General features: G+C 40.2%; 478 protein-coding genes, 1 tRNA gene, 1 other RNA gene, 1 pseudogene, 1 riboswitch and 2 other annotated features (1 of these 484 only partly in view). Of the genes and pseudogenes, 353 read left to right on the forward strand and 128 right to left on the reverse strand.

Features of this window, described 5'->3' with window-relative positions; genetic code table 11:
• A protein-coding gene (gene asnB / locus AC0VYJ_RS07520) for an asparagine synthase (glutamine-hydrolyzing) (RefSeq protein ID WP_475367474.1) crosses the window boundary here: on the forward strand, positions 1-194 show its 3' end. It extends 1,714 nt beyond the left edge of the window; the window shows 194 of its 1,908 coding nt (coding positions 1,715-1,908); its start codon lies off the left edge, out of view; it ends in the stop codon at positions 192-194.
• Between the two features lie 56 nt (positions 195-250).
• On the opposite strand, the gene AC0VYJ_RS07525 is transcribed toward asnB (AC0VYJ_RS07520), so the two are convergent.
• Positions 251-1,636: a DUF2254 domain-containing protein gene (locus tag AC0VYJ_RS07525; protein ID WP_283152468.1), complete on the reverse strand. Its 1,386-nt coding sequence runs from the start codon at positions 1,634-1,636 to the stop codon at positions 251-253.
• 223 nt (positions 1,637-1,859) lie between these two features.
• Here AC0VYJ_RS07525 and AC0VYJ_RS07530 point away from each other — a divergent pair, with 223 nt between their 5' ends.
• From AC0VYJ_RS07530 to ssrS, 5 genes are all read left to right on the forward strand, one after another.
• Positions 1,860-2,324: a CBO0543 family protein gene (locus AC0VYJ_RS07530; RefSeq protein WP_475367050.1), complete on the forward strand. Its 465-nt coding sequence runs from the start codon at positions 1,860-1,862 to the stop codon at positions 2,322-2,324.
• An 84-nt stretch (positions 2,325-2,408) separates the two neighbouring features.
• Positions 2,409-2,732 (forward strand): DUF3889 domain-containing protein, encoded by a 324-nt coding sequence (locus AC0VYJ_RS07535; protein ID WP_475367051.1) that lies wholly within the window; start codon positions 2,409-2,411, stop codon positions 2,730-2,732.
• Between the two features lie 131 nt (positions 2,733-2,863).
• Positions 2,864-3,163 carry a hypothetical protein gene (locus AC0VYJ_RS07540; protein WP_475367052.1) on the forward strand — a complete coding sequence of 100 codons (300 nt, stop codon included), beginning with the start codon at positions 2,864-2,866 and terminating at the stop codon, positions 3,161-3,163.
• A gap of 129 nt (positions 3,164-3,292) precedes the next feature.
• On the forward strand, positions 3,293-4,207 hold the full coding sequence (locus tag AC0VYJ_RS07545; protein WP_475367053.1) for an AEC family transporter: 915 nt from the start codon (positions 3,293-3,295) through the stop codon (positions 4,205-4,207).
• Between the two features lie 114 nt (positions 4,208-4,321).
• Positions 4,322-4,505, forward strand: a non-coding RNA gene (gene ssrS, locus AC0VYJ_RS07550) — 6S RNA.
• A 149-nt stretch (positions 4,506-4,654) separates the two neighbouring features.
• Here ssrS and splB read toward each other — a convergent pair.
• The gene (splB, locus tag AC0VYJ_RS07555; protein WP_475367054.1) at positions 4,655-5,683 is read right to left on the reverse strand and encodes a spore photoproduct lyase; all 1,029 of its coding nucleotides are present in this window, start codon (positions 5,681-5,683) and stop codon (positions 4,655-4,657) included.
• Positions 5,684-5,694: 11 nt separating this feature from the next.
• The gene (locus AC0VYJ_RS07560) at positions 5,695-5,955 is read right to left on the reverse strand and encodes a transcriptional regulator SplA domain-containing protein (RefSeq protein WP_404682603.1); all 261 of its coding nucleotides are present in this window, start codon (positions 5,953-5,955) and stop codon (positions 5,695-5,697) included.
• Positions 5,956-6,104: 149 nt separating this feature from the next.
• Here AC0VYJ_RS07560 and AC0VYJ_RS07565 point away from each other — a divergent pair, with 149 nt between their 5' ends.
• Positions 6,105-6,302, forward strand: coding sequence for a hypothetical protein (locus AC0VYJ_RS07565; RefSeq protein ID WP_206759480.1), 198 nt, complete (start codon positions 6,105-6,107; stop codon positions 6,300-6,302).
• Between the two features lie 89 nt (positions 6,303-6,391).
• On the opposite strand, the gene AC0VYJ_RS07570 is transcribed toward AC0VYJ_RS07565, so the two are convergent.
• Genes AC0VYJ_RS07570 through AC0VYJ_RS07580 form a run of 3 tightly spaced genes read right to left on the reverse strand, consistent with a single transcriptional unit; the run spans position 6,392 to position 9,434 of the window.
• A complete protein-coding gene (locus tag AC0VYJ_RS07570; protein WP_475367055.1) occupies positions 6,392-6,625 on the reverse strand; it encodes a hypothetical protein in 234 nt (77 codons plus the stop codon).
• A gap of 4 nt (positions 6,626-6,629) precedes the next feature.
• The gene (locus AC0VYJ_RS07575; RefSeq protein ID WP_475367056.1) at positions 6,630-7,823 is read right to left on the reverse strand and encodes a Ger(x)C family spore germination protein; all 1,194 of its coding nucleotides are present in this window, start codon (positions 7,821-7,823) and stop codon (positions 6,630-6,632) included.
• Positions 7,824-7,853: 30 nt separating this feature from the next.
• Complete coding sequence (locus AC0VYJ_RS07580) at positions 7,854-9,434, reverse strand: spore germination protein (protein WP_475367057.1); 1,581 nt, start codon at positions 9,432-9,434, stop codon at positions 7,854-7,856.
• Between the two features lie 254 nt (positions 9,435-9,688).
• Between AC0VYJ_RS07580 and AC0VYJ_RS07585 the strand changes: the two genes are divergently transcribed.
• The 9 genes from AC0VYJ_RS07585 to AC0VYJ_RS07625 all read left to right on the forward strand — a co-directional run bounded on the left by AC0VYJ_RS07585 (position 9,689) and on the right by AC0VYJ_RS07625 (position 17,338).
• A complete protein-coding gene (locus AC0VYJ_RS07585; RefSeq protein WP_475367058.1) occupies positions 9,689-10,180 on the forward strand; it encodes a CBO0543 family protein in 492 nt (163 codons plus the stop codon).
• A gap of 57 nt (positions 10,181-10,237) precedes the next feature.
• Positions 10,238-11,323 (forward strand): GerAB/ArcD/ProY family transporter, encoded by a 1,086-nt coding sequence (locus AC0VYJ_RS07590; RefSeq protein ID WP_430242388.1) that lies wholly within the window; start codon positions 10,238-10,240, stop codon positions 11,321-11,323.
• Between the two features lie 394 nt (positions 11,324-11,717).
• Positions 11,718-12,281 carry an HD domain-containing protein gene (locus AC0VYJ_RS07595; protein WP_475367059.1) on the forward strand — a complete coding sequence of 188 codons (564 nt, stop codon included), beginning with the start codon at positions 11,718-11,720 and terminating at the stop codon, positions 12,279-12,281.
• A 25-nt stretch (positions 12,282-12,306) separates the two neighbouring features.
• Positions 12,307-12,852, forward strand: coding sequence for a histidine phosphatase family protein (locus tag AC0VYJ_RS07600; RefSeq protein WP_475367060.1), 546 nt, complete (start codon positions 12,307-12,309; stop codon positions 12,850-12,852).
• Positions 12,853-13,252: 400 nt separating this feature from the next.
• Positions 13,253-13,498, forward strand: coding sequence for a biotin/lipoyl attachment domain-containing protein (locus tag AC0VYJ_RS07605; RefSeq protein WP_226612333.1), 246 nt, complete (start codon positions 13,253-13,255; stop codon positions 13,496-13,498).
• A gap of 265 nt (positions 13,499-13,763) precedes the next feature.
• Positions 13,764-14,954, forward strand: a complete 1,191-nt coding sequence (locus tag AC0VYJ_RS07610; protein ID WP_475367061.1) for a dicarboxylate/amino acid:cation symporter — start codon at positions 13,764-13,766, stop codon at positions 14,952-14,954.
• A 150-nt stretch (positions 14,955-15,104) separates the two neighbouring features.
• A complete protein-coding gene (locus AC0VYJ_RS07615; protein ID WP_475367062.1) occupies positions 15,105-15,857 on the forward strand; it encodes a class I SAM-dependent methyltransferase in 753 nt (250 codons plus the stop codon).
• 131 nt (positions 15,858-15,988) lie between these two features.
• Complete coding sequence (locus AC0VYJ_RS07620) at positions 15,989-16,444, forward strand: hypothetical protein (RefSeq protein ID WP_475367063.1); 456 nt, start codon at positions 15,989-15,991, stop codon at positions 16,442-16,444.
• Between the two features lie 126 nt (positions 16,445-16,570).
• The gene (locus tag AC0VYJ_RS07625) at positions 16,571-17,338 is read left to right on the forward strand and encodes a TIM barrel protein (protein ID WP_475367064.1); all 768 of its coding nucleotides are present in this window, start codon (positions 16,571-16,573) and stop codon (positions 17,336-17,338) included.
• 65 nt (positions 17,339-17,403) lie between these two features.
• Here the strand turns inward: AC0VYJ_RS07625 and AC0VYJ_RS07630 are convergent, their stop codons facing one another.
• Entirely contained in the window at positions 17,404-18,087 is a 684-nt protein-coding gene (locus AC0VYJ_RS07630; protein WP_430242379.1) for a bacteriorhodopsin, read from the reverse strand.
• Between the two features lie 191 nt (positions 18,088-18,278).
• Between AC0VYJ_RS07630 and AC0VYJ_RS07635 the strand changes: the two genes are divergently transcribed.
• On the forward strand, positions 18,279-18,905 hold the full coding sequence (locus AC0VYJ_RS07635; RefSeq protein WP_475367065.1) for a 3'-5' exonuclease: 627 nt from the start codon (positions 18,279-18,281) through the stop codon (positions 18,903-18,905).
• Between the two features lie 47 nt (positions 18,906-18,952).
• Here the strand turns inward: AC0VYJ_RS07635 and AC0VYJ_RS07640 are convergent, their stop codons facing one another.
• Positions 18,953-19,582 carry a redox-sensing transcriptional repressor Rex gene (locus AC0VYJ_RS07640; protein WP_430242375.1) on the reverse strand — a complete coding sequence of 210 codons (630 nt, stop codon included), beginning with the start codon at positions 19,580-19,582 and terminating at the stop codon, positions 18,953-18,955.
• Between the two features lie 168 nt (positions 19,583-19,750).
• On the reverse strand, positions 19,751-20,413 hold the full coding sequence (locus AC0VYJ_RS07645; protein WP_475367066.1) for a peroxiredoxin: 663 nt from the start codon (positions 20,411-20,413) through the stop codon (positions 19,751-19,753).
• 167 nt (positions 20,414-20,580) lie between these two features.
• Between AC0VYJ_RS07645 and AC0VYJ_RS07650 the strand changes: the two genes are divergently transcribed.
• The 3 genes from AC0VYJ_RS07650 (at position 20,581) to AC0VYJ_RS07660 (ending at position 22,144) form a co-directional block, all read left to right on the forward strand.
• Positions 20,581-21,432 (forward strand): MBL fold metallo-hydrolase, encoded by an 852-nt coding sequence (locus AC0VYJ_RS07650; RefSeq protein WP_475367067.1) that lies wholly within the window; start codon positions 20,581-20,583, stop codon positions 21,430-21,432.
• 68 nt (positions 21,433-21,500) lie between these two features.
• On the forward strand, positions 21,501-21,755 hold the full coding sequence (locus tag AC0VYJ_RS07655; RefSeq protein ID WP_475367068.1) for a hypothetical protein: 255 nt from the start codon (positions 21,501-21,503) through the stop codon (positions 21,753-21,755).
• A gap of 182 nt (positions 21,756-21,937) precedes the next feature.
• Positions 21,938-22,144 (forward strand): hypothetical protein, encoded by a 207-nt coding sequence (locus tag AC0VYJ_RS07660; RefSeq protein ID WP_194221010.1) that lies wholly within the window; start codon positions 21,938-21,940, stop codon positions 22,142-22,144.
• Positions 22,145-22,228: 84 nt separating this feature from the next.
• Here AC0VYJ_RS07660 and thiM read toward each other — a convergent pair whose 3' ends face one another.
• The 3 genes from thiM to AC0VYJ_RS07675 all read right to left on the reverse strand — a co-directional run bounded on the left by thiM (position 22,229) and on the right by AC0VYJ_RS07675 (position 25,017).
• Positions 22,229-23,032 (reverse strand): hydroxyethylthiazole kinase, encoded by an 804-nt coding sequence (gene thiM, locus AC0VYJ_RS07665; protein ID WP_475367069.1) that lies wholly within the window; start codon positions 23,030-23,032, stop codon positions 22,229-22,231.
• A 106-nt stretch (positions 23,033-23,138) separates the two neighbouring features.
• Positions 23,139-23,381 carry a hypothetical protein gene (locus AC0VYJ_RS07670; protein ID WP_475367070.1) on the reverse strand — a complete coding sequence of 81 codons (243 nt, stop codon included), beginning with the start codon at positions 23,379-23,381 and terminating at the stop codon, positions 23,139-23,141.
• Positions 23,374-25,017, reverse strand: a complete 1,644-nt coding sequence (locus AC0VYJ_RS07675) for an ABC1 kinase family protein (protein WP_475367071.1) — start codon at positions 25,015-25,017, stop codon at positions 23,374-23,376. The genes AC0VYJ_RS07670 and AC0VYJ_RS07675 overlap by 8 nt, the downstream gene beginning before the upstream one ends.
• A 693-nt stretch (positions 25,018-25,710) precedes the next feature.
• Between AC0VYJ_RS07675 and AC0VYJ_RS07680 the strand changes: the two genes are divergently transcribed.
• The 4 genes from AC0VYJ_RS07680 to AC0VYJ_RS07695 all read left to right on the forward strand — a co-directional run bounded on the left by AC0VYJ_RS07680 (position 25,711) and on the right by AC0VYJ_RS07695 (position 29,629).
• The gene (locus AC0VYJ_RS07680) at positions 25,711-26,598 is read left to right on the forward strand and encodes a diacylglycerol/lipid kinase family protein (protein ID WP_475367072.1); all 888 of its coding nucleotides are present in this window, start codon (positions 25,711-25,713) and stop codon (positions 26,596-26,598) included.
• Positions 26,599-26,736: 138 nt separating this feature from the next.
• Complete coding sequence (locus tag AC0VYJ_RS07685) at positions 26,737-27,681, forward strand: nucleoside hydrolase (protein WP_475367073.1); 945 nt, start codon at positions 26,737-26,739, stop codon at positions 27,679-27,681.
• Between the two features lie 226 nt (positions 27,682-27,907).
• Positions 27,908-28,516, forward strand: coding sequence for a serine/threonine protein kinase (locus tag AC0VYJ_RS07690; RefSeq protein ID WP_475367074.1), 609 nt, complete (start codon positions 27,908-27,910; stop codon positions 28,514-28,516).
• Positions 28,517-28,525: 9 nt separating this feature from the next.
• On the forward strand, positions 28,526-29,629 hold the full coding sequence (locus AC0VYJ_RS07695) for an AI-2E family transporter (RefSeq protein WP_475367075.1): 1,104 nt from the start codon (positions 28,526-28,528) through the stop codon (positions 29,627-29,629).
• A gap of 43 nt (positions 29,630-29,672) precedes the next feature.
• Here AC0VYJ_RS07695 and AC0VYJ_RS07700 read toward each other — a convergent pair whose 3' ends face one another.
• Positions 29,673-30,467: a peptidoglycan-binding protein gene (locus tag AC0VYJ_RS07700; protein ID WP_430242351.1), complete on the reverse strand. Its 795-nt coding sequence runs from the start codon at positions 30,465-30,467 to the stop codon at positions 29,673-29,675.
• A 252-nt stretch (positions 30,468-30,719) separates the two neighbouring features.
• Here AC0VYJ_RS07700 and AC0VYJ_RS07705 point away from each other — a divergent pair, with 252 nt between their 5' ends.
• From AC0VYJ_RS07705 to AC0VYJ_RS07720, 4 genes are all read left to right on the forward strand, one after another.
• Complete coding sequence (locus AC0VYJ_RS07705) at positions 30,720-30,983, forward strand: hypothetical protein (RefSeq protein WP_475367076.1); 264 nt, start codon at positions 30,720-30,722, stop codon at positions 30,981-30,983.
• A 111-nt stretch (positions 30,984-31,094) separates the two neighbouring features.
• Complete coding sequence (locus AC0VYJ_RS07710) at positions 31,095-31,757, forward strand: type 1 glutamine amidotransferase domain-containing protein (RefSeq protein ID WP_475367077.1); 663 nt, start codon at positions 31,095-31,097, stop codon at positions 31,755-31,757.
• 156 nt (positions 31,758-31,913) lie between these two features.
• Positions 31,914-32,192, forward strand: a complete 279-nt coding sequence (locus tag AC0VYJ_RS07715) for a hypothetical protein (RefSeq protein WP_226612359.1) — start codon at positions 31,914-31,916, stop codon at positions 32,190-32,192.
• An 89-nt stretch (positions 32,193-32,281) separates the two neighbouring features.
• Positions 32,282-33,151: an aldo/keto reductase gene (locus tag AC0VYJ_RS07720; RefSeq protein ID WP_475367078.1), complete on the forward strand. Its 870-nt coding sequence runs from the start codon at positions 32,282-32,284 to the stop codon at positions 33,149-33,151.
• Between the two features lie 34 nt (positions 33,152-33,185).
• Here AC0VYJ_RS07720 and AC0VYJ_RS07725 read toward each other — a convergent pair whose 3' ends face one another.
• Positions 33,186-33,686, reverse strand: coding sequence for a cupin domain-containing protein (locus tag AC0VYJ_RS07725; RefSeq protein WP_475367079.1), 501 nt, complete (start codon positions 33,684-33,686; stop codon positions 33,186-33,188).
• Positions 33,687-33,928: 242 nt separating this feature from the next.
• Between AC0VYJ_RS07725 and AC0VYJ_RS07730 the strand changes: the two genes are divergently transcribed.
• The 5 genes from AC0VYJ_RS07730 (at position 33,929) to AC0VYJ_RS07750 (ending at position 39,021) form a co-directional block, all read left to right on the forward strand.
• A complete protein-coding gene (locus AC0VYJ_RS07730) occupies positions 33,929-34,426 on the forward strand; it encodes a PTS sugar transporter subunit IIA (RefSeq protein ID WP_475367080.1) in 498 nt (165 codons plus the stop codon).
• Between the two features lie 80 nt (positions 34,427-34,506).
• The gene (treP, locus tag AC0VYJ_RS07735; RefSeq protein WP_194221023.1) at positions 34,507-35,910 is read left to right on the forward strand and encodes a PTS system trehalose-specific EIIBC component; all 1,404 of its coding nucleotides are present in this window, start codon (positions 34,507-34,509) and stop codon (positions 35,908-35,910) included.
• A gap of 92 nt (positions 35,911-36,002) precedes the next feature.
• Positions 36,003-37,694, forward strand: coding sequence for an alpha,alpha-phosphotrehalase (gene treC / locus AC0VYJ_RS07740; protein WP_475367081.1), 1,692 nt, complete (start codon positions 36,003-36,005; stop codon positions 37,692-37,694).
• A 4-nt stretch (positions 37,695-37,698) separates the two neighbouring features.
• Complete coding sequence (gene treR, locus AC0VYJ_RS07745) at positions 37,699-38,418, forward strand: trehalose operon repressor (RefSeq protein ID WP_303535999.1); 720 nt, start codon at positions 37,699-37,701, stop codon at positions 38,416-38,418.
• Positions 38,419-38,529: 111 nt separating this feature from the next.
• Positions 38,530-39,021 (forward strand): GNAT family N-acetyltransferase, encoded by a 492-nt coding sequence (locus AC0VYJ_RS07750; RefSeq protein ID WP_475367082.1) that lies wholly within the window; start codon positions 38,530-38,532, stop codon positions 39,019-39,021.
• Between the two features lie 33 nt (positions 39,022-39,054).
• Here AC0VYJ_RS07750 and AC0VYJ_RS07755 read toward each other — a convergent pair whose 3' ends face one another.
• The gene (locus tag AC0VYJ_RS07755) at positions 39,055-39,195 is read right to left on the reverse strand and encodes a hypothetical protein (protein ID WP_430242327.1); all 141 of its coding nucleotides are present in this window, start codon (positions 39,193-39,195) and stop codon (positions 39,055-39,057) included.
• Positions 39,196-39,365: 170 nt separating this feature from the next.
• Between AC0VYJ_RS07755 and AC0VYJ_RS07760 the strand changes: the two genes are divergently transcribed.
• On the forward strand, positions 39,366-40,460 hold the full coding sequence (locus AC0VYJ_RS07760) for an NAD(P)H-dependent flavin oxidoreductase (RefSeq protein ID WP_475367083.1): 1,095 nt from the start codon (positions 39,366-39,368) through the stop codon (positions 40,458-40,460).
• Positions 40,461-40,723: 263 nt separating this feature from the next.
• Positions 40,724-41,725: a zinc-dependent alcohol dehydrogenase family protein gene (locus AC0VYJ_RS07765; RefSeq protein ID WP_475367084.1), complete on the forward strand. Its 1,002-nt coding sequence runs from the start codon at positions 40,724-40,726 to the stop codon at positions 41,723-41,725.
• Between the two features lie 131 nt (positions 41,726-41,856).
• On the opposite strand, the gene AC0VYJ_RS07770 is transcribed toward AC0VYJ_RS07765, so the two are convergent.
• Positions 41,857-42,708 carry a glycine betaine ABC transporter substrate-binding protein gene (locus AC0VYJ_RS07770; RefSeq protein WP_475367085.1) on the reverse strand — a complete coding sequence of 284 codons (852 nt, stop codon included), beginning with the start codon at positions 42,706-42,708 and terminating at the stop codon, positions 41,857-41,859.
• 132 nt (positions 42,709-42,840) lie between these two features.
• Here AC0VYJ_RS07770 and AC0VYJ_RS07775 point away from each other — a divergent pair, with 132 nt between their 5' ends.
• Positions 42,841-43,035: a hypothetical protein gene (locus tag AC0VYJ_RS07775; RefSeq protein WP_194221031.1), complete on the forward strand. Its 195-nt coding sequence runs from the start codon at positions 42,841-42,843 to the stop codon at positions 43,033-43,035.
• An 83-nt stretch (positions 43,036-43,118) separates the two neighbouring features.
• On the opposite strand, the gene AC0VYJ_RS07780 is transcribed toward AC0VYJ_RS07775, so the two are convergent.
• Positions 43,119-43,757 carry a LysE family translocator gene (locus AC0VYJ_RS07780; RefSeq protein WP_475367086.1) on the reverse strand — a complete coding sequence of 213 codons (639 nt, stop codon included), beginning with the start codon at positions 43,755-43,757 and terminating at the stop codon, positions 43,119-43,121.
• Between the two features lie 338 nt (positions 43,758-44,095).
• On the opposite strand from AC0VYJ_RS07780, the gene AC0VYJ_RS07785 reads away from it, so the two are divergent.
• From AC0VYJ_RS07785 to AC0VYJ_RS07850, 14 genes are all read left to right on the forward strand, one after another.
• Complete coding sequence (locus AC0VYJ_RS07785) at positions 44,096-47,338, forward strand: DEAD/DEAH box helicase (RefSeq protein WP_475367087.1); 3,243 nt, start codon at positions 44,096-44,098, stop codon at positions 47,336-47,338.
• Between the two features lie 80 nt (positions 47,339-47,418).
• Positions 47,419-47,706, forward strand: a complete 288-nt coding sequence (locus AC0VYJ_RS07790) for an HNH endonuclease (RefSeq protein WP_430242314.1) — start codon at positions 47,419-47,421, stop codon at positions 47,704-47,706.
• Between the two features lie 193 nt (positions 47,707-47,899).
• Positions 47,900-49,471, forward strand: coding sequence for a glycine betaine uptake BCCT transporter (locus AC0VYJ_RS07795; RefSeq protein ID WP_475367088.1), 1,572 nt, complete (start codon positions 47,900-47,902; stop codon positions 49,469-49,471).
• A 215-nt stretch (positions 49,472-49,686) separates the two neighbouring features.
• Positions 49,687-50,511, forward strand: a complete 825-nt coding sequence (locus AC0VYJ_RS07800) for an STAS domain-containing protein (RefSeq protein ID WP_475367089.1) — start codon at positions 49,687-49,689, stop codon at positions 50,509-50,511.
• A gap of 187 nt (positions 50,512-50,698) precedes the next feature.
• A complete protein-coding gene (locus AC0VYJ_RS07805) occupies positions 50,699-51,412 on the forward strand; it encodes an NAD-dependent deacylase (RefSeq protein WP_475367090.1) in 714 nt (237 codons plus the stop codon).
• Positions 51,413-51,531: 119 nt separating this feature from the next.
• Complete coding sequence (locus tag AC0VYJ_RS07810) at positions 51,532-51,996, forward strand: GNAT family N-acetyltransferase (RefSeq protein WP_430242308.1); 465 nt, start codon at positions 51,532-51,534, stop codon at positions 51,994-51,996.
• A 47-nt stretch (positions 51,997-52,043) separates the two neighbouring features.
• Complete coding sequence (locus AC0VYJ_RS07815; protein ID WP_430242306.1) at positions 52,044-52,640, forward strand: LOG family protein; 597 nt, start codon at positions 52,044-52,046, stop codon at positions 52,638-52,640.
• Between the two features lie 179 nt (positions 52,641-52,819).
• A complete protein-coding gene (locus AC0VYJ_RS07820; protein ID WP_475367091.1) occupies positions 52,820-54,382 on the forward strand; it encodes a fatty acid--CoA ligase in 1,563 nt (520 codons plus the stop codon).
• A gap of 249 nt (positions 54,383-54,631) precedes the next feature.
• Complete coding sequence (locus tag AC0VYJ_RS07825) at positions 54,632-55,876, forward strand: DHH family phosphoesterase (protein ID WP_475367092.1); 1,245 nt, start codon at positions 54,632-54,634, stop codon at positions 55,874-55,876.
• Between the two features lie 342 nt (positions 55,877-56,218).
• Positions 56,219-56,422: a hypothetical protein gene (locus AC0VYJ_RS07830; protein WP_430242300.1), complete on the forward strand. Its 204-nt coding sequence runs from the start codon at positions 56,219-56,221 to the stop codon at positions 56,420-56,422.
• Positions 56,423-56,662: 240 nt separating this feature from the next.
• Positions 56,663-57,343, forward strand: a complete 681-nt coding sequence (yknW, locus tag AC0VYJ_RS07835) for a YknW family membrane protein (protein ID WP_475367093.1) — start codon at positions 56,663-56,665, stop codon at positions 57,341-57,343.
• A gap of 3 nt (positions 57,344-57,346) precedes the next feature.
• A complete protein-coding gene (locus tag AC0VYJ_RS07840; protein WP_475367094.1) occupies positions 57,347-58,465 on the forward strand; it encodes an efflux RND transporter periplasmic adaptor subunit in 1,119 nt (372 codons plus the stop codon).
• Positions 58,462-59,154 carry an ABC transporter ATP-binding protein gene (locus tag AC0VYJ_RS07845; protein ID WP_430242295.1) on the forward strand — a complete coding sequence of 231 codons (693 nt, stop codon included), beginning with the start codon at positions 58,462-58,464 and terminating at the stop codon, positions 59,152-59,154. The genes AC0VYJ_RS07840 and AC0VYJ_RS07845 overlap by 4 nt, the downstream gene beginning before the upstream one ends.
• Positions 59,151-60,338 (forward strand): ABC transporter permease, encoded by a 1,188-nt coding sequence (locus AC0VYJ_RS07850; RefSeq protein ID WP_475367095.1) that lies wholly within the window; start codon positions 59,151-59,153, stop codon positions 60,336-60,338. The genes AC0VYJ_RS07845 and AC0VYJ_RS07850 overlap by 4 nt, the downstream gene beginning before the upstream one ends.
• Positions 60,339-60,376: 38 nt before the next feature.
• Here AC0VYJ_RS07850 and recQ read toward each other — a convergent pair whose 3' ends face one another.
• A complete protein-coding gene (gene recQ / locus AC0VYJ_RS07855) occupies positions 60,377-62,467 on the reverse strand; it encodes a DNA helicase RecQ (protein ID WP_430242289.1) in 2,091 nt (696 codons plus the stop codon).
• 258 nt (positions 62,468-62,725) lie between these two features.
• Here recQ and AC0VYJ_RS07860 point away from each other — a divergent pair, with 258 nt between their 5' ends.
• The 3 genes from AC0VYJ_RS07860 (at position 62,726) to AC0VYJ_RS07870 (ending at position 64,000) form a co-directional block, all read left to right on the forward strand.
• Positions 62,726-63,424, forward strand: coding sequence for a DUF421 domain-containing protein (locus tag AC0VYJ_RS07860; protein ID WP_475367096.1), 699 nt, complete (start codon positions 62,726-62,728; stop codon positions 63,422-63,424).
• A 16-nt stretch (positions 63,425-63,440) separates the two neighbouring features.
• Entirely contained in the window at positions 63,441-63,620 is a 180-nt protein-coding gene (fbpA, locus tag AC0VYJ_RS07865) for a Fur-regulated basic protein FbpA (protein ID WP_475367097.1), read from the forward strand.
• Between the two features lie 257 nt (positions 63,621-63,877).
• The gene (locus AC0VYJ_RS07870; RefSeq protein ID WP_430242421.1) at positions 63,878-64,000 is read left to right on the forward strand and encodes a Spo0E family sporulation regulatory protein-aspartic acid phosphatase; all 123 of its coding nucleotides are present in this window, start codon (positions 63,878-63,880) and stop codon (positions 63,998-64,000) included.
• On the opposite strand, the gene AC0VYJ_RS07875 is transcribed toward AC0VYJ_RS07870, so the two are convergent.
• Positions 63,953-64,120 (reverse strand): hypothetical protein, encoded by a 168-nt coding sequence (locus tag AC0VYJ_RS07875; RefSeq protein WP_194222344.1) that lies wholly within the window; start codon positions 64,118-64,120, stop codon positions 63,953-63,955. The two genes, AC0VYJ_RS07870 and AC0VYJ_RS07875, sit on opposite strands and share 48 nt — an antisense overlap.
• A 337-nt stretch (positions 64,121-64,457) precedes the next feature.
• On the opposite strand from AC0VYJ_RS07875, the gene AC0VYJ_RS07880 reads away from it, so the two are divergent.
• Positions 64,458-64,700 (forward strand): type B 50S ribosomal protein L31, encoded by a 243-nt coding sequence (locus tag AC0VYJ_RS07880; protein WP_048310190.1) that lies wholly within the window; start codon positions 64,458-64,460, stop codon positions 64,698-64,700.
• An 84-nt stretch (positions 64,701-64,784) separates the two neighbouring features.
• Here the strand turns inward: AC0VYJ_RS07880 and AC0VYJ_RS07885 are convergent, their stop codons facing one another.
• Entirely contained in the window at positions 64,785-65,267 is a 483-nt protein-coding gene (locus tag AC0VYJ_RS07885; RefSeq protein WP_475367098.1) for a sigma-70 family RNA polymerase sigma factor, read from the reverse strand.
• A 398-nt stretch (positions 65,268-65,665) separates the two neighbouring features.
• Positions 65,666-66,550: a TetR/AcrR family transcriptional regulator gene (locus AC0VYJ_RS07890; RefSeq protein ID WP_194221049.1), complete on the reverse strand. Its 885-nt coding sequence runs from the start codon at positions 66,548-66,550 to the stop codon at positions 65,666-65,668.
• Between the two features lie 223 nt (positions 66,551-66,773).
• Here AC0VYJ_RS07890 and AC0VYJ_RS07895 point away from each other — a divergent pair, with 223 nt between their 5' ends.
• Positions 66,774-69,938, forward strand: a complete 3,165-nt coding sequence (locus AC0VYJ_RS07895; RefSeq protein WP_475367099.1) for an efflux RND transporter permease subunit — start codon at positions 66,774-66,776, stop codon at positions 69,936-69,938.
• Positions 69,939-70,111: 173 nt separating this feature from the next.
• On the forward strand, positions 70,112-70,945 hold the full coding sequence (locus tag AC0VYJ_RS07900; protein WP_475367100.1) for an STAS domain-containing protein: 834 nt from the start codon (positions 70,112-70,114) through the stop codon (positions 70,943-70,945).
• Here the strand turns inward: AC0VYJ_RS07900 and AC0VYJ_RS07905 are convergent.
• On the reverse strand, positions 70,940-71,275 hold the full coding sequence (locus AC0VYJ_RS07905) for a hypothetical protein (protein WP_475367101.1): 336 nt from the start codon (positions 71,273-71,275) through the stop codon (positions 70,940-70,942). The two genes, AC0VYJ_RS07900 and AC0VYJ_RS07905, sit on opposite strands and share 6 nt — an antisense overlap.
• Before the next feature lie 299 nt (positions 71,276-71,574).
• Positions 71,575-72,243, reverse strand: coding sequence for a haloacid dehalogenase type II (locus tag AC0VYJ_RS07910; RefSeq protein ID WP_475367102.1), 669 nt, complete (start codon positions 72,241-72,243; stop codon positions 71,575-71,577).
• A 167-nt stretch (positions 72,244-72,410) separates the two neighbouring features.
• Here AC0VYJ_RS07910 and lepB (AC0VYJ_RS07915) point away from each other — a divergent pair, with 167 nt between their 5' ends.
• Both lepB (AC0VYJ_RS07915) and AC0VYJ_RS07920 read left to right on the forward strand, forming a co-directional pair.
• Positions 72,411-72,965, forward strand: coding sequence for a signal peptidase I (gene lepB, locus AC0VYJ_RS07915; protein ID WP_404682535.1), 555 nt, complete (start codon positions 72,411-72,413; stop codon positions 72,963-72,965).
• A gap of 308 nt (positions 72,966-73,273) precedes the next feature.
• On the forward strand, positions 73,274-74,068 hold the full coding sequence (locus AC0VYJ_RS07920; protein WP_475367103.1) for a CAP domain-containing protein: 795 nt from the start codon (positions 73,274-73,276) through the stop codon (positions 74,066-74,068).
• A 33-nt stretch (positions 74,069-74,101) separates the two neighbouring features.
• On the opposite strand, the gene AC0VYJ_RS07925 is transcribed toward AC0VYJ_RS07920, so the two are convergent.
• From AC0VYJ_RS07925 to AC0VYJ_RS07940, 4 genes are all read right to left on the reverse strand, one after another.
• Complete coding sequence (locus tag AC0VYJ_RS07925; protein ID WP_430242272.1) at positions 74,102-74,776, reverse strand: DNA alkylation repair protein; 675 nt, start codon at positions 74,774-74,776, stop codon at positions 74,102-74,104.
• A 313-nt stretch (positions 74,777-75,089) separates the two neighbouring features.
• Entirely contained in the window at positions 75,090-75,935 is an 846-nt protein-coding gene (locus AC0VYJ_RS07930; protein WP_430242270.1) for an STAS domain-containing protein, read from the reverse strand.
• Between the two features lie 208 nt (positions 75,936-76,143).
• On the reverse strand, positions 76,144-77,172 hold the full coding sequence (locus AC0VYJ_RS07935; protein ID WP_475367104.1) for an SEC-C metal-binding domain-containing protein: 1,029 nt from the start codon (positions 77,170-77,172) through the stop codon (positions 76,144-76,146).
• 130 nt (positions 77,173-77,302) lie between these two features.
• Positions 77,303-78,952, reverse strand: a complete 1,650-nt coding sequence (locus tag AC0VYJ_RS07940; RefSeq protein WP_475367105.1) for a PAS domain S-box protein — start codon at positions 78,950-78,952, stop codon at positions 77,303-77,305.
• 259 nt (positions 78,953-79,211) lie between these two features.
• Between AC0VYJ_RS07940 and AC0VYJ_RS07945 the strand changes: the two genes are divergently transcribed.
• On the forward strand, positions 79,212-80,246 hold the full coding sequence (locus tag AC0VYJ_RS07945; protein WP_475367106.1) for an LCP family protein: 1,035 nt from the start codon (positions 79,212-79,214) through the stop codon (positions 80,244-80,246).
• A 143-nt stretch (positions 80,247-80,389) separates the two neighbouring features.
• The gene (locus tag AC0VYJ_RS07950) at positions 80,390-81,241 is read left to right on the forward strand and encodes a YihY/virulence factor BrkB family protein (RefSeq protein WP_475367107.1); all 852 of its coding nucleotides are present in this window, start codon (positions 80,390-80,392) and stop codon (positions 81,239-81,241) included.
• Here AC0VYJ_RS07950 and AC0VYJ_RS07955 read toward each other — a convergent pair.
• The 5 genes from AC0VYJ_RS07955 to AC0VYJ_RS07975 form a co-directional block, all read right to left on the reverse strand.
• The gene (locus AC0VYJ_RS07955) at positions 81,238-82,038 is read right to left on the reverse strand and encodes a sensor histidine kinase (RefSeq protein ID WP_475367108.1); all 801 of its coding nucleotides are present in this window, start codon (positions 82,036-82,038) and stop codon (positions 81,238-81,240) included. The two genes, AC0VYJ_RS07950 and AC0VYJ_RS07955, sit on opposite strands and share 4 nt — an antisense overlap.
• Before the next feature lie 167 nt (positions 82,039-82,205).
• Complete coding sequence (locus tag AC0VYJ_RS07960; RefSeq protein ID WP_194221061.1) at positions 82,206-82,412, reverse strand: heavy-metal-associated domain-containing protein; 207 nt, start codon at positions 82,410-82,412, stop codon at positions 82,206-82,208.
• A gap of 60 nt (positions 82,413-82,472) precedes the next feature.
• On the reverse strand, positions 82,473-82,592 hold the full coding sequence (locus tag AC0VYJ_RS07965) for a DUF6254 family protein (RefSeq protein ID WP_226612411.1): 120 nt from the start codon (positions 82,590-82,592) through the stop codon (positions 82,473-82,475).
• 58 nt (positions 82,593-82,650) lie between these two features.
• Positions 82,651-83,496 (reverse strand): polysaccharide deacetylase family protein, encoded by an 846-nt coding sequence (locus AC0VYJ_RS07970; protein ID WP_475367109.1) that lies wholly within the window; start codon positions 83,494-83,496, stop codon positions 82,651-82,653.
• Between the two features lie 100 nt (positions 83,497-83,596).
• Positions 83,597-84,871 carry an NCS2 family permease gene (locus AC0VYJ_RS07975; protein WP_475367110.1) on the reverse strand — a complete coding sequence of 425 codons (1,275 nt, stop codon included), beginning with the start codon at positions 84,869-84,871 and terminating at the stop codon, positions 83,597-83,599.
• 185 nt (positions 84,872-85,056) lie between these two features.
• On the opposite strand from AC0VYJ_RS07975, the gene AC0VYJ_RS07980 reads away from it, so the two are divergent.
• The 3 genes from AC0VYJ_RS07980 (at position 85,057) to AC0VYJ_RS07990 (ending at position 88,138) form a co-directional block, all read left to right on the forward strand.
• Complete coding sequence (locus tag AC0VYJ_RS07980) at positions 85,057-86,355, forward strand: purine/pyrimidine permease (RefSeq protein WP_475367111.1); 1,299 nt, start codon at positions 85,057-85,059, stop codon at positions 86,353-86,355.
• A gap of 64 nt (positions 86,356-86,419) precedes the next feature.
• Positions 86,420-86,854: a universal stress protein gene (locus AC0VYJ_RS07985; RefSeq protein WP_430242255.1), complete on the forward strand. Its 435-nt coding sequence runs from the start codon at positions 86,420-86,422 to the stop codon at positions 86,852-86,854.
• 103 nt (positions 86,855-86,957) lie between these two features.
• Positions 86,958-88,138, forward strand: a protein-coding gene (locus AC0VYJ_RS07990; protein ID WP_475366278.1) for an IS3 family transposase whose coding sequence is annotated in 2 segments (ribosomal slippage) — positions 86,958-87,249 and positions 87,249-88,138 — 1,182 coding nt in all. Because the reading frame shifts where the segments join, the coding sequence is not laid out codon by codon here.
• A 51-nt stretch (positions 88,139-88,189) separates the two neighbouring features.
• Here AC0VYJ_RS07990 and rpiA read toward each other — a convergent pair.
• A complete protein-coding gene (gene rpiA / locus AC0VYJ_RS07995) occupies positions 88,190-88,855 on the reverse strand; it encodes a ribose-5-phosphate isomerase RpiA (RefSeq protein WP_430242253.1) in 666 nt (221 codons plus the stop codon).
• A 346-nt stretch (positions 88,856-89,201) separates the two neighbouring features.
• Between rpiA and gndA the strand changes: the two genes are divergently transcribed.
• Positions 89,202-90,614, forward strand: a complete 1,413-nt coding sequence (gene gndA / locus AC0VYJ_RS08000) for an NADP-dependent phosphogluconate dehydrogenase (RefSeq protein WP_194221066.1) — start codon at positions 89,202-89,204, stop codon at positions 90,612-90,614.
• Between the two features lie 57 nt (positions 90,615-90,671).
• Here the strand turns inward: gndA and AC0VYJ_RS08005 are convergent, their stop codons facing one another.
• The 3 genes from AC0VYJ_RS08005 to zwf form a co-directional block, all read right to left on the reverse strand.
• Complete coding sequence (locus AC0VYJ_RS08005) at positions 90,672-91,247, reverse strand: hypothetical protein (RefSeq protein WP_475367112.1); 576 nt, start codon at positions 91,245-91,247, stop codon at positions 90,672-90,674.
• Positions 91,248-91,331: 84 nt separating this feature from the next.
• The gene (locus AC0VYJ_RS08010) at positions 91,332-91,955 is read right to left on the reverse strand and encodes a cyclase family protein (protein ID WP_194221068.1); all 624 of its coding nucleotides are present in this window, start codon (positions 91,953-91,955) and stop codon (positions 91,332-91,334) included.
• 174 nt (positions 91,956-92,129) lie between these two features.
• A complete protein-coding gene (zwf, locus tag AC0VYJ_RS08015; protein ID WP_194221069.1) occupies positions 92,130-93,623 on the reverse strand; it encodes a glucose-6-phosphate dehydrogenase in 1,494 nt (497 codons plus the stop codon).
• A gap of 395 nt (positions 93,624-94,018) precedes the next feature.
• Here zwf and AC0VYJ_RS08020 point away from each other — a divergent pair, with 395 nt between their 5' ends.
• From AC0VYJ_RS08020 to AC0VYJ_RS08045, 6 genes are all read left to right on the forward strand, one after another.
• Complete coding sequence (locus AC0VYJ_RS08020) at positions 94,019-94,633, forward strand: hypothetical protein (RefSeq protein WP_475367113.1); 615 nt, start codon at positions 94,019-94,021, stop codon at positions 94,631-94,633.
• Positions 94,634-94,754: 121 nt separating this feature from the next.
• A complete protein-coding gene (locus AC0VYJ_RS08025) occupies positions 94,755-95,285 on the forward strand; it encodes a DUF420 domain-containing protein (RefSeq protein WP_475367114.1) in 531 nt (176 codons plus the stop codon).
• A gap of 228 nt (positions 95,286-95,513) precedes the next feature.
• Entirely contained in the window at positions 95,514-96,224 is a 711-nt protein-coding gene (deoD, locus tag AC0VYJ_RS08030) for a purine-nucleoside phosphorylase (RefSeq protein WP_430242248.1), read from the forward strand.
• A 149-nt stretch (positions 96,225-96,373) separates the two neighbouring features.
• Positions 96,374-97,846, forward strand: a complete 1,473-nt coding sequence (locus tag AC0VYJ_RS08035) for a spore germination protein (RefSeq protein WP_475367115.1) — start codon at positions 96,374-96,376, stop codon at positions 97,844-97,846.
• A gap of 27 nt (positions 97,847-97,873) precedes the next feature.
• Positions 97,874-98,962 (forward strand): GerAB/ArcD/ProY family transporter, encoded by a 1,089-nt coding sequence (locus AC0VYJ_RS08040; RefSeq protein ID WP_475367116.1) that lies wholly within the window; start codon positions 97,874-97,876, stop codon positions 98,960-98,962.
• The gene (locus AC0VYJ_RS08045) at positions 98,952-100,052 is read left to right on the forward strand and encodes a Ger(x)C family spore germination protein (RefSeq protein WP_430242244.1); all 1,101 of its coding nucleotides are present in this window, start codon (positions 98,952-98,954) and stop codon (positions 100,050-100,052) included. The genes AC0VYJ_RS08040 and AC0VYJ_RS08045 overlap by 11 nt, the downstream gene beginning before the upstream one ends.
• On the opposite strand, the gene AC0VYJ_RS08050 is transcribed toward AC0VYJ_RS08045, so the two are convergent.
• Entirely contained in the window at positions 100,053-100,670 is a 618-nt protein-coding gene (locus AC0VYJ_RS08050) for an NAD(P)-dependent oxidoreductase (protein ID WP_430242242.1), read from the reverse strand.
• A gap of 262 nt (positions 100,671-100,932) precedes the next feature.
• Here AC0VYJ_RS08050 and AC0VYJ_RS08055 point away from each other — a divergent pair, with 262 nt between their 5' ends.
• Both AC0VYJ_RS08055 and AC0VYJ_RS08060 read left to right on the forward strand, forming a co-directional pair.
• On the forward strand, positions 100,933-102,138 hold the full coding sequence (locus AC0VYJ_RS08055; protein WP_475367117.1) for a M20 family metallopeptidase: 1,206 nt from the start codon (positions 100,933-100,935) through the stop codon (positions 102,136-102,138).
• A gap of 19 nt (positions 102,139-102,157) precedes the next feature.
• Positions 102,158-104,005 carry a helix-turn-helix domain-containing protein gene (locus AC0VYJ_RS08060; protein ID WP_475367118.1) on the forward strand — a complete coding sequence of 616 codons (1,848 nt, stop codon included), beginning with the start codon at positions 102,158-102,160 and terminating at the stop codon, positions 104,003-104,005.
• Here AC0VYJ_RS08060 and AC0VYJ_RS08065 read toward each other — a convergent pair whose 3' ends face one another.
• Positions 104,006-104,290: a hypothetical protein gene (locus AC0VYJ_RS08065; protein ID WP_430242237.1), complete on the reverse strand. Its 285-nt coding sequence runs from the start codon at positions 104,288-104,290 to the stop codon at positions 104,006-104,008.
• Between the two features lie 268 nt (positions 104,291-104,558).
• On the opposite strand from AC0VYJ_RS08065, the gene AC0VYJ_RS08070 reads away from it, so the two are divergent.
• Positions 104,559-106,352 carry an ATP-binding protein gene (locus tag AC0VYJ_RS08070; protein WP_475367119.1) on the forward strand — a complete coding sequence of 598 codons (1,794 nt, stop codon included), beginning with the start codon at positions 104,559-104,561 and terminating at the stop codon, positions 106,350-106,352.
• A gap of 106 nt (positions 106,353-106,458) precedes the next feature.
• On the opposite strand, the gene AC0VYJ_RS08075 is transcribed toward AC0VYJ_RS08070, so the two are convergent.
• Complete coding sequence (locus AC0VYJ_RS08075) at positions 106,459-106,686, reverse strand: helix-turn-helix domain-containing protein (protein WP_194221080.1); 228 nt, start codon at positions 106,684-106,686, stop codon at positions 106,459-106,461.
• Positions 106,661-107,149, reverse strand: coding sequence for a universal stress protein (locus AC0VYJ_RS08080; protein ID WP_475367120.1), 489 nt, complete (start codon positions 107,147-107,149; stop codon positions 106,661-106,663). Before AC0VYJ_RS08080 ends, AC0VYJ_RS08075 begins: the two co-directional genes overlap by 26 nt.
• A gap of 395 nt (positions 107,150-107,544) precedes the next feature.
• Here AC0VYJ_RS08080 and AC0VYJ_RS08085 point away from each other — a divergent pair, with 395 nt between their 5' ends.
• The 11 genes from AC0VYJ_RS08085 to aceA all read left to right on the forward strand — a co-directional run bounded on the left by AC0VYJ_RS08085 (position 107,545) and on the right by aceA (position 117,930).
• Positions 107,545-108,474 (forward strand): metal ABC transporter solute-binding protein, Zn/Mn family, encoded by a 930-nt coding sequence (locus AC0VYJ_RS08085; protein WP_475367121.1) that lies wholly within the window; start codon positions 107,545-107,547, stop codon positions 108,472-108,474.
• A gap of 20 nt (positions 108,475-108,494) precedes the next feature.
• Positions 108,495-109,250 (forward strand): metal ABC transporter ATP-binding protein, encoded by a 756-nt coding sequence (locus AC0VYJ_RS08090; protein WP_430242224.1) that lies wholly within the window; start codon positions 108,495-108,497, stop codon positions 109,248-109,250.
• Between the two features lie 12 nt (positions 109,251-109,262).
• Positions 109,263-110,630, forward strand: coding sequence for a metal ABC transporter permease (locus AC0VYJ_RS08095; protein WP_475367122.1), 1,368 nt, complete (start codon positions 109,263-109,265; stop codon positions 110,628-110,630).
• The gene (locus AC0VYJ_RS08100) at positions 110,627-111,511 is read left to right on the forward strand and encodes a metal ABC transporter permease (protein WP_475367123.1); all 885 of its coding nucleotides are present in this window, start codon (positions 110,627-110,629) and stop codon (positions 111,509-111,511) included. The genes AC0VYJ_RS08095 and AC0VYJ_RS08100 overlap by 4 nt, the downstream gene beginning before the upstream one ends.
• 388 nt (positions 111,512-111,899) lie before the next feature.
• Positions 111,900-112,739 (forward strand): DUF1206 domain-containing protein, encoded by an 840-nt coding sequence (locus AC0VYJ_RS08105; RefSeq protein WP_475367124.1) that lies wholly within the window; start codon positions 111,900-111,902, stop codon positions 112,737-112,739.
• Positions 112,740-112,759: 20 nt separating this feature from the next.
• Positions 112,760-113,089: a thioredoxin family protein gene (locus tag AC0VYJ_RS08110; RefSeq protein WP_430242216.1), complete on the forward strand. Its 330-nt coding sequence runs from the start codon at positions 112,760-112,762 to the stop codon at positions 113,087-113,089.
• A 128-nt stretch (positions 113,090-113,217) separates the two neighbouring features.
• The gene (locus AC0VYJ_RS08115; RefSeq protein ID WP_475367125.1) at positions 113,218-114,606 is read left to right on the forward strand and encodes a M48 family metallopeptidase; all 1,389 of its coding nucleotides are present in this window, start codon (positions 113,218-113,220) and stop codon (positions 114,604-114,606) included.
• Between the two features lie 67 nt (positions 114,607-114,673).
• Positions 114,674-115,171 (forward strand): DinB family protein, encoded by a 498-nt coding sequence (locus AC0VYJ_RS08120; protein WP_475367126.1) that lies wholly within the window; start codon positions 114,674-114,676, stop codon positions 115,169-115,171.
• Between the two features lie 136 nt (positions 115,172-115,307).
• On the forward strand, positions 115,308-115,544 hold the full coding sequence (locus tag AC0VYJ_RS08125) for a hypothetical protein (RefSeq protein ID WP_475367127.1): 237 nt from the start codon (positions 115,308-115,310) through the stop codon (positions 115,542-115,544).
• Complete coding sequence (locus AC0VYJ_RS08130; protein ID WP_475367128.1) at positions 115,534-116,604, forward strand: aldolase/citrate lyase/malate synthase family protein; 1,071 nt, start codon at positions 115,534-115,536, stop codon at positions 116,602-116,604. The genes AC0VYJ_RS08125 and AC0VYJ_RS08130 overlap by 11 nt, the downstream gene beginning before the upstream one ends.
• A 45-nt stretch (positions 116,605-116,649) precedes the next feature.
• The gene (aceA, locus tag AC0VYJ_RS08135) at positions 116,650-117,930 is read left to right on the forward strand and encodes an isocitrate lyase (RefSeq protein WP_475367129.1); all 1,281 of its coding nucleotides are present in this window, start codon (positions 116,650-116,652) and stop codon (positions 117,928-117,930) included.
• A gap of 621 nt (positions 117,931-118,551) precedes the next feature.
• On the opposite strand, the gene AC0VYJ_RS08140 is transcribed toward aceA, so the two are convergent.
• Together AC0VYJ_RS08140 and AC0VYJ_RS08145 are read right to left on the reverse strand one after the other, a co-directional pair.
• A complete protein-coding gene (locus AC0VYJ_RS08140) occupies positions 118,552-118,740 on the reverse strand; it encodes a hypothetical protein (protein ID WP_475367130.1) in 189 nt (62 codons plus the stop codon).
• 75 nt (positions 118,741-118,815) lie between these two features.
• On the reverse strand, positions 118,816-119,289 hold the full coding sequence (locus tag AC0VYJ_RS08145; protein ID WP_194221092.1) for a glycine/sarcosine/betaine reductase selenoprotein B family protein: 474 nt from the start codon (positions 119,287-119,289) through the stop codon (positions 118,816-118,818).
• Between the two features lie 176 nt (positions 119,290-119,465).
• On the opposite strand from AC0VYJ_RS08145, the gene AC0VYJ_RS08150 reads away from it, so the two are divergent.
• Positions 119,466-119,669: a YuzI family membrane protein gene (locus tag AC0VYJ_RS08150; protein WP_430242204.1), complete on the forward strand. Its 204-nt coding sequence runs from the start codon at positions 119,466-119,468 to the stop codon at positions 119,667-119,669.
• A gap of 110 nt (positions 119,670-119,779) precedes the next feature.
• Complete coding sequence (locus AC0VYJ_RS08155) at positions 119,780-120,127, forward strand: hypothetical protein (protein WP_194221094.1); 348 nt, start codon at positions 119,780-119,782, stop codon at positions 120,125-120,127.
• A 69-nt stretch (positions 120,128-120,196) separates the two neighbouring features.
• Here the strand turns inward: AC0VYJ_RS08155 and AC0VYJ_RS08160 are convergent, their stop codons facing one another.
• A complete protein-coding gene (locus tag AC0VYJ_RS08160; protein ID WP_475367475.1) occupies positions 120,197-120,988 on the reverse strand; it encodes a superoxide dismutase in 792 nt (263 codons plus the stop codon).
• A 180-nt stretch (positions 120,989-121,168) separates the two neighbouring features.
• Here AC0VYJ_RS08160 and AC0VYJ_RS08165 point away from each other — a divergent pair, with 180 nt between their 5' ends.
• On the forward strand, positions 121,169-123,856 hold the full coding sequence (locus tag AC0VYJ_RS08165; protein ID WP_475367131.1) for a transglycosylase domain-containing protein: 2,688 nt from the start codon (positions 121,169-121,171) through the stop codon (positions 123,854-123,856).
• A 107-nt stretch (positions 123,857-123,963) separates the two neighbouring features.
• The gene (gene adhP / locus AC0VYJ_RS08170) at positions 123,964-124,977 is read left to right on the forward strand and encodes an alcohol dehydrogenase AdhP (RefSeq protein WP_475367132.1); all 1,014 of its coding nucleotides are present in this window, start codon (positions 123,964-123,966) and stop codon (positions 124,975-124,977) included.
• A gap of 26 nt (positions 124,978-125,003) precedes the next feature.
• Here adhP and AC0VYJ_RS08175 read toward each other — a convergent pair whose 3' ends face one another.
• The 6 genes from AC0VYJ_RS08175 to AC0VYJ_RS08200 all read right to left on the reverse strand — a co-directional run bounded on the left by AC0VYJ_RS08175 (position 125,004) and on the right by AC0VYJ_RS08200 (position 127,078).
• The gene (locus AC0VYJ_RS08175; RefSeq protein WP_194221097.1) at positions 125,004-125,216 is read right to left on the reverse strand and encodes a spore germination protein GerPB; all 213 of its coding nucleotides are present in this window, start codon (positions 125,214-125,216) and stop codon (positions 125,004-125,006) included.
• A gap of 14 nt (positions 125,217-125,230) precedes the next feature.
• A complete protein-coding gene (locus AC0VYJ_RS08180; RefSeq protein ID WP_194221098.1) occupies positions 125,231-125,446 on the reverse strand; it encodes a spore germination protein in 216 nt (71 codons plus the stop codon).
• Between the two features lie 62 nt (positions 125,447-125,508).
• Complete coding sequence (locus AC0VYJ_RS08185) at positions 125,509-125,898, reverse strand: spore germination protein GerPE (RefSeq protein WP_430242199.1); 390 nt, start codon at positions 125,896-125,898, stop codon at positions 125,509-125,511.
• Positions 125,899-125,910: 12 nt separating this feature from the next.
• Complete coding sequence (locus AC0VYJ_RS08190; protein WP_194221100.1) at positions 125,911-126,090, reverse strand: spore gernimation protein GerPD; 180 nt, start codon at positions 126,088-126,090, stop codon at positions 125,911-125,913.
• A complete protein-coding gene (gene gerPC, locus AC0VYJ_RS08195; RefSeq protein WP_430242197.1) occupies positions 126,087-126,695 on the reverse strand; it encodes a spore germination protein GerPC in 609 nt (202 codons plus the stop codon). Before gerPC ends, AC0VYJ_RS08190 begins: the two co-directional genes overlap by 4 nt.
• A gap of 161 nt (positions 126,696-126,856) precedes the next feature.
• Positions 126,857-127,078 carry a spore germination protein gene (locus AC0VYJ_RS08200; protein WP_194221102.1) on the reverse strand — a complete coding sequence of 74 codons (222 nt, stop codon included), beginning with the start codon at positions 127,076-127,078 and terminating at the stop codon, positions 126,857-126,859.
• A gap of 288 nt (positions 127,079-127,366) precedes the next feature.
• Between AC0VYJ_RS08200 and AC0VYJ_RS08205 the strand changes: the two genes are divergently transcribed.
• The 18 genes from AC0VYJ_RS08205 to AC0VYJ_RS08290 all read left to right on the forward strand — a co-directional run bounded on the left by AC0VYJ_RS08205 (position 127,367) and on the right by AC0VYJ_RS08290 (position 139,628).
• Entirely contained in the window at positions 127,367-128,032 is a 666-nt protein-coding gene (locus tag AC0VYJ_RS08205; protein WP_430242195.1) for a DUF4397 domain-containing protein, read from the forward strand.
• 127 nt (positions 128,033-128,159) lie between these two features.
• On the forward strand, positions 128,160-128,399 hold the full coding sequence (locus AC0VYJ_RS08210) for a hypothetical protein (protein ID WP_194221104.1): 240 nt from the start codon (positions 128,160-128,162) through the stop codon (positions 128,397-128,399).
• 55 nt (positions 128,400-128,454) lie between these two features.
• A complete protein-coding gene (locus AC0VYJ_RS08215) occupies positions 128,455-128,661 on the forward strand; it encodes a DUF2188 domain-containing protein (RefSeq protein WP_430242192.1) in 207 nt (68 codons plus the stop codon).
• Between the two features lie 85 nt (positions 128,662-128,746).
• Positions 128,747-129,229: a ribonuclease H-like YkuK family protein gene (locus AC0VYJ_RS08220; RefSeq protein ID WP_430242190.1), complete on the forward strand. Its 483-nt coding sequence runs from the start codon at positions 128,747-128,749 to the stop codon at positions 129,227-129,229.
• 95 nt (positions 129,230-129,324) lie between these two features.
• Complete coding sequence (locus AC0VYJ_RS08225) at positions 129,325-130,146, forward strand: DUF6612 family protein (protein ID WP_475367133.1); 822 nt, start codon at positions 129,325-129,327, stop codon at positions 130,144-130,146.
• A gap of 152 nt (positions 130,147-130,298) precedes the next feature.
• Positions 130,299-131,318: a GTP 3',8-cyclase MoaA gene (gene moaA / locus AC0VYJ_RS08230; RefSeq protein WP_475367134.1), complete on the forward strand. Its 1,020-nt coding sequence runs from the start codon at positions 130,299-130,301 to the stop codon at positions 131,316-131,318.
• A 2-nt stretch (positions 131,319-131,320) separates the two neighbouring features.
• Positions 131,321-132,115: a formate dehydrogenase accessory sulfurtransferase FdhD gene (gene fdhD, locus AC0VYJ_RS08235; RefSeq protein WP_475367135.1), complete on the forward strand. Its 795-nt coding sequence runs from the start codon at positions 131,321-131,323 to the stop codon at positions 132,113-132,115.
• 84 nt (positions 132,116-132,199) lie between these two features.
• Positions 132,200-132,472, forward strand: coding sequence for a hypothetical protein (locus AC0VYJ_RS08240; RefSeq protein ID WP_226612478.1), 273 nt, complete (start codon positions 132,200-132,202; stop codon positions 132,470-132,472).
• Between the two features lie 134 nt (positions 132,473-132,606).
• Positions 132,607-134,448, forward strand: coding sequence for an LTA synthase family protein (locus AC0VYJ_RS08245; protein ID WP_430242181.1), 1,842 nt, complete (start codon positions 132,607-132,609; stop codon positions 134,446-134,448).
• A 71-nt stretch (positions 134,449-134,519) separates the two neighbouring features.
• Entirely contained in the window at positions 134,520-134,774 is a 255-nt protein-coding gene (locus AC0VYJ_RS08250) for a hypothetical protein (protein ID WP_194221112.1), read from the forward strand.
• 175 nt (positions 134,775-134,949) lie between these two features.
• Entirely contained in the window at positions 134,950-135,810 is an 861-nt protein-coding gene (locus tag AC0VYJ_RS08255; RefSeq protein WP_475367136.1) for a transporter substrate-binding domain-containing protein, read from the forward strand.
• Between the two features lie 16 nt (positions 135,811-135,826).
• A complete protein-coding gene (locus tag AC0VYJ_RS08260) occupies positions 135,827-136,504 on the forward strand; it encodes an amino acid ABC transporter permease (protein WP_430242177.1) in 678 nt (225 codons plus the stop codon).
• A 217-nt stretch (positions 136,505-136,721) separates the two neighbouring features.
• Entirely contained in the window at positions 136,722-137,444 is a 723-nt protein-coding gene (locus AC0VYJ_RS08265) for a SurA N-terminal domain-containing protein (RefSeq protein ID WP_475367137.1), read from the forward strand.
• 128 nt (positions 137,445-137,572) lie between these two features.
• The gene (locus AC0VYJ_RS08270) at positions 137,573-138,208 is read left to right on the forward strand and encodes an HD domain-containing protein (RefSeq protein WP_475367138.1); all 636 of its coding nucleotides are present in this window, start codon (positions 137,573-137,575) and stop codon (positions 138,206-138,208) included.
• Positions 138,209-138,227: 19 nt separating this feature from the next.
• Entirely contained in the window at positions 138,228-138,698 is a 471-nt protein-coding gene (locus tag AC0VYJ_RS08275; protein WP_475367139.1) for a GNAT family N-acetyltransferase, read from the forward strand.
• Between the two features lie 239 nt (positions 138,699-138,937).
• Positions 138,938-139,093, forward strand: a complete 156-nt coding sequence (locus AC0VYJ_RS08280; RefSeq protein WP_194221118.1) for an aspartyl-phosphate phosphatase Spo0E family protein — start codon at positions 138,938-138,940, stop codon at positions 139,091-139,093.
• Between the two features lie 52 nt (positions 139,094-139,145).
• Positions 139,146-139,385, forward strand: a complete 240-nt coding sequence (locus tag AC0VYJ_RS08285) for a hypothetical protein (RefSeq protein ID WP_194221119.1) — start codon at positions 139,146-139,148, stop codon at positions 139,383-139,385.
• A 102-nt stretch (positions 139,386-139,487) separates the two neighbouring features.
• Entirely contained in the window at positions 139,488-139,628 is a 141-nt protein-coding gene (locus tag AC0VYJ_RS08290; RefSeq protein WP_404682473.1) for a hypothetical protein, read from the forward strand.
• 133 nt (positions 139,629-139,761) lie between these two features.
• Here AC0VYJ_RS08290 and AC0VYJ_RS08295 read toward each other — a convergent pair whose 3' ends face one another.
• Entirely contained in the window at positions 139,762-140,520 is a 759-nt protein-coding gene (locus AC0VYJ_RS08295; RefSeq protein ID WP_475367140.1) for a DUF3891 family protein, read from the reverse strand.
• Positions 140,521-140,858: 338 nt separating this feature from the next.
• The gene (locus AC0VYJ_RS08300; protein WP_475367141.1) at positions 140,859-141,308 is read right to left on the reverse strand and encodes a protease complex subunit PrcB family protein; all 450 of its coding nucleotides are present in this window, start codon (positions 141,306-141,308) and stop codon (positions 140,859-140,861) included.
• 170 nt (positions 141,309-141,478) lie between these two features.
• Here AC0VYJ_RS08300 and AC0VYJ_RS08305 point away from each other — a divergent pair, with 170 nt between their 5' ends.
• From AC0VYJ_RS08305 to AC0VYJ_RS08325, 5 genes are all read left to right on the forward strand, one after another.
• The gene (locus AC0VYJ_RS08305) at positions 141,479-141,697 is read left to right on the forward strand and encodes a hypothetical protein (protein ID WP_430242166.1); all 219 of its coding nucleotides are present in this window, start codon (positions 141,479-141,481) and stop codon (positions 141,695-141,697) included.
• A 225-nt stretch (positions 141,698-141,922) separates the two neighbouring features.
• On the forward strand, positions 141,923-142,444 hold the full coding sequence (locus AC0VYJ_RS08310; RefSeq protein ID WP_430242165.1) for a hypothetical protein: 522 nt from the start codon (positions 141,923-141,925) through the stop codon (positions 142,442-142,444).
• A gap of 124 nt (positions 142,445-142,568) precedes the next feature.
• Positions 142,569-143,969 (forward strand): hypothetical protein, encoded by a 1,401-nt coding sequence (locus tag AC0VYJ_RS08315; RefSeq protein ID WP_475367142.1) that lies wholly within the window; start codon positions 142,569-142,571, stop codon positions 143,967-143,969.
• Positions 143,970-144,249: 280 nt separating this feature from the next.
• The gene (locus AC0VYJ_RS08320) at positions 144,250-144,705 is read left to right on the forward strand and encodes a pyridoxamine 5'-phosphate oxidase family protein (protein ID WP_475367143.1); all 456 of its coding nucleotides are present in this window, start codon (positions 144,250-144,252) and stop codon (positions 144,703-144,705) included.
• 101 nt (positions 144,706-144,806) lie between these two features.
• Complete coding sequence (locus AC0VYJ_RS08325; RefSeq protein ID WP_430242160.1) at positions 144,807-145,433, forward strand: TVP38/TMEM64 family protein; 627 nt, start codon at positions 144,807-144,809, stop codon at positions 145,431-145,433.
• Between the two features lie 264 nt (positions 145,434-145,697).
• On the opposite strand, the gene AC0VYJ_RS08330 is transcribed toward AC0VYJ_RS08325, so the two are convergent.
• From AC0VYJ_RS08330 to AC0VYJ_RS08345, 4 genes are all read right to left on the reverse strand, one after another.
• The gene (locus tag AC0VYJ_RS08330; protein WP_475367144.1) at positions 145,698-146,267 is read right to left on the reverse strand and encodes a manganese catalase family protein; all 570 of its coding nucleotides are present in this window, start codon (positions 146,265-146,267) and stop codon (positions 145,698-145,700) included.
• 20 nt (positions 146,268-146,287) lie between these two features.
• Complete coding sequence (locus AC0VYJ_RS08335; RefSeq protein WP_194221128.1) at positions 146,288-146,551, reverse strand: spore coat protein CotJB; 264 nt, start codon at positions 146,549-146,551, stop codon at positions 146,288-146,290.
• Between the two features lie 3 nt (positions 146,552-146,554).
• On the reverse strand, positions 146,555-146,770 hold the full coding sequence (locus AC0VYJ_RS08340; RefSeq protein ID WP_194221129.1) for a spore coat associated protein CotJA: 216 nt from the start codon (positions 146,768-146,770) through the stop codon (positions 146,555-146,557).
• 111 nt (positions 146,771-146,881) lie between these two features.
• On the reverse strand, positions 146,882-147,076 hold the full coding sequence (locus AC0VYJ_RS08345) for a hypothetical protein (RefSeq protein WP_194221130.1): 195 nt from the start codon (positions 147,074-147,076) through the stop codon (positions 146,882-146,884).
• A 189-nt stretch (positions 147,077-147,265) separates the two neighbouring features.
• On the opposite strand from AC0VYJ_RS08345, the gene addB reads away from it, so the two are divergent.
• The 8 genes from addB (at position 147,266) to AC0VYJ_RS08385 (ending at position 163,601) form a co-directional block, all read left to right on the forward strand.
• On the forward strand, positions 147,266-150,766 hold the full coding sequence (addB, locus tag AC0VYJ_RS08350; RefSeq protein WP_475367145.1) for a helicase-exonuclease AddAB subunit AddB: 3,501 nt from the start codon (positions 147,266-147,268) through the stop codon (positions 150,764-150,766).
• Complete coding sequence (gene addA / locus AC0VYJ_RS08355; RefSeq protein ID WP_475367146.1) at positions 150,750-154,472, forward strand: helicase-exonuclease AddAB subunit AddA; 3,723 nt, start codon at positions 150,750-150,752, stop codon at positions 154,470-154,472. The genes addB and addA overlap by 17 nt, the downstream gene beginning before the upstream one ends.
• 77 nt (positions 154,473-154,549) lie before the next feature.
• Positions 154,550-155,710 (forward strand): exonuclease SbcCD subunit D, encoded by a 1,161-nt coding sequence (locus tag AC0VYJ_RS08360; protein ID WP_475367147.1) that lies wholly within the window; start codon positions 154,550-154,552, stop codon positions 155,708-155,710.
• A gap of 14 nt (positions 155,711-155,724) precedes the next feature.
• The gene (locus tag AC0VYJ_RS08365; RefSeq protein ID WP_475367148.1) at positions 155,725-159,075 is read left to right on the forward strand and encodes an SbcC/MukB-like Walker B domain-containing protein; all 3,351 of its coding nucleotides are present in this window, start codon (positions 155,725-155,727) and stop codon (positions 159,073-159,075) included.
• A 122-nt stretch (positions 159,076-159,197) separates the two neighbouring features.
• Positions 159,198-159,848, forward strand: coding sequence for a hypothetical protein (locus AC0VYJ_RS08370; RefSeq protein WP_430242151.1), 651 nt, complete (start codon positions 159,198-159,200; stop codon positions 159,846-159,848).
• 23 nt (positions 159,849-159,871) lie between these two features.
• Entirely contained in the window at positions 159,872-160,975 is a 1,104-nt protein-coding gene (locus AC0VYJ_RS08375) for an efflux RND transporter periplasmic adaptor subunit (RefSeq protein ID WP_475367149.1), read from the forward strand.
• A 259-nt stretch (positions 160,976-161,234) separates the two neighbouring features.
• Complete coding sequence (locus AC0VYJ_RS08380; RefSeq protein WP_475367150.1) at positions 161,235-162,107, forward strand: fumarylacetoacetate hydrolase family protein; 873 nt, start codon at positions 161,235-161,237, stop codon at positions 162,105-162,107.
• 69 nt (positions 162,108-162,176) lie between these two features.
• On the forward strand, positions 162,177-163,601 hold the full coding sequence (locus tag AC0VYJ_RS08385; RefSeq protein ID WP_475367151.1) for an NAD-dependent succinate-semialdehyde dehydrogenase: 1,425 nt from the start codon (positions 162,177-162,179) through the stop codon (positions 163,599-163,601).
• Between the two features lie 46 nt (positions 163,602-163,647).
• Here the strand turns inward: AC0VYJ_RS08385 and AC0VYJ_RS08390 are convergent, their stop codons facing one another.
• Complete coding sequence (locus AC0VYJ_RS08390) at positions 163,648-164,844, reverse strand: ornithine--oxo-acid transaminase (RefSeq protein WP_226612546.1); 1,197 nt, start codon at positions 164,842-164,844, stop codon at positions 163,648-163,650.
• A 172-nt stretch (positions 164,845-165,016) separates the two neighbouring features.
• Here AC0VYJ_RS08390 and AC0VYJ_RS08395 point away from each other — a divergent pair, with 172 nt between their 5' ends.
• The 5 genes from AC0VYJ_RS08395 to asnB (AC0VYJ_RS08415) all read left to right on the forward strand — a co-directional run bounded on the left by AC0VYJ_RS08395 (position 165,017) and on the right by asnB (AC0VYJ_RS08415) (position 172,832).
• Entirely contained in the window at positions 165,017-165,367 is a 351-nt protein-coding gene (locus tag AC0VYJ_RS08395) for a DUF1516 family protein (RefSeq protein WP_430242141.1), read from the forward strand.
• A 190-nt stretch (positions 165,368-165,557) separates the two neighbouring features.
• Complete coding sequence (locus AC0VYJ_RS08400) at positions 165,558-168,419, forward strand: EAL domain-containing protein (protein ID WP_475367152.1); 2,862 nt, start codon at positions 165,558-165,560, stop codon at positions 168,417-168,419.
• Between the two features lie 123 nt (positions 168,420-168,542).
• Positions 168,543-169,874 carry an FAD-dependent oxidoreductase gene (locus AC0VYJ_RS08405; protein WP_475367153.1) on the forward strand — a complete coding sequence of 444 codons (1,332 nt, stop codon included), beginning with the start codon at positions 168,543-168,545 and terminating at the stop codon, positions 169,872-169,874.
• 16 nt (positions 169,875-169,890) lie between these two features.
• Positions 169,891-170,886 (forward strand): class I SAM-dependent methyltransferase, encoded by a 996-nt coding sequence (locus AC0VYJ_RS08410; RefSeq protein WP_475367154.1) that lies wholly within the window; start codon positions 169,891-169,893, stop codon positions 170,884-170,886.
• Positions 170,887-170,990: 104 nt separating this feature from the next.
• Positions 170,991-172,832: an asparagine synthase (glutamine-hydrolyzing) gene (gene asnB, locus AC0VYJ_RS08415; protein ID WP_430242135.1), complete on the forward strand. Its 1,842-nt coding sequence runs from the start codon at positions 170,991-170,993 to the stop codon at positions 172,830-172,832.
• Positions 172,833-173,132: 300 nt separating this feature from the next.
• Here asnB (AC0VYJ_RS08415) and AC0VYJ_RS08420 read toward each other — a convergent pair whose 3' ends face one another.
• From AC0VYJ_RS08420 to AC0VYJ_RS08430, 3 genes are all read right to left on the reverse strand, one after another.
• Entirely contained in the window at positions 173,133-174,533 is a 1,401-nt protein-coding gene (locus AC0VYJ_RS08420; protein WP_475367155.1) for an ammonium transporter, read from the reverse strand.
• A 22-nt stretch (positions 174,534-174,555) separates the two neighbouring features.
• Entirely contained in the window at positions 174,556-174,897 is a 342-nt protein-coding gene (locus tag AC0VYJ_RS08425) for a P-II family nitrogen regulator (RefSeq protein WP_475367156.1), read from the reverse strand.
• Between the two features lie 243 nt (positions 174,898-175,140).
• Complete coding sequence (locus AC0VYJ_RS08430; RefSeq protein WP_475367157.1) at positions 175,141-176,874, reverse strand: alpha-glycosidase; 1,734 nt, start codon at positions 176,872-176,874, stop codon at positions 175,141-175,143.
• A 295-nt stretch (positions 176,875-177,169) separates the two neighbouring features.
• Between AC0VYJ_RS08430 and AC0VYJ_RS08435 the strand changes: the two genes are divergently transcribed.
• From AC0VYJ_RS08435 to AC0VYJ_RS08455, 5 genes are all read left to right on the forward strand, one after another.
• On the forward strand, positions 177,170-178,453 hold the full coding sequence (locus AC0VYJ_RS08435) for an extracellular solute-binding protein (protein WP_475367158.1): 1,284 nt from the start codon (positions 177,170-177,172) through the stop codon (positions 178,451-178,453).
• Positions 178,454-178,548: 95 nt separating this feature from the next.
• Positions 178,549-179,832 carry a carbohydrate ABC transporter permease gene (locus AC0VYJ_RS08440; protein ID WP_194222272.1) on the forward strand — a complete coding sequence of 428 codons (1,284 nt, stop codon included), beginning with the start codon at positions 178,549-178,551 and terminating at the stop codon, positions 179,830-179,832.
• Between the two features lies 1 nt (position 179,833).
• Entirely contained in the window at positions 179,834-180,676 is an 843-nt protein-coding gene (locus AC0VYJ_RS08445) for a sugar ABC transporter permease (RefSeq protein ID WP_226612558.1), read from the forward strand.
• Positions 180,677-180,904: 228 nt separating this feature from the next.
• Complete coding sequence (locus tag AC0VYJ_RS08450; protein ID WP_475367159.1) at positions 180,905-181,945, forward strand: LacI family DNA-binding transcriptional regulator; 1,041 nt, start codon at positions 180,905-180,907, stop codon at positions 181,943-181,945.
• Positions 181,946-182,084: 139 nt separating this feature from the next.
• The gene (locus AC0VYJ_RS08455; protein ID WP_475367160.1) at positions 182,085-182,612 is read left to right on the forward strand and encodes a BclA C-terminal domain-containing protein; all 528 of its coding nucleotides are present in this window, start codon (positions 182,085-182,087) and stop codon (positions 182,610-182,612) included.
• 59 nt (positions 182,613-182,671) lie between these two features.
• On the opposite strand, the gene AC0VYJ_RS08460 is transcribed toward AC0VYJ_RS08455, so the two are convergent.
• Positions 182,672-184,090, reverse strand: a complete 1,419-nt coding sequence (locus AC0VYJ_RS08460) for a DUF11 domain-containing protein (RefSeq protein ID WP_475367161.1) — start codon at positions 184,088-184,090, stop codon at positions 182,672-182,674.
• 163 nt (positions 184,091-184,253) lie between these two features.
• On the reverse strand, positions 184,254-185,123 hold the full coding sequence (locus AC0VYJ_RS08465) for an SDR family oxidoreductase (protein WP_475367162.1): 870 nt from the start codon (positions 185,121-185,123) through the stop codon (positions 184,254-184,256).
• Positions 185,124-185,265: 142 nt separating this feature from the next.
• On the opposite strand from AC0VYJ_RS08465, the gene AC0VYJ_RS08470 reads away from it, so the two are divergent.
• The 5 genes from AC0VYJ_RS08470 (at position 185,266) to AC0VYJ_RS08490 (ending at position 190,242) form a co-directional block, all read left to right on the forward strand.
• Complete coding sequence (locus AC0VYJ_RS08470; RefSeq protein WP_475367163.1) at positions 185,266-186,429, forward strand: histidine kinase N-terminal domain-containing protein; 1,164 nt, start codon at positions 185,266-185,268, stop codon at positions 186,427-186,429.
• Positions 186,430-186,468: 39 nt separating this feature from the next.
• Positions 186,469-186,571, forward strand: a riboswitch (TPP riboswitch).
• Between the two features lie 168 nt (positions 186,572-186,739).
• A complete protein-coding gene (gene tenA / locus AC0VYJ_RS08475) occupies positions 186,740-187,432 on the forward strand; it encodes a thiaminase II (protein WP_430246618.1) in 693 nt (230 codons plus the stop codon).
• The gene (locus AC0VYJ_RS08480; RefSeq protein ID WP_194221156.1) at positions 187,429-188,007 is read left to right on the forward strand and encodes an ECF transporter S component; all 579 of its coding nucleotides are present in this window, start codon (positions 187,429-187,431) and stop codon (positions 188,005-188,007) included. The genes tenA and AC0VYJ_RS08480 overlap by 4 nt, the downstream gene beginning before the upstream one ends.
• Before the next feature lie 11 nt (positions 188,008-188,018).
• Positions 188,019-189,470: an ABC transporter ATP-binding protein gene (locus tag AC0VYJ_RS08485; RefSeq protein WP_475367164.1), complete on the forward strand. Its 1,452-nt coding sequence runs from the start codon at positions 188,019-188,021 to the stop codon at positions 189,468-189,470.
• Positions 189,448-190,242: an energy-coupling factor transporter transmembrane component T family protein gene (locus AC0VYJ_RS08490; protein ID WP_475367165.1), complete on the forward strand. Its 795-nt coding sequence runs from the start codon at positions 189,448-189,450 to the stop codon at positions 190,240-190,242. The genes AC0VYJ_RS08485 and AC0VYJ_RS08490 overlap by 23 nt, the downstream gene beginning before the upstream one ends.
• 41 nt (positions 190,243-190,283) lie before the next feature.
• Here the strand turns inward: AC0VYJ_RS08490 and AC0VYJ_RS08495 are convergent, their stop codons facing one another.
• Both AC0VYJ_RS08495 and AC0VYJ_RS08500 read right to left on the reverse strand, forming a co-directional pair.
• Positions 190,284-190,415, reverse strand: coding sequence for a DUF3941 domain-containing protein (locus AC0VYJ_RS08495; RefSeq protein ID WP_226612574.1), 132 nt, complete (start codon positions 190,413-190,415; stop codon positions 190,284-190,286).
• A 77-nt stretch (positions 190,416-190,492) separates the two neighbouring features.
• On the reverse strand, positions 190,493-191,347 hold the full coding sequence (locus tag AC0VYJ_RS08500) for a DegV family protein (protein ID WP_194221160.1): 855 nt from the start codon (positions 191,345-191,347) through the stop codon (positions 190,493-190,495).
• Between the two features lie 281 nt (positions 191,348-191,628).
• Between AC0VYJ_RS08500 and AC0VYJ_RS08505 the strand changes: the two genes are divergently transcribed.
• Positions 191,629-192,477, forward strand: a complete 849-nt coding sequence (locus AC0VYJ_RS08505; protein WP_194221161.1) for a YitT family protein — start codon at positions 191,629-191,631, stop codon at positions 192,475-192,477.
• Between the two features lie 386 nt (positions 192,478-192,863).
• Here AC0VYJ_RS08505 and AC0VYJ_RS08510 read toward each other — a convergent pair whose 3' ends face one another.
• Both AC0VYJ_RS08510 and AC0VYJ_RS08515 read right to left on the reverse strand, forming a co-directional pair.
• Complete coding sequence (locus AC0VYJ_RS08510) at positions 192,864-193,124, reverse strand: NifU N-terminal domain-containing protein (protein ID WP_430246623.1); 261 nt, start codon at positions 193,122-193,124, stop codon at positions 192,864-192,866.
• 67 nt (positions 193,125-193,191) lie between these two features.
• Complete coding sequence (locus tag AC0VYJ_RS08515; protein ID WP_194221163.1) at positions 193,192-193,650, reverse strand: GNAT family N-acetyltransferase; 459 nt, start codon at positions 193,648-193,650, stop codon at positions 193,192-193,194.
• 150 nt (positions 193,651-193,800) lie between these two features.
• Here AC0VYJ_RS08515 and AC0VYJ_RS08520 point away from each other — a divergent pair, with 150 nt between their 5' ends.
• On the forward strand, positions 193,801-194,460 hold the full coding sequence (locus AC0VYJ_RS08520) for a Dph6-related ATP pyrophosphatase (protein ID WP_475367167.1): 660 nt from the start codon (positions 193,801-193,803) through the stop codon (positions 194,458-194,460).
• 27 nt (positions 194,461-194,487) lie between these two features.
• Positions 194,488-195,069 carry an SGNH/GDSL hydrolase family protein gene (locus tag AC0VYJ_RS08525; protein ID WP_475367168.1) on the forward strand — a complete coding sequence of 194 codons (582 nt, stop codon included), beginning with the start codon at positions 194,488-194,490 and terminating at the stop codon, positions 195,067-195,069.
• 78 nt (positions 195,070-195,147) lie between these two features.
• On the opposite strand, the gene AC0VYJ_RS08530 is transcribed toward AC0VYJ_RS08525, so the two are convergent.
• From AC0VYJ_RS08530 to AC0VYJ_RS08540, 3 genes are all read right to left on the reverse strand, one after another.
• On the reverse strand, positions 195,148-195,363 hold the full coding sequence (locus AC0VYJ_RS08530; RefSeq protein ID WP_194221166.1) for a DUF3813 domain-containing protein: 216 nt from the start codon (positions 195,361-195,363) through the stop codon (positions 195,148-195,150).
• A 2-nt stretch (positions 195,364-195,365) separates the two neighbouring features.
• The gene (locus tag AC0VYJ_RS08535; protein WP_194221167.1) at positions 195,366-195,509 is read right to left on the reverse strand and encodes a hypothetical protein; all 144 of its coding nucleotides are present in this window, start codon (positions 195,507-195,509) and stop codon (positions 195,366-195,368) included.
• Between the two features lie 90 nt (positions 195,510-195,599).
• A complete protein-coding gene (locus AC0VYJ_RS08540; RefSeq protein ID WP_475367169.1) occupies positions 195,600-196,439 on the reverse strand; it encodes a Cof-type HAD-IIB family hydrolase in 840 nt (279 codons plus the stop codon).
• A gap of 182 nt (positions 196,440-196,621) precedes the next feature.
• Here AC0VYJ_RS08540 and AC0VYJ_RS08545 point away from each other — a divergent pair, with 182 nt between their 5' ends.
• The 3 genes from AC0VYJ_RS08545 to AC0VYJ_RS08555 all read left to right on the forward strand — a co-directional run bounded on the left by AC0VYJ_RS08545 (position 196,622) and on the right by AC0VYJ_RS08555 (position 198,237).
• Positions 196,622-196,939, forward strand: a complete 318-nt coding sequence (locus tag AC0VYJ_RS08545; protein WP_404682436.1) for a hypothetical protein — start codon at positions 196,622-196,624, stop codon at positions 196,937-196,939.
• A 128-nt stretch (positions 196,940-197,067) separates the two neighbouring features.
• Positions 197,068-197,835 carry a prolyl oligopeptidase family serine peptidase gene (locus AC0VYJ_RS08550; RefSeq protein WP_475367170.1) on the forward strand — a complete coding sequence of 256 codons (768 nt, stop codon included), beginning with the start codon at positions 197,068-197,070 and terminating at the stop codon, positions 197,833-197,835.
• 81 nt (positions 197,836-197,916) lie between these two features.
• Positions 197,917-198,237, forward strand: a complete 321-nt coding sequence (locus AC0VYJ_RS08555) for a metal-sulfur cluster assembly factor (RefSeq protein ID WP_194221171.1) — start codon at positions 197,917-197,919, stop codon at positions 198,235-198,237.
• Positions 198,238-198,331: 94 nt separating this feature from the next.
• On the opposite strand, the gene AC0VYJ_RS08560 is transcribed toward AC0VYJ_RS08555, so the two are convergent.
• Positions 198,332-200,005: a LysM peptidoglycan-binding domain-containing protein gene (locus AC0VYJ_RS08560; RefSeq protein ID WP_475367171.1), complete on the reverse strand. Its 1,674-nt coding sequence runs from the start codon at positions 200,003-200,005 to the stop codon at positions 198,332-198,334.
• A 136-nt stretch (positions 200,006-200,141) separates the two neighbouring features.
• On the opposite strand from AC0VYJ_RS08560, the gene AC0VYJ_RS08565 reads away from it, so the two are divergent.
• The 4 genes from AC0VYJ_RS08565 to moaD are packed head-to-tail and all read left to right on the forward strand — an operon-like array spanning position 200,142 to position 202,592.
• Positions 200,142-201,398 carry a molybdopterin molybdotransferase MoeA gene (locus AC0VYJ_RS08565; protein ID WP_475367172.1) on the forward strand — a complete coding sequence of 419 codons (1,257 nt, stop codon included), beginning with the start codon at positions 200,142-200,144 and terminating at the stop codon, positions 201,396-201,398.
• On the forward strand, positions 201,398-201,898 hold the full coding sequence (gene mobB, locus AC0VYJ_RS08570; RefSeq protein ID WP_475367173.1) for a molybdopterin-guanine dinucleotide biosynthesis protein B: 501 nt from the start codon (positions 201,398-201,400) through the stop codon (positions 201,896-201,898). The genes AC0VYJ_RS08565 and mobB overlap by 1 nt, the downstream gene beginning before the upstream one ends.
• A gap of 2 nt (positions 201,899-201,900) precedes the next feature.
• Positions 201,901-202,341 (forward strand): molybdenum cofactor biosynthesis protein MoaE, encoded by a 441-nt coding sequence (locus AC0VYJ_RS08575; protein ID WP_430246926.1) that lies wholly within the window; start codon positions 201,901-201,903, stop codon positions 202,339-202,341.
• Between the two features lie 17 nt (positions 202,342-202,358).
• Positions 202,359-202,592 carry a molybdopterin converting factor subunit 1 gene (gene moaD / locus AC0VYJ_RS08580; RefSeq protein ID WP_226612591.1) on the forward strand — a complete coding sequence of 78 codons (234 nt, stop codon included), beginning with the start codon at positions 202,359-202,361 and terminating at the stop codon, positions 202,590-202,592.
• A gap of 523 nt (positions 202,593-203,115) precedes the next feature.
• Here moaD and AC0VYJ_RS08585 read toward each other — a convergent pair.
• Positions 203,116-203,805, reverse strand: coding sequence for a Crp/Fnr family transcriptional regulator (locus tag AC0VYJ_RS08585; RefSeq protein WP_430242133.1), 690 nt, complete (start codon positions 203,803-203,805; stop codon positions 203,116-203,118).
• Between the two features lie 121 nt (positions 203,806-203,926).
• Positions 203,927-204,721 (reverse strand): undecaprenyl-diphosphate phosphatase, encoded by a 795-nt coding sequence (locus AC0VYJ_RS08590; protein WP_475367174.1) that lies wholly within the window; start codon positions 204,719-204,721, stop codon positions 203,927-203,929.
• A gap of 172 nt (positions 204,722-204,893) precedes the next feature.
• Here AC0VYJ_RS08590 and AC0VYJ_RS08595 point away from each other — a divergent pair, with 172 nt between their 5' ends.
• Complete coding sequence (locus tag AC0VYJ_RS08595) at positions 204,894-205,082, forward strand: YjzC family protein (protein ID WP_194221177.1); 189 nt, start codon at positions 204,894-204,896, stop codon at positions 205,080-205,082.
• A 59-nt stretch (positions 205,083-205,141) separates the two neighbouring features.
• On the opposite strand, the gene AC0VYJ_RS08600 is transcribed toward AC0VYJ_RS08595, so the two are convergent.
• Positions 205,142-205,321: a YjzD family protein gene (locus AC0VYJ_RS08600; RefSeq protein ID WP_430242129.1), complete on the reverse strand. Its 180-nt coding sequence runs from the start codon at positions 205,319-205,321 to the stop codon at positions 205,142-205,144.
• A 75-nt stretch (positions 205,322-205,396) separates the two neighbouring features.
• Positions 205,397-205,858, reverse strand: coding sequence for a TspO/MBR family protein (locus AC0VYJ_RS08605; protein ID WP_430242127.1), 462 nt, complete (start codon positions 205,856-205,858; stop codon positions 205,397-205,399).
• 212 nt (positions 205,859-206,070) lie between these two features.
• Between AC0VYJ_RS08605 and AC0VYJ_RS08610 the strand changes: the two genes are divergently transcribed.
• Entirely contained in the window at positions 206,071-206,793 is a 723-nt protein-coding gene (locus tag AC0VYJ_RS08610) for a hypothetical protein (RefSeq protein WP_430242124.1), read from the forward strand.
• A gap of 1 nt (position 206,794) precedes the next feature.
• Here the strand turns inward: AC0VYJ_RS08610 and AC0VYJ_RS08615 are convergent, their stop codons facing one another.
• Complete coding sequence (locus tag AC0VYJ_RS08615) at positions 206,795-207,985, reverse strand: NAD(P)/FAD-dependent oxidoreductase (RefSeq protein WP_475367175.1); 1,191 nt, start codon at positions 207,983-207,985, stop codon at positions 206,795-206,797.
• A gap of 109 nt (positions 207,986-208,094) precedes the next feature.
• Here AC0VYJ_RS08615 and AC0VYJ_RS08620 point away from each other — a divergent pair, with 109 nt between their 5' ends.
• From AC0VYJ_RS08620 to AC0VYJ_RS08635, 4 genes are read left to right on the forward strand one after another with little or no spacing between them, the layout of a single operon-like run.
• Positions 208,095-209,012: an NAD-dependent epimerase/dehydratase family protein gene (locus AC0VYJ_RS08620; RefSeq protein ID WP_475367176.1), complete on the forward strand. Its 918-nt coding sequence runs from the start codon at positions 208,095-208,097 to the stop codon at positions 209,010-209,012.
• A 16-nt stretch (positions 209,013-209,028) separates the two neighbouring features.
• Entirely contained in the window at positions 209,029-209,583 is a 555-nt protein-coding gene (locus AC0VYJ_RS08625) for a DinB family protein (protein ID WP_475367177.1), read from the forward strand.
• Positions 209,584-209,627: 44 nt separating this feature from the next.
• Positions 209,628-209,804: a ComZ family protein gene (locus tag AC0VYJ_RS08630; protein ID WP_194221184.1), complete on the forward strand. Its 177-nt coding sequence runs from the start codon at positions 209,628-209,630 to the stop codon at positions 209,802-209,804.
• A gap of 12 nt (positions 209,805-209,816) precedes the next feature.
• Entirely contained in the window at positions 209,817-209,960 is a 144-nt protein-coding gene (locus tag AC0VYJ_RS08635) for a hypothetical protein (protein WP_159782169.1), read from the forward strand.
• A 31-nt stretch (positions 209,961-209,991) separates the two neighbouring features.
• On the opposite strand, the gene AC0VYJ_RS08640 is transcribed toward AC0VYJ_RS08635, so the two are convergent.
• The gene (locus AC0VYJ_RS08640; protein ID WP_475367178.1) at positions 209,992-210,345 is read right to left on the reverse strand and encodes a YppG family protein; all 354 of its coding nucleotides are present in this window, start codon (positions 210,343-210,345) and stop codon (positions 209,992-209,994) included.
• Positions 210,346-210,523: 178 nt separating this feature from the next.
• Between AC0VYJ_RS08640 and AC0VYJ_RS08645 the strand changes: the two genes are divergently transcribed.
• The 3 genes from AC0VYJ_RS08645 (at position 210,524) to AC0VYJ_RS08655 (ending at position 214,695) form a co-directional block, all read left to right on the forward strand.
• Entirely contained in the window at positions 210,524-211,462 is a 939-nt protein-coding gene (locus AC0VYJ_RS08645) for a beta-ketoacyl-ACP synthase III (RefSeq protein ID WP_283152355.1), read from the forward strand.
• A 31-nt stretch (positions 211,463-211,493) separates the two neighbouring features.
• Positions 211,494-212,732, forward strand: coding sequence for a beta-ketoacyl-ACP synthase II (fabF, locus tag AC0VYJ_RS08650; RefSeq protein ID WP_475367179.1), 1,239 nt, complete (start codon positions 211,494-211,496; stop codon positions 212,730-212,732).
• Positions 212,733-213,948: 1,216 nt separating this feature from the next.
• On the forward strand, positions 213,949-214,695 hold the full coding sequence (locus AC0VYJ_RS08655; RefSeq protein ID WP_194221188.1) for a YjbA family protein: 747 nt from the start codon (positions 213,949-213,951) through the stop codon (positions 214,693-214,695).
• Positions 214,696-214,790: 95 nt separating this feature from the next.
• Here the strand turns inward: AC0VYJ_RS08655 and trpS are convergent, their stop codons facing one another.
• Both trpS and AC0VYJ_RS08665 read right to left on the reverse strand, forming a co-directional pair.
• Positions 214,791-215,780, reverse strand: a complete 990-nt coding sequence (gene trpS / locus AC0VYJ_RS08660) for a tryptophan--tRNA ligase (RefSeq protein WP_475367180.1) — start codon at positions 215,778-215,780, stop codon at positions 214,791-214,793.
• A 60-nt stretch (positions 215,781-215,840) separates the two neighbouring features.
• Positions 215,841-216,067, reverse strand: a binding site (T-box leader).
• Positions 216,068-216,120: 53 nt separating this feature from the next.
• Entirely contained in the window at positions 216,121-216,492 is a 372-nt protein-coding gene (locus AC0VYJ_RS08665) for a DUF3899 domain-containing protein (protein ID WP_430242111.1), read from the reverse strand.
• A 462-nt stretch (positions 216,493-216,954) separates the two neighbouring features.
• Here AC0VYJ_RS08665 and AC0VYJ_RS08670 point away from each other — a divergent pair, with 462 nt between their 5' ends.
• The 6 genes from AC0VYJ_RS08670 to AC0VYJ_RS08695 all read left to right on the forward strand — a co-directional run bounded on the left by AC0VYJ_RS08670 (position 216,955) and on the right by AC0VYJ_RS08695 (position 223,485).
• On the forward strand, positions 216,955-218,640 hold the full coding sequence (locus tag AC0VYJ_RS08670; RefSeq protein WP_430242110.1) for a peptide ABC transporter substrate-binding protein: 1,686 nt from the start codon (positions 216,955-216,957) through the stop codon (positions 218,638-218,640).
• A 176-nt stretch (positions 218,641-218,816) separates the two neighbouring features.
• Positions 218,817-219,746 (forward strand): oligopeptide ABC transporter permease, encoded by a 930-nt coding sequence (opp3b, locus tag AC0VYJ_RS08675; RefSeq protein WP_430242108.1) that lies wholly within the window; start codon positions 218,817-218,819, stop codon positions 219,744-219,746.
• Positions 219,747-219,751: 5 nt separating this feature from the next.
• Entirely contained in the window at positions 219,752-220,774 is a 1,023-nt protein-coding gene (gene opp3C / locus AC0VYJ_RS08680; protein ID WP_226613129.1) for an oligopeptide ABC transporter permease, read from the forward strand.
• Between the two features lie 11 nt (positions 220,775-220,785).
• A complete protein-coding gene (locus AC0VYJ_RS08685; RefSeq protein WP_283152350.1) occupies positions 220,786-221,856 on the forward strand; it encodes an ABC transporter ATP-binding protein in 1,071 nt (356 codons plus the stop codon).
• Entirely contained in the window at positions 221,849-222,781 is a 933-nt protein-coding gene (locus tag AC0VYJ_RS08690) for an ABC transporter ATP-binding protein (RefSeq protein WP_475367181.1), read from the forward strand. Before AC0VYJ_RS08685 ends, AC0VYJ_RS08690 begins: the two co-directional genes overlap by 8 nt.
• Before the next feature lie 305 nt (positions 222,782-223,086).
• Positions 223,087-223,485, forward strand: a complete 399-nt coding sequence (locus tag AC0VYJ_RS08695) for a hypothetical protein (protein WP_475367182.1) — start codon at positions 223,087-223,089, stop codon at positions 223,483-223,485.
• Here the strand turns inward: AC0VYJ_RS08695 and AC0VYJ_RS08700 are convergent.
• Positions 223,482-224,018, reverse strand: coding sequence for an HD domain-containing protein (locus AC0VYJ_RS08700; RefSeq protein WP_475367183.1), 537 nt, complete (start codon positions 224,016-224,018; stop codon positions 223,482-223,484). The genes AC0VYJ_RS08695 and AC0VYJ_RS08700 overlap by 4 nt on opposite strands.
• A 178-nt stretch (positions 224,019-224,196) precedes the next feature.
• Between AC0VYJ_RS08700 and AC0VYJ_RS08705 the strand changes: the two genes are divergently transcribed.
• Complete coding sequence (locus tag AC0VYJ_RS08705; RefSeq protein WP_430242101.1) at positions 224,197-225,405, forward strand: putative glycoside hydrolase; 1,209 nt, start codon at positions 224,197-224,199, stop codon at positions 225,403-225,405.
• Between the two features lie 83 nt (positions 225,406-225,488).
• Here AC0VYJ_RS08705 and AC0VYJ_RS08710 read toward each other — a convergent pair whose 3' ends face one another.
• Positions 225,489-225,668, reverse strand: a complete 180-nt coding sequence (locus AC0VYJ_RS08710; RefSeq protein WP_475367184.1) for a hypothetical protein — start codon at positions 225,666-225,668, stop codon at positions 225,489-225,491.
• A 156-nt stretch (positions 225,669-225,824) separates the two neighbouring features.
• Here AC0VYJ_RS08710 and AC0VYJ_RS08715 point away from each other — a divergent pair, with 156 nt between their 5' ends.
• Both AC0VYJ_RS08715 and AC0VYJ_RS08720 read left to right on the forward strand, forming a co-directional pair.
• Complete coding sequence (locus AC0VYJ_RS08715) at positions 225,825-226,388, forward strand: GNAT family N-acetyltransferase (RefSeq protein WP_303534834.1); 564 nt, start codon at positions 225,825-225,827, stop codon at positions 226,386-226,388.
• Between the two features lie 33 nt (positions 226,389-226,421).
• On the forward strand, positions 226,422-226,550 hold the full coding sequence (locus AC0VYJ_RS08720; RefSeq protein ID WP_255462008.1) for a hypothetical protein: 129 nt from the start codon (positions 226,422-226,424) through the stop codon (positions 226,548-226,550).
• 49 nt (positions 226,551-226,599) lie between these two features.
• Here the strand turns inward: AC0VYJ_RS08720 and AC0VYJ_RS08725 are convergent, their stop codons facing one another.
• Together AC0VYJ_RS08725 and AC0VYJ_RS08730 are read right to left on the reverse strand one after the other, a co-directional pair.
• On the reverse strand, positions 226,600-229,665 hold the full coding sequence (locus AC0VYJ_RS08725; protein ID WP_475367185.1) for an efflux RND transporter permease subunit: 3,066 nt from the start codon (positions 229,663-229,665) through the stop codon (positions 226,600-226,602).
• Between the two features lie 11 nt (positions 229,666-229,676).
• On the reverse strand, positions 229,677-230,879 hold the full coding sequence (locus AC0VYJ_RS08730; protein WP_475367186.1) for an efflux RND transporter periplasmic adaptor subunit: 1,203 nt from the start codon (positions 230,877-230,879) through the stop codon (positions 229,677-229,679).
• 287 nt (positions 230,880-231,166) lie between these two features.
• Here AC0VYJ_RS08730 and spxA point away from each other — a divergent pair, with 287 nt between their 5' ends.
• Entirely contained in the window at positions 231,167-231,562 is a 396-nt protein-coding gene (gene spxA, locus AC0VYJ_RS08735) for a transcriptional regulator SpxA (protein ID WP_098443134.1), read from the forward strand.
• 112 nt (positions 231,563-231,674) lie between these two features.
• On the opposite strand, the gene AC0VYJ_RS08740 is transcribed toward spxA, so the two are convergent.
• Positions 231,675-232,334 (reverse strand): TerC family protein, encoded by a 660-nt coding sequence (locus AC0VYJ_RS08740; protein ID WP_430242415.1) that lies wholly within the window; start codon positions 232,332-232,334, stop codon positions 231,675-231,677.
• A 287-nt stretch (positions 232,335-232,621) separates the two neighbouring features.
• Here AC0VYJ_RS08740 and mecA point away from each other — a divergent pair, with 287 nt between their 5' ends.
• From mecA to pepF, 3 genes are all read left to right on the forward strand, one after another.
• Positions 232,622-233,305, forward strand: a complete 684-nt coding sequence (mecA, locus tag AC0VYJ_RS08745; protein WP_194222276.1) for an adaptor protein MecA — start codon at positions 232,622-232,624, stop codon at positions 233,303-233,305.
• Positions 233,306-233,481: 176 nt separating this feature from the next.
• Positions 233,482-234,663 carry a competence protein CoiA gene (locus tag AC0VYJ_RS08750; protein WP_475367187.1) on the forward strand — a complete coding sequence of 394 codons (1,182 nt, stop codon included), beginning with the start codon at positions 233,482-233,484 and terminating at the stop codon, positions 234,661-234,663.
• A gap of 92 nt (positions 234,664-234,755) precedes the next feature.
• Positions 234,756-236,579, forward strand: a complete 1,824-nt coding sequence (gene pepF / locus AC0VYJ_RS08755) for an oligoendopeptidase F (protein ID WP_475367188.1) — start codon at positions 234,756-234,758, stop codon at positions 236,577-236,579.
• 54 nt (positions 236,580-236,633) lie between these two features.
• On the opposite strand, the gene AC0VYJ_RS08760 is transcribed toward pepF, so the two are convergent.
• From AC0VYJ_RS08760 to AC0VYJ_RS08775, 4 genes are all read right to left on the reverse strand, one after another.
• Positions 236,634-236,813, reverse strand: a complete 180-nt coding sequence (locus AC0VYJ_RS08760) for a hypothetical protein (RefSeq protein WP_430242090.1) — start codon at positions 236,811-236,813, stop codon at positions 236,634-236,636.
• A gap of 132 nt (positions 236,814-236,945) precedes the next feature.
• On the reverse strand, positions 236,946-237,770 hold the full coding sequence (locus AC0VYJ_RS08765; RefSeq protein WP_475367476.1) for a ClpXP adapter SpxH family protein: 825 nt from the start codon (positions 237,768-237,770) through the stop codon (positions 236,946-236,948).
• Positions 237,771-237,862: 92 nt separating this feature from the next.
• Positions 237,863-238,258, reverse strand: a complete 396-nt coding sequence (locus AC0VYJ_RS08770; protein ID WP_404682403.1) for a globin domain-containing protein — start codon at positions 238,256-238,258, stop codon at positions 237,863-237,865.
• Between the two features lie 116 nt (positions 238,259-238,374).
• Positions 238,375-238,950 carry a CYTH domain-containing protein gene (locus tag AC0VYJ_RS08775; protein ID WP_475367189.1) on the reverse strand — a complete coding sequence of 192 codons (576 nt, stop codon included), beginning with the start codon at positions 238,948-238,950 and terminating at the stop codon, positions 238,375-238,377.
• Positions 238,951-239,063: 113 nt separating this feature from the next.
• On the opposite strand from AC0VYJ_RS08775, the gene AC0VYJ_RS08780 reads away from it, so the two are divergent.
• From AC0VYJ_RS08780 to AC0VYJ_RS08795, 4 genes are all read left to right on the forward strand, one after another.
• Positions 239,064-239,471 (forward strand): UPF0738 family protein, encoded by a 408-nt coding sequence (locus AC0VYJ_RS08780; protein ID WP_475367190.1) that lies wholly within the window; start codon positions 239,064-239,066, stop codon positions 239,469-239,471.
• Positions 239,472-239,497: 26 nt separating this feature from the next.
• Positions 239,498-240,133 (forward strand): GTP diphosphokinase, encoded by a 636-nt coding sequence (gene yjbM, locus AC0VYJ_RS08785; protein ID WP_194221210.1) that lies wholly within the window; start codon positions 239,498-239,500, stop codon positions 240,131-240,133.
• Positions 240,134-240,159: 26 nt separating this feature from the next.
• Positions 240,160-240,960, forward strand: coding sequence for an NAD kinase (locus AC0VYJ_RS08790; protein ID WP_194222277.1), 801 nt, complete (start codon positions 240,160-240,162; stop codon positions 240,958-240,960).
• 115 nt (positions 240,961-241,075) lie between these two features.
• On the forward strand, positions 241,076-241,951 hold the full coding sequence (locus tag AC0VYJ_RS08795) for an RluA family pseudouridine synthase (protein WP_475367477.1): 876 nt from the start codon (positions 241,076-241,078) through the stop codon (positions 241,949-241,951).
• Here the strand turns inward: AC0VYJ_RS08795 and prpE are convergent.
• Both prpE and AC0VYJ_RS08805 read right to left on the reverse strand, forming a co-directional pair.
• Complete coding sequence (gene prpE, locus AC0VYJ_RS08800; protein ID WP_475367191.1) at positions 241,935-242,669, reverse strand: bis(5'-nucleosyl)-tetraphosphatase PrpE; 735 nt, start codon at positions 242,667-242,669, stop codon at positions 241,935-241,937. The two genes, AC0VYJ_RS08795 and prpE, sit on opposite strands and share 17 nt — an antisense overlap.
• Positions 242,670-242,765: 96 nt before the next feature.
• Entirely contained in the window at positions 242,766-243,950 is a 1,185-nt protein-coding gene (locus tag AC0VYJ_RS08805) for an FtsW/RodA/SpoVE family cell cycle protein (RefSeq protein ID WP_475367192.1), read from the reverse strand.
• 272 nt (positions 243,951-244,222) lie between these two features.
• Between AC0VYJ_RS08805 and mgtE the strand changes: the two genes are divergently transcribed.
• The 4 genes from mgtE to fabI all read left to right on the forward strand — a co-directional run bounded on the left by mgtE (position 244,223) and on the right by fabI (position 248,608).
• The gene (gene mgtE, locus AC0VYJ_RS08810; protein ID WP_226612629.1) at positions 244,223-245,584 is read left to right on the forward strand and encodes a magnesium transporter; all 1,362 of its coding nucleotides are present in this window, start codon (positions 244,223-244,225) and stop codon (positions 245,582-245,584) included.
• Positions 245,585-245,623: 39 nt separating this feature from the next.
• Positions 245,624-247,471 (forward strand): monovalent cation:proton antiporter family protein, encoded by a 1,848-nt coding sequence (locus AC0VYJ_RS08815; protein ID WP_194221214.1) that lies wholly within the window; start codon positions 245,624-245,626, stop codon positions 247,469-247,471.
• Between the two features lie 117 nt (positions 247,472-247,588).
• Positions 247,589-247,741 carry a hypothetical protein gene (locus AC0VYJ_RS08820; protein WP_283152335.1) on the forward strand — a complete coding sequence of 51 codons (153 nt, stop codon included), beginning with the start codon at positions 247,589-247,591 and terminating at the stop codon, positions 247,739-247,741.
• Positions 247,742-247,831: 90 nt separating this feature from the next.
• Positions 247,832-248,608, forward strand: a complete 777-nt coding sequence (fabI, locus tag AC0VYJ_RS08825; RefSeq protein ID WP_194221216.1) for an enoyl-ACP reductase FabI — start codon at positions 247,832-247,834, stop codon at positions 248,606-248,608.
• Positions 248,609-248,641: 33 nt separating this feature from the next.
• Here fabI and AC0VYJ_RS08830 read toward each other — a convergent pair whose 3' ends face one another.
• On the reverse strand, positions 248,642-249,175 hold the full coding sequence (locus AC0VYJ_RS08830; RefSeq protein WP_430242082.1) for a hypothetical protein: 534 nt from the start codon (positions 249,173-249,175) through the stop codon (positions 248,642-248,644).
• A 246-nt stretch (positions 249,176-249,421) separates the two neighbouring features.
• Here AC0VYJ_RS08830 and AC0VYJ_RS08835 point away from each other — a divergent pair, with 246 nt between their 5' ends.
• On the forward strand, positions 249,422-249,643 hold the full coding sequence (locus tag AC0VYJ_RS08835; RefSeq protein ID WP_303534855.1) for a hypothetical protein: 222 nt from the start codon (positions 249,422-249,424) through the stop codon (positions 249,641-249,643).
• 59 nt (positions 249,644-249,702) lie between these two features.
• Positions 249,703-250,614 (forward strand): glycosyltransferase, encoded by a 912-nt coding sequence (locus AC0VYJ_RS08840; protein ID WP_475367193.1) that lies wholly within the window; start codon positions 249,703-249,705, stop codon positions 250,612-250,614.
• 12 nt (positions 250,615-250,626) lie between these two features.
• On the opposite strand, the gene AC0VYJ_RS08845 is transcribed toward AC0VYJ_RS08840, so the two are convergent.
• A complete protein-coding gene (locus AC0VYJ_RS08845) occupies positions 250,627-251,691 on the reverse strand; it encodes a glycosyltransferase family 4 protein (protein ID WP_430242076.1) in 1,065 nt (354 codons plus the stop codon).
• Positions 251,692-251,781: 90 nt separating this feature from the next.
• On the reverse strand, positions 251,782-252,198 hold the full coding sequence (locus tag AC0VYJ_RS08850; protein ID WP_430242074.1) for a hypothetical protein: 417 nt from the start codon (positions 252,196-252,198) through the stop codon (positions 251,782-251,784).
• Positions 252,199-252,391: 193 nt separating this feature from the next.
• On the opposite strand from AC0VYJ_RS08850, the gene wecB reads away from it, so the two are divergent.
• Genes wecB through AC0VYJ_RS08880 form a run of 6 tightly spaced genes read left to right on the forward strand, consistent with a single transcriptional unit; the run spans position 252,392 to position 257,913 of the window.
• Positions 252,392-253,486: a non-hydrolyzing UDP-N-acetylglucosamine 2-epimerase gene (wecB, locus tag AC0VYJ_RS08855; protein WP_475367194.1), complete on the forward strand. Its 1,095-nt coding sequence runs from the start codon at positions 252,392-252,394 to the stop codon at positions 253,484-253,486.
• Positions 253,476-254,462 carry a polysaccharide biosynthesis protein gene (locus AC0VYJ_RS08860; RefSeq protein ID WP_475367195.1) on the forward strand — a complete coding sequence of 329 codons (987 nt, stop codon included), beginning with the start codon at positions 253,476-253,478 and terminating at the stop codon, positions 254,460-254,462. The genes wecB and AC0VYJ_RS08860 overlap by 11 nt, the downstream gene beginning before the upstream one ends.
• On the forward strand, positions 254,462-255,289 hold the full coding sequence (locus tag AC0VYJ_RS08865; RefSeq protein ID WP_475367196.1) for a dTDP-4-dehydrorhamnose reductase family protein: 828 nt from the start codon (positions 254,462-254,464) through the stop codon (positions 255,287-255,289). Before AC0VYJ_RS08860 ends, AC0VYJ_RS08865 begins: the two co-directional genes overlap by 1 nt.
• The gene (locus AC0VYJ_RS08870) at positions 255,282-256,142 is read left to right on the forward strand and encodes an NAD-dependent epimerase/dehydratase family protein (RefSeq protein ID WP_475367197.1); all 861 of its coding nucleotides are present in this window, start codon (positions 255,282-255,284) and stop codon (positions 256,140-256,142) included. The genes AC0VYJ_RS08865 and AC0VYJ_RS08870 overlap by 8 nt, the downstream gene beginning before the upstream one ends.
• 17 nt (positions 256,143-256,159) lie before the next feature.
• Entirely contained in the window at positions 256,160-256,876 is a 717-nt protein-coding gene (locus tag AC0VYJ_RS08875) for a glycosyltransferase family 2 protein (RefSeq protein ID WP_430242065.1), read from the forward strand.
• Positions 256,873-257,913, forward strand: a complete 1,041-nt coding sequence (locus tag AC0VYJ_RS08880; protein ID WP_475367198.1) for a glycosyltransferase family 4 protein — start codon at positions 256,873-256,875, stop codon at positions 257,911-257,913. Before AC0VYJ_RS08875 ends, AC0VYJ_RS08880 begins: the two co-directional genes overlap by 4 nt.
• 9 nt (positions 257,914-257,922) lie before the next feature.
• On the opposite strand, the gene AC0VYJ_RS08885 is transcribed toward AC0VYJ_RS08880, so the two are convergent.
• Both AC0VYJ_RS08885 and AC0VYJ_RS08890 read right to left on the reverse strand, forming a co-directional pair.
• Positions 257,923-258,054, reverse strand: a complete 132-nt coding sequence (locus AC0VYJ_RS08885; protein WP_430242061.1) for a hypothetical protein — start codon at positions 258,052-258,054, stop codon at positions 257,923-257,925.
• Positions 258,055-258,128: 74 nt separating this feature from the next.
• The gene (locus AC0VYJ_RS08890; RefSeq protein WP_430242059.1) at positions 258,129-258,923 is read right to left on the reverse strand and encodes a hypothetical protein; all 795 of its coding nucleotides are present in this window, start codon (positions 258,921-258,923) and stop codon (positions 258,129-258,131) included.
• Positions 258,924-259,052: 129 nt separating this feature from the next.
• Between AC0VYJ_RS08890 and AC0VYJ_RS08895 the strand changes: the two genes are divergently transcribed.
• The 7 genes from AC0VYJ_RS08895 (at position 259,053) to AC0VYJ_RS08925 (ending at position 268,868) form a co-directional block, all read left to right on the forward strand.
• Positions 259,053-260,228, forward strand: coding sequence for a BMQ_0737 family morphogenetic spore coat protein (locus AC0VYJ_RS08895; protein ID WP_430242058.1), 1,176 nt, complete (start codon positions 259,053-259,055; stop codon positions 260,226-260,228).
• A gap of 102 nt (positions 260,229-260,330) precedes the next feature.
• The gene (locus tag AC0VYJ_RS08900; protein WP_430242056.1) at positions 260,331-261,230 is read left to right on the forward strand and encodes a hypothetical protein; all 900 of its coding nucleotides are present in this window, start codon (positions 260,331-260,333) and stop codon (positions 261,228-261,230) included.
• 80 nt (positions 261,231-261,310) lie between these two features.
• Positions 261,311-261,532, forward strand: a complete 222-nt coding sequence (locus tag AC0VYJ_RS08905; RefSeq protein WP_475367199.1) for a hypothetical protein — start codon at positions 261,311-261,313, stop codon at positions 261,530-261,532.
• 281 nt (positions 261,533-261,813) lie between these two features.
• Entirely contained in the window at positions 261,814-262,164 is a 351-nt protein-coding gene (locus tag AC0VYJ_RS08910; protein ID WP_430242053.1) for a hypothetical protein, read from the forward strand.
• 67 nt (positions 262,165-262,231) lie between these two features.
• Positions 262,232-264,847: a hypothetical protein gene (locus AC0VYJ_RS08915; RefSeq protein WP_475367200.1), complete on the forward strand. Its 2,616-nt coding sequence runs from the start codon at positions 262,232-262,234 to the stop codon at positions 264,845-264,847.
• A gap of 27 nt (positions 264,848-264,874) precedes the next feature.
• The gene (locus AC0VYJ_RS08920) at positions 264,875-266,080 is read left to right on the forward strand and encodes a hypothetical protein (RefSeq protein ID WP_475367201.1); all 1,206 of its coding nucleotides are present in this window, start codon (positions 264,875-264,877) and stop codon (positions 266,078-266,080) included.
• Positions 266,081-266,258: 178 nt separating this feature from the next.
• Positions 266,259-268,868, forward strand: a complete 2,610-nt coding sequence (locus AC0VYJ_RS08925) for a glycosyltransferase (RefSeq protein WP_430242049.1) — start codon at positions 266,259-266,261, stop codon at positions 268,866-268,868.
• Between the two features lie 128 nt (positions 268,869-268,996).
• Here the strand turns inward: AC0VYJ_RS08925 and AC0VYJ_RS08930 are convergent, their stop codons facing one another.
• The 4 genes from AC0VYJ_RS08930 to AC0VYJ_RS08945 form a co-directional block, all read right to left on the reverse strand.
• Positions 268,997-269,680 carry a DUF421 domain-containing protein gene (locus AC0VYJ_RS08930; protein ID WP_475367202.1) on the reverse strand — a complete coding sequence of 228 codons (684 nt, stop codon included), beginning with the start codon at positions 269,678-269,680 and terminating at the stop codon, positions 268,997-268,999.
• Between the two features lie 182 nt (positions 269,681-269,862).
• Positions 269,863-270,285, reverse strand: a complete 423-nt coding sequence (locus tag AC0VYJ_RS08935; protein ID WP_475367203.1) for a GNAT family N-acetyltransferase — start codon at positions 270,283-270,285, stop codon at positions 269,863-269,865.
• Positions 270,285-270,800 (reverse strand): YjcG family protein, encoded by a 516-nt coding sequence (locus tag AC0VYJ_RS08940; protein WP_430242043.1) that lies wholly within the window; start codon positions 270,798-270,800, stop codon positions 270,285-270,287. Before AC0VYJ_RS08940 ends, AC0VYJ_RS08935 begins: the two co-directional genes overlap by 1 nt.
• 108 nt (positions 270,801-270,908) lie before the next feature.
• Positions 270,909-271,631, reverse strand: a complete 723-nt coding sequence (locus AC0VYJ_RS08945; RefSeq protein WP_475367204.1) for an alpha/beta hydrolase — start codon at positions 271,629-271,631, stop codon at positions 270,909-270,911.
• Positions 271,632-271,748: 117 nt separating this feature from the next.
• On the opposite strand from AC0VYJ_RS08945, the gene AC0VYJ_RS08950 reads away from it, so the two are divergent.
• Positions 271,749-272,303 carry a phosphatidylglycerophosphatase A family protein gene (locus tag AC0VYJ_RS08950; RefSeq protein WP_194221240.1) on the forward strand — a complete coding sequence of 185 codons (555 nt, stop codon included), beginning with the start codon at positions 271,749-271,751 and terminating at the stop codon, positions 272,301-272,303.
• Positions 272,304-272,402: 99 nt separating this feature from the next.
• Positions 272,403-272,478: transfer RNA gene (locus tag AC0VYJ_RS08955), tRNA-Val, on the forward strand.
• Positions 272,479-272,574: 96 nt separating this feature from the next.
• Here AC0VYJ_RS08955 and AC0VYJ_RS08960 read toward each other — a convergent pair.
• Positions 272,575-272,868, reverse strand: a complete 294-nt coding sequence (locus AC0VYJ_RS08960) for a DUF3892 domain-containing protein (protein WP_430241993.1) — start codon at positions 272,866-272,868, stop codon at positions 272,575-272,577.
• A 15-nt stretch (positions 272,869-272,883) separates the two neighbouring features.
• On the reverse strand, positions 272,884-273,702 hold the full coding sequence (locus AC0VYJ_RS08965; protein ID WP_475367205.1) for a hypothetical protein: 819 nt from the start codon (positions 273,700-273,702) through the stop codon (positions 272,884-272,886).
• Between the two features lie 122 nt (positions 273,703-273,824).
• Between AC0VYJ_RS08965 and AC0VYJ_RS08970 the strand changes: the two genes are divergently transcribed.
• From AC0VYJ_RS08970 to AC0VYJ_RS08980, 3 genes are all read left to right on the forward strand, one after another.
• Positions 273,825-274,661 carry a VanW family protein gene (locus AC0VYJ_RS08970; protein WP_475367206.1) on the forward strand — a complete coding sequence of 279 codons (837 nt, stop codon included), beginning with the start codon at positions 273,825-273,827 and terminating at the stop codon, positions 274,659-274,661.
• Positions 274,662-274,794: 133 nt separating this feature from the next.
• Positions 274,795-276,675: a PAS domain S-box protein gene (locus tag AC0VYJ_RS08975; RefSeq protein ID WP_430241987.1), complete on the forward strand. Its 1,881-nt coding sequence runs from the start codon at positions 274,795-274,797 to the stop codon at positions 276,673-276,675.
• A gap of 1 nt (position 276,676) precedes the next feature.
• On the forward strand, positions 276,677-277,048 hold the full coding sequence (locus AC0VYJ_RS08980) for a VOC family protein (protein ID WP_430242411.1): 372 nt from the start codon (positions 276,677-276,679) through the stop codon (positions 277,046-277,048).
• Positions 277,049-277,084: 36 nt separating this feature from the next.
• Here AC0VYJ_RS08980 and AC0VYJ_RS08985 read toward each other — a convergent pair whose 3' ends face one another.
• Positions 277,085-277,234 carry a hypothetical protein gene (locus tag AC0VYJ_RS08985; RefSeq protein ID WP_226612666.1) on the reverse strand — a complete coding sequence of 50 codons (150 nt, stop codon included), beginning with the start codon at positions 277,232-277,234 and terminating at the stop codon, positions 277,085-277,087.
• Between the two features lie 172 nt (positions 277,235-277,406).
• Between AC0VYJ_RS08985 and AC0VYJ_RS08990 the strand changes: the two genes are divergently transcribed.
• The 5 genes from AC0VYJ_RS08990 to AC0VYJ_RS09010 all read left to right on the forward strand — a co-directional run bounded on the left by AC0VYJ_RS08990 (position 277,407) and on the right by AC0VYJ_RS09010 (position 281,644).
• Positions 277,407-277,565: a hypothetical protein gene (locus AC0VYJ_RS08990; protein WP_430241985.1), complete on the forward strand. Its 159-nt coding sequence runs from the start codon at positions 277,407-277,409 to the stop codon at positions 277,563-277,565.
• Between the two features lie 130 nt (positions 277,566-277,695).
• Positions 277,696-278,769 carry a magnesium/cobalt transporter CorA gene (corA, locus tag AC0VYJ_RS08995; protein WP_226612668.1) on the forward strand — a complete coding sequence of 358 codons (1,074 nt, stop codon included), beginning with the start codon at positions 277,696-277,698 and terminating at the stop codon, positions 278,767-278,769.
• An 11-nt stretch (positions 278,770-278,780) separates the two neighbouring features.
• Positions 278,781-279,512: an SDR family oxidoreductase gene (locus AC0VYJ_RS09000; RefSeq protein ID WP_475367207.1), complete on the forward strand. Its 732-nt coding sequence runs from the start codon at positions 278,781-278,783 to the stop codon at positions 279,510-279,512.
• A gap of 98 nt (positions 279,513-279,610) precedes the next feature.
• Positions 279,611-280,066, forward strand: a complete 456-nt coding sequence (cbpB, locus tag AC0VYJ_RS09005) for a cyclic-di-AMP-binding protein CbpB (protein ID WP_430241979.1) — start codon at positions 279,611-279,613, stop codon at positions 280,064-280,066.
• Between the two features lie 51 nt (positions 280,067-280,117).
• Positions 280,118-281,644: an MDR family MFS transporter gene (locus AC0VYJ_RS09010; RefSeq protein ID WP_475367208.1), complete on the forward strand. Its 1,527-nt coding sequence runs from the start codon at positions 280,118-280,120 to the stop codon at positions 281,642-281,644.
• On the opposite strand, the gene AC0VYJ_RS09015 is transcribed toward AC0VYJ_RS09010, so the two are convergent.
• On the reverse strand, positions 281,639-281,923 hold the full coding sequence (locus tag AC0VYJ_RS09015) for a VOC family protein (RefSeq protein WP_475367209.1): 285 nt from the start codon (positions 281,921-281,923) through the stop codon (positions 281,639-281,641). The two genes, AC0VYJ_RS09010 and AC0VYJ_RS09015, sit on opposite strands and share 6 nt — an antisense overlap.
• Before the next feature lie 108 nt (positions 281,924-282,031).
• Positions 282,032-282,771, reverse strand: a pseudogene (locus AC0VYJ_RS09020) (sulfite exporter TauE/SafE family protein).
• A 136-nt stretch (positions 282,772-282,907) separates the two neighbouring features.
• Between AC0VYJ_RS09020 and AC0VYJ_RS09025 the strand changes: the two are divergent.
• From AC0VYJ_RS09025 to AC0VYJ_RS09040, 4 genes are all read left to right on the forward strand, one after another.
• Positions 282,908-283,765: a LysR family transcriptional regulator gene (locus AC0VYJ_RS09025; protein WP_430241969.1), complete on the forward strand. Its 858-nt coding sequence runs from the start codon at positions 282,908-282,910 to the stop codon at positions 283,763-283,765.
• 96 nt (positions 283,766-283,861) lie between these two features.
• Positions 283,862-284,581: a 2,3,4,5-tetrahydropyridine-2,6-dicarboxylate N-acetyltransferase gene (gene dapD, locus AC0VYJ_RS09030; protein WP_475367210.1), complete on the forward strand. Its 720-nt coding sequence runs from the start codon at positions 283,862-283,864 to the stop codon at positions 284,579-284,581.
• 5 nt (positions 284,582-284,586) lie between these two features.
• Positions 284,587-285,702 carry an N-acetyldiaminopimelate deacetylase gene (locus AC0VYJ_RS09035; RefSeq protein WP_430241966.1) on the forward strand — a complete coding sequence of 372 codons (1,116 nt, stop codon included), beginning with the start codon at positions 284,587-284,589 and terminating at the stop codon, positions 285,700-285,702.
• Positions 285,703-285,858: 156 nt separating this feature from the next.
• A complete protein-coding gene (locus AC0VYJ_RS09040; protein ID WP_430241964.1) occupies positions 285,859-286,101 on the forward strand; it encodes a YkuS family protein in 243 nt (80 codons plus the stop codon).
• 37 nt (positions 286,102-286,138) lie between these two features.
• On the opposite strand, the gene AC0VYJ_RS09045 is transcribed toward AC0VYJ_RS09040, so the two are convergent.
• Together AC0VYJ_RS09045 and AC0VYJ_RS09050 are read right to left on the reverse strand one after the other, a co-directional pair.
• Positions 286,139-286,348, reverse strand: a complete 210-nt coding sequence (locus tag AC0VYJ_RS09045) for a ChaB family protein (protein ID WP_194221258.1) — start codon at positions 286,346-286,348, stop codon at positions 286,139-286,141.
• A 63-nt stretch (positions 286,349-286,411) separates the two neighbouring features.
• Positions 286,412-287,209, reverse strand: coding sequence for a mechanosensitive ion channel family protein (locus tag AC0VYJ_RS09050; RefSeq protein WP_475367478.1), 798 nt, complete (start codon positions 287,207-287,209; stop codon positions 286,412-286,414).
• 331 nt (positions 287,210-287,540) lie between these two features.
• Between AC0VYJ_RS09050 and AC0VYJ_RS09055 the strand changes: the two genes are divergently transcribed.
• The 6 genes from AC0VYJ_RS09055 to AC0VYJ_RS09080 all read left to right on the forward strand — a co-directional run bounded on the left by AC0VYJ_RS09055 (position 287,541) and on the right by AC0VYJ_RS09080 (position 295,383).
• Entirely contained in the window at positions 287,541-288,086 is a 546-nt protein-coding gene (locus AC0VYJ_RS09055; RefSeq protein WP_098443217.1) for a peroxiredoxin, read from the forward strand.
• Between the two features lie 294 nt (positions 288,087-288,380).
• A complete protein-coding gene (locus AC0VYJ_RS09060; RefSeq protein WP_430241961.1) occupies positions 288,381-290,135 on the forward strand; it encodes an ABC transporter ATP-binding protein in 1,755 nt (584 codons plus the stop codon).
• A 14-nt stretch (positions 290,136-290,149) separates the two neighbouring features.
• Positions 290,150-291,952, forward strand: a complete 1,803-nt coding sequence (locus AC0VYJ_RS09065) for an ABC transporter ATP-binding protein (RefSeq protein ID WP_430241959.1) — start codon at positions 290,150-290,152, stop codon at positions 291,950-291,952.
• A 274-nt stretch (positions 291,953-292,226) separates the two neighbouring features.
• On the forward strand, positions 292,227-293,561 hold the full coding sequence (locus AC0VYJ_RS09070) for a cytochrome ubiquinol oxidase subunit I (protein ID WP_194221261.1): 1,335 nt from the start codon (positions 292,227-292,229) through the stop codon (positions 293,559-293,561).
• Between the two features lie 26 nt (positions 293,562-293,587).
• Positions 293,588-294,613: a cytochrome d ubiquinol oxidase subunit II gene (locus AC0VYJ_RS09075; RefSeq protein ID WP_194221262.1), complete on the forward strand. Its 1,026-nt coding sequence runs from the start codon at positions 293,588-293,590 to the stop codon at positions 294,611-294,613.
• A 104-nt stretch (positions 294,614-294,717) separates the two neighbouring features.
• Complete coding sequence (locus AC0VYJ_RS09080; RefSeq protein WP_194221263.1) at positions 294,718-295,383, forward strand: potassium channel family protein; 666 nt, start codon at positions 294,718-294,720, stop codon at positions 295,381-295,383.
• A gap of 51 nt (positions 295,384-295,434) precedes the next feature.
• Here AC0VYJ_RS09080 and rnjA read toward each other — a convergent pair whose 3' ends face one another.
• Both rnjA and AC0VYJ_RS09090 read right to left on the reverse strand, forming a co-directional pair.
• Positions 295,435-297,102, reverse strand: coding sequence for a ribonuclease J1 (rnjA, locus tag AC0VYJ_RS09085; RefSeq protein ID WP_194221264.1), 1,668 nt, complete (start codon positions 297,100-297,102; stop codon positions 295,435-295,437).
• 3 nt (positions 297,103-297,105) lie between these two features.
• Positions 297,106-297,315: a DNA-dependent RNA polymerase subunit epsilon gene (locus tag AC0VYJ_RS09090; protein WP_194221265.1), complete on the reverse strand. Its 210-nt coding sequence runs from the start codon at positions 297,313-297,315 to the stop codon at positions 297,106-297,108.
• Between the two features lie 430 nt (positions 297,316-297,745).
• On the opposite strand from AC0VYJ_RS09090, the gene AC0VYJ_RS09095 reads away from it, so the two are divergent.
• Positions 297,746-298,651: a DMT family transporter gene (locus tag AC0VYJ_RS09095; protein WP_475367211.1), complete on the forward strand. Its 906-nt coding sequence runs from the start codon at positions 297,746-297,748 to the stop codon at positions 298,649-298,651.
• A 57-nt stretch (positions 298,652-298,708) separates the two neighbouring features.
• Positions 298,709-299,485 (forward strand): Cof-type HAD-IIB family hydrolase, encoded by a 777-nt coding sequence (locus AC0VYJ_RS09100; protein WP_475367212.1) that lies wholly within the window; start codon positions 298,709-298,711, stop codon positions 299,483-299,485.
• A 48-nt stretch (positions 299,486-299,533) separates the two neighbouring features.
• Here the strand turns inward: AC0VYJ_RS09100 and def (AC0VYJ_RS09105) are convergent, their stop codons facing one another.
• The gene (def, locus tag AC0VYJ_RS09105) at positions 299,534-300,076 is read right to left on the reverse strand and encodes a peptide deformylase (RefSeq protein ID WP_430247063.1); all 543 of its coding nucleotides are present in this window, start codon (positions 300,074-300,076) and stop codon (positions 299,534-299,536) included.
• 420 nt (positions 300,077-300,496) lie between these two features.
• Between def (AC0VYJ_RS09105) and AC0VYJ_RS09110 the strand changes: the two genes are divergently transcribed.
• The 6 genes from AC0VYJ_RS09110 (at position 300,497) to AC0VYJ_RS09135 (ending at position 307,114) form a co-directional block, all read left to right on the forward strand.
• Complete coding sequence (locus AC0VYJ_RS09110) at positions 300,497-301,168, forward strand: YkyA family protein (protein WP_475367213.1); 672 nt, start codon at positions 300,497-300,499, stop codon at positions 301,166-301,168.
• 537 nt (positions 301,169-301,705) lie between these two features.
• Entirely contained in the window at positions 301,706-302,788 is a 1,083-nt protein-coding gene (pdhA, locus tag AC0VYJ_RS09115) for a pyruvate dehydrogenase (acetyl-transferring) E1 component subunit alpha (protein ID WP_475367214.1), read from the forward strand.
• A gap of 3 nt (positions 302,789-302,791) precedes the next feature.
• Positions 302,792-303,769: an alpha-ketoacid dehydrogenase subunit beta gene (locus AC0VYJ_RS09120; protein ID WP_159782242.1), complete on the forward strand. Its 978-nt coding sequence runs from the start codon at positions 302,792-302,794 to the stop codon at positions 303,767-303,769.
• 99 nt (positions 303,770-303,868) lie between these two features.
• The gene (locus AC0VYJ_RS09125) at positions 303,869-305,182 is read left to right on the forward strand and encodes a dihydrolipoamide acetyltransferase family protein (RefSeq protein WP_475367215.1); all 1,314 of its coding nucleotides are present in this window, start codon (positions 303,869-303,871) and stop codon (positions 305,180-305,182) included.
• Positions 305,183-305,186: 4 nt separating this feature from the next.
• Complete coding sequence (gene lpdA / locus AC0VYJ_RS09130; RefSeq protein ID WP_430247066.1) at positions 305,187-306,596, forward strand: dihydrolipoyl dehydrogenase; 1,410 nt, start codon at positions 305,187-305,189, stop codon at positions 306,594-306,596.
• Positions 306,597-306,880: 284 nt separating this feature from the next.
• A complete protein-coding gene (locus tag AC0VYJ_RS09135) occupies positions 306,881-307,114 on the forward strand; it encodes a hypothetical protein (RefSeq protein ID WP_194221273.1) in 234 nt (77 codons plus the stop codon).
• 121 nt (positions 307,115-307,235) lie between these two features.
• On the opposite strand, the gene AC0VYJ_RS09140 is transcribed toward AC0VYJ_RS09135, so the two are convergent.
• On the reverse strand, positions 307,236-308,750 hold the full coding sequence (locus tag AC0VYJ_RS09140; protein WP_430247067.1) for a glycine betaine uptake BCCT transporter: 1,515 nt from the start codon (positions 308,748-308,750) through the stop codon (positions 307,236-307,238).
• 355 nt (positions 308,751-309,105) lie between these two features.
• Here AC0VYJ_RS09140 and AC0VYJ_RS09145 point away from each other — a divergent pair, with 355 nt between their 5' ends.
• Positions 309,106-309,981: a polysaccharide deacetylase family protein gene (locus tag AC0VYJ_RS09145; protein ID WP_283152304.1), complete on the forward strand. Its 876-nt coding sequence runs from the start codon at positions 309,106-309,108 to the stop codon at positions 309,979-309,981.
• 16 nt (positions 309,982-309,997) lie between these two features.
• Here AC0VYJ_RS09145 and AC0VYJ_RS09150 read toward each other — a convergent pair whose 3' ends face one another.
• Positions 309,998-310,378: a DUF1885 family protein gene (locus AC0VYJ_RS09150; RefSeq protein ID WP_194221276.1), complete on the reverse strand. Its 381-nt coding sequence runs from the start codon at positions 310,376-310,378 to the stop codon at positions 309,998-310,000.
• A gap of 199 nt (positions 310,379-310,577) precedes the next feature.
• On the opposite strand from AC0VYJ_RS09150, the gene AC0VYJ_RS09155 reads away from it, so the two are divergent.
• Positions 310,578-310,691, forward strand: a complete 114-nt coding sequence (locus tag AC0VYJ_RS09155; protein WP_098443236.1) for a GapA-binding peptide SR1P — start codon at positions 310,578-310,580, stop codon at positions 310,689-310,691.
• Between the two features lie 39 nt (positions 310,692-310,730).
• On the opposite strand, the gene AC0VYJ_RS09160 is transcribed toward AC0VYJ_RS09155, so the two are convergent.
• Positions 310,731-312,206, reverse strand: a complete 1,476-nt coding sequence (locus tag AC0VYJ_RS09160; protein ID WP_475367216.1) for an aminotransferase class I/II-fold pyridoxal phosphate-dependent enzyme — start codon at positions 312,204-312,206, stop codon at positions 310,731-310,733.
• Positions 312,207-312,594: 388 nt separating this feature from the next.
• Here AC0VYJ_RS09160 and AC0VYJ_RS09165 point away from each other — a divergent pair, with 388 nt between their 5' ends.
• Together AC0VYJ_RS09165 and AC0VYJ_RS09170 are read left to right on the forward strand one after the other, a co-directional pair.
• Positions 312,595-313,548 (forward strand): NAD(P)H-dependent flavin oxidoreductase, encoded by a 954-nt coding sequence (locus AC0VYJ_RS09165; protein WP_475367217.1) that lies wholly within the window; start codon positions 312,595-312,597, stop codon positions 313,546-313,548.
• A 20-nt stretch (positions 313,549-313,568) separates the two neighbouring features.
• Positions 313,569-313,841 (forward strand): UPF0223 family protein, encoded by a 273-nt coding sequence (locus AC0VYJ_RS09170; RefSeq protein ID WP_475367218.1) that lies wholly within the window; start codon positions 313,569-313,571, stop codon positions 313,839-313,841.
• Positions 313,842-313,864: 23 nt separating this feature from the next.
• On the opposite strand, the gene AC0VYJ_RS09175 is transcribed toward AC0VYJ_RS09170, so the two are convergent.
• Positions 313,865-314,494 carry a YktB family protein gene (locus AC0VYJ_RS09175; RefSeq protein WP_475367219.1) on the reverse strand — a complete coding sequence of 210 codons (630 nt, stop codon included), beginning with the start codon at positions 314,492-314,494 and terminating at the stop codon, positions 313,865-313,867.
• Between the two features lie 262 nt (positions 314,495-314,756).
• On the opposite strand from AC0VYJ_RS09175, the gene AC0VYJ_RS09180 reads away from it, so the two are divergent.
• The 3 genes from AC0VYJ_RS09180 (at position 314,757) to AC0VYJ_RS09190 (ending at position 316,334) form a co-directional block, all read left to right on the forward strand.
• The gene (locus AC0VYJ_RS09180; protein WP_194221280.1) at positions 314,757-314,945 is read left to right on the forward strand and encodes a hypothetical protein; all 189 of its coding nucleotides are present in this window, start codon (positions 314,757-314,759) and stop codon (positions 314,943-314,945) included.
• A gap of 91 nt (positions 314,946-315,036) precedes the next feature.
• On the forward strand, positions 315,037-315,879 hold the full coding sequence (locus AC0VYJ_RS09185; protein ID WP_430247074.1) for an inositol monophosphatase family protein: 843 nt from the start codon (positions 315,037-315,039) through the stop codon (positions 315,877-315,879).
• A complete protein-coding gene (locus tag AC0VYJ_RS09190; protein ID WP_475367220.1) occupies positions 315,876-316,334 on the forward strand; it encodes a hypothetical protein in 459 nt (152 codons plus the stop codon). The genes AC0VYJ_RS09185 and AC0VYJ_RS09190 overlap by 4 nt, the downstream gene beginning before the upstream one ends.
• 53 nt (positions 316,335-316,387) lie before the next feature.
• Here AC0VYJ_RS09190 and AC0VYJ_RS09195 read toward each other — a convergent pair whose 3' ends face one another.
• Positions 316,388-316,561 carry a DUF5325 family protein gene (locus AC0VYJ_RS09195; protein WP_194221283.1) on the reverse strand — a complete coding sequence of 58 codons (174 nt, stop codon included), beginning with the start codon at positions 316,559-316,561 and terminating at the stop codon, positions 316,388-316,390.
• 151 nt (positions 316,562-316,712) lie between these two features.
• Here AC0VYJ_RS09195 and typA point away from each other — a divergent pair, with 151 nt between their 5' ends.
• The 3 genes from typA to AC0VYJ_RS09210 all read left to right on the forward strand — a co-directional run bounded on the left by typA (position 316,713) and on the right by AC0VYJ_RS09210 (position 319,400).
• Positions 316,713-318,545 carry a translational GTPase TypA gene (typA, locus tag AC0VYJ_RS09200; RefSeq protein ID WP_194221284.1) on the forward strand — a complete coding sequence of 611 codons (1,833 nt, stop codon included), beginning with the start codon at positions 316,713-316,715 and terminating at the stop codon, positions 318,543-318,545.
• A 239-nt stretch (positions 318,546-318,784) separates the two neighbouring features.
• The gene (locus AC0VYJ_RS09205) at positions 318,785-319,105 is read left to right on the forward strand and encodes a YlaH-like family protein (protein WP_194221285.1); all 321 of its coding nucleotides are present in this window, start codon (positions 318,785-318,787) and stop codon (positions 319,103-319,105) included.
• 22 nt (positions 319,106-319,127) lie between these two features.
• Complete coding sequence (locus AC0VYJ_RS09210) at positions 319,128-319,400, forward strand: hypothetical protein (protein WP_430247077.1); 273 nt, start codon at positions 319,128-319,130, stop codon at positions 319,398-319,400.
• A gap of 44 nt (positions 319,401-319,444) precedes the next feature.
• On the opposite strand, the gene AC0VYJ_RS09215 is transcribed toward AC0VYJ_RS09210, so the two are convergent.
• Together AC0VYJ_RS09215 and AC0VYJ_RS09220 are read right to left on the reverse strand one after the other, a co-directional pair.
• The gene (locus AC0VYJ_RS09215) at positions 319,445-319,882 is read right to left on the reverse strand and encodes a hypothetical protein (RefSeq protein WP_475367221.1); all 438 of its coding nucleotides are present in this window, start codon (positions 319,880-319,882) and stop codon (positions 319,445-319,447) included.
• Positions 319,872-320,072, reverse strand: coding sequence for a YlaI family protein (locus AC0VYJ_RS09220; RefSeq protein WP_194221287.1), 201 nt, complete (start codon positions 320,070-320,072; stop codon positions 319,872-319,874). Before AC0VYJ_RS09220 ends, AC0VYJ_RS09215 begins: the two co-directional genes overlap by 11 nt.
• A gap of 100 nt (positions 320,073-320,172) precedes the next feature.
• Here AC0VYJ_RS09220 and AC0VYJ_RS09225 point away from each other — a divergent pair, with 100 nt between their 5' ends.
• Positions 320,173-320,640, forward strand: coding sequence for a pyridoxamine 5'-phosphate oxidase family protein (locus tag AC0VYJ_RS09225; RefSeq protein WP_430247079.1), 468 nt, complete (start codon positions 320,173-320,175; stop codon positions 320,638-320,640).
• 56 nt (positions 320,641-320,696) lie between these two features.
• Here the strand turns inward: AC0VYJ_RS09225 and AC0VYJ_RS09230 are convergent, their stop codons facing one another.
• Positions 320,697-321,287, reverse strand: coding sequence for a YhcN/YlaJ family sporulation lipoprotein (locus tag AC0VYJ_RS09230; RefSeq protein ID WP_430247080.1), 591 nt, complete (start codon positions 321,285-321,287; stop codon positions 320,697-320,699).
• A gap of 172 nt (positions 321,288-321,459) precedes the next feature.
• Between AC0VYJ_RS09230 and AC0VYJ_RS09235 the strand changes: the two genes are divergently transcribed.
• Positions 321,460-322,788, forward strand: coding sequence for a PhoH family protein (locus AC0VYJ_RS09235; protein ID WP_475367222.1), 1,329 nt, complete (start codon positions 321,460-321,462; stop codon positions 322,786-322,788).
• Here the strand turns inward: AC0VYJ_RS09235 and AC0VYJ_RS09240 are convergent.
• Positions 322,785-323,279: a peptidyl-prolyl cis-trans isomerase gene (locus AC0VYJ_RS09240; RefSeq protein ID WP_475367223.1), complete on the reverse strand. Its 495-nt coding sequence runs from the start codon at positions 323,277-323,279 to the stop codon at positions 322,785-322,787. The two genes, AC0VYJ_RS09235 and AC0VYJ_RS09240, sit on opposite strands and share 4 nt — an antisense overlap.
• A gap of 118 nt (positions 323,280-323,397) precedes the next feature.
• On the opposite strand from AC0VYJ_RS09240, the gene glsA reads away from it, so the two are divergent.
• The 5 genes from glsA to pyc all read left to right on the forward strand — a co-directional run bounded on the left by glsA (position 323,398) and on the right by pyc (position 330,464).
• Complete coding sequence (gene glsA / locus AC0VYJ_RS09245) at positions 323,398-324,327, forward strand: glutaminase A (protein WP_430247083.1); 930 nt, start codon at positions 323,398-323,400, stop codon at positions 324,325-324,327.
• Positions 324,328-324,432: 105 nt separating this feature from the next.
• Positions 324,433-324,702 (forward strand): Fpa/YlaN family protein, encoded by a 270-nt coding sequence (locus tag AC0VYJ_RS09250; RefSeq protein ID WP_098445722.1) that lies wholly within the window; start codon positions 324,433-324,435, stop codon positions 324,700-324,702.
• 183 nt (positions 324,703-324,885) lie between these two features.
• Positions 324,886-325,320: a site-2 protease family protein gene (locus AC0VYJ_RS09255; protein WP_475367224.1), complete on the forward strand. Its 435-nt coding sequence runs from the start codon at positions 324,886-324,888 to the stop codon at positions 325,318-325,320.
• Positions 325,321-325,845: 525 nt separating this feature from the next.
• A complete protein-coding gene (ftsW, locus tag AC0VYJ_RS09260) occupies positions 325,846-327,006 on the forward strand; it encodes a putative lipid II flippase FtsW (protein WP_430247085.1) in 1,161 nt (386 codons plus the stop codon).
• A 17-nt stretch (positions 327,007-327,023) separates the two neighbouring features.
• Positions 327,024-330,464, forward strand: coding sequence for a pyruvate carboxylase (gene pyc / locus AC0VYJ_RS09265; RefSeq protein WP_475367225.1), 3,441 nt, complete (start codon positions 327,024-327,026; stop codon positions 330,462-330,464).
• 33 nt (positions 330,465-330,497) lie between these two features.
• On the opposite strand, the gene AC0VYJ_RS09270 is transcribed toward pyc, so the two are convergent.
• The gene (locus AC0VYJ_RS09270; RefSeq protein ID WP_430247087.1) at positions 330,498-331,391 is read right to left on the reverse strand and encodes a COX15/CtaA family protein; all 894 of its coding nucleotides are present in this window, start codon (positions 331,389-331,391) and stop codon (positions 330,498-330,500) included.
• 386 nt (positions 331,392-331,777) lie between these two features.
• Here AC0VYJ_RS09270 and cyoE point away from each other — a divergent pair, with 386 nt between their 5' ends.
• The 5 genes from cyoE (at position 331,778) to AC0VYJ_RS09295 (ending at position 336,681) form a co-directional block, all read left to right on the forward strand.
• On the forward strand, positions 331,778-332,719 hold the full coding sequence (cyoE, locus tag AC0VYJ_RS09275; RefSeq protein WP_194221298.1) for a heme o synthase: 942 nt from the start codon (positions 331,778-331,780) through the stop codon (positions 332,717-332,719).
• Between the two features lie 108 nt (positions 332,720-332,827).
• Complete coding sequence (gene coxB / locus AC0VYJ_RS09280) at positions 332,828-333,853, forward strand: cytochrome c oxidase subunit II (protein WP_194221299.1); 1,026 nt, start codon at positions 332,828-332,830, stop codon at positions 333,851-333,853.
• Positions 333,854-333,879: 26 nt separating this feature from the next.
• Complete coding sequence (gene ctaD / locus AC0VYJ_RS09285; RefSeq protein WP_430247088.1) at positions 333,880-335,718, forward strand: cytochrome c oxidase subunit I; 1,839 nt, start codon at positions 333,880-333,882, stop codon at positions 335,716-335,718.
• Positions 335,715-336,332 carry a cytochrome c oxidase subunit 3 gene (locus AC0VYJ_RS09290; protein ID WP_430247089.1) on the forward strand — a complete coding sequence of 206 codons (618 nt, stop codon included), beginning with the start codon at positions 335,715-335,717 and terminating at the stop codon, positions 336,330-336,332. The genes ctaD and AC0VYJ_RS09290 overlap by 4 nt, the downstream gene beginning before the upstream one ends.
• Positions 336,333-336,336: 4 nt before the next feature.
• A complete protein-coding gene (locus AC0VYJ_RS09295) occupies positions 336,337-336,681 on the forward strand; it encodes a cytochrome C oxidase subunit IV family protein (protein WP_194221302.1) in 345 nt (114 codons plus the stop codon).
• A gap of 47 nt (positions 336,682-336,728) precedes the next feature.
• Here AC0VYJ_RS09295 and ytvI read toward each other — a convergent pair whose 3' ends face one another.
• Positions 336,729-337,787 (reverse strand): sporulation integral membrane protein YtvI, encoded by a 1,059-nt coding sequence (ytvI, locus tag AC0VYJ_RS09300; protein WP_430247091.1) that lies wholly within the window; start codon positions 337,785-337,787, stop codon positions 336,729-336,731.
• A gap of 154 nt (positions 337,788-337,941) precedes the next feature.
• On the opposite strand from ytvI, the gene AC0VYJ_RS09305 reads away from it, so the two are divergent.
• Positions 337,942-338,307, forward strand: coding sequence for an Asp23/Gls24 family envelope stress response protein (locus AC0VYJ_RS09305; protein ID WP_430247092.1), 366 nt, complete (start codon positions 337,942-337,944; stop codon positions 338,305-338,307).
• A gap of 42 nt (positions 338,308-338,349) precedes the next feature.
• Here the strand turns inward: AC0VYJ_RS09305 and safA are convergent, their stop codons facing one another.
• Positions 338,350-338,979, reverse strand: a complete 630-nt coding sequence (gene safA, locus AC0VYJ_RS09310; protein WP_475367226.1) for a SafA/ExsA family spore coat assembly protein — start codon at positions 338,977-338,979, stop codon at positions 338,350-338,352.
• Between the two features lie 218 nt (positions 338,980-339,197).
• Between safA and AC0VYJ_RS09315 the strand changes: the two genes are divergently transcribed.
• Together AC0VYJ_RS09315 and AC0VYJ_RS09320 are read left to right on the forward strand one after the other, a co-directional pair.
• Positions 339,198-339,929 (forward strand): YugN family protein, encoded by a 732-nt coding sequence (locus AC0VYJ_RS09315; protein ID WP_430247094.1) that lies wholly within the window; start codon positions 339,198-339,200, stop codon positions 339,927-339,929.
• A gap of 130 nt (positions 339,930-340,059) precedes the next feature.
• The gene (locus AC0VYJ_RS09320; protein ID WP_475367227.1) at positions 340,060-341,142 is read left to right on the forward strand and encodes a CAP domain-containing protein; all 1,083 of its coding nucleotides are present in this window, start codon (positions 340,060-340,062) and stop codon (positions 341,140-341,142) included.
• Here the strand turns inward: AC0VYJ_RS09320 and AC0VYJ_RS09325 are convergent.
• The gene (locus AC0VYJ_RS09325) at positions 341,129-341,623 is read right to left on the reverse strand and encodes a PaaI family thioesterase (RefSeq protein ID WP_475367228.1); all 495 of its coding nucleotides are present in this window, start codon (positions 341,621-341,623) and stop codon (positions 341,129-341,131) included. The genes AC0VYJ_RS09320 and AC0VYJ_RS09325 overlap by 14 nt on opposite strands.
• 147 nt (positions 341,624-341,770) lie before the next feature.
• Here AC0VYJ_RS09325 and ylbD point away from each other — a divergent pair, with 147 nt between their 5' ends.
• From ylbD to AC0VYJ_RS09340, 3 genes are all read left to right on the forward strand, one after another.
• Positions 341,771-342,160: a YlbD family protein gene (ylbD, locus tag AC0VYJ_RS09330; RefSeq protein ID WP_226612721.1), complete on the forward strand. Its 390-nt coding sequence runs from the start codon at positions 341,771-341,773 to the stop codon at positions 342,158-342,160.
• Between the two features lie 11 nt (positions 342,161-342,171).
• Complete coding sequence (locus AC0VYJ_RS09335; protein WP_226612723.1) at positions 342,172-342,405, forward strand: YlbE-like family protein; 234 nt, start codon at positions 342,172-342,174, stop codon at positions 342,403-342,405.
• Between the two features lie 109 nt (positions 342,406-342,514).
• Positions 342,515-342,907 (forward strand): hypothetical protein, encoded by a 393-nt coding sequence (locus AC0VYJ_RS09340; protein ID WP_475367229.1) that lies wholly within the window; start codon positions 342,515-342,517, stop codon positions 342,905-342,907.
• Between the two features lie 23 nt (positions 342,908-342,930).
• Here AC0VYJ_RS09340 and AC0VYJ_RS09345 read toward each other — a convergent pair whose 3' ends face one another.
• The gene (locus AC0VYJ_RS09345) at positions 342,931-343,734 is read right to left on the reverse strand and encodes an ATP-grasp domain-containing protein (RefSeq protein ID WP_430247098.1); all 804 of its coding nucleotides are present in this window, start codon (positions 343,732-343,734) and stop codon (positions 342,931-342,933) included.
• Between the two features lie 297 nt (positions 343,735-344,031).
• Here AC0VYJ_RS09345 and AC0VYJ_RS09350 point away from each other — a divergent pair, with 297 nt between their 5' ends.
• From AC0VYJ_RS09350 to AC0VYJ_RS09360, 3 genes are all read left to right on the forward strand, one after another.
• Complete coding sequence (locus AC0VYJ_RS09350; RefSeq protein ID WP_475367230.1) at positions 344,032-344,472, forward strand: YlbF/YmcA family competence regulator; 441 nt, start codon at positions 344,032-344,034, stop codon at positions 344,470-344,472.
• A 458-nt stretch (positions 344,473-344,930) separates the two neighbouring features.
• Positions 344,931-345,206 carry a YlbG family protein gene (locus tag AC0VYJ_RS09355; protein WP_098443273.1) on the forward strand — a complete coding sequence of 92 codons (276 nt, stop codon included), beginning with the start codon at positions 344,931-344,933 and terminating at the stop codon, positions 345,204-345,206.
• A gap of 240 nt (positions 345,207-345,446) precedes the next feature.
• Positions 345,447-346,676 carry an MFS transporter gene (locus tag AC0VYJ_RS09360; protein WP_430247099.1) on the forward strand — a complete coding sequence of 410 codons (1,230 nt, stop codon included), beginning with the start codon at positions 345,447-345,449 and terminating at the stop codon, positions 346,674-346,676.
• 44 nt (positions 346,677-346,720) lie between these two features.
• Here AC0VYJ_RS09360 and AC0VYJ_RS09365 read toward each other — a convergent pair whose 3' ends face one another.
• The gene (locus AC0VYJ_RS09365) at positions 346,721-347,107 is read right to left on the reverse strand and encodes a DUF7147 family protein (protein ID WP_475367231.1); all 387 of its coding nucleotides are present in this window, start codon (positions 347,105-347,107) and stop codon (positions 346,721-346,723) included.
• A gap of 114 nt (positions 347,108-347,221) precedes the next feature.
• On the opposite strand from AC0VYJ_RS09365, the gene AC0VYJ_RS09370 reads away from it, so the two are divergent.
• The 3 genes from AC0VYJ_RS09370 (at position 347,222) to coaD (ending at position 348,920) form a co-directional block, all read left to right on the forward strand.
• Entirely contained in the window at positions 347,222-347,542 is a 321-nt protein-coding gene (locus AC0VYJ_RS09370) for a hypothetical protein (RefSeq protein WP_430247101.1), read from the forward strand.
• 302 nt (positions 347,543-347,844) lie between these two features.
• Positions 347,845-348,423 carry a 16S rRNA (guanine(966)-N(2))-methyltransferase RsmD gene (rsmD, locus tag AC0VYJ_RS09375; RefSeq protein ID WP_194221318.1) on the forward strand — a complete coding sequence of 193 codons (579 nt, stop codon included), beginning with the start codon at positions 347,845-347,847 and terminating at the stop codon, positions 348,421-348,423.
• Between the two features lie 2 nt (positions 348,424-348,425).
• Positions 348,426-348,920: a pantetheine-phosphate adenylyltransferase gene (gene coaD / locus AC0VYJ_RS09380; protein WP_194221319.1), complete on the forward strand. Its 495-nt coding sequence runs from the start codon at positions 348,426-348,428 to the stop codon at positions 348,918-348,920.
• 14 nt (positions 348,921-348,934) lie between these two features.
• On the opposite strand, the gene ylbJ is transcribed toward coaD, so the two are convergent.
• Positions 348,935-350,164, reverse strand: a complete 1,230-nt coding sequence (ylbJ, locus tag AC0VYJ_RS09385; RefSeq protein ID WP_475367232.1) for a sporulation integral membrane protein YlbJ — start codon at positions 350,162-350,164, stop codon at positions 348,935-348,937.
• A 137-nt stretch (positions 350,165-350,301) separates the two neighbouring features.
• Here ylbJ and AC0VYJ_RS09390 point away from each other — a divergent pair, with 137 nt between their 5' ends.
• Both AC0VYJ_RS09390 and AC0VYJ_RS09395 read left to right on the forward strand, forming a co-directional pair.
• Positions 350,302-351,090, forward strand: coding sequence for a patatin-like phospholipase family protein (locus AC0VYJ_RS09390; RefSeq protein WP_194221321.1), 789 nt, complete (start codon positions 350,302-350,304; stop codon positions 351,088-351,090).
• Complete coding sequence (locus tag AC0VYJ_RS09395) at positions 351,087-352,115, forward strand: SepM family pheromone-processing serine protease (protein ID WP_475367233.1); 1,029 nt, start codon at positions 351,087-351,089, stop codon at positions 352,113-352,115. The genes AC0VYJ_RS09390 and AC0VYJ_RS09395 overlap by 4 nt, the downstream gene beginning before the upstream one ends.
• 56 nt (positions 352,116-352,171) lie before the next feature.
• Here the strand turns inward: AC0VYJ_RS09395 and AC0VYJ_RS09400 are convergent, their stop codons facing one another.
• Positions 352,172-353,389, reverse strand: coding sequence for a nucleotidyltransferase (locus AC0VYJ_RS09400; protein ID WP_475367234.1), 1,218 nt, complete (start codon positions 353,387-353,389; stop codon positions 352,172-352,174).
• 186 nt (positions 353,390-353,575) lie between these two features.
• Here AC0VYJ_RS09400 and AC0VYJ_RS09405 point away from each other — a divergent pair, with 186 nt between their 5' ends.
• The 4 genes from AC0VYJ_RS09405 to AC0VYJ_RS09420 all read left to right on the forward strand — a co-directional run bounded on the left by AC0VYJ_RS09405 (position 353,576) and on the right by AC0VYJ_RS09420 (position 355,992).
• Complete coding sequence (locus AC0VYJ_RS09405; RefSeq protein WP_430247105.1) at positions 353,576-354,112, forward strand: YceD family protein; 537 nt, start codon at positions 353,576-353,578, stop codon at positions 354,110-354,112.
• A gap of 46 nt (positions 354,113-354,158) precedes the next feature.
• Positions 354,159-354,332, forward strand: coding sequence for a 50S ribosomal protein L32 (rpmF, locus tag AC0VYJ_RS09410; protein ID WP_048309912.1), 174 nt, complete (start codon positions 354,159-354,161; stop codon positions 354,330-354,332).
• A 134-nt stretch (positions 354,333-354,466) separates the two neighbouring features.
• Positions 354,467-355,237, forward strand: coding sequence for an enoyl-CoA hydratase/isomerase family protein (locus AC0VYJ_RS09415; RefSeq protein WP_475367235.1), 771 nt, complete (start codon positions 354,467-354,469; stop codon positions 355,235-355,237).
• Between the two features lie 191 nt (positions 355,238-355,428).
• Positions 355,429-355,992 carry an RsfA family transcriptional regulator gene (locus AC0VYJ_RS09420; protein WP_475367236.1) on the forward strand — a complete coding sequence of 188 codons (564 nt, stop codon included), beginning with the start codon at positions 355,429-355,431 and terminating at the stop codon, positions 355,990-355,992.
• A 29-nt stretch (positions 355,993-356,021) separates the two neighbouring features.
• Here AC0VYJ_RS09420 and AC0VYJ_RS09425 read toward each other — a convergent pair whose 3' ends face one another.
• Positions 356,022-356,495 carry an N-acetyltransferase gene (locus AC0VYJ_RS09425; protein ID WP_475367237.1) on the reverse strand — a complete coding sequence of 158 codons (474 nt, stop codon included), beginning with the start codon at positions 356,493-356,495 and terminating at the stop codon, positions 356,022-356,024.
• Between the two features lie 230 nt (positions 356,496-356,725).
• Here AC0VYJ_RS09425 and AC0VYJ_RS09430 point away from each other — a divergent pair, with 230 nt between their 5' ends.
• The 47 genes from AC0VYJ_RS09430 (at position 356,726) to AC0VYJ_RS09660 (ending at position 410,015) form a co-directional block, all read left to right on the forward strand.
• Entirely contained in the window at positions 356,726-358,063 is a 1,338-nt protein-coding gene (locus AC0VYJ_RS09430) for an acetyl-CoA carboxylase biotin carboxylase subunit (protein WP_475367238.1), read from the forward strand.
• Between the two features lie 24 nt (positions 358,064-358,087).
• Positions 358,088-358,300 (forward strand): biotin/lipoyl-binding carrier protein, encoded by a 213-nt coding sequence (locus tag AC0VYJ_RS09435; RefSeq protein ID WP_475367239.1) that lies wholly within the window; start codon positions 358,088-358,090, stop codon positions 358,298-358,300.
• A gap of 53 nt (positions 358,301-358,353) precedes the next feature.
• Positions 358,354-359,886, forward strand: coding sequence for an acyl-CoA carboxylase subunit beta (locus tag AC0VYJ_RS09440; protein ID WP_475367240.1), 1,533 nt, complete (start codon positions 358,354-358,356; stop codon positions 359,884-359,886).
• A gap of 115 nt (positions 359,887-360,001) precedes the next feature.
• Positions 360,002-360,883, forward strand: coding sequence for a 2-dehydropantoate 2-reductase (locus AC0VYJ_RS09445; protein WP_475367241.1), 882 nt, complete (start codon positions 360,002-360,004; stop codon positions 360,881-360,883).
• 18 nt (positions 360,884-360,901) lie between these two features.
• Positions 360,902-361,285 carry a DUF3397 domain-containing protein gene (locus AC0VYJ_RS09450; RefSeq protein ID WP_194221332.1) on the forward strand — a complete coding sequence of 128 codons (384 nt, stop codon included), beginning with the start codon at positions 360,902-360,904 and terminating at the stop codon, positions 361,283-361,285.
• Positions 361,286-361,387: 102 nt separating this feature from the next.
• Positions 361,388-363,010, forward strand: coding sequence for a bacillithiol biosynthesis cysteine-adding enzyme BshC (gene bshC / locus AC0VYJ_RS09455; protein ID WP_475367242.1), 1,623 nt, complete (start codon positions 361,388-361,390; stop codon positions 363,008-363,010).
• A 261-nt stretch (positions 363,011-363,271) separates the two neighbouring features.
• Entirely contained in the window at positions 363,272-363,703 is a 432-nt protein-coding gene (mraZ, locus tag AC0VYJ_RS09460; protein WP_194222283.1) for a division/cell wall cluster transcriptional repressor MraZ, read from the forward strand.
• 34 nt (positions 363,704-363,737) lie between these two features.
• A complete protein-coding gene (rsmH, locus tag AC0VYJ_RS09465; protein ID WP_475367243.1) occupies positions 363,738-364,667 on the forward strand; it encodes a 16S rRNA (cytosine(1402)-N(4))-methyltransferase RsmH in 930 nt (309 codons plus the stop codon).
• 35 nt (positions 364,668-364,702) lie between these two features.
• Complete coding sequence (gene ftsL, locus AC0VYJ_RS09470; protein WP_404682299.1) at positions 364,703-365,071, forward strand: cell division protein FtsL; 369 nt, start codon at positions 364,703-364,705, stop codon at positions 365,069-365,071.
• Between the two features lie 20 nt (positions 365,072-365,091).
• Complete coding sequence (locus AC0VYJ_RS09475; protein WP_475367244.1) at positions 365,092-367,299, forward strand: penicillin-binding protein; 2,208 nt, start codon at positions 365,092-365,094, stop codon at positions 367,297-367,299.
• Positions 367,300-367,361: 62 nt separating this feature from the next.
• Entirely contained in the window at positions 367,362-369,281 is a 1,920-nt protein-coding gene (locus AC0VYJ_RS09480; RefSeq protein WP_475367245.1) for a stage V sporulation protein D, read from the forward strand.
• A 97-nt stretch (positions 369,282-369,378) separates the two neighbouring features.
• Positions 369,379-370,842: a UDP-N-acetylmuramoyl-L-alanyl-D-glutamate--2,6-diaminopimelate ligase gene (locus AC0VYJ_RS09485; protein ID WP_475367246.1), complete on the forward strand. Its 1,464-nt coding sequence runs from the start codon at positions 369,379-369,381 to the stop codon at positions 370,840-370,842.
• Positions 370,839-372,197, forward strand: coding sequence for a UDP-N-acetylmuramoyl-tripeptide--D-alanyl-D-alanine ligase (locus AC0VYJ_RS09490; protein ID WP_475367247.1), 1,359 nt, complete (start codon positions 370,839-370,841; stop codon positions 372,195-372,197). The genes AC0VYJ_RS09485 and AC0VYJ_RS09490 overlap by 4 nt, the downstream gene beginning before the upstream one ends.
• A 12-nt stretch (positions 372,198-372,209) precedes the next feature.
• On the forward strand, positions 372,210-373,184 hold the full coding sequence (gene mraY, locus AC0VYJ_RS09495; protein WP_194221340.1) for a phospho-N-acetylmuramoyl-pentapeptide-transferase: 975 nt from the start codon (positions 372,210-372,212) through the stop codon (positions 373,182-373,184).
• On the forward strand, positions 373,184-374,524 hold the full coding sequence (gene murD, locus AC0VYJ_RS09500) for a UDP-N-acetylmuramoyl-L-alanine--D-glutamate ligase (protein ID WP_475367248.1): 1,341 nt from the start codon (positions 373,184-373,186) through the stop codon (positions 374,522-374,524). Before mraY ends, murD begins: the two co-directional genes overlap by 1 nt.
• 67 nt (positions 374,525-374,591) lie before the next feature.
• Positions 374,592-375,692: a stage V sporulation protein E gene (gene spoVE / locus AC0VYJ_RS09505; protein WP_194221342.1), complete on the forward strand. Its 1,101-nt coding sequence runs from the start codon at positions 374,592-374,594 to the stop codon at positions 375,690-375,692.
• A gap of 376 nt (positions 375,693-376,068) precedes the next feature.
• Positions 376,069-376,851 carry a cell division protein FtsQ/DivIB gene (locus AC0VYJ_RS09510; protein ID WP_226612765.1) on the forward strand — a complete coding sequence of 261 codons (783 nt, stop codon included), beginning with the start codon at positions 376,069-376,071 and terminating at the stop codon, positions 376,849-376,851.
• Between the two features lie 479 nt (positions 376,852-377,330).
• Positions 377,331-378,611 (forward strand): cell division protein FtsA, encoded by a 1,281-nt coding sequence (gene ftsA, locus AC0VYJ_RS09515; protein WP_194221344.1) that lies wholly within the window; start codon positions 377,331-377,333, stop codon positions 378,609-378,611.
• 30 nt (positions 378,612-378,641) lie between these two features.
• Positions 378,642-379,784, forward strand: coding sequence for a cell division protein FtsZ (gene ftsZ, locus AC0VYJ_RS09520; protein WP_194221345.1), 1,143 nt, complete (start codon positions 378,642-378,644; stop codon positions 379,782-379,784).
• Positions 379,785-380,159: 375 nt separating this feature from the next.
• Positions 380,160-381,452 (forward strand): homoserine dehydrogenase, encoded by a 1,293-nt coding sequence (locus AC0VYJ_RS09525; protein WP_430242808.1) that lies wholly within the window; start codon positions 380,160-380,162, stop codon positions 381,450-381,452.
• Complete coding sequence (gene thrC, locus AC0VYJ_RS09530; protein ID WP_430242805.1) at positions 381,452-382,507, forward strand: threonine synthase; 1,056 nt, start codon at positions 381,452-381,454, stop codon at positions 382,505-382,507. Before AC0VYJ_RS09525 ends, thrC begins: the two co-directional genes overlap by 1 nt.
• Entirely contained in the window at positions 382,504-383,427 is a 924-nt protein-coding gene (gene thrB / locus AC0VYJ_RS09535) for a homoserine kinase (protein ID WP_475367249.1), read from the forward strand. The genes thrC and thrB overlap by 4 nt, the downstream gene beginning before the upstream one ends.
• Positions 383,428-383,602: 175 nt before the next feature.
• Entirely contained in the window at positions 383,603-384,520 is a 918-nt protein-coding gene (gene spoIIGA / locus AC0VYJ_RS09540) for a sigma-E processing peptidase SpoIIGA (protein WP_430242800.1), read from the forward strand.
• Positions 384,521-384,554: 34 nt separating this feature from the next.
• Positions 384,555-385,274 (forward strand): RNA polymerase sporulation sigma factor SigE, encoded by a 720-nt coding sequence (gene sigE, locus AC0VYJ_RS09545; protein ID WP_194221350.1) that lies wholly within the window; start codon positions 384,555-384,557, stop codon positions 385,272-385,274.
• An 83-nt stretch (positions 385,275-385,357) separates the two neighbouring features.
• A complete protein-coding gene (gene sigG, locus AC0VYJ_RS09550) occupies positions 385,358-386,137 on the forward strand; it encodes an RNA polymerase sporulation sigma factor SigG (protein ID WP_194221351.1) in 780 nt (259 codons plus the stop codon).
• A gap of 70 nt (positions 386,138-386,207) precedes the next feature.
• A complete protein-coding gene (locus AC0VYJ_RS09555) occupies positions 386,208-386,477 on the forward strand; it encodes a YlmC/YmxH family sporulation protein (protein WP_098443312.1) in 270 nt (89 codons plus the stop codon).
• A gap of 93 nt (positions 386,478-386,570) precedes the next feature.
• The gene (pgeF, locus tag AC0VYJ_RS09560; protein WP_430242797.1) at positions 386,571-387,398 is read left to right on the forward strand and encodes a peptidoglycan editing factor PgeF; all 828 of its coding nucleotides are present in this window, start codon (positions 386,571-386,573) and stop codon (positions 387,396-387,398) included.
• Between the two features lie 7 nt (positions 387,399-387,405).
• Positions 387,406-388,083, forward strand: a complete 678-nt coding sequence (locus AC0VYJ_RS09565) for a YggS family pyridoxal phosphate-dependent enzyme (RefSeq protein WP_430242794.1) — start codon at positions 387,406-387,408, stop codon at positions 388,081-388,083.
• 27 nt (positions 388,084-388,110) lie between these two features.
• The gene (locus AC0VYJ_RS09570) at positions 388,111-388,545 is read left to right on the forward strand and encodes a cell division protein SepF (protein WP_194221354.1); all 435 of its coding nucleotides are present in this window, start codon (positions 388,111-388,113) and stop codon (positions 388,543-388,545) included.
• 19 nt (positions 388,546-388,564) lie between these two features.
• Entirely contained in the window at positions 388,565-388,828 is a 264-nt protein-coding gene (locus AC0VYJ_RS09575) for a YggT family protein (RefSeq protein WP_194221355.1), read from the forward strand.
• The gene (locus tag AC0VYJ_RS09580) at positions 388,828-389,601 is read left to right on the forward strand and encodes a YlmH family RNA-binding protein (RefSeq protein WP_194221356.1); all 774 of its coding nucleotides are present in this window, start codon (positions 388,828-388,830) and stop codon (positions 389,599-389,601) included. Before AC0VYJ_RS09575 ends, AC0VYJ_RS09580 begins: the two co-directional genes overlap by 1 nt.
• A 91-nt stretch (positions 389,602-389,692) precedes the next feature.
• Positions 389,693-390,205, forward strand: coding sequence for a DivIVA domain-containing protein (locus AC0VYJ_RS09585; RefSeq protein ID WP_475367250.1), 513 nt, complete (start codon positions 389,693-389,695; stop codon positions 390,203-390,205).
• A gap of 74 nt (positions 390,206-390,279) precedes the next feature.
• Positions 390,280-390,489 (forward strand) — a binding site (T-box leader).
• 109 nt (positions 390,490-390,598) lie between these two features.
• Positions 390,599-393,355 (forward strand): isoleucine--tRNA ligase, encoded by a 2,757-nt coding sequence (gene ileS / locus AC0VYJ_RS09590; protein ID WP_475367251.1) that lies wholly within the window; start codon positions 390,599-390,601, stop codon positions 393,353-393,355.
• Positions 393,356-393,489: 134 nt separating this feature from the next.
• On the forward strand, positions 393,490-393,951 hold the full coding sequence (gene lspA / locus AC0VYJ_RS09595) for a signal peptidase II (protein WP_283152264.1): 462 nt from the start codon (positions 393,490-393,492) through the stop codon (positions 393,949-393,951).
• Positions 393,951-394,865 (forward strand): RluA family pseudouridine synthase, encoded by a 915-nt coding sequence (locus AC0VYJ_RS09600; protein ID WP_194221360.1) that lies wholly within the window; start codon positions 393,951-393,953, stop codon positions 394,863-394,865. The genes lspA and AC0VYJ_RS09600 overlap by 1 nt, the downstream gene beginning before the upstream one ends.
• 192 nt (positions 394,866-395,057) lie before the next feature.
• A complete protein-coding gene (gene pyrR, locus AC0VYJ_RS09605; protein ID WP_194221361.1) occupies positions 395,058-395,600 on the forward strand; it encodes a bifunctional pyr operon transcriptional regulator/uracil phosphoribosyltransferase PyrR in 543 nt (180 codons plus the stop codon).
• A gap of 163 nt (positions 395,601-395,763) precedes the next feature.
• Positions 395,764-397,080 carry a solute carrier family 23 protein gene (locus tag AC0VYJ_RS09610; protein WP_430242781.1) on the forward strand — a complete coding sequence of 439 codons (1,317 nt, stop codon included), beginning with the start codon at positions 395,764-395,766 and terminating at the stop codon, positions 397,078-397,080.
• Positions 397,081-397,222: 142 nt separating this feature from the next.
• The gene (locus AC0VYJ_RS09615; protein ID WP_475367252.1) at positions 397,223-398,119 is read left to right on the forward strand and encodes an aspartate carbamoyltransferase catalytic subunit; all 897 of its coding nucleotides are present in this window, start codon (positions 397,223-397,225) and stop codon (positions 398,117-398,119) included.
• On the forward strand, positions 398,119-399,399 hold the full coding sequence (locus AC0VYJ_RS09620) for a dihydroorotase (protein ID WP_475367253.1): 1,281 nt from the start codon (positions 398,119-398,121) through the stop codon (positions 399,397-399,399). The genes AC0VYJ_RS09615 and AC0VYJ_RS09620 overlap by 1 nt, the downstream gene beginning before the upstream one ends.
• Positions 399,399-400,487, forward strand: a complete 1,089-nt coding sequence (locus tag AC0VYJ_RS09625; RefSeq protein ID WP_475367479.1) for a carbamoyl phosphate synthase small subunit — start codon at positions 399,399-399,401, stop codon at positions 400,485-400,487. The genes AC0VYJ_RS09620 and AC0VYJ_RS09625 overlap by 1 nt, the downstream gene beginning before the upstream one ends.
• On the forward strand, positions 400,480-403,689 hold the full coding sequence (gene carB, locus AC0VYJ_RS09630) for a carbamoyl-phosphate synthase large subunit (protein WP_475367254.1): 3,210 nt from the start codon (positions 400,480-400,482) through the stop codon (positions 403,687-403,689). Before AC0VYJ_RS09625 ends, carB begins: the two co-directional genes overlap by 8 nt.
• Complete coding sequence (locus AC0VYJ_RS09635) at positions 403,686-404,453, forward strand: dihydroorotate dehydrogenase electron transfer subunit (RefSeq protein ID WP_475367255.1); 768 nt, start codon at positions 403,686-403,688, stop codon at positions 404,451-404,453. Before carB ends, AC0VYJ_RS09635 begins: the two co-directional genes overlap by 4 nt.
• Complete coding sequence (locus AC0VYJ_RS09640) at positions 404,450-405,391, forward strand: dihydroorotate dehydrogenase (RefSeq protein ID WP_475367256.1); 942 nt, start codon at positions 404,450-404,452, stop codon at positions 405,389-405,391. The genes AC0VYJ_RS09635 and AC0VYJ_RS09640 overlap by 4 nt, the downstream gene beginning before the upstream one ends.
• On the forward strand, positions 405,364-406,089 hold the full coding sequence (pyrF, locus tag AC0VYJ_RS09645) for an orotidine-5'-phosphate decarboxylase (RefSeq protein WP_475367257.1): 726 nt from the start codon (positions 405,364-405,366) through the stop codon (positions 406,087-406,089). The genes AC0VYJ_RS09640 and pyrF overlap by 28 nt, the downstream gene beginning before the upstream one ends.
• The gene (gene pyrE, locus AC0VYJ_RS09650; protein WP_475367258.1) at positions 406,073-406,720 is read left to right on the forward strand and encodes an orotate phosphoribosyltransferase; all 648 of its coding nucleotides are present in this window, start codon (positions 406,073-406,075) and stop codon (positions 406,718-406,720) included. Before pyrF ends, pyrE begins: the two co-directional genes overlap by 17 nt.
• A 10-nt stretch (positions 406,721-406,730) precedes the next feature.
• Positions 406,731-407,387, forward strand: coding sequence for a class I SAM-dependent methyltransferase (locus tag AC0VYJ_RS09655; protein WP_475367259.1), 657 nt, complete (start codon positions 406,731-406,733; stop codon positions 407,385-407,387).
• Between the two features lie 516 nt (positions 407,388-407,903).
• The gene (locus tag AC0VYJ_RS09660) at positions 407,904-410,015 is read left to right on the forward strand and encodes a bifunctional glycosyltransferase/CDP-glycerol:glycerophosphate glycerophosphotransferase (RefSeq protein ID WP_475367260.1); all 2,112 of its coding nucleotides are present in this window, start codon (positions 407,904-407,906) and stop codon (positions 410,013-410,015) included.
• 148 nt (positions 410,016-410,163) lie between these two features.
• Here AC0VYJ_RS09660 and AC0VYJ_RS09665 read toward each other — a convergent pair whose 3' ends face one another.
• Positions 410,164-411,861, reverse strand: coding sequence for an Rqc2 family fibronectin-binding protein (locus AC0VYJ_RS09665; protein WP_475367261.1), 1,698 nt, complete (start codon positions 411,859-411,861; stop codon positions 410,164-410,166).
• A gap of 115 nt (positions 411,862-411,976) precedes the next feature.
• Between AC0VYJ_RS09665 and AC0VYJ_RS09670 the strand changes: the two genes are divergently transcribed.
• From AC0VYJ_RS09670 to spoVM, 17 genes are all read left to right on the forward strand, one after another.
• Complete coding sequence (locus AC0VYJ_RS09670; RefSeq protein ID WP_475367262.1) at positions 411,977-414,661, forward strand: calcium-translocating P-type ATPase, SERCA-type; 2,685 nt, start codon at positions 411,977-411,979, stop codon at positions 414,659-414,661.
• A 106-nt stretch (positions 414,662-414,767) separates the two neighbouring features.
• The gene (locus AC0VYJ_RS09675) at positions 414,768-415,643 is read left to right on the forward strand and encodes a YicC/YloC family endoribonuclease (protein WP_475367263.1); all 876 of its coding nucleotides are present in this window, start codon (positions 414,768-414,770) and stop codon (positions 415,641-415,643) included.
• Positions 415,644-415,712: 69 nt separating this feature from the next.
• On the forward strand, positions 415,713-415,973 hold the full coding sequence (gene remA, locus AC0VYJ_RS09680; RefSeq protein ID WP_159782328.1) for an extracellular matrix/biofilm regulator RemA: 261 nt from the start codon (positions 415,713-415,715) through the stop codon (positions 415,971-415,973).
• Positions 415,974-415,995: 22 nt separating this feature from the next.
• Positions 415,996-416,607: a guanylate kinase gene (gene gmk / locus AC0VYJ_RS09685; protein WP_194221376.1), complete on the forward strand. Its 612-nt coding sequence runs from the start codon at positions 415,996-415,998 to the stop codon at positions 416,605-416,607.
• Between the two features lie 2 nt (positions 416,608-416,609).
• Entirely contained in the window at positions 416,610-416,816 is a 207-nt protein-coding gene (gene rpoZ / locus AC0VYJ_RS09690; protein ID WP_202407214.1) for a DNA-directed RNA polymerase subunit omega, read from the forward strand.
• A gap of 136 nt (positions 416,817-416,952) precedes the next feature.
• Entirely contained in the window at positions 416,953-418,161 is a 1,209-nt protein-coding gene (gene coaBC / locus AC0VYJ_RS09695) for a bifunctional phosphopantothenoylcysteine decarboxylase/phosphopantothenate--cysteine ligase CoaBC (protein WP_475367264.1), read from the forward strand.
• Complete coding sequence (gene priA, locus AC0VYJ_RS09700; protein ID WP_475367265.1) at positions 418,158-420,560, forward strand: primosomal protein N'; 2,403 nt, start codon at positions 418,158-418,160, stop codon at positions 420,558-420,560. The genes coaBC and priA overlap by 4 nt, the downstream gene beginning before the upstream one ends.
• 21 nt (positions 420,561-420,581) lie before the next feature.
• Positions 420,582-421,058 carry a peptide deformylase gene (def, locus tag AC0VYJ_RS09705; RefSeq protein WP_226612799.1) on the forward strand — a complete coding sequence of 159 codons (477 nt, stop codon included), beginning with the start codon at positions 420,582-420,584 and terminating at the stop codon, positions 421,056-421,058.
• 2 nt (positions 421,059-421,060) lie between these two features.
• Positions 421,061-421,999 carry a methionyl-tRNA formyltransferase gene (fmt, locus tag AC0VYJ_RS09710; protein ID WP_475367266.1) on the forward strand — a complete coding sequence of 313 codons (939 nt, stop codon included), beginning with the start codon at positions 421,061-421,063 and terminating at the stop codon, positions 421,997-421,999.
• 1 nt (position 422,000) lies between these two features.
• Positions 422,001-423,335 (forward strand): 16S rRNA (cytosine(967)-C(5))-methyltransferase RsmB, encoded by a 1,335-nt coding sequence (rsmB, locus tag AC0VYJ_RS09715; protein ID WP_475367267.1) that lies wholly within the window; start codon positions 422,001-422,003, stop codon positions 423,333-423,335.
• Between the two features lie 77 nt (positions 423,336-423,412).
• Positions 423,413-424,171: a Stp1/IreP family PP2C-type Ser/Thr phosphatase gene (locus AC0VYJ_RS09720; RefSeq protein WP_430242744.1), complete on the forward strand. Its 759-nt coding sequence runs from the start codon at positions 423,413-423,415 to the stop codon at positions 424,169-424,171.
• Positions 424,165-426,243: a Stk1 family PASTA domain-containing Ser/Thr kinase gene (gene pknB / locus AC0VYJ_RS09725; protein ID WP_475367268.1), complete on the forward strand. Its 2,079-nt coding sequence runs from the start codon at positions 424,165-424,167 to the stop codon at positions 426,241-426,243. Before AC0VYJ_RS09720 ends, pknB begins: the two co-directional genes overlap by 7 nt.
• Before the next feature lie 10 nt (positions 426,244-426,253).
• Entirely contained in the window at positions 426,254-427,141 is an 888-nt protein-coding gene (gene rsgA / locus AC0VYJ_RS09730; RefSeq protein ID WP_430242739.1) for a ribosome small subunit-dependent GTPase A, read from the forward strand.
• A 2-nt stretch (positions 427,142-427,143) separates the two neighbouring features.
• The gene (rpe, locus tag AC0VYJ_RS09735; RefSeq protein ID WP_226612806.1) at positions 427,144-427,791 is read left to right on the forward strand and encodes a ribulose-phosphate 3-epimerase; all 648 of its coding nucleotides are present in this window, start codon (positions 427,144-427,146) and stop codon (positions 427,789-427,791) included.
• Positions 427,792-427,865: 74 nt separating this feature from the next.
• Positions 427,866-428,417 (forward strand): energy-coupled thiamine transporter ThiT, encoded by a 552-nt coding sequence (gene thiT / locus AC0VYJ_RS09740; RefSeq protein WP_226612808.1) that lies wholly within the window; start codon positions 427,866-427,868, stop codon positions 428,415-428,417.
• Positions 428,414-429,070 carry a thiamine diphosphokinase gene (locus tag AC0VYJ_RS09745; RefSeq protein ID WP_430242733.1) on the forward strand — a complete coding sequence of 219 codons (657 nt, stop codon included), beginning with the start codon at positions 428,414-428,416 and terminating at the stop codon, positions 429,068-429,070. Before thiT ends, AC0VYJ_RS09745 begins: the two co-directional genes overlap by 4 nt.
• A gap of 98 nt (positions 429,071-429,168) precedes the next feature.
• Entirely contained in the window at positions 429,169-429,252 is an 84-nt protein-coding gene (gene spoVM, locus AC0VYJ_RS09750; protein ID WP_048309835.1) for a stage V sporulation protein SpoVM, read from the forward strand.
• 47 nt (positions 429,253-429,299) lie between these two features.
• On the opposite strand, the gene rpmB is transcribed toward spoVM, so the two are convergent.
• Complete coding sequence (gene rpmB, locus AC0VYJ_RS09755; protein WP_098443343.1) at positions 429,300-429,485, reverse strand: 50S ribosomal protein L28; 186 nt, start codon at positions 429,483-429,485, stop codon at positions 429,300-429,302.
• Between the two features lie 396 nt (positions 429,486-429,881).
• On the opposite strand from rpmB, the gene AC0VYJ_RS09760 reads away from it, so the two are divergent.
• The 11 genes from AC0VYJ_RS09760 to rnc all read left to right on the forward strand — a co-directional run bounded on the left by AC0VYJ_RS09760 (position 429,882) and on the right by rnc (position 440,254).
• On the forward strand, positions 429,882-430,247 hold the full coding sequence (locus tag AC0VYJ_RS09760; protein ID WP_194221387.1) for an Asp23/Gls24 family envelope stress response protein: 366 nt from the start codon (positions 429,882-429,884) through the stop codon (positions 430,245-430,247).
• A 22-nt stretch (positions 430,248-430,269) separates the two neighbouring features.
• A complete protein-coding gene (locus tag AC0VYJ_RS09765; protein WP_475367269.1) occupies positions 430,270-431,946 on the forward strand; it encodes a DAK2 domain-containing protein in 1,677 nt (558 codons plus the stop codon).
• Between the two features lie 107 nt (positions 431,947-432,053).
• Positions 432,054-432,716 (forward strand): L-serine ammonia-lyase, iron-sulfur-dependent subunit beta, encoded by a 663-nt coding sequence (gene sdaAB / locus AC0VYJ_RS09770; RefSeq protein WP_194221389.1) that lies wholly within the window; start codon positions 432,054-432,056, stop codon positions 432,714-432,716.
• Positions 432,717-432,736: 20 nt separating this feature from the next.
• On the forward strand, positions 432,737-433,624 hold the full coding sequence (gene sdaAA, locus AC0VYJ_RS09775; RefSeq protein ID WP_194221390.1) for an L-serine ammonia-lyase, iron-sulfur-dependent, subunit alpha: 888 nt from the start codon (positions 432,737-432,739) through the stop codon (positions 433,622-433,624).
• Between the two features lie 10 nt (positions 433,625-433,634).
• Positions 433,635-435,665, forward strand: coding sequence for an ATP-dependent DNA helicase RecG (gene recG / locus AC0VYJ_RS09780; protein WP_475367270.1), 2,031 nt, complete (start codon positions 433,635-433,637; stop codon positions 435,663-435,665).
• 122 nt (positions 435,666-435,787) lie between these two features.
• Positions 435,788-436,345 (forward strand): transcription factor FapR, encoded by a 558-nt coding sequence (gene fapR / locus AC0VYJ_RS09785; protein ID WP_430242724.1) that lies wholly within the window; start codon positions 435,788-435,790, stop codon positions 436,343-436,345.
• 17 nt (positions 436,346-436,362) lie between these two features.
• Positions 436,363-437,358, forward strand: a complete 996-nt coding sequence (plsX, locus tag AC0VYJ_RS09790; protein WP_430242722.1) for a phosphate acyltransferase PlsX — start codon at positions 436,363-436,365, stop codon at positions 437,356-437,358.
• A gap of 2 nt (positions 437,359-437,360) precedes the next feature.
• Positions 437,361-438,302, forward strand: a complete 942-nt coding sequence (gene fabD, locus AC0VYJ_RS09795) for an ACP S-malonyltransferase (RefSeq protein ID WP_430242719.1) — start codon at positions 437,361-437,363, stop codon at positions 438,300-438,302.
• A 3-nt stretch (positions 438,303-438,305) separates the two neighbouring features.
• On the forward strand, positions 438,306-439,046 hold the full coding sequence (gene fabG / locus AC0VYJ_RS09800) for a 3-oxoacyl-[acyl-carrier-protein] reductase (RefSeq protein ID WP_475367271.1): 741 nt from the start codon (positions 438,306-438,308) through the stop codon (positions 439,044-439,046).
• A 67-nt stretch (positions 439,047-439,113) separates the two neighbouring features.
• The gene (gene acpP, locus AC0VYJ_RS09805) at positions 439,114-439,347 is read left to right on the forward strand and encodes an acyl carrier protein (protein WP_048309824.1); all 234 of its coding nucleotides are present in this window, start codon (positions 439,114-439,116) and stop codon (positions 439,345-439,347) included.
• A gap of 115 nt (positions 439,348-439,462) precedes the next feature.
• Entirely contained in the window at positions 439,463-440,254 is a 792-nt protein-coding gene (gene rnc, locus AC0VYJ_RS09810) for a ribonuclease III (RefSeq protein WP_194221396.1), read from the forward strand.
• A 46-nt stretch (positions 440,255-440,300) separates the two neighbouring features.
• Here the strand turns inward: rnc and AC0VYJ_RS09815 are convergent, their stop codons facing one another.
• A complete protein-coding gene (locus AC0VYJ_RS09815; RefSeq protein ID WP_194221397.1) occupies positions 440,301-440,525 on the reverse strand; it encodes a DUF1128 domain-containing protein in 225 nt (74 codons plus the stop codon).
• 245 nt (positions 440,526-440,770) lie between these two features.
• Between AC0VYJ_RS09815 and smc the strand changes: the two genes are divergently transcribed.
• The 21 genes from smc (at position 440,771) to hslV (ending at position 461,373) form a co-directional block, all read left to right on the forward strand.
• Positions 440,771-444,334 (forward strand): chromosome segregation protein SMC, encoded by a 3,564-nt coding sequence (gene smc, locus AC0VYJ_RS09820; RefSeq protein WP_475367272.1) that lies wholly within the window; start codon positions 440,771-440,773, stop codon positions 444,332-444,334.
• Between the two features lie 18 nt (positions 444,335-444,352).
• Positions 444,353-445,348 (forward strand): signal recognition particle-docking protein FtsY, encoded by a 996-nt coding sequence (gene ftsY, locus AC0VYJ_RS09825; RefSeq protein WP_194221399.1) that lies wholly within the window; start codon positions 444,353-444,355, stop codon positions 445,346-445,348.
• A 101-nt stretch (positions 445,349-445,449) separates the two neighbouring features.
• Positions 445,450-445,779: a putative DNA-binding protein gene (locus AC0VYJ_RS09830; RefSeq protein WP_194221400.1), complete on the forward strand. Its 330-nt coding sequence runs from the start codon at positions 445,450-445,452 to the stop codon at positions 445,777-445,779.
• Between the two features lie 12 nt (positions 445,780-445,791).
• The gene (gene ffh / locus AC0VYJ_RS09835) at positions 445,792-447,141 is read left to right on the forward strand and encodes a signal recognition particle protein (RefSeq protein WP_194221401.1); all 1,350 of its coding nucleotides are present in this window, start codon (positions 445,792-445,794) and stop codon (positions 447,139-447,141) included.
• 83 nt (positions 447,142-447,224) lie between these two features.
• A complete protein-coding gene (gene rpsP / locus AC0VYJ_RS09840) occupies positions 447,225-447,497 on the forward strand; it encodes a 30S ribosomal protein S16 (RefSeq protein WP_098443358.1) in 273 nt (90 codons plus the stop codon).
• A gap of 82 nt (positions 447,498-447,579) precedes the next feature.
• A complete protein-coding gene (locus AC0VYJ_RS09845; RefSeq protein WP_194221402.1) occupies positions 447,580-447,807 on the forward strand; it encodes a KH domain-containing protein in 228 nt (75 codons plus the stop codon).
• 377 nt (positions 447,808-448,184) lie between these two features.
• A complete protein-coding gene (locus tag AC0VYJ_RS09850) occupies positions 448,185-448,601 on the forward strand; it encodes a YlqD family protein (RefSeq protein WP_194221403.1) in 417 nt (138 codons plus the stop codon).
• Positions 448,598-449,113, forward strand: a complete 516-nt coding sequence (rimM, locus tag AC0VYJ_RS09855) for a ribosome maturation factor RimM (protein WP_226612822.1) — start codon at positions 448,598-448,600, stop codon at positions 449,111-449,113. The genes AC0VYJ_RS09850 and rimM overlap by 4 nt, the downstream gene beginning before the upstream one ends.
• 1 nt (position 449,114) lies before the next feature.
• A complete protein-coding gene (gene trmD / locus AC0VYJ_RS09860; RefSeq protein ID WP_475367480.1) occupies positions 449,115-449,846 on the forward strand; it encodes a tRNA (guanosine(37)-N1)-methyltransferase TrmD in 732 nt (243 codons plus the stop codon).
• Between the two features lie 127 nt (positions 449,847-449,973).
• Positions 449,974-450,318 (forward strand): 50S ribosomal protein L19, encoded by a 345-nt coding sequence (gene rplS / locus AC0VYJ_RS09865; RefSeq protein ID WP_098443362.1) that lies wholly within the window; start codon positions 449,974-449,976, stop codon positions 450,316-450,318.
• Positions 450,319-450,490: 172 nt separating this feature from the next.
• Positions 450,491-451,054 carry a signal peptidase I gene (lepB, locus tag AC0VYJ_RS09870; RefSeq protein WP_303531268.1) on the forward strand — a complete coding sequence of 188 codons (564 nt, stop codon included), beginning with the start codon at positions 450,491-450,493 and terminating at the stop codon, positions 451,052-451,054.
• A 50-nt stretch (positions 451,055-451,104) separates the two neighbouring features.
• A complete protein-coding gene (gene ylqF, locus AC0VYJ_RS09875; protein WP_194221406.1) occupies positions 451,105-451,953 on the forward strand; it encodes a ribosome biogenesis GTPase YlqF in 849 nt (282 codons plus the stop codon).
• 51 nt (positions 451,954-452,004) lie between these two features.
• Positions 452,005-452,784 (forward strand): ribonuclease HII, encoded by a 780-nt coding sequence (locus AC0VYJ_RS09880; protein ID WP_430242694.1) that lies wholly within the window; start codon positions 452,005-452,007, stop codon positions 452,782-452,784.
• Between the two features lie 65 nt (positions 452,785-452,849).
• Positions 452,850-453,026, forward strand: coding sequence for a hypothetical protein (locus tag AC0VYJ_RS09885; RefSeq protein WP_303531272.1), 177 nt, complete (start codon positions 452,850-452,852; stop codon positions 453,024-453,026).
• 289 nt (positions 453,027-453,315) lie between these two features.
• A complete protein-coding gene (sucC, locus tag AC0VYJ_RS09890) occupies positions 453,316-454,476 on the forward strand; it encodes an ADP-forming succinate--CoA ligase subunit beta (protein ID WP_194221409.1) in 1,161 nt (386 codons plus the stop codon).
• Positions 454,477-454,492: 16 nt separating this feature from the next.
• Positions 454,493-455,401: a succinate--CoA ligase subunit alpha gene (gene sucD, locus AC0VYJ_RS09895; RefSeq protein WP_194221410.1), complete on the forward strand. Its 909-nt coding sequence runs from the start codon at positions 454,493-454,495 to the stop codon at positions 455,399-455,401.
• A gap of 84 nt (positions 455,402-455,485) precedes the next feature.
• The gene (gene dprA, locus AC0VYJ_RS09900; protein ID WP_475367273.1) at positions 455,486-456,382 is read left to right on the forward strand and encodes a DNA-processing protein DprA; all 897 of its coding nucleotides are present in this window, start codon (positions 455,486-455,488) and stop codon (positions 456,380-456,382) included.
• A gap of 71 nt (positions 456,383-456,453) precedes the next feature.
• Complete coding sequence (gene topA / locus AC0VYJ_RS09905; protein ID WP_430242685.1) at positions 456,454-458,526, forward strand: type I DNA topoisomerase; 2,073 nt, start codon at positions 456,454-456,456, stop codon at positions 458,524-458,526.
• 15 nt (positions 458,527-458,541) lie between these two features.
• Positions 458,542-459,846: an FADH(2)-oxidizing methylenetetrahydrofolate--tRNA-(uracil(54)-C(5))-methyltransferase TrmFO gene (gene trmFO, locus AC0VYJ_RS09910; protein WP_427391991.1), complete on the forward strand. Its 1,305-nt coding sequence runs from the start codon at positions 458,542-458,544 to the stop codon at positions 459,844-459,846.
• Between the two features lie 61 nt (positions 459,847-459,907).
• Positions 459,908-460,813, forward strand: coding sequence for a tyrosine recombinase XerC (xerC, locus tag AC0VYJ_RS09915; protein ID WP_475367274.1), 906 nt, complete (start codon positions 459,908-459,910; stop codon positions 460,811-460,813).
• Between the two features lie 20 nt (positions 460,814-460,833).
• Positions 460,834-461,373: an ATP-dependent protease subunit HslV gene (gene hslV, locus AC0VYJ_RS09920; RefSeq protein WP_475367275.1), complete on the forward strand. Its 540-nt coding sequence runs from the start codon at positions 460,834-460,836 to the stop codon at positions 461,371-461,373.

Consider the following 461,373-nt stretch of genomic DNA (forward strand, 5'->3'; position numbering starts at 1 on the left):
ATTATTTGATTGATAAATCACTTGTGATGAGACTTCTTGAAGCGCATAAAGCTGGAAAAGGTGATTACGCAAGGAAAATTTGGACCGTGCTAATCTTTATGCTCTGGCACCAAATATTTGTTGAAGGCGTGTATTCCTTTGAAGAGCTTCAGCAGGAAGATGAAATTGTAAGCAAAGTAGCAACATATCGCTAAATAAAAAAGGTGACCTCATGAGGTCACCTTTTTTATATGATTTTTGGTTTGTATCCTTACGAGTGCCGTTGTTCAATTTGGATTAAACGTTTCTCAATGGGCTTGTAATCCTCCTGATGCCCTGTAAATACAGCGAGATCATAGAGACGCTGCAGGAGATAATCTCGATCAAGATCATAGATGAATTCTTTTGGAATGTGATCCATTGAATTTTTGGCGAAGTTCCATACAACATCCAGTTTGTCCTTACTAATGGATTGTGAAACCATGCTAAGTGCTGAAATGATTTCCGTAATGATTGGATAGTTATCACCGGCGTAGTGTCTTAAGTACCCAAATCCTCGATAAAGGTAATAACTGAAGTCTTCAGCATCCATTACAACTCTTACTTGTTTTTCATGATCGGCAAGGTACGGCGTGAAGGTAATGTCTCGTTCCACTTCAAGAAGGAGGTCAGCCATTTGATGAATAATGGTGATTGAAGTTTGGGGGTCATCGTTACCGAGTGATTTCACTCCAATTTCTGATAGCTTGGTCATCCCCATCTTTAGGTCCTGAATTTCTGTTTCTTTATAACCTAATTCAATAAAGCTGCAATATTTTTCTGGGTTAACCCGTTCAGCCCCGGCACCCCAATATGAGAAGAAGCGGTTACCTTCTAGAACATAATCTCCTACTTTGTTATGGAGTTTAATAATAACTTGGTCCTTCCGAGCTTCGTCAATCATCGTTTTGAAATCAATGAGCTGAATATAGCCAGATTTAGGAGCTGTAATAAGCGTTTCGGTCTCCCGTTCTTTTTCCATTAAATCTCCTGGTTCTTCAGCACGGAATTGTTCGAGATCGTTTCGAAGCGTTTCTCTTACAATGGAAATGGATTCTTCCTTCATGTTTGTAGCTATATTGTGTACTTGCATCCAACTCGTAGCGTGGTTAATAAAGAAAATAAACGTCACAACGGTTATAAATGCGAGTAGTACGGTCATGCCGGGTATGGCTACAAAATATTCGTCTTCTTTGCTCGTAATAAATAAGAAAATGACGAGAACATAAACAAAGCTACCGTGGAATATTCCAATGAAGTGCTGTGTCGTTCGGTCAGCAACGAAGTTAAGAAGCATTCTAGGTGAGAATTGCCCGCTGAACGTTGTGAGAACAACGAGTAACGAGTTGAGTGTAAAGGCGCTAAGAGTTAAAATACCGCCTATGAGGGCACTAATTAGCAATCGTGTTGGCTGAGCTGTTGTGCGAAACATCTCAGGCGCATATCTAGATAGTTCAAAAACTAAATCAAAATAAAGTGTGACAGCTACAAATACAAAGGCTCCTAAAATGTATAAGCCAGGCATATACCAAAGCGTGGCCTGAAGTTCATGCTTTCGAATGCGTTTAGACATTTCGAAATATTTTCGTAGCTGCCATGGTAATAATTTTTTTATCATGGCAAGGGGCTCCCTTCAATTTCATCACTAACACTTTAGGATTCCCCTAAGAGTGCGGCGTTAAACCGTGTGAGCAGGAATTCCTTTCTTTTTTTTATATCTGGTTCAAAGGATGGGTATGATGTTCCAAGGGATAAACCTTGTCCCTCGTTCAACTGTGAATATGAAGATGGGATAGAGGAGATAGTAATAGAATAGAGGATTAAATTGAAGGTGATGAATCATGATATCAGAAGTATCAATACTGTGGATTTTAATTGGTATTGGTGTTCTTTTGTTTGCTTACAGTCTTAGAAAGCCGCCAATAAAGGAATGGCTTCTCTTCTTTTTGTTAACTGGCTATTTGTCATCGATTATTGGTGTCATTGTGGTTGAAGAGAATTTGCTTTCCTATCCAGTGAACTTGTTTAATACGCATTTCGATTCCAGTTTTACATATGAATATATCTTATTTCCTGTATTAGGCGTTTACTATTATCAGAGTACTTATCGATCTGGATGGATCGGTTTTATCATGAAGGCTGCTGTTTATTCTTCTATTATTACCATTGTGGAATACTTTTTAGAAAGATACACCAACCTTATACACTATATAAGCTGGACTTGGATGTATACATTTATCAGTACAATCTTTGTGTTAGTGCTCATCCGTATGATTGTCAAGTTCCTGCCACCCGTTAAAAATTAGCGAAGGGATTTAACTGGTATGTGCATGATTAGAAGGAAAGGAATGAATACTATCTTCAGAGTAAACTGAATGGAGGTAGTTACTTTGTTAAATAAACTGATTGCCGTCTTAGGAATAACTTTCATACTCTTTGTTCCGATCGCACAAGTTGGAGCTGAACCACCTTCTTATGCGAAGTGGGGGAAAACAGCGATTCAAGAGACGAGTCAAAGGTATCCCGATCAACAAATTACAGACTACAGATATGATGGGAAGGTTTTTATATCCGATGTACGTGAGCAATACGATTTTGAATTTACGTTAAAGCAAAATGGACAATCAAGGGAGATCAGAGTGTATGTCCTTGTTAACCCTAAGAAGGACCAGTTAATCGATGTGAAATATGATGAGATTGAAGAATTTCAATAATCCTTATGAAAAAGTCAGCCATACCGGCTGGCTTTTTGTTGTGTTTTTAGGAAAAAAGGAATTTAGCGAGTTAAATCGAATGATATATGAATACAGAGAGGGTTATTTATTGAGAAGAGGAGAGGAAGACCATGAACATTATTAAGCGTAAAACAGATGTTGAGACGTTGTTGAAGAATTTTGAGCAAATTGCTGAATTTGACCAAATAGGTCAAAAACATTACCTCGTTTTTGACGATACAGAAAGAGAAGGACAGTGTACGGTCATGAAATATCAAGGTGCTTCATTTTCCGTGCATTGCAAAGGAGCCTCTTATTGTGATGATCAGGAAAAGTATTTAGATGATCGTGCACTAATAGGTTTCTTATGGAAGCGACGTAAGGCCGTTAACATGATTCTTCGAGAAGTTCTTAAGGAAAAGGTTTCTTAACAACCGGAGCTTCTATCGTGTGGAATCATCTAGGAACTCTTTTGAATAAGCATCGGTCCTGAAGAAATGCTCTCTTTCATGTAAACTGTATACGTAGATAAAATGCAGTACTGAATTGAGGGACTCTTTGTGATTGGTGTATTTATTGAAATTATTGTACCCGTGTTCATTCTCATTGGCATCGGTGTTTTACTGCATCGTATTTTTCAATTTGATTTGTACACACTTGCGAAAGTAAATATTTATTTCATTGTGCCAGGCTTTATTTTCTTGAAACTGTATGAAACAGCTTTTTCGCTATCGTTGTTTTTATCGGTGCTTACTTTTTTTAGTTTGTTAATTGTGATTTTATATGTTGTTTCTTATTTAATTAGCCGTTTATTCGGCTATAGTAGAAGTGTACGCGCATCGTTTACAAACAGCATCTTATTCTATAATTCAGGAAACTATGGCGTACCGGTAAATGATCTTGTTTTTAAGCATGATCCGTTTGCTATGTCGATTCAAGTTATCATCTTAACGTTTCAAAACATTCTTACGTTCTCATGGGGAATCTTTTCTTTAAAGACGGTAGAAGGAAATAAATTAAATGCGCTTCTTGGGTATTTTAAAATGCCTGTATTATATGCGATGGTTCTTGGAGTCGGATTTAATTTACTCCATGTGGAACTGCCTGAATTTGTATTAATTCCAGCAGGGTACATTGGTGATTCGATGGTGGCGATCGCTTTGTTAACTTTAGGAGCTCAAGTGGCCCAGCTTCGGTTCGCTAAAAATTTATCTGTTGTTTATGTAAGCTTAATGCTACGTCTGTTGATTGGACCTGCCATTGCACTGGGGATTATTTTTGTACTAGGTATTGACGGGGTTACAGCTCAAGCGTTATTGATTTCATCAGCCATGCCGACAGCTGTGAACAGTGCTATTATTGCTCAGGAGTATGAAAATGAGCCGGAACTCTCTGCACAGATTGTACTTGCCTCAACCGTTCTCAGCATGATCACAGTTACGGCTGTTATTTCATTAAGTCTCTGGTTGTTTTAGATGGACTGGTACTCTTTTGTCCTAATATTGAAAGGGAGAAAGTGTACGGAACTGGAAATCGCAACCATTGATTTTTAGTAAACGAAGGTGTAGAGTATAGTCATAAGCAATACCCATTTCCTGCAACGCACGTTAACAACGGTTGTCTCAAACCGATGCTAGTTTTCCGGGAACTCTAAATCCAGTTGCTAATAACAAGCCGGCCTTCTGAGCGGGACGTTAAAGGTAGCTGTGCGGGTACCCACCTGCTTTTACGCGGGCTTTGAGACACTTATAGTGACGACGAAGCGGGGTTGGGTTTAAATTTGCTTATTTTTTCTTTTTAAATTAAATGGTGCTGTACATATAAAAGGCATGGAAGCGACTTCGCTTCCATGCCTTTTTTGAGTATTGGTGTTTCGACATCGTTCGAGTTAAAACGGGCGGTGCCTGTCACCGCCTAAGACCTTACGTGAAATACTCTAGCTTTGCATTTGGAAAGAACTTATCTATATAGCTTCCGAATGTGTCTTTCATGTCCTGCTGCTGATCCTTCTGATAAACGTACTTTCCAATACCATATTTCCCCCATTTATAAAGGCGATCTTCTTCTTCCATTTCAAGCTTAGACATTGGGTAATTTTTTTGAATAACGCGCTTAGCTGGTTTTGTGAATCGATGCTGGATGAGTTCAAATGTTAAGTCTTTCGTTGCGCTCTTAGGAAGTTTGGCTTCTAACTTCTCAAATAGAGTCAGATAGCCCTGCTTCCAATCATCGTACAAATAGATAGGCGCGATGATGAAGCCCAGTGGGTAGCCTGCTTCAGCGACTTTAGCGGCTGCTTCGATGCGCTCATCAAGTCTGGAAGTTCCGGGTTCTAGAAATTTAATAACGTAATCCGCATTCATACTGAAGCGGAACCTTGTTCTTCCCTGATGATTCGCATCTAGTAGATGATCCACATGTGCAAATTTCGTCACAAATCGAAGACGTCCATGATCAGATTTTCCAAAGTATTCAATCGCACGTTTCAATGTATGCGTTAAGTGGTCAATGCCAACGATGTCCGATGTACAGGATGCTTCAAATCGGGTAGGTTCAGGTGCTCGTTCTTGCATGTACTTTTCTGCAGCATCAAAAATATCATCTGTATTTACATACGTGCGTATGTAGGGTTTGCTGCCCATCGTTGTTTGGAGATAGCAATAATGACAGTGCCCCATACAACCAGTTGCAAAAGGGATCGCATATTCCGCGGAAGGTTTAGACGTATCAAATTTCAACGTTTTCCTTACCCCAACGACGAGAGTAGATTTAGCGACTCGATATTGCTGGAAGTGATTATCCCCAGGAAGGTTTCGTACTTGATTGTGTGATGTTGTTTCCCTAATCTCAATATCCATTTTAGAGAACTTCTCGTGTAGTTCCCGTCCAAGTGGATATTCTAACGCTCGTGGTTCCATGTAGACGAGCTGTGGTACAAAGGGTTTGACCAATGGAAGCCCTCCTATTCTATGGATCCAAAGTATGTGGCATAGGCCTGTTCAGCTTCTGCTTCTGAATGATAGATCGCCATATCAGAATCAAGCGGGTAGTATGTTTCATACAAAAATAAGGCAAGCTTACCAGGTTCATCAGGATCGTTCACAACGGCTGCTTCCTGAATGTTAGCCACGCTGTACGTATGAGGATTGCGGTACATCACATAGACAACATCACCTGCTTGGTAGTCTTGTCCTGACTCGTAAGTGGAATCGTGCAAGTCCATTCTTTATCACTCCTTCAAGTTCTTCTTCCTCATTGTTCCACAAGAGTGACATTTCCTTTCTGGTAAATAACGCCTATTTTAGTCATGAAGTCTAAAACGAGCGCATACGATGTTCTGTTGACTTAAAAGTAAGGGAGGTGCGTGAAGGCATGATGAGTTATTTCATGAAACTATTGCCTTCACTAAGTTTTAGTGACAGAGTATTTGCTCGTTTGAAGCTATATCGAAAAATGAGAGGTGGGGTATGGTACAAAGTTTCTGATCGTATCGCTCCGAAGAAAAGCATATGGGTGAGGAAATTAGAGAATCCAGAAGCGTATTATGTATGGAAGAGAGAAGGACATTAGAGCTATTGCAAAGACGCCGAATTCAACGGCGTCTTTGCTTATATACGACACAATATGACAATTAACGGGTGGTGACAGGCACCGCCTACCTATTGCAACCATCCATACAATACGTTACTCAATGGTTCGAGTATGAAATTCACGATCGTAAGCGGGGTTGGGATATGGATGTGAAGTTTATTTAGAACTAAGAAAGTAAAACTGATACATAGAAGGATGCTATATACCCAAAGGTCTTTCAATTGCTTTTTCTTTCGTAATTTGGCTGCTTCCATAACGGTAACTAGAATCGAGGCTACACCGACAGCGATAATAAACCACATCGTTTTACTCACCATCCTTTCTTTGAACAGAATCGGTGATGTTTCCGGTACGTTGAATGGTGGCGTGGATGGTGTAATCCACTTCGACGTTTTTAAATTCCTCATTCCAATGGTTTTTCAACATTCGCCATTGATCTGGATGTTCGCGATGAATGAGGGCACCAAAACCTAAGATGTCACTGTTGAATTTATCTTGACTTGCAGAAACAGCTGACTCCATTTTAGATTGAATGTCTTTTTCGACCATTGCTTCTAACATTCGTATTGTCCTTGGGTTTGTAAGATCCACATTACATTCCAAATCACCTACATTCCCATCTACTCGAACGGTTGCCTCGATATGTGGGACGTTCTTCTCCATGTGTCCCTCAATGGACAATTTTGCACTAATGATTTCAATGGAAGCATTCTTCTGTGAACAAGGGACATTTACAATAGTACTTGTGACATTGTTGATAAAATAATTAAAACCTTTACTTTCATCCTCGTTCAACCAGCCGATTAGTTTATCTCCTTTGAAGACTCCGATATGAGCAATTTGAATAGTAGTTGAGGGCTCTGTTTTTTCGAGGTTTTTGCTATTCTTGCCTACATTAGGATCGCCATTGACAACAATCCCAGTAAGTACAGCCTCAATTCCTTCATTAGACAGCTTATTTAATAATTCATCAAGCTTTACTGCATAAGTAGGGGCCCAGTTTTGTTCAGACATTTTGAGTGAGGAGACAATTTTGCTAGACGAAATTTTATCCATAGGTGTTAAAATGTTTAGGAGTTGACCGGCGCGTGTGTCTTTTGCGATAACAAGAAGGAAGTCCGTTCTCATCTCATGGTCTCTAGAAAGAAAATCAAGCGATTGGACAATGCCGCTTTTGGCTGCTTCTTCGCCAAACACAATCATTTGAACATGAGAAAAATAAACCTTTCGAGGTGCTTGCACCGTTAATCTCCGAAAAGCTTCAAATAGCGTTTCGCCAGAAGAACGATATGTTGTCGTAGCCGTCCGATTTGTTGGACTATCTGAGGCGATTTCTCCTGGATTAATGATTTGAACGGTCAGCAAATAACCTTCATCGCTTTTGTCAATAGCGATGGCTGTAGCAATCGCTATTTCGTTAAGCTCTCTACTACTCCAACAGCTTGTTAACAGAAATAAACATGTTAACAAAGTGGCAAGTCGATATACGTAAGCTCTCATGTCCATGATCACCTTCTTATTATCCTCAAGTTAATTTGATTCTGGTTTTGGTGGAGGAGTGGTATTTCTTGTTTCATCGCCTTTGCTAATGAACGAAGGGCGTGTCCGTAGTTTCCAAAGCGGCGCACGTAGAATACTATCTTTTTGGTCTTTCGGGATAATGGGCGCCATAGGAGACATATATGGCACGCCAAATGAGCGCAAACTGCATAAGTGAAGGACCATTGCAATAATACCGATGATAATCCCAAATAAACCAAATGTTGCAGCAAGAAACATGAACGGAAAGCGAAGCACTCGAAGAGAAATGGCTAAGTTAAATGAAGGCATAACAAAGCTACTAATAGCTGTGATTGAGACGACGATTACCATTGCAGAAGAAACGATACCTGCTTCAACTGCAGCCTGTCCAAGAACTAGTGCGCCAACAATAGATATAGCAGAGCCAACAGCGCGAGGCATACGAATACCCGCTTCACGTAACACCTCAAAGGTAAGTTCCATTAACAAAGCTTCAATCAGTGCTGGAAAAGGCGTCCCTTCTCGCTGTGCTGCTAAGCTAATGAGAAGGGAGGAAGGAAGCATCTCTTGATGAAAGGTTGTCACAGCAATATAAGCAGAAGGTGTTAATAAAGCAAGGAAAAAGGAGATATATCGCAAGAAACGAACCATTACGCTTATATCAAAACGTTGATAGTAATCTTCACTTGATTGAAAGAATTGAACAAATAAAGTTGGGACAAGAAGGACAAATGGTGTTCCGTCAACGATTATGGCTACTCGGCCTTCTAATATGCCAGCAGCAATCGTATCAGGTCGTTCAGAGTTGAAGATCGTTGGGAAGGGAGTGTAGGTATTATCCTGAATATATTCCTCAATATAGGCACTTTCCAAAATGCTATCAGTATCAATTTTCGTTAACCGATCGCGCACTTCTTTCAAGATACTCTCATCAACAACACCTTTTAAATAAACGAGGGCAACATCTGTTTTGGTCTTATGGCCGATGGGGTTCGTTTCGATCCAAAGAGAGGGATCTTTGATTTTTCGTCTAAGCAGCGCGGTGTTCGTTCGAATTGTTTCCGTAAAACCATCTTTCGGCCCTCTAATGACAGTTTGGGAAGTGGGTTCATTAACGTCGCGATCCTTCCAGTTTCTTGAACCAATAGCAAATCCTTTAGACTCACCTTGAATAAGTATGATTGTATCTCCAGAAAGGAGATGATCATATAAGGGTTGAAAACGATGAATCTCTGTTAATTCACAGGCAGCAAGAGAGAAATGCTTTAGGATCTCATAAAAGCTAGCATGTTGTATGACGTTCATCGCTATATCCGTTTTTCGAATATCGAGCATCAATGGATCAATGACGCTTTCCTGGACCATTACTTTGTCTGCAAGTCCATCAATAAAAATGACAGCGATAAGTTTTGTCTCATCTGTACCAGAATGAATCTCTCTAATCGTTAAATCAGAACTTTCTCCTAGCATTTTCTTTATGTTCACTATGTTTTTTTTAAGATCCAGGCTAATGTCTTTAGAAGTACTATCGGTGGAAGAGTCCTTTTCATTACGTTTTTTGGTTTCCCTTAATCGCCTTATGCGTTTCATCACAAATCCCCCACATTATTTTCTTCATAAGTAGGTTTTCACATCGAATGGTTTTTATCCACCTCAACGTCATAAATCGATATGGGCATAAAACTGAGCGAAAATTCCCCTATTATGCATAAACGGCTCCGAAAGATGCATACTACTTTTGTATAAATATGTAAAAATGTTTTTGCTATGGTAAGTAGCGTATCTTTATCCAAAATAAACATGATGATACGAAACACATACCGTTATGAATTAGGAGAATAACAATGAACATTGTCCTCATTATCACGCTACTGTTTTTTGTTTTTTGGAAAGGCGATTGGAGAAATTGGGAAAAATACTATCCTAGTATGCTTTATATTGCTTTAGCAGCAACCGTTTATGAAACGATATCGTATGAAGAATTTCATCTTTGGGAGTTTAAAAAAGACATTTTCTTTAGTAAATTTAATGTTCATTTACTACATAACCTCGTTGTTAATCCTTTAGTTGTTCTACTTTATCTGTCTAATTATCCAATGCGAAAAAGAAGGTTTCTATACAATATGAAATGGATTTCAGGATTTTGGCTTGTGGAATGTATAGCATCTAAAGCTGAGATGATTACTTATCACAATGGATGGAACCTGGCATGGTCACTATTATTTATTATTGTGATGTTTCCGATGGTGCACCTTCATCACCGGAATAAAACGATTGCACTTCCATTATCGATAGGCATCTCGATGCTTCTATTAGTCATTTTTCGTTATGTATAATCGATAAGGAAGAAGTAAAACAATAAGGTTCCAGCTATCAAAAGGAGCGTCTGAGCGATGGCAAAGGAAATCATTAATACGCGTCAATTCTCATGGTTAGTTGCCTTATACATAATTGGAAGCTCCATCTTAATTATTCCTGCGGGTCTAGCTGCTGTAGCAAAACAAGATGCGTGGATTTCAGCGATCGTTTCAATTGGAGTCGGAACAATGCTCGTCGTTTTTTATGGGTATTTTATGAAGAAATTTCCTGATATGACGATTGTGGAAGCGAGTGAGAAAGTACTCGGTAAATGGATTGGTCAGATTGCATCGCTTTTATTTTTCACCTTTCTCTTTCTTCTTGCAGCTCTTGTCCTCAGAAATATTGGAGACTTTTTAACGACCCAAATCTTGATTGAAACGCCGCTATATATTATTTTCACCATCTTTATGATCGTCGTTATTATGGGCGCAAGTCTGGGGATAGAAACCATTGCAAGAGCATGTGAAATCTTTTTCCCTTGGATTTTCTGTCTGCTCATTTTGCTAACCATTCTCCTAGTGCCTGAAATGCAGTTTGAAGCGATTAAACCGATAATGGAAAACGGTGTTAAGCCAATTATCAAGGCTTCTATTCCCTTTATTGGTTTGCCATTTCTCGAATTAGTTGCCTTTCTGATGATCTATCGACACGTAGACAAACATAATAAATTGAGCATTTCATTCTTAAAAGGAACTGCGATGGGTAGCGTCGTTTTGTTTGTTATTATTTGTGCCACAATCCTTGTATTAGGAGCGGATTTCACAGCAAGATATACGTATCCTACGTATATTCTTGCAAAGAAAATTAGCATCGGGAAAATCGTCGAACGAATTGAAGTCATCGTGGCGATTGTTTGGATGCTTTCTATTTATTTTAAGTTAGTTCTTTTGTTCTACACCTCAGCACGTTCGTTAACGCATATCTTTCGCGTTCAAAACTATCGACTGCTGTTATTTCCTCTTGGAATAGGGAGCTTGGTTTTAGCACAAATTAGTTATCCTGACATTATTTATATGCAGGATTTTGTATCGAAAACATGGACCCTTTATGCATCGATCTATGGAGTTGGATTCCCCATGTTATTAATTCTAGTTGCAAAAGGTAGAAAGTTGATTTAATAGAACGAATTGGAGAAGAGCGTGCTAGCCTTAGTGTAGGTTTACCGTTGGTTCTTTACCATCTCCGTCCTAAAAGAAATAAGACCTATATACTCTCTGCAGGTGGTACCTTTAGGTATCGCCTGTTCTCTTTTTTACTATGGAGAAAAAGGTGATGATAATGGAATAATATGGTTGGTGATTAGCGGACAACTCATAATTAAATGTTGGTAAAGTTAAATGTTTGTATCTAAGAGTCATCTTACGACTATTTTTGAATGGAAAATCGACTTTTAAGGGGACGAAAGAGAGATTAGTTACATATAAAGAACAATAAGCAATGCTACAATCACGATTTTTCGCACTTACTGACTCAAGGATGTCACAGCATCTTGGAAGAAGGAGGATATCATTCATGGATGCTTATCAAATGATTACGTTCATTAAGGAACTTGAAAGATTAAAGGATACGACAAGAACTGCCTACATGAGAAGCGGTCGACGAGAGAGCGTGGCCGAACATTCCTGGAGGCTCGCAATGTTTGCTTTTGCTTTAAGCGATCAGTTTCCAGAGCTTGATACAAAACGAGTACTGATTATGTGCCTTGTTCACGATCTTGGAGAAGCATATGACGGGGATATCTCTGCTACGGTTCAAGTCGATCAAAAGGAGAAAGTACTAAAGGAAGAAGAGGCCGTTCAGCGTCTCACATCATCTCTTAGTGATAAGGGGAAAAATGACATTCTTACAATTTGTCAGGAGTATAATAGAGGCTCAACGAAAGAAGCTAAGTTTGTAAAAGCACTCGATAAAATGGAGACGATTATACAACATACCCAGGGCACGAATCCCCCTGGTTTTGATTATGAATTTAACCTTACTTATGGGAAAGAGTATGTGAAGGATCACGCTATTATGAAATCCATACGTGACGAAATTGATAAAGAAACGATAAAGAAAATGAATGAGCAAGCATGATCTTATAAAGCAGGGATGGGATTAGGTGAAAATAAGTTTAATACGACATGGAAAATCCGCCTGCGATTTTTCGGAACGGATAACTAGTGAGGCTTATCGCAAATGGGTTAGTCAATATAATAGAGAAGGCATATGTGATGAAGCTCCGAAACATGTTCAAGCTATTTTACAACAAGCACCGTTAGTATTAACGAGTGACTTGCCGAGGTCTCTAGAATCAGCGCAGCAGGCAAGTACGATTCAAAGCGATCCCATCTTCCGAGAACTGGAACTCCCCTTTTACAACATACGCTTCCTAAAGATCAAACCTCAAATGTGGACAGTCTTTTATCGGTTTCTTTGGTTTATTGGTTTATCAAACCAAGCAGAAACTCGAAAGGAAGCGAGAAAGCGTGCCAAGTTAGCCGCTGATGTTTTAGAGGAATGTGCAATGGCAAAGGAATCTCTCGTTTTAGTTGGGCATGGCTTTTTCAATCGCTTTATTGGACGGGAGTTAGAGAAGCGAAGCTGGAAGTTACAGGGAGATAAAGCCTCAGCCAATTGGGCTTGTGTTACGTATTGGAAAGAATAGAACGAATCATTTTACTTTTTATTTTTTGCTCGGATTTTACTATGTTGAAATATTTTCAGCAATGTTGTGTGCTTCAATAAACACTGTGTAGCTAATATAGTATGCGAGGTTATGAGATTACTAGTTACATGAAGTGATGAATCAAATAGTAATTCGCAAGAAAGAGACGCTATCTTAGCAAAATGTAATTGGTCAATTATTAAATTAAATCTGCTAGCTTATAAAGGGTTTTCAAAAAATAGAGGGGTTGTCAAAAAGAAAAAAGCAGGTAAAATGGACGCAAGGTTAAAGAAAACATTCGTTTTGCATCATAGAAAAGCATGCGAAACATATCATGGAAGTATAGAAAACAAACTGTTCCATACAGGAACTATTACAAGCTGGAAAGGGGAAAGAAACCATGAATCGTTCAGTGGTCTGTCCATGTGAGGGAGTTATCGAGAAAGTATTCGTCAAACATGCATCTCGAGTATATGAGTGGGAGCCAATGTTTGTCATTCGCAATGGACAGGGCAATACCGAGAAAATTACGCTTGGAGTAAGCGGGGAAATTTCTGAACTTCATGTGAAGGAGAATGATCGCGTAACTGGCGGTTACATTCTTGCCTCAATGAAAGAAGATGATTTTGTAACAGGAAGCGACTGATGCTCGCTCATAGCTGAGCACTGTGCTTGATGATCATAGAAGGAGCGAGATCTGACGCAAGCATGTTACGGTTTACCGTAGCGCTTGCGTCTTTCGTTTTTTTGATCCGATATGAGAATAATATCCAACTTATCCATATAATACTTTGCTGATCAAACTTTCTTATTTGTTTCTAACGAATATGTCTTGCAGGATGACTCTTTTTTTAGTAAAGTACACATATATTACACCCGAGATGGACAAATGTTTTTGTATGGAGGACACTATGAAGAAAATTGGACTGTTGCCACGTATTCTTATTGCCATTGCCCTTGGAATTGTTATTGGAGCTTATTTCCCTGAATGGACCGTACGATTATTTGCTACATTCAATGGGATTTTTGGAAACTTTCTAGGTTTCGCGATTCCTCTCATTATTATTGGATTTATTGCACCGGGAATTGGTGAAATTGGGAAGGGTGCAGGGAAGTTAATTGGGGTTACAACGTCAGTTGCGTACCTTTCTACGTTTCTAGCTGGTTTGCTAGCTTTCTTTGCTGCACGAAATTTATATCCTTTATTCCTTGAAACCGGGGGAGCCGCTTCAGAGATGGCGAATCCTGAAGAATCGTTATTAAAGCCTTTCTTCGAGGTTGAGATTCCTCCTATGATGGGCGTTATGACGGCACTCGTTCTAGCGTTTACACTTGGACTTGGCATGGCTGCGATGAAGGGGAATATGCTAAAAGGGGTTATGATTGAGTTTAGAACAATCGTTGAGAAAGTGATTAGCTACGTCATTATTCCATTACTACCGCTTCATATTCTTGGCATTTTCGCAAACATGACAAGTGCTGGACAAGTCCAAACAATCTTAAGTGTTTTTGCCAAAGTGTTCGTCATGATTATTCTTCTTCATATGACAATGCTTTTGATTCAATATAGCATTACTGGTGCAGCGACATCTCGTAATCCTTTTAAGCTTCTGAAAGGAATGATGCCAGCGTATTTTACAGCGCTCGGTACTCAGTCTTCAGCGTCTACTATTCCAGTCACGCTAAGACAAACGAAAAGGAATGGTGTACGAGAGAAAATTGCTGATTTCAGCGTTCCGCTCCTTGCGACTATTCACCTTTCCGGAAGCACGATTACGATTGTCTCGTGTGCGATGGCGGTTATGCTTTTGAATGGACAGGAGCCTACATTCGCTGCGATCATTCCATTCATCCTTATGCTTGGGGTTACCATGATTGCGGCGCCTGGTGTACCAGGTGGTGCTGTTATGGCGGCGATCGGACTGTTAGAAACAATGCTTGGATTCGATTCAACGATGATCTCACTAATGATCGCTTTATACCTTGCACAAGATAGCTTTGGTACAGCTTGTAACGTAACAGGTGATGGGGCTTTGTCAGGCCTTGTGGATCGATTAACATCGAAGAAAGCAACTTTGAAAGACACTGCAAAAGCAGGATAACATTTAGGACAGGCAGATGCCTGTCCTTTTTGATGTTCTCTCGCAATCTATTTCGTTCATAATAAGCCACCATTGCTGTAAGGTTTGTTTGAGAAAAAGGATTCTCCTATTATCCTCTCGAAATGAAAGTAGTTGGAGGAGGAGAGGAATATGAAATATACGATTTTGGAACAAAACAAAGGAAGTTGGAATAAAGTTGCTCATCATTTTAACGGGGTAGATGCGTTACCTGCGTATGGCCCTTTTGCTCAAACGGAGAACGAGCTCCAGCTATTTGATCAGCTTGAGAAAAGTAAAGTACTTGAGGTTGGGTATGGTAGTGGGCATTCATTACGGTATATGGCGAATAATGGAGCAGAAGAACTGTGGGGCGTCGATTTATCTGAAGAACAAAAACATAAGGCTGAGGAAACGTTATCAGGTTTATCCCCCAATCTTTTTTGTGCGCCAATGGAAGAAGAGATTGGCCTTCCTAAAAACTATTTTGATCATGTATTTTCTATTTATGCGATTGGATGGACAACAGATCTAAGGAAAACTTTCGCATTGATTTACTCTTACTTAAAAGAGGGAGGAAGCTTTGTTTTTAGCTGGGATCATCCTTTATATGTTCATTTGAAAAGTAAAGAAGGAGCAGTGACACTTAACGGTTCTTATCAAAATGAAGGCCTTCATACATTTGAAGACTTCAAAGGTGAAGGCGTCACCATGACGATCCATAAACGGAAAATGTCCACTTACATAAATGAATTAATCCAGGCGGGGTTTACGATAAAAACGGTGATTGAAAGTGATGTTTCTTCTTCTATGTCTGAGGAAGACATAACTGTTTCAGATCGATATTATTCTTTGTACAAAGCAAAGAAATTTCCAACTACGATGATTATTAAAGCGGTTAAATAAGTTAGTAAGCTCTGGATTTTGAGGGAGATATTATAGTTTTTCTATCGAATGATATGGAACTTATTGTAAGCTGATCCGTACTTTAAGAGAAGCGTTTCTTTCGAAGCAGAAGCCACTATCTCTTAGAGGGTGTGATTAATCTGGTTGTAAAATTCTTTTTTTGCATGGGCTTTTTAATAGTAGCTGTTTCAGTAGCAGGAGCGTTAAGTAAGATTTCTGCGTTCATTGAAAAACATTTGTTAAGTAAACTTGGCTCTTTTAACCGGTATGGGTTGCTTCTCGTTGTTACGCTACTGTTTGAGAGTGGATTAGTGGCCGCCATATCGGTCATGAGCGGCTGGAATTTCATCGATTCATGGTTCGTAGGAAGTATTTTGCTTATAGCTATTATTTGGCTACCCGCTTATTTTAGACCCTTTCAAGAAAACGCAAGTCGCACTGTTGGAAAGTTTCATAGTGGTTTTGAATCAGGTGCGGTTGCCATACATAGGGGAGGATCACGTCATCCCTTTTTTGTTGAAACACTTCTTTTTACGACGGTTGGACTCTTTGTTTCTTTCGGATATTATTTTCCATATTTCATTTAACGAAACGAGCACTCTTTGAAAGCAGATAAGTAGAGATGATTACCTTAATAAGTGTAGGAAACACCTATAAAAAAGGTGCTTAAGAAGTGAAATGGACCGTCATAACAAATAATAGGAGCTGAGTGATTGTTGAAATATTCTCTTTGTATCGGTGCTTACCCTGGTAAAGATGTGATTACTCATTTGGAGAAAGTGAAAGAACACGGCTTTCATGGACTCGAATATTATGATTGGACAGAGCTCGATCTAAAAGAAGTGGCTAAAGCACAACGTCGTATTGGGGTAGGAATTACAGCAACATGTACAAGGTCTTTCAATCTAGTTAATCCTGAAATGAGTGAGCTTTTTCTTAGTGGACTAACTGAAACAATTGAAGCATGCAAAAGGCTTGGAACAACTTCAATAATTACACAAACGGGGAACGTTATGATCGATGCGCCAATTAAGATGCAACAAGATGCCATGATTGATACTCTTAAGCGGAGTGCAGCGCTATGTGAAGAGTCTGGAATGGTGCTTGAAGTAGAACCTTTAAATGGCCTTGTTGATCACGAAGGGCACTTTCTTCAATATTCAGATCAGGCGGTCTCGATCATCGATCAAGTTGATAGTCCTCATGTAAAGCTTCTTTTCGACGTTTATCATCAGCAAATTACGGAAGGGAATGTGATTCGAAACGCGACGAACTATCGGAAACGTATCCATCACTATCATATCGCTGATAACCCTGGGCGAAATCAGCCAGGGACAGGTGAGTTAAATTATACGAACATCTTAAAAGCAATTAAAGAGACAGGGTTTGATGGTTTTGTTGGATTGGAATGCGGCTACACGATAGAAACGGATCGAGCTTTAGCGGAATTTAGAGAGACCATTTTAGAGCACGTTGAATAGTGGTTAGAAATCATAAAGAGCTACAAAAACCAGTGTTCCACTGGGAGTTGTAGCTCTTTATGGTATTATCCATTTAGTTTTCGTAATCCGTGAAGGTCGAGTAGACCAAATCCTACTTTCGAGAATATCGGAAGAACGATAAAGGCTAGAGTATCAATAATGCCTGCAGTTACGCCAACTCCTGATGACCCGAAAAACCATGCGGTAGGGTAAAGAACCCAAAAAGATGTTAAGTAAATCGCTACTCGCTTATAATGCTTTGCAAGTTGCTCGTTTGAACCATCCGCTATTTTCTTGAGCGGTCCCCATATAATGACTAATATGATGACGAGAGCAACTAGTCCCATTGTGTACCAAACATATTTTAGTGATTCAGATGAAAAATCTGCAATGAGACCAGTTAAAATCATGAATACATCAGCTGCAATCAAAGAAGCGATGAGTGTGCGATTGATTTTACTTTGGTAGAACATAGCAGTTAAGGCAAGTGATAGTAGTAAGAGAGGAGTCGAGACGACCCAATCTAAATAGCGTGCAAAATAAATCGTTTTTTCCGGTCTTTCTAATATTCCTTGCCCTAAAGCAATCGATAAATAAGCGACCCCAGACCATCCTGTGATTAGAATGGCAACAACATATTCATACAAGGGAACGCCTTTTGGGTTTCGACTTAGGAGATAAAAATAAATGGCGCTTGAGATCATGACGATAAAATAAAAAATGTGTAGCGAAATATCAATTGAATTCATGGTTTCACCTCTATATTCTTAACGTGATATCCATTATTGGCTTTGGGAAAGAATTTATTCATTATTAATAGAGTAATTATGGAATTTTGTTACTAAATACAAAGACTAGTTATATTGAAACAATCAAATAGGTAGACGGATTAAGGAGAACATTTTAAGATGGAAGTATTGAGTGATAAAGGAGTTACGATATGAATTTCGTTGCACTAGATTTTGAAACGGCTAATTCGCAAAGAGGAAGCGTTTGTTCCATTGGTCTCGTAGAATACGAGAATGGGGAGCTTATTCGAGAGTACTATCGATTGGTGAGACCAAAACAAAATTATTTTGCAGGCATTAACATTAGCATTCATGGGATTACAGAAGAGGACGTAGCCGACGCGCCTGAGTTCGACGTTCTATGGAAAGAGGAAATTCGTGAGTTAGTAGAGGGGAAATTCCTTATCGCGCATAACGCTCAATTTGATATGAGCGTCTTACGCGCTGTTCTCGATCAATATAGCCTACCTTACCCGATACTTGCTTATAACTGTACGGTGAATTTATCGAAAAAAACGTGGACATTACCCCGATATAAATTAAATGTTGTGTCTGATTACCTTGGGATCGATCTTGATCATCACCACGCGCTGGATGATGCACGTGCTTCGGCTCTCATTTTCTTGAAAGCGGCAGAGACATTAAATGCAAGCGATGTAAATGAACTCGTGGAGAGAACAGGTACGGCAAACGGTGTGTTGTTCGATAATGGGTATGAACCAGCAAAGTTAAATAAAAAACGAGTGACAAAGAAAACCCCATCACCAAAAATTCGCTAACGAATTTGGTGATGGGGTTTTCTAACCTATTTTACTTCTGCAATCGTTTAGAAGAAGTGAATGAGGAAGGATAATGTATCAAGCTCTCTCGCCAAATCAATTTGCTGTAGGTGAACGTTGGCGGGAAGTTGCAAGTAGGCCGAAGAAAAATTCATTATCCCAATAATTCCTGTCTCAGATAGTTTTTCAGAAATTAACTGTGCTGAAGCGGCAGGAATAGCGAGAATAGCAACGGTGACGGTGGGGGTTAAGCGGTCATACATTTCATCGATATGATAGACCGGAACACCAGCAATCGTTTTGCCTACTATTTTTGGGTTATTATCAAACGCCATTTTGATTTTAGGAGTCGACTTTCGTAAATGGTTATAGTGAAGAAGTGCTGTCCCAAGGCGACCGGCGCCAATTAGCGCAGCTTCAGGTTCAGTCTTCTCGTTCACGATCAGGTGAAGGTGGTTGACTAACTTTTTCACTTCATATCCAGCCCCTTTTCGTCCTGGGGCTTTTATCTTAGAAAAATCTCTCCTTACAAGGTCTGATTTATAATTAAGTGCATTTCCAATCTCTACAGATGAAATCGATTTTTGTCCCGATTTCTTAACGCTTTTTAAGTAAGAGAGGTAGAGTGGGAGCCGCTTAATGGTTGCATTTGGAAGCTTATTCTCTTCCTTTTTCATAACATTACCTCCGTCAAACTAATACGCTTTCCCTTCTATTATAATCGTAATCTAGCAAAGTGCAATTTGGAAAATAATCCAAAAGAACTAGAGGGGATAACGTACAATAAAAAAGTTAAGTTATTTCCCCAAAAAAAATCGGCCAATCAGGCCGATTTGATAGCAGCTTTATTCATTAAGTTCTTTTTTACATAAATACCAGTCGATGCATTCGAGATCATCGTCATTTTCACGTTGCTTCATTGCTTCCTGTGTCTTAGGAGGAGAAACGAGCACTTTATCTCCTGGTTCCCAGTTTGCAGGAGTTGGTGAACCGTGATCATCGGTTGTTTTCAAAGCTTTAACCAATCGCATGATTTCATTCATATTCCGTCCAGTAGTAAGAGGATAATAGATAACAGCTCGAACAACCTGCTTATCATCTACCACGAATACGGCTCGACTCGTTTCAGTTTGACTTTCATCAGGCATAATCATGCCGTATCGTGTCGCTACGTTGCGATCAAGATCCGCTATCACGGGGAACTCAATTTCGGTGTCAAAGTTTTTCTCGATGTTACGCACCCATGCAAGATGAGAGGAAACGCTATCTACACTGAGTCCAATTAGCTCAACGTCAAGTTTACGCAACTCAGGATAAATTTCCTGAAAAGCGACAAACTCTGTTGTGCATACAGGTGTAAAATCTGCAGGATGGGAAAATAGGACAAACCATTTACCTTTATAATCATCTAATGAAATCTGTCCGTGAGTTGTGTTTGCAGTAAAATCGGGGGCAGGTGAACCGATCCTTGGAAGCTGGTATGTGACTTCAGTTTGTTGTTCTGACATCTCAAAACATCCTCCTTCAATTTGAATCTATGAATGGTGTTCCCTTCTCATTTTGAAATAAACAGTCGATTTTGTGACAATTGTTAAAATTAGTCTTTTTCTTATAGAAAGGAAAAGATAGAATGAGAGAAGTAAATGATTCCAAATTATGAGAGGGGAATAAGGAGATGCAAATCGAATTTCTTGGCACTGGTGGCGCTATGGCGATCCCGCGCCCACTCTGTCAATGTGACGTATGCAAGGAAGCAAGAGAAAAGGGACTTCCTTACAGTAGATCTGGTCCAAGCGTGTTTATTCATGGGCCCAATGTTTTGATTGATACACCTGAAGATAGTTATATGCAGTTAAATCGATCACGTATTTCAAACATTGATGGCGTTTTTTATTCCCATTGGCACCCCGACCATGTGATGGGGAGACGAGTACTCGAATCAGTGAATGCCGATTGGATCAATCATCCTGCAAAAGGAACAACGACGGACGTTTATCTTCCAGAACAAGTAGCCATCGATTTTCAGACAAGATTAGGTACAGCTGAGCATCTAACTTTCTTTGAAAGTCAGAAGTACATATCGCTTCATGAACTGAGTGATGGAGAAAAGGTGAGTCTTAATGGGATAACGATTACACCGTTTCGGCTTTCGGAGGACTATGTTTATGCCTTTTTGTTTGAGGGGGAGGGCAAACGTATTCTCATTGCGCCTGACGAGTTATTTGGTTGGGAGCCACCGGAGCTTGGGGAATTGGATCTTGCGGTGCTGCCTACAGGTGTATGCGAATTTCATCCGATTACTGGGGAGCGCCAAATAAACGCTGAGCACCCTGTACTCAAAGAAGAAGCAACGTTTCGTCAGACGCTTGAAATCATTGAGAAGCTTCAAGTGAAAGAAGTCTTCCTAACACATATCGAAGAACCCGATCAATTAAGCTTTGATGATCTAAAACAAGTGGAGAGCACCATTCTACAAAACAAGAAGATATCCTTTGCATTCGATACGTTAATCGTTGATCTCACGTAAATAACATAGATGCCCAGTTTAGAATGTAAAACTAAAGGGAAACAGTTTTCTAGAAATGAGGTGAACGTATGGAAATGTCATTTGGCTTTATTGTAAATGTGGTTATCGCCATTTTCTTATTTATAGATGCTAAGAAACGAGATAAGAGTTCCTTCTTTTGGGCCATTATCGGTTTGATATTTGGACCAATCGTACTTGGGGTTTATTTCATTCAAACAGGTAGAAAAGGAATCGGTTGGCTTATCGTTGTTCTTGCGGTGATCTGGTATATTATCGCCATCGTCTTTGGCATCCTGGCCGGAATTATTGGCCTCTTGTTTTAGTACGAACCTGAAGCCTTTGCTTCAGGTTTTTACATGAATTGGGATATTCTTTGAAAGTAATAATAGAAAAACAAGTGAGATATGTCTTAAACAATAGAGCACTTTCGGTGGATGGGCGTCATGGTGTAGAGAAGAAAGTGTAGTACACATTCACCTATCAGTAAGTTCTCGAGGGGGAAGTAATGGATGAGGAAGCAAAAGTGATCGATTGGATCACTTCCGAAGTCGAAACAGAATCATGCACCATGCAGGATTATCCAGTGTATCATTGGGGTAAACGAGTCATCGATCGAAGCGGAGATTATCTCATTGTTTACTTCCATCCGTTGCTTGAAAAAGTAGTCTATACATTCAAAGGCGTGGAGGATTGCTTTTTTATTGCTCATTGATAGGAGTATGTTTTTTGATGAAGAAGAGGTTGATTCCTTGAACGAAAAGGGGAGCGCGAATGTTGATTCGCGCTCCCCTTTTCGTTAGTTCGGCATGAGTTGAATGCTTTCTTCAATTTCTTTTGATGAGAGCAGAGAGAGTTGGTTAAGTAATTCAATTTGAAAATCTCCAGGCCTGTTTCCAACGAGATGAGCGGCTTTTTCACTAGCCACTCCATAGAAAGCAAGAACGCCATAGGCTGCGAGCATAGGGTCTGGTTCAACGGCTGCAAATGCCCCAAGCAGAGAGGAGAGAAGACATCCAGTGCCGGTTACTTTCGTTAAAATGGGATGACCATTTCCTAGTCTTATTGAAGTGTTGCCGTCTGAAATGGTATCAATTTCCCCAGTTACAATCACAACACAGCCAAACATCTTGGCAGCTTTTCTAGCAAGAGCTTCGCGATTTCCGTCCCCTTCGATGGAATCAACGCCTTTAATTGACCATGTTTTTCCTGCAACATTAGCGATTTCTGCGGCATTTCCTCGCAAATATTGAACGTCGACTTCTTTTAAAATGCGGCGAGCAGTTGACGTTCGATAAGGAGTAGCACCGGCTCCAACTGGGTCGAGTATAACAGGGGTGTTCAATTCATTTGCTGCTTTTCCTGCGAGTAGCATCGCTTCAACGGTTTCCTTTGTAAGTGTTCCAATATTTAAGACGACAGCTCCAGCAATTCTCGCCATATCTGCCGCTTCCTCTCGTGCATACGCCATTACAGGGCTAGCTCCTGCGGCAAGTAAACCATTTGCAGTATAGTTCGTAACAACTGTATTCGTTATATTGTGAACGAGAGGAGAAGTCTCTCTTACTTTTGTAATTAGTTCTGCTGCGTGTTGCTTATCCATGGCGCACACCCTTTCTTGTGAATCAATGATAAGTGGTTTCATTTCCTCATTGTACCAATAAGAGGAAGAAGTGAAAATAAAAAAGAGGGGAATGCTCCCTCATCTTCTATGGTTTTGAATACCGATTCCAGAAGCGCAGAATCCATGAAAATGGAAAAGGCAATCGATAGCCTGCTCTTTCAAGTTGTTTAAGAAGGTTAATAAAGGCACCGCCAACGCGTCGTTTTTGCTTGAGCTCTTCTTCATTTCCTTTCACTGTAATACGATACCCATCTTGAAGACCTTCCACTTTCACTTCAGAGCGTCCGAGCTTTTCTGTTGTTTCCTTCATTACTTTTTCATCATTCATTTTTACTGCTCCTTTTTTTCCATAGTCGCTTCTCGAAGGTGCCTGCAAGAAGTATGACGAGTAAACTGATTCCTCCAGTAATCATAGTAGGGAGGAGTAACGATTGAATTTCAAAGGCTTCACTAATAAAGAATCCGATTAGACTGAGGCAAAAAAGGATAAATCCATAATGCTTATTCCACAACATGTTTTTTGCTTTAACTTCTCGTTGCTTCATCGATTCTTCCCATTTTCGATGTTGGTTGAACTCATCAGACAATCGGTCAAGAGGGTTTTCAATGGAAGTTATTCTCGCATAAAGTTGTTTCAAAATTTTCTTAGGATCATAGCGCTTATCAGTTGATTCTTCCCGGTTGATCCATTCCTGCACAATCGGCTTTCCTTCTTCAATTAAATCAATCTCTGGGTCCAATGTGTACAGAATACCTACAATTGTTGATATCGCTCTTCCTAGAAAAGCGAATTCACTAGGGAGTTGAATGGGCTGTTTATTCACAAGGATTTGCACTTCTGTCAGCACTTGATCTGCCGTATCTTCATCCATCATCGTTAAATCTTGTTCGACAAATAACGTGACAAGTGTCTGGATAGCTTTCTCAATCTGACGCTTGTCTGAATTAGGAAGAAGAAACCGAAGTTCTTCAAGGGCATCCGTGACATCACGATACTGACTTAGTACGATTCCAGTAATCAGCTTGCGAATCGATAGAGCATCTCTTGCTTCAATATGACCAACCATTCCAAAATCGATAAAAACAACTGTGCTATCTTCTTGGATTAGAATATTCCCTGAATGTGGGTCGGCATGAAATTGTCCCTCTTGAAGAAGCTGTTCAAGGTAGCCCTTCAAAAGTTTACGTGCGAGCTCTTGTCGGTTTATGTCCTTTTCTTCAATGTAAGAAAGATTCGTAATCCGCGCGCCTTCCATCCACTCCATGACAAGGACTTTTTTCGTTGACCATTCAGATACGTAATTCGGTACGCGATAACCTGGGCTGTCTTTGTAACGTTCCTGGAAGTGTAGTCCGTTTTTTAGTTCCTTTTTAAAATCGAGTTCATCTTCAATCACGCTTCGAACTTCATCATAAAGTCTACTAAGATCGAGCTGTTTTCCATAAGAAGTGAATGTATCCATTAACCAAAAGACAATTCGGAGCGCTTGAAAGTCAGCTCGTATGATTTTACGGATATTTGGACGACGGATTTTGATAGCAACATCTTCACCTGATTTTAACGTTGCTCTGTATACCTGACCAATAGAGGCAGAAGCAACTGGTCGTTCAGAAAGCTGCTCAATGACATCTTCGTAATCAGATGACCATTCTTCTTCAAGAGTCTTTTTTGCTTTCTCCCAAGAGAAAGAAGGGACGCGGTCAACAAGATCTTCAATTTCTTCAAGAAAAACTCTTGGAAGAATATCAGCTCTTGTAGAGAGGAACTGTCCGAGTTTCACAAGTAATCCTTCAAGACGAATCGCTTTTTCCTTATATTCTCTCGCTTGTTTCTTTAACAGCTTCTGCCAGCGTTCCTGGTCCCATGAATGCTTGCTTTTTCTTCTGAAATGCTCGAGTTGAATGAAGAACTTAACCGACATCCAAACGATCACAATGATCCGATACAGCGAATGATATTTCATATGCGACTCCTACTCCTGAATAAATGGCGTTTAGTGTTTAACATAGCCTATTTTCGTTCATTAGAAACAATTATTACAGCTAAAGAACACATTGAAAATCCCTATCTCTACAAGAGACAGGGATGAGGATTATCTTTCCTATTGCTTCAAAAGATGTTACCTATTAATAAACCTTATTAAATAACTTTGTTAGCTCATTCGAGTGAAATCTTCATTATTTTCGTCTCTTACTGAGCCACTTTTGAATAAGAAAAGCTATGACGGCTGAAACCGCCATGATAATGATCGTCACAAGAAAAGAATTCTCTGCGCTCGTATAGTTTCCAAAACTTGTATAGGAGGGGGATTCGACTAACATTGTTAATATGATCCCCGATAGAAGTTGGAGAAAAAAGAATAATAAAATAAAACTACTTGCAAAATACATATAATTCCTCACTTGAAAAGTTCCTTTCCGTGCTCTAAACAGCATCTTTAATCAAGTTTCTCTTTACATGAGTTCGAATACCCCATTCTATTATAGGGGAGAGGAAATGTTTGTCATATGGTTTTATGAAAAATCTTATATAACGACTAATCTGAGAAGGATTTGTATGCATCCACCAATTTGATGAAATCCTACTGTTTCAAGGCTTAGAAAGAAGGGAACGAACTAAATAGATTTATTATTTCTGTTTTAGGGAGGACGTTGCTGTGAAGCGAGCCATGTTGATTATTAATCCATCTTCAGGGAAAGAAAAAGCGATGAAATATGAAGATGAGGCTGTAGCCATTTTAGAACAAAACCATGTAGACGTGACGGTGAAGTACACCGAAAAAGAGGGAGATGCTGTTCGTTTTGCAAGAGCTGCTTGTGAGAATCACTTTAATACAGTTGTTGCAATGGGAGGAGATGGAACGATTAATGAGGCGGTGAATGGTTTAGCGCGTGAAACAGAACGCCCTGATTTTGGTTTCGTGCCCCTTGGAACAGTGAATGACTTTGCAAGAGCACTCAACATACCGATGCAACCTAAGAAAGCGCTAGAGGTTCTATCTGAGCAGCATACAAAACCGGTTGATATTGGACGTATAAACGATCAATACTTTATGAATGTACTTGCTGTTGGCGCTATTGCAGAAGCTGTATATGACGTTTCAGCTGAGCAAAAATCCAAATTTGGTCCACTGGCTTATTTAATTGAAGGTGGAAAAGCTTTAAAGGATAAAACACCATTCGACTTGAACATTACATACGATGGTAAGCAATGGGATGGGAAAGCTTATTTAATGCTAATTGCGTTAACAAACTCAGTTGGAGGGATACAGTCATTCGCTCAGCATGCAGAGGTGAACGATGGCTACTTTCATGTCTTTATATTAAGAGAGTTTTCTCTACCAAAAGTGTTTAAAATCATACCAGATCTCTTCATTGGAAAGTTGCAAAATAATGCTCAAGTAGAGTATTTTCCAGCCTCGAAATTAAAAGTGGAATCGGGTCATGAACTTGTTGTAAATATCGATGGCGATGAAGGCATTCACCTTCCGTTCGAAGCAGAAGTGATGCATAACGAATTAAATATTTTTGTACCAAAAGAGTAGGGAAACCTACTCTTCTTTAGAGCTTATTAATATGAAAAAGCTTTTCCTCCTAATATTCACCTATCAAATTGCCTTGCTTCTTAATTTACAGCGATGTGAATATGTTAGTTATGATAAGTATGGGGATGAGGTGAAGGAATGGGGCAAAAGGTCTTGTTTTTTGGAGATGTAGGAATCGATGACACGGTCGCGCTTTTATTTGCTTATTTATCAGAAGGTGTGGATGTTATTGGTATTGTAGCTTGCTACGGAAACGTATCAAAAAAACAAACGACCCGTAACGTTCGCTACTTACTTGAAGAAGTTGGCCGAACGGATATCCCTGTAATGGGTGGGGCAGAAAAGCCTATGACTGGAGAGGTGCCGATTTATTATCCTAATGTACATGGACCGGAAGGATTAGGTCCTATTACGCCACCGCCAAATGAAGCTGCCCCTTTAGAGAATTTCTTTCAAGTGATTTCAATAATTGAAGAGTATGACGACCTTGTGATTGTAAATGTTGGGAGGATGACTTCTCTTGCGACGCTCTTCCTCTTGTATCCAGATACGATGAAAGGAATTAAATCATTTTATATAATGGGCGGTGCATTTAACGTACCAGGAAACGTGACCCCGAGTGCAGAAGCTAATTTTTATGCAGATCCAGTTGCGGCAAATATTGTGATGAAATATGCTGAGCATGTTTTTTTATTTCCACTAAATGTGACGGAGCATGCGATTGTAACGCCGGGAATGGTTAATTATGTTCATGCAAAAGGGAAGGCGCCTCTTATTAAGCCACTTTTAGATTACTATTATGAGGAATTTTATAAGAAAATGGTTCCAGACATTGAAGGTAGTCCTGTTCACGATGCGCTTACGTTAATGGGGGTTGAAAAGAAGGACATTTGCACATTCTACCGCACTCGCGTAGCAGTAGAAATTACCGGAGAAGCCCGGGGCCTTAGTATTGGTGATTTTAGGAAATCCTTTGAACAAGATGAATTTGATGGAAGACCCATTCATTCAGTCGCAATATCAATGAACTATTTTGCTTTCTACCAATTATTTATGAGTACGATGACCGGAGAAACTTTCTAGAGATCTGAAACATTTCCTTGTGTTCTTTCGTAAATGGTGTAGGATAGTCTTAAAAATGAGATTTCTCTCAAACAAAGATTATACCTCTTGTGTACCTAAGCTATTATATATACTTGGTTTCTATTGCGATCCAGGCGGTTCACCCTTATACCATGCCATCTGTTGCGAATAGGTGTAAAGATAGAGATCGCGTAACAAATGCGAGAAATGAAGAGGGTGTTGTCATTTGAATGACATTGGAAGAATGGTTCAGCAAATTGAGATATCTGGAACAGAGGTTCTTCGAAAACCAGAAGAGCTGAAGCTAATCGGTAGAGGTAGAAGTGCAGTCGTATTTAGAATACCTAATGAACAAAAGGTTCTTAAGGTTTTCTATCCTGACTGTGCTCATCTTGCTATGCAGGAAGCTTCGATTTATCAAGTACTTCAAGAAAATAACCACTTTCCTTTTTATTATGAGGGAGGAGAGGGGTATGTGGTTTTAGAATACTTGGACGGCATTACATTCTACGAGTGCTTAAGACGAGGGATTATCATCACTGATGATATGCTACTGCAGGTGGATGTGGCGCTCCAGTATGCCCGTTCTAAAGGGTTGAATCCTTCCGATACACATCTCCAAAATGTGATGCTTCTCTCGAATGGAGAAGTTCGCGTCATCGATGTTGTTCGCTTCCGTCAATCAAAGGAGTGTACGCACTGGGATGACTTAAAGATGGCCTATGATCGCTACTACCGACGTCGCTTCTTTCCGAAGAAATACCCCGTTTGGTTTATCGAGATGATCATTCGTCTCTACCGTAAAGGCTTCATCAAAATGAATGAAAGGAAGTGATGATCGATCATGCAGCAATCACGATTGTTTCGATTTTTTATTTGGCTCCTCCTTATTTTTACAGTGATTTGGGTAGGGAGTAAAATCGAATTTATTTTTCGTCCACTTGTGATACTTGTAACAACTTTAGCATTCCCAATCATCGCTGCAGGGGTGTTTTATTATATTCTTAGACCTGTTATCGCCCTTTTAGAAAAGTGGAAAATTCCTAGACCGCTTGGTATTCTCCTTGTCTATCTTGCCCTTGCTGGTGGTGTGACTGGTTTAGTTCTGAGCATTGGTCCTGTTCTAGTTGATCAATTTAATAGTCTTGTCCAAGGTGCACCGACCCTTATCAATGATCTACAAAAGGCGACCAATGAATGGCAAAGCAACCCATACATAGCGAGAATTCTTCAAAGTGAAATGGTTGATATCCAGGAGTTAACGGATCGTATATCTGGTTCTATCGGAGAAATTAGCTCCTCTTTCGGAAACTACATTTTCTCCATATTAAATGTTGTGACGAATGTATTAGTAGGAATTGTGCTTCTTCCTTTTATTCTGTTTTTTATGTTGAAAGACGGGAAGAAATTGATGCCTTCTTTACTTAGCGTTGTGCCTCGAGCTCATCGAAAAGAAGGGGCGAAAATACTAGAAGACATGGATGATGCGTTAAGTGGCTTTATTCAAGGCCAGCTGATTGTAAGTATCTTTATTGGAACCTTTGTTTACATTTGGTACGTTATTATTGATCTTGATTATGCCTTAATTCTAGCGCTCATTGCCCTGTTCCTTAATGTTGTACCGTTTATCGGTCCTATCATTGGGACGGCACCTGGGGTTATTGTAGGATTAATTCAATCACCGCTTACTGCTCTATGGGTTGTTCTTGGTGTGATCGTAATTCAACAAATAGAAAGTAACCTTGTTTCACCTCTTGTGATGGGAAGAAAACTTGATATCCATCCACTAACGATTATTTTATTACTATTGGTTGCCAGCAGTCTCGCTGGATTCCTAGGACTCATTCTTGCGATTCCAACTTATGCGGTGTTAAAAGTAATCTTTACACATACGTATCGATTAATTAAACTGCAGCAGCGGGGAAAGCATGCAACGAATAAATCATAAAGAAAGAACAGGCACTCCAAATATGGAATGCCTGTTCTTTTTCTTATTCAATGACGCGTATTTTAACATCTTTTCGTCCCCAATTGAGGGCGGCTTGCTGACTTGGAATAAACACATCAATACGATTGTGATTAATATCGCCACCAATGTCTGCAGCAATGGCAGTACCATATCCTTCAACTTCCACAATGGAGCCAAGTGGAATCATATCCGGATCAACGGCGATCACTTTGGCGTCCGGGTATTTGTCTAAATTGATTCCCATCTTAGTCACACCGGAACATCCGGTGCAATCGGCTGTATATGCGGTGCTTTCTGCCGTGAATTCTTTCCCTGCAGCTGAACCTGGTGCAGCCATTTGATCTAACGCTCTACGTGTGGATGGCCCTGCAATCCCATCAGCTGAAAGGCCATTGTCTCGTTGGAATTCCTCTACAATTGTAGCTGTACCTGAACCATAAATCCCATCTGCATCGCTCTCATATCCCGCTTGATTAAGCTGGCTTTGTATATGTATGACTTGTTTTCCAATGTCTCCACGTCTTAGGACTTGAAGGGCCTGTTTTGTTTCTGGTCCTGCAATCCCATCTACTTGGAGATTGCGATTCATCTGAAAATTCTTCACGGCTTTTTCAGTGATCTCTCCGTAATAGCCTGTTGCAGTGTGGTAGGGGAATAGCCCTTTCGTCATAAGATAGTCTTGCAGTTCCTTAACTTCTCCACCTGAGTCGCCTTGTTGGTTGACAGAATCAAATGCTGCAGAAGCAAATGAAGGCGTGGCTACAAAAATGATGCTAGAAATAAGTAGCGCTGCTACGAGTTTCATTTTGTGTTTCATCTTTATTCCTCCTTGAATGATTGTCCTCTACAAGAGACAGCATTCGGAGGAAAAGGAGTCTATTCGACGATTTTGATCAAATACCCGACGATATGATTAGAAAAAGACCAAATTATGGAGCAGAAAGAGTGAAGAAAAGAAGGATGCTGTTTGAAAAGCCCTCGTCAAATTGATCGTTGACTCTTCATCAATAGAGATGGAAAATAGAATAGTTAGTGAAATCGGTTCTTTCAGAAAGGAGATACATTTCTAGTGAAAGCTCTTGAAAGAAAATGGATTCATCTTATCAATATTATTCTTGGAGTCATTATTGTTCCATACTCTATTTTAGAACTCCTCGGTGTTTTAAAGTTAGTTGAAAATAATAACTATCTGTTCGTTCCAATCGGATTATTTGTTCTTTGGATCGTTCTTTATATCCTCCAAATTAAGAAGAAAAACACTCTTCTTGTTATGAGTGCCATCTTTCTCAATGTGTTCTATTTGTTTTTCATTATCCCTCAATTGTTATATTAGAAAATTTTCTGGATTCTTCAAACCCATGAATACTTTTCTGAACATCGGGTATTGTACTAAAGTGGTCATAAAGACTAACAAGTACTTAGAAGATAAAGGAGAGGAATTCATATGACTAAAGTATTAATGGTCGTAACAAATCATACAGAAATCGATTCAGATCACAAAACAGGACTATGGCTTGAGGAGTTCGCTGTCCCTTATAACATCTTCAAGGAAAAAGGGTATGACATCAAAGTCACTTCCATTCAAGGTGGCGAAGTAGAGCTTGATCCAAATAGTATCCCAGAAGAAGATCCGAAAGAATGGGAAGACGCTCAAAACCAACTGAAAAATACAACTAAGGTAACAAAAGAAGATGCAAATAACTTTGACGTTGTCTTTCTACCGGGCGGTCACGGAACGATGTTTGACTTCCCTGATAGCGAAGTTCTTCAACATATCCTTCAGGAACAAGCTGAAGCAGATAAAATTATCGGATCCGTTTGCCACGGTCCAGCAGGACTTGTGAACGTAACTTATAAAGACGGTACACCTCTTGTAAAAGGGAAGAAAGTAAGTGCCTTTACTGATTCTGAAGAGCGAGAAATGGGGCTTGTTGAACAAATGCCATTCTTGCTTGAAACCAAATTACGTGAAAAAGGTGCTAACTTTGAGTTAGGCGAGAACTGGTCAGTTTATACCGTTCGTGACGGTAATTTAATTACAGGACAAAATCCACAATCAAGTGAAAGTGCTGCAAATAAAATTATTGAAGCGATTGAAGGCAAATAAAGAAAAGATAAAATGATTGAGCTTAATGCTTATCATTAACTGATACGAAAGAAGGGGGCGGACCAGTAAAGGTCTGCTCTTTTTCTTTATTACCCTTTCTCTTAAAGAGGAACTGAGTGATAATATGTAGAATGATAGAAGAATAGGATGATGAACTTGAAATTTATTTTATCTCACCCATTTATCAAGGTAATTCGAAAAATGGAACGTACGGAACAGAAAACGCTAGAGCAGGAGCACGATTTAGAACTATATGAAGATCGGATAGTTGTTGGACATAAACATTTTGCGATCAAAGATGTCTTTGATATGTCCTATCGATTTCAATCGACGCTTTATGGTTTTTTATATCTTCATACAAATAGTGGTGTTGAATCATTTATTATCAAAAAGGATCCCACTGTTTTTATTAATGAATATCGCAAGCTTGTGTAAGGAATAGCGTAGCGTCTTAAGAAATAGTGTAGAGAAGGAAGTCAGATTTCTTTAGAGATAAAGGTGATTGAAGAAGGAGGCGAAATAAGATGGGGATTGAGAAAACGGTTGTTCTATCAAACGGTGTTAAAATGCCTTATCTTGGTTTTGGTGCTTTTAAACTAAAAGGGGAAGATGCCTACAGCGCTGTTAAAGTTGCCATTGAAACCGGGTACCGCGGCATTGATACAGCTTCCTATTATGAGAATGAAGAAGCAGTAGGTCGTGCGATTAAGGATTCAGGAATTCCACGCGAAGAGCTGTTTATTACTTCTAAAGTTTGGAACGATGAACAGGGCTATAATGCAACGCTTGCTGCTTTTGAAAGATCGTTGGAACGATTGAGCACTGATTATCTTGATTTGTATTTAATTCACTGGCCAGTTCCTCACTTATTTCTTGAAACATGGCAAGCGCTAGAGAAGCTCTATCATGAAGGAAAGGTATGTGCTATTGGTGTTAGTAACTTTGAGACGCACCATCTAGAAGCCATTTCTCGTATCTCAACCGTCAAACCTGTTCTCAATCAAATTGAGTTACACCCTGAGTTAATACAGGGTGAACTAAGAGATTACTGTCGATCAAAAGGAATTCAGGTCCAGGCATGGTCACCGTTAAAACGAGGTCAGGTGTTAAAGAATCCGGTGATTCAAGCAGTTAGCGAACGTTATGGTAAAACACCTGCACAAATAGTTCTTAGATGGTGTCTTCAGCATCAGATTTTGTTGAATGTGAAGTCCTCCCATAGCGAGCGGATTAAAGAGAATGCAGCTATTTTTGATTTTAATTTAACTGATGAAGAGATGCTTTCCATCGATTCTCTTCATTCTGACAGCCGTATAGCGCATCATCCTGATAACCTGGACTTTTACGAAAGAACGGTGCCAGGTTTTAAGAAATCTGAATATACTTCTTCCTAAAAAAGACGCCTATAAAGGCGTCTTTTGCTATGTTCTAGCGGACCCAAACGTCAAGTAGTGGTCCATTAACACCAAAAATTGGATCCGTTGCAGGTAATGGAACGTTCTCAATGTTATCGATGGCTTCTTTTCGTTCATCGGCTTTTCCTGTTCTAAGATCGTGGGGCATACCGTTTGGATAAGCCCCTACTACGCGGAAATCGGTCGAGGATGCTTCTTTTTTATGTCCCACACCAGCTGGAATGACTACGACATCTCCTACTGTGACTTCAACTGTCTTTCCGTTTTCTCCTCCAAATGTGATGGAAGCTGATCCTTCGATCACCCCAAGTACTTCGTGGCTGTTACTGTGATAATGATGGTAAGAAAACACGCCATTCTCCCACGCATTAGTCCAATTGTTTTCTTTGAAAATCTTCATACAATTACCGGGATGATCTAGCGCTCCTGGATAGAGAATAAGCGGATGGAACGGGTTGTTTGGAATGTTACCATCATCTTCAAACGTTATCGTTTTTATTTGGTGCTTTTCCATATGATCACTCCTTAGTCCTTTTGTATACGTTTTCGAGAAATTTGAAACATGTATCAGCGTTTAGGATATGACAATCAGGGAAATTATTTATCGAATCACATCTTCCCCCCTTAGAAATGTGATTTAAAAGTTGAGTATTATAGTTGACTAACTTGTCTATACAAGATAAACTGCATGTGTAAGCTAAACTTGTATAGACAAGATAGAATATAAATGAAAGCGGTTGAAAGGGGAATGTTCTTATGTTGAAAAAACTATTTGGTAAAAAAGAAAAGCCTTCAGAAGAGGTTATTTTCGCTCCTTTAAACGGAGATGTTGTTGAACTTGAAAAAGTTCCAGATCCAACATTTTCACAAAAAATGATGGGAGACGGTGTTGCGATTGAGCCAAAAGACGGAAAAGTCGTTTCACCAGTCAACGGTAAAGTAATCCAGTTCTTCCATACGAAGCATGCAGTTGGAATTGAATCTGAATCAGGTCTTGAAATTTTAATCCACGTTGGTTTAGAAACAGTTAACATGGGTGGAGAAGGATTTGAAGGTCACGTAAAAGAAGGCGACAAGGTAAAAGTTGGCGATCCTCTCATCACAGTTGATCTTGATCTTGTTAAGGAGAAAGCAGCGAGTACGATCACTCCTGTGATTATTACAAATGCTGATGTTCTTGAAAATGTTGAGAAGAAATATACAGTCGGCGCTTCAAATGAGACTGAAATTATGACAACCAAAGTAAAAGGATAAAGATATGAACTTCCTAAGAGAGTGCGCTATACATCAACTCTCTTAGGATCTATCTAATTATTTCTAAGGGGGAAGAAAACATGGCGATTAATCGAGAGTCTGTCGAACAGATCCTGGAAGCCATAGGCGGTAAGGAAAATATTTCGACCGCAACACATTGTGTAACCCGTCTGCGTCTTGTTTTGCATGATGAAAGTAAAGTAGATACAAAAGCACTTGAAGAGAATGAGCTTGTCAAAGGTTCTTTTTCGGCGAATGGGCAGTTTCAGGTAGTTATCGGTCAAGGAACCGTTGATAAAGTATTTAAGATCTTTGCTGAGATGGCAGATATTGAAAGCGCGTCCAAACAGGACGTGAAAGATGCGGCTGCAAGTAAACAAAATATCCTCCAGCGCGGTGTGAAAACACTTGCTGATATTTTTATCCCGATTTTACCTGCAATCGTAACAGCTGGTTTGCTTCTTGGGATTAATAATATTCTCACAGCACCGGATATCTTCTTTAGTGATCCACTTGTAGAGGTGTATCCACAGTGGGCAGATTTAGCGAGTATTATTAACCTGATTGCTAACACAGCCTTCGTCTTTTTACCTGGCTTAATTGGTTGGTCAGCAGCGAAGCAATTTGGCGGAAGTCCATTGCTCGGTATTGTACTAGGTCTTATTCTTGTTCACCCTGATCTCCTCAATGCATGGGCATATGGAGAAGCCGACGATATTCCAACATGGAATTTGTTCGGACTTGAAATAGAGAAGATTGGGTATCAAGGTCAAGTCTTGCCTGTTCTTGTGTCAGCTTATATATTAGCCAAAATTGAAACGTTTCTTAATAAGCGGATTCCAGATTCCATTCAAATGCTCATTGTGGCTCCTGTTGCCTTGCTCGTAACTGGATTCCTAGCGTTTACTCTTATTGGACCGGTGACATTCTGGATTGCGAATCTCTTAACGGATGGTTTTATTGGATTATTTGATTTTGCACCAGCTATTGGTGGATTAGTGTATGGGGCTTTATATGCGCCACTCGTTATCACGGGAATGCACCATACGTTCCTTGCTGTAGATTTGCAGTTAATCGGCAGTACGGGAAGCACATTCTTATGGCCGATGCTGGCACTTTCCAACATCGCCCAGGGTGCAGCGGCACTTGCGATGATGCTGATTACACGTAATGAGAAAACGAAAGGACTTGCAGGTACTTCGGCTGTCTCTGCTTTCCTTGGCGTCACTGAACCTGCGCTATTCGGTGTGAATTTACGCTTTAAGTTCCCGTTCTTTGCAGCAATTATTGGTTCAGCTGTGGCTGGTCTTGTTATTACGGTTAGTGGTGTTGAAGCGACATCGATCGGTGTAGGTGGTATACCAGGCTTCCTTTCAATCTTTAAAGAATACTGGGGTGCTTTCTTTATGGGGATGGCCATCGCACTCGTCGTACCATTTGTTTTAACATTCTTGTATGGGAAAGTTAGAAAAGTAAGTGAGTAAATAAAAAGGAGCGATATCATCAGGCACTTAAGCTGCTCCGATGGTATCGCCTTTGTTTGTTTTTTCAAGTATACAATTAGGAGTTGATTGATATGCAACAACCATGGTGGAAGAAGTCAGTCGTTTATCAAATTTATCCGAAAAGCTTTAACGATACGACTGGTAACGGTACAGGGGATATTCAAGGCATTATTGAAAAGCTGGATTATTTAAGTGAACTTGGAGTGGATGTCGTTTGGCTAACACCAATCTATGATTCACCTCAGAATGACAATGGATATGATATTCGAGACTACTTTAGTATTTATGAAGAGTATGGAACAATGGAGGATTTCGATCATCTTCTTCAAGAAGCTCATTCAAAAGACATTAAGATCATTATGGATATCGTTGTGAATCATACGTCTACCGAGCATCAGTGGTTCGTCGAGTCTCGTAAATCAAAGGATAATCCTTATCGAGACTATTACATCTGGAAAGATGGCGTAAATGGAGCAGAACCAACAAACTGGCAGTCAAAATTCGGTGGTAATGCGTGGCAGTTTGATAAAGAAACAGGTCAATATTACTTGCATCTTTTTGATGTCACACAGGCTGATCTTAACTGGGAGAATGAAAAAGTAAGAGATGAAGTGTATGATATGATGACATTCTGGTTTGAAAAAGGGGTCGATGGTTTTCGTCTCGATGTGATTAACCTTATTTCGAAAGATCAGAATTTCCCAAATGATGATGGTTCTGTAGCTCCTGGAGACGGACGTAAATTTTATACAGATGGTCCAAAAGTGCATGAGTATATGAACGAAATGAATCGCAATGTGTTTATGAAATATAACAGCATGACGGTTGGGGAAATGTCTTCCACAACGATTGACAACTGCATTAAATACTCTAATCCTAAGCGAAATGAATTGAGCATGACATTCAACTTCCATCATTTAAAAGTCGATTATCCTGATGGAGAAAAGTGGTCTGTAGCCGATTTTGATTTCCTAAAGCTAAAAGAAATTCTATCAACATGGCAGGCGGAAATGTATGAAGGTGGAGGCTGGAATGCCCTCTTCTGGTGTAACCATGACCAGCCCCGAATCGTATCACGCTACGGGAATGACGGGGAGTACAGACGTGAGTCAGCCAAAATGCTAGCGACAACAATGCACCTGATGCAAGGTACTCCGTATATTTATCAGGGAGAAGAAATTGGGATGACGAATCCAAAGTTTGATGCGATCTCATCTTATCGCGATGTAGAATCGTTGAATATTTACTCCATTCTTAAAGAGGAAAAAGGGTATAGTGAAGAGGAAGTACTCGAGATTTTGCGTCATAAATCAAGAGATAACTCAAGAACGCCTGTTCAATGGAATTCAGAAGCTAACGCTGGGTTTACAACAGGGGAACCATGGATACCCGTTGCGAAAAACTATGAAGACATTAACGTCGAAGATACTCTTAATGAGAGTCATTCAGTATTTGAACATTATCAGAAGCTAATCGCACTTAGAAAAAATATGGATTTGATCACATACGGTGACTATGAGCTTCTTTTAGCTGAACACCCACAGCTTTTCGCTTATGTAAGGAACGGTGAAAATGAAAAGCTTCTTGTGATCAATAATTTCTATGAAAGTGAAGTAACGTTTGAACTTCCGGAAGATGTGGAAGTAAATGGTTATCATGCAGAGGTTCTATTATCGAATTATGAAGACACCCCTAACACTTTCAAGAAAGTGTCATTGCGACCATATGAGTCGATTGCTTATCATCTAACTAAGGCAAGGTGAGTCTATGAAGCAAACCAAGTACCAGCAAATATATAATGATCTCTCTCTGAATATACAAAATGGTACCTATCAACCGAATACTAAATTACCTTCAGAACACGAGTTAGCGGAAGCGTACGGAACATCGCGAGAGACGATTCGTAAAGCTCTTAATTTGCTTTCTCAAAATGGTTTGATTCAGAAAATTAAAGCGCGAGGATCTGTCGTTCTCGACCTTAACCGTTATGAATTTCCGGTTTCTGGTCTTGTGAGCTTTAAGGAAATCTCTCAAAAAATGAATCGCTCTTCTCGTACTATCGTTCATGATCTAGAAAAAAAACTTCCGTCGAAATGGGTTAGTGAGCAGTTGGAGCTAAAAGACAATGCACAAGTATGGCATGTTGTAAGAGCTCGTGAAATAGATGGAGAGAAAATTATACTTGATCGCGATTATTTTCCAGTAGAATTTGTTCCAGAGCTCACAAAAACAATTTGTGAGAATTCGATCTATGATTATTTAGAGAATGACCTTGGCCTTGTCGTAAGCTATGCTAAAAAGGAAATTGTAGTGGAAGAGGCGGATGAAGAGGATCGTCTCTACCTGGATTTGCATGATTACAATCATGTTGTCGTGGTTCGAAACTACGTTTATCTAAATGACACCACATTAATTGAGTATACTGAATCAAGGCACCGGCTTGATAAATTTAGATTTGTTGATTTTGCTAGACGTGAAAAGCAATGAAAGAAGCGCTCCTATAATTAGGAGCGCTTCTTTATCTTACTGTCATATTGAATTCTCTTAGTTGACGAGTAATAATGAACAAAAGAGTTAGGTTGGAGAGGAGTCTTTCATGTGAGGGTTAAAGAAGAAAACATCTATCTTGTGAAAGCTGAAAAGGATCATATTAGTGCATTGAAATCATTCACTCTAGATGAAAGGCAGCTCGCTTTCACGTCGATGCCAGTCACTGCATATGAGAAATGCCAGATCGATCATGATCGCTTTCCTGTGGTTATTATGGAAAAGGATCAGCCAGTTGGCTTTTTCGTTCTAGATCGTGGGGATGATACCTTCTCGTATTCAGATAATACTAAGGCCGTTCTGTTAAGAGCGTATTCAATCAATCGACCTGAGCAAGGAAGAGGGATTGCGAAAGCCTCTTTACAGCTGCTAGAACAGTTTGTAAAAAGGCATTTTCCTAATTGTCATGAAATCGTTCTTGGGGTTAATGAAGACAATGAAGCAGCTAAGAAGATTTATTTAGGAGCGGGGTTTATTCATACTAATAAGAAAAAGAACGGGCGCTCAGGGCCTCAGGCTATTCTAAAATATCCAGTTATATAGCTTCGTTCTTTGCAACTAAAAAGCCAGGAGAATTTACTCCTGGCTTTTGATACACGCTTTTTGTAGGCTATATTCTATTAAGAATGCTTGGAATTCTTCTTTAGTGACATAAGCTTCCATTGCTTGTTCCACGACAACATGCCATTCCTCAGGCAAATAAGCGTTTTCTTTCAAGACTCATTCCCCCCTGCGACAATAATGTTAACCATTTATGTATATTTGGTTAACATTATCATAGCGGTAGATCAATCGAATTGCAATATAAATGCCTCAGCGTAATTGGAAGGAGTCATTCTTTTTATAAAGAAGTATTTGAAAGGGCAAAGGAAGAAATAGAAAGGAAGATGGTAGTCTTGTGGAATGAAACTCTCGTAACTTCCATATTAAACATCGAATACCCGATCGTACAGGCGGGAATGGCCGGAGGGGTGACAACACCTCAATTAGTTGCTTCTGTATCGAATACGGGAGGCTTAGGCAGCTTAGGGGCTGGGTACATGACACCTGATCAAATGAGGGTCGCGATAAAAGACATTAAACAGTTCACGTCAAGGGCTTTTGCTGTTAACTTGTTTATTCCTGAGGAGGATCACTCCTCCAATGAAGTGGTGGAGCACACGAAGCAGGTGCTTCAGCGCTATGCTACAAAACTTGGTATAGAAGACTATAGTTATAAAGAGAAGCCTTTTTCGGTTTTAAAAAAAGAATACAAAGAAAAGCTTAAGATTTTAATAGAGGAAGATGTACCTGTATGTAGCTTTACTTTTGGAATTCCTTCAAAAGAGGATGTCCAGCAACTAAACCGTAAAGGAATTATCCTTATCGGAACGGCAACGACGGTAAATGAAGCCATTATCAATGAAGAAAGCGGAATGGATCTTGTGGTGATGCAAGGGGCAGAAGCGGGTGGACATCGCGGCACTTTTGAAAGTGAAGTTGATTCGTCTCTTGTCGGTATTTCCTCTCTTATCCCACAAACAGTTGATGTCATAAATATTCCTGTTATAGCGGCTGGTGGAATCATGGATGGACGAGGAATTCTCAGTATGCTTGTTCTTGGAGCTGGAGCTGTTCAGATGGGTACAGCATTTGTGACGTGTCAAGAAAGTGGGGCTCACCCTCTTCACAAACAAGCGATATTAACGAGCACGGAAGAACAAACAATGATCACACCCGTATTTAGTGGGAAGTCTGCTCGTGGTATAAAAAATGATTTTATGACCGAAATGACTGAATCTAACTTACCAATGTTGCCTGGTTACCCAGTGTTAAACACTTTAACAAAAGAGATTCGTAAACAAGCAGCTGAGCAAAATCATCCTGAATGGATGTCATTGTGGTCGGGGCAAAACCCACGGTTGAGTACTTCGAAATCCGCGGAGGAAATAATTCGAGATAGCGTCTCAGAGGTAAATAACATCATCAATAGGATTTCGTAATCAAGATACATCCAGCTTACTAACCATATCCAAATGAACGTGAAGAAGCCCTTCTCAAACTAGTGAGAAGGGCCACTTCAATGACTTGCATTGATAAGCCGGTCATCTGACAGCACCTTTTATTATGAAAAGATAATGACCGGCTGTATAATGAGTTTGGTCATAAATTCTGAATGAAATACCTGTTTGTTTAGAAAGATATCGGGGAAACGCAGAAGAATGAACAAGGTAATCTGAATTAGATCCAGGAAGGGTGTTTAGTCATGAAAGCAGTTGTGATTAACGAATTTGGAGCACCATCAAATTTTCGTATAGAAGAGCTCTCATCAAGAGAATTAAAAGCTGGTGAAGTGAGAATTAACGTGAAAGCAACAAGCGTTAATCCAGTGGATATGAAAATACGATCTGGTCAAGCAGAAGCGTTTGCTCCAGCATTTCCAGCCGTTCTACATGGAGATGTAGCTGGCATTGTGGAGGAAGCATATGAAGGAAGCGCGTTTAAAAAAGGTGACGAGGTATATGCTTGTGCGGGCGGGGTAAAAGGTCTCGACGGAGCACTCTGTGAACAAATGATTGTTGATCAAAAGCTTGTAGCTAAGAAACCAGCGCGTTTATCTATGAAAGAAGCTGCCGCATTGCCGCTCGTATCTATCACGGCGTGGGAAGCGCTCATTGATCGAATCAATGTAAAGCCAGGACAAAATGTTCTTATTCACGGTGCGACAGGCGGCGTTGGGCACATCGCTATTCAGATTGCTAAATCACTAGGTGCCATCGTCTATACGACAGCTTCAACGAATGAGAAAATGAAGATGGGTCAAGAACTCGGTGCTGATTACGCGATCAATTATAAAGAAACGTCTGTCGAAGAATATGTTAATCACTATACAGATGGAAAAGGTTTCGATGCTGTTTTTGATACAGTAGGCGGAGATAACATGGAAAAGTCATTTCAAGCAGTGAAAAATGGCGGAGACGTTGCCTGTATTGTTGGCAGTGGTGAACACGATATGACACAACTTTATGTGAAAAGTGCTTCGTACCATGGTGTTTTAATGCTCGTTCCGATGTTAACGAATGAAGGAAGAGAGCATCACGGAGACATTCTAAACCGCGTTGCGCATATGGTAGATCACGGCATATTAAAGCCGGTTTTGGATGAACAAAGCTTTACTTTTACTACAATCGGTGACGCTCATGCACGACTTGAATCAGGAAAGACGATTGGCAAAGTTGTTGCAGAAAATGATTTGACACATTCTTAAATATAACGTCAAATAACGAAAAGGAACCCATTCGGGTTCCTTTTCATATTGGTTAGTCAAACAAATGAACTAAAAAATAAAGCCATTCATGAGAGCTAATAGATAAAGAATTCGAAGATGAGTTCAGGCCGTTATTCAGTCCATTGAGAGACAAGCTCTTCGTTCTCTTCAACCCACTGCTTTGCGCCTGTTTCGGTGTCGTCAGCATTCTTAATCGTTGCCATTAGACTACCGAGTGAATCATCATCCATCTTCCAATTGTTCATCCACTTAACGATTTCAGGGTGATCGTCACTGAAATCTGTTCTTGTCATAAAGTAAATATCGTCCGCTTCACCAAAGACATTTTGGGGATCTTCCAGGTACTTTAAGTCATATTCTGCAAAAGCCCAGTGAGGATTCCACAGCGTGACAATAATAGGTTCTTCGTCTTCATAAGCTTTCTTAAGCTCACTCATCATCGCTGGACCAGAGCTATCGACAAGGTCATAATTTAATTCATATTCATCAACAGCCGTTCTGCTCATTTCCATCAAGCTAGCGCCCGGATCAATTCCAACAATTTGCTCTAATCCAAGTTCGCTTTTTTTGTCGTTCAGTTCTTCTATACTATTGATATCCATATACGAAGGGACAACGAGGCCAAGACCAGTACCCTCATACCATGTTTCTTGCATCTCAACATCTTCTTTGTACTCTTCATATAGTGGCTTATCAGTCGTAGGTAGCCAAACCTCTGCTGCTACATCAAGGTCGCCCTGTGAAATACCAGCCCAAACTGGTGACTTTTCCATTGATTTTAGTTCAATGTCGTATCCTTTTTCTTCAAGTATCACTTTCCACATATTTGAAACGGCGATATTTTCAGCCCAGTTGTTTAATCCAAACGTAACCGTTCCTTTCGACTCTTCACTTTCTCCAGATCCACAAGCTGCTAGAATTGAAAGTGCTGCAATGACTAGGACTAAGATTCCTCTCCTCATAGATACTCTCCTTTTTCTTTCTTATTTTTTGTGCGAAAACGCACATGTTTTCTATCATAACAAATGTGTCACACTTTTGCAGGTTTATTACAGAAAGGAGACAGTGTATGATGAAGGTAGGGAGGGATGGGGATGATCACAATTGCAACAACGCTTATTGTTATTTTTCTTGTTATTATTTTAATTGGTACGCTAATGGTTGCCGGAAAAAGTGATCCTGGGTATGGGAAGAAAGCGAAGAATACAACGGTTACCATTTCCGCTATTTATCTTCTTGTAAGCGTTCTCGCTATAGCAGGCATTGCAGCTTATGTTTATTTTACGTAAACGCATCATTGTAACGAGAATGCTTCTTCAAAAACATTCGTAGTCAAAATGAAGACGTAATAGGATTGGCTGCATAGCCAATCCTATTTTGAAGCAACGAAAATCATTTCAGCTGCAAGGTAGCCGAACCGTAAACCAAAAAATAATAATACGAGACTGGCGGTTACACTAATCGCGCGGAGCGTTCGAGGTTTCATTAGTGATTTTCCGAAGTGGACGGTCATACAAAGATTGACATTCCAAAGGCCGATCCCAATGAAAACGAGTGCAGATAAGAAAAAGGCCTGCCATTTGTCTGGTTGTTGCAGTGAAACGCTAAGCACTGATCCGTAAATACCGAGCCAGAAAAGAAGGTTCATTGGATTAAATGCAGCGATCATAAAACCGGTTGCGTAGGAATGAAATAAACCCGTTCTTTCTTTGTCCTCGTCTTCATCAAGACTTACTTGAGATCGAAAGCCTTGAATCCCTGAAATCGTTAAGATAATGGCTCCGAGAATCATTAAACTAATTTGGACAATAGTCAGCTTAACAAAAGTTGCAATACCGAAGTACATCAAATACATGAGTACAAGGTCTGCACTCATTCCACCTGCTCCTACGAAGAGAGAAGACCAGAACCCTTTATGAATTCCTCGCTTCATGATTTCAATGTTTATTGGACCGAGCGGAGCAGCAATTGATAAGCCCAAGATAATGTGAGCAATAGCAATTTCTAGCATGGCGAGCAATCTCCTTTTATCTATGTATTCTGATTCAGGATAAATACTTTTGAGCAGGCTGTTGGAGTGGATAGATAGTTGATTTATTCGAATGAAGTGAAGGGTTCACTCGAATGAGCCAAACATCTAGAGATCATTAATCGTAACGAATGTAACCTTGAAATAAGGAATTCCTCTTTCTTTAATACATGTCCAAACGGCCTAAATTAGAAGTCTCATTTTGAATTCAGGGAAAAATATGCTATTATGCTCTTTTGGGTCGCGCAATATTTTGAAGAAGATGTGGAAAATTGTATAATGAAGGTTACTACTACCATTGGAATTGATGTGATGTGGATATGAAGCATTTTTCTATGTTTACTAAAAGTGAAATAAAAGAACGTTTTCCAGTGAGCTTCTATCAAAGAGGTCTCACCTATTTTCAGAATGGGCGCGTATCTGAGCTTACATATGATAAAGAAGATCAGTCTTATCGAGCTTATGTAAACGGAAGTTCTGAATATGGCGTGTTAATTGAGCTACTTGGTGATAACTGGTTTGGGTCTTGTGAGTGTCAAGCATTTGAAACATATGGCACTTGTAAGCATCTTGCTGCTGTGCTTATTGCAATCAGCGAGAAGGGGCCGGAAGAAAGTGAAAAGGAAAAACCATCACAGGTACCTCAATCACCACGAAGCTACAGTGAAACAAATCAGCTCATTCAAGTATTAAGTGATTATCAACCCGAAGCGAATCGCTCAAGATTGAGATCGGATCAGTTGAAGATTGAGTTTACATTGAAAGCGAGCTCTTACCCAACGCTTCGTAAATCTCAAGGGGATTCTCCGTGGACACTTGAACTTAAAGTGGGGATAAACCGTTTATATGTCGTGAAAGATATTCGCGCATTTCTAGATGCGGTTCTTGATGAGCAATCTTATTTGTTTACGAAAAAGTTCAGTTATGAACCAGATGAACATACGTTTCATGAACTCGATGAGCCTTTTATTCAACTTCTACTCGCAATAAGAAGGAATGAGAAGGTTTATTTGGATTTACCTGATAACTGGGGGCGTTTTACTGAAAACCGTGAATTGATTTTACCCCCACTGACAGCGAACGAGTTTCTTTCAGAGTTTTTAAAGCAAAATCGATTGATTCGGTTTGAATACAATCGGACGCTTTATGAAGAGACCGAGCTTTTTGATGGTGGGTTACCATTTTCGTTTGAAATTGAACAGCGGGATGATGATTACGTACTACAGTTAAATGGGTTTCAAAGTGCCGCTTATTTTCCTACTTATGGATGGTTATTTCATGATGAGAAGCTTTACAAACTGTCGAAAAAACAGCAGTCCTTATTAAGGGATCTGTCTCATTTTCGAAGTGCGGCTAGAAAAAGTGACTTATCCATTTCTCAAACACAGATTGAACCATTCCTTTCTCAGGTCGTTCCAGGTCTCAAAAAGCTTGGGGATGTAACGATCTCTGAACAGATCAATGAAAAAATCATTAACCCTGATTTGCGTGCGAGAGTCTATGTAAATGCAGAAGGACAGCGACTTCTAGTTAACGTTGAATATGAATATGGCGAAGATGTGATCAATCCTTTTAAAGATGATTCCCGGATCGTAAATGACCAGGGAGGCATTGTCTTAAGAGACAGTGAAAAGGAACAAACGATTATGTCTCTTATTGAACAAGCATCACTAAAATTCAACGGTAAAGAGCTATATGCAGAAGATGAAGCGGTGATATTTGACTTTCTTTACTGGACGATCCCAGAACTAAATGACCTTGCTGATGTGTTTCTAACAGAATCTGCACGGGGTTGGTTATTGGATGAATCATCGGCTCCAGTAACATCAGTAGATATGGATCATAGTGGAAATTGGCTTGATGTAAGCTTTGACATGAAGGGATTGGATGAAGAAGAAATCTCTCATATTCTTAAAGCCGTGATCGAAAAAGATCGCTATTATCGCCTTGCGAATGGTGCCTTCGTTTCAATTGAAAATGAAGATTTTCAACATGTTAGTCAGCTATTCGACGACCTGAATATAAAAGAAAAAGATATCGAAAGAGGAGAGCTTCATCTGCCACTCTATAGAGGACTCCAGCTCGACGAAAGAATGAGCGGTGGAAAGCACGCTTCACGTTATAGCAAGGCTTTCCGAGACCTTATCTCTCGTTTAAAGCACCCAGAAGACCTTCAGTTTGATCTTCCTACAGGGCTAGAAGCTGATCTTCGCTCGTACCAAATGACGGGCTATCAATGGCTAAAAGCACTTGCCCATTATCAGTTGGGTGGGATTCTTGCAGATGACATGGGACTAGGTAAGACATTGCAAAGCATTGCCTACTTGCTGTCTGAGAAAAAAGATAATCCAGAAGCGATGGCGCTAGTTGTCGCACCAGCATCACTTATTTATAACTGGAAAAAGGAGTTTGAGAAATTTGCTCCTGGACTTCAGATTGAAGTGAATACTGGTACGCCAAATGAGCGGAAAGAGCTTCTAAGTCAAGGGCTTCAGCCAGATGTTTGGATAACTTCATATCCGACGCTCAGGCAGGATATTGCCCATTATGAAACCATTCAATTTGATTCCGTTATTCTTGATGAGGCTCAGGCAATTAAGAATCCTGCCACAAAGACCTCACAAGCTGTGAGACAGTTAAGTGCTAAGAAGCGGTTTGCACTCAGCGGAACTCCAATTGAGAATTCACTTGATGAACTATGGGCACTTTTTCACTCGATTATGCCTGGATTCTTCCCGGATCAATCCACGTTCAGAAATTTACCACATGAGCGAATTTCGAGAATGGTCAAGCCATTTATTCTAAGACGTGTGAAGAAGGATGTACTTAAAGAGCTTCCTGATAAGATTGAGACGGTTCAAGTATCAGAGCTAACAAAACAGCAAAAAGAACTGTACATTGGCTACTTGCACCGTATTCAGCAGGAAACTAAAGAAAGCCTTGCTGGAGATGGTTTCCAAAAAAATCGCATGAAAATACTGGCTGGCCTTACTCGTTTAAGGCAGCTATGCTGCCATCCGTCTTTATTCGTTGAAAATTACCAGGGTCAATCGGGTAAACTTGAGCAGCTTTTAGATATTGTTACGACATCAATCGAAAACAAGAAACGTCTCCTGATCTTTTCGCAATTCTCGAGCATGTTAAAGATCATTCATCAAAAGCTAACGGATTTAGGCTATTCCGCTTTCTATTTGGATGGTCAGACGCCTTCGAAAGATCGAGTTGAAATGACCGAGCGATTCAATGATGGTGAGAATGAAATTTTTCTTATCTCATTGAAAGCAGGAGGAACAGGTTTAAATTTAACTGGCGCCGATACGGTTATTTTGTATGATCTGTGGTGGAATCCAGCTGTTGAGGAACAGGCTGCGGGACGAGCTCACCGAATCGGACAGAAAAAAGTTGTTCAAGTTATGAGGTTAATTACCCAGGGTACCATTGAAGAGAAAATTTATGAGCTTCAGCAAAAGAAAAAAGAACTCATAGAGAAAGTTATCCAACCTGGAGAAACGATGATCTCTAGTCTATCTGAAGATGAAATAAAAGATATTCTGAGCATCTAATCGCTAGAACTTAAGGCATTTATGTAGTTTGAATAGCTCTTATCAAAGTAACAAACAATACCTTACAGAGGGGTGTTTAGATGGAGGTGTGTGAATTATGTGGAAGAACGGTTACCAAATGCACGCTTCACCATTTAACCCCTAAAGAAGAAGGCGGTTCTTTCAAACCAACCGCCTGGCTATGTGTGCCTTGTCATAAGCAAATCCATGCTCTTTATACGAACAAGGAGCTTGCTATTAGGCTCAATACCATTCCACAGCTCAAAGAAGACGATCGAATTCGTCGTTATTTGAAGTGGATAAAAAAACAGCCAGGAACGAAGAGTGTTAAAACGAAGAAGGCAAACAGTCGAAAGCAGAAAAAATAAATTTTCAAGTCGGTTTTTTATTTAAAATCCTTATAAAATGCAACGTTAATTGAAAAATCTCGAAAATGAGTTAGTTTAGATTCAAAATTCGGTGTTTCGACATTTTTTATAGTGGTATATGTAGATATAGGTAAAAAGGTACTAATTCTTAAGCTATAGGAAAAGAAAATTATTTTAAGTAGAGGTGAAGTGTATGAGAGGAAAAGTATCCTCCGTGTTTTGGAGCACGCTCATTATAAGTTTATTAATGGTTGCTTGGGGAGCGATCTCTCCAGACACATTACAGTCGTTGACGGCGAGTGCCCAAACATTTATTTCGAATAAGTTTGGGTGGTATTATCTAATTCTTGTAACACTGTTAGTTATTTTTTGTGTGTTTATTATTTTCACACCGTACGGGAAAATTAAGCTAGGAAAGCCCGACGAGAAGCCTGAATTTACAAGGTTAAGCTGGTTTGCCATGCTATTTAGTGCTGGTATGGGTATTGGACTGGTTTTCTGGGGTACAGCGGAACCGATGTCCCATTACGCTGTTAATGCGCCTACGGCAGAAACTGGTTCACCCGCTGCCATTAAGGAAGCTTTGCAGTATTCATTTTTCCACTGGGGTATTCATGCCTGGGCAATTTATGCCATTGTGGCGTTAGTTCTTGCATACTTTAAATTTAGACATGATCGTCCCGGCTTAATTAGTGCGACTTTATATCCAATTTTTGGTGAGCGCGTGAATGGTCTTTTTGGTAAAGTTATTGATACGCTAGCGGTTTTTGCAACAATCGTTGGTGTTGCGACAACATTAGGATTTGGTGCCGTTCAAATTAACGGTGGTTTATCGTTCCTAACAGATGTACCAAATAGCTTTAGTACACAGCTGATTATTATCGGCGTCGTTACGGTACTATTCATGATTTCAGCCTGGTCAGGGATCGGAAAAGGAATCAAATACTTAAGTAATGCGAATATAGGATTAGCAGGAGTTCTTTTCCTAGCGATGTTCATTCTAGGACCTACTGTTTATATTCTGAATATGTTTACAGATACAATCGGTTCTTATCTAACCAATTTAATGGCAATGAGCTTCCGTATTGCGCCATTAAATCCAGAGAACCGTGAATGGATTAATAACTGGACAATTTTCTATTGGGCCTGGTGGATTTCATGGTCACCATTCGTAGGGATCTTTATAGCCCGCGTATCAAGAGGAAGAACGATCCGAGAATTTCTCGTAACTGTACTTCTTGTTCCTTCGATTGTTGGCTTCCTATGGTTCTCAACATTTGGGATTTCGGGTATCAACATTCAACAGCAGGGAATTGCTGATATTGCGTCTCTAGCAACAGAGGAATCTCTCTTCGGTATGTTCCAGAATTACCCTCTAGGGCTTATTTTATCAATTATAGCGATAACCCTAATCGGTACATTCTTTATTACTTCAGCTGACTCCGCAACGTTTGTTCTTGGAATGCAAACAACTTACGGTTCCTTAAATCCTGGTACAAGCGTGAAGCTAACGTGGGGGGTTACACAATCAGCTATGGCTGCGGTACTTCTATACACTGGTGGATTACAGGCGTTGCAGAATGTATTGATTCTCGCAGCATTGCCGTTCTCCATTATTATGATATTAATGACCGTGTCCTTCTATAAAGCTTTAAAGAAAGAGAAATATTTAGTGGCGAAAGATCCAAAGCCTAAAAAAGAAAAACGAAAAGAAAAGAAAGCAGGTTCTGAACCTACAGATTCAACTGCACCTGCTACAAAATAGAGATTTGAGGCGATAAGGATTTCCTTATCGTCTTTTTTCTTTTTTGCATATACTAATTTGACTCATTGAATTGATTAACATAAACCGTAAAGAATTCAATATGTCACTATCCTCATTCATTAACTCAGGTGTCGGTCGCTCAATCTTTACTTTTACCCTCCGCCGTTATAAAATGATTTAGCATATAGGATATTATGGATAAGTGGGGATGAAAGATGACGGTAAGGTTGCAATCCGCAAGTGAAAAAATCCTCGATCGTAAAGAGGAAATTGCACATTTAATTACAGTAGAGCAAAATAAAAAATTCCCAGATCAATTGGAGAGTCTATCTAATGAACTGCTCCCAATGCGTATTGAATTGGTCACCGTCTATGCTAAAGCGTTAGCGCTTGATGACGTTGAGAGTGAGCAGAAGATTAAAGAGTGGGGTATTGAGACTGGGGAAGAGTGTGCAAGAATCGGAACAACGCTTGATGCGATGTTAAGTGAGGTGCCTCATTATCGCAATTTTATAGGTGAAGTATTGAAGGAATATGCGATTGAGCAAGGCATGGGCATTGAAGAGCTTTATGAAATGATTTCAAAGCTAGATTATACAATGAATTTGGTCGTTTATTACTTTAGTATTCCTTATGTTGACTATCAAACAAATTTACTTGAGCAGTCTCGTAAAGAGATTCTTGAATTGTCAGCACCAGTCGTGCCTATTATGGATGGCGTTGCCGTTCTACCTTTGATTGGAACGATTGATACATACCGGGCGAAGTTAATCATGGAGGAATCTCTTCATCAATCCGTGAATCTCAATCTTAATTATTTTGTAATCGATCTCTCAGGGGTTCCCATCGTTGATACATTTGTCATTCAACAGCTCTTTCAAATTATTGAAGCTCTTAAGCTTGTTGGAGTGGAAGCGAGAATTAGTGGAATCAAACCAGAAATAGCCTTATCAGTCGTAAAGCTAGAAACAAATTTTGGTCAGGCCAACACATACTCAACATTAAAGCGAGCACTAGCCGATTTAGTGAATATGTCTTAAGTGAAACTGCCCTCACATTATGTGAAGGGCAGTTTTTATCAAGGTTGATAACCCCACTCATCCATATTAAATTGTAAAAAAAGATAAAACGACCTTACGATTAGATAACAAAAAACGGGACAAGTGGTTTAGAAAGCGGAAAATATGTGAATGGTTAACTATTGGATAAATGAAAGCTGGTGATTCTATGCTTACGGAACTATTTAATAAATCCAAACATACTGTTGTTTTAACAGGGGCAGGGATGAGTACAGAAAGCGGTTTGCCTGACTTTCGATCTGCACTCGATGGAATGTGGAATGAGGTAGACCCGCTTCAATTTGCAAGCAGAGATGCGATGAAATACGAACGAGATTTATTTGTTCGATTCTATAAGCAACGAATACAAAAGCTAAACGAAGCTTCTCCTCATAGTGGTTACTATCATCTTGCTGATTGGGAACGAAGCGGAAAGCTTGGTTGTATTCTGACTCAAAACGTTGATGGGTTTCATCAGTTGGCCGGTAGTCAAAACGTTGCGGAAATGCATGGCTCATTGCGATCGATTTATTGTGATGAATGTGGAGAAAAAGCTTCAAGTGAAAGATACATGAATGATGATTTTGTCTGCCACTGCGGGGGATTGAACAGACCTGGCATTGTATTATTTGGTGAACCACTTCCAATGAACGCGATTCATCAGGCGAAAGTGGAAGCGAAGAAGGCTGATCTATTTATCGTTCTAGGATCTTCACTAGAAGTATCACCCGCGAACGTATTCCCGATGGAAGCGAAACGTAACGGTGCTAAGTTAGTTATTGTTAATCAGGAGGAAACAGGGTATGACAAGGCCGCTGACCTTGTTATTCATGATAAAATAGGCAAGGTTCTAAATGATCTTGCAGAAGCTAAAGCACAATAGAACATGGAAACATAAAAAAATGCCGATGGATATCGGTGTTTTTTTATGGTCGAATTTACACTATTTTTCAAACATATTTAATAGTAAGATAAAAAGAGATAGAAAGGAGATGTCGGTGTTTGATAGTATTACAACCAATGAATGATTATGATTATAAACAATTTCTTGAAGTTTCGATTGATAGTTATGCAGCAGAAAAAGCTTCGGCAGGAAACTGGAAAGAAGAAGAAGCGTATGAAAAGTCTAAGCAGGAATTTGAACGATTATTGCCTAAAGGAAGGCATACCGAAGATCATTTCCTGTATACCATTGTAAATGCAGCTATAGAGGAAAAGGTAGGAATCTTATGGGTAAAGGAGGATAACGAAGCAAAGGAAGCATTTATCTATGAGTTTGCAGTAAATGAAGATAAGCAAGGTAGAGGCTTTGGAACTGAAGCCATAAAGGCACTGGAAGTATTGTTAATGGAAAAAGACATTGAAGGACTTTCGCTTCATGTTTTTGGTCATAATACAAAAGCAATTCGCCTTTATGAGCGATTAGGATTTAAAACAACTAATATTAATATGAAGAAAAGCTTATAACTAAATTCTTATTTGTCTAATTGAAATGATGGGGGGAGGATCTAAAATTGAATGAACTGAAACGGATGACTGTTTTTTGTGGATCTAGTGAGAATGTTGATAACCACTATTTTGAAGCCGTTGAGCAGCTTGGCAAGGAGCTTGCAGAGAAGGATATTGAAGTGGTTTACGGTGGGGGAAATGTCGGGCTAATGGGGGCGCTAGCAAGATCGGTTTTAAAAGCTGGAGGCAAAGTGACAGGGATCATTCCTCGTAAAATATATGATAATGTGACTCACATAGAGCTATCGAACTTAGTTATAGTCGATACAATGCATGAACGTAAAGCCAAGATGTATGAGTTAGGAGATGCTTTCATAGCGTTACCTGGTGGAATTGGAACCCTTGAAGAATTAACGGAGATATTCACCTGGTATCAGCTTGAATATCATAATAAACCGATTGGACTCCTGAATACAAAAGGCTATTATGAACGCTTTTATCTCATGCTTGAGCACATGGTAGAGGAAGGCTTTCTTCATAAGCAATATATGGAGCCGTTGCTTACAGAAGAAAACCCTGAGAAACTTGTTGCGATGATAAGTCGACATTCGGTTCCTATGATGAATAAATGGAAGCAGGATGATATAAGTGATCGCATTTAAATACCGGACATTCCGGTATTTTTTTGTGCTTTCCTATACTTAAAAGTATGATTGTTTATTCAATAAACACGCCTGAATTAATTAAGTATTCAGACGAAAAAGAAGGGATTATCTCTGTGAAAATGGAACTATACATACGCAAACCAAATATAAGAGAAGAAAGATGTGGAGGTTTCTAAATGTATATAACCATCGGTTCTTTATTCCTTCAAACGGTAAAAAAGTATGGTAAGAAAGAAGCGCTAGTTGATGTAGATCGAAATATAAGATGGACGTATAAGGAATGGAATAGTGAAGTGAATCGCCTCGCTAATGCTTTATTAGATGCAGGAGTTAAAAAGGGAGATCGGGTATCGACCTTTTTATTTAACACTGTGGAATTAGCTACGCTTTATTTTGCTAGTGCGAAAATAGGAGCTGTCATTAATCCAATTAATTTTAGATTGAAATCTAATGAGATCGCTTACATTATTGAAGATGCGAAGCCATCAATATTCCTATTTGAACGTGCTCTCGAACCGATTGTTTCAGAGATACAGTCTCAGTATCCGAATGTTTCTTTCTGGTCAATCGATGATCATGAACCCTCATACGCCGAGAGCTACGAGAAACATGTTCGTCTTTCGCATGATCAAGAGCCAGTAGCTGAAGTAGATGAGAACGATACGTATGCGATTATGTATACGAGTGGAACGACTGGTAGACCTAAAGGTGTCATGCATCGCCATCGTAATATGTTAGAGCAAAGCATCTTATGTGGAGCCTCTTTAAAGCTTACACAAGCCGACCGGGGACTTGTGGCAGCGCCAATGTTCCACTGTGCAGAATTGCACTGTAACTTTTTACCGAGAGTACACTTTGGTGCAGCAAATGTTATTGTTCATCAATTCGAACCGAAGAAAGTACTTGAAGTCATTCAAAACGAGAAAATTTCAGTTTTCTTTGCGGCTCCAACGATGTGGAATATGATTCTTCAAGAAGATTACGGTAAATATGATCGAAGTAGTTTAAGGGTAGGGCTTTATGGTGCTGCCCCAATGGCGCCTTCTCTTGTCGTTTCGGTAAAAGAAAAGCTTGGTATTCATTTAATTCAAGCTTACGGGATGACTGAAATGGGCCCAGCTGTAACATTTCTTGATGAGCACGAACAGTTAACAAAAGTAGGTTCTGCAGGAAGAGCAGCCTTAAACCATGAAGTAAGGGTTGTTCGTCCAAATGAACGAGGTCCTTCAGAACCTGATGACGTGCTTCCCCCTGGAGAAGTAGGTGAAATTATTGTAAAAGGACCATGTATGATGATGGGATATTTTAATCGCCCTGATGCATCGAATGAAGCGATGTATAAAGGGTGGTATCATTCAGGAGATCTCGGCTATATGGATGAAGATAGCTACCTTTACGTTTCGGATCGGGTGGATGATATGATTATTTCTGGTGGGGAAAACGTCTATCCGAGAGAGGTGGAAGATGTTCTCCATGGTCATGAAGGAGTTTTAGATGTGGCGGTACTAGGGCAGCCAGATGAGAAGTGGGGAGAGATCGTCACCGCTATTATTGTGAAGAAAGCGGAAGGGTTAACAGAGGCAGAACTCGATCGTTATTGTAAAGAAAGTCCAAACCTTGCTGACTATAAGCGCCCTCGGAAATATTTATTCTTAGAAGAACTTCCGCGAAATGCTAGCGGCAAAATACAAAAGTTCCGCTTGCGAGAAAAGTATCAAGTTAAAACAAATGAATCCTAAACGCTAAAACTAGCTAAGAACGGGGATGCTATTAAAGCAATATTAGATAATAGTGTTAATCCTTCGATAAATGACTCATTCACGTGTAAATGGATTTTGTTCTTTTATATTGGACAGGGATTGCGAAAGACCTGTATAATTGAAAAATTGTAGGAAGGAAGCGGGCATTCGCTCGCTTTTTTCAATGATTCGTATATTCATGAATTTTGAAATGGCGTACATACTAACATCGAATAGGAGGAGTTGCTCATGATTAAATTATTTACGGATAGTGATCTTGATGGAACGGCCTGTGCTCTTATTGCCGAGTTGGCATTTGAGAATGAAGCTGAGATCACACATTGTACATATCGTAATTTAGATGACAGGGTAGAATCATTTCTTCTACAAAACAGCGGAGATCCGGTGTTCATTACTGATTTATCTGTGAATGAGCATGTTGAAAAACATTTGGAGGAGCGTTATCAAAAAGGAAGTCATGTCCAAATGATCGATCATCATGCTACAGCGATGCATTTTAACGATTACGAATGGGGTTTTGTTGATCCAGGTGAAGATAAAAAAACGTGTGCCGCAACACTTTTTTATCAGTTTCTGTTGGAGAAAGAGAAAATTGAGCGCTTGGAATCGTTAGAACAGTTTCTTGAGCTTGTACGAAAGTACGATACTTGGGAATGGGAAGAGGATAATGAGGTCGATGCGAAACGATTGAATGATCTATTTTCTATTATGGGAAGAGAAACATTTAAATCCGAGATGCTGAGGCGTTTAACGCGAGATCCCGATTCCTTTGCTTTCAATGAATCAGAAGAAATGATTCTTGATCTAGAGGAGCGGAAAATCGAGCGTTACATTCATCAGAAAAATCGTCAGCTCGTTCAAATGGAAGTGGATGAATACTGTATCGGTCTTGTTCATGCTGAATCGTATCATTCAGAACTTGGTAATGAGTTAAATAAGCGAAATCCACATCTTGATTTCATTACGATCATCAATGATGGAAGCCGACGACTTGGTTTTCGAACGATTCATGATGAAGCAGATGTCTCTGAATTTGCTTCACGTTATGGAGGCGGAGGCCACCCTAAAGCTTCAGGTTGTGAAATGAATGAAGACACGTTTGGTATTTTTGTAGCGCCATCATTCGCTCTTAAGCCACTTCGTAAAGATCCTGAACGGAATAAGCTCAATGAGCGAAACAGTGAAAGTGGCTCTTTCTATGAGAATCATGAAGGGAAAATCATCTACATTCGTCCTAGTCGAAATGATCAGTGGGAAATCATGTGCCGCGGCGAGGTTGAAAAGAACGACTTCGAACACTTTGAGGATGCAGAACGATACGTCAAACGCTCTTATCATGCGTGGCTCCGTTCTGATAAGGAAGTCGTGGAAGACTTTGTCCGTATTCTTCCTCTTACAAAGAAACAAATCATCGATCGCTATCACTATATGATCAAGTCAATGCTTCATCAAGAAGAAGACGCTCTTAGCTGAGCGTCTTTTTCATATAGAATTCACATCGATTTTTCATCATTTTGTTTTCTTATTTCGTTAAAATAAAAGGATAGAAAGAGGCACAGTCGTTTTGTGTCTATGAGGTAATCCTGAATGAAAAAAGCTAGCTTCCTATTTGTTTTCTTCCTATTATTTTATTTGTATGGTAGCATGCGAAACCACGAAGCCATTTTTGAAGACGACGAGGGAGAGAACTCTTGGCGCTGATCAGTGCACAAAATCTGTTTCTTTTCTTTGATCCCGGGGTATAGAAGGTTACATGCCCATGGCACTCAACCATAGCGTTGCGAGCATGCATAATGGGTGTGAAAGGAGAAATCAGTGAAGCGAATGATCTTTAACAATCGCTATTCGCAAGTCCTTTACCAGACACAGAAAGCCAGGGAACGATGCTTAAAGTTTGAGAAGAAACCGTACATTAGGACGATCGCGACCGCTACTGGATTCTCAGAAGAAGAGATCTTAGAATCTCTCGAATTTGGTGATGTCGATTACATCATGAAGCTGCGTTTGCACTATAGCTAGACGTAACGTTGTGCGTTGTAGAGCCATTAGGGCATGTAACTCTTAGGTGAACTTTGTTCATAAAGAGAGCGGCTATCAGTGTAGCTGGAGGCTGATTATTTCAAAATGAAATAATCAGCTTTTTTTGTGTTTTTAACGTGACGCCTTTTAGAAAAAATAACTATTTTTCAAAAATAATGGAACCTTTTTCTGTTAGAGTCGTAGAAAGAGATGACATTATTTTGAAAGGTTGTGTACATAATGAACGAAGATTATGAAGAAAAAGGAAATGTAGCAAAGCCATCACTACTTGGAATGATTTGGAGTCCTGGAGAACAGTTAAGCCATATCCGACAAGCTCCTAAAGTATGGTTGCCCTTACTCGTTGTTACGGTATTATCACTGATCGGCGGGTGGTTGATGATACTTGGGCCAGGATTCGAAGAGCAGTTCGCTACAGGGGATTTACAGGGAGAAAATGTTGACGGTCTTATTTTATTTACTAAAATCATTACAATCGTGTCGGTTGGCGTTGGTCCGGTATTATCCATCCTCGTTGGTAGCTTTATTCTTTGGTTGATTAATAAAGCAACAAGCTCAGAAGCTACGTTCAAACAATTCTTCTCGATGAATACGTATATTGGGTTTATTGGAGCAATAGGTGCTGTTCTTAATGGACTTATTATTGCTATTGTCGGAGGCACAGTTGATAAGCTCTACACAAGTCTTGGTAGTTTAGTAAGTGGAGATGGATTTCTAGGTGGATTTCTGAATGGTATTGAGATCTTTGGAATCTGGACGATTATACTGACGGCTCTAGGTCTTCGCATTACTGCTAAATGGCCCAAAGGACTCGTATGGACAATCGCTATTATCCTTTTTGTTTTTACAATTGGCGGCGCCGTAATCACTGGTGTAACGAATAATATGTCAGGAATATAAGCAATGAAAAAGAAGATTTGGATTGCAATCGCTGTTGTTTTAGTCATTGTTATTGTAGTAGGTGTGAACATTTATCGGACTTATGCGGATAGCACGGCTACTGTTGAAGCTGAAAAAGCTATAAAGGAAGAAATAAATTCCACAGTTATGACTCCTGGAACGTTAGCAATGGCTGATGAAAGCACCCTTTATCAGGATCCTGCTAAGGGTGAAGTGAAGGAGGTTCTTGTTAAAGAAGGAGACTCCGTAAAAAAAGGAGATTCAGTACTTACATACGAGAATCAGGATTTAGAAATGGAGAAAGAGCAGAACGATATTAACATCGAGTCGCTATATCTACGAATCAATTCACTTGATAAACAAGAAAAGCGTTTAAACGAGAAAAAAAGCGACTTAGCTGATAAAGCTGGAGAAGAAGCAGCAGAAACGATGGAAGCAGAGCTTGATCAAGTGAAAATGGATAAGCGGATGGCGAATCTTGACTTACGTCAGGCATTATTGCAGCAAGATCGTTTGAAGCAGAAAATAAGCGAACTTGAAGTAACAAGTGACATTAGCGGTGTTGTGTTAGAAGCCAATGATGCAAACGCACCGCAGTCGACTCAAATGGAAAAGCCTCTTTTGCGAATTGGAAGCATGGAAAACCTTATCGTCGAAGGAACGCTTTCTGAATACGATACGTTGAACATTGAATCAGGTCAAAAAGTTACGATTACAACAGATGTGCTACCTGACGAAAAATGGGAAGCGGAAGTAATGGATGTAGGCTATTTACCGGAAGCATCGGGTGCTGAATCAAACGCTTCTGCTGTTCAATATCCGGTTACGGTTACATTAAAGAAGCCAGAAGAGTTGAATTTAAACCCAGGGTTCCAGATGATTCTTGAAATTGAAACGGAATCGCATGAAGCATTAACACTTCCATTTGAAGCGGTTCAGCAAGATGGGGAAGAATCATTTGTCTTTATTGTGGAGAAAGGCAAAGCTGTGAAACGCGAAATTGAAACAGGTTCTTCTACAACGAAGCGGATTGAAATTACGAAAGGGATCTCGACGGAAGAACAAGTTATCATCAATCCGCCGGATAAGCTTAAAGACAATATGGAAGTGACCGTAAAATGATCCAACTTGATGAGATTACAAAAAGCTATACCCTTGGTAAGGAATCGGTCAATGTTCTTAGAGGAATTAGTTTGGAAATTAATAGTGGTGAATTTGTTGCCATTATGGGCCCGTCTGGATCAGGTAAATCAACCTTAATGAATATAATTGGTTGCCTTGATCGCCCAACAACTGGATCTTATTTCTTAAATGAAGAAGATGTGTCGAAACATAAAGATCAGGAGCTAGCGAAAGTTCGAAATCAATCCATTGGTTTCGTGTTTCAACAGTTTCAATTATTACCAAGACTAACAGCGCTCAAAAATGTGGAACTTCCTATGGTTTATGCTGGTGCTTCGAAAAAAGAACGAGAAGAGCGCGCTAGAGATGCTTTGACGAAGGTCGGACTACAGGATCGAGTCGAACACCTTCCAAATGAACTCTCAGGCGGCCAGAAACAGCGTGTCGCTATTGCAAGAGCACTTGTGAATGATCCGTCTCTTATTCTTGCTGATGAGCCTACAGGAGCCCTTGATACGACTACTAGCGTTGCGATCATGGATTTGTTCGTTCAGCTTAATAAAGAAGGAACGACGATTGTTGTCGTCACACATGAACCAGAAGTAGCCGAGTATGCAAACCGTGTGATCTACGTGCGGGACGGTTTGCTAGGGCAGAATCCTCTTGCGAACAGGGGGCATACAACGTGAGTCTTTGGGAAAATATCAAAATGGCTTTGACGTCAGTCAAAGCCCATAAGATGCGTTCCATCTTAACGATGCTTGGCATTATCATCGGAGTTGCTGCCGTGATTGTCGTTGTTGCTATTGGGCAGGGCGGAGAGGCGATGCTTAAGTCTCAAATAGCCGGTGATGGAAACACGATTGAAGTATTTTACCAGCCTTCTGAAGAAGAAATGCAGCAGGGGAAATGGGAAGATAATCCCTTTACACAGGAGGATATCCGTCAGTTAGAGGGAGTGGAAAAGGTCTCGAATGTTGTGGCCTCTTCCTCTGAATTTTCTACCGCTCGACTTCGAGAAGAAGAAGCCGAAACTTCAATTACAGGTATCAATGAAGCTTATTTAGATGTGAACCAACTAAAAGTAGAAGAAGGACGTTCTTTTACAAGTGCTGATTTTCTCGGTGGTCGAAGAGTAGCCGTTGTAAGTGCAGCGATGCAGGAAGAATTATTCGAAGGTAAATCACCAATTGGAAAAATCATTCGAATTGGTGTTCAGCCTGTTGAAGTGATTGGGGTGCTTGAGAAACCAACAGGGCTTTTTGCGTTCGGTTCAGTAGAAACGTACATTCCTTGGACGGCAATGCGAAATATGCTCGGAACGAGTAACTACAGTCAGGTGACACTTCAAGTCGAGAACGCTGATGATATTCAACCGATTGGAGACCGTGCAACGTTATTATTAAATCAGCTACACGATACAGATGATTCTTATCAAGTTATTAATATGGAAGAAATTGCGCAAGGAATTGGGCAGGTAACGACCATTATGACAACCATAATTGGAAGTATTGCTGGAATTTCGCTTCTTGTAGGTGGCATTGGTGTGATGAACATTATGCTCGTTTCTGTAACGGAGCGAACGCGTGAGATTGGAATTCGCAAGTCTTTAGGAGCGACAAGGCAACAAATCTTGCTTCAGTTCCTCGTCGAATCCATTATTTTAACGTTAATTGGAGGAATCATTGGTATATTGCTAGGATCTGGTACAGCTTATCTTGTCTCCTTTTTTGCAGACTGGCCATCGTTAATCTCATGGCAGGTCGTTTTAGGAGCCGTCGTCTTTTCCATGTTTATTGGGATTGTATTTGGTTTATTACCAGCGAACAAAGCCTCAAGATTAGACCCAATTGATTCCCTTCGTTATGAATAATAAGAAAGAGGATGAGCCGGCTCATCCTCTTTTTTGCGTTAACTATTCGAAGTTTGACGATGTTTTGTTAAAGCGACCTTAATTTGAAAGTAAGTAAACGATTCGGGTAGTGCTTCTTTAATTGGCTTTAGTTTATCAAACCCTACATCTGCCGCTTTCTCAAGAATCTGATGCTCTGTTTCCTGATCGATGAGACGGCTTGTATCTTCAAGTAAACCTTCTTCCATTGCCTTTAGTAGATGACTCTCGACGGTGGTTGGACTTAACGAACGCGCTGCTGAGATGTTTGGAATGTCTTTACCTTCATCAAATAATTTTAATGAGGCTTTATGACTCGCATCCTCTGAAGACGTAGGTTTCGCTGATTTTGCCGATGAGAGTAGCTCTAGAAAGACTTCGCCATATTTATCAAACTTCATATCCCCGACGCCCTTGATCTCAAGCATTTCTTCACGTGTGGAAGGGATTTTGGCGCTCATTTCTCGCAAGGTACTATCGGCAAACACTACGTATGGTGGCACGTTGTCACGGTCGGCAATTTGCTTTCGTAGCGTCCGCAGCTGAGTAAAGAGCTGATCATCCTCTTCAATCGCTACTGGTTTACGAGCTACTTTCTTATAAATGTTTTCCTGGCCTTTTAACACAGGTAATGTTTTCTCCTGTAGAACGAGGGTGGGGTACTTACTATCAGTTAAAAGAATATATTGTTCGGCTGTTAGAAAATCAATCATATCCACAATATCCTGCTGAGTGAGATGTTTTAATAAACCAAAAGTTGAAACGCTGTCGAGTCGAAGTTCGTTCAAGCGTTTTGATTTTGATCCTTTCAGAACCTGTGCAATGATTGTTTTCCCAAATCGTTCATTCACTCGTTTAATCGTTGAAAAAATCATTTGGGCTTCACGGGTAATGTCAACCGCTTCTCTGTCATCAACACAATTGCTACATTTACCACATTGATAGCCTGGCCGCTCATCTCCAAAATAGTGAAGAATGGTTCCTTGGAGGCATTTTTCAGTATGACAATAATCTACCATCGCTTTTAATTTGGCGAGATCAGCGGATTTACGTTCAGGTTCATGTTGGTTCTGATCAATGAGAAACTTCTGCACATGAATATCACCAGGAGAAAAGAGAACAAAGCAATCACTTTCTTCTCCATCACGCCCAGCTCGCCCTGCTTCCTGGTAGTAAGATTCCATGTTCTTTGGAAGGTTGTGATGAATCACAAACCGAACATTCGATTTATCAATCCCCATCCCAAAAGCATTAGTTGCGACCATAACGGAAATGTTATCGAATAGAAATTCCTCTTGCGCTGTTTTGCGCTGCTTTTCTGTCATACCAGCGTGGTACTTGCCAACTTTGATGCCCTGTTTGTGTAAGGAAGCGTAAAGCTGATCTGCTTCCTTTCTAGTGGCGGTATAGATAATACCGGATTCAGAAGCGTTTTGGCTAAGGTATTTATCGATAAATGATTTTTTCTTCTCTCCTTTAATAACAGAGAAGTGCAAGTTTTCCCTGGCAAATCCGGAGATAAAGGTTTGCTCTGGGGTTATGTTTAAGATTCGCTGAATATCCTGAATAACTTCAGGTGTTGCCGTAGCTGTTAAAGCAACGACGGGAGGCTGCACTTCAAAGTGATGAAGCATCTGGCTAATCTTCATATAACTAGGTCTGAAATCATGCCCCCACTGGGAAATACAATGGGCCTCATCGACGGCAATTAGCGAAATCTTAGTCCGCTTAAGCAACCGCTGAAACGTTGGTGCTTCTAAGCGTTCTGGAGCGACGTACAGTAACTTTATTTCTCCACTTTCAGCTTCAGCCATACGGTCTCTAATTTCAGTCTCTGTAAGTGAGCTATTAATATAGGCAGCTTCTATACCGTATCCGGCAAGCGCATCAACCTGATCTTTCATTAGTGAAATTAGCGGTGAAATGACGATCGTTAATCCATCTGATAGAAGAGCAGGAATTTGGTAACAAATTGATTTACCTCCACCAGTAGGCATAATGCCAAGCGTATTATAGTTAGATAGAACACTTGAAATGATCTGTTCCTGTCCACCTCGAAATTGATCATACCCAAAATGATGTTTAAGTTGTTCTCGTGCTTGTTGGAGCATCGTATCTTCCTTTCTGGTTCGTCAGAAGTTCGTTTGCTTTTCTCATCTTACCGTACCCGTTGAATTGTGTATAGACAACCTCCGTGATTCTTTAAAAATGGAAATGATCACTGCAAAGGTTAACGAACAAGATTACTAAAAGCAGTCATTAATCATTCTTTCAGTATTAATATAGGATAAATGTTTAGGAAATGGGCAAAATGGTAGAATGTGCAAATAAAAAGTGGTTTTTAAGCGTAATCAAAGGGGAACATGAGTATGGTGGACTGGTTTGAAGTTATACTAAGATCTTTGTTTATTCTTATCGGACTATTTTTCATCACAAAGCTTCTAGGGAAAAAGCAATTATCTAAACTTTCCTATTTTGAATATATTGTTGGCATCATTATTGGTGACATTGCCGGTAGTTTATCAATGGACATCGAGGTAAGCGTTATTCACGGTATAACGAGTCTGTTAATATGGACGCTTGTTTCTGTGTTACTCAGCTATTTATCGATGAAAAATAAAAAAGTAAGAGATTTCGTGGAAGGAAAAGCACGAATTTTTATAAAAGATGGCAAGATCCTTGAGGACAACTTAAAGAAAGAGCGTTTTACAATTGATGAACTGCTAGAAATGCTCCGCAAAAAAAGCGTCTTTTCTGTAAATGAGGTAGAGTTTGCACTATTTGAAGCGGATGGAGAGCTCAGCGTTTTACTAAAGCGAGATTATCGGATGATACGACCATCAGAACTGTGGCTTCATCTTCCCGAAGAGAAAGAGCCTAAAACCGTAATTATGGATGGAGAAATCATTAAAGGAATGCTCATTGAAGTAGGGAAGAGCGAAGAGTGGCTGAGAAGCTACCTAATAGACAAGCAGGTGGTAGTAGAAGATGTTTTTCTTGCGCAGCTTCACTCTGATGGAAAGCTAACGCTTGATTACTATGAAGATGGTATTTCGGAAGTTGAATAGCACAATGGAGGATGTTATGGAAAAAGAAGGATCGTTCCGATCAAAAGAAGAGCTTATCGTGCTTCTTCTAGATCGTGGAATATATAAAGTGAAGCACAAGCAATTATACGAGTGCTCCCAAACAGAATTGTACTACTACTATCTTTCTATAACGAGAGATAAATTACAACGATTAACTACAAAGGTTAGTTCGTAACAGCTTCTATTTAGAAGCTGTTATTTTTATGAATGAATGGTCTTATAATAAGAATTTGTTCGAATAGTGTAAAGAACATTTTAATAAAGAAATAGAGTCATTTTGTCTAGTTTTGGCGAAAGCCTTCACAAGTCATAAAATAATTTGGATAATAGAGCTTGTACTTAAACCGATAGGAGGGGTGACGAACTTTGTTATATGTTAAACAGGACGCAAAAGAAGAATTGCTTCACTGGATAAAGCGTAAGCAAGAGGAAATGATTGAGATTGGTACATCTAAAGGAATTTCACATAAAGAAACTTTACAGTGTAGTCAGGAGTTGGATGATTTACTAACTTCGTATCAACGTTTGGCCTCCGTCAACCAACTTAGAAGTTAACCTTTGGATCGAGTGAAAAATGGCTTCCTTAACGACTGGTGGATAATCGTTTTGGAACTCACGAATACAATCACGAATTTGTTGAATTAGTATAATCTCCTCACGAACTGCATCGTTCATTTCAACATCCTCCTCGAGATTCAGTTTATACACCAATCATGACAAATTAGATGCTAAATCGTCAATCCTTTTTACTTAAAATCGTTCAAATGTTCTTATAAAATTCATTATTTTCTGTTAAATTAAGTCTTTTGTACTATATGGCTTGTATGACCTACATAATGTTCTTTAATTTTCTTAAAAAAATTTCATACAATGTTTGAACAAATGGCTCAAAAATTATATACTAGAAAGGACGGGTTTTGGTGCCCATTAATATGTGGCCCCAAACCTCTGTTTATTTCTATAACATTCATTTAACGTAAATGATGATTTGATTGATAAAGGAGGTCTAGCAATGAAGGAAGGAATCCATCCAAAATACCAGCAAGTTGTATTTTTAGACGTTAGTACTGGTTTTAAGTTTCTAACTGGTTCTACTATGGGATCTAACGAAACGATTGAGTGGGAAGACGGTAGCGAATATCCACTAATCAAAGTTGATATTAGTTCTGAATCTCACCCATTCTACACTGGTCAGCAGCGCTTTAACGATGCTGGTGGTCGTGTTGAAAAGTTCAAAAAGAAATACAACCGCTAATAAAAGTAGAAAACACTCTGAGGAGTGTTTTCTTTTTTTGACTAAAAATATACGATGAAAGTGATCGGAGCATTTATAAAACTTTCAAAACGATAAAAGCTGTTTTCGTAACTTTGATAATGCGCTTTTTCTCCAGGATTTCACTGCTTCAATGCTCACTCCTTCAACCCCAGCTAATGTCTTAAGGGATTCCCCGCCCAAAACGACCATGTTCACCCATTTACTCTGCTTTTCTGTAAGATTACTTAAGTCTAGTTCAGGTAATAGAGTTTGTTGATGAACTGGTAGCCTTTCTTCATATTCACTCCAATCTGAGTGAAGAGCGAGCTGTTTAGACAATCGTATTTCTTGGCGACATTCATCAATTAGCTTTCCACGGACTTTCATGTAGGCGTAAGATGAAAAACTTCCTTTCCCATGTTGATAGCTTTCAGCACATTCCCATAGGGCGATCATGCCTACCTGTTCATATCTCATATAATGGTTTGTAAGATGAAGCTTTTTAATCTGACTTTTGATGAGTGGCATGTATTGTTCAACCAAATCTTCAAATACGCTATCTTCCAATGAAATTTTCTCCTGAAATCAGGTGCACCTTACTTTTATTCCGCCGGTAAATCAGACGATACGTGAATAAGAGAGAAGAGTCATATGAGCAAACTTAGAGTTTTGTCTAGGAGAATCGGTATGTACATCACGTCATGCTTGTGAGAATGGGGAGTACAGCTATACTCATAATTACCTAACAGGGAATCTTTCCTTTTTCATATTCGGTATACCAAAATCTTAAAGAAACATAAAAAAACGATCTAAGATTAGATCGTTTTCGGAGGAGAGGACTTATGCTTTTCGATAGCAAAGCTGGGCGTTAATGCCTTTTAATTGAAGTTCGCGGACAATACGTCTTAACTCTTCTTTTGTTAGGAGCGGCTCTTTCACAATCTTCCACCTCCACTAATTTGGGATTACTGATCGAGTTCCAGTGCGTCAATAAGTGCAGTCTTATATAAGTCAAGTTCGGAGAATCCTTCAAACTGATGTAGCATTCCTTTAAAGATAAAGCGACGCGGGTTTGGATCACTTACTTCCTTCTTCAGAAATTGAATGGTTTCAAGCAGCTCTTTACGCTGGTTTTCTTGAATGTTCATTCGATTAATCAACGTAGCCATTTCATTCAATATATGAGAAGGGGATTTTCGCTCGCACCCATCTGAATGACTCATGTTCTGGAAGATTGCAGAGGCATGATCCAATGAGAGGAAGGGGGCAGTGTTATTTTCTAACATACCGCTTACCATGTCATTCAAGCGACTTAATATAAAGCGTGGAAGATACTCCAGGTCTAAGTCAGCATTCTGTAAGACAATTAGCTTAATATAGGAGGAGTACATACCATCTAGGAGCAAAACACAGTCCGGGAGAATCGGAGTAATCCGATCGCCATATAAGTCTTGAATGCTACTCGCTAACGTTTCAAGGGACTCCATTCTTATCTTAAGAATTAAATCGTCTATTTCTTTGTTCATCGAAATAGCTTGTTCCCTGAATTGCATAATAATAAACTCTTTATGATGCAAAATTTCTTGTGCCTGAACGTAAAGCAGCTTCTCAAGCCGTTCTTCAGGGGTGAAGGAATCTAATTTCGCTTCTGATATTTTCTTTTTTAATTTCTCATAATAATAAGCGAAAATGGAATAAAGCACATCATCTTTAGATTGGAAGTGGAGATAGACGGCTCCTTTAGAAATTCCACTTTCATTAGCGATTTCCTGTATAGACGTGGAATGGAATCCTTTTTTGGCAAAAAGCTGCATCGCCGTTTCAAGGATTACTTTCTTTTTTTCATTCATCTTACACCTCTGTTCGCCAGTAATTTTACTGACCGGGTTTTGATGACCGATTGGTCACATCTATTATATCATGTTCAAGATTTTTTTCCTAATCTCATTTTTTACGTATATTTTACAGTGATTTGTAAACAAAATAACTTGAATTATAACGTTTAATTAAGTATAGTTATTGTGTAATGACCGGTCAGTCATAGCAGAAGTAGAAAAAAGGAGTGGAAGCTGCTTGAGAAAGCTGATTCAATTTTCATTAAATAATAAGTTTGCAGTTTGGTTATTAACGATTATCATAACCGCTGCCGGATTATACTCAGGGTTTAATATGAAGATGGAGACTATTCCAAATATTAATACCCCGCTCGTGTCCGTGACGACAGTGTATCCTGGTGCAACACCAGAAGAAGTGTCTGATAAAGTATCAGAACCAATTGAAAACAAAGTGGAAAGTCTCCCAGGAGTGAAGGTCGTTAGTTCATCTTCATTTGAAAATGCTTCGAATGTGCAAATTGAATATAATTTCAGTAAAAACATGGATGAAGCTGAAGATGAAGTAAGGGAAACCATTCAGTCACTTTCATTACCTGAAGAAACGCAAGACCCAGACGTGTCACGACTAAGTTTTAATGCTTTCCCAGTCATGTCACTAAGCGTTTCAGAGAAAGATCGTTCACTTACAGAATTAACCCAGCGTGTAGAAGATGATGTACTTCCAGCTGTTGAAGGCGTGGAAGGCGTTTCTTCTGTATCGATTGCTGGGCAGGAAGTCGAAGAAGTATCCTTCTCATTTAAAGATGAGAAAATGGAAGAGTACGGTTTAGACGAAGAGACTGTTAAGAATCTCATTAAAGGTTCTGCTGTTAACATTCCTCTTGGGCTATATAACTTTGACGATAATCAAAAAGCCGTTGTTGTAGACGGTAATGTATCGTCATTAGAAGATTTAAAAGAACTTGAAATTCCAGTCATTCCATCACAGCAGGGTCAGGGAGCTCAAGCAGGCTCAGCTCCTCAAGCACCTTCATCAACTGATGGTGCACAAGCCCCGTCCGCTTCTGCTGAAGGAGCTAGCGAAGCTCAAGCACCACCGAAAGTTCCAACCGTTCAGCTTCAGGACATTGCAGACATTGAATTAGTTGGGGAAGCGGAATCAATTTCACGTACGAACGGTCAAGAATCGATTGGTATCCAAGTTACAAAGAGCGCAGATGCTAACACTGTTGATGTTGTAAATGGTGTGAAAGATAAAATTGCATCACTTGAGGATTCGAATAGCGACATTAGTATTGTGACGATATTCGACCAAGGAGAACCTATCGAAGAATCTGTTAGTACAATGTTGAATAAAGCGATTATTGGAGCGATTTTCGCAGTACTAATCATCCTATTGTTCTTGCGTAACATTCGCTCAACTTTAATCTCAGTTATTTCAATACCGCTGAGTTTGTTAATCGCATTGTTAGTTTTAAATCAATTAGATATTACACTGAACATTATGACGCTTGGTGCGATGACGGTTGCGATCGGTCGTGTTGTCGATGATTCCATTGTTGTCATAGAGAATATCTATCGACGTATGGCCATTGAAGGCGAGAAGCTACGAGGGAAAGAACTCATTACAGAAGCTACGAAGGAAATGTTCGTTCCAATCATGTCTTCTACCATTGTAACCATTGCCGTATTTCTACCACTTGGCCTAGTACAGGGGCCAGTAGGTGAACTATTCTTACCGTTTGCACTAACGATGGTATTCGCTCTACTAGCATCATTGCTTGTTGCGATTACCATTGTGCCAGCGATGGCTCACTCTCTCTTTAAAAAAGGGCTTGTGAAAAAAGAAGGAAAACCTTCTCATAAAGAAGAAGGCAATAGTCGTCTTGCGAACGGTTATAAGAAGATGCTGAATTGGGTACTCAATCATAAGCTGATTACATTTGGAGCAAGTCTACTTGTATTAGTAGGAAGTCTTTTCCTCGCACCGATTGTTGGCGTAAGCTTCTTACCTTCCGATCAAGAGAAAATGATTGTAGCGACCTATAATCCAGAGCCTGGTGAAACGACTGAGAATATCAATGATCTCGCTCTTGAAGCGGAAGATTATTTCCTTGATAAGGAAGATGTTGATACAATTCAGTTCTCAGTTGGTGGAGAAAATCCAATGAATCCAGGTGCAAGTAACCAGGTTCTCTTCTTCGTAAGTTATGATGAAGAAGCAGAAGGATTTGAAGAAGAACGCAAAAACGTTCTTGAAGATTTGAAACAAATGACTGAAAAAGGTGAATGGGGCTATCAGGACATCTCTGCTTCTGGTGGAAGTAACCAGATCACATTAGTTGTGAATGGAGAAACAATGGATGACCTTGGTCCAGTTGTTGAAGATGTAACGGCCGTTCTAGAGAAAGAAAAAGATCTAACAAATATTAGTTCTAGTATTTCTGAATCCTACGATCAGTTTACGATTGTAGCAAATCAAGAAAAACTAAGTGAGCTAGGGCTATCAGCTGGTCAAATAGGAATGGAGCTTCGAAACACAGGGGAAGCACCAGTTCTTACAACTATTGAAAAAGATGGAGAAGAAATAAATGTCGTTCTTGAAGTGAGTGAGAAGACATATAAAGATCAAGAAGATTTAGAAGGTACAACGATTACGTCACCACTTGGTATGGATGTACCTCTAAGTGAGATTTCAACGATTGAAGAAGGGGAGTCTTCTAACACAATCACTCGTCGCGATGGCAAAGTGTATGCTAACGTGACAGCGGAAGTACTTGATGACAATGTTGGTCAAGTTTCTGCAGATGTGCAAGAAGCCATTGATAACATGGACTTACCGGACTCTTCAGAAGTAAGTCTCGGCGGAGTAACTCAGGATATTAATGAGTCCTTTACTCAGCTCGGTTTAGCAATGCTTGCTGCTATTGCGATTGTGTACCTGGTTCTTGTTATTACCTTCGGAGGTGGTCTTGCACCACTTGCGATCTTGTTCTCACTTCCGTTTACCGTGATTGGTGGACTAGTCGGACTATTGATTGCTGGAGAAACAATTAGTATTTCTTCCCTAATTGGAATGCTCATGTTAATCGGTATTGTTGTAACAAATGCGATTGTACTGATTGACCGCGTGATTCATAAGGAAAAAGAAGGATATACAACAAGGGAAGCGCTACTTGAAGCTGGTGGTACGCGACTTCGACCGATTCTAATGACTGCACTTGCGACAATTGGCGCATTAGCACCACTTGCATTCGGTTTAGAAGGCGGAGCGCTCATCTCTAAAGGACTTGGGGTCACTGTTATTGGTGGTTTAACAAGTTCAACTCTTCTTACGCTAATTATTGTGCCTGTTGTGTACGAATTCTTCATGAAGTTTAGAAGGAAACCCAAAAGCGAATAGAGAATAAAAGATGGAGGCCGGTGGGGCCTCCATTTTTTTGTGCTTTGATTGGGTAAATAAACATGCGAATCGCACTGTTTTTCTAAATGAGTTGTCAGATGTGTACAAAATGGTATTTTCGGGAAACAATGAACTATTAATGATGAAAATGATGTAATAGGAGAGACATAACAATGGAAAAAGTGGAAGTAATGTATGTGGAATATTTTCATGAGCGTCTAGAAGAGATTGGAGACAAATGGACGAAGCGCCTACAACTTTTGGTTGATGAGAGAGAAGCAACCGATACGGCAGTTCTTAAAGTACCGGAATTAAAAAACGAAATTCAGTTATTCTGTTCGGATTTTGTAAAACAAATGATTTTTCTTGAATCAAATAGTAGGGATGTTCTAGGGTGGGCTGAAAGAATGGTAGGGATTTTTTCGAATCACACCTTTTCTCTACAGCAGTCAGTGGCAAGCCTAACCTATCTCAGACAAATTCTTTGGGACGTGATGGTAGAGTTTAGTGCACAAGAAGATCAGCTGATTGAAGCAAGTCGATTAGCTGAGTGGGGTAGTTACATGAACAAGTCGTTTGATTTGCTTCTTCATAAGGTGACTGTCTATACCAATCAATTAAATGAAGAACAGATTGCAGCTCAGCAAACAAAGATTACTGAACTAAGCGTGCCAATCATTCCGATTTCAAAAGAAATTGGCGTACTCCCCCTGATAGGAACGATTGACACATACCGTGCATCTCTTATTCAGCGAAAAGGAATTGAACGTAGTGCTGATCTACAGCTGTCCTATCTTGTAATCGATTTATCAGGCGTACCAATTATGGATACGATGGTAGCAAATGAGATCTTTCAACTCATCAACATGCTTGAACTCTCAGGTATTGAATCGATTTTAACGGGTATTCGGCCTGAAATTGCGCAAACAGCTGTTCAGCTTGGAATTGATTTTAATAATGTGAATACTTATGCTCACCTGCATCAAGCTTTGAGTGCTATTCTATAGCATGCAGGTGAGGTGATCATTAAGCAATTGATAATTGCCATGCTTCAATAAAAAGAGAGCTATGATGTATTTGCTATTACGCTTAAGGATGCTAATGTTATAAAAGAATTGCTTTGAAAGCTCGCGATAAGGTAATTTTCTCGACTTGAAAATACTCCTTACAAGATCTTCCGTTGAAGCTAGTTTAAAGGCTATTTCTCTACACAAGTCTCGAGTCGCATGCTCTGCCGGCGTACTAGCCGGCAGTTTTTTAAGTGAAATACGAAATAATCGTAGCTGTTCCTGATAGCGAATGATTTCCTTCTGAATTGAATAATTTACATTAATCATAGTCCAAGCACCTGGCTTCTTTCTCTCAAATTTTAGTAAATGAACGCTTTGATGTGTAGATTATACGGCTAAGCATTGTGCTGGTCAATGGGCCTATTTTGGTGAATGGGTGATTTGGCTGTGGGTCTAAAGTATTGTTCGTGTTGAAGAACGCTCTTGTAATCTCTGATACAAGCATGGATAACAATTTCAATACGAAAACCTGAACTTTCGTTCAGGTTTTCGGAAGTATATTTAATTCTTTTATTTTAAGGCAAGGGGCGAAACGTGAAGAAATCCATATGATCTCGAATGAAGTGCTACGACCAGTTCGTTATACCACTTAACTCATGGTAGATACTATCTGGTTGAAGGTTTAGCTTTTCAACAGGGTTTTCGTTACGATTAATCCAGGCTGTATGAAAACCGAAGTTCTTGGCACCAGATATATCCCATCCATTTGAAGACATGAACAGAACTTCTTCTCGCTTAAGCTCAAGGAAGTCAAGTGCATGAGTATAAGCAGCAGGTGATGGTTTGAATTGTTTAATGTGATCTGCGCTTATAATGTAATCCAGGTGTTCAGATAGAGGAGATTGCTTTACGAGCGGATCGAGCATATCGTGTGAACCATTTGAAAAAATAGCAAGCGTCATACCTTGTGCTTTTAATTCTTGAAGTACCTTTGGAACCTCTTCATATACACCTAGTTGCTGATAAGCTTCGAGAAGAATTTCCTCATTCTCATGGCTTAATTCTGTCTCTGCTTCTTCTACAGCATAACGAAGGGCATCTCGAGTAACCTCAGAAAAAGGTCGGTAGTTTCCCATCATTTGTCTGAGATAGCTATATTCAAGCTGTTTTTTTCTCCAACTTTGACTGATTTGATCTCCTTTACTAGGAAACAGCTCTTCACACTTTTTAGATACTGAATAAACATCAAACAACGTACCATATGCATCAAATACGAAAGCCTTTATATTTTTCATAAGAATCCTCCTTTAAGGATGTAACTTGATTAAGTGTTCCACAAAAAGAAGGGAAGATAAAACTTTTTGCTCAAAATAGGCTGAAAGACAGTGGTATTCATATGGAACTTTATAGGAAAATTATGCTAGACTTAATATAGAATCTTGATTGAATGCTGGAGGGCGAAATGAAAACAGAAATAGAAGCAAATTGGCTAAAAGATTGGGGGGCACCTCTCCTTTTTGCTATTATCCTGGCATTTGTGATTAAAATGTTTATCATCGCTCCATACATTGTAGAAGGAGCTTCAATGGATCCAACCCTACATGATGGAGATCGTCTGCTCGTTAACAAATTCATCTCCTATGTGCAGGAAGAGCCAGCAAGAGGAGACATTATTATTATTAAGGATGAAGATGCAGAGAAGCATTATGTGAAACGAGTAATTGGATTACCTGGAGACATTATCGAAATGAGTCAGGATAACCTTTATGTAAACGACAAACAGCTTAAAGAACCTTACTTAGACGGAAATCGTGCTGATGCAGAAACAATGGGAATGAGATTAACCGAAGATTTTGGTCCGATCGAAGTACCCGAAGGTCAGCTTTTTGTGATGGGTGATAATCGTTTGAGAAGTATGGATAGCCGAAATGGTCTTGGGAAAATTGAGTTGGAAGAAGTCGTTGGAAAAGCAGAAGTGGTGTGGTTTCCCTTTAAAGAAGTGAGGTCAACAAATTGAAGTAAACAAGAAGGGCGTAATCGCTCTTCTTGTTTTTGTTACGCTTTTGAAACAGTTGAAATGAAACGTTAACAGTAAGTCGCCGCCTAATATATGGATCTTTTACCAAACTTAAAGTTTCAAGTATATTAAGAGATTCTGCTCATAACCGTTGATATAAAAGGGTTTTTATGAATAATTAACTTGATTTATACGAAAAATCACCTGGTATGAATTACTAGCATAGGAAGTTATTATGGTCTTTTAGACTAGCAATCTTATGATATTCTCAGTGTGTAAGAAATTTCACCAATCAGGGAGGAATCACATTGAAAAAGTCAATTATTCTAGGTGTCACAGCGGCAGCAGCCCTGCTGGCAGCAAACCCATCAAATAGTTCTGCTAATACAGGCGACCAACACGCTGTCAAAGCAGAAGTTAATGCGCAAACATTCCAGGTCAACAATATAAATGAGTTGCAGTCTATTCTGGATCGTTTCGAAAAACAATATAATATTTCTATTAAAGATTCTATTAATCTAGATCAGATTTTCCAACAGCAAGGTAATACTGAACAGCCAGCACAAGAGGAGCAGGCTGAGAAATCTGAAGCTCCTTCTGAAGAGCCAGCTAAAGAACAAGCCGAAGCTCAAGAAGCTACACCTTCTGAAGCACAGCCAGAAGAAGCGCCTGCACCAGAGACAGAGCAGGCAGAACCAGCTAAAGAAACTAATGAAGACACAGGATTATCAGAATTTGAACAACAGGTTGTTAATCTTACAAATGCAGAGCGTGAAAAAGCTGGATTGCCTGCACTTGAAGTAGATACTGAACTTAGTAAAGTAGCACAAGCAAAGTCTGAAGATATGAGAGATAATAACTACTTTGCTCACAATAGCCCAACGTATGGCTCACCATTCGATATGATGAACCAGTTTGGCGTAGATTATCAATCAGCTGGAGAAAACATTGCTAAAGGACAACAAACACCAGAAGAAGTTGTGAACGCTTGGATGAACAGTGAGGGACACCGTAAGAACATTATGAACGGTAGCTTCACACATATTGGTGTTGGTTATGTAGAAGAAGGAAATATTTGGACACAACAGTTTATTGGTAAGTAATAATAGATTGATAACCCATCTCTAGTAGATGGGTTATTTTTTTTGCTTGTTAATAAACTTACTAGCTTCACGTTTGCTAAGAGGGGGTAAAGTATAATTCTCTAAGAAGTTTTTCACGATTTCAGAATCTATTTTGGAATATTCTCTGAGCGACCAGCCGATCGCTTTTTGGATGAAAAATTCATTTGAATCTTTGAGTAGTAGGATGTATCTTTTGAGTCGATCGAAATCTGTGGAATCTTTATAAGAAAGTTGAAAAAGAAGCGCACTACGGTTTAGCCATAAGTTTGGACTGTTCACCCATTCCTCTGTTATCGGTGCAATTTGATCAGGATATTGTTGAAAGTAAATACCTGCACTATGGACAGCAAGTCCATCTACAGTATCCCACCAGGATTTTGTGATAATAAGTTGCTCAATAAGATCGATATAGTCTTTGGGAAAACGTTTGACTCGGTCAAGAAGATCGAGGGCGGCATTCTGATACTCTCGTTCTGGTAATGCCCATAGCTTTTCAAGCAGTTCTTTAAGGGTATCGAGATCTGGTTTTCCATGAATTTTAAGCGCATTAATAACAGCTTTCCTTCTTTCTGGTGTCTTAATGCCGAGAAAAGGAAATTGATTTCGCATATACTTTTCCATTTTTTTAGATTGCTCTGGATTTTGGAGCGGTTCAAGCTCTTTTTGAATAATGGATACAGTTAACATGTTTCTTACCTCCTTCCTACATTTTACAAAATATTTGGTTTTTATTGGAATGATGATAATATACTTTAATAAAGTTTTTTCTGCAAATAGAAGAAGGCGCGTCTTTTGACGCGCCTTCTTCTTTACTAAAATAAGGAGGTTTCCCGGGGGAGGGAAGGGATGCATTAATTTACTATACGTTGGAACCAGAGAAGCTTTCCGGGTTGGGAGAAAGCTTCTCTGGAATGACTAAAGTATAGCAGGCTTTCATGAAAATATGAGGATTATGGGATGTTTTTGATAAGAATGACAGATTTGTGAACAGCGTAATGAACTAAACAGAAGGATTAGAAAGAACGGCTAATTCAGTAAGTGCATTGTGAAGACTGGATTTGATGGTTAGTTTGTGTAAATCAATTCCTAACTGTACAGCTGAAATCGATATCGAAGGACTTATGCCGGTCAGTGTCACCTGAACTCCCATAAGGCTTAGCGCTTCTGTTATGTCAAACAAGTGTTTTGCGACCATCGTGTCCATTGTCACAACTCCTGACAAGTCAATGATCATATGGTCGAGTTCAAGTTTACGAGATTGATCAAGCGTTTTCTCCATGATTAGTGTTGCGCGGTACGTATCAATATTACCAACAAGTGGAAGAATAGCGAGATTTTGAATAATAGGAATGATCGGTGTAGAAAGTTCTTCCAGAGTCGAGTTATATTTAGTTTCAAGCTGCTGATTACTAGTGATATAAGAACTCCCATAGCTATACACAAACTGGTCAAGAAGAGGATCTATCCTACTTGGTAATTGAATGACATCCCGTGGTTTCATATTTAAATTTTCAACGATTGGTTCGATTGCCTCCCATATCGCTTCTCGAATGAGAGGTACAGTCACAATTAGAGAAATGATCATTTCATTTTCGTCTTGAACGAGTTCGCCAGATTCTTCTCCAAATTCTTCGATTGCTGCAAATGCGTTCACAGTGTCTTTTTGAAGACTTTTACCAATCAATTTTATAAGATAGGTCGTGTTTTTTATGGAAAGTTTCGGTTCATTATTAAAATCTGCGTCATCAAGGTCCTGGCGCTGACGTTCATATGTACTTTGTGCAATCTCCAAGGCTTGTTCAAGTATATAAGTTCCTACTTTTTGAGTAGATGTTTGATCGGTCACTTCAGTTCCCCCTTTTTCGTGTTAGCCATGTTCGTTTCTATTGTTGATTCTACCTTTTGCTCGAAGCGATTGGTTATCACAGAGCATTAAGCATTTGAAAACAACAATGGTCCTTAACATAACCCTTTTATTATATCTTATATGTAAATCGAAATTAATGAAAAAGCTGGCTTAAGGTTAAACCAGCTTAAATGTGTGATCATTAATTTTAGTTCATGACAGGGATAAAGCGTTCGTGGAAGGCTTTATATTTACTAGAAATACTAGAAGCAGATGTTCCATATTTTTTCGCAAGAGCACTCTGGCTGATTGAAGTGTCATAAACTTTGGCAGCAAGATATTCAAGAGATGCTGCAAAGATAGAAGATTTTCTAACAATAGGCTTTTCATCATCAGCATATTTCTTCCAAAAACGAAGAATTTCTTGAAGTTGTTCCTGAGAGTACTCATCACTAACCTGCTCCATAAAGAGTGAAGCTACTTCTGCATCTTCTTTTCTAGACCAAATCATTTCAATCGATTCGTTTGATTCTTCTGAACCGTTGCCGTGCTTCACAATTTGACTAAGTACTTCTGGGAAATCACGTTGCATCATGGAACGAACATTGTAGTTCGCTTCTTCTGATGAAAGTTTCTTTTCCACCATTTCCATAGCATCTGGTGCGATTTTAAGAAGTTCAATAAATGGCATGGCACCATTTTTGACAGGGAGAAGAATGCCTGCTAGACTTTCTCCGCTAGTAAGGATCACTTCTTCATGTAAAAGGATACTGATCGGTTGGTTTGACCCGAGTTCTTTTACGACCGCTGTGTGACCTGATGCTTCTTCCACTGTATAAATAGACATGTATGCATCGCGCCAGTCGTTCACAGTTTCTTTAACTTTCTCAGTAGAGAAGGTGTGCGAATAAAGTTGAAGATATTCTCTAATAATGGTTTTGTTCCACTGGTTAAGAGATTGATGGAAAATGGCCCACGGGAAAATACCGTGCATATAAGCTTCCTCAAGGTTTTTGGGGATTTCAAAACGGTTGAATAAATCATTTGCTAGAGAGACCATTTTTTGATCATGTTCACTCATAGCATACTCTACAAGCTGTGCTTGAATTGTATATAGTTCTTGTGTATAGAGCTGTTCTTCTAATTGATCCTGTGCACTTTCAGATGTCATACAGCATTTTTTATATTTTTTGCCGCTGCCACAAGGACAGGGATCATTTCTTTTTGTTTTTTGCAATGTTGCTTCCTCCTTCAGGTCAAGCTTATTCGAGAATAAGAGACGAATGATATTTTAGCATAGAAATGGCTAGAAGCACAAAAAATGGACAAAATCCGAGCGGAAATGACTATTTTTTTATTCATTCCTATCATGTCTCACGTTCAATCGGAAAGCAAACGGTCACAGTGGTTCCAATTCCGACAGTACTATTAAAATCGATTTTTCCTTGATGATTCTCAATAATTTTAAAACTAGATAGCAGACCTAGACCAGTGCCTTCTTCTTTTGTTGTGTAGAAAGGTTCTCCAAGTGTTTTTAGTTTGTGTTCTGGGATACCAACACCTTCATCGACGATGATCACGTTAATGCTATTGTCTTTTACTACAGTTTTTAATCGTAATACGCCGCCATCAGGCATCGCTTCCATCGCATTTTTGATTAAATTAATAAAAACTTGCTTCAGCTGATTCTCTTCTCCGTATAGAGATTCGTGACGTTCGGTGAAGTCTGTTATAAAAGAAATGTTGTACAGAGATGCCTGTGTACTTAAAAGCTGCATGACATATGAGAGCAATGCATTTACATTAAAAAATGTAAAATGCTCAGCCTGAGGCTTGGCAAGGACTAGCAAATCTTTAATAATCGAATCCATCCGGTCAATTTCAGATAGCATAATGGAAAGGAACGGCGTCTTATCAGCAAAATCATTATCACTACTAAGAAGCTGAATGAACCCTTTGACAGATGTTAAAGGATTTCGTATTTCATGAGCTACGCTAGCGGCAAGTTGGCCAACAGCAGATAGCTTTTCTGTTTTTAGCAGAGCATCTTCTGTTTTCTTTTTGTCTGTTATATCCATAAACGCGGCCATGATCCCATTGATCTGACCATTTTCATCTTGGATAGGCGCTGTAAACAAAGCTGTATAGACGACTGATCCATCCTTACGCATCCGCTTAACTTCTTTATTTACGATATGTCCATATTCAATAATTTCAGGAATCGTAATATCCTTTTCCTCTACAGGAACAATGGGGCTTTTCTTGCCGATCACTTCTTCGCTTTTCCATCCAAATATTTTTTCGGCAGCTGGATTCCACAATCGAATGTTTGACTCCATGTCGAGGGCAAGAGTGGCGATAGGAGAAGCGCTAATGATCGCTTGTATGAGTTGTTTCGCTTCCCAAAGTTCTTTCACAGCTTTTTTTCGTTCTGTGATGTCTCGAGTTTGGATGATCGTGGTGGATTTGTGATTGAATATAATTGGAATCAGCGTTGATTCGACATCTATGACTTCGTTATTTGAACGCAACAATTGGTATTCAATTGTTTCAGAAGACGGTTCCTCTTGAGCGTGTATTTTACTTAGTAGTCCTTTGAATCTCTCAGTATCTTCCGAGTTAGCGATAAGTGATTGACGATTAACATAGAGGTCTTGAATCGAGTCAACACCTACCATTTGGAGTCCAGTACGGTTTGTATAGGTGATTTCATCATTTTCCATAAGACAAATGGCATAAGGAGAAGATTCAACAAGCCTCCGATATCGTTCTTCACTTTCAAGAAGCTGATTTTCCATAACTTCATTTTTATAGAGAAGGTGTTTCAATAGGAAATAAAGAAACAAACAAGTTAGTAAAATAAAAAACCAGCCTTTATATAGCCCAATTTGCTTATTCGCTAAGAAGTCGGAAGAGAAGTGATACAGAATTGTATCAGAAAGCAATATCCAAACTGAGCCGAATAGAAAATAGCTTCCTATAATGATCCAGGGGATTGATTCGGTTTTAATGTGCACTAGAGTTTGTCCTTTCTCTATAGCTTCTTATTGTATTCTACATATATCTTATGATTTTTACAAAGTACTCCCAACTAGTTGGAAAAATATTTAGGTAGAAAGTCGTAATAAAGAGTGATACATTTATAGTTAGGATTATTTCAGAATAAACCTTTTACAATGGAATCGGTCAGCGAAAGACCGACGATCATTCGGTTTATGATACGAATGATCTAGGCATGTAGTAAAAGAAGATTTATATTGAAGGAGATAATTTTCTATGAATGATGAACATATGGAACCTCGAAGTCGATATAAGCCTAAGAAAAAACGACGTGGATTAAGAATAACGCTATTCATTCTATTATTTATTATAGTCGGTTTTGGTGGGTATGCGGGATACCTTTATTATAAAGTTTCCAGCGTATCAGACCAATCAGTGATGCAGCCAGAACGTGGAAACCAGTCAGATCTTAGAAATGGTGCAGTTGATATGGGGAAAGATCATTTTTCTGTGTTATTACTCGGTGTTGATGATGAAGAGGATACATCGAATGGGCGCAGTGATTCGATGATGGTAGCCACATTTAATCAAGATGATAAATCAATGAAGCTTCTTAGTATTCCTCGTGACTCGTATGTTAACATTCCTGGAAGAGGAATGGACAAGATCACTCACGCTCATGCTTATGGTGGAATTGATTTGACCATTGATACAGTGGAAGGTTTGTTAGGAATTCCAATTGATGAAGTTGTCAGAGTTAATTTTGATGCTTTCAAAACAGTGATTGATGAAATGGGCGGAATCAAAGTTAACATTGATTCGCAGCTTATCGCAGATCAACTATACAAGGAATCTAAAGGGAAAATTGATTTAGAAGTAGGAGAGCAGACGCTAAATGGGAAAGAGGCCCTTGCTTTTGCAAGAACCCGTAAGGCTGATTCAGATTTGAAGCGTGGTCAGCGCCAAATGGAAGTGATTACTGCAGCCATTGATAAAGTCAGTTCACTTTCTTCTATTCCGAAGTATGGGGACTTAGTAGATCGTATCGGTGAGAACTTAACGATGAGTTTTACCTTTAACGAAGCTCTGGGACTTTATCCATTTATTTCGAAAATCGATTCAATTGAAAAACTACAGTTAACAGGTACTGATTTTCAACCGGCTGGGACTTATTATTTCAAACTCGATGATCAGTCGCTAGCGACGGCGAAAACGGAGCTTAAAACCCATTTGAACCTGGAAGATCAAATTGAAGATCCCAATGGGAATATGAATGCTATAGAAGAAGAGCAGGATTCAACAACGCCTTAAATGGAATGCTCGAAATTAAATTAAGAGTAAAAATAAGGTCTAAAGGGAGCAGACAACGTGTCTGCTTCCTTTTTATGTTAATGATTACAGTTAGTCATAATAGGGAATGGAAGGGAAGAACTGTAGAAAGGGGACTAATGAAGATGTCAGGGATTGCATTCGTTAAAAAATTAGGTAAAGAAATAGGAGAAGATCGCGTAACAAGTCTTGCAGCAGAATTAGCATACTACTTTATGCTCTCGATTTTTCCTTTACTTATTTTAATTCTTTCAATTCTTCCATACTTATCGATTGACAAACAGGAAGCAGTGGATTTTCTTACAAAATATGCTCCGGGAGAAACCGGAAGTATACTTCAGGATAACGTTCTATCAATCATAAGTGAGCCGCAGGGAGGGCTCTTAACGATTGGTTTACTTGGGACTCTCTGGTCTGCATCGAACGGTATGATGGCTCTGATGCGGGCTCTTAACCTTGCATATGACGTTGAAGAAACGAGATCTTTTATTAAAGCTAGGTTGCTTTCAATTTGCCTAACAGTTGGACTTATACTTGTCTTTATTGTCACACTTGTTCTACCTGTTTTCGGTGACGTCATTATAGATGCTGTTACTTCGACACTTAATCTTCCGAGCTCGACTGAGTTTCTTTTCCGTATTTTACGTTGGGTTATTGCTGTAGGAATAATGGCGTGTATTCTGGCAGCTCTTTATCGATTTGCTCCTAATAAGCATTTTCCATTTAAAGAGGTTATTATTGGAGCGATCGTTGCCACGATTGGCTGGCAAGTGATTTCTCTTGCTTTCGCTTTTTACGTAAGTAATTTCGGTAACTATTCAGCAACTTACGGTAGTCTTGGTGGTGTTATCATCTTAATGCTCTGGTTCTATTTAACGGGCATCATTCTTCTCGTAGGCGGTGAGGTTAACGCGCTTCTCCATAAGAACAGAAGGAGAGCAACGACTTCAGCAGAAAGCGAACAAATCGGATTTTAGTGAGTCAGTGGTAATTGAATAGTGAAAGTTGTTCCATACGATGGGGCACTACTTACCTTAATCGTTCCCTTATGATTTTGAATAATTTGTTTACAGAGGAATAGGCCAAGTCCTGTTCCTTTTTCTTTTGTTGTATAAAAAGGTTGGAAGACCTTTTGTTGAGTGGACGTATCCATGCCAGCTCCGTTATCACTAATTTTGATCGTAACGGAGTGAAGACGCTTTGCAATTGATAATGAAATTTTTCCGCTTTCTTTATTACTACTACGAATGGATTCCATACTATTCTTGATCATATTTAAGAACACTTGCTTAAATTGTCCTGAATCGATCGTCACTTCGAGTGGTTCTGTAAAGTGATTTAGATTCGTAGTAATATCACATCTGTTCAATGTCGCCTGGCTATGGAAAAGAAGAATAATATTTTTTAGGAAAGGAACAACATCAATACGCTCTTTAATATGTTCTATAGGACGTGCAGCTTGAAGAAATTCTTCAATCAATGTATTGGTTCGATGGATTTCTGATAATAGTAAATCAGCTATGTCGTTTTTGTGTAGTTTATCTAAATCGGGTTTAATGAGCTGGAGGAAACCTTTCATGATGGTAAGAGGATTTTTGATTTCATGTGCTACACCTGCTACAAGATAATGAACGGTGCTGAGTGTTTTATTTTCATAAGCTAAAGCTTCAAGCTTCTCGATTAACTCGTTGTATTCCTCTAATGAGCAAGGTGATGGATAATGTTCTGGCATTAGAGGGAGTTTTTTTTCGACTTTCAGGTTAGTGTGATCCACTCACGCCACCCCTTTCCTTAACTTTTCATTAGCGCATAGTTATACCTTACCACCATGAAAATGCGAAGATTGAAAGTTCATAGGAAAGAATTCGAGTTTTTTTGTTGATCTGTGTAGAATATCGTCACTAAAAAAAGAGCCTGCAAGTTACACAGACTCTAACGAAGCTATGAAGGCTGATAGCCAGCGTCTTCAATTGTTTGCATGATTGCCGATGGATCAACGGCATCTTCATCATATACAATGGTCACTGTTTCTTCATTTAAATCGGCGAGAGCTCGATCGATACCGTTTAAAGAGAGAAGGGCAGATTCAATGCGTTGAATGCAGTCTTCACCTTTCATGCCGGATACAGATACCGTCATTTCATTCATAAAACAAACTCCTTTCTTACTCTACTTGCCTTTACCCATATTAGAAGGAGTTTAATCGAACTAAGGTTTATTTGGTGTTTCGTTAGCAAGCTGTTCAAGCGACTTAATCTTGCCGTGTGGGTTTTGCGCTTCTTTTCTTTTTCGAAATTGTCTTTCACGCTGGCCTTTTGATTGACTCATGTGTTGTCACCCCTTATTAGTTGTTCATTCATAAGGTGACCATTCAGAACAATTGTAGTCACTGCAAATTCTGGTTGTGAAGTTGAACAAAGGTAAAACCTTTCTCTCGGAGAATAGGAACGGATTGTTTCACGCCTTCTGACGTTCCACTTTTTGGTTGATTCATATGTAACAAAGCGATATCGCCAGGTTTGGCCGTCATAAGAGCGTTTTTCACTTGTCCGCTTGTAAAAGTCGCACCAGCATCTCCAAGAATGGTATAGTTTACAATTTGTATACCAAGATCCTTAGCGATTTGAACTGCCACTTCATCGTAATAGGCCGTTCCTGACCGAAACAAAGTTGATTTCGATTCTGTAAGTTGTTCGATTTTCTTCTGGTTTTCTTTGACTTCCGCAATCACTTCTTTGACTGAACCCGTTCCTGAAATACCCCACGCGGAATTACCGTTTACAGATAGAGGTTGATGATGGGTGCCATGATTTTCAATCTGAAATAGCGGATCAGTAGCGAGCTGCTGAAATAGTTTGGTGTTTTCTTCAATCCATCTGCTATTAATGAAAAGGGTTGAAGGGACCTGCTCTTCTTTTAAAAATCTGATAAGTTCACGGTCGACGTTATTGCCATGTGGTCCACCACATGCATCGAAGGTAAGAGCGATTTCTTTTTCTGATGTTTCAAAGTGCGTTTGGACCCCTGTGACGCGTTCCCCCCATTCATTTGGCTTAAGCGTTTCGTATTTTGAACGAATTAGTTCGGTTGGCACTTCACGATGCATATAGGGAATAGGTCTTTTAATGAAGGATGCTTCAGAAAAGGAGTGTTGGGCTTCTCGTTGCTGACAAGCAGAGATAAGAAGAATGGATAGTATAAGAAAAGCTGTTTTCATATTCGTCAATTTCATCACCTTTTCAAGCTTATCACACAATATTTGGATGTAGTGATGGATATTAAAAAAACCTCCCAACAAGGGAGGTTTCATTCATACTTTTATAACGTTAATCTTAGATCGTATGCAAAAAGAAGTTAATGAAAAATAAACTCGCGATAATATACATTGGAACAGGAACTTCTTTTGCTTTTCCTAAAGCAATTTTAAGAAAAGGATAGGCAATAAAGCCAAATGCAATACCGTCTACAATACTATACGTGAGTGGAATCATCACGATGATTAAGAACGCCGGAAACCCTTCAGAGAAATCTTGTAACGAGATGTTCTGAATGGATGTGATCATCAGTCCGCCTATAATAATAAGAACTGGGGCGATCGCAGAATCAGGAATCATCTTGAAGACAGGTATGAAAAAGAGAGACGTTAAGAACAATAATCCTGTTGTGATGGACGTTAAACCAGTACGACCTCCTGCAGAAATACCTGAGGCGCTCTCGACAGTTGAAACGGTAGGACTTGTGCCGAAAAGTCCAGACGAGATAGCTGAAATGGCATTTGCTTTGTAAGATTTATCGAATTTCAATTGATCTGGAAGTAAGCCGTGAAGCAAGCCCATATTCTCAAAAACAAGAATCATCGCCATTGAAAAGGTTGCGATCCAGAAAGGGAGCATAAGAATATCATCGAATGACATCGCTCCAAAGACAGCTCCGTATGAGGAAAAAGAGAAACTTTCCTGTTTACCGGTTGAAATTAAGCCAAGTGACCAGGCAAGTGCTGTCCCGAGAAGCATGCTAATTAAGAAATGACCTTTTACATTTCGGATAAACAGAATAGCTGCTATTGCAAGCGTTACAAGAGTTGCCATAACATGAGCAGATCCAAGGTTTCCAAGTTCTACAAAAGTCGAATCGCTAGAAACGACAATGCCACCTTTTTGTAATCCGATAAATGTTAAGAACAAACCTATTCCGACAGTAATGGCTTCTTTTAATGATCTTGGGATTGACTTCGACAGGACACCTGAAAGTGGTGTGAATGCCGTGATTGCAAAGAGAATCCCTGCAACAAAGACGGAAGCAAGCGCCACCTCCCAACTTAATCCCATTGATTCAACCATTGTATACGTAAAGAACGCATTGACACCCATTCCTGGTACGAGGATAATCGGTGCATTTGCATAAAAACCAATTAACAGGCAGCCGAACACTGACGTCAGGACTGTTGCAATCATTCCTGCTTCGAAAGGAATTCCTGCATCAGCAAGGATTGACGCGTTAACCGCTGCAATATAAACAATCGTAAAAAATGATGTAATGCCTGCAAGAATTTCTTTCTTCAGTGAAGTATCGTGAGCCTGAAAATCAAAATAAATTTCCGTTTTCACTTTATTCCCTTCTTACTTGTGTTTCCCTCTCCCACCCGTGTATTTGATTAAATCAAATCACCAATAAAATAGTATAACAGAGCCTTGATCTTTTTTATAGTGGAAAAATACGTAATGACCTCATTCAGTCACTTTGATAAAATAAGTGGGGTATATAATTTGTTATAAGGAAAGAAGGCTTTTACATGCGTAATACATTATCTGCTCTTCAATGGGCCGTTTTTATGATTGCAGGGTCAATCGTTGCTCCGGTTGCTATCGCTAGCTTGTTCCATATGGATCCTGCCATGGCAGCAGGCTTCGTACAAAGAACGATGTTTGTGCTTGGCGTAGCCGGAATACTTCAAGTAACGTTCGGTCATCGCTTACCTATTAATGAAGGTCCTGCCGGGTTATGGTGGGGAGTATTTGTGCTTTATGCAGGATTAAGCTCTACCCTTTTCGGATCTGATATAGAGACGCTACAAGCACTTGAGCTTGCAATGATTGCAAGCGGAGTGATCTTCATTCTTCTTAGTGCGTTTGGATTAGTAGAAAAGTTATCTCGTCTCTTTACACCGGTCGTGACAGGAATTTATCTCTTGCTTCTTGTTGCTCAACTTAGCGGATCGTTTCTAAATGGGATGATGGGTGTTGGTTATTTAAAAGAAGGCATTGATCTTAGAATTGCTGGACTATCGCTTTTACTTGTATTTATCTCCATTTGGTTTTCACGTTCTATGCCTGCCATGATTCAACAATACAGTATTCTCATTATCCTAATTATAGGGTGGATCATTTTTGCGGTGCTTGGACTAGCCAAACCGATCGTTGTTCCTGAGGGAGGAATCATTGAGCTTCCTGAGGTACTTGCATTTGGTTATCCTACATGGGATTCCGGCATGATAATCACAGCTTTTCTAGTCACGCTGCTTCTTCTCACCAACATGATTGCAAGTATTCGCGTAGTCGAAGAGGTGTTGAGTAAGTTGGCAAATACAAAGCCAATGGGACGCTATAGACAAGCAGGTTTTGTTTCTGGCATAAATCAATTACTTGGAGGCGTTTTTTCTGCGGTGGGAAGCGTGCCGATCTCGGGTGCCGCTGGATTTATATTAACAACAGGATTAAAGCAGAGACTTCCTTTTGTACTTGGAAGTGGATTTATTATTATCATTAGTTTGTTTCCAGCCTTAATGGGCTTCTTTGCAGCGCTACCTGAACCGGTTGGGTATGCTGTTATCTTTATTGTATTTGTGAATATGGTTGGAATTGCTTTCAATGAGTTTAAGAAAGATCAGTCAGAGGGAAAACCATTTATAATAGGGATTTCCTTTATGGTTGGGATTGGAACAATGTTTATTCCACCCGAAGCCTTTCAGCAAGCACCTCCAATTGCGGCGTCTATTCTAAACAATGGACTTATTCTCGGTTCCATTACTGCGATTTTGACAGAGCAAATTCTCTACAAAAAACACCGTAAGGAAACATCTCTTCGTGATTAATGTCACAGGACTAGTTCTTTTCTTATGTTAAAATGAAAGTAGAACAGGGGAGGAGAATGTTGCAATGAAAAAATACAATAAAATTCTTGTAGCCTTTGATGGATCTGACCTGAGTGTTAAAGCATTAAATGAAGCGATCGCTATGGCAAAAGAAAATGACTCTCTTGAAATTGACGTTGTCACAGCATTAAACCCTACAGCGCAAATTAGCTCTGCTGTTGTTTACGCGAGTATCTTAAATGAACTCAGAAAAGAAGCGGTGGATATGCTGAAGGGGATTAGCGAAAAGTTAGACGTTCAGCTACCAAATCATAAAGTGAAGACAATGGTTCTTGAAGGGAACCCTGGAAATGAAATTGTGAAATATGCAGATGAGCATCATCGTGACCTTATTATTATGGGGAGTAGGGGGCTGAACGGATTACGTGAGTGGTTCCTCGGAAGCGTGAGTCATACGGTCCTTCAGCGTTCTCATTGTCCCGTATTAATCATTAAATAACTCAAAACCCGGCATTTCTGATATTATCCCCTTTAAGTAGACATTCAAAAAAACCTCCATGATATGGTGGAGGAAAGAATGATGCTTGGAGGGGATTTTTTCTATGGCTAAAAAAGGGCAGAGGTTTGAGAAGTATACAGACGAGTTTAAACAGAACGCCGTGATGAAATACATTAATGGTTCTCAAAGTTACAAAGCTTTAGCGGAAGAATTAGGAATAAAAAATAGTACACAGCTGAAAGTCTGGGTGAGGAAGTGGAAAAACGGTGAGCCGTTTGATATTCGAAGTCGCAGTGAGGTAAATCCTATGCATGGTAGGCCACGCACAAACTTTAAAACAATTGAAGAAGAGAGAGATTACCTGAAAGCGCAGGTGGATTACTTAAAAAAGCAGTATCAAAATCTCGAAAAGGAGGGAAAATCACGCAAAAAATAAAGTATGAAACCGTGGAAGATTTAAGGAATAAAGCTCCTGTTACCTGGTTGTTAGAGATTGCTTCCCTCCAACCATCCAGCTATTACAAATGGAGAGCTAGTAAAGTAAAGCGCGAAGAAAGGGCCAATCAAGATCATGACATCCAAATGCATATGATGGGGATTCATTTTCTTCATCCGGAAACAGGTTACCCTACTATGACGCGTTTATTAAAAGAAAGTGGTTACCGCATCAACCACAAAAAGGTGTATCGATTGATGAGCGAGATGGGCATTCAATCGGTGATTCGTAGAAAGAGGAAAAGGCATGGATACACTCCATCTGTGATCAATCCCAATAGGCTAAAACGAAACTTTAAAGCAAATGGAACGAATCAGAAAATGGTGACGGACATTACTTATGTATCAGATGGTAAACGATTCTATTACTTATCTGTGATTCAAGATTTATTCAACAATGAGATCGTAAGCTGGCAGCTTTCTAAACGCAACGATTTAGCGCTTGTACTAGATACAGTTGCGCAATGGACAAAGAAAAAAGACGTAACGAAAGCCGTTCTCCATTCGGATCAAGGCTTTCAGTATACGTCTAAGGCATACAACACACGAATAGAAGAATACGGCGTTAAGGGCAGCCACTCTCGCAAAGGAAACTGCCTGGATAATGCCTGCATTGAGTCCTTCTTTTCGCATCTCAAAACAGAGAAGTTGTATATCAATCAGTGTAAAACAGAAAACGAGATCAGACAAGCAATCGAGGATTACATCTACCACTATAACTACAGACGTTTCCAGAAGAAATTAAAGCAACGCGCGCCGATTGAATATCGACACGCGTTGGCAGCTTAGTTTTTTTAGACTGTCTACTTGACAGGGGTAGGACCATTCTGCCGGGTTTTATTATTTCTCCACATATGTAATTGTGTTTTCCTGACCAATAATTGCTTTAGCAGCATAGCCAATAAAAAGCCCGTTGTCTACAACACCTGGAACCTGATTAAGATTGTCGTGCAAAGTAGAGGGGTAATTAATTTCTCCGAACTGACAATCGACGATGTAGTTGCCATTATCCGTGACGTAAAATGAACCTTCTTTTTTTCGTATGGCCGTTTGACATCCAAATTTCTTTAAAGCGTTAATGGTTTTTAAATATCCAAAAGGAACGATTTCTACTGGAAGAGGAAATGTCCCAAGCTTTTTCACAAATTTATTAGAGTCAGCAACAACGATCATATGTGTCGAATGATAAGCGATAATTTTTTCGCGAAGTAAGGCACCGCCCCCTCCTTTTATAAGGGTTAAATCTTCTGTTAATTCATCTGCCCCATCAATCGTTAAATCAATGGAGGACACTTCTTCAAGGGATAGAAGGGGAATGCCGTTTTCACGAGCGAGTATTTCAGTATTAGTCGATGTTGCTACTCCCTTAATATCCAATCCCTCTTTAACCATTCGCGCGATTTTGAGGATTGTCCAATAGACAGTACTGCCTGTGCCAAGCCCAACAATCATGCCATTCTGAACATAGTTAGCGGCTTCTTCGCCTGCGCGTTGTTTTTCGTTCAAAATTCAACCACTCCTTTTCTATCTATGCTAACCCATTAATTATAATCGTAATGTACCCCGTTTCCCAATAATGAATTTTGTAAGCGCATACTTCATTGGTGTGATAAGGATCTCTTGAATATGCCATTTTCTATCATGATATTTATAGGTTATTTATACCATGTTGTTTAGTTACTAATCTTTGCACGGTTAGCAGGAAAGACGTATAATGCATACTGTCAGACTGTTCGCGTGACTAGCTTGATAGCAGGTGAACATACTATTTCAATAGGGTGATTCACTTGTAACAAAATGGTTTGCGATAGGTGAGTTAACGAAAAATAGGAAATGAGCTGGAGGGAATAAGATGTCAAAACAACAAATTGGTGTTATTGGATTGGCGGTCATGGGGAAGAACCTCGCGATGAACATCGAAAGTCGCGGCTATTCTGTTTCTGTGTATAACCGATCTGAAGAAAAAACAAAGGAAATGATGTCAGAAGTTGAAGGACGAAATTTTCAGGATACATACAGCATTGAAGAGTTCGTTCAATCTCTAGAAACACCTAGAAAAATTTTGCTAATGGTGAAAGCTGGCATGCCGACGGATGCGACGATTGACCAGCTGCTTCCACATCTTGATAAAGATGATATCATCATTGATGGCGGGAATGCGTTCTTTAAAGACACGCAAAAGCGTAGCGAAGATTTGAAAGAAAAAGGTATTCGATTTATTGGTACTGGTGTTTCTGGTGGAGAAGAAGGCGCACTTAATGGTCCTTCTATTATGCCTGGTGGACAACCGGATGCGTTTAGTGAAGTTGAAGATATCTTTAAGGCGATCGCTGCAAACGTAGATGGCGATCCTTGTACAACATATATCGGTCCAGATGGAGCAGGTCACTATGTGAAAATGGTGCATAACGGCATCGAGTATGGTGACATGCAGCTAATCGGTGAAGCTTATTACATGATGAAGAACGTGCTTGGTCTTTCTACTGATGAGCTTCACGAAGTATTTAAAGAATGGAATAAAGGTGAGCTTGATAGCTACCTTATCGAAATTACAGCTGATATCTTTACGAAGAAAGACCCTGAAACAGGCAAAGCGCTTGTAGATGTCATTCTTGATACAGCTGGACAAAAAGGTACAGGTAAATGGACAAGTCAAAGTGCTCTTGATCTTGGTGTACCACTTTCAATCATTACGGAATCTGTTTTCTCCCGCTTTATTTCTGCAATGAAAGAAGAGCGTGTGAAAGCAAGCAAGCTTCTTGCTGGCCCTAATGTACCAGCGTTTGATGGTAATAAAGAAGAACTAATTGAGAAGATCCGTAAAGCTCTTTACTTGAGTAAGATTTGTTCTTACGCACAAGGCTTCGCACAAATGCGTTCTGCTTCAGATGAGTATGATTGGAATCTAGATTATGGTTCAATCGCTATGATCTTCCGCGGTGGTTGCATAATCCGCGCTGGTTTCCTTCAAAACATTAAAGAAGCCTATGACCGTGAGCCTAGCTTAACGAACCTTCTTCTTGATCCATACTTCAAGGAAATCGTTGAATCTTATCAGGGTGCTGCTCGTGATATCGTTTCACTTGCTGTACAGCGTGGAATTCCTGTTCCTGGGCTTGCAAGCGCGATTGCTTACTATGACAGCTATCGTAGCGAAACTCTTCCAGCAAACCTTCTACAGGCGCAGAGAGACTACTTCGGCGCTCACACGTATCAGCGTATTGATCGCGAAGGTGTGTTCCACACAGAATGGCTTGAAGACTAAAAGTTAAACAAAAACCGCTAATCACTTCCTTAAGGGAGGGTTAGCGGTTTTTTACTTTCAGTTTTTAAATTTATACACCATCTTTTTACCAACTTGAATGAATCGCAATAGACCGCCAATGAGTATGAGTAAAAAACTAGCATAAATGAATGACCATTTGATTGAGGTGAAGAACGGTGCAGCCCATGAAATGAATGGGAACGTAGTTGGATAAAAATACATCACAGCAGATGTTGAAATGTTTTCTAAGTAATCAAATAGAACACCGAAAGAGGGGAGTAAGTTTAGAAGTAGCCAATTTTCGTTGGAAATAGTTCGAAAGAGAACAGTAATCGATGTGGTTAAAAAGAACCAGTAAACGAGTGGCCAAATAATATCAAAGCTGAAACGCTCTTTAATATAATAGCTTCTCCCGCTTTCTCCATATTGCTCTGCAACGCTATAAAGCTTTTCAGGAGTATAAAAGAAAGAGCCATCAGGAGAATCACTTGTCCTAGTGACTTCATACGATCTTTCCGATACTTCAGGAAGAATAAATGCGAGGAATAAGGCGAAAATGACTACAGAGAGAAACCAAATACTTGGAGTCAATCGAGAACTTAACTTTCTAGAAAGATAAAGTAGGGACTTCATGAAAACCCTCCATATTATCAGTATGGGTATATCAATCATAGAAGGTAGTAAGAAAGCCAGGGATTCACCCTGGCTTTCTTTGTACTATGCTTCTTTTAATCCTTCAAACAATAAAACGCGAGCAGGTGATGCATCTGTTCCCTGAAGTTTTAAAGGTGCGGCAACCATGAAGTATTCTCCAGCCGCCACGTCTTTTAGGCGTAAGCCTTCCATGATGATAACATCCTTTTCGAATAAAGAGCGGTGTGTAGGGTGTTCAGGCTGGCTGCGTTCAATACCAAGACCATCTACGCCAACTCCGCGAATGTTTCGCTCTGCAAGGTAGCGTGCAGCGTCTTCACCAACGAAAACAAAGTCAAAGTTAAATTCCTCTTCGAAAGAGTTTTGTGATTTGAAAAGGATAAAGTCTCCTTCTTGGATGTCTTCAGCTTCAATATCTTTATCAGATATAGCACCTTTTACATTCGTGACGTCGATTACTTTGGCTTTTCCAACAAGATCTTCTTGATTAATCGATTCAATCGTTGCGCCATCATTCATCATATGAAGCGGAGCATCTACGTGAGTGCCCGTATGTACATCAAGAGATAGACGAGACTCTGTTACATGGCCATTCGTCGTCGTGTTGATTTCAGGCTGTTTTTCTTCCTTGTTCTTATAAACGGCCATTCCATTAAAGATAGGTGCACTTACATCATACATTTTCATTAAGAAACACTTCCTTTCAAATAGTAGTGTATATGATAAAGAAAGATACGTGAAGCACGTATCTTTCTTTTGTCATTTTGAATCAATTACGACGAATCGCAGAAACTACGATGTTTGTCGAATAGGAACACAAAGAGCGTGTTCAATTTATAGAGTTCCAGTGTCTCGATTACTTTACTCTTTCGGTAGGGGCCACCAGTGTAAGTTATCATTTTCAAGAAGTTTATCTGCTGCTTTAGGTCCCATAGATCCAGCCGGGTAGTTCGGGAAGTCTTGTTCTTTCTCGTTAGCCCATGTCACGGAAATAGGGTCAATGAACTGCCATGAGAGAGCTACTTCATCCCAGCGAGCAAAGTTTGTTGCATCCCCACGCATCACGTCATGAAGCAAGCGTTCATATGCTTCAGGGGAGTTCATGTTGTTTTCTTGATCGTTATTGAAATTCAACTGGATCGGTGTTGTTTTACGCATATCGCCTGTATCTTTGGCATTCAAGTGAAGCGTAATGCCTTCTTCAGGTTGAATGTGAATGACCAGGATATTCGGTCCGAGCTTGCCACTTTCATTCTTATAAAGGTTCATTGGCAAGTCTTTGAACTCAATCAGAATTTTAGTAGATTTATTTGTCATTCGTTTACCAGTGCGAATATAGAATGGAACACCAGCCCAGCGGAAATTATCAATCATTAGCTTCGCTGCAACGAATGTTTCTGTATTTGATTCTTCATCCACATTATCTTCTTCACGGTAGCCTGGTAATGTCTCTCCATCTACTTCGCCTTGTTTGTATTGACCGCGAACGAAGTAGTCATTTACTTCTTCCGGTTTAACTGCACGAAGCGCGCGAAGCACTTTAACCTTCTCACCGCGAATCTCTTCTGTTGAGAGGCTAACAGGCGGTTCCATCGCTAGAAGTGAAACCATCTGTAGGACATGGTTTTGGACCATATCACGTAGAGCGCCAGATTTTTCATAGTATCCACCACGTGTTTCGACACCAACCGTTTCACTAGAAGTAATCTGGATATTTGAAATGTGGCGACTGTTCCAGAGTGGTTCAAACATTGAGTTGGCGAAGCGAATCGCTTCGATATTCTGCACCATTTCTTTTCCAAGATAGTGATCGATACGATAAACTTCATCTTCAGAGAACACTTGGCGAATTTCATCATTCAGCTTTTGAGCTGATGGGAAATTGTGGCCGAAAGGTTTTTCGATAACGAGGCGATTAAAGCCGTCACCATCTGTTAAACCTTCAGAGTCTAGATTTAATGCAATTGTTCCAAAGAATTCTGGAGCCATCGCCATATAAAAAATGCGATTTCCTGGAATATTAAATTTCTCATCAAGCGATTGTGTTAATTCATTTAATTCCTGGTAAGATTCTTTCTTCGTAACATCAAATGGTTGATAGAAGAAGTGACTGCTAAATTCTTCATGCTTGTCATCTTTATCCATGCATGCTGTATGTATAACAGAGTCATGAACATTTGAACGGAATTCTTCATTAGTAAGTTGTCTTCTTGCTACTCCAACAACAGCGAAATCCTCTGCAAGTACTCCCTTGCAATAGAGGTTATAGAGTGATGGAAATAGCTTGCGTTTGGCAAGATCTCCTGTTGCACCGAAAATCACGATAACAGAAGCCTGTTTTGATGGTTGATTCATCTTTGTGACCTCACTTTTTGATTATTGCTGTTCCAGAGGGAACTTATGGAAGGAACAGTGAATTCCTTAATTCATCAGTAAAGACTGTTAATGATAAAACGTCTGCTGAAATTCTATCGATCCCGTAATAGAAGATATTACCGGGTTCCCAAGTAAAAATTTTATAGCTTTTTCGCGTTAAAATCAAATTGTGTGATTGAAGTTACAGTAGGATTTTGAAAAATAAATATAATGGTATATGGCTGTAAGCGATACCAAGCTGATTCCTTTGCGGAAAGGTGTGTGCAAGGATTTTGAAGGGAAGATTCGTAAATTTTTTTGAAATAGAATGAATGGATTCAATTACGGCGAATATAGTAGGTAAGTGATTGAGAAGAAAAGGGAGGATGAGTACAATGCTTAAAAAACTGGTCATCTTCTTCCTGCTTATTGCTTTCAGTATTTCATGTTCAACTGTTGAGGAGAAGTCTCAAGATTCAGGAGAAGTGGAAGCAGAGCGCACAGAATCTGTTCAAAGTATCGTAATGAAGCAAGGGTATAACGTGTTAAATGCGATTAAATCGAAAGATGGCAAAGAGCTTTCTAAATTTGTTCACCCAAAAAAAGGTGTGCTATTTTCTCCCTATGGAACGATAGAAGTAAAACGAGCTCAAGTGTTTATGCCAGCTCAACTAAAAGAGTTCTTTAAGAACTCTAAGCAGCTTGAATGGGGAACAGAAGCAGGAAGAGGCGATCCCATTCGTTTATCGCCTGAGGAATATTTTAATGCATATGTATACGATGTAGAATTTAGCGAGACGGAAATCGTTACGTTTGATGGCATTCATCGGGAAACAAATAGCATACAGAATATTAAGGATGTGTTTCCGGAAAGTCACTATGTAGAATTTTTTGTGCCCGGATCGGAAGAATTCGAAGGAATGGATTGGAAAAGTCTTAAATTGGTATTCTCTGAATATAACGGACAATTCTATTTAATTGGAATTATTCATGATCAATGGACACCTTAATGTGAACAAATCGTGTCACGAATTTGAAATTTACGTGTGAGATGTACCTCATTGGTTGCTCAATCCGAGAAACTTTCTTATCCTTAAAAGGTAGATTATTGTGATAAGGAGAAGAAATCTAATGAATGATGTTAAACAACGGAATTATACACCATGGATTGTCGGGCTATCAATTGCAGTGAATGTGCTCGTTGTTGTCCTTTTTTTCCTACCTGAGTACAGTGGTGACGTGGGATTTGATATTACGCTGCTCCCTTTGCTAAATGCTGTTTTTAATAGCTTTACATTTGTTTTCTTAGTAGCAGCGCTCATTTTTATTTTGCAAAAGAATATTAAAATGCATAAGCGGTTTATTTTTGCTGCTTTTACAACAACGGCACTCTTTCTCGTTTCATATGTGACGTATCATGGGCTTTCTGAATCCACTTCGTTTGGAGGAGAAGGCATCATCGTTCCCATTTACTTCTTTATTTTAATTACGCACATTATTTTAGCTGCCGCTATTGTTCCTCTGGCTTTAATTACGGTTACGAGAGGATTAAACATGCAAGTGGCTAAACACCGTAAAATCGCTAGGTGGACGATGCCGATCTGGCTGTATGTTAGTATTACAGGTGTTGTCGTTTACTTGATGATCTCACCATATTATTAAGGCCTTATATAAAAAGTCTGAAGCGTCCGCTTCGGGCTTTTTTTATGACTAAGTTAATGAGTGGGGTAAAGATTAACAACAGTATAAATAGCATTTAGTAAGCTCGCTAACCTCCTGTATAGTGTGTTTTAAGGAAGGATAGGCTACTATTATATGATTGCGTGTGGCATAAGAGCGGATCTTATGCTACTTTTGTTAGTGTACGTATTATATCAAGGAGGTACGACTATGAGTGTTCATATTGGTGCAAAACAAGGGGATATTGCGGAAACGATTCTACTACCAGGAGATCCGCTTCGTGCTAAGTATATCGCAGAGACATTCCTAGAAGATGTCGTTTGCTACAACGAAGTAAGAGGTATGCTTGGATATACAGGTACATATAAAGGCGAACGAATTTCTGTTCAAGGAACTGGAATGGGTGTTCCATCTATTTCGATTTATGTGAACGAATTGATTCAGAGCTATGGTGTTAAGAATCTTATTCGTGTTGGAACATGTGGAGCATTAAAGAAGGAAGTGCAAGTAAGAGATGTTATTCTTGCAATGAGCGCGACATCGGATTCAGGTGTGAATCGCCTTCAGTTTAACGGTATGGATTTTGCTCCTACAGCTGATTTTAATCTTTTGAAAAACGCTTACGACGCTGCAGCAGAAAAGGAAATGAGCGTTCATGTAGGGAATGTGTTTACAAGTGATTCCTTCTACCGTGACAATCCGGAAATCTTCCAGCAGCTTGCTGACTACCAGGTACTTGGTGTAGAAATGGAAACTTCTGCTCTCTATACAATTGCTGCGAAGTTCGGCGTGAATGCCTTAACGGTGTTAACCGTTAGCGACCATATCGTAACGGGGGAAGAAACGACCTCTGAAGAACGACAAACAACATTTAAAGAGATGATGATTATTGCCCTTGAAGCGGCATTAAAACAAAAATAAAACGAGAAGAAGACGGCTAATAAAAAGCTCGTCTTCTTTTTTTGTTTTCATTTAGCATTAATTGCTTTTGTGACTCATTTATCCCAAGAAATGCATATTTCATACGTTATCTCCAAAAGCTAGAACTAACGTATGAGGGGGGATTTACAATGGTTAGAAGGAGAACAATCAAACGACTTCATAAATTGAAAGAAATGGATCAGCAATCGGATAACCAACAAAACAACAAAACCACCCTTCAAGAGCTTATTTTAGATAACTTCAGCGATTGTGATGACCTTGTTCATCGAACTTTCCCGGAGCTAAGCATTTCAATTATTTATTTCCTGCATTTAGTTAACGATCAACTGCTGAAGATGGAGTTGCTTGAACCCCTTTACCATGCTTCTGAAGAAGCTTCCCTACCTTTCCTTAGAAGATCGAACTTTCACAAATCAGATGATGAGAAGAAGCTAATTGATGGCATTTTAAAGGGAGAGGCTGTTGTTTTTCATAAAGAACAAGCTTATTTAATTAATATTTCTGGACCAAAGCAGCGTGAAATTCAGCCTTCCGAAACGGAAACAACGATTACAGGACCACATGAAGGATTTGTGGAGAGCAGTGAAATCAATCTCTCTATGATCCGAAGACGTGTGAGAAGTTCACACTTAAAGATTAATGAAATTCCAGTAGGTGAAGTGGCAAAAGGAAGCGTCTATGTTCTTCATATTAAAGGAATTGCAAATGATGAAATCGTTCAAGATTTGACTAATAGGATTGAAAAAATTGAAATTGATGCCGTTTATGATTCACATATTCTTACTCAATTAATTGAGGATCAGCCTAATGCGCTTTTTCCGCAATTTATGTTAAGAGAAAGGCCGGATGCGATTGCAGCAGCACTTGTAGAAGGAAAAGTCGTCATTGTTATGGACGGTAGTCCTGCAGTGATTATTACCCCTTCAAGCTTCTTTGACTTCTTTCAAACGGGTGATGACTATTACCAAAGGTGGATTACTGGAACGGCCACAAGACTACTGCGCTTTGGTGCATTCATGATTACGATTGGATTTACCGCCCTATACGTTGCCGTCACATCCTTTCATTATGAAATGATTCCACAGTCACTTCTAACAACTCTTGCCGGTTCAAGAAGCAAAGTACCATTTGATCCTTTATATGAAGCGTTAATTATGGAAGTTACTCTGGAATTTTTACGTGAAGCAGGTGCTCGCCTGCCTACAAAAGTAGGACAAACGATCGGTATTGTAGGCGGTATTGTCATAGGGCAAGCGGCTGTTCAGGCTGGTATTACAAGCAACGTTCTCATTATTGTGGTGGCAAGCTCTGCCATTGCTTCTTTTGTAGTTCCAAGTTATGTAATGAGTGCAAGTATCCGTCTAACGCGGTTCGGTTTAATTCTACTCGCAGGATTACTTGGCAATCTCGGAATCGTGATTGGATTGACGATTCTTGTGATTCATTTAAGTAGCTTAACGAGCGTTGGAGCACCATATTTAGCACCCTTATCCCCATTTTTCAAGAAAGACTGGGGCGACTTCTTATTAAGGGCTCCTTACTCATTAATGAAAACGAGGCCAGCTATACCGAGAAGTTCAAATAAGAAAAAAGTGAAGTAAGTAGCTGATAGAAATTGAGGGATATTAATGTCGGAAAAAATAGCGCCATTCCACCTCGCCATCCTGATTTATATGATTCAATCAGGTGTAACGCTATATAAATTACCTCGAATGCTCGCGGTGAGTTTCGGAACAAACGGCTGGGTTATGATTCTCATTATTTCCCTCATTGCTGGATTAAACATCTTTCTCGTTTCTCTTGTGAATCGTTTTCGGAGGGGAGAGAATGTATTTGAAATTATGGAAGGGCTTGTTCCGCAAAAGGTTCTTGCCCCTTTTTATGTCATATTAGCGCTTATATGGTCAATTCTCCCTCTTCTTGTAGGAAAAGACTACATGCTCATCACGCAAGTCCTTGCTTTTCAAAATACCAGTTTGCTGTTGCTGTATAGTATTATCTTGCTCCTCGCCTTATATCTTGTCGTTAAAGACATTTATACAATTACGAAAACAACAACCGTTTTCTTTTTTTTGACGATTTGGATGACGTTTATGCTTATTTATCATATTCCTTATTCTTCTTTGATGCGCTTAACACCATTTATCTTTAAAGATGGGAGTAATCCTATTCAAGGACTGATCGAGGTCTATACTGCCTTCTTAGGTTTTGAAATTGTGCTCTTTCTCTTTCCTTATATTGATCAAACAAAGCCTAAATGGTTTCGAAGTGTTTATGTTGGACATGTAATTACAACAGTTGTCTATGGGCTTACATGTTTCGTTTCATTTATGTATTTTTCATTTGATCAGCTTAAATTAACTAGTTTTCCAGTGCTGAATTTGATTGCTTATATTGAAATCGAGCTTATTGAGAGGATTGAAAGTCTTGTTTTCAATTTGTTCTTAATGAAAATTCTTATAACCGTCGTTATGTATTTATGGGCAGCGAAGCTCCTGCTCAATAGAGCAATACCTGCTATTAATGAAAAGTGGTGTGTATTCATTCTCATCTTTGTGGCTTATTTGATCACGTTAAAGGTGGATGTAGCATACGAGCTAGCGCCCTGGCTATTAATTTTTGGATTAGCAGCTGCAGGGATTGCATTTGGGCTTCCTATACTATTGCTCGTAACGCTTTGGATCAGAAGTATAAGGAGGAAACGACATGCGGAATAACAAAAAGCTATGTATTGTTATCTTAGCCATGATCGTTCTGACAAGTTGTAATGACAAGAAAGTAATTGAAGACCTGGCGATTATTAGTATGATTGGTTTTGATCGAATAGAAGGGGAGGAAGGAAAGTTAAAAGTAACGGCTTCATTCCCCGATTTATCAAGTGAGACATCCCAGCAGGACGAAATCATTGATACGGTAGCCAATTCAAAAAAAGAAGCTGAAGATCTTCTCTCATCCAAAACGAGGCAACAGGTTGTCAATGGACAAATTCATTCAATCATAATAGGAAGAACACTTGCTGAAGCAGGGGTCAGTCGTGTCATTACATCGATGGAACGAGATCAGGAAATTGGTTCACAAGTGAAGCTTGTCATGGCGTTTGGAGAAGGGGAAGAGATCATTAAGACAGATGTCGAACCGGATGTAGGTAGCTATGTTGACAAAATGTTAAAAACGGAAACGGATAAATTTACGATTCCAGAGATGGACATCTTTCATTTTTCAAGAGATTACTTTGATGACGGCATTGATCCGGTCGCCCCTCTTTTTAGCAGAGAAGATGATGATCTAGTGTTAATGGGAACTGCTCTTTTTCGAGAAGATAAGTATGTAGCCCATTTGGATTTACTTCAGTCAAAGGTTTTTTTATTTCTTCTTGGAAAAGTAAAAAGTGGGGAATTAACGATTAAAATTCCGGATGGTGATAACATCCGCAACCTTCACTTTGATTATATTAAGAGTAATAGGAAAATTAAGGTTGTTAAAAGTAATGGTAAGGTTGATCACATTCTAATAAATGTGAAGATGCGTGGCTCAGTCATTGAGGATACAGGAGCAAAAGAAATTTCAAGTACTAACGAAACTAAGAAAATTGAAAAGGTAATTGCGGAACATATTGAACGTGACGCGGAGGGGATTCTTAAAGTGTTAAAGGAAAATCAAACGGATAGTCTTGGACTAGGGCAATATGTAAGGCATTCACTATCATATCAAGAATGGAAAAACCTAGATAAACATGAATACCTTGAAACAATACCTGTATCAGTAAACGTTGATGTGACGATAAAAGATACAGGCATGTCTCAGTAATTAGTAAGCAATCCCCACACGTTTACAGGAGTGATTGCGATCGAAGAGTTCCTTGTATACAAAAGCAGCCGTGTCTGCGGTTGATATTTCACGACCACCATCAGGAAGATATTCTTCTTCCACGCGATATTCTCCTTTTGCCGGGCCATCTGGCAAATAAGTAGGACAGATGATTGACCAGTCCAGATCGCTAGCAGAGAGCATTTCATAAACAGAAAGATGTTCCCTTGCTGCTCGCGTTGTCTTTCGTTTAGACTCAGAGGATTCAAAACGATAGAGAGTTGGTTCGACTCGGCTATTAAGTATGCCAGCTGTTCCTACGGTGATAATCCGATTAATCTGTTGATTTTTCATCACCCGTATTAAAATCGGGGTACTATCTGATAACGTTGTTGTTTTATCAGTACCAAGTGCACTAACGATCACATCAACGCCCTTGGCGGCTTTTTCAACGACGTCTTCATTGAGAACATCCCCTTCGACAATCGTAAGGTTACTATTTGTAGGGAGCTTCTCAGGTGATCGTGCTAAAACAGTCACCTGATGCCGATCGGAGAGAGCTAATGTAAGAATGTTGCTTCCGACTCGTCCTGTTGCTCCTAAAATCAAAATATTCATCTTGACTCTCCCTTCTAATACTATTCATTTTAAAAAAGGAATGGCTCTATTGCAACTAACGATATTCTTGGAATGACATTACTCCGCACTGGTATTTTTGGTGATTTAATGAGAATACAGCGCTTACATTGAAGAATCCTTTATATTTCACAATAGATTTCTGATTTCTACTTATAAAGTTCAGAATTTTTGTTAAAATACTCGTAACGTAATAAGAGAGTGAAGTTTATTTTGTTTTAGATAGAGGAGAGGGGAATGAAACATGAGAAAAGCGCTTTTTGAGAGATTAGAAGATTTAGTACCACAAATGATTGACCTAAGAAGAGATCTTCATCAGAATCCTGAATTGTCATTCCATGAAGTTCGAACACCTAAACTAATTGCAGATTTCTACGAGGAACTTGGCATGGACGTTAAAATAAATGTCGGTGGCAGAGGAGTAGTGGCTTCTTTAGAAGGTGCAATGCCAGGAAAGACAGTGGGCTTACGTGCTGATTTTGATGCCCTTCCAATCAATGATGAAAAAGAAGTACCCTACAAATCCACTGTTCCAGGTGTGATGCATGCGTGCGGTCATGATGGTCATACATCAACGCTTCTCCACTTAGCAAAAGCACTACATGAGCAAAAAGACCAATTAGCAGGTCGTGTCGTCTTTATTCATCAATTTGCTGAAGAGATTACACCTGGTGGAGCAAAGCCAATGATTGAAGACGGGTGCCTAGAGGGAGTGGATGTTCTTTTTGGAACACACCTTTGGTCTGGATTCCCAACTGGAACAATTGCGTATAAACCAGGACGCATTATGGCTGCTGCTGACTCTTTTGAAATTGTGATCAAAGGGAGAGGTGGTCATGGGGGTATCCCACATGAGGCGCTTGATTCAATTGTGATCGCCAGTCAGTTGGTTGGTAATCTCCAACAAATTGTCAGCCGGTTTATCAATCCTTCAAGTACAGCAGTCATCTCTATCGGTTCATTTCACGCAGGTTCCGCTTTCAATGTTATTTCAGAAACGGCAACATTGAAAGGGACGGTTAGAACCTTTGATCGAGACGTTCGCGAGAAGATCGTCGGGTATATGGAACAAATGATTAAAGGCACGTGTGAGAGTAGCGGGGCAGACTATACATTTAGTTATGACAGAGGGTATCCTCCTGTAGTTAACCATGAAAAAGAAACGATGATGTTGAAGGAAGCTGCAGAAAGAGTAGCTGAGGTGAAAAATGTTGTAGAAACAGAAGCCTTAATGATCGGAGAAGATGTCGCTTATTATCTAGAAGAGGTTCCCGGAACATTCTTCTTAACCGGGGCAGGTAATGCTGAGAGTAAATCGACGTATCCTCATCATCATCCAATGTTCGATATCGATGAGAACGCTATGTTGATTGCTGCCAAAACGCTTGGGGAAGCAACGTTAGCTTATCTTGAGCAACATCGTTATGAGACGGAAGAGGTTAACACTTAAAATAAAAGGAGTGAAATGGATGGCGAGGGGTTTACTTGAGAATGAGGCAGAACTTAGCAAAAGGCAGTTGCATTTACTTATGCAAGTTTCAACAATCTTTAACTCATCACTAGATTTCTATTCTGTCATTCAGTCTGTTATAGAAGAAGCCGTCTCAGCCATTGATGCAGCTGATGGTGGTGTGCTTTTTCTATATGATAAAGAACAAAAAGGTTTAAAAGTGGCTGGGTCGACAGGGTTTCGAAAGAAGACGGTCAATGAAGTTATGCTCCGTTCAGGTGAGTCGATGACAGGTCTTGCATTTGAGAAAGAAACCACTTTGCACTTCAAAACAAGTGATGAAGTCGAAAAAGCTATGGGAACGATGTCTCATCAAAATGCTAGCCTATATTACCAATCTGCACATGAGCTACCGCTGAGTACGATTTGTATCCCGATTAAAAAAGAAGGTACTTGTACAGGGGTCATAGTGCTCGACCGGTTTAATGGGGGTAAAGGATTTACAGAAGATGACATCCGACTTGTGGAAGCTATTTCTTCACAGGCGGCTATTGCACTAATGAACGCGAATTTGTATCAAAACAAAGAAGCTTCTTTACAGAAGTTAAAGCAATTTAATCAAACAGTGATTCACCAAAACGAGAGTCTATCGATCTCAGTAGATACACACCAGGCACTATCTGACATAGGGATGAATGAAGACTCGTTTCAAGAAATCTGCACGTATCTCACAAAGTCTATTGGAAAGAGCGTAGCCATCTATGATCCATTTGGAGAGGTGAAGGCTTCTAGTCAGATTGATTGGAAGGCAGAAAAAAGCTTACAAAGCATTATTCTTAATCATTTGAGTACCATTCAAAATGAGACAAATGAGTTAGAAGTTGTGCAAACAGATGAAGATTCTTTACTTTTTCCTCTTGGTCGATTGTCATTTCCACTCGGTTATCTCGCTATTATTTCTGAAAAGCTTCCACTTACAAGGTTTGAGCAGTCAGCCGTTTTTCACGCATGTACAGTTGCGGGTCTTCAGCTAATGAAAAAGGAATCGGAGCATAAAGAACAACAGCGTTTAACTGGAGAATTACTCATCCATCTACTATCGCCACAAGAGGATGAAGCGGATTTAAGTTACCTTGCAGGGCGATTGAAGACAGGATTAAATGGTTATTTCACAATCGCTTTAATCGATGTACCTCAGGAGTTTGTACAAGGACGCGAGGAATGGTTTAGAAGATGTATTCATGCATCTATTCAGCATTTACTGGAGAAAAATCATCAGAAAACAGTGCGTGTTACAGAGTGGGGGCGTCAAATTGTCTTGCTGTTTCATCAAGATGATGAGAAAGGCATAGAATCATCCATTCTTACTGTTAATCAGTTCATCCAAGAATTTAATGAGTTGATTGCTTCTGTCACAACTGAAAAAATTTGTAGAATCGGAATTGGAAAACCAGTTAGAGGGATTCGTGCCATTGATCACTCTTTTCAAGAAGCGAAGAAGACGATTAAATTTCTAAAGCGATTTACATTCGCGGGTTATTCATCATGGTATGGAGAAATCGGGGCGCTTCGACTCTTGTTAAACAATAAAGAAGAAGATCTAGCAAGTTATGCGCTTGAGTATCTCTCTCCGTTGCTAGCTTATGAAAAACGTCGCAAAGGAGAGCTCTTTCAAACTTTATTTGTTTACTTATCGACCGGACAAGATTTAAAAAACGCTTCTGAACAGCTCCATGTTCATGTCAATACAATGAACTATCGAATTCAACGCATACAAGAAATACTAACGATTAATTTTAATGACCCTTCAGACCTTATGAATATCCAAGTTGCCTGTAATATTTATCGTTATTTATTTGAAGCCTAGTTATTCATCGTCTGGCTGAAGATACGGGCGAAGTTTTCGTACGTATCGTCGAATGTCGAATAAGAGTTTGGTTTGTAATTTCTTTTCTTCTTCGAAAATTTGGATATGAGAGATGGATGGGAAAGATCCGTGTTCATTGAAACGAACGGGAATAAGCCCTGTCTTTAACAGTTCACCACTTTCTCGATTGATAAATTCCACTTCGACGTTCGCTTCAAGCGTGTTGGGTATGTGATGGTCTTGTAGTCGCTTAACTTCCTGTACTTTAAATAATATTTGCGGCATGTAAGATCCTCCTTCCTTTCCCCCTTACCCTTTTTTGAAATGAATTAGCCATAAGATATGTTTGTAACAGCCTGCCCTTTCATGCAGGCTGTTTTTATGTGGAAACTTTCTTGAGCAGATTAAATGATAGGGAAATGAGATGGGAAAATTGTATCATCTAAGAAAATGTGGAAGGAATTTGAAGATGAATGTCTAATGACTACTAATAGTGAAAGGAATTACTTGCACTTGAACTGATTTTGTTATGGAAAACGGAGTGGAGCGTATCATGGAAGACCTCATCTATGAATTTCATTTTTTTCTTATTTTGATTTCGATTTTAATGGTAGTTAGCTATACTTATACAGCTTTTGATTTTCATGAGAAGGCTTACAATATGACGCATTCATATCGACAGCTATGGATATTTGGCAGTGCATTAGCAATGGGAGCAGGGATTTGGATTCTACAGTATCTTGTACTGTTAGGGATTTCAACAGCCGACTCAACCTTTTACAATCCATGGTTTGTTATCATTACTTTAGTTATTCCTATTGTTGGATCACTCCTGTCATTCAACATCATTTCATCAAAAAGACAATTGAAACAGTTGGTAGTGGCAAGTTTCTCTCTCACCATTGTTTTGGTCTTTTTGCAATTGCTAACATCTGTCTATTTATTAGGAGAGATTTATCATTTGACAGATTGGTGGAAAATTGTCATTCCAGGTTTGATCGCCTTCATTTCGACAGTTTGTAGTTTTTGGTTAGTTTATGGTGTATCAAATGAAAAACGGAACTCCTGGGGGAAATTATCAGGGGCAATTGTATTTGGTCTAGGTACTCTCGCCGTTCATTATTTTACGATGATTTCCTCGGCTTCAAATTCAAATTTTAAAATAGAAAGCTACAGTGAAAATACGGTGTTGCAGTATCTTGTTTTGATTGGCATATTCATTATTTCTGTTTTAACCTTAATTAGTGTGATTCGAGGTCAAAAGTTAGAAGAACAGGCCACACAACTTCAAGAGAGCGAGCGGAAATACCTCTCACTCGTCGAAAATAGTCCCGATGGTATCATGGTACTAGATATTAGTGGTCAAATACTAAATATGAACCCCGCTTTAGAAAAAATGAGTGGCTACTCATCGAATAGCACAAGTAATAAAACGAGTTTTCAATTCGTGGATCAGCGTTACTTAAAGCAGACGTTAAATTGTTTTGAAAGAACGAAAGAAGGTATTCCGCAAAAGTGTGAATCTGCCATTGTTCATCGAGAAGGTCACTCGGTTCATGTGAAGTTAATTTCCATTCCTCATATGGTTCATGGAAAAGTACAGGGTGTTATTGTCATAGTGGAGGATATTACAGAATTTAAAGAAACGGAAGCACTGCTAAGACGCTCAGAGAAATTAACAGCGGTAGGAGAGCTCGCTGCGGGAGTTGCACATGAAATAAGAAATCCACTTACTTCTTTAAAAGGCTTTGCAACATTAGTCTATAGCTCTTCTGAAGACGATAAATCAAAAGAGTTTCTTCAAATCATGTTATCGGAAATTGATCGCATTAATTTCATAGTGAGTGAATTTATGCTCCTTGCAAAACCTCAAGAGAAAGAGTTTGGAGAAAGTGATCTTATTTCGTTGCTTCAGCACGTAGTCGCCCTTCTTAAATCCCAGGCAATCCTGAAAAACATTGTTATTCGAACACAGTATGAGTGTGATCACTTTCCTATTTTAGGTGAAGAAAATCAGCTAAAGCAAGTGTTTGTCAATGTTGTGAAAAACGCTATTGAAGCGATGCCTGATGGTGGCACTATCTTTGTAAAGGTAAAAGAAAATGAGAAAAAAGAAGCGGTTATAACGTTTGTAGATCAGGGTGTAGGTATCCCAGAGCACCAATTGCCAAGGATCGGCGAACCATTTTATACGTTGAAGGAGAATGGGACTGGACTGGGACTAATGGTTAGTTTTAGCATTATTGATAACCATAACGGGAGAATGCGCTTAACAAGTGTTGAAGGAGAAGGAACTACCGTCGAAGTGATCCTACCAGTTTATGAAAATAAGCTGGTGAATGTTTGAGGAAATAGAGTTATTACAAATTAAGAAAACGAGAAAAACGCGCTAGCAAGTTGCTAGCGCGTTTTTCTCGTTTTCTTAATATCCTTTTTAATAAGTAGTTATCATTTCATGTATCCGCTTTTTCTAACTGCTCAATTGTTTCCTTTTCAAGAAATTCAGAGGCTGGAATATCTAAAGCTGTTGATATTTTTAAAAGTGTTTGAACGTCTGGCTGATAGCGGTTTTCTTCTATTTTCTGCATAAGTCCCGCTCCAATCCGCACTTTCACCGCTAATTCTGAAATGGTTAAGTTGGCTTCCAAACGGTGCTTACGTATTTTGTCTGCTGTGTTCATCTTTCTCAGCCTCCTCAGCAGGTACTTTACTTCCTCTTACGACGAGTACATCACAACTTGCGTGACGAGTGATATGTTCAGAGACGCTGCCCATCAGCAATCTTTCTACGCGATTCATCCCTGTTGCTCCGCAAACAATTAAATCTATTTTATTTTGTGGAGCGATCTTTCTTGCGATTTTTGCTTTTGGGGATCCGTATTCAATCATTGTATCAACATTCGAAATTCCTGCCATTCGTGCTTTTTCTTCGTACTCCTTTAATAGACGCTTTCCAAAGTCTTCTGCTCGTTCCGTTGCGATATCGTAAAGTTCAAAAGTTGAGAAATTTCTCGTATCAATGACATGAGCAATCAGTAGGGACGCCTCGTCTTGAATCGAAAGTTCTACAGCTTTGGAAAAAGCAATCTCTGCAGAATCAGAACCGTCAACAGCAACAAGTATGTTTGAATGCTTTACGCTCATTCTAATACCCTCCCAATAGAAGCTTTATTTCTTAGCTTTATTGTATAACGTCTCATTCGTCATTACTGTGAGATATATCACTATTAAGATGAAAATATTCTATTTCAATAAAAAATGGCATAAACTTAAGTTGACAAAACTGCATTCATGCGATAGTTTTGTACTAAGGAAACATTTATGGTTAAGGGAACATTAGTTAATTAATATTACACATTTAAATTTTTTTACTTCGAAGTTGCCTTAGGGAAAGAATTATTTAGTTGGTAAAAAACAAAGCTGTTAAGCAAATGTTTTTCGTTAAATTGAAATAGATAAGCACCTTACAGAAACAACGCCCATACGTTAGGTAAAGGGAAATGGTGGCGGTATAAATAGAAAAAGAGAGGTTGGTAAATGTGAAAAAGTGGTTAGGATATGTTTTCGGAGCAGGACTATTTTTGATCGTGATGTCGGGGTGCAGCAGTACTGAGACAAACAAAGATAGTGAAGGAAAAATTAACGTGACGACAACCATCGGGCAAATTGGAGACATTGCAGAAAACATTGGTAAGGACCATGTGCAAGTCGATTCCTTAATGGGTCCAGGTATTGATCCTCACTTATATAAGGCATCACAAGGAGACATTAATAAGCTATCGAATGCAGATATCATTTTCTACAATGGTCTTCATCTAGAAGGAAAAATGGGCGAGATATTTGCGAAAATGAAGGGAGAAAAACCAACCTATCCTGTTGCAGAAGCTATTCCTGAAGAGAAGCTATTAATCACTCAGGGAAGTTCAAAAGCCGTTGATCCTCATGTGTGGTTTGATATTGATTTATGGAAATATGCTGTGCTAGAAGTTCGCGACGGATTAATTGAATATGATCCCGAACACAAGGAAGATTATGAGAAAAATGCAGAGGAATATTTAGAAGAGCTAACTAAGCTACAAGAAGAAGCACAATCAAAATTGAATGAAATCCCAGAAGAGAGTCGTGTTCTTGTTACGGCCCACGATGCATTTCAATACTTCGGTCAGGCATATGGCATGGAAGTGAAGGGGCTGCAAGGATTAAGTACAGATTCAGAATATGGGCTTAGGGATGTTCAAAATCTTGTGAATGTATTAGCAGATCAAAATATTAAGGCTGTATTTATTGAAAGCAGTATCTCAGAACGTTCGATTAATGCAGTCGTTGAAGGAGCAAGAAAAAAAGGTCATGAGGTTGAAATAGGTGGCGAATTGTTCTCAGATGCGATGGGTGAGAAGGGTTCACCTGAGGGGACGTATATAGGTATGTATCAACATAACATTGATACGATTGTGGAAGCGTTGAAATAGGATAAGAAGGAGGTAGGGATATGAATCCAATTAATGTATCAAATTTAACGGTAGCCTATGACCGTAAGCCTGTACTTCAGGAAGTAACGGTTGAAATGCCAGAAGGAAAGTTAATAGGCGTTGTTGGTCCAAATGGTGCTGGTAAATCAACGTTAATCAAAGCTATTTTAGGGTTAATTCCAACAGCCTCGGGATCTGTAGAAATTTACGGAAAATCATATCGTACTCAGCGAAAACTAGTTGGATATGTACCACAGCGAGGATCAGTGGATTGGGATTTTCCTACGAATGCTCTTGATGTCGTACTGATGGGAAGATACGGGCACATCGGCTGGTTTAAGCGGCCTGGTAAGAAGGATACTGCTATTGCTATGCAGGCGCTTGATAAAGTGGGCATGAAAGAATATGCAAATAGGCAGATCAGTCAACTATCAGGTGGTCAACAACAGAGAGTGTTTCTTGCAAGAGCCTTAGCACAGGATGCAACAGTTTATTTCATGGATGAACCATTTGTTGGCGTTGATGCTGCTACTGAAAAAGCGATTATCTCACTTTTAAATGAGCTGAAGGCACAAGGGAAGACCGTCCTTGTTGTTCACCATGATTTGCAGACAGTGAAGGAGTATTTTGATTGGACCCTTTTGTTAAATAAAAGAAAAATTGCGCTCGGTCCTACAGATGAAGTATTTACAATTGAAAACTTACAAAAAACATATGGTGGAAGACTATCATTTCTTGATTCTGAGGTCAGCACACCATTTGTAGTTCAACCTTAAGGAGGGAGAATAATGTTAAATGAGCTCCTCCTAACGCTACAGGATGCAAATACACAGTGGGTGCTATTTGGTACAATTCTTCTTGGAGTGGCAAGTGGTGTCCTCGGTAGTTTTGCCCTTCTTAGGAAACAAAGCTTAATCGGTGATGCTATGGCGCATGCAGCACTTCCTGGGATTTGCATTGCATTTCTACTTTATGGAACAAAATCGATTGGCTGGTTTTTAGTAGGTGCTGCGATATCTGGCTTACTTGCAACCTACTTTATTCAAGCTATTATTAACCATTCACGTATTAAAGAAGACACCGCGATTGGATTAGTACTCTCAGTGTTTTTTGGGTTTGGAATTGTCTTATTAACTAAAATCGCTCAATCTGAAAATGGTAACCAGAGTGGTCTTGATGACTTTATATTCGGTCAGGCAGCATCGCTTGTAGGAAATGATGTTCGAGTTATTTCGGGAATTGCAATCGTGCTTCTCGTGATCACCTGGCTACTTTTTAAAGAATTGAAGCTATTTACCTTCGACCGCCAATTCGCAAAAGGAATTGGATTACCTACAGGGTTTCTTAATGCCTTATTGATGACACTAATCGTCAGTGCAGTTGTGATAGGTTTACAAGCAGTGGGAGTTATTCTAATGGCCGCTATGCTCATTACTCCTGCAATATCTGCAAGGTATTGGACCGATCGACTTGATCGGATGGTTATAGTAGCGGGAACAATTGGTGCTTTATCAGGAATTCTTGGCACGATATTAAGTTCTATGGCAAACCGACTTCCGACAGGACCCGTCATCGTCATTGCAGCAACGGTTATTTTCTTAATTTCTCTCGTTTTTGCTCCAAACAGAGGGCTTTTATCGAAAGGTTTAAAATTGTATCGTATTCGTAAAAGTGTTGCTAAGGATACCGTTTTTCAAACGATGTATGATCTTTCTGAAGAAGTTAGCTTATCCACTACGAATTTTGCGTTCACTATAGCTCAGCTTGAAGAAAGAAGAAAAATGCCACGTCGCAAACTAGAGTCGATTCTACATCAGCTTCAAAAAGAAGGATACGTCTTCCAGCCAGTGATCGGCAAATGGCGCCTTACTGAGTTAGGTGCTTATAAGGCGCATGAAATTACAAAGAACAATCGACTATTCGAGATTTACACTATGTATGAAATGAAATTTGCTCATCTTCAATCAAAAACAAACGATGAGTGGCATTATAAAGAGCTTCCTCCAACAGCCGTAGAAGATCTTACTCGATTAATGGATGTTCATGAACGGGCGCTTAAGTTAAACCCGGCTCATTTTGCTAGAGGAGAAAAGTATCATGTCAAAGCACCTTCTCAAAGCACAAAAAAGCGTAAGAACGAGGTGAATTCCTCATGAGTTATGGAGCATGGATTATGCTTACAGGTTCTTTAGTGGGAGTATCGTGTGGGATCATCGGGTGTTTTTTAATATTACGTAAAATGGCGATGCTTGCTGATGCGATTAGTCATACCGTTTTGCTAGGTATTGTATTGGCATACCTCGTAAGTCATTCACTAGAAGGGATCTATATGCTGGTTGGTGCAGGGATCATAGGTCTATTGACTGCTTTTTTAGTGCAGGTCCTTCATTCAAGCGGTGTGCAATCTGATGCCGCTATCGGTGTAGTGTTTACTTCCCTATTCGCATTCGGAGTTATTCTGCTGTCAGCTTTTGCTAGTAAAGTACACCTTGATGTTAACCACGCCCTTATGGGAGAGATTACCTTTATTCCGTGGAATACGTTAACAATAGGTGGAGTGGACCTTGGACCTTCTGCGGTCTGGATGCTTGGAAGTGTTCTGGTGATTAATCTTATTTTGATCCTCACGTTTTATAAAGAGATTAAGATTAGCTCGTTTGATCCTGCAATGGCTACGGCTATTGGTATTCCAGTTATGTTCATCCATTACCTACTTATGTCGATGGTTTCAATCACGACGGTTGCTTCTTTTGATAGTGTTGGGGCTATTCTCGTCGTAGCCATGCTTATTGTACCGGGAGCTACAGCATATTTATTAACAGATAAATTACTTGTTATGTTAATCATCAGTGCAGGTGTTGGCGTAGTTGCAGCGATCGGTGGTTATTATTCCGCGCTCGCTTGGAATATTTCGATCTCAGGTTCTATGGCATCGATTGCTGGAATGATATTTGCGATCACATTTATCCTTTCACCGAGACACGGTTTATTATCTAAAGTCATAGCAAAGAAAGGAATTATCGCAGATCAGTCTTAATCATTTAACGCGATGAATCGCAAAAGAAATGATTCAAAACTATATGAAAATTATGTGATCTGTAGTATAGTAAAGAAATGCGATAGCTTGTGTCCACAAGACTATCTCCTCAATTAGTAGCCCTGTAAGCGAATGCTGGATTCGCTTACAGGGCTTTTTTTCATTGAGTGGATTTTTTCTGTCATCATCTTGATTTCTAGAATAATGATACATTCGAGGGAATGCTTCCTCAAACGTAAAGTAAGGATTTAACGGATTCACGAAGTGTACGAAATTCAACTTTCCTATAAATGGATAAGCAGAATCGTAATCTTTTAGGTTGAAAGTAAGCATTAGTGGGAATAGAAAGAATGGATAAATGATATGAAAGAATGGAAGGAGATTAACAATGGACACTGGTACTGCGGCGAAACACAAAGCAAAACAAGCATCAAATGATGTGAAACCATGGATAAGAGGATTAGCAAGAATGGGGTATGCAGCCAAAGGAGTTGTTTACTTAATCATTGGGATCTTAGCTCTCCAGGCAGCATTTGGGCCAGGAGGTAAAACGACTGATTCAAAAGGTGCTTTCGCTACTATTGCAGGAAAGCCATTTGGTGAAGCACTTCTATGGGTTCTCATAGTTGGGTTAATCGGTTATTCCGTATGGAAAGGTATCCAGGGAATTAAGGATCCAGATCATTATGGTAACGATACAAAAGGCATATTAATTCGAATTGGATTTGTTGGCGCTGGTATTATTCATTTATTTCTTGCTTATAATGCGGTTTCTATTATTACAAGAGCGGGAAGTTCATCTTCTGGCAGTAAACAATCAATGTCTGCTAAACTATTAGGACAGCCGTTTGGTCAATGGATAATTGGATTTATTGGATTATGCTTAATTGGTTTTGGTATTTATCAGGTTATTCGTGGGTACAAGAAATCCTTTATGAAACAGCTTAAGCAGTATGAAATGCACGATCAAGAAGAATGGTGGGGCAAACGTGCTGGACAAATCGGACTTGCAGCACGAGGTGTTGTCTTCACGATGATGGGCGTATTCTTTATTCAGACAGCGATTACTGCTAATCCAGATAAAACGAAGGGGCTCGATGGAGCGCTTTCAGAATTAGCTAAACAGCCATATGGTGCTATCTTGCTTGGACTAGTTGCCATTGGATTTATCGCTTACGGCATTTTTATGTTTGTAAAAGGGAAGAATAGAAGAATGCAAATTTCTTAATTTATGGAGTATTGAAGAAGGTGAATCAACTGAATCAGACGACACTTGAAGAAGCAAGAAATGGAATTAAACAGAATCGTATGTACTTTTTGTACTTGTATGGAACAAATTGCTCTGTATGCCATGCTCTTTTGCCTCAAGTTGAGGAAGTATTAGAGGATTTTCCACAAATTATACGAGAGAAGTTAAATGTTCATGAAATTCCAGAAGCAGCAGGCGCCTTTTCTGTTTTCACCATCCCCGTACTTTTGTTATATGTGGAAGGAAAGGAAAGCATTAGAGAAGCGCGATTCGTTAATATTGACTCCCTTCGTTCATCGATCAATCGAATTGTTACGATGTTAGATTAGCCTAAAAACACTCATTAAGAGTGTTTTTTTGTTTTATCTTTATTATGAGTTGAAAACCATATACAGGAGAATGGAAAATTCAGTATACTGAACATAATCCAATGTGAAAGGAAATATGTGAAGTACGAATGAATGACTCGAAGCAGTTAACAACCACTTCAGAAACATCTCTATTTATTGTTCTCCTTGTCTTTAGCATACTTACTTATGTAGTTCTGTTTTTCTCAGTAATTGGAATGGCGATTATTGGCGTTTTATGGTTTATATCTTTTTTTAGTCACGGCTTGTTTATAGGAAACATTCGTAGTAATGGCGTTAAAATAACGGGATACCAGTATTCACATATCGATCAGAGAGTACGTGATTTATGTGAACGAATGGAGATTGAGAACGTTCCAGACGTCTATGTCATTGAGTCGGCAGGCATGCTGAATGCATTTGCAACAAGGTTACTAGGTAGGAACATGGTCATTCTTTATTCTGATATTTTTGAGTTAATTGAAGAAAACGCTGAAGAAGAAGTTACGTTTATTATTGCTCATGAACTCGCCCATATTAAACGAAATCACATTTTCAAACAACTTCTGCTTTTACCTGGAAATGTGATTCCGTTTCTTGGATCTGCTTATTCTAGAGCGTGTGAATATACGTGTGACCGAATGGGAGCTTACTACATAAATAGTGGCGAGAGGGCAGCAAATGGTTTAATTATTCTTGCCGTTGGAAAACGGCTATACCAGAGTGTGAACAAAGACGCTTATATAACACAGCTTCAATCTGAGAAGAGTTTTTTTGTTTGGTTAAGCGAATGGCTTTCAACTCATCCCCCTTTACCGAAAAGAATTGCTGCTGTAGAGTCGTTTATGGAACTGAGGGAAAAGACTCCATTTCCTGCTCCTCGTAAGAAATTAGTAATCCTTTCACTAATTATGCTTATGCTCTTTATCGGTGGAATAGGAACAGCCGTAATGGCAGTAGAAGTTGTTATTCCTTCGATCTCATCAGCATTCGAAGATGAGCTTGCGTTATTTGACGAGGCTACTGGCGTGACACCTCTTATGGAAGCCATAATTAATGAAGATGATCTCGCCTTTCAGTCTCTTATAGATAAGGCTGATCTTGAAGCAACTGACTCAGATGGCTGGAATGCTTTACATTATGCAGCTGAGCATTCAGAAAATGATAAGATGTTTCAAGCGCTCCTTGATCGTGAAATGAATCCAAATGCCGTTGATTTATATGAGACAAGTGCCTTAATGATTTCGGTTCAAAATGGCTATGTTTCTAAAGTGAATCGTCTATTAAAGGCAGGTGCTGATCCAAACATGGCGGACATTGATGGCTGGACGCCTCTTATTTATGCTGCTTATATGGAACCTTATAATCGGAATGAAATGTATAATCTACTCCTCGCAGCTGGGGCAAATCCCGCTATGCAAGATGAAGAGGGGTATACTGCAATTGACTATGCACGAGATGCGGGAAATGAAGAAGATATAAAAATTTTGTCTCAATAATGATAGATTCATAGGAAATTTAGTTTTGTGGCACGAATGATTATTAATAATGAAAGGTGGAGATTGAATGGAAGATGCTCAATTACTAAAACAATTTACTTTTTGGCGATATCGAACACTTCAGGCGCTTGATGCTGTTACAGAGGAGCAAGCAGATGTTCTTCCTGAGGGTTTTACGAACACAGTGCGATGGAATCTAGGCCATGTACTTGTCACTGCAGAATTTGTTTTAGATCGTTTTACAGTGATGGAGAAGAGCCTTCCAATAAACTATTCCGCATTATTTAAAGCTGGTACAAGACCTGGTGATTGGACGGAAGAGCCGCCGTCACTTACTGAGATAAAGCATTACTTAATCGAGCAGAATAAAAGAATAAGTGAGTTAGAAGGAGAATTGAGCGAGTCCCTTCAAAGTGAATTTTCTATTGGTTCCTACCTTACACTTGAAACAGTAGGAGAACTTATTCTGTTTTTAATGAATCATGAAAATCTTCATTTAGGAACAATTAGTGGGATTAAACGTGCTCAGGGTATGAAAGAACTGTGGAAAAAACAAACTGTATGAGTACAGCTTAAAACACGTGCAACAGCACGTGTTTTTTGTATTTTTTATAACTTACTACAAGAAATATAGAATATATAACCTGTGATTTGTGCAATTCACAGGTTTTTTTAATTTTCTAAAAAAAGGTTGAACCTTTTTGAAAAGTTGTTATATAATACTAACAAATAAAACAAATTGTATTATAACAGATGGAGGGAAGCAAAAATGGATTGTTATACGTGCTATGGAAATGGTGAATTGGAATGTCCGCATTGTCATGGAAAAGAAAGAAAAAATGAAGGGTGTCACCACTGTGAAGGTGAAGGATGTGTCGGATGTCATCGCTGCAACAGTAGCGGCAGACTTGAATAGGAGGGGATGTTGTGCTGGATGAAACTTTAGAAAGCGCTTACGATCAAAAAAACCATTTACTAACTCTTGAAGCGATGGTGTTCCTAGAAAATCTTCAACGTCATTCACAGTCAATACAGCAATTAATGCAAGCAGAATTAAACAGAGAAGATTTCTTTGAACAAAAAATTCTCTTACCTGAAACGAAATCAATCCGTGAAGCGAATTGGGAAGTTAAACCAGTTCGGAAAGATTTACAAAATCGAAGAGTCATCGTGAAACAATCCATTATCGACATTGTAAATGGTGCTTCAACAATTAATGCTGGGGCAAATTTACTTATTGCAGACTTTTCGGATGAAGCAATGTCTTATGATCAGCGTATGGGAGCAGCGCAAAATCTAAAAAGACTTATTCAGCAAGAACGAGTTAAAGAGAATGTATATCCTACGGCCTTCATGATCGCAGTAAACAATAGAAAGAATGAAGATAACTATAGTGGTATAGAAATTCCAGCTAACCTTATTGATTTTGGACTTTATGTTTTTCATAATACGACTGAATTATTGAAGCATGGTTCTGCTCCATATGTTTGTTTGAAAGGAATTTCTTCTTATCGAGAAGCTAGCTATTGGAATAACATTTTTTCTTTCACAGAAAAGGAAATGAATCTCTTTCAAGGAACGATCAAGGCCACTGTCACAATTGATCAAAACAATATGAACCAGACTGAGGAAATACTTTATGAATTACGTGATCATTGCGCGGGTCTTCATTTTGAATCTGAAGGTGTTGAGAGCATAAACGATTTAACGCGGTTTGTGATTAGCGTAGGACATAAGCGAAAGACACATGTCATTGTGGAAGAAAAGATGATGAAAAATAAAGATCGCGATGATGAGAGAAATGTGAATGGGGAAATGTTTGAACGGGGGACACGGGAAGTAATTGAAGGGTTTGATGGGAAGTGCATCACAGATACTAATCTGATTCCAATGATGAAGGCGATTTGGAATCACTATATGCCTGAACCGAATCAGATTTGGAAAATGAGGCATGAGTACTCGGCATTTGATAGCTTGAATCATTCGAAAGTGATCTAAGAAAGAAGCATGACCAAATACCAACATATCCAGGGGGAAATAATAATGAAAAAGCAAACAGCAGAAACACTTCAAGAAAACTGGAACCAGGACCGTTTTAAAGGAATTGAACGCCCATATTCACCTGAAGAAGTTTTGAAATTACAAGGATCCGTTCAAATCGAGTATACTCTTGCGAAAAGAGGTGCTGAACGACTCTGGAAACTTGTGAATGAAGAGAACTTCGTCAATGCGCTAGGTGCCCTTACTGGTAACCAGGCTGTTCAACAGGTGAAAGCTGGCTTAAAAGCCATTTACTTAAGCGGATGGCAAGTAGCCGCAGATGCAAATATGTCGGGGCAGATGTATCCAGACCAAAGCTTATACCCTGTAAATAGTGTTCCACAAGTCGTAAAGCGAATTAATCAAGCTCTTCAAAGGGCGGATCAAATTGAACATTCGGAAGGAATTCATGAACGTGATTGGTTCGTTCCAATTGTTGCTGATGCAGAAGCAGGTTTTGGTGGCGCGCTGAATGTGTTCGAACTTATGAAATCAATGATTGAATCAGGTGCAGCAGCAGTACATTTTGAAGATCAACTCTCATCAGAGAAAAAGTGCGGGCACCTTGGAGGTAAAGTTCTTCTGCCAACACAGCAAGCTGTTAAAAATTTAATTTCTGCACGCCTCGCAGCAGACGTTATGGGAGTGCCAACGTTAATCATTGCGCGAACAGACGCTAACGCTGCGAATTTAATTACGAGTGATGTTGATAAATACGATGGTGAGTTTTTAACAGGGGAACGCACTCCTGAAGGCTTTTTCTATACGAAACCAGGTCTTGATCAGGCGATTGCAAGAGGCCTTGCTTATGCACCATACGCTGACCTTATCTGGTGCGAAACGTCTGAACCTAATTTAGAGGAAGCTCAGAAATTCGCAAATGCCATTCATGAACGTTTTCCTGGAAAATTACTAGCTTACAACTGTTCGCCTTCATTTAATTGGAAAAAGAAACTCGATGATGAAACGATCGCTAAATTCCAGCGTGAATTAGGTAAGATGGGCTATAAGTTCCAATTTGTTACGCTTGCTGGTTTCCATGCTCTTAACCACAGTATGTTTGAACTTGCAAGAGACTACAAAGATAATGGAATGGCTGCCTATTCAAGACTTCAGCAAGCTGAATTTGCTAGTGAGGCAGATGGTTACTCTGCGACAAGACACCAGCGTGAAGTTGGAACGGGTTACTTTGACGCTGTGTCTCAGGTCATTACAGGAGGAACTTCGTCAACGACTGCTTTAAAGGGTTCCACGGAGGAAGAGCAGTTTACTTCAACGAAATAAGAGAAAAAACCGGCTGAATTCAGCCGGTTTTTTGTGTGGTATTCGTTTAAATAGTGGAAGTGGGTCAGAAAAGCTGCTAGACATCGGTAGTATTAGAGTGAAAGGCACTTATTTCCGCGATAATTCATTGAATTCCGCGAAAAGTGATCACAATTCCGCGATAATCCAAATATATCCGCGGAAATAGGATTAATTCCGCGAAATCGGTTTTTTAGATCAGGCTGCAGTGCCTGCCGGGTCTAAACGGAGGCTTCCGTTTTTCGATGTCTAGCTGCAGCCTCCAGACCCTCGGTCACTTCACCTTTTCATCCGAACACAAAGACCGTGTTCATATGAAAAGGTTCCAGTGCCTGCCGGGTCTAATCGGAGGCTTCCGCTTTTCATGTCTAGCTGCAGTGGCCAGGGTCTCGATCGCTTCACCCTACAAAATGAACACAAAGACCGTGTTCTTTTTGTAGGGCTCCAGCGCTTTTCGACCCTAACCGGCCACTTCCGCTTTTCGTGTCTAGCTGCAGCGCCCAGCCTCTCGATCGCTTCACCCTCTAAAATGAACACAAAGAGCGTGTTCTTTTTAGAGGGCTCCAGCGCTTGTCGAGGCTAATCGGAGGCTTCCGCTTTTCGTTATTTATACTTAATTCCTGATTCTTCTACTATTCCGCCTTCATTGGCTTCGACTAGGAGGTCGAGGGCTTTGTTGAGAACTTGTTTGTGCTGTTCTCTGTTGTTTGGTTGTCCTAGTGCGCTGCCCATTGGAAAACGGTTGTAGAGGGAGCGTGGAATGTTAACGTATTCGCTTATTTCTTTAGACATTGTCAAGGAAACTGTTGGGATTCCGTGTTCTTCTAATATGCGTGCGATCAGACCGACCGACTGTTGACAGACTGGTCAGGAAGGCACCAACAAAGCGAAGTCTACGTTTTCCTTCAATAACTTCTGAGCCACCTCTTGTGCTGTAACCGTTTTGAGTGGGTGAGGTGTAGGGATATATCCCATAAAGCCATAGTGATTTTCAGCGAGTTCTCCAATTCTTCCTTCTTCTTGAAGTTCTTTCATTGTATCAAGAGGGAATTGGATGTTGGCATCCTGTATCACTTTTGAGTGATCATAGTGCTCGTGAGCAAATGATACATTATTGAGATCTGTATTTACGGGAATTTCTCTGTAAGAAGGATCACCCAAACCAAAGTTATCATTAAATGGTTGTTGCCCTTTTACATATACACCACCAGTAGCAATAATAGCGCCTTTCGCTTTGCTAAGGTCTTTAGTGAATGGTGTGAATGGGGTCGACTCGTTCTTTTCAAACTTAAAAGAAGGGACCCAATTTTGTTGCACCGCCTGTTCGACCTTTTCAATCATGCTAACTCCTCCTTCTCATTAAAATTATGTTGCCTTTTTGTTTTAGCATGTATACAAAAAAAACAAAAGTAAAACGTCTTGGACAGCATAATTTCCTCAAGTATGAAATACGATGGTTAGTAAATGAAGGAGGAGGGACAGGCCGATATGAATCAGAGAAGAAATGCCTATAAACAATGATTATTCGATTCTTCACTTTTCTAATCGGGTTTGGTCTGTCGGTTGCAGGTGGTGTTACGTTAATTCTAGAGCTCAATCTGATTATTATTGGTCATAGTCTTCTTGACTATTTTGCGTATATATCGCAGACCCCAGAGCTGTATCTATTTGCTTCTGGCGTTTTTGTTGTATGGGTAAGCGTATATTGGCCTAGAGCATAGGCAGTAAGAATTATGATTTCTCCGCTAATGTCCCTTCCCGATTGAGAAACTCCTCATACCCTATAATGTAGGCAACTATCATGATGGCCAAAAGGAAAGGGAGGAGACACATGAACCATTATCTCCCCATTCAGGGGGATTTTTATAGTGCTTATCCTGACACAAGGAATTATTATGGACTGAGACAGTATGACTACCAGCGGCCGTATCCGTTTATTGGAGGTTTTGCAGGTGGGCTTGCCGGAGGTCTTGCCGGAGGATTATTAGGAGTTTTATTAATACCGGGTATATATGGTGGATATCCTCGTCCACGACCAGGATATCCCTGTCCTGGTCCGGGATATTGCCCTCCAGGTTATGGACAGCCGGGATACGGAGCTCCAGGGTATGGCCCACCAGGATATGGCCCTCCGGGTTATCCTGGCGGACGACCGCCATATGGACCATATAGAGAATAGGATTAAAAGCAAAGGGAGAACCCTTTGCTTTTTTTCTTTATTTTAGCTTATAGTATTGTTTTTTCTTTTTTAGAAGGAATTCCACTTTACATTTTGAGCTTTACGAAATCGTTTGTTAACTTCCTTCCAATTAACGACATTCCACCAGTTTTCGATGTAGTTTTTTCGGTTGTTTTCATATTGTAAATAATAAGCGTGTTCCCAAACATCAAGAGCTAGAAGAGGGATGACATCCCACTGGCTTAAGTTTTGGTGTTTTTCAGCTTGAAGAATTTCAAGTCTTCTTGATACAGGTGACCAGACAAGAATGGCCCAACCTGACCCTTCTACTTTAGCAGCAGCATTTGTGAATTGTTGCTTGAATTGGTTGTATGATCCAAAGCTCTTTTGAATCTCAGGTAAAATTTCTCCCTCTGGCTTCCCACCGTCTGGGCTCATGATTTTCCAAAATAAAGTATGAAGATAATGCCCAGCTCCATTGAAAGCTAATTCACGTTCCCAATGTTTAATGAGAGCATAGTTATCCTGTTGTCTTGCTTTCTGTAATTCAAGTTCTGCTTTGTTTAACCCATCTACATAGCTTTGGTGGTGAAGGTCATGATGCAGCCTCATGATTCTTTCACTAATGTAAGGCTCGAGTGCATTGTATTTGTATGGCAGAGAAGGTAAGGTATGTCCTCCTATAGGAACGGATGAATCTTGTAAGTTACGCCACTGCTTGTATAACGAATTGGCCATCTTATATAGGTCTTCTTCATTTGACCCATTCACATCGACATTTTCCTGAACCGCCGCTAACCATTCTTCAGTTTGAATAAGTAGAGAAGAGTTTACTCGTTCATGGAGGTTACCTTCTAAAATGTGATTTCGGAATTGGGAGCCCCACTCAAGCAGTTTTACTGACAATCCACTCACTCCTTTCTAGACGTTATTACTATATGAATCTTGTTAACAAATTGTTTCAATCTCTTAATAAATGTTTTTAATATGAAACATTTGGGTAACACCTCTCTATGGAGTTTGACGCTAAGGGGGATCATAATGGGGAAAAATATCAATGAAGAACAACATACAGGTAAGCAAGAAGGTCGAAAAAAAGGGAAACGTTTTGCTAGGAATGTCCTTTTAATAGGTGCTTTCTTGATGGTTTTTGTATTAACGTTTGGGGGTTATCAAACTTACGCCTATATTAATGAAGCACCAAAGCTTGAAGAAAATAAACTAAGTTTACCGCAATCATCTACTTTATATGATGCAGAAGGAAATAAAATTACAGACATCGTAGGCGAAGAGCATCGAAATATCGTTTCATTTGATGAAATCCCTGAACATGTTGTAAATGCCTTCATTGCAGTTGAGGATGTAAGATACTGGGAACATAATGGAGTGGATTTAAAAAGAATCGGCGGAGCTGTCGTCGCCAATATTCAAGATGGGTTTGGGGCAGAAGGTGCGAGCACGATTACGCAACAAGTTGTTAAGAACATGCTTTTAGAGCCTGATAAGACAGTGAAACGCAAAGTTCAGGAAGCTTACCTTGCGATGGAATTAGAGAAACAGTATTCCAAAGAAGAGATTCTTGAGATGTATTTAAATAAAATCTATTTTGGACAAGGGGCATATGGAATCGCAACAGCTGCGAATACCTACTTCAATAAGTCACTTGAAGAGTTATCAACAGAGGAAGCGGCATTATTAGCAGGTTTGCCTCAGCGTCCATCAGGATACGATCCATACAAACATCCGGACATTGCAAGCGATAGAAGAGCTACTGTCCTAAGTTTAATGGAGCAGCATGGATTTATCTCTGAACAAGAACGGAAAGAAGCAGCTTCTGTTCCTGTAGAAGATTCAATTGTGGATCAACAAAGTCAGTCGACAACCAACGATGCTTTTATCGATCAGGTCATTGATGATCTTGAGAAAGCTGGCATTCCTGAAAACGCCCTTTATTCAGGGGGATTAGAAATTTATACGACGCTTGATCAGAATGCTCAGCAGATTGTAGATGAAGCACTTACCACAAATAAAGTTGTTGAATACCCAGATGAGCAGTTTAGAGCAGGGGTTTCCCTCATTGACACTCAGTCCGGTGCGATTAAGGCTATTGGTGGAAATCGTCAAACGGGTGAAGATGATGTGCAAAAAGGATTTAATTATGCCACTCAATTAGAACGGTCCCCAGGCTCCACGATCAAGCCAATTCTTGATTATGCTCCTGGAATTGAAAATCTAAAATGGTCAACGAATCAACAGTTTATTGATGAAGAACTTGAGTTAAACGGTAAAGAATTTAGTAACTGGAACGACGAGTTTCAGGGCAGTGTTTCTATACGAGAAGCACTTCAGTGGTCTTATAATATTCCTGCTATTAAAGCATTTATGGAAGTGGGGGGCGAAGAAGCTCAAGCATTTGCGAAAAAACTTGGCATTTCAATTGATGAAACGTATCCTGCCTATGCTATCGGTGGTTTTGCTGGAGGAATTTCTCCTCTACAACTATCAGGCGCATATGCCGCATTTGGTTCAGGCGGAACTTTCCATGAGCCCTATAGTGTTGAAAAAGTAGTATACCCGAATGGTAAGGAGCACCAGCTATCCTCTAAATCTGAAAAAGCGATGAGTGAAGGAACTGCCTACATGATTACAGACATGCTCCGGACGGTCGTGGAAGAAGGAACTGGCATGCAGGCGAAAATTAAAGGTTTGGACGTAGCCGGTAAGACGGGCACGACAAGTCTTGATGATGGTATTAACGGTGATGGTGTATCAGACGCCTGGTTTTCTGGATACACGTCTAACTATACTGCTTCCATTTGGACTGGATATGATAAAACGACTCAAAATTCCTTTATTCATAAAGAAGACGATGATATTGCGAAGTTGCTTTTCCGTCACATCATGAGTGAAGTATCGAAGGATAAAGAAACCGCCTCATTTGAAAAGCCGGATTCAGTTGAAGAGATTGAAATTGATAAGACAACAGGCTTACGTGCAAATAAGGCAACACCTTCGTCTAGTATAATTAAAGAGCTTTACTTTAAAGGAGAAGAGCCGAAAAAAGCACCACTTCCAAAACCAAAAAAGAAAACTTCATCAAATGAAAAAGATGAGAAAGACGATACATCTACAGAATCTACTAAGAAGAATTCCAATAATTCCAATGATAAAAAGAAGTCAGAGGATAAAGTAGAGAAAAAGCAGAAGGATGAGTCCATAAAAGAGGAACCAAAGGCTAAGCCGGAAGAAAAGAAAGAACCAAAAGAGCCTCAAGAACCGGAAAGATCAGACGAACAAGAACAACAAGAACCTACTGATCAGTCCGAAGAAAATGAAGAGCCTGTAACGGATGACTCTGCTAATACTAAAGCTGACAGTTCAGAAGACGGCGAAGATGATGCTAATGCTAACACTGGTAATGAAGAGAATACCAATAATGATGGCGGTAATGAAGGAACCCCAAGTAATACGGGTGACGCAGAAGAGGGAGGTAATCAAGAAGGTTCAAATAATGACCCTCCCGCTGATGGAAATGATGAGGGCACGAGTGAAGAAACAAATGAAAACTCTGCAAATGATAGTGAAAATAGCGAGGTAAGTGATTCGGAAGAAAACACTAGTGACACATCGGACACTTCTGATCAAAGTGGAAGTCAAACTTCTGAAGAGAAAGAAACTTCATCAGCTGATGCGAATCAATCGAAGGAAAAAGAAACAACAGAAAAGTAGAAAATACTGCAAATATCCTGAAACTGTGACCAATTTAACAGTTTATTGAATGAACCTCCATTATGATGAAGAAGGAAATGAAAATTCATCATATGGAGGTTTTCATTATGAAAGCAGCAATTGTACATGCCTTTAGAGAGCCACTTTCAGTAAAGGAAGTAGAAAAGCCTGTTATTGGACACGGAGAAATATTAGTACGCATCAAAGCATGTGGTGTATGTCATACCGATTTACATGCCGCCCATGGTGATTGGCCAGTTAAACCAAAACTTCCGCTGATCCCTGGTCACGAAGGAGCTGGTATTATTGAGGCAGTAGGGGAAGGCGTTACGCACTTGAAGATAGGAGATCGAGTGGGTGTCCCATGGCTCTATTCCGCTTGTGGTCACTGTGAATACTGCCTAACGGGACGTGAAACACTTTGTAAAGAACAGCAGAATGCGGGCTATTCAGTTGATGGAGGATATGCTCAATATTGTAAAGCCGATGCAGATTATGCTGTCAAAATACCTGATCGTCTTAGTTTTGAAGAAGTAGCTCCTATTTTCTGCGCCGGCGTTACCACTTACAAAGCTTTAAAGGTAACTGAGGCTAAGCCTGGTGAGTGGGTGGCTATTTATGGTATCGGAGGATTAGGGCATGTCGCCGTTCAATATGCGAAAGCAATGGGGCTTCACGTTATAGCAGTTGATACGCACAGTGAAAAATTAATACTTGCAAAAGAACTAGGTGCAGATCTTATTGTTAATCCAGTTGAAGAGAATTCTTCTGAATTTATCCAAAGAGAGGTTGGTGGAGCGCACGCTTCCGTTTGTACAGCTGTTTCTAAGCCTGCTTTTAGTGAAGCTTATGCGGCAGTTAGACGAGGAGGCTCCGTAGTTGCTGTTGGACTACCACCTGAAGAAATGCCGATACCGATTTTTGATACAGTATTAAATGGCATTAAGGTCATTGGATCGATCGTGGGCACGCGAAAAGATTTAATGGAAGCTTTGCAATTTGCAGCTGAAGGTAAAGTAAAAACAATTATTGAGACTCGCCCACTAGAAGAGATTAACGAAGTTTTTGAGAGTCTAGAAAATGGCGATATTAATGGAAGAGTTGTGATCACGTTCGACTGAAAAAAAAACCGCCGTCGGCGGTTTTTTTATGTTGGGGGAGCAAGAGGGACAAATGGTGTTAATTCAGAAGTTTGGGCTGTAGATAGTTCAGGAGCAGGTTCAGTGTATCCACCTGTATTATAGAGATTTGATAGTGGTTTTATAATACCAGCGCTCCCAATTTGCAGGACTGAGGAATTCGAAATTCCTTCGACTCTAAGCTGATGAATAACGATGTTTTGGTTCACAAAGAAATTCACGAATCTTCAGCTCCCTAATTGTTTGCGGTAATGTTTTCATCCGCAACATCCGGGTCTAGTGAATTCGTTAAACTAAATCCGTTGTTCACGACATGAAAATCCCCTGTATTAAATGCACCTGAACCAGCGTATGTTTTTGAAGTTGATTTTGGTGTTGTGTTAAAACTATCCCCGAAGTTTACTACTCCACCCGCGCTATTTATCTTAACTGGTCCTACGATTGAAGGCATTGTTGAACACCCTTTGAGTTGTTATAAAGTATAGTATGTGATCAATAAAGGATCCGTTCAATTTATTCTTCATCATCGTAAGGATTAGACAAATATTCGCGATTATGTTTCACCCTTGCCTCCGTCTTAATCTGTCTTGTAGAACCAACTTGTAAAACGGAGGAAGCAGCGATCCCAATGACGCGAATGCTCCCAACTTTAATAATGGGGTTTTCGTGAATAGTGCATTGCTCGATGTTCTCAGTAAGCAGCGGGAGAGGTAGTAGTTGGGAAAACATCGGATATTCTGATAAATCTTCTACTTCATTCCCATTAAAAATAGGAAATTCACGCTGTAAAGCATAAATTTTAGTCTCGGGAGTCACTTGATTGCTGTCACCAATTTGCACAACTGCTGAACTATCCACTGACGAAACAAGGATCCAATTGACGAGGGAGGATCGACTATTCATAGGAAATTCCCCTTATGATGACGCTAATGGAACAAATGGAGCTGAGATAATTAACGATTCCGGCGGTGTGTCGAAAATAGATGAGCAGACGATAGATTCTGTGTCTCCTACAAGAAACACAGAAGAACTTGCTACAGCTGTAATATTAATATGCCCTACTGAAAGTCCTCGATTTATGACGGTATATTTCATTTGGAATCAGTCCTTCCAGGTAAGTTTTTTAGAAAAGCCTCCATGCCATTAGTAATGTCTCGCTTTAATTTGTTCGTTACTTCTTCGACTAGTTGCTCTGTGCTTGACTCAGGCGAACGGTTGGATTGTTGATTAACATAATAGTTAATGCGCTGATCTAGCTGTTTTTGAATATCATTTAGGATGAAGTGACGGTAAGGATCATCAAGAGGATACTGATATTTTTTCTCTAACTCCCCTAGATGTTGGATAGCTCCTTTTTTCATGTAGGAATGAATGTTTTGCTGAATGGATTGAATGGCTTCCGGAGGTATGTTGCTTGGGTTCATTCCATTTCCCCCGTTTACTGTAAAGTCATCCAGAACATCAGCTCCTCCGTTTGGAGTTAAGCCAATATTTAACGTTCCATCAAGCCTTTCAATTTTTAATTGATCAAATTTATATTCGATTTTCTCAATGTTGGTTTTAGGAGCTTTCGATAACTCATGGCAGCTATTTCTTAAATCATCCACCATATCTTCAAGCATTTTGATTCGATTGTTTTGTTGTTCAATGTTTTGTTGCATCCGTTGCAAGATCGCATAGAAATTATCGGTTGGATACATTGACAATCAACTCCCGTATCAAAATGTTTATTCCACCAATAAAGGGTCACTCCCCAAATCTTAGGTAATCCAACCAGGTATCACTCAATATCTTTATGGTCCGATGGATAGAAGACTTTACACTATCGTATGTTCGATAGCAAAATTAGGTGAATGCCCTGCTAAATATTCGCAACAACATTTTGGTCAGCAATATCACTATCGTTAACGGTAGTGACGCTGTAATTACTATTTACGTTTAAGCCATCGCCTGTATTAAACGAACCGCCGCCCGCAAAGGTGCGTATTGCACTTGTTGGAGACACAATAAATACATCGCCGACGTGGAAAACACCGCTGCTTCCAATGGAATTGACTTTAATAGCTCCAACGATTGCCGGCATTTTTTCACATCCTTATTAATGGATTTCACTTATTACTGTATGCGGAACAATAGCGTATGTTCAAAGCTTCTAGCTTTGGTCTATTTACCGCATACTTCGCCTGCATCGTAGCAAACTTAAAAGCTCTAAATTATAAAAACACTTCTGCATCTAAACTATTATTCAGTAACAAAACCACCTATAAGAATTTTTTAATAAGTCATATGACGTTGGATCAGCAAATGAATAATTTATATCTTTCAGTAAAAAATAGGCAGGTTAACAAATGAATAGAAGGGAGTTTTTATAATGAAATGGATGTTGAATTTACTATTCATGCTAGCGCTTTTTGTCGTGCTTTCTCCTGAGGGTTTTGCAGCTGAGAAAAGTGATGCCAATGTGCGTGTTATTCATGCTTCACCAGATGCGCCGTCTGTCGATATTTATGTAGATGGTCAACCTGCTTTTGAAAAGGTTTCGTTTAAAGATGTGACAGATTATGCTGCTTTAACACCTGGTGAGAAGACGATTCAAATTTTTGCCTCTTCTGCTAACGGGGAAGGTAAACCGGCCCTTGAACAAAAATTAACTGTGGAATCAGGAAAAAACTATTCCGTACTTGCGATCGGTAAACTTGAGAACCTTGCCCTTAAAGTATTAGAAGATCAAAAAGGTTCAGGAGAAAAATCGGGATTGAGAGCTGTACATGCTTCACCGAACGCTCCAGCTGTTGATATTGGTGTGAAGGATGGAGATGCTCTTATTAAGAATCTCGCTTTTACCCAAAACTCTGAATATCAAATGGTCGATCCCGGGACATACAATTTAGAAGTTCGAGCCGCAGGATCTGATAAGGCTGTTCTTGATCTTCCTAACTTACCTGTTGAAGCAGGTGTGAACTACACAGCTATCGCCATTGGCTTATTGGATGGAGACCCCCCATTAAATGTTATTCTTCTAAAAGATGGGAAATAATAAGAAGACCGCAGCTTAGCTGCGGTTGTTTTTGTCTGGAGAGGTTCTGTTCGTTTATTGCATTATTTTCTAATACAATGGGGTCCAACAAGTCCATCTATACTGAAAAGAAAGGAAACGTGATCGAATGCATTCAAAACATACAGTGCGCTACATTTGCGAGCGTTATATAAGTGGGAATAGTTATTATTATAAGCAGGAATTAATTACGCATGATACGTGGCAAAATCCTGCTTCAATTCAATGGTCTACTAAAAGACCAATTTCAAGTAATACATTTTATCAGAAAGAAAAAGAAGGCTATAAGACAATTACTAAGCTACATGACAAAAAACCAGCGAAGGTTCTCCAGTTTTCTAGAACATAGTAAGGTTTATTCTACATCTTAGGAAGGAATGAGAGATAGCAAGGAGGAATAAAGGATGAAAACCATTTATCATGTACAGAGCGGAAAAACCGGTTCATGGGAGATCAAGAAAGAGGGGGCAGAACAAGCAACCAAAACTTTTGAAACAAAAGCAGAAGCGTATCAGTATGGAAGGTCATTATGTGATGAGAATCGTCCATCTGAATTGATTATTCATCAGGAGAACGGGCAAATCGAAGACCATAGCCTATACAATCGTTAGTAATTTCTGTTCTCTTCGTACATATTTTTCAGCTTATGAATAAACATAGTACTAACTACTATCCTAATGAAAGAAGGGAACCTTCATGGATTTTATTAGTCCAACAGCTGGAAAAGTAACGGTTGAACAGCTTACTCAACTCATTGAAAGCTATACGAAAGAAGATCCTAAAGGAACATATCGCATTGTGATTGGAACAGATTCGCAGACAAGCCGGAAAGCGACACAGTTTGTGACAGCCCTCATTATCCATCGCGTCGGCAAAGGAGCACGCATTTTCTATCGAAAAGTAAAACACAAGCCGATTCATGAGCTCAGGCATCGCATTTATAAAGAAACCCAAATGAGTCTTGAGCTCATGGAATCGTTAAAGGATGAAGGATTTTCAACGCTATTAGAAACCTGGCCGATTGAGATTCATCTCGATGTTGGAAAGCAAGGGGAAACGCGTAAAATCATACAGGAAGTTGTAGGTTGGGTAACTTCTGTTGGCTATATTGCTAGAATCAAGCCCGACTCATATGGGGCAAGCAGCGTTGCAGATCGCTATACAAAATCAATTAGTTAAACTGGCGGAATATGCCAGTTTTATTTTTTTTTATGAAACTTCACTCTCGCTCATTCGTATTATTAGTAGAATGAATACTATGGAGGAGTGGTGAGATGAAGTTACGAATGATCACGATTCTTAGTGCACTGATGCTTATTCTTGCAGCATGTAGTGGTACAACAGAATCCGGAGGCGAAGTCAGCGTTGATAAAGGAATTGACGCTCAGGAAGTATTTGAGAAGTCAATTGCGGCTCAAGAAGAGATTAAGAATTTCCATATGAATGCGGATATGACGCAAAGTATTGGTTCAGGTGAAGAAGAGATGGATATTAATAGCGTGATTGACGCTGATATGGTGATGGATCCTATTGCTTTTCATCAAATGATTGATATGACAGCAAATGGTGAAACAATGCAAATGGAATCATACTTTACTGAAGAAGGTTTCTTTATGAAGCAGGGTGAGCAATGGATGAAATTCCCTGATGAAATGACAGATACGCTTCTTTCTCTTCAGGAAACTCAAGCTGATCCAGCTGAACAAATGGAAATGCTCAAAGAATATGTCGATGAATTTACTTTATCAGAAGAAGATGATACTTATGTGATGACATTGAAAGCTTCGGGTGAGAAATTTCAAGGTTTGATGGAGAAAACAGCTGAAGACATGGGCTCACAAAATCAAATGATGGAAGATGCCATGGATCAAATGAAAGTGAACAATGTGGAATACACATACGCGATCGATAAGGAAAGCTATCTCCCTGTTCAAATGGACATGAAGATGGACAGTGAAATGAGCATGGAAGGCGAAACAATTTCCACGATTATGGAGATGAACTCCACTTATGACAAGTACAATGAAATTGAAGAAGTGAAGGTTCCTGAGGAAGTTATTTCACAAGCAAAAGAAATGCCAGGTATGGAACAATAATAATAAAGAGTGCTGCTGAAAAAGCGGCGCTCTTTTATTATGAATATAGAATTTTTAAAAACTACTTATGAATCGGATAAGTTATAACTGGAAAAAAGTACCCTGAAGCGTTACGATTAGCACATGACAACTGTTTGAAAGGAGCGAGGTTCATGTCAACTGAAACATTATTATACGATCAACTGAAACGTCCTTTAAGAGATCTTCGTATATCGGTAACGGACCGTTGTAATTTCCGCTGTCGTTACTGTATGCCTGAAGAAACGTTCGGTCCAGATTATGAATTTCTTCCTAAAACGAGCCTTCTCCAATTTGAGGAGATTACTCGTCTCGCTCGGTTATTTGTTGAGATGGGGGTTGAGAAGATTCGTCTGACTGGCGGAGAACCGCTACTTAGAAGGGATCTCGATGTCCTTATTGGTATGCTATCACAAATTAAAGGTCTTGATGATATAGCTTTAACAACGAATGCTTCTTTATTAAAAAAGAGCGCATTAAAATTAAAGCAGGCAGGTCTCACTAGGGTGAATGTTAGTCTTGATGCCATTCATGATGAAACGTTTGGCAAAATGAATGGGAGAGGAACTAAGATAAAACCTGTTCTCGAAGGCATTCAGGCTGCAGCCGATGCAGGACTTCAAGTTAAAATTAATATGGTCGTTCAAAAGGGAGTTAACGATCACGAGATCGTTCCAATGGCTTCGTATTTTAAAAATAGCGGGCACATCGTTCGCTTTATTGAGTATATGGATGTAGGAAATTCAAATGGATGGAAGTTTGATCATGTGATGAATAAGAAAGATATTATTGATCAAATAGCAGAGACTTTTCCTCTTAAATCTGTTGATGCTGCATACTTTGGCGAAGTAGCAAGCCGCTATCAATATGAAGATGGATCTGGTGAAATTGGTGTCATTTCATCTGTCAGTGATTCGTTTTGTTCTAGCTGTACAAGAGCGCGCCTTTCAGCTGATGGAGCTCTTTACACTTGCTTGTTTGCTTCGAAAGGAATGAGCTTACGAAATCCGCTTCGTAATGGAGCGACAGATGACGAATTACGGACGATGCTAACAAATCTCTGGAACGGTCGACATGATCGCTATTCAGATGAGCGAACAGAGGAAAGTGTTTTAAATAGAGACAAGATTGAAATGTCATTTATAGGTGGATAATCATGGAGGAACAATTCAAACATACGACTGAACGCAAAATCACACGGTATGAAGGTGGGAAATTTAAAGAGAAGGAAGACGTGATTGCTCTTGAGAAACCAATCACGATTCGAATTAATCATACTGAATTCGCAACGCTTGTTTGTACACCTGATCATTTAGAAGATATGGTCATTGGATTTCTCGCTTCAGAAGGGGTGATTCGATCTTATCACGATGTGGAAGAAATGCTTTTTAATGATGGACAAGGGATTGTAAATGTAAAAGCTGCTGTTCAAGGTTCATTAACGTCTGATACATATACAAAGCGCGTCATTAGCTCATGCTGTGGAAAAAGTAGACATTTTTATTTGAAAAGTGATTCAAAAACGGCTCGGACGATTATGAAGGCACCTAAATTAACGGCTTCCGTTTGTCTTGCTAATATGAGAACGTTGCAAGAGGAGTCAGCTACGTTTAAATCGACTGGTGGTGTTCATAACGCGGCCATTTTCAAAAATGGGGAAATGGTGGCTTCACGTACTGACATTGGAAGACATAATGCTCTTGATAAGCTATATGGTTACGTACTCCGTCATCATCTTCATCCTTCTGATCTTAGCGTTGCGTTTAGCGGGAGAATTTCATCAGAAGTTGTTATTAAGCTATCCAAGATGGGTATTGGTGTACTGCTCTCAAAATCGGCTCCCACCGAGCTTGCCATTCAATTAGCGGATGATCTTAACATTACAACAGTAGGGTTTATTCGCCATGAAGGCTTCAATGTTTATACAAAACCAGAACGGATTCTGAATTAGAACACCTCTAGATTAGAGGTGTTTTTTTTGATGAAGTCGTTCATACTACTGAACAAATAAGCATTTTGGAAAGGCGGATATGCAATGGGTTGGACGATAGCTGTGATATTCTGGATTGCTGGTGTTGTATTGGTAGGAAGCCCCAAGTATTTGTTTCATCGTCTTGAGGCTATGAAATCGGATACGGCGGGTCATGCAAGGGCATCTGAAGCAACAGATAAAGAAGAAAGTATTTTCTTTTTTATTGAAACGAAAGCTCTTGATTCAATACCGTGGTGGGTTGTAACGATTTCTTGTGTCACAATTGGACTTTTTCTTATTGCGTTTGGAGTAATCGCCCTTGTTTTTTCCTATTAAAATGAAACTTTCTTGATTATTCATTCGTCTTTAGAGAGGAGGGATTTGCCGGTAGTTTGGTTATCCCCCTTTGGTGGTAAATAAAGAAAGAAAGAGTTCATTTATGTTAGGGAGATATAAGGGGTGTGTGACAGATGGAAGCAGAGAGAAGAAAAGTAAAGTCAGTGTGGCATTTTTATTTATTATTAGTAGGATTACTTGTTCTAAAAACGTACCTTGTTTATCGATTTGAATTTTCGTTTTCGTTGAGCGGAATTGGCGAAGAAATGTTTCTTTTCATTAATTCAATAGGGTCAATCGTATTACTGCTAGGTATAGGTCTTTTTAGGAAGCAGTCAAAACCAGGCCTAATACTAGCAGTTTATTTTATTTTATCAGCTCTACTTTATTGTAATATTTTATATTATCGTTTCTACATAGACTTTGTTACCGTTCCTGTTCTTTTTCAATTCGGTAATGTTGGAGGGCTAGGTCAAAGTACAGTTGAGCTGTTGAATTTATATGATCCGCTCATCGTGTTCGACTCCATCATCTTATTTTGGATCCTAAAACGAAATCATTTACATAAGATCCCTTTATCAGAGAAACTACGAAAAAGAACGGCGCTTACTGGTGTCGCCGTATTAGTAGGAACAGCTGGACTGGCGTTGATTATGCATCCATTACTATTTGAAAAATCATATGATCGAGAGTTATTTGTTAAGTCACTAGGTGCCTACACATACCATATTTATGATATAGGCTATAACTCGTTTACATCCATTAATAGTGCGTTTGCGGATGATACCGAACTATCAGAAATCGAAAGTTATGTTGAGAAAAAGGAATTGAAATCTTCCTCCTATGAAGGAATCGCAAAAGGGAAAAATTTGATCATTATTTCTTTGGAATCTACGCAAGCATTTATGCTTGATGAAAGTATCGATGGGGAAGAAGCAACACCTTATCTAAATAAGTTGAAGGAAGAAAGCTTTTTCTTTCCCAATTTCTATCACCAGACAGCACAGGGGAAAACGTCTGATGCTGAATTTATGATTGATAACAGTTTGTATCCACTTTCCGGTGGGTCTGTGTTCGTAAGAAAGCCACAGAATGAGTTTTTCTCACTTCCTGAGGCATTAAATGACGAGGGGTATACGACAACTTCTTTTCATGGAAATGATCGAGAATTTTGGAATCGGTCAGAAATGTATGAAACGCTTGGTTACGATCGTTTTTATTCAAAAAAGGATTTTGAAGTGAGTGACGATAATTCCATTAACTACGGTTTGAAGGATATCCCATTCTTCAAGCAATCAATTCCTTACTTAAAAGAACTGGATCAGCCATATTCGGCAAAATTTCTTACGCTGACAAATCATTTTCCTTACTTATTAGAAGAAAAGGATACAATGATTTCACTGCCGGAGACGCCGGAAGAAGTAGTAAACCGATATTATGCAACGGTTCGCTATGAGGATGAAGCGATAAAGACTTTCTTTGAAGAAATGAAAGCTGCCGGTTTATATGAAGACTCCATTTTTGTTCTTTATGGTGATCATTATGGGTTATCTGAAACTTATGATAAAGCTCTTGGCGACTATCTAGGTGAAGAAATAGGTCCTGTTGAACATGTCGATCTACAAAAAGTGCCTCTCATCATTCACGTCCCAGGTGAAGAAGGAAAGGTGATTGATACAGTTGGAGGACAAGTTGATTTAAAGCCGACAATATTAGAGCTGTTAGGCGTAGAAGAAAGCACAAGTTTGAATTTTGGCACAAGCCTATTCTCGAAAAAACGAGAAGACCTCGTTATTTTCAGGGATGGAAGTTTTGTGACAGAGAATCTTATCTATACTAAAAATACGTGTTATAACAAAGAAACAAGTTCAAAAACCAATCGAAACAAATGTGCTCGCTATTTTGGTCAGGTTCAAGATGAATTAGATTATTCTGATCAAGTGATCTATGGCGATTTACTCCGTTTCATTGAATAGCTTTGGTGTTCATTCTGAGTCGTTCATGGTACGCTTAAATAGGATTAATGACTGTAAAGGGATGAGTATACATGGATTTGCAGAGGTTACAAATTCTAACTGAAGTAGTGAGAGAGTACAAAACAGCTATTCACATGGATCAAAATAAAGATGAGGTAGGTAGAGAAGTTCTCGATATTGTGATGAATTCTCAGGATCTCGTTTTATATGGACATGTAAAAAGAGCTAAAGATGTTGATAAATTTCCTGGTGAAGCTTTGAAGCACCTCGATCAGGCTACAAAATATCTTCATGAAAAAATAGATGAACAGTTGAAACACTCTTGAACCTAAGGGTGTTTTCTTTACGATTGACATTGTTTTTATCGTAACATAGCGATCAAAACATTGATTGAAAAATGGAAATAGTTTGTGTATAAAAGAATGTGTTGTAATTGTTGCAATACACTGTCATATAGTGATATGTTTTTACTGTTTACTAGATTAAAGGAGAGTGAAATGAATGACTAATTTCGTTAAGCGACTGGCTCCTGTATTTTTAATGGGGCTAGTTGTTTTTGTGATAAGTGCTTGTTCGAACGGTGGAAACGAATCGAATGAAGCATCTGAAGATAAACCGACTGCCTGGGAAGAGATTCAAGAAGAAGGAAAGATTACGGTAGCTACGTCTGGGACGCTCTATCCAACTTCTTATTATGAAGAAGGTTCTGACGAAGTGACGGGGTACGAAGTTGAAGTTGTAAAAGAGATGGCGAAACGCCTTGATCTTGAAGTTGAATTTGAAGAAATGGGCTTTGATGGCATGTTAACAAGCATCAACTCAGGGAAAGTAGATCTTGCTGCAAACGACATAACATCAACGGAAGAGCGAGAAGAAAAATTCGCTTTTTCTGAACCAGTTAAATACTCTTACGGAACTGCGATCGTAAGAAAAGATGATTTATCTGGAATTGACTCACTAGATGATCTTGAGGGGAAAAAAGCCGCTGGTGCTTCAACAACGGTTTATATGAAGGTAGCTCGTGAGCACGGTGCTGAAGAAGTAACTTACGATAATGCGACAAATGAACAGTATTTACGTGATGTATCAACAGGGAGAACGGATATTATCCTGAATGATTATTACTTACAGAAGCTCGCTCTTGCTGCCTTTCCAGATTTAAATATTACAATCCATCCAGATATCGAATATTATCCAAATGACCAGTCGATCGTTATGAAAAAAGATAGCGGAGAACTTGAAACAAAAGTGAATGAAACCATTAAAGAGATGAAGGAAGACGGGACGCTCAAAGAGCTTTCAGAGAAATTCTTTGATGGAGCTAACGTATCAGTTAAGCCAGATATTGATTTTGAAGAATAAGTGGGAGTTGTAACAAGTGGGGGAAATACATTGGGAATATCTATTTGATGCGGGTCTTGCGTTAAAGTCGTTTCCCTATGTCATTCAAGGACTTGGATTAACGTTATTGATCGCGTTTGTTGGAATGATTATCGGGCTGGTGATGGGGTTATTTCTTGCTCTTGGAAGAATGTCAAAATGGAGAGCCCTCAGGTGGCCAGCTCGACTTTACATTTCGTTTATGAGAGGTACACCGATTCTTGTTTTTCTTTATATTCTTTATTTCGGGTTACCTGTCGTTGGCATTGAGTTTTCAGCTTTAACATCAGCATTGATTGGTTTTAGCTTAAATAGCGCCGCCTATATTGCTGAAATACAGCGATCTGCGCTGTCATCTGTTGAAAAAGGGCAGTGGGAGGCATCGACCGCGCTCGGTATGCCTTATTGGACAACAATGAGGGAAGTCGTATTGCCGCAGGCAACGCGAATAGCGATTCCGCCATTATCGAATGTGATGCTTGATCTAATCAAGGCATCATCTTTAGCGGCGGTCATTACAGTTCCAGAATTACTCCATCATGCGAAAATAGTTGGAGGCCGAGAGTTCGACTTTATGACGATGTACATATTAGTTGCGCTAATTTATTGGGCTGTTTGTGTATGTGTGTCTTTCATACAAGAGCGATTAGAAAAACGATATCACTATTTACACTAACCCTAGATGATTTTCTAGGGTTTTTTCTTTTGCCTTATTTTTTACTAAAGGTATCTTTGCTATTATTGTTGATTATTCGAACTGTGGCTTTACTATAGTCAGTCTTGAAAAAACAAAAATATCCCATATTTATTATGAAGTATTTTTAAGAATGTTATAATAAGTCCTATAATCAACATAGACGTTTCGTCACATTTGAAGGGAGTTCATCATCTGCATGAAAAAATATCTTAGCTTATTAATGCTTATTGGGGTTCTTTTGCTCGCTGCTTGTAACAATAATAGTGAAGCGAAAAAAGAAGAAAAGCCTTCAGAAGAATCAGCAACAATGGATCAAACACAGGAAGAACTAGAAGCAATGAAGGTAAAAGAAGATAAGGTTGTTGCTACTGTAAATGGAGAAGATATTAAGGGAAAAGATTATAATTCGATGCTAGTTCAAACTCAGCTGCGCTATACGATGAGCGGTGAAGATCCATCGGATACGGAAGTGGCGAAGTCAATTGAAGAAGAAGTTATGGATAATTTAATCGGACAGGAACTTCTGCTTCAGAAAGCAAAAGAAGAAGGTTTCTCTGCATCAGATAAAGAAGTTGAAACTGAACTTGAGCAAATAAAGGCTCAATTTGATGGTGAGGATGAGCTGAAGAAAGCGCTAGAAGGTCAAGGCATGACGCTGGCTCAGCTTGAAAGTCAATATTCTGATATTGTCGTTGTAGATAAATTTGTTAAAGAGAAAATTGAAACACCCGAAGTGACCGAAGAAGAGATGAAAGCATTTTATAATGATCAGTTCTCAAAAGATGCTGAGAATCCACCATCTTATGAAGAAATGAAGGATCGTATAAAAGACTATTTAATCGAAACCAAAACGCAAGAGAAAGTTCAGCAAATGAAAGAAGATTTACTAAAGAAAGCAGAAGTCGAAGAGAAGTTATAGGTCAGCACATAGCTGGCCTTTTTTTGTGAGGGTTAAGTTATAGCTACTAGTATCAATTTTTCGATTTATAACCGAGAGGAGATTTCGAGTAGGCATAACCCAACTATTAGAGAAGGAGACATATTACCGTGGAAACTATTTTGAATGAACTTAGAACGTACGTTAGACGAAAATTAGAAAGAGAAGGTAGCGGTCACGACTGGCATCATATTGATCGGGTTGTCAAACAAGCAAAAAGAATAGCAGATGAAGAGAGTGCTAACACATTTATTTGTGAAGTAGCAGCACTCGTTCATGATTTAGCAGATGATAAAGTAGCTTCCTCAGAGCAGGATGGAATAAGAGAGGTAGAAGCGCTGCTCTATCAATTAAAGGCCGCGGATCGAGAACACGTAATGGAAATTATTACGACTATTTCTTATAAAGGAGGGAATCGTCCACCAGTTAAGAGTCTCGAAGCACAAGTTGTGCAAGATGCGGACAGATTAGATGCGATAGGGGCGATTGGCATCGCACGAACGTTTGTGTACGCCGGCTCCAAAGCAGAAGTGATTTATGACCCTTCTATTGAACCAAGAACAAATATGACAATGGATGCCTATCGAAATGAACAGTCTACCGCTATTAATCATTTTTATGAAAAACTTTTGAAATTAAAAGATCTTATGAATACCGAGACGGGAAAAAGTCTTGCAGAAGAACGGCATGAATTTATACAATCATTTTTATCACAATTTCATGGAGAGTGGGAAGGGAATCGATAAGGTTATGAGAATTCACCCTATGACTTTAGAAAAGGCACGCGAAATTCAAACGTGGACATATGATGAACCTTATTCTTTGTATAGTTTTAAAGGCGATCAAGAAGAATTATTAGAGTTTATGAACGGGGCCTATTTTTATGTGATCGATGACAAAAGAAATTTGATTGGGTACTTTTGCTATGGAGAATCGGCGCAAGTACCAGCTGGTCACCAAGTTGACGCCTACGAGGAGAATTATATCGATATTGGCCTTGGACTACATCCTAATCAGACAGGCAAAGGAACAGGATTGGCATTTTTGAAGGTAGGACTTGCTTATGCAATTGAATACAATGGGTTCTTAGGTCTCAGACTGACTGTAGCATCGTTTAATAGGAGAGCGATCAAGGTGTATGAGAGAGCGGGATTCACATTTGAAAAATCATTTACGAACGGCTCGACGAATTTTAATATCATGATAAGAAGAAATGGGAGTAGCACTCATCTATAAATGCAAACGATGGATTAAACAATTGAAAAAGGGGAATAAGAGAACTATATAAGTAACCTTATACAGGAGGATAGTTTCATACAGAGAGCTATTTCTTTACACAATTAATCGAGTTTAGCAAAAGATTTTGTCTTATTCCTACTAATTCTGACATAGCATAGGAAGTTTGGTCGAATACGTTTTGATTCCTTCTAGAAATGGGCATAATGGTAATGTATTGGCATGAGGAGGAATGAGACATGTATGATGCAATTGAAAAAAAACGCAAAGAAATGTTTGAAGTTGCGGGACGATATGGATTTGCATCAGAGAGAACCATTCGCTGTAGTCAGGAGCTTGACCGATTATTAAATGCCCTAATGCAAATGAACCATCAAAATGAGGAAGTTTTGTGAAACTAACATCTGCTATTTTCTTCCTGTGTGGTAAAGTAAAGGAGGAAACCTTATGAAGTTCGATCTCAAATCAATTCTCACAAAAGAGTTGTTTGATTGGATAGAAGATCATCCTAAGAGGAACCAATTAATTGAATCAATTCAGGGAGAGATCTTTCAATCAGTGGTTCATTTCCGCGAATGGAACGACTCCAATTATAATGGGAACGAAGATTGGCTACTTTTTGCACTGCGTAACGAAGAAACATGGCGAAACGAAGTAGACCCACTTGACCAGTGTGAAAGCCGTTAGTTAAACGGCTTTTTTGTTGTGGTTAAACCTTTACTTTAAGTAAGTAAGCGCTTACAATAATAGAAAGAATAGTTAGAATAATCGAATAAGGGTGTGTTGAGAATGAGAAGCGAGACGAGTTATCGAATGCTTGCCTTTGAAAAATTCAACGCTGAAAAGAATTGGTCAGAAAACAATCGCCTTTTTAATTATTCCATTGCCGGTCTGGGAACTATTTTCTATTTTGTAACGTTACTTTTCTAACGCCTTTCTTAGGAGAGGGGACTTTGTATACTCACACAGGAACTTCCTAAATGATTAGGAAGTTCCTATTTAAGTTGACGTGATGAATCTGGCTTTCGTTCAGAGGCAAATATCTCACTGTCTATTGTCAGCATTAGCTACTAAAGTGAAATCTACGATATTCAACTGGAGTGGATTGATAAGCTTTTGAAATTCCTTCAGTTTCGATCAGTTTTTTTGGAACACGCTTAAGCTGCACTTGAAAGACGTGATCTTCATGAAATAGAGGATGAGATATTTGTATCGTATCAGTAGATTTCCAGCTTGTCTGTATTGAATCCTGTTCCTCCAGAAAATAAAAGGATTGAGGGAATCCATTCCGATACCAGGAGAGCTCTTCCTCTTTTTGGACACCCGGTTCTTGAAAACATGCATAGAGCGACAGGTCGTCACAAAATTGAAGAAACTGATAGTGAAATGTTAGAAGATCATCAGGTATATCAATTGATTCCTTGAGCTGATCCTGTCTATTCTCTTCTTCTGCGTAAAAACGGATCGCATGTTCAGACTCGGCACCATTAAAGAAAGAGCGATAGTGTTTGCTACAAAGAAAAGCCCCGTAAGTTGTTTTTTCATTCACTTCCTCGATCCCTTTCTTATAGAATTCTAGCTTAGTAGCTAGAGGAAAGTCTAAGAAGGAGTAGGGTGCTTCGCGTCGATCATTCCAAAATGGAACTTCATCAAGTGGAATCCATCCACGATCATGATGTTTTATCGCATATAAAACATCTTCCTGATAGAGATTACCTGGCCAAAAAGACTTTCGCAACGCTTCTGCAAACTGCCCTGAAAGCAAAGCGTGATCATGCTGTGTAATCATGACAAAATAATCATTATCTTCATAAACAATCATATCCTCAGTCCTTTCAATAAAAGCGTAATTCCCCTGTTAATGGGCGACAATCACTGGAGTCTCTCAAATGAACACGCTATTTTGTGTTCAGCATGAGAGATGAAGTGATCGAGGCCATGGGGAATGGAGCTGGATAAATAAAAGCGTAATTCCCCGTTAATGGCCGACAATCACTGGAGTCTCTCAAATGAACACGCGATTTGTGTTCAGCATGAGAGATGAAGTGATCGAGGCCATGGGGAATGGAGCTGGATAAATAAAAGCGTAATTCCCCTGTTAATGGCTCATTACGAATGTTGTAAGCGTTGTGATTTTGTGTGTAACAAAAAAGCGAATCCTTAATTAGGAACGCTTTTTTGAATTTCTTTAAAATTAACACGAGTATTCGTCATCTCGATTTTTGAGATCACAATTGGTTTCGTAATGGCTTGTGTAACCATATCATCCTTTTTCGGATCAGTATAGAGATACGAGACAACAATTTCGTTGCCTTCTTTAATGATACTGTCGATTGAGACTGAATAACCACCTGTTGGCATCTCACCACGAGTAATAATAATATAGAGATCGTCATTTGATGGAATTGTAAAAGTGGATTTTTCTAACCATTTTTGTTGAACGGTTGTCTGAACATCTTTAGGAGCATTCTGCATTTCGACTGTTTCAAAAGCGATGTTTTCCTGCATTTGTTCTCCTCCGTTCGATTCGTTAGAGGTTTGAGATGAATTATTACCGCACCCCGCCAAGATAACGAACATCATTGAAATAACTAGTAATAATGAACGCAATGTCCTACTCCTTCCTCTATATAGAATCTTTCATTTTAGTAAAGCTGAAACTATCTTAAGTTTAGCGAATTTCATTACGCTTGGAAAGAGTCGGGTGTGAAAACGATTATAATTTCTGTTAATAGGGTAATAAAAATGTGAGACGTTGACGTATTGAAAGGAGACAAATCATGCAGAATGAAATTTTAAGCTTTTTAAGAAATGTTGAGGAACCGGTGAGTACTAGAGAAATAATGGAGTACTTATCAGGAAAAGGGTACAATCCTGATGAAGAAGAACTCGTTCGCATCATTAAACAAATGCCACAAGGGTCAGTTCAACAGGAATATGATGCCTCCGTTATTGATCCATCACCATCGGTCTTGTACAAAGCAGGACCTAATGCATAAGGCCTTATTTGCGGAATTGATCAACTAAATACAAACCAGCAATCAGTAAGAAAACAATTCCAGTTCCATAAAGTACATCTATAATCAAATCCATCTAATGACATCCTTTCTCTGGATCTTTATTTTAGTGTATCAAAACTTCTTATTCATTAAAGTTTTTTTGTTATATTCGGATAAGGAAATGATATACTAGGTGCATTGAGATAAGCGTGGAAGGATGTCGTTATGAAGAAATGGAAGTTAGATAGTTCTAAGCTAATTATATTGTTTTTTATTGTTTTTATTATTGTAGGCGCTGTCAATGTACTGTTTAGTGATCGGAAAATGAATACTAGTGAATACTTGCTTAGTGAAAATCAAAGAGACGTGGTATCAAGATCGGAGACGCAGCCAAAAATGCCTATAGGCGCTCTGGTGAATAGTAAACTAGCAGAAGATCACAGTATTACCCTTACTGCCAAGATAAAGTATGAAGGGGACGAGAATACTCAGGTTGAGGTAGTAAAAGACCGGCTATTGGATTACCAAATTATTGAACAAAATACAGACGAAGTTGTTATTCCATATAATTCTTTAGTACCTTCAGTCGAAAAGAATGTGTCTAATGATGAAATTATCGAAGGGGATTCACTTGCTACAGAACCTCTAGATCCAGGTGCATATCAGATTGAAGTTAAAGTACCTATTGTGATGAATAATAAAGAAGAGAGTTTCTTGTTTCGAATTCCAGTTGAAATAGCACCATAAACTTCCTTAGAGGAAGTTTTTTTGGTTTATTCTTTAAAAAGGATGCTGAGATAGGACTGTTGTTTAAATCATAAGTTCAAAACTGATAGAATAGAGGTATGACGATCAGAAGTGAGGGATCTATGTGAGGAAATTAAATTTATATAAAATTATTGGAATTTTCTTATCTTTCGTCCTGTTCCTTGTTATTTTCAATCAGATTAAGAATGGGGAGCCTAATTTTAAAGTGGATGAGTCTCTTTTTGAAGTATACGAATCTACTAGTAGTTGGGAAGAAGCAATGGAAAACAGTGTTCCGCAGACTCGACTAGCAAGAGAGTTAGGAGTATTGGGTGGTGAGGAGCGCCGTATCCCCCTTCTTTCAGCCGAGAGAGATTTAATTATCCATGATGTAATGGTTCTAAATTACGGAGCCGTTTATCTTACTTATTCCTTTTCGTTGAAGGAAAGTGATCAACCATATAATTTACCAAGATTACATATCGGGTCAGTTAGCTTTACAGGAATCGAAGGATCAAACGAATCATATTTAGTTAATCAGCAGAACATTTCTAAGGAGCAAAATGGCAAGCCTCATGTTGTGAATCACCGTATCTATCAGGCTGATATTTTAATACCGAATCATGAGGCCGGTGGGACTATAAATGAGTTCAATCGTTTTTCATCAGCAAATTCCGTCCTTATTAAAGATGCGTATGTTCAAGGAAATGATGAGAAGGTGAACTTGGAAAATCAGGAGCTGTCTTTAGAAAGTGATTATGCTTCAAATGTATATGCTGAAACGGATTTGAACAAAAGTGTAAAAATAAAGGATGGAGAGCTTACATTTTCTCATTTTGAAGCAGGTCTTAACATGAATAAACTCTATATTGAAGGTGAGTACGATCCGCAAACAAAGTTTGTAATCACCAATACAAGCGGAGAAAACCCGTACTCCATTGAGTATGATGTAAGGGAAGACAAGGATGGAAGTTATCTTCCTTTAGAACCTTTTCAGGCAATACAGAAACAGTTCTCATATCGATTAAATGAAGTGATTCTTAATAAAGACGGATCAGTTAGTAAAACAATCGCGCAATCTGACTTGGAAGCGATGGAAAAGGGAGAAAAGGTAACCATTGGAGAGTACAGCGGAATCTCTTATTCTGTTCATTTAAAGGATGATGGTCAGCAACTTGTGATTTCATTTGATGCTCAAGAAGAAATAAGTTCGCAATTTTTTAATCAATTTGATATTGAAAGCCGAAAGACTTATGAAGAGCGATTTGATGTTGCCTCAGAAGAGGAGCGACAGCTTATTGAATCCCGCAAGCCTATTCTTTTAGAATTAAAAGATGATAAGAAGAGTTCTATTCTTATTTATCAAACAAGACCTATCGGGGAGCCGAACAGTATACAGGTTGATCTTGATCATGAGCATTTCACATCAGGTCTCCCAGTTTCTATGACGCTTTCAAATTTACCTGAATTTCAGTCGATTAACCTTGATATAAGTGGTTCACTTAAAATGAATGAAAAAAAATAATTTATTTTCAAATTTGTAGTTTGGTTTTTTGACATTCGGGAATATTCTTTATCAAACCCCCTAAGTAGTTTGAAAGTGATTTTCCCCCTGTTAGCCGTGCTCACGTGAGTACGGCTTTTTTTTATATGTTAGCTTATATTAATCATCAATGAGTTTCATTAATATAGTCTTCTTTATACAATAAATTCGGTTTGAAATGGTGAAGCGTTTCCATTAAGAGGGATTCGTGGTAATCTTTTAGGAAAGCAATAGATCAAAGAAATTGAAAGGATGAGACATTTTGGCGAAGAAGGGGAATATGACAGAGCTAACAGAAGATCTTGTAACCTTTTTAGAAGGAGAAAAGCTTGTAATGCTTGCAACGATTGATCATGAAAGCCATACACCCAATGTATCAGCGATATCATGGGTGAAAAGCTTAGATAAAAATAATATTCGCTTTTCTGTGACTTCTAACTCAAGAACAATTCAAAATGTCAAACAGCATTCTAATGTTGTCTTTACAATAATCGGATTGGAAACGGTATATTCCATTCACGGAAAAGCTTCTATCCTAGAGGAAGCGATGCAAGGAGTGTCACTGAAGCTTGCTAAGATTAATGTGGAAGTTACTCAAGTCGCAGAAAGCATGTTCTGGGGTGCGAAAATAACGGCAGAACCACAATATGAAAAAACATATAACCAAAAGAAAGCGGAAGCTCTTGATGAAGAAGTGTACGAAGCGTTGTTAAAATAGACGAGACTTTCTTATCATAATCTTTTGTGATTTAATAAAGGAAATAAGCATTATGTGCTTTCGCAGTGACGTATGCATCAGGAAACGAGGTTGATTCCCATATGGAATGGGAAATGATTAAAGACTTTTTGAATGAAGAAACAATCAGAGAGTGGCTAGGTCAGTATCGTGCACTTGGTCCTTTGCCTGGAATTTTGCTACCAATGCTTGAGGCTGTGATTCCCATATTGCCCCTTTTTCTTTTTGTAGCAGGAAACGCGGCTGCGTATGGATTCTGGTATGGCTCTTTACTTTCATGGCTTGGTGCATCTCTTGGCGCTTTGATCGTTTTTATAGTGGTCAGAAAGCTTGCTAGACAGCGCTTCATGCGAGTGATTACAAAACATGCCAAAATCGAAAAAACACTTCGCTGGATCGAGCGGCATGGATTTGGGATGGTATTTCTTCTGCTTTGTTTTCCATTTACGCCATCAGCTTTAATCAATGTCGTTGCGGGTCTGTCAAATATGAGCATTAGAAGCTTTGTACTCGCCGTTTTACTAGGGAAAATGGTGATGATATCGATCGTGTCTTTTATTGGACATGATGTCTTCGCCCTGATCCATCGTCCTTTGGAGATGGTGCTGATTCTCGCTGCCATAGTTGTATTATGGGGAGCAGGCAAACTAATTGAAGTCAAATTGAATCAACGCCCGAGAAAACATCGTACTGAAGATCATGTGAGATAAAGGAAAAGCCATGCCCGAAAGGGGATGGCTTTTGCGTGTTATTGTTTATTTGGTTTTAAGCTTTTAGTGCCTGTGTAGGGTAAACGGGCGCATCCGCTTTTCATGTCTAGCTGCCGTGTCTAACCGCCCACATCCGCATTTCGTGTCTAGCTGCAGCGCCCAGCCTCTCGATCGCTTCACCCTCTAAAATGAACACAAAGAGCGTGTTCTTTTTAGAGGGTTCCAGCGCTTGTCGAGGCTATACGTGCGCTTCCGCATTTCGTTTTAAAATATCCTTTTCTTATCTCTTTCTTCTTTAAGTATTTCAACGGCTTCTCTGAAGCGTTGGGAGTGGATGATTTCTCGTTCTCTTAGGAAGGCGAGGGAGTCGTTTAGGTCTGGGTCGTCTGAGAGATCGATGATCCATTGGTAGGTGGCCCTTGCTTTTTCTTCTGCGGCGATGTCTTCGTATAGGTCGGCGATTGGATCGCCTTTGGCGGCGATGTAGCTTGCTGTCCATGGGACGCCAGCGGCATTGGAGTAGTATAGGGAACTGTCATGATTAGCATAGTGGGCGCCGAGTCCAGCTTCTTTCATTTGATCTGCTGTTGCGTCTTTTGTGAGTTTATAGATCATTGTAGCGATCATTTCGAGATGAGCAAATTCTTCTGTGCCGATATCGGTTAATAACCCGACGACCTTATCTGGAATGGTATACCGTTGATTCAAATAACGGAGGGCTGCTGCTAGTTCACCATCAGCACCGCCATATTGCTCAATCAAAAATTTGGCAAGCATGGGGTTACATGTACTGACTTTAACGGGATATTGCAATTTCTTTTCATATAGCCACATTGAGGTTCACCCTTTCCAGACTAGACTTGCCATGGCCACGGTGCGTCGCCCCAATTCCATGGGTAGTTTGAATAGCTGTTGCCGTATTGCTGAAGGGGACCATATTCCTTTTCATAGCGTTTCTTAAGATGCTTACTTCTTTTGGCATATTCATTGAATTGTTGAATGGCTTCGTAGTCATCCGGGTGTGTATCAAGGTAAAGAGTCAGTTCAACGAGAACGAAATCAGTGGCCTGCAGTTCCTCTAACAGCTCATAGTAGGCTTTCGGTAGCTGTTTAGACATGTTTTACTCCCCCTGCTTTGAAGGATAAGGATAGGGATCATAGAAGGCTTTCCAGAGAGTACCTCGAGAGAGAGCTTCACGTGCGGAATATTGCTCCAGTCCTGGGGGCTGAAATCCCATATAAAGATTAGGAGGAGTGGAGTAAGACTTCACTCGAATAGGAGGACATGGATCAAATGGACTAACATAAGGCTCGTAATACTTTCTGTGGGTATACATCGTTGACCTCCTTCTATACAAATCTCTACTCTTTAGATGTATGAAGTTATGAAAGAAACATGATTTCTAAATAAAGAAGCACCCCCTAAAGTGGGAGTGCTCCTCATCTTTTTACATTTTATTAACCGTATTGTTCCACGTAGCAAGCATATTCTTTAGGTCATGAAGATCTGATTTAAATGGATAGTTCGATGCAACACTTCTTTTTTGACCTTCGTCGAGCTTTTCGTAGCTATGCACAAATTCGGTCATGTCTCTTGTTAGTCTATTTAGCTCCCACTTAAATGTTTCGAATTCTTTTTCCATTGTCAAAACTCCTTTGTAAATATGTTCTTATATTTGATATACCCTGACGGACCATTCTAAAAACCATCGAGTGTTATAATTTACAAATAATGTCGCTTTAGATGCGAACGTATTTTCTTGTCTTGCTATCCAATTGAAGAAAAACATGAGATAATAGACAAAGAATATACGGTGTAGGAGGTAGAATACATGGCGGTACAGTTTGTGATTGGTCGGTCTGGAAGTGGAAAAACAGAGCATTGCTTATCTGAAATGCAGCAAGAATTGATCGATCGCCCGCTTGGTGAAGATATGATCTATCTTGTACCAGAGCAAATGACTTTTCAATCAGAATATGAACTAGTACATAATAGAGGGTTAAAAGGAATGATTCGTGCTCAGGTTTTTAGTTTTACAAGACTGGCATGGAAAGTTCTTCAAGAAACGGGAGGGATGGCCCGCCCACACTTAACAAGCGTAGGAACAAGTATGATGTTACGTCATATCATCGAAGAGAATAAACAGAAGCTAAGAATTTATCAGCGTTCTTCTGAAAAAACAGGGTATGTGGAACATCTGAATAACATGGTAACAGAGTTTAAACGGTATTGTCTTGAACCGGAAGATATAAAACGTTTTGCGGATGATCTTTATGATGAAGATGAGCGAAGCTTACTTCGAGATAAGCTCTATGATCTTCACCTTGTTTATGATGCTTTTCAGAAGGAAATGCTCGGGTTTTATCTTGATTCGGAAGACTATTTGGCATTGCTTGCTGAGAAAATCGAAGCGTCAAGCTACCTAGAGGGTGCCTCTATCTGGATTGATGGTTTTCATAGTTTTACACCTCAAGAGCTTCTTGTGCTTCAGGCTTTAATAAAAAAAGGAACAAACCTTACAGTTACCATCACGATGGATCCCGAGATGAATCCTTCAAGCATTCATGAACTGGATCTCTTTCATGAGCCAGCGAAAACATATCAAACTCTTCAAGGACTTGCGCATGAAGAGGGGGCTGCTATTAAAGAACCGATAATTCTAGCTGATCAAAAGCGCTATAACAATAGTGAACTTGCTCATTTAGAAGCCAACTATGGTGAACGACCACCAGTTCTTTATAATGGAAGTCTTCAGCATATTCAAGTGCATCATGCGGTGAATATCCGTTCCGAAGTTGAAGCGGCAGCGCGTGAAACGCTTAGATTAGTACGCGATGAGGGCTATCGATATAGAGACATTTCAGTCATGGTACGTAACATGGCTTCTTATTATGAACTTGTCGAAACGATCTATGCCGATCACGGTATTCCTATTTTTTCTGACCAAAAGAGAACGATGCTGCATCACCCGCTAATTGAATTAATAAGGTCCAGTCTAGATATAATTCAATATAACTGGCGCTATGAATCTGTGTTTCGCTGTGTCAAAACAGAATTGCTTTTTCCTGACGATACAGAAGAAAGTATCGAAACCATTCGCGAGCGCATGGATGAACTCGAAAATTATGTAATTGCTAAAGGCATTAAGGGCTATCGCTGGAAAACGGATGAGCGCTTTAAAGCAAATATCTACCGACAGCTCGAAGATGATGAAACGGTCACCTCAGATGACCTCGAAAAAATGGAAGATCGATTAAATGAAACGAAAGAATGGATTGTTACACCGCTCGAGAAGTTTGAAAGAAAAATGACGAAAGCAAAAACCGTTCGCGAAATGTGTGAAATTCTTTATTATCTTCTAGAGAATAGTCATGCTGCAGAAAAAATAGATCGATTGAAGGTACAAGCAGAAGAAGCAGGTCAGCTTTCGAAAGCACGGGAGCATGATCAAGTTTGGGATGCTGTTATTGCACTGCTTGATGAAACGGTTGAATTGATTGGTGATCAAAAACTTTCGATAGAACAATTTACGAAACTTCTTGAAGCTGGAATGGAAAACATGAAATTTGCCCTCGTACCTGCTTCACTTGATCAAGTTGTGATCGGTAGCATTGATCGAACGAGATTTACTGATGTGAAGTGTGGTTTTTTGCTAGGTGTCAATGAAGGAGTTTTACCATCAAGAATACAGGAAGATGGGCTTTTGAACGAACAGGATCGAGAAAAGCTAGAGGATCAGGGGATCCAGCTGGCACCTGGATTAAAGCGACGTCTTTTAGACGAAGAATTTTTAATTTACCATTCCTTGTCAACGCCCTCTGATGCTCTTTGGGTAAGTTGTCCTCTTGCAGATGAAGAAGGAAAGGGATTGCAGCCTTCTATTGTGATGAATCGATTGAAAGAGATGTTCCCTGAACTTAACATTGGTTTGAAATTTGCTGAACCAGGTGAAGAATTGAAAGAAGAACTATCGTTTATAACGAACCCGGCGAAGACAATTGGTAGATTAACAGGTCAGCTTCGTCAATGGCATCGAGGCTATCCAATTGATCCGATCTGGTGGGATGCCTATAATTGGTTCGTTACAGCGTCTTCACAAGAGAATCGAGTTCGATTGATTGAAAGTCTTTTTTATCGTAACAAAGCAGATCGTCTGACAGAAGACACGAGTAGAAAACTGTATGGTTCAAAGATTCAAACAAGTGTTTCTAGAATGGAAAGATATAAATCCTGTGCCTTTTCGCAATTTGCTTCTCATGGTTTACGGTTGAAAGAACGGTCAACATTTAAGCTTGAAGCTCCAGACATTGGCCAGTTATTCCACGCTGCGCTAAATATGATGGCTGAAACAATTAAGCAGCGTCATTGGGATTGGGCCAAGCTTTCATCGAATCAATATTATGAACTATCAGGTCAAATCGTAGAGCAACTTGCACCGAAATTGCAAAATGAAATTCTATTAAGTTCAAATCGCTATCACTATATAATGAGAAAACTTTCTCAGGTAGTAGGTCGAGCCTCTTCCGTTCTCGGTCAACAAGCGAAGAAAAGCGGTTTTCAGCCAGCGGGGCTCGAACTAGGATTTGGCCCAAACCAGGATTTGCCACCAATCGAGTTTACGCTTAAGAATGGGGTGAAAATCCAGCTGATCGGACGAGTGGACCGCGTTGATCAGGCGCTAAATGGAGAGGAGCTTCTGCTCAGAATTATTGACTACAAATCAAGTGGAACTTCTCTTGATCTCTCAGAAGTTTACTTTGGCTTAGCGCTTCAGATGCTAACGTATCTGGATGTTGTGATTACAAACGCAAACATTTGGCTCGGTCGTGATGCAACGGCAGCTGGAATGCTGTACTTCCACGTTCATAATCCAATGTTGCAGGCATCAGCGCCAGGACAAGCTGCTCTTCAACAGGAACTTTTCAAAAAGTTTAAGATGAAGGGTCTTCTTCTAGCTGACAAAGATGTCGTAAGCTTGATGGATCAGGACATTGAGAAGAAAAAATCTGACATTATTCCAGCCGCCTTAAAGAAAGACGGTACTTTTTATAAAAATTCTTCTGTTTTATCTTCCGATGATTTTCAGGCGCTCAGGTCATTCACACGGCAAACCATACAAACGATTGGAACAGAAATATCAGACGGACGTATCGATATCGATCCTTACAAGATGAAGGATCGCATCCCATGCACATTCTGTTCCTATCGCTCATTTTGTCAATTTGATCAGGCGATGGAGGATAATGACTATCGACCGATTACTGTTCAGGATGATGAAACAATACTGAGACGGATGAGAGAGGAGGCGAACGGGAATGACGATAATGAATAAACCCGAAGGCTCGAAATGGACAGACGAACAATGGGAAGCTATTGCTGCTCGTGATCAAGACGTTCTCGTAGCAGCTGCAGCTGGGTCGGGGAAAACGGCTGTTTTAGTTGAACGAATTATTAGGCGTCTTGCTGATGAGAATGATCCTGCTGAAGTTGATCGAATTCTTGTCGTAACGTTTACAAATGCTGCAGCGGCTGAAATGAGACATCGAATCGGGGAGGCTCTTGAAGAAAAGTTAAAAGAAGACCCATCTTCCCTTTATTTAAGAAGACAGCTTTCGATGTTGAATCGCGCTTCTATTTCAACGCTTCATTCTTTTTGTATGGAAGTGCTTCGACGCTATTATTACGAAATTGATCTTGATCCAGCCTTTAGAGTAGCGGATCAAACCGAAGCGGCATTGCTTCGTGAAGAAGCAATGGAAGAACTTTTCGAAGAGCATTATAGCAAGAAAGAGAATGAGGCTTTTTATGACCTTGTTGATCGCTACAGTAGTGATCGTAGTGATGTGGATCTTCAGCTTCTTGTAGAAAGACTCTATCATTTCTCTTCTAGTCACCCATGGCCAGAGCAATGGTTGCAAGAGAGTGTCGCCGTATATGAAGAAGCGAGTGAAAAAGCGTTTGATGAATTGGTCTGGGTAGAGGAAATAAAAAAAGATGTCATTCTTCAGCTTGAAGGTATGCGTGAAATGCAGGAGAAGGCCATTTCTCTTTCTAATGCACCAGGCGGGCCAGAGCCATACCTTGAGATGTTAGAAATGGAACGTGAAATGACGGAAAGGCTTCTATCAGCTTCCGCTCAAACGTGGCAGGAGCTCAAAAATGAGTTTGAACAAATAACGTTTGGTCGCTTAAAGCCTTGCAAAGGGGATCAATATGATCCTGAAATGATTGATACAGTAAAGGGCCTTCGTGATCGTGTCAAAAAGACCATCCAAAGTTTAAAAGAAGAGCTATTCCAAAGAAACCCTGAGGAATATGTAGAAGACATCGTTCAACTTGCTCCTGTACTAGGAACGTTATCTTCTCTTGTAAATGAATTTAGATACAAGTATACGGAGCTAAAAAAAGAAAAAGGGCTTGTGGATTACAGTGACCTTGAGCATTATTGTCTTTCTATTTTGTTAGATGATCGTTCTACTCCCGAGCACCCGGTCCCATCGAGTGCTGCTCGTGAATATCAAACACAATTTGCTGAAGTATTGATCGATGAATACCAGGATACGAACTCTGTTCAGGAAACCATCCTGAATGCCATTAGCAGAACTTCTGACTTAGGTGGGAACCGCTTCATGGTAGGGGACGTGAAGCAAAGTATTTACCGTTTTAGACTAGCAGAACCTGGGTTGTTCCTCTCTAAGTATAAGACGTTTGGTCGATCGTCTGACGAGCCATCGAAACGAATTGATCTTGCGCGCAATTTTCGTAGTCGAGAAGAAGTGTTGAATAGTACGAATTTTATCTTCAAACAAATTATGGACGAGCGTGTTGGAGAGATAGAGTACGATGAAGCAGCTGAGCTCATTCCTGGCGCAGAATACCCTAAGTCTGAAACGGTTGTTCCGGAAGTTCATATTATTGATAAGAGCGCTCAGAAAGACGAAGACGAAGAAGAAACTGAAAAGGTTCAGCTTGAGGCTCGGCTTATTGCCTCTAATATTAAAGATATGATGGGGAAGAGTGAAAGCGAACGAACAAAAGTGTACGACCGGAAAGAAGATCGTATGAGACCAATCCAGTATAGGGATATGGTGATTTTAATGCGTGCAACAGCAAGCTGGGCACCTGTGATCATGGAAGAATTAAAGCAAGCTGGCATCCCATCTTATTCAGATCTTGCAACAGGATATTTTGAAGCAACAGAAGTTGCCATTATGATGAGTCTTCTTAATGTTATCGATAATCCTTATCAGGATATTCCGCTTGCCTCCGTGCTTCGTTCACCCATTATCGGGTTAACAGAGGAAGAGCTTTCCCTTATTCGTATCAATGAGAAACATTCAAGTTATTATCTTGCCTTACGATCTTATTGTGAGACTGAGTCGAACAAGCTATCGGAGACATTATCGAAGTTCATCACAAACTTGAACAGGTGGCGAGAAGCGGCAAGGCAGTCTTCTTTAAGTGAGTTGATTTGGCAGCTTTATCGAGAAACGAACTATTATGAATTTGTTGGTGGAATGCCTGCCGGCTTGCAGCGACAGGCGAATTTACGAGCGCTGTATGATCGGGCAAGACAATACGAAGCGACTTCGTTTCGTGGCCTATTTCGCTTTCTGCGTTTTATTGACAGAATGAAAGAGCGTGGGAGTGATCTCGGAACTGCGCGCGCTCTTGGAGAACAAGAGGACGTTGTCCGAGTGATGACCATTCACAAAAGCAAAGGACTTGAATTTCCTGTCGTCTTTATTGCAGGAATTGCAAAGCAATTTAATATGAGAGATATGGCCAATCAAATGCTGATGCATAAAGAATTTGGTCTTGCTACAAAATTCATTGATCCAGTTCAGAGGATTAGTTATCCGACATTGCCTTACTTTACACTGCAAAAGCGGATGAAGCTTGAGCTACTTGCTGAAGAAATGCGAGTTCTTTATGTTGCGTTAACGAGAGCGAAAGAGAAATTAATTTTAGTTGGAACGGTAAATGATTGGGAGAAAGAACGATTGTCATGGGCAGGAGCAGCTGGAGATGAGTGGCTGCTATCGGATTACGAACGATCGAAAGGGAAGACCTATCTGAGCTGGATTGGACCCGCTATTATGAGACATAAAGATCTCGCTTCTATATCTGAAGGAATGGCGAATTTTTCAAAACATGATGAGGTATTTCAACATCCGGCACGGTGGTTACTCACTCTTCATAACGCTTCGTCCTTCGCTGAGATTGAAGCAGAAGATGTTCATAAACATCGGGAATATGAAATGTTACTACAGAAGAAAGAGCCTATTCCTGAAGTTAGCTCCTATAAAGATGAGGTGAACCACCGTCTTGATTGGACTTATCCTCATCAAGCAGCGTCTGAAACAAGGTCGAAACAATCCGTTACAGAAGTGAAGCGCCAACGTGAGATCTTTCAAGATGAACGAAGTGATGACAAGCTAGTCAAAGGATTTAGCCAATCACTGAAAGAGCGACCTCGCTTTCTTCAAAGTAAGCAGTTAACGCCTGCTGAGCGGGGAACGGCGATGCACATTGTCATGCAGCACCTTGATTTGCAAAAGTGGCATGATCGTGAAGACATTAACGAGTTAGTCGCCAAACTTGAGCATAAGGAATTGTTAACGACTGAACAGGGACGAGCCATTGATGTCGAGCAAATTCATCAATTAATGGATTCAGAGCTCGGGCAGAAAATGAGAAATGCAGCTGAAATATATAAAGAGGTCCCTTTCAGCCTAGGAGTAGATTCAAAATGGATCTATCCTGAATTTGAAGGAGATCAAGAGACGGTAGTTCTACAGGGTGTGATTGATTGTATTCTTCGCGATCAAAACGGTGATTTAGTGCTAGTCGATTACAAAACAGACGTGATAGCGAATCGTTTTACTTCTGATGAACAAGCAATGGAGACAATGAAACGGCGCTATACAACACAGCTACAATTATATGAAAAAGCCATTAATGAGATCTGGAAGGTGCCTTGTAAGGAGAAAATATTATTCTTCTTTGACGGAGGTCGATCTCTCTTAATCGATTAACAAGTAGCCGGGCTTATGTCCGGCTGTCTTCGTTTCGATGGAGTCAGAATATGAATCGAAATAAAGGAGTGATTAATATGAGGTTACTTCATACTGCAGACTGGCACCTGGGGAAAACATTAGAAGGAAGAAGCCGTCTACCAGAACAAAAGGAATTTCTTGAAGAATTAATGGTGATTGCTGATGAAGAAAACGTAGACGCTATTTTAATGGCTGGAGACGTTTTTGATACCGTCAATCCACCTGCAGCAGCTGAAACGCTTTTTTATGATGCAGCAGTAAAATTAACTAGTCGTGGCGAACGCCCTCTAATCATCATTTCAGGAAATCATGATAATCCTGAACGGTTGTCGGCATCACGCCCACTTGCACATACAAATGGTATATCGATTATTGGGTTTCCCACAATTGATCCGATAGAAGTAACGGTTCGAAATGGACAAAAGCTCTCTATCGCTGCACTTCCTTATCCATCGGAATCTAGACTGAATGAATGTTTAACAGCGAGTCAGGAAGAAGAGGCTCTTCAGCTAGCCTATGATGATCGGGTGAAAAAGTTATTTAGTGATTTGACAGAAGCGGGGTCAGAGGAGGCCGTTCATATTGCTATGAGTCACATTTATGTAGCCGGAAGCAGAGAGAGTGATTCTGAACGACCGATACAAGTAGGAGGCGCTTATACGGTATCAGCGAATTCCCTTCCTGAACAGGCTCAGTATGTCGCGCTCGGGCACTTACACCGTCCTCAAACGATTACGAGAGCTTCAGCACTTGCACGCTATTCCGGCTCCCCACTTGCTTACAGCTTCTCAGAAGCCAATCAATCCAAGTCAGTTACAATCGTTGATGTGGAGCCAGAGGGTCTTGCTCATATAAATGAAATTCCTATACAATCAGGCAAGCCACTCGTTCGATGGATCGCTGATCAAGGGATTGAGCAAGTATATACGTGGCTAGAAGAAGGAAAAGATGCTGATGCGTGGATTGATCTCGAAATCCATTTAAATGATACGCTATCTATAGAAGAAATTCATCGACTCCGCAGTCAGCATGATGGATTTATCCATATTAGACCTGTCTTTGCAAAAAAGGATCAGCAAAAAGAAGTGTCTAATGCTAATCTTCCGATAGAAGAGCTTTTCAAACGATTCTATGAAAGACAAACAGATGGAGCTGAACCAGAAGAAGATCTTGTCCAGCTTTTTCTAGAGCTAACACAGTCAGATGATGAGGAGTAAGGGGGACTGAAGACATGAGACCGATACACCTGTCCGTTTCAGGACTACATAGTTTTCGAGAGAAACAAGAAATTGATTTTGAATCACTTTGTCAGGGAGGAATTTTTGGGATATTTGGTCCTACTGGCAGTGGGAAATCTTCTTTGCTTGATGCTATGACTCTTGCCCTTTATGGGAAAGTTGAACGAGCAACGAATAATACCCAGGGCATTATGAATCATGCAGAAGACACGTTGTATGTTTCGTTTACATTCGCCCTTGGAAACAAATTGCGCTATCGGGTGGAGCGAAGTTATAAACGTTCTGGAGATGTTTCCATTCGTTCGGCCAATTCAAGATTAATAGAACTTGGTGAAGAAAATACGGTTCTGGCGGATAAAGACCGTGATGTTTCACAGCAGATTCAAGAAATTCTAGGGCTTACGATTGATGATTTCACGCGTGCTGTTGTATTGCCGCAGGGTAAATTTGCAGAATTCCTTTCTTTAAAAGGCACTGAGAGAAGACAAATGTTACAACGTTTGTTCCAGCTTGAGAAATACGGTGATCAATTTAATCGTCGATTAAGAGCAAGAGTGGATGAGAAACAATATAAGTTGAATGAAATTACGGCTGAACAAACGGGACTAGGTGAAGCTTCTAAAGAATCTCTTAAAGAGGCAAAGGAAGCTTTCTTTGAGGCTGAAAAAGCTGCTCAGAAAGCAAAGGACGATCTTCTTGCAGCTGAGAAACAAAAAGAAAATGTCACAGAGATTTGGAACCTTCAAAACCAGCTTGATGAACTTCGCAGTAGGAAAAAGGCGATAGCTGAACAAAGAGCTGAGATCGAAACGCTTGAAATAAAGATCAATGAAGCAAATGCGGCGGGGCAAATAAAGCCTTATTTAGATGCGGTTGAAGCAACAGAAAAAGAAGTACAAGAAGCAAAGAATCGTTATGAAGAAACAAAGCGCCGACTAGAAGAAGCTACAAAGCTGTATCAAGAAAGAAAGAGTGAGCATAAAAGCAAGCAACAAAATCGGCAAGAGCAGGAGCCTCTATTATTAAAAAAACTGAATGAATTTGAGCGTGGATTAGAGCTTGAAAAAGAAATATCTCAACTGAAAACTAAGCGTGCTGGTGTCGAAAATCAATCAGTCACGCTAGAAAAAGAGTCAAAGGTAAAAGCGGAAGAGACGAAAAAAGCACAAGAGGATTTAAAGAAAGCGCGCACGCTTCAATCTGACCTTAATAAAGATTTGACAAGTCGGCAGGTCGCCCCTGAAGAACGTAAGCGAATTCTAAGAGCTCAGAGCTTGAAGCAGGAGTTCCAATCTCTACAAAAGCAGCTAGATGAAGCACATCGTGAAGAAGAAAAACAAGTGAATGCTCAAAAGCAACTTCAGCCTCTATATGATGACGCGATGCAAAACTTGAAGGTGTTAAAGGAGAGTTATGCAGGTTATTATAACTTGGTTCTTTCAACATATCATGCCATATCATCTCATAAGCTTACGCTTGAGAATCACATCCGTAACGTTCAGGATGAAATCGATCAAACGAGTCAAAGACTTGAACAAAATCGCACACACGTCATTGCAATACGTCTTGCGAGAGAACTAGAAGAAGGGCAGGCATGCCCTGTTTGCGGTGCGAAAGAACACGTTCAGCTTGCAGAAGGTAATGATAACACACCTGATTTGAAGGAAGATCTAAAGGAAAAAGAACAAAGGCGTGAACGGTTAAAAGATCAACTTCAACATGCTAAACAGCTTCAATATCAGCTTGAGCAAACGTCTGACCTGATGTCAGATCAGGACGAGCAACTAGTTAAGGCGCAAGATATAAGCGATGTCGATCGTAACCTTACAGAAGCTGCTGTTATAACAGAAATGAAATCGCTCGCTCAGGATGTTCGAGAAATAGAAGAAAAAGTTAAAAATGCTCGAAAGAATCTTCAGGAGCAGCAGTCAAAAGCGACCGAATATGCTTATCGTCTAGAACAAGTTCAGAAAGATCTAGAAGGTAGAAAAGAAAAGCGGATTAATTTAAGTAAAGAAACAGAAGAAATAACGAAAACCATTCAAGAGGAATTGTCTCTTTCTGTTCATGAGATTGAAGCAGAAATGAAAAAAATTGAAGAGATGGATAAAGAAGCAACCACCATAAGGGAGCGTCTCGAAAAAAGCGTTCCTTATATTGAGAAAAAAGAACAACATCTTTTAGAGCTTCAGGAACAGGTGCAACAACATACTGTGCGTAGAGCTGAATTAACAAGCTCATTACAACAGCTTAAAGAACAAATCAATAAGATGATAGCTGATCACATTAGTATCGTAGGTAACACAACAGCAGAAGAAGGTTACAAAGCAACGAATGAGCAATTACAAGTCCTTCGAAAAGAAGAAAAAACGGCACATGAGCGATTGCAGCTAGCGGAGGAAAGCTATCAGCAAAATGAACGACGTTCCGCTGCCGATCAAAATTACAATGACGATGCTCAGCTACGTTTGAAAAAATCACTTGAAACATATCAAGCAGTTGAAAAAGACTCTATTTTTGAGAACCGTATGCAGGTTAGAGATGCTGAAGTAGATAAAGAAGAGAAACAGAAATGGGAAGAGCAAGTACAAGCCTATCGAAAAGAACGAGATCAAACGGAGCATTCGATGGTAGAGCTTGAGAAGAAGCTTTCGGGGAGAGCAATCACTGAAGGAGAGTATCATGAAACGATTGAGAGAGCAGAAAGTGCAAAAGTTAATCGAGAGGAAGCCTTATCACATTATGCCGCATGCCGACATCATGTAGAAGATATAACAAAAAGGCATCAACGCTATAAGGAGCTTGAAGGGGACCGTCAGTCTTTGAGTGAGGAGCTTGAAAAGCTTAATAAGCTTCAAACCGTTTTCCGGGGAAATAGTTTTGTGGAATTTATTGCTTCTGAACAGCTAGAGCAAGTTAGTTTTGACGCGTCACAGAAGTTAGGCGATCTAACCTCTCAGCGATACGCCATTGAAGTAGACTCAGGAGGAGGATTTTTAATTCGGGACGATGCAAACGGAGGAGTAAAGCGACCAGTCTCAACATTATCAGGAGGAGAAACCTTCCTTACATCGCTTGCTCTTGCCCTTGCACTGTCAGGACAAATTCAATTGAGGGGTGCCCATCCGCTCCAGTTTTTCTTCCTTGATGAAGGATTTGGTACCCTAGATGAATCACTTCTAGATACCGTTATTACAGCACTTGAAAAGCTACAAAATGAGAGCTTATCTGTCGGTGTCATTAGTCACGTGCCAGAGCTTCGCGCAAGACTGCCTCGAAAAGTCATTGTGACCCCATCAGAACCATCGGGGCGTGGAAGTCGTATTGAAATGGAGACACTCTAGACATAGGAAACATATCCAAATGGGTATGTTTTCTTTTTTTTCTTGAAAGATACTGTCAAAATACGAGAGTTTATGTAAAAATATGAATAGTAGTTGAGGTAATTTACATAGGAGGAACATGGATGTCGCATTCTATGAGACTAGTTTTAGGAAGCTTTAAACCTTTTTCACACTTTCGTCCGCTTCAATCAGCCTACAGATTAAAAGGATCCTGGTGGCGCATATTCTTATTAACGATCGCAGCCTTTTTAGTAGTTGGAATAACATCGTTTATGAACATCAAATACGCTGGGGAGATGCCTGAATATGCTGGCATTGCAGCAGATGATCGATTGCTTTTCGTTCTAAGTGAAGTGATTACAGATGGTTTACTTGGACTCATCACGTTTGTTCTCCTTGTTTTAGGAGGAGCATTATTATATTGGCCATTCTTTCAGGAAGTTGGATTTAAAAGACTTGCTTACATACATAGCTATGTCGTGTTTATTTTGTTAATCGGTATGGTGCTTCAATTGCCGTTTATTCCATTTCTCCATGAGCCTTCACTCGTATCTCCTTACAGTTTAGGTGTCTACGTAGACTTGATAACAAATAGCCCATTCTGGCTTTATTTTAGCTACAGTCTTTCCATATTTTTAGCATGGGGAACTTTTGTTCAGTACGCTGCGCTTAAGCAAAGTACAACTCATGCGAAAAGATACGTTATCTTTTGGACAATCGGCTTAAATCTAGTCATCGTTGCAATCATCGCTTATATGAGAACGGCATTTTAATGAAAAAGTTGGAGGGTCCATCTGTGAATCGTAAGTCACTTTTGATTAGCATTAGTGTAACTCTTGTTGTCCTTCTTTTCATTACTGTTAACACATTGATTATCCAGAGTGTGATCGCAGGTGAGAAGAAGCTGGAGACGGTTACTGTAAAGGGGAAAACTTATCAAGAACTTGCTTCTTTCAAAGGAGTTCTTATTCCAGAATTAGAAGAGTCATATTATTATCAAGCCTCACGCGGTAACATAGCAGATGTGCTTGTAGGTGGAGGCGATCTTGTTTCAACTGGTACAGCCCTTTTTGAATATGAAGAAGAGATCACTGTGAATACTTCAGATTTAAAGGCGCAATTAAATAAAGCTGAAACAGCCGTTTCTGTGCTCGATGATCAGCTCAACGACGTGACTATGCAGTCGTCACGTATTGATTCTAATGAAGATCTTGAGGATGAGCAGAAACTACAACTGCAACTAGATGTGGAAGAGCAAATGCGAGAAACAGAATATAAGAAAAGACTTGCTGAGCTTGATGTAAAAGAGTTAGAACGTCAAATTGCTGAGGCAGATACAGAACAAGTAGATCTTAAGGTGGAGTCGACACTGGACGGTACAGTTGAAGAAGTGAATCGTACTCCTGAAGACGGTGAGCCGGTTGTCAAGGTGTTATCTAATAAGATCACTGTTCAAGGTTCCGTCAATGAATTAGATTACCCAACTCTTGCTGTCGATCAGGAAGTGCTGATTCGGGCGAGTGCTTATCCTGGTCAACCAGTCACAGGAAGAGTGACAATCTTAGAGGATCGTCCATATGAGGTAGATGAAGAGACGGGACTGAGCTTGTATCATTTTAATGTCATGATTGATGAGGAAACAGAGATGAAGTCGGGTACACACGTAACCATTGATGTTCCTCTTCATCAAAATAAAAATGCTCCATCTGTCCCTGAGGAAAGCATTATAATAAAAGATTCTACTAGTTATGTTGTCGTGTTTGAAGAAGAACAACTTTACTTAAGAGAAGTAGAACAAGGACGAGAAGAAAATGGAAGAGTAGAAATCCTATCAGGTCTCGAAGTTAAGGAAAAAGTCTTAACTGAGCCAAGAGAGGCTTTTACTGAACTGCTTTCATAGAAAAAGGAAAAAGAACAGAGTCAAGAAACAGAAAGCAAAGGATAAAACGAGAGGACCTGTAGAGATACAGGTCCTTTTTATTGTTAGAGAAATTCTTATTCGTTTAAAGTGTGATTATCGCAATATTCATGAAAATGAATGGGATTTCATGTCATAATAGCAGTATTAAAGTAAAGGATGTTCCTCTTAAAATGTAACGAGCTTAAAAATAATTGAATGGCTTGCCTTATAGGGGAGAAGAAAAGGAGAGAGTGTTGAGATGAAGTTTGTTTCTTTTAGAAACCACGATGTGTCTTCATTCGGTATTTGGAAAGAAGATAATCGGATTGTTAATTTAAGCGCTTATTATCAAGAGCAAGGAAACCACATCCCTGATTTACGATCATTTATTCAATCAGGAAAATTCGATTTAGCTGAACTGATGGAAGTACCGTCTCAGTATGAAGTAGATGTTGAAGATGTTCAGTTAGAAGCACCCATTCCAAGGCCATCTAAAAATGTGTTCTGTGTAGGGAAAAACTATCGCGATCATGCTATTGAAATGGGAAGTGAAAAGGATATACCGGCGCATCCTATGATTTTCACAAAAGCTCCAACGACAGTTAGCGCTCCAAATAGCGTCTTAGCATTTGAAAATGAGCTATGTAATGCACTCGACTATGAAGGTGAGCTGGCGGTTGTTATTGGCAAGCAGGGAAAAGGCATTAAAAGCGATGAGGCCATGAACTATGTTTTTGGATATACGATCATCAATGATATTACAGAGCGCGACATTCAAAAAAAGCATGGTCAATTTTTTGTTGGGAAAAGTCTTGATGCATCATGTCCAATGGGGCCAGTTATTTTACATACATCTGCTGTACTAGATCCGCATCAACTGCCTATTAAGACAACGGTAAACGGAGAACTAAGACAGAGCGGGAATACGTCTGACTTTATCTTCAATATTCCAGAGCTTATTCACGTTCTTTCGAAGGGGACGACGTTGGAGGCAGGAGACATAATTGCAACAGGAACTCCGGCAGGTGTAGGAAAAGGATTTAAGCCTCCCAAATTTCTTCGTGATGGTGATGTGGTCGAGATTCAAATTGAAGGAATTGGTACTTTACGTAATGAAATAAGAAAGAGATAACGTTCTCGTGTTTAATTCTTGCTAAAAAAAGGAATTGTTATCCAGTAAATCTACTAGGAGGGTAAGCGTATGGAAAAGTTTCATTACATTAATGGTGAATGGACAGGTCAGGATCTTGAAAAGCTTGAAGTGAACAACCCAGCAACTGGTGAACTCGTCGGTACTGTACCGGTTGGGGGGAAGTCGGAAACGAAGAAGGCAATTGACGCTGCGCATCAGGCTTTCCCCGCATGGTCAAGCCTCACCGCATATGAGCGGTCGTCATACTTAAAGAAACTCCATAGTTTGATGATGGAACACGAAGATGAACTAGCTGAGCTCATGACGCTTGAAATGGGAAAACCTCTTCACGAATCAAAAGGAGAAGTGGCTTATTCTGCCTCATTTGTGGAATGGTTTGCTGAAGAAGGAAAACGCGTTTATGGTCGTACCATCCCGCCTCATAAAGAAGAGCGAATGATGGAAGTTCGCAAACAGCCAGTAGGAGTTGTTGGTGCCATTACGCCATGGAATTTCCCGGCTGCCATGATCGCAAGAAAGCTTGCTCCTGCTCTTGCTGCAGGGTGTACCTTTGTTGTTAAGCCACCTTCTGCAACGCCACTAACAGCAGTGCGTTTAGTGGAACTTTGTGAAGAGGCAGGTATCCCTAAAGGTGTTGTAAATCTCGTCACTGGGAAATCATCAGAAGTTGCAGGCGAGCTAATGAGTAACCCACACGTTCGGAAAATAACGTTCACAGGTTCAACAGAAGTTGGTAAGAAACTAATGGAACAGGCTGCCGAAACAGTGAAAAACATTTCTCTTGAGCTTGGTGGACATGCACCAATTATCGTTCTTGATGATGCAGACATCGACAAAGCCGTTGACGGCGTCGTTGCTTCTAAGTTTAGAAATGGCGGTCAAACGTGCATATGCGGTAATCGTGTCTATGTACAAGAGAAGATTTATGATGAGTTCATTTCTAAATTCGCTGCTAAGACGAAAGAACTTAAGGTTGGAAATGGATTAGAAAAAGGGACTGACATTGGGCCGATGATTGACAAAGATGGCTATGATAAAGTAGAAAAGCACGTTCAAAATGCGCTTACTCAGGGAGCTGAATGCGTTGTTGGAGGAGAAGGATATGAAGAGAATGGATCCTACTTCTACCGTCCAACGGTTTTAAAGGATGTAACACCTGGCATGTTAATAATGAATGAAGAAACGTTTGGACCAGTTGCTCCAATCCAAAAGGTTAAAACAGATGATGAAGCGATTAAGTTTGCAAACCAAACGCCATTCGGGCTTGCTGCTTACGTATTTAGTGAAAGCGTTCGAAGAGGAAATCACGTCGTAAATGGTCTGGACTACGGGATTGTAGGCTGGAATGATGGTGTCCCTTCAGCTGCTCAGGCGCCGTTCGGTGGTATGAAGCAAAGTGGTATTGGTCGAGAAGGTGGCCACGAAGGACTTGAAGCTTATTTAGAAACAAAATACGTTTCGATCGGATTATAGAAAATAAGAAAACCTCGCTATAGTTAGCGAGGTTTTCTTTATTTTCTTATTGTACAGATAAAACATCTGTAATTTGTTCAATGGCCCAGTTTAAATCATCTTCACTGATAATAAGAGGAGGCGCAAAACGAATGACCGTTTCGTGAGTCTCTTTACATAGTAATCCTTTTTCTTTCAGCTTCTCGCAATACGGACGAGCAGCTTCATGAAGCTCAACACCTATGAAAAGACCGCGACCACGAACTTCTTTAATCATTGGATTCTTGATTTCTTTTAATTTATTTTGAAAGTAGTTTCCTAGTTCAAGAGAGCGATCTGCAAGCTTCTCATCCTCAAGAACTTCTAAAGATGCCACCGAGACTGCACATGCTAGAGGGTTTCCTCCAAATGTTGAACCGTGAGATCCTGGGGTAAATACGCCAAGAACTTCTTCATTAGCGGCAACACAAGAGATCGGGAATACACCTCCACCTAGTGCTTTTCCAAGAATGTACATATCAGGCTCTACATTATCCCAATCGCAAGCAAATCGTTTACCAGAGCGGCAAAGCCCTGCTTGGATTTCATCAGCTACGAAAAGCACGCGCTGCTCCTTACAATACTCATAAGCCTCTTTAAGAAAACCTTCTGGAGGGATATTGATCCCAGCTTCACCTTGAATTGGCTCAAATAAAAAGCCTGCTGTATTTGGCGTAATGGCTTTTTTTAATGCATCAAGATCACCATAAGGAATGAGTTTAATGCCTGGAAGCATTGGTCCAAATCCTCTTTGGTATTCTTGTTCAGATGAGAGGGAGACAGCTGTCATTGTACGACCGTGAAAGTTACCCTCACAGGCAATGATTTCTGCTTTATCTTTCTCAACACCCTTCACTTCATAAGCCCAGCGGCGCATCGCTTTAACAGCTGTTTCAACTGCCTCTGCACCTGTGTTCATTGGAAGAATCATATCTTTGTTTGTAAATTCAGAAACTTTTCGATAAAAAGGTCCGAGTTGATCATTGTGAAATGCACGAGAAGTTAATGTGACACGATCTGCCTGGTCCTTTAGAGCTTGAATAATCTTAGGGTGTCTGTGCCCCTGGTTGACAGCTGAATAAGCACTTAGCATATCCATGTAACGATTTCCTTCGGGATCTTTCACCCAAACACCCTCTGCTTCTGCAATGACTATAGGCAGTGGATGATAATTGTGTGCGCCGTATTGCTCCGTCATTTGAATAATATCCTGTGTTTGTACCATGTTACGGTTCACTCCCATCTTTTAGTTGAAGCTTCTTTTATAGTATAACAATGAAATCGTTTACTTCCTATCATTTGAAAGAAATTGGGAGGAATGTTTCATTAACTTCTCTTATAACCTTTCATGATATGATAGAGAAGAATCTTTACATAGAAAGAGGGAGAGATCGTTTATGCTGCACGCCCATTATTCTGCTTGGGGATTAACTTTGATTCTTTTTCTTGTTAGCTATTTTTTAATGAGAGCTGGGAAAGGGAAATCGCTAGAAATGATCCATACGGTTCTTCGAATATTTTATATTCTCACTGTCATTTCAGGAATGTTTCTTGTAATAGGTTATGAGTTTTGGGGACCTTCTATTGTGAAAGGGGTCGTCGCCCTTTGGCTTATTTTCTCGATGGAAATGATACTAGTAAGAGGAAAAAAGGAGAAAAAAATTTGGCCGTTTTGGATTCAGTTTATGTTCGCTTTTCTTCTTGTCATCTTTTATGGGTATTCTATACTGCATCTTTATCAGCTATAAGTCCTAAAAATCACCTTTGATAAGGTGATTTTTTTGAATTAAACGTTTGGTTTATCGATGCCGATATAAGAAGTAGGGTAGATTGGCATATTTCTGGGATAAGTGTATTCGCGCTTTCTACTTTTTGATATCATATACATAAATATAAAAGTTTCGAATTAAAGGGATTAAAGGATGAGGTGTGTATAGCTTGAGGACATTTTCAGTCATGGTTTATCATGATCAAGATTTGCTGGAGTGCATTAATAATCAACCGGAACTGTTTCAGGCACATGCCGTACTCATTCAACTATTTTCTTTGTCAGGTGACAGCAAGCGGGCTAAAGCAATCGCGCAACAAACATTGACATCCCTTCCTCACGCCGTTCTTATAGGGGCCACAGCAAGTGGCGCTTATTATCAAAAGGACTACGTGAAAGAAGGGATACTCGTTTCCTTTACGACTTTTCAACACGCCGAGATTAAGCTGTTTGATTTGGAAGAGAATGCTTCCACCCTTATGAATGAGAGGACTACACATGATGAACTTGTCATTCTTTTTAATAGTAATGTGGAAGATCGTACTTTGTTTGAAGATATGAAACCGAACCGATTGATCGGAGGTAGAGCCCATACTATTAATGAGGATTCCTTTGTGATCAAAGGTAATCAACTGCTAACGACAGGCGTCGCTGCAGCTAAAATTATCGGAAGTGAGCTTGAAGTTAAGATTTTCGAAGAAACGTTCTGGAAACCAGCCGGACGAACGTATGAGGTGACAAAAGCGCTCGGGACGCGTATTTTTGAAATTGAAGGCCTGACGCCAGTGCAGTTTTATGAGAAGTATTTAGGATATGATGTTGCGAATAAACTCCCGCAATCAGCAGCTCACGTCCCGTTACTTCAGCGGGATAATGGGAATGTGAAGCCGATTACCATTATGGAGAAACATCGAGATGGATCGGTTACGTCGAATCATGTACTAACAAAGGGGTCGAAGCTACAGTTCTCATATGGAGACGCCGCACAAATTCAAACGTCCTATGAGCGCATTGACCAAATGGCTAGTGATTCTTGGAGCCAAAGTCTATTTACTTATTCATCTGCTTCGCTTCGTGCTCTATTTTCAAACGGCATTATTACTTATTTAGAGAATCTTGAAAAGAGATGTGATCTCACATCTGTTTTCCTTGCAACGGAATATTATTCAGATAGCCAAGAAGTACAAATTGGAAATAACAGCATGGTTTTTGCGCATTTCAATGAAAAAAATGCTCGAATGAAAGCCAACGGGCATCAACCATTACACAATCAGGAGATGAAGGACTTGGATGGTTTAATGGCATTATCACATTTAATTAAAGCTTCAACAGAGGAATTAGAGACGTTAAATTTAAACTTACAGCAATCAGAACAGCGCTTTAAATCTCTGTTTGAACAAAATCCGAATCTTGTTTACTCTGTGGATGTATACGGTAAAATTACGAGCGTAAACCCTGCATTAAAATCATTGTTAGGTTACTCGTCTGAAGAAGTTATGAGTAAGCATTCTCTTCAGTTTGTTTCATCAGAGGATGCAGAAATGACTAGGAAGAAATTCTATCAAACGTTTCAGGGGGTAGCTCAAACATATGATGCTCACCTTGTACACAAGACTGGAATGAGCGTTCTCTTTACAATTACCAATATCCCAATCATTGTTAATGGCGAAATTACCGGGGCGTATGGAATAGCCAAAAGCATCATGAATCAACGGAAAGCGGAGGAGAAAATCGCTCATCTCGCTTATTATGATGTGTTAACCGAGCTTCCTAATCGTTTGTTATTTGAGAACTTACTAAATGAATCAATTAAGAATCCCGATGAGAAGCTAGCTGTCATGTTCATTGATTTAGATCGGTTTAAATTGATTAATGATAGTTTGGGCCACCAAAGAGGGGATCAGATCCTCAAACAAGTGACAACTCGAATCAAGGAAGCTATAAAGGATGATGCTGTCCTTGCTAGATTTGGTGGTGATGAATTTACTGTTCTCTTACCTGGACTGAAGTGCGAAAAAGATGCCCTTATGCTTGCGAGACGCGTCATTGAACATTTGAAGCAGCCTATCGTCTTTGACGAGGTTGAGTACTTTATGACAGTAGGCATCGGTATCAGTCTTTTCCCTCATGATGGATTAGAAATTGATACTGTTATGAAAAATGCTTATATCGCATTAGATCGCGCCAAGCAACAAGGTGCTAATTATATTGAATTCTATACCGATGAAATGACCGATCAGGCTTTTGAGAGATTAGAGCTTGAAAGTTATTTGCGTCGAGCCCTTGAGAAAGAAGAACTGACTCTTTTCTATCAGCCACAAGTTAATCTAGATGAACAGAAAATTTATGCTTGTGAAGCGTTGATTAGGTGGAATCATCCGAAATTAGGACTAGTGTCTCCAGCGCAGTTTATACCGCTTGCAGAAGAAACGGGACTAATCGAAGAAATTGGTATTTGGGTATTGAACGAAGCATGCATGCAAACGAGCAAATGGCAAGAGCTTGGATATGATGACTTGTCGATTAGTGTGAACGTGTCTGGAAGACAGTTTCAAAGTGAGAAATTCGTTGATTCCGTTAGAGAAGCATTAGTGGCTTCTGGTCTCGATCCTCAATCTCTACACCTTGAAGTAACGGAGAGCACAACGCTCGTCAATACGGATTATAGTATTTCGATGCTAAATGAATTAAGAGAAATGGGTATTAAAGTGTCCATTGATGATTTTGGAACTGGTTATTCTTCGCTTAGTTATCTGAAGGATTTCCCATTAGATATTTTGAAAATCGATCAGTCCTTTATTCGAAACCTTCAGGAAAACAACGCAGATGCAGCGATTGTTAAAGCGGTCATTACGATGTGCGAAGGTTTGAATTTATCAATTGTTGCGGAAGGAATTGAGACGAAAGAACAGGGTGATATTATTAGAAGCTTCGGGTGTAACTTTGCGCAAGGATTTTTCTATAGTAAACCATTGAATAAGGATCGTTTCGAGAAACTGCTTCTATCAAAGCAATTTCCTTTGGCAACTTAACGAAGATCGACCCAATGTGGTCGATCTTTTTTATTTTGCAGAGCGTCCTGCCTCCAATGTGCTCCAGCTGTTTCAACCGATAGTTGGAAGGGAATAGGACCATAGCAAAGAGGTGATAAAGAGATGGATTACGACGTCATGATTATTGGAGGAGGCATATCGGGCCTCACACTTGCTGTCAAATTAGGACAAAGTAATGTGAAAACGCTATTAATTGAAAAAGATAAAAGAAGCGGGTTGATTTATAAAGGTGAACTTCTTCAGCCAAAAAGTCTTCAAGTCCTTGACCGAATTAATGTTTTAGATGTAGTAAAAGAAAATGGTTTTCACTTACCTTCGATTGAATTCCATGAGTATAACCAAAAAGACGATGGCACGATGGAGCACCTTAGTTCAAATGAATTTCGCTACGATGTGATTCCATCTCTCTATAATACATCGCTTATGATTCCACATGAGAGGCTAAAAGAGCTTCTTTTCGAAGAGGCTTCAAAATATGAATCTGTTGATTATATACAGCCTGCTAAATTTACGGGCTTTACTGAAGATGAGCCTGAGAATAAGAAAGCGATCATTCAAACTAAAGAAGGAGAACGTGAAATTCACGCAGGTTTTTATGTTGGTGCTGAAGGAAGAGCTTCTCCAACAAGAACAGCTATGGAAGTGGAGATGAAGAATACAAAATATAATCATCATTTCTTGACGGTATCGTTTCCCCGACCAGAGACACTAAATCAGTCAACTATCATCACAACTCAAAATAAATTTGTCGGATTATTCCCACTTCCGAACAATGAAGTAAGAAGTGTACTGTTGATTAAGCCGGGAGAGTTCAAATCGATGCGTGAAGAAGGATTAGAGTCCTTTTACCGTGCTTATTGTGAGCTAATGCCGGAGCTTGAGGGCTATGTTCATCAAATTGATACGTGGAAAAAGATTCAACTCATGATTCCTGTTAGGCACAATGTCTCCAATTACGTCAAAAATAATTTGATCTTAACAGGGGATGCCGCTCATAGCGTACATCCTATGGCAGGGGAAGGAATGAACCTGGCGATTCAAGATTCTGATGTATTGGGAGAACTTCTTTGCTGGATGTATAAAACGAATCAGACGGAATGGAAGCAGCTTAAGTGGTATGAGAAAGTGAGAAAACCGAGAGCGGAATATGTGTCTACGCTTAGTCATCAAGCTGCACTGCTCTACTCTTTTCCTTATCGTCCGTGGCAGAGACTTCGAATTAAAGGGGTCAATCAAACAGAGCATTCACCTCTTCTGCACTATAAACAGATGTTAAATACGTCGGGACTTGGCATTTGGAAGTTTAACCTGTTGGATCGATTGAAGCAAGCAGGAGTAATTCCAGCTGCAATAGGGAATGGGAAATTAAGTAAGCATCCAAATGAGAAAGTAATGTTCACGAAAGAGGATGATTATCCGTGGTATTGCAAATGAGACGGGAGGAAACGAGATGAAGGAAATAAAGAAAATCTGGCGTGCTAGAAAGTGGATGAAAAGCAATGAACCTTTTTTATACGCCTGGCATGCCCATGTAGGCTATGTACATGACTTATTTGATGAGTTCGAATTAGGAACAACCGTCTCTGCTGTTGCAACCAAACGAGACATGAATGAACTGCTATTAACAAGATGGGCTGAAGTGGGGGTGGCAATTGGTCACCTAAAAAAAGAGAAGGATGGAAAGGTTCGTTCTAAGAAACATATGGTTGAATCGATCTCAAAAAGCAGTGAGCACTCTGTTGGTATCTTACTAAAAGAAATGATGGAGTTACATATTCCGATCTTGCTGTCCTATCCTGATTTATTAAGCAAAGATCAACCCGCACGATATGAGGACGAAGACTATGGTGGAACGGTTGCAGCAACATCAAGCTTTATTGAACGTTTTGCTTTTCCGAAGATTTATCAAGCGATTAAGACGACGAATGCACAATCCGTTATTGATTTTGGGGCAGGTTACGCAGGGTATTTATCGCGTATTGGAGCAAAGCTAGAGGACATGAAGCTTGTTGGAATTGAAAAAAATCGATCCGTCTGTTTAGATGCAGAAGCTAATATCCATTTTCCGCTAAAATCACCGCTACACCTTTATCCTGATGATATGATGACATGGAAATGGGATGGTGCCCCCTTTGATATGGCGATGATGAATAATTTACTTTATTATTTTGCTCCAGAAGATCGATTGAAACTGTTCCAAAAGGCAAATGAGGTAACAGGTGAAGGTGGTCAGCTGATTATCATCACTCCTATGCATGAATCAAAACACGGGCAGGCTTTCTCGGCTGCGTTTAACAGCTTCATGAGTGCTCATGATAACCTTTATCCATTGCCAAGTCGTGATGAAATGGACGACTTAGCAACAAAAACAGGATTTAAGCTTAAACAAATAAAACCAGTTGTAAAAGAAGGCGCATGGTACTTTTTGCGTTTTCAGAAAGTGTGAGACCTATCAAAAGGTCTCTTTTTTCGTTCCCTGAAAGACATTTTGCACAAAAATTGGGCGTATGCATAATGTGAACAGAGAGGAATGAGAGGAGGGAGATCTTTTTGTGTGGGATAACAGGATGGGTGGATTGGAAGCAGAATCTGACAGGAGAAGAGAACGTTCTTAGGCGAATGGCGAATACGCTATCACGACGGGGGCCAGATGCTTCAAACAGCTGGGTTAGCGCGCATTGTGGATTTGGGCATACTCGTTTGATTGTCGTTGACCCAGCTGGTGGAAGTCAGCCAATGACTAGAACACACAGCGACAAGAAATATACGATTTGTTATAACGGTGAGCTATATAATACGGAGGATTTGCGTAAAGTTCTCCTTGCAAAGGGTTATACATTTCAATCTCATTCGGATACAGAAGTTCTTTTAACGTGCTATGTTGAATGGGGAGAGCAATGCGTTGATCATTTGAATGGTATTTTTGCCTTTGGCATTTGGGATGGAGAGAAATTATTCCTTGCAAGAGACCGCCTTGGTGTTAAGCCGTTATTCTATCGACAAAGTGGCAGCTCGCTTCAATTCGGCTCAGAACTTAAAGCCATTCTTGCTCATCCCGATGTGAAGACGGAGGTCGATCGAGCGGGGCTTCAAGAAATTTTTGGTTTAGGTCCTTCGAGAACACCAGGACATGGGGTTTTTCGAGGGATAAATGAACTGCGACCTGGATTTGCGATGAAGTTTGAGCAGAGTGGTCTTCGTAAATGGCGCTATTGGAATGTCAAAAGTAGTGAACATACTGATGATCTTGATACAACTGTAGGTAAAGTAGGGGACCTTTTAAAAGATTCCATTAAACGACAGCTTGTTGCCGATGTACCAGTTTGTACGTTTTTGTCTGGTGGAGTTGATTCAAGTGCCATTACGTCCGTTGCTCAAACGGCATTCCTTGATGACAATAAGGGCACATTACGGTCTTTTTCGGTTGATTATGTGGATAATGATAAATACTTCAAGAGTAGTGAATTTCAGCCAAATTCAGATGCTCCGTGGATCAAAAAAGTTTCAGCAGAGCTTGCAACTGATCATACGAACTGTGTGATTGATACACCTCAGCTTGTGCATCATTTAAAGGAAGCGATTGAATGTCGAGACCTGCCTGGTATGGCGGATGTAGACTCTTCATTATTGTGGTTTTCAAAGGAAATTAAGAAACATGCGACTGTTGCTCTTTCTGGTGAATGTGCAGATGAAATATTTGGTGGGTATCCATGGTTTCATAAGCCGGAGCTTTTAGATCAGGAGCAGTTTCCGTGGATGAGATCGACACTTGAAAGACAGGCGATGTTAAAAGAAGATGTTCGGAATAAATTGAAGCTAGAAGATTACGTCACGGAAAGATATCGTGAGTCAATTAAGGAAACGCCAGTACTTGATGGTGAGAGTGAGATTGAAGCAAAAAGAAGAGCTCTCTTTTACTTGAATTTAAATTGGTTTATGACAACACTTCTTGAACGAAAAGACCGTATGAGCATGGGAGCTAGTCTAGAAGTAAGGGTGCCATTTTCTGATCACCGCATTATCGAATATGTGTGGAATGTCCCGTGGGATATGAAAATGCTTGATGGTCGAGAGAAGGGACTTTTGCGAAAAGCGATGACAGGAACGCTTTCACATGATGTTCTTTATCGAAAAAAGAGTCCATATCCAAAAACCTATAATCCTGCTTATACGAAAGCAGTTTCTTCATGGCTTCAAGATACGCTCGATAACAAGCAGTCGCCGCTTCTTGAATTGATCGATAGAAAAGTTGTGCAAGATATCATAGATTCAGAGGGAAAGGCGTTTAAAGTACCCTGGTTCGGTCAGCTTATGGCAGGACCTCAATTGATTGCACACCTTGCTCAAATTAATTATTGGATGGAGCATCATAACGTGAATTTAGTCGACTAAAAAAAGGATCGAAGCTGATGGCTTCGATCCTTTTCTTTAAAAGATTGTATTATTGCTCGTTCCGACTTTAGTGGGCAGGGTCTCGATCGCTTCACCCCATAAAATGAACACAAAAACCGTGTTCTTTTTATGGGCCTCCAGCGCTTGTCGAGGCTAAGCGGGCGCTTCCGCTTTTCGTGATCTAGCTGCAGTGGGCAGACACTCGGTCACTTCACCTTTTCATCCGAACACAAAGACCGTGTTCAAATGAAAAGGCTCCAGTGCCTGCCGTGTCTAACCGCCCACTTCCGCTTTTCGTGTCTAAACGCTCCCTTCTGCTTTTCTTTTTTCAACTGGTGGCTGTTCGAGTCCGTTGAGGCGTTCGACTAGGCCGTGGCCGAATGGTGTTCCGGCAGAAGGGCTTTCATTGTTGTTGAGAAGGCCTCCTCTAAGCTCGTAAGCTGTTGAGCCGTGCTCTGCGAAATCAAGTCCCTGAATTTCTTCTTCACGAGAAACGCGAATGGAAGAGAAGCGAGTATAGATGAATAAGAAAATACCTACTGTGCCAATCGTCCACGCCATAACTGCAAGAATTCCGATTGCTTGAACGAGGATTAGGGATGCACCGCCTCCGTAGAATAAACCACCATCGATTGCGAAAAGTCCAACGGCTAGCGTGCCCCACGCCCCACACACTCCGTGAACAGCAATCGCTCCAACTGGGTCATCCAATTTTATGCGTCGGTCAATCAGTTGAACGGCTTCAATCAAGATAACTCCAGCGATAAGACCGATGAACATAGCGCCAATTGGAGATACGCTTGCTGTTCCAGCTGTAATTCCGACAAGTCCAGCTAATGCGCCGTTTAGAGTTAAAGAAGCATCAATTTGCTTATAGCGAATATAAGAATAAAGGGCACTTCCGATGACACCACTTGAAGCAGAAAGAAGTGTTGTCGCTACGATTGTAGGGATAAGTGCGTCGCTTGCTGACAGTGTACTACCTGCATTGAATCCAAACCAGCCGAACCAAAGAATGAATACCCCTAGTGCGCCAAGTGGAATGTTATGACCTTGAATAACGTTCACTTTTCCATTTGAGTATTTACCAAGACGTCCTCCAAGAAAGGCGACTGCTACTACCGCACCAAGTGCACCTGTCATATGAACAACCGTTGAGCCAGCGAAGTCAACAAACCCTAGTTCTGAAAGCCATCCGCCACCCCAAATCCAGTGACCAACAACAGGATAAACAAATCCAATCATCGCAACCGTTACAGCAATATAGCTAATTAATTTCATTCTCTCAGCTACTGCACCAGAAATGATTGTCGCACAAGTTGCCGCAAAGACGGCCTGGAAAACAAAGAAGCCGATGTTTTCAGATTGTCCTAGAAGAAGGAAACCATCACTACCAATAAAACCGCCTGCTGAAGAACCGAACATCAATCCGTAACCAATTATAAAGTAAAGCACTGCACCAATTGACATTGTTAGGAGATTCTTCATTAAAATATTTAAGGCGTTTTTAGAACGGGTAAATCCAGTTTCAACCATTGCAAATCCAGCGTGCATGAAGAATACTAGAAAAGCAGCAATCATAATCCATACGGTATCCATTGAAGCACTCAAGGCGGTTACAGCAGAGGTATCGCCTGCTGCGAAGACATGTCCTCCTGAGAGAAGAAAGAGAAGCGCGAACAAACTAGTGATTTTTTTCATAGCTTTTATCATCCTTTTTGATTTATTTAAATGCTGGGAGTCCGTGTTCACCAGATCGTATGCGAATAACATCTTCGACAGGATAGACGAAGATTTTGCCGTCGCCAACTTCCCCGGTTGCACATATATCGCGAATATGCTTAACAACATGATCAAGCAGGTCATCATCAAAAACGAGCTCTACTTTAATTTTTGCCTGAAGCGAGACTTCAAAATGACTTCCTCTGAAGACACCAGTTTGTTTTTTCTGTAATCCACATCCAGCTACTTCAGATACTGTCATGCCTGTGATACCTTCATCTCTTAACCGATCTCTTAGATCCTGAAATGCCTCGGGACGAATAATGGCTTCTACTTTTTTCATATAAGACCCTCCATGTCAGTTTTTCTAACATTGCCTTTTTTCTATATCCTAATATTATGCGGTGAAAACGAGAAATTCAAGGTTATTTTTTGAAAATTTAAAATAGTATGTCATAAAATCTCACCTTAGCACATTTGAATAATCAGAATATTCCAAGTGGGGTAAGGGTGGTTGCGCTTTCAGTTAATTTCGAATTCTGAGGCATAAAAAGAAGCTCCTGGATGATGACCAGGAGCTTCTTGCTCATGAAATGTCTAAAATAGTGAAGCCAAATGGTTCAAGATGAAGTAGGCTAGAGTCGTGCTGACTCCCTAAAAGAGTTTTTGTGTTCAAATAATTGAGTGAGAGATCAGTAGTTATGGCCTTTTCTGAGTTGTTTAATAGAAAGAGGAGCGTTTCATTATACGTTTTCCTCTTATATTGAATAAGTGATTCATCTGTATACACCACTTCGAAAGTTCCATCGTTCCGAAACGCAGGGTGTTGATTGCGAAGGGCGATTAATTCTTTTAAGAACTGAAATAGTTCAGTGTCCTGGTCTTTTTCATCCCAAATCATACATTCTCGACAATCGGGATCAGCGCCACCTTTCATCCCAATTTCGTCACCATAATAAATACAAGGTGTTCCTGGGAAGGAGAATTGAAGGATATACATGAGCTTCACGACCTCCTTTTTCCCGTTTGCCAGTGTGAGGAGTCGCGGTGTATCGTGACTTCCTAATAAATTAAAGGCGACTTCATTCACATTTGCAGGATAAGAGTGAAGGAGTGCGGATAGTCGGTTCCCCATTGTTTCGGCAGAGATTCTTCCATTTGCATAATGATCAAGTAGGGCAGCAGTTAAAGGGTAATTCATTACAGCATCAAACTGATCGCCCTGTAACCACGGCATCGAGTCGTGCCAGATTTCACCAAGAATATAAAGCTCAGGCTTAACTCGCTTAACCTCTCTTCTAAATTCACGCCAGAAGCGGTGATCAATTTCATTTGCAACATCAAGTCGCCACCCGTCAATATCAAATTCTTCTACCCAGTAGCGACCAACTTGTAGTAAATACTCTCTCACTTCTGGGTTCTCAGTATTAAGCTTAGGCATTGTCGCTTCAAAGGCGAAAGTATCATAGGAGGGAAGAGGTTTTGTTTCAATTGGATAGGATCGAACGTGAAACCAGTCTCGATAGCGTGATGCTTCTCCGTTGTTTAATAAGTCCTGAAAAGGTTCGAAGTAATAACCGCTATGATTGAAAACAGCATCAAGCATAACTTTAATGCCTCTTTCATGACAGGCTTTGACGAGCTCTTTAAACATTTCTTTATCGCCAAATTGTGGATCAATCTCCATGTAATCGATTGTGTCGTATTTATGGTTTGAGGCCGCTTTAAAAATAGGTGTGAAGTAAATTCCATTAATTCCAAGTTCTGTTAAGTGATCAAGATGATTTATTACCCCCTGAAAGTCTCCGCCGAAAAAGTTGTTGCGCTCCGGAGGATATTCTCCCCATGGAAGCGTACCTTTTGGATCTAAGGAAGTATCCCCGTTAGCAAATCGTTCGGGAAAGATCTGATACCATACTGTGTCTTTCACCCATTCAGGAGCTGTAAAGATATCAGCTTCATTTAGGAAAGGAAAACTATAATAGTCGTTGGTATCTGATGGCTGTTCCGTATAGAAGCCTTTTTCAGTATGATAATACGCTTCATTTTTATCTTCTAGAAAAAAGCCATATCTCAATCTACGATAAGGAGGTTGGATCGCTATACTCCAATAATCGAATAGAGAGTCAGAGCCAGTTACTTTCATTGTTTTAGAAGTGAACTGCCATTTGTTGTCTTTCCAATCATACGGATCTCCATAAATAAGGGAGATGGATGTCACATCATCTTTCTTTGTTCGAATCATCAGGTGTAGTGTTTTCTTATCATATGCGTAAGCATAGTTGTTCTTTGGGCGGTGATAAATGGCTTCTTTAAACATAAATAGATACCTCCATGTGCAATCGCTTGCATTTTAATAAAAGAAAACTCATTTCAAGCACTAATCGAAATGGAACGTTGCTTCTATATAAATGTAGAAGATCAAAGTACGATAGTCAAATGTAAAAAACAAGGAGAAATTCTGTTTCGAAAAAATTTTGAAAAAACTTTGTGCAAACGGTTGCGAAAATTTTATAGCCATGTATAATAAGTTATAGAAAGACAGTGCAATCGTTTTCACTGAGTTGTATGAAAGCGCTTGTACTCCTATCGTAAAATTAAGAGGGGGTTAACACATGAAACGCTTTTTCGCTTTGTTTCTTACACTAGTTCTTGCAATCGGCGTTCTTGCAGCATGCGGACCGCAAAACAATGAAAACGCTTCTAGTAACAACGGAGGCAGTGATTCTGAGGGAGAAGATGCAAATAAACCTGAGAAGCTAGTTGTTTGGGAAGATACAGATAAAGGGATTGCACTTGAACCGGCTATTGCTAGCTTCGAGGAAGAGTACGGCATTAAAGTTGAATTTAAAGAACTAGGTATGGCTGACGAAATTAGAGAGCAAATTCGTCTTGATGGTCCAGCAGGTACTGGTCCTGACGTTATTACACTTCCACATGATCAAATTGGACAAGCAGCGGTTGAAGGACTTATTTCCCCAATCGAAGTTGAACAGTCTGTGATTGATACATTTACAGAATCTTCTATTCAAGCTGAAAACTTTGACGGTAACCTTTATGGACTACCAAAAGCAACGGAAACACCAGTCTTCATTTACAACAAAGATCTAATGGAAAAAGCTCCGGAATCAATGGATGAAGTCTATGATTTCGCAAAAGACTTCACGAAAGACAAGCAGTATGGCTTCCTTGCGCTATGGGATAACTTCTATTTTGCAAACGCTGTCCTTTCAGGATATGGCGGCTACGTGTTTGATCGCACTGATGAGGGATTAAACCCAGATGACATCGGTCTTAATAATGATGGTGCTATTGAAGGAACGGAATATATTCAGAAATGGTATCAGGAAGATCTTTTCCCTAAAGGCCTAATTGGTGAAAACGGTGGATCTACAATGGATGGTCTATTTAATGAAGGGAAAGCAGCTTCCGTTATGAACGGACCATGGTCTTTCCAGGGTTATAAAGATGCTGGAATTGACATTGGTGTTTCGCCAATGCCTACACTTCCAAACGGAGAGAATTTCAAAACATTTATCGGTGTTAAAGGCTGGCACGTAAGTAATTTCTCTGAGAACAAAGAATGGGCTACGAAGCTCGTTGAATGGTTAACAAATGAGGAGAATGCAAAGATTCGTTACGAAAAAACAGCAGAAATTCCTCCTGTTAAATCACTAATTGAAGATCCAGTTATTGCTGATAATGAAGGTGCAAGTGCCGTAGCACTTCAATCTCAATATGGCGTTCCAATGCCTAACATTCCAGAAATGGCTGAAGTATGGGAGCCAGCAGCGTCTGCTCTACAATTAGTAGCAACAGATAAGCAAGAACCAAAAGCGGCCCTTGATGAGGCTACGAAAACAATTAAGTCTCAAATCGAGCAGAATCACAGCAACTAAAGTTTTGAAAATTTAAAGCGGTACTCCGGAAACGGGGTACTGCTTCTCACTTTAAAGCTAGAAAAGTGGGGAGAAGAAAGGGGATTGCCATCACGATGGAGGCAACTGAGCGTCAAACAAAGCATCGAAAAACAGCACTTGCTTTATCACTAATACCTGGATTCGGTCAGTTTTATAACAAGCAGATCCTCAAAGGACTTATGTTCTTCATCTTAACGGTTTCATTTGCCGTTGCTTTTGCTGACTTAATCAACATTGGATTATGGGGGATCGTTACCCTGGGGGAAAAGCTACCACGAGATCACTCCATCTTCTTGTTAACACAGGGAATTATCGCTGTCCTTGTTATCCTGATTGGATTGGTTATTTATTTCTTAAACCTAAGGGATGCATATTTGAATGGAAGAAATCGTGATCTAGGCATTCCCTTAAATTCTGTTAGAGAGCAATACCGTAATGTTTCTGAACAAGGGTTTCCTTACTTAATGCTATCACCAGGATTTTTCTTATTAATCTTTGTTGTTATTTTCCCGATATTGTTTGTTATTTTACTTTCGTTTACAAACTACGATCTCTACCATTCTCCACCAGCTAACTTAGTAGATTGGATTGGGATTCAAAACTATATTGATATATTTAAGCTAGACATCTGGCGCGATACTTTCATTGATGTATTCTCATGGACAATCGTATGGACATTTGTTGCAACAACAGGACAAATTGCCATTGGTATTTTTCTAGCCGTTTTGATGAACCAGAAAGACCTTAAATTTAAAGGCATCTTTAGAACAATCTTTATCTTGCCTTGGGCCGTACCAGCTTTCGTATCAATCCTTGTGTTTGCGGGGATGTTTAATGAGACGTTTGGTGCGATAAATAACGACATCTTAGCAGCGTTCGGTATCGATGCGATACCATGGCTTACAGAGCCATTTTGGACAAAAGTTGCTTTAATTCTTATACAGTTCTGGCTTGGATTCCCGTTTATTTTCGCTATGGTAACGGGTGTGCTTCAATCGATTCCAGATGAATTATATGAAGCTGCCACAGTAGATGGTGCGAATATCTGGCAGAAGTTTAGAGGAATCACGCTTCCAATGGTTCTTTTTGCAATCGCGCCAATTTTAATCACACAATATACATTTAACTTTAATAACTTTAACGTTATTTACCTGTTTAACGGTGGTGGTCCTGCCGTATCAGGTCAAACAGCAGGCTCTACTGACATTTTGATTTCGTGGATCTATAAGCTCACGTTTACGTCTGCGCAATATGGCAAAGCTGCTGCTATTACCATGATTCTATCAGCCATTGTTATAGGTGTAGCACTATGGCAGTTTAGAAGAACGAAATCATTCCAAGAAGAGGATATGATGTAATATGAGTCCAAAAATGCAGAATACCTTACGTTTAACACTGTCCTACATTGCCATCGCTATTGCTTGTGTCATCATCTTGTATCCAGTTCTATGGATTGTGGGGTCTTCCTTTAATCCCGGTGACAGTCTATCTGGATCATCCATTATCCCGAAGGATGCAACATTGGAGCATTACAAATCGTTATTTAATACGGCTGAAAGTGATTACTTGCTTTGGTATTGGAACACATTGAAGATTTGTATCATCACAATGATTCTAGCCGTAGCGATGATCTCCTGTATGGCTTATGCCTTCTCACGCTACCGTTTCGTCGGTCGTAAAAATGGATTAATGACTTTCTTAATTCTTCAAATGATCCCGAACTTTGCCGCACTTATTGCGATCTATGTATTAGCTTATACAACGGGTTTGTTAGATACGCACTTTGCGCTGATTCTCGTTTATACAGGTGGTTTACTGCCAATGAATACCTGGCTTGCTAAAGGATACTTTGATACAATTCCAAAAGAGCTTGATGAGTCAGCTCGAATCGATGGAGCGGGTCACTTTCGTATCTTCTGGCAAATCATATTACCACTTGCAAAACCGATTCTTGCTGTTGTAGCATTATTTAGTTTCATTACACCGTTTACGGATTTTATTCTTGCTCAAGTTATTCTTCGTAGTGAGGATAAATATACGTTAGCGGTTGGTCTTTACAAAATGATTTCTGATCAGTTCGGTAATGAGTTTACAACGTTCGCTGCAGGATCAGTATTGATTGCGATCCCAATTTCAATTTTATTCTTATCGCTGCAACGTTACTTTATATCTGGACTTACTGCTGGTGGAACGAAAGGATAGAGCAAGACGTGAGAAAGAAGAGGAAGAGGAGAGCTACTCTTGCAGCTTCTTTCTCTTTTTTTATCCTAATTCTTCGTTTAGAGAACTTTAATAGGTAGGATTGTTTCTCTATAGTAGATGTCATTTTCAATAGAAATCGTTTACAATGAATCATTAGATAGTTAAGATAGATCAATTACTTATCATATGAAATGAACAAGCGAAAGCTTTGTATAGGAGGAAATCCCAATGGCAGTAACGATTAAAGATGTAGCGAAGCTTGCCAATGTTGCGCCATCAACGGTATCACGTGTGATCGCAAATAATCCACGAATTAGTGAGCAAACGAAACGTCGTGTAAGAGAGGCGATGGAAGAGCTTGGCTACCATCCTAACTATAATGCAAGAAGTCTAGCGAACCGGAGTACACAAACGATTGGCCTTGTCATGCCGAGTTCAGCAGATAAAGTATTACAGAACCCATTCTTTCCAGAAGTTCTTCGCGGTATTAGTACGAAGGCTCATGAAAAAGAATATACCTTATATATGTCCACTGGGGCAACAGAAGAAGAAATGCTAGAAGGCGTAATGGGGATGGTTCACGGGCGTAGAGTGGACGGTATAGTAATGCTTTATTCAAGAATCGACGATAAAATCATGACGTTTTTACAGGAACAAAATTTTCCGTTTACCGTTATTGGGAAGCCGCTAGTGAATCCAGATTCAATCACTCATGTCGATAATGATAACTATAGCGCGGCAAAAGATGTAACCGAGCATTTTATCGGCAAAGGTCATGAACGGATCGCATTTGTTGGAGGGAATTTAGATCTAGTCGTTACCGTGGAGCGGTTACACGGTTATGAAAAAGCCCTACAGGAAGCGGAAATCCCACTCCAAGACGATTATGTTGTTCATGTGGAGTTTCTAAAAGAAGGCGGACAGGAAGCGGTAATGGCATTATTTTCGTTAGAAAATCCTCCAACCGCGCTTGTTGTTGCAGATGATCTTATGGCCCTTGGTATCATGAGCAAGCTTGATGAGATGGGTCTTTCTGTTCCTGAAGATGTTTCCGTCATTAGTTTCAATAATGTGATGCTCGCTGAATATGCCAGTCCGCCGCTTACTTCTGTTGATATTAATATTTTCCAACTAGGTTATCAGGCAGTGAACTGTTTGCTAGAGAAAATTAGTGATCCTGAGTCAGGAAACAAACGTGTTTGTGTACCACACAAGGTTGTAGAGCGCTGGACAGTGAGAACGATTAATCAGAATGAGAGTATGAAATAGCCACGAAGGTGGCTATTTATTTTGGGGAATTTTAATAAAATACATATAAACTTTGAACAAGCCGTCATCAGCCGTTCCAAATCCATCAAGGATCGCGTTTACTATAGTAAATACAAATTCTCCAAAGTAGGTGATTTTCATGAGTTGTTCAGGTTGTGGAGGTTGTGGGAGCTGTTCTGGAGGAGCATTTGGTAGACAAGGTGCACAGGGAATCCCTGGTCCACCAGGGCCGCAGGGGCCTGAGGGACCAGAAGGACCGTCAGTCACAGGCACTTCGGGTTTTGCGGCAAATACAGGTGGTGCAATCATCAACGTTATTCTAGGTGGAACGAACATCCCCCTTCCAAATGGACAAAGTTTGCCTGCTACAATCACAGTAAATGGTCCGAACACCATTTTTACCGTACAAGAAGCAGGAAGGTACTACATTTCTTATCAAATTAATAAAACCGCTTCTCTAATCGTTAGTTCAAGATTATTAATTAATGGAGCTTCCCTCCCCCAATCGGTCATATCCCCTCTTGTTTCTTTAAATAAATATAGCGCTGAAGTAATAACAGCTTTAAACGCTGGTGATACGATCTCACTTCAACTGTTTGGTTTGGTTGCAGCAGTTGTGTTGACGTCGGGTGTGGGAGCGTCATTAACGATTATTAGAGTCGAATAACTAGTTTATATAAAATGAAAGATCGCGTGCAAAATTAGCACACGATCTTTTTTTACTAATTAACATACAGTAGATATGGCCTGGTTACTAGTAGCGATTTTACCACAGCTGAACTCGACTTCGGCTACATTAAGAACAAAACAGTTACACCGTTTCACAACAATCTGGAAGAAAATTGTAACGGTATCACCGACATCAATATCATCGAGGTCAATACCATATTGGGGATTACTACCCGGATATTGTACACTATCAATATACAAACTATTCTCAATAAATTGGGTGCAAGCTGGAAGGTAATCAGTAAAGATTACGTTAATAGCGGGAACAACGCCGTTGTTTGTAATGGTGATCGTATACGAAAGCACGTCACGATAGGTGGAAAATGGCTTATCAACGGTTTTCACGATATCTAAAATGGCATCACCTTCGTCAATTTGGACGCCAAGTGCATTTGGCATATAAGCATCGCCTGACGACGTGAAGCGGAAAACAGCCGTGGATTGGTTGTTCGGTAATAGGCCAGCCCCACTGACGTTTGTAATATCCCATCCCTGTCTTCCAGCAACAATATTCGTTAATGTAAAAGGATCCTGGTTCCGGTTACCAAATGTTCCACTCGTATCAAGATTTCCGGAATCATCATTAATTTGAGAGCCAAAAAAGTTTCCTAGTGGGTTATTTGGTCCTGAGAGAAGGGTTAATGTACCTGCATCAGGCCCAAAAAGAGCTTGATCCCCTCCTATATTCGCGTCACCTTCTTGAGCTGAGATGAGTAAACGGGCATCTACAGTACCTGAAGGAGGAGTCATAAAACCTGAAATGGCTATATCAATTGTGGGGTTTAAAGGATTAATGACGATACCCTGGGCGCCGACAAATAAATTCAGAGATCGGTTTGGTAATGTACTATTCGCATAAACAACGGCGAGTGTCCATCCTGCATGGTTCGTATCAGCTGTGGAAGCTTGAAGAGGATCGACTAGTCCTGGTACGCCGCCTACGGTGTATGTACCAGCGCCAGCTGCTTGAACGATTGATGTAACATCATTGGAGCGCATGTAAAATCCTCGAGTATTTCCTCCGATGGTAAATGTTGGCTCATTACTAGTAGTTGGGTCGGGACTAATTGTGAAATCAGTCCCGCTTGGGTTCGTGAACGTAACAGAATTATCAATATCAGATGTAATGTCTTCGTTTACTGAAAGATAATTTCCTCCCCAGATTAATTCAGCATATAAAACGGAGCTTCCAGCTGGTAATACTAGATTAGCCTCTGAGTTATTTAAAGTATAATCCAGAGTGGTTCCTGGTGGAAAAGTTGGCACTTGAAGTGATGTATCGGTTGTAATAAATGCTCCGATACTTCCTTGAGTTCCAGCCTGGTTAGCATTTAGTAACTGACTTAATCCTAAAGTGTTTCCTGTAAATGTCATGGCTCCACACGTTCGGGTGGAGTATCGATTGGTAAAAGCCATAATGACAACCCCTATTGAACATACGTGTTCAAATATAGTCTAAAATTGTATTCACTATACTATATGAATACAGTAAAAAGACGTATAAACTCTTGTCCAATAGAGTCTTAAAAATCATTTTTTTATAGAGTGAATAATATAAAAAAACCTCCCAAAGGAGGTTTTAAGATGTTAAAAACTGTCCACCATTTATATGAATCGTTTGACCTGTCATATAAGAAGATCCATCAGAACCAAGAAGGACGTAAGCCGCAGCTAATTCTTCTGGCTGACCCGGTCTTCCCATTGGTGTATTCGTTCCAAAGTTTTTCACTTTTTCTGCTGAGAAGGTGGAAGGGATAAGCGGTGTCCAAATAGGACCAGGTGCAACGCTGTTGACACGAATACCTTTTCCAACGAGCGACTTTGCGAGACTCCTTGTGAACGTTGTGATTGCACCTTTTGTACTAGAGTAATCGATCAGCTGATCATTGCCTTCATATGCGGTTACAGAGGATGTGTTAATGATTGCACTTCCTTTTTTAAGATGGGGAAGAGCGGCTTTCGTCAGGTGAAACATGGCAAAAACGTTGGTTCGGAATGTTTTTTCGAGCTGTTCTGCACTAATTTCTTCTATTCCCTGTTGGGGGTGCTGTTCTGCTGCATTATTAATTAAAATATCGAGCTGTCCGAAATGATCAATCACCTGTTTAATCACATCGTAAGCAAAGCTTTCACTCCCAATGTCTCCCGGCAACAATAAACATTCGCTTCCGATTTCTTCGATTTTTTGTTGCGTATGTTGCGCATCTTCATGTTCGTCAAGATAAACAATGGCGATTTTTGCTCCTTCTTTTGCATAAGCAATCGCAACGGCTTCGCCTATCCCACTATCTCCTCCAGTGATGAGAGCGACTTTATTCGTTAATTTTCCTGATCCTTTATAATCCCGGTCATCCATTATGGGCTTTGGATCCATTTCTTGCTGAGATCCTGGCTGATGATTTTGATGTTGTGCTGGTTGTCCATCCGTCTGTCTAAAATCTGGTCGCATGGGATAACTCCTTTCAAATTATATATGTAAGGAATTGCCAATCGGGAGAATTTCTAAACCTAAGTCTGAGAATATAATGATGACATTTGCATTACATGATAAAATGAAACAAACCTATAATGTAGTTTGTGAGGCGAGAGGTATGAATTTTGATTTAAGAGAATCTGAATTTGAAGAACGGTTTGCGTCGTTTTTGGAACAAAGTCAGCCCAAAATTGTAGAAAAGTGGCTGCTTGGCGCAAAAATTTCTCAAGAGGATCCTTATTATGAAGAAATCATTAAGAATGGGAAACGAACGGTTGAACTTATCTCTCGTTATATTCGCCTTCAGGATGAAAGTTGGATTATGACATTAACTAAGAAAATTGCCAATGAGCGAATTGAAGCAAATGTTAATATCGGAGAGTTTATTGCGAATATTAATTTTGGGAGATCGGTTGTGATCTCTGTCTTAAACGAATCATCATTTGATAGAGACGAACTTTCGAAAGGTCTTCAAATCATTAATAATTACTTTAATGCCTATTCGTATCATTCAGTAACGGAATACACGAAGGTGAAAGATAATATCATTCATGATAAAAATAAGTTTATACAGGAAATGCATAGTGATCGTTTAACCATTCTTGGTCAGCTAGGTGCGAGCTTTGCTCATGAATTTCGCAATCCTCTTACCTCCATTAAAGGATTTTTGAAATTATTAGAAGATGATAGTGATGCTAATAATTCGATCGAGAAACACTATTTCGAAATCCTCAATAGCGAAATGAAAAGTCTAGAAGAGAAGGTAAGTCAATTTCTTTTCTTATCAAAAATGCGTGGGAGCGACGATCGTCCTCTATCATTAAATTTAAGTGGATTATTAAGATATACCATTGAAATTCTTTATCCAAGACTACTAGAATCAAATATAGAAGTGGAAACAGCCATTACTCCAGACATTCCACTGTTCGGTGTAGAAGAACAAATTAAACAAGTCATTCTTAATATTATGATTAACTCGATTGAAGAGTTAAATGAAAATAAAATCGATCATCGAAAAATTGAGCTGAGAGCAAAAGAAAACCATGGACGGATTACGATTGAAATTTCCAATAATGGCCGGCAAATTTCATCGCATCTTGTTGAAAGTATCTTTCAACCGTTCATTAGTACAAAAAAACTCGGAACAGGTCTTGGATTGTCTGTTTGCAAGCAAATTATTGAAAAGCACGAAGGTGTTATTTCAGTGCGATCAAATCCAGAACAAACAACTTTTGTAATTGAACTTCCAGTAATGGTTGACAAAGGTGTGAAAGAAGAGTAGCTTAATAGTTATCAAACTAACATTCAAAAAAGCTTTTTATATATCCACTAGGGGAGTCATTTATATGACTGAGACAGGATGTCCTGGACCCTTTGAACCTGATCTGGTTAGCGCCAGCGGAGGAAAGTGGAGACGGATGCCACCGCAGCCGCTCCATTTTTGGAGCGGCTTTTATACGTTTTGATTTCCTAAACGTGTAGAAGTAAGGAATGCTTACAAGTATTTCTAAATCTCCAAAAATGACGGAACAACGGCATTCAAGCTCCTTTCCTCTTCATCAGTTGGATGAAAAGCGGAGAGGAGTTTTTTTATGTCATTTACTGAACAGTTAAGAGAGGAAGCAGCACCAATTTTTGGAGCGATCTTTAATCATCCATTTGTGAGAGGAATTGCGGAGGGAAAGTTAGAGAAGGAACAGCTTGTTCACTATGTAAAGCAGGACTTTGAATATTTGAATACATTTGTTCGAATCTATGGCATTGCGCTATCAAAATGTGAAAACCGAGAAGAGATGGCACTTTTCACTGAACAAATATCATTTGTACTCCATAGTGAGGTTCATCCTCATAATAATTTGTGTCGAGCTGCAGGCGTCACTTATGAAGAGCTGCAAGGCTATCCCCTCGCCCCTACGGCACACCATTATACGAGGCATATGCTCGACGCTGCTCATTCAGGTACGCTCGGAGAAATCGTTGCAGCCCTTCTGCCATGCCCATGGACTTACCTTGAGATTGGTCAACGTCTAATGGAAGAGGTTAATCCTAAAGAAGATCATCCTTTTTATGATTGGATTACGTTTTACGGAGAGAAGTCAATGGAACCAGTGACGGATCAACTAAGAAAAATCCTCGATCAGTGGGCTGAGACGGCACCTGAAAGAGAATTAAAGCGAATCAAGGACTATTTCATTCTTAGCTGTCAGTTGGAATATGGTTTCTGGGAAATGGCTTATCAAGTAGAAGAGTGGCCAGTCTCCCTCCAAAAAGGTGAGCGCGTATGAAACGACTAAAGCTTTCGGACATTTTGATTACGATCGTGATTGCCCTTGTTTTTGGGATTATTTATAAACTGTGGGGACCGGTCTATAACATCTTTAAACCATTTGGTCTCCATATTGGTGATGTGATTTACGGGATGTGGTTTATTGCGGGTACAGTAGCAGTTCTTCTTCTTCGTAAGCCCGGTGTGGCACTACTTGCAGAAACGGCTGCAGCTTCTGGTGAATTTCTTGTTGGTTCTGAATATGGATTATCTGTTCTTCTATATGGAATTGTTCAAGGATTAGGAACGGAATTAATGTTTGCCTTATTTGGCTATAAACGATACACCGCATTTGTTGCGGCGCTTGGAGGGATTGCTGCTGCCGTAGGTTCCATTGTCATGGATGCTGCCTATGGGTATGTGATGGATCTTGCTCTATGGAATTTACTTCTTCTCATTGGTGCTAGGTTAATAGGTGGTTTTCTATTAGCTGGACTACTTGCTTATTTCCTTGTAGAGGCTCTAGAGAAAACGGGTGTTACTAGCTTGGTTAGACCAGCAAGTGATGAAGATTATAAGGCGTTAGATCAGTAAGGAGTGGTTATATGAAAGTGGGTGTATCAAACCTTCGTGTGAAATATGCGGGAGCGGACACACTGTTATTTAATAGGTTATCTCTTGAGATTGCAGAAGGGGAAAAGGTCTTATTTCTTGGTCCGAGCGGTTGTGGTAAGTCAACTCTTCTTCAGATATTATCTGGTTTAATTCCAAATGCCGTTCCAGTGCCTATGAAGGCAGACGCCAAAAGCATACCAGCATCTTCAGGCGTTGTATTTCAAGATCCTGATTCTCAGTTTTGCATGCCATATGTGGATGAAGAGATGGCATTCGTATTGGAAAATCGTGCTGTCCCGCAACCTGAAATGGAAGGGTTAATTCGTCATTATCTTGAAAAGGTAGGTCTTTCCTTTAAGGATCCGCATCTTGAGATTAGTTCACTTTCACAAGGGATGAAACAGCGACTAGCCATTGCCTCCATGCTTGCACTTGAGCCAGATGTGATCTTTTTGGATGAACCGACCGCGTTACTTGATCCTGCAGGTACCTCTGACGTATGGAAAACAATTAAACAACTTAATGCTGCACAAACAATGATTATCGTTGAGCATAAGATTGATGAAGTGATCGATTTTGTTGATCGTATCGTCCTTTTTGATTCAGAGGGAAGGATTATTGCAGATGCTGACCCACAAAGTGTCTTCTCCTTTTATAAACATAAGATGAAGGAATATGGGATCTGGTATCCGAGCGTATGGGAAGAACATACAAATGAAAAAAATCTTCCTGCACCGTATGTTAAAGGGGAAGAAATTCTTGAGATTAAACAGTTAAAAGGGTATCGAGGCAAAATCCCAAAAATTGAAGTGCATAATGGATCAGCTCATGAAGGAGAATGGATTGTGGTTACCGGAAAGAATGGAGCAGGTAAAAGCTCCTTTCTTTTAAGTTTAATGAACGTGATGAAAACGACTGGGAAAAAGAGAGTAAAGAATCAGGAATTAAAATCGATCAAAGCTTCCCGTGAGCAGCTAGCTTTTGTTTTTCAAAATCCAGAATTTCAATTTGTAACGAATTCTGTCTATGATGAACTTGCTTATTCCCTTGAAATGATGGAAGACGCGGAAGTAGATCAAAAAGTAGGCCAGTGGCTTCAAGCATATGATCTTAAGCAAGTGCGAACTCTTCATCCGTACCAGCTTTCTACGGGTCAAAAAAGAAGGTTAAGCGTAGGAACAGCCATGTTTGGTACTCAACCGATCCTTTTGTTAGACGAACCAACATTTGGTCAGGATGCAAATAATACGTTTAAGTTGCTAGCTTTATTTGAACAATTAAGGTCAAAGGGAATGCTCATTATCATGGTGACGCATGATGAGAAGATTGTTCAAAATTATGGGACGAGAGAGTGGGTCATTGAAGAGGGGAAGCTAACCGCTGATCGAGAGCTTGGGAGAAGGGAAGAGAGGGAGCATCATGCAGTGGACTCTACAGTATAAAGAAACATGGCTTCATCGTTTAAATCCTGCTTTTAAATTGGTGTTCATTTTAGCATTATTTATCCTTCTTTTATTCGTTCACAATCCAAATTTGATTAGCAATGTAACAGTGGTTCCATTAATTCTCGTCTTGTTCGCCACAGGACATCGGAACAAGATACTAGCGATCTTAATGATTCCATTTTTGTTATTATTTTTCTCTAGTGCTTCTAGTATGATGTTCTTTGGTCAAGGGACAACGACTTGGTGGAAGTGGGGAATCGTTCATATTACAGAAGAGAGCTTCTTTCGAGGTCTTCACATCGGGTTTCGAGCTTTAAATTTCGCCTTGCTCGGACTTCTATTCGCTTTGACAACGAGGCCAGTATTTCTCTTCTATTCCCTCGTTCAACAGCTAAAAGTGCCACCTCGGTTTGCCTATAGCTTTATGGCTGCTGTTCGTATTCTTCCTGTTATGATGGAGGAATTCCAACAGTTAAGAGCCGCATTACTTATTAGAGGTATAAAAAAGAAAAAAGGGTTCGCTCGAATCATGCAATCTGTGACGCTTTATGCGGTGCCATTGCTTTCTCAAAGTATTCGTAGAGCTCATCGCATTGCAGTTGCCATGGAAGCGAAGCAGTTCAATAATAAGGAACGAACTTATTATTATAAACAGACCTTCTCTAGAGTTGATGCATATTTTATACTCTACATTACGGTAGGTTTTTCTCTTGCTTATTGGGTTGGTCTAACATTTCCTTACTTTGATATCACAGATGTTAGAAATTAAGAAACCGGCTGTTTAGCCGGTTTCTTTTCATTGCTTGATCTCTACAAGTGGTCAGTATCCTTAGAATACTGGTGTTTCCCGCCTTCACGGTTTTCTTCTTTCAACTTGTTTTTCAACATTCGTTTAGCATTATGATCAACTGCTTTTTTATTATTATCTTTTGTTGATGACACGTTATGTCCTCCCTTGCTAGGATTGCCATGCACAATAATAGAGTACGCGATTATGCGACATCCTATGTAAAAGGAAGTTATTTATTTAAGAAAAACAAAGCAAGTGTTCCTGGTCCTGAGTGAGAGCCAATCGTAGCGCCTACTTCATGAATGACAAAGTGCTCACTCCCATATGTCTCTTGAATCGCACTTTTTAATTTTTCAGCGCTTTCAAGGTCATCTCCATGTGATATGCCGATTAATTGAGACTGAAGATTAACGCCGCGTTCCTGCATGATCTCAACCATACGCTTTGTGACTTTGTTTTTACCACGAATTTTTTCAATCGGAACAAGTTTCCCATCTTCAACGTGGAGCACTGGTTTGATTTTTAACATTCCACCAAAGAAGGCCGAAGCTTTGCTGACTCGACCGCCGCGCTGAAGGAACTCCAGGTCGTCTACTGTGAAAATGTGTTCCATGTGCGTTAAATACTTGCTGTTTAAGCTTTCTGATATTTGCTCAAATCCTTCACCTTTTTCAGCAAGCTCTGCAGCGTGTATCGCCATGAGTCCGTAGCCGAGAGAAGCGGCTTTGGAATCAATGACCTCCATTTGTACGTCAGGGTATTCTTCCTGTACTTCATTTTTTATGATGGCAGCTGATTGGTATGTACCTGAAATGCCAGATGATAGCGCAATATAAATAAAAGGCTGACCCATTTTAGCGTATTTCGTAAATGTCTCTCGTATCCGTGCTGGAGGAATTTGCGACGTTTTGGCCATTGTACCTTCTCGCAAAGTCTTATATAACTCTTTTGCTTGGATCTCTTCACGATCATAATACTCCTGATCTCCGATAATGACCATTAGTGGCATGATGTCGATGTCGTGCTTTCGTGCGAGATCCTCTGGCAAATCCGAGGCGCTATCTGTAATGATTTTAACTGTCATGGACGATCGTCCCTTCTTCATTTTTAAGTCGGTATGTAAATGAATGATTGTTATAATCAAGTTTATCCCATTAGCAAAGAGGAAATCAATCCTATTGATGGGGTTGAATAGAAAACAGTTGACGTAGATTAGATAGTTTGATTAGATATACATGGCTTAGTAGATGTGGCTTTACCTAATCGTCACTTATAAAGATCGGATCCTGAGAGTGAATATTGTCAATCGGATCAGTCTCTACTTATATTCTGTAAACGAGTTAAATCTCTGTTTCAAAAAAGAAGGTGTTCTTATTGGAAGAAGTAAAAAAAATTATTGTGATTCTCTTAGGTGCGATCCTTGGTGCAGTTTCTCTGAACTTATTTCTTATCCCTGCCAATGTATATGCTAGTGGTTTTACTGGTATCGCACAGCTGATCTCCAGCGTACTAAGTGATTATACGCCAATTTCAATCTCAACGGGTATTTTACTTATGTTACTAAATATCCCTGTAGCTATACTGGGATGGAAGAAAGTGGGTAAGTCTTTTACATTGTATAGTATTATCAGTGTTGGAGCTACTACCTTTTTCCTTGAAATCATTCCAGTACAGGCTCTTTCAGAAGATATACTGCTAAATGCAGTGTTTGGCGGAGTCATTGCAGCAATTGGTATCGGTTTTACATTAAAATGGGGGGCTTCCACCGGAGGAATGGACATCGTAGCCATGATTCTATCCCGCATGAAAGACCGTCCAATCGGTACGTATTTCTTCAGCATGAACGCGTTGATTATCCTCACTGCAGGGATGCTTTATGGCTGGGAAAAAGCTCTTTATACGCTCGTTACCTTATACGTATCATCTCGAGTAATCGACGTCATTCATACACGTCACGAAAAACTAACAGCAATGATCGTAACTTCCAAAGGAAATGAAATGCAAAAAGCTATTCATGACCGACTTGTTAGAGGAATCACAAAGCTCCCTGCAAAAGGTGCCTACAGAGGAGAAGACAAAGAAATGCTCATGATCGTCGTCACACGCTATGAACTATACGACCTCGAGCACATCATCCAAGACATCGACCCAACCGCCTTCACCAACATAGTCAACACCACAGGCATCTTCGGATTCTTTAGAACGGATGGTTAAGAAAAGCGGAAGTGAGCGTTTAGGGACGACAAGCGCTGGAGGCCCTTCATTTGAACACGGTTTTTGTGTTCGGATGAAGGGCTGAAGCGATCGAGTCCCTGCTCACTGCAGCTAGACAAGAAAAGCGGAGACGAGCGTTTAGAAACGGAGATATTGGAGCTCTTGAACTAGAACACGCCCTTTGTGTTCTGGTGAAAGAGTGAAATATCGCAGTTTCTGCGAGTCGCAGCTAGACAAGAAAAGCGGAAGTGCCCGATTAGCCTCGACAAGCGCTGGAGCCCCACAAAAAGAACACGCCCTTTGAGTTCCCGAGTAAAAAAGTGAAACATCTCACCTACTACTTAACAACACAAAAAAAGTTCCTCGGATATCCGAGGAACTTTTTTCTATGCGTTATTAGAGATTGTTTCTTTTACTTCGGGAAGTAATGTATCCCAATCTGCCTCTGGCATCTTATTAATTGTAATAAAATCCTGGTATCCAAACACATTATCAACACCTTCTAATTTTAGAAGTGCAGCAGCCATTTGGTGATCAGGATTGTCATTCTTCTTGAAAGAATGGCTTGAAGTTCCTTCGAAAAGCTGTTGGTCTGCTGTGATTTTAATAGCATTTGGGTTTGGTGTACGATCTACGCGTAATTCCATTTTATAAACGCCTCCTTTCTCTACCATCTCTTAGTGTATCAGAAACAACTCTTGCAGCAAATAATCTTTAAGAAGAGAAGGTAAACCCGTATCTTTTTGAAATAATGTCATGGAAACCGAGGGAATTGTATAGGTGTTTTGTAACAGCGTTATGAATTCCTGTTTCAAGTTCAATGCCCTTAATCCCTTCATTCTCAGCCCAATAAATCACATGAAGTAGTAATTTCCTACCAATACCTCTATTTCGTGCATCTGGATCAACAAATAATTCATTTAACCAAATATATGGACCACCACTAGAGAGGCTGACGCCGATATTAAAAAACGCGACGCCAAGGACTTCGTCATCAGACTCTGCGACAACGATTCGTGATGCTGTCTGTTCATCAAGAGCAAGCTTTACTCCTTTAACGAGTTTATCGTAGCTTCCATCTTGATCAGAACGAGTAATTTGCTTCATTAATAACTTTGAAACCTTTTCAATCATGTCTTCATCTGTCTGGCTGGATAATTGATACACATTCATTACCGTTCCACCTCCGTCATACTGTTTCGACTTCAAACACTTCAATCCCTTTTTAAGAAGGTTTGAATAAAGTTTTTAATTAATTTCAAGATATTTGAAACATTCAGCCTTTTCCATTCGTCTATATAGAGTAAGAAAGGAGCTAATACATTGAATTTAATTTTTTCATGGAGCTCTGGGAAGGACAGCGCCATAGCTTTATTCGATTGTTTAAAGCAATCACATCTTCAAGTGAAAGGATTATGGACAACCATTAACGAAACAAATGGTGCCATTCCTTTTCATGGCGTACATACAGCGTTGCTTGAAAAGCAGGTAGCTGCTATTGGTCTGCCTCTAACGATAACCAATTTACCAGATAACTGTACGAATAAGCAATACGAGAAACTTGTTAGCAATCAATATAAGGTGTTTAAAGAAGCAGAAATAGAAGGGGTCGTATTCGCTGATTTATTTTTAGATGATATTCGTCGTTATCGGGAAACGCTTTTACAGGAGTGCAAACTGATGGGCATATACCCATTATGGCAACATTCCACTTTACATACGGCAAAAAGATTCATCTCCACAGGCTTTAAAGCAGTGATTACAACGGTTGATCAGTCAAAAATATCTCCTGATTGGGTAGGGAAACCATTTGATGATAACTTTCTTCAATCCCTTCCAAATAACGTGGATCCGTGCGGTGAAAATGGAGAATTTCATACGTTTGTATGGAACGGCCCAATTTTTGAAAAAGAAGTGATAGTTGAAATTCAAGAGATAGTAGAGCAAGGCAATTTTCGAACAGCCATTTTGAAGAACTGGTAACAACGGAACGAAAGGGGGAGGAAAGATATGCCTGTACTTGTTTGTTTTGGCGACTGCCTAACAGCGAGGGAAGTAGATGATAAAGGGAACGAACGTCTTACATCAAGGATAAGAGGGGCTCTTGATGAATGGATCGTGATTAATGCAGGTTCAACCCCAACTTCTAGAGAAGGGGTATCGCGTTTTCAGTCTGATGTTCTCAGCTACAAACCGGATTATGTAACCATTTTCTTTGGAACGCAAGAAGCTTGTTTAGGACAAAGTTCAGATTTGAGTGAGTTTGAAAGAAATATTGAGTACATGGTTAATAATCTCCCTTCAGAACGGGTTATTCTTATTTCACCATCACCAGTGATGAATGAAGGAAATGTCTCAATGACGAATCAGAAAATAGAGGGTTATGCTGATCGAATAAAATATTTAGCAAATAAGCTTGGAACAAGACATATTGATCTCTGGCAATTGATTCGAGAAAATAAGAAAAGTAAAATGCTTTATGAAAAAGACGGTCTCCAGCTAAATGCAAAAGGATATAAGCTGATAACAAAAGAAGTACTGAATTCGCTTGGCAGGCGAACAAAATTTAAACCGGTCATAAAACTTTTTTAAATGTATAATAACGTTAGATGAATGCATTTCCACGAAGAAGAAACCCGTCGTACATGACGGGTTTCTTCTTCGTGGAAATTAAAAGGGTTTATTGGATGATTCATGGCTAAGTTCTTGTATAACTGCCTGGTAAGATGTGAGCTGTTCTTTTTCTGCGCTTGTAGATTGGTGAAAAGCTGCAGAAAGATTATTTTGGGCCACATCGATTTGGTTTTGCAACTCTGGATGACCTGCAGCCATTTGCTCCGCTTTTGCAACGGCTTCTCGAGCAAGCTGAAAATGACGATTACCCATCGTTATTCACCACCTGACAAATTTTCTTGTTGTTGTTTCTTACGTTGTTCATTGCTTAAGCTTGTCAGGTCGTGTTGGTCCATGTTTTGGACAACTCGATCCGCACCTTCTTTTACCATTCTCTTTGTTTTACTATTCTTTGCCATGATTAATCCCTCCCTTTCTTTTATAGGATGAGTTCATCGATCAGTAATTATTCGATCTTCATCCTGATTTCATTAAACAAAAAAGACAGCTTAGGATAGCTGTCTTTTATCAGGTAGGATAATGTTTAGCCTTTCTTCAAGGAAGGAAGCAACACCATCTTCTTCATTAGTCATCGTGATTTCGTTAGATATATTTTTTAATTCAGTAATCGCATTGCCCATCGCCACGCCAGTTCCAGCATATTCGATCATTTCAAGATCGTTATCTTCATCCCCGAAGGCAATGATTCTTTCTTGAGGGACATTGAAATGCTCGGCTAACCGTTTAAGCCCTACTGATTTGTTTAATCCTGCACGAACAATCTCAATAATGTTTAAAGGAGCAGCCCAAACGCGATGCTCGATCATCTCTGCGTGATGCTCTTTTAACATTGAGCGAAGATCAGCGAGCTGCTGTTCATGTGGATGAATGAGAAGAGATGTAGGATCGTCTTTAAGGTTTTTGTGAATCTCACCTGTATAGATAGAGGATTCGTTCATAATCATATTTTGCATAATCAGCTCATCATGCTGATGCAAATAAACATCATCCAACACTTCGGCCATGATGTTTTTTACGTTAATTTCACTACAAGAAGAGACGATCGATCTAGCCGTATTTAATTCCATTGGTGAATGATACGTCCCGAAAGAACGATCAAGAGGATGATGAACAAAAGCTCCATTGAAATTAACAATTGGAGAATCAAGCGCTAATTCATTGTAGTAGCGTACGCTTGCTCGATAAGGCCTTCCTGTTGCGATGGCAACATGATGTCCTTGTCTTCTAGCTTCGGCAATAACGGATTTTGTGCGTTCAGAAATATTCTTTTCGCTGTTTAACAACGTGCCATCAAGATCAATTGCGATTAGATGCGGTTTAGTTGTCATAGAAGCTCCTTTGAAAAGTGTCATTTAGTGTTTACACACTAATTGTACATGGCATCCATATATGTGTCTATTTAGTAATATTAAAATTTTGACAAGAATGTTAAAAGGATATGATAGCCGTTTGAGGAATTGTTAAGAAGGGTACACTTTAACTATCATTCCATTGGAGGTGGCAGTCGATTATGACTAAGAAACAGACATTGCTAATATCAAGTATTGCGGCAGGGACAATCGGCATTTCATCCTATTTGCTTAAGGATGAGGAGAAGAGAACGAAATTAAAATCAAAAGCTAACGGTATTCGTAAGCAAGTGACTAAGAAGTTTAACGATACCTTACCTATTGAGAAGGCGGGTAACCCAACAACACCGGATCAGTCAGATGATAGTGGTGACAGCAAGATGGTGTATGAGGGATCACAGTTTCCAACTCAATACTACAATAAGCTTGAAAATATGAAATCAGTTGAAAAAAGTCACGAAGAGCAAATCAAAAATTAACAAACGGAACATGCAAGCGACTGCTTGCATGTTTTTATGTTTTCTAGGCTGTCCTTAAATTTCTCAATCAACTATATGAGTGGTACGATAGAGTAGAATGATGGTTGCTAAAGGAAAGGAGCAAGATGATGATAACAATTGTTAATGAATACATAGAGAATATACCTGTCTTACACATAGTGGACGCTAACCTTGCTGATGATAAGTTGCCATTAGTTATGTTTCAACATGGATTTACTAGTGCAAAAGAACATAATCTTCACATCGCTTATCTTCTAGCAGGTGAAGGATATCGTGTTCTTCTGCCTGATGCTGTGCATCATGGTGAACGTGAAGATGACCTATCAGGGAAAAAGAGGCAATATGTGTTTTGGGAAATTGTGATTCAAAGCTTAACAGAACTTGATCAACTAAGGCAGCATTTTGTGGATCGGAACCTCGTTCAAGAAGACCGAATCGGTATGTCTGGTACATCCATGGGCGGAATCCTTACATTTGGTGCTCTTACACAGTATCCATGGATTAAAGCCGCCGTCTCCTTAATGGGCTCACCTTCATATTTCAAATTAGCTAATGCACAAATACGTTATTTAAAGGAAGAAGGATTTAGTCTCCCTATCTCTGAAGAAGAGATGATAACACAAATTGAAGGATTGCAGTCCTATGATCTTTCTCTTCAAGAAGATAAACTTGATGGTCGTCCACTAATGATGTGGCATAGTACAGTCGATAAAGTTGTTCCTTATACCCTTACCTACGATTTCTATAACCAGATTAAACCGCTCTATGAAGGGGCAGAAGACCGCCTGAAGTTTATTAAAGATGAGACTTCTGGCCATAAAGTTTCACGTGAAGCTGTCCTTGCTTTAGTGGATTGGTTTAAAACTCATTTATAGAATTAAGGCTTTTCGGTTTAAGTTAAACCTCAATTTGTTATAATGAAGGTTGGAAGTACATGTATGAAAGGAGAGAATGCTATGTCTGAACAAACAGATCAAGAAATGAGAGATAAATTATTTGAAGCTCTTGAGAATGTTATTGACCCTGAGCTTGGGATAGACATCGTGAATCTTGGCCTCGTATACGAAGCCGATCTAAATGATGAAGGTGTTGCACAAGTCGTTATGACATTAACAGCAATGGGTTGCCCATTAGCTGGTACAATTGTTAACGATGTAAAGCGCGCGCTATCTGACGTGGAAGAAGTGAACGATGCGGATGTTAACATCGTTTGGAACCCACCATGGTCAAAAGATAACATGTCACGCTATGCAAAAATTGCGTTAGGCATTAGATAATGAAAGTAGGAAAGGAAGAGGGGCTCCTCTTCCTTTTTTTAATTTTGGGTATGAGTAATCGCTAAAGTAAGCGAGGATGAGAGAATGACGTTTTCTATTCCGTTCGTTCCACAATGATCTTGTCATTAATCATATTCCAAATAGCAGGGTCTTCCATACCCAATCTCCATAGCGCTACGCCCTGGACACCAAGTTCATTAGCTAAGCGGATTTTTGCTTCAATGCTTTGTTCATTTTCAAACCAAACTTCGTGCTGATTTCCTTCTTCATCTTTATATCTGAAAAATGGCGTTTGACGCTCTTCGTCAAATTGAACTTCTGCATTGTGTTTCTTTTTCAATTTCATTGCCATGTCATAAGTGACATAAGTGCTTTTATCCGTATCAAGATTGAAATCAAACCCAAATACAGAGATAGCGGATACTAATTTCTCAGGGGGGATTCTCGTTTTAGCATAAGTCATTACTTTTTTCATCCACCCGGCCGTTACTGCAGGACCAGCTGGACTGCCAGGCCAGCCAAATTCGTTATAGAGCATCACGATAAATTGATCAACAGCTTTACCAATTTCAGCATAGTTAAATGGGTCTGAAAATGGATTCACTAATTCATCTGATGCTCTCGATGGAACGCTTGCTGAAAAGAAATATCCTTTCTTATGAAGCTCTTCCCCGATCGTCTGATAGAGAAGCGTCAGTTTATCCGCATCTTCGATATAAACATCCTCTATGTCGATGTCAACTCCATCAAAATTATACTTCTCAATTAATTTAACTAAGTTTAAAGCAAATCCGCGACGATTTTCTTCACTTGAAACGAGTGTTTGAACAACCTTTTTACTCGGTTCGGTATCGCCTTTTTTGTATAGCAGATTATGAACAACCGGCATAATTTTGATGTTTTGATCATGAGCCAGTTGAACGAGTTTCTCGATCTCTCTATCGCTAAACTTCCCAAACTTCTCAATCGTTGTTGGATTTGACTCGCTAATTCGAAACAGAAATAAAGCAAGTTGAGATAGGGCAGAACGGTTTGACACGAACGACTTATACGAAGAAGGAAGGGATGGACCTTCTTCAAGCGTATAGTATCCGATAATTCTTGATACTGGCAACTCATCACCATATGCATTAAAGGTAACGAGACTATCGGAGATCCATCCGTTCGTGCCATCATATAGCTGCACTTTGTACCAGTTACCTTGAATGCCTTCGACAGCGAGCTTAGCCCCCGTTCTCATCTGAGCAATGATGTTATACCCTTTACCAGGACCAGTTCTGACATTCGCCCGATCTGCCTTTACGACAACTTCTGTATATACTGGAATTTTAAGCGTTTGGCCAATGGAAAGGTCATCTGTCGTTAAGTCGTTTAATACTTTGATACTCTTCGGTGTTGTATTGTTGTTCACTGCAATTTGATAAAGGCTATCTCCAGCTTTTACTGTATAGTTGATTCGCATTGAGCGGTTTGCCGGAATATCAAGGTGCTGACCAACGTAGATGAGGTTAGATGGCAGTTGATTTAATTCTTTTACTTCTTCAACAGGAATTTGAAAGCGATCGGATATGCTTAACAATGTATCTCCGGGTTGAACTGTGTAAGATGGATAATCAGTTGCAGAAGGAATCCGTAGCATTTGACCTACATAGATAATATTTGAGTTCAGCTGATTGATTTGTTTGAGTTCATTGACAGATTGGTTATGAGAATCCGCAATTCTAAGCAGTGTATCGCCTGGCTTTACCCGATATTGATTTTGAGGCATGATCATCACTCCTTTCCATATAAGATGCATCACTAACAATCTATTCAGTGCAGTGTCTATTCATTCGAATTTTACTTCTAGAGTCTTGATCTTTGTTACAATGAAGAGGAAAATCATAACAGATGGAGATGAGATGATGGTAGAGAGAAGGAAGCCAATCACTGTAGAAGAAGCTGTTCAAAAAGTGATGAACCTCTCTTATGAAGGGGAAATCGAAACGGTTCCGCTAGAAGAAAGCGACGGACGTCATCTCGGTGTTGCTTTGAAAGCCGATCATGATGTTCCACCGTTTGATCGTTCCCCATATGATGGGTTCGCTATAAGAGCAGAAGATACATACGAAGCAGGAAGAGACAACCCAATTCAATTAAAAGTAATTGAAGAAATAGGAGCAGGAACGGTTGCATCAAAAGTTCCAGAAAGAAATGAAGCGATCCGGATTATGACAGGAGCAGCAATACCAGAAGGAACGAATGCTGTGATCATGCTTGAGCTTGTTCAAGAAGTGGAGGAGGATGGTCAGTCATTTATCCAGTTGAAACGAAAAGTAGCGAAAGGCGACAACCTTTCCTTACAAGGAGAAGATACAAAAGCAGGTACAGTATTGATTGAGAAAGGTTCACGGATTACACCTGGAGTGAAAGCGCTTCTTGCCACATTTGGCTATGCGAATGTGCCCGTTGCTCGTAAACCACAAGTTGGGATATACGCTACTGGTACAGAGCTATTGAACCCTGAAGAAGCTCTTCAACCAGGAAAAATTCGTAATAGCAACTCCCCAATGATTGAAGGTCAAGTTAAAGCCGCTGGAGGCGTACCGCTTTATTTTGGAAAGCTCGATGATGACTTTGAGACGTGTTTTACTTCTGTAAAAGAAGCGTTAAGTAAAGTCGATTTTCTCATTACAACAGGAGGCGTTTCTGTAGGGGATTATGATTATCTTCCTGCTATTTATGAAAAGTTAGAGGCAACCGTCTTATTTAATAAAGTAGGCATGAGACCAGGAAGTGTAACGACTGTAGCAGAATGGAATGGTAAACTCTTGTTCGGTCTTTCTGGTAATCCTTCCGCTTGTTTTGTAGGATTTGAATTATTCGCAAGACCAATCATCAAGCGTGCCCTTTTCTCGGAATTCCCTTATCGTATGAGAAGTAAAGGAACGTTACTAACTGATTTTCCTAAACCGAATCCGTTTACCAGGTTTGTACGAAGTAAGACAGAGGAAAGGGAAGGGCGTATATATGTGAAGCCAACGGGTCTTGATAAATCCGGAAGCGTGACGTCACTTGCTGAAGCCAATGCTTTCACGGTACTACCCGGTGGAACGCGAGGATTTAAAGCGGGTGATATCGTTGATCTCCTTCTTTTACGCGAGGAAGGATCTGAGTCCTAATGAGAATACCAATCTTACAAGTAATCGGTTATCAAAATAGCGGAAAAACGCTTTTTGCGGAGAAATTCATAGAAATGGCTACCTCAGCTGGTAAGAAGGTTGGCGTTATTAAGCATCACGGACATGGTGCTCCTGACGTCTGTGATCAGAATAAAGACACGGGGCGTCATCGCGAGGCTGGTGCTAGAGTGACCGGAGTTAGCGGTGGCGGAATGGTATCCGTTCAAGCAACGCAAGAAAATGAGTGGGATCTTAATCAGTTAATACGATTATATGAAATGTTTGATGTTGACCTTATTCTTATAGAAGGCTATAAAGAGGAAAGCTACCCTAAGGTTGCTATTATAAGAGATGCTGAAGATCTTGATCTTTTAGAAAAAAGCCATATTATTGGAACAATTGTAAAAGAGCAGCTCGATGTGCCTGTGAAGAATAGCTATCAATATGATGAAATGGATCGTTGTATAAATGATGTATTGAAGGGTTTAAGGAGAGATTGAAAATGGAATATTACTTAATTACTTCTGAAGAAATAGATGTAAATAAGGTGATTAGTAGTGTAATCCGTCCTGAGGCTGGGGCGATCAACACGTTTATTGGAACAGTAAGAGAATTTACTGGTGAGAAGCAAACGGTCTCGCTACAGTATGAAGCTTATCCTTCTATGGCAGAAAAACAGTTGAAACGAATCGGTGTAGAAATTCGTGAGAAGTGGCCAACAGTCCAAACTTCTATTGTGCATCGAATCGGTAAATTAGCAATTAGTGACATTGCCGTTGTGATTGCTGTCGCTTCCCCACATCGCGCTGAAAGTTATGAAGCCAGTCGCTATGCGATTGAGCGTATAAAGGAAATCGTGCCAATTTGGAAAAAAGAGTACTGGACCGACGGGGAAGAGTGGATTGGTGATCAGCTTGAAAAGACCTCATACAAAAATAAATGACCAAAGGAGGAAAAGAAATGATTACTGTTCTTTTCTTTGCAAAACAGCAGGAGCAAATCGGGAAGGAAAAGCTAGAACGATCGGAATCACAGCTTGTTGTTTCTGAGCTGAAACAAATTCTGATGAACGATTATCCAGATCTTTCTCTTGATCATACGATGACGGCGATTAATGAAGAATACGCGGCAGAAGATCAGGTTGTAAACGATCAGGACGTTGTTGCGTTTATTCCTCCGGTTAGTGGAGGGTGAGTGAAGAACACCCGACTGGGTGTTTTTTTATTTTGAGATTTTATTAGTGAGAGGGGATGTGACAGCTGGGAAGGTGATGTTTTGGGCTTTTAGATGAACACAAAAAGCGTGTTCTAGATCAAGAGCTCCAATATCTCCGTTTCTAAACGCTCGTCTCCGCTTTTCGAAGATCCAGCTGCAGCGCCCAGACACTCGGTCACTTCGCCCTATAACTCGAACACAAAAACCGTGTTCAATTTATAGGGCTCCAGTGCCTGCCGTGTCTAAACGGGCGCTTTCGCTTTTCGTGTCTAGCTACGACTCGCAGAAACTGCGATATTTCACTCTTTCACCAGAACACAAAGGGCGTGTTCTAGTTCAAGAGCTCCAATATCTCCGTTTCTAAACGCTCGTCTCCGCTTTTCATGTCTAGCTGCAGCGCCCAGCCTCTCGATCGCTTCACCCCATAAAATGAACACAAAGAACGTGTTCTTTTTATGGGGCTCCAGCGCTTGTCGAGGCTAAACGGGCGCTTTCGCTTTTCTTATAACCTACATATCGTTATTGGGCAGTCTTCGCAGTGGATGGCGCAGCGGAGGAATTCTAGGTTGTGGATGGTGATTTTGCTGTGGGTGACGGAGACGATGTCGGCTTTTTTGAGTTCGCTTAGGATGCGGTTGACGCTTTCTCTTGTTAGGCCGCAGAAGTTGCCTAGCTCCTGATTTGTGAGAGGGAGGTCGATGAGTATGTCATCTTTTTGTTGAACGCCATATGTATTGGATAGTCGAATGAGAGTGGAGTAGAGTGCTCCTTTTTTTCCGTGTAGGAGTAGATCTCGGAATTTTGATTGGTTTTTTCTGAAGTTTTCTCCCATGAATTTCATGAATTCTGTGGCGAGCAGGGCGTTTGTTGTTAGAGTCTTTTCAAGGTGAGCTTGTTTCACAAAGGTTGCTTGTACGTCATCTACAGCCCATGCGTTGGAGGAGAAGTTTAATTGGCCAGTGTAGAGCGCAAGTTCGCCAATAAGATCACCTGGTTGACAGATTTGTAGCGTTAATTCTCTACCTTCAGATGTGAGCTTATTTAAACGTACGTTTCCAGATCTTATAAGAAGAAGACGGTCCGCTTTCATTCCATCCATATAAAGGGGCTCGTCTTTTTGAAACGAAATGGATTCGCCTTCTTCAGCAATCCACTTTTTTAGTGGGTCTGATGTAATCGTATCTTCTTTCATTTTCATCCTCCTTTGATCATTTTTTTCTATTATCCCATGTAATCCTTTCTTATCACAACCAACATTTCCTTTTATCCTAAGGGAATTTGTTAGGGCAAATAAAAAAACCGGCGATAGCCGGTTAGAAAATAAGGACAAGTGCGCCCACGATAAAGCAATAGATAGAGAAATAAATTAAGTTTCCTCGCGCCATAATATTCATAAACCATTTCAATGAATAGTAAGAAGCTGTAAGAGATAGAAGGAAGGCGACGATATATGGTATAAGCATGTCACCAAATTGGAGATCCCCAATGCTAAGGATCATTGAACCTACGCTTACAGGTATGAATAATAGGAACGAAAACCTTAGAGCTGTTTCTTGTTTCATTCCAAGTCCCATGGCCGCTACGATTGTTGCACCAGAGCGACTAATACCAGGGATTAAAGCGACAGCTTGTGCCAAACCTACAATAAGGGCATCTTTGATACTAAGTCCAGCTTCGCCTTTGGAGCCACGAAGGTTACGAATGAGCCAAAGTGCGATACCTGTAATAATGAGAGTAGCTCCAACAACTTTAATGCCCTTCAGTTCTTCTCCAATAAAGTCATCGAACAAAATACCAAGAACAGCGGCAGGAATAGTTGCAACAACAAGATAGACGGTAAACATAAATTCGCTTTTTGACTCTTCTTCCCGAGAGACAACGTATCGTATTCCATGAGAAGTGAGGCGAATAAGGTCATTGCGATAAATAAGAAGAACCGCAAGTAAGGAGGCAAAATTCATTAAGATTTCAAAACTAAGTCCTTCAATGTCTAAATTAAATAATTTTTGCGCTATGACAAGGTGTCCACTTGATGAGATTGGAATGGGTTCAGTGAAGCCTTGAAGTAAACCAAGAAATGCATACTTAAGTAGTTCCAACAGTTCCATGAGTAATGTTCCTCCAGTAATGGTTACAAGATAAATTGACACATGTAACCATTAAACACCAGTCCTTCCATTTTTGTAAAGGGAATTTTGTATGTCAGGTTACATAAAACATTATTCGATGATGAATGCTGATAAAGGGGGCAAAAGTTGATGAGTGGAAGGAGGCAGTAATATGGGCGGAGAAAATCGTCAGTTTACACCTGGACAAAAAGCGCCGAACAATGGTGTATATATTGAAATCGGAGAGACAGGTGGTATGGTGAAAGATCCACAACAAATTGAACTTCGTGCAGGTGAAGCGTTCCCTGAATGTTCAAATCAAAATCGAAAGTGGTCAAGGGAACCCAAGCCTCATCATTAATAAGAATCGGGCATAGGTACAGGCAATAAAAAAACAAGCGCCGTAAATGGCGCTTGTTTCTATTGTTCGGCTGGATCGGAAATTAAACCTTCTCCAAGAAGCGTTGCCGCAACAGCTAGGATAACTCCAAATAGTGATGCGGGGCCAAACTCGTAATGACCACCTTGCATAGAAGCAAGTACGTAGAATATCATATTGCTAAGTAGAACTCCCCAGATAATTGCCCAAAGATAACGCAATAAATTCACCTCATTTGTAAACGTATTCTATCGATTATCATACCACAAAATATTTAAGTGCAACATCTATCAATTTTAATTCATGTAATAAAATAGCCATGATAAATATGTAGCAAACGCCGTCCAAAGAAAATAAGGAAGTAATAGCCAACCTGCTAACTGATTTTGTCTACCTGCAAGAAAAATAAGAATCAATGAAGTGATTGCAATAAAGAGGGCGTCCATGAACGTTGCAAACAGAGCATGCTGATCAAATTGCAAATAACTAAATGCTTGATTCAGTATGTAGTTTATCCCGAGTAGTGAGAGGTACTCACTATTATGACGACCGAAGCTACGCTTTTGGTAGACAATGGCGGTTGATAAAGCGATTAACCCAAACAGAAATGCCCAAATGGTCCCTATAACGGAACCGTTTGGTGTCCAATCAGGTTTAGCAAGCGACGTATACCAATCAGCATCATAGGGGAATAGAAATCCAGAAATACTAAATAGAAGGTAAACAATAATAAATACGAGTACAGTTGTTTTTTTCATTTTTCTCACCACCTTCTTTCCCATACCCAATCATATCCAATTTCATGCAAGGACATATATAGAAACAATAGTGCATATCATGACTAAGGGCGCTTTCTAATGACGTGGGATGAAGAAGATATGAAATTCCCTCAAAATAGGCACTTCACCCTTTCTTCCATATGTAACTTGCATAGGTTATACAGAAAGTGATAAAAGGGCGAGGGGAGAGTATGTGTATTCGTAAACGAGCCTATCAATTAGACGGGGAGTGGACGATCGTTCTTGTCCCTGAACGGCCTAACGGGTTTGGCATATTTATTATAGGTGGCTTAACACATTTCGTTGATGCTGATACAAGTTTCTGGTTGCAGAATCATACGCGTGAAGGGATGATTGCCGATTTTCTAGAGGCTGGTTATACAGTCTATACAAGCAATCTATATGGAAGGCACTGGGGATCACCAAAAGCAGCGAAATTAACTGAACGAATTTATCATCTTGTTCACAAACAGGAAATTCTGAATCCGAGGATACATGTTGTTGCGGAAGGTATGGGAGTGTTAGCAGCAAATGCTTTTTTAAACAATCGTCATACCTTAGTTAGATCAGCGGCATTATTAAACCCTTGTTTTGATTTGAAGCGTCTTGTCAGACAAGAACAAGTGAACCGTCTTTTCTATAAACGGTTACTACGAGAGATGGCACAAGCTTATGAAATTGAGAATGACGAGGTTTTAACGAGAATTGACAACAAAGAAACGGAAGCGTGTCCTTGTCCGGTTAAGATTTGGCACCATTCCATGAAAAGTCCCTATTCGTTAGAACAAATTAGAGAATACGAGCGTCTTCAACAGGAGTTAGGATACTCCATTGACCTTGCTCTGTTGAGTGATAGTTATCAATTCCTTGGTAAGAAGATGATTCGTTTTTTTCAACAGCATGAGGAACTATGATTTACGATCGATTCAATCGTGTTATTTCCATGGCTGGATGATGATCATACAAAATAAGATCTTTTAGTATTTCGGCACCAAGCATGCTATAAACCGTCCCGTTTCCACCATATCCTAACATGAAATAGACACCCTCGTACTTTGGGTGTTTTCCTATGTAAGGTAGCCCATCTTTTGTGGAACCAAATATGGCGCTCCATTCATATGCGATTGACGTTTGGATAGAAGGAAACATTTCATGCAGTTTAGCTAGCAATAGCTGTCCTTGTTGTTCGAGTTTTTCTTCTTTTTTGAGATTAGAATCAAGTCCACCAATGAGGATGCGATGATCAGCAGTCGTCCTTAAATAGTAATAAGGACGATCGGTTTCCCAGATAAGGGCTTGATTGTGCCAACCAGGAAACTTCGGTATGGGTTCAGTCGCAATGGTATAGGTGCGCTCGAGTAGTGCGCCTTTTGTTTTGGCAAACTCCTGCGTACCGTAACCCGTTGCGTAAATCACATGTTTTGCCCGAATTTCTCCTTTTTCAGTCTCGAAGATTAAATTATTTTTATTAAATTGATGAGAGAGGATCTCGGTATGCTCAAACACTCTTAATCCTAGTTCTCTGGCGCCACTTGTAAGGGCAAGTGCGAATTTATACGGATTTACTTCCGCTTCACCTTTCGTATAGATCCCTGCAGGAGCTGTGAAGGAGAAGAGACTTTCGATGGCGTGACGATCAATATAATCTGCTTCAAATCCATGATGTGTTAAAGCTTCGTATTCTTTCTTGAGTTTCTTTACATGATGATCGTTGCTTGCGAAATAAAGGCTTTCTGCTCGTTTAAATTCAGCTGATTCACTTAAAGAGCCTGCAACCTTTTCTAGTTCGTCTATTGCCTTTAAGCAAAGTTTATAAAAATAAACAGCCTTCTCTTTCCCGAATCGATCGATCAAATCTACAAGCATAGCATCATTAGAAAATTGAAGAAGGCCAGTATTCGCCGAAGTACTTCCAGAGCCGATCGTATCTTTTTCTATTAAAACAGTGTCAACATGATAGTCAGCAAGCGTCTTTGCCAGAATACTTCCCGACATACCACCGCCAATGATTAGGACATCACAGTTGATGGATGAAGTGAGTTCAGGAAATGTAGGGGGCTCTGCTACAGTTGTTGGCCAGAATAAATTTCCGTGGTGAAGCTGCATGAAAGTATCCTCCTTAAAGGGTTTGGTAACTTAAGTTAGACAAATGATATCCTTCTTAGAATGGTCAGATGGGATGAAAAGTATTCGATCTAAACAGAGGTGAAAACTAGTGAAGAAAGCATTTATAACAGGGGCATTGGGATTCATTGGCTTTCATTTAACAGAATTTCTACTAGGCAAAGGGATTGAAGTAGTAGCAATTGATAATAAATTAAATACCCTAAGAAATGCTGAATATGAAATGAAGGAAATGATGTTACTTCGAAACGCTAATTACAAACAAATCAACAGCTCTTTAAGTGAAGCTTCTCTTACCCAGATTTCCGAAGAATGTGACACGATTTTTCATCTTAGTCATCCAGGGTTTGAACATGTTCGCGGCTCTAAGATGATCGAGGAAGGATTACAGAACACAAGCAAGGTCTTACAAGCATCCAATGGAAAAGTACTCGTCTACTTATCGAGCACGGAAGTTTTCGGAACACGTTACGGACAAATTACAGAAAAAACACCTCTTCACCCTACAACAATGTCGGGCAAGTTAAACGCTGAAGATGAACAAGTTTTATTGAAGTCTGATCAACGAGATTGTGTTGTAAAAGTACTTCGAGCACCGCTTGTTTATGGACCTTGGCAACCTACTCAGTATGTTTATCAACATTACTTTCTAACTAAAAAGCTACCATCATCGTATGAAAATGAGGGGAAGAAATTTCATCATGATGCGGTTTATGTAAGAGATGTGTGTTGGGCTTTGTATCAAGCAGGATGTCGAATCGATCAATCAGAATCGTTCAATCTAACAAGTGGAAGAGAAGGAGAATGGCAAACCGGAGTCGAATGGTGTATAGAAGATCCAAAGGAAATGCGTTATCAGAGTAATTTAAAGTGCAGGGTTTCTAGCAAAGAATGTGCCAATAAGCTTGGGTTTAAGAATGTGACACCTATTGATGAAGGATTGCATCTGCAACGATTGCATACGGAGAAAATGATGGCGATTGATCCTTCGATTTATTTGACTGATTGAGAAGGGAAGATGATGAATGATCGAAAAGACGCTTGGTAATTATGATGTCCACGATTCCTCTCATGGGCTTCAAGCTTTAAAAGAAACGAGAGAAAAACTCCTTTCGATGGTAAGTGACGTTGAATTTCAGGAACTTCACTATGGGTATTCAAGTTTTCCTACAGTTGGAGCTTATATACTACACATTGCACAAATTGAGCTTTGGTGGGTGAAAAATGCCCTTATGGGAGAAAGCGTGACAGAGGATGAAAAAGAGCGATATTACTTTCAAGAGGAGCAAGTGATCTCTAGTCCTGATGATAAAGATCTTTCCTGGTTTTTAGCTCGCCTTGCAGAGGCGCGCGACTTGATAAAATCTTATTTCAATCATCTATCTGATGTAGAGTATCGAAAACCAGGACCTGAAGTTACGATTAATGGAGAGGTGCACCGTTACTCTCCTGAATGGATCATAAGCCATTTAATCGACCATGAAGCTTACCATAGAGGACAGGCTGCGATGGTATTAAAGATGGTTTCTGGACAGCGGGAAGATTGGGAGCATTTCAATACACCGTATTTGTCGTTATAATAGAAGGGAGCCGTACTGGCGAAAGTAAATTAGGAGTGAATGAAATGGATCAAAACATGAAGTTTATGCAAATTGCAATGAAGTATTTACCTGAAGCGAAGCAGTCGCTTGGAGAACAAGAAATCGAATTAGATCTTGAAAAGATGCAGCCATTGCTTCAGCTCTTTCTTAAGGCTATGGAAGATGCTTATGAGCTCGGGAAGCAGGATGCACAGGAGTAAGGAGAGAGTACTATGGGCCGTAAAGCTTTCTGGATCTGGTTTGTCCCACTAGGTGGTTTGTTAATAGGAATATTGATTGGTAGTTTTAGCTTAATGGTCATATCCGGAATTTTACTATTTATAAGTGCAGGAAGCATGTTGTTTCTTTCTAAATGAATAGAAGAGACGTGGAAACACGTCTTTTCTATTATTTAACGAATAAATTTAGCAATGAGCCCATTTGCTTCACCATCGGCGTAATTTGTTGAACGGTATTCATCATTTTAGGAAAATCATACTGCCCATTTTGCTTTTTAAATTGATTCATAAATGGCTGTCCGCCCTGGTATCCTTGCTGAGGATAGTATGGATGATAGGCTTGCTGGTAGTAAGGGTGTGGATAGTAGGGCTGTGGCTGTTGGATAGGTTGCTGAATAGGCTGTTGATAATGCTGTGACTGATAGGGGTCATATGACGGATAAGGTGTGAAAGGCTGTTGCTGATAGTGATGATATCCAGGCTGTTGGTGAAAATAAGGCTGTTGTTGATTATACGGATACATCTATCTATCCCCCTTCGTTCAAGTTTACTTATGTTTAGTTTATGAATGTCACGCAAGAATGGTGAGTGCCACCAAGAAGCAGTTAGGTAGACAAACGCACACTTATGAATTAAAATTAGTACCAGCTACTAAAGATTGGTTTTAAGTTAGAAAATATCCTATAAAGGGGAAATTCATGATGAACGCTGGTTTAGTAGGTGTAGGACATTATGTACCTGAACGTGTATTAACCAACCAAGATTTAGAGAAAATGGTTGATACATCTGACGAATGGATCCGCACTAGAACAGGAATAGAAGAAAGAAGAATTGCAGACGATGATATGAATACATCTGATATGGCTTATTTAGCTTCAAAAAAGGCCCTTGAAGATGCTAATATAAAAGCGGAAGACTTGGATCTTATTCTAGTTGCCACAGTTACTCCGGATTATCCATTCCCATCAGTAGGCTGTTTGCTTCAAGATAAACTTGGTGCAACGAATGCAGCAGCGATGGATTTAAGTGCGGCTTGTGCTGGATTTATGTATGGCATGATTACAGCTGGTCAGTACATTAATAATGATACTTATAAAAACATCCTAGTAGTTGGTGTAGAGAAACTTTCGAAAATTACTGACTGGGAAGATCGCAACACAGCCGTGCTATTTGGAGATGGAGCAGGTGCAGCAGTAATTGCGCCAGTTACAGAAGGAAGAGGTATTCTCTCATTTGAACTAGGTTCAGATGGAGCTGGAGCTAAACATCTTTATCAAGAGCCGAATGGTTTTATGGCTATGAATGGTAGAGAAGTATTTAAGTTTGCCGTTAGACAAATGGGGCAATCAGCGATTAACGTAATCGATAAAGCTGGTTTAACGAAAGAAGATGTGGATTTCCTTATTCCTCACCAAGCAAATATTCGCATCATGGAAGCGTCAAGACAGAGACTTGAACTTCCGATTGAGAAAATGGCGACAACTGTTAAGAAATACGGTAATACGTCTTCATCCACGATTCCAATCGCACTTTCAGAGGCGATGGAGGAAGGCCGCGTTAAGGAAGACGATGTGGTTATTCTTGTTGGCTTTGGTGGCGGTTTAACATGGGGAGCAGTTGCCCTAAAATTAGGACGTTAATGAGTAGTAGAGAAAAAGGAGCGCTGGTAAAATGAAAAGAAGAGTAGTTATTACTGGGTTGGGAACTGTTTCTCCACTCGGAAATTCGGTAGATGAAACGTGGACAAATATAGTTAACGGTGTTTCTGGGATTAATCCACTAACACGATTAGATAAAGATCAATTTGCAGCAAAAGTATCAGGTGAAGCTCTAGAATTTGATCCTGAAAATTTCATGGATCGTAAAGATGTTCGAAAAATGGACCGTTTCACTCAATTTGCCGTTGCAGCTTCTCAAATGGCAGTTGAAGATGCTGGATTGAAAATTACTGATGAGAATGCTGAAAGAGTCGGTGTTTGGATCGGTTCTGGTATTGGTGGTATGGAAACTTATGAATCACAATTCCGCACATTTATGGACAAAGGCGCTCGTCGTGTAAGTCCATTCTTCGTGCCAATGATGATTCCTGATATGGCTTCTGGCCAGGTTTCGATCATGCTTGGTGCAAAAGGAATTAACTCATGTACAGTGACAGCATGTGCTTCAGGAACAAACTCCATTGGTGATTCTTTCAAGGTGATTCAGCGTGGAGATGCTGATGTTATGATTACTGGTGGTTCAGAAGCACCTATCACAAGCATGAGCGTAGCTGGATTTGGCTCAATGAAGGCTTTATCTACTAATCCAGATCCTGCATCAGCAAGTCGTCCATTTGATGCGAATCGTGATGGGTTTGTTATTGGTGAGGGTGCAGGAATCCTTGTCATTGAAAGTCTTGAATCTGCTGAAAAACGCGGCGCTAAAATTTATGGAGAAATTGTAGGGTACGGTTCAACAGGTGATGCATATCACGTTACGCAACCGGCTCCTGAAGGGGAAGGCGGCGCACGTGCAATGCAACAGGCAATCGATGATGCTGGCCTTACTCCTGCTGACATTGGGTACATCAATGCCCATGGGACAAGCACGGATTATAATGATAGGTATGAAACAGCAGGGATTAAGTCGGTCTTTGGAGAGCATGCTTATAAGCTTGCGGTTAGTTCAACAAAGTCAATGACTGGTCATTTGCTTGGCGCTGCAGGCGCGGTTGAAGGGATTTTCTGTGCGAAGGTGTTAGAAGAAGGAATTCTCCCACCTACAATCAATTATGAAACGGCTGATCCAAACTGTGATCTCGATTATGTACCAAACCAAGCACGTAAGGCTGAAGTGAATGCTGTCATGAACAATTCACTTGGTTTTGGTGGTCATAATGCGACATTGGTGTTTAAGAAATTTGTAAAGTAGATAGGTTGTAGCCCCCTGGGAGATTTCCCAGGGGGTTTTTGTGTTTAGGTGGAGTGGGCAGGGTCTTGGCCACTTCACCTTTTAATTCGTACACGAAGGGCGTGTTCTTTTGATAAGGGTCAAGTGCCTGCCGTGTCTAACCGCCCACTTCCGCTTTTCGTGTCTAGCTACGACTCGCAGAAACTGCGATATTTCACTCTTTCACCAGAACACAAAGGGCGTGTTCTAGTTCAAGAGCTCCAATATCTCCGTTTCTAAACGCTCGTCTCCGCTTTTCGTGTCTAGCTGCAGTGGGCAGGGTCTCGATCGCTTCACCCCATAAAATGAACACAAAAACCGTGTTCTTTTTATGGGCCTCCAGCGCTTGTCGCCCCTAAACGCCCACTTCCGCTTTTCATGTGTCTAGCTGCGCGGGCCAAATCCTCCGGCTGTTTCGCCCAATCGAATGAGACAAAAAGCGTCTCAGTCTCATGGGCTCCAACATCCTGCGGATTTAAGCAGGCCCGCTTCGCTTTTCAGTCTAGCTGCGACTCGCAGAAACTGCGATATTTCACTCTTTCACCAGAACACAAAAAGCGTGTTCTAGTTCAAGAGTTCCAATATCTCCGTTTCTAAACACTCGTCTCCGCTTTTCGTGTCTAGCTGCAGTGGGCAGGGTCTCGATCGCTTCACCCCATAAAATGAACACAAAAACCGTGTTCTTTTTATGGGCCTCCAGCGCTTGTCGCCCCTAAACGCCCACTTCCGCTTTTCGTGTCTAGCTGCAGCCTCCAGACCCTCGGTCACTTCACCTTTTCATCCGAACACAAAGACCGTGTTCAAATGAAAAGGCTCCAGTGCCTGCCGGGTCTAAACGGAGGCTTCCGCTTTTCATGTGTCTAGCTGCGACTCGCAGAAACTGCGATATTTCACTCTTTCACCAGAACACAAAAAGCGTGTTCTAGTTCAAGAGTTCCAATATCTCCGTTTCTAAACACTCGTCTCCGCTTTTCGTGTCTAGCTGCAGCCTCCAGACCCTCGGTCACTTCACCTTTTCATCCGAACACAAAGACCGTGTTCAAATGAAAAGGCTCCAGTGCCTGCCGGGTCTAAACGGAGGCTTCCGCTTTTCAGTGTTCTATTAATCTTTTCTTAATAATATACTTATCATGGAATAATTTGACTTGGTCCTGACTATACTGTTTTTACAAACAGTAGCGAAGTGAGGGGTAGCCAGATGTTGTATTTGCGAGATGTTTGGGTGAATTGGTTTGAAGGTGAAGAGAATGGGTACAATGTTTGCAATTTTCATGAATGGCGAAAAGATGATTTTATTGAGTTGCTGGATCAGGTGCCTGTTATTAAGGTGGAGTCACTCCTGTATCATTACATTGAGAATGATTTGACGGAGCTTCCGGAGAGTTTACTTAGTGATGTTTTTCAACAGAGCTATATACGTAAAAATAATGAACGATCACCTTTAGAGTATTGCTTCTTGGCTACGGACGGCAGAGGGGTTATTGTCATTGATACATTAGGGTATAAGATTCCGATTCGAAAAAGTCGAGTGATACCTAGACAAGAAAAAGCAGTTTATGAAATGGTGGCAGATGTTGAAGCTATCAGTTATCCGTTTGAATCAGATCAACCTTTGAAAGAACATCATATTCTTTCTCCAGGACCAGACATTATGATGGGACTTACTAGAAAAGAAAGACAGTTGAAACAGCTTTTGTTTATGGCACTAGACCAACTGTATTCGAGTGGTAACTCGGCTGAAATACGCTATTGGTTCACAGAATGTCAGCCGAAACAGTATGTGCAAATCCAAAGTATGGAAATGGACGAGGCATGGGAAGGGCTATATAGAGAAGTGAAGGCAGGTTGGTCAGCTAAGCATGAGCAAATCTGTGAGCGAATCATCAAAGGGCAGCCGTATTTTGAAAAAATATGGGAACTTGAAAAAGGAACACACGTGAATTAACGAAAAGGCTTAGATCTATCGTCTCTCAATTAATGACTATTATTGATTTGGATAAAGCAAAAGGAAGGTTGCCCAGTGCAACCTTCCTTTTTTCTTTATCTTCTTTTTCTTTCAAGCCCCATAGCACGTTCTGCTTTTGTAAGCATTTTAGATGCTTTACGGTTCGCTTTCTCCGCCCCAAGATCAAGGATGTCATCTAGTTCAGAAGAAGAAACGAGATCATTATAGCGATCTTGAATAGGTTTTAACATCTCAGCGATTACTTCACCAAGCTCCGCCTTAAAGTCACCATATCCTCGACCTTCATATAGGGATTCAATTTCTTCAACGCTTTTACCTGAGCAAAGAGAGTAAATCGTAAGCAGGTTAGAGATCGCTGGTTTGTTTTCTTTGTCGTAACGGACAACTCCATCTGAATCAGTAACCGCACGCTTCACTTTTTTAATAATAGTAGATGGCTCATCAAGCATTGAAATAAATGCATTTTGATTGGAGTCAGACTTACTCATTTTTTTAGAAGGATCTTGTAGTGACATGATTCGTGCCCCGACCTTAGGAGTGCGCGCATCTGGCATAACGAAAATGTCATTAAATTTACGGTTAAAACGCTCAGCAAGATTACGAGTTAACTCAATGTGCTGTTTCTGGTCATCTCCAACAGGGACAATCTCTGTACCGTAAAGAAGAATATCAGCAGCCATAAGTGGGGGATACGTAAGTAAACCTGCGCTTACAGCTTCTTTTCCAGTTGATTTATCCTTAAATTGGGTCATGCGCTCTAATTCACCTATATAAGAAACGCATTGTAACATCCATGCTAGCTGAGCATGAGCTGGTACTTCAGATTGAATGAAAAGTGTTGATTTTTCAGGATCAATTCCTGAAGCAAGGTATAATGCAGCAAGACTCCTTGAATTCTGTTTTAAAGCCTGTTTTTCTTGAGGTACTGTAATTGCGTGCTGGTTTACAACGCAGAAATAACATTCATTCTCATCCTGAAGATCAGTAAAATGCTTCATTGCTCCAAGATAGTTCCCTATTGTTAATGTTCCACTCGGTTGAATACCCGAAAAAATAACGCTCATTGTGTGTTGCTCCTCTCATTTTCTATAAAAGCATACAAAAAGGCCCATTCATCCCTTAATGCTAGGGACGAATGGACCGTGGTGCCACCCTGCTTATCCAGTAAGTCTGGATCACTTATGGTATTAAATACCGCTAGTGATAACGTGAATGCTCACGCCAATGCCTACTAAAGTCTTCAGCAAAGGGGCTCAGAAGTCCATTCCAAAAAGTGTGATACCTATTTCCACCAACCATAGGCTCTCTATAAATCACATCAGTTTGTACTACTCTTCATCTTAGCCGTTCTGTATCCTTCTTCTTTAACTAGTATAGCGCAACTAAATCATCGCATGCAACAAGTTAGCTACTTACAAGAATGATGGAAATGATAATAGTGAGTATGACACAAAACCCGCCTGCCATTAAGAGTGGATAAGTGATTGGGTTATCATAATCAAGCCTGTAATGGATTTCGGAAGTATCCTCCTCAATCATTTGTCGCTTAGCCGTATTTCTAAAATACCGCTTAAATGAATAGACAATCCCGTCAAAAAACCCCGTTTGAACAACGTGAAGAGCAGCACCAATAAGTACCATAGCAAGTGCAATCATAAAGAGAATATCTGATATGGATTGGATGCCAAGGCCTCCGTCAGAAGTAAATGAGATGATCGTTGACGCGGTAATCGCAAGCACAATTAAGATACCTGATTTTAAAGTAAGTGATTTCATAATAGCCCCCATTTTCTTTCTACTATCAAGTATAAAAAAATAAATAGTCTAGAACAATATAAACGAGGTAGAAATGTGTAACGGTTTAACACATCGTTTACATTTCAGAATATTTCGCGATATGAATACAGTATACACCAAAGTATACTATATACTTTTAGGTAAGGGGGGCTAAGTAGATTTTCATACATTTCACTGTAAAATATCAAATGTTACCCAGAAACCAGAGAATTTATACCAGGACTAAAGAACTATTTTTTGTTATGCAAACGTAATTGTGGCGCGGTTTTTGTAAATGAGTGTAAAAATAACGTATGCAAAATAATTAGAAAACTTGTATAATACGAGTTGTGGGCGAAACGAATCAGATTATTCTCGAGTGAATAGTTAGATAATTTGATGAATTCCGTCATGCGGATCACTAGCTTTTATAGCTACATATTTTAAGGGAGGTCACACAGCATGAAGAAATCAAGATGGACTCTTGTCCTATCTCTTGTGCTTGTATTGAGCGTATTCCTGTCGGCTTGCGGCGGCGGCTCAAACAACGGGGGGAACAGTGGTGGAGAAGGCGACGGAGAAGGCGGTTCTGCTGAACAAGTACTTAACTTAGTAGAAACAGCTGAAATTCCTTCAATGGATACTACACAAGCTACTGATAACACATCTTTTAAAGCAATGAACCAGGTTTTCGAAGGACTATATCGTCTTGACGAAAATAACGAGCCTACACTTGGTATGGCTGCTGAAGAACCAACAGAAGAAGAAAAAGATGGTGAAACTGTTTACACATTTACAATTCGTGACGATGCTAAATGGTCTGACGGATCAGATGTAGTAGCAGATGACTTCATCTATGCATGGCATAAAGCGCTAAACCCAGATACAATTTCTCCTTACGCTTCTATGTTTGGTACTGCTGGAATCAAAAACGGTAATGCAATCATTACTGAAGGCGATCCACTTTACGGTAAAGTAGAAGAGCTTGGAGCTAAAGCAGTAGATGAGAAAACACTAGAAATTACTGTTGAAAACCAAGTGCCTTATTTTAAAGCACTACTTACTTTTGCGACATTCTATCCACAGCCTAAAGCATTTGCTGAAGAGCAGGGTGAAAAATTTGCACTAGAATCTGAAACAATGCTTTACAATGGACCATTCGTATTTGCTGAGTGGAACCACGGTGAAGGCTGGACTTACGAAAAGAACGCTGAATATTGGGATGCTGACACTGTAAGTCTTGAAAAGATTACGACTAAAGTAGTGCAAGATACAGCTACTACTGTAAACCTTTATGAAACTGGTAAGATTGATCGCGCTGGTCTTTCTGCAGATTTCGTAGATCAATTCAAAGATAATGAAGAATTTTCTACACTAGTAGATCCAACAATGTACTTCATGCGTATGAACCAAGAAAATGAAGCACTAGCTAACAAAGATATTCGTAAAGCATTGTACCTTGCATATGACCGTGAAGGACTTGTAAATGTACTTCTTAATAACGGATCAATTGCTGCAAAGTATTTCGTACCTAAAGACTTTGTAAAAGGTCCTGAAGGTGATGACTTCCGTGAATTTGCTCCAGACGGCTTCTATGCTGACCAAGGAGAAGATGAAGCGAAAGAAGCTTGGGAAGCTGGACTTAAAGCACTTGGTACAGATTCTGTAGAACTAGAATTCCTAACTACTGATAACGAGCTTGCTGCTAAAATCGCAGAATATGCAAAAGATCAGTTTGAAACAAAGCTTGATGGTCTTACATTAACAATCAACAAACAGCCTTGGAAGCAGTTCCTTGAGCTTGAAGATTCTGGCGACTTTGATATCTCAACTGGCGGTTGGGGACCTGACTATCCAGATCCAATGACGTTCCTTTATATGTTTGAAACTGACGGCGCTTATAACCGCATGGGCTACTCTAGCGAGAAGTATGACGAGCTAGTTTCAGGAGCTAAGAAAGAAACAGATGAAGCGAAGCGTTGGAAAATGATGCAAGACGCTGAGAAAGTTCTAATGGAAGAGGATATTGCGATTATCCCAACTTACCAAAAAGGTAACGCAATTCTACAAAAAGATTACGTTAAAAACTTCTATGTACACTCATTTGGAGCTGATTCTTCATATAAGTGGGTTAAGATTGAAAAGTAATTTTGGATTTTCAGGAGAGTATATGTCATCCTGACATATACTCTCTTTTTTACCTGTAATAAGAAATATGTCGAAACGATAGCTAGAAGTGAAATAGATAGAAAATTTTTTCTAGTGAAATTCCATTTTTCGACTTATACTATATAAGCAGGTATCTTTTGAGGAGGTTGGTTGTAGTGGGACGTTATATTGGCGGAAGGATCATTTCAATGTTGATTACCTTCCTAATTATTGCTTCGCTAACATTTTTTCTAATGAAGCTTCTCCCTGGTACACCGTTTAATAACCAGGATAAGCTTACAGAAACACAAATTGTGCAGTTGAACGATAAATATGGTTTAAACGATCCAGTTCCTGTACAGTACTTTAATTATATGAAAAACTTATTATCAGGTGATCTCGGTGTTTCCTTCCAGCAGGATGGCCGTGAAGTGTCAACAATTATCGGTGAACGTATTGGACCTTCAGCTTATTTAGGACTTCAATCACTAGTAGTTGGAACTATCATTGGTCTTTTTCTTGGAATTATTGCAGCATTAAGACACAATTCGTTCTTAGATTATGGAACGATGGTTATCGCAGTTCTTGGTATTTCAATTCCGAACTTCGTTATCGCTGGCCTTATGCAATACTGGTTGGGTGTTAAGTGGCAGTTGTTACCAGTAGCTTACTGGGATGGCTTTGCTTATACAATCATGCCAACCATTGCAATTGCTTCGATTGTTGTCGCAACAATAGCTCGTTTTATGAGAACAGAAATGCTAGAAGTTCTCGGTCAGGACTATATTACAACAGCGAAAGCAAAAGGCTTAAGTAGCACAGCGGTTGTTATTAGACATACAATCCGTAATGCTTCTATACCTATCATTACTATTATGGGACCACTGGTTGTAGGTCTAATGACAGGTACTCTAGTAATTGAGCAAATCTTTGTCATACCAGGACTTGGTGAGAAATTTGTTAACTCGATTTTAACAAACGATTTCCCAATTATTATGGGTACAACGCTTTTCTTTAGTTTGCTATTTATAGTTGTGATTTTAATAGTAGACATTATGTATGGGATTATTGATCCACGAATTCGTCTAGCGGGAGGTAAGAGTTAATGAGTATGAAACAAGAAAAGCTACATGATATCTCAGACGACATGTTTCAACCCGCTAAAATTGATTCTTCTGAAAACGAACAAATAGCACGTGAAAGTACAGGATTTTGGAAAGATGCGTGGAGAAGATTAAAAAAGAATCCAGGGGCTATTACCGGACTTGTTATCATTATTGCCATTATTTTATTGGCGATTTTCGGACCTGGAATGAATGAACACTCATATTCGCAGCAAGAATTAACGAGAGCGAAGCTTCCTGCTAAAGTTCCAGTCCTTGAAAATATTGATTTTCTAGGAGTTAACGGAGTCGATATTCGCGGAACTGATCAGTATGAAGCTAAAGGCTATGAAGACGAATACTTCTGGTTCGGTACGGATGAATTCGGCCGAGATCAGTGGACACGAGTATGGCAGGGGACGCGAATTTCGCTATTCATCGCTGCAGCAGCAGCCTTTATTGATTTTGTAATTGGTGTCGCATATGGTGGTATTTCTGCCTATTATGGTGGGCGAGTTGATAACATTCTTCAGCGTATTATTGAAGTTTTAGTAGGTATTCCAAATCTAATATTAATTATTCTATTTATTTTAATATTTGAGCCTGGAATATTCTCAATTATTCTCGCACTTTCGGTAACAGGGTGGATAGGAATGTCGCGTATTGTTCGAGGACAGGTTTTAAAACTTAAAACTCAAGAGTTTGTTCTCGCTTCTCGTACTTTAGGAGCTACTAGTGGACGAGTAATTGGGAAACATTTAATTCCAAACGTACTCGGACAAATTATTATTACAACAATGTTTACAATTCCAAGTGCGATTTTCTTCGAGGCATTCCTAAGCTTTATCGGCCTTGGACTACGACCTCCTGAAGCCTCACTTGGTTCCATCATTAACAATGGATTTAAGAGTCTACAAATTTATCCGCATCTTGTGCTATGGCCATCAATTATCATTTCATTGATTATGATTGCCTTTAACCTTCTTGGTGACGGCCTTCGAGATGCATTTGATCCAAAGCTACGTAAATAGGGGGGATTAGAATGGAAAAGATTCTAGAAGTGAATGATTTGCACGTCTCCTTTGATACGTTTGCTGGAGAAGTACAAGCCGTTCGTGGAGTAAACTTCCATTTAAATAAAGGTGAAACATTAGCAATTGTAGGAGAGTCTGGATCAGGGAAATCTGTAACATCGAAAGCCGTTATGCGCTTGATTCCAAATCCTCCTGGACGTATTAAAGAAGGTGAGATCAAGTTCGGTGATCGTGATCTTGCTCAACTGTCCGAAAAGGAAATGCAAAAGATTCGTGGATCTGAAATCTCAATGATTTTCCAAGATCCAATGACTTCACTTAACCCGACCATGACTATTGGGAAGCAAATCATGGAAGGTCTAGTGAAGCACCAAAATATGAATAAATCAGAAGCGAAGGAACGTGCGATTGAGCTTTTGAAACTTGTTGGTATTCCGAATGCAGAGGGAAGAGTAAATGAATTCCCACACCAATTTTCAGGTGGTATGAGACAGCGTGTGGTTATTGCCATTGCTCTTGCATGTAACCCTCGTGTTCTTATTGCAGATGAGCCGACAACAGCTCTGGATGTTACAATCCAGGCTCAGATTCTTGAGCTACTAAATGATCTTCAAGAAAAAATGGGCACGTCGATTATCTTTATTACTCACGACCTTGGGGTTGTAGCTAATATCGCAGATCGTGTAGCGGTTATGTATGCAGGTAAAATTGTTGAAACTGGAACTGTAGATGAAATTTTCTACAACCCTCAGCATCCTTACACATGGGGACTTCTTGGTTCAATGCCAAGTCTAGACTCAACGGATGAAGAGCTTATTGCTATTCCAGGATCACCGCCAGATTTACTTGATCCACCTAAAGGTGACGCATTTGCTCCGCGTAATCCATACGCAATGAAGATTGATACAGAAATGGAGCCACCGTTGTTTAAGATCTCAGATACGCATTATGCAGCAACGTGGCTATTGCACGAGAAAGCACCTAAAGTAGAACCGCCTGCAGCAATTAAAAAACGTATGCAGGGAATGGCTCCAAGTGAGCCGATCATTGGCGCGAAAGATGGTGGTAAGAATGTCTAGTCAAGAAAAACTCCTAGAAATTAAAAACTTAAAGCAGCATTTTAAAGTAGGTAAAAGCACAGTAAAAGCTGTTGATGGCTTAACATTTGATATTTATAAAGGTGAGACGTTCGGTCTAGTTGGAGAGTCTGGTTGTGGAAAATCCACAACTGGACGTACCATTATTCGCCTATACGATGCAACTGACGGTGAAGTTCGATTTAATGGAGAAGATGTCCATGGAAAGAAATCTGCGAAAGAACTTAAGAAATTTAATCAAAAAATGCAGATGATCTTCCAGGATCCATACGCTTCTTTAAATCCGAGAATGACCGTTTCTGATATTATTGCTGAAGGCATTGATATTCACGGTCTTGCAACGTCTAAGAAAGCTCGTATGGACAAAGTAGTTGAGCTTCTTGAAACAGTAGGATTGAACAAAGAGCATGCGAACCGTTACCCTCACGAATTTAGTGGCGGGCAAAGACAACGTATCGGGATCGCTCGTGCCCTTGCCGTTGATCCAGAATTTATTATTGCGGATGAGCCTATTTCTGCTCTAGACGTTTCGATTCAAGCACAGGTTGTTAACTTGATGAAGAAACTTCAAAGAGAAAAAGGCTTAACGTATTTGTTTATTGCGCATGACCTTTCTATGGTGAAATACATTAGTGATCGTATTGGTGTTATGTATCGTGGCCAAATCGTTGAGCTTGCTGAAAGTGAAGAGCTTTATCGAAACCCACTACATCCTTATACGCAGTCTCTTCTTTCTGCGATTCCACTTCCGGATCCGGAGTATGAGCGTTCTAGAAAACGTAAAATTTATGACCCAGATAAGCACCTTCCTGAAAACGGAGAAGAACGAGTTCTTCGTGAAGTAGTGGAAGGACACTGGATCGCTTGTACTGAAGAAGAGTACCAAAAGTATCAAGTAACAGTTTAAAAGGTAAGGACCTCATTTCAACTGAAATGAGGTCCTTTTTTAGTGCTTTTTATGACGAAATTTTATGACTAGATAACCTATGTAGAGTAGAATTGGGACAATCAGAAATCCTTTTACATAAAGGGATAAGTCAACGGGAAGCGAATAGTCTACTAAAATAAGTCCGCACAGAATAAAAGTAGAAATAAGTAAACTAAGTTTTAATTTGTTCATAAACTCTCCTTTCAGAAAAGCTATAGTTACTTTGTTCGTTTTACTGAGATACCTTTTTGAAAGTATACAAAGCAAAATAGAGGAGGGTCCATATGATTTTTTACACTTACAATTGCGAATTTGATGAAGAAACGCTAGATTCGATTAGATCAGAAAATATGGCAAGGTTACAGTTACGGCCTTCTTCTCATTCTATCGTATACTTATTTGAAGAAAAAGAACAAACCGTAGGATATGTTTGGATTGAAACATTTGAAGATTACGCAGAGGCCGTGGAATTTTTTTATAAAGGCAATGAAAAGAAGAGGTGGGGTTTGTACGAATTTATCGTTCAATTGGCTTATAAGCAGAGAAAGCAGAGGATTATTATGAGTGTTCCTAATAGTGAGTATGGAATGACTTTTGTAAAGAAGTGGGAAGGGGAGATAAGGGAAAGGGATGGAAAGGATTTACACATTGAGATCCCTTTCCTGAGCTATAGTGGATCTTAAACACTTTGCTGCCACTCATTTTGATTGTTCAAGCTTTGTTCAATCAATTGATCGAGTGCAGCGAGCTCATTTCTCGCTTCTTCTTCAGAGATGACTTTATAATGGTGGTTACCACCAGGTTCTTCGTCCGCTTCATCAGCCATTGCAACTACTTCTTGAAGAGCGTTACGGTTTACAGTTCCCATGAAGTAGGAATCCGTGTGGAATAGGATTGCGACGGCAATTTCCTTTGCTGAAACTGGATTTTCACCAAGTCGTATCAGCATTTTGTGAGCTCGCTCAGCCCCTTTGATTGCATGAATGTCATTCTGTTTATATAAGTTATAATCCCATTTTCCATTTCGGTACCATGTATAGTGACCAACATCATGAAGTAATGCTGCTTTTGCAGCAAGATCAGGATTGACATCGTGTTCACTTGCGAAATGATAAGCGTGTTTGGCCACATTAATCGCATGAGCCAATCCAGCGCGTTTTAAATACTTTCGTGCAAATGGTAGTTGATAAATATCAGTTAGTGTTACGTTTCTCATGGTTATGGCCTCCTCACCAATCTAAATTTATTTTTCTAAATATCATACCATTTGATAAAAAATAAAGCAATTTATATCGTTCACGAAAAAGACATGAGAAATTTTACTGGAAGTTCTTTCAAAGAGCGTATATTCATCTTATAATAGAGGAGGCAAACTAATAAAGGGGAGAGAAGCTGTGCGTATTTTTAATGTGGGGTTGAAAGGCCTGCTCGCGTCAGTTTTGCTTTTTTCTGTTTTCGGGCAATCGGTACAAGCAGATGAAGCATTATCAGCGACAAATCTTAAAGGGATTGAGACAGAAAAAAAGGAACTAACGTTACCAGATCGACTACCAAGATTCGTTTATGATTCTGGTCTTGATTTCGAATATCCTGATGCAGTTCGAGGTATTTATGTAACAGGGAATTCAGCAGGTGGAAGTCGATTCAGTAAGCTCACAGAATTTGTGAACTCTACAGATTTAAATGCAATGGTCATCGATCTTAAAGATGATTTTGGAAATCTTACATATGAACCAAAGAAGGATTCTCCATTAGCAGAGTATGAGATTGGCAAACCTTATATGAAAGATCCTCGCAAGGTTTTAGAAGAGATGGAGAAAAACGAGATCTATCCAATTGCGAGAGTAGTTGTATTTAAGGATACAGTGCTTGCAGAAGCAAGACCAGAGCTTTCATATAAAGAAGGTGGTTCGGTTTGGAAAAATGGACGTGGAGAAGCATTTGTTAACCCATTTAAGGAAGAGGTATGGGATTACAATGTTGAAATTGCAATTGAAGCAGCTAAAATGGGCTTCAAAGAAATTCAATTTGATTACGTCCGTTTCCCAGAAGGGTTTGAAACACGTGAAGACACATTAGAATATTCGATGGGCAAATATGCTGATATGGATATGGATAATGTTCAAAAACGTGTGCAGGCTGTAACGGACTTTGTAGCATATGCGAATTCGAAGCTTGAGCAGTATGATGTTGATGTATCGGTTGATATTTTTGGTTACTCAGCAACGATTCCTGAAGCGCCTGGTATCGGGCAGAATTTCTCTAAAATTTCTAGTAACGTTGATGTTATTTCATCTATGATTTATCCAAGTCACTGGGGATCCTATTTTGGAATTTCAAAGCCTGATTTGGAACCGTATAACTTAATAAATGAGTATGCAAAAGTAGAGAATGAAGTATTAGGCAAATTGGATGATGCTCCTACAAGTCGTCCATGGATTCAGGATTTCACTGCAAGTTATCTTGGTAGTGGGAATTACTTGAATTACGGAAAGGCGGAAGTAGAAGCCCAAATTAAAGCCTTGAAAGACAATGGTATTAATGAATATCTACTTTGGGACGCAAGCAATAGTTATACAAAGAATGTCGACTATACACCGTGATACGTAAAGAAAAGGATTGCCTCTGAAGGCAATCCTTTTTCTCTATATACGATTCCCTTCCCGCGAACGCTCAATGCGCTGATTTAGAATGAATCTTTCGTTAATTTTCTCCAATTTTTCTGACTATCTTCTAAAGGGTGTTGGAAGGAGGATTTTTGTTTAGAAAAAATGAAACGGCCAGATGCATTTAAGAAGATAGCAATAAATGCTGTGAAGCTAATGAGTAGAATAGCGAGCATGATAAACTCAGTAAAAAAGTTCATTTCATTCCTCCTTAGCCTGTTTGATATTAGTGTACAGTATGTTTACATAACTGAGAAGAGGGGAAAATAACTACTGCCTTATCTAGCTTAGCACTATTTTACTGGATAAATGTGTTATACTATTAGTGACGAATTAATTTAAAAGGGAGTAGATCAATGAACTGGTATGAGAAGCTGAAGCAATATTTCCCCATTGAAGAGATGAAATCAAAAGAGCATATGGACTTACTGCTTGAAGAAAAAGGTGACATTTACAATAAGGACGAGGGACCGCACCATGTTCTAATGTATGCCGATCTTCCTGATTTCATATTCGTGGATTATATTTTCGTTTCCAAGGATGCCAGAGGTCAGGGGCTAGGAAAGAAATTAATTGAAGAACTTAAAGAAAAGAATAAGCCAATTATCCTCGAGGTAGAGCCTGTTGATTATGATGAAACGGATACTGAAAAAAGACAGCGCTTTTATTTGAGAGAAGGATTTAAACACGCGAAGTCAATTGGCTACCGAAGAAGATCTCTTGCTACAAACGAGATCAATGAAATGGAAATTCTTTTCTGGTCTCCAAACGAAGCTGGTGAGAAAGAAATTTACGAAGCGATGAAGCATACGTATCAGGAGATTCATACTTACAAAGATATGCAGTTGTATGGTGAGTCTTATCAGCCTGTCGAAGAAGTGCTGAGTCTTAAAGAAGATAAGGAACTCATTGAAGAGTAAGAGTATTGTTTTCGATCAGGAGGGAACCTTCTTATGAAGAATCGTGAGAAGAAAAAGCAAAAGAAGCGCGAATGGTTGAAGGATTTATTGAAACGACGATGGAAAACCTGGAAACCGCAGTCTTCGAAAGAGCCCGCCTCAAATACGAGAACATCTGCATAAAAAATGTAACAAAAAACCGAAAGCCTTAAAACTGGCTTTCGGTTTTTTTCTATTCATTTGCTTCTAATTTTTTATCCAATCGTTTCTGACGACGTAGATCAATCAAGTAATAAACAACAGGAATAAATACTAATGTTATAAATGTTGCTACACTCAATCCGAATACGATGACGATGGCCATCGGTTGCTGTATTTCTGTACCTTCACCAAACCCGAGTGATAAAGGAACCAGACCAAGAATCGTCGTTAAGGCTGTCATTAAAATCGGTCTTAAGCGAATAGGTCCTGCTTCTAAAATCGCTTCACGAGTTCCCATCCCTGTTTCACGAAGCTTATTAATATAATCAACGAGTACAATCGCATTATTGACCACGATCCCCGTTAAAATAAGCATACCAACGAGTGAACCAACTCCAAGAGGCTGGAAGGAGATAAGGAGGCCGAAAATAATCCCAATAGCTGTGAGTGGAACAGAAAACATAATGATAAACGGATAGAGAAATGATTCAAACTGTCCTGCCATAACCATATAAACAAGAACAATGGCAAGAGCAAGAGCACCGGACAATTTAAAGAAAGCATCATTCATTTGTTCATCTTGTCCACCAAAAGTGATTTTATATGAATTACCAGGGAGCGGAACGTCTTTGACTAGTTTTTCGCGAATTTCATCTGTAACCGTTCCAAGATCTCGACCCAATAGACTCGCCGTTATTTCTACTTGTCTTAATCGATCCGAACGTGTAATTTCCGATGGACCAAGCCCCCGTTTAATTTCGGCAACAGCAGAAAGGGGGATTTTTTCCCCAGTTTGAGTCTCGATTAATAGGCTAGATAGAGAATCAAGGGAATCTGTATATTTATCTTCAACTGCTAAGCGGATATCTAATTGATTGCCATCTCTTGCAAGATTGCTCGCTACAAGTCCTTTTGTGGCATTAGAAATCGTTGTTGAAATTTGTGAGCTGCCTATTCCATAGCTCGCAGCCTTCTCACGATCGATTAGAATTTGAACTTCTGGATTATTGGATTCGATACTCGAAGTTGGTTCTCTTACGCCATCGACTTCTGATAAGCTCTCCATCACATCATCCGAAAGTTCTTTCAAAACATCAAGCTCAGGTCCGATGATGTTAATTGAAATAGGAGCAGCGCTAAATCCAGAATCACTGGCAGATACAGAAATATCGGCGTTCGGTATACCTTTAAGCTTCTTTCGTATATCTTCGGCTACTTCTAAGTCAGATTGATCTCGCTCATTGATTGGAACGAGCAGGACGCTGTAGCTAGCCCGGTTCGTTTGACTGCCAGCTCCAACACTAAAGTTGTCGGTTCCTCCAGCTGTTAAATAGGATAAGTCAACTTCAGGAATCGACTTTAAGACGTTATCAATTTCCTCTGTGACGGTTTCAGTGGCGTCAAGCGAGCTTCCTGCAGGAAGGTTCGCTGATATATTCACAAAGCTCTGATCCTGTGCAGGAAGGAATTCTGTCCCAATAAAAGGCGTTCCGGCTGCTGAAATAGCAAGGAGCAGAACGGTAAAGCCGATTGTTTTTTTAGGATGAGACAGCGTTTTATCTAATACTCGACGATACCATTGATTAACCCGATCAAATTTAAGTTGAAAAATCGATTTGGATTCGTTTCGGTTCATCAGAAGAGATGATAATAGTGGCACAATAATAAGTGCTGTAAATAGAGACGCTAATAGTGAGAAGGTAACAGCTAGCGCTAATGGTTTAAAGAGCTGGGCTGCGAGCCCAGTAACAAATACAATTGGTAAGAATACTACAACTGTAGTGAGTGTAGATGCAATGATTGCACTACCAACTTCTTTCGTACCATCTACTGCCGCTTCTTTCAGTGATTTACCTTCCTGCCTTAGTCGGTAAATGTTTTCTAGAATAACAATAGAGTTGTCTACCATCATTCCAACTCCGAGCGCGAGGCCTCCTAGTGTTAGGAGGTTGATCGTTTGACCTGAGAAATACATTAAAATAAATGCACCCACGATCGAAATAGGTATTGATAAACCGATAATTAGCGTACTGCGAATATTGCGTAAGAACAGGTATAGAACGGCAGAAGCTAAAAGACTTCCAATAATAATATTCCATACAACAGCACGGATTGACTGATTAATAAATTTCGCCTGATCGAATACGGTTTTAATTTCCATGCTTTCTGGTAGGGAAGGCTGAATTTCTTCAAGCTTCTCATTAATTTGCTTCACTACTTGAACGGTGTTTGCTCCAGATTGTTTTTGAATTGAAAAACCAATCGCCGGCTCACCATTTAAGAAACTTTCTTGAACAGCAGGTTTCATCATTTCTTCGATTTCAACGAGCTGATTAAGTTTGACGGTACCATTCTGTGTTGGAACGGATAAGTTTTTTAAATCATCAACGGATTTAAACTCTCCTGTTACGCGAAGAGGCAGGTTTTTATTCTCTGTTTCAATAGATCCGCTTGGTAAGTTAAGATTTTCTGATCCAATGAGCTGCTGTAAGTTTGTAAGGGTGACGCCATATTGACTTAATTTATCTGGATCAGCAGTTAATCTAATTTCCTTCTCTAACTGACCTTCAATCGTAACAGCTGCAACCCCTGGTACTGAATCAAGTGAAGGTTTAATTTGATCTTCAATTACTTTCTTTACTGCAGTAAGATCTTCCTCCGATCCAGCCACTCCAAGTTGCATGATAGGAATATCACTTGGATTAAAACGCAATACTTTAGGAATTGGTACTTCAGAAGGTAGAGAGTCTCTAACTGCATCAATTTGTTCCCTCATATTTAACGTGGCAAAATCCATATCTGTTCCCCATTCGAATGAAACGAGGATCAGTGCACCACCATTTTGTGAGACGGACGATATACTTTCGACATTCGGTAGGGTTCCCATCACGTTCTCAAGAGGGGAGGCTAGTAAGTTCTCAACTTCTTCAGGACCAGCACCATCATATGTAACCGTTACGGCTGCAACAGGGAAAGTAAGATCGGGAAACAGATCAACTGGCATGTTACGTAGTGATACTGTTCCGATAATGAGGATGAAAATAATCACCATCCCCATAGCAATTGGACGAAAGACGGAAAGCTTAGCAATATTCATGTGTGTTCAACTCACTTCTGTACCTGGATTTCAGATGCTTCGTTTAGACGATCTTTACCTTTAGTGATGACTTTATCACCTTTTGAGAGACCTTTCGTAATTTGAATGCTTTCATCAGTCTCTGCTCCTAGCTCGACGTTAACTTGTTTCACTTTCTTTCCTTGTGGTGCGTAAACATACGTTTCATCATCACCATAGATAATTGAATCCTTAGGGACAGTTACAGCGTTCTCTATGACGTCTGTTTGTATGGTCGCAGTTGCTTTCATACCACCTTTAATTTTTAAATCTTTGTTTTCAATTGGAATCTCAATTAGAAATGAACCCGTTTGTTCATTTGCTGTAGGTGGGATCGCTTTTAATTTCCCATCAAAAGATCCATCGACACCGTCAAAAGTGATCTTCACTTCCTGATCTTTTTGTAACTGTGTAATTTGAAAGCTATTTACTTGAAAGGCAGCGTTAATCGGATTTAAATTCACGACGACCGCAAGCGGGGTGCTTGGCACGGCTGCAGCATTTTCTTCAGCATTGATTTGAGAAACGATCCCATTTATAGGTGATTCAATGGTAGTTGCATTTAGGACGTCCCTTGCCTGGTTAAGGCTTGCTTTCGTTTCGGACAACTGTGTTTCAAGCTGTGTCACATTACCTGCTGACATTGAAGGAACCTGGGCTGCAGCTTGGGATAATTGTGCCTGCTTTATGGTTACTTCAAGACTTTCCTTTAAAACATCAGCAGCTGTCACTTCTTCTGAATCAAGTTCATTAAGTAGCTGCTTAGATCGTTCGAGTGAAGCATTTAATTCATCTTGAAGATTTTTTAACTCTTGAGCACTTTTTTCTGCTTGTCCAGACAATTCTTGAGCCTGGCTAACGGCTTTTTCAAGCTCATTGACCGCATTCGTTAGCTGGTTGACATTTTCTCTCGCTGTAGAATCATCGAGAGAAGCAATGAGATCTCCTTTTTCCACAGAGCTTCCAACAGTCACGTTTATTTCTTTTACCTCGAGTGGAGAAGGGGCAGCGAGCGGGATCGTCACTCCAGGAGTAGCTTGTCCGGCTAATTCAAGTTCATTCGAAATGTTTTTTTGTTGAGCAGTAGCGACTTCAACTGGAATCGGTTCATTTGAAGTTTCTTCATTTGTAATTTCCTGTGTTGTACAAGCGCTTGCAAAGACGAGCATACTTACAAGAAACAGAGCCTTTTTCATATTATTCACCTCAGAATTAGTGTATCTCTTACGAATCGTATCATGTGAAGGAAACTTTTTTCAGATAAAAATCAAACATTTTTAAACAATAAAGGTTTGGGAGCGTGAAGAAGGGGTATATAGGAGTTAGACTTAACATAAATCATTTGTATAGTTATTGTATAGCTTTTATGTAATTTTTGTCATCCTCTATTTATTTGATAAGAATTGTAGTATAATACAAATTGTGAAAAGATAATTTTTCTAATGTAGATTTGACGTTTACTTATAGAAAGGAGCAATTCCTTATGGTAACACTCTATACATCACCAAGCTGCACATCTTGTCGAAAAGCGAAGGCGTGGTTGCAGGAGCACGATATTCCCTTTACAGAACGTAACATTTTTTCTGAACCTCTTACTATTGAAGAAGTGAAAGAAATTCTACGTATGACTGAAGACGGAACAGATGAAATTATATCAACTCGCTCAAAAACTTTCCAGGAATTGAACTTAAATCTTGATACGGTTTCTTTACAGGAATTGTTTGAGCTAATTAGCGAGCATCCAGGATTGCTTCGCCGTCCAATCATTTTGGATGAAAAAAGACTACAGGTTGGTTATAACGAAGATGAAATTCGTCGTTTCCTACCTCGCAAGGTTCGTACTTTTCAACTTCAAGAGGCACAGCGTCTCGTTAATTAATTAGCTTATAATAATGATGCTCGGTTTTAATTCATTCGAGTTAAAGGTTCATTAACAGAGCTACCTAATAAAAACTTCTACAGGAGATCCTGTAGAAGTTTTTTTGTAGCTCTTAATAAATGTAAAGAATGTTTCCTTTCACCTTCTTTACTAACCATCCTCCAACAATCACAACGAGAAGAAAAATAATCTCGATGGCCACTTCCATGGAAGGGTATGTATAAAAGAAGGTTTTTAATTCTGCTGCGCTTGTTAACATCCTTGCAGAAGTAAAAGCTAAAATGCCGGCGCCAATATAAATTAAAACAGGAAAATGATCAAGGGCATGCATGATCATTCTACTACCCCATACGATAATAGGGATAGAGATGAATAATCCAAAAACGACAAGCGGCAGTTTCCCCTCGGATGCACCAGCGATCGCTAGTACATTATCGAGCCCCATAATGAGATCTGCTATGACGATGGTTCGAATGGCTCCCCAAAACGAAAAGGTGGATTGGACCGATTCATTACTTTCACTATCGATTACCAATTTGAAGGAAATGTAGAGAAGAAAGAGGCTACCAACAATTAATAAGAAAGGGAGCATCAATAAATAGACAGCGACAATGGTTAGTGCTATTCTAAGTCCAACAGCAATGGCTGTTCCCATCATGATGGCTTTGTTGCGATGAGAATCGGGGAGATTACGACACGCGAGGGCGATTACAACTGCGTTGTCACCACCTAGGACGATATCAATACCGATAATAAACAGAATCTGTGTCATGGTTTCTAAGGTAAGCAAGGAATCCACTCCCGAATAGCGAATTTTTAATCATATGACAGGAGCACTTTAGGGCAAGCTATACACATAAATAAATATATCGTGTATATGGTTTAATATGAGTGAAAAAATCAAACGATTTTTTATTTCCATTCTTTGATGGTTTATCATAGAATGGTATTACAAGAGAAAAAGTGGTTAAACTCAAGCCACTTAAGGGAAAGAGAAAATTAGGAGTATCCCAGAGGGAATAGCCTTCCGGTTAACTAAACAGGAGGGAGAGAGTGCACATGGAAATCGAACGCGTCAATGCGAATACTTTAAAATTCTTTATTACGTATAGAGATATTGAAAATAGAGGGTTCGATCGAGAAGAAATTTGGTACGACAGAGAAAGAGGAGAAGAATTGTTCTGGGAAATGATGGACGAAGCGCATCAAAGGGAACAGTTTTCACTTGAGGGTCCACTCTGGATACAAGTTCAAGCACTTGAAAAGGGTCTTGAAATCATTGTGACACGTGCACAAATGTCAAATGACGGGTCCAAACTTGAACTTCCGATGTCAGAGGATAAGCAGCTTGATCTTCCGCTCGATGAAAATATGGATAAAATTCTTGATGATAAATTTGCGCTTCAGAATAATTTAGATCCAGAAGACGAGCCTGAACCGTTAGAAGGTGAAGAGCTTTCCTTTATGATCGGATTTAGAGACTTTGAAGATGTGATTTCATTGTCACACGGATTTGATTCAACTGGAGTTGAAAATGGATTGTATCATTATGAGGACCGTTATTATCTCCATGTTGTCTTCGACGAAACATTGATAGAAGAAGATCAGGACAACCGATTGAGTCAGCTGTTAGAATACGGATATGAAACAGACCTGACCATTCACCGCATTCATGAATACGGTAAGGAGATTCTCTCTGAGCAGGCTCTTGAACAACTCCGCGGACACTTCCCACTCTTATAAGGTGAGGCCGATTTCTATGGAAATCGGCTTTTTTTTATTTCTTCATTTCTTTAAGGGGACGAATCATCCTTTGTGGTTAAACCGGTTATCTTATTCAAATAAATATAGAAAGTGTAGAGGGATGTTTCTCTAGGAAGAGAATTATTGTTAGGAACGAATAAAAGAGAGGTGTTGTGATGTTAACTGCTTCAACTATAAATGGATCATTACTCAATCTTGCCGACCGTTGCTTCAGCCTTGATGAGCTACGGAAATTAAGGCGTTCCACACCCTATTATTGTCCTGGGTGCCGTGAGCGGGTTGTGATGAAGCTAGGTGAAAAAAAGATATGGCATTTTGCCCATCAAGGGTCCCCGCCTTGTGAAATGGAATGGGAACGGGAATCTAATTATCACTTAACCGGTAAACAACAGCTTTATAATTGGCTAAGAGAAGATCATCAGGATGTGCAATTAGAACATGTGTTAATTGCCTCTAATCAGCGCCCCGATTTATTTCTCCCCTCATCTTGTACGGCGGTTGAATTTCAATGTGCCTCAATAGAAGCGAGACTGCTTACGAAACGATCACATGATTATAACGCTACAAACATTCATGTGACATGGATTCTTGGAGCAAAGCGCCTCAAGCGAATATATTCCCTCATCCACACCCTTTCAGCTATGGACTGGGCAGCAGCATCCCACCATAGAGGTTCTCCGTCCATTTACTATTATTGCCCAGAAGAACGTACCTTCGCGAATCTAACCATCCACTATAGCTTAACCCCTACAAAATTCATCTGTACAACCACTTATCACAGCGCTTCAACTAATTCTTATTTCGATTTATTTAAGTCTCATTCTCCTTTTACTATTCATGAATCCGTGCCCATATGGTTTAAGCAAAAACAAATTTGGCGTCAAAATCCCCATGGTGAAAAATCATTCATTTATTACTTCTTGCGTAAACGACTCTATCTTAGCGGAAAGTCTATTCGATTTTTCCCTTCCGAAGCTGGAATTCCATCTTCGCAAAACTACTGGATTGAAACCCCCTCTTATTTATGGCAAACGTGGATTATTATTTGCTTTCTTTCTTTAACCCCTCAAAATAAATCATTCTCTATGCAGTCATTAATAAATGCCTTCCAACAAGTAATCGATGCTACTCTTATTAAAGTAAGATATAGTCCGCACATGGTTCAGGGGGAAGGGGTATCAGCGGCACTAAAAGGGTATGTTGATCAATTAATTCGGTTAAAAGTTTTGAAAGAATGGGATAATGAACGATATGAAAAGCTTTATCAACCTGAGGTTCATCAGCAAGTTGAGCAATGCACTAAAAAAGATCATGAAATTCTCGGGAAACTTGTGTGAAACTGCAACGTTTGTCGAGCGAAATTGTAAGCATCCTTTGAGGAATATGGTACGATAATGTATGTGAGGTAATTATTTGATGGAGGTGTCTAATGATGGAAGAGAAAAAAGTAAACGCTCTACCTAAACGAGACGAAATTCCAGTAGAAGATACTTGGGATCTTGAAGCCATTTACGAAAACGATCAAAAATGGGATGAGGAATTTAAAGAAATAAAAGCACTTCTCCCGGAGATGGAAGAATACAAAGGGAAGTTAGCCGATTCTGCAGATACGCTTTATGCGGCCCTTCAAAAACAAGATGAAATTACAATTAAGCTTGGCAAGCTGTATACATATGCCCATATGCGCTATGATCAAGATACGACAAACTCCCATTACCAGGGTCTTAATGATCGTGCAGCTAATCTTGCGACGCAGGTGAGTAGTGAGCTCGCTTTTGTTGTACCAGAAATTCTAAGCGTACCCGAAGAAACCATCAAGCAGTATTTGAACGAAAAGAAAGAACTGAAACTTTATGAGCAAGCATTAGACGAAATCAATCGAGAGCGTCCGCACGTTTTATCTAAGGAAGAAGAAGCCATTCTGGCTGGTGTTAGCGACGTAACGAATAGTTCAAGCAACACGTTTGGTATGTTAAATAATGCAGATATGAAGTTTCCAACGATTAAGGATGAGAATGGGGACGAAGTGGAAGTTACACACGGACGCTACATTCGTTTTCTTGAGAGTAGCGACCGACGTGTAAGAAAAGATGCGTTCAAGGCAGTCTATGAAACGTATGGGAAATTCAAGAATACTTTCGCTTCGACACTAAGTGGAACAGTTAAGAAAGACAATTATTATGCTAGCGTGCGTAATTATGATTCGGCAAGACAAGCTGCACTTGATAGTAATAACATTCCAGAAGACGTCTATGACAACCTTGTGGAAACAGTGCACAATCGCCTTGATCTATTGCATCGCTATGTAAACCTTCGAAAGAAAGCACTTGGTCTTGAGGAAATTCATATGTATGATCTCTATACACCACTTGTACCAGAAGTAAAGATGGAGGTTTCATATAAAGAAGCGAAAGATTATATTCTCAAAGGATTAGCTCCGCTCGGAGAAGAGTACAAAGAGATCTTAGAGGAAGGCTTCTCAAACCGATGGGTAGATGTGCAAGAAATCGTAGGTAAAAGAAGTGGGGCTTACTCTTCAGGTACGTATGGAACACGTCCATATATTCTAATGAACTGGCAAGATAACGTGAATAATTTATTTACGCTCGCTCACGAGTTCGGCCATTCGGTTCATAGTTATTACACAAGAGAAAACCAACCTTATCCTTACGCAAATTATTCCATTTTTGTAGCTGAAGTTGCTTCAACAACAAATGAATCGTTACTCAATCATTATTTGCTCGAAAACACTTCAGACAAAAAGGAAAAGCTTTATTTATTAAACCACTATCTAGAAGGATTCAGAGGAACCGTATTTAGACAAACGATGTTTGCTGAGTTTGAGCATGCGATTCACAAAAGAGCGCAAGATGGTGAGCCGTTAACGCCAGATCTTCTTTCTTCGATCTACTATGATCTTAACAAAACGTATTTTGGTGACGATCTTGTGATCGATGATGAAATTGCACTTGAGTGGGCGCGTATTCCTCATTTCTATTACAATTACTATGTATTCCAATATGCGACTGGATTTAGCGCAGCTGCATCCCTCTCAAATCAAATTCTTGAAGAAGGCGATGAAGCCGTCTCAAGATACATTGATTTCTTAAAAGCAGGAAGCTCAGATTATCCGATTGAGGTCTTGAAAAAGGCCGGAGTAGATATGACTTCTTCTAAACCAATCAGTGACGCACTAGATGTATTTGAATCCATTCTTAACGAAATGGAAAATCTGTTATTCGAAGACGAATAGGTTGCATAAACTAAGCCGCTAAAAAGCCTTCTCTACTACTAGAGAAGGCTTTTTTTAGCGGTTAAATCCTTTGAATTGGTTTCTGGAATTGTACATGCTAACGGTAAAAAGAATAGAAAGAAACAAAAGAGCTCCACCAATAGGCACAGGAATAAATCTTAATAATCCCATGATAAACATGACAAAGCTAACGATGATGAGTGCCGCACCTAGTAAGATGAGAAAACGCGTCATGAATTTCCCTCCTCGTATTATAGTTATGAGAAATGATGAAGCATATACTTACTTGGAAGGGGAGAGGTAAATGAATGGTAAGAACAAAAAAGAATGAACCATGCTGGTTCATTCTTTTTTTGAAGCCCGATCTTAACTTTTTACAGTGCGCCAGAAACATCCATGTTTCGCGGGCACTTTCTCTACCATTTGCTTCAAGGCGAGCTTCTTCATAGCGGCATCTGCCTCGTCGCAACTCATGTCGTAAACGACCGCCACTTCTTTTGTTGCGACAAAGTGATAGCGGTCCATGAATTCATCTAGCGACGGAAGAGGCTCTGGCGTTGGTGTTGTTTTAAGCATTTCTGTCAGAATTCTAACATACACATCATAATCATAAAGTCCTGTAATTTTAAGACCTTCTTCTTCAATATTTTCATTGAAGAAAACAAGGGTAGGAAGTTCATTTACTTCCATTTCTGAAGAGATCTTTAAGTCACATTGAAATGCTTTTACAGCAGCTTGTGAGTGAAGATCTTTCTGGAATTCTTCTACATCAAGTCCGGTTTCTTTTGCTGCTTGAACTAGATTTTCTTCTTTTGTCATGTTTTGCTTTTGGATAAAAAGAAGTTCTCTCATTTTCCTTAGGAAACGAAATCCTGGAAGCTTTCCCTGAAGCTCTGCAGCCTTGATAGCAATTGATGCGATATAAGGGGTATCCATAGGGTCCTCATACCACAAATCACCGTCACAGGACATCCCAGAGCGACTGGCTGTACGTTCCCAACGCTCAGCGACATCAGCGTGTGTTGTGATGCCTTCATTTTTTCGTTTAAACGAGTTAAATGATTTTATATTACCGCCAACTAGATGTCTAATGCGGAAGGTATGTCCATATTCTAGGTGTAATTTCTTAATGATCGGTTCGAGACCCCAGCAGTCAGGACAAAGCGGATCAATGAATGAATAGATCTCGATAGGTTTACCTTTTTGAGATGTAGTCGTGCAAGCTGTATCGGATTGTCCATTTGGATTGTAAGAATCGCAATAGGAACCAGTAGCATTCGGTGTCAATTCGATTCTCCTTTCTCTTCCTGATCACCCGAGTTAACCATATGATGAGCAGTGAACGTTAACCTTGTTAGGAGATGTTCTCGTAAATCTTCGTCTAGTTCAACCTCATCCATTGCTAACTCCATGCAAGAAAGCCATGCTGTCGCACGTTTGGGTGTTATCTCGAATGGGAGATGCCTCGCTCTTAACATAGGGTGCCCATGTTCTTCGGAATATAGAGGCGGCCCTCCGAGAAATTGAGTTAGGAATTGAGTTTGTTTTCTAGCTGTTTCAGTTAAATCATCTGGAAAGATAGGTTTTAATTCGGGATGCTGTGAAACCCGATTATAAAAAGCAGTCACTAGCCGTTCAAGCTGCGCACCGCCGATATGATCATACATGTTTTGTTTCATATTCATTTTCCCCTTTGGAAGGTAGAACTTAATTACAATTTCATTTTAGCAACCTCCCTACGTAACAGCAAATAATCCGATTTGAAATCATTGCCAAACAAAAAGAACAGGACCGTTTAGGCCTGTTCTTGGGATGCTAGGAAGAATCGAAGAATCTTATTATTTGTCTTTCTCTTTGGAATTTGATGCTGATGAAGAAGGGACGTGAAGGCACGCTCTCCTGTCGTGAAATCAGAGACTTCAAACTCAAGTTCGAAATCTTCTCTCCCTAGGTATTCACTATGGTCGAGGACGAGCAGTCCGTGAGTCGTTTGGTATTCAGCTCTATGTGTCGTTAATCGTCCTAAGTGGTGGAGCGGAGATAGAATTCCTAGTTCGTTTAGCTGCGATGCTACTTCTCCATCAGGAAGTGTGCCGTCCTTCTTGATCTCTTCAAAGGTTTCTTGCGATACGGCTTGATGTGTCTCAAGCAGTCCTTCCTCGGCAGGCTGCTTTAATGTTAATACGAATTTGTCATTCTTGTTTCTAATGCGTAACGCAGCTCCTTTTTCACGAATCATAAAATTCTTTGTATCAAAATAATCATTCGTTTGTGTTTTAATGTTCTCTCCTAATTTATAAGAATCAAGCAAAGAGGCATACTCTTCTTTTGTGAGCATATTTTTAAATTCGATTTCTACTTCCTGTGCCATAAGTAAACCCTCCATTTAGATGAATATAAAAGAATTATGGCATATGTCTTTATTCAGAACAACAACGGTGAAATCTCCCACTGCATTGTGATAAACTATTAGGTGATACATACTTGGAAATAACGAAAGGAGAGGTATTTGTGCCAGAACAATACTACATCATTACAGGGGAATTATCAGATCACACACTTACCTTTGGTCTGAATGAAAAAGTGGACCTTACTTCCTATACAGCTACTGGAAATATGTTAGTGGATTCCGACTCCTTGTCATTTGTGTATTTACTCGATGGGGGAGAAGGGTATACATATATTCGTTTCCAAGAGGAAGTATGGCCAATGTTAGCAAACGTGCTCAATCAGGACGTGAACGTGGTTGTTACTTCCGAGGATGACACATCTATAGAACTTACTCACCTAAAAGAGGAACTTTCCTATCTTGTTGAGAATATTAAAGATAATTCGAATTATGGAGAAGTGATGAATCAAGCTGTTGAGAAAGTATTCCTAACAGCGTCATAATAGATATCGTCGTTGGTGGTGGTTGGATGAAAAATTGGGAAGAATTTTTAGCACCGTATAAACAAGCAGTAAATGAATTGAAAGTGAAATTGAAAGGCATTCGAGAGCAATTTGAAAAGGCGGATGATCATTCACCTGTTGAATTTGTTACTGGGAGAGTAAAGCCGATTTCAAGTATTCTTGATAAAGCCAAAACGAAACACATACCGCTCAATAGACTGCAGGAAGAAATGCATGATATTGCAGGTGTTCGTGTGATGTGTCAGTTCGTAGAAGATATTAATAAAGTCATTCATCACCTTCGTGGTAGAAAAGATTTTGATATCGTTGAGGAACGAGATTATGTGACGAATCAGAAAGTAAGCGGCTATCGATCATACCATGTGGTCGTTCAGTATCCAGTTCAAACGATTCAAGGAGAACAAATGCTGCTCGTTGAAATACAAATTCGAACACTTGCTATGAATTTCTGGGCGACAATTGAGCATTCTTTGAATTATAAATACAATAAGAAAATACCTGATGATGTCAAAAAGCGCCTCCAACGAGCCGCTGAAGCAGCTTCCAAACTTGATGATGAAATGTCTGAAATTCGCGGTGAGATTAAGGAAGCTCAGAAAATATTTATGCAAAAGAAAGAAAATGAACAAAAAGAAAGCTGAAAACTAAACTAGACGAGGTGCCTAAATTGAAATTTGCGGTAAAGTCAAAAGGGGATCAAACCTCCAATCAACTTCAGCAGCGCATCAAAAATTATTTACGTGATTTCGATCTGGACTATGATGAAGCAGAACCGGATATTGTCATTTCGGTTGGCGGTGATGGGACACTACTACACGCTTTTCATCATTATCAAGATCGCCTGGATCAAACAGCCTTTGTAGGTGTTCATACTGGACACTTAGGTTTCTATGCGGACTGGACCCCTGAAGAAGTCGAAAAGCTCGTCATCCATATTGCAAGGACTCCTTTTCAAATTGTAGAATATCCATTGCTTGAAGTAACGGTTCGCTATTTAAATAGTTCCAAAGAGAACCGCTATCTTGCGCTAAATGAATGTACAGTCAAAAGTGTAGAGGGATCTTTAGTGATGAATGTTGAAATAAAAGGTGATCTGTTTGAAACGTTTAGAGGAGACGGTCTCTGTATTTCAACGCCATCTGGTAGTACAGCCTATAATAAAGCGTTGGGCGGGGCGATCATTCATCCTGCACTTCCTTCCATTCAACTTTCAGAAATGGCATCTATCAACAATCGCGTCTTTCGTACTGTAGGATCTCCACTTGTGCTTCCGCAGCATCATACGTGTCTTCTGCGACCGGTGAACGATGCTGACTTTCAAATTACGATTGACCATCTGTTCTTATTGCAACAAGATGTAAAGTCCATTCAATATCGAGTAGCAGAAGAGAAGGTAAGATTCGCGCGTTTTAGACCGTTTCCTTTCTGGAAAAGAGTAAAGGAATCATTTGTCGATGAAGTATATTAAAGCGAGGCAGTACTGTTCATGAGTTGAACGGTGCTGTTTTTTTCGCTCTATTACAAAAGAATGCCTATCATGAAAAATTTTATAATACACGAGGTGAGTTTGCTTGAGCGTTAGAATGACGTGGAACGTAGAAGAGAAGGATGAAGGGATGCTGCTAAGGGAATTCCTTCTTACGGAAAAGAATTTATCAAGAAGTATGTTAACAGATATTAAATTCAATGGAGGACAACTTACGGTTAATAACATCAATCAAACCGTTAGAGCTGTCTTAAGGAAAGACGATACGGTGGAAGTCTTATTTCCAAAAGAAACTGTGAGCGAAACGATGGTAGCTAAAGAGATGGAACTTCGTATTTGTTATGAGGATGAGCACTTTTTACTTATCAATAAGCCAGCAAGCCTACCGACGATTCCATCTCGTCATTCAAAAGAATCACTCGCAGAGGGTGTTCTCTACTATTATCATTCGCATAAGCTAGATCGAACGATCCACGCTGTTAATCGTTTGGATCGAGATACATCTGGACTCGTTTTATTTGCGAAGCACCGCTATGCACATGACCTTCTTTCAAGACAGCAGAAAAACAAAGAGATGAAACGACAATACGTTGCACTTGTTCATGGAGAAGTTAAAGGAGAAGGTGAAATCGATGCGCCAATAGGGAGGAAAGAGGGGAGTATCATTGAAAGGGCCGTTCGTCCTGATGGACAACACGCATTAACGAGTTACCGCACAATAAATCATTATAAAGGATTCTCCCTTCTTGAATTATCGCTAAAAACGGGGAGAACCCATCAAATTAGAGTTCATATGTCTTATCTTGGTCATCCGCTCTTAGGGGATGATCTCTATGGTGGAACGCATGCATTAATAAATAGACAAGCGTTACATAGTGCGAAGCTTGAGTTCTATCATCCTTTCCTAGAAAAAAAACTCCGGTTTGTTTCAGAGCTTGAAGAGGATATGTTATGTCTCATTCGAAAGAAGTGAATTTCTCAGGAGCATAAGGCATTGATGATTGAACAGAAGTTGTTTTCAATTCCGGATAGCTAAGCGAAGTCAGTTTGCCTCCAAACACGCATCCTGTGTCAATGTTTATTGTATGATTCACCCATCTTGGTTCTTTCACTGGAGTGTGCCCATAAACAATAAGAGATTCTCCGTTATAATGCTTAGCCCAGTCTCTTCGAATAGGCATGCCGTTCGGATGAGACTCTCCTGAAATGTCGCCGTAGAGGACAAATGTTTTTACTTTTTTCCCAACTTGTCCGATATAATGTTCAGGTATTCCCGCATGTGCAGCAATTATTTCCCCGTCATCGAGGGATAAATAGAGTGGTGCATGTTCATAAAGAGAGATAAATTGACTTTTCACAGCCTCTTTCTCATCATTTGGGAGAGCATTTAGTTCAGCAACTGTTGTCTCCAGTCCATGTGTTTGCTGAACGTTTCGGCCGATAAAATACCGATAAAGCTTATTACAATGGTTCCCAGGGCAATAGTAAGCCTGTCCGGTGCTAACGAGTTGTGAGACTACGTCAATCACAGCAAGAGATTCTTTTCCACGATCGGTGATATCACCAGGAAAGACGAGTTTTCTGCTGTCAGGATGGACGGGAATTCCCCTTTCCCATGAATATCCGATTCGTTTGGTTAGTTCTTTCAGTTCTTTATAACATCCGTGTATATCGCTGATAATGTCTAACAATTGGCACCCTCCTATCTCATCTCTTTATCATTACCCTATTGGACGAGTATGTATCAAGGTTAAAGGCCAAATAAAAAAACCTGCCATATTGGCAGGTTATTCAAACATATACGTTTTCGTTCGAGATCGGACGTTTAATACGAGCCCGACTGCAATCATGTAGGTTAAAAGTGCACTTCCTCCATAGCTTACGAATGGTAATGGAATACCAGTTATCGGCAATATTCGAATAGTCATTCCAATGTTTTGGAATACCTGGAATGTTAGCATCCCGATAACGCCTGCGCACAAATAGCTTCCGAAGGACTCATTGCTTTCAAGGGCTGTATGAATCATTCGGTAAATTAGCATGAAGAAAATGGAGATCGTAATACTTGCTCCGATGAATCCGAATTCTTCTCCAATCACAGCAAAAATAAAGTCAGTGTGCGCTTCAGGGAAGTAAACAGTACCGTTAGCGTATCCTTTCCCTTCTAATTTACCAGAGCCGATGGCAAGGATCGCTTTCGTCGCTTGATAGCCTGCATCTGTATACTCTTCAGGAGCAAGCCAGCCATAGAAGCGAGCGAGCTGGTATTCATCAAGTAAGTAGGCTTTAAAGAAGGCCGGAAACTTAAAGAAAATAAAGACAAGAGCAGATATTCCTGCAACCCCTAGTAAACTTAAAAGAGAGAGAAGTCGCCAGCGTACGCCTGATACCAATGTAATACTAACAACAATAGCGGTAAAAACCATCGCTGTTCCGAGGTCAGGCTGGGCCATAACGATAAGAAGAGGTGCAGCTGCCACACCGAAAATTTTGGCTAATAACAAAAGGTCTGTTTGAATGGTTTTTGTTGGATTTTTTTCATGATGATTCACCGCTGTAGAAGCGATCGTAATAATTAAGAAAATTTTCATAAACTCTGATGGCTGTACACTTCCTAAACCAGGAAGCACAAACCAGCTTTTTGCCCCATTTCGAATCGGAGCAATTTGATAACTTCCAATATACTCAGGACTAACCGCAAGCAAGATTAGAAGAAGAATTCCAAATCCATAGAGATACCAGGATAATTGTTTAAAGCGATCAAAATCAATGACCAGTGTGAGCGAGAGGACAAACGCACCAACGAAATACCACGTTAGCTGTCTTCCTGCGAAGTTGAAGTTTTTTAATTCTCCAGGTAGTGACGCCTGGGCACTATAAATAGCGACAGTACTAATGCACATCAGGAGAAAGACAAAGAATAAAAGTGTGAAATCTATTTGTTGCCATGGTGTTTGATTGTCATTGTTCATGATATAATCCTTTCTAAAGAAAAGCGTTCCTTCTTTTAATCACAATTCCTATCTTATCTGAAATCCTTCCATTTGCAAATCGGTTCCTGTATTTATTTTTGACAAAATAACTACACACCGACTAAGATAGGAAGGTAATTTTACTTTATGACACTGATAAGTAGAAAAAACGTTCATCCTTAGAAAAGCTTATCGGAAATAAACGATAAATGATATAGCCATATTTGAGTATTTACGCACTTTGTTACTAAAACATCAAGGAGGTGTGCAGAGTGGCTTACCAGGAGCAAGAAACGCAAGCTTTGTACGAAGCACTTATTCATCATTTAGAACAAGAAAGAATCGATGCCTTTCGAGAATTGTTTCTAGATATTCACCCTTATGAACAGTCTCAATTCTTCTTAACCGTATCAGAACAAATCAGGCTGCTTGTGTACACCTATTTATCACCAAGAGAAATGGCCGAAATCTTTCAGAATTTTGATATTGAAGAGCAAGAAGAATACATTTCGGAGATGGAGCCAGCTTATGCAGCTAAAATGCTTGCAGAAATGTATGCCGATGACGCAGTAGACGTATTAAATGAACTAAATCCTGAACAGATTGCAAGTTACTTAACCATTATGGATGATGATGCAGCTGACGAAATTAAAGAACTTCTTCATTATGAAGAAAAAACAGCTGGTAGTATCATGACAACAGAATTTGTATCGATTCGAGCACACCAAACGGTGAAGCGAGCGATGCAAATACTGAGACGTGAAGCACCTGAAGCAGAGACGATCTACTATATATTCGTATTAGATGAACAGAAAAGGCTCGTCGGGGTTATTTCTCTTAGAGATTTAATTATTGCAGAAGAAGATACGTTAATAGAAGAGATTATGAATGAGCGGGTTGTTTCCATTTCGGTCGGTGAAGATCAGGAAGAAGCCGCTAGAATTATGAGAGATTATGATTTTCTAGCACTTCCGGTTCTCGACTTCCAAAACCATTTGCTCGGTATTATCACACACGATGATATTGTTGACGTTATTGAGGAAGAAGCTTCAGAGGACTATTCAAAGCTTGCGGCTATTTCAGATGACGGTTCGTTTGATCGTAATCCATTCTCATCAGCGAAAAAAAGGTTGCCATGGCTTATTATTCTCCTGTTTCTTGGAATGATGACAGCAAGCTTAATTGGACAGTTTGAGGTAACCCTTGATAAAGTCCCATTGCTAGCGGTATTTATTCCACTTATTGCAGGAATGGCAGGTAACACAGGAACACAAGCGCTTGCTGTTGTTGTAAGAGGTCTTGCTACTGGAGATTTTGAAGAGAATAGTAAGTGGGCGTTAATAGTAAGAGAAGCAGGAACTGGACTAATTACCGGTGCAACGTCAGGTATTCTCGTCACCATTATTATTTTCTTGTGGAAAGGAACCTTTTTACTTGGCTTATTAGTTGGTTTTTCGTTATTATTTACGTTGATTGTTGCCACTCTTGCTGGTGCGCTAGTCCCACTCTTAATGCACAAACTTAACATAGACCCTGCGGTTGCTTCAGGGCCGTTCATTACAACTATTAATGATATTATCAGTATACTTATTTATTTTGGAATGGCGACTGCATTTATGAGTCAATTAGTCTAAAGATTAATTGACAATGCAGACGTTTGAAGGAGGAAAGAAATGGAACACGGTGCATCCGTATCATCACTTGTTATCGTAGTCGTAATCGCATTTTTAATACCGTTTATCTTACACCGCTTCAGACTGAACTTTTTGCCAGTCGTAGTTGCCGAGATTATCGCCGGAATTTTCATTGGACAAAGTGGATTTAACCTTGTTCAAGGAGATACTTGGCTTGATACGCTATCAACTCTTGGTTTTATCTTCTTGATGTTCCTAAGTGGTCTTGAGATCGATTTCTCGGTTTTTGCGAGTAAAAAGAAAAAAGTAAAGCTACCAAGCGGTAAACTCGAACCGAATCGTGTTCTCGTCTCGTTTATCGTCTTTATTTTTGTATTTCTTGTATCGTACCTATTGTCTCTTCTATTCGTTGTACTTGGGTATACGGATAATGCCTTCTTTATGACGTTAATCATTTCAACCATATCGCTTGGTGTAGTGGTTCCTACGTTAAAAGACGCAAACATAATGAAGAGTAGTATCGGTCAAACGATTCTATTAATCGCCGTTATAGCTGACTTGGCTACAATGATTTTACTGGCGATCTTTGTTTCCCTGAATTCAGGGGGAGAAGGGAACATGTGGCTGCTTCTCATACTCTTTGGAGCAGGAATTTTGCTTTATTTCCTTGGGGCTTACTTCCGACATCTTTCCTTTATCGAGACGATGTCCAAGGGGACCATTCAAATTGGTACGAGAGCCGTCTTTACGTTAATTATTGTATTAGTCGGTATCTCTGAAACGGTTGGAGCGGAAAATATCTTAGGTGCCTTTCTTGCCGGTGCACTCGTTTCCTTGCTCTCACCAAATACGGAACTCGTGCAAAAGCTCGATTCATTTGGATATGGCTTTCTCATTCCTATTTTCTTCGTAATGGTTGGGGTAGAGCTAGATATCTGGTCACTTTTCCAGGATCCTAAAGTGTTAATTCTTATTCCATTACTGTTGATTGCGCTCTTTGCTTCAAAATTAGTGCCCGTTGTTGTATTGAAAAAATGGTATGATACGAAAACGGTTCTCGGTTCTGGCATGTTGCTAACATCAACGCTTTCTCTCGTTATTGCAGCAGCTGAAATCGGAGAACGAATTGATATCATTGATGATCAGCTGTCATCTGCTTTAATCTTAGTGGCGATTATGAGCTGTATTCTAGCACCAATTCTTTTCAAGAAACTAATGCCGAAGCCAGAAGAAAGCTCTCATGCGAAGAAGCTGGCGATCATCGGAGCAAACCAAATCACTTTGCCTATCTCGCTGGAACTTAATCCTGCTAATTATGAAACATCGATTTATCATACGAAGCAGGAGAAAGTGGACTCTGAGAAACAAAGCAGTCATTTTAAAGTAATTGAGCTTTCGGATTATAGCATTGATACACTAAAGAAAAGCTCTGTCTTCGATGCCGATATCCTCCTCATTTCTTCTGGAGATGATGAAACGAACTCGGATATTGCGGTATTCGCGAAAGAATATGGAACAGATCGCGTCATTGCTCGAATTGAATTAACAGAAATAGCCGATCAGCTAAGAGAGCTTAATATTGATGTATTCTCTGTTTTCTTCTCAACAAAAGCCTTGTTAAAAGCGCTCATCGAGTCTCCTGGAGTCGTTAATATCTTCACTCGTGAAGAAAATGCGCTATATCAAATTAACATGAACAATGTGGAATACAACGGTGTGCCACTGCGTAGCTTCCCATATCTCGGTGATACGATCATAGTACGTATTTTCCGAGGTAAGGATTCGATTGTCCCTCATGGTGACACTGAGCTCCGAATTGGTGATCGCTTAATTGTGACAGGAAGTAGCGATAGTGTAGAAGAAGTTCGAACGTTGCTAAGTTATTAATTTTCAGCCCCTTCTCTTAGAGAGAGGGGGTTTTTTACGTTTATATGAAGGGAGCATAAATGCGACGAACAAGGTGATACTTTTTACCATACGGTTATGAATGGAGGGTGAAGGTAAATGGATGTTGAAAGTCCGAAAGTGGTTTGTCCTGTATGTAAAGGAAGTTGTGATATGGAAGAATCTCTTACAGCTCAGTCAAATCAAAACGTCATATTTGAGTGTCCAATATGCGGTTATGAGAGACGAAATATTCAAACAAGTAAAGGTTGAAGAAATCCACATGGTGCATGTTCACTAAAGCATGTTATACTTAGGACGTGGTGCTAATAACTAATAATAAATTCGAGGAGGAGCATGGATATGAACCTGTCTCTTGAGAACCGTACATATGTTGTCATGGGCGTTGCAAACAAACGAAGCATTGCCTGGGGAATTGCGCAGGCGCTAAGCAGTGCCGGTGCTAGATTGATTTTTACTTACGCAGGTGAGCGTCTTGAGAAGAATGTTCGCGACCTTGCTGGAACGCTAGATCGTGATGATTCTATTATTTTACCGTGTGATATTACGAATGATGAAGAAATCGAAGCGACATTCGCTCAGATTAAAGAAGAAGTTGGTGTTATTCACGGACTTGCTCACTGTATCGCCTTCGCGAAAACAGAAGAATTAAAGGGCGAGTATCTTGAAACGACGCGCGAAGGTTTCTTGCTAGCGCATAACATTAGCTCATATTCACTCACAGCTGTTTCAAAAGCAGCTCGTCCACTTATGACTGAAGGAGGAAGCATCCTTACGATGACTTACCTTGGTGGCGAACGTGTTGTGAACAACTACAACGTCATGGGCGTAGCAAAAGCCTCGCTTGACGCAAGTGTGAAATACCTTGCGAACGACCTTGGAAAAGACAACATCCGTGTAAACGCGATTTCGGCTGGGCCAATCCGTACACTTGCTGCAAAAGGAATTAATGATTTCAACTCTGTAATTAAAGAGATTGAAGAGAAATCTCCGATGCGTCGTACTGTAACGAAAGAAGACGTCGGAAACACAGCGCTATTCTTAATGAGTGATCTTTCTGGTGGAATTACTGGTGAGATGATTCATGTGGATAGTGGATATAATATTATCGCGACATGATTGAAAAAACCACGACATTTGTCGTGGTTTTTTTTATGCTTGATCAGCGATTGAGATGCCACTTAATGAATTTGTATCAACAATATAAACCTGTGGAGATACGTCATTACAAGATTCATAAGTGAATTTTGCACAGTTAGTTTTATGATTATAGCTAACGAGTGTAAAAGGTGTTGGCCCTTTTATTCCTGTTTCAAGCATAACAAACCCTGCTGTACCTTTCATTTGAAGATAAACCTGTGGTCTTCTAGGAAGTAGCAATTCATGATGGTGGTGCGCTAGTTCTTTCAAGAGAGAAGAGATGCAATCGTGTTCTTTCTTATCATGCTTTTCCTCACACTTTGAATGGTGTTCCTCTTTTTCACACTTGCAATTACAGTGTACTTCTAATTTCCATTCTCCATCATGCTTCGTCCATTTTGAATGATGGTCGTCCTTATCGCATTTGCATTTACGCTGCTTATCTTCGTCTTTCTTATCGCACTTTGAATCATGCTTACGATCCCACTTAGAATCGTAATATTTTTTACTCTTTGGACAGAATTCATCTGAGAATAAAGTACTCAATTAATCGACATCCTTTCTAAACATATTTACCCGATACTGAAAAGGTCAGGTCTACTATAATGTATTAAAGAAGGTACAAGTTGCACCGGATATTCAACCATTTATTAGAAATTAGGTGCAACGCTAGATAGAATTCGTCCAATTTTCTTTAGATTGAGCATATTGTCCATACAAGCTTGTATTGCTTTCATATGATTAATAGAACGGGAGTGGTACTACCGAAATAATAAAAAAAGGATGGATGATATGTTACGACTTAAAGGACTTTTGTGCCAGATGAAGGCAAGCAATACTACAATTGACTACGTTTATACATTTAACACTCAAGAAGAATTAGGGGATCCTTATCTTAGTGGGGTTACAGTACAAGAAGTAGGGCATGACTTCGTTATTTTTAATCAAGTGGGATCAGGCGGATTTGGAACACTTGTAATGCCAATTGATAAAATAGTATGTATCGAATACTAATAGGTATTTAAAAAAGGTTTCAGATTTTGAAACCTTTTTTTGAATAGGAGTGGAACTAGTTGAAGAGAATATCGATTCTTTTTATAACAAATGATGTTTCACATTATATAGAAAAAAGTACTTCGTATTTAATTGCAGAATTACAAAAACAATCTGCTCTCACGATTTGGCATAGTCATGGCGACATTCAATCGATTCTTTCCATGTTAAGAGTGAAGCCAGATTTTATTTTAATGAATGATTTTCATCCTACTTATGGCCGTTACATTACAGGATTAGAGAATACCGATATTCCGATCGGTATCATGATGCATGATTTGCATTACAAAGTTGCCTCACGTAAAAGAATGATGAAACGTGTTCAACCATCAGTTATCTTTACTCATTACCGAGACGCATTCATGGAATCATTTCAAGAGTTTCAAAGCGAAATGGTTTGGTTTCCACACCATGTACCAGAGGTTATTTATCATGACTATCAACTTAACAAAGATATTAATATTTTGATGATGGGATCGATGATATCGAAGCTATACCCATTTCGAAATCAAATGTACGACCACTTAAATAAAAAGAAGGGGTTTAAGTACCATTCTCATCCTGGCTATGACAAGGAGATCGATTCTGGAGTAGTAGGAGAAGTATATGCCCGCGAATTAAACCGTGCTAAACTGTTTCTGACTTGCAATTCCATTTATCACTATCCATTACTTAAATATGTTGAAACGCTCGCTTGCAATACGCTACTTCTTGCTCCAGTAACTAAAGAACTAGAAGATTTAGGATTCAAGAATGAAGAAACCTTTGTGGCAATTGATAACAGCAATTTCTCTGAGAAAGTAAATTATTATTTAGTGAACGAGACAGAAAGACGGCACATCTCTCAGAAAGGCTTTGAAATGGTGAGAGAACGGCACCTAACCTCGATAAGGGTCGAAGAAATGATTAAGCACATTCATAACGTTATATGAATGTGCTATTTTTTATGAGTTTTTCATCATATCAATAAATCGAGAAGCGTATTTTTTTGGATCCAAGTTGTAAGCGATGTGATTCTTAGCTTGAAGTATAAGGGCGTTTCTTAACGTTTTATTTGTCAAAAGGTCTATACCTTCATTGACAGCATCACTCATATCGGAGAGGTCAATAAGTTTACCTGATTGATTATGAAGGACAAAGCTTCTTACACCATCTGAATCTGTCGTTACGACTGGACAGTGACAACTGATCGCTTCAACTAATGCATAACCAAAGCCTTCCACTAACGAAGTAGAGCATAAAAATCCACCTGAATCACCGATCATGGAAAAATACTTGGCCATTTCTACATTAGGCACATTGGAGTAACAAGTGATAATTTCATTCAGTCCAAGTTCACAGCATAAAGTCTCAAATGCTTCCTTTTCGCTCGTAAACGCCAATGTAGGATCATGAAACATCCATATAACTAAATTAGGTTGTCGTTTTCGTAGTTCAAAAACGTATTCCAGGAAACCACGCCAATTTTTATTGGACTCCAACCGACCCACCCATCCGATAATGGGAGCAGAAGAAATCGATGGCGAGTTAATATATTTAAACCGATCTGTATCAAAACAATTATGGAAAGAATAAACAGGGAAATTCGGAATATATTTTTCCACTAATGAAGCAAGGTGAGGCGTGCGAGGATAAAAAATTGCATCAGCATAGGTCGTCACATGACGATGGGCTCGCTGCATCCACCATTCAGCTTCTGGCATGGTTCCGAGGCCCTGTATTTCATAAATCAACTTCCCCTCATATCCGAGAGTTCGAATACGCTTAAGAAATAAATGATCGGAGCATACCATAATGAGCGTATAATTATTTTTTTCGATTAATGCTTGGATCTCTTGATCATTATTCGTCACATAAACAGGTATATCACGAATATTGGCATAGCCGCTTCCTTGTTGCATATACAGAAGTTCGCATGAGACGCCTGCCTCTTTAAGGGCAAGACATCTTTCTCGATTTAATGTTTCAACACCACCACTCGGTAAATAATAGACAAAAAGAACTTTCATCGTTAGCCTCCCATCCTGCTTTTATTACATTATGCATGAAGGAAAAAATATCGAATAAAAAACGAGACCAATTTCGGTCTCGTTTTCTCATTACCCAAACGAAATTCCAGTAAGGGTTATGGGTCCAACTGCATTGGCGCTATCAAGAATAATAAGGCTTTGATCTAACTCTGCTCGTAGAGAGTAGTCATAATAACCGCCTGGGGGATTATTGTCGACAGCAGTGAAAGATATTGTTTGATAATCTGCTACGCTCACATCAATAGAAACACGTGTACTGAAAATAACCATAGAGTTTCTGTAGATTGTAACAAGTATTGTTGGATTTAAAGCAGTCGCTCTAACCCCGATAGTCGCATTAAGTTCAACTTCGCTTACTTGATTGGGAACGTATAGTCCGAAACTAGCTAGCGTTACACGAGAAGGAGAGCGTGGAATGTTTCGAACAATTGAATTGCTAAAAGCTGTTGGAACGCTTTTGTTATAATCAAAAATTTGCTTAGGCATAAGTGACCTCCTCCCTTATCAGGATAGCTTATCCTATGCGGACTAACGAGGGAGGGAATAGACAGGCCTCCCCCTTTTAGAAAAAAAGGGCATTATAAAGTAGTTTTTCAAAATTAGGAGATTGTCCATTGCGGGTTACCGTTTCATACATAAGTTAATTAGTGTAAAAAAAGTGTAAGAAATGAGGGCCGACATGAAGGTTGCGACAATACTGGGCACACGACCAGAAATTATTAGATTAAGTTTGATCATCGATAAACTCGATCAATTAGCTGATGAACACATCCTCATCCATACAGGACAGAATTCAGCACCTTCTCTCCGAGATGTGTTTTTTAAAGAAATGGGCATTCGATCACCAGATTACATGCTTTCAAATACAGCTTCTTCATTAGGAGAGCAGCTATCTTTCATGTTCATGAAGGTAGAGCAAATTCTCCTCACACATCAACCAGATCGTATTTTAATTCTGGGAGACACGAATTCAGCTTTATGTGCTGTGCTGGCGGAGCGTTTAAACATTCCTGTCACACATATGGAAGCTGGAAATCGCTGTTTTGATCTTGAAGTACCTGAAGAGAAAAATCGTAAAGTGATCGATGCTGTATCTAGCTATAATTTGCCCTACACTCCTCAAAGTAGAGAAAATCTATTAAGAGAAGGGTTTCCATCAAACAGAATTTACGTTACTGGTAATCCTATTCTTGAGGTACTAACGCACTACGAATCATCGATTCAACAAAGTGACATTTTACGTTCGCTGAAGCTAGAAGAAAAAGACTATTTTCTAGTGACGATTCATCGAGCTGAGAATGTAGATCATCCGAAGAAATTGAAAGAAATTTTCGATGGGTTAACCCTCATTGCGATGGAATATAAGAAGAGAATTATTTGCAGTATTCATCCAAGAACCAAATCAAAGTTAACGGCAGAATATGCTGATAGCTTGGACTCGCTTATTGAACTGCACGAGCCGTTTGGATTTATTGACTTTGTGAGACTTGAGAAGTCAGCGTTCTGCGTTCTAACAGATAGCGGAACAGTGCAAGAGGAATGTTGTTTGTTCCGGGTACCAGCTGTTACAGTTCGATCCACAACTGAACGTCCTGAGACGATCGCATGTGGAAGCAATATGATCTCAGGCATTGATGCTGCGAGTATAAAACGAGCTGTTGACGTAATGCTTTATCATCAACCAAATTGGATGATTCCAACTGGTTATGAGGATTTAAATGTATCAGACCGAGTAGTGAAATTTATTTTAGGAGGAATACAAATTGTTCCGTGATCAAACGATACTGGTAACAGGAGGAACTGGATCCTGGGGCCATGAGTTAATAAAACAGCTGTTGCAAAAATCGCCAAAAGAAATTCGTGTTTTATCGAGAAATGAAACGAGCCAGGTTGAAATGAAGAGGGAATTTCATCAAGACCCACGACTAACATTTCTAATCGGAGATATTAAAGAAAGAGAAGGTTTATTAGAAGCTGGAAAGGGCGTTGATTATTTATTCCATCTTGCTGCATTGAAGCACGTGCCTGTCTGTGAAGACCAACCGATTGAGGCTTTAAATACAAATGTTATCGGCACACAAAATGTGATTAAAACGGCGATCGAGAATAATGTGAAGAAAGTTGTTTACATTTCGACAGACAAAGCTGCAAATCCATCTAATTTCTACGGGTTTTCAAAGGCAATGGGTGAGCGGTTGATCATTCATGCGAACACGCTCAAGTCGAATACTACCTTTGTATGCGTGAGAGGTGGAAACGTCCTTGGAACAAACGGAAGCGTCATTCATGTTTTTAAAAATCAAATTCAAAACAAAGCTGAAATCGGCATTACTCATCCAGAAATGACGCGTTTTTTCTTAACGATTGAAGACGCCATTAAACTACTATTCAAAGCCACGTATGAAAGTAGAGGCGGCGAGATTTTTGTTATGAAGATGCCAACTTGTAAAATCATAGATCTTGCGGAAGTTCTCATCGAGGCATCGGGCGTCCAGAACGTAAAAATACGTGAACAGGGGATAAGACCAGGAGAGAAGCTTCATGAAATTCTTTTCTCGGAATATGAAAGTCAATCAACAGTATACTACGACAAAGAGTACTTCGTTATTTTGCCTGCAATCAAAATTACTGGTCTGAATGAGAGATATGCGAACTTCCAGCCTGTTACTCTAAAAAACTATAACTCTGGTGAAGACGTTATGACGAAAGCAGAAATCAAAGCCATGCTTATTAAAGGTGGGTTCATCTAATGAAGCTGCTAGTACTTGGAGGAAAAGGAATGGCAGGTCATGTTCTGACTGCCTATTTCAAAAAAAAGTATAAAGACGTTTATTTCACTTCAAGAGATGCTAGTGATCCAAACGGATATGTGTTAGATGTTCTTGATACCGTGCAATTAGAGTCGGTCATCGATGAGGTCCAGCCGGATGTTGTGATAAATGCGATTGGCGTGTTGAATGAGTCTGCAGAACAAAATGAGCAACTTGCTTTTCAGGTTAATGCATTACTGCCACATCAACTTGTGAAATTAATGAACCGTAGAAAAGGTAAAGTTGTTCATATAAGTTCAGATTGTGTCTTTAAAGGAGATAAAGGCAACTATACAGAATCAGATCAGCCTGATGGAATCACGGTTTATGCCAAATCGAAGGCGCTCGGAGAAGTAACGGAATTCCCTCATTTTACAGTCCGAACTTCCATTGTAGGACCTGAACTAAAGGGAAATGGGATTGGTCTCTTACAATGGTTTCTCAAACAGAAAGGTGAAATAAAAGGGTTTGATCAGGCGTTCTGGAATGGGGTTACGACATTAGAGCTTGCGAAAGCGATCGACTCTTTAATCCAACAAGAAACGACAGGGCTATACCATCTGCATGCACCTGAGACAGTTTCGAAATTTGAGCTACTTACTCTTTTTAAAGAAGTATTTCAAAAGGAAGATGTAACAATTGTCCCTTCTAGCGAATTAAAGTTAGATCGAACGATTGTTCATACTCGTACTGATGCTTTTTACGACGTACAACCTTACCGAGCTATGCTTCAGGAGTTAAAAGCATGGATGAAGGATTATGCCTAAACAAACGGTTCTTGTTACAGGGGCAACTGGTTTTACAGGGGCTCATGCCATTAAGAAATTAAAGCAGGACTATCATGTTATTGGAATATCCCGCAGTGCAAATCCTAAAATGCTTCGTGTAGATCTTAGCGATCAGTATGCTGTAAATGAAATGATGGCCAAAACAATGCCCGATATGATTCTTCACTTAGCAGGACAAAACCATGTCCAACAGTCCTGGGAAGAACCAGTCTCTACTTTTGAAACGAACGTGCTCGCTACGCTTTATCTTTTGGAGGCAGCTAGAAAACACGTGCCAAACTGTCGGATTGTCATTGTTGGATCTGCTCTTCAAGCAGAAAAAGCGTATCCTCACCCATATAGTTTTAGTAAATCACTCCAGGCCAACTTAGCGAAAGCCTGGGGAGATTTATATGGGATGCAAACAATCTTAGCTGTTCCATGTAACTTAATCGGTCCCGGTCCATCTACTGGTGTTTGTTCAGCGATTGCAAGACAGCTAATTAACGAAGAGAATCGGGATAAAGATAAAGAAATACAATTATCTAATGCCTTTGCTACGCGAGATTACCTTGATGTGAGAGACGCAGTGAGAGCATATCAAGTGCTTCTAGAGTATGGTGAAGTAGGCATAGCTTACGAGATTGGAAGTGGGTGTTATCGAACCCTTGAAGAAGTTATCGCTGAATTTCAAAAGCTAATACCATACCCTATAAACGCCTCATATCTAGAACGCAAGAAGGAACAGGCATCATTGAACTCATCTAACAAGATGAACAAACTTGGTTGGAAGCCAACTATCTCATTTGAGAAATCTCTTAGGGATATGATGGAGTATGTCAAAAAATCTTAAAAGAAAAGAGGGAGAGTATGAAGAAAGTATCAATCATTATCCCCTTTTATAACTGTGAATATATTGATGCAGCGATTGAAAGTGCGTTGGCCCAGACGTATAAGAACATTGAAGTGATCGTGATTAATGATGGTTCAACGCTCTATACAGAGAAAATTAAACCTTACTACGGACGAATTCGCTATATTGAACAGGGAAATAAAGGGACAGCAGGGGCGTTAAATACGGGAATTGCTAATGCAACAGGTGATTATTTTACATGGCTCAGTGCTGACGATTTCTATTTACCACATAAAGTAGAACGGCAAGTAAATGATTTAGAAGCATCCGATCGCGTGATAGGTTATTCATCCTATGTTTTGATGAATGAATATGGAGAAGTAACAAGCGGATCAGTGGGGGTTTCTTTCCGGGATCGATTTGCATTTTTGCATCATTTAAGAAAAGGTTGTGCCATTAACGGCTGTACAGTTATGGTCCAAATGGATGTGTTGCGAAAGTTAAATGGATTTGATGAAACATTACGTTTTACACATGACTATGATTTATGGGCCCGTATTGCAAAGGATCATGCCTTTTCTTATATAGACGAATGTCTTGTTCAATACCGGGTGCATAGTGAGATGGGAACACAACGACACAGTGAAGCCATTCGAACAGAACTTCGTCATGTGAAAAAGAAAGTTAGAATGCTCCTTCAAGAAGCGTATCTGAAAGAGCGTATGCAATTATGAAATTCACCTTCCCAATCATTACTCTATGTAAAGGCGGCGCACAAAGAATGCTGGCTGAAATGACGAATGGTCTCGTAGACCGTGGCCATGAAGTCATCATTCTGATGCCAAAAACCGGTGTGATTGAATATCCAATAAAATCAACTGTCAAACGAACGACAGAGCTATACGGGATACCAGAATCTTCTTATCCGAAAGCAGATGTTATTGTATCGAACTATTATACGCTTATTGAGGACGCCGAAAACGCTAGTAGGAACAAGAAAGGTATTCACATAAGAATAAGTCTGTGTTATGAACCAACCTTTTTACCTGAACAAGAATTATCCTTCCCAAGTTATCATGTAACGCCAAACCTCATTGTATTATCGAAATGGCAGCAAGACCTGATTCGATTAAATCATGGCATTACTGGCTCAATCGTACCTGTAGGAATTAGTGACCAATTTTATAATATGGGTACACGGTTATTAAATAAAGTCCCTAATCTTACAGCGATACTAAGAAGGCCTGAAGGAGGTCATTCCTGGCATCGTGAGCAAAATTACCTATTGGAGCAACTGGCTATTGTTCAAAAGTCATACCCCAACGCCAAATACACATTGATTAGTCCACCTAATGAGTTGGCTGCTTCTAAAGCGCTTCAAATGATTAAAGCATCAGGGAAATATCGCTATCTCACACCGGCTGATGATCGAGAGTTGGCTTATCATTACAATGAAGCAGACATATTTGTCAATTCTTCTACGTATGATACGGCTTCACTTCCTGGACTTGAAGCCATGAAGTGTGGAGCTGCACTCGTCACAACGTATAACGGAGGTAATTTAGATTATTGCAAACACGGCGTGAATTCCCTGCTTTCTTACCGCTATGAAAATCGACTAGCAGAAGACGTTATGACACTACTAAGCCAACCAAATCTAAGAAAAGAGATCGCATTAAATGGAGAGAAAGAAACAGAGAAATGGACGTGGAAGCGAAGCGTCGACGCCTTTTTGAATGCTGTTCACTCCATAATAAAAACGACCGGATAATCCGGTCGTTTACTGTGTATTTGGCTTCCAATTCGTTTTGCCACATGTGCGGCATCCTTTTATTTGAGTAGGCCGCGACTTTCTTGTTCTTCTTGTACGCTTCACTTTTTTATATAATTCTTGAATATCTGCTTTCTTCATCTTTCTCCTCCTGACAGGCTTTTCTATACCTTTGTACATCTTATTCTGTTAGGAAGAGTAAGGTGTGAAGTTGATTACTTCTTCTGATGAAATGGGTTAATGACTGATGTTTTCCGCTGTTTATGATTAAACTTAAATGGATCAAAAGGAGATGGTTCAAAAAGTGTACTGGACTGAGAAAAAGGGTTGATTGGCTGATGATTTTGATTTAGAGAAGTCGTTTGCTGCTCTGTTTTTTGTTGAGGAACGATCGCATCAGGAACATCTGGCCACTCAGACGGAGGGTGATCCGTTTTTTGATGTGATGCAAGCGTTGGATTCACTTCTTCTAAAACGTTTGTAACTAATCTTTCATACATACCGATTGAAATGTGATGGACCGGCTTGAAATAGGGTTTCATAAAATACTGAATGATCATATAGGAAATCCATTCAATTGCAGTATAATGATCATCTTCTTTAATAAAGCAAGTCATTGTGGATCCATTGAAAGGAAGCCAGGCATTTTTGTGAATTCTTTTTTGTAAATCAAGGCTCTTATAGTCGAGTGCTTTCGGGCGTACTTTTTTGTTCCCGATCAAAATGGATAGTGGAGAAGCGAGGTGTGAGGCTACATCCATTGTGATCGATAGGTCACTGTTTTCTTCCATATGTGTAGCATCGATTCCCGTATGCCTTACTAACTCCATAAGGGAATAAGCATAGTGGCTCCACTCGGAAGTGAGATGCAGCTTCTTCCCTTCTAAAGGCATCGTAAGAACATTGTCGTTCATCTGCAGCCCCCAGTATGGGAGAAGTAATAATAGCGCATTTAATTCTTCGCTTGAGAGCTTACAAATCACTTTATCTTTCCAGATGAGATTTATCAAAAAATCTTCTCCTTTCTTCTCCATGAGAAACGCATATGAAATTTGGGCAGCTCCTTCTGTTGCATTTCTGTGCTAATTCCATAGTATGTAGTGAATCAACCTATCATGTGAAAGAAAGGAAGGAACGATATGGGTCACAAACAACATAAGCAACGCACCGTTCCTACAGCTACAAATAGCCTACAGGATGAGTGCATTCGCGTTCAAAAAGTATACGATTGGGTAACCGATCAGCTTTCTGTAAAGAAGAAAATCAAATTTACAGATCATGAGCTTAAAAAGATCGAATGTGCTATGGAAGATCCAAGCCGCCGTCCCCTTCGTATTGTATGTAAAACACCAGAAGCACCTCCTTTGTTCCCACTCTCAGGCAGCGAGCATACAGAAGATGACTTTTTCTGTGAACAAATTGGAGAAAAACGGGATGTTAGCGTAGCAATTCCTGGTGGGGGATTTGCAGATGCTCAACTCGTTGACCTTTTATTTACAACTGATGTAAAGGTGAAGGTTGTCGACCGACATGGCGATTTAGTAACAGAGGTCGATTGCAACGCATCTGTTCTTGAATCATTTGTGCTATGCTTCCCGAATGGAACAGATCTCTTCTGTCGAATCACTAAAATTGTATGCCGCATTCCTTCAGGAACTGTATTATTAAACTGTCCTGCACCATCTTCATTTGATCTAGAAGTTATTTTCTGTGTAGACATTCAAGTAGAAGCTGAAGTGAAACTAGAGGTTCTTGCGAAGTTCTGTTCACCTCGTGATAATGATCTAATTGCACCTGACTTGATCGATGAGTGTCCTCCAATTGAATTCCCGGAACAGTGTCCAGACATCTTCCCTCGTCCAAATTGTGATTGCTCACTAAGTGGGGAAGCGAGTGGAGAAATAGACTGTGATGATGATTCTGGTAAAGCAACATTGCTTGTAAACATTTGTGATAATTGTAGTCTTACTGGAAGCTCTATGAAACTTAATTTCCATGACACAGACTCAAGCGATGGAAAGAACGATTTTACATTCACTGCAACGAGTTTTGATCAAGATACTCTTAAGTGCGAAGAATGTGGAGATGGTTTGAAGTTCATCGTTGAAGGTAGCGGTGTAACGGATCGCGGTCGTACGTTTGACTTTAAACTTGCTGTAGTTGACGCAGACGACGATCAGTGGTTTGAAGTGCATTTATTAAACCGTAGAGGAAAAGTTGTCTTTAATACAGGAACTGTGGAAGTTGAAGAAGGCGATCTTACCGTTGATGATTGCATCACATTTGATGATATTAAATACAAGAAACAGTCATAAATCAGTAGTGCAGGAGATCATATCCTGCACTTTTTTGTTATGAAAAGAGACCTATCACTCATACATATAGAATGTAGCGCTGGTTAGAGAGGGGGAGGTTCCATGCAGGGTGAAAAATTGAGTTATTCTCGTCTCATTTCACGTACGAAATATTTTCAAGAAAAATCGCTGGAACTTGAGAAGGAACTTATTTTTGCGAACGATCAATTAGCTTCGCTTGAGAAGCAAATCGAGTTAAGTAAGGAGCAGGAGAAAACGATCGCTCATTTGCAGGAAGAGTTAAATTTATTAGAAAAAGAGCTTGAAAACCAGGCAAAAGAGCATGTGCTTATTAAGGAAGAAGTAGAAGAGAAGAAAAGTATTGGGCAAGATGATGTAAGGATACAAGGATATGAAAACCTTCTTGCAGAGATGCAAATAGAGATCAATGAAAAAGACAAGCGGCTTCAGCATTATCAAGGAAAAGTGAAAAACCTTGAGAAGCGGGCGCAGTATCAAAAGAACGAAGAAGTATCAGAGTCAGTCAAGGAAACAGATGAAATAGCTGAGACTTACGCTGTGAGCTACTTCAATACTTCTATAATTATTAGCGATAAACAGACGGTTATGATTCGTGGAGATTTACAAATTGAAAATTGTGGAACAACGAAATTGCGTAATCCTCTTGTTTGCTTTCGCTTTTTGCCGAGAGAAGCAGCTACCTTAAAAGGGCGTATTTATTCCATTGATGATGTAGAAACAAAAGGTGTTGATGCAAGCGATCGAATTCAGTGGGTATTTCCTGATCATGATTGGTTAGAGAAATCAAAAGAGAAGGGGGAAATTTGGGTTTCTCCGTTACACCCAGTGATATTGAAGCCTGGAGATAAGATCGGGATCGAAAGTTTTCAAATTCCAATTAAATCTGAATTTAAAGAGCCTGTTATTATTGAAGGATTTGTTTATTTTCAAAAAGAGAATTATAAAATAAAAGTTTCAAATCAAATAGCCTTGAGCTACTAATATAGATGGCGCCCATACCCACTATCCTCCTTTTGCATAGGATAATGTGAAGTAAGAGGATAAGAGGGGGAGGATTTAGAATGTCTGAGAAAAAGAGAAAACCGCAAGTCATTCACGTTGATAAACTGATCGTTAAAGCTAATGAAGTTATTATCCGCAATGACCGTGAACATAAACGATATGAAGATATAGAAGAAAATAGAGAAAACAAGCGAGACCCTTGGGGATTTTTTGGATCGAATGATGAGGAGAAAAGGGAAGAAGCAGAAGATACGAACAAAGGTGGCTTTAATTGGTTCTAAGAGCAGAATATTCTGCTCTTTTTTTGTTGTGAAATCATTCAATATTTTATTACATAATATGGTCGATGGTTTAAGTGTGATATGTGTATGTATTAGAAGTAAAGGGGTGTTCCGCTAATTTTTCTCATATTAGAAAGAGATCATCATATATTGTTTAAGATGCAACTTAGTAATGACAGACCTTCCAAAAATGACGCGGGGATTTTCACTTCAGATAGGGTCATCTGGATCAAGTGAGGTGATTAAGTCGCTTGAAGTGAATAGGGTAAGGAGGAGAGAAGTTGCTTATTTTGACGACTGGGCCAATTGAAAATAAACCTACTAATGGTATCAGGACAACGCAACAGGTGACAATCAAGATTTCGAATCGTAGTCCTATCAATACCTCTACAGTAGAAATAGTGGGGAAGCAACTAAACGGAACTCAGACGGTGTATGTCTTAGAACTAATAACTATTCCTGTGAATGGTGTCGTTTCAAAGACTTATTTTGCAGATCTTGATGGTTATCAATTTTCGTTTAATATCACTGGCCTTGCAATGGCGCAAACAGGAATATCTGTTTGGGGAAAGTCGAACGGCACATTGCAACCTGCACATAGACTTGTTCTATCTGAATTGAAAGTAGATTAAATAGCGGAATTTTACTTTCCTTAACAAACGGTTGAAGTGAAGCTTTTAATGGGAAAAGGGGGGTAAAATGCCAATATTATACACTGGGCCAATCGAAAACGCTCCAGTAAATGGTGTCAGAGCAACACAACAGTTTTCAGCGAAAATAACAAATCGAAGTTCAACGTTGAACGGAACTGTCTATATCGAAGGATATATATTAAGTAACACCAGAACTTTATATGTTCAAGAATTGTTCAGTATTGCACCGAATCAAGTTATAACTAAGACTTTTGCGGCTAATTTTGATGCATTTGAGTTTAATTTCACTACGGGTGGGGCCGCTGAAAAAAATATTGAAGTATCTGCCTGGGGTAAAAACGCTGCAGGTCAATTGGTCACGGCCCATCGTTTGGTTTCTTCTGAATTGATAGGTGCCCAATTGAGTGGAGCCACTGGAGCGACCGGGGCAACCGGAGCAACCGGAGAAACGGGAGAAACCGGAGCAACAGGTGCCACGGGAGCAACCGGAGCAACCGGTGAAACAGGAGCAACGGGAGAAACCGGAGCAACAGGAGAAATGGGAGCAACTGGTGAAACAGGAGCCACGGGAGAAACAGGAGCCACGGGAGAAACCGGAGCAACAGGAGAAACCGGTGAAACCGGAGCAACAGGAGAAACCGGAGCAACAGGAGAAACCGGTGAAACAGGAGCAACCGGAGAAACAGGAGCCACGGGAGCAACAGGAGCAACGGGAGCAACGGGAGAAACAGGTGCAACAGGAGAAACCGGTGAAACCGGAGCAACAGGAGAAACCGGAGCAACAGGAGAAACCGGTGAAACAGGAGCAACCGGAGAAACAGGAGCCACGGGAGCAACCGGAGCAACGGGTGCAACCGGAGTCACGGGAGCAACGGGAGAAACAGGAGCCACGGGAGAAACGGGAGCAACCGGTGAAACCGGAGCCACGGGAGAAACAGGTGCAACGGGAGCATCCGGAGCAACGGGAGCAACGGGAGAAACAGGTGCAACAGGAGAAACCGGTGAAACCGGAGCAACAGGAGAAGCCGGAGCAACAGGAGAAACCGGTGAAACAGGAGCAACCGGAGAAACAGGAGCAACTGGTGAAACAGGAGCAACGGGAGAAACAGGAGCAACGGGAGCAACCGGAGAAACCGGAGAAACAGGAGCAACAGGAGAAACAGGAGCAACCGGAGAAACCGGTGAAACAGGAGCAGCCGGAGCAACAGGAGCCACGGGAGAAACGGGAGCAACCGGTGAAACCGGAGCCACGGGAGAAACAGGTGCAACGGGAGCATCCGGAGCCACCGGGGCAACAGGTGGAACCGGAGCCACGGGAGAAACAGGAGCAACCGGAGCAACGGGTGCAACCGGAGTCACGGGAGAAACAGGAGAAACAGGAGAAACAGGAGAAACAGGTGCAACCGGAGCAACGGGTGCAACAGGTGAAACAGGTGCAACCGGTCCTACTGGAACTATAGATCCAGATGTAACAATTGCAAATGTAGGTCCAAATGTCAGTTCACAATTTAGTGAATTAAGAACGGCTGCCAAAACGCCTATTATTGAATTGACTTCCGTCTACGGTCTATCTGATTTACGAGATATTGTTTCAACTACTGGTAGTGCAACCGTTTCAAGCAATGATACTGAGTTTGTTTTAACGACTACAGCCAGCGGAGTTGATTCAGCAATATTGTCTAGTGCGGAAAAAGGTAGGTATCAATCTGGCTACTCTGGAGAGGCAGGTATTGGTGTCCGTCTTCCTGATCTGCCAACAGGCACTCAAGTTGTAAGGTGGGGATTGTTTGATGATGAAAATGGTGTTTTCTTCGGAGTGGATGATACTTCATCGTTTGTAGGAATTAGGAGAGGCGGTGTAGATACGGTTATTCCGCAAGCTTCTTGGAATGTCGATCCACTCGATGGAACAGGTCCAAGTGGAACGACCTTAGATTTATCCAAAGGTAATATATTTCAAATAGATTTCACGTGGTATGGCTATGGTGTCATTGAGTTTCGAGTTGTCATTCCAAACCTAACTACTCTTGCACAAGAAGTTATAACCGTTAATCGTTATGCTCCAAGTGGAGAAACGAGTCTTGCTGATCCTAACTTACCTTTACGAGCCGAGATTAATAATGATGGAACTGCAAGTGCGCTGCAGGTATTTGTTGGAGGCAGGCAGTATTCAATTATAGGGAACTACAACCCGACATTTAGAATCACATCTGAACGACGAACGATCACAGCAACAACAACATTAACACCCGTTATTTCTTTTCAACGTAAGACTGAATTTCCAGCAGGGTCAGGTAGGCCTAACTCAGTAAGTGTAACACTAGAGGGGATTGACCTAGTAACAAGTGATGATATTTATTATCAAGTCTTACTCGGTGGAACGCTGAATGGCTCCTTTGTCACCTTTCCAACTGTAACGACGAATATTCCAAACTCTGAAACGGCATTACTTGTAAATACTACATCCACTACATTAACAGGCGGGCAGGTACTCTTACAGGGTCTTGCAGCAGCTTCTACCCAGGGGAACAATCGAGTGCTGGCATCTGCATCCTTGTTGGATTTCGAACTCCCTGATACCGCATTTGTGACACTAGCCGTTGCAACATTTACAGGAAGTGGTTCCGTAGTTGCCACGTTCAGAGTAACTGAAGAATGGTGAGGACTTGCAGAGAATGGAGGGTTGATTTTGGCGGATATAAACATTACTAATATTGGCCCAAATGTTAGTTCACAATTTGATGAGCTTCGAACTGCTGAAAGGACGCCAATCGTAGAATTGACATCCGTTTATGGTGTTTCTTCTATAAGAGATATTGTGACTACGACTGGCGGAGGAACCGTTACAAATGATGCAACTGAATATAGCGTTAGTACTTCTACAGGCGGCACTGACGCGGCTACACTGGATAGTGCATTAAGAGGAAGGTATGAACCCGGGTATGCTGGTGAGGCGGGGATAGGAATCCGTCTTCCCAGTCTTCCAACAGGTACACAAGTTACAAGGTGGGGGTTGTTTGATGATCAGAACGGGGGTTACTTTGGTCGGAATGCAACAGATACCTTTGTAGCTGTTAGAAGAGGTGGTGTCGATACGGTTATTAATCAATCTTCCTGGAATGTGGATCCGTTAGATGGAAGCGGTCCTAGTGGAGCAACTCTTTCGCTAAGTAAAGGGAACATCTTTCAAATTCTTTTTACATGGTATGGATATGGAGTTATTGAATTTAGAGTCGTATTGCCAAATCCCACTACTCTTGCACAAGAAGTTATTACGGTTCACAGATACTCTCCAACCGGAGAAACAAGTTTTGTTGATCCCAATCTTCCACTAAGAGCGCAGGTCGATAACGATGGTACTGCATCAGCACTTTCCGTTTTTGTAGGTGGGAGACAATACGGGATTGTGGGGAGATATAATCCAATATACAGGGTTACATCTGAGAGAAGGACGGTTAGTGGAATTGGAGCAACGTTAACACCTCTCATTTCATTTAGGAGAAAATCAGTGTTTCCAGCAGGATCAGGAAGAGCTAATTCTGTTCAAATTAGTCTGGAAGGAATTCAGGTTATTTCTTCTTTAGATGTTGCTTATCAGGTCTTAATAGGCGGCACAATTAACGGTTCATTTGGGAATTTCCCTACGGCTAATACGAATATACCAAATACCGAGACGGCTTTAGAGGTGAATAATTCGGCCACAACATATACACCGGGGGAAGTAGTGTTTCAAGGAGCAACTTCAGGTGGTTCTAGAGTTAGCAGAGTAGTAGGTATGGATGAATTAATAGATTTCACTCTCCCAACGAATGAAATTGTTACGCTAGCGGCAGTGAATTTGGAGGGAGGTACAGCGACAGTAACGGCTACATTTTTACTAACTGAAAGTTGGTGAAGCTAAAAATAACAGCTCTCTAATACTTGAATAAACTTTCTAAAACGGGTACTCCCCTGATTATGTTTAAATCATTATAGCATCCTCTTGTAACCATGGGAGTCCCGTTATTTATAAAAGACCAACTATACCACCATTGAAATAAGTGAATAGATCTATTTATTAGGAGGAATGAGATTTGGTTTCAATCAGTTTATGCTTAATTGTAAAAAATGAAGAAGCTGTATTAGGGACATGTCTTCATTCCATTCATGACATTGTTGATGAGATTAATATTATCGATACAGGATCCGATGACAAGACAAAGGAGATTGCTGAAAGTTATCAAGCAAACATTTTTGATTTTAAATGGGTAAATGATTTTGCGAAGGCTCGTAATTTTGCTTTTTCTAAAGCGACAATGGATTATATTCTATGGCTTGATGCGGACGATGTCTTTCTAGAAGAAGACCGTCAAAAGCTGAAGAAGTTGAAGAACGATCTCGATCCCTCTGTCGATTCAGTAAGGATGCACTACAACCTTTCCTTAGATGAATTTGGGAATGTGACTTCGAGTTTGATGCGAAATCGTCTAGTAAGGCGAGAGCGTCATTTCAAGTGGATCGGGGCAGTTCATGAGTATTTAGAAGTTGGTGGTAATATAATCAACAGTGAGATTTCTGTTCTTCATAATCCCATCCATCATGATGCAACTAGAAATATAACGATCTATAAAGAAAGGCTAGAACGTGGAGAACAATTTACTCCTAGAGATATGTATTATTTTGCTAATGAGCTTAAAGACCATAGCGAATTCGAAACGGCAATTGAGTATTATGAGAAATTTTTGGAAGGACAAAAAGGCTGGATCGAAGACAATGTGGCAACGTGTGCAAAGCTTGCTGACTGTTATGCTGCCCTTGGTAAGAAGGCAGACAGTTTGCGCTTTATCCTTCATTCTTTTTCTTATACTACACCAAGACCTGAATTTTGCTGTAAGGTAGCCAATTATTTCTTTGAAAAGAAGGATTATCAACCTGCTATATTTTGGTATAAATTAGCTACGAAAACAACCATTCAAGAAGATAATTTAGGTACCCAAAAGCGTTTCTATTCAAATTGGATTCCGTATATTCAACTTTGTGTTTGCTATGATGTTCTAGGAGATTATGAAACTGCTTATTACTATAATGAAATGGCGGGAGTTACTCGACCAGGTGACTCTAAATATGTGCAGAATAAAGAGTATCTTGAAATAAGGCTTCTTTCAGTTAAAAAGAAGGTTTTAATAGCAAGCCCGATTCGGCAAGATCCTGAGATTCTAAGGTATTTTCTGAAGTCATTGAAACGGCTAAATCAAGAAGGGTTATCATTTTATTATTATTTTATTAACGACAATAAGGATAAGAAATCAACGTTATTGTTAAAGGATTTTCAAAAGGAAATGCAGGAAGTGATGATTAAGGATATTGATTCTGAAGAAGAGTACCGAAAAAATCAGATGACACATTATTGGAATGAAAGCCTCGTATGGAAGGTCGCTCAATTTAAGGATGCAATGATTGAACATGCAAAAGAACATAAATTTGATTATATCTTTCTAGTGGATTCAGACCTTGTCTTACAAAAGGAAACGATTCAACATTTAGTTGCACAACAGAAAGATATTATATCCGAGGTATTCTGGACTAGATGGCAGCCTGAAGCGATGGAACAACCTCAAGTATGGCTTACTGACGAGTATACTCAATTTGAAAAAAAACCTGGTGAAGAACTAAACGATTCAGAAGAAGCACAGCGATATCGTGATTTCATCAATCAATTAAGGCAACCAGGTGTCTATGAAGTAGGCGGGCTTGGTGCATGTACATTACTTTCAAGGAATGCGCTTGAAAAAGGGGTATGCTTCAAAAAGATCCCGAATTTAACATTTTGGGGAGAGGATCGTCATTTTTGTATTCGAGCGGGTGCCCTTGGTGTTTCTTTATGGGCGGACACTCATTACCCTCCTTATCATCTTTATCGGCAATCGGACCTTGAAGGTGTAAATGATTACTTGGAGGAAGACGTGATTGAAATGCCTGTAGCGGATAAGAAACTGAAAACTTCTCAAAAACCACGAATTACGTTGTCTATGGTTATTAAAAATGAAGAGGGAAAATACTTAGAAAATGTATTAAGAAAGCACCTGGATTATATTGATGCGGCTGTGATCATAGACGATGGAAGCACGGACAATTCAGTTAGAATTTGCAAAAAAATACTAGAGGATATTCCGTTAACCCTTATTCATAATAGCGAATCCAAATTTTCAAATGAAATCACTCTCCGTAAACAGCAATGGGAGAAAACAATTGAAACAAATCCTGATTGGATTCTGAACATGGATGCTGATGAGATGTTTGAGGACGGCGTCGCTCAACAACTTAGAGCGCTAACAAACCAAGAAGAGTTTGATCTGTTTTCTTTCCGGATTTATGATATGTGGGACGGAAAGAACTATCGAGAAGATGAACAATGGAATGCTCACCATCTTTATCGTCCCTTTTTATTAAGATACAAAAACGATTTCATTTATAAATGGAAAGAACAGAAACAGCATTGTGGAAGATATCCTGAGAATATTTTTCAGCTTCCCAATAGCTTATCTTGTTTAAGAATTAAGCATTTAGGATGGTCTACCGAAGAACTGCGAGCAGAGAAATACAACCGGTATCTTAAACTAGATCCGGAAGCTGTATATGGAAAAAGAGGGCAGTATGAAAGTATTCTTGATCCTAATCCAAAATTGATCCAATGGCAAGAATAATAATTATACAGTTTAGGTAGATGATTGTGGTTCTTTTCATAAACATCTCATTTACCTATCACAATGATCCATATGATTAAGGATGTACGTTATTTAAAATTGGGATAAGGATTGGTAGTATAGATCGCCTAATCCTTATCTATTTTTTGTAGAAAAACACCTGTATCCTGTTGCCACTCCAATATTAATAAATCTTCAGCATGATCGATGTTATGCTCCTTAAGAACTTTATTCAACCATTCCTCATTGAAACCAGCATCATGAAGGTTTTCCCAGTCGATTTTCCCATCCGAAATAATATCAACTGATAAATAACCCTGTTTTGGTTTAAGATCAAAATCTTGTTTTGTCGGCTGCTGATAATCTGACTTCTTTAATACACTAATGCTTCCATTTGTTTCAAGAATGGCGAATTCAACTTCTCGAAGTGAGAAAACATCCTTTTGTCGAAGTAGATTTTGTAATTGATTGATATCTAACTTGTTTTTTTGAAGTTGACGCCGATTAATTTTTCCGTGACTGATCACAATAGAAGGATTTCCTTCAAGAATGCTTCTCGTACCTCTGAATTTCTGTGTAATCCATTCCACAATATAAATTAATATACCCCATAGTAAGACTGCATAGATAATTGAAAAAATATTGACTTCTTTGTCGTAAATCGCATTTCCTACAAGTTCTCCAAGTACGAGTGATGAGATAAAGTCAAAAGGTGTGATTTGAGTAATCTGTGTTTTACCAAGTGCCTTTGTTAGTACGAGTAAAGCTAGAAAGCCAACGAGTAGCTCTAACGTAATTGATCCAATACCCACAGATCACCATCTCCAATTCAATTTGCATCAATTTTAGCATGCACGAAAAAGGATGATTTAATTGGTTTTTTAGAATTTTTTGTTGATACGATTATATTTAAGAAAAAATATTCAGGTTGGAGAGAGGATACATTATTAATCGAAGGAGCTACAAATAAAAAGACACTGGTTAGAAACCAGTGTCATAGTGCTTTTATCATTGTGACGTGAGGTATCCCAGCGTCCATAAATTCTTCAGAAACTGTTGTGTACCCGAGTTTCTCATAAAACCCCACAGCCGTCATTTGTGCATTAAGCTTCATTTCTTTAAGGTTTAATTCTTTCGCATGTTTTTCAATTGAATTCATTAGAATCTGTCCGAGGCCTGTTTTACGATAGTCCCTTAGCACACAGATTCGTTCAACTTTAGCTATATGATCTAATACTCTAAAACGACCAGCAGCTGTAGGTTGGTGATCATCATAAGCTACAAAGTGATAAGCGTGTTTCTCGTGCTCATCAATTTCTAATTCAGCGGGTACTTTTTGCTCTTCAACGAAAACAGTCTGTCTTACTTGAAAAGCATCATCCAACTCTTTCTTCGATTGAACGACTTTCACTTCCATTAGCGAACTTTGCCAAGATGGAACGTTTCATAAACGGTCCACATACCATTTTCTAATTGATAAAGAAGCTGGAAGCGATCGATCGTTTCTTCGTGATTAACATCTTTCATCTGCAAGCTACCATATACATCAGAATGTTCATCATCCGAAAGGTTCTGTGCGATCGTAATGTGAGGAACAAAGTTGTAGTCACGTTCCGAAAGTGCCTCTTCAGGATTTAACTTTCTATGCAAATCATCAAGAACTTCATTGTCTTTCACTTTAAAATAAAGCACGTTGTTAACAGGGTTAAAAGATCCTACTTTATAAACATGCATTGAAAAAGGTTTAGACTCATCAGAGATTTTGTGTAGCACAGGTGTTAATTTCTGAATCTCTTCTTCCGTTGCATCAAAGCCCTCGCGTAAAGTCAAATGTGGTGGAATGAGCGCATAGTGCGGATCATAACGTTTTCGAAAGGAGTTAGCAACGTCTGCTAGTTTTTTCGATGGGAAAATTGCAATGCCGTATTTCATATTCCATTCCCTCCTGGTTAATATACTCGATTGCCATTAATGACAAGTCATATAATGTTCCATTTATAATTATACCAAAAATTCAAAAATAAGAAACGATTGACTCACTTAGAGTTTAAACATGTGTAAAAGAGAGCGTTTCATATCCGGTTGCCAGTTCTTCCAAAGGTGACCGCCTTCGAATTCATCATAGAAATAATCAAAATCTTTTTCCTTTATAATTTTATTTAATTTACGGTTCGGATTAATGAAATTTTTTGTTTTCCCATCTGTTGTAGGTACTTCTGTTTCTTCTGTTCCGATAATATGGTATAGAGATAGCAACTCAGGCTCGGCAAAGTCCTCTACCTTATTCATGATTGCCTCATCTACATATGGTGAATGAAGGATAGCCCTACCAAACGTTCTTGGATAGTCAAGAGAAGCGCGCAAAGCGACTGTAGCTGCTAAAGAGTCCCCAATTAATCCTCTTCCATAACCAAGATGGTAGGTAGCATACTGTTCATCTAAATAAGGAACAAGTTCATTCGCAAGAAAACGAAGATAATCATCTGACTGCTCTCCGTCTGGGTGATATTTTCTCCAGCGATCTTCCACACTTTTATAGGGAATCCCTACAATAATGAGCTCTTCAATTTCGTCATCTTCAATTAGTTCATCGGCTGTGCGGCCAAGTCTTCCTAATTTAAAGTAATCGCTCCCATCATTAGCGATAAGAAAAGAGTATTTGTATAGTGGTGAATAATTATATGGTAAATAAACTTGGAAAGGAATTTCTTCATTTAAATAGTGACTGTAGATGCTTTCATCTTTGTATGTACCTCGATTCATTGCAGTGCCTCCCGTAAAATTGTTGAAATAGTTTGATTGTTTGACAATGTAAAAAACATTAGTGATATAATGATTCTAACACATAATTATTTATCGTTTACAGAGAGGGGTCTTATTATGAAGAAGCGCATCCATAGTAGAGAAACAGAAGCAGCAGCAAAAGCCCTAATAAAAGAACGTGGCGTTACAATCGAGGATATTGCAGAAATTGTTTACGAAATGCAATCCCCATATGTAGATGACCTTTCCATGGAGGACTGTGTCGAAAGTGTTGAGGCTGTTCTCACAAAACGAGAAATCCAGCATGCGGTTCTTGTTGGAATTGAACTAGATAAGCTAGCGGAACAAGGGAAGCTTTCTGAACCACTTCAATCCATTGTGGAGACGGATGAAGGGTTATTTGGTGTTGATGAAACAATCGCACTTGGCGCCGTATTCGGCTACGGTAGTATTGCGGTTACGACATTCGGTCACCTTGATAAACAAAAATTTGGTATCATCGAAAAGCTTGATACAAAAGTAGGGGAAAGTGTTCACACCTTCCTTGATGATCTCATCGCCAGCATTGCGGCAAATGCATCTAGTCGCCTTGCGCATCGTCTGCGTGATCGAGAAGAATCCCTTGATAAAGAAGAGCGTGAAAAGCGAGATAAAGAAGAACGAATCGGATAAAAGAAAGGGCATCGTTTCGGTGCCCTTTTTTCTAATATTTTCCCATGAAAGGATTGACAGTTCTTTAGAACTTCATGTATATTTATAAATGTCTTAATTGATCCGTTAGCTCAGTTGGGAGAGCGCTACCTTGACAGGGTAGAGGTCGTTGGTTCGAGCCCAATACGGATCACCATACATAATACATTCCAAGCGGCACCTCAACTTCATTGAGGTGCCGCTTTTTTTGCATTGGTTCAAGAAGTAAACGGAGGAGTGAGATCGGACATCCTTAAAATTCTGGTAAATGATCGAAATTATTTTCTTTCGTACCATCAGGCTCACTTCGAATAATTTCTCTACCATACTTTTGAAATACATCTACCCCCGAAAGTTGACCATTCTTTGCAGCGTCTAAAGCCTGGACATAATCTAGCTCTTCTCCCGTGTTTGTTTTAAAAGCAATTAAATCTCCATCCTCATTTTTGCGGACAGCCGTAATATGGGTGGAATTTGCCTCTGGTGGAGTATGATATGCCTCACTATTTTTAACATACTCTTCATAAGCTTGTTCAAAACGATCCATTTATGTCACTCCTTGTTAGTCTTTTGAAATTTCGAGTAATTTTGGTATTTCGAGTTGCCATTTGTTTGTGATCGGATCTTGTCGTGCAGCGAAATCAATCGTTGTTGTAATAACACCAGCATCTTTTATATAAATTTCGACTCTGGTTTTGACTTGTTGTTCAGCTTGATCTGTTTTGATCACTTTCCATTTTGTAAACGACAAGCGAGAGAGGTCGATTAATTCGTTCTCAGATAAAGGTGTAGAAACAATTCTTCTTAATAAAGAAGCATCTGTGTTATTGATCGCCAGCATGAGAACATCAACGAGCTGTTCAGGGGTCCGCTTCATTAAATAGCGATCTAACTGTCCTCCTGCTTTTAGAATCATTAAGTGATGCGCGGGATCTGGTGTAGGGGTGCGATGAGTCGTGCTATTTAAGAAGTGAAGGCAAAAGTGTCCGTTAAATCCATTATCTAATGCGCCAGCTCCATGAGGCATTCCATTCATGGAAGCAGCAATCATTTTCCCTTCGTATAGCACAATGACAGCCCTTCGTTTCCAACTCCATTCTTGATAAATCGCTTTTAAAACCTTTGTGTCCTTACTCGTTAACGGTTGTATATCTGCGTGCTTACTACCAGCTCTCCGTTGAACTTGAAATGAATTCCCGCTTTCAATATCAATCATTGTAAAAATCGATTTCCGAGGGAGGAGCTCATTTGCTTTTTCCCATGGCAGAAGTTTGATTTCACTATCGATAGGGAGAAGGTGATCAAAAGGTTCGGCAGCTATAGCGCGTGTAGGAATGACTAGCGTACATAATAAAATGAAACAAGTAAATAAACGCTTCATTAGCTCCCCCCTTGTGTATAGTCATCATAGTTATTTTGCTCAAGCGATTCTGATGTATGCTATTTTATTAATCCCTAAAATGAAGCATACTACGATCGAGTTCAGAAGGGGGAATGGTAAAGGTGCACTTATTTCTATCTTTGGCCATAGCGTTTTCAGCGCTTTCAAACCATCACATAACGATTCACCACAAAGGAGCACAAACTTATCAGATTAAGAGAGAAGAGTTGTTTTCAAAAGACCTTGGTTATCCCTTTTATGAAGCAGATCGGGTGGAGGAATTAATGGATGAGGTAGATGTAGCTATCTCAAAGTCTCCAGTAAATGCCTACATTGATAATCAAGGAGCTATTGTCGATGGAGTCAATGGATACAAGTTACATCGAGGCGCTTTTCGAGAGAATTTGCTTCATAGTCTATACCGCAATAGTTCAACTTGGATTCAACCAGATCTCACCATTCTTTACCCAAAAGTAAACGCAGAGCTTTTATCATCCATTAGAAAAAAACAAGTGGGAGGGTTTGTTACTTATTTTAGGAAAGGGAATCTGGAGCGAACGAAGAATATTATGTTAGCGGCTGAGGCGATTAACAATACTGTAATATTCCCAGGAGAAACGTTTTCTTTCAATCGAACAGTTGGGAAAAGAACAAAAGAGAAAGGCTATTTACCAGCTCCAGTCATTGTAAGAGGAGAGTTATCTGAAGGAATTGGTGGTGGGATTTGTCAAGTCTCATCTACTCTTTTTAATGCAGTAGATCAGGCTGGTGTCCATATTTTAGAACGCTATTCCCATAGTAGAAGTGTTCCATATGTGAAGCCTGGTAGAGATGCTACGGTTAGCTGGTACGGACCAGATTTTTCCTTTCGAAATGATTTTAATCAGCCGATTCTAATAAGAGCAAAAGCGATCGAAGGGTCAGTAGTCATTCATGTTTATTCATCTGAAGATATGTAAATGGCTCAGTTGTATTCGATAAAGGAAAAGGATATTAAATCATACAGTAAAATGATGACTCTAGGAGTTAAATACTATGTTCAACGCCCCGAGATGGTATAATGAGACTATTACACATAAAGGGAGACCGCGTATGGAATATAAAAAACCAAATCAGCAAACATTTTCCATGCTTGAAGACGGCTCTGAACTGGAAAAAAATGATCTTCAGCTCGAATTGATTGAAAAAAGTCGAAAGCTTGATCATATTTTTAATCATTCTAGAGATGGCATGACGCTTTCAGATCAAGAGGGAAACTTGATTGAAATCAACCAGGCATGCTGTGATATTTTTGAAATTGATATGGAATCGATTCAATCTATGAAGCTTGGACATCATGTTGCACCTCAGGGGCTTGAAACATTGGAAAAAATGAGAAAGAATTTGATTGACAAGGGATATGTAGTGGAGAAGCTTCCTGTTCTCCTTGAGAATGGCAAACGGAAATCCGTTGAATTATCGATAACGTATAAAGCCTATCGAGATTATAATTTATCAATAATTCGCGATGTTACCGAAGAACAGGTATTGTTTGACCAGTTGATGGAAAGCAAAGATAAATTCACGAACATCTTTGAAAATGCGCTAGATGGTATTTTAATTTGGGACAAAGATCGGATGATTGTAGACGCGAATCCTGCTGCTTGTCAGATCTTTAAGGTAAGCTTAAATGATTTGAAAACGTATAATTTGTTTGATTTTCTTGAAGGCGTTGATATTAAGGCGGGAAAATCGTTTCAAATAATGTTAGAAGAACAAGGTGAAATTCGAGGCGATCTTCAATTCACAATGCTCGGTGGAGAAAAGAAACAGCTTGAGTTTACAACGAAGAAAAGTGGATATGGAGATTTGTACTTAACCATATACCGTGATATTACAGAGAGAAAACAAATGTTCTCAGAACTAAAGCGAAGTGAAGAGCGGTTTCGTCAATTGTTCGAAAGAGCTCTAGATGGTATGGCTATCCTAAATGAAAAAGGAATCATTGTAAAAGTTAATGGGGCATTTTGTGAACTATTTCAATTACAAGAGAACGAGGTCGTTGATAAGCATTATTCTTCATTAGAAAAAGAATGTGATATTACTTGGGACCATCCTGCTGAATTAGGGAGAAGCGGCGAAGGAAAAAGAATGAACGATCAAACAGGTGTCGTTCAAACATTTAGTTTTACACTAAGCTACCACATCTATCCTGAGCATCATCTTGTCATTATTCGAGATGTGACACAGATTAAGAATGCGGAAGAACATCTACGTAAGACGGAAACAAGCCACGTTCTTGGTGATCTTGCGGCAGGGGTAGCCCATGAAATTAGAAACCCGTTATCAACAGTGAAAGGTTTTCTTCAAATGCTGGATGGAAATGAAGCGGTTAATCAAGAACTTCTTAAAGTAGTTGGGGGTGAAATGGAACAGCTAGAGGAGACGATAAATGAATTTCTTCTTCTATCAAAAAGAGAGTTTGTCTCGTACGAAACGGTTCACATGAATCATCTAATGAGAGATTTAATTGAGCGCCTATCGAAAAAGGCTGCTGAGTGTAGTATTGATATAATTGAAGTTTATAGTCATACGGATATTCAGTGCGTTTGTATCAGTTCACACATTAAGCAGGTCATTATGAACATTATGAATAATGGTATTGAAGCCATGCCGCATGGCGGTCAACTTAGAATCAGTCTTTTGGAAAATAGAGAAAAAGAAGTGATTGTGGAAGTAGAAGATCAAGGCGAGGGAATACCCAAGCATCTGATTAATCGACTGGGTGAACCTTACTACCAAACTTCTGAAAAAGGAACTGGTCTAGGATTAATGGTAAGCTATAAAGTGATTAAGGAACACGGTGGTTGCATTGATGTTACTAGCCAAGAGGGCAAAGGAACTGTTTTTCGAATTAGTTTACCTTCAAGTCAAAAGTTAGGTAGTAATCAAGAGAATCAAGAAGTAAAGAGCGGGAGGGACAAAATTGATTGAAGTGCAGCAAATTCATCATGTTAGTTTGGCGGTAACAGACCTTGAACGGGCAAAAAAGTTTTATAAAGATATATTATGCTTGAAAGAAATGAAGCGCCCCAATTTTGATTTTCCAGGCGCCTGGTTTCAAATCGGTCAACAACAGCTTCATTTAATTGTGTATCCTGATGCTAATACGCTTCGCGGTTCAACCTCATTATCATCCAGGGAAGGGCATTTCGCTTTTCGTGTTACTAGTTATGATAATACGTTGAAATGGCTGCGTGAAAAAAAGATAGAGGTTTATGAGAATCCAACGAGTAAAAGTGGTTTTGCCCAAATTTTTGTTTCTGATCCTGATGGCAATCTGATTGAATTGAATACAGAACAATAACAAAAGGACGCCTTCCAATTAGAAGGCGTCCTTTTGTTATTGTTTCGATGAGAATTCGTTGTGTTCTCTTTGTGGATTGGCGCTTTTTTGTGCTTCTTTCACAACTTTTTTGGCTTTCTCGGCACGGCGCTGATCTTCTTTAGCCTTTTCTTCAATTTGTTTAATATCTTTTCGAGAGTGATCCATGATAATGCTCCTCCTTATACTCTGCTTTTTGATAATAAGTGCTTGTTTGATGAAAAAGATGTTTTTCGTAACATAACCTAGTTAGAAAAAAGAATCAAGTATTATCTGTTTATTCTAACATTTTAGTGCATTTACCATCATAAAATGGAAAGAACCGTTTAGGGGGGATTTGATGGTAGCTGTACTATTATCATTAGCCGCTTTATTTCTTGGACTTGCTTTATTTATGATAGTTGTGTGGAATGCTATTAAAACAGATTCTTCTAAGTCTGATCTTGAAATGTTCTGGAAAAAGTATGAAGAGATCATTCGTAAAGAAGATGTGCTTTAGCCCTTTTTAAAGGGCTTTTTTTTATGCTGAATTATTGTTGGACATGCGTCTAAACAGGAGAATTGAAAAGATTTCGTGTTTTCAATACATTAATTTAGGGTATTTTAGAAGAGAATTGAGGTGGAATCAAATGGGGATTCGTACAAAACTTAGAAGAAATCGAACTCAAAAAAAAGGAATGCCCCCAGGCTCGCTTGTTTATATAGGAGATGAGCAAACGGAGGAAGTCACTGTTTCAGCTATCGCATTTGACTCTCATGGAATGGAAGAGTTTGAAGATGTTTCAATAGATAAAATAAAGACATTGATTGACTCTGATCAAGTAGCTTGGATTAATGTAAATGGAGTACATAATGTTCAGTTGGTAGATCAGATTAGTAAAAAATTAGGACTTCATCCTTTAACGACAGAGGATATTTTAAATACGGATCATCGACCGAAAATAGACTTTTTTGAAGATCACTTACTTTCGATTGTAAAGATGCTTGATTTATCACCTGAAAGTACTGATCTTGACATCGAACAGGTGAGTTTTATATTAATGGAGAACACAGTCGTCACTTTTCAGGAAAAGCGCGGTGACTTATTTGATCCAGTTCGTTTACAACTTCAGGAAAGCAAAGGGAGAATTCGAAAGAGTGGGGCGGATTTTCTTTACTATTCCCTACTTGATGTAATCTTTGATCAATACTTGATCATTATGGATGAAATGGATGATCGTATAGCTGAGTTAGAAGGAATGATTATGGAAGATCCTGATAATCATTCATTACAAGATATTAATCAATATAAGAATACAATTCTGCAGCTTAAGAAAACGGTTTGGCCAGTTAGAGAAGTCGTGAACAAATTAATTAATCGGAAAGTCCCTTATATAAAAGAGGACATTTCCTTTTATTTGCAGGATATTCACGATCATATTGTCCAAGCAAATGATATGGTGGAGACTTCTCGAGGCCAACTTTACGGTTTACTGGATGTGTACTATTCCAGCTTAAGTATGAAAATGAACGAGATTATGAAAGTACTAACGATTGTTTCAACAATCTTTATTCCGTTAACATTCATAGCAGGAATTTATGGCATGAATTTCAAAAACATGCCGGAGCTAAGCTGGGAATGGAGTTATCCAGCCGTATGGATTGTCATGATTATCATAACTGGTTTAATGCTCGTTTATTTCAAACGTAAAAACTGGTTTTAGGAGGTTATTTGATGCAAAAAGTCGTTGTAGTAACAGGTGCTGGACATGGAATCGGTAGGGGAGTTGCGATTGCTTATGCCGATAAAGGCTATCGCGTTGTTCTTGCCGATGTGAATGAAGAAGGTTGCAAAGAAACAGCAGAATTAATGCATGGAGGTTATGGTGACATTATCTTAACAGATGTAAGTAAACCAGAATCCATTAAACAGCTTTTTCATAAAGTTGAAGTGAAGTATGGGCAACTAGATATCTTAATCAATAATGCTGGCCTAACAGCATTTAAACATATGGATGAACTAGGTGTAGAAGAGTGGGATAACGTCATCAACACCAATTTACGAAGCGTATTCCTTGGGTCTCGTGCCGCTGCTCATCTTATGAGAAGAAATAACGGTGGCTCAATCGTTAACATTGCATCAACGAGAGCGACGATGTCAGAACCGAACAGTGAAGCATATGCTGCTACTAAGGGAGGAATCGTAGCGCTTTCTCATGCGCTAGCAGTGTCCCTTGCAGATGATCATATTACTGTCAATTCAATTAGCCCGGGTTGGATTGAAGTAGAAGACTATGATGCCTTACGTGACGTGGATCATGAGCAGCATCTATCCAAAAGAGTTGGAAAGCCATCAGATATTGGACGTGCCTGTCTCTTCCTAACGAATGAAGAAAATGATTTTGTCACAGGTGAGAATTTAGTCGTTGATGGAGGTATGACTCGTAAAATGATTTATGAACATTAATCAATAGTTAACGGACAATCCCCATTCATGTTACTATAATAACAGACCTTCATTAGAGAAAAATTACAGGGCGAATCATGCTTGAGGGGACGTTTTAAATGGCAAAACATATGGAATTACCTAATTTGTATGAAACAGGAATTCAAGATCTTGTGATTTCAGCAGAAAAAGTAGCACATGTTCAGCTGACGAATCCTTTGGAGCACGCGATGCTTATTTTGATTAAATCAGGCTATTCGTCTATCCCGGTATTAGATACTGAATACCGTCTAAAGGGATTAATTAGTCAGCCGCTCATCCTTGATTCAATTCTAGGCATCGAACGAATTGAATTTGAGAAATTAAGTGAATTAGTTGTTGAAGAAGTTATGAATACAGAAATACCTTGTATTAATGAAAAGGACGGTTTTTTCAAAGGGTTAAAGCTAGCAATTGATCATCCTTTCCTTTGTGTAGTCGATGATGAGAATATCTTTAAAGGCATTCTAACAAGAAGAGCGCTACTTAAGTTTGTTAATCGTTATTTGCATGAGTCATCAGTTAGACAGTCTTAAGCATTTATCCCGGTACTATTACCGGGATTTTTACATATGGGGATGAATAAAATGAAATCGCTAACAAATCAAATCACATCAAGTATCCAAAACAAGGAAACCAATCGACCATTCGTACTTGGAGCCATTATTATTGGAATGTTCATGGCAGCGATCGAAGGAACAATCGTTTCAACAGCGATGCCTGGCATTGTGAGCGATCTTGGTGGATTCTCGACGTTTAGCTGGGTTTTCTCAGCCTATTTATTAATGTCTGCAATTACGGTCCTTATCTTTGGTAAACTTTCAGATCTCTTTGGTAGGAAACCGATCTATTCGATCGGTATTGTCATTTTTTTAATAGGATCTTTATTATGTGGATTTGCGGAGTCGATGGAAGCGCTTATCCTTTTCAGGCTTATTCAAGGAATTGGAGCAGGGGCCGTACAACCAATAGCACTTACAATTGTGGGTGATATGTATTCGATGGAGGAGCGGGCAAAGATTCAAGGGTATCTTGCTAGCGTGTGGGGAATATCGGCTATCGCAGGCCCGGCTCTAGGCGGTATTTTTGTTCAGTACATTGATTGGTCATGGGTTTTCTGGATGAACATTCCTCTCGGAGTTCTATCGTTAGTTGGCGTTGTTCTCTTGCTTCATGAATCGATTAATAAAGAACGGAAATCGATTGATTACTCTGGTGCCATCCTTTTGCTTGTATCGATCAGTGCATTGATGGTCGTCTTGATTGAAGGAGGCGTTCACTGGAAGTGGACTTCCTTACCTATCCTCACCCTTCTAAGTACATCATTCGTAGCTATGGCGATCTTTTTTAGAGTCGAACTTAAAGCGAAAGAGCCGCTAATGCCTCTTGGTATATGGCGAGATCCGGTTATCGCCATATCGAATTCAGTAACGTTTACGACGGGCATGATCTTGATTGGTGTTTCTAGCTTTCTTCCGACATTTGTTCAGGGAGTAATGGAGAAATCTCCTATTGTAGCAGGATTTACGCTTACAACGATGTCGATAGGATGGCCAATTGCGTCTACTATAGCAGGGAAACTCGTTATAAAAATCGGATTTAGGATCACATCAGTCGTTGGAGGAATTTCACTTATTAGCGGTTCGGTGATCTATATGTTGATGACGCCAGCATTAGGACCAATCTTTGCAGGTTTTGGTTCATTTCTTATCGGTGTTGGCATGGGGTTAACGTCTACAACATTTATTGTAGCCATCCAAAGCTCAGTTTCTTGGAAACAGCGAGGAATTGCGACAGCTTCAAATATGTTCATGCGAACGCTTGGAAGTGCAGTCGGTGCTGCGTTACTTGGCGGTATTTTAAACAGCCGCCTTCAACAATATTTAACGAACCGCTCTTCGGGAGGAGATGTGAACCTTAATACAGCCAATCAATTACTTGATGAAACTAAGCGTAACAGCCTTGATCCAGCTGTGCTTGATTTGTTGCAGAACGGACTCACAACCTCTTTAAAATGGGTGTATGGAGGAGTTGCAGTCATGGCACTCTTAAGCTTTCTGCTAGTACTCTTTATTCCAAAGCCTGATAAGAAACAAAACCCGGCTCGCTCATAAGCCGGGTTTTCCTATACGTGAAATGAATTCAATTCGGTTTTGAAAGGGATCATAAAAGCTAAAACGCTGATATCCTTCGATTGGTTTTTCTTTTTGTATTGGGATGTGGTGTTTTTCTAAATGTGCCTTTGCTTCTAGCAGATTATGAATTTCAAAGGCAGGATGTCTTTTCCCTGGCACAATAGTACTTTCGGTCCCAACATGTAATTCAATGTTTGCTGCTCTTAACCAGAAGCCTCCGTTTTTTCTTAAAACAGCTGGTTTTTTCGATTTCTTCAAAGCCAAGTACCCCTATATAGAAATTCCTCGCAAGTTCCTCCTCGTCGTTTGGTATACAAATTTGAAGGTGGTGGAGACGAATATAATCCATAACCATGTTAATCACTCCTAAAATTGTGTTTTAAATAAGCTGTAGCATACTTGTAGAATCAACAAAATGGTCATGGAGCGAAGCAACCAGTTTATTTGCACAAGAGAAAGTTTATTGGCCATTCGAACAGAAATTTGTGCTCCAGTGATAGAGCCAGCCGCAAGTGGGACCGCGATCGCCATGTTAAGGTGACCACTAAGTGAATAGACCATGACAGCCCCTGTACAACTTAAGAAGGTATTAAATCGTGTTAGACCTATTGAAGCAAGGTAGGAGATGCCGCTGTGACGAAATAAGTGCATTTGAAGAGTCGCCTGTCCAGGGCCGAACGTACCATCATACCATCCTATTAGACCAACGAACGGGAGTGCTTTGGTAGGAACGTTATGTGATAAATGAATTGATTCCTTCTTTTTCATAAATGATAAAGTTAAGGCAACAAGAAGCATTCCTCCAGCGAATAGTTGCAGCGCCTGTTGGGATAGTGACGAGGCAAACAATCCACCGAGGACCCCACCAGTTAAAGCGATAGGTCCTGTTTTCAGTGCTTCTTTCATAGAGAGTTCTTCCTCTTTAATAAAACGAAAAAGCTAGAAAATGAACTAAGCATATTTGAAAACTTATTTGCTGAAATAATTGAATGAATGGGAAGACCGAGTAACATCATCGAGGGAAAGTTAATAAGTCCTCCGCTGCCAGACAAGGTTCCAACAAACGTGGCAATAAGACCAATGCCAAATAAGAAAAGCCATTCCATATGATCATCTCCATCGAAAATATCTCATGTCATAGTATAGTCTTCTTTAATCCATAATGAAATTAGATTATAATGATGAATTACAATAAGATTTACTTATGAGTAAATGGAGATTTATAAGAAAGGGGGCCTTTTAATGAGCTCAGAATATCAGGTTCTTTCGATCTTAGCGGAGGAAGCGAATATGCGAAGAGCGGCTGAGCGACTTTACGTATCTCAGCCGGCGTTAAGTCAACGCCTTCAATCGATTGAAAAGGCATGGGGGATACCGATTTTTCTTCGTTCGCAAAAAGGATTAACGATTACGCCCGCGGGTGAACGGATTATCGCTTTTGCTAATGATACGATTCGGAGAGAAGAAAAAGTATTTGAAGCATTGACAGCGCTAAGCTCGGAAGTGCATGGAACGCTGAAACTAGCGGTAGCATCTATCATCGGACAGTACTGGCTTCCAGCGGTGCTAAAGAAATTTGTTGAGCACTATCCCAGTGTCAAAATATCGCTAGTTACAGGATGGAGTAGTGACATATTACGGTACTTGTACGAAGATGATATTCATATTGGAATTATTCGAGGAAAGCCCGATTGGAGAGGGAGAAGTCAGTATTTGATTTCAGATGAGCTCTATTTGGTCGATACGTCCATTAAATCAATGGAAGAATTGCGAGAAACAGAAAAACCATTTATTCAATTTAAAAGTGACTCTACTTATTTTCAAGAAATACAGGAGTGGTGGCAAACCCAATCATTTGCGCCTCCAAAGAAAACAATAGTCGTTGATCAAATCGAAACGTGTAAACAAATGGCGTTAAATGGGATTGGCTACGCTATCTTACCTTCAATCAGCATTACAGAGAATGATAAAGAATATTTTCGGATTCCACTTAAAGATGGTGAAGGGTTGCCATTAAAGCGTGATACCTGGTTATTAACAAATGATACCGCGATGCAATTGAAGCAGGTTCAGAAGTTTGTAGAATTATTAAGTGAATAGCCTGTAAGATTAGACTTCACGTGATCGATCATGTACGATAAAATGAGTAACATGCTGTGCTTGTATAAGCATGATGAACAAAGGAGGAAATACACCATGAAAATGATGGATGCAAACGAAATTATTAGCTTTATTCAAAACAGTGAGAAATCTACTCCTGTGAAAGTACATATTAAGGGGAACCTTGAGGGAATCGACTTTGGTAGCAACACGAAGTCATTCATTACAGGGAACACTGGTGTTCTTTTTGGTGAGTGGAAAGACATTAAGAAAGCACTTGAGTCTGAAGCTTCCAATATTGAAGATTATGTAGTAGAAAATGATCGTCGTAATTCAGCTATTCCAATGCTTGATCTTAAAGGAATTCAAGCGCGAATCGAGCCAGGTGCTGTTATTCGTGATCAAGTTGAAATTGGCAATAATGCTGTTATTATGATGGGTGCGATGATCAATATCGGATCTGTTGTAGGTGAAGGAACTATGATCGACATGAACGTAGTTCTTGGTGGACGTGCAACTGTCGGTAAGAACTGTCATATTGGGGCAGGTTCTGTTCTTGCAGGCGTTATTGAGCCACCTTCTGCTAGCCCGGTTGTCATCGAAGACGACGTTGTGATTGGTGCGAACGCAGTCGTTCTAGAAGGCGTTAAAGTAGGAAAAGGATCTGTTGTAGCCGCTGGTGCTATTGTGACTGAAGATGTTCCTGAGTACACACTAGTTGCAGGAACTCCGGCACGCGCTCTTAAGAAAATTGATGACCAAACTCGCTCGAAAACAGAAATCAAAAAAGAGCTTCGTCAGCTTCAAAACGATTAATTTTAATGGACATCAAAACCGTACGAAGAGACCTGCATCGCATTCCTGAAATTGGCTTTCAGGAAGTGAAAACGCATCGTTATCTTCTTCAGTTTATAGAAAAACTCCCACAGGACCGTCTCCAGGTGAAAACCTGGAGAACGGGTATCCTTGTATTTGTAAATGGAGAAAGTCCTTCAAAAACGATCGGATATCGGACAGATATCGATGGGTTACCAATCAAAGAAGAGACCGGGTATGATTTTCAGTCTGAGCATGAAGGGTTCATGCATGCTTGTGGACATGATCTTCATATGACGATTGCTCTTTCCGTTCTTGAGTACTATTCAACTCATTCCGTAAAAGACAATTTGCTGTTTGTCTTCCAACCTGCAGAAGAAGGTCCTGGCGGAGCTTTGCCAATGCTTGAAAGTGATGAGTTTAAAGCATGGAAGCCGGATCAAATGATTGCGTTGCATATTGCACCTGAGTACCCTGTAGGCACGATTGCCACACGCCCAGGATTGCTCTTTGCCAATACTTCTGAGTTATTCATTGATTTAGAAGGAAAGGGGGGTCATGCAGCGTATCCACACCATACACGTGATATGGTTGTTGCCGCTAGCCATCTCGTTACTCAGTTCCAATCTATTGTAGCGAGAAATGTAGATCCTCTTGACTCAGCTGTGGTAACAGTAGGGAAAATTGACGGAGGCACGAAGCAAAACATCATTGCAGAAAAGGCAAGGTTAGAAGGTACAATCCGTACTCTATCTGCTGATTCTATGTCCCAAGTCAAGCACCGTATTGAAGCTATCGTAAAAGGCATCGAGGCATCATTTGAATGTGTTGCTTCTATTGATTATGGCTCTAATTATTACCAGGTGACGAACAATGCCGAGCTGGTACAATCTTTTATGGAAGAAACGAGAAAGCTTCAAGATGTCAACGTAGTGGAATGTCGAGAAGCGATGACTGGTGAGGATTTTGGGTATTTTCTAAAGGAGATTCCTGGATTTATGTTCTGGCTAGGAGTGAATTCTCCAGCCGGTCTGCATACATCTACACTCAAACCTGATGAGTCTGCGATTGAAACGGCGTATCTTGCGTTAACTTCTTATTTAAATAAGGTTGCAAACTAAGAAACTGATAACCCCCAGGCTAATGCCTGGGGGTTATTGTTTTTTAGATTGACATAATAACTGAGTTTTTCTCTGATGAATGCTATAGGTATAATTCATAAAACGTTGGTCAAAATAATAGAGTTAGAAATTACATATTCATAAGGAGCGAGGGAAATGAAACGAATTGCTGTAGAAGATACGCTATCTGATGTAGCTCAAGCTTTGCAAGCGAAAGGGTATGAGGTTGTATCCTTTAAACAAGAAAGTGATGCAAATGGTTGTGACTGTTGTGTTGTGTCTGGTCAAGATCAAAATGTGATGGGCATGCAAAATGCAAGCACGAACGGGGCAGTTATTAACGCAGATGGCATGACAGCTGATCAAGTATGTCAGCAGGTGGACAGTCGTTATCAATGAGAAAATGAACCTCTACCTAGGTAGAGGTTCATTTTCTTTAGCTATTGTTATTCTTTTTGACCCAATTTCCATTATCATTCTTTTCGTATTTTTCCTCCACAGCACTCCATGCTACTTTAAAAGCTGTTTTCTCAGAATCATATTGATCAGATGCGGAGTTGAACGCTTCTTTAAAGATATCCTGTGCGTGCGAAGGCAAGTTGTCTTTCACTTGATCTGGCAACTCGCTTTTAGAATTGTAAGGCAATATGATCACACTCCTTTGAAAGATCTGTGATATCTTTACCCAATGAAAGGAAGGGGCAAACGCTTATTGTTCTTTCTTTTCAATGAATACTTGATGAGGGAATGGGATTTCAATGCCATTTGCATCAAGAGCTTCTTTAATTTCTTTCCGTAGCTGACGCTCAACACCCCATTGTTCCATGTTCTGAGTGCGGCATAGAACGCGAAGAACAACATCTGAAGAACCAAGACCTTGAACACCTAGAACATCTGGTCCTTCTACGACAGCTTCGTTTGTAGCCGCAACGTTGTCACACACTTTCTGAATCACACGGATCGCTTCATCAATATTGTCATCATAAGAAATACCAATATCTACAAGAGCGCGCATATTACCACGTGAATGGTTGCTTAATGAGCTAATTTCGCGGTTTGGTACATAGTTCAATGTCCCATCAAACGACCGAATGTGGGTTGTGCGAAGCCCGACTTCTTCTACGATTCCTCCAAAGCCGCCAGCAGTTACGTAATCGCCAACGTCCATTTGTTTCTCTAGTAGGATAAAGAAGCCTGTCACCACATCACTTACGAGACCTTGGGCTCCAAAGCCGACAGCGAGGCCAATAATACCTGCACCAGCGATTAGCGCTTTAATATCAAAGCCAAAGGTTTCAAAGATGATCGCAACAACCATGAAGAGTAGAATATACGTATAAATACTTTTTGATAAATTTTTTAAAGTATTTGCTCTCCCTGGACTCATGTTCTGCTTCTCTGATACTTGAGTAAAGGTTCTTTCGATGAAACGATTTCCGATCGCTTTTATAATTGCATAAATGATTAGGATAGCAATTAACTTCAGGATAATTAAGCCAGTATCCATTAAGAAACCTTCCCAATTAATGTTGTCAACAAAGTTCAATAGACTTCCTCCTTTAATTCTCACTACATTATGTAGGATTAGCACTCGGTCAAATTATAGCGAAAATTGTCATGATAATTCAAGTGAAGTGTTAAGACGAGACGAATGAAATGATTTTCGCTATACTAAAGTTACCCTGTTTAGTGAGGGGTAAACGTGGGTACGATAGTGGAGGAAGGTCATTAACCCACATTAAATTAATTATTATTTAACATTGACTAAAAATAACTCGTGTACTATAATGTCATTTGTGGGCGAAAGCCGCAGGATATTTTCTAGGAGGGATTTACACATGGTAGAACGCATGGTAGGAAAACAAGCACCTCGCTTCGAAATGGAAGCAGTTATGACAAACAAAGAATTTGGCAAAGTAAGCCTTGAAGAAAATATGAAGAACGATAAATGGACAGTCCTTTTCTTTTATCCAATGGACTTCACATTCGTATGCCCAACTGAAATTACAGCACTAAGCGATCGTTTCGAAGAATTCGACGATCTTGATGCAGAAGTAATCGGAGTATCTACTGATACAATCCATACACACCTTGCATGGATTAACACAGACCGCAACGACAATGGTCTTGGTGATCTTAACTATGCACTTGCTGCAGATACAAACCATAAAGTTTCTAAAGAATACGGCGTATTTATTGAAGATGAAGGTGTTGCACTTCGCGGCCTATTCATCATCAATCCTGAAGGCGAACTTCAATACTCTGTTGTTAACCACAACAACATTGGCCGTGACGTAGACGAAACACTACGTGTACTTCAAGCACTACAAACTGGTGGACTTTGCCCGGCTAACTGGAAGCCAGGTCAAGAAACACTTAAATAAGATAGAAAACAACCTACCCCAGAGAGCATTGCTCTCTGGGGTTTTTGTATGACTTATAATAGCTAATCACTCGAATGTTACCTTCGATTTTAAGTTGTCTGCTTGAAAAAAATTGCTGCAAGAACTGTTCAGCTGGATAATTGTAAATATCTTCTCGATCTAAGGAGCATTCCCCTATTTAAATAATTCCGAATTTTAGGCCTAATAGGTGGTTATTTATTTCGAATTCCGATATATTATGTATATTGTCACTATTTTTTTAATGACTATTTACTGGCTGAAGGTGGTGTTGGAATGGAAACGTTTAAAAGATTGAAAGATTTTTATTGGCCATACAAAAAGCTTTTTCTATGGTCCGTATTTTCCCTTATTTTTGTCACAGGTATCACAGTCCTTTATCCTATGCTTCTTCAATTTACAATTGATGATGTCATTCTAAAGCAAGAATACAAATGGGTACCATATCTTGCATTTGGTTTCATAGGAATCATGATCGTAAAAGGGACTGCTACGTTTTTCCAACAATATCTAGGGGACTTGTTTGGAGTAACAGCAGTGTATCGACTTCGAGAGGAGCTTTACAAAAAACTTCAATATTTACCTTTTCGTTATTATGATAACGCGAAAACAGGGGATTTAATGTCACGCTTAACGGCTGACGTAGAAGGGTTCCGGTTTTTCTTATCATTTGGATTCGCACAAGTGATCAACTTTGTTCTTATCGTAAGCTTTAGTTTAATCGTGATGTTTGGATACTCTATTCCGCTTGCGTTAGTTACGCTTGGAATGCTCCCATTTCTCGCGATTGTGGTTTATCGATTCGATAAGAGAGTTCACCCAGCGTTTAGAGGAATTCGTAAATCAATGGCGCGGTTGAATACGAAAGTACAAGAGAATATTAGTGGCATTAATACGGTAAAGTCATTATCAAGAGAAGATTTTGAAATCAATAAGTTTGTTGACAGCAATACGGACTATCGTGATAACTACTTAACAACATCATACATTTGGGCTAAATTTTTCCCGCTCATGGAGTTTATCGGGAATTTATGCGTTGTTTTCTTGCTTTCATATGGGGGATATCTTGTGTTTCAAAACCAGCTTAAACCTGGTGAGTTAGTGGCTTTCTTTAGTCTTGTTTGGTATATTATCTGGCCAATCATGAACCTTGGATTCGTCATCAACACGTTTTCTCAATCCAAAGCATCAGGAGAACGTTTACTTGAGATTCTAGATGAGCCTGAAGATATTTATGATCGAGATGGTGCGTTGGATGTTGAACGTCTTGAAGGGAACGTGTCATTTGAGAATGTCACACACAAATATGCTTCTGATGATGACGAAGCACTTAAGAATATTTCGTTTAATGCTCCAAAAGGCACAACGATTGGCTTACTTGGGGCTACGGGAGCAGGTAAAACAACGATTACCCAATTGATTGCAAGATTTTATGAACCTAACGAAGGCGAAGTAGTAATCGATGGACGGAATATTAAAGAGTATACAGTGAAATCGCTTCGGAAAAATATTGGTGTGGTCCTTCAGGAGACGTTTTTGTTCTCGTCTACAATACGAGATAATATTGCTTATGGTGATCCCGATATCTCTTTTGAAGCCATACAGGATGCGGCAAAAAGAGCGCAGGCGCATGATTTCATCATGGAAATGAAAGAGGGATATGATACGGTACTAGGCGAACGTGGAATGGGGCTATCTGGTGGCCAAAAGCAGCGTATTGCTATTGCTCGTGCCATCCTAACAGATCCTAGTATTCTCATCCTTGACGATGCTACAAGCGCAGTTGATATGCAAACGGAAGTGAAAATCCAAAAAGCATTTGAAGAGGTTATGAAAGGAAGAACAACGTTCATTATTGCACATAGAATTTCTTCTTTGAAACATGCAGATGAAATAATCGTGTTAAATGAAGGTGAGGTTGTAGAACGAGGAAAACATCAAGAGCTCATTGATCAAAACGGCTACTACCGAAATATTTATGATATACAATATCAAGATCGTAAAGAGATCATGGCCAGACAAACTGGTTGAAATGGGGTGAAGGATTGAAACAAAATCGTAGAGAAAGGTTCCATTACTCTCAAGATACGGCAATTGAAAAACAATTCAATTGGAAACAAATGTCGCGCTTGCTTGAATACATGGAGCCTTACAAGAAGAGTTTGTTGCCAAAAGCAATCATTTCAATGTTATTAGCAACGGCTGTTAGATTGATCGTACCGATTTTTATTGGGGTATTACTATTTGACCATGCGATCAAAAATCGTGATCAAACATTGCTTATTCAATTAATTATTGGCATAGCTGGATTGTATTTGATTTCTTGGATTGCCAACTCATATCGAATAAAATGGACGAATGAGCTTGGACAATACATTATTTACGACATTAGACAAGGGTTGTTTAAACATATTCAGCGCTTGTCGCATGGATTTTTTGATAAACGATCGGCAGGTTCTATTCTTGTCAGGGTAATTAATGATGTGAACTCCATGCAGGAGTTATTTACGAATGGGGTTATTAATCTCCTCATGGATATTGTTCTATTGTTAGGAATCATTGTCATCATGTTTGTCTTAAGTCCTCAGTTAACACTAGCTATTATGATTATTTTACCGCTCATGTTTCTCATTTCTACGAGCTTGCGAAAACGTATTCGTCGTTCCTGGCAACAAGTTCGTATTAAGCAAGCCAAGCTGAATTCCCATTTGAATGAAAGTATTCAAGGAATTCGAGTGACTCAATCGTATACGCAGGAAAAAGGAAATATGGAATTTTTTCAGGGCGTTAATCATGAAAACTATGCTAGTTGGAAAGACGCGACTCAAAAGAGTGCGATTTTCAGACCTTTTGTTGAAATGTCCAATGCCATTGGTACAGCAATATTAATTTGGTTCGGGGTTTATCTTATTCAAAATGGGATGGACTACGGAGTATTTGTTACATTTGCTTTCTACTTAGGGATGTTCTGGGAACCAATCTCTCGACTTGGTCAAGTGTATAATCAGCTTCTCGTTGCGATGGCTTCGTCTGAGAGAATCTTCGAATTTCTTGATGAACAGCCGAATGTACCAGAAAAGGAAAATGCGAAAGAGCTTAAGGAAATGAAAGGCGAAATCACATTTGAAAATGTTGAATTCTCATATGATGAAAGCCGCAAAGCTCTGCATGAAATGAGCTTAACAATGAAAGCTGGTGACACCGTTGCGCTTGTGGGTCATACTGGATCAGGGAAGTCAACAATCGCTAATCTGATAAGCCGTTTCTATGATCCTACAAGTGGAACAGTTCGGATTGATGGAACGGACCTTAAAGACGTTAAACTCGATAGCTTACGTGAGAAAGTCAGCGTCGTTTTGCAAGATACGTTCATTTTTTCAGGTACAATTATTGAAAACATTCGATTTGGACGTCCGGACGCTAGCGATGAAGAAGTGAAGGAAGCAGCTAAAGCAGTAGGAGCTGATCCTTTTATTCAGCGCTTGAGTGATGGCTATGAAACAGAGGTAGAAGAAAGAGGTAACGTCCTATCAGTAGGTGAAAGACAACTATTATCGTTTGCGAGAGCACTTCTTGCGGACCCTCGAATATTGATTTTAGATGAGGCAACTGCAAGTATAGATACAGAGACAGAGCTGAAAATACAGAAGGCACTAAATGTTGTTTTGGAAGGCAGGACGGCAATCATGATCGCTCACAGGCTTTCAACGATTCGTGAGGCAGATAATATTATTGTTCTCGACCACGGACGCATATTAGAACAAGGAAATCATACTGAGCTTATGCGAAAAGGTGGAACGTATTATGAGCTTGTTAAATCACAATTCAATATGATGGACGCTGTATAGAAAGAAGCCAAGTAGGCTTCTTTTTTTTGTCCATTAATATGAATCAGACATTTCAATGGAGGTAAAACGAAAAAAATACAGAAGTTAATCTAAATGTGAACAGAATATTAACAAGAAAAAAAGTTTCGGAATTATACAGTTTGTGATACTTGTCACAATCTCATGAATGAGCCATAATAAAAGTGTAATTCAGAGGTACAATCGTTTCTATTGTGAATGATAAGGGAAGTTGAGTAACAGATGATAAGAAATTGGTACAAAGGGGATGAACAATTTGGAACTAGATTCAGCGACTCTAAGTCGCCTATTAACAAGTCTAACGTTAGGATTTCATATTATTTTTGCTACGTTAGGTGTTGGTGTCCCATTATTAATTAGCCTTGCTGAATGGATAGGGATTAAACGGAACGATCCTTATTACACATTGCTAGCGCGCCGCTGGGCTAGAGGATTCGTTGTTACCGTTGCTGTTGGTGTTGTAACTGGTACAGCAATAGGGCTCCAACTATCACTTTTATGGCCGAATTTCATGCAGTTAGCAGGGCAGGTCATTAGTTTACCGTTATTCCTTGAAACGTTCGCTTTCTTCTTTGAAGCAATTTTTCTTGGAATTTATCTTTATACGTGGGATCGATTCAAAAAACCGATCTATCACTGGTTTATATCAATTCCGGTTGTAATTGGCTCTACACTGTCTGCTTTCTTTATTTCCACTGTAAATGCTTTTATGAACTCTCCGCAGGGGTTTGATATAGTTGATGGTGTATTAACAAATATTGAACCACTCGCAGCGATGTTCAACCCAGCAACACCAACGAAAGTAGGCCACGTGGTCATGTCGGCATACCTTACTTCTGCTATTGTACTAGCTGCCATAACGGCATTTAAAATGCTTAAGGGTAAGCGTAGTACTTATTATAGGAAAGCTCTAAAGCTTACAATGACCGCAGGATTTATCTTTGCGATTGGGACGGCCGTGATTGGTGACTTTTCTGGTAAATTTTTAGCTGAATATCAACCAAGTAAGCTTGCAGCCGCAGAATGGCACTTTGAAACATCTGAAAATGCAGATCTTGTCGTGGGCGGATTTCTCGATAAAGAAACGGATGAAGTCAAATATGGGTTAGTATTACCAAACTTTTTAAGTATCCTTGCTCATGGTAATCCAAATGCGGAAGTAATGGGACTTGATCAAGTACCTGAAGATGAAGTGCCACCGCTATTTATTCATTACCTTTTTGACGGGATGGTCGGAATCGGAATGTTTCTCGCTGCTTTAACCTTTTTCTACGTGATTGCGCTAAGATTAAAACGATTTAACACGGAAAACAAATGGTTTTTACGGTTAATTGTTTTGGCGGGACCACTCTCAGTCCTTGCGATTGAATTTGGATGGATTTTCTCAGAAGTAGGCCGCCAGCCATGGATCTTATGGGATATTCTCAGAACAGGACAAGCTGCAACAACTGCGGATAGCGTCGGATGGATGTTTATCTTATTCCTTCTTCTTTACATTGTTCTTGGAACGCTTACTGTTACTGTTCTTAAGAAAATGTTCAATACTAATCCAGCTGAGAATGAACTTGAGGAAATCGCTAAATTGAAATAATAGCTTCGATTGAGAGGGGTGAAAATATGGACATTCAATTAGTAGGAATAACGGTACTATGGGTTTTTCTATATGGGTATTTGATCACAGCCTCGATAGATTTCGGGGCAGGATTCTTTGCCTATTATGGAGAACTCTCAGGAAAAGATCATATTATTAATAAAATTATTAGTCGTTATTTATCCCCGGTGTGGGAAGTGACGAATGTGTTCTTTGTTTTCTTTTTTGTTGGCCTAGTAGGCTTTTTCCCTGATACTGCCTATTATTATGGAACAGCTTTGCTTGTTCCAGGTAGTATCGCGATCATACTACTTGCCATTCGAGGCTCATTCTATGCCTTTGGAAATTACGGCGCAAAGAAAAGCAGAGTCTATACTTTTTTATATGGAGTGACAGGATTACTAATTCCAGCTTCTCTGTCCACAGCGTTAACTTTATCAGAAGGTGGATTTATTGAAGAGGTGAACGGTGAAGTTAAGTTTTTGGCAGGGGAATTATTTTCAAGCTTTTACTCCTGGTCAGTCGTGCTCTTAGCGATCGTATCGGTTCTATTTATTAGCGCCGCCTTTCTAACTTATTATGCTAGTCGAGCGAATGATCAACCTGCGCTTGAGCTTTTAAGAAAATATGCACTGTTCTGGAGCGCTCCAACCATTTTATCTAGTATACTTGTGTTCGTAGCTCTTCAGCAGCATAATCCAGTTCACTTTGAGCGAATTCTTGATTATGCCTGGTTCTTTATCGCATCTCTTTTTTGTTTCCTTGTTGCAACATATCTCATTTTCAATCGGAAAAGATATGGTACGGCTTTTATCTTTGTTATGTTGCAATTTTTCTTCGCGTTCTTTGGATACGGTATATCACATCTACCGTGGATTTTGTATGACTATATTACAATCTATTCAGGATATACGAATGAAACGACGGGGATCTACCTAGTCTTCGCTTTTATTGCAGGACTCTTTCTCCTAGTTCCTTCTTTAATATTGCTGATGAGACTCTTTTTATTTGATGCAGAGTATGTCAAAGGGAATAAGAATAATAAGTCTTAGAGAGAATATTGACACTGATGATAAGAGTGGTAGGATAGTATTGATAGTGCGTCAGCATATTTGCTGGCGCGCGTTTCTTTCTGAATGAGTAGGAGGAGTGTGCGTTGAAAAAGCAGTTTGCCGTAATTGGACTCGGCCGTTTTGGAGGAAGCATTTGTAAGTCACTAAGTCAGCAGGGGATGGAAGTCCTCGCAATTGATATGGATGAAGATAAAGTGAATGAATTTTCTTCAGTGGCTACACATGCTGTGATCGCAGATTCAACAGATGAGAGTGTTCTAAAGAACCTCGGTATTCGAAACTTTGATCACGTTATCGTAGCGATCGGGGATAACATTCAATCAAGTATTTTAACAACTTTAATTCTAAAAGAGCTTGGCGTTAGCAAAATTACGGTTAAAGCACAAAATGATTATCACGAGAAGGTTTTGAATAAGATCGGTGCTGATAAGATTGTCCACCCGGAACGTGATATGGGTGTCCGAATTGCACACAGTATGGTCTCAAATAGCGTTTTAGACTATTTAGAGCTATCTGATGAACACAGCATTGTTGAGCTTATTGCTAACTCTAGAATGGATAATAAGACGATTATTGAACTTGATATTCGAGCGAAGTATGGTGCCAATATTGTCGCCATTAAAAAAGGTGATGAGATTATTGTATCTCCTCAAGCTGATCAGAAGATCTCCAAAGGAGACATTCTTATTGTAATAGGATCAGATCAGGACATTAATCGCCTTGAACGCCAAATTTTGAACCGAGATTAGTGAATAACAAAAAAGAGCCTGTCGCTTTTCGCGACAGGCTCTTTTGTATAATTAAATTTCCATAATGATCGGAAGGATCATAGGGCGACGTTTCGTTTTCTCGTATAGGAATGGTGCAAGAGTATCTGTAATTTCATTTTTAATTTCAGACCACTGACTTGTACGCTTTTCCATGACACCATTAAGATGTTTCGATAATAGCTCTTGAGCATCATTAATCAAATCACCAGATTCTCTCATATAAACAAATCCTCGTGAAATGATATCTGGACCTGAAAGAATCTTAAACTCTTTCATGTTAATGGAGACAACGACAATAACTAGACCTTCTTCAGAGAGAATTTTACGGTCTCTAAGAACAATGTTTCCAATATCCCCGATCCCTTTACCATCTACATAAACAGATCCAGATGGAATCTTACCGCTAATTGAAGCTTCATTCTCACTTAGAGCAAGTACTTCACCATTATCCATAATAAAGGAATGGTCTTGTGGAATTCCGCAATCCTGAGCAAGCTTCGTATGCATCTTCAGCATGCGATATTCACCGTGAATTGGCATAAAGAATTTTGGCTTAATGAGACGAAGCATAAGCTTCTGCTCATCTTGGCCACCGTGACCAGATGTATGAATGTCACTTAGTTTATGATGAATCACGTCAGCGCCTGCACGAGAAAGCTGGTTAATGATTCTTGATACACTTACCTGGTTACCAGGGATAGGTGAAGAAGAGAAGACAACTGTATCTCCAGGAATGATTTGAATTTGACGATGCGTTGCATTCGCAATTCGAGATAGAGCAGCCATTGGCTCACCCTGACTTCCTGTACAAAGAATTGTTACTTTGTTCTCAGGTAGTCGATTAATTTGATTGGCATCAATGAACGTATCTTTAGGCGCATTAATATAGCCAAGTTCCTGTCCAATTGTAATGTTGGACTCCATACTACGACCAAATACAGCTACTTTACGTCCATTTTCGACAGCTGCTTCAACCACTTGCTGTAGGCGGTGAATATTGGATGCGAATGTTGCGAAAATAACGCGTCCGTCTACTTTTCTAAAGATATCTTGAATGGTTTCACCAACGCGACGCTCGGACATTGTGAATCCAGGTACTTCACTGTTTGTACTGTCAGAAAGAAGGGCTAGAACGCCTTCTTTACCAATCTCAGCCATCTTTGTTAAGTTAGCTGGTTCACCGACTGGTGTGAAATCAAACTTAAAGTCTCCTGTATGAACAATATTACCTGGAGGTGTCTTAACAACAACCCCAAAGGAATCCGGAATACTGTGTGTTGTTCTAAAGAACATAACAGAAGTCTTTCTAAATTTAATAATATCTTCTTCTGTAATTTCATTTAGGGATGCTCCACGTAGAAGGCCATGCTCTTCAAGCTTATTTCTAATAAATCCTAAAGCGAGCTTTCCTCCATAAATAGGAACATTAATTTCACGAAGTAAGTAGGGGATGCCGCCTATATGATCTTCGTGACCGTGCGTAATAAAAAGACCTTTAATCTTATCCTGGTTTTTTACGAGATAAGAATAATCAGGAATAACGTAGTCAATTCCTAATAATTCTTCCTCAGGGAACTTAATTCCCGCATCAACAAGAATAATTTCGTCTTGAAACTGAATACCGTACATGTTTTTACCGATTTCTCCGAGTCCACCTAAAGCGAAAACGGCGGTTTGATGATTTTTAACAAATTTCATAGTCTATACATTCTCCAATTCAAAGTGCTCTGATTTTTGCTCAAACTCTAAGAAGTCATCTTCCACGGTTTGAATAAATTCGATATTGATATCGCGTTCCTTAAGCTTGTAGCGAACTTCCCGTTCAGAAGTAGCCTCTACGTAAAGGCTCATTGTTCGCTCTCTTACAGGAACCTCCTTTTTAGTGCCTTGATAAAATACCTTATAAATCATTCTAAATCTCTCCTTAACTCAGACAATTTGTGTGCATCTTCGTTTATTATATAGGAAATTGGTTTCTTTTTCATGTTTCTAACCACATTTCCATAAGAAATAGGAGAATTTGCATGAATTTATGTGCAAATTAGGTTAATCAATGGAATATTTCGGTTGTGGAAATAGCACATTTCTCCAGGTTTTAATCAGTTTACGTTTCATTTTACGATACATTATGCTCATCCTTCCTTTTTTTGATAACTAAGCCTAGTATTTATCAACGATGGTTGAATTAATTTGGGAAAAGGTGGATGTCATAACCGAAGACACTTGGTGCCATTTAATGTAACATAAGATAGTGGTATAGCATAAGGGATGATTAGCTTTACGTAAAGCTATAAATATATAGGGCTATTTATACAGGAGTACACATACAAAGGAGGTACCAATGAGACTTTATGCCGCACTTATTTCACTTAGCTTAATATGGGGCATGTCATTCATGTTCATAAAATTAATAGTACCTTTTGTAGGGCCATGGGGAGTAGTGTTTTTTAGATGTTTGCTAGGCGCACTGGCTTTATTCATGTACTTACTGATTAGAAGACGTCTTAAACAAGTGAGGAAGGACCTACCCTGGGTAAGCCTTATCACCATTGGGATAATGAATGCGCTCATTCCCTGGGGAATGATTGCATTAAGCGAAGAGCGAATTACAAGCAGTCTCGCTGCTACACTTAATGCAACGACACCCCTTTTTACAAGCGTGATTGGTGCGCTTTTCTTCGGAAGAATTCTATATCAAAAGCAATGGTCGGGAATCATCGTAGGGTTTATTGGAATTCTCTTTCTCATTGACCTGGATGTTCAAGAATTAGTTCAGGGAGATGTATGGGGGATCTTACCTATGCTCATTGCAACAGGGTGCTATGGCTTTGCTTCTCAATACACGAAAAAGAATTTGAAAGATGTGCCTGTTGATGTTTTGTCATTTATAACCCTTACGATTGGCGCAGTGGGCGGGGGATTATTAATGGTCCTGTTTGGAGACGGGGGCATCGAGTTTACCTTCCTGCTTCAACGTGATATTCTAATATCGCTTATTGGACTAGGTGTGTTTGGCTCAGGTCTCGCTTATTTACTTTTCTATTATATGATTCAGAAGGGGAGTGCAGAGTTTGCCACTCTTGTGACATATCTTGTGCCAGTGACAGCTTTGATTTGGGGTAGTGTTTATTTAAATGAAGTGATTACGTTCCCTATGATTATCGGACTGCTTTGTATTTTTACTGGCGTCTACATGTCGGGTAGGAAAGCAAATCGCGAGGTAAAGTCTATAAAGAAGTCAGCTTGATTACCTGTATAGTTTGGCTAGTGTTTATAGAAAAATTAGTGAAGATAGGTGAAAATAATGCACAATGAGAAAATTGTATTTTTTGATATCGATGGGACCCTTCTTGATCATAATAAACAAATCCCATCTTCAACACGAGAGTCATTAAAAGCTTTAACGGAAAAAGGTGTCCATGTAGCGATTGCTACCGGAAGAGCTCCTTTTATGTTTGCAGATTTAAGAGAGGACCTTGGGATAGATACGTTTATTAGTTTTAATGGTCAGTATGTGAAACATCAAGAAAAGGTTGTTTTAACGAACCCTCTTAGTCGTGACGAAATCACTGTACTTGAAGAAGAAGCAAGGAAAAATGGTCATCCAATGGTCTTTCTCGATCATGAAGCAATGATGAGTAATCACGATGAGCACCCACATATTATAAAGAGTATGGATGATCTTAAGATGCACTATCCTGGATATGATCCTTCTTATTATCATTCAAGAGATATTTACCAGGCGCTATTGTTCTGCGAGAGTAAAGAAGAGGATGGATATCGCGATGCATATGGTAACCTCGATTTTATCCGCTGGCATGATTATTCAATGGATGTGATCCCTCCTGGTGGTTCAAAGGCAAGAGGAATTGAAGCTATGATCGACCATCTAGGTTTTAAACGTGAAAATACGTATGCTTTTGGAGATGCGTTGAACGATTTAGAAATGTTGAGATTTGCAGGAACGGGTATAGCGATGGGAAATGGATATGATGAAGTAAAGGCAGTGGCTGATATAGTGACTGACCCAGTTGACCAAAACGGTATTCAAAAAGGTCTTAAAAAAGTTGGACTACTATAATAGAAAAGGATCGCAATAATTGCGATCCTTTTTTTAATGCTTCTTAAATTAGTTTCCTAATGGAGAAAGTTCACTTGCCTCTTCATTATTAATTCGATCATAAAACATAACCCCATCAAGATGGTCGATTTCATGTTGGACAACAATGGCAGGTAGCCCTTTCAATCTTAGCTTAAGAGGATTTCCTTCAGCGTCCACACCTTTTACGGTAATGCGTGCATAACGCGGTACTGCACCAGGTACTTCACGATCCACAGATAAGCACCCTTCGCCACCATCTAAATAGGTTTTTTCAACTGAATGGCTTAAGATTTTAGGATTCATAATTCCATAGCTGTATAAAGTGCCTCTGTGATCAGACACATGGACAGCAATCATCCGTTTACTAATGCCAATTTGTGGTGCTGCAATACCAATACCTGAGCGCAGTTCATATTCAAGTGCAGTTTCAGGATCCTGACTATTCTTAAGAAACTCAAGCATTTCTCTTAAAGTTTGTTTATCGTCTTCTGATGCAGGAAGATCAACCTCTTTCGCTTCTTTCTCAAGAACTGGATCTCCTTCTCTGCGAATATCTTTCATAGTTAACATATCATCATTCACTCCTATTCAAAAACGGTCATTCTAATATTAAGTATATTCAACTTTATGGAGGGAATAAAGAAATTGCTCTGACTCAAGCAAACTTTTTTGAAAAGTGGTTTTCCTTATTTCATCACCATTAAAATCTTACAATAGTGATAGTTTAGCACAACCCAACATAACTGAAAATCCTTTTAAATTGCATGTCTTACTAACCTTATATAATAAAGATGATGAGCTTAAAAGGAAAGTATAGATGAGCAAGGCTCTAAAATAAAAGTCTAGAACGATTAGTCTATGAATGGGAATGCAATCTGATTATTTTTGGAGGTTATAAAAATGGAGTATTCTATTGAGAACTGTCTTGTGGTATAGTAATCAGTGATGTAAAATCAATTGGTATGAATTGGATATGTGGGGGGACTTTTTTTGCTACGTAAATATCGTTTGGGAATTATTTCTCTTTTTTTCTGTTTTCTTTTAATTGGTTTAGCGGGTTGTCAATTCGGTGGTAGTACAGAAGAAAAAATGTATGATCATTTAGAAGAAGCGGTCGCACTTGAAGATCAGTTTCGGGAACAACAAGAACCGTTAGCTAAAGCAGAAAAAAAGGAACAAGAAATTTATGATGACATTGTTGCACTAAGTATGGATGAGTTCGATGAAGTCGAAAAGCTTTCAAAGCAAGCAGAAGAAAATACGGATAAAAGACTTGAGTACTTAAAAAAGGAAAAAGAAAGTATAGATGAAGCTTACAAAGAATTTGAAGAAATTAAAGATCTAACAGAAGATCTTGAAGATGATGCTGCTAAAAAGGACGCTAAGGCTCTTATTGAGACGATGGATAAGCGATATGAAGCTTATGAAAAGCTCAATAAAGAATATGAAGAAGCAGTGAAACAAGACAAGAAGCTCTACAGTTCACTTCAAGATAAAGAACTTACATTAGAACAGCTTCAGGAACAAATTAAGGTTGTAAATGATCAGTACAGTAAAGTGTCTGAGCATAAGGAAAAGTTCAATAAATATACAACTGAGTTTAATGAAGCGAAAAAAGCGTTTTATCAATCAGCAGAATTAGACGTAAACTATTCAGAATAACCAAAGAACCGCTCAAGTTGAGCGGTTCTTTTTAGATCGTTTTCTTCCATTTTAGCCCGATTTTGATAAAGCGGGTGATAGTCCACCACCAAAGAAAAAAGGTAAAGTGTTAACAAAATGAACGACTTCAAATATGGTGTTCCTAATTATTTACACTAGTACAGTGTGGGATTATGTAATGTAACAGTTTGGTTTTCATCTTTTAACACGCAATAATTAAATCAATTAATTGACTTGAAACTTACTGTATTGTAAACTTAAAAACGAACTTACTCATGAAGAGAAGCACTTCCTTAATCTTACTGATACAGACTATTATTCGCAGTAATACATAGCGCTAGGGATTATTTCTTCAGGATTAAGGGTATGACATTGAGTGTTGTCTTAAGTAATCCAATTTAATGAATGCTATTTGTCATTTAATAACGTTGAAATGGACATGCTAGTTATGTCTGTAAACTGAACGACCCACTCACAATTGCACTATTGCAATTCAATAATCTATCTCTTTATGAATGAAAGGATGAGGTGAAAGGTATGGGAACAAAAACCATCGAAAACATCGAAGGCCAATTCGAAATGTTCCAGATTCTAAATGAAAATGGCGAAATCGTGAACAAAGAAGCAATGCCTGAACTATCAGATGAGCAGCTTCAAGAACTAATGCACCGCATGGTGTACACACGTATTCTTGATCAGCGTTCAATTTCTTTGAACCGTCAAGGACGTCTTGGCTTCTACGCACCAACTGCAGGACAGGAAGCTTCACAACTAGGAAGTCAGTTTGCACTTGATAAAGAGGACTGGATTCTTCCGGGTTACCGTGATGTTCCACAGATCATCTGGCACGGTCTTCCATTATATAAAGCATTCTTATTCTCTCGTGGTCACTTTGTAGGGAACCAGGCTGATGGCCTGAACGTGTTGAGCCCACAAATCATCATCGGTGCTCAAATTACACAAACTGCTGGTGTTGCACTTGGACTTAAGAAAAAAGGCAAGAAAAACGTAGCGATCACTTACACTGGTGACGGTGGTGCTTCACAAGGTGACTTCTATGAAGGAATGAACTTTGCAGGTGCATATGCTGCTCCAGCTATCTTTGTTGTGCAAAACAACCGCTTTGCAATCTCTGTTCCAGTTGAAAAGCAATCTGCAGCGAAAACAATCGCTCAAAAAGCAGTTGCAGCTGGTATCCAGGGTGTTCAAGTAGACGGTATGGACGTTCTTGCTGTTTATAAAGCAGTTACTGACGCTCGTGAGCGCGCAATTAATGGCGAAGGTCCAACTCTAATCGAGACAATGACTTACCGCTATGGTCCACATACAATGGCTGGTGACGATCCAACTCGTTACCGTTCTGAAGATCTAGATAGCGAGTGGGAAAAGAAAGATCCAATCGTTCGTTTCCGCAAGTATCTTGAGAGCAAAAACCTTTGGTCTGAAGAAAAAGAAAACGAAGTAGTCGATAAAGCGAAGGAAGAAATCAAAGCTGCTATTAAAAAAGCAGATGGCACTCCTAAGCAAAAAGTAACGGATCTTATTTCTAACATGTACGAAGAGCTTCCACAGAACCTTCGTGAACAATACGAACAATATAGTGCAAAGGAGTCGAAGTAAGCTATGGCGCAAATGACAATGATTCAAGCAATCACTGATGCGATGCGTACGGAGTTGAAAAATGACGAGAACGTACTCGTATTCGGTGAGGACGTAGGTCAAAACGGCGGCGTTTTCCGTGCGACAGAAGGACTTCAAAAGGAATTTGGCGAAGATCGCGTATTCGATACTCCGCTTGCTGAATCAGGTATCGGTGGTATGTCTATCGGACTTGCACTTACTGGATTCCGTCCAGTCCCAGAAGTTCAGTTCTTTGGATTTGTATACGAAGTAATGGATGCTATTTCCGGTCAAATGGCTCGTCTTCGTTATCGTTCAGGCGGCTCTTTCCACGCGCCGATTACTGTTCGCTCACCATTTGGTGGCGGCGTTAAAACACCAGAACTTCACGCGGATAGCCTTGAAGGTCTAATGGCGCAACAGCCAGGACTAAAAGTCGTTATCCCTTCAAACCCTTATGATGCAAAAGGACTTCTTATCTCTGCGATTCGTGATAACGATCCAGTTATTTTCCTTGAGCACATGAAGCTTTATCGTTCTTTCCGTCAGGAAGTTCCTGAAGAAGAATATACAATTGAAATTGGTAAAGCTGAAGTAAAACGTGAAGGTACTGACATCACAATCGTAACTTACGGTGCGATGGTTCAGGCTTCTCTTAAAGCTGCTGAAGAGCTTGAAAAGAACGACATTAGTGCAGAAGTAATCGACCTTCGTACGGTTAGCCCGCTCGATATCGATACAATTATTGCCTCTGTTGAAAAAACAAACCGTGCAATTGTTGTTCAAGAAGCACAAAAGCAAGCAGGAATTGCAGCTAACGTTGTAGCAGAAATCAACGACCGCGCAATCCTAAGCCTTGAAGCACCAGTTCTTCGCGTAGCTGCACCTGATACTGTATTCGCATTCTCAGCTGCTGAAGATGTATGGCTTCCTGATCACACTGACATCATCGAAAAAGCTACACAAGTAGTTAATTTCTAATTAACATTTTATAAAAAAACATGAAGTGAAGCCGCACTATGCGCTTCGCTTCAGATCTTATATGAGCAAAATTTTTCTACAATTAGGAGGCGAAGTCCCGTGGCATTTCAATTTAAGATGCCGGATATCGGTGAAGGTATCCATGAAGGCGAAATCGTAAAATGGTTTGTTAAATCCGGAGATGAAGTAAAAGAAGACGATATTCTTGCAGAAGTACAAAACGACAAAGCTGTTGTTGAAATCCCTTCTCCAGTAGACGGAACAGTTAAAGAAGTTCACGCTGAAGAAGGTGCAACTGTTATTGTTGGAGATGTAGTCATCACTTTCGACGCAGAAGGTTATGAAGATGCAGAAGAAGAACCAACAGCTGAACAGCCACAAGCTGAAGAAGAAGCTCCTAAAGCAGAAGCTAAATCAGAAGCGAAAGAAGACAGCGCTGGATCAAAACCACTTCCTGAAGATGACGAAGAAACAGATCCTACTAAGCGAGTTATCGCTATGCCAGCAGTACGTAAGTATGCTCGTGAAAACGGCGTAAGCATCTCGAAAGTATCTGGTTCTGGTAAGAATGGTCGCGTTGTGAAAGAAGATATCGACACTCACTTGAATGGTGGAGGCGAAACAGCTTCTGAAGCTCCAGCAGCGACAGAAGAAAAAGCTGAAGCGAAGCAAGAAGCTTCTACTACATCAGCACAGCCACAAGCATCTGCACAACCAGAAACTCGTGAGAAGATGAAAGGTATGCGTAAAGCAATTGCAAAAGCAATGGTTAACTCGAAGCATACTGCTCCACACGTAACTCACATGGATGAAATTGTTGTAACAGATCTTGTTGCTCACCGTAAGAAGTTCAAACAATATGCTGCAGACAAAGATGTGAAGCTAACTTACCTTCCATACGTTGTAAAAGCACTTGTTTCTGCACTTCGCGAATTCCCAATGTTGAATGCATCTATTGATGATTCTACTGACGAAATCGTACACAAGCATTACTACAACATCGGTATCGCTGCTAACACTGACGCTGGACTAGTTGTTCCAGTTGTGAAAGAAGCAGACCGTAAGCCACTTCTTAATGTTTCATCTGAAATTAATGAGTTGGCTAAAAAAGCTCGCGATGGTAAACTATCAGGGGACGATATGAAAGGTAGCACATGTACTATTTCTAACCTGGGTTCTGCTGGTGGTCAATGGTTTACACCAATCATCAATAACCCGGATGCTGCTATTCTTGGTATTGGTCGTATTGAGGAGAAGCCAGTTGTTATCGACGGAGAAATCGTTGCAGCACCTGTTCTTGCTCTATCGATCAGCTACGACCACAGACTTATTGATGGCGTAACAGCACAACTTGCTCTTAACCACATCAAGCGTCTGTTGAACGATCCACAACTCTTAATGATGGAGGCGTAATAATATGGTAGTAGGAGATTTTCCAATCGAATTAGACACACTTATAGTAGGAGCTGGACCAGGTGGATATGTTGCTGCAATCCGTGCAGCACAGCTTGGTCAGAAAGTTGCCATTGCTGACAAAGGAACTCTAGGCGGAGTTTGCTTAAACGTCGGCTGTATTCCTTCAAAAGCAATGATTAATGCATCTCATAAATATGAGTCTGCAAAGCATTCCGATGATATCGGAATCACTGCTGAGAACGTGAGCGTTGACATGAAGAAAGTTCAGGAGTGGAAGTCTTCTGTTGTTGACAAGCTTACTGGCGGCGTAGCAGGACTTATGAAATCAAATAAAGTTGATGTTGTTAGCGGTGAAGTTTATTTCGTCGATAAGAACACAGTTCGTATCATGGACGAAAAGAACTCTCAAACGTATACATTCAACAACTGCATCATCGCAACAGGGTCTCGCCCAATCGAACTTCCAAGCTTCAAATGGAGCAAGCGCGTTATTTCTTCAACTGGTGCACTTGCACTTGACGAAGTTCCTAAGAAAATGGTTGTTATCGGCGGAGGATACATCGGAATCGAACTTGGTACTGTGTACGCAAACTTCGGTACTGAAGTAACAATCCTTGAAGGTACGAAGCAAATTCTACCTGGATTCGAAAAACAAATGAGCTCTCTTGTTTCTCGTCGTCTTAAGAAGAAAGGTAATGTAGAAATCATTACTCAAGCTCTTGCACAAGGCGTTGAAGAAACAGAAGACGGCGTAACAGTAACAGCAGAAATCAAAGGTGAAACGCAGACGTTTGACGCTGATTATGTACTAGTTACAGTTGGTCGTAAGCCTAATACAAATGAAATCGGTCTTGAAGAACTTGGCGTTGAAATGACGGACAAAGGTCTTGTGAAGATTGACAAGCAGTGTCGTACAAACTTCGATAACATCTATGCTATTGGTGATATCGTAGAAGGTCCTGCACTTGCTCATAAAGCTTCTTACGAAGGTAAAGTAGCTGCAGAAGCGATCAGTGGTGAAAACTCTGTGATTGACTATCTTGCAATCCCAGCGGTTGTTTTCTCTGACCCAGAACTCGCTTCAGTTGGTTACACTGAACAAGAAGCAAAAGATCAAGGATTCGATGTGAAAGCATCTAAATTCCCATTCGGTGCTAATGGCCGTGCATTGTCTCTTAACGACAGTGAAGGATTTATGAAGCTTATCACTCGTAAAGAAGATGGCCTAGTGATCGGCGCTCAAATTGCTGGTCCTAACGCTTCTGATATGATTGCTGAGCTTGGTCTTGCAATCGAAGCTGGTATGACAGCTGAAGACATTGCGCTTACAATTCATGCTCACCCAACACTTGGAGAAATTACTATGGAAGCTGCTGAAGTAGCTCTAGGTACTCCAATTCACATTGGTTAATAATTAATTGAAAAACTCCAGAGACAAGAGTCTCTGGAGTTTTTATATGGAGAATGAGCAGTCCCGCTCATGATAATTTTATGATTCATTTAAGTGGATTCAATTGCTTTTATTAGTTAATAGAGGTTGGAAATGGACCACATTCATAAATATAAACGAATGGATTAGGTATGTTCAGTTTTCTTTCTTTATTGGAAACTAAATATAGAAATGAAGCGATTAGGAGATTTACTTGCACATACATTTGAGAATAGGACACTTGTATTATGCGGAGGTGCTGTTCTATGTATGGAAAAGTTATTTGCATTCAGCTTTTGATCTGGTTTGGTTTTTTTCAACTTATTTATTATTCTCCTCGAGATCATATTGGATTTAAGATTTTATTATTTTTAGTTTTTCTTTATCTTATTTGTACGATTTCTGTTCAAATGGTTAGAAGAGGAAGAGAGCTTATCTATTTGATTTCTTTTTCTTCTACTCTGGCATTCATCATTATCTATCTATACCATTTAATTTGATGGACGTAACTATTTAAAAATTAAGCTGACTAATGAATGTTATCGATAACCTTCATTAATATAATAGATAGAAGGTAAATGAAAAAGCGTCCTACCAAGAGGGTAGGACGCTTTTAGTGTTTTATGATTTTGGATCATCTTTCTTAGGTGGTCTAGGAGGTATTTTCTCTTGTTTAAAGGCTTTAACGAGAGAAATGATCATTCCTATTATAATAATAGCAAACGGGAATGCAGCGATGATAGAAGCCGTTTGAAGAGCTCCTAATCCTCCAGACCAAAGCAGAACTGCAGCAGCAGATGATTGAATCACACCCCAAGTTAATTTCACTTTGGTGGAAGGATTCATGCTTCCGTTCGTCGTTTGCATTCCAAGGACGAATGTTGCTGAGTCAGCTGAAGTAATAAAGAATGTGCTGATTAATAAAATGGCAATAATCGACATGGCTGTTCCAAGTGGATATTGCTCAAGTACAGCGAATAGCGCAACTTCCATACCCTGGTTATTGATAATGTCGTAAATACCTGTTCCTGCCATATCAAGTGAAATAGCTGACCCTCCAAATACGGAGAACCATAATCCACCAAAGATTGTCGGAACTAAAAGGACACCAAGAACAAATTCTCTGATCGTTCGACCTTTTGATACTCGAGCAATAAATGTTCCAACGAATGGCGCCCAGGCAATCCACCATGCCCAATAGAAGATTGTCCAGCTCTGGATCCAAGACGACCCTTCAAAAGGTCTCATACGGAGACTCATACTTGGTAGGTTTTGAATATAAGATCCAAGTGTAGATGTGAAGAGGTCCATAATAAAGTTTGTAGGTCCTGCGAATAACAGGAAGAACATGAGCAAGATCGCTAGGACAATGTTTGTATTACTTAAGTACTTAATCCCTCTTGAAATCCCCGTTGAAGCAGAGATCATATAGAGGACAGTTACAATAAGAATAATGATTAACTGTGTTGTAAACGAATTTTCAATGCCAGTTAAATAGGAAATTCCTCCGCCTATTTGAGAAGCACCAAAGCCAAGGGACGTCGCGACACCAAATACAGTCGCAATGACAGCAATAACGTCGATTAGTTTACCAATTGGTCCATTTACACGTTCTCCAAGAATCGGATAGAAAATCGCGCTGATTAAGCCTGGCGCACCTTTTCTAAATTTAAAGAAGGCAAGTGCGAGAGCAACGACTGTGTAAATTCCCCACGGGTGAAGTCCCCAGTGGAAGAAGCTGTATTGAAAGGCTAGTCGCGCTGCTTCATCTGACTGACTAGCTGCCCCAGCTGGAGGATCATAGTAGTGGAACATCGGCTCTGCTACACCCCAGAATACAAGTCCAATTCCCATTCCGGCTGAGAAAAGCATAGCAAACCATGTAATTAGGTTATATTCAGGTACATCGGTTTCTTTACCAAGTCGAAGTCTTCCATACTTCGAAAAGATAAGATAAATCGCAAAGATAAGAAAGCCTGACGCTGCTAATAAATAAAACCATCCAAACTTCACTTGAAGAAAGCTTTGAAGTGAGCTTGTAGTCGAATCTAATGACTCAGGAGAAATCGTACCCCAAGAAATAAAGATTAGAGACAGAAGTACAGAGATAACAAAGACTGCTGTAAGCTTATTCAAATTTCATCATCACCTTTCTAAAATAATTCCAAAAAATAGCACTGTCATCTGAAAGCACTTTTATACACAGGAAATAAAATGTATGTGTACTCAATGTTACCTGTCGATACCAAAACTATGCAGGTAAGCGCCCTATTCCCTTTTATTAACAGGCTTCAGGACAAGTCAAGCAAAAGACACGTTGTCTAGTATATTTGTTGTTTTAAACGTTGTAAAGGGAAAAACCATGTCAGAAAGGAAGTCGGAATAGTTGAAAAATAGATGGGTAGATAGTTGGTTATTTGTGACAATTTCCTCTTTATACTGTTCATGAATTCGTATATGATGAAATGAGACTAGATAAGGGGAGAGAGAAATGACAAACACATTGAAATGGATGACATTAGCGCTTTTGCTTTTTGTAGCAGCGTGTTCAACAAATGCTGGTTCACAAGAAAATTCAGAAGCATCAACGAATGAAGCAAACAATAGTGAAGCTTCAAATGAACAAGAAACAAACGAAGAAACAAATAAGGAAGAAACAGATTCAGACGCGACAAGTAATGCTGAATCAGAGGATCAGAAAGAAGAAGAAGCTACTGCAGAAGAAGTAGAGCCTGAATATCGACTTAACGAAGCTTTTTGGGGCTTTGAACCGATAAATGATGCTCCTGCTGAAGCGGTTCTACTTACAATTGACGATGCTCCAGATACGAATGCCGTAGAAATGGCAAAAACATTAAAAGAACTAGATGCTCCTGCCATTTTCTTTATTAATGGTCATTTTATTGATACAGATGAAGAAAAAGCAAGGTTAAAAGAAATTTATGATATGGGCTTTGAAATAGGAAACCATACGATGACGCACGCTGATCTCAAAACATTATCAGAAGAAGAGCAAAAAGAAGAGATATTGAAGGTAAATGAAATGATCGAAGAAGTAATTGGAGAAAAGCCGAAGTTCTTTAGAGCACCATTTGGATCTAATACTGACTTTTCGAAGTCATTAGCCGAAGAAGAAGGCATGCTCGTGATGAATTGGACATATGGGTATGACTGGGTAAAGGAATATCAAAGTGAAGCTGCAATCAAAGACATTATGGTAAATTCACCGCTACTTCAAAATGGGGCAAACTTACTTATGCATGACCGTGATTGGACAGCTGCTGCATTAGGAGATATTGTGAAAGGATTAAGAGATAAAGATTATAACTTAATTGATCCTGAAGAAATTGAACCTTTACAAAAATAAACAGCCATTTGGCTGTTTATTTTTTTGCGTAATACATTGTTCTACCGTTGAAGAGAGTAAGATCGGCCTGTAATTTATTTGCAAGAAATTTACATAATTCATTCGCTTTCGCTTTATCACCGTGAGTGGATTGATCTGGTAGAACAATCTGAAGTTTGCTGTCTACTAAACCGATGATAATCATCCGATAATCACTATGTTTTCCTTTTAAATAAAACCAAATGTCTCCATCCACTTGTTCAATCAAAGTGTAGGGGAAAGCAGACTCACTATAGGACCAAGAAAGTTGCTCTCCAGTTTTGGATGTTATGTCCATGTAGTAGGAAAGTAAGCTTTTAATATGATCAAGTGATAGTTCATCTTCCGTTTTTGGTTTTAAGTAAGCACTTTGAGGCATGATCATTCCTCCCATCGTCATATAATAAAGTGTACAGTGTAAATTGTATTCTGACAATTGGTCGTTCATCCACACATATTAGACACAAAAAGAATATAATGTGATATACAATATAGTGTTGACAAATCAATTGTGACACACTATTATGAAGTTAAGCGAAACGGAAGCGTTTTCAAAACTAACTTAAGGGGTGTTGAGAATGGGTATTATCATTTGCCAAACTTGCGAAAAAACAATTGATCACGTACATGAAGAGAAGGTAAGTACACTTTATAGCAGATGCCCGGAATGCAATAAAAAAGATAAAAAATAACGTATATAGCAAAGAAAGAGGCGGCCAATTGGCCGCCTCTTATTTAATGGCTTTATATTCTTTAATGACCCGAATGTGAACTAATTCGTCGTCTTCAGGCCCCTGAACCGGTAATCCAGCTTCAATGTTTTCTTCGATATATGTTAAGTTTTCTTCTGTAATGATTTCACCTGGGATGAAGATTGGAATTCCAGGTGGATAAACCATCACAAATTCTGCAATGACCCGACCAGCCGATTCTTTAAATGGAATCACCTCTGTTTCAGAATAAAAAGCATCTCGAGGTGAAACAGCTAGAATCGGGATATCTGGAGCGTGAACATCAAACTTTTTAGTGATTGAACCTTCTGTCTCTTTGAAGGCTTCTACCATGTCTTTTAGAGCATGAACAAGAGCGCTGGTTGTTTCCTCGGTATCGCCAGGAGTTACAATACATAATAAGTTATACAAATCAGAAAGCTCTACTTCAAGGTTCGCTTCTTTTCGAAGCCAAACTTCAGCTTCATAGCCAGTAATTCCAAGGTCATGAACAGAAATGATTAATTTCGTTGGATCATAATCGTAAGTAGCGTTCGTTCCAAGGATTTCTTGCCCGACACAATATAGAGGAGAAATATCATTTATTTGCTTTCGAGCTTCTTCTGCAAGTTGTATGGAGCGTTCAATTAAATCATAACCATCCATGACCAATCTTTTTCTTGCAACGTCAAGAGAAGCAAGAAGGATATACGAAGTGGAGGTAGTTGTTAGCATGCTAATAATGGTTTGGACGCGTTTTGCAGAAACAAGCCCTTCTTTTACATTAAGGACGGAACTTTGTGTCATTGATCCCCCTAATTTATGCACACTTGTAGCTGCCATATCTGCACCGGCTTGCATGGCTGAAACGGGCAGTCGCTCGTGAAAGTGAATGTGAACACCGTGAGCTTCATCAACTAATACAGGTACGTCATACTCATGAGAAATCGTAACGATCTCTTCAAGATTAGCAGATATACCAAAATAGGTGGGGTTAATGACAAGGACACCTTTTGCGTCAGGGTGCTGTTCTAATGCTTTCTTAACGGCTATAGGAGTAATGCCGTGTGAGATGCCAAGCTTAGGGTCAATTTCTGGATGAATAAATACAGGTGTTGCGCCGGAGAAAATGATTGCAGACATAACAGACTTATGAACATTTCTCGGGACAATAATTTTATCACCTGGTGAACATACAGTCATGACCATTGTCATGATTGCACCGCTTGTACCTTGAATAGAGAAAAAGGTTGCGTCAGCGCCAAAAGCTTCAGCAGCTAGATCCTGTGCTTGCTTAATCATACCGTGTGGATGATGGAGGTCATCAAGTGGTTGAATGTTAATTAAATCAATTGACAGGGCGTTTTCGCCTATGAAAGAACGAAATTCAGGATCTATGCCAGAGCCTTTTTTGTGGCCGGGTATATGAAATTGAATAGGGTTTTTGTTAGCGTGGTTTACTAAACCAGTGAACAATGGTGTTTCGTGTTGTTGCAAATCCAGCACCTCTTTATTTATACTTTGGTTAAATGAATAACGTTGTAGATCGTCTGCTCTTTTATATCGAATGAGCCGAAAATCTTGAAATCAGTAATATAGCTTATACGTTACTAGATAAAGCCTTCCACAGTAGTTTGTGGAAAGCGGGTTTGGTCTAAGTGAACTTTTTGTATAGCCAGATATGACGCTTAAAAGAAGAACATTAGTTATAGGACTTCTTTCTTCCTTAAACAAACTGAGTATAATCACATGAGGGATAATTTGCAAGTTTTATTTTAAACCCATGCTTATCGATCAACTATATAAGGAAGCATCGTTCCTAGAAGAGAAAAGAGGAGATCACTTCTAACTCTCGAAATGGGTTACCATAAGGAGAGGATTCATTATGAAGTGGAATACGCGAATTACTCAGTTATTAGGTATTGAAAGACCAATCGTTCAAGGGGGTCTCGCCTATCTTGCATATCACGAGTTAGCTGCTGCTGTTAGCAACGCAGGAGGATTAGGGCAGCTCACAGCTATGTCTATGGAGTCAGCAACACAGCTTAAAGAAGAAATCGCCCTTACTAAAAGTCTCACCGATCAGCCATTTGGAGTGAACTTTGCGATTGGTCAACATGGAAGACCCTTTGAGGATATGCTTGAAGCAGCCATTGAAGAAGGAGTGGAGATCATTTCGGTTACCGGTGGAAACCCTAAGCCGGTATTTGATATGGTAAAAGGAACGAATGTGAAAGTTGTTGTTTTGACTGCTAGTAAAAGACAAGCAGTAAAAGCAGAAGAGTTAGGAGCTACTGCCGTAATGGTTGTCGGGCAAGAAGGTGGAGGACATCTTGGAAAGGATGATATTGGTACGATGGTACTCGTTCCTCAAGTAGTTGATGCTGTGTCTATTCCGGTTATTGCTTCAGGGGGAATAGGTGATGGAAGAGCGCTAATGGCTTCTCTCGCACTTGGCGCTGAGGGAATTGAAATGGGTACACGATTTATTGCTACAAAAGAATGTACCCATGCTCATGATGTTTACAAGCGTCGTTTGCTTCAAGGGTCTGAAACGGATACTATGATTATTAAGCGTAGTATTGGAGCACCTGCAAGAGTTATTAGGAATGTGTTTGCTCAAGAGATTTTACAAATTGAAGCAAATCAGGGAGGATATGATCTTCTTAAAGAATACATAAGCGGTAAAGCAAACAGGAAATTTATATATGATGGAAAAGAAGAAGAAGGCTTTGCTTGGGCAGGTCAGGTTATGGGAGCGATCAATGATGTTCCTTCAGTAGCGGAGTTATTTGATCGTATGGATAAAGAAGCAAACGAAATTCGATTAAAATGGTAAAGTGAGAAAGGAGATTGAAAATGGAAGTACAATACCCTATTTCAATTGATTGGAGTAAAGAAGAAGTCATCAAAGTTGTAAACTTTTTCCAATTAGTTGAGCAAACATATGACAGAGGGGTGCATAAGGGCGAATTGATTAGTAGCTATCATGCATTTAAAGATGTCGTTCCCTCTAAATCAGAGGAAAAGCAAATCTTTAGACAGTTTGATAAAGAGACAGGATTTTCAACTTATCATGTTGTAAAAGAAGCAAGAGAAACAGAACGCGATAAAGTAAAAATGAATAAATAAAAACCAGGGGAGAATCCCCTGGTTTATTTTGTGGCTTGAAGTGAAAGTTGATAGATAGGCATTAAGGTCTCAAAAGTTTGTTTAACCTCTTTAATAAATTTCTCTCCATCATTCAATAACGGGTCGTCACTGGCAAAATGACGGCCAACTAGAAATTCGCCCTTTTTTACATCTCTAAAGCGGGTAAGTACTTTATCGAGATCACTATCCTTGATGGGGTGGCTTGCCTTTTTCTTAGTGTGGTCAGTAGAGATCCAATATGAAGTTGGAATATCTTTCTTTAGTTCATTTAAGTGATCTAAAAATAAGGAAGCCATTTGTGGCTTTCCTGGAAGCTCGTAAATGTATGCAAGCCATACAAAGACATGATCATCAAAAAGGCCGATTTGAAAGTGAGGGTGCATTTTGTACCCGCGTTTGTTATGCGAAAACGCCATCCATGTATCAACGGGAGGATTCTTCGTTCGTCTTGCATGACGAGCAATGTGAAGGTGCATCTCATTTCCAGCAAGAATCTCGAGATCGCTTTTAATTTCCTCGCTAATGGCAGCGAATTTTGGTTGAATCCGCTCTTGTATGGCTTCCATTCGAGCCTCAAGTCCATCAATTTCGAATGATTGAAAATCAGTTTGAGTAAATCCTTTAAAAGACATATTATCCTCCAATACGACAAAAAATTTATATTCCTATAGTAACATAGACCGAACATTTGCATATAAAATGACGATTGGTGTGTCATGTTAGGTTTGAAATGTGCGAAAAAGAGGAAAAATAGAAACAAATAAAGAGGTTGCATAGTCGACAGGTAAAGCATAAGATATATTAATCAAAGCAGAAATATCAGAATATTCCGTCTTATAGCCGGATCTGATGACTATGACTGCTTAATCGAATTTGAGAGGGGTGTAGGTTACCATGAAACAAGTGATTCAGTCATTGCAAAGAAACGAGGCAGAGAAGCGGATCCCGGTGCTGAGAATGGAAATTGACTATGAGCTGGCAACACTACACGATGCAATGACGGCTAGTGATCAGGATGAAATGAAGAGATGTAAAGTGAAGCTAGAGGAGCTTCGAAAAGAAATGGTCAGATTAGAAGCTTAATGAAGCGAACCTTGCAAAAAGGTTCGTTTTTTCTTCTTTTCCTGTCATAATAAGAGGTAGAAAGAAAAATAAGGCAAAAGGAGATCGAACCATGACACAGCACACAAACTGGGACAATGTATATGAAGATGCAATCAGATGGATACGAGAAGCGGGTCAAGAGATCATGGCTTCCTTCACAACTTCCTTTAAGATTGATACTAAAAGCAATCCAAACGATCTCGTAACGGACATTGATAAACAAACGGAGAAGTTTTTTATTGAAAAAATTAAGGAAGGTTATCCAAGTCATCGAATCATGGGCGAAGAAGGTTTTGGTGATAATATAGAACAGTTGAACGGCGTAATTTGGTTTTTAGATCCTATTGATGGAACGATGAATTTCGTTCATCAACAAACTAATTTCGCTATATCGATCGGAATATACGAAGATGGAGTAGGGAAACTGGCGTTTATTTATGATGTTACGAAGGACGAACTGTATCATTGTAAAAAAGGTTCAGGAGTTTATTTAAACGATGAGAAAATCAAACCATTGAAAACGACTAACCTTTCAGAGTCACTTCTAGCTATAAACGCGACCTGGGTAACAGAAAATCATCGAATAGATCCTCGCACGTTCTCACCACTTCTAAAAAAAATCCGGGGAACACGTTCTTATGGTAGTGCAGCTATTGAATTGGCGTACGTAGCCGCCGGTCGACTTGATGGGTATGTTTCCCTGCGACTTGCTCCGTGGGATTTTGCTGCTGGTAAAATGTTAATCGAGGAAGGCGGAGGGATATGTACAACAGTTGATAACAAAGAGATTGATTTACTTGATAAGAATACAATTTTTGCTGGTACTGAATTATTCCATACTGAGGTTCAAAAAGAATACATTCAGCCTGCGCTTGATCAAAATTATTACTTAAGAACCCCTTCTTCAAGATGAGATTGTTAGCAGCTCCTGAATCTCAAGAAAATATTGCTGAACTTCTTTTTGACTGGACGCAAGAAGACGAAACATGGCTTCTTACAGAATTTGGTCGAATCCCATTATTCGAAGATATGATTTCATACATACAAACATATGAAGGAATGGGCTGCGAGTTTAATGTATGGTTCTACGGCGATCTACCGGTAGCGATTACGGCCGTTCTTGACGATGCACCGTCTAATCAAAAACCATGGTTAGGGACAATTGTCGTTCATCCTATGAAGCGAAAGTCGGGTATTGGTTGTAGCGTTATTCGCACCTTATTAGGTAAAAAAAACGATGTTGTTTTTTCAGGTATTCCTTATGACCTGAACGAATGGAGTCTTTTTTTAGGTAAGTGTGGATTCGAGCAATACGGAATTGAAGAAGAGGGGAAAAAATATTTGATTTTGGTCCACCCAAATGGGTGAAAGGTAAATAGATAAAAGAGCTGTTCTACTTGAACAGCTCTTTTCATGTGATCTTATAGTTCTGCTTTACGTTTAATACGAAAGCCCATTCCCATAAAGAAACCTACTCCGATAAATGAAAGAAGCCCGCCGATCCAGCTTTGTTCAGCTATAGATACGCCGATTGCACACATGCTTGCAACCGCTAGAATGGCCATTAAGAGTAAAAGGAAATTATGCTTGTTCATGTAGAAAGCCCCCTTTATAGTACTAGTGTACAATAACCATGTTGCTGGTGAAAGAAGAGAAATTTCGCGTATAGCGATATCTGTGTTATAATGGTCTAGTTATTGAGTTTATCGTCAGAAATAAGGCGAGAATACGAGGAGAGAATAATTAATGGCAATAAGAGAAGATATTCGTAACATCGCAATCATTGCCCACGTTGACCACGGCAAAACGACGTTGGTAGACCAAATGCTACACCAGTCTGGAACGTTTCGTGATAACGAGCAAGTAAGCGAACGTGCGATGGATTCGAACGACCTTGAGAGAGAACGCGGGATTACAATCCTTGCTAAAAATACGGCAATTAACTATGAAGACAAACGAATCAACATCATGGATACACCTGGACATGCCGACTTCGGTGGTGAAGTTGAACGTATCATGAAAATGGTAGATGGCGTTCTTCTAGTTGTTGACGCTTATGAAGGCTGTATGCCACAGACACGTTTCGTGCTTAAGAAGGCTCTTGAGCAGAAGCTTACACCAATTGTCGTTCTTAACAAAATTGACCGTCCTGCAGCACGTCCTGAAGAAGTTGTGGATGAAGTCGTTGATTTATTTATTGATCTTGGCGCGGACGAAGATCAGCTAGACTTCCCAGTAGTTTATGCTTCAGCAATCAACGGTACAGCTAGTCTTGATCCTGAAGTACAGGATGACGATATGAAAGTTCTTATGAACACAATTATTGATAACATTCCTGCACCTCTAGATAACAGTGACGAGCCTCTTCAATTCCAGATTACACTTCTTGATTACAACGACTATCTTGGAAGAATTGGAATTGGTCGTGTGTTCAGAGGAACAATGAAGGTTGGCCAACAGGTAGCCCTGATGAAGGTCGATGGAACAGTGAAGCAATTCAGAGTGACTAAGCTCTTTGGTTTCATTGGATTGAAGCGTACTGAGATCGAAGAAGCGAAAGCTGGCGACCTTGTAGCGGTTTCTGGTATGGAAGAAATCAACGTAGGTGAAACAGTTTGTCCTTACGATCATCAGGAAGCACTTCCTATTCTTCGTATTGATGAGCCTACTCTTCAGATGACGTTCCTTGTAAACAATAGTCCTTTTGCTGGTAAAGAAGGTAAATACATTACAAGTCGTAAAATTGAAGAGCGTCTTAGAGCTCAGCTTGAAACTGACGTAAGTCTTCGCGTTGAGAATACAGATTCTCCAGATGCATGGGTTGTCTCAGGACGTGGTGAGCTTCACCTTTCAATCCTGATTGAAAACATGCGTCGTGAAGGATATGAGCTTCAAGTTTCAAAACCTGAAGTTATCGTACGTGAAGTAGACGGCGTTGCAAGTGAGCCTGTTGAACGCGTTCAAATTGACGTACCTGAAGACTACACTGGTTCTGTAATGGAATCACTTGGTGAGCGTAAAGGTGAAATGGTCAACATGGTAAACAACGGTTCAGGCCAAGTTCGCCTTGAATTCATGGTTCCTGCTCGTGGTTTGATTGGTTACTCAACTGAGTTCCTAACACAAACACGCGGATATGGTATTATTAACCATACATTTGAAACGTATATGCCTCTTATTAGCGGGCGTGTAGGTGGACGTCGTGCTGGTGTACTTGTTTCAATGGAAAAAGGAAAAGCATCAGAATACGGTATTATGGGTGTTGAAGACCGCGGTACAATTTTCGTAGCTCCAGGTACTGAAGTTTACGAAGGAATGATCGTTGGGGAACACACTCGTGAGAATGATATCACGGTTAACATCGTTAAAGTGAAGCAGATGACGAATATGCGTTCTGCCAACAAAGACCAAACGGTTTCTATGAAGAAGCCTCGCGTTCTAACTCTTGAAGAAGCGCTTGAGTATTTGAACGATGATGAGTATTGCGAAGTAACACCGGATTCAATCCGTCTTCGTAAGAAAATCCTTGATAAGAACGAACGTGAAAAGAACGCTAAAAAGAAAAAAACAGCCCAATAAGGGTGTCTAATGCGATTCAAAAGGGGCATCCCTTTTGGATCGTTTTTTTATTGTTTAGCTATGTTCCCAGTTATGTATGGGGTTTTTAAAGAGCTATGTTAGGCTTTACTGTTGATTCTCGATTTTCGGCTCAATTGAGTGAAACCTTTAGTAACATAGCTTTTTTTAAAAAGAGAGAAGAAATCGTTTACTTTTATTTATGGTTTGTTTTATTATGCTTTTATACCGGGGGTGAATAAATGAATACGGAACCTACCATTGCATCGGAAGATTTATCATTTTTCGCTAAGTTGGTCGGCATTGAAGACAATATGACCCTGGGGTTTTATTTGCTATATGCGATCATCGTTATCCTTTGTATTGTTGTCTATCGTCTTGGCTTTGCCAAAAAACTTCCTCTACTAAAAAATGTCATCGTATACGCTGTTCTTGTTATTGGATGTTTTCCGCTAACCTTTTTTGGAATCGGTTTGCCGGTTGCTGAAGGATTAGTAGCTTCTGCTGTCGTATTAATTATTTATAAGGTGCGACTCAATCAAGCGAAGAAAAAAGAAGCGTAATGTCATAAGGTGGAGGGACACTTTGAATCTTCAGGATACGATGTATAATTGGCTTAGTATTAAAGTTGTCGCTGATCATCGTAAGGATGATCAGGCAGCGCAAGATACGTGCAGTTTTTTTATGGACATCTTAACAGAAGATCATAATGTTGCGGACTTATCTGTGGAAGTGACTGAGGAATACTACGTCGTTAATTATGTGAAGGATGGGGAAAGCGATTCGAAGAAATTTCCATCTGAATTAATTGAAGCGCTGTTATCCTCGATTGAAAATGAACCAAAGTATAACCAATGAACGAGAAAAAGACGTGCTGAAAGCACGTCTTTCTTAACACAAGGCTATTTCTCATTAAGGGCATAAACACCAAACAAGATCGCTGCATAGATTAAGTGCCCTATTGTCCAGTATCCAATCGCAACGAGGTCAAAGACATCCGGAGTGGGCTTGATAGCAAGGTATGTTAAAGGAAAATAGAGAAAAACGGTTGGTAGAGTTAATACGTAAGCAAAGATCGCCTGATATACTTTCTTATTAGAGAAAAATCTTGAGCTCCCTAAACTGAAAACAACACCGATGATAAGGGAGATAATAAGATGAAAAACAAATTCAATAAGTTCTGGCCAGTTTATGCTCCCAATAATCGGTATGAAATCAATGTTTAGAAGGAGCGTATAAACGAGTTTGCCAGTAGTGAATTGAATAACCTTTAATATTAGTCCGAGGGCAATCCCAGAAATCGTTCCAGCCAGTAGACCAAGCTTTATTTTACCACTCATCGTTCGATTCATCCTGGTGGAATAATTTAAATTCCCCCGTATCTTTACGTTCTTTTGTTCGCGTCTCAATTCGTTCATTACATGTGTCACACATATAGGTATGGATCGGTCTGTTGCGTAGTTTTTTAGCAAGCGGACTCCCGCTATCGATTTTTTCGATTTTATCACATAATACACATTTTACTCGCATCTTTTACACCTCTCATTCCATGTTGCTAGTATAGCATGAATAACGGTATCCTTTGCAGTATAATGCGTTAGATAACAGGTAATAAAATGGAGGGAATATCATGCCAAATAAAGTCGACCAAACTTTAACGAATGATCTTTTAACGTTACTTAAGAGAGAACAATATGCGCTCCTTTCAACGATTGATTATGAAACAACAGGACCAAATATTAGTGCTATCTCCTGGTTATACGCTGTCAATCGTGAAACTATCGTATTCGCTGTGGATCAGAAATCGAGAATTGTGACAAATATTCAGACCAATGATCATGTTTCGATTACGCTAATTGGAAACGAAAGTACCTATGCGATTACCGGTAGAGCTTCATTAGCGGAGGAGAGGATGCAGGACGTTCCGCTGAAGCTTACGATGTTTAAGCTTCAGATTAAAGAAGTGCGAGATGTGATGTTTTATGGTGCGAAAATGTCTGTTGAACCTGTCTATGAAAAAACGTATGATCCTGAAGCAGCTGCAAAATTAGATCGCTCCGTCATGGCTCAACTAAAAAAATCCACCGAAACAAATTAACCGACCCGTTGGGGTCGGTTAGTTTGTTTTATTAGATATCAGTAATAGCCGAAGAATTATTTATCTAAGTCTTGTTTCTCCTGCTGCTGTTTCAATTGTTTTTCTTCTTTTGCGGGTATTTGCTTATCATTTGAGCGAATGGGATCAGGTTCAGATTTGTTCGTTTTACTAGGCACTTCAGGCATTAGCCTTCCGACAATATCAGCAAGCTCTTCCATTACGCCTCCGATTGGATGCCCTCGTTTAATTTCAGTTGCCATTTGCTTCAATCGATAAGTAGTGTCGGCATCAGCTGTAATCACTGCATTAGCTCCATATGGATCCTTTTGAAGTGCTTCAGCTACTGTATATTTGATGGAGCTAACACGAGAACGATCGAGCTTTTGGTTTACATCAATACCGACTACTGCGTATTTTCCAGTAACAATAGCTGTAGCATCATTCACATCAGGTACTTGTTTAGCGATTGTAACAAGATTCTCAGCAATATCTGTAGCTGATAAGTTTTTATTCTCTGGTGTTTTTACGGACTGTTTGACATATTGAACTCGCTCCGTTTTTTCCTTATTTGTAGCAACAGGATCATCATTTGCCTGACAAGCAGTAAGTAGACAAATCACGATGAGACTCCATCGAATCTTAATCATTTCGATTACCTCCGTAATAAGCGATTTATAATAAATCCCTACAGTTTGTTAATTATTTTCTGAATAACCGTCTAACTTTATACACTAGTTCATAGATTATAGAAAACGTAGATAGTCCCAACTGTTTTTCGTACCTGTTAGAGCAACTTAAATTTGGTCAGGAGGCGAAGTGTTGGATAAGGTTTACGTCCTAGATACTAACGTGTTACTCCAAGATCCAAATGCGATTTATTCGTTTGAGACGAATGAAATTGTCATTCCAGCTGTGGTGTTAGAAGAAGTGGATTCAAAGAAAAGGTATATGGATGAAATAGGCAGGAACGCAAGGCAAGTATCACGCATGATTGATGATTTTCGAGAACGCGGAAAGCTTCATGAGTCGATTCCTCTTGAAAACGGCGGGACGCTTCGAATTGAACTGAACCATCGATCTTTTCAATACTTACAGGATAAATTTGTTGAGAAAACAAACGATAACAGAATTCTGGCGGTCGCATTGAATTTGTTTTTAGAAGAAGGGAAATTAAAGTCTGGTCGAACAGTGATTCTTGTTAGTAAAGATGCTTTGGTTCGTGTTAAAGCGGATGCAATGGGCATACAAGCTGAGGATTTTTTAAGCGACAGAGTTGTTGAATTTAATCAGATTTATACAGGATATGAAGAAAGGTATGTTGATTCAGAAGTACTCAATCAGTTTTTTGAGAAGCATTATATTGACGTCAAAATGTTAAAAGGAAGACCGCTTTATCCCAATCAATACATCATCTTAAAAGACCCGGTTCAAGCCTCGTCATCCGGAATTGGCAAAGTAGATAAGAACTGTAAAAAAGTTGAAAAGACAGCGATGGAAACGGAATATATGTGGGGAATAGGTCCGAGGAATGTACAGCAAAGAATGGCGCTAGATTTGCTTGTTCGTAGCGACATCCCACTTGTAACACTTGTAGGTAAAGCAGGAACAGGAAAAACGCTTTTAGCGATGGCGGCTGGATTAATGCAAACAGAAGATTTAAATCGCTACAAAAAACTTTTTATTGCGAGGCCGATTGTTCCAGTTGGAAAAGATATTGGATTTCTGCCAGGGGAGAAAGAAGAAAAGTTACGTCCGTGGATGCAGCCTATATTTGATAATCTAGAATACCTGTTTAATGTTAAAAAGACGGGGGAGCTTGAAAAGATCCTCTCGGGAATCGGTTCCATTCAAGTAGAAGCATTAACGTACATTCGTGGAAGAAGTTTACCTGATCAATATATTATAATAGATGAAGCACAAAATTTAACCAAGCATGAAGTGAAAACGATCTTAACAAGGGTTGGTGAGGGAAGTAAAATTGTTCTCCTCGGTGATCCACAGCAAATTGACCATCCTTATCTTGATGAATACACGAATGGACTAACTTATGTCGTCGAAAAATTTAAAGACCAGCCGCTTAGCGGACATGTTAAGCTCGAGAAAGGTGAACGTTCTCTGCTTGCCCGCATTGCAGCTGATCTACTCTAGATGACAGTTATACCTGTAACGTATTTAAATGGTTCCGAAGCGTTCGAGCCATTCCCGAAATAGAAATGGGTAGGGCCATCTTCTCTGAGCGGTTTTCCATCTTGGGAAAAGCGAAGAAAGCCGTTCATGGCTTCATCCATTGTCATACTCTGCTTAGAGCCATCTTTAAAATCTAGCTGAACCTTCTCGCTATCGTTAGTAGGATCAGCATTAGATAAAAATGGTTTGAGTGGGATAACGAAACTTCCTGTTAGAATGCGTTCTTTCTCAAACCTTTTGATACTTTTGTTAACAGGAGGTTTAATTCCTGTAAGTTCTCTTTCAAAGCGTTCAGCCTGAGTACGGATGTAATCGTTCTCATTCTTTTCGCTTGAACCATCAAATTTCAAAAATTCCTCTAATTCAATCTTACGATCATCAAATATCCATACGCTTGCGTCTAAAGTAATGGAATAATTGACTTTCCCCTTAATAGGTAGAATCGTCTCCATCTTGTACACCCCACAATCAAAATCTTTTGCAAACCAAGTATACCGGTTATGCTTGCATTTGTCACATTTGGGGAACAGTATGGTGAGAGTCAATTTGTTCCGAGCGGGAGGATTTAAGATGAGATGTCGTACAGAAGAAGAATTAGTGGAACTAGTTAGGAAAAGCAAGCCATTTACGAAAGATGGAAAAGTGGCAGATTATATTCCAGCCCTTGCAAAATCCGATCCAGATAAGCTAGCAATTGCAATCTACTCCAAGGAAGACGGATGTTTATCAGCCGGAGATGTAGGCGAAACGTTTACCCTTCAAAGTATCTCTAAAGTTCTAACACTAGCCTTAGCAATCATGGACTCAGGAGAGGAGCATGTTTTCTCAAGGGTAGGAATGGAGCCTACGGGAGATCCATTTAATTCAATTGCCAAACTTGAGACGATGGTACCCTCAAAACCACTCAATCCAATGATTAATGCGGGTGCTTTAGTTGTTACAAATATGATTCATGGTAGTTCAGTAGAGGAAAAAGTTGGACGCATATTGCAATTAATTCATGACATGACGAATAACACTAGCATTGGAATTAATACTGAAGTAGCTGATTCGGAATATGAATCGGCGAATTTAAACCGAGCATTAAGTTATTTCATGAAGCAGCACGGCATTATTGATGATAATGTTGAAATGCTTCTTGAAGCTTATACAAAACAGTGTGCAATCGAAGTAAACTGTAAAGATCTTGCTAGAATAGGGATGGTTCTAGCCAATGAAGGAAAAGACCCTGAAACGGAAAGAAGGATTATTCCAAGATATATAGCGAGAATCGTGAAAACGTTTATGGTTACATGCGGCATGTACAATGCATCTGGTGAGTTTGCGATTAACGTGGCCATCCCTGCAAAAAGTGGTGTCTCAGGTGGGATTTTAAGTCTTGTTCCAAATGAAATGGGAATTGGTGTTTATAGTCCACCACTTGATGCAAAAGGAAATAGTATCGCTGGAAACAAACTTCTTGAGAATCTTTCTTCACAATATGGACTAAGTATTTTCTAAACACATCCGCGTTTACCCTGCTTTTTCTTGCAATTTTGTTGCATTCCTTTTATGATAATAGAAGGAATGGGAAAGGGAACGGAGGGATCAGATTTGTCAACTGGTATGGCAACAGGACATCGTGAAAAAGCATACGAGCTGTTAAAAGCCGATGCGCATAAGATCCTAAAACTTATCGAAGTTCAAATGGAGAATTTGACGATGCCTCAGTGTCCTCTGTATGAAGAGGTTCTTGATACGCAGATGTTTGGTTTATCTCGCGAAATTGACTTCGCGGTTCGTCTTGGATTAGTAAATGAAGAGGATGGCAAAGAATTGCTTGAATCACTTGAGCGTCAGCTTTCGGCTCTTCATGAAGCTAGTATGAGGAAATAATGAAAGCTCAAACTATCAATGATAGTTTGAGCTTTTTGTTTATTTTCAGTTTTCCTTTACATACAATATATTTTTGACTCATTCACTTTGCAGTTCCGCATTAAGTGATAGTAGCAAGTAGAAAATATGATAGAATACGAATAGGCCGTAAAAGAATTCAGAAGATTTTAGGAGTAGATATGAATGTATGATTTGCTCATGGTGATCCTTGTTATATCTCCCATCAGTTTATTACTTCATGAGGCGGGCCACACAGTGGCAGCCAATGTTTTTACGAAAGCTGGTGTGAAACTACACCTGGGCATAGGTCCAAGAATCTTTACATGGAGACACCCGAGAGGAGAAGTAGCTGTTAACGCTATTTATTTCGCTGGAGGAATGACCATCAGCTCACAACCTGATAAAGCCTATGGGAAACTCGCCATTGCCATAGCTGGTCCACTCATGAATCTTATCGTCGCCGCACTCGCTCTCATTCTGCCATTCCACCCATCCATCATAGCCTGGGTTCTTTTCTTTAACCTCTGGCTAGGAATAACCAATCTGATCCCATTCAAAATTCTCGGGAAAGAATCAGACGGATGGACCATATTAAAAGTCCTTCTCAAAAAAACTTAATTTCAAAAGGACAGCAGGTTTCACCCAATTCCCATCGAAACCTATACATACTTCGAAAAGCGGAGCGGGCCCGTCTAAATCCGCAGGATGTTGGAGGCCATGAGAGTGAGACGGTTTATGTCTCATTCGAATGGGTGAAACAGCCGGAGGATTTGGCCCGCACAGCTGGACACCGAAAAGCGGAAGTGGGCGTTTAGGGTCGACAAGCGCTGGAGGCCCATAAAAAGAACACGGTCTTTGTGTTCATTTTATGGGGTGAAGCGATCGAGACCCTGCCCACTGCAGCTGGACACCGAAAAGCGAAGACGAGCGTTTAGAAAGGGAGATATTGGAGCTCTTGAACTAGAACACAAGATGCGTGTTCTGATTGAAAGTTAAACGATCTGGGGTCTGGCTACGGGAATCCTTCAACACCACCAATACTTTTTAGTTTCCAAAAGGCGAATAAATCAACAAGTGATTATGAAGTTAACAGTGAGCTGATGCAAACTTCTTAATAGAAAATAAATAGGTAGGATGACGTTTATGATTAAAAAATTATTTAAGCATTATGATTACTCTCTAATCATTAGTGTATTACTTTTGTGCGGGTTTGGGCTCGTTATGGTTTACAGTGCAAGTATGGTATGGGCTGTGATGCGACATGAAGCAAACAGTGCTTACTTCTTCAACAGACAAATCATCTGGTTAGCGGTATCACTCGTTATGTTCCTACTGGCGATGGTCTTTCCATATAAGGCTTATAGGAAATTTATCGTTCCTATACTAGGACTCTCTGTTTTGTCACTACTGCTCGTGAAATTGATCGGATCCACTACGAACAATGCACAAAGTTGGATTGAAATCGGCTCGTTTAGTTTTCAGCCTTCTGAATTCGTCAAACTAGGGTTAATCATTTACCTTGCGGCTATTTACTCCAAAAAACAAGCCTATATTTCTAACTTTGTAAGAGGGGCAATGCCTCCTTTAATGGTCATTGGATTGATTTTTGCGTTAGTCGCTTCACAGCCGGATCTTGGGACGGCAATGATTATCGCATTAACTTCAGGTATTGTCATTGTTTGTTCTGGAATGAAGTGGAGACACATTTTAGGGCTTATCGTCATTGGCGGGATTGTCTTCGCTCTTGCGTGGATGACGCTCTCACCTGAACAGGCATCAAGATTTACTGGAGCTTATGATCCATTTTCGGACCCAGAAGACAGTGGTTTCCATTTAATTAATTCTTATATCGCTATAGCATCAGGTGGAATTACGGGTCAGGGGTTTGGCCAGAGTATTCAAAAATACGGTTTTTTACCTGAACCACATACAGATTTCATTATGGCCATTGTGGCTGAAGAGTTAGGGTTACTCGGTGTTGTATTTGTAGTAGGTTTGTTAGGTTATATCGTATTTAAAGGTTTTGTTATAGGTATTCGCTGTAAGGATACATTTGGTAGCTTACTAGCTATAGGCATTGCTGGTATGATTGGTGTACAAACAGTCGTCAATCTTGGTGCTATAACAGGCTGGTTACCAGTAACAGGTGTCCCACTTCCGTTTATCAGTTACGGTGGATCTTCATTAATTTTGCTGATGATATCAATGGGGATACTAGTGAACGTTTCTGCTTTTGTGAATATAAGGAAAGAGCAGAAAGAAGGTTACGTTAAAAAAGATAATACGATTCAAATGGAGCTTTAGTTTAAGGAGGAAATTATATGCCAGCTATTTCAAAAATTTTAGTTGCTAACCGTGGTGAAATCGCCATTCGAATTTTCCGTGCTTGTACCGAACTGAATATTCGAACCGTAGCTATTTATTCTAAAGAAGATAGTGGATCGTACCATCGTTATAAAGCAGATGAAGCTTACCTTGTCGGAGAGGATAAAAAGCCGATTGATGCCTATTTAGATATTGAGGGGATTATCGAGATTGCGAAGGCGAACGACATTGATGCTATTCACCCTGGTTACGGCTTCCTTTCTGAGAATCTTCAGTTTGCTAAACGTTGTCAGGAGGAAGGTCTTATTTTCATAGGACCTGAACTTGACCATTTACGAATGTTCGGAGATAAGGTAGAGGCTAGAAAACAAGCCATATTAGCAGGGCTTCCAGTCATTCCAGGAACGGATGGCCCTGTAGAAGGACTTGATGAGGTTAAGGCGTTTGCAGATGAGAATGGGTACCCTCTTATGATTAAAGCTGCCCTAGGAGGCGGCGGAAGAGGCATGCGAATCGTCCGAAGTGAAGAATCTTTGGCGGAGGCTTATGATCGTGCTAAATCTGAAGCAAAAGCAGCCTTTGGGCGCGATGAAATTTATGTGGAGAAATTTGTAGAAAATCCGAAGCATATCGAAGTTCAAATTCTTGGAGATAAGCATGGTAATACGATTCACCTCTATGAGAGAGACTGCTCGGTGCAGCGTCGTCACCAGAAAGTTGTCGAGGTAGCACCAAGTGTTTCACTGACACAGGAGTCTAGACGAGACATTTGTGAAGCTGCAGTGAAATTGATGGAAAACGTACAGTATGTCAATGCAGGTACTGTTGAATTTCTTGTTAACCAAGAGGGAGAGTTCTATTTTATTGAAGTAAACCCTCGAGTTCAGGTAGAACATACCATTACAGAAATGATCACGGGAATTGATATTGTTCAATCTCAAATTATGATTGCTGAGGGTGAACACATTCATGGTGATCGACTCGGTATACCGAAACAAGATGACATTGACTGTCACGGGTACGCTATTCAATGTCGTGTAACGACGGAAGATCCTGAAAATAATTTTATGCCTGATACAGGGAAGCTAATGGCGTACAGATCAGGTGGCGGATTCGGCGTTCGTCTTGACGCAGGGAATGCTTATCAAGGTGCTGTCATTACTCCTTATTACGATTCACTTCTTGTGAAGCTATCGACATGGGCACTTAATTTTGACCAAGCCTCATCTAAAATGGTCAGAAACTTAAAAGAATTCCGTATTAGAGGAATTAAAACGAATATTGCTTTCCTTGAAAATGTAATGAAACACGAGAACTTCCGATCAGGCGAATATAATACATCTTTCATCGATTCATCACCAGAGCTATTTGTGTTTCCAAAGCGAAAAGATCGTGGAACAAAAATGCTTTCATACATCGGGAACATTACAGTTAACGGTTTCCCGGGTCTTGATATAAAGAAAAAACCTGCGTTTACGAAACGGAGAGTACCGCATTTAAAATACAGTGAGCCTATACCAAAAGGAACGAAACAAATTCTTGATGAACAAGGTGCAGATGGTCTTGTTAAATGGGTGAAAGAACAGAAGAAAACGTTACTTACCGACACGACATTCCGTGACGGTCATCAATCTCTTCTTGCGACAAGAATGAGAACGACTGATTTATTGCATATTGCAGAGCCGACTGCCCGCATGCTACCCGAACTGTTCTCAATGGAAATGTGGGGCGGGGCTACCTTCGATGTCTCATTACGATACTTAAAAGAAGATCCGTGGGATCGCTTAATTAAGCTTAGAGAGCAAGTGCCAAATGTGATGTTCCAGATGTTGTTACGAGCATCAAACGGAGTAGGATATAAGAATTATCCAGATAATCTCATTCGAGAATTTGTTCAAAAGTCTGCTGACGCAGGAATTGATGTATTTAGGATATTTGATAGTTTGAACTGGGTGGACGGCATGACAAAAGCGATTGAAGCGGTTCGTCAAACAGGAAAAATTGCTGAGGCATCAATTTGCTACACAGGTGACATCTCAAATCCGGATAAGTCGAAGTATAGCCTTGAATATTATCAACAGCTCGCAAAAGAACTTGAAGACGCCGGTGCTCATATTTTAGGAATTAAGGATATGGCAGGGTTACTCAAGCCTCAAGCGGCATATAAACTTATTTCAACGTTAAAAGAAACTGTCTCTATACCTATTCATCTTCATACGCACGATACGAGCGGTAACGGGATCTATACATACGCGAAAGCCATTGAGGCTGGTGTAGATATCGTAGACGTAGCCGTAAGTTCCATGGCTGGCTTAACATCTCAGCCAAGTGCCAATTCTTTGTATTATGCAATGGATGGTTCAGAGCGACAGCCGGATATTAGTATTAAAGCGTTAGAAGAATTGTCTCATTACTGGGAAGATACACGTAAATACTATAGTGGATTTGAAAGTGGTATGACCGCTCCACACACGGAAGTATATGAGCACGAAATGCCTGGTGGCCAATATAGCAATCTTCAACAGCAGGCAAAAGGCGTCGGTCTTGGAGAGCGCTGGGATGATGTGAAACGCATGTATCGAAGAGTTAATGAAATGTTTGGAGACATTGTAAAAGTTACGCCTTCTTCTAAAGTTGTAGGCGATATGGCTCTTTATATGGTTCAAAATGATTTAACCGAAGATGATGTGTATGAGCGTGGAGAATCTCTAGATTTTCCTGATTCAGTTGTAGAACTCTTCCAGGGATACCTTGGCCAGCCGTATCAGGGCTTTCCTAAAGAACTTCAGCAAATTATTCTTAAAGGTAGAGAGCCGATTACTTCAAGACCTGGAGAGTTTCTAGAACCTGTTAACTTTACGGACTTAAAGGAAACTCTTTATCACAAATTGAATCGTCAAGTAACTAGCCATGATCTGATCTCTTATGCTCTTTACCCGAAAGTCTATCTAGAGTATGCAGAGGTTCAAGAGATGTTTGGGGATGTATCCGTTCTAGATACACCAACCTTCCTTTATGGCATGCGACTTGGAGAAGAAGTTGAGGTCGAGATCGAACAGGGGAAAACGCTTATCGTCAAGCTTGTCTCGGTTGGAGAGCCTAATCTAGAAGGCAAGCGCACCCTTTACTTCGAATTAAATGGTCAGCCGCGTGAAGTTGTGATTAAAGACGAAAATATCAAAACGGCAATTGCGGCTAAACCAAAAGCGGATCGCACTAATCCAAATCATATTGGAGCAACGATGCCGGGAACTGTCATTAAAGTTCTAGTTGAAAAAGGAGAAAGAGTAAACAAAGGTGATCACCTCATGATCACAGAAGCGATGAAAATGGAGACAACCGTCCAGGCACCTCGTAGTGGCACAGTGGAACATATTCATGTGGCTAATGGAGAGGGAATTGAATCGGGAGACTTATTGCTAGAAATGAATGAATAAGAAAAAAGCTGCGCAATTTTGCGCAGCTTTTTTCTATTGCCTGCCACTTCGAAGTGAAAGCATAACAAGGTAGAGAAGAACTGTAAATAAACCAGATATAAAGAGTCCGTGGAAAAGCGCGAGAAACAAATTCAGGTTTGAAACGACTACTAGAATACCGCTCAACGCCTGTAAACAAATGAAAACAAAAGCTAAAATAATACCAGTTCGCATCGTTCCTTTGTTTTTAAACTCTCGTAATCCTATGATGAGAATGTAGAGTAACCATACAAAGATGAGTACGGCTGCCGTTCGGTGTAACATCTGAATCCCCTGTGGTCCAGAGAAAGCGAACAGCTGACCATCGCTACAAAATGGAACTTTGTCACAGGCCATACTGGCGCCTGTATGGCGTACGAGGGCTCCTGTATAAACGACTATATATGAATAGATTGTAATCGCGTATAAATGAAAACGAATACGTTTAGGAACATGAGGCGTTCTTTTATTCCCAGACGCTTCAAAAACGAGTATAGTTAGCAAAACAACACTCGCAAAACTAGCAAGTGAGAAACCAAAATGAGAAGCAAGAATAATATCTGATTGGCCCCATACTACAGCGGCAGCGCCTAACAAACCTTGAAACACGATTAAGAAGACAGAAGCAATCGCTAAAAATTTTGTTTCTCGAATGTGTCCGATTTTTCGCCAAGCCCATATGGCAAGAATAATCACGAGCAGACCGAGGGCTGCTGAAACAATCCGATGACTGACTTCGATGATCGTTTCTATCTCTGGTGCTTCAGGTAGAACCTTTCCATAGCATAAAGGCCAGGAGTTCCCACAGCCATCACCCGACCCTGTTTTCGTTACAACTGCACCCATTAAGAGTACGAGAAGCATTCCAAGTGACGTAATAATCCCGAATAATTTCAACAATTTATTCACAAATAACACCTTCTTATCTAATTGTGTGTAAATCATAGTACAATGAATGTGTGAAGAGGCAAGCACATCTTTGCACGAATGAAAGGATGAGCTCCCATTATGAAACGACGTATACAAAACAATTAGATTCGTTTATAATGGATAAGGATTGCGGATACTGCTTCCTTTCACAAAACCAACATTATCTTACCATAGCTGTTAGCGAGTTTTAATAGCAAGATGTGAAGATTGAATTACATTTTGTTTAACAGCATGTGAGTAACCTGGAGGGGTAGACGTGATACAACATAATGATCAGGGCTTACACAGTCTTCTAATAAGATTGTCTAACATGAACGATAGAATGACTGATTTACTTCAGTCAAATGAAAAAGGAGGTGTGTAGATTGAGTAAAGCTAGAACTGCATACGAAGCATCTAATCGCGTTATGGAGCCAGGCCCGCTATCAGAAGCAAATCCATCTGGTACGTGGAAAGATTTTCTGACACTTACGAAATTAGGCATTGTATTTGATAATTTAATTACAGCTTTTACTGGCTTATGGGTGGCATCAGTTGCTGCAGGATTTGATCTATTCGCTAATCCAATGGTACTCATTCTAACGATGTTGGGAACAGCTTTTGTTGTTGCCGGGGGAACATCTTTGAATAACTACATTGACCGTGATATTGATCAAGTGATGGCGAGAACGAATACGCGTCCCTCAGTTACAGGTAAAATTCCTGCTAACCAGGTATTATTTGTAGGTCTTGGCTTAGCCATTGTAGGTACGATAATGCTATTGATTGTTGAGCCAATGGCTGCTTTATTGGGTCTTTTAGGACTTGTTATATACGTTGTGTTATATACAATGTGGACAAAGCGTACAACTTCTTTAAATACAGTAGTCGGGTCATTTTCAGGTGCACTTCCGCCGCTTATTGGCTGGGCTGCAATTGATCCTAACTTAAGCCCTGTAGCATGGGGAATGTTTTTAATCATGTTTATCTGGCAGCCTCCACACTTCTTAGCACTCGCTATGAAGCGTGTAGATGATTATCGTGATGCTGGAATTCCAATGCTACCTGTTGTAGCAGGTTTTCCAATGACGAAGCGCCAAATCGTTTTATATACGGCTGCTTTAGTACCAGTGTCACTATTGCTATACAGCTTTGGACCAGTGTACATCACTGTCGCAGCAATCCTTGGTTTTGGATGGCTAGCGATAGGAATTGCAGGATTTTTCATGAAGGACGATATTAAGTGGGCGAGAATTATGTTTGTTTATTCGCTTAACTATATAACAATCCTGTTTATTGTTATGATTGCAGTAAATATTAATCCTTAAAAGGATGATTAATGTATGGTCAGACAAGGTGGGTAGGATGCCCTCCTTGTCTTCCTATAACTCAATTTTGAGTAAAAGCTACTAAAGAAAGTGAGGTTTAAGGTGCAAATGAAACGTTGGAAAAATGTTTGGCGTTTTTTACCACTGCTATCGGTAATTGCGTTAGCGCTTACGGGTTGCGGTAACGAACAACTAACAGCTATGCTCCCTAAGGGAGAAGGGGCTGAAATGCAATTTAATCTCATGATGTTAAGCCTTTACATCATGATCGGGGTTTTCGTTGTAGTAGCACTCATTTATACAGTTGTGCTTGTTCGTTTTAGACGACGTGGTGAAAGCGACAATGAAATTCCAGAACAAACGGAAGGTAATGTCGTTCTTGAGATTCTATGGACTGTAGTTCCTATTATCCTTCTTTTGATCCTTGCCGTTCCGACAGTAATGACTACGTTTGCATTAGATGAGGGCACTGAAAAAGTACCTGAAGGTGCAACCGTTGTCAAAGTAACAGCTCATCAGTATTGGTGGGAATTTGAGTATCCTGATCTTGAAGTGAAGACTTCTCAAGATTTACACATTCCAACAGGAGAAAGAGTTTATTTTGAACTCGTTTCTAAAGATGTCACACACTCTTTTTGGGTTCCGACTCTAGGTGGAAAAATGGATACGAATACAGCTACAGAGAATAAAATGTGGCTAAATGCTCAGGAACCAGGTACATATTATGGGAAGTGTGCTGAGCTGTGTGGACCATCACACGCTTTGATGGACTTTAAAGTAATTGCTCAAGAAAAAGAAGATTTTGAAGCATGGGCAGAAAACATGAAAGAAGCTGGTTCACAGGCAGCTTCTGATCAAGCAGCTCAAGGGGAAGAAATCTTCGCAAACAGCTGTATTGGCTGTCACGCCGTCGGCAGTGAAGGCGGTAACACAGGTCCGAACTTAACAAACTTTGGTGACCGCGAGAAAGTAGCGGGCGTTCTCGAGCATACAGATGAGAACATTAAGGGCTGGATTAGCGATCCATCGGAATACAAACCTGGTAATAACATGCCTGCGTTTGGAGATCAGCTAAAAGATGAAGAGCTTGATGCTTTAGTTGTTTACTTGCAAGGACTAAAAGTTGAAGAATAGTCATCGGAAATAAGGAGGTTTAATACGTGTCAGCACATGCTTATAAAAAGAAAAATCCTGTATGGGATTGGCTTACTACCGTTGACCATAAGAAGATCGGGATTCTCTATCTCGCTTCCGGTGCTTTCTTCTTTCTACTCGGTGGTTTAGAAGCAATCTTACTGCGGGTGCAGTTGCTTTATCCAGAATTTGATTTTGTGGGAGCTGAAACATTTAACCAGCTGCTTACGATGCACGGGACGACAATGATCTTCCTGGCAGCCATGCCGCTCATATTTGGGTTTATGAATGCGATCATTCCGCTTCAAATTGGAGCGCGAGACGTAGCGTTTCCATTCGTTAACTCATTAGGCTTTTGGCTATTTACAGCGGGTGGTATCCTACTGAACCTTGGTTGGTTCATGGGTGGAGCACCGGATGCTGGTTGGACCGGTTATGCACCACTATCAACAACAAGTCCAGGGAACGGAGTCGATTTTTACGTTCTAGGGCTTCAGATCTCAGGTATCGGAACGTTAATCGGGGGAATTAACTTCCTAGTTACCATCATAAACATGCGGGCACCGGGTATGACATTTATGCGTATGCCGTTGTTCACATGGTCTAGTTTTATTACTTCTGGTCTTATTCTTTTTGCCTTCCCTGCTCTAACAATTGGTCTAGCGCTACTCATGTTTGACCGTTTGTTCGGATCGCAGTTCTTCGCAGCTGAAGCGGGAGGTAACCCGATTATTTATGAACATCTATTCTGGATCTTCGGGCACCCGGAAGTTTACATTCTAGTTCTACCTGCATTTGGTATGTTCTCTGAAATCATTGCAACATTCGCAAGAAAGCGTCTGTTTGGTTATTCAGCAATGGTTTTCGCAACAGCTCTTATTGGTTTCTTAGGCTTTATGGTATGGGTTCACCATATGTTTACAGTGGGACTAGGACCAATTGCCAACTCTATTTTTGCTGTTGCAACAATGTTAATCGCAGTTCCGACTGGGGTTAAGATCTTTAACTGGCTCTTTACAATGTGGGGAGGAAAAGTGAGCTTCCCAACCGCAAACTTATTTGCAGTAGGATTTATTCCTTCTTTCGTACTTGGTGGTATGACAGGGGTAATGCTAAGCGTTCCACCTGCTGACTATCAGTACCACGATAGCTACTTCGTTGTAGCTCACTTCCACTATGTAATTGTTGGTGGGGTAGTGTTCGGTCTATTTGCCGGTATGTACTACTGGTGGCCGAAGATTTTTGGAACAGTATTGAACGAATTTCTCGGAAAGCTTCATTTCTGGTTATTCTTTATCGGTTTCCATTTAACGTTCTTCCCGATGCACTTCCTCGGACTTATGGGAATGCCGCGTCGAGTTTATACGTATCTTTCTGGTCAAAGTCTTGATGAAGCGAACTTCGCAGCAACGATGGGTGCTTTCTTAATGGGACTTGCAACAATCATTATGGTTTGGAACATTATCCAAACTTCTGTTAAAGGTAAAAAAGCTGGAAATGACCCTTGGGACGGTCGTACGCTTGAATGGGCGATTTCATCACCAGCTCCAGAATATAACTTTGCACAAACACCGCTAATACGTGGTCTTGATGCATGGTGGTTAGAAAAACGAGCAGGTAATAAAGCTATGGTTGCCGCGGAACCTTTAGATGATATCCATATGCCGGATTCTTCTATTCTTCCACTTGTTCTTTCTCTTGGGTTGTTTATTGCGGCTCTTGCAGCGATCTATTCAAACTGGATAATTGCAATAGGTGGACTTGTGATCACGGCATTAGCGATGATCCTTCGCTCTGTCATTGATTATCACGGATACCATATCCATAAGGAAGATCTGCCTGATGAAGGGAGGGAAGGCAAATGAAATCGAACGAAGCAATGACTAAGTTGCCTGCCAATCCAGAACGGGCTACGTTAGATGGTAAAAATAAATTTCTTGGTTTCTGGTTCTTCCTTGGAGGCGAAACCGTGCTTTTCGCCTCGCTTTTTGGGGTATACTTAGGACTAAGGAATGCAACAAACGGTGGCGTTACATCGAATGAACTGTTTGAACTTCCACTTGTTTTTATTGCGACAATGCTTTTATTATCAAGTAGTTTAACATCGGTGTTTGCTACGATGGCACTTAAAACAAATCATTTTAAGCGTATGATTGGCTGGTTTGTGGTGACTGGACTTCTAGGTCTTGCTTTCCTAGGTCTTGAAATTTATGAATTTAATCACTATGTACATGAATACGGTCATACGATTAAAAGCAGTGCATGGGGATCTGCTTTCTACACGCTTGTAGGTACTCACGGAGCTCACGTATTAGTGGGGATTTCCTGGATTACGATTCTTATTATTCGTAATCTAAGAAGAGGAATGGACCTGTATACAGCACCGAAGTTTTATCTCTTTGCTCTTTACTGGCACTTTATTGATGTTGTATGGATCTTCATCTTTACAGTGGTTTACCTAATGGGAAAGGTGGGTTAATTTAATGGCACATCATGAAGGTCACGATACTCTGTCAGAGCACGATCAAAGTCATCTCGACATTCATCACGAGATTGCTCATGAGAAGGAATTTAAGCAACAACTTGTTTCCTTTGCCATGATGATTTTCCTTACGATGATTGCGTTCGTAGCAGTAGCTAGCGATGCGATATCTGATGCTTTTACAGTTGTTTTTATCATGATCCTAGCTGGTATCCAACTCGTATTTCAGCTATACATGTTCATGCATTTAAGCCACAAAGGGCATCAGTATCCTGCATGGGGAATATTCTTTGGAGTATTCGTAGCTGGCACGTGTGTTGTCGCCCTAATGGGTATGATTTGGTAAAATGATCCAAAAGAAGCTGTTTCCATATGGAAACAGCTTCTTTTTCGTTAAACTTTGAAATTAATTTTAATTAGCCCTGCTTCTCTTGCAGAGTTAAAGGCAATGAGAAGGATTGGCCCGATGATGAAGCCCATAATACCGAGGAGTTTCAAACCAATGTACATGGATATTAACGTAGACAACGGAGATAGTCCGATATGTCTTCCCATTACTTTTGGTTCTACTGTTCGACGAATGACTAGAAGCACAACCGCTAGAATCGCCATTTGACTTCCAGTGGCTATATCGCCAGTTATTAAATAATAAATCGCCCAGGGTCCGAGTATAACGATCGAACCAATAATCGGTATAAAATCAATGACCCAAATGATAAACGCCATTAGAAGGGCAACCTTCGGCGTAATGAATAAGAGTCCAATTAAACTAACAAAGAAAATGATGATGCTGACAAGAAACTGAGCTTTAAAAAAACCAAAAATGACGTAGGAAAGGCGCCCGGTCATGAATTGCACTTTTTCTGCCGTTTGTTGTGATAAGTAAGAATAAGATTGCTTCTTCAGTCTCGGAAGATCCATCAAGAATAAGAAGAGGGCAATTAAGTATACAACAATGCTAACTAAATAATTTGGAATTCCTGTGACAATGATGGTAATGATTTTTAAGTAATCAATGCTACTGATGGTATCCTTTGTATTTTCAAGAAATCGATCAACCTGATTGGTGAATTCTTGAACAAATTCAGGAGGAAAACTTTTGGATACGGCCTCCATGTTGGATTCCATACTATCCCACATCTGGGTGATGTTTTGTATGTACAGAGGGGAGTTCTCGACTAGCACTATTCCTTCAGTAATCACTTTTGTAATAAGGAAGTAGCCTAGTAATGAAATGAAAATAACAAATAATGTAAAGACAATAATCACTGGAAAGTACCGTTTTATTTTCGTATTCTTTTGAATCAGTTTAACAGCTGGATCAAGAGCTAGAGCACTGAAAAACGCGAGAATAAGCGGAATGGAGACGGGTAAGATCCAGAAAGCAAGCACTGCTAAAATCGCAATGACAAGTAAAATTAATATAAATCGCTTTGTGAGGAACTTTGGCAATCTTGTTCTCCTTTCTAAGTCAAACCATCTTCTTATATTATAGTACGGACGATTACGCTTTACCAGTAGAGAGAAATGAATTATTAGACGAATATTTCATTTTCAGCTATTCATATAATATTAAGAGTGTATGCAAGAGGGGGGAAGGATCATCATGAGAAAATCATTCCATCAAGGAAGCCTAACCATCTCAGAGAGCGTCATTGACTTTATTTTAGAAGTAGCGATTAATGAAACGCCGGGCGTGAAATTTATTCAAGCACCTGTTAAAAAGACATTGAGAAAGATGGTTGGGAAAGGGAAGAAGTCCTCTTTTCAATTTGATAGTTACCAGGAAGACGCGGGTTTATCACTTAAAGTAGAAGTGGCAATTGGTTTTGGAGAAATCATTCCCTATACATGCTTTGTTCTTCAAGAGAGAATTAAAAATGATATAGAAAAAATGACGGGGTTACACGTGGAAGAAGTGAATGTGCTTGTATCAGCCTTATCTATTACAGACGAGGACCTTAAAGAATAAATCCATATAGAAAAGCCTCTCTAGACAAAGAGGCTTTTCTGATTACTTTGAGGTGAACATTTGTGTCCAGTAATGACCGTATGAACCACCTGAGATGTATCCGACGCCAATCTGTGTATAACCAGAATTTAAAATGTTTTTTCGGTGTCCTTCGCTATTCATCCACGCTTGAACGACTTCTTCAGGTGTTGCTTGTCCAGCGGCAATGTTTTCTCCGGCACTTCGATAGGAAACGCCAAAATTCTCTAGCATAGAGAAGGGAGAACCGTACGTAGGCGACTGATGAGAAAAATAATTTTTATTTCTCATATCTGCTGATTTGTATCTGGCTACTCTAGCCACTTCCCAATTCCACGTTAGTGGCGACAATCCATTTTTCGCACGCTCTGCATTTGTTAAATCCATCACTTGTTGTCCAACGTCTTTAGACTTTCGAATCGATGGATTTGCTGTAGGTACGTTGACACGATCGCCCGGATAAATAAGATCTGGATTATCGAATTGAGGATTTGCACTGATTATCTCAGTAAGTCCGATTTTATAGCGTTTGGAAATTTTCCACAGCGTGTCACCAGATTTTACTGTGTATGTACTCTGTGCATGTGCATAAGTTGGTGCTAATAGTGAAGTTATGAGAAGAAATACCATTAAAAAAGATACTGATTTTCTCATGAAATCATCTCCTTTCTAGCGTAGTTTCACCAGAAGCGACCGATTTCACTCAGATTATTATTATTTGTTTTGATTTCATGTAATTTCTTTTCGATTGGACAGGATAATAATGTATGGATTATCCATGTGAAAACGAAGTAAACATTGCAACCACACTGCCCCTTATACTATTATTAAAGAGTGGACATGTTGTGAATTACAAAGGAGGCAAACGAATTATGAAATTTGACAAGACTGGTCTGGAATCTACGATCGTTCAATTTTCCATTCTAGATCATATTATGCATGAAAACGGTTTAGTTCTTGCTGGTCAATGGGATTATGAACGAGTTACATACGATTATAAATTTGAGGATATGACAAATGGTGACGTTTACTATCTTCGAGTTCCTGGTGTAGCTATCGAGGGAATGGTTGAATCTTCTTATGCCGTGATCAAGCTTGGTAAGCCTTACTTAGGAAAGCACTATTATCCTCACGGTGTGGAGTATGACGAAGAATTTCCTGATACGATTATTAACACATGTAACAAAAAGCTTGAAACCCTTCGTGATCAGCTAGGATCGGCACTTCAACGAAGCATGGTATCTGTTGGAGATATTGCTAAATATGTTACTCCGAGTAAGCCTTCTGATAGCGTTGCCGAAGCGGCTGCGACTATGAAGAATGAAAATGTCACGATTGTTCCCGTTTGTGATGGTGAAAATCTGGTTGGAATTGTGACAGATCGAGCAATTGCGGTTGGTGGTTTTGCTGATAATCAAGCCGGCATGACTAAAGTTGAGGAACTCCTCGAAAAGCCATCTATGACTTTGGCGCCAGATATGAAGCCTGAGCAGGCTGCTGAGTTAATGAATGAATCCCGTCTAACAGAGGTTATTGTAGTCGACGGAGAGCGTTTTGTCGGAATCGTATCTTACTTCCATCTAAAAGAAAAAATAAACGCTTAAATGAGAAGAGCCAGGTGCTCTTCTTTTTTTACTTTTAAGGTGATTAATCTAAGCGCCATAGAGGCTAACCGTTGCGGTGTACAACAGAGATAAGGCATAATAGATACAATGAAATGGAGGCGAACGAATCATGAAAAATATACTTCGCTTCACTTTGCTGATTGTTGTCATCGTGATCGGGATAGATGTTTATGACAAAATTGAGTGGAGTCATTTAGGACAGGAAGTTGAACGTATCATTAATGAAGAAAAGTTTGTTCTTGAAGAAACTACGGAAAAGTCTCCAACTCAACAAGACGAAGTGAAAAAAGATGAGCCGTTGCCAGAGCTTAAAGGACTGGAGAAATGGGTAGGAGAAGGACAAGAAACGATTGAATCTAATTTGGGGAAACCAGACAGAGTGGATCCCTCACCGTTTGGGTATGACTGGTGGATTTATGAGCAGTCCCATTCTGCTTATTTACAGGTTGGTATTGAAAATGAACAGGTAGTGACGATTTTCTTTATGGGGAATGTTGACGCTGGTGAACGATACCCAATGGGTGAGAAAGCGGCTGATATATTTAAAGAAGAGAAGCCTCTAAATGAAATCCCTGTTAAGGTAGATCAATATGATTATCGGTTTCAGCTTACTGAAGAAGAAAAACAGCTTAAGCCTTTAATTAAAATACATGAGGATTTATACGCACAGTATTATTTTGATAAGTTTAACGGTAGTTTACGTGCTGTTAGGATTGCAGAGCCGAGTGTACTAGTAAAGCAAAGACCTTATGCGGTTTCTTATCGTGGCGAACTGCTTGAAACGGAGTCGCTATCACAGGGTGAATGGGATCAAGTCGAAGATGCAATGGAAAAACAAATTTTTTCGATGACAAACGTGTTGAGAAATTTATCTGACAAGCAATCGTTAAGCTATAATAATGAAGTTTCAGAAGTTGCCTTTGGACATAGCAAGGATATGGGAGAAAATGATTACTTTTCTCATACTTCACCATCGGAAGGGGAGCTTTCCGATCGCTTAAAGAAGGGCGACGTTCTCTATAGCTATGCCGGAGAGAACATCGCTGCAAGATATCCAGATGCTGGAGCGGCGATGATTGGCTGGTTAAACAGTAAAGGTCATCGTGAAGCTCTATTGAATGAAGACTTCACTGAAATTGGTGTAGGGGTTTATCGTGAATATTACACACAGAATTTCATTAAACCTTTCTAGGAATAACCATGAAGTTTCCGGTAGCAGTAGCGATTAATTTCAGATCATCACGGTAGACGTTTGCTTTCACAACCCATCTTTCGTCACCTTTAAACACTACATGAGATTGGCACCTTAACTCATGACCATCCCCTTTCGCCAGAAAGTGAATGTTCATTTCAGAAGTCACTGCTGCTTTGTCAGAAGGGAGCGATTGGTGAACAAGTGAGCCCATTGCAATATCAATTAATGAAGCGGTTATTCCACCATGAACGATATGCAATGGGATATGAACAAGTTCTTGATTCGGAATAATACTTTCATAAGTGTCTTCATCAAGTTTTTTACTCCTAATCCCCATGAACCCAGCTAGATAGGTTTTATAATGATCTTGCTGTTTTTTTAGCACACCCTCAAGCAGGAAGCGTAGGGAGTGTTTTTCTTGCTCATTTGCTTCATCTAAAATTTGTGAAATTAACGTATGTATTGATTCGTTTTCCATATAATCTACCTTCCTTTTCCAGTGTGCGATTATTTTTAGTTTACCAGTAATGGTCGAATACACCAATAAATAGGCGCACAATTGTTAAAAGTCTAATTATGATGTAGTAAGACCATTTTGGTTTGTATGGAAATGGAGGTGGCGAATTTGCCTGAAGCAAAAGAAAAAGGAACTCAAAAGGTTCAGGAATTTAAGACATTCGTCAAAGCTCATCCTCATGTGCTAAAAAAAGTGAAGCGAAAGGAAAAAACGCTTCAAGAGCTATTTGAGGAATGGATGCTTTTTGGTGAAGACGATGCTAGCTGGTATGAAGAAGAAATGGATGAAAATCAGGAAGAAGTTACAGAAGAGAAAAGCATTGGTGGCATGTTATCAGCATTAAAACAAATGAATTTTGAAGAAGTTCAAAAAGGGATCGAACAATTTAGTGGAGCTGTTTATTCTATTCAAGAAGTTTTATCACAATTTCGTTCGAAACCAAAACCACAATCTCCGTATTCTCAATCACACTCCCCGTTTCCCTTTCGACATGACTAGGAGGAGATCACATGCGTGAAGAAGTACAGGAGTTTCTCGCTAACCGGCAGGATCTGGTGCTATTTCTACGTAATCAGCCTAGCTGGTATCGGCGTTTAAGTAGAGAACCGTTCGCACTGAAAGAATTTGAAGAAGCCTCTAAAACATTTTATGGTCAGACGTTCCCACAACGGGTTGATCGCTTTCAAAATCAATTAAATATGGTGAATATGATGCTAGCGTTAGTGACCCAATTAAAAAATTAGGGTCTTTTTTTATGGTTGCGTAGGCTGGTTTTCTCAATTGATTTAATCATATCTTCTTATTTTTTATTATTCTTAGGGCACACTTATGTTTAAAGGGGTGTGATTGAAGATGTTGTTGAAGCGTGGTAAAAGACAGCTAATGATCATTGTGTTGATGATTGGCTGTTGTGTTCCGGTAGTTGGATTTAGTCAAGCTTTACAGGATAACGTCGCAGCTAAAGAAAACACTGAGCCTGTTGTCGTTAATCACAGAGTGAAAAATCATAACGTCTTTATTGAATGCTTAATTCCTAATTTTTCATTTGATAAAGAGAATACAGAAAAAGAGTACCATGGACATCTTAATGTATATCTTGACGGTGTGAAGCATCAAACTGTAGAACGTGCAGCTTTTGTTATTCGTAATTTACCGGAAGGCAAGCATACGATTCGTTTAGATATTATGAGAGAAGATGGAGGAAGGTATTTATCCTTGAAAGAAATGAAAGTGGAAATAAAATAAGCCTCTTTTCAGGAGGCTTTTGCTTAGGAGATTTGTTTGAAAGGTGTTGTCGGCGGTACGATAGGTGGAAACTGCTCCTGTAAATAATTAAATATCACGTTCTCTACATGGATACCCTGTTGAACAAGCGCCTGGTTTCCAAACAAACAATTGAATTCAAGAAAGTAGTACTTTCCGTTTGCATACACAACGTCAAATCCTGCGTGGTTGATTCCGAGAGCTTTGGCTGTTCGATCAACGAGCTCGAGTGCTTCGTCAGGAATTTGGTGGAAAGACAGCTTTCCTCCCTGAGCGACGTTATTAAGGAATGACTCTCCTCCAACACGCCAATAGGCCGATACAACTGTATTACCTACATAAACAACTCGGAGGTCTTTTTCTATTGGTAAATATTCTTGTACATAGAGAACGTCGTTACGCTCTGCATAAGTTAGAAATTCTTCTTCAGAACGGATAAGGAACACGCCATTTCCCATAGAACTGCGTACTTCCTTTGCAACGAAAGGGAAGGGGAATGTATTTAAAATACGTTCAATTGTGTCTTTAGAGCGACCTGCAATTTCGGTGTAAGGCATTAGATCTGGTGAAAGTGACCAGAAGGCTCTTGTCATTTCCACTTTATCAAATCCAAGTTGAATAGATTGGATGGATGGAAAGATTTTTTTATTTAGACCATAAACAAGAGAGTTCACTTGCCACTTTTCTGGAAATAATAGCACATCAGCTTTTCTAATTTCATCAATTTCTTTAAACATATGATCGGGTTTAACATAAGTAATACCTGACATGCCTAGCGTACGAAACGGATTGAACGTAATAAGTTTCACAGTTTTCTTTTTCTTCCTCTCTAAAATAACCATGCTAGCTTATTGTTGAACTCTCGATTATTAGCATTTTGGAGTGCGAATGAATTTGCTCGAAACGTTAAAAAAGGCATAGATACGCCAATAACGAAGGGATCCACAATCTAACATAGCTAATACGAAAACATATAAATCTAGAAAATTATAGAGCTTACACCAAAAAAAGTCAATAACCAAATCGTGGATATTCACTTTACTAATATAGTAGAGGACTGGTCAGGAGGTTCCATGAAGTGGTAAGATAAGTGTGGAGGTGTATGTATGATTGCTACTCTAGATAGTGTAATGATTTTAGACCAGGCCGAAGAGCTTGGATTTTTGATAAAAGATTCAGAAGTTGCTCATGATTATCATGAGGCAAAGAAGCAATTATCAAAGAATAGGGAAGCGCAGCGTTTGATTAAGCGTTTCACAGAAATGAAGGAACTTTATGACGAGGTTCAACGCTTCGGGCGTTATCATCCGGATTTTATGACGATTACTGTAAAAGTACGTGAAGCGAAGAGAGACATGGATCTTCACGAAGCGGTAGCGGCATTTAAGCAAGCGGAAACGGAGCTCGAAGGCCTTCTAGTAGAGGTTTGCTCTCTATTAGCTGGTGAAGTGTCTCCTTCAATTAAAGTTCCATCTGGAAATCCTTTCTTTGATAATCAATCATGTGGGGGAGGCTGTGGCTCAGGCGGCAGCTGTGGATGTGGATAACCAGAGCTTTTGCTCTGGTTTTTCAATTTCGGTAACGAATACAGTCAGGACATAAGTTTCCGCAGCAAAACATCTTTTCTTGTGGTACGAGAAAGCGGACTCGATAAACAAGAAGATTTTTTTCTTCTCGAACGAAGGAATATTCCATTCTCAATTGCTTCCCTCTCATGCATTTTGCCGCCTCTAATTTAATCAAGGTTTCAATCTCAGCTTTTATGCTATCCGAATTTACTGTAAGATAAAGAAAGGGAATACCTGTGATAGTTTTTTTTGAAACAGACTTCACGGTATTTGACGTGGCTAGTTGATTTAGAAATGGACTCCAAATTTCATCAAGGTTCATTGAAGAACATCCTTTCATAAACGCAGTCTACTGTTATCCTAACTGAATCATAATAAAATGACCATCACTCTGTTCATCGAACGAGTAGATTTCATAAGTAAAGGGGAAGCGCGTCATGTTTGTAGAACGAGTTGGCCTGGCAGTCTATATTCAGTCATTGAAGCATGCCAAGCAGTTAAGAAGGTTTGGAAATGTTCACTACGTTTCCTCAAAACAAAAGTATGTCGTGATTTATATTAATCTCGATCAATTGGAAACAACGAAAGAGCGCTTGAACTCTCTCCATTTTGTGAAGCGAGTGGAGCCATCCAAACGTCCAGAAGTGCAGACGGAATATCAAAATGCAAAGCCTGATAAAGCAAAACAATATGATTACAAGATGGGACTTTAAAAAGCCAATCCTAAAGGATGGCTTTTTTATTTTGGCTCATCACAGCGCGACCTTTCACTTGGAAGAGTCAAAAACCAAGCAACGGCACATAAGCCTTAAGAAATCTCTGTTGTTCATCCTGCGCTTTATGGAAAACCTCTTCTTTACCGTACCCTTATCCTATTGAAGAAAATCTAGCTTTAATGGTTGATTATTTCGAAGTCCGAAGGATATAATGGTCGGATTAAAGGAAGTGACAAAATGGATAATTGGAAACGTAATGTCTGGATTTTGTTTGCTAGTCAATTTTTAGTTCTTGGTGCTATGACTATGATTATGCCGTTTCTACCTTTGTACGTTCAGGAACTTGGTGTAGAAGGAGAAAGTCAAATTAGTCTTTGGTCAGGTGTTATTTTTGGTGCGAATTTTTTAACTGCCTTTTTATTTTCACCATTCTGGGGACGTATGGCAGATCGACATGGACGGAAGCTTATGCTACTTCGTTCAGGCTTCGGTATGGCTATCGTGATTATTTTAACCGGATTTGCCACAGGTCCCTGGTCTTTACTTGGCTTACGTTTGTTAAATGGAGTTGTTTCAGGATTTATACCTGCCGCTATTGCACTAGTAGCGACAAACACACCGAAGGAACACGTCGGATACGCGCTCGGCACTTTAAATTCTGGAGCTGTAGCTGGTGCTATTTGTGGTCCGTTATTTGGTGGATTAATGGCTGAAACGCTAGGATTTCGAATGATCTTTAATATTACGGGTGTTGTGATTTTACTGGCGGCATTCGTTGTGTTGTTTCTTGTTAAAGAAGAGACAAAACCAGAACCATCAGCAAAAAAGGAAAAAAGCAATGCGATTAAAGATTTCAAGAAAGTAACTGTTCATTCACCGATGTTATCGTTAATGTTAGTAGGTTTTCTCGTGCAGTTCGCGCTTCTTGGAATGAATCCACTTATTCCACTCTTTGTACAACAGCTTACTTCAGGGGGAAATGTGGCTTTATTTGCAGGGATCGCTGCTTCTGTTATGGGTATTGCCAATATGTTAGCTTCTCCTAAACTCGGAAAAGTGGGAGATCGAAAGGGTTCACACCATGTTCTTTATTATTCATTAATAGGAGCGGCGATTTTCTCTATTCCGCAGGCGTTTGTTCAGGAGCTGTGGCAATTAATAGCTCTGCGCTTTTTGTTAGGGTTGTGTATTGGAGGATTGCTACCTTCCGTAAATTCACTAGTGAAAACACTGTCACCTGCCGGAATGGAAAGTAGAACGTATAGCTTTTCTAATAGTGCCGTCTATTTGGGTAATTTACTTGGACCAGTAACTGGCGGAGCGATTGTAGCGGTTGTTGGGACAAGAGGTCTCTTTTTATTTGCAGGTATTATATTATTGATAAGTGTAGCCTATGTGAAAAGAAGAGTACTTCCAATTCTTGATCGGAAACGAGCGGTATATGAATCCAAAGAAATAACATCTTAACGTACAAAAGCAGGGGTCGTTGGCCCCTGCTTTTGTTAATGAAATTATTGAAGTGGGGGAATCAGGTTATTTAAACGAAGAATACCGATGATGTAATTAAAGTATAGATCCTTCTCATTAAACTCACTTGAAGGCTTAATTTCCAATGGTATGATCGAAACGTCCAATTCCTTGCTTAGGTCTTCGAAGAGCTTTAAACGTTGCACAGAAGGCTCTTTAGAAGGGATTCCTTCTAAAGATATGTACAATGGCTGAAGGTTACCTTCTCCGGCAGGTTTTAAAACGACGACAGGCGATACGACTTGGCGGTCATTTTTGAGTGTTTTTAGTAATAACAAACGGTGAACACGATGGGAATTAGTTCTTGCAAGTTCAACTAATTCATAAATATCAGAATAGCCTTCTCCTAGTTCAATAAAGCGTTGAATCATAATGTTGTTCTCCTTTCAGTCACTTCAGAAATCCATTCATAATGTAGCATGAATTCATTATGATGGAAAGGATAAAGCGTTTGCATTAGAATGATAAGAAAGGAGGTTAACTCTATGGTCTCGATTCTGCTTCTAGTTAGTTTAGTAGGGGGATTGCTCTATTTATACTGGAAAGGACGAAATGCTAAAGAGGAAACCATCGATAAAAAATTGATTCAAGGGCTTATTATTGCGGATATTTTAGCAGCTCTAGTTTTACACGGTGTTATTACAGCTGCAGAGGCTGAAATGCTTTCTAATCAATCACTATCTGACGTTGAAGATTATTTGTTTAGTCACACTAGCATTAATGAAGGAACTTTTGGAGATTGGATTCAGCATGATTGGGATGGCATTCAGGCGATCGACATGCCACTTGATTTAGATCCTGGATAAGAAAGATCTTTCTTCTTAGTTGATCGAGCAAAAGAGAGTAAATATTACTTCATAAAAAAACCCGCAGGAAATCCTGCGGGTGCCTTAAGCTGTGAAGCCAAGGCAAATGGGAGAGGAGAAACCGGAGGAAGAACTTATGGGGAAACGTAAGTCTTTCTCCGCGGTTGGCAGCACCATTTCGTATGAACGATGCTACTACGTTTAGTATCACCATCACCTTTTCGTTTATACATTGATTTTAGCTTTCCCTTTTTTTGTGGTAGGATAAGTAGGAATATGGATAGGATAAGGTTGTGAGAGAGATGCGTATTATTGCAGGAGATTGTAAAGGAAGGCATATTAAACCTGTTCCAGGAACCTCTACAAGACCAACGACAGATAAAGTAAGAGAGTCGATTTTTAATATGATTGGCCCTTTTTTTGATGGCGGAATGGCGCTTGATTTATATGGAGGCAGTGGGGCGCTAGGAATTGAAGCGTTAAGCCGTGGGATTGAGAAATGTGTGTTTGTTGATCGCGAGAATAAAGCGATTGAAACGATCAAGTGGAACCTAGAACAAACGAAGTTTACGGAATCCGCGGAAGTTTTTCGAAATGATTCAAAGCGAGCGTTAAAAGCGCTTCAAAAACGAGAAGTAGCTTTTTCACTTGTTCTTTTGGATCCTCCTTATCATAAAGAGCAAATTCTTCACGATCTTGAAAAGTTGACAGCGTATGATTTGTTAGAGGAAAATGCAACAATCGTTGTCGAGCACAAGAAAGAAGTGACATTACCAGAAGAATTTGCGGGTTTACGGATGATTCGTGAGGAAACGTATAGTGGTAAAACGACGATTTCAATTTATACATATGAACAGTCGGGTGTTGAGAAGGAGGAATAGTCATGGGAAAAATTGCAGTGTGTCCAGGCAGTTTTGACCCGGTGACATTTGGTCATCTGGATATTATTAAACGAGGCGCAAGAGTTTTTGACAACATTAAGATTGTTGTTCTAAATAATCAAAGCAAATCAACGCTGTTCTCAGTCGAAGAACGGGTCGAGCTATTGAAAGAAGCGACGAAAGACATTCCAAATGTAACAGTAGATTCGCATAACGGGCTATTAATTGAATATGCGAAACGCGTAGGAGCATCAACGATTTTACGTGGGCTGCGTGCCGTTTCAGATTTTGAATATGAAATGAAAATTGCTTCAATCAATCGCAAGCTTGAAGATGAAATTGAAACTTTCTTTATGATGACAAACAATCAATATTCATTCTTAAGCTCAAGTATAGTGAAAGAGATAGCAAAATACCACGCCCCTGTATCAGACCTTGTTCCTGAGATTGTTGAAAATGCCCTGAGAGAAAAGTATGGAGAATCCCCGTTAGGCTAACGGGGGTCTTTTTTCTACTTAAACTCCTTTCGCTTCGTTTGGTTAAATTGCTGTGTGAATGACACGATGAACGTTAGTAGGAAGAATAGTGTAATCCAGGGACCTGTTTGCTCAAGAAATGAGTAAACTGATTCAATAATGGACGGTGTATCTTCTCGATTCAAAACAGGAAGCGATCCATTTCCTGAAGATAAGTAGTTTAAATAGAGTGGTTTCCAGATGACGAGCGTTAGGAAAGCCGCAAAGAAGCCATGAAGTAATCTGGCGAAAAAAAAGGGCTTAAATCGAATATCGGTATCTGCCAAAATACTTGCAACCTGTGCTTGTACGGAAAGACCGTTAAAAGCAAGAATGAAGCTCGTAATCATAGCCTGCGCAACTAAAGTAGCTGAACTTTCACTTGCGAGCTGGCTACCTAGTGTGATTTCAAACATTCCGGAAAGCAGAGGAACATCAAGCTCTGGTGGAAGCTGAAGGAGAATCAGGATAGACCTAAGTGCTCCAGCAAGTAATGGTGCAAGACCAATGACGGAAAGCAGTTCATTTAATACTGAGAATAGAATGATAAACCCACCAACCATTAATAATGTTTTGATAGAAGAATGAACAGCGTCACCCATCATTTTACCGAATGGACGCTTGTCATTCATTCGTGTGTCATGAAGTGCAGAGAAAGCTAAACTAAGTCTCGACTGATGTGATCGTATGGTAACAGTTGGATGGTGATCTTCCGGGTGATGAAAACGCATGACTAGTCCAACCATGATATTCCCGCCATAGTGAGCTGCAGCAAGAATAACGCCAAGTGCAGGATTATGGAAAAATCCAACCCCAACTGCAGCAAAGATAAAGAGCGGATTCGAACAGTTCGTAAATGAAACGAGCCGCTCGCCTTCGATGGCTGTAATGTCATTGTTTTGGCGAAGGTGTGCTGTGTATTTCGCTCCTGCAGGAAATCCTGAGGCAACTCCCATAGCAAAAACAAAGGCACCTGATCCTGGTACACGAAATAGTGGTCGCATCAAAGGTTCTAATAGAATCCCTATAAATCGCACAACCCCAATACCAATCAACAGTTCAGAAATAATAAAAAAGGGTAATAAAGAGGGGAATACAATATTCCACCACATTGATAATCCACTTTTGGAGGCTTCTAGAGTGTGTTCTGGAAATAAAATAACGGCGAGAGCAACGATCGTAACTGACGTTGCAAGCAATAATGTTTTCACTACTTGAACGTTCACAAGTACATTCCTCCCACTATTTGATCGTCTTAAGTTAATTCAAATATTCATCAAACCTGTCCGATAATTAAAATATACGTATGTGAGGCACAATTAGACCATATGATTAAGCAGGTATAGACAGGGAGGCGTTCTCAATGAACCGTCCTAAAATCGGATTAGCTCTCGGTTCCGGAGGAGCGAGGGGATTCGCTCATTTAGGGGTGCTAAAAGTACTTATTCAAGAAAAAATACCAATTGATTACATTGCAGGAAGCAGCATGGGCTCTTTAGTAGGGGCAATTTATGGATCGGGACACGATGTCAATACAATGGAGAAAATGGCATCGCTTTTTCGACGAAAATATTATTTGGATTTCACCGTACCAAAGATGGGGTTTATTGCCGGTAATAAAGTGAAGAGTTTAATTGAAACACTAACGCAGGGAAAGCAAATTGAGGATATGCATCCTCCACTTGCGATTGTGGCGACGGATATTATTAAAGGAGAGAAAGTAGTCTTTCGTTCTGGTCCTGTTGCACAAGCTGTTAGAGCCAGCATCGCTATTCCGGGAATTCTTGTCCCTGAAAAAATAGGTGATAGGCTTCTTGTTGATGGTGGTGTGATTGATCGTGTTCCCGTATCTGTAGCAAGAGAAATGGGGGCAGACCTTGTGATTGCTGTTGATGTTTCAAACGTAAAGAAAGAGCCTGATGTTACTTCAATTATTGACGTGATTATGCAAAGTATTGATATTATGCAAAATGAAATGGTAAGGCTTCATGAAATTAATGCAGATGTCATGATTAAACCTGGCCTAGAATCATTTCAATCAAGAGCATTTACGAATGTGATGGATATTATTAAAATCGGAGAGGAAGAAGCCTACCGCCACCTTGATCAAATTCATCAGGCGGTGGAGGTGTGGAAGGAGAAAAATAAATGAACCGAGGCACAAAGAAATTCACCTATGTGTGGGCGATTATCATTGTATTGGTTGCTGCCGTTACATTCATTGACCTCCCATATTATGTAACGACACCCGGAGAAGCAAGAGTGTTAGATGAAGTAATCAATGTTGAAGGTGGCTCACAAGATGGTGGAGAGTTTATGCTCACGACAGTCCGAGTCGGAGAAGCAAACTTAGTTCAGTATATATGGGCGCAATTTAATGAGTATCATGAATTGATCGCAGAAGATTTAATTAAACGTGAAGGTGAATCGGACGATGAGTATCACCAAAGACAGCTTGATGTGATGGCTAATTCACAAACGAGTGCCACAATCGTTGCTTATGAAGCCGCAAAGAAAGAGATAAAAATCACAAAAAATGGTGTCCTAGTAACCGGTATAATAGAAGGCATGCCGGCAGATGGGAAATTAGAACTTGGTGATTTGATTGTTGAGGTTGAAGGGAAAAGGATTGAGGAAACGGAACAGCTACTTGATGAACTAGGATCCTATGAGGAGTCAGATACGGTTAATATGACGATCAAAAGAGGCGATCAAGAAAAGCAGATAGAGCTAGGTTTCTCGAAATTCCCTGAATCATATGGAACAGAAGATGATAAAGTTGGCGTTGGTATCACTGGTCCAGTAACAGCAACGTCAATTGAAACAGATCCCTCTATTAATATCAATACAGATGAAATTGGCGGACCATCAGCCGGGCTAATGTTCACGTTAGAAATTTACAATCAGTTAACCAAAGAAGATTGGACAAAAGGGTACGACATTGCCGGAACAGGTACGATTAATGAAAGTGGAGAGGTTGGACCTATCGGCGGGATTAAACAAAAAATCGTTGCAGCTGATGGATCTGGAGCAGAAATATTCTTCGCCCCAGTGGCTCACTCCAACTACGATGATGCCATGGAAGCGGCAGAAGATATCGATACAGATATGAAAATTGTCCCAGTCGAAACATTCCAGGATGCTATTGACTACTTAAAGCAATTAGACGTGAAGTAAAACGTGATCGTTGGATACTTATTAAAATCACCCTGCCATAATAGCAGGGTGATTTTTTAATCGATCATAATTGGTACAGATTTATGCTCTTTTTGTAAAAAAGCTTCTTGATGGAAACCTGAATAGCCAAGCGCATAAACTTGACTAGCGCGCCTCTCCACTGTAAGAAAAGGATGATCAAACTGGTTGATGTTTGATACAAGAGGAACGGGAAGAGAGTTTTTCCTTTCATTAAGGAATGCTCTTCCTGCTTTCGTCATGCCAAGAATTCGAACGTAAGGAGCATCCTTGTTCTCCAAAGCAGGCAACATTTCATTTTTACTTGTGTGTGTTAGAATATGGAGCGCTAAGCGTTGGATTCTCGTCCATGTATACCGCTTCGTTTTCACGAGTTCCATGAAGGATTGAAACGTTTGGGCTTGCTTCGCCATTGTAGCTAGACGATTCTCAAGTCCTTCCTCCGCTTCATAAATGGAGGAAAGGTGAACGTTACTAGAAGTAAGCAGCTTATAGCGAAGCAGATGATAAAGGTTATGCCATCCCTGAAAAGAATCATATGTCCGTTGATAGTTTGTTAATTCAAAATAAGTTGGTTCTGGCACGTAAGCCTGAATTTGATCAAGAGAACTGCCTTTAAATAATTCTCGTCGAATGCCAGTCGCACTTGCTATTCTTTTATCAACGAAGTCTTGATCATGGTAGCCTGCTTTTGTACGAAGAATCGTTAATGGTTCGATGAGGGCATTCTGTGCCTGTATGGCTTTCACATAATGGTAGCCTAATATATTGTTGGGCTGTGATAGGTCAAGAACGTGAGCGTGTCCTTCAAGGCTTTCAAAAGCTAGTGAAGAAGCTTTCGGATAGCTATTACCTTGTCCCATATAATATTTAATGCGTTCGTTGTAGTCTTTCTCGTGCATTTCGATAAACGATGCAGTCTCTTGAAACTCTTCGATGTCTCCAGATTCACTTCCGAAACAAACGTAATCGACTCCGAGTGAATTTAAGATTGAGATAGCACCTTTCGCAAAAATTTCCGCTTTTTGGGTAGCATATACGTAAGGTAATTCTACTACAAGATCAATTCCGTTTTTTAAGGCCATTTGTGTTCGTGTCCATTTATCAACGAGTGCTGGTTCTCCTCGCTGAAGAAAAGATCCGCTCATGACTGCAACGATTACATCAGCGTTGGCCGCTTTTTTTGTTTCATTTAAATGATGCAAATGTCCATTGTGAAAAGGGTTATATTCCACAATAACTCCAGCAGATGTCATTCGGCTGCTCCTCTCTGTCCGTTGTATAAGGGACGTACATTTTTATTAGTTGAATTCAAGGTTTTTCCTCTGGTATGATAAACATTATACCAAGATTAACGATGAAACAACTGGTGTAAAGAAAAAATATTGACATTTACGTATTTTGTAGCTATAATACTTTTGTTGCCTTGAGGTGATATACAGATGAAATGGTCAATTGAACAATTGAAGTCCTTTAAACTAAAAGGCCTTACAATTGACGAAGAAGTAAATGTAGAGGAACTGAAGGAACGTAATCCAGATATTCGTGAGATTACACCAGTTCATGTTACCGGAGAAACATCGTTTCATGGTAATAAGGTTACCTTTCATCTAACAGTGAAAGGCAAAATGGTTCTTCCATGTGCCAATACACTAGAGGATGTTGATTTTCCGTTCGTAATTCGCCCAATGGAGACATTTGTGCTTGAAGCAAACACAAATGGCGTTGATTTTGAGGTGGAAGATGAAGAAATTCATCAAGTTTCGGGAAATACGGTTGACTTAGTTCCGTATATTAAGGAAAATATACTTTTGGAGATTCCGATTCGAGTTGTGAAATACAGCTCTGAATCTGATGAAATGCCAAAAAAATCCGGAAATGGATGGGAAGTCATTACGAAAGAACAACCGAAAGAAAAGGTTGATCCTCGTATGGCCGGTTTAGCTGATTTTTTCAACAAGGAAAATGAAGATAACTAAGCCTGACTTCCGTAAGATCAGTTAACTTTTTAAGGAGGTGGAAACAATGGCAGTACCAGCTAGAAGAACTTCTAAAACGCGTAAAAATAAGCGTCGTACTCATTATAAATTAGAAGTACCAGGAATGGTAAAATGCCCTAATTGCGGCGAATTCAAACTTTCTCACCGTGTTTGTAAAGAGTGTGGAAATTACAAAGGTGAAAACGTAGTAAGCAAGTAATCTTGCGAAGCAGAGAGAGAAATCTCTCTGCTTTTTTTTACGCTTTAATTATTCGATTATTTAAAAATATTTAACTACGAATAGTAAAAAGAATGAGCGCTCAATAATTTGAACTATATAAGGTGGGATGATGGATGACGAGTGTGAGAGTGGAGAGTCGTAACGAAGCAGCAATTCTTACGATTAATCGCCCCGAGCAAAGAAATGCGATTAATTACGAGGTGATGGATCAATTAATGGGGGCAATTGATAAGGCGGAATCAGATCCAAATGTAAAATACCTCGTTGTAACCGGAAGCGGAGATAAGGTATTTTGTAGCGGTGGCGATGTAAAGGCTTTCAAGGGACTTTACACAGAAGAGCAGGCGTATACGATGCTTCGGAAAATGGGTGATGTGCTAGACCGCTTGTTTTTCTGCAAGAAACCAACGTTGGCACTACTGAATGGCCATGCTGTTGGAGGTGGGCTTGAACTTGCTATTGCGTGTGACTTTCGGATAGCGAAAAAGAATATTCAAGTAGGTTTCATCCAGGGATCGATCGGGCTAACGACAGGCTGGGGCGGATCCACGTATGCTCTAACAAGAATGAATCATGGGGAAGCGATGAAAATGCTCATGAGTGCTGATCGCTATTCTGATCAAGAAGCCCTTGCAAATGGATGTCTTACATATGTAACCCCACACGCTTCTTTTCAAGACGATGCTTATCAATACATAGAAAATCTGTTAAAGCGTTCTCCTTTGATCCTCTCTACTTATAAGTCTTATTGGTTAACTAGTCTAGATCAAAATCTGATTCGAGATAGAGTTGAGAAAGAAATAAGAAGCTGTGCGATTCTATGGGCGACCGAAGAGCACCATCAAGCTGTGGCAACATTCTTGAATAAAAGTGGTAGTCGTTAACTCCGTAGTATCCTATGCCTTAAAGTTAACACAATTAGCTATCATAGCTCTTTTTATAGACGTTTTAGCGATTAAATTAATCTGAAATTGACCAAATAGATAAGAAAATAGATTCTTTCATGAATAGAAGAGTCTACTACCTCTAGTAAATGCATAAGATGACTGTAAAACGGTTATTGGGGGGATTGCGCTTGGTACCAATTCGCCAGGATGCATGGTCAAAAGACGAAGATGTGTTGTTAGCCGAAGTCGTTTTACGTCATATAAGAGAATTCAGCACACAACTAGCTGCATTTGAGGAAGTAGGGAGAACACTTTCTCGAACGCCGGCTGCGTGCGGTTTCCGATGGAATTCCTTGATTCGAAAACAGTACGAAGCAGCGATAACTTTAGCGAAGAAACAGCGTAAGGAACAGAAAAAGAACCAATCACAGTCGAAACGTGAATCGGTAGAAGAGGATCGAAGCATTGATTTAATTGACGAAGCGATCAGTTTATTAATCACATCCAAAACGCACCTTGCCGAATCAAATCAACATGAAGCTTCGTTACAAGAAGCTATGGCCGAAAACCTGCAACTCAAACAGCATCTTCATCAACTAGAGAAAGAATATATGTCAGTACAGGAAGATTACCAATCTTTATTAGAGATCATGGAAAAAGCGAGAAAAATGGTTATTTTCCAAGAAGAAGATCAAGGGAATTTACGATTTCAGATGGATGCAAATGGGAATTTAGAGAAAATAAAGAAATAGGAGCAGCCAGGGCTGCTCCTATTTCTTTATTATTCTTGTTCGGAAACGCCATCTGGGTACCAAACATACGGATTTTCGCCTCGATCACGATCAGGTTGATACGTAACGGCTTCAAACCCCATTTTCTCCCAAAATTCACCTGAACCTTGTCTCGCATTTGTTTTCACTGGAACATTAAATGTTTTTGCGAAATTAACAAGAGTCGAACCATAATCTCGATTATGATACTGCGGAAGCACTTCAAGCTTCCAAAGTTCCAGGTAATCCTGTGGTGGATCGAAGTAACGATCATACTTTCCATCGATTCGATAAAGGCTCATTCTAGCTACTAGTTTGTCAGCGTAGTAGATACCATAGAATGGCGATTCACTATCGTTTTCGATGATATTATCCTGAAGATCCTCCATCATGGAAAGTTCCTGAATGCCGAACTCTTTAAATTTCTTAAACTCCTCAAGAGTTTTGTAATTGATTACAAGTGGACGAACTGTTAAGTCTACCATAGCGGCCCCCTCCGTCAAATGTGCTTATTTAATCTCTAGGATGAATAGAAGTATAAACTCCTTCTCATTTATATTATAACCGAAAACACGAAACTTTTCCTCATTTCAAAAAACAAAGTATAAAAGGAATAATTTGAATATTTATTGAAACGTGAAGCGGAATTAATGATATGATAAATGTAAGGGTTTTCAAAAACCTGGTTCATGATTGTAATGAGAGGGGCGATAGTTTGAAAAAAATCCTAATTGCAAACCGTGGCGAAATTGCTGAACGAATCATTCGAACATGCAGCAGACTAGGAATAGAGACGGTTGCTGTTTATTCTAGCGCTGACAAAGATCTTCCATACGTAAACCAAGCAACAACGGCTCATCACATTGGAGATCCACCAGCAGCTAAATCCTACTTAAATCAGGATGAAATTCTTCGAATCGCGCAAGAAGAGAAGGTGGATGCTGTCCATCCCGGATATGGCTTCTTGTCTGAGAACGCCTCTTTTGTAAGAAAGATTGAAGAGAGAGGGATAACCTTTATCGGACCATCTGCTGATGTGGTTGAGGCAATGGGTGATAAAATCACCGCGAGAAAAACAATGCAAGAAGCAGGGGTACCGGTCGTTCCGGGCAGTGGTGAAATTGAGGATGTGACAGAAGCGATCGCATTTGCAAATGAAATCAACTATCCGATCATGTTAAAAGCAGCTGCAGGCGGAGGCGGGATTGGCATGCAGCGCTGTGAAAATGATCAAGAGTTAGAAAAAGCATTCGTATCAAGTCAGAACCGTGCTAAAGCCTATTTTGGCAATGGAGCGATGTTCGTCGAAAAATTCATTGACGATGCGCGCCATATCGAAGTGCAAATTGTAGGAGATGATCATGGCAATATCGTCCATCTGTTCGAACGAGATTGCTCGATACAGAGGCGTAATCAGAAGGTGCTTGAAGAAACGCCATCACCTTTTTTGTCTGAAAAGACTCGTGTTCAAATAGGAGAAGCTGCTTTATTAGCTGCTAAGCATGTTCATTATACAAATGCTGGGACAGTAGAATTTGTGATGGATCAGAATGAAAACTTTTATTTTCTAGAAATGAACACCAGGTTACAAGTAGAGCATCCGATCACGGAAGAAACTGTTGGAGTAGATTTAGTTGAATGGCAGCTCCTTGTTGCACAAGGTAAAGACTTACCTTTGAAGCAAGAAGATATTGTGCCAACTGGTCATAGTATTGAATTTAGGCTATATGCAGAAGACCCAACATCGTTTATGCCATCACCTGGCAAAATTGAAACGCTAATGTTTCCTGAAATAGAAGGGGTTCGGATTGATGCAGGCTACGAAAGTGGTTCAAGCGTTTCCCCGTTCTATGATCCGATGATTGCCAAAATTATTGTGTCAGGCGCTACTCGTAAAGAAGCGATCGACAAAGGAGAGGCTTTCTTTAAGGAATTCTCATTAACTGGGATCAAGCATAATGGTCCGTTGTTTACCCAATTACTAGGTGAGCGTCATTTTCAAGAGGGGAATTATTCGACGTCTTATTTAGCTCGTCATCTTATTAAAAAATAATCAATTAGAAAAGGAATGATGAAAATGCAAGAAATAAAAGCATCAATGGCTGGAACGGTATTAAACGTAATGGTAGGAGAAGGAGATTCAATTACAGCAGGACAGGAGCTTGTGATGCTTGAATCGATGAAGATGGAAATTCCAATTGAAGGTGTAGAGGAAGGAACGGTCACAGAGGTGAAAGTAAGCGTTGGTGATTTTGTTAACGAAGGTGATGTTCTCGTTATCGTTAAGTAAGGAAGCTAGCTGAACGAGCGCTCGATCTAATCAAAAACAAAGGAGGATTCAAAATGAATCATCTTGAAGAACTTTTAGCCACTAAAGCTACAGAAGTAGAAGGTGGTGGATCTGACAAATACCATCAAAAGCTAAAGCAATCGAATAAGCTTTTTGTGCGTGACAGACTTAAGCTTCTATTTGATAGCGGTGAATACACAGAAGATGGTAAATTCGCGAACAATTATGCAAAAGATCTTCCTGCAGATGGGGTTGTCACCGCGATTGGCAAAGTGAACGGAAAAAAGGTTTGTGTGATGGCCAATGATTCTACGGTTAAGGCAGGATCTTGGGGTGCGAGAACGGTTGAGAAGATTATTCGCATTCAAGAAACAGCAATGAGCTTGAAGGTACCTCTTTTGTATTTGGTCGATTCAGCCGGAGCTAGAATTACAGATCAGCTTGAAATGTTTCCAAATCGACGTGGGGCTGGAAGGATTTTTCATAATCAAGTGAAAATGTCTGGAATGGTACCACAAGTTTGCTTGCTGTTTGGACCTTCAGCCGCCGGTGGCGCATACATACCAGCTTTCTGTGATATTGTCATTATGGTCGATAAAAACGCGTCGATGTATCTTGGTTCACCTAGGATGGCTGAAAAAGTAATAGGTGAAAAAGTAACGTTAGAACAAATGGGTGGTGCACGAATGCACTGCAGTACAAGCGGGTGCGGTGACGTTCTTGCTGCAAACGAGGAGGAAGCGATTGAACTTGGAAGGAACTACCTTAGTTATTTTCCGGGGAATTTCCATAAGCGCACACCTCATCTAGAAGGTAAGCTACCTTCGCTTGAAAAGTCGATCAGTGATATCGTACCTGAAAATCAAAATGCGCCGTTTAACATGTATGACTTAATTGAGGCACTCGTGGATAGTGAAAGCTTTTTTGAAATGAAGAAGCTCTTTGCGCCAGAGTTGATTACTGGTTTTGCTCGAATAGATGGACGAGTAGTTGGATTGATTGCCAATCAACCAAAGGTTAAAGGCGGCGTTCTTTTCGTTGATTCTGCAGATAAGGGTGCGAAATTTATTCAGCTCTGCGATGCCTATCATATTCCTCTCGTGTTTCTTGCGGACGTTCCTGGATTTATGATTGGAACGAAAGTTGAAAGTGCTGGGATTATTCGCCACGGCGCTAAATTGATTGCGGCAATGAGCTCGGCTACGGTACCAAAGATCTCGGTAGTCGTGAGGAAAGCTTATGGAGCGGGGTTGTATGCGATGGCAGGCCCTGCATTTGAACCTGATTGCTGCATAGCTCTTCCGACTGCACAAATTGCCGTAATGGGACCTGAAGCTGCAGTCAATGCTGTTTATGCTAATAAGATAAATGCGATTGAGGATCCTAAGGAACGTATGGAATACGTCAAAGAGAAGCATCAGGAGTATAAAGAACACATTGATATTTACAAACTTGCTTCTGAATTGATTGTGGATGACATAGTTCCCGGAAGTGAGCTGCGTGAAGTTTTAGTGGATCGATTAAGCTACTATGAATCAAAAGAAGTGGCAGCGCCAGATAAGAAACACCCTGTTTATCCTGTATAAAAGTCGTAAAATCCCTTAACTTAACTGTTAAGGGATTTTTTACTCATCATTGACGAGAACCTGTGCTAAACTTTAAGAAGAATATCATGTGTTAGACAAGAGGGTGACGTGAAAGTTGAATATTACGGTTATCGGAGCTGGATCAATCGGTTTACTGTTAGCATCAAAGTTTGCGATGGAAGAGCACGTCGTTACAGTCGTATGTCATCGAAATGAACAAGCTGATCTGCTCAATCGAGGGATTACATACAAACAAGGAGAAAATATACGCGTAGCGCATGTTCGATCCACGCATTTTCTGGCGGGGGGCGAAACGGATTTACTCGTTGTTGCAGTTAAATCTAATCAAGTTCCCTCTGTTATAAAGATGATTCAAAAGGTATACCGGGATAACCATTTACCAGATATCCTTTTTGTACAAAACGGCATGGGGCACCTTTCTCATTTATCATTGCTACAGCATAATATTCTAGTTGGAGTTATTGAGCATGGCGCAAAGAAGGTAGATGAGAGAACGGTCGAACACACAGGAAGCGGCGTTATAAGAGTGAGTGCATTTAGTGGCCTGCCTAATCCGCTTGCAAACCTCTCAACCAGGGATTTTCCGATTTATTATGAAAGTGACTGGTACCAGATGCTTGCAAAAAAACTTATTGTGAACTGTGCGATTAATCCTCTCAGCGGAATTTATCACGTAACAAATGGAGAGTTGCTCCAAAATCCAAGGTTTTATAGTGTGATGCGAGAATTAGTTAAGGAGACCTGTCGCGTACTTCAATTAGAGTATGAAGATGCTTGGAATGATACACAGCTTATATGCAGGCGAACGAGCTCGAATACGTCATCTATGCTTGCAGACTTAAAGGCGGGAAGAGTGACAGAGATCGATGCGATCACAGGCTTTATTCTTAAAGAAGCTGAATTAAATGGCCAATACGTTCCTTATTCTAGGTTTGTCTACGACAGTGTGAAGGGTCTTGAGATGTTAAATAGATAGAGAAAGGAGTCTCATGAAATGGAAAACCTCTTATCATGGATTGTAGCAACGGCCGTAACCATTCCGCTGCTTGCCTGGTACCTGGTCTATATTATTACGGTAAAAACGACGCGGAAGAAAAAGTTCTCCTTTCGTCTTGCGGTAGATGTTTCAACGATTTTTTTTATCTTAAGCGTTCACTTTATTCTCGTTGAATTACTTGGTCAATCATTTCTTTGGGTCATTTTACTAATGATTATTGGGGCGGCTGGTGCATTTACCGTGCTTCATTGGAAAATGAAAGATGATGTCGAGATTCACAAAGTGATAAAAGGTGCGTGGCGTTTTAATTTTCTATTGTTTTCTACAGGGTATATTGTTTTAGTGCTTATTGGGTTAGTTCACCGAATTCTATCGGTCTAACTTATAAGCTTTTTTTTTGGTAGCAATGAGGAAGTTTGATATACTAACAAAGGATTAAATAGGCGGAGTTCCGCATTTGTGTCAAGAAAGGAAGAAATATAAATGAAACTCAAAGAAACATTCCTTCCAGGATCAAATGTCATTGCGACAGATTACATTGCTGAGAAAAAAGGAATCTCAGCTTTTTTTGACTATACATATCAGCATGATTCCTCATATGAAAAGCGATACGAAGAGTTAATGGAACGTCATCAAGATCGTGCGAATTTAACGGAACACTTGATGGAGTTTAATGAGCAATTTGAAGCAGAAGGACCGGCGCTTGCAAATATCGAGCGTTTACAACAGCCAGAAGCGGTAACTGTTGTTGCAGGGCAACAGGCTGGGGTGTTAACTGGTCCCCTTTATACGATCAATAAAGCGATATCGGTCATTAAATTAGCAGCAGAGAAAGAACGAAAGCTAGGTGTACCTGTTATACCTATCTTTTGGGTAGCTGGAGAAGATCATGATTATCATGAAGTCAATCATATTTATTCGTATGATGAAGGGCGAGAGCGCAAAGAGGCAGTGCCTCAAAAGCAAATGACAAAGCAGGCATTGTCTGATATATCGCTTGATCATGATGCGATTAACTCTTGGACGCGTGACATGCTCAAACGATTTGGCGAAACCTCTTATACGAAAGAGATTCAAGGGTTTCTAGAACGTGTAACTGAGAAATCTAATACGTACGTTGATCATTTTTGTTACATCATGACAAAGCTTTTTTCAAAGCATGGACTTGTGCTCGTAGATTCAGGTAACCGAGATTTTCGCCGTCTACAGACTGACGCGTTTAAACAAATGATTCATCAAAATGAAACAATCAATGAAGGTGTTTTAACCCAGGCGGCTCATCTTCGTGAAGAGAATTATCCAATTGGTGTCGATCTTGATGACCTACAAGCAAATTTATTCGTAAAGGTAAACGGCGAACGGATATTACTAGAACGAATAAACGGAAGATTTGAGGGGAAAACCGCTTCCGTTTCCTACTCAAAAGAAGAGCTGCTTGAATTAGCGGAACATCAGCCGGAAGATTTAAGTAACAATGTTGTGACGCGACCGATCATGCAAGATTTAATGTTTCCTGTGCTAGGTTTTGTGGCTGGACCAGGTGAACTTGCTTACTGGGCTTTACTGAAGCCAGCCTTTCATACTTTCGGAATAAAAATGCCTGTCATCGTGCCGCGATTGACATTTACGTTTGTAGAGCGACATATTCAAAAGTATGTCGATGATCTCTCTTTATCAGATGATGAAATCCTAAAGTCAGGGATTGATCACTCGAAAGAATCCTACGTGCGTCATTTAGATGATGTAGGGATCGGGGCTGCATTTAAGGATGCTAAGTTGAAAGTGGACGACATTCATCAAAACCTTCGCGAATTAACAGAATCCGTTGATCATGGACTTAATCGCTTTGCTGAAAAAAATGGCCTATTTCTTCAAAGACAGCTTGATCTTCTTCAGCAAAAACTTTATCAATCACTCGAGTATCAGCATGAAAATACGCTGGATAAATTCGATGAAGTAGGCTTTGCGTTAAAACCTAACGGGGCGCCTCAAGAGCGGAAGTGGAACGCAGTCTATTATTTAAATTGGCATGGTTTGGATTTTGTGGATCAAGTGATGGAACTTGAGCTTCCGTTTAATGATAAGCATAAGGTGATTTATCTTTAAGGGATAGAAGGAAAGCTGCCGGAGGATTCTGGCAGCTTTTTTGATTTGGCCAATATAACCTCTGTATGGCATGATTTCAAGCGGGTGACAGGCACCCGCGGAATGGCGAGTACCCTATTTGTTTGAAAACCAAATATTTTTAAATAAAAATCCTGCTGAACAGCAGGATTTTTGTTTTGTGGTACGAATTATTTTTTTAGTGGTGAAAAGTGGGGAGTTGTGGTAACTTAGAGGTAGAAAGTGGGAGAGGTGGAGGAAGCCATGTTTATGGGGGAATATCAGCATACTGTTGATGAAAAAGGCAGAATGATCATTCCCGCTAAGTTTCGTGAAGAACTTGGTGAAACCTTCGTCCTCACTCGCGGGTTAGATAAATGCATCTTCGGCTACCCAATGACAGAATGGGAAGTTCTTGAAGAGAAGATGAAGACACTCCCTTTTACAAAGAAAGATGCTCGTGCTTTTACCCGATTCTTTTTCTCAGGTGCAACTGAATGCCAACTGGATAAACAGGGCAGGGTAAATATTGCCGGAACATTACGCCAGTATGCAGGGCTTGAGAAAGAATGCGTTGTGATTGGTGTTTCAAATCGATTAGAAATTTGGGACAAAGCCGTTTGGGAAGAGTATTTCAATGCATCAGAAGAGTCTTTCTCTGAAATCGCGGAAAGTATGATGGATTTCGATTTGTAGAAGGTCAATATGGAATGAAGGTTAAGGTGTAGCTATGTTTGAACACATTACAGTATTAAAAGAAGAAGCAGTGAACGCACTAAATATTAAAGAAGATGGCATTTATGTTGACTGTACGCTTGGCGGTGGCGGTCATTCAAAAGCAATCCTGGATAAGCTTACCACAGGACACCTCTATGCTTTTGATCAGGATCAATGGGCAATAGATAACGCCAAAACAACACTTTCAGGCTATGAGGACAAGCTGACAGTTATTGAACGAAACTTTAGCTTCATCAAAGAAGCTCTCTCTGAACTTGGTGTTGATGGCGTTGATGGCATTTTATTCGACCTTGGTGTTTCCTCTCCGCAGCTTGATAAAGGTGAGCGGGGGTTTAGTTATCAGCATGATGCTCAGCTCGATATGAGAATGGACCAATCTTCCAGTTTATCGGCGTATGAAGTGGTGAATGAATGGCAGTATGAGCGCCTCGTCTCGATTTTTTTCAAATTTGGTGAAGAAAAGTTTTCAAAACAAATCGCTCGCAAAATTGAAAAAGCAAGAGACTTAAAACCGATTGAAACCACATTTGAACTCGTTGATATTATTAAGGACGCTATTCCAGCACCTGCGAGAAGGAAGGGAGGGCATCCCGCTAAAAGGATTTTTCAGGCTATTCGAATAGCAGTGAATGATGAGCTTAAAGTATTTGAAGAGGCTCTTAAAGATGGGATGTCTATTTTGAACTCTGGTGGCAGAATGAGTGTGATCACGTTCCATTCTCTTGAAGATCGTATTTGCAAAACGACTATGAAGGAAGCGGCTTCTGGTCCAGAACTTCCGCCTGGAATGCCGATTATTCCAGATGCCTACCAGCCTGATATTAAACTTGTAACAAGAAAGCCGATTCTTCCGTCAGAAGAAGAACAAGAAGCAAACAGACGCGCACGATCCGCAAAGCTTCGTGTAGCAGAGAAAGTGTAAAGATAAAAATATAAAAAGGTGCAAGGGGGAAAATGATGAGTAACCTGGCGTATAAGTATCAGCAGCAGCAAACGCAAAAAAAACAAGTTGAAACAAAACAGCAAGCTGTCCATGTGGAACGTGGACGAATCACTAAAGGAGAGAAGTTGCTCTGGATGATGCTTGTACTAACGTTCGTGGCGGCGTCGATCTTTATGGTTTCTAACTACGCTAAGATTTATAATTTGAATACTGGACTGCAGCAAGCGGAAGCAGACCAACGTGCTCAAGTGAAACAGAATGAAGAGCTTCAGGTTAAAGTGACAGAATTAAGTGCGCCTGGTCGAATTGTGAACATTGCCGAAGAAAAATTAGGCATGGAACTGAATGATCAAAATGTAGAAGTGATCAACAAAGGATCATAATTTCGGAGGTTTGCACTGTCATGAAAGAAACAAACAAGAACTCACATATTAATGTTGGAGCAGCGATTTTAATGTCACTATTTGTCCTGCTCTTTTTTGCTTTTATTGGACGGTTTTTCTACATCGAGTGGACACAGGCGGTATCAGGTTCAGACGGTGAAAAAGTGGACTTAATGGAGCTTGGAAAAGATAAGTGGACTAGAAGCAAAATCCTCGAAGCGGATCGCGGTACGATCTTTGACCGAACAGGTGAGAATGCTCTAGCTACCGATATTCCTTCCTTTACGCTAAGAGCGATTTTGGATAAAGAATATGAGGACCATGTAGAAGACATCGATAAAACAGCTGCTGCGCTTGCACCTATTATCGAGATGGAAGAATCTGATGTAAAAGAAATTTTATCAAGAGACGATCCTTTTCAAGTAGAATTTGGTGCATCGGGTAAAGATTTAAGCTTAACTCAAAAAGAAAAAATAGAAGAAATGGATTTACCAGGAGTTGGATTCATCCCAACGAAAACAAGACTCTATCCGAACGAAGAGTTTGCTTCACATCTTCTTGGTTTTACAAATGAAAACGAAGATGGCGTGCAGGAAGGTCTACTAGGATTAGAAAAGGAATTGAATAAATATCTCGTGCCGCAGGAAGGGAAAGAAACGTATCAAAGTGATCGTGAAGGATTCAGACTTCCTTATGGTAACGAGAATATCACCCCTTCCAAAAGTGGAAACGATGTTTATTTAACAATTGATCAAAAAATCCAAGTGTTAATGGAAAATGCTTTGAACGAGGCACAGGAGAAATTCAACCCTGAACGAATGACGGCGATTGTTGCAGATCCAGATACAGGTAAAATCCTAGCGATGGGCAATCGTCCAACGTTTGATCCAAACTTAAGAAACGTTTCTAACTACACGAATATGGCTCTTACGGCATTTGAGCCAGGTTCGACTATGAAAATTTTCACTGTGGCATCAGCCATTGAAGAAGGTGTATACAATGGAGACGAGCTCTTCCAGTCAGGTCAATATTCAGTGCCTGGTGGTCGAGTGAGTGATCATAATGGTGGTGAAGGATGGGGGGCAATTAGTTTTGATGAAGGTATTCGACAATCCTCTAACGTTGCAGCTTCTATCCTTGTTAAAGAAAAGCTAGGCTATGAGAAGTATAAGGGTTACTTAACTAAATTCGGATTGGATTCGAAAACAGGTATTGATCTCCCAGGGGAGTCTTCTTCAAGAATTACTTATGGCGGAGAGCTTGAACGAATTACGACTGGATTTGGACAAGGATCTACGATAACGCCAATCCAGCAAGTACAAGCTATAACTGCAATAGCTAACGGCGGTAAGATGATGAAGCCATATGTCATAGAAAAAATAGTTGATCCTGAATCAAACGAAGTGAAGCTGAATCACGAACCTGAAGTAGCTGGAGAACCTATTTCTAAAGACACTGCTAAACAAACGCGAGATCTTTTACGTACGGTAGTGACGGATGGCACAGGTACCCCATATAACATTGAAGGTTACGAGATTGCTGGTAAAACCGGTACAGCTCAAATTTCACAAGGTTCAAAGGGCTATATGAGTGGATATGGAAATAACATCTTTTCGTTTATAGGTATGGCACCTGCAGATGATCCGGAATTAGTAGTCTATGTTGCTGTTGACCGCCCACAGCTTGAATATCCTGAACTTGGAAGTGACCCTGTTTCTCTTATCTTTAACACGGTTATGAAAAATAGTCTTCAATATTTAAATATTGATCCGATGGAAAAGAAAGAAGAAACGTCCGAAGAAAGCTCAAAGAAAGAGAGCGGTCAGGTATTAACAGAAGTGACGGGCATGAATGCAGACGAAGCGAAGAAAGAACTTGAAGCGAAAGGCTTATCGGTTACAGTACTTGGTGATGGAGAGGTCACAGGTCAATCTCCTCATGCAGGTACGAAAATACTCGATAATGAACGAATTATTTTGCGGGCAGAAGGTAGTGCGAAAATGCCTGATATTACTGGGTGGTCTCTAGCTGACGTTATGAAGTTAGTCGAGCTAATGGACCTTAAACCGAACGTCATGGGAGCTGGATATGTTACGAAGCAAGGGATTAACAAAGGAAGTAATATCAAAAAAGACGATTATCTAGTCGTTGAGCTGAAGTCTCCTTCTTCTGAAGAAGAACCAGAACAAACGGAAGCTGAGGAAGATGCGGAGCCAATTACAGACTAGCAGGTCTATCTAAACCGTGTTGAACATATAGTGGAACGAGCATAATCAGGGAGGATGAGTTTATGCGCGTTTCCACTGTTACTGTTCGAAGGAGACTTGTGATGGCGCTTGTCATCGGTTTATTTGTATTTGCGGTTGTCGTCGTGAGGCTTGGTTATGTGCAGCTTGTGATGGGAAATTGGCTAAGCGAGAAAGCGAAAGATTCTTGGAGTCGAAATATTCCGTTTGAACCGAGTCGAGGCGAAATCTTGGATCGTAACGGAGTGCCTCTTGCAACGAATATTAGTGCCCCTTCTGTACTAATCGTTCCAAGACAGCTTCAAAATCCTGCGGCTACTGCTGAAGCTCTTGCTGCTTCCCTTAATACGAGTAAAGAAAAGGTTTATGAAACGATCACCCAGAATCAATCAATGGTTTGGATTCGTCCTGAAGGTAAGAAAATGTCGAATGAAAAGGCAAATGAAATTCGGAAATTGAATCTTTCAGGTGTTTACATTGCTGAAGATAACAAACGTCACTATCCAAACGGCGACTTTCTAGCTCACGTGCTAGGGTTCAGTGGTATTGATAATCAAGGTTTGACAGGTATTGAGCTCTATTATGATGAAGAGTTAAGCGGTGAAAAAGGACAGGTTGAGTATTATGCAGATGCGAAAGGTAAGCGGATGCCTTCTCTTGCAGATGATTATACAGAACCTGTAGATGGGCTCGATCTACGCTTAACAATTGATTCAAAAATCCAGACAATTATGGAACGCGAGTTGGATATTGCGGAAGCTACCTACCATCCGGATGGAGCGGCAGCCATTGCAATGGATCCCAATACAGGTGAGATTCTCGGGATGACTTCAAGGCCGGATTTTAATCCAGAAGAATTTCAGCAAGTCTCTCCTGACGTCTGGAATCAAAATAAGCCTGTATGGAGTACGTATGAACCAGGATCAACATTTAAGATTATTACGCTAGCTGCTGCTCTTGAGGAAGGGGAAGTTGATCTTGAGAAAGATCATTTTCACGACCCTGGAAGCATTGAAGTGGCTGGAACAAAATTAAGATGTTGGAAAGCTGGAGGTCATGGAAGCCAAACGTTTTTAGAAGGTGTGCAAAATTCCTGTAACCCTGGTTTCGTTCTTCTCGGGGAACGTCTGGGCAAAGAAAAGCTCTTTTCATATATTGATAAATTCGGCTTCGGTGACAAAACCGGCATTGACCTACAAGGTGAAGCAAGTGGAATATTATTTGATGTTGATAATGTCGGTCCACTAGAGCTTGCAACAACCGCCTTTGGTCAGGGTGTATCCGTTACGCCTATTCAGCAGGTGACAGCTGTTTCAGCTGCTGTGAACGGAGGGACCCTCTATGAACCATACATTGCAAAAGAATGGCTAGATCCTGAGACGGGAGCAGTTGTAAGTAAAAACTCGCCAACTGCGAAAAGTCAAGTGATTTCAAAAGAAACATCAGAAGAAGTAAGGCATGCGCTTGAGACGGTCGTTGCGCTTGGAACTGGAAAAAATGCTTATGTAGATGGCTATAGGGTAGGTGGAAAGACAGGAACGGCTCAAAAAGCGAAAGACGGCGCTTATTTAAAAAATAATCATATCGTCTCTTTTATTGGTTTTGCTCCGGCGGATGATCCTCAAATTGTTGTCTATGTGGCGATTGATAATCCGAAAGATACGCTCCAATTTGGTGGAATCGTAGCCGCTCCAATTGTAGGTAATATTATCCAGGATAGTTTGACGGTTATGGGTGTGGAAAAAAGGGAAGACCAAATTGAGAAAGAAAAGACATGGCAGGATGAAGAGATGATTGAAATGCCGGATTTAGTAGGTTTATCTACTGAAGATATTCATAAAGCAATGTATAATTTGAAAATTGATTCAAGTGGTGAAGGGGATACCGTTGTTGCTCAGGCGCCTGAACCTGGAGTGAAATTACCGGCTGGGTCAGAAATTCGACTTTATATGGGTGACAAATAAGCGACCGGTGAGTACAATAAGTAGTGAACAAGCCAAGGCGTATGCTCTTGGCTTGTTTTCTGAAAATATGTCAGCGAACTAGAAAGGTTTGAAAGAGATGAAATTACAAGAACTTCTCCATGCATTACTTACATATAAGCAAGTTGGAAAAGGGAACCCGGAAATAGCAACGATTGAAAGTGATAGTCGAGCAGTTGAAGCTAATAGTTTATTCGTTTGTATCCCTGGTTACACAGTGGATGGACATGATTTTGCTGAGCAGGCTGTACAACAGGGAGCAGTTGCACTTATATCTGAAAAGGAGCTAGACGTTTCTGTTCCAGTTATTATTGTTAGAGATGCTCATCGTGCGCTTGCAGAGCTAGCTAATTATTTCTATCATAATCCAACGAAATCATTTTCTTTAATTGGTGTAACTGGAACGAATGGCAAAACGACCGTCTCTCATTTAATTGAGCAGATTCATCGTAATGAACAGCAAACGACAGGATTAATCGGCACTATTAATATGAAAATAGCAGATGAAGAATTCGAGACGAAAAACACCACACCTGAACCATTGCTACTTCAAAAGCAATTTGCCAAAATGCAGGAAAGCAATGTTCAAACGGCTGTTATGGAAGTTTCTTCTCACGCGTTAACATTAGGTCGCGTTAGAGGCTGTGATTATGATGTAGCGGTCTTTACAAATTTAACTCAAGATCATCTTGATTATCATGGAACAATGGAGGAATATCGTCAGGCAAAAGGTCTTCTTTTTTCACAGTTAGGTAATACATATGATACAGGGAGAAAAAAGGTAGCCGTTTTAAATGCGGATGATCAAGCGAGTGAGCAATATGAACAAATGACTTCAGCGCACATTTTAAAATATGGGATTGATAATAACGCTGATATTATGGCTAATAACATCTCGTTTTCCGCTAACGGGACAAGTTTCCACCTCGTTACTCCTGAAGAAGAACGAGATGTGAAACTAATGTTAACAGGCAAGTTCAGCGTCTACAATGCGCTTGCAGCTATTGCAGCTTGTCTTTCAAATGGATTATCACTTGATCGTATTTTAGAGAGTCTTGAACAAATTGCAGGTGTTCCAGGACGGTTCGAACTTGTTGATGAAGGACAAGAATTTCCCGTTATCGTTGACTATGCGCATACACCGGATAGCCTTGAGAATGTGCTGTTAACGGTTAAAGAGATGTCAAAAGGGAATGTATTTGCTGTTGTTGGCTGCGGGGGAGATCGAGATCGTACGAAACGACCGCTCATGGCAAAGATTGCGACAGAATTAGCAGATACAGCGGTTCTTACTTCAGATAACCCGAGGAGTGAAGATCCTGAACAGATATTAGATGATATGGTGGAAGGTCTAAGTGGACATTATATCCGCATTACAGATAGAGCAGAAGCTATTCATCATGCTGTTACTCACGCTGTGGAAGGCGATGTTGTCCTTATTGCAGGTAAAGGACATGAAACTTATCAAATCATCGGGGATCAAGTGCTCGATTTTGATGATCGACAAATAGCACGTCAGGCAATAAAGGAGCGGAAGAGATGAACTTTTCATCTAAATTACTAAACAATATTAGTCAGGGACCAGTTGAACATGAACTGGTCTTTGAAGGTGTGGCGACGGATACGAGGAAAGACTGTACAAACAAATTATTTATTCCGATCGTTGGCGAAGTATTCGATGGTCATCGTTTCATTGATGCAGCCATTGCTAATGGGGCAACAGGAACGCTTTGGGATAAAAATAAGCCATTTCCTCAAGATCTTGTTGGGAAGATAAATGTTTACGAAGTTGACGACACAACCGTTGGATTTCAGGAGCTTGCGAAGCAAGTTCTTAGAGAACAAAATCCATATGTTATCGGTGTAACCGGCAGTAATGGGAAAACAACAGTGAAAGATATGCTTGAAGCGGTGCTCAGCCCTAAATATAAAACGTATAAAACACAGGGCAACTTGAATAATCATTGGGGACTCCCGATGACAGTTCTTGCTATGCCTGAAGAAACAGACGTATTGATTCTTGAAATGGGGATGAGCGGAGCAGGTGAGATTTCCCTTCTTACCCAGATCGCTACACCGGATGTGGCGATCATTACGAACATTGGAGAGTCTCATTTACTTCAACTTGGCAGTCGAGAAAATATCGCCAAAGCGAAAATGGAAATAGCAGAGGGACTTAAGTCAAATGGTCATCTCGTGATTGATGGAGATGAGCCTCTTCTTGCTCCACTTCAGAAGAACGCGATTTCTTGCGGATACGATGAAACAAATGATCTTCAAGTTGATCAAGTAGTAAAGCTGGATAATGGGTATTCGTTTACGTTACTAAATGAAAAAGAGCCGTTCGAAATTGCATTATTAGGTAAACATAATATTAAGAACGCGCTCTACAGCATTGCTGCAGGAAGAAAACTTGGAATGACAGATGACCAAATTCGAAAAGCACTATCTTCCTTAACCCTTACTGGGATGAGACTTGAGAAGTTTAGGAGTTCAACCGGTGCATTAATTATTAATGATGCCTATAATGCCAGCCCAACATCCATGAAAGCTGCGGTTGAAACCCTTGCAGAATTGGAAGGATTTCATAAGAAAATCGCCATTCTTGGTGATATGTATGAGTTAGGTGATCGAGAAGAATCTCTCCACCGTAACATAGCAACGGCGATTCAACCGTCTATTACGGAAGTGATTACAGTTGGAGAAAAAGCAAAGTGGATTTATGATGGGATCGTGGAAGATGAAGCACAGCAAGTGCCTGCTGTTTCCTTTGACAATAAAGAAGATGCCGCATCATATCTATCGGGCCAACTTGATGATAAAACAGCCGTTTTGTTAAAAGCTTCAAGAGGGCTAGGGCTCGAAACCATCGTAAAGGCATTAGAGAATGAATCTTAAGGAGGCAGTACAGTGATTGAAAGATTATTAATTTTTAGCTTATTAACATCATTTATTATTGCGGTGCTAGTATCGCCCGTATTTATTCCATATTTAAGAAGGCTTAAATTTGGACAGAGCATCAGAGAAGAAGGACCTAAGTCACACCAAAAGAAATCTGGGACTCCGACAATGGGCGGACTGATCATTATTCTGTCTATTATTCTCGGTACTATTATTATCGCTCTTAAATATGATGAAATTTCAACCCAAATTTGGCTGCTTTTATTTGTAACAGTTGGATATGGACTGATTGGCTTTTTAGATGATTTTATTAAAGTTGTGAAAAAGCGTAACCTAGGATTAACGTCAAAACAAAAACTATTAGGTCAGCTCCTAATTGCGATCCTTGTTTATTTTGGATTAAGAACCGTTGGATTTGATACAGCGATTCATGTTCCAGGGACAGAGTGGAGCTTTGACATTGGCATTGGATATGTCATCTTACTTTTTGTCATGCTAGTTGGCGCGTCAAACGCTGTCAATCTGACAGATGGACTGGACGGGCTTGTAGCAGGAACGTCGGCTATTGCCTTCGGTGCATTTGCCATTCTTGCGGCGTCAGTATACATGTATGATGTGGCTATTTTCTCCGTCAGTGTCGTTGGCGCAGTACTAGGATTTCTTGTTTTTAATGCTCACCCTGCGAAAGTATTTATGGGTGATACTGGATCACTTGCGCTTGGGGGAGCTCTTGCAGCTGTTGCCATTATGACGAAGCTTGAGCTTCTTCTCGTCATTATTGGTGGGGTGTTTGTCATTGAAACCCTATCCGTTATTATTCAGGTAACTTCATTTAAAACGACAGGTAAACGTGTGTTTAAGATGAGTCCTCTTCATCACCACTATGAGCTTTCTGGTTGGACGGAATGGCGTGTTGTCGCTACATTTTGGACAGTTGGTTTACTATGTGCAACGTTTGGAATCTATCTTGAGGTGTGGATGTAATGAAAAAAGTAAATTATGAAAATAAGTCTGTTCTTGTTTTAGGAATAGCGAAAAGTGGATTTGCGGCAGCGAAGCTCCTACGATCTCTTGGCGCTAACGTAAAGGTGAATGATCGCGAAGAAGTGAAAAACAATCCTAAAGCAATGGAACTTCAAGAATTAGGGTTCACCGTTGTAGGCGGTGGGCATCCTCTTGAACTTCTAGATGGCGTCGATTTAATTGTGAAGAATCCCGGGATTCCTTATGAAAATCCACTTTTAGCAGAAGCTCAAAAGAGAGAGATTCCAATTGTGACAGAAGTTGAAATCGCAGGTGAAATATCAGAAGCTCCGTTTGTTGCCATAACAGGTTCGAACGGGAAAACAACCACAACAACTCTTATTGGACAATTATTAAGACATACAGAGTCTAATCCGATTGTGGCAGGCAATATTGGAACAGTTGTATGTGAGGTAGCTGCGGAAGCTACACCTAATCAAACGCTTGTGACAGAACTCTCTAGTTTTCAGCTTCAAGGAACAATGAACTTCCATCCTCATATTTCAGTACTTCTAAATATTTATGAGGCACACCTTGATTATCATGGAACTAAAGAGGCTTATGCCGCAGCTAAGGCTCGTTTGTTCCAAAATCAAACCGAGGAAGATTTTGCTGTTTATAATGCTGACGATGAACTTGTCACTGGTTTTGCTGAGGATTCTAATGCTTCACTCGTTCCTTTTTCAGCCACAAAAAAACTAGATTCAGGCGTATGTATTGATGAAGAGTGGATCGTGTTTAAAGAGGAAAAAGTGATTAAGATTGAAGATCTATCAATGAAGCAGAACGTGGAAAATACGCTTGCTGCTATAGCTGTAGCGAAGTTGTCAGGTGTTTCAAATGAAAAGATCCATCAAGAACTAACAAACTTTCACGGTGTGAAACATCGTCTACAGTTCGTAGGAGAAGTTAACGAACGAAAATTTTACAATGATTCTAAAGCAACGAATTCAATTGCTACTAAAAAAGCGCTTGATTCCTTCAAAAAGCCCGTGATTCTTCTCGCTGGAGGTCTTGATCGTGGGAACGGGTTTGACGATTTAATTCCGTATTTCCAAACAAAAGTGAAGCACTTAATTACGTTTGGTCAGACTGCCTCTAAATTAGAAAAAACAGCTTCATCAGCAGGACTGGATTCTGTGACAGTTGTCGATAATGTAGAGGAAGCTGTTACAACAGCTTATAATCTTTCCGAAGCGGAGGATGTCGTTCTTCTATCACCAGCTTGTGCAAGCTGGGATCAATTCAAAACGTTTGAAGAACGTGGAGACATCTTTATTGAGGCAATGCATAGACTCTAATGAGAGGTTGTCTTGCTTATCCGGTGAGTTCGGTTAGGTAAAATCGACAAAACGGAGTGTGGGTCTATTGCCGAAAACAAAATCAACGCCAGACCTGGTCTTTTTAACTGCAACACTAGTGCTGTTAGCAATTGGATTAATCATGGTTTACAGTGCCAGCGCTGTATGGGCCTCTTATAAATTTGACGATGCATTTTTCTTTGCAAAAAGACAGCTTCTTTTTGCGGGGGTAGGTGTTGTGGCCATGTTCTTCGTGATGAACGTTGAGTATTGGACATGGCGCACCTGGTCAAAAGTAGGCGTGCTCATCTGCTTCATTCTACTTGTTCTAGTCCTGATCCCAGGAGTTGGACTTGTTCGAGGGGGAGCGAGAAGCTGGCTTGGTGTTGGTGCGTTTTCAATCCAACCATCTGAATTTACAAAACTTGCAATGATTGCTTTTCTTGCTAAATATTTATCCGAAAATCAAAAACGCATTACGTCATTCAAAAAAGGACTAGTGCCGTCGCTTGGTATTGTGTTCATAGCTTTCGGTATGATTATGCTCCAACCGGATCTTGGAACTGGAGCGGTTATGGTTGGTACGTGCGTTGTAATGATTTTTATCTCGGGGGCAAGAATAGCCCACTTTGTTTGGCTTGGTATGCTTGGTTTAGCCGGCTTTGCCGTCCTGATTTTATCAGCGCCCTATCGGATTGCGCGAATCACCTCCTACCTTGATCCGTGGAGTGACCCACTCGGTAGTGGTTTTCAAATCATTCAATCGCTGTATGCCATTGGCCCGGGTGGCCTGATGGGGCTTGGGCTCGGCCAAAGTAGACAGAAATTTTATTATTTACCTGAACCGCAAACAGACTTTATCTTTGCAATTTTATCTGAAGAACTCGGATTTATCGGTGGAAGCTTTGTGATTCTATTATTTTCGCTTCTTCTGTGGCGAGGGATTCGAATTGCACTAAGAGCGCCTGATTTGTTTGGTAGTCTTCTTGCTGTTGGTATCATCGGCATGCTTGCGATTCAAGTAATGATCAATATTGGCGTTGTAACTGGCTTAATGCCTGTAACCGGGATTACCCTTCCTTTCCTTAGCTACGGGGGCTCTTCCTTAACGCTCATGCTTGTAGCAATGGGAGTGTTACTCAATATCAGTCGATACGCAAAATTTTAAGCAGATTATGGAAGGGCGCTCACCAGTGAGCGCTCTTTTTCTATAATTTTCATGATTGATTCAAATTACGAGGGAACCCTTTTCATTTACCTATTTATTATATCGCTTTGTTAGCTTATACTAGTGATTCTTAAGTATTGGCTCATTCTATTTGTCAGCACAGAGCTGAAATAAACAATGTAAAGTAATATAGCTTATTATTAAGAACAATTCTCTGGGATGAATTTCCTTCTAGAGGCTAATAACACCTTAACTTATGCTATAATGATTGAAATGAGGACAAACAGCTGGGTCATGCCGTTCGGTTGCCATGATAAGCGTTAGTAACATCGTAAGTATAGACAGAAGTTCATTTACCGGAGACGGAGGCAAGACAATGGAAGATCGCAAAGTTGTAACAATTGAAGATCGGATTCCCACGTTGAAAGCACAGCGTAAGCAGCGCGCTAACAGAAGATTAATCGTCTATTTATCAATCTTCTTCTTTCTCATTTTGCTGATCATTTACTTCCAATCTTCCTTAAGTCACATTCGGAACGTTGAGGTTTCTGGCAATAATTATGTTTCAGAAAAAGAAATTATTAAGTTAAGTGAGCTTAATAATAGCGTGAGTTTTTGGAATTTAAATGCTAAAAATGTAGAAGAAAAGGTAGAAAAATCAAAAGAAATTAAAGAAGTAACTGTGACTAGACAGTTTCCTGCAACTGCTAAAGTGGATGTTGTGGAGAATGCTCGAGTCGCGTATTTAAAAAAGGGAAGTGAATATTTCCCGATTTTGCAATCAGGTGCTATTCTTGATGCACTCCCTAAAGGTGAAACGCCAGTGAGCGCTCCTATTTTGATGCAATGGAACGAAAGTACAGAGCTATCAGAAATGGCAGGCGAGCTCAGGAAAGTAGAATTAAGTATTATTAATCGTATTTCTGAGATTCATTATACGCCGAATGGGGATAAAGCTTTTAACTTAACTCTCTATATGACAGACGGATATGAAGTGAAAACAAGCATTAGCGATTTTTCTGAGAAGGTGAATAGCTACCCGTTAATAGTTGAGAAGCTTAAAGATAAAGCCAAAGGTATTCTTTATCTAAATGAAGGTAGTTGGCTTGAGCCTTATGAGGACGTTTCAACTGAAGAAGAGGAAAAGAAAGAGTCTTGACGATAAAATGCATAGATAATCCCTGTTCTAATGGACAGGGAATGCTCTTTGTTCACGAAGGTTTATGAGCAGGGCAATTTATGTTTAATAACTCATTTTCATGTAAAAATGAAAGAAAACAGCAAAATTCTTTCCAATCACGAAAACAGTGACTTTTCTACTGCTTTCACATGGTGTAGACTAATACTTATGCACTGCTTTGTACATCTCTTCATTAAAAAAGAAATGAACCGAAGAGAGTAGGGGAGTGTTACCCAAAAAAATAAGAGGAAATCTCGTATAAAAGAAGGGAAATAAACGGATTTGTGGAATAGAGTCCTTATATCACATTCTTCCCGGGACTTCATGAAGCGAGCCTTGAGGAAGTTTAATTCAAGAGATTATTGTGTATATAAAGGTGTTGGACATTTTTTCAACCCTATTATAGAGAAACTATTAATACCTGAACATGGTAGCATTTTGAAGGAGGTGCCAGGAGAATGAACAGCAATGAGATTTATGTGAGTCTAGACATCGGTACATCCAATGTGAAAGTAATCATTGGCCAGATGACGAACGATTCTTTAAATATTCTTGGAGTCGGCAGCGCGCCTTCTGATGGAATTCGTAAGGGATCGATTGTGGATATAGATGAAACTGTTCGTTCAATTAAGCAGGCAGTAGAAAACGCAGAAAGAATGGTAGGTTTATCGGTTCGTTCTGTGATTGTGGGGATTAACGGCAATCACGTACAGTTACAACCCTGTCATGGGGTAGTGGCTGTATCGAGTGAGGATCGTGAAATTCATGATGAAGATATTGCTAGAGTAATTGACGCAGCACAGGTTGTTTCTATCCCTCCTGAGCGAGAAATTATTGATGTGATTCCAGGACAGTTCGTAGTTGATGGACTGGACGGCATTACAGATCCACGTGGAATGATTGGTGTTCGCCTTGAAATGGAAGGAACAATCATTACAGGTTCAAAAACAGTATTACATAATTTACTAAGATGCGTTGAAAAAGCGGGTCTTGAAATTGCTGATATTTGTCTACAACCGCTAGCGTGTGGGTCAATGGCTTTATCAAAAGATGAGCGTAATTTAGGTGTAGCACTAGTTAACATGGGCGCTGGATCTACTACGATTTCTATCTTTGAAGAAGGCTCACTGAAAGCCACTTCTGTACTTCAAATCGGTGGCGATCACGTAACCAAAGATATTTCGATTGGTCTTAGAACAACGACTGAAGAAGCTGAGCGAATTAAGATTAAGCACGGCAATGCTTTCGTTGATCTTGCTTCAGAAGAGGAAGCTTTCACAGTATCGACAATAGGAAGTTCGGCTGAACAAGAATTTAATCAGTACGAATTGGCTCATATTATAGAACCTCGGATCGAAGAGATGTTAGAATTGATAGAAGACGAAATTAAGCGAATGGGAATTCGTGAATTGCCGGGCGGATTTGTTCTAACCGGTGGTATGGTCGGAATGGACGGAGTTCTTGAACTTGCTCGTGAAATTCTGCAGCACAATGTACGTGTTGCGGTCCCTGACTATATCGGCGTACGCGAACCGCAATACACAACTGGCATTGGTCTTATCCAGTTCACGTATAAAAACGTGAAGATTCAGGGGAAAGAAGTGGCAGCATCACTCAACCCTGAAGAAGAAGTGAAGCCCAAGCGTAGAACAAAAGCCGAACCTCAACCAGGTGAGAAATCTTCTTCACCAGGTATGAAAGAGAAAGTGAAGAATTTCTTTAATCTATTTGTTGAATAAAGGGCTATTACAAGATTAGGAGGACCTGAGATGTTAGAGTTTGATATGAATATGGAACAATTAGCACAGATAAAAGTAATCGGTGTCGGCGGAGGCGGAAGCAACGCTGTCAATCGTATGATCGAGAATGGTGTCCAAGGTGTTGAATTTATTGCTGTTAACACGGATGCACAGGCATTGAACCTTGCTAAAGCAGAAGTTAAAATGCAAATTGGTGGTAAATTAACAAGAGGTCTTGGTGCAGGAGCTAATCCGGAAATCGGAAAGAAAGCTGCTGAAGAAAGCAAAGAACAGATTCAGGAAGCGCTTAGCGGTGCTGATATGGTATTCGTTACCGCAGGAATGGGTGGCGGAACTGGAACAGGTGCTGCACCTGTCATTGCTGAAATTGCCAAAGAACTTGGTGCACTAACAGTAGGAGTTGTCACACGTCCATTTACCTTTGAAGGTAAGAAGCGTTCGACACAAGCCGTTACTGGGATTGCTATGCTTAAGGAAAAAGTCGATACGTTAATTGTTATCCCGAACGATCGTCTACTAGAAATCGTTGATAAAAACACTCCAATGCTTGAAGCGTTCCGTGAAGCGGATAACGTTCTTCGTCAAGGTGTTCAAGGGATATCAGATCTTATTGCAGTACCGGGTCTTATTAACCTTGACTTCGCAGATGTTAAAACCATTATGACTGAACGTGGTTCTGCATTAATGGGAATTGGTATTGCGACAGGGGAAAATCGCGCTTCTGAGGCTGCCAAAAAAGCTATTTCCAGTCCACTCCTAGAGACATCTATTGATGGTGCAAAAGGTGTGCTTATGAACATTACGGGCGGATCTAATTTGAGCCTGTACGAAGTAAATGAAGCAGCTGACATTGTTTCATCAGCTTCTGATGAGAATGTGAACATGATTTTCGGTTCTGTAATTAACGAAGATTTAAAGGACGAAATTCTTGTTACAGTGATCGCTACTGGCTTTGACGAGAACGAAAATAAGAAGAAGACGGTTCCACGTCCTTCTGCACAATCGAAGCAAAGCGCTCCGATACAACAGCAGAAGCATGAAGAGGAAGAAGTTCAGCCGGAGCCATCTAAATTCGGTACAAGAACGGAAGAGTCTAACGATACGCTAGATATCCCTACGTTCCTTCGTAACCGCAAACGTAATAGAAGATAACTCAGAAAACCAGCTCTTTTTAGAGCTGGTTTTTTTATTTGAGAAATTTCAGTTAGTCGTTTATTTAATCTCTTCATTTCTTCTCTCTCCAGCGCTTGTCGAACCTAGTCGACCACTTCCGCTTTTTGTGTAATCCAGCTCCAGTGGTCAGGTCCTCGAGGCGCTTCACCGTTCGCTTAGAACACAAAGGGCGTGTTCCAATCGAAAGGTTCCAGCGCTTGTCGGACCTAGTCGACCACTTCCGCTTTTTATGTTAATATAAATAAAATTTATTTATTTCTGAAAACGGTGTTGTGTTCGTGGGCAATCACACGTATAATGTCCATTATATAAAAACAAGTGTCCTCACCAGAAGGACAAAGGAGTGGAGAGTATATGAAGGATTGCGTATCTGTAGGATTGTTAGGACTTGGCACAGTAGGTAGTGGTGTTGTACATATGATTGATTCCCACCAGAAAGAGTTACAGCAGCGAGTGGGTTGTCAGGTGAAAGTGGCAAAGGTGCTTGTAAGAGATATGGATAAAGAAAGAAGCGTTGATCTAGATTCAAGCGTTCTTACTCAAGATCCTGAAGATGTTATCAATAATCCAGAGGTCGATGTTGTGATTGAAGTAATTGGTGGGATTGATCAGGCGAAAGAGTTCATTCTTGCTTCACTTAAGAATCATAAGCATGTTGTAACAGCGAATAAAGACCTGATGGCGATCCATGGAAGAGAACTACTAACTGCTGCAGTTGATCATGAAAGTGATCTTTTCTATGAAGCTAGTGTAGCAGGAGGCATTCCTATTCTTAGAAGTTTAGTAGAGGGATTATCTTCTGACCGCATCACTAAGTTAATGGGAATTGTGAATGGAACAACAAACTACATTTTAACTAAAATGACAAAAAACAATGTCCCATATGAAAGTGTCTTAAAAGAAGCTCAGGACCTTGGATTTGCAGAGTCGGATCCTACTGCTGATGTAGAAGGGTTAGATGCTGCTAGAAAAATGGTGATTCTTGGGACGCTTGGCTTCTCCATGAAGGTTGGATTAGATGATGTAAAAGTAGAAGGCATCACACGTGTTGATGAAGAAGATATCGCTTATAGTAAGAAGCTAGGTTACACAATTAAATTATTAGGCATTGCGAGCTCAACAGACGGATCTATTGAACTTTCGGTTCAGCCAACATTGCTTCCTTCAAGACATCCATTAGCGTCCGTTAACGATGAATATAACGCGGTGTATGTCTATGGTGAAGCGGTAGGAGAAACAATGTTCTATGGCCCTGGTGCTGGTCAATTACCGACTGCCACTGCGGTTGTTTCCGATCTCGTAGCTGTTATTAAAAATATGCGGTTAGGTGTGAATGGAAAAAGCGTTATTCTTCCACAGCATGAGCGTAAGTTAACAAGCGATGAGCAAATTAAAAGCAAACATTTTATCAGATTAATTGTAAAAGACGAACCGGGTGCATTTTCAAAAATTTCTCATCTATTCCAAGATCGTGGATTAAGTTTAGAGAAATTGATTCAAGAGCCAGTTGTGAATAATGGTACGGCAGAGCTTGTCATCATTACACATGAAACGAATCAACGAGCATTTGAAGAAGTTCATAATCGTTTAAGAGACTTGGATGTAGTCGTAGAAGTGAAGAGTCGTTACCGAGTGGAGGGAATGTAATGAGCTGGAATGGTTTGATTAAGCAATATAAAGAATATTTACCTCTAACAGAGGAGACACCTCAGCTCACGCTAAATGAGGGGAATACACCGCTGCTAAAGCTTGAGCAACTTTCAAACGAACTAGGTATTTCCCTTTATGTGAAAATTGAAGGAGCAAATCCGACTGGTTCATTTAAAGATCGTGGCATGGTAATGGCTGTAGCTAAGGCGAAGGAAGAAGGCAGTGACGCTATTATATGTGCTTCTACAGGCAACACAGCAGCTGCGGCCGCAGCTTATGGGGCAAGAGCAGGGTTACGCTGCATTATCGTTATACCTAAGGGGAAAGTAGCACTAGGTAAGCTTGCCCAAGCCATGATTTATGGAGCAGAAATTTTTGAGATCGATGGGAATTTTGATGAGGCGCTCAGAATGGTGCGCGATATTGCGGAGACTGAGCCTATTGCTCTTGTTAACTCTGTTAATCCTTACCGATTAGAAGGTCAAAAGACAGCGGCTTTTGAAGTATGTGATCAGCTTGGGGAAGCGCCAGATGTGCTTGCGATTCCAGTTGGGAATGCTGGGAACATTTCTGCATATTGGAAAGGGTTTAAAGAATATGTCTCAGAAGATAGTCGACCGCAAATGCGTGGATTTGAGGCTGAGGGGTCCGCTGCGATCGTTCAAAAGAAAATCATTCCAAATCCAGAGACAATCGCTACAGCCATTCGTATTGGGAATCCAGCTAGTTGGCATCTTGCAGAAGAAGCTGTGATTGAATCGAAAGGTAAAATCGATAGCGTAACAGATGATGAAATTTTGCATGCGTATCAAGAGCTTGCCAAAAAAGAAGGCGTTTTTGCTGAACCAGCTTCGTGTGCTTCGGTAGCTGGAGTAATGAAGCAGGTTGCCTCAGGAGAGATTAAGAAGGGATCAAAGGTTGTTGCCGTATTAACGGGGAATGGATTGAAAGATCCTTCCACTGCAATGGACCTTGTTGTTGCAAAACCACGTGTTGTTGCAGCAGATAAAACACAGTTTCTTGAGGAGCTCAAGGGATGTGTGAGCCAGTGAATAGAGAAGAAGGCCTTTACTTGAAAGTTCCAGGTAGTACTTCAAATCTTGGACCAGGATTTGATTCAGTAGGTCTTGCAATCAATCGCTATTTGCACGTAAAATTAGAACCCTCTTCAGAATGGTCCTTTCATTACGTTGACTTTGATGATGTATTTCCAGCAGGTAAAGATAATATGATTTATCAAACAATCGAGCAAATCGAAAAGAAGTATGGGAATGGAAAGAAACCTTCTCCTTATACTGTGACAATGACGAGTGAACTTCCTTTAGAGAGGGGACTTGGGAGCAGCGCTGCAGCCATTGTCGCTGCTGTCGAAATCGCGGACTTTACAATGGGTCTTCATCTAACGATTGAAGAAAAAGTACAGATTGCTACAACATTTGAAGGCCATGCTGATAATGTTGCCGCGTCCCTTTATGGAGGACTAGTTATTGCAACTGGAGAGGAAGGTATAGGAACGATTTCACATCAAGTAACTGATTTAGAGATGATCGCACTAATTCCACATCGTAAATTGAAAACAACGGATTCTCGATCAGTGTTGCCCGATATGCTCCCTTTTCAAGAAGCTGTAGAGGCAAGCAATATCGCAAATGTTTTTGTAGGCGCTGCTCTTCAAAATGATTGGAAATTGGCGGGTAAGCTAATGGAGCGTGATCTTTTTCATCAACCTTATCGAAAACATCTAGTGCCAGACTTAGAAAAGGTTCGTGCGATTGCTATGGATAATGGAGCGTATGGAGCTGCTTTAAGCGGTGCTGGTCCAACATTAATTGTCTTTCATGCCAAAGCATCGTCGAATGAACTTCGCTTAGCGCTAGAAAAAGCTTTTCCTGAGTATTGTTGTGAATTGCTTATACCTGCGTCAACAGGGATAGAAATAACGTACGGAGCTTATCAAAATCAATCCATTTAATTGAGAAGTCGTCCTCTAGAAGGGCGGCTTTTTTTATGTTTTTGGACGGATGATCGCCTGACAAAACTAGTGATAATTATCCAAAATAACCTCGCTCTAACCGGCACAATCTGACAGTTTTATAAAGAAACTTAGTCTATACTTAGTATCAAAATCGCAAGGGGGGAGGCGTTCGGTGGCAGTATACCTTGATGTGATCTGGTTGCTAAATTTTTGTTTCGATTACATGCTACTTGCGCTAACTGGGATACTGCTGAAGAAACAAGTGAAAAAGAGACGGCTTGTTACTGGTGCATTAATCGCTTCGTGTTATGTGCTTTTTCTTTTTGTTCCTGCCCTAACATTTATGGTAAACCCATTCATGAAGCTGCTCTACTCCTTACTTATTGTTGTGGTAACGTTTGGCTTTACAAGGTTTCGTAGCTTTTTTCAATGTTGGCTTCTCTTCTATTTTGTCACGTTTATGATTGGCGGAGGAATGATGGGGGCGCATTATTTCTTTCAAAAAGATATGACGGTGTATAACGGAGCGGTCGCTACACAAAGTACTGGATTTGGGGACCCCATTAGCTGGCTTTTTGTGATAGTTGGTTTCCCTATTGTTTGGTTTTTTTCAAAAAGAAGAGTGGATCATCTTGAGACAACACGAATTCATTTTGATCAACTAGCAGAAGTTAGTATCCGAATTGATGATGTGACAATTTCAGCTAAAGCACTTGTCGATAGCGGCAACCAGCTACAAGACCCTTTAAGCGGCTCACCTGTTATGATCCTCGATATGACGGTGCATGAAGCGAACTTTCCACCATCGTTTATTCAGAAAGCCAAAAACATCACAGAATTCCAGGAAGAAGGAGAGGAGGATCGTTGGGAACATCGGTTACGTATTGTTCCGTTTCGGGCAGTCGGACAAGATCATCAATTCTTGTGTGCTGTAAAGCCGGATGAAGTATTGATCTCGATGGAGGGGCGTTCATTAACTGTCAAAAAAGTACTTGTTGGATTAAGCTTTCATACGATTTCAGGAGAAAAAGATTATACGTGTATCCTTCATCCGAAAATGCTGACAGGACATAAGGCGACTGCGTCATAGAAGAGAAAACAAGACGACCAAGGAGGAGTTCGAGATGGGGAAAATGAAAATTAAGTTAGTTCTATGGTGGCAGCGGATCCTAATGAAGCTTGGTATTAAACCTGATGAGATCTATTACATAGGAGGGAGCGAAGCATTACCTCCTCCTCTATCGAAAGATGAAGAGGCCCATTTATTAATTCAATTACCTAAGGGAGATAAAGCAGCAAGGTCGATTTTAATTGAGCGTAATCTTCGCCTGGTCGTTTATATTGCACGGAAATTTGAGAATACGGGGATCAACATTGAAGATTTAATTAGTATTGGTACGATTGGTCTCATCAAAGCAGTAAACACATTTAATCCTGAGAAAAAAATCAAGCTTGCAACCTATGCATCAAGGTGTATAGAGAATGAAATATTAATGTTCCTTCGACGGAATAATAAAATACGCTCAGAAGTTTCATTTGATGAGCCGCTTAATGTGGACTGGGATGGGAATGAGCTCCTTTTGTCTGATGTACTAGGGACAGATGAAGATATCATTACGCGCGGGATAGAAGCTCGCGTCGATCGTAGATTACTTGTGAAGGCATTAGAAACACTTAATCCAAGAGAAAAACAAATTATGGAGCTAAGGTTTGGTCTTGCTGGAGAAGAAGAGAAAACGCAAAAAGATGTTGCCGATTTACTTGGCATTTCTCAATCATATATTTCAAGGCTCGAAAAGCGCATCATTAAACGACTTCGAAAAGAGTTCAATAAAATGGTCTGAGCTTCTTAGCATAATAGATGCATAAAATTCCCACTCGCGGAGATACTTTACTTTGACAGCATCTCCGATGAGGAGGGAATGAGTTGACACGAAACAAAGTCGAGATTTGTGGAGTAGATACATCCAAACTTCCAGTACTTAAAAATGAAAAAATGAGAGTACTCTTTAAGCAGATGCAGGAAGGGGATATTTCGGCACGTGAAGAACTAGTGAATGGTAATTTAAGACTTGTTCTAAGCGTGATCCAGCGATTTAATAATCGAGGAGAATACGTGGATGATCTATTTCAGGTGGGCTGCATTGGCCTGATGAAATCCATAGATAACTTTGATTTAGGGCAAAACGTGAAATTCTCTACTTATGCAGTGCCGATGATCATCGGTGAAATCAGAAGATATCTCCGTGACAATAATCCGATCAGAGTGTCACGATCTTTAAGAGATATCGCTTATAAGTCTCTCCAGATTAGAGATAAATTAATGACGAAGAATTCCAAAGAACCAAATCCGACTGAAATTGCCAAAGAGCTTGGGGTGACGAAGGAAGAAGTAGTCTTTGCACTTGATGCGATTCAGGATCCTGTTTCATTATTTGAACCTATTTATAATGATGGAGGCGATCCCATTTTCGTTATGGATCAAATCAGTGATGATAAACAGAAAGACATCCAGTGGCTTGAAGATATTGCTTTAAAGGAAGCCATGACAAGATTAAATCAGCGAGAGAACATGATCTTACAAATGAGATTCTTCCAGGGTAAAACGCAAATGGAAGTAGCAGATGAGATTGGAATTTCGCAGGCACAGGTGTCCCGACTCGAGAAAGCGGCGATACACCAAATGAATAAAAATATCCAAAGTTAGAACGAGACCTGGGAAACAGGTCTTTTCTTTTGCCTTCTTTTCATATAATGAGATGAAAGGTGGGTGCGCGATGATAAAAATATCAGAATTTCAGGTGAAAGATGTTGTGAATGTCTCGAATGGACGTAAGCTTGGTCACATCGCTGATCTGGAAATTAATTTAACGACAGGAAAAATAGAAGCGATTGTGATTCCAGGGGCAGGTAAAATGATGGGATTGTTTGCGCGAGAAAGTGATGTCGTTATTCCATGGCGCAACATAGTGAAAATTGGGTCAGATGTCATTCTAGTAAGACATCATGATACAGCTGATGGCGAATCGTTTCAGAAAGAATCATAAGGAAAGAAAGATCTAACAATCTATATCCCTTAGGCACAACATATTATGATAAAATAAGGTATAAACTGTATCATGGTATAAAGGGGTGCAACTGTGGAAAAAGAACCATTTCAACCATCAACACATAAAACATCACTGGCACTGAAATTTCCAGATCAAGCTGAACGGAACGATAACCTGATAGCAGGTTTTTCAACCCGTAGAAACGGAGTTAGCCAGACTCCGTTTTCTAGCTTGAATCTTGGATTCCACGTACCAGATCGAGCGAGAGATGTACTAATAAATCGCGAAACCCTTGCCTATGATATCGGACAATCCCTTGATCGATGGATCGTTGGTGAGCAAATTCATGGCGCCGACATTGCGAATGTAACAGCAGCGGATAAGGGACGAGGAGCAACGAATCATCAAGATGCCGTTCCGAAAGTGGACGGGCTATATACAGATGATCCCGAAGTTCTTCTAACCGCTCTTTATGCCGATTGCGTACCGCTCTATTTCTATGCGCCATCAGCTAAAAGAGTGGGGATTGCCCACGCAGGCTGGAAAGGAACAACGAAGAATATTGCAGGAGAGATGATTCGTGCGTGGAACAATGATGGAATCCAAACCGACGATATTTATGCTGCAGTCGGCCCTTCAATAGGGAAATGTTGCTACGAGGTTGATGATGGCGTTATCGAACACATTAAAGCGCTAGTAGGAGATCAGGATCTGTTTTTTGATGAAAAAGCAACAGGGAAATACCAGCTTGATTTAAAAGCCGTGAATCGCGAGCTCCTCCTTCGGTCAGGGATTAAGGCGAGTCAACTATCAGTTAGTGACTATTGTACAAGCTGTAGCAATCTGTTTTTCTCTCACCGAAATGAAAATGGAAAAACAGGAAGAATGATGGCATACATAGGACTCGGGGAGGTATAGCGTTATCGTGAATGTAAGAGAAAGTCTAGAAACAATCAAAGGAAAAATTAACGCAGCAGCAGAACGGTCATGTCGTGATCCTCAGCATATTCATGTTGTAGCGGTGACGAAATATGTTAGCGTCGAACGTACAAAAGAAGCATTAGAAGCTGGCGTTACTCACTTCGGTGAAAGTCGTGATGAGGGGCTATTGAAGAAAGTAGAAGCTATTGGCACATTGCCTTCGTGGCACTTTATTGGCACACTACAATCTCGTAAAGTAAAAGACATTCTTCCATTTGTAAATTATATTCACTCCCTCGATCGTATATCTCTAGCTAAAGAAATACAAAAGAGAGCTGATGGTGAAGTAAACTGTTTTGTGCAAGTTAACGTGTCTGGTGAAGAATCTAAGCATGGATTATCGCCAGGTGAGACGCTACCTTTTATTGAGTCACTTAATGAATTCTCATCTATTAAAGTCGTAGGATTAATGGCTATGGCTCCGCATACAGATAATACAAATGAAATTCGAGATGTTTTCAAGAAACTTCGTGAGCTTGGAGAACGTGTCCAAAGCCTTTCACTCCCACATGCTCCATGCAATGAGCTTTCAATGGGGATGTCAAATGATTATGAAATTGCTGTTGAAGAGGGCGCGACATATGTTCGCATTGGATCGTCACTTGTCGGAAATGAAAAATAAAATAAGCTCTCCAGGAGGTGCAGGGAATTGGGTATCAAAACGAAATTCAAGCAGTTCTTTGAACTTGATGATGAAACGATAGAGTTGGATGAGCAGCAGGAGCAAGATTCATATATGGAAGAAGAAGAGCCTGAAGTAACTCGAGCGAATCGTAAGCAGTCTAAACAAAATGTGGTAAGTCTTCAAAGCGTTCATAAGAACTCAAGAGTTGTGCTAGTTGAACCAAGAGTGTATGCTGAAGCTCAGGATATCGCTGATCACGTGAAAAATCGGAAGTCTGTTGTGATGAATCTTCAACGTATTCCACAAGATCAGGCGAGACGCATTGTCGATTTTCTAAGTGGAACAGTCTACGCTGTTGGTGGCGATATTCAGAAACTCGGTCCGGATACGTTTATATGTACACCGGACAATGTTGAAATTTCAGGTAACATTACAGATGAAATTTACGAAGACCAGTAATTAAGAAAGGGTGAAAAGTTTGAACATAGTTTCAATCTTACTTTCAGCAGTACAAATTTATACGTGGATCCTCATCATTTACATCTTTATGTCATGGATTCCAAATGCAAGAGAATCTTCTATTGGACGAATGATTGCTTCTATAGCAGAACCATATCTAGCTCCGTTTCGTAAGATTATTCCTCCAATCGGTGGAATGCTTGATATTTCTCCGATCGTAGCCATTTTCGCACTTCAGTTTGTGCAATATGGAATTATTGCGGTCTTTAGATTCATAGGCTAATGTCTATTTACGAACACTATCGTCCAGAAGAAAGAACATTTGTCGATCGCGTTTTACAATGGCAGGATGAGGTTCAAGAAAGGTATGCTCCCAGGTTAACCGATTTTCTTGATCCAAGAGAACAGGATATGGTGAGGCAAATCATTGGAAATCACTCTGACGTGGGCGTGTTTTTTTCGGGTGGAGTTGAAGGGTCTGAGCGTCAGAGGGCTCTTCTTGTTCCTCCTTACTTTGAACCAACAACGGAAGATTTCGAGATAATCGCTTTTGAAATTACATATCCAGCCAAATTCGTATCACTTACTCATCCAGATTTGCTTGGGGCAATGATGGGTCTTGGAATTAAGCGTGAGAAGTTTGGAGATATCCTTGTGCAGGATAGTGCTGCGCATTTAATCGTAGCGAAGGAAATTGCGGATTTCGTGAAAATGAATTTAACACATGCAGGGAAAGCGTCCATATCTCCTAACGAAATTCCATTAACGAGCGTAAGCGTCGTAGAAGCTTCCTGGCAGGAGCAGTCAGGCACAGTAACAAGCCTTCGTTTGGATACGGTACTTGCTGAAGTATACAATCTATCACGAGGTAAGGTTGCTCCGATGATTGAACATGATCGAGCGAAATTAAATTGGAAGATCGTCAGTCAACCTTCTGCTGAAGTGAAAGAGGGAGACTATTTATCGTTACGAGGTTCAGGTAGAAGTAAGATTATTTCTGTTGATGGCAAAACAAAGCGGGATAAATGGCGAATTACGTATCAAATTCGTAAATAGTTTGTCATAAATAGAAGGAATATCCAAATGATTGTCGAAATACGAGTAAGCCGGGTATATGAAAAAAGAGAGTAAATCGGAGGTGGCTGAATTGCCTTTAACACCATTAGATATTCATAACAAAGAATTTACACGCGGATTCCGCGGTTATGATGAAGATGAGGTCAATGAGTTTCTTGATCAGGTAATCAAAGATTATGAAACGGTAATCAGAGAAAAGAAAGAATTGAATGAGAGAGTGAAGCTTCTAGAAGAACGACTTGGGCACTTCTCAAACCTTGAAGAAACGTTAAATAAGTCGATCCTAGTAGCACAAGAGTCAGCGGAAGAAGTGAGACAAAACGCTAAGAAAGAATCCCAGCTCATCGTAAAAGAAGCTGAGAAAAATGCCGACCGCATTATTAATGATTCGCTTGCTAAAGCGCGTAAAATCTCCATGGATAATGAAGAGCTGAAAAAACAAGCAGCGGTTTATCGCACGCGTTTTCGTATGCTAGTTGAAGCCCAGCTAGAGATGCTAAATAATGAAGACTGGGATGGCTTAGTGGCTCGATTTGATGAGGAAGAAGATCAGCAACAGGAGCAAATCGAAGAAAAAGCATAAAGCACTCATTTATTTTTTGTCATTTCCTTGACTTCTTATTTTTATTTACACTATACTTCTATTAATAGCAATAACGATCGACGAAGATGGGAAGAGTATCTGATTCTTACTTAACAAAGCGAGCCGGGAATGGTGTGAGCCGGTGTTAAGCAATCAGAGAAGATCGCCCCTGAGTCCCGTGCTGAACGATAAGTAAGCCTCGGCGAATCATTCACGTTACGAATGCAAAGTGAGCGCAAAGCTTAATTTGGGTGGTACCACGGGAAAACCTTCTCGTCCCTTTTCGGGGACGAGAAGGTTTTTTTATTTTGTAGCACACTTTGAAGAAACAACTCCCGAGTGGCTGAAGATCGTTACGGTTGTTGCTCGTTATAAGTTGAAGGAGGAAACCTCATGAGCTATAAAGAAACGCTCTTAATGCCAAAAACAAAATTTCCGATGAGAGGAAATTTACCGAATAAAGAGCCCGACATGCAAAAAGAATGGGCAAACATTAATCTCTATGAAAAAGTACAGGAAAGAACGAAGGACCGCCCCCTATTCGTCCTACATGATGGCCCTCCATATGCAAATGGTGACATCCATATGGGTCATGCAGAGAACAAAGTTTTAAAAGATATCATCGTTCGATATAAATCAATGAACGGTTTTAATGCTCCATATGTTCCTGGTTGGGATACGCACGGACTTCCAATCGAGCAGGCGTTAACGAAAAAAGGCGTCGATCGTAAGAAGTTAACGGTTGCTGAATTTAGAAAGAAATGTGAAGAATACGCATTAAAACAAGTTGATCGTCAGCGTGAACAATTCAAGCGACTTGGAGTTCGTGCTGATTGGGATAATCCATATATTACGCTTGATAAAGGCTATGAAGCACAGCAAATTAAAGTGTTCGGAGAAATGGCAAAACGCGGTTATATTTATAAAGATAAAAAAACCGTTTATTGGTCTCCGACATCTGAATCAGCATTAGCAGAAGCTGAGATCGAGTATCAAGATAAGCGCTCTGCATCGATTTACGTTGCGTTTGATGTAAAAGATGGAAAAGGTGTTCTTGATGGCGAAGAGAAATTTATCATCTGGACAACAACACCGTGGACAATTCCTTCAAACCTTGCCATTGCGTTGAATGAGAAGTTTGAATACAGCGTCATTGAAGCGGATGGTACGAAATATGTTGTAGCAACAGAGCTTGTTGATCAATTAAAAGAAGAATTTGAGTGGAACAACGTAAGTGAAGTGAAGCGCGTAAAAGGTAGCGAACTTGAATACGTGACGGCTCAGCATCCAATCTACGATCGCGAATCTCTTGTGATCCTTGGTGACCACGTAACGCTTGACGCAGGTACAGGTTGCGTTCATACAGCCCCGGGACACGGTGAAGATGACTATATGATCGGAAGAAAGTATAAGCTAGACATCCTTTGCCCTGTAGATGAGAAAGGTGTTTTCACTGACGAAGCTCCTGGCTTTGAAGGTATGTTCTATGACAAAGCAAATAAACCAATTACTGAAAAACTTGAAGAAGTTGGCGCGCTTGTGAAGCTTACATTCTTCACTCACTCTTACCCACACGATTGGCGTACGAAGAAACCAATCATTTTCCGTGCAACAGAGCAGTGGTTTGCGTCGATCAAAGAGTTCCGCCCTGAACTTCTTCAAGCTGTAGCAGATGTGAAATGGTTCCCATCATGGGGTGAAATTCGCCTTCATAATATGGTGAAGGATCGTGAAGATTGGTGTATTTCTCGTCAACGTGCATGGGGCGTTCCAATCCCAGTGTTCTATGGCGAAAATAATGAGCCAATCATTACAGATGAGACAATTGCTCATGTATCAGAATTGTTCCGTAAGCATGGATCAAACATTTGGTTTGAGTGGGATGCAAAAGAACTTCTACCCGAAGGATTTACTTCAGAGCATAGTCCAAACGGTGAATTCCGCAAAGAAATGGATATCATGGATGTTTGGTTTGACTCAGGTTCTTCTCACCAAGCTGTTCTGGAAGAAAGAAGCGACCTTGCAAGACCTGCTGATTTGTATCTAGAAGGTTCTGATCAGTACCGTGGCTGGTTTAACTCGTCCCTTTCAACAGCTGTAGCCGTAACAGGGAAAGCACCTTATAAAGCGGTTCTCAGTCATGGATTTATTCTTGACGGTGAAGGAAAGAAAATGAGTAAGTCACTTGGAAATACAATGGTACCGAATGATGTTATGAAACAATTGGGTGCGGATATTCTTCGTCTATGGGTATCATCGGCGGATTATCAAGCTGACGTTCGCGTATCGAATGATATTTTAAAACAAGTAGCTGAAGTGTACCGAAAGATTCGCAACACGTTCCGCTTTATGCTTGGGAACCTTGAAGGATTTGATCCAACAGAGCATCAAGTGGCGTATAAGGATTTAGGTGAACTTGATCAGTATATGCTTGTGAAGCTAAATAATCTCGTATCGAAAGTAAAAAAAGCTTATGATGAGTATCAGTTCTTAACGGTTTATAATACGATCCATAACTTCTTTACAATTGAAATGAGCTCGTTCTATCTCGATATCGCGAAAGACACGCTTTATATTGAACATGCAGATCACCCGAACCGTCGTGCGATCCAAACGGTTCTTTATCAGACAGCTGTTGCGCTTACGAAACTTCTTTCGCCTATCATTCCGCACACTGCTGAAGAAGTATGGCAGTTTGTCCCTGGTGAGAAGGAAGAGTATGTACAGCTTTCCGATATGCCAGAAGTGAAGAATTTTGAAGGTACAGCTGATCTTGAAGAAAAATGGGATCATGTGATGGAGCTTCGTGACGAAGTTCTAAAAGCACTAGAAGAAGCGCGTAACGAGAAGAAAATTGGTAAATCGTTAACCGCTCAGCTTCATATTTATGCTGATAATGGTACGAAGGATTTGCTTGAAGGCGTAGCAAATCTTGAGAAGCTCTTTATCGTATCAGGTGCTACAGTGGCCGGTACGAAGGCTGAAGCACCAGCAGAAGCGAAAGTATATGAAGAACTAGCGATCTCCGTTTCACCTGCTGAGGGAGAAACGTGTGAGCGCTGCTGGCAAGTGAAAAAAGACGTTGGCGCTAATAGCGAATACCCAACTCTTTGCGCTAGCTGTGCTGAAACAGTTAAAAATCATTACTAATTAATGAAATATATCGAAAAGACGCTTTGCGATGCGAAGCGTCTTTTCTTTGTTGTTAGCTCAGTTTCGATTGTCTGCTGAAGCAAGCTGTGCTAAACTTTCATAGGAAGTAACATTTGATCGGAGGAGCGCTCGTGTGGAAATATCTCATAGCCATAGGCATCATTGTTCTAGATCAGTGGACGAAATGGCTTGTTGTGAAGTACATGGAATATGGTGAAAACATTACATTAATCAATGATTTTCTTTATCTAACTTCTCATCGAAACCGGGGCGCCGCCTTCGGAATCCTTCAAGGACAGATGATTTTCTTTTATATCATTACCATTTTCGTCATTGGAGCGGTTATTTATTATATGAGACAATATAAACATAGCCGTTTCGTTAGCGTCACCCTAGCACTCATACTTGGTGGTGCAATAGGGAACTTTATAGATCGAGTCCTTCGTGGAGAAGTAGTAGATTTTGTGAACACATTTATCTTCTCTTATGATTTTCCGATCTTTAACGTTGCCGATGCCTCCCTTGTTGTAGGTGTTATTCTTATCTTTATCGGAACCATTTTTGAAAGTAAGCAGGCTAAAGGGGAAAACTAATGGAAAAATTCACATTTAAAGTAGCAGAAGAAGAGAAAGGTGAGCGAATCGATAAGCTCATTACTTCTTATGAAAATGACTGGTCGCGTAGCCAGGTTCAAGCTTGGATTAAAGATAAAAATATTCAAGTGAACGGCGAAGACGTGAAAGGCAATTATAAAGCAACAGCAGGCGATGAGATCGAAGTAACCGTTCCTGAGCCTGAAGAATTAGAAATTGTAGCAGAAAATCTGAACCTTGAGATTGTTTACGAGGATGCGGATGTTCTTGTCGTGAACAAACCACGAGGAATGGTTGTTCACCCAGCTCCAGGACATGCTAGCGGAACGCTTGTTAATGGGTTAATGTATCAAGTTAACGATCTAAGCGGTATTAACGGTGTTGTCCGTCCTGGTATCGTCCATCGGATTGATAAAGATACTTCAGGATTATTAATGGTCGCAAAGAACGACAAAGCCCATGAATCACTTGTAAAGCAGCTTCAAGCTAAAACCGTTAACCGACGTTATACTGCCATCGTTCATGGCAACATCCAGCATGACGTGGGGACAATTGATGCACCAATCGGGCGAGATAAGCAAGATCGTCAGAAGATGACGGTAACGGATGAAAATAGCCGAGATGCGGTTACGCATTTTCATGTTCTAGAACGTTATAAGCAGTTTACTTATGTTGAGTGTAAGCTTGAAACTGGTCGTACGCATCAAATTCGAGTTCATATGAAATATATCGATCATCCCGTTGCAGGTGATCCTAAATATGGCCCAAGAAGAAAGTCGCTTCCGATTGATGGTCAGGCTCTTCATGCCGGTGTTCTAGGCTTCAGTCACCCTGTAACAGAAGAGTGGCTTGAATTCTCTGCTCCTATTCCAGAGGATATTGAACGTTTATTAAAGCGACTTAGACAAGATTAAGGTTGACTTAAGAAGAGATCTTTGCGATACTCTTTATAGACAATAGCATACCCTTTAAAGACAGTCCCGTGAGGCTGCAAAGGAAAAACGGCTATGTACGATCGGTACATTTGTATGCCCAAAACCCTTTTGCCCTCATGGCAAAAGGGTTTTTTAATGCCACAGACCGATAAAGAGAGAGGGGCGATCATCATGGAAAACAAACGCATTTTGCTCGATGATCAAGCGATTCGAAGAGCGCTTACGCGAATTGCACATGAAATCCTAGAGCGTAATAAAGGCATTGATAATACAATGCTTGTTGGGATTAAAACAAGAGGCATTTATTTAGCTGAGAGATTAGCTGAACGAATCGAACAAATTGAAGGATCAGCGATTTCAGTAGGAGAAGTTGATATCACCATGTATCGCGATGACCTTACTCACAAAAACGAAGATCAGGATCCCCTAATAAAAGGCACAAGCATTTCAAAGGATGTAACAGATCAAAAAGTGATACTTATTGACGATGTCCTTTATACAGGCAGAACCGTTCGTGCTGCAATGGATGCCTTAATGGATCTTGGACGTCCATCACAAATTCAACTGGCGGTGCTAGTTGATCGTGGACACAGAGAATTACCAATTCGTCCCGATTATGTAGGGAAGAACGTACCAACAGCAAAAGAAGAAATCATTGAAGTTGCTCTTACAGAAGTAGATGACTTTGACCAAGTTAGCTTATCACAATCATAAATCGTGCTCCCTTTAAATCCGTCCAGAGAGACGGCCAAGGGAGGAGACGCGTTCCGTTTAAGGACACGCGTGTACCTCCTTGCGGCCATGCAAGGAGTTTTTTTATACCTTAGGGTTAAGAAAAACGATGGCCGGGACACGCACAACCAAGGAGGAATACATCATGAAAAAAGTATTAGGAATTCGAGAGGTACCCAAACCTTCAAGCTGGCTCACATTAAGCTTACAGCATTTATTCGCCATGTTTGGCGCAACGATATTAGTTCCATTTCTCGTCGGACTTGATCCGGCGGTCGCCCTTGTCTCAAGTGGACTTGGGACGCTAGCTTATCTTGCCATAACGAAAGGTCGCATCCCTGCATACCTGGGGTCGTCATTCGCCTTTATTGCACCAATCATTTCAGCCGTCTCTTTGCACGGACCTGAGGGAGCCATGATCGGAAGCTTTTTTGCCGGGATTGTCTACGGTCTTGTCGCAATTGGGATTCGAGCGCTTGGGTTAAACTGGCTGTTAAAACTTCTTCCACCGATCGTAGTTGGCCCCGTGATCATGGTCATCGGACTAGGTCTTGCAGGAACGGCGATTGACATGGCGATGAATAACCCTGCTACGGAAGCCTATAGCGGCACGCACTTTACTGTCGCGCTTGTTACGCTAGGGATTACCATTCTCGCTTCCATGTTTTTAAGAGGATTTTTCAGCCTGATTCCGATTTTAATCGGCATTGTATCTGGATACACATTTGCTTACTTCATGGGTATTGTTGACCTTACTCCAATTAAAGAAGCTTCATTCTTTCAAATGCCTGATTTCATCATCCCGTTTGCGGATTACAACCCGGTTGATGTCTTCTCATGGGAAATCTTATTCATCATGGTACCAATTGCAGTTGTCACGATTGCAGAGCACATTGGCGATCAGATGGTTTTAAGTAAAGTTGCCGGCAAGAATTTCTTGAAAACTCCAGGTCTCCATCGTTCCATTCTTGGAGACGGAGTAGCCACAATGATCGCATCTTGCCTTGGTGGACCGCCGAATACGACATATGGGGAAAACATCGGTGTGCTTGCGATAACACGAGTATTCAGCGTGTTCGTTATCGGAGGGGCTGCTGTCCTTGCCCTTATGTTCGGCTTCATTGGAAAAGTAACAGCTCTTATCTCAACGATTCCAACGGCTGTCATGGGCGGCGTGTCGATCCTTCTCTTCGGAATTATTGCATCATCTGGCTTGCGCATGCTGATTGATAACAAAATTGATCTTGGTGAAAAGCGCAACTTGATTATCTCCTCCGTAATCCTAGTCATCGGTGTAGGTGGGGCATTCATCCAGGTTAGTGACAACTTGCAAATTGCAGGAATGGCGCTTGCGACCGTCATTGGTATTACGCTGAACCTCATTTTGCCTGGCGGAAGCTCACAGCAATCGGTTGAGAAAATGTTTGAAGAAGATCTTGAAAATAACGAACCAGCTGCATAGCATCATCCTTTAAAAAGGTACAGAGAGACCTAAAAGGGTGGGAAAGAGATGCGTTTACTTAAACGCGTCTATCCTTCTGCACCCTGACAACGCTCAGGGTGCTTTTTTTCGAGAAAAATATTAACGAAACGGAGTGAGTGATGTGAAGCATTTACTTGATATGACCTCTCTTACATTAGATGAAATTCATGAAATTTTACTGCAGGCTGAACGTTTTAGAAATGGAAAAAGTATTCAAAGACAGGAGCCAGTGTTTATAGCGAATCTTTTCTTCGAACCGTCAACCCGAACAAGGTTTAGCTTCGAGGTAGCAGAGAAGCGACTCGGATATGAGGTGTTGAATTTTGAAACGTCATCATCAAGCGTTCAAAAAGGGGAGACGCTATACGACACCATTAAAACCCTTGAATCTATAGGGGCAAGTGCTGTAGTCGTAAGGCACAAAGATGAGAAGTATTTCGAACCGCTACTTGAGAAAACGTCCATGTCCATCATTAATGCAGGCGATGGATGCGGGCATCACCCAACCCAATCGCTGCTAGATCTCCTCACGATTCGTCAAGAGTTCAAGCGATTTGAAGGTCTTAACGTTGTGATCGCTGGTGATATAAAGCACAGCAGGGTAGCGCGGTCAAATGCGAACGTATTAAGTAGGCTTGGCGCAAAAGTGAGTTTTTCGGGCCCACGTGAATGGCAAGATGAAACAATGAATGAATACCCATACGTCACAATGGATGAAGCGGTTGAACAGGCAGATGTCCTCATGCTACTCCGCATTCAAAATGAACGCCATGCAAGAAGAAGCGATACTGATTCCTACCTCCAGTCATTCGGCCTAACGGTAGAGCGAGAAAGACGTATGAAGAAACACAGCATTATCATGCATCCTGCGCCGGTCAATCGAGGCGTTGAAATTGAGACATCATTAGTGGAATGTGAACGCTCAAGAATTTTTAAGCAAATGGAAAACGGTGTTTATGTACGAATGGCCTGCTTGAACTTGGTCCTACAACCTACTAAGAAAGGAATGGTCGTGTAATGCTAATCCAAAACGCGAAACTACTTAATGAATCTGGAGAATTGATGGAGCGCGATGTTCTTATCAATCAAGAAGGTGAAATTGAAACAATCGCACAGAGCATTGAAAAGGGGGAGTACGAAACCTTTGATGCGAAAGGGAACCTCCTAGTTCCAGGGCTCGTTGATCTGCACGTGCACTTAAGGGAACCGGGAGGAGAGCATAAAGAAACGATTGAAACAGGTACTAAAGCAGCGGCGAAAGGCGGATTTACAACAATCGCAGCGATGCCGAATACAAGACCTGTCCCAGACAATGAAGAAACGATGCAAACGTTAATGAATCGAATCAAAGAAACGGCAAGTGTTCGCGTCCTACCATACGGAGCGATTACAACAAGACAGCTAGGTCAAGAGCTTACGAATTTTGAAGGGTTGAAAACAAACGGTGCGTTTGCTTTAACAGATGATGGCGTTGGTGTTCAAGATGCTGGAATGATGCTAGAAGCGATGAAGCGCGCGGCAGCTAGTAACCTAGCAATTGTTGCCCACTGTGAAGAAAATACGTTGATCAACGGAGGAAGCGTTCATGAAGGTTATTTCTCAAAAGAGAATGGACTAAATGGTATTCCATCGGTTTGTGAAGCGGTACATATTGCAAGAGACGTTCTGCTCGCTGAAGCAGCAGGCGTTCATTATCATGTTTGCCACATTAGTACGAAGGAGTCCGTTCGTACCGTACGCGATGCGAAGAGGGCTGGCATTAACGTAACAGCTGAAGTAACACCACATCATCTCCTTTTATCAGAAGATGATATACCGGGACTTGATACGCATTACAAAATGAACCCACCTCTTCGATCAAAAGAAGATCGAGAAGCCCTTATTGAAGGCCTGCTCGACGGTACAATTGACTTTATTGCAACGGATCACGCCCCTCATTCAGAAGGTGAAAAAGCACAGTCAATGGAAAAAGCGCCATTCGGCATAGTAGGACTGGAAACGGCTTTTCCGCTGTTATACACCCATTTTGTTGAGAAAGGGACCTTCACACTTAAGCAACTTGTGGATTGGTTAACGGTGAAACCTGCCCGTGCATTTGGACTTGAATACGGCACTCTAGAAATAGGCGCACTTGCAGATATGACAATTATCGATTTAACAGAGCAAATGGACATTAATCCAGAGTCATTTGTTTCGAAAGGAAAGAATACCCCATTTAATGGATGGACTTGTAAAGGATGGCCAACGGCAACAGTTGTAAATGGCAAACTCGTGTTTGAAAAGGGGAGCGATCAATGATGAGAAGACAGCTGATATTAGAAGATGGATCCGTTTTTGTAGGGAAAGCATTCGGTAGTGACATTGAGAAAAGTGGTGAGGTTGTTTTCAACACAGGCATGACGGGCTATCAGGAAATTTTGTCCGATCCATCCTATTGTGCTCAAATCGTAACGCTCACGTACCCGCTAATTGGAAACTATGGCATTAACCGCGATGATTTCGAATCGATTAATCCTTCTGTACACGGTCTTATTGTGAAAGAAGCAACAGAAGTACCGAGCTACTGGAGAAATGAAATGACGCTTGATGAATTGCTTCGTGTGAAAGGCATTCCTGGACTTGAAGGGATTGACACAAGGAAGCTGACAAAGCTGATTCGCTCGAATGGAACGTTAAAAGGAAAAATGTGTAGCATGGATGTTGATCCAGAGAAGATTGCGCGTGATCTAAGAGATACGCCATTGAAAAGGGACCAGGTACAGCAGGTATCCATTAAAGCACCTTATGCAAGTCCAGGTCGTGGATTCCGCATCGTTCTTGTCGATTTTGGAATGAAGCACGGCATTTTAAGAGAACTAACAAAACGGAAATGTGATGTTGTTGTTGTCCCATACAATACGTCGGCAGAAGAAATTCTGCGCCTAAACCCTGATGGCGTAATGCTAAGTAATGGCCCTGGCGATCCAAAAGATGTTCCTGAAGCAGTGGACATGATTAACGGCATTCTTGGTAAAATTCCGCTCTTTGGCATTTGCCTAGGTCACCAACTATTTGCCCTTGCTTGCGGAGCGGATTCAGAGAAAATGAAATTTGGTCATAGAGGATCCAATCACCCCGTAATGGATTTAACAACAAAACGCGTCGCGATTACTTCGCAAAATCATGGCTATACGATTGCGGCTGAAACGTTAGAGAATACGGACCTTGAAGTCACACATGTTGCCGTAAACGATGGTTCCATTGAAGGCGTCAAGCATAAGAATGAACCAGCTTTTAGTGTGCAATACCATCCAGAAGCATCACCTGGACCAGAAGATTCCAATGAACTTTTTGACGACTTTATCTCGATGATTACAACATTCAAGGGGGAAAAATCATATGCCTAAACGTACAGATATTAAGAAAATCCTTGTGATCGGATCTGGACCAATTGTCATCGGGCAAGCAGCAGAATTTGACTACGCAGGAACGCAGGCGTGTCAGGCGTTAAAAGAAGAGGGCTATGAAGTTATTCTAGTAAACTCAAATCCTGCAACAATTATGACGGATACCACAATCGCGGACGAAGTATACATCGAGCCACTAACGCTTGATTTTGTTAGCCGTATTATTCGAAAAGAACGACCAGATGCTCTTCTTGCAACACTTGGAGGGCAAACTGGACTGAATATGGCAATGGAATTATCAGAAGCGGGCGTTTTAAAAGACTATGAAGTAGAACTCTTGGGTACGAAACTTGATGCGATTCAGCAGGCAGAGGATCGTGATTTGTTTCGTACGCTCATGAATGAGTTAAACGAGCCAGTACCGGAAAGTGATATTATTCATAATCTCGAAGAAGCTTATCGATTTGTGAAGAGAATTGGATACCCGGTTATCGTACGTCCTGCCTATACGCTCGGTGGTACAGGCGGTGGAATCGTAAACAACGATGAAGAATTAGAAGAAATTGTTTCAAGTGGTCTAAAATACAGCCCGGTTACGCAGTGTCTTCTCGAAAAAAGTATTGCTGGGTTTAAAGAAGTCGAGTATGAAGTGATGCGAGATGGTCAAGATCAAGCGATCGTTGTATGTAACATGGAGAACATCGATCCTGTTGGAATCCATACAGGTGACTCCATCGTCGTAGCGCCGAGTCAGACCCTTTCTGACCGAGACTATCAAATGCTACGTAACGTAGCGCTAAAAGTCATTCGCGCACTAAAAATTGAGGGTGGCTGTAACATTCAGCTTGCGCTTGACCCATACAGCTTCCAATATTACATCATAGAAGTAAATCCCAGAGTTAGTCGTTCCTCCGCTCTTGCATCTAAAGCAACTGGCTATCCAATTGCCAAGCTTGCAGCGAAAATCGCGGTGGGGCTCTCTCTTTCGGAAATGAAAAACCCTGTTACAGGCAAAACATATGCAAGCTTCGAACCAGCTTTAGACTATGTTGTATCCAAGATTCCAAGATGGCCATTTGATAAATTCGAAAGTGCGAATCGTAAGCTAGGAACGCAAATGAAGGCAACAGGTGAAGTGATGGCAATTGGTCGTACGCTTGAAGAATCACTACTAAAAGCGGTTCGCTCTCTGGAATCGAACGTTAGTCATCTTACTATTCCTGAACTAGCTGACCTTGATGAAGAAACGATGGAGAAAAGAATTCGCTTTGCGGATGATGAGCGCATCTTCGTTGTTGCAGAAGCATTCAGAAGAGGAAAAACGATAAAAGAAATTCATGATTGGAGCAAAATTGATCATTATTTCCTCGTCAAAATGCAAGGGATCATTGAGCTTGAAAACAAGTTGAAAGAGAACAAAGGAAATCTCGATCTTTTGCTTGAAGCAAAGCAAAAAGGCTTCTCAGATCACATCATTGCAGCACTATGGGATCAAACGGAGCTTGAAATCTATGAACTACGAACGCGAGAAGCCATCCGTCCCGTTTACAAAATGGTTGATACGTGTGCGGGCGAATTTGAATCTGAAACGCCTTATTACTACTCCACTTATGAAGATGAGAATGAATCACTTGAAACACCAAAAGAGAGTGTGCTCGTCCTAGGTTCGGGGCCAATTCGAATCGGCCAGGGGATTGAATTTGATTACGCAACGGTGCACAGTGTTTGGGCCATTCGTGAAGCGGGTTATGAAGCCATTATCATTAATAATAACCCGGAGACTGTATCTACTGATTTCAGCATCTCAGATAAGCTTTATTTTGAACCATTAACTGTTGAAGACGTGATGCATGTGATTGATCTTGAGAAGCCTAAAGGCGTAGTCGTTCAGTTCGGAGGTCAGACGGCTATAAATCTAGCAGACGAACTATCAGCTCGAGGCGTGAAAATCCTTGGAACATCTTTAGAAGATATGGATCGAGCGGAGAATCGCGATAAATTCGAAATGGCTATGGCAGAGCTGAACATACCTCAACCAGAAGGGAAGACAGCTACTTCCGTTGATCAAGCAGTGGCCATTGCTGAGCGAATTGGTTATCCTGTCCTCGTTCGCCCATCCTATGTACTCGGCGGAAGAGCAATGGAAATTGTGTATAAGGAAAGCGAACTGCTTCATTACATGGAAAATGCCGTTAAGGTTAATCCGCAGCACCCAGTCTTAATCGATCGGTATTTGATGGGGAAAGAAATTGAAGTTGATGCGATCTCTGACGGAGAAACCGTATTTATTCCAGGTATTATGGAACACATCGAGCGTGCTGGGATTCACTCTGGGGATTCGATTGCAGTATACCCTCCGCAGAGCTTATCTAGTGAAGTGAAACAAACGCTCATTGATCAGACAATCGCTCTTGCGAGAGGTTTGAAGATCAAAGGTCTCCTTAATATCCAATATGTTATTCAAAATGAACAGGTGTATGTACTTGAAGTAAATCCCCGCTCAAGTCGGACGGTACCATTCTTAAGTAAAATTACTGGGGTACCAATGGCGAATCTAGCAACAAAAGTGATTCTAGGAGCATCGCTTGAATCACTTGGTTACGAAACAGGGTATGGAACAGAGCGAGACGATGTATATGTAAAAGTGCCGGTCTTCTCGTTTGCTAAACTGCGCCGCGTTGATATTACGCTCGGGCCTGAAATGAAATCAACAGGCGAAGTGATGGGTCGCGATTACACACTGGAGAAAGCTCTATATAAAGGGCTAGTTGCTTCCGGTATGAAGATTCCAACTCACGGCTCAGTGTTATTCACAATCGCGGACAAAGATAAAGAAGAAGCGATCGATCTTGTGAAGCGTTTCAATGCGATCGGCTATCACATTCTTGCGACAGAAGGAACAGCTCACATCATACGTGATCTTGGGATCCCAGTGACAGTCGTCAATAAAATTGGGGCAGAAAAGCCGAATTTACTACACGTCATTCGTGAAGGTCAGGCACAATTTGTTATTAATACGCTCACTAGAGGAAAGCAGCCGGCTCGTGACGGCTTCCGCATTCGAAGAGAGTCAGTTGAAAACGGAGTTGTGTGCTTTACATCTCTTGATACAGCAAGAGCTCTGCTTCGCGTTATTGAAACAATGACCTTTACAAGCACAAGCATGCCGAAGTTTCACGAAAAAGAAGTGGTTCGTTCATGAGGCAGTTAAAAACAGAGCTCGTGTCTCAAAAAGAAATTGCAGCTTCGATTTATGAAGCAGTTGTTTTCCATAAGGAAATTGATGAAAGCTTCCAACCTGGACAATTTGTTCATGTAAAAGCTGGCTTCGGGTCAGATCCACTTCTCAGAAGGCCGATTAGCATTTGTCATATTGATCCTAAAAGGCATGAGTTGACGATGATCTATCGTGCAGAAGGAAAAGGAACGAAAGTTTTATCTGAAATGGTGCCGGGTGTTGAAGTTGACCTCCTCGGCCCGCTCGGTAAAGGGTTTCCGGTTGAGAAAATAATGGAGGGAGATACGGCTTTGCTTGTAGGAGGCGGTATCGGCGTGCCTCCCCTTTATTATCTTTCGCAGGAATTAACGAAGCGCGGTGTCAATGTGAAGCACATAAATGGCTTTCAAACGAGTTCAGTTGTTTTTTATGAAGAGAAGTTTAAAACGTTAGGTCCTGTCACGATTACAACAGCGGATGGAACTCATGGGGAAGCAGGGTTTGTAACAAATCAGCTTGATATGGAAGCAGATTATCTCTTTGCCTGTGGGCCATCTCCAATGTTAAAAGCGCTAGAAAACTATCGCGCTAAAAAGGGTGTGTACCTCTCCCTTGAACAGCGAATGGGCTGTGGAATTGGTGCCTGTCTTGCATGCGTTTGTCATGTACAGGGGGATGAAACAGGCTTTGCTTATCGAAAAGTATGTAGCGACGGTCCGGTATTTCAAGCAGGGGAGGTTGTCCTATGAGCCGATTAGGAATTCAGCTGCCAGGTCTTGACTTAAAGAATCCGATTATGCCAGCTTCTGGGTGCTTTGGATTTGGTAGAGAATACAGTCAATTCTATAAACTGGATCAGCTTGGAGCCATTATGGTAAAAGCGACCACCAATGAGCCTAGATTCGGAAACCCTACACCTCGTGTAGCAGAAACGACGTCAGGCATGTTAAACGCTATTGGTCTCCAGAACCCGGGCCTTGAGCGTGTCATGGCAGAAGAATTACCATGGTTATCACAATTTGATGTGCCAATTATTGCGAATGTCGCAGGATCTACAATTGAAGATTATGTGGCCGTAGCTAAACGAATTTCTAAAGCACCGAACGTTCACGCGCTAGAGTTAAACATTTCTTGCCCCAATGTGAAGGAAGGCGGACTTGCATTTGGAACGGTACCAGAAACAGCATATGACGTAACCAAAGCTGTAAAAGATGTATCGTCAGTTCCTGTTTACGTCAAGCTCTCACCGAACGTGACAGATATTGTACAAATGGCAAAAGTAGTTGAACGTGCTGGAGCGGATGGGTTGACGATGATCAACACGCTTCTCGGAATGCGAATTGACTTGAAAACAGGTAAGCCAATCCTTGCGAATGGGGCTGGTGGCTTATCTGGTCCTGCTATTAAGCCTGTTGCCATTCGTATGATTCATCAAGTAAGTCAACAGGTGAATATCCCGATTATCGGAATGGGCGGGGTCCAGACGCCTGAAGATGTGATGGAATATTTTCTTGCTGGAGCGAGCGCTGTGGCGGTTGGAACAGCAAACTTCGTTGACCCATTCACATGCCCTAACATTATTGACTCTTTACCACCATTGCTGGATGAGTTAGGTGTTCACCATATTTCAGAGCTTACGGGAAGGAGTTGGAAAACGGAATGGAATCTTCAATCATCCTCGCATTAGATTTTTCTAGAAAAGATGAGCTAGATGATTTCCTTGCGCTATTTGAGCATGAAAAGCTTTTCGTTAAAGTTGGTATGGAAGCTTACTATCAACATGGACCAAAGCTAGTAGATGAATTAAAGCAGCAGGGTCATGATGTTTTTCTTGATTTGAAACTTCATGATATTCCAAATACCGTCCAAAAGGCGATGAAAGGATTAGCCGGTCTTGGTGTTGATTTGATCAATGTTCATGCTAGTGGGGGATCGCGTATGATGAAGGCGGCCATAGAAGGGCTTGAATCAGGTACGAGCTCAGGGCAAAAGCGCCCGCTTTGCATCGGCGTTACGCAATTAACAAGTACGTCAGAAGAGATGCTTCGAAAAGAATTGCAAATCACTGGAAATATGAAGAATAGCGTTGTTTCTCTCGCCAATCTTGCAAGAGAAAGTGGGCTTGATGGTGTTGTGAGCTCAGCTCTCGAGGTTCCGATGATAAAAGAAGCTTGTGGCGATCGTTTTCTAACTGTAACTCCTGGAATTAGACTCGAAGGGGATATGGCTGGTGATCAAAACCGCGTCTGCTCACCAAAGAAAGCACGGTCTCTAGGAAGTGATTTCATTGTCGTAGGACGCAGCGTAACTGGAGCGAAGAATCCATTAGCGGCATATGACATACTAAAATCTGAATGGAGGAATTCATATGAAATCAATCGCTAAAGCCTTATTGGAAATTGAGGCAGTGAGTCTACAGCCGAATAATCCTTTTACGTGGTCCTCAGGCTTATTGTCACCAATTTACTGTGATAACCGTTTAACACTTTCATATCCAAAGGTAAGAAAAGAAATTGCCCAGGGGCTTGCTACTATGGTGAAGGAAAAATACCCTGATGCAGAAGTGATTGCTGGAACAGCAACAGCGGGGATTCCTCATGCAGCGTGGGTAAGCGACGTATTAGATTTACCAATGGTTTACGTTCGGGGAAGCGCAAAGGGGCATGGAAAAGGGAATGTTATTGAAGGAAAAGTAGATGAAGGCCAAAAAGTTGTGGTAATTGAAGATTTGGTTTCAACTGGTGGCAGTGCCATTGATGCTGTGAAGCAATTACAATCTTCCGGAGCGAATGTTCTTGGTGTGGCCGCGATCTTTACATATGGGATGAAAAAAGGGGCAGAGCAGTTCGCTGCTGAACGAATTGCCTGGGATACCCTTACCAATTTCGATGAATTGTTAACAAGCGCCGTTGAAACAGGTATGATTGAGGAAAGAGAGGTTCAATCACTGCTTCACTGGCGCGACAATCCATCTTCAACAGAATGGTTGGAGCAGTTGAAAGATCTCTCCGTTTAGGAGGGGTAAGATGAGAAAAATGCAAGGAGAAGAGTTCGATTCGCTCGTATCCTTTTTTGATGATATGGCTCGAACAAAATGGCTTGGAGCTGTTCACGATGAATTAAAACAAGCTTCAGGATCATGGGAAGGGAAGTCCGTTCTAGATGTAGGGTGTGGAACAGGAAGACTCCTTCTTCGTGGCGTCGAGGAAGCGAGTATGCTGACAGGTGTTGATTTATCATCGGAAATGGTGAAGGCAAGTAAACAGAATTTCTTCTTTTTAAATCGAGCGAATAAAAGTCACTTTTCAGAAGATGACGCATGCAATCTTTCGTTTGACGATGACACGTTTGATTTGTCTCTATCAACGTGCGTTATGTTCCTTTTACCAGAGCCAGAAGCAGGTATGAAAGAAATGATGCGGGTTACAAAAAAAAGCGGTAGGATTGTTATGTTAAATCCATCTCTTCAAATGAACCAAATGGCTGCATTCGAGTATGCAAAAAAGCATGGAATGAGCGGTTTTGAACAAACATCACTGTTAAAGTGGTCGAACGTTTCCACGAAAAGACATCGCTATACACCAGAACAGCTAAGCGAGAAGCTGAAAGGGCTTGGTGCGAAGGAAACGAAGCATGTAGAAGTGCTTGATGGGCTAGCGATTATTACGGTTGCAGTCTTATAACAAATGACTGTTTTCGAAAGCAGTGTTACTGAGCGGGGGAATTTCCGCTCCAATCAGCGAAGTGTGATTCTTTATACAATTTTTTCAAAAGCTACAATCTCTGAGAATAAAGCCTAATAAATAAAAGGTTCCCGCTAGTTACTTTAGCAGGAACCTTTTTGTTGTGAAAAGGTTAATTTCTATTTTGATTTTCGGCAGAGTCAAATATTAATAATGTTCTCTAACATAATCATAATATAGGATGTTGAATAATTGTAAATTTCATAACGATATTATTAAAGTTTTTACGGTTATTTACTTTATTGTAATAAATAAAACAAAAATTTACAAAAAGATTAAGCTATGGTAATCTAGTGAATTGAGTCCTCATATGTTATAAAAAGGGTTTTATGCCAAAAAGATAGTTGAATTAATTGTATAAAATACCCTAATAAGAACCAACATGAAAATCGATAGTGATTTTGAAAAAATGGAGTATAACAGTGAACTCAAAATCATAGATAAAGGTGAAATGTCATGAAAAATAAAATATCAATTATCATTCCTGTGTACAATACAGAAGTTTACTTGGAAAATTGTATTGAATCATTAATCAATCAAGCCTATTCTAATTGGGAGGCTATTTTGATTAACGATGGATCAACGGATAATAGTCAATCGATTATTAGTAATTATGAAAAACAAGATTCTCGAATAAAATCCATAGATTTAAAAGTTAATAAAGGAGTAGCGCATGCCCGAAACACTGGATTAGATGTGGCGACAGGAGAGTTTATCTACTTTTTAGATAGTGACGATAGTTTAGATCAATATGCTCTAGGTCTTCTTATTAGCAACATCACCCATCATGAAGTTATATTTGGTTCATTCAACAAACAAAATAAAAAAGCCAACCTCACTTTACCTGTTAAACATCGAATTAAATATTCAAAATCTAAATTTCGAAATGAATCTGTACTTAATCGATTGTTTAGACGTACGTTAGTTGATGAACTAAATCTACGTTTTGATGAGGACTACAGATACTATAGTGATTTAACCTTTTTGTTACCTCTCCTTGACTATTTCAAAACCGTACCTACGATAACAGGCTATATTTATAAAAAACAATGGCGAAAAGACCCAGATTCTCCCGAGTCATTAACACAACACGATGACGTAGCTAAAATAAAAGAATATGTGGAGAGATTTCATAAACTAACAGAAGTGTACTCAGAGAATCCAAAAGCCATTAAATTTCTATGCAATCAGTTCGTTTCTTATTATTGTCAATACGTGATCTTCGTTCTTCAAGAACAAGACATCTATTCAGAAGTTCTCGAGGATTTATCGTCAGTCGTCCAATTTATAGATACCCATTCTTATTCTAGAAGAATTAGTTTCTTTATTAAAAGAGAGCTAAAAGCGATCAGAAATAAAGATGAGAAAAAGCTTAGGAAGCTACTGAAACTGCATAAAGTTTTAAGAATAACTTCAAGATCATTAAAAGGTCGCCAAAAACTTTATCGAACGTTATACAACTATGTATTTACTAAGCTACCAATGCAAAACAAAACAATCGTATTTGAAAGCTTCTTAGGAAAAAATTATTCAGATAGTCCTAAAAACATTTATGAAGAGCTCATTAACGAAAATAAGGACTATAATTATATTTGGGTTTTCGCTAAACCAGGTAAAGAAATACCGGGTAATGCTAAGCAAGTGAAACGACTATCATTAGCTTATTTCTATTACATGGCGCGGGCAAAATATTGGGTTTCGAATTCTCGAATTCCAAAAGCTTTAAAGAAACGAGAGGGAAATATCTACCTTCAAACGTGGCATGGCACACCATTAAAGAAACTAGTGTTTGATATGAATGATGTTCATTCAGCCAATCCAAATTATAAAGCAGACTTTTATGAACAATCTAGAAGATGGGATTATTTAATTTCAGCAAATTCTTATTCCAGTGAGATATTTCAGCGAGCGTTTAAATTTAACAATCGCATGTTTGAATATGGCTATCCTAGAAATGATATATTACACAGTGATAACAAAACACACCTTATGGAAAGATTTAAAACGCAGTTAAATATTCCATTAGATAAAAAGGTCATATTATATGCACCTACTTGGCGCGATGACGAATTTTATAAACCTGGTCAATACAAGTTTTCGTTAAGATTTGATCTTGAGCGATTGCAAGAAGAATTAGGTGATGAGTATGTGGTGCTTCTTCGCACACATTACTTTATAGCCGATCATCTTAATACTGAAGATTTTGAAGGATTTGCTTTCAATGTTTCTAAGTATGATGATATCTCAGAATTATATCTCATAGCCGATATCTTAATCACAGATTATTCATCCGTGTTTTTTGACTATGCAAACTTGAAACGACCAATTCTTTTCTTCACATATGATTTAGAAAAATATCGTGATACCTTAAGGGGATTTTATATTGATATGGAGTCTGAATTACCTGGGCCGTTAGTGTTTACAAACGATGAGATTATTGATTCGATTAAAAACATTGATCAGGTAAAAGAACAATATCAAGCGAAATATGATCTATTCTATGATCGTTTCTGTGGGTGGGAGCATGGAGATGCTTCTAAGAAAATTTCTGGAGAAGTATTCAGCTGATACTCTGAACTTCTAACTCAATATAGAAGATTAATCTAGGTGAAATTGAGTACTCCTGGTAATAGAAGAAATCTTTTAGTATGAATAAAAAAGAAGGGCTGATCGCTATACAATTGCGATCAGCCCTTCTTTCGTTATGAATTTGAAATTACTTCTTCATCCTAAATATCAAATCCTGATCTGGTGTTACATAAAGAGTGTTTTGTTGATCATATGTCACAAACCCTGGCTTGGCGCCGTTTGGTTTTTTGACATGACGTACTTCGGTATAATCAACCGGCACTGAACCAGATTCGCGTGCTTTACTGAAATAGGCGGCAAGGTTGGCGGCTTCAAGGAGCGTTTCCTCCGTGTATTCTTTACTTCGAATCACCACGTGAGATCCCGGAATATCCTTCGTATGAAGCCACGTTTCTCCTCGAGCAGCAAGCTTATTCGTTAAATACTCATTTTGCTTGTTGTTCTTCCCAACGAGTATTTCCGTACCATCTGACGAGACGTAAGCGTCAAGCTGAGGTTTCGTTGGTTTGGATTTCTTCTTTTTACGACGTTTCTTAATGTATCCTTCTTCTTCAAGCTCTTCACGTATCTCCTCTATGTCACGTGGGGAGGCCGAGGTTAATTGTTGAATCAGCTGTTCCAGATATGCGATTTCTTGATGGGCCATTCTGATTTGTTCTTCAAGAACAGAGATCGAATTCTTCGCTTTACTGTATCTTTTGAAATAGGCTTGAGCGTTTTCAGAAGGTGTTTTCTGAGGATTCAGCTCAATAAGAACTGTTCCACCATCTTCATCATAATAGTTGATCACTTCTACCTTTTTATCCCCGCGCTTCACCATATGCATGTTTGCTGTCAACAGCTCGCCAAGTAGTTGATACGTATCGGCTTCTTGTGCCTGCTGAATCGTACGAGTGATCTTTTGAATTTTCTTCTCGTTTTTCTTTAATTCATTTGAAAGAAAACGCTCTAGATCATTCGATTGCTGCTTTACGCGGTCTCTGTCAGCTTTTCCATAATAGAAGCGGTCGAGCAGTTCGCTAGCAGATTCAAATTCTCTTTTTTCTCCTGATAAGTGAGACAGCTCAACAACAGAGAAGAATTCTTTCGCTTCTGTTACCATTTGTGGCTTGTAGTGATGCTGCTCTAGCTCTTGGAAGACATCAAAGAAAGCTTCCGGTAGAGTTGTACGGTTAGCTAGTCCTGCCCTGTGAATCACTTCTTTTGCGATCAGTGGTGAAAGTCCACCGAAAGCTTGAACGAGCTGCTGGCTTAGTTTACCTGCATTGAAATCAATTTGTCTTAGAAAATCGTCTCTCGTTAAGCCGAACGGAGAAATTTTGTTCTGTGCAGGAGGTGCAATATAATCCTGCCCTGGAAGAACCGTTCGGTGTCTGTTTACAGACGGTGAAAGATGCTTAATGCTATCTAAAATCATATTTGATTCGTTAAGTAAAATAACGTTACTATGACGCCCCATAATTTCAGCTACTAACGTTCTTGTTGTTAAGTCACCAAGATCATTACGTGCTTTAAATGTGACGTGAATGATGCGTTCATTTTCGATTTGTTTAATCTCTTCTACAATACTACCTTCTAAGTGCTTACGAAGAAGCATGCAGAACATTGGAGGCTCCTTTGGATTTGCATAGGATTCCTGTGTTGTTTGAATTCTTGCATAAGATGGATTCGCCGATAATAACAGCTGATGATTTTTACCACCTGAACGAATAACAAGTAATAAATCAGTTGCATAAGGCTGATAGATCTTCGTAACTCGTCCACCTTTTAACAATTCATTTGTTTCGTGTGCAACGGCTCTCATTACCATACCGTCAAAAGACATATTGTTCACCTACATTCCTATCAATAGACATTATTCTTAGTATAGCATTTTTTTGAGCTTGTCTGAATATAGATGAATTATTAGGGAGATTACGTGCAGGATCGGGGTGGGGAAAATGAACTGGTATAACATGACAAAAGCGGAAGTGAAAGAGGAATTAGAGACAAGCGATGAAGGGATTAGCTCAAAAGAAGCGGTGCAAAGAAGAAAGACATTTGGATTAAATCAGCTCGATGAAGTAGAAAGGCCATCAATGATTTTAATCTTCTTAGCCCAATTTAAAGATTTTATGGTCGTTGTGCTTCTTGCAGCTACGTTGATTTCCGGTTTACTTGGAGAGTATCTCGATGCCATTGCTATTATCCTAATCATTTTAATGAATGGGATACTCGGCTTTGTTCAAGAGCGAAAGGCAGAGAAGTCTCTCCAAGCATTAAAACAGTTGTCATCTCCAAAGATGAGGGTCCTTCGTGATGGAGAATGGACAACAATTCAAGCTTCAGAAGTTGTTATCGGAGATATGGTACGAATGGAAAGTGGAGATCGAATTGGAGCAGATGTGCGATTCTTTTCTTGTCAGGGCTTGCTTATTGAAGAATCCGCCTTGACGGGGGAGTCATTGCCAGTGAACAAGCATCCAGAGCCGATCCCGGATGAACATCCAGGGCTAGGGGATCAGCACAATATGGGATTCATGGGCACGCTCGTTACAAAGGGAAAAGGGATTGGCATTGTAACAGCAACAGGAATGAAGACCGAAATGGGAAAGATCGCTCACTTAATTCAATCAGCGGATACGATGGAAACGCCTCTTCAACATCGACTCGAACAGCTGGGTAAAATCTTAATCGCAGCAGCGCTTATGCTTACAGCGTTAGTCGTGGTCCTTGGGATCATTCAAGGACGCGATGTGTATAGCATGTTTTTAGCTGGTGTATCGCTTGCTGTGGCAGCAATTCCTGAGGGATTGCCAGCGATTGTGACCATTGCGCTTGCGATCGGCATGCAGAGAATGAGTAAACGGAAAGCGATTGTTCGTAAACTACCGTCTGTTGAAACACTTGGATGTGCGACAGTCATTTGTTCTGATAAGACAGGAACACTTACACAAAATAAAATGATGGTTACAAAACTGTGGGCTGGAGGGGAAACGTGGGATGTGACCGGATCGGGTTATTCTCCTTACGGTGACTTTTTTAAAGGAAATACGCGTGTTTACTCAGATGATGAACGGTCTTTAAAGCAACTTCTGACGTTTGGTCTTCTCTGTAGTAATGCAAGAGTGATAGAGAAAAAGGGTGAATATGTACTTGATGGAGACCCAACTGAAGGAGCGCTTGTTGCTGCTGCGATGAAGGCTGGGTTAACAGAGGATGTAAGAGAAGAAGAGTTTACCATCATTCAAGAGTTTCCATTTGATTCTAATCGGAAAATGATGAGTATGATTGTGGAAGATTCTTCTGGTAAACGCTATGTTATTGCCAAAGGGGCACCAGATATTGTTTTAAAGCAATGTGAATCAGTTCTATGGAGTGAGAAGAAAGCGCCATTACGCAAAAGCTATGAGAAACAAATTCAAGAGCAGCTTGATACGTTTGGTAGTTTAGCTCTAAGAACTATTGCAGTTGCTTTTAAACCGATACAAAATGAAGAGAATATGCTACATAGCGTTCAGGCTGAATCTCGTTTAACATTTGTCGGTTTAGAAGGTATGATTGATCCTCCACGGGAAGAAGTAAAGCAAGCTGTTGCAGATTGTAAAACAGCAGGCATCAAAACGATCATGATCACAGGGGACCATGTGACAACCGCAAAAGCGATTGCTCTTAACCTGGGGATTCTACCAGAGCGTGGCAAAGTAATGGAAGGAAGTAAGCTATCGACATTGACAGTAGAAGAACTCGAAAATCAAGTTGAAGACATCTATGTTTTTGCTCGTGTGTCGCCTGAACATAAATTAAAGATTGTAAAAGCCCTCCAAAATAAAGGGCATGTTGTCGCAATGACAGGGGATGGAGTAAATGATGCTCCGGCTATTAAGGCATCTAATATCGGCATTGCAATGGGACAAACAGGAACGGATGTTGCAAAAGAATCGTCATCGCTCATTTTAAGTGATGATAATTTTGCTACGATACGAGACGCAGTTGAAGAAGGAAGAAACATATACGAGAATATTAGAAAATTCATTCGCTATTTATTAGCATCTAATGTAGGCGAAATTCTCGTCATGCTATTTGCTATCTTGCTCATGCTGCCGCTTCCTCTCGTACCCATTCAAATACTATGGGTGAACCTCGTCACAGACGGGTTGCCAGCAATGGCTCTTGGACTTGATCCTGCAGAGGGTAACGTCATGAAGCGAGACCCGCGCAAGCCGAAAGAAGGCGTATTTGCAAGGGGGTTAGGTTGGAAAATCATTTCTAGAGGGATTATGATCGGAGCATGTACATTAGCAGCGTTTATGATCTGTTACAATGAAAACCCAAATGACCTCGTTCAAGCGCAAACTGTAGCTTTTTCAACGCTCGTTCTTGCGCAATTAATCCATGTTTTTGACTGTCGAAGCGAACGGTCGATTTTTCACCGAAATCCATTTGAGAATAAAGCGTTGGTTCTTGCTGTCCTATCTTCCGTTGGCTTGCTTCTGGCAGTAATCTACTATGAACCATTACAACCGATTTTCCATACAACTTATTTATCAATGAGAGAATGGATGTTAATATTAGTCTTCTCAAGCATTCCAACATTTCTTCTGGCTGGAACAACACTCTTTAGAAGAAAACATAGCAGAGGGTAGCCCCCTCTGTTTTTCTGTTGTAGCACGTATAGTCGAGAGAGATATCCCTTTGTTTCGGTTTGATGAAGTGGTACAATTGGTTAGAATAGCTAATGGATGTGATAATATGGTTAAGAGCATGACCGGGTTTGGCAGAGCGTCAAATGTATATGAGGGTGTTCAAGTAACAATCGAAATGAAGTCTGTGAATCACCGCTACTTTGATGGAACATTTCGCATGCCAAAAGCAGTCTTTCATCTAGAGGGTAGGATGAAGCAGGCGATTCAGAGCTATGTCAGTCGTGGCAAAATCGAACTTTATTTAACCATCGATGGAGCTGATTTCCAATCATCTAATGTTCAAGTAGATTGGCACTTGCTAGATCAATACATAACGATTTTGAAACAAGCTACAGAACGCTATCATTTGAAAGAAGATTTGTCAGCTTCTACCATGATGAATCTGAATGTTTTTCAAGTGAATGAAAAGGAGCATAACATCGATCAGCTTGAGGAATCGATTTTTTATACGCTAAATCAAGCTATTCATAAGCTCGTTGAGATGCGTCAGATCGAAGGAAAGGCACTTGATCAAGATATACGCCAAAAACTTGCGAACATGAATGATCAAATGACTTCTATTTCACACCTTTCTCATGAAGTAACAACAGTTTTTAAGAACAGGATCCGCACAAAGCTTGAAAGTTTTAAAGAATTAGATGAAGTGGATGAAGCCCGGATATTATCTGAAGTAGCTTTTCTTGCAGATAAAGCGAGTATAGATGAAGAAATCATCAGGCTCCGTAGTCATCTGGCCCAATTCCATGATATTCTTAGTAGTGATGGTGTCGTTGGAAGGAAACTTGATTTCTTAGTACAGGAAATCAATAGGGAGCTGAATACGATCGGTTCCAAGTCTCAACACCATAAGATCAGCCAGCATATTGTTGATCTTAAGAGCGAAGTGGAAAAGGTTCGTGAACAGGTTCAAAATATTGAATAGCCTGAACGCTTTGTTTAAAATCACCTTACTGGTGTAAAAATAGAATCGTGATTCCTGGGAGGAACGACCATGAGTATTAAATTAATCAATATCGGATTCGGAAACATTGTGAATGCGAATCGAATTGTCTCAATTGTTAGTCCAGAATCGGCACCAATCAAACGAATCATTACTGTTGCAAGGGACCGCAATATGCTTGTGGATGCAACATACGGACGAAGAACACGAGCTGTTATTATCTCTGATAGCGACCATGTTATTCTTTCGGCAGTCCAGCCTGAAACAGTAGCTCAGCGTCTAGTAAACAAAGACGAGCTTTCAGACGAGTAGCATCAATTAAGTGGAGGTAAGTATGGAAAAAGAACGTGGATTGTTAATTGTTCTATCAGGCCCATCTGGTGTCGGAAAAGGAACAGTCAGAAAAGCATTCATGCAAAATGCGGCTGAAGTACAGTATTCGATTTCTGTTACAACCCGTAAACCGCGTGAAGGTGAAGTGAACGGCGTCGATTATTTCTTTAAATCTCATGAAGAATTTGAAGAGATGATCGAAAATAATAAGCTACTCGAATATGCCCATTACGTTGGCAATTATTACGGTACGCCTGTTGACTATGTGGAAGAGACATTGCAGTCAGGTAGAGATGTGCTACTTGAAATTGAAGTTCAGGGAGCAAAGCAAGTACGAAAGCATTTTCCTGAAGGAGCTTTCATTTTCTTAATGCCTCCTAGTTTGACAGAACTTAGAAATCGCATCGTAAACCGCGGTACGGAATCAAATGATTTAATTGATAACCGTATGGGCGTAGCGAAAGAGGAAATCGAATTGATTGATGAATACGATTATATCGTTGAAAATGATCAAGTTGAATTAGCTTGCGAGCGAATTCGTGCTATTATTACAGCAGAGCACCTTAGACGTGATCGTCTTGCACATAAATATAAGAATGTAACGGAGGTTTAATTATGATTTTATACCCATCGATTGACTCACTAATGGATCGCATTGATTCAAAGTACACACTTGCAACACTTTCAGCTAAGCGTGCACGCACGATTCAACAAACTGGTAATGTTTATGTTGATCGTCCAAAGTCCGTTAAGGCTGTTGGCAAAGCGCTTGAAGAAGTGCTTGATGGCAAACTACTTGCTGATGGAATGATAGAAGACTGATTAAGAAGTAACAACCTATGAGAATAGGTTGTTATTTTTTTCTTGATTCTATAGAGAGAATTCCATTACGATCGCTATAATTATCAAGGTTGCGATATTTATATTATGTTAACTAATAAGATGGAAGGTGAATCTGGTGAGTTTCAAAGGGAAGAAAATTTTGCTTTGTGTGAGCGGTGGAATTGCGGTGTTTAAAGCAGCGGCACTTACGAGCAAGCTGTATCAAACAGGCGCAGAAGTAAAAGTGTTAATGACAGATTCAGCGACTGAATTCGTAACGCCGTTAACATTCCAAACGTTATCACGAAATGATGTGTATCGAGATACGTTCGAAGAAAAAGATCCAGCTTCAGTTGCTCATATTGATCTGGCAGATTGGGCCGATCTCGTCTTGATTGCCCCTGCAACAGCGAACATGATTGGTAAGCTAGCTAATGGAATTGCAGATGACATGATGTCCACCACATTACTTGCTACAGAGGCACCTATCTTTGTAGCCCCTGCCATGAACGTTCATATGTACGATCATCCAGCGGTGAAAAAGAATATGGATGTACTTCGCTCCTTCAACTGTCATTTTCTTGAGCCAGGAGAAGGTTTACTCGCGTGCGGTTACGTTGGCAAAGGTCGGATGGCGGAACCAGAAGACATTCTCTCAACGCTCGAAACATATTTTCAAGAGGATGTAGGGGACTTGTCTGGAAAGAAAGTTATCGTTACAGCAGGCCCAACTCGTGAAGCGGTTGACCCCGTTCGTTACTTTACAAATTATTCATCCGGGAAAATGGGCTTTGCTCTAGCCGAGCAGGCCGCGAAACGTGGCGCAGATGTCACGCTTGTAGCAGGTCCTGTTACGTTAACGACTCCTGAACGAGTTGAACGTATAGATGTGATAACAGCTGAAGAAATGTACCAATCTGTCCTGTCAGCTTCTGCGGATGCTAATGTGATCATTAAGGCAGCTGCAGTTGCTGATTACCGTCCTTCTATGGTCTCTACTGAGAAAATGAAGAAGTCAGATGATGATATGGTCATTGAAATGGAGCGAACAAAAGATATTTTATGGACCCTTGGACAGCAGAAAAAGGATCAAATACTCGTCGGCTTTGCTGCTGAGTCAGAGCGGTTAGATGAATATGCTCTAAAGAAGCTAGAAAAGAAAAACCTTGATCTTATCTGCGCGAATAACATTAAAGCGGTGGGAGCAGGTTTTGACAAAGATACAAACGTGATGACGCTCCTTAGAAAAGATGGTGAGCGAGTAGATCTTCCATTACAGTCAAAACATGAAGCGGCAAATCGTATATTGGATGAAGTGATACGTCTGGACGTGACACATTCATGATCGCTAAAGTTATCGTTGACGTACCAGCAAATCAAACTGATCGCATGTTTGATTATGCTATTCCTGAAGAATGGGAGGAAATGATCGAGCCTGGAATGAGGGTTGTCGTTCCTTTTGGACCAAGAAAAATTCAGGGGTTCGTTATCTCTGTCGTAAGTGAATCAGAACATGCAAAATTGAAGGAAATAAGTGAAGTGAAAGATGTTACACCAGTGTTGACAAAAGAATTACTTGATCTTGGATTCTGGCTAACTGAAAAAGCACTTTGCTATGCCGTATCGGCTCTTCAAGTTATGTTACCTGCAGCGATGAAAGCGAATGTAACGAAATCAGTTGTGCTCGGAAGCCGTTCGAATGAAGCGGCACCATGGCATCGTATGCTCACTTCTTCAAACGTTGTGAAGTGGGAAGACTTTCTTTCCCACTTTAGCCATAAGGAGTTAAATCGAGCTATCAAAAATGATGAGCTCGAAGTACGATATGATGTGAAAGAGAAAACGGCACCGAAAACAATCCTTTCTGTTTCCGCGGCTCTTAGTGAGGCTCAACTTCAAAGCGAAAAAGAACAAATGGGTAACCGTGCGTTGAAACAGCAGGAAATTATTCAGCACTTTATTCAATATGAAGGCGCGGTTTCTTATAAAGAGCTCATGGATATGCTCGATACTACCCGGTCTACAATCAAATCGCTTGTATCAAAAGGGATATTAAAGGAAGAAGAAGTGGAGCTTTATCGTGATCCTTATAAGGGTCGAGAGTTTACACCTTCAACTGCTCTGGAGCTAACTGATCTCCAAGAACAAGCGATTACGCCAATTCTTCATAGCATTGAAAATCGTCATCACGAGACGTTTCTCATTCATGGCGTAACAGGGAGCGGGAAAACAGAGATCTATTTGCAATCGATTCATCGTGTGCTCGAACAAGGTAAAGAGGCAATTGTCCTCGTCCCTGAAATCTCATTAACACCACAAATGGTGACCAGATTCAAAAGTCGATTCGGTTCAGAAGTCGCTGTTTTACATAGCGGTCTTTCTCGAGGAGAAAAGTACGATGAATGGCGTAAGATTCATCGGAAAGAAGTGAAAGTAGTTGTTGGAGCACGTTCGGCGGTTTTTGCGCCTTTTACGAATCTTGGCATCATTATTATTGATGAGGAGCATGAGAGTAGCTACAAACAGGAAGAAAACCCAAGGTATCATGCGAGAGATGTAGCTATTAAGCGCGGAGACCACTACGCGTGTCCCGTCGTACTAGGCAGTGCTACACCGTCACTCGAATCTTATGCAAGAGCGTCCAAAGGTGTCTATACTCTCCTTGAATTATTAGAAAGGGTAAACAAGCAGGCAATGCCTGCTGTGTCTATTGTCGATATGAGAGAAGAATTGCGAGCCGGCAACAGGTCGATGTTTTCGAATGATCTTTATGACAAATTGAAAGACCGCCTGGAAAAAAAGGAGCAAACGGTTCTCTTTTTAAATCGAAGAGGATATTCAACATTCATCATGTGTCGGGACTGTGGGTATGTGGCGGAATGTCCTCATTGCGATATTAGCTTAACGTATCACAAAATCAATGGAACAATGCGATGCCACTATTGTGGCCATGAAGAACCCTTTCCAAGCCGCTGTCCTGAATGTGAAAGCGAGCATATTCGCTTCTTTGGGACAGGCACTCAGCGAGTGGAAGAAGAACTAACGAAAATTCTTCCGGAAGCTCGGGTAGTTAGAATGGACGTTGATACGACAAGGAGAAAAGGAGCGCATGAGAAGCTCCTGAACCAATTTGGAGAAGGAAAAGCCGATATTCTACTTGGTACTCAAATGATCGCAAAAGGTCTTGATTTTCCGAACGTAACGCTCGTTGGTGTTTTAGCGGGTGATGCAATGCTCCATCTACCTGATTTTCGTGCTTCTGAGAAAACGTTCCAACTTCTCACGCAAGTTAGTGGTCGTGCCGGGCGTCACTTGCTTCCGGGAGAGGTAATCGTTCAATCATACACGCCCGAACATTACAGTATTGAAATGGCAGCTGATCATGACTACCAGTCGTTTTATAAGCGTGAGATGCTAACAAGAAAACAATTTGGCTATCCGCCGTTTTACTTTCTTGCCATGGTGAACGTCTCACACGAAGAGCTAACGAAAACGGTTGATGTGACTGAGAAAATTGCGGGCTATTTAAAGGATCATTTATCCAAAGCTAGTGTGGTTCTCGGTCCTGTTGCTTCACCTATCCCGCGGATCAAAGATAGATATCGTTATCAATGCATGATAAAATACAAAACTGAACCGAACTTACATCATCATTTAAAAGAAATCCAAAAGCACTTTTCGAAGGAAATTAGCCGCGGAGGACTGCAGCTGTCCATTGATACCCAGCCTTATATGATGATGTAGAATGTGAAAGGGAGTATATGAGTGGCTATTAGAGATATTGTATTGCACCCGAATGAGGTGCTTGAAGTGGAATGCGCGCCTGTCGAGCATTTCGATAAAGAATTGCATCAGTTGCTTGATGATATGTTTGAGACAATGTATCAAGCAGATGGAGTGGGTCTAGCTGCTCCGCAAATTGGCATTAAACAGCAAGTCGCAGTTGTTGATACGAGAGAAGAAGAAGCATTAGAATTAATCAATCCTAAGGTCGTGAAGGCTTCTGGTAAAGAGGTGGATCTTGAAGGTTGTTTAAGTTTTCCTGGACTGTTTGGAGAAGTAGAACGCCCGTATACGATCACACTAAAAGCCCAAAATCGTTTTGGACGTGAATTCAAACTGAAAGCAGAGGGGTTCTTTGCGAGAGCGATTCAGCATGAAATCGACCATCTTCATGGCGTGCTCTTTACTGAGAAAGTTATTCGGTATGTCGATCCTGAACAGGAAGGAGAGAGTGAGTAACGATGACGAAAATTGTATTTATGGGTACACCGGATTTTTCAGTTCCTGTCCTTGATATGCTTGTAGAGGAAGGTTATAGCATTGTTGGCGTAGTGACACAACCAGATCGTCCAAAAGGCAGAAAAAGAGTGCTTACACCTCCTCCTGTTAAGGTGGCTGCAGAAAAGCATGGACTTCCGGTGTTACAACCTGAGAAAGTGAAAGACCCTGCACAGCTTCAGCCTATTCTAGAATTAGAACCTGATTTGATTGTAACGGCTGCATTTGGACAAATTCTACCAAAACAGCTGCTTGATGCTCCGAAGTACGGTTGTATTAATGTTCATGCGTCATTGCTACCTGAGCTTCGCGGAGGCGCACCGATTCATTACTCCATCCTTCAGGGGAAAAAAGAAACAGGCATTACGATCATGTATATGGTTGAGAAATTGGACGCAGGCGATATCCTAACACAGTCCGTTGTCCCTATTGAAGAACGTGACAATACTGGAACACTTCATGATAAATTAAGTGCTTCAGGCTCTGAGCTTTTGAAAGAAACGTTGCCACAGCTTCTAAACGGTGAATTAACTCCTGTAAAGCAAAACGATGAAGAGGCTACTTTTGCCCCTAACATTAAACGAGAGCAGGAGAAGATCGACTGGACGAAGACTGGTGAAGAAATTTATAACCAGGTACGTGGATTGCATCCATGGCCAGTCGCGTTTACAGAGTATGATGGAAAAGTGATGAAGATTTGGTGGGCTGAGAAAGTAGAGAGTGCTGAGAAGGCAGATCCAGGTTCTGTTTTATATACGGATGCAGATGGTCCGGTCGTAGCAACAGGCAACTCAACAGCAATCAAGTTAACGGAGATTCAACCATCAGGCAAAAAACGTATGACATCCGCACAGTATTTACAAGCAAGAACATTCGAGAAAAATGAGAGATTTGGTGAATAGTATGACAAATGTAAGAGAAGCAGCACTTGATGTAATTGAAAAGATTAACAAAAACCAGGCATACAGCAATTTATTGCTGAATGAAACGATTAAGAAGCATAAGCTAAGCCGGAAAGATACAGGCTTATTAACAGAAATCGTATACGGTACGATCCAGCGAAAGAATACACTGGATTTCTACTTAGATGATTTTCTAACAAATCGTAAGAGAATCCAGACGTGGGTCATTTCTCTCTTGCAACTTTCTCTTTATCAAATGGTTTATCTTGATCGTGTACCAGATCGCGCCATCATCCATGAGGCAGTTGAAATAGCAAAAAAACGTGGACACAAAGGTATTAGTGGAATGGTGAATGGGGTACTTCGCAATACCCAAAGAAAAGGACTGAAGAATCCTGAAGATATTGAAGATGTTGCGGAACGCATTTCCATTGCGAAAAGTCATCCGCTATGGCTCGTCAAACGCTGGATTGATCAGCTTGGTGTTGAATCGACAGAGGCGATGTGTGAAGAAAATCTCCTTTCTCCATATGTGACAGCGCGTGTGAATATGGTACGAACTTCTGTTGATCAAGTTATCGAAGACTTGAAAAAAGAGGGTGTGGAAGCTGTAGAAGGTAGTCTTTCAGTAGATGCCATCAAGGTGATCCAGGGGAAAGTGCTTGATACTGAAGTGTATAAGCGCGGTGATTTAACCATTCAAGATGAAAGTTCGATGCTTGTTGCAAGAGCGCTTGGAATTGAGCCAGGTCAAAAAGTCCTCGACGCATGTGCGGCACCAGGTGGTAAATCTACTCATATTGCAGAAAGATTAAATGGATCAGGACATGTGAATTCGCTTGATTTGCATCCTCATAAAGTTAAATTAATTAAAAAACAGGCACAGCGTCTTAATCTCCGCGCTATTGAAGCAGAAGCCCTCGACAGTAGAAACGTTGCAGATCGCTTCAAGGCAAAGTCATTTGATCGTATTCTTGTTGATGCGCCGTGCACAGGCTTCGGAGTGCTAAGAAGAAAACCAGACATTAAGTGGTCAAAGAAAGAAGATGACATTGAGCGGATTACAAGTGTTCAGAAAGGCATCCTTGCCTCTCAAGCTTCTCTTTTAAAACCAGGTGGAAAATTGGTTTACAGTACGTGTACAATAGAAAGTGTAGAAAACCAGGAAGTGGTAAAACAGTTCCTTGAAGAGCATCCTGATTTTTCACTAGATGAATCATTCTCAAACCGCTTACCAGAAAAAGTAAGAACATATTGTGAAGATGGACAGCTACAGCTACTACCACAGTATTTTGGTACGGATGGATTTTATATCGCGTGTTTAGTTAAAAAATAATGCTGAGTGCTGGTGAATCGTCTTGTAATAGGCGATTCTTCCCGCATTCTTGTGATAAGAGGAGACGGGGTAATCACATGCAAGCAATAGCATTAACTGATCAAGGACAAGTAAGGGCATACAATGAAGATAGCACGAAGGTTGTGCACAATAGTCTAAATGAGTATCTTGTAATTGTTGCAGATGGGATGGGCGGTCATCAGGCAGGTGACGTTGCCAGTGCTCTAGCAGTTGAATCGATGGAGATGAGTTGGGAAGAAGAGAAAGCTGGATTTCGCCCGGGAAGAGCGGAAGCATGGCTATTACATACCATTCGTAAAGCGAATGAAACAATCCTAGCTTTTTCTAAAGAAAAACCTGAATATTCCGGAATGGGAACGACTCTTGTAGCAGCTGTGTGTACGAATGAGTTTATTACAATTGGTCATGTAGGCGATAGCCGCGCATATTTATTCGGCGATCGTGTTCTTGATCAAAAAACAAGTGATCATTCACTTGTGAATGAACTCGTAAAAAGTGGTCAGCTCTCAGAAGAAGAAGCAGAAGATCATCCTCGTAAAAATGTACTATTACGTGCGATTGGAACAGATGAAAACGTTAAGGTAGATGTGCATACCTTTGAATGGGATGAGAATCAATCAGCCCTTTTTTGCTCAGATGGTTTAACGAACAAAGTTTCTGATCGTGAATTAGAGGAAGTTATGAACTCTGACCGATCTCTTCATGAGAAGGGAACAGAACTCATTCGCTTAGCAAATGAAGCAGGCGGAGAAGATAATATCACAGTTGCGATTATTGAGAATTCCTCTAATTCTGGAAGTGAAGGCTCATGCTAGGAAAGCACATAAATGGACGTTACAAACTGCTTGAAGTCATTGGTGACGGCGGAATGGCAATCGTCTATCGAGCTTTAGATTTAATTTTGGATCGTACAGTTGCTGTCAAGCTGCTTCGGCCCGAATTTTCTCAAGATGATGATTTTATAAAGCGATTTCGAAGAGAAGCAGAATCTGCAACGAGTCTAGCTCATCCTAATATCGTTTCCATCTATGATGTAGGGGAGGAAGAAGACTTCTACTATATCGTCATGGAATATGTACCGGGAACAACGCTTAAGCAAAAAATTCGCAACCGTGGAGCACTGCCGATTGAGGAAGCCATTGATATTATGAAGCAAATGACGTCCGCAATTGAGCATGCACATGAGAATCACATCATCCATCGAGATATCAAACCTCATAATATTCTAATAAACGACTACGGAGAAGCAAAAGTAACGGATTTTGGAATTGCGATGGCCGTGACATCTGCAACAATCACGCATACTAACTCCGTTCTTGGTTCTGTGCATTACTTCTCACCTGAGCAGGCGCGTGGCGCTGTAGCAAATGAACGGTCAGATATTTATTCTCTTGGTGTCGTTCTTTATGAAATGGTCACGGGTGTTCTTCCCTTTTCGGGTGATTCCCCCGTATCTGTTGCCCTAAAGCACTTACAAGATCGTTTTCCTAAACCAAGCCTAATTAACACTTCTCTTCCGAAAAACGTGGAACATATTATTATGAAAGCTATGGCAAAAGATCCTGTTCAACGCTACCAAAACGCTGAAGAGCTTTATGAAGCGCTTGAGATGTCGCTAAGTCCAACTAAAATTTACGATAAAGCACCTGAGCAGGATGATGCAGATGCTACAAAAGTGTTGGCACCAGTTACTCCTGGCCGCCTTGGTGACAAAATGCAGGAGACAAGGCCTCAAGAACCTGTACAAAAGACAGAGTCTGATGATCCGCCACCTAAAAAGAAGAAGAAGGCCGGTAAGATTGCTGTTATTGTTTTAGTGATTCTCCTCCTCTTAGGTGGTGCAGCCGCGCTTGCATTTACTTTTATCCCTGATCTCTTCTCAGTAAGTGATGTGGAAGTTCCTGACGTATCTGGAATGACTTATGAAGAAGCAAGATCTGCCCTAATCGAACAAAAGCTGGATGTAAAAAAAGAAGAGCAATTTAGCGAAGACGTAGAGGAAGACGATGTTATTAAACAGGATCCTACATCAGGTACGATGGTGAAGGAAGATAGCGCCGTTACTTTATATGTCAGTGAAGGTGCTGAAAAAACAGAGCTTGATGATTTTATCGGTAGATCAAAAGATGAGGTTGAACCGTTATTGAAAGAGCAAGGCTTTAAAGGTGTGAAGTATGAAGGTGAATACCGAGATGACCCTGAAGGTGAGATCTATGATCAAAATCCTGAGGCTGGGAAGCTGGTGTTACCAACAGAAGATCGAATTATCATATGGTATAGTTTAGGGCCCGAACCATTTCCATTAGAGGATTTAAAGGAAAAGACAAAAGCAGAAGTGGAAAGCTATGCAGATGATAAAAAGCTAAATCTCTCTTATAATGACCCTGAATTTAGTGAACTTGTTGAAGAAGGTAAAGTCGTCTCTCATTCACCAGGCACTGCTGCGGAAGTGAAAGCTGGAGATGAGATTACAATTACTTTATCAAAAGGTCCAGAACCAGAACCTGAGCCAGAACCCGAACCAGAACCCGAGCCTGATCCAGAACCGGAACCAGAGCCTGATCCAGAACCGGAACCAGAGCCAGAGCCGGAGCCGGAACCGGAACCTTCGCCGGAAGATGAGGCAATCGTTGTTCCAAATTCGTTTAAAATCGATGTGAAAAAGGGAGAAGAGCATTTAATTGAGATTCTCTACAAGGATTCAACGACAGAAGGAGAAGAAATCTCTGAAACGATCACAGAAACGAAAGAGATTAAGTTTGATTTAACCATTTACCCCGGTGAGGAAGCATCATATAAAACATATGTCGATGGGAAAGAAAAAAAGGGAAATTCAAAGACCATTACGTATGACGAAGCGAAACAAAAATATGGAAAAAATGAGTAAGGAGTCCTACATGGCAGATGGAAGAATAATTAAAGCGCTTAGTGGCTTTTATTACGTGCAGGATGAAGAGAATAAGGAAATTTATCAGTGCAGAGGAAGAGGGAATTTTCGGAAGCGAAAAATCACGCCACTTGTTGGTGATTTTGTAAGGTATGAAGCCGAGAACAAAACGGATGGCTATGTATTGGAAATAAAGGAGAGAGAAAACGAATTGGTTCGACCTCCTATTGCTAATGTTGATCAGGCATTTCTTGTTTTCTCAGCAACACAACCTACGTTTAACACACAGCTTCTTGATAAATTTCTTGTGCACATTGAAGCTAGTGATATTCAGCCGATCATCTGTATTACTAAGATTGATTTGGTTGCAGAGGTGGAAGAAAGTGAGATCATGGCCTATGCTGATGATTATCGTGAGATTGGGTATGACGTCATCGTTTCTTCTGCTCAAAGCCTTTCAGGCGTTTCAGAAATCGAGCCTTATTTCCAAGAAAAGGTAACGGTGTTTGCAGGACAGTCAGGAGTAGGGAAGTCTTCCTTATTAAACGCTATTAATCCTGACCTTGAACTAGATACAAGCGATATATCGACTCACCTTGGTCGAGGAAAACATACGACGCGACATGTAGAACTTATTCCTTTCGGCTCAGGCCTTGTTGCAGATACTCCTGGATTTAGCTCATTGGATTTTAGAGGAATTGAAGCCGATGATCTTTGGCTCTACTTCCCTGAGATCAGAATGAAAAGCAGTGAGTGTAAATTTCGCGCTTGCACCCACCAATCAGAGCCGGGGTGTGCAGTAAAAGTAGCCGTCGAAAAAGAAGAAATTCAAGCGTATCGCTATGACCATTATTCTTCTTTCTTCCAGGAAATTAAGGACCAAAAACGGAGGTATTAATTATGATAAAAATCGCCCCTTCTATTTTGGCATCAGACTTTGCCAGATTAGGTGAAGAAGTAAAAGACGTAGAAGCAGCTGGTGCTGACTATATTCACGTAGATGTGATGGACGGTCATTTTGTTCCGAACATTACGATTGGTGCACCAATCGTACGAGCTCTTCGTCCAGTGACATCACTACCGCTTGATGTTCATCTTATGATAGAAAATCCTGACCAATATATCGAAGAGTTTGCTGAAGCTGGAGCGGATATTTTGACCGTTCATGCAGAGGCTTGTCCGCATCTCCACCGCACTATTCAGCTCATTAAAAGTAAAGGTGTGAAGGCGGGTGTTGTTATTAATCCTGCGACGCCTGTTGATTCCATTAAGCACGTGATTGAGGATGTAGATCTAGTCCTATTAATGACGGTCAATCCAGGCTTTGGAGGTCAAGCTTTTATTGAGAGAGTTCTTGCGAAGATTACGGAAACGAAGCAGCTAGCAGATTCTCTTGGTGTAGCTCCAGAAATCGAAGTAGACGGTGGTGTGAACGCGGAGACGGCTCGTGCATGTATTGAAGCGGGTGCCACTGTTCTCGTAGCAGGTTCAGCCATTTATAATCAATCTGATCGGAAAGCAGCCATTGATCAGATACGTCAATCATAAAACAGCGGGGCTTCTCCCGCTGTTTTTTAATAAGACTTTATACAAAAGTTTAGGTTATGGAGGAATTATGATTCATGAAGAAAGATAATCGACTTCTTTTGCTTGTAGAAATAGCTTTAATGGCTGCGGTTGGAGTGATTTTAGATTTATTATCACTCAGGCTCTGGCCAAATGGCGGCTCTGTGTCGCTAGCTATGGTACCTATTTTTCTAATTGCTTATCGAAGAGGACTTGGTGCCGGTTTAACGACAGGGCTTTTAGTTGGTATTTTACAACCTCTAATCGTGCCGCCTTTTTATGTGCATCCTATTCAATTTCTACTAGATTATCCAATTGCATTTATGGTTGTCGGTATGGCGGGGATTTTTAGTGTTAAAGTTGACGAGCCGAAACGGAAGCGAATCACAATGATCATTCTTGGCTGTTTAACCGGATCATTACTTCGACTTGTGAGTCATTTTATATCTGGTGTGATCTGGTTCGGCGAAATGGCACCAGAAGGTACCCCTGTGGCCTTATACTCCTTTCTTTATAATGCATCTTATTTGTTACCAACTGCCGCTGTATCAATTGTCGTCTTGGCTCTGCTCTCACATCAAGCACCTAAGCTGGTGCATGAGCAATGAGGAAGCCTATTTATATTGTTGCGGGAGGACCGGAAGAAGACCTTCCAACCCATCTTCTGACTGAAAGAAATGTAAGGTGGATTGGGGTCGACCGAGGCGTCTATACGCTTCTGAAAAATAACATTATTCCTGAACATGGATTTGGGGATTTTGACTCGGTAACCAATGAAGAAAGAGAATGGATGGAGTCACACGATTTAGCGTTTACCGTCTATCCTTCTGAAAAGGACCACACAGATTTAGAAATCGCTCTTGATTGGGCCATCGATGAAGGTCCTGAAGAGGTTACAATGTTTGGGGTAACAGGTGGCAGGCTTGATCATAGCTGGATGAACGTTCAGATGTTAATTAAGGGCGTGAAGTCAGACGTGAAGCTTGCCATTGAGGATAAATTAAATCGAATGGAAATGAAAGAGCCAGGCACATATACTGTCCAAAAGGATCATCGTTTTCCCTATATGTCTTTTCTCTCCTTTACTCCTGAAGTCAAAGGCTTAACGCTAATTGGATATCGTTATCCCCTTACGAATAGACATATTTCATGGGGGTCAAGTTTATGTATTAGCAATGAACTGATCGAGGAAAATGGGTCTTATTCATTTAATCAGGGCATACTATTGGTGGTAAGAAGTTCGGACGCCGAGCAGGTTTAGGTACTATTTTAATTTCGGCGAATATAATAGTAATGCATCTTATATTCTCATATTGTTCATCCTGGGGTCCATCTTTGACTTTCTGAGGAGGGGGAAATATGAAGTTCTATACGATTAAATTACCAAAGTTTCTCGGTGGTTTTGTGAGAGCAGTGCTAGGGTCTTTCAAAAAAAATGAATAGTTTAGAAACAAAAAAAAGCACCCGTTTGGGTGCTTTTTTGCATGTTACTATGCGCGTTCGATTTTGCCTGATTTAAGAGCACGAGCAGATACATAAACTTTCTTAGGTTTACCATCTACCATGATGCGTACCTTTTGAAGGTTAGCACCAAATTTACGTTTAGTTGTATTCAACGCGTGAGAACGTTTGTTACCAAACGAAGTTTTGCGTCCAGTGATTGCACATTTAGCCATTGTTTCTACCTCCTTACTGTCCTACATTGCACAAGAAGTGCAGGATAAATCCTCCACTATAGTATCATGTAGGTGTAGTGAATGCAAGATGTTTAACACGTCTTATCAAGAAAAAAACTTAACAGTAAAAGCTTATCATATTAGAGGTTTTATACGATGAACTTTTATTATGACTAATAGTGTAGTAAAATAACGGTAGCTGTGCATAGGATTTATTTTATTTATTATTTTGGCTATGTAAGCTTATAGTGTTGAATTCTCGATTTTGGCTCATTTGCGTGAAACACTCATTTTACTCATCGTTCAGTAACTCAGCCATTATTTTATGAACAGAATCTATACGAGGATAGAAGTAGTCAAAAGATCAGTACCCAAATCGCTAAGGGAGGAAATATAATGGCAATTGAAATGAAAACCCAATACGGACAGATTGATATTTCGACGGAAGTAGTCGCTGCGATTGCAGGTGGCGCTGCGATTGATTGTTATGGTATCGTTGGAATGGCTTCACAAAAGCAATTGAAAGATGGTATTACAGAACTATTGGGAAAAGATAACTTTAGCAGAGGGATTGTCGTTCGCAAAGAAGAAGACGACGACCTTAACATTGACATGTATATTATCGTGAGCTATGGTACTAAAATTTCTGAAGTAGCCCACAATGTGCAAACAAAAGTGAAATATCAACTTGATCAAATGCTTGGGCTATCAATTGATTCAGTAAACATATACGTCCAAGGGGTTAGAGTAACGAACCCTTAAACGGAGTTAGGAGGAAAAGTCTGTGACGATTCAAAAGATTGATGGGAAGCGTTTTGCGCAAATGGTCCTTGAAGGAGCAAACAACCTTTCAAAGAATGCCAAGATGGTAGATGCGCTTAATGTTTTTCCAGTGCCGGATGGAGATACTGGTACAAACATGAACTTAACAATTACGTCTGGAGCAGCTGAAGTAAGATCGAGCAGCTCAGATAAAGTAGGAGATGTCGCATCTCTTTTTGCAAGAGGATTATTAATGGGCGCACGGGGAAACTCTGGCGTAATTCTTTCTCAGCTATTTCGAGGATTTTCGAAATCGATCGAAGGAAAGTCTGAGATCACAAGTGTTGAACTAGCCGCTGCTCTTGAAAACGGGGTGGATTCTGCCTATAAAGCCGTTATGAAACCAGTGGAAGGTACAATTCTTACAGTAGCTAAAGACGCTGCTCGAAAAGCAGTGAAGTCTTCAAAGAAAATATCAGACGTGGTTGAATTAATGCAGGTAGTAGTTAAAGAGGGGAAAGAATCCCTCAATCGTACTCCTGATCTTCTTCCAGTTCTGAAAGAAGTCGGTGTCGTTGACTCAGGTGGCCAGGGACTTTTACTTATTTATGAAGGGTTTCTAGCGGTTCTAGAAGGAAAAGAAACGCCCGATTCATCCGTTGATCAAGAGAAAATGGACGAACTCGTTAGAGCTGAGCACCACAAAAGTGCGCAGGGTCATATGAAAACGGAAGACATTGAATTTGGTTACTGTACAGAGTTCATGGTTCAATTCGAAAATGAGAAGCTTGCGAAATCGCCATATGATGAGGAAGCATTCCGAAACGAACTCGATAAACATGGGGATTCGCTTTTGGTTGTATCTGACGAAGATCTCGTTAAAGTACATATGCATACAGAGTACCCGGGAAATATTATGACGTATGCACAGAATTACGGGAGCTTAATTAAAATTAAGATTGAGAATATGCGTGAGCAGCATTCTACAATCTTAAAAGAAGAACGCCCCGAGCCTGTTAAGCAGGAGAAGCCGGCTGAACGAAAAAAATACGGAATTATTACGGTTTCCATGGGAGACGGGATCGCTACTTTGTTTGAAAGCTTAGGTGCGAACTATGTGATTCCAGGTGGCCAGACGATGAACCCAAGTACTGAAGATATCATTAAAGCGATTGAAGAAGTTTATGCTGAGAATATTATTATCTTACCGAATAATAGTAATATTGTGATGACTGCACAGCAGGCAGCTTCAGTTGTAGATGAGAATGTCATCGTGATTCCTTCTAAAACAGTTCCTCAGGGTATTTCTAGTCTTCTTGGCTTCAATCCATCGGTTGATCCTGAAGCTAATGCGGAAACAATGAAAGAAAGCCTGTCAGCTGTTAAGTCAGGACAAGTTACGTTTGCGGTTAGAGATACTAAGATTGATGGTATCGATATTACGAAGGATGATTTCATGGGAATCGCAGATGGCAAAATTATTGTTTCTGAAAAGGAACGTCTTGAAGTCGCGAAGTCGCTTCTGTCTTCTATGATTACCGAAGATGATGAAATCGTTACGATCATATATGGTGAAGATACAGATCAAGAAGAAGCTGAAAGTATTGTTGCTTATATTGAAGAGCAGTTTGATGAAGTAGAAGTAGAACTTCACGAAGGTAAACAGCCGATATATAGCTATATCATGGCAGTGGAATAAATGTTTCATATTTGCAGAAAAAGAAACGTGGCTTGAGCCAGGTTTTCTTTTTCTGTAAAGAACATCTTTTGTGAGATAAAGTGTATATGGTGAAAGGTGGCATCAATGTGAAGTTTCGCAGTGTTTTTGACATTATTGGTCCTGTTATGATTGGTCCTTCAAGCTCCCATACGGCTGGAGCAGCAAGAATTGGTCGAGTTGCTAGACATTTGTTTGGTCGTGAGCCAAAGACGATTACAATTTCTCTTTATGGTTCATTTGCAAGAACGTACAAAGGACACGGTACGGATGTTGCCCTAGTCGGTGGCGTGCTTGATTTTGATACTTACGATGAGCGAATAGTGAATGCGCTTACAATTGCAAAAGAGAAGAAAATCAAAGTTCGTTTTACTGAAGAGGATGCCTTAACAGATCACCCTAATACTGCTCGAATTCATCTCACTGATGAGAAGGGTGAACTTGAGCTTGTCGGGATCTCGATAGGTGGAGGTAAAATTGAAGTCATTGAGTTAAATGGGTTTGCGCTCGGTCTTTCAGGGAACAGTCCAGCTATTCTTGTAGTCCATAATGATCGTTTCGGTGCCATTGCAGGTGTATCTAATACGTTAGCAAAGCATGAAATTAATATCGGTCATATGAACGTTTCACGAAAAGAAAAGGGCAAGGAAGCATTGATGACGATTGAAGTGGATCAAAATATCCCTCAAGTTGTATTAGATGAGGTTGAGTTGTTACCGAATATTATTCAAGTCGCAAAAATTAGCGATTAAGATATAGAGGAGGAATGGGTATGTTTCGTAACGTAGCAGAACTAGTAGAATTAGCGCAATCGAAAAATAAACCAATTTCTGAAATTATGATTGAACAGGAAATGGACTTCAGAGGAAATACCCGAGAAGAAGTTTATGCTCAAATGAAAAATAACCTTGTTGTTATGGAGCAAGCGGTTGAACGGGGAATTAATGAGGATGTTCGCTCTCATTCAGGATTAACTGGCGGAGATGCAGTGCTGCTTCAAAATTATATGAAGACAGGGAATTCACTATCCGGACAAACAATGCTTGATGCGGTAAGTAAAGCGATCGCTACGAATGAAGTGAATGCAGCGATGGGAACCATTTGTGCGACGCCAACAGCAGGGTCTGCAGGAGTGGTACCTGGGACACTCTTCGCAATTCGGGAGAAAGTGAATCCTACAGAAGAGCAGATGGTGAGATACCTCTTTACTTCAGGAGCATTTGGGTTTGTTGTAGCTAATAATGCTTCCATTTCAGGTGCTGCAGGTGGCTGTCAGGCTGAAGTAGGATCAGCAACTGGGATGGCTGCGGCAGCGATTGTAGAATTAATGGGTGGTACTCCTGAACAATCTTCTCATGCGTTTGCGATTGCACTTAAGAACATGCTTGGTCTTGTATGTGACCCTGTAGCTGGACTTGTCGAGGTTCCTTGCGTTAAGCGAAATGCCATGGGCGCTTCCAACGCACTAGTTGCAGCAGATATGTCTCTTGCGGGCATTACAAGTCGCATTCCTTGTGATGAAGTGATTGATGCAATGTACAAAATTGGGCAATCTATGCCTTCTACTCTTCGAGAAACGGCTCAAGGAGGACTTGCAGCAACGCCAACTGGCCGAGAGTTAGAAGCGAAAATATTTGGAGTATCCCTTGATAGGAAATGAGTGAAGATCAATGGACGATCGGATTACACAGATAAAAGGAATTGGTGATGAGAAAGCAGCGTCTCTTTCATCAATCGGTATAAACAGAATACAAGATTTAATTGAATATTTTCCATTTCGCTATGAAGATTATGAGTTGAAAGATCTCGCTGATGTGAAACATGAAGAGCGAGCTACACTTGAAGGGAAAGTTCATAGTGAACCGGTAGTTCGCTTTTATGGAAAGAAAAAATCACGATTGTCCGTAAGGCTGTTAGTAGGGAAATTCCTCATAACAGCCGTTTTTTTTAATCGTGCTTTTCTAAAAAAGCAGTTTACGTTAGGACAGATTGTTACCGTTACTGGCAAATGGGATCAACATAAAATGACGCTTTCAGCAAATGAAATCACGTTCTCCAGTCATAACCCAGACGGTACAATTGAGCCGATCTATCCTGTAGGTGGAGACGTGACGGTGAAGGCAATGAAGCGATATATCCAGCTTGCTTTGAATCAGTTTGGAGAACAAATTGAAGAAAACCTTCCACCTCAAATGCTTGAAAGGTATAAGTTGATGCCAAGGAAGGATGCCATCTTAATGATGCATTCGCCTCCTTCTCATGAAGGACTTAAGCAAGCGAGACGTCGTTTTGTTTATGAAGAACTACTCCAATTTCAGTTAAAAATGCAGATTTTCCGAAAAAGGGAACGTGAAAGCACTGAAGGAGCTTCTCAAGTTTTTGAAAAAGAAAAATTAGAGGAGTTTGTTCAAAGCCTTCCTTTTCCATTAACAGGCGCACAAAATCGCGTAGTAGGAGAGATATTGAAGGATATGGAAAGCTCCTATCGCATGAATCGCCTGCTCCAAGGTGATGTAGGTTCTGGTAAAACTGTAGTAGCGGCTATTGGCTTATATGCATCTTACTTAGCTGGTCACCAGGGGGCGTTAATGGTTCCGACGGAAATTCTAGCAGAACAGCATTACGAATCATTTCAGGATCTCCTAGGTAACAGACTAAAGGTGGAACTATTAACTGGGTCTGTGAAAGGTAAGAAGCGTAGAGAGATACTTGAACGACTCGCGGTTGGAGAAGTGGATCTATTAATTGGGACACATGCGTTAATACAAGATGAAGTGGTATTTCAAAATCTTGGCCTGGTTATTACGGATGAACAGCATCGGTTTGGAGTAGGACAGCGCAGAGTGCTAAGAGAAAAGGGATTAAGTCCGGATGTTCTTTATATGACGGCAACACCTATCCCAAGGACGCTTGCTATTTCGGTATTTGGTGATATGGATGTTTCGACGATAGATGAAATGCCTGCAGGGCGTAAACCAATTGAGACATATTGGGCAAAGCCAGGAATGCTACCGCGTGTAATCGATTTTGTGAAAAAAGAATTAGATCAAGGCAGACAGGGCTATGTGATCTGCCCGCTTATTGAAGAATCAGAGAAGTTGGATGTACAAAATGCGATTGATGTTCATTTTCAAATGCAAACAGCATTGCCTGACTATCAAGTAGGTTTAATGCATGGACGTCTAAGCTCAGATGAAAAGGAAGCCGTAATGGAGGAATTCAGTACGAATGACGTCCAGCTTCTTGTATCTACAACGGTTGTTGAGGTTGGGGTAAACGTCCCAAATGCGACAATTATGGTAATCTATGATGCAGAACGATTTGGCCTTGCTCAACTTCATCAACTGAGAGGTCGAGTAGGTCGTGGAAGTGAGCAATCTTATTGCATATTACTAGCAGATCCGAAATCTGAAGTAGGCAAAGAGCGAATGCAAATTATGACAGAATCGAATGATGGCTTTGTTCTTTCTCAGCGTGATTTAGAACTTCGAGGACCTGGAGACTTTTTTGGACGTAAACAAAGTGGTTTGCCTGAATTTAAAGTAGCCGACCTGGTGCATGATTATCGCGTGCTAGAAGTAGCTCGAAATGATGCAGCTGCTCTCGTAGAGTCCACCGCATTTTGGGAAGATGGGACATACCGCAGTTTACGAGACTATCTGACAGAGCAGGGCGTTTTAAGTGGAGAAAAATTGGATTAGCTTGCATAATCAACATGCTCGGTATATACTACCTTTTAGGACCTAGTCATAAGACTGAGATAAAGAGGATCAACTTGATCCTCTTTATCCGTTTATTAATGCTAGATAGGCGGCGGTAGTATATGAAGAGGAGTAAGAAAGATCGGCAAAGTCAGCTAAAGGATACGATTGAGAGCACTCCCTTTATCACAGATGAGGAGCTTGCTGATAAATTTAATGTAAGCATTCAAACCATCAGACTAGATCGTCTTGAGCTCTCCATTCCAGAATTAAGAGAGCGAATTAAGTATGTAGCACAACAGCAGCTTGATGAGGTGAAAGCACTTCCGATTGATGAAGTAATCGGTCAGGTGGTCGATTTACAGCTTGATGAAAGTGCGATTTCCATATTGGACATTCGCCCTGAACACGTTTTTTCAAGAAACAAAATCGCAAGAGGACATCACCTTTTTGCGCAGGCGAATTCACTTGCTGTTGCTATAATTGATGATGAGCTTGCACTGACAGCAAAAGCAAATATTCGCTTTTCAAGTCAGGTGAATGAAGGAGAGCGAGTTGTTGCGAAAGCTGTAGTGACAGATCAACGGAAAGACCGGACAACGGTTGAAGTGAATAGCTTCGTCCAGAATGAGAATGTCTTTTCTGGTGAATTTGTCATGTATCGCTCGACTAAATCCTGAAGGGAAGTTGTTTGAAAATGAGACTTGCAATTGACGCAATGGGTGGAGACAACGCACCTGATGCCATTATAGATGGTGTATATGAAGCGATTGAGGCATTCAATGATTTGTCAGTAACGATTGTGGGTGATGAAACTAAAATCAACCCGCTATTAAAAGGAAATAAGGATCGAATAACGGTATTACATACGGAAGAATACATCTCATCAGACGATCAACCAGTAAAAGCTGTTCGACGAAAGAAAAACGCTTCGATGGTTTTAGCCGTGAACGAAGTAAAGGAAGGTCGGGCAGATGCCGCTATATCAGCTGGTAATACTGGTGCGTTAATGGCAGCAGGATTGCTCTACGTTGGCCGTATTAAGGGGATTGATCGTCCAGGATTAGCTCCTACGCTCCCAACAATTGACGAAGCTGGTTTTGTGCTACTTGATGTTGGCGCCAATATGGATGCGAAACCAGAACACCTTCTCCAATATGCTCATATGGGCTCGGTTTATGCAGAGAAAGTGCGAGGTATCGAGAACCCTCGCATAGGTCTTTTGAACATTGGAACAGAAGAAGGTAAAGGGAATGAGCTAAGCAAACAGGCGTTTTCCCTGCTTCAAGAAAGTGGATTGAACTTTGTTGGAAACGTAGAGTCAAGGGACATTCTTGGTAATGAAGCGGATGTTGTCGTCTGTGATGGGTTCTCAGGGAATCTAGTATTAAAGACGATTGAAGGAACGGCTCTCACAATGTTTAAGATGCTAAAAGAAGAGCTTACAAGCTCATTTACAAGTAAATTAGCAGCGGGAGTATTAAAACCGAAGCTGAAGAATTTAAGCACGAAGCTAGATTATTCAGAGTACGGTGGCGCAGGCTTATTTGGTCTGAACGCTCCTGTGATTAAAGCGCATGGATCTTCTAATGGAAGAGCTGTTTTCAGTGCGATTAAGCAAGCTAGAACGATGGTCACTGGAAATGTTGTGACCGCCATTCAATCATCTCTTGTTAAAGAGGAAGGAGAGTAATTATGGGTAAAACAGCCTTTTTATTCCCGGGCCAAGGTTCACAGGCAGTCGGGATGGGACAGGATTTTATGGAAGCTTATTCTGTATCAAAAGATGTATTTACAGAAGCGGATCATCGCTTAAACTTTGAATTAACTAAATTGATTATGAACGGTCCAATTGAGACGCTAACGAGAACGGAAAATGCACAGCCCGCTCTTGTGACAACGAGCGTAGCAGTTCTTGAAGCTCTTCGCGAAAAAGGTATTACAGCTGATTATACGGCTGGTCATAGTCTTGGGGAATATTCTGCCCTCGTCGCTTCAGGTGCTCTATCCTTTTCCGATGCCGTTTTTGCGGTTAGAAACCGGGGGCTTTATATGGAAGAAGCAGTTCCTTCAGGTGAAGGTGCAATGGCAGCGATTATGGGAATGGAGCGAGAAGAGTTACAACAAGTAGTTGACGAGGTATCGGCTTCTACTGATACTGTGCAGCTTGCAAACCTAAATAGTCCTGGACAAATTGTCATTTCAGGCGCAAAAGCGGGTGTTGAGAAAGCTTCAGAAGTAGCAAAAGAGAAGGGCGCTAGGCGCGTGATTCCACTTCAAGTAAGTGGGCCGTTCCACTCTAGTCTTATGAAGCCTGCTGCCGATCAGCTATCTGGCATACTTGAAACAATTGATATAAAGAATGCATCGATTCCAGTCATTGCTAACGTTACGGCTGAACCATCTACTTCTGCTGAAGAGATTCAGAACCACTTATTGGAGCAAATCTATTCACCCGTTCTATGGGAAGATACGGTAAGAAAACTAATGGACCTTGGTGTTGATACGTTTATTGAAATTGGTCCAGGTAATGTCCTTTCCGGTCTTGTCAAAAAGGTTAACCGTCGTGCATCTGTTCATGCAGTCGGAACTCCAGAACAACTCGATCAACTCATTGCTAAGTTAGGAGAGGAATAAACGATGGCTGAAAATAAAACGGCTCTAGTAACAGGAGCCTCCCGAGGTATTGGACGCGCAATTGCATTAGAGCTTGCTAAAGAGGGCATGAACATAGCTGTCAATTATGCAGGAAGTGAAGCGAAAGCAAATAGCGTTGTAGACGAAATTAAAGCAGTTGGTGGAAATGCGATTGCGATTAAAGCAAACGTAGCAAGCATGGAAGAAGTTCAGGGCATGATTAAGGAAGTTGTTTCAACTTTCGGAAGTCTTGAGGTGCTTGTGAATAATGCCGGCATTACACGTGATAATCTCATTATGCGCATGAAGGAAGAAGAGTGGGATTCCGTTATCGACACAAACTTAAAAGGTGTCTTTAACTGTACGAAGTCCGTTACTCGTCAAATGATGAAACAGCGCTACGGTCGCATTGTAAACGTAGCATCTGTCGTGGGTGTAGCTGGGAATGCAGGTCAAGCTAACTATGTAGCAGCGAAAGCAGGCGTGATCGGTTTAACGAAAACAACTGCTAAAGAGCTTGCTAGTCGCAACATTACGGTTAATGCTCTTGCGCCTGGTTTCATCGAAACTGATATGACAGACGAACTTTCTGATGAAGTGAAAAGCGGAATGAAAGGTCAAATTCCACTTGGAAGACTCGGTGCAGCTGAGGACATCGCTAAAGCAACGAAATTTCTCGTTTCTGACGATGCCAATTATATTACAGGTCAAACGCTTCATATTGACGGCGGCATGATCATGTAACTTTTTCAACAACATCTAGTTTTTTTGTTTTATATATCCTATAATAGCTTGAGGGGAGGTGAGTCTAATGGCAGATACACTAGAGCGTGTAACAAAAATTATTGTTGATCGTCTTGGAGTTGAAGAATCTGAAATTAAACCAGAAGCTTCTTTCAAAGACGACCTTGGTGCCGATTCCCTTGATGTAGTGGAATTAGTCATGGAACTTGAAGATGAATTTGATCTTGAAATTTCCGATGAAGATGCTGAGAAAATTGTAACAGTTGGCGATGTAATTGATTACATAAACAGCCATCAATAATCTTCAGGATCACCCTGAAGTTGTGGAATAAACCTCGCTAGCCTGGGGGTTTATTCCTATTAATGATTAAAGCTCCAGAGTACAAAGAGGATAGTGATAAGTCGTGGAGGTATCTATGTCCAAATCAAAACATTCACCAAAAACGAGAGCCAGACGTTTCAAACCTAAGCATTCACGACAACTCGTGGTTGGAGAGGCAATCAGATCGCAATTCACTGCTTTTCAAAAGGAAATTGGTGTATCGTTCGAAAATGAACAGCTTCTTTTTCAAGCTTTTACCCATTCATCCTATGTGAATGAGCATCGACTGCATCCGCAGATGGATAATGAACGTCTTGAATTTCTTGGAGATGCCGTACTTGAGCTTACGATATCAAGATACTTATATGAAAAGTACCCGAATATGAGTGAAGGCCAGCTAACGAAGCTAAGAGCCGCAATTGTTTGTGAACCATCACTTGTTCAGTTTGCAAATGACATGAATTTTGGACATCTCGTGCTTCTTGGCAAAGGAGAAGAGATGACGGGTGGTAGAATGCGCCCTGCCCTTCTTGCTGATGTATTCGAGTCATTCGTCTGTGCTTTGTATCTTGATCAAGGTCTTGAAGTCGTCTTTGAATTTCTTGAGAAGTTTGTTTATCCCAAAATTAACGCCGGTGCTTTTTCTCATGTGATGGATTATAAAAGCCAGCTTCAGGAAGTTATTCAGCGTGAAAGCCTTGGCGTGATTGATTACGTTATTACCGATGAAAAAGGACCCGCACATAACAGAGAGTTCTCCTCGAAAGTTATGTTAAATGGAAGTGATCTTGGTGTTGGGGTCGGACGCTCAAAGAAAGAAGCCGAACAAATGGCCGCTCAAAAAGCACTTATAAACTTAAAAGATCGTAATGAAAAAGAATCCTGATCCCAGGATTCTTTTTCATTAGATTCATTCTCTTTTAACTAACGATTTAGGATGCGCGCAATTTGCCTAGTTCAGCTAAGATTGCCTGCATTTCTGCAACACTAAGTGATTGTTTTTTGTTTAACATCACATAGATTTCATGAATATCTTCATAAGAAGATAAATCGAATGATTCTGGCTTAATCATGCCAGAATTGATCACCTGCATTTTTTCTTTAATGCTCTCAACCATAAAAGCTAGATTTTCTTCTGATTTAATGGAAAGATCCATTCGTAACACCTGCCTTATTCATTTGACTTAATTAATGACGACATGTCGCCATGCTATGTACCATTTCCCAATCAAGTAACAATGAGAGCATCATTGTCTTGCTTTAGGGTTTTCCTTATTGTAACATGTCTCAGCTCAGTATCGTAGAGGTCATTGTTTTATGATAAAATAAGACAGTTAGTGATGAAAGTAAACCAAACGTTTTGATTCGCATACATAGATGAAACAGATGAGGGGGAAAGATGATGTTCCTCAAACGATTAGATGTAGTCGGCTTTAAGTCATTCGCCGATCGTATTTCAGTTGAGTTTGTCCCAGGAGTAACATCAGTTGTCGGCCCGAACGGGAGCGGCAAAAGTAATATAAATGACGCCATTCGCTGGGTACTTGGTGAACAATCAGCCAAGTCACTTAGAGGCGCTAAAATGGAAGATATCATTTTCGCAGGTAGCGATACGAGAAAGGCGGTCAACTTAGCAGAAGTAACGCTTACGCTTGATAATACAAATCAATATCTACCGATTGACTATAATGAGGTTAGTGTCACGAGGCGTGTATATCGATCGGGAGATAGCGAGTATTTATTAAATAACCAGACATGTCGTTTAAAAGATATCATTGAGCTCTTCATGGATTCTGGGCTAGGGAAAGAATCATTTTCCATTATTGGTCAAGGTAGAATTGAAGAGATTCTTAGTAGCAAATCTGAAGAACGTCGCAAGATTTTTGAAGAAGCTGCGGGCGTGTTGAAATATAAAACCCGCAAGACGAAGGCGGAAACTCGTTTAAAAGAGACAGAAGATAACCTCCATCGCGTCGAGGATATTCTTTATGAGCTGGAGGATCAAGTTGAACCACTCCGCATGCAGGCATCGATCGCCAAAGATTACTTGCAAAAGCGAGAAGACTTGGAAAAGATTGAAGCGGCACTAACGGTTCATGAAATTGAAGAGTATCATCAATCATGGAAGCAAAAGAAAGTTGAATTGGATTCGTTAAAGGAGAGAGAAAGCAGTCTCGGCGATTCCATTAAGGTTAAGAAAGAAGAGCTAACGAATATTAGATTAAAGCTTGATCAGTCTGAGAGTAATTTAGAAGCTTATCAGCAGCAGCTCCTTGATACGAGTGAAGAGTTAGAGAAGCTTGAAGGAAAGAAAGAAGTGCTTAAGGAACGGAAAAAAAATGCGCATCAAAATCGCACTAATTTGAGTGAGCGTATGACGTTTTTACAAGAGAAAAAAAGTTATTATGAGAAAGAAATTGAGCATCACTATAAACGCTTTGATCAGCAAAAGAAAGAATTAAGTGACTTAAAGGCCAGTCTTAGAAAAGAAACAGAGCTTCTTTCTGATATTGAGCAAGACATTGAACAAGAACTTGATCGTATGAAATCGGATTACTTCGAGCTACTTAACGAACAAGCGTCGATTCGAAACGAAAACCGCTATCTTCAAGATCAGCTTTCTGTTCTTAATCAGCGTAAGGAGCGACTGGATGGAGATAATCATAAATACATTGAAGAACGAAGCGCTGTGGACGAAAAGAAGGAGGAACGTTCTGCAAAATTAGCCGAATCCAAGAAGCTACTTGAAGCTCACGTGTCTCGGTTCTATAAAAGCAAGCATGACGTGGAAGAGAAAAAGAAAGAGCTTGGTGAGAAAGAATCTAAGCTTTATCAAGCTTATCAATATATTCAACAATACAAGTCTAAGAAAGAAATGTTAGAAGAAATGCAGGATGATTATGCTGGTTTCTTCCAGGGTGTTAAAGAAGTACTCAAAGCTCGCGAAGACCTTACTGGGATTGAAGGGGCAGTTGCGGAACTAATAACAGTACCTAAAGATGTAGAAACAGCGCTTGAAACGGCCCTTGGCGGTGCGATGCAGAATGTCGTTGTTCGTGATGAGGCTGCAGGAAGACAGGCGATCTCATTCTTGAAGAAGAACCGTTCCGGAAGAGCCACTTTCCTTCCGCTGTCAGTCGTGAAATCAAGAAAAATTTCGAACTATGATTTAGATCGTGCTAAGGAAAATGAAGCTTTCGTAGGCGTGGCTTCCGAACTCATCACATACGATCCGAAGTACCAGGCCGTGATGGAGAACTTATTAGGCTCTGTTCTCGTAGCTAAAGACCTAAAGGGTGCAAACGAACTTGCAAAAATCATGCAATATCGAACGCGCGTCGTAACCCTTGAAGGTGATGTTGTTAATCCAGGTGGCTCTATGAGCGGAGGTAGTGTGAAGCAAAAATCATCATCGCTTCTAAGTCGTCAGCGAGATCTTGAACTACTGATCAACAAGCTTGACGATATGCAGAAGAAGACCGCTGTAGCCGAGCAGGAGATCAAGCAGGATAAAGCAATATTAGCGGATCTTGAAGAGAACCTTGATAAAATGCGCGAACGAGGAGAGAATCTTAGACTTGAAGAACAGTCTCTTCTTGGTGATTTGAGAGCAATTGAAGGAGACGAACGGAACACAAACGAACGTCTGCAGCTGTACGATCGAGAGAAGAAAGCGATCGATGAGGAAGTAGAAACTCATCAGAAGCGGCACGTGTATTTGACCGAAAGTCTTGAGGTGATTACTCAACAAGCAGAAGAACTTGAAGGTAAGATCGAGAACCTGACTGCTAAGAAACAAACGCAGCAAACGTCTCGTGAGACAATACAAACTGAGATCACAGACCTTAAAGTGAAAGTGGCGGAGCACCAGCAATCATTCCAGAATCAGAAAGAGACGCTGGACCGCTTAACGTCTGAACAAAATGAAACGAATGCTCAGCTAACCGAAACAACCGAAGAATTTACGCTCCTATCAGAAGCTATGTCTTCCAATTCTAATGGTGAGGAGAAGCTTGACCAAAATATCGTCTCATTCCGATCTGAGAAAGAGAAGCTTCTTACAACACTACAGAATGAACGTGAAGTGAAGTTATCTTTACAACAGGAGATTGAATCTGTCAGTAGCAAGCTCGATCTATTAATCGCAGAGGAAAAGCAGCTTTCAGGATTAATGCAGGCCGTTGAGGTGCGGATTAACAGACTTGATGTAGAACTTGAGAACAGGTTAGCTATTTTAAGTGAAGAGTATGGACTGACTTATGAAGCGGCGAAAGAAAAGCACATTCTTACACTGGAACCTGAAGATGCTAAGCGTAAGCTAAAGCTCATTAAGCTAGAAATTGATGAGCTTGGTACCGTTAATCTTGGTGCGATAGATGAGTATGAACGAGTGAATGATCGCTATACGTTTCTTAGTGAACAGCAAGCGGATCTTCTTCAAGCGAAAAAAACATTGTATGATGTGATCGAGGAAATGGATCAAGAAATGAAAAAGCGCTTTGAAGATACATTTACTAAAATACGAGCGCAGTTCCAAATTGTCTTTAAGGAATTGTTTGGTGGAGGTAAAGCAGATCTCGTACTAACAGATCCGGATAATCTTCTTTCAACAGGCGTGGATATATTAGCACAACCGCCAGGGAAGAAACTTCAACATTTAGCGCTTCTATCGGGAGGAGAACGAGCTTTCACGGCCATCGCTCTCTTATTCTCGATTTTAAAAGTTCGACCTGTTCCGTTTTGCGTCCTGGATGAAGTAGAAGCAGCGCTAGACGATGCAAACGTCAATCGATTTGCGAAATATTTAAAGCAATTTAGTGAAAAAACGCAGTTTATTGTGATTACACACAGAAAAGGTACAATGGAAGAGTCTGATGTTCTATATGGCGTTACAATGCAAGAGTCAGGTGTATCCCGACTCGTTTCCGTTAGACTTGAAGAATCGAAGCAATTAATATCGCAATAATGAGTAGGGGGATTAAACGTGAGTTTTTTTAAAAAGTTAAAAGACAAGTTCACAACACAAACAGATGAAGTAAGCGGAAAATTTAAAGACGGTCTTGAGAAAACAAGAACGTCTTTCTCAACAAAAATGAATAACCTCGTAAAAAACTATCGCAAAGTTGATGAAGATTTTTTTGAAGAGCTAGAGGAGCTTCTTATCAGTGCCGATGTGGGTGTTGCGACTGTAATGGATCTCATTGACGTATTAAAAGATGAAGCGAGAACGCGTAACATTAAAGATACGAAGGAACTGCAAAGCGTTATTTCAGAAAAGTTAGCAGAACTTCTTCATAAGTCTGATGAAGATGGCTCTCTTAATGTACAAGAAGAAGGTTTAACGGTTTTCTTGTTCGTTGGAGTTAATGGGGTAGGAAAGACAACTACTATTGGAAAGCTCGCACATAAGTTTAAACAAGAAGGAAAGAAAGTGGTTCTTGCAGCGGGGGATACGTTCCGAGCAGGAGCAATTGAGCAATTAGAAGTATGGGGTGAACGAGCTGAAGTTGATGTGATTAAACACCAAGCAGGCTCAGATCCAGCAGCAGTTGTATTCGATGCTGTTCAATCTGCTAAATCACGAAACGCAGATATATTGCTTTGTGATACAGCGGGGCGTCTTCAGAACAAAGTAAACCTTATGAATGAGCTAGAAAAAGTAAAACGTGTGATTCAACGTGAAGTGCCATCAGGTCCACATGAGGTGATTCTCGTTCTAGATGCTACTACAGGACAGAATGCGATGAGTCAGGCGAAGCAATTTGGACAATCAACAGACGTGTCTGGCATTGCGTTAACCAAGCTTGATGGAACAGCAAAAGGTGGAATCGTGCTTGCCATTCGACACGAACTTGATATCCCTGTTAAACTCGTAGGCCTAGGGGAGAAAATGGATGATTTGCAGGAGTTTGATCCTGATACATTCGTATACGGACTCTTCTCCTCTATCATTGAAGAAGAGGAAGAAAACGAAGAATAAATTCTAAATTATTTGTGTTAAGAAAAAATCTTGACAAATAAAATGACGCATAGTAATATAATTAACGTAAAGGTGATTACCTTAACAAGGGGCTGTTAACAATGCTAGAGAAAACGATGAGAATTAACTCGTTATTCGACTTTTATCAGTCGCTTTTAACACCGAAACAACGTAATTATATGGCATTGTATTACCTTGATGATTATTCACTTGGTGAAATCGCAGAAGAATTTCAAGTTAGCCGTCAGGCTGTCTATGATAACATTAAGCGAACTGAACAAATGATAGAAGAATATGAAGCAAAACTGTTGCTATTCGAGCGTTATATCAAAAGGCAAGAGCTGTTAGAAAAGCTTAGAGAAGCGATCGCGAGTGAGAATGAACACTCGAAGGCGCTGCCGTTGATTACATCGCTTGAAAAACTGGATTAGGAGGCGGCGAACATGGCATTTGAAGGGTTAGCCGACCGACTGCAAGACACCCTGCAGAAAATACGCGGTAAAGGGAAAGTAACGGAAGCTGACGTCAAAGAAATGATGCGTGAAGTAAGGTTAGCCTTGCTTGAAGCCGATGTTAACTTTAAAGTCGTAAAACAGTTTATCAATAAGGTCAAAGAGCGCGCCGTCGGACAGGAAGTTATGAAAAGCCTGACGCCAGGGCAGCAGGTCATTAAAGTCGTTAATGAAGAGCTGACAGCGCTAATGGGTGGCGAACAGAGCAAAATTGCTGTTTCAAGTCGCCCGCCGACTGTTATTATGATGGCCGGACTACAGGGTGCAGGTAAGACGACTACTGTCGGGAAGCTTGCAAACCATTTACGTAAAAACCACAACCGTAAACCACTATTAGTAGCGGCGGATATATATCGTCCTGCTGCGATTAACCAGCTTGAAACGCTTGGTAAACAACTTAGTATGCCGGTGTTCTCGATGGGCGATCAGGTTAGTCCGGTTGAGATTGCAACTAAAGCAATCGAAAAAGCAAAAGAAGAGCATCTTGACTATGTCATTATTGACACAGCCGGTCGATTGCATATTGATGAAAATCTAATGCAAGAGCTAAAAGATGTTAAAGAAGCTGTTACGCCTGACGAAGTTTTCCTTGTCGTTGATTCGATGACAGGACAGGACGCTGTGAATGTAGCCGAAAGCTTTAATGATGCGCTTGATATAACAGGTGTCATTCTAACAAAGCTTGATGGTGACACGCGCGGTGGTGCTGCACTTTCGATCAAGTCTGTAACAGATAAACCGATCAAGTTTGCTGGTATGGGTGAGAAGCTCGATGCACTTGAACCGTTTCATCCTGAGAGAATGGCATCGCGAATTCTCGGAATGGGAGACGTTTTAACGCTCATTGAAAAAGCCCAGACTTCAGTAGATGAAGACAAAGCAAAAGAACTTGAGAAAAAGATGCGAACGATGAGCTTTACGTTCGATGATTTCCTTGATCAGCTTGGTCAGGTTCGAAGCATGGGACCGCTTGATGAATTGATGGACATGATTCCTGGAATGAATAAAAAAGCCATGAAAAATGTCAGTGTTGATGAGAAGCAAATTGGCCGAGTTGAAGCCATTATTCAATCCATGACAACACGCGAGAAAGAAGAGCCTGATCTCATCAATGCGAGTCGCAAAAAAAGAATTGCCGTCGGTAGTGGAACATCTGTGCAAGATGTCAATCGTCTCTTGAAACAATTTGACGAGATGAAGAAGATGATGAAACAGATGACCAACATGTCTAAAGGCGGTAAGAAAAAAGGTAAGGGCATGAATTTCCCATTCATGCAATAAAAATGAAGTAAATTTTCTCTTTACAAGAGTATAAATTTATGATATTATATTTATTTATGTGAATATTTTTGGAGGTGAAACACATGGCAGTTAAAATTCGTTTAAAGCGTATGGGTGCTAAAAGAGCTCCTTACTATCGCGTAGTTGTTGCTGATTCACGTGCACCACGTGACGGACGCTTCATCGAGGAAATCGGTACTTACAATCCGGTTGCTAATCCAGTTGAAGTGAAAATCAACGAAGAGAAAGCTCTTGATTGGATGCTTAAAGGCGCTAAGCCTTCTGATACAGTACGTAACTTATTCTCCACTGCAGGTCTTATGGAGAAGCTTCACAACGCAAAAAACACAAAGTAATTTAACACCTTAGAGGAGGCTTTCTTGAAAGCCTCCTTTGGTGTATCTAGGTCCATCATTTTTAAAAAGGTGGTAGAGTATAATGGAAGCCCTGGTTGAAACAATTGTAAAAGCTCTTGTCGATTATCCTGATGAAGTTCGTGTTGAAAAAGAAGAGACAAGCAGTTTGGATATATACAAGCTTCACGTTCATGCAGAGGACACAGGAAAAGTGATTGGGAAGCAGGGAAAGGTCGCTAGATCAATTCGTACGGTGATGAACGCCGCCGCTGTTCAGTCCAATAAACGTGTACAGTTGGAGATACTTTAGGGGGAGATGAAACTCCTCTTTTTTTGTTTTGGCTCACTCGAATGAAACTTTCAATTCACGTGCCTTTCACCAGATTCATAATCCATATCTAACGTTTATAAAAATTCTCATTGTTCGTAAGGCTCTTTTTTTATGATAAGCTATGTTATCTTATAGTGATGATATCTCGATTTTTGGCTCAATTGAATGAAATATCTGTTTCACTCGCCTTAGCCAAAAATCAATAACATTTATTAACATACCCTTATGAGAACGTGGATTTAACATCAAATACGAAGGCTTTCCCTTTCAAAAGACTTGGCCAGAAGCCAGGTTTTTCTATTGCATCTATTTATCATGTGAAAATCAGGTCCTATTTACATATGGAGGGCAGCGAGATGAAAATCATTGTAACGTATGATGTGAAACAAATTTTAACTGAAGAAAGCCGGGCTTCCTATCTAGATGAATGGCAAAAAGAACATGCCTCTCTTCTGCGGGAATGTGATCATCTTCAATTTGAAATGAAGCGCCTGCAAAAAAAACGCCCTTCTGATCAAAAGTGGATAGCTGATCAATTTGATAAAGAAATTCGGACAAGATCTGAACGAATGTCATTCCTTGATTTCAAAATGGATCAACTTGATCAGTTGACTTTAGGTTCTGAAATTCACGACGGTGAAATTCAATCCATTCAGGAAGTTCAAATTGGGGACGAGTGGCATGGAAGAGAGCAAAAAGGTAAAATAGTCGTAAAAGATGGGGTTGTGCAAAGCATCGTCCCTGACTCAAAAGGAAAGGATATTATGATATGACAGAATGGCTTAATGTAGGAAAAATCGTCAATACACATGGCGTGCGAGGTGAAGTACGCGTTATTTCTAGAACAGATTTTCCAGAGGAGCGTTATGCAATAGGCAACAAGCTGTACTTGTTTAAGGATGATGAGCCTGTATCTTTAACAGTTTCATCACATAGAAAGCATAAGCAGTTTGATTTGCTTACATTTGAAGGGTTTCACAATATAAACGAAGTACAGCACATGAAAGAAGGTATTCTGAAAGTAAAGGAAGATCAAGGCGGAAAGCTATCAAAAGAAGAATTCTACTACCGTGATATTATCGGGCTTGAAGTTCATACTGAAGATGGCGAGTATCTTGGTAAGGTAAAAGAAATTCTTTCACCAGGAGCAAATGATGTTTGGGTTGTTCAAACTGCCGGCGGGGGTAAGGATCTTTTGTTACCTTACATCGAGCAAGTGGTGAAACAGGTCGATTTAAGTGAAGGGAAAATTACCGTTCATTTAATGGAAGGACTTCGTGATTAGCATGAAGATTGATGTGCTTTCGCTGTTTCCTGAAATGTTCTCAGGTGTATTTAACCATTCGATTTTAAAGCGTGCTCAGGATAATGGGGCTGTGACTTATAATGTGACTAATTTTCGTGACTATAGTTCGAATAAGCATAAAAACGTTGATGATTATCCATACGGTGGGGGAGCTGGTATGGTGTTAACGCCTCAACCGGTTTTTGACGCTGTCGCCGATCTTTCAGCAGGAAAGCATCCACGCGTCATTCTGATGTGTCCTCAAGGAGAAAGGTTTACACAAAAGAAAGCGGAAGAGCTTGCGAAGGAAGATCATCTTATTTTCATTTGCGGTCATTATGAAGGTTATGATGAGCGTATTCGAGAAAATCTAGTAACGGATGAGATTTCCATTGGTGACTTCGTCTTAACAGGAGGAGAGCTTGGGAGCATGGTCGTTATTGACAGTGTTACAAGACTTCTCCCTGGAGTCCTTGGTAATGATACATCAGCTCCTATGGATTCGTTTAGTAGTGGTTTACTAGAGCACCCTCACTACACACGCCCTGCTGAGTATGCTGGGTTAAACGTGCCTGATGTGCTTCTATCAGGAAATCATGAGGCTATTCGTAAGTGGCGTCTTAAGGAATCGTTAAGGCGCACGTGGAATAGAAGACCGGATCTTCTTAGAGAGAAAGAATTGACGAAGGAAGAAGAGAAATTTCTTCAAGATATTAAGCGAGAAAAAGAGTGAATTCATTCTTGTAATCTAAAAAGTGCTATGCTATGATAACAGTTGTGGCATTAGTCACGTTATTACGATGTTCCGCTGTAATGAAAGATTATTTATATGAGCATCTGTGTGGAAGGAGGGTTACTTGATGCACAAGTTAATCCAGGATATCACAAAAGACCAACTTAAGTCGGATCTTCCTAATTTCCGACCAGGAGATACTGTGAAAGTTCACGTTAAAGTTGTCGAAGGTACTCGTGAGCGTATCCAGTTATTCGAAGGTGTTGTGATTAAACGACGTGGTGGCGGAATCAGTGAAACATTTACAGTTCGTAAGATTTCTTACGGAGTAGGTGTTGAGCGTACATTCCCTGTACATTCACCGAAAGTTGCTAAGCTTGAAGTTGCTCGTCGCGGTAAAGTTCGCCGTGCTAAGCTATACTACTTGCGTGCACTTCGTGGTAAAGCCGCTCGTATTAAAGAAATTCGATAAAGTTAGACGCGAAAGGGAGCTTGCATTGTCAGGCTCCTTTTTTCTATTGAAAAAAACTCATGTGAAATAAGTAACTTTCTATGATAAAATAAAGCGGGTTATAAAGGTTTGTAGGAAAGGCTAGAGGGGAAAGAAATAGGTAAAAAAGACCCTTTCATTAGGAGGAACGAGCATGAAAAGCACCAGATCAGCAGAGAAGAAAGATTCCTGGGAGTGGATACGTGCGCTCATCATTGCTTTTATACTAGCAGGAGCCGTTCGCTATTTTATTTTTGCTCCCATTGTTGTTGATGGCGAAAGCATGATGCCGACATTACAGGATCGTGATCGGATGATCGTGAACAAAATCAGCTATAATATTGGTGATGCTGAACGTTTCGATATCATTGTATTCGAGGCACCTGAAGGTAAAGATTATATTAAACGAGTGATTGGTCTGCCTGGAGATAAAGTGGAATACAAAGGTGATATGCTTTACGTAAATGGTGAAGCGGTTAAGGAGCCCTATCTAGAACCATATAAAGATGATTTGTTAGAAGGGAACTTAACGTACGATTTTGATTTAACTGGTGTAACTGGTGAAGCTACAGTTCCAGAAGGACAATTGTTTGTGATGGGGGACAATCGCCAGCATAGTAAAGATAGTCGTTCCATTGGCTTCGTTCCTGTTGAAAAAGTTGTCGGAGAAGCAAACGTTATTTTTTGGCCCTTAAATGATATACAAGTAATGGAGTGAGGATCTAGAATTTTTTGATACCTCATGATTTGAGAATAGGTGGAGATGGCATGACGATTCAATGGTTTCCCGGACATATGGCAAAAGCACGCCGGGAGATTACCGAGAAGCTTAAAATGATTGATGTTGTAATTGAACTAGTGGATGCACGCATCCCGCTTGCTTCAAGGAATCCGATGATTGATGAAATAGTTTCTTCAAAGCCAAGACTAATTTTGCTTAATAAAGCAGATATGGCGGATGATCAGAAAACAACTGAATGGAAACACTATTTTCAATCGCAAGGACATAAAGCATTGGCAATTGATTCGCAAACCGGTAAAGGCGTGAAAAGTATTCCTGCAGCAGCAAGAGAGCTAATGAGTGATAAGATTGATCGGATGATCGAGAAGGGCATGAAGCCGCGTGCGGTTCGGGCCTTAATCTTAGGAATTCCTAACGTTGGGAAATCTACCTTGATCAACCGTTTAGCGGGGAAGAAGATTGCTAAAACGGGAGATCGACCAGGTATTACGAAAAAGCAGCAGTGGATCAAAGTAGGCGATGAAATGGACCTTCTCGACACGCCAGGTATTTTATGGCCTAAGTTTGAAGATCAGATAACCGGATATAAACTGGCTGCTACCGGAGCGATTAAAGATGAAATCCTGGATTTTCAGGATATTTCGGTATATGTGCTCAAATTCATGAGTGAATATTATCCTAATCGCTTGAAGGATCGCTACCACCTTGAGGATATACCTGAAGATGTTGTAGAGTTGTTTGATGAAATTGGGAAAAAACGTGGCTTTTTAATGAGTGGCGGCTGGATTGATTACGATAAAACAGCTGAGACCGTGCTTCGTGAGCTTCGAAGTGGTAAATTGGGCGATGTGACACTTGAAACGCCAGAAAGGTAAGGCCATGAGCCTTACCTTTTTTAAATGAACTGAAGAGAAAGAGGAGATTCAATGAGTGAAAAACTAAAGTCAATTAAAGAAATTACCCAGATGTTGAAGCAAGGGCAATATACTAACGATGATTGGGAAGCATGGAAACAGGATACACGCAAAGGTGTGATGAGCTTAATTGCTAGAGAAGGAAAGAAAGAGCAAGAAAAAATAAAAATACTTCAAATGCATGAAGAGATGAGCGTCTTAGAAGCTCATTACAGAGAACAAGGTCGTCTTGCTATAGCGGGAGTCGATGAGGTAGGAAGAGGCCCTTTAGCAGGCCCTGTGGTTGCTTCAGCGGTCATATTAAACCCTGATGTACCTATTCTTGGGCTACAGGATTCAAAAAAACTGTCTCATGCGAAACTCAATGACTTATTTGATCAGATACATAAGGATGCTATTTCAATTGGAATTGGCGTTGTCAGCTCAAGCGAAATTGATGAATTAAATATTTATCAAGCAACCAAAAAAGCAATGCAACAAGCCGTTGAGGGATTGAACGTCCAAGCTGATTTCTTACTAGTGGATGCCATGCACATCCCACTACAAATCGATCAGGAATCGCTCATTAAAGGTGACGCGAGAAGTGTTAGTATTGCAGCAGCCTCAATCGTTGCGAAGGTGACACGTGACCGCATGATGGTAAAATTAGCAGAAACTTATCCTCAATATGGATTTGAGCGACATGTGGGGTATGGAACGAAAGAACATCTCGCTGCTCTTGATCAATATGGTGTCACGGATGCACATCGAAAATCATTTGCTCCTGTAAGAGATCGCTTAGGCTTGCTATAAATGGTGTATGAATAGGCTGAAACAGTTGATACTATACCTATTCTAGTGTGAAGGAGCAATCATTTGTGAAAGATCCAGGACGTCCAGACAAAAACGACTCGTTTTATGAAGAAGCCGGAGAGGAATTTGGAGTTTACACACCTGCGGCCGCAAGAGAATTAACGATTACGGATCATAAAAAAAGAGAGCAAGAGAACTCACCTAAAAAAGCAGGAAGAGACGAACGGGAAGAGGGGAGATAGCCCCTCTTCTTTTTTTGTAATTTTAGTCATCAATCTTGCTTCATCAATAAAAAGTTGAAAGTTTCGAATATCGTTGAGACTCACGCAGCGTTTTTTGCGAAAAGTGGCAATTTTTACATCTAAGAAAGAGCGAAACAATCGCCATACAGCTACTTTCCTGGATAAATTGGAACAATATTTGCAAGAAAGAACAGAGACTTTATGCAAAAGGGTAGACAATCGGTGTGAATTTTCTATACAATGAAAACGTCGTCAAAGATTTGATTGACTAGGATAGGAGGATGAGAGAATGAATATCCATGAATATCAAGGAAAAGAAGTCCTAAGAAGCTACGGGGTATCAGTCCCTAATGGACAAGTCGCATACTCCGCGAAAGAAGCTGTGGACGTTGCAAAACAATTAGACAGCAAAGTTTACGTTGTAAAAGCACAAATCCACGCAGGTGGTCGAGGAAAAGCTGGCGGTGTTAAAATTGCCAAGAACCTTGAGGAAGTTCGTACATACGCTGAGGAGATCCTCGGAAAAACACTAGTTACTCATCAAACGGGACCAGAAGGTAAGGAAGTAAAGCGCTTACTTATTGAAGAAGGTTGCGATATTAAACAGGAATATTACGTTGGTCTAGTACTTGACCGTGTAACGTCAAGAGTGGTCATGATGGCATCTGAAGAAGGCGGAACTGAAATTGAAGAAGTGGCTGAACACAGCCCAGAGAAAATCTTCAAAGAAGTGATCGATCCAGCTGTAGGTCTTCAGGGTTACCAGGCTAGAAGACTAGCATTTAATATTAATATCCCGAAAGAACAAATCAATAAAGCAGTGAAGTTTATGCTTGGTTTATACAAAGTTTTTGTAGAAAAAGATGCTTCAATTGCGGAAATCAATCCTCTTGTAACAACTGGGGATGGGAACGTAATGGCTCTTGATGCTAAATTAAACTTTGATCCAAATGCGCTCTATCGCCATAAAGATATCCTTGAACTTCGTGATCTTGATGAAGAGGATTCAAAGGAAATCGAAGCATCAAAATATGAGCTTAGCTACATTGCTCTTGATGGTAATATCGGCTGCATGGTTAACGGTGCAGGGCTTGCAATGTCTACGATGGATATTATCAAGCATTACGGCGGCGACCCCGCTAACTTCCTTGACGTTGGGGGCGGCGCAACAGCTGAGAAAGTGACGGAAGCCTTCAAAATCATCCTATCAGACAAAAATGTTAAAGGTATTTATGTAAACATTTTTGGTGGGATCATGAAGTGTGACGTTATTGCTGAAGGTGTTGTAGAAGCTACGAAGCAAGTAGGTCTTGAAATTCCGCTTGTTGTTCGTCTTGAAGGCACAAATGTTGATCTTGGAAAGCAAATCCTGAAAGATTCTGGATTAAATATTACCGCTGCTGAGTCTATGGCTGACGGCGCGGAAAAAATCGTTTCATTAGTGAAGTAGAAAGGCGGGACTAGGAATGAGCGTATACATTAATCAAGATACAAAAGTCATCGTTCAAGGAATTACAGGATCAGTTGGTTTATTTCATACACAGCAAATGCTTGAGTATGGTACGAAAATTGTTGGTGGTGTAACGCCAGGTAAGGGCGGTACTGAAGTGGAAGGCGTTCCCGTATTTGATACAGTTGAGCAAGCTGTTCAAAAAACTGGTGCTAATGCTTCTGTCATCTATGTTCCGCCTGCTTTTGCAGCAGATGCGATCATGGAAGCGGTAGACGCTGAAATGGACCTTGCGATTTGTATTACGGAAGGTATTCCTGTCATCGATATGGTGAAAGTAAAGCGTTATATGGAAGGAAAGAAAACACGTCTTGTAGGACCGAACTGTCCTGGTGTGATTACTCCTGATGAATGTAAAATTGGTATTATGCCTGGATACATTCACAAAAAAGGTCACGTAGGAGTGGTTTCTCGTTCTGGTACATTAACGTATGAAGCTGTTCATCAGCTTTCTGAATCAGGAATCGGTCAATCCACTGCTGTTGGAATCGGCGGAGATCCTGTTAACGGAACGAACTTTATCGATGTCTTGCAAGCTTTCAACGAAGATGAAGATACGTACGCCGTCATTATGATCGGCGAAATCGGTGGTACGGCAGAAGAAGAAGCGGCAGAATGGGTGAAAGCAAACATGACAAAGCCTGTCGTTGGATTTATCGGTGGCCAAACGGCGCCTCCAGGAAAGCGCATGGGTCATGCCGGTGCAATTATTTCTGGCGGTAAAGGGACAGCTGACGAGAAGATCAAAACAATGGAGTCGTGCGGAATTAAAGTCGCACCTACACCTGCTGTAATGGGCGAAACGCTCATCTCTGTTCTTGAAGATAAAGGATTACTAGAGAAGTGCACAACACATAAGGCTTAATGGTAATAGCTCCCGTTCGGGAGCTATTTCTCTTATACATAACGAGAAATAATACATTTTAATGCTGATAGGGGAGAGGCATGGTTGAGAACGTTTAGAAGCCGGTTAATTCAGTTACATCAGTGCCGAGGAACTGACTGGAAAGTGCTGCGTTCATTTCTTACATTTGACCCAACGCTTCAAAGCATATATGATATGTCTGCTACTCAGTTAAGACAATTTCACATACCAGGAGAGCATGCGAGCTTATTATATGAAGATCTTCATATGAAAAAACCATGGAGGTTTTCTCATATTAAAGCAGGGGAAATTCGGGCTATTACGAGATTTGACGAAGCATACCCTGAAAGGCTTTCGCATATTTATGATGCACCGTGGGTTATATATTGTATCGGTAACACCGCGCTTCTTAATGAACAACGAGCCCTTAGTGTCGTCGGATCAAGAAATCATTCGCGTGATGCGGAAGCGATGATGAAACTTATTTTAACGCCAATCGTAACGAAAGGTTGGACGATCGTAAGTGGTCTTGCTCTCGGTGTTGATACTCTTGCACACCGGATCGCGCTTGATCACGATGTAGGAACGATTGCCGTCCTTGGAAGCGGGTTTAAGCATATCTACCCTAAAGAAAATCAGCTGCTTGCTTCAATAATTGCCAAAAACGGTCTTCTGCTTTCAGAATATCCACCAGATAGGGGACCAGAAAAACATCAGTTTCCTGAGCGGAATCGAATTATTAGCGGATTATCGCTTGGAACGTTTATTGTAGAAGCAAGAAAACGAAGTGGTTCGTTGATTACTGCTGATCAAGCGATGGATCAGGGACGAGAAGTTTTTTGCTTACCAGGCAGGATGACTGACTCGTACTTTGAAGGAACAAATCGACTTATTCAGCAGGGGGCTAAGCTAGTATTAGAGGCAAAAGATATACTTGATGAATTACCGAATTTTCATGAAAATGAAACTAGCACTATTTGACAAACGAGTTTTGACTATTTAATAATAAGGAAGATTTTAAAATTTACCTCAATGGGGGGAGGAAACGTATTGTGGCAGATTATCTAGTTATTGTTGAATCTCCCGCTAAAGCAAAAACAATTGAAAAATATTTAGGAAAGAAATATCAGGTGAAAGCCTCATTAGGTCATGTCATTGACCTGCCAAGAAGTCAGATGGGCGTTGATGTGGAAAACAACTATGCTCCTAAATATATAACAATACGCGGGAAAGGCCCTGTCCTTAAGGAAATTAAAGATGCAGCCAAAAAAGCGAAGAAAGTCTATCTCGCAGCTGACCCCGATCGCGAAGGGGAAGCGATTGCGTGGCATCTAGCTCACAGTTTGAAGATTGATGAGCAAACTGAATGCAGGGTCGTATTTAACGAAATTACAAAAGATGCGGTAAAGGATGCTTTCAAGCAGCCGAGACCAATTAACATGGATTTAGTGGATGCACAGCAAGCGCGTCGAGTACTTGACCGTCTTGTTGGGTATAACATCAGTCCATTATTATGGAAAAAAGTGAAGAAAGGCCTAAGTGCTGGACGAGTTCAATCCGTTGCAGTTCGCCTTATCATTGAAAGAGAGAAAGAGATTCAGAATTTCCAGGCAGAAGAATATTGGAAAATCAAAGCTTCTTTCGAAAAAGATGGAGAGCAATTCGAAGCTGGGTTTTACGGAGTGGATGGAAAGAAAACAGATCTTCAATCACGTGAAGACGTCGACAACGTGTTAAAGCGCATTGAAGGAGATCAGTTTGAGATCCAATCCGTTCAAAAGAAAGAACGTAAGCGAAACCCAGCCCTTCCATTTACAACATCTTCTCTTCAACAGGAAGCAGCAAGAAAGTTAAATTTCAGAGCGAAGAAAACAATGATGCTTGCTCAGCAGCTTTACGAGGGGATTGCGATTGGTAAACAAGGTACAGTCGGTTTAATTACGTACATGAGAACTGACTCAACACGCATCTCTGAAACAGCGAAGGATGAAGCGAAGGAATACATTCAAGGTAAATATGGAGACACATACTTATCAGCTAAAAAGCCTGCTAAGAAACAATCAGGTAAATCACAAGATGCTCACGAAGCGGTTCGACCGACATCGGTTATGCGTGATCCATCTGAGATGAAGGCTTACTTAAAGCGCGATCAGCTCCGTTTATACAAGCTCATCTGGGAGCGTTTTGTAGCCAGTCAGATGGCACCGGCTATTATGGACACGATGAGTGTAGATCTTGAGAACAACGGAACGATCTTCCGTGCGACTGGTTCTAAAGTGAAATTCAAAGGGTTTATGAAGGTGTACGTTGAAGGAAACGACGACAATAAAAAGGAAGAAGATAAAATGCTTCCTGACCTTGAAGAAGGCATGGATGTTTCTACGTCAGAAATTGATCCTTCTCAGCACTTCACACAGCCACCGCCGAGATATTCAGAAGCTCGCCTTGTTAAAACAATGGAAGAACTCGGTATAGGCCGCCCTTCTACTTACGCTCCTACGCTTGATACGATTCAACGTCGAGGGTATGTGGCGTTAGAAGATAAGAAATTTGTGCCAACTGAGCTCGGTGAAATTGTATTAGAACTGATTTTGGAGTTCTTCCAGGATATCATCAATATTGAATTCACTGCTGGATTAGAAAATGATCTTGACAAAATTGAGGATGGCGATGCAGAATGGATTTCTGTTATCAATGAATTTTATCAAAACTTCGAAAAGCGGCTGAAAGTAGCCGAGGAAGAAATGAAGGAAGTCGAGATTAAAGATGAACCCGCTGGAGAAGATTGTGAGAAGTGTGGTTCACCTATGGTCATCAAGATGGGACGCTATGGGAAATTCATGGCTTGCTCAAACTTTCCTGATTGCCGTAATACAAAACCAATCCTTAAAGAAGTTGGCGTTACCTGTCCGAAGTGTAAAGAAGGTAATGTTGTAGAGCGAAAAAGTAAAAAGAACCGTCTTTTCTATGGTTGCGATCGTTTTCCTGAATGTGATTTTCTTTCATGGGATAAACCAATCAAGAGACCATGTCCTAAATGCGGTGATTTACTTGTTGAGAAGAAAACGAAGAAAAAGAAAGAAATCAAATGCGTAAACTGCGATTTCGTTGAAGAAGAAAACTAGTAAGGGGTTATGGCAATGAGTAAACATGTGACGGTAATCGGTGCCGGACTTGCTGGAAGTGAAGCAGCGTGGCAACTTGCAAAGCAAGGAGTGGACGTTCATCTCTATGAGATGCGTCCTAAGAAGCAAACGCCTGCTCACCATACCGATAAATTTGCTGAGCTAGTATGTAGTAATTCACTAAGAGCGAATACGTTAACAAATGCAGTCGGCGTTTTAAAGGAAGAAATGCGTCGAATGGATTCAGTTATCATTAAGTCTGCTGACGAATGTGCCGTTCCGGCTGGTGGTGCACTGGCTGTGGATCGTCATGAATTCGCTGCGAAGGTTACGGAGAATGTTAAAAACCATCCAAACGTAACGGTTTTTTCAGAGGAGTGTACTAAAATCCCTGAAGGGCCAACAATTATAGCGACAGGCCCGCTAACTTCTAAGGATCTCTCAGATCAGTTAAAGGCTTTAAGCGGAGAAGAGTACCTATACTTTTATGATGCTGCTGCTCCTATTATCGAAACGGAAAGCATTGATATGGAGAAAGTGTATAAGAAGTCACGCTATGATAAGGGAGAGGCAGCTTACTTAAACTGTCCAATGACGGAAGAAGAATTTAATACGTTCTATGAAGCACTTATTTCAGCTGAAACGGTTCCGCTTAAAGAATTTGAGAAGGAAATTTTCTTCGAAGGATGTATGCCAATTGAAGTAATGGCCCAGCGCGGGCAGAAGACGATGACGTTTGGTCCTCTTAAACCTGTGGGTCTTGAGGATCCTAGAACAGGAAAGCGTCCTTACGCTGTCGTTCAACTAAGGCAGGATAATGCTTCTGGTACCCTATATAATATTGTTGGATTCCAAACGCATCTCAAATGGGGACCGCAAAAAGAAGTGATTCGCTTAATTCCTGGACTTGAGAACGCGGACATCGTACGTTATGGCGTAATGCATCGAAATACGTTTATTAACTCTCCGAACTTATTGAAAGCTACTTACCAATACAAAGATCGCGAGAATCTATTCTTTGCAGGTCAAATGACAGGTGTGGAAGGGTACGTAGAATCAGCGGCATCTGGACTAATCGCTGGATTTAACGCTGCTCGACTAATGAAGGATGAAGAGCCGCTAGTGTTTCCTGAAGAAACTGCGCTTGGTAGTCTAGCGAATTATATTACGACGGCTAATCCGGATAACTTCCAACCGATGAATGCTAACTTTGGTTTGTTCCCACCGCTTGAAACGCGAATTAAAGGCAAGAAAGAGCGTAATGAAACGATCGCTAATCGAGCGTTAGAAACAATTCAGAATTTTGTAAAAAGATTGTAAATTCCTATTGCTAAGGCTTCTAAATTGTGATACGATTTAGAAGCCTTTTGAGGTGATAACGATGAATAACAACCAACAAGCTCATATTCAATCATTTTCTGAGTATCTTCAGATTGAGAAGAATTGTTCACCACATACGATCTCAGGTTACTTACAGGACATTGAACATTTCAAGTCTTTTATGAAGCAGCAGACTATCGATGTCTTTGCTGCTGTTTCTTATGCAGATGTCAGAATTTATTTGACTGAGCTTCACGAGCGAGGTTACGCAAGAAAAACAGCAGCGAGAAAAATTTCAACGTTACGAAGCTTATATCGATTCCTTTTACGCGAAAACATTGTTGAGATTAATCCATTTACAATGAGCTCACTACCGAAGCAAGAGAAGCGCCTTCCGCAATTTTTGTATGAAAAAGAGCTCAATGTATTGTTTGATACGCCCGATACGTCGAAGCCGCTTGGTCAAAGAGACAGAGCTTTGCTCGAAGTATTGTACGGGTGTGGCATTCGCGTTAGTGAATGCGTTGCGCTTAATTTAGAAGACATTGATTTTGCGATTGGTACCATTTTTGTAATCGGTAAGGGGCGTAAGGAAAGATATGTACCAATTGGTAGTTTCGCTATAGATGCAATAAAAGAGTATTTAGAGGATGGACGAGTAAAACTCGGTTCGTCCGGAAAAGAGCCGACAAAAGCCCTGTTTTTAAACTTTAGAGGTAGTCGCGTGACAGCAAGAGGCGTACGAACAATTTTAGATAAGATTGTGAAAGACGCTTCGCTGCATGTACATATAAGTCCCCATGTGATGAGACACACATTCGCAACACATTTACTGAATGAAGGGGCAGACTTACGATCTGTTCAGGAGCTTTTAGGACATTCCGATTTATCATCTACTCAGATCTATACCCATGTGACGGGAGATCGATTGCGAAATATATACATGAACCATCACCCAAGAGCTTAATAGCTCGGGAGGAGGAACTTATGGGAGACTTTCATTCAACGACGATATTTGCAGTACAGCATAATGGAGAGTGCGCAATGGCCGGTGATGGCCAGGTGACATTTGGCAATGCCGTAGTCATGAAACATACGGCTAAGAAAGTAAAAAGGTTATTTCATGGGAAGGTGGTTGCTGGATTTGCAGGATCAGTTGCGGACGCATTCACTCTTTTTGAGAAATTCGAAAGCAAACTGGAAGAATTCGGCGGTAACCTACAGCGTGCTGCTGTTGAACTCGCAAAAGAGTGGCGCAGTGACCGTGTACTAAGAAAGCTTGAAGCCATGTTAATCGTTATGAATAAGGATGAGCTTCTGCTTATCTCAGGTACTGGTGAAGTGATCGAACCTGATGATGGCATTCTTTCCATTGGTTCAGGTTCTAACTACGCACTTTCAGCAGGTAGAGCTCTTAAGCGATACAGTGATAACAAAACCGCTGAAGAAATTGCGCGGGCCTCTATGGAAATTGCATCAGAAATTTGCGTGTACACAAATGATCAAATTATCGTAGAAACCATTTAG

The sequence above is a fragment of the Anaerobacillus sp. 63XJN7_5_ISO-PGPR-S23-430 genome, from assembly GCF_056173695.1.

What these genes read in the sequence shown, in the direction of transcription:
- rnc (WP_194221396.1), top strand. Translation starts at nt 439,463, where the DNA reads ATGTCCAAATCAAAACATTCACCAAAAACGAGAGCCAGACGTTTCAAA.
- plsX (WP_430242722.1), top strand. Translation starts at nt 436,363, where the DNA reads ATGAGACTTGCAATTGACGCAATGGGTGGAGACAACGCACCTGATGCC.
- AC0VYJ_RS07675 (WP_475367071.1), bottom strand. Translation starts at nt 25,017, where the DNA reads ATGAAATATCATTCGCTGTATCGGATCATTGTGATCGTTTGGATGTCG.
- AC0VYJ_RS08940 (WP_430242043.1), bottom strand. Translation starts at nt 270,800, where the DNA reads ATGAAATACGGCATTGCAATTTTCCCATCGAAAAAACTAGCAGACGTT.
- AC0VYJ_RS08555 (WP_194221171.1), top strand. Translation starts at nt 197,917, where the DNA reads ATGTCTGAACAAACAGATCAAGAAATGAGAGATAAATTATTTGAAGCT.
- AC0VYJ_RS08575 (WP_430246926.1), top strand. Translation starts at nt 201,901, where the DNA reads ATGGAATATTACTTAATTACTTCTGAAGAAATAGATGTAAATAAGGTG.
- AC0VYJ_RS08530 (WP_194221166.1), bottom strand. Translation starts at nt 195,363, where the DNA reads ATGGGTAATCGTCATTTTCAGCTTGCTCGAGAAGCCGTTGCAAAAGCG.
- AC0VYJ_RS08960 (WP_430241993.1), bottom strand. Translation starts at nt 272,868, where the DNA reads ATGGATCGTTTTGAACAAGCTTATGAAGAGTATGTTAAAAATAGTGAG.
- typA (WP_194221284.1), top strand. Translation starts at nt 316,713, where the DNA reads ATGGCAATAAGAGAAGATATTCGTAACATCGCAATCATTGCCCACGTT.
- AC0VYJ_RS09220 (WP_194221287.1), bottom strand. Translation starts at nt 320,072, where the DNA reads ATGCGAGTAAAATGTGTATTATGTGATAAAATCGAAAAAATCGATAGC.
- AC0VYJ_RS08585 (WP_430242133.1), bottom strand. Translation starts at nt 203,805, where the DNA reads ATGAAAGAAGATACGATTACATCAGACCCACTAAAAAAGTGGATTGCT.
- AC0VYJ_RS07965 (WP_226612411.1), bottom strand. Translation starts at nt 82,592, where the DNA reads ATGAGTCAATCAAAAGGCCAGCGTGAAAGACAATTTCGAAAAAGAAAA.
- rsgA (WP_430242739.1), top strand. Translation starts at nt 426,254, where the DNA reads ATGGCAGATGGAAGAATAATTAAAGCGCTTAGTGGCTTTTATTACGTG.
- AC0VYJ_RS08725 (WP_475367185.1), bottom strand. Translation starts at nt 229,665, where the DNA reads ATGAATATTGCTAAGCTTTCCGTCTTTCGTCCAATTGCTATGGGGATG.
- mecA (WP_194222276.1), top strand. Translation starts at nt 232,622, where the DNA reads ATGGAAATCGAACGCGTCAATGCGAATACTTTAAAATTCTTTATTACG.
- AC0VYJ_RS08440 (WP_194222272.1), top strand. Translation starts at nt 178,549, where the DNA reads ATGGAGGCAACTGAGCGTCAAACAAAGCATCGAAAAACAGCACTTGCT.
- AC0VYJ_RS08775 (WP_475367189.1), bottom strand. Translation starts at nt 238,950, where the DNA reads ATGGCACAGGAAGTAGAAATCGAATTTAAAAATATGCTCACAAAAGAA.
- AC0VYJ_RS08560 (WP_475367171.1), bottom strand. Translation starts at nt 200,005, where the DNA reads ATGCCTCAAAATCAATATCGGGTAAAGCCAGGCGATACACTGCTTAGA.
- AC0VYJ_RS09195 (WP_194221283.1), bottom strand. Translation starts at nt 316,561, where the DNA reads ATGAACAAGCATAATTTCCTTTTACTCTTAATGGCCATTCTAGCGGTT.
- sigE (WP_194221350.1), top strand. Translation starts at nt 384,555, where the DNA reads ATGGGGAAAATGAAAATTAAGTTAGTTCTATGGTGGCAGCGGATCCTA.
- AC0VYJ_RS08885 (WP_430242061.1), bottom strand. Translation starts at nt 258,054, where the DNA reads ATGAAGAAAGCAGATATTCAAGAATTATATAAAAAAGTGAAGCGTACA.
- AC0VYJ_RS09555 (WP_098443312.1), top strand. Translation starts at nt 386,208, where the DNA reads ATGATAAAAATATCAGAATTTCAGGTGAAAGATGTTGTGAATGTCTCG.
- AC0VYJ_RS07760 (WP_475367083.1), top strand. Translation starts at nt 39,366, where the DNA reads ATGGTAGTCTTGTGGAATGAAACTCTCGTAACTTCCATATTAAACATC.
- AC0VYJ_RS07540 (WP_475367052.1), top strand. Translation starts at nt 2,864, where the DNA reads ATGAACATTATTAAGCGTAAAACAGATGTTGAGACGTTGTTGAAGAAT.
- AC0VYJ_RS08240 (WP_226612478.1), top strand. Translation starts at nt 132,200, where the DNA reads ATGGGTTGGACGATAGCTGTGATATTCTGGATTGCTGGTGTTGTATTG.
- AC0VYJ_RS07615 (WP_475367062.1), top strand. Translation starts at nt 15,105, where the DNA reads ATGAAATATACGATTTTGGAACAAAACAAAGGAAGTTGGAATAAAGTT.
- AC0VYJ_RS07960 (WP_194221061.1), bottom strand. Translation starts at nt 82,412, where the DNA reads ATGAATGAAATGACGGTATCTGTATCCGGCATGAAAGGTGAAGACTGC.
- AC0VYJ_RS09815 (WP_194221397.1), bottom strand. Translation starts at nt 440,525, where the DNA reads ATGGATCTTTCCATTAAATCAGAAGAAAATCTAGCTTTTATGGTTGAG.
- AC0VYJ_RS08805 (WP_475367192.1), bottom strand. Translation starts at nt 243,950, where the DNA reads ATGAACAATGACAATCAAACACCATGGCAACAAATAGATTTCACACTT.
- remA (WP_159782328.1), top strand. Translation starts at nt 415,713, where the DNA reads ATGAGTATTAAATTAATCAATATCGGATTCGGAAACATTGTGAATGCG.
- AC0VYJ_RS07570 (WP_475367055.1), bottom strand. Translation starts at nt 6,625, where the DNA reads ATGTGGTTTATTATCGCTGTCGGTGTAGCCTCGATTCTAGTTACCGTT.
- AC0VYJ_RS07700 (WP_430242351.1), bottom strand. Translation starts at nt 30,467, where the DNA reads ATGAAACACAAAATGAAACTCGTAGCAGCGCTACTTATTTCTAGCATC.
- AC0VYJ_RS08545 (WP_404682436.1), top strand. Translation starts at nt 196,622, where the DNA reads ATGACTAAGAAACAGACATTGCTAATATCAAGTATTGCGGCAGGGACA.
- AC0VYJ_RS08075 (WP_194221080.1), bottom strand. Translation starts at nt 106,686, where the DNA reads ATGAACACAGCAGACAAAATACGTAAGCACCGTTTGGAAGCCAACTTA.
- AC0VYJ_RS08865 (WP_475367196.1), top strand. Translation starts at nt 254,462, where the DNA reads ATGAAGCTGCTAGTACTTGGAGGAAAAGGAATGGCAGGTCATGTTCTG.
- AC0VYJ_RS09760 (WP_194221387.1), top strand. Translation starts at nt 429,882, where the DNA reads ATGGCAATTGAAATGAAAACCCAATACGGACAGATTGATATTTCGACG.
- AC0VYJ_RS07875 (WP_194222344.1), bottom strand. Translation starts at nt 64,120, where the DNA reads ATGAACGATGCAGTTCGTGAGGAGATTATACTAATTCAACAAATTCGT.
- ftsW (WP_430247085.1), top strand. Translation starts at nt 325,846, where the DNA reads ATGATTAAAAAATTATTTAAGCATTATGATTACTCTCTAATCATTAGT.
- pyc (WP_475367225.1), top strand. Translation starts at nt 327,024, where the DNA reads ATGCCAGCTATTTCAAAAATTTTAGTTGCTAACCGTGGTGAAATCGCC.
- mobB (WP_475367173.1), top strand. Translation starts at nt 201,398, where the DNA reads ATGAGAATACCAATCTTACAAGTAATCGGTTATCAAAATAGCGGAAAA.
- AC0VYJ_RS07805 (WP_475367090.1), top strand. Translation starts at nt 50,699, where the DNA reads ATGCTTACGGAACTATTTAATAAATCCAAACATACTGTTGTTTTAACA.
- AC0VYJ_RS09400 (WP_475367234.1), bottom strand. Translation starts at nt 353,389, where the DNA reads ATGACATCTGCTGGAGTTATTGTGGAATATAACCCTTTTCACAATGGA.
- coaD (WP_194221319.1), top strand. Translation starts at nt 348,426, where the DNA reads ATGGGAAAAATTGCAGTGTGTCCAGGCAGTTTTGACCCGGTGACATTT.
- AC0VYJ_RS08870 (WP_475367197.1), top strand. Translation starts at nt 255,282, where the DNA reads ATGCCTAAACAAACGGTTCTTGTTACAGGGGCAACTGGTTTTACAGGG.
- sdaAA (WP_194221390.1), top strand. Translation starts at nt 432,737, where the DNA reads ATGTTTCGTAACGTAGCAGAACTAGTAGAATTAGCGCAATCGAAAAAT.
- AC0VYJ_RS08005 (WP_475367112.1), bottom strand. Translation starts at nt 91,247, where the DNA reads ATGAAGTCCCTACTTTATCTTTCTAGAAAGTTAAGTTCTCGATTGACT.
- AC0VYJ_RS07785 (WP_475367087.1), top strand. Translation starts at nt 44,096, where the DNA reads ATGAAGCATTTTTCTATGTTTACTAAAAGTGAAATAAAAGAACGTTTT.
- AC0VYJ_RS09225 (WP_430247079.1), top strand. Translation starts at nt 320,173, where the DNA reads ATGCCAAATAAAGTCGACCAAACTTTAACGAATGATCTTTTAACGTTA.
- AC0VYJ_RS08710 (WP_475367184.1), bottom strand. Translation starts at nt 225,668, where the DNA reads ATGAACTTTTTTACTGAGTTTATCATGCTCGCTATTCTACTCATTAGC.
- AC0VYJ_RS08655 (WP_194221188.1), top strand. Translation starts at nt 213,949, where the DNA reads ATGTTGTATTTGCGAGATGTTTGGGTGAATTGGTTTGAAGGTGAAGAG.
- AC0VYJ_RS08090 (WP_430242224.1), top strand. Translation starts at nt 108,495, where the DNA reads ATGAATCCAATTAATGTATCAAATTTAACGGTAGCCTATGACCGTAAG.
- AC0VYJ_RS08850 (WP_430242074.1), bottom strand. Translation starts at nt 252,198, where the DNA reads ATGCCTAAGCAAATTTTTGATTATAACAAAAGCGTTCCAACAGCTTTT.
- AC0VYJ_RS09295 (WP_194221302.1), top strand. Translation starts at nt 336,337, where the DNA reads ATGGCACATCATGAAGGTCACGATACTCTGTCAGAGCACGATCAAAGT.
- AC0VYJ_RS07795 (WP_475367088.1), top strand. Translation starts at nt 47,900, where the DNA reads ATGAGAGGAAAAGTATCCTCCGTGTTTTGGAGCACGCTCATTATAAGT.
- AC0VYJ_RS08985 (WP_226612666.1), bottom strand. Translation starts at nt 277,234, where the DNA reads ATGGATCACTCTCGAAAAGATATTAAACAAATTGAAGAAAAGGCTAAA.
- AC0VYJ_RS08590 (WP_475367174.1), bottom strand. Translation starts at nt 204,721, where the DNA reads ATGGAACTGTTGGAACTACTTAAGTATGCATTTCTTGGTTTACTTCAA.
- AC0VYJ_RS08305 (WP_430242166.1), top strand. Translation starts at nt 141,479, where the DNA reads ATGCAGAATGAAATTTTAAGCTTTTTAAGAAATGTTGAGGAACCGGTG.
- adhP (WP_475367132.1), top strand. Translation starts at nt 123,964, where the DNA reads ATGAAAGCAGCAATTGTACATGCCTTTAGAGAGCCACTTTCAGTAAAG.
- AC0VYJ_RS09315 (WP_430247094.1), top strand. Translation starts at nt 339,198, where the DNA reads ATGAAATTTGACAAGACTGGTCTGGAATCTACGATCGTTCAATTTTCC.
- AC0VYJ_RS08265 (WP_475367137.1), top strand. Translation starts at nt 136,722, where the DNA reads ATGAAAAAATATCTTAGCTTATTAATGCTTATTGGGGTTCTTTTGCTC.
- AC0VYJ_RS09075 (WP_194221262.1), top strand. Translation starts at nt 293,588, where the DNA reads ATGGACATTCAATTAGTAGGAATAACGGTACTATGGGTTTTTCTATAT.
- AC0VYJ_RS07845 (WP_430242295.1), top strand. Translation starts at nt 58,462, where the DNA reads ATGATCCAACTTGATGAGATTACAAAAAGCTATACCCTTGGTAAGGAA.
- AC0VYJ_RS09475 (WP_475367244.1), top strand. Translation starts at nt 365,092, where the DNA reads ATGAAAGAAACAAACAAGAACTCACATATTAATGTTGGAGCAGCGATT.
- AC0VYJ_RS07825 (WP_475367092.1), top strand. Translation starts at nt 54,632, where the DNA reads ATGATTAAATTATTTACGGATAGTGATCTTGATGGAACGGCCTGTGCT.
- hslV (WP_475367275.1), top strand. Translation starts at nt 460,834, where the DNA reads ATGGGAGACTTTCATTCAACGACGATATTTGCAGTACAGCATAATGGA.
- AC0VYJ_RS08360 (WP_475367147.1), top strand. Translation starts at nt 154,550, where the DNA reads ATGAGGTTACTTCATACTGCAGACTGGCACCTGGGGAAAACATTAGAA.
- AC0VYJ_RS08630 (WP_194221184.1), top strand. Translation starts at nt 209,628, where the DNA reads ATGGATCAAAACATGAAGTTTATGCAAATTGCAATGAAGTATTTACCT.
- priA (WP_475367265.1), top strand. Translation starts at nt 418,158, where the DNA reads ATGATCGCTAAAGTTATCGTTGACGTACCAGCAAATCAAACTGATCGC.
- AC0VYJ_RS07970 (WP_475367109.1), bottom strand. Translation starts at nt 83,496, where the DNA reads ATGAAATTGACGAATATGAAAACAGCTTTTCTTATACTATCCATTCTT.
- AC0VYJ_RS09665 (WP_475367261.1), bottom strand. Translation starts at nt 411,861, where the DNA reads ATGTCTTTTGACGGTATGGTAATGAGAGCCGTTGCACACGAAACAAAT.
- zwf (WP_194221069.1), bottom strand. Translation starts at nt 93,623, where the DNA reads ATGAATCAACCATCAAAACAGGCTTCTGTTATCGTGATTTTCGGTGCA.
- AC0VYJ_RS09365 (WP_475367231.1), bottom strand. Translation starts at nt 347,107, where the DNA reads ATGATTCAACGCTTTATTGAACTAGGAGAAGGCTATTCTGATATTTAT.
- AC0VYJ_RS07905 (WP_475367101.1), bottom strand. Translation starts at nt 71,275, where the DNA reads ATGATTAATGTAAATTATTCAATTCAGAAGGAAATCATTCGCTATCAG.
- AC0VYJ_RS08685 (WP_283152350.1), top strand. Translation starts at nt 220,786, where the DNA reads ATGGAAAAGATTCTAGAAGTGAATGATTTGCACGTCTCCTTTGATACG.
- yknW (WP_475367093.1), top strand. Translation starts at nt 56,663, where the DNA reads ATGAACGAAGATTATGAAGAAAAAGGAAATGTAGCAAAGCCATCACTA.
- AC0VYJ_RS09845 (WP_194221402.1), top strand. Translation starts at nt 447,580, where the DNA reads ATGGAAGCCCTGGTTGAAACAATTGTAAAAGCTCTTGTCGATTATCCT.
- AC0VYJ_RS09250 (WP_098445722.1), top strand. Translation starts at nt 324,433, where the DNA reads ATGGCAACAGGACATCGTGAAAAAGCATACGAGCTGTTAAAAGCCGAT.
- rpoZ (WP_202407214.1), top strand. Translation starts at nt 416,610, where the DNA reads ATGATTTTATACCCATCGATTGACTCACTAATGGATCGCATTGATTCA.
- pyrR (WP_194221361.1), top strand. Translation starts at nt 395,058, where the DNA reads ATGGAAAACAAACGCATTTTGCTCGATGATCAAGCGATTCGAAGAGCG.
- AC0VYJ_RS08210 (WP_194221104.1), top strand. Translation starts at nt 128,160, where the DNA reads ATGCATTCAAAACATACAGTGCGCTACATTTGCGAGCGTTATATAAGT.
- AC0VYJ_RS08975 (WP_430241987.1), top strand. Translation starts at nt 274,795, where the DNA reads ATGGAATATAAAAAACCAAATCAGCAAACATTTTCCATGCTTGAAGAC.
- fabF (WP_475367179.1), top strand. Translation starts at nt 211,494, where the DNA reads ATGAAAAGAAGAGTAGTTATTACTGGGTTGGGAACTGTTTCTCCACTC.
- AC0VYJ_RS08325 (WP_430242160.1), top strand. Translation starts at nt 144,807, where the DNA reads ATGGAATGGGAAATGATTAAAGACTTTTTGAATGAAGAAACAATCAGA.
- AC0VYJ_RS08255 (WP_475367136.1), top strand. Translation starts at nt 134,950, where the DNA reads ATGACTAATTTCGTTAAGCGACTGGCTCCTGTATTTTTAATGGGGCTA.
- AC0VYJ_RS08610 (WP_430242124.1), top strand. Translation starts at nt 206,071, where the DNA reads ATGTGTATTCGTAAACGAGCCTATCAATTAGACGGGGAGTGGACGATC.
- AC0VYJ_RS08330 (WP_475367144.1), bottom strand. Translation starts at nt 146,267, where the DNA reads ATGTGGCTATATGAAAAGAAATTGCAATATCCCGTTAAAGTCAGTACA.
- AC0VYJ_RS08670 (WP_430242110.1), top strand. Translation starts at nt 216,955, where the DNA reads ATGAAGAAATCAAGATGGACTCTTGTCCTATCTCTTGTGCTTGTATTG.
- AC0VYJ_RS08645 (WP_283152355.1), top strand. Translation starts at nt 210,524, where the DNA reads ATGAACGCTGGTTTAGTAGGTGTAGGACATTATGTACCTGAACGTGTA.
- AC0VYJ_RS07640 (WP_430242375.1), bottom strand. Translation starts at nt 19,582, where the DNA reads ATGAAAAAGGAAGAGAATAAGCTTCCAAATGCAACCATTAAGCGGCTC.
- thiM (WP_475367069.1), bottom strand. Translation starts at nt 23,032, where the DNA reads ATGGATAAGCAACACGCAGCAGAACTAATTACAAAAGTAAGAGAGACT.
- AC0VYJ_RS07945 (WP_475367106.1), top strand. Translation starts at nt 79,212, where the DNA reads ATGAATGATGAACATATGGAACCTCGAAGTCGATATAAGCCTAAGAAA.
- fbpA (WP_475367097.1), top strand. Translation starts at nt 63,441, where the DNA reads ATGGAAAAAGAAGGATCGTTCCGATCAAAAGAAGAGCTTATCGTGCTT.
- AC0VYJ_RS09405 (WP_430247105.1), top strand. Translation starts at nt 353,576, where the DNA reads ATGAAATGGTCAATTGAACAATTGAAGTCCTTTAAACTAAAAGGCCTT.
- AC0VYJ_RS07695 (WP_475367075.1), top strand. Translation starts at nt 28,526, where the DNA reads ATGCAGCAATCACGATTGTTTCGATTTTTTATTTGGCTCCTCCTTATT.
- AC0VYJ_RS09180 (WP_194221280.1), top strand. Translation starts at nt 314,757, where the DNA reads ATGAAACAAGTGATTCAGTCATTGCAAAGAAACGAGGCAGAGAAGCGG.
- AC0VYJ_RS08380 (WP_475367150.1), top strand. Translation starts at nt 161,235, where the DNA reads ATGAAGTTTGTTTCTTTTAGAAACCACGATGTGTCTTCATTCGGTATT.
- AC0VYJ_RS07730 (WP_475367080.1), top strand. Translation starts at nt 33,929, where the DNA reads ATGTTGAAAAAACTATTTGGTAAAAAAGAAAAGCCTTCAGAAGAGGTT.
- AC0VYJ_RS08565 (WP_475367172.1), top strand. Translation starts at nt 200,142, where the DNA reads ATGGTAGAGAGAAGGAAGCCAATCACTGTAGAAGAAGCTGTTCAAAAA.
- AC0VYJ_RS08035 (WP_475367115.1), top strand. Translation starts at nt 96,374, where the DNA reads ATGGTTAGAAGGAGAACAATCAAACGACTTCATAAATTGAAAGAAATG.
- AC0VYJ_RS08470 (WP_475367163.1), top strand. Translation starts at nt 185,266, where the DNA reads ATGAATTTTGATTTAAGAGAATCTGAATTTGAAGAACGGTTTGCGTCG.
- AC0VYJ_RS08250 (WP_194221112.1), top strand. Translation starts at nt 134,520, where the DNA reads ATGGATTTGCAGAGGTTACAAATTCTAACTGAAGTAGTGAGAGAGTAC.
- AC0VYJ_RS08200 (WP_194221102.1), bottom strand. Translation starts at nt 127,078, where the DNA reads ATGCCGGCAATCGTTGGAGCTATTAAAGTCAATTCCATTGGAAGCAGC.
- AC0VYJ_RS07650 (WP_475367067.1), top strand. Translation starts at nt 20,581, where the DNA reads ATGCAAATCGAATTTCTTGGCACTGGTGGCGCTATGGCGATCCCGCGC.
- AC0VYJ_RS08535 (WP_194221167.1), bottom strand. Translation starts at nt 195,509, where the DNA reads ATGGCAAAGAATAGTAAAACAAAGAGAATGGTAAAAGAAGGTGCGGAT.
- AC0VYJ_RS09415 (WP_475367235.1), top strand. Translation starts at nt 354,467, where the DNA reads ATGACGAGTGTGAGAGTGGAGAGTCGTAACGAAGCAGCAATTCTTACG.
- AC0VYJ_RS08275 (WP_475367139.1), top strand. Translation starts at nt 138,228, where the DNA reads ATGACTTTAGAAAAGGCACGCGAAATTCAAACGTGGACATATGATGAA.
- AC0VYJ_RS08750 (WP_475367187.1), top strand. Translation starts at nt 233,482, where the DNA reads ATGTTAACTGCTTCAACTATAAATGGATCATTACTCAATCTTGCCGAC.
- lepB (WP_303531268.1), top strand. Translation starts at nt 450,491, where the DNA reads ATGAAAAGCACCAGATCAGCAGAGAAGAAAGATTCCTGGGAGTGGATA.
- AC0VYJ_RS07595 (WP_475367059.1), top strand. Translation starts at nt 11,718, where the DNA reads ATGGATGCTTATCAAATGATTACGTTCATTAAGGAACTTGAAAGATTA.
- AC0VYJ_RS09190 (WP_475367220.1), top strand. Translation starts at nt 315,876, where the DNA reads ATGAGATTGTTAGCAGCTCCTGAATCTCAAGAAAATATTGCTGAACTT.
- AC0VYJ_RS08740 (WP_430242415.1), bottom strand. Translation starts at nt 232,334, where the DNA reads ATGACACAGATTCTGTTTATTATCGGTATTGATATCGTCCTAGGTGGT.
- AC0VYJ_RS07645 (WP_475367066.1), bottom strand. Translation starts at nt 20,413, where the DNA reads ATGTCAGAACAACAAACTGAAGTCACATACCAGCTTCCAAGGATCGGT.
- AC0VYJ_RS08525 (WP_475367168.1), top strand. Translation starts at nt 194,488, where the DNA reads ATGCCTGTACTTGTTTGTTTTGGCGACTGCCTAACAGCGAGGGAAGTA.
- AC0VYJ_RS09335 (WP_226612723.1), top strand. Translation starts at nt 342,172, where the DNA reads ATGCGTGAAGAAGTACAGGAGTTTCTCGCTAACCGGCAGGATCTGGTG.
- pepF (WP_475367188.1), top strand. Translation starts at nt 234,756, where the DNA reads ATGATGGAAGAGAAAAAAGTAAACGCTCTACCTAAACGAGACGAAATT.
- pdhA (WP_475367214.1), top strand. Translation starts at nt 301,706, where the DNA reads ATGGGAACAAAAACCATCGAAAACATCGAAGGCCAATTCGAAATGTTC.
- AC0VYJ_RS09355 (WP_098443273.1), top strand. Translation starts at nt 344,931, where the DNA reads ATGTTTGTAGAACGAGTTGGCCTGGCAGTCTATATTCAGTCATTGAAG.
- AC0VYJ_RS09340 (WP_475367229.1), top strand. Translation starts at nt 342,515, where the DNA reads ATGTTGTTGAAGCGTGGTAAAAGACAGCTAATGATCATTGTGTTGATG.
- AC0VYJ_RS08635 (WP_159782169.1), top strand. Translation starts at nt 209,817, where the DNA reads ATGGGCCGTAAAGCTTTCTGGATCTGGTTTGTCCCACTAGGTGGTTTG.
- AC0VYJ_RS07610 (WP_475367061.1), top strand. Translation starts at nt 13,764, where the DNA reads ATGAAGAAAATTGGACTGTTGCCACGTATTCTTATTGCCATTGCCCTT.
- AC0VYJ_RS09390 (WP_194221321.1), top strand. Translation starts at nt 350,302, where the DNA reads ATGAACCGTCCTAAAATCGGATTAGCTCTCGGTTCCGGAGGAGCGAGG.
- sucD (WP_194221410.1), top strand. Translation starts at nt 454,493, where the DNA reads ATGAGCGTATACATTAATCAAGATACAAAAGTCATCGTTCAAGGAATT.
- carB (WP_475367254.1), top strand. Translation starts at nt 400,480, where the DNA reads ATGCCTAAACGTACAGATATTAAGAAAATCCTTGTGATCGGATCTGGA.
- AC0VYJ_RS09145 (WP_283152304.1), top strand. Translation starts at nt 309,106, where the DNA reads ATGACAAACACATTGAAATGGATGACATTAGCGCTTTTGCTTTTTGTA.
- fmt (WP_475367266.1), top strand. Translation starts at nt 421,061, where the DNA reads ATGACGAAAATTGTATTTATGGGTACACCGGATTTTTCAGTTCCTGTC.
- AC0VYJ_RS08895 (WP_430242058.1), top strand. Translation starts at nt 259,053, where the DNA reads ATGGGTCACAAACAACATAAGCAACGCACCGTTCCTACAGCTACAAAT.
- AC0VYJ_RS08605 (WP_430242127.1), bottom strand. Translation starts at nt 205,858, where the DNA reads ATGAAAAAAACAACTGTACTCGTATTTATTATTGTTTACCTTCTATTT.
- AC0VYJ_RS08950 (WP_194221240.1), top strand. Translation starts at nt 271,749, where the DNA reads ATGAAGAAGCGCATCCATAGTAGAGAAACAGAAGCAGCAGCAAAAGCC.
- gndA (WP_194221066.1), top strand. Translation starts at nt 89,202, where the DNA reads ATGTCAAAACAACAAATTGGTGTTATTGGATTGGCGGTCATGGGGAAG.
- AC0VYJ_RS08040 (WP_475367116.1), top strand. Translation starts at nt 97,874, where the DNA reads ATGTCGGAAAAAATAGCGCCATTCCACCTCGCCATCCTGATTTATATG.
- AC0VYJ_RS07720 (WP_475367078.1), top strand. Translation starts at nt 32,282, where the DNA reads ATGGGGATTGAGAAAACGGTTGTTCTATCAAACGGTGTTAAAATGCCT.
- AC0VYJ_RS08435 (WP_475367158.1), top strand. Translation starts at nt 177,170, where the DNA reads ATGAAACGCTTTTTCGCTTTGTTTCTTACACTAGTTCTTGCAATCGGC.
- AC0VYJ_RS09435 (WP_475367239.1), top strand. Translation starts at nt 358,088, where the DNA reads ATGCAAGAAATAAAAGCATCAATGGCTGGAACGGTATTAAACGTAATG.
- AC0VYJ_RS08105 (WP_475367124.1), top strand. Translation starts at nt 111,900, where the DNA reads ATGGACACTGGTACTGCGGCGAAACACAAAGCAAAACAAGCATCAAAT.
- AC0VYJ_RS08700 (WP_475367183.1), bottom strand. Translation starts at nt 224,018, where the DNA reads ATGAGAAACGTAACACTAACTGATATTTATCAACTACCATTTGCACGA.
- AC0VYJ_RS08455 (WP_475367160.1), top strand. Translation starts at nt 182,085, where the DNA reads ATGAGTTGTTCAGGTTGTGGAGGTTGTGGGAGCTGTTCTGGAGGAGCA.
- ffh (WP_194221401.1), top strand. Translation starts at nt 445,792, where the DNA reads ATGGCATTTGAAGGGTTAGCCGACCGACTGCAAGACACCCTGCAGAAA.
- AC0VYJ_RS08140 (WP_475367130.1), bottom strand. Translation starts at nt 118,740, where the DNA reads ATGTCTAAAGAAATAAGCGAATACGTTAACATTCCACGCTCCCTCTAC.
- AC0VYJ_RS09655 (WP_475367259.1), top strand. Translation starts at nt 406,731, where the DNA reads ATGAGAAAAATGCAAGGAGAAGAGTTCGATTCGCTCGTATCCTTTTTT.
- AC0VYJ_RS08450 (WP_475367159.1), top strand. Translation starts at nt 180,905, where the DNA reads ATGGCAGTAACGATTAAAGATGTAGCGAAGCTTGCCAATGTTGCGCCA.
- thiT (WP_226612808.1), top strand. Translation starts at nt 427,866, where the DNA reads ATGAAGAAAGATAATCGACTTCTTTTGCTTGTAGAAATAGCTTTAATG.
- AC0VYJ_RS07530 (WP_475367050.1), top strand. Translation starts at nt 1,860, where the DNA reads ATGATATCAGAAGTATCAATACTGTGGATTTTAATTGGTATTGGTGTT.
- AC0VYJ_RS07770 (WP_475367085.1), bottom strand. Translation starts at nt 42,708, where the DNA reads ATGAGGAGAGGAATCTTAGTCCTAGTCATTGCAGCACTTTCAATTCTA.
- AC0VYJ_RS07840 (WP_475367094.1), top strand. Translation starts at nt 57,347, where the DNA reads ATGAAAAAGAAGATTTGGATTGCAATCGCTGTTGTTTTAGTCATTGTT.
- AC0VYJ_RS08060 (WP_475367118.1), top strand. Translation starts at nt 102,158, where the DNA reads ATGGCGAGGGGTTTACTTGAGAATGAGGCAGAACTTAGCAAAAGGCAG.
- AC0VYJ_RS08510 (WP_430246623.1), bottom strand. Translation starts at nt 193,124, where the DNA reads ATGGAATTACGCGTAGATCGTACACCAAACCCAAATGCTATTAAAATC.
- AC0VYJ_RS08945 (WP_475367204.1), bottom strand. Translation starts at nt 271,631, where the DNA reads ATGAATCGAGGTACATACAAAGATGAAAGCATCTACAGTCACTATTTA.
- ftsZ (WP_194221345.1), top strand. Translation starts at nt 378,642, where the DNA reads ATGTTAGAGTTTGATATGAATATGGAACAATTAGCACAGATAAAAGTA.
- AC0VYJ_RS09255 (WP_475367224.1), top strand. Translation starts at nt 324,886, where the DNA reads ATGTATGATTTGCTCATGGTGATCCTTGTTATATCTCCCATCAGTTTA.
- AC0VYJ_RS09120 (WP_159782242.1), top strand. Translation starts at nt 302,792, where the DNA reads ATGGCGCAAATGACAATGATTCAAGCAATCACTGATGCGATGCGTACG.
- AC0VYJ_RS09150 (WP_194221276.1), bottom strand. Translation starts at nt 310,378, where the DNA reads ATGCCTCAAAGTGCTTACTTAAAACCAAAAACGGAAGATGAACTATCA.
- AC0VYJ_RS08490 (WP_475367165.1), top strand. Translation starts at nt 189,448, where the DNA reads ATGCAGTGGACTCTACAGTATAAAGAAACATGGCTTCATCGTTTAAAT.
- AC0VYJ_RS09170 (WP_475367218.1), top strand. Translation starts at nt 313,569, where the DNA reads ATGGAAGTACAATACCCTATTTCAATTGATTGGAGTAAAGAAGAAGTC.
- bshC (WP_475367242.1), top strand. Translation starts at nt 361,388, where the DNA reads ATGAAACTCAAAGAAACATTCCTTCCAGGATCAAATGTCATTGCGACA.
- coxB (WP_194221299.1), top strand. Translation starts at nt 332,828, where the DNA reads ATGAAACGTTGGAAAAATGTTTGGCGTTTTTTACCACTGCTATCGGTA.
- pyrE (WP_475367258.1), top strand. Translation starts at nt 406,073, where the DNA reads ATGAAATCAATCGCTAAAGCCTTATTGGAAATTGAGGCAGTGAGTCTA.
- AC0VYJ_RS09580 (WP_194221356.1), top strand. Translation starts at nt 388,828, where the DNA reads ATGTCTATTTACGAACACTATCGTCCAGAAGAAAGAACATTTGTCGAT.
- AC0VYJ_RS08145 (WP_194221092.1), bottom strand. Translation starts at nt 119,289, where the DNA reads ATGATTGAAAAGGTCGAACAGGCGGTGCAACAAAATTGGGTCCCTTCT.
- gmk (WP_194221376.1), top strand. Translation starts at nt 415,996, where the DNA reads ATGGAAAAAGAACGTGGATTGTTAATTGTTCTATCAGGCCCATCTGGT.
- AC0VYJ_RS09135 (WP_194221273.1), top strand. Translation starts at nt 306,881, where the DNA reads ATGTATGGAAAAGTTATTTGCATTCAGCTTTTGATCTGGTTTGGTTTT.
- AC0VYJ_RS09490 (WP_475367247.1), top strand. Translation starts at nt 370,839, where the DNA reads ATGAACTTTTCATCTAAATTACTAAACAATATTAGTCAGGGACCAGTT.
- AC0VYJ_RS08115 (WP_475367125.1), top strand. Translation starts at nt 113,218, where the DNA reads ATGAATGACTCGAAGCAGTTAACAACCACTTCAGAAACATCTCTATTT.
- AC0VYJ_RS09025 (WP_430241969.1), top strand. Translation starts at nt 282,908, where the DNA reads ATGAGCTCAGAATATCAGGTTCTTTCGATCTTAGCGGAGGAAGCGAAT.
- AC0VYJ_RS09165 (WP_475367217.1), top strand. Translation starts at nt 312,595, where the DNA reads ATGAAGTGGAATACGCGAATTACTCAGTTATTAGGTATTGAAAGACCA.
- AC0VYJ_RS08665 (WP_430242111.1), bottom strand. Translation starts at nt 216,492, where the DNA reads ATGAAATCACTTACTTTAAAATCAGGTATCTTAATTGTGCTTGCGATT.
- gerPC (WP_430242197.1), bottom strand. Translation starts at nt 126,695, where the DNA reads ATGTATCCAACCGATAATTTCTATGCGATCTTGCAACGGATGCAACAA.
- AC0VYJ_RS08460 (WP_475367161.1), bottom strand. Translation starts at nt 184,090, where the DNA reads ATGGCTTTTACCAATCGATACTCCACCCGAACGTGTGGAGCCATGACA.
- AC0VYJ_RS09610 (WP_430242781.1), top strand. Translation starts at nt 395,764, where the DNA reads ATGAAAAAAGTATTAGGAATTCGAGAGGTACCCAAACCTTCAAGCTGG.
- AC0VYJ_RS08815 (WP_194221214.1), top strand. Translation starts at nt 245,624, where the DNA reads ATGGAACACGGTGCATCCGTATCATCACTTGTTATCGTAGTCGTAATC.
- AC0VYJ_RS09035 (WP_430241966.1), top strand. Translation starts at nt 284,587, where the DNA reads ATGGACATCAAAACCGTACGAAGAGACCTGCATCGCATTCCTGAAATT.
- lpdA (WP_430247066.1), top strand. Translation starts at nt 305,187, where the DNA reads ATGGTAGTAGGAGATTTTCCAATCGAATTAGACACACTTATAGTAGGA.
- AC0VYJ_RS08045 (WP_430242244.1), top strand. Translation starts at nt 98,952, where the DNA reads ATGCGGAATAACAAAAAGCTATGTATTGTTATCTTAGCCATGATCGTT.
- AC0VYJ_RS08290 (WP_404682473.1), top strand. Translation starts at nt 139,488, where the DNA reads ATGAGAAGCGAGACGAGTTATCGAATGCTTGCCTTTGAAAAATTCAAC.
- AC0VYJ_RS08965 (WP_475367205.1), bottom strand. Translation starts at nt 273,702, where the DNA reads ATGAAGCGTTTATTTACTTGTTTCATTTTATTATGTACGCTAGTCATT.
- AC0VYJ_RS08055 (WP_475367117.1), top strand. Translation starts at nt 100,933, where the DNA reads ATGAGAAAAGCGCTTTTTGAGAGATTAGAAGATTTAGTACCACAAATG.
- AC0VYJ_RS07820 (WP_475367091.1), top strand. Translation starts at nt 52,820, where the DNA reads ATGTATATAACCATCGGTTCTTTATTCCTTCAAACGGTAAAAAAGTAT.
- AC0VYJ_RS07725 (WP_475367079.1), bottom strand. Translation starts at nt 33,686, where the DNA reads ATGGAAAAGCACCAAATAAAAACGATAACGTTTGAAGATGATGGTAAC.
- rsmB (WP_475367267.1), top strand. Translation starts at nt 422,001, where the DNA reads ATGACAAATGTAAGAGAAGCAGCACTTGATGTAATTGAAAAGATTAAC.
- AC0VYJ_RS08205 (WP_430242195.1), top strand. Translation starts at nt 127,367, where the DNA reads ATGAAATGGATGTTGAATTTACTATTCATGCTAGCGCTTTTTGTCGTG.
- AC0VYJ_RS08715 (WP_303534834.1), top strand. Translation starts at nt 225,825, where the DNA reads ATGAACTGGTATGAGAAGCTGAAGCAATATTTCCCCATTGAAGAGATG.
- deoD (WP_430242248.1), top strand. Translation starts at nt 95,514, where the DNA reads ATGAGTGTTCATATTGGTGCAAAACAAGGGGATATTGCGGAAACGATT.
- AC0VYJ_RS09010 (WP_475367208.1), top strand. Translation starts at nt 280,118, where the DNA reads ATGAAATCGCTAACAAATCAAATCACATCAAGTATCCAAAACAAGGAA.
- AC0VYJ_RS08430 (WP_475367157.1), bottom strand. Translation starts at nt 176,874, where the DNA reads ATGTTTAAAGAAGCCATTTATCACCGCCCAAAGAACAACTATGCTTAC.
- AC0VYJ_RS08165 (WP_475367131.1), top strand. Translation starts at nt 121,169, where the DNA reads ATGGGGAAAAATATCAATGAAGAACAACATACAGGTAAGCAAGAAGGT.
- AC0VYJ_RS08120 (WP_475367126.1), top strand. Translation starts at nt 114,674, where the DNA reads ATGGAAGATGCTCAATTACTAAAACAATTTACTTTTTGGCGATATCGA.
- AC0VYJ_RS08390 (WP_226612546.1), bottom strand. Translation starts at nt 164,844, where the DNA reads ATGGTACAAACACAGGATATTATTCAAATGACGGAGCAATACGGCGCA.
- AC0VYJ_RS08215 (WP_430242192.1), top strand. Translation starts at nt 128,455, where the DNA reads ATGAAAACCATTTATCATGTACAGAGCGGAAAAACCGGTTCATGGGAG.
- AC0VYJ_RS08295 (WP_475367140.1), bottom strand. Translation starts at nt 140,520, where the DNA reads ATGATTGTTTATGAAGATAATGATTATTTTGTCATGATTACACAGCAT.
- AC0VYJ_RS09305 (WP_430247092.1), top strand. Translation starts at nt 337,942, where the DNA reads ATGAGAAAATCATTCCATCAAGGAAGCCTAACCATCTCAGAGAGCGTC.
- AC0VYJ_RS08485 (WP_475367164.1), top strand. Translation starts at nt 188,019, where the DNA reads ATGAAAGTGGGTGTATCAAACCTTCGTGTGAAATATGCGGGAGCGGAC.
- AC0VYJ_RS07660 (WP_194221010.1), top strand. Translation starts at nt 21,938, where the DNA reads ATGGATGAGGAAGCAAAAGTGATCGATTGGATCACTTCCGAAGTCGAA.
- xerC (WP_475367274.1), top strand. Translation starts at nt 459,908, where the DNA reads ATGAATAACAACCAACAAGCTCATATTCAATCATTTTCTGAGTATCTT.
- AC0VYJ_RS09485 (WP_475367246.1), top strand. Translation starts at nt 369,379, where the DNA reads ATGAAATTACAAGAACTTCTCCATGCATTACTTACATATAAGCAAGTT.
- rpmF (WP_048309912.1), top strand. Translation starts at nt 354,159, where the DNA reads ATGGCAGTACCAGCTAGAAGAACTTCTAAAACGCGTAAAAATAAGCGT.
- AC0VYJ_RS09880 (WP_430242694.1), top strand. Translation starts at nt 452,005, where the DNA reads ATGAGTGAAAAACTAAAGTCAATTAAAGAAATTACCCAGATGTTGAAG.
- AC0VYJ_RS07790 (WP_430242314.1), top strand. Translation starts at nt 47,419, where the DNA reads ATGGAGGTGTGTGAATTATGTGGAAGAACGGTTACCAAATGCACGCTT.
- pyrF (WP_475367257.1), top strand. Translation starts at nt 405,364, where the DNA reads ATGGAATCTTCAATCATCCTCGCATTAGATTTTTCTAGAAAAGATGAG.
- AC0VYJ_RS09290 (WP_430247089.1), top strand. Translation starts at nt 335,715, where the DNA reads ATGAAATCGAACGAAGCAATGACTAAGTTGCCTGCCAATCCAGAACGG.
- AC0VYJ_RS07710 (WP_475367077.1), top strand. Translation starts at nt 31,095, where the DNA reads ATGACTAAAGTATTAATGGTCGTAACAAATCATACAGAAATCGATTCA.
- addB (WP_475367145.1), top strand. Translation starts at nt 147,266, where the DNA reads ATGGCGGTACAGTTTGTGATTGGTCGGTCTGGAAGTGGAAAAACAGAG.
- AC0VYJ_RS09675 (WP_475367263.1), top strand. Translation starts at nt 414,768, where the DNA reads ATGGTTAAGAGCATGACCGGGTTTGGCAGAGCGTCAAATGTATATGAG.
- aceA (WP_475367129.1), top strand. Translation starts at nt 116,650, where the DNA reads ATGAAAAAGCAAACAGCAGAAACACTTCAAGAAAACTGGAACCAGGAC.
- AC0VYJ_RS08065 (WP_430242237.1), bottom strand. Translation starts at nt 104,290, where the DNA reads ATGCCGCAAATATTATTTAAAGTACAGGAAGTTAAGCGACTACAAGAC.
- ftsL (WP_404682299.1), top strand. Translation starts at nt 364,703, where the DNA reads ATGAGTAACCTGGCGTATAAGTATCAGCAGCAGCAAACGCAAAAAAAA.
- AC0VYJ_RS09095 (WP_475367211.1), top strand. Translation starts at nt 297,746, where the DNA reads ATGAGACTTTATGCCGCACTTATTTCACTTAGCTTAATATGGGGCATG.
- trmD (WP_475367480.1), top strand. Translation starts at nt 449,115, where the DNA reads ATGAAGATTGATGTGCTTTCGCTGTTTCCTGAAATGTTCTCAGGTGTA.
- AC0VYJ_RS08515 (WP_194221163.1), bottom strand. Translation starts at nt 193,650, where the DNA reads ATGAATGTGTATCAATTATCCAGCCAGACAGATGAAGACATGATTGAA.
- AC0VYJ_RS07590 (WP_430242388.1), top strand. Translation starts at nt 10,238, where the DNA reads ATGGCAAAGGAAATCATTAATACGCGTCAATTCTCATGGTTAGTTGCC.
- AC0VYJ_RS08345 (WP_194221130.1), bottom strand. Translation starts at nt 147,076, where the DNA reads ATGGAAAAAGAATTCGAAACATTTAAGTGGGAGCTAAATAGACTAACA.
- AC0VYJ_RS08615 (WP_475367175.1), bottom strand. Translation starts at nt 207,985, where the DNA reads ATGCAGCTTCACCACGGAAATTTATTCTGGCCAACAACTGTAGCAGAG.
- smc (WP_475367272.1), top strand. Translation starts at nt 440,771, where the DNA reads ATGTTCCTCAAACGATTAGATGTAGTCGGCTTTAAGTCATTCGCCGAT.
- AC0VYJ_RS07605 (WP_226612333.1), top strand. Translation starts at nt 13,253, where the DNA reads ATGAATCGTTCAGTGGTCTGTCCATGTGAGGGAGTTATCGAGAAAGTA.
- murD (WP_475367248.1), top strand. Translation starts at nt 373,184, where the DNA reads ATGAAAAAAGTAAATTATGAAAATAAGTCTGTTCTTGTTTTAGGAATA.
- AC0VYJ_RS08340 (WP_194221129.1), bottom strand. Translation starts at nt 146,770, where the DNA reads ATGTATACCCACAGAAAGTATTACGAGCCTTATGTTAGTCCATTTGAT.
- AC0VYJ_RS07950 (WP_475367107.1), top strand. Translation starts at nt 80,390, where the DNA reads ATGTCAGGGATTGCATTCGTTAAAAAATTAGGTAAAGAAATAGGAGAA.
- AC0VYJ_RS09060 (WP_430241961.1), top strand. Translation starts at nt 288,381, where the DNA reads ATGGAAACGTTTAAAAGATTGAAAGATTTTTATTGGCCATACAAAAAG.
- AC0VYJ_RS08595 (WP_194221177.1), top strand. Translation starts at nt 204,894, where the DNA reads ATGGGCGGAGAAAATCGTCAGTTTACACCTGGACAAAAAGCGCCGAAC.
- trmFO (WP_427391991.1), top strand. Translation starts at nt 458,542, where the DNA reads ATGAGTAAACATGTGACGGTAATCGGTGCCGGACTTGCTGGAAGTGAA.
- AC0VYJ_RS08550 (WP_475367170.1), top strand. Translation starts at nt 197,068, where the DNA reads ATGATAACAATTGTTAATGAATACATAGAGAATATACCTGTCTTACAC.
- AC0VYJ_RS09720 (WP_430242744.1), top strand. Translation starts at nt 423,413, where the DNA reads ATGCAAGCAATAGCATTAACTGATCAAGGACAAGTAAGGGCATACAAT.
- AC0VYJ_RS08695 (WP_475367182.1), top strand. Translation starts at nt 223,087, where the DNA reads ATGATTTTTTACACTTACAATTGCGAATTTGATGAAGAAACGCTAGAT.
- rimM (WP_226612822.1), top strand. Translation starts at nt 448,598, where the DNA reads ATGACAGAATGGCTTAATGTAGGAAAAATCGTCAATACACATGGCGTG.
- AC0VYJ_RS08795 (WP_475367477.1), top strand. Translation starts at nt 241,076, where the DNA reads ATGACGTGGAACGTAGAAGAGAAGGATGAAGGGATGCTGCTAAGGGAA.
- trpS (WP_475367180.1), bottom strand. Translation starts at nt 215,780, where the DNA reads ATGAGCGTTATTTTTTCGGGTATTCAACCGAGTGGAACATTAACAATA.
- cbpB (WP_430241979.1), top strand. Translation starts at nt 279,611, where the DNA reads ATGGCAAAACATATGGAATTACCTAATTTGTATGAAACAGGAATTCAA.
- AC0VYJ_RS08760 (WP_430242090.1), bottom strand. Translation starts at nt 236,813, where the DNA reads ATGACGCGTTTTCTCATCTTACTAGGTGCGGCACTCATCATCGTTAGC.
- AC0VYJ_RS09640 (WP_475367256.1), top strand. Translation starts at nt 404,450, where the DNA reads ATGAGCCGATTAGGAATTCAGCTGCCAGGTCTTGACTTAAAGAATCCG.
- treC (WP_475367081.1), top strand. Translation starts at nt 36,003, where the DNA reads ATGCAACAACCATGGTGGAAGAAGTCAGTCGTTTATCAAATTTATCCG.
- AC0VYJ_RS08770 (WP_404682403.1), bottom strand. Translation starts at nt 238,258, where the DNA reads ATGAAACAAAACATGTATGATCATATCGGCGGTGCGCAGCTTGAACGG.
- AC0VYJ_RS09325 (WP_475367228.1), bottom strand. Translation starts at nt 341,623, where the DNA reads ATGGAAAACGAATCAATACATACGTTAATTTCACAAATTTTAGATGAA.
- opp3C (WP_226613129.1), top strand. Translation starts at nt 219,752, where the DNA reads ATGAAACAAGAAAAGCTACATGATATCTCAGACGACATGTTTCAACCC.
- AC0VYJ_RS08690 (WP_475367181.1), top strand. Translation starts at nt 221,849, where the DNA reads ATGTCTAGTCAAGAAAAACTCCTAGAAATTAAAAACTTAAAGCAGCAT.
- AC0VYJ_RS09185 (WP_430247074.1), top strand. Translation starts at nt 315,037, where the DNA reads ATGACACAGCACACAAACTGGGACAATGTATATGAAGATGCAATCAGA.
- AC0VYJ_RS08845 (WP_430242076.1), bottom strand. Translation starts at nt 251,691, where the DNA reads ATGAAAGTTCTTTTTGTCTATTATTTACCGAGTGGTGGTGTTGAAACA.
- AC0VYJ_RS08100 (WP_475367123.1), top strand. Translation starts at nt 110,627, where the DNA reads ATGAGTTATGGAGCATGGATTATGCTTACAGGTTCTTTAGTGGGAGTA.
- AC0VYJ_RS08365 (WP_475367148.1), top strand. Translation starts at nt 155,725, where the DNA reads ATGAGACCGATACACCTGTCCGTTTCAGGACTACATAGTTTTCGAGAG.
- AC0VYJ_RS07670 (WP_475367070.1), bottom strand. Translation starts at nt 23,381, where the DNA reads ATGAATGATGAAAAAGTAATGAAGGAAACAACAGAAAAGCTCGGACGC.
- AC0VYJ_RS09660 (WP_475367260.1), top strand. Translation starts at nt 407,904, where the DNA reads ATGAAAAATAAAATATCAATTATCATTCCTGTGTACAATACAGAAGTT.
- AC0VYJ_RS08190 (WP_194221100.1), bottom strand. Translation starts at nt 126,090, where the DNA reads ATGAAATATACCGTCATAAATCGAGGACTTTCAGTAGGGCATATTAAT.
- AC0VYJ_RS09425 (WP_475367237.1), bottom strand. Translation starts at nt 356,495, where the DNA reads ATGGTAGACTTAACAGTTCGTCCACTTGTAATCAATTACAAAACTCTT.
- AC0VYJ_RS08095 (WP_475367122.1), top strand. Translation starts at nt 109,263, where the DNA reads ATGTTAAATGAGCTCCTCCTAACGCTACAGGATGCAAATACACAGTGG.
- AC0VYJ_RS07565 (WP_206759480.1), top strand. Translation starts at nt 6,105, where the DNA reads ATGATGAGTTATTTCATGAAACTATTGCCTTCACTAAGTTTTAGTGAC.
- AC0VYJ_RS08720 (WP_255462008.1), top strand. Translation starts at nt 226,422, where the DNA reads ATGAAGAATCGTGAGAAGAAAAAGCAAAAGAAGCGCGAATGGTTGAAG.
- AC0VYJ_RS07780 (WP_475367086.1), bottom strand. Translation starts at nt 43,757, where the DNA reads ATGCTAGAAATTGCTATTGCTCACATTATCTTGGGCTTATCAATTGCT.
- AC0VYJ_RS08730 (WP_475367186.1), bottom strand. Translation starts at nt 230,879, where the DNA reads ATGAAAAAGGCTCTGTTTCTTGTAAGTATGCTCGTCTTTGCAAGCGCT.
- AC0VYJ_RS09320 (WP_475367227.1), top strand. Translation starts at nt 340,060, where the DNA reads ATGAAAAATATACTTCGCTTCACTTTGCTGATTGTTGTCATCGTGATC.
- AC0VYJ_RS07685 (WP_475367073.1), top strand. Translation starts at nt 26,737, where the DNA reads ATGGGGCAAAAGGTCTTGTTTTTTGGAGATGTAGGAATCGATGACACG.
- AC0VYJ_RS08180 (WP_194221098.1), bottom strand. Translation starts at nt 125,446, where the DNA reads ATGCCTTCAATCGTAGGACCAGTTAAGATAAATAGCGCGGGTGGAGTA.
- AC0VYJ_RS08335 (WP_194221128.1), bottom strand. Translation starts at nt 146,551, where the DNA reads ATGTCTAAACAGCTACCGAAAGCCTACTATGAGCTGTTAGAGGAACTG.
- rpsP (WP_098443358.1), top strand. Translation starts at nt 447,225, where the DNA reads ATGGCAGTTAAAATTCGTTTAAAGCGTATGGGTGCTAAAAGAGCTCCT.
- treR (WP_303535999.1), top strand. Translation starts at nt 37,699, where the DNA reads ATGAAGCAAACCAAGTACCAGCAAATATATAATGATCTCTCTCTGAAT.
- corA (WP_226612668.1), top strand. Translation starts at nt 277,696, where the DNA reads ATGGGGATTCGTACAAAACTTAGAAGAAATCGAACTCAAAAAAAAGGA.
- AC0VYJ_RS07765 (WP_475367084.1), top strand. Translation starts at nt 40,724, where the DNA reads ATGAAAGCAGTTGTGATTAACGAATTTGGAGCACCATCAAATTTTCGT.
- AC0VYJ_RS08395 (WP_430242141.1), top strand. Translation starts at nt 165,017, where the DNA reads ATGCTGCACGCCCATTATTCTGCTTGGGGATTAACTTTGATTCTTTTT.
- AC0VYJ_RS07800 (WP_475367089.1), top strand. Translation starts at nt 49,687, where the DNA reads ATGACGGTAAGGTTGCAATCCGCAAGTGAAAAAATCCTCGATCGTAAA.
- rplS (WP_098443362.1), top strand. Translation starts at nt 449,974, where the DNA reads ATGCACAAGTTAATCCAGGATATCACAAAAGACCAACTTAAGTCGGAT.
- AC0VYJ_RS08050 (WP_430242242.1), bottom strand. Translation starts at nt 100,670, where the DNA reads ATGAATATTTTGATTTTAGGAGCAACAGGACGAGTCGGAAGCAACATT.
- AC0VYJ_RS08640 (WP_475367178.1), bottom strand. Translation starts at nt 210,345, where the DNA reads ATGTATCCGTATAATCAACAACAGCCTTATTTTCACCAACAGCCTGGA.
- rpe (WP_226612806.1), top strand. Translation starts at nt 427,144, where the DNA reads ATGATAAAAATCGCCCCTTCTATTTTGGCATCAGACTTTGCCAGATTA.
- recG (WP_475367270.1), top strand. Translation starts at nt 433,635, where the DNA reads ATGGACGATCGGATTACACAGATAAAAGGAATTGGTGATGAGAAAGCA.
- AC0VYJ_RS08915 (WP_475367200.1), top strand. Translation starts at nt 262,232, where the DNA reads ATGCCAATATTATACACTGGGCCAATCGAAAACGCTCCAGTAAATGGT.
- AC0VYJ_RS09205 (WP_194221285.1), top strand. Translation starts at nt 318,785, where the DNA reads ATGAATACGGAACCTACCATTGCATCGGAAGATTTATCATTTTTCGCT.
- AC0VYJ_RS09040 (WP_430241964.1), top strand. Translation starts at nt 285,859, where the DNA reads ATGAAACGAATTGCTGTAGAAGATACGCTATCTGATGTAGCTCAAGCT.
- treP (WP_194221023.1), top strand. Translation starts at nt 34,507, where the DNA reads ATGGCGATTAATCGAGAGTCTGTCGAACAGATCCTGGAAGCCATAGGC.
- AC0VYJ_RS08385 (WP_475367151.1), top strand. Translation starts at nt 162,177, where the DNA reads ATGGAAAAGTTTCATTACATTAATGGTGAATGGACAGGTCAGGATCTT.
- AC0VYJ_RS09635 (WP_475367255.1), top strand. Translation starts at nt 403,686, where the DNA reads ATGAGGCAGTTAAAAACAGAGCTCGTGTCTCAAAAAGAAATTGCAGCT.
- AC0VYJ_RS09440 (WP_475367240.1), top strand. Translation starts at nt 358,354, where the DNA reads ATGAATCATCTTGAAGAACTTTTAGCCACTAAAGCTACAGAAGTAGAA.
- AC0VYJ_RS08540 (WP_475367169.1), bottom strand. Translation starts at nt 196,439, where the DNA reads ATGACAACTAAACCGCATCTAATCGCAATTGATCTTGATGGCACGTTG.
- AC0VYJ_RS07655 (WP_475367068.1), top strand. Translation starts at nt 21,501, where the DNA reads ATGGAAATGTCATTTGGCTTTATTGTAAATGTGGTTATCGCCATTTTC.
- AC0VYJ_RS08150 (WP_430242204.1), top strand. Translation starts at nt 119,466, where the DNA reads ATGATTATTCGATTCTTCACTTTTCTAATCGGGTTTGGTCTGTCGGTT.
- AC0VYJ_RS07870 (WP_430242421.1), top strand. Translation starts at nt 63,878, where the DNA reads ATGATTGAGATTGGTACATCTAAAGGAATTTCACATAAAGAAACTTTA.
- rsmD (WP_194221318.1), top strand. Translation starts at nt 347,845, where the DNA reads ATGCGTATTATTGCAGGAGATTGTAAAGGAAGGCATATTAAACCTGTT.
- AC0VYJ_RS07580 (WP_475367057.1), bottom strand. Translation starts at nt 9,434, where the DNA reads ATGAAACGCATAAGGCGATTAAGGGAAACCAAAAAACGTAATGAAAAG.
- AC0VYJ_RS07525 (WP_283152468.1), bottom strand. Translation starts at nt 1,636, where the DNA reads ATGATAAAAAAATTATTACCATGGCAGCTACGAAAATATTTCGAAATG.
- AC0VYJ_RS08835 (WP_303534855.1), top strand. Translation starts at nt 249,422, where the DNA reads ATGTTACGACTTAAAGGACTTTTGTGCCAGATGAAGGCAAGCAATACT.
- AC0VYJ_RS09625 (WP_475367479.1), top strand. Translation starts at nt 399,399, where the DNA reads ATGAGAAGACAGCTGATATTAGAAGATGGATCCGTTTTTGTAGGGAAA.
- spxA (WP_098443134.1), top strand. Translation starts at nt 231,167, where the DNA reads ATGGTAACACTCTATACATCACCAAGCTGCACATCTTGTCGAAAAGCG.
- AC0VYJ_RS09350 (WP_475367230.1), top strand. Translation starts at nt 344,032, where the DNA reads ATGATTGCTACTCTAGATAGTGTAATGATTTTAGACCAGGCCGAAGAG.
- AC0VYJ_RS08245 (WP_430242181.1), top strand. Translation starts at nt 132,607, where the DNA reads ATGGAAGCAGAGAGAAGAAAAGTAAAGTCAGTGTGGCATTTTTATTTA.
- AC0VYJ_RS09090 (WP_194221265.1), bottom strand. Translation starts at nt 297,315, where the DNA reads ATGATTTATAAGGTATTTTATCAAGGCACTAAAAAGGAGGTTCCTGTA.
- AC0VYJ_RS08820 (WP_283152335.1), top strand. Translation starts at nt 247,589, where the DNA reads ATGGATGTTGAAAGTCCGAAAGTGGTTTGTCCTGTATGTAAAGGAAGT.
- AC0VYJ_RS08445 (WP_226612558.1), top strand. Translation starts at nt 179,834, where the DNA reads ATGAGTCCAAAAATGCAGAATACCTTACGTTTAACACTGTCCTACATT.
- spoVM (WP_048309835.1), top strand. Translation starts at nt 429,169, where the DNA reads ATGAAGTTCTATACGATTAAATTACCAAAGTTTCTCGGTGGTTTTGTG.
- AC0VYJ_RS08020 (WP_475367113.1), top strand. Translation starts at nt 94,019, where the DNA reads ATGCTTAAAAAACTGGTCATCTTCTTCCTGCTTATTGCTTTCAGTATT.
- AC0VYJ_RS07980 (WP_475367111.1), top strand. Translation starts at nt 85,057, where the DNA reads ATGCGTAATACATTATCTGCTCTTCAATGGGCCGTTTTTATGATTGCA.
- AC0VYJ_RS09155 (WP_098443236.1), top strand. Translation starts at nt 310,578, where the DNA reads ATGGGTATTATCATTTGCCAAACTTGCGAAAAAACAATTGATCACGTA.
- AC0VYJ_RS08425 (WP_475367156.1), bottom strand. Translation starts at nt 174,897, where the DNA reads ATGAAAAAAGTAGAAGCCATTATTCGTCCCGAGGCATTTCAGGATCTA.
- AC0VYJ_RS08465 (WP_475367162.1), bottom strand. Translation starts at nt 185,123, where the DNA reads ATGCGACCAGATTTTAGACAGACGGATGGACAACCAGCACAACATCAA.
- AC0VYJ_RS09745 (WP_430242733.1), top strand. Translation starts at nt 428,414, where the DNA reads ATGAGGAAGCCTATTTATATTGTTGCGGGAGGACCGGAAGAAGACCTT.
- AC0VYJ_RS09600 (WP_194221360.1), top strand. Translation starts at nt 393,951, where the DNA reads ATGGAAAAATTCACATTTAAAGTAGCAGAAGAAGAGAAAGGTGAGCGA.
- fabD (WP_430242719.1), top strand. Translation starts at nt 437,361, where the DNA reads ATGGGTAAAACAGCCTTTTTATTCCCGGGCCAAGGTTCACAGGCAGTC.
- thrC (WP_430242805.1), top strand. Translation starts at nt 381,452, where the DNA reads ATGAGCTGGAATGGTTTGATTAAGCAATATAAAGAATATTTACCTCTA.
- AC0VYJ_RS08935 (WP_475367203.1), bottom strand. Translation starts at nt 270,285, where the DNA reads ATGGAAGTGAAAGTCGTTCAATCGAAGAAAGAGTTGGATGATGCTTTT.
- AC0VYJ_RS09850 (WP_194221403.1), top strand. Translation starts at nt 448,185, where the DNA reads ATGAAAATCATTGTAACGTATGATGTGAAACAAATTTTAACTGAAGAA.
- AC0VYJ_RS08010 (WP_194221068.1), bottom strand. Translation starts at nt 91,955, where the DNA reads ATGAAAATGTATGATGTAAGTGCACCTATCTTTAATGGAATGGCCGTT.
- AC0VYJ_RS08080 (WP_475367120.1), bottom strand. Translation starts at nt 107,149, where the DNA reads ATGAGCGTAAAGCATTCAAACATACTTGTTGCTGTTGACGGTTCTGAT.
- AC0VYJ_RS08875 (WP_430242065.1), top strand. Translation starts at nt 256,160, where the DNA reads ATGAAGAAAGTATCAATCATTATCCCCTTTTATAACTGTGAATATATT.
- AC0VYJ_RS07985 (WP_430242255.1), top strand. Translation starts at nt 86,420, where the DNA reads ATGAAAAAATACAATAAAATTCTTGTAGCCTTTGATGGATCTGACCTG.
- rsmH (WP_475367243.1), top strand. Translation starts at nt 363,738, where the DNA reads ATGTTTGAACACATTACAGTATTAAAAGAAGAAGCAGTGAACGCACTA.
- ileS (WP_475367251.1), top strand. Translation starts at nt 390,599, where the DNA reads ATGAGCTATAAAGAAACGCTCTTAATGCCAAAAACAAAATTTCCGATG.
- recQ (WP_430242289.1), bottom strand. Translation starts at nt 62,467, where the DNA reads ATGCTCCAACAAGCACGAGAACAACTTAAACATCATTTTGGGTATGAT.
- AC0VYJ_RS07910 (WP_475367102.1), bottom strand. Translation starts at nt 72,243, where the DNA reads ATGAAAAATATAAAGGCTTTCGTATTTGATGCATATGGTACGTTGTTT.
- acpP (WP_048309824.1), top strand. Translation starts at nt 439,114, where the DNA reads ATGGCAGATACACTAGAGCGTGTAACAAAAATTATTGTTGATCGTCTT.
- AC0VYJ_RS07880 (WP_048310190.1), top strand. Translation starts at nt 64,458, where the DNA reads ATGAAGGAAGGAATCCATCCAAAATACCAGCAAGTTGTATTTTTAGAC.
- AC0VYJ_RS07560 (WP_404682603.1), bottom strand. Translation starts at nt 5,955, where the DNA reads ATGGACTTGCACGATTCCACTTACGAGTCAGGACAAGACTACCAAGCA.
- AC0VYJ_RS08285 (WP_194221119.1), top strand. Translation starts at nt 139,146, where the DNA reads ATGAAGTTCGATCTCAAATCAATTCTCACAAAAGAGTTGTTTGATTGG.
- AC0VYJ_RS09830 (WP_194221400.1), top strand. Translation starts at nt 445,450, where the DNA reads ATGCTAGAGAAAACGATGAGAATTAACTCGTTATTCGACTTTTATCAG.
- AC0VYJ_RS08185 (WP_430242199.1), bottom strand. Translation starts at nt 125,898, where the DNA reads ATGAATAGTCGATCCTCCCTCGTCAATTGGATCCTTGTTTCGTCAGTG.
- AC0VYJ_RS08500 (WP_194221160.1), bottom strand. Translation starts at nt 191,347, where the DNA reads ATGACAGTTAAAATCATTACAGATAGCGCCTCGGATTTGCCAGAGGAT.
- AC0VYJ_RS07900 (WP_475367100.1), top strand. Translation starts at nt 70,112, where the DNA reads ATGGAAAAAGTGGAAGTAATGTATGTGGAATATTTTCATGAGCGTCTA.
- AC0VYJ_RS09450 (WP_194221332.1), top strand. Translation starts at nt 360,902, where the DNA reads ATGGAAAACCTCTTATCATGGATTGTAGCAACGGCCGTAACCATTCCG.
- rnjA (WP_194221264.1), bottom strand. Translation starts at nt 297,102, where the DNA reads ATGAAATTTGTTAAAAATCATCAAACCGCCGTTTTCGCTTTAGGTGGA.
- rpmB (WP_098443343.1), bottom strand. Translation starts at nt 429,485, where the DNA reads ATGGCTAAATGTGCAATCACTGGACGCAAAACTTCGTTTGGTAACAAA.
- AC0VYJ_RS08370 (WP_430242151.1), top strand. Translation starts at nt 159,198, where the DNA reads ATGTCGCATTCTATGAGACTAGTTTTAGGAAGCTTTAAACCTTTTTCA.
- yjbM (WP_194221210.1), top strand. Translation starts at nt 239,498, where the DNA reads ATGAAAAATTGGGAAGAATTTTTAGCACCGTATAAACAAGCAGTAAAT.
- AC0VYJ_RS09230 (WP_430247080.1), bottom strand. Translation starts at nt 321,287, where the DNA reads ATGATTAAGATTCGATGGAGTCTCATCGTGATTTGTCTACTTACTGCT.
- AC0VYJ_RS08420 (WP_475367155.1), bottom strand. Translation starts at nt 174,533, where the DNA reads ATGAAAAAAATCACTAGTTTGTTCGCGCTTCTCTTTCTTCTCTCAGGA.
- dapD (WP_475367210.1), top strand. Translation starts at nt 283,862, where the DNA reads ATGAAAATGATGGATGCAAACGAAATTATTAGCTTTATTCAAAACAGT.
- AC0VYJ_RS07775 (WP_194221031.1), top strand. Translation starts at nt 42,841, where the DNA reads ATGATCACAATTGCAACAACGCTTATTGTTATTTTTCTTGTTATTATT.
- AC0VYJ_RS09215 (WP_475367221.1), bottom strand. Translation starts at nt 319,882, where the DNA reads ATGAGTGGTAAAATAAAGCTTGGTCTACTGGCTGGAACGATTTCTGGG.
- AC0VYJ_RS09395 (WP_475367233.1), top strand. Translation starts at nt 351,087, where the DNA reads ATGAACCGAGGCACAAAGAAATTCACCTATGTGTGGGCGATTATCATT.
- AC0VYJ_RS08905 (WP_475367199.1), top strand. Translation starts at nt 261,311, where the DNA reads ATGTCTGAGAAAAAGAGAAAACCGCAAGTCATTCACGTTGATAAACTG.
- AC0VYJ_RS08155 (WP_194221094.1), top strand. Translation starts at nt 119,780, where the DNA reads ATGAACCATTATCTCCCCATTCAGGGGGATTTTTATAGTGCTTATCCT.
- AC0VYJ_RS09480 (WP_475367245.1), top strand. Translation starts at nt 367,362, where the DNA reads ATGCGCGTTTCCACTGTTACTGTTCGAAGGAGACTTGTGATGGCGCTT.
- AC0VYJ_RS08070 (WP_475367119.1), top strand. Translation starts at nt 104,559, where the DNA reads ATGGAAGACCTCATCTATGAATTTCATTTTTTTCTTATTTTGATTTCG.
- AC0VYJ_RS09510 (WP_226612765.1), top strand. Translation starts at nt 376,069, where the DNA reads ATGGAAGATCGCAAAGTTGTAACAATTGAAGATCGGATTCCCACGTTG.
- pknB (WP_475367268.1), top strand. Translation starts at nt 424,165, where the DNA reads ATGCTAGGAAAGCACATAAATGGACGTTACAAACTGCTTGAAGTCATT.
- glsA (WP_430247083.1), top strand. Translation starts at nt 323,398, where the DNA reads ATGAGATGTCGTACAGAAGAAGAATTAGTGGAACTAGTTAGGAAAAGC.
- AC0VYJ_RS09000 (WP_475367207.1), top strand. Translation starts at nt 278,781, where the DNA reads ATGCAAAAAGTCGTTGTAGTAACAGGTGCTGGACATGGAATCGGTAGG.
- ftsA (WP_194221344.1), top strand. Translation starts at nt 377,331, where the DNA reads ATGAACAGCAATGAGATTTATGTGAGTCTAGACATCGGTACATCCAAT.
- AC0VYJ_RS09360 (WP_430247099.1), top strand. Translation starts at nt 345,447, where the DNA reads ATGGATAATTGGAAACGTAATGTCTGGATTTTGTTTGCTAGTCAATTT.
- safA (WP_475367226.1), bottom strand. Translation starts at nt 338,979, where the DNA reads ATGAGAAAATCAGTATCTTTTTTAATGGTATTTCTTCTCATAACTTCA.
- AC0VYJ_RS08410 (WP_475367154.1), top strand. Translation starts at nt 169,891, where the DNA reads ATGAAGGAAATAAAGAAAATCTGGCGTGCTAGAAAGTGGATGAAAAGC.
- AC0VYJ_RS08405 (WP_475367153.1), top strand. Translation starts at nt 168,543, where the DNA reads ATGGATTACGACGTCATGATTATTGGAGGAGGCATATCGGGCCTCACA.
- ylqF (WP_194221406.1), top strand. Translation starts at nt 451,105, where the DNA reads ATGACGATTCAATGGTTTCCCGGACATATGGCAAAAGCACGCCGGGAG.
- AC0VYJ_RS08990 (WP_430241985.1), top strand. Translation starts at nt 277,407, where the DNA reads ATGGTAGCTGTACTATTATCATTAGCCGCTTTATTTCTTGGACTTGCT.
- fabG (WP_475367271.1), top strand. Translation starts at nt 438,306, where the DNA reads ATGGCTGAAAATAAAACGGCTCTAGTAACAGGAGCCTCCCGAGGTATT.
- AC0VYJ_RS08280 (WP_194221118.1), top strand. Translation starts at nt 138,938, where the DNA reads ATGTATGATGCAATTGAAAAAAAACGCAAAGAAATGTTTGAAGTTGCG.
- AC0VYJ_RS09175 (WP_475367219.1), bottom strand. Translation starts at nt 314,494, where the DNA reads ATGTCTTTTAAAGGATTTACTCAAACTGATTTTCAATCATTCGAAATT.
- AC0VYJ_RS07860 (WP_475367096.1), top strand. Translation starts at nt 62,726, where the DNA reads ATGGTGGACTGGTTTGAAGTTATACTAAGATCTTTGTTTATTCTTATC.
- AC0VYJ_RS07575 (WP_475367056.1), bottom strand. Translation starts at nt 7,823, where the DNA reads ATGAGAGCTTACGTATATCGACTTGCCACTTTGTTAACATGTTTATTT.
- AC0VYJ_RS07635 (WP_475367065.1), top strand. Translation starts at nt 18,279, where the DNA reads ATGAATTTCGTTGCACTAGATTTTGAAACGGCTAATTCGCAAAGAGGA.
- AC0VYJ_RS08625 (WP_475367177.1), top strand. Translation starts at nt 209,029, where the DNA reads ATGATCGAAAAGACGCTTGGTAATTATGATGTCCACGATTCCTCTCAT.
- fapR (WP_430242724.1), top strand. Translation starts at nt 435,788, where the DNA reads ATGAAGAGGAGTAAGAAAGATCGGCAAAGTCAGCTAAAGGATACGATT.
- AC0VYJ_RS09100 (WP_475367212.1), top strand. Translation starts at nt 298,709, where the DNA reads ATGCACAATGAGAAAATTGTATTTTTTGATATCGATGGGACCCTTCTT.
- def (WP_430247063.1), bottom strand. Translation starts at nt 300,076, where the DNA reads ATGTTAACTATGAAAGATATTCGCAGAGAAGGAGATCCAGTTCTTGAG.
- sucC (WP_194221409.1), top strand. Translation starts at nt 453,316, where the DNA reads ATGAATATCCATGAATATCAAGGAAAAGAAGTCCTAAGAAGCTACGGG.
- AC0VYJ_RS09240 (WP_475367223.1), bottom strand. Translation starts at nt 323,279, where the DNA reads ATGGAGACGATTCTACCTATTAAGGGGAAAGTCAATTATTCCATTACT.
- AC0VYJ_RS08225 (WP_475367133.1), top strand. Translation starts at nt 129,325, where the DNA reads ATGAAGTTACGAATGATCACGATTCTTAGTGCACTGATGCTTATTCTT.
- fdhD (WP_475367135.1), top strand. Translation starts at nt 131,321, where the DNA reads ATGGAGGAACAATTCAAACATACGACTGAACGCAAAATCACACGGTAT.
- AC0VYJ_RS07925 (WP_430242272.1), bottom strand. Translation starts at nt 74,776, where the DNA reads ATGTTAACTGTATCCATTATTCAAAAAGAGCTTGAACCGCTCCAAAAT.
- mraZ (WP_194222283.1), top strand. Translation starts at nt 363,272, where the DNA reads ATGTTTATGGGGGAATATCAGCATACTGTTGATGAAAAAGGCAGAATG.
- AC0VYJ_RS07890 (WP_194221049.1), bottom strand. Translation starts at nt 66,550, where the DNA reads ATGAATGAAAAAAAGAAAGTAATCCTTGAAACGGCGATGCAGCTTTTT.
- moaD (WP_226612591.1), top strand. Translation starts at nt 202,359, where the DNA reads ATGATTACTGTTCTTTTCTTTGCAAAACAGCAGGAGCAAATCGGGAAG.
- fabI (WP_194221216.1), top strand. Translation starts at nt 247,832, where the DNA reads ATGAACCTGTCTCTTGAGAACCGTACATATGTTGTCATGGGCGTTGCA.
- AC0VYJ_RS07630 (WP_430242379.1), bottom strand. Translation starts at nt 18,087, where the DNA reads ATGAATTCAATTGATATTTCGCTACACATTTTTTATTTTATCGTCATG.
- AC0VYJ_RS09055 (WP_098443217.1), top strand. Translation starts at nt 287,541, where the DNA reads ATGGTAGAACGCATGGTAGGAAAACAAGCACCTCGCTTCGAAATGGAA.
- AC0VYJ_RS09525 (WP_430242808.1), top strand. Translation starts at nt 380,160, where the DNA reads ATGAAGGATTGCGTATCTGTAGGATTGTTAGGACTTGGCACAGTAGGT.
- AC0VYJ_RS08900 (WP_430242056.1), top strand. Translation starts at nt 260,331, where the DNA reads ATGCAGGGTGAAAAATTGAGTTATTCTCGTCTCATTTCACGTACGAAA.
- lepB (WP_404682535.1), top strand. Translation starts at nt 72,411, where the DNA reads ATGAAAACAGAAATAGAAGCAAATTGGCTAAAAGATTGGGGGGCACCT.
- AC0VYJ_RS08310 (WP_430242165.1), top strand. Translation starts at nt 141,923, where the DNA reads ATGAAGAAATGGAAGTTAGATAGTTCTAAGCTAATTATATTGTTTTTT.
- AC0VYJ_RS07585 (WP_475367058.1), top strand. Translation starts at nt 9,689, where the DNA reads ATGAACATTGTCCTCATTATCACGCTACTGTTTTTTGTTTTTTGGAAA.
- AC0VYJ_RS09050 (WP_475367478.1), bottom strand. Translation starts at nt 287,209, where the DNA reads ATGGATACTGGCTTAATTATCCTGAAGTTAATTGCTATCCTAATCATT.
- AC0VYJ_RS08880 (WP_475367198.1), top strand. Translation starts at nt 256,873, where the DNA reads ATGAAATTCACCTTCCCAATCATTACTCTATGTAAAGGCGGCGCACAA.
- AC0VYJ_RS09670 (WP_475367262.1), top strand. Translation starts at nt 411,977, where the DNA reads ATGAACTGGTATAACATGACAAAAGCGGAAGTGAAAGAGGAATTAGAG.
- AC0VYJ_RS08480 (WP_194221156.1), top strand. Translation starts at nt 187,429, where the DNA reads ATGAAACGACTAAAGCTTTCGGACATTTTGATTACGATCGTGATTGCC.
- addA (WP_475367146.1), top strand. Translation starts at nt 150,750, where the DNA reads ATGACGATAATGAATAAACCCGAAGGCTCGAAATGGACAGACGAACAA.
- moaA (WP_475367134.1), top strand. Translation starts at nt 130,299, where the DNA reads ATGTCAACTGAAACATTATTATACGATCAACTGAAACGTCCTTTAAGA.
- AC0VYJ_RS09370 (WP_430247101.1), top strand. Translation starts at nt 347,222, where the DNA reads ATGGTCTCGATTCTGCTTCTAGTTAGTTTAGTAGGGGGATTGCTCTAT.
- AC0VYJ_RS09620 (WP_475367253.1), top strand. Translation starts at nt 398,119, where the DNA reads ATGCTAATCCAAAACGCGAAACTACTTAATGAATCTGGAGAATTGATG.
- AC0VYJ_RS08220 (WP_430242190.1), top strand. Translation starts at nt 128,747, where the DNA reads ATGGATTTTATTAGTCCAACAGCTGGAAAAGTAACGGTTGAACAGCTT.
- wecB (WP_475367194.1), top strand. Translation starts at nt 252,392, where the DNA reads ATGAAGGTTGCGACAATACTGGGCACACGACCAGAAATTATTAGATTA.
- AC0VYJ_RS08025 (WP_475367114.1), top strand. Translation starts at nt 94,755, where the DNA reads ATGAATGATGTTAAACAACGGAATTATACACCATGGATTGTCGGGCTA.
- tenA (WP_430246618.1), top strand. Translation starts at nt 186,740, where the DNA reads ATGTCATTTACTGAACAGTTAAGAGAGGAAGCAGCACCAATTTTTGGA.